General features: G+C 63.1%; 412 protein-coding genes and 6 pseudogenes (1 of these 418 only partly in view). 154 read left to right on the top strand and 264 right to left on the bottom strand.

Going from position 1 to position 461373, the window contains the following annotated elements:
* The 4 genes from cobN to cobJ all read left to right on the top strand — a co-directional run.
* Positions 1-2821, top strand: a 2821-nt coding sequence (gene cobN, locus HB630_RS05850) for a cobaltochelatase subunit CobN (protein ID WP_213770792.1), incomplete at its 5' end; no start/stop codon positions are given.
* Positions 2818-3447 (top strand): precorrin-8X methylmutase, encoded by a 630-nt coding sequence (locus tag HB630_RS05855; protein ID WP_213770793.1) that lies wholly within the window; start codon positions 2818-2820, stop codon positions 3445-3447. The genes cobN and HB630_RS05855, both read left to right, overlap by 4 nt.
* Entirely contained in the window at positions 3444-4175 is a 732-nt protein-coding gene (locus tag HB630_RS05860; protein ID WP_213770794.1) for a precorrin-2 C(20)-methyltransferase, read from the top strand. Before HB630_RS05855 ends, HB630_RS05860 begins: the two co-directional genes overlap by 4 nt.
* Positions 4172-4933 carry a precorrin-3B C(17)-methyltransferase gene (gene cobJ / locus HB630_RS05865; RefSeq protein WP_213770795.1) on the top strand — a complete coding sequence of 254 codons (762 nt, stop codon included), beginning with the start codon at positions 4172-4174 and terminating at the stop codon, positions 4931-4933. Before HB630_RS05860 ends, cobJ begins: the two co-directional genes overlap by 4 nt.
* Here the strand turns inward: cobJ and HB630_RS05870 are convergent.
* Positions 4900-5682: a cobalt-precorrin-6A reductase gene (locus tag HB630_RS05870; protein ID WP_213770796.1), complete on the bottom strand. Its 783-nt coding sequence runs from the start codon at positions 5680-5682 to the stop codon at positions 4900-4902. The genes cobJ and HB630_RS05870 overlap by 34 nt on opposite strands.
* On the opposite strand from HB630_RS05870, the gene cbiE reads away from it, so the two are divergent.
* The 5 genes from cbiE to cobA are packed head-to-tail and all read left to right on the top strand — an operon-like array spanning position 5681 to position 10187.
* Positions 5681-6904: a precorrin-6y C5,15-methyltransferase (decarboxylating) subunit CbiE gene (cbiE, locus tag HB630_RS05875; protein WP_213770797.1), complete on the top strand. Its 1224-nt coding sequence runs from the start codon at positions 5681-5683 to the stop codon at positions 6902-6904. The two genes, HB630_RS05870 and cbiE, sit on opposite strands and share 2 nt — an antisense overlap.
* Positions 6901-7299: a cobalamin biosynthesis protein gene (locus HB630_RS05880; protein ID WP_213770798.1), complete on the top strand. Its 399-nt coding sequence runs from the start codon at positions 6901-6903 to the stop codon at positions 7297-7299. Before cbiE ends, HB630_RS05880 begins: the two co-directional genes overlap by 4 nt.
* The gene (gene cobM / locus HB630_RS05885; RefSeq protein WP_213770800.1) at positions 7296-8075 is read left to right on the top strand and encodes a precorrin-4 C(11)-methyltransferase; all 780 of its coding nucleotides are present in this window, start codon (positions 7296-7298) and stop codon (positions 8073-8075) included. Before HB630_RS05880 ends, cobM begins: the two co-directional genes overlap by 4 nt.
* Positions 8062-9414 (top strand): cobyrinate a,c-diamide synthase, encoded by a 1353-nt coding sequence (locus HB630_RS05890; protein ID WP_213770802.1) that lies wholly within the window; start codon positions 8062-8064, stop codon positions 9412-9414. The genes cobM and HB630_RS05890 overlap by 14 nt, the downstream gene beginning before the upstream one ends.
* Entirely contained in the window at positions 9411-10187 is a 777-nt protein-coding gene (gene cobA / locus HB630_RS05895; RefSeq protein WP_213770804.1) for a uroporphyrinogen-III C-methyltransferase, read from the top strand. Before HB630_RS05890 ends, cobA begins: the two co-directional genes overlap by 4 nt.
* Before the next feature lie 33 nt (positions 10188-10220).
* On the opposite strand, the gene HB630_RS05900 is transcribed toward cobA, so the two are convergent.
* Both HB630_RS05900 and HB630_RS05905 read right to left on the bottom strand, forming a co-directional pair.
* Positions 10221-11291: a HoxN/HupN/NixA family nickel/cobalt transporter gene (locus HB630_RS05900; protein ID WP_213770806.1), complete on the bottom strand. Its 1071-nt coding sequence runs from the start codon at positions 11289-11291 to the stop codon at positions 10221-10223.
* 117 nt (positions 11292-11408) lie between these two features.
* Positions 11409-12374: a LysR family transcriptional regulator gene (locus tag HB630_RS05905; RefSeq protein WP_213770808.1), complete on the bottom strand. Its 966-nt coding sequence runs from the start codon at positions 12372-12374 to the stop codon at positions 11409-11411.
* 114 nt (positions 12375-12488) lie between these two features.
* On the opposite strand from HB630_RS05905, the gene HB630_RS05910 reads away from it, so the two are divergent.
* The 4 genes from HB630_RS05910 to HB630_RS05925 all read left to right on the top strand — a co-directional run bounded on the left by HB630_RS05910 (position 12489) and on the right by HB630_RS05925 (position 17619).
* On the top strand, positions 12489-13361 hold the full coding sequence (locus HB630_RS05910) for a transporter substrate-binding domain-containing protein (RefSeq protein ID WP_213770810.1): 873 nt from the start codon (positions 12489-12491) through the stop codon (positions 13359-13361).
* A gap of 93 nt (positions 13362-13454) precedes the next feature.
* Positions 13455-14726: a M20/M25/M40 family metallo-hydrolase gene (locus HB630_RS05915; protein ID WP_213770812.1), complete on the top strand. Its 1272-nt coding sequence runs from the start codon at positions 13455-13457 to the stop codon at positions 14724-14726.
* A 2-nt stretch (positions 14727-14728) separates the two neighbouring features.
* A complete protein-coding gene (locus tag HB630_RS28610; protein WP_276571589.1) occupies positions 14729-16426 on the top strand; it encodes an amino acid ABC transporter permease/ATP-binding protein in 1698 nt (565 codons plus the stop codon).
* A 62-nt stretch (positions 16427-16488) separates the two neighbouring features.
* Complete coding sequence (locus tag HB630_RS05925; RefSeq protein WP_213770814.1) at positions 16489-17619, top strand: Xaa-Pro peptidase family protein; 1131 nt, start codon at positions 16489-16491, stop codon at positions 17617-17619.
* Positions 17620-17642: 23 nt separating this feature from the next.
* Here HB630_RS05925 and HB630_RS05930 read toward each other — a convergent pair whose 3' ends face one another.
* From HB630_RS05930 to HB630_RS06005, 16 genes are all read right to left on the bottom strand, one after another.
* Positions 17643-18653, bottom strand: a complete 1011-nt coding sequence (locus tag HB630_RS05930; protein WP_213770816.1) for an alpha/beta fold hydrolase — start codon at positions 18651-18653, stop codon at positions 17643-17645.
* Positions 18654-18732: 79 nt separating this feature from the next.
* Positions 18733-20373 carry an ABC transporter ATP-binding protein gene (locus tag HB630_RS05935; protein ID WP_213770817.1) on the bottom strand — a complete coding sequence of 547 codons (1641 nt, stop codon included), beginning with the start codon at positions 20371-20373 and terminating at the stop codon, positions 18733-18735.
* Positions 20370-21197 (bottom strand): ABC transporter permease, encoded by an 828-nt coding sequence (locus HB630_RS05940; RefSeq protein WP_213770819.1) that lies wholly within the window; start codon positions 21195-21197, stop codon positions 20370-20372. The genes HB630_RS05935 and HB630_RS05940 overlap by 4 nt, the downstream gene beginning before the upstream one ends.
* Positions 21198-21199: 2 nt before the next feature.
* A complete protein-coding gene (locus HB630_RS05945) occupies positions 21200-22171 on the bottom strand; it encodes an ABC transporter permease (protein ID WP_213770820.1) in 972 nt (323 codons plus the stop codon).
* Positions 22172-22282: 111 nt separating this feature from the next.
* Entirely contained in the window at positions 22283-23890 is a 1608-nt protein-coding gene (locus HB630_RS05950; protein ID WP_213770822.1) for an ABC transporter substrate-binding protein, read from the bottom strand.
* A gap of 242 nt (positions 23891-24132) precedes the next feature.
* On the bottom strand, positions 24133-24594 hold the full coding sequence (locus HB630_RS05955) for an Lrp/AsnC family transcriptional regulator (protein WP_213770823.1): 462 nt from the start codon (positions 24592-24594) through the stop codon (positions 24133-24135).
* A gap of 298 nt (positions 24595-24892) precedes the next feature.
* Positions 24893-26401, bottom strand: a complete 1509-nt coding sequence (locus tag HB630_RS05960) for a class I adenylate-forming enzyme family protein (protein WP_213770825.1) — start codon at positions 26399-26401, stop codon at positions 24893-24895.
* Between the two features lie 27 nt (positions 26402-26428).
* Complete coding sequence (locus HB630_RS05965; protein ID WP_213770827.1) at positions 26429-27418, bottom strand: dipeptide ABC transporter ATP-binding protein; 990 nt, start codon at positions 27416-27418, stop codon at positions 26429-26431.
* Positions 27396-28424, bottom strand: a complete 1029-nt coding sequence (locus tag HB630_RS05970; RefSeq protein ID WP_213770829.1) for an ABC transporter ATP-binding protein — start codon at positions 28422-28424, stop codon at positions 27396-27398. Before HB630_RS05970 ends, HB630_RS05965 begins: the two co-directional genes overlap by 23 nt.
* A 1-nt stretch (position 28425) precedes the next feature.
* On the bottom strand, positions 28426-29271 hold the full coding sequence (locus HB630_RS05975; protein WP_213770831.1) for an ABC transporter permease: 846 nt from the start codon (positions 29269-29271) through the stop codon (positions 28426-28428).
* A gap of 4 nt (positions 29272-29275) precedes the next feature.
* The gene (locus HB630_RS05980; protein ID WP_213770833.1) at positions 29276-30244 is read right to left on the bottom strand and encodes an ABC transporter permease; all 969 of its coding nucleotides are present in this window, start codon (positions 30242-30244) and stop codon (positions 29276-29278) included.
* A 13-nt stretch (positions 30245-30257) separates the two neighbouring features.
* Complete coding sequence (locus tag HB630_RS05985) at positions 30258-31862, bottom strand: ABC transporter substrate-binding protein (RefSeq protein WP_213770835.1); 1605 nt, start codon at positions 31860-31862, stop codon at positions 30258-30260.
* Between the two features lie 81 nt (positions 31863-31943).
* Complete coding sequence (locus tag HB630_RS05990; protein WP_346656042.1) at positions 31944-32378, bottom strand: PaaI family thioesterase; 435 nt, start codon at positions 32376-32378, stop codon at positions 31944-31946.
* Entirely contained in the window at positions 32375-33388 is a 1014-nt protein-coding gene (locus HB630_RS05995) for a zinc-binding dehydrogenase (RefSeq protein ID WP_213770836.1), read from the bottom strand. Before HB630_RS05995 ends, HB630_RS05990 begins: the two co-directional genes overlap by 4 nt.
* 90 nt (positions 33389-33478) lie before the next feature.
* Positions 33479-34330, bottom strand: coding sequence for a VOC family protein (locus HB630_RS06000; RefSeq protein ID WP_218626038.1), 852 nt, complete (start codon positions 34328-34330; stop codon positions 33479-33481).
* Between the two features lie 87 nt (positions 34331-34417).
* Positions 34418-35137 carry an aspartate/glutamate racemase family protein gene (locus HB630_RS06005; protein WP_213770840.1) on the bottom strand — a complete coding sequence of 240 codons (720 nt, stop codon included), beginning with the start codon at positions 35135-35137 and terminating at the stop codon, positions 34418-34420.
* A 444-nt stretch (positions 35138-35581) separates the two neighbouring features.
* On the opposite strand from HB630_RS06005, the gene HB630_RS06010 reads away from it, so the two are divergent.
* Complete coding sequence (locus HB630_RS06010; RefSeq protein WP_213770841.1) at positions 35582-36595, top strand: 2-oxoglutarate and iron-dependent oxygenase domain-containing protein; 1014 nt, start codon at positions 35582-35584, stop codon at positions 36593-36595.
* Positions 36592-37011, top strand: coding sequence for a VOC family protein (locus tag HB630_RS06015; RefSeq protein WP_213770842.1), 420 nt, complete (start codon positions 36592-36594; stop codon positions 37009-37011). Before HB630_RS06010 ends, HB630_RS06015 begins: the two co-directional genes overlap by 4 nt.
* Positions 37012-37042: 31 nt before the next feature.
* On the opposite strand, the gene HB630_RS06020 is transcribed toward HB630_RS06015, so the two are convergent.
* The 13 genes from HB630_RS06020 to HB630_RS06080 form a co-directional block, all read right to left on the bottom strand.
* Positions 37043-37762 (bottom strand): cysteine hydrolase family protein, encoded by a 720-nt coding sequence (locus HB630_RS06020; RefSeq protein ID WP_213770843.1) that lies wholly within the window; start codon positions 37760-37762, stop codon positions 37043-37045.
* A gap of 86 nt (positions 37763-37848) precedes the next feature.
* Complete coding sequence (locus HB630_RS06025) at positions 37849-38784, bottom strand: ABC transporter permease (RefSeq protein ID WP_213770844.1); 936 nt, start codon at positions 38782-38784, stop codon at positions 37849-37851.
* Positions 38785-38821: 37 nt separating this feature from the next.
* On the bottom strand, positions 38822-39931 hold the full coding sequence (locus HB630_RS06030) for an ABC transporter permease (RefSeq protein WP_213770845.1): 1110 nt from the start codon (positions 39929-39931) through the stop codon (positions 38822-38824).
* The gene (locus HB630_RS06035) at positions 39924-41426 is read right to left on the bottom strand and encodes an ABC transporter ATP-binding protein (RefSeq protein WP_213770846.1); all 1503 of its coding nucleotides are present in this window, start codon (positions 41424-41426) and stop codon (positions 39924-39926) included. Before HB630_RS06035 ends, HB630_RS06030 begins: the two co-directional genes overlap by 8 nt.
* 20 nt (positions 41427-41446) lie before the next feature.
* Entirely contained in the window at positions 41447-42544 is a 1098-nt protein-coding gene (locus HB630_RS06040) for a BMP family ABC transporter substrate-binding protein (protein ID WP_213770847.1), read from the bottom strand.
* Positions 42545-42775: 231 nt separating this feature from the next.
* On the bottom strand, positions 42776-43369 hold the full coding sequence (locus tag HB630_RS06045) for an SRPBCC family protein (protein ID WP_213770849.1): 594 nt from the start codon (positions 43367-43369) through the stop codon (positions 42776-42778).
* A 59-nt stretch (positions 43370-43428) separates the two neighbouring features.
* Positions 43429-45714 carry a xanthine dehydrogenase family protein molybdopterin-binding subunit gene (locus HB630_RS06050; RefSeq protein WP_213770850.1) on the bottom strand — a complete coding sequence of 762 codons (2286 nt, stop codon included), beginning with the start codon at positions 45712-45714 and terminating at the stop codon, positions 43429-43431.
* Positions 45711-46199, bottom strand: coding sequence for a (2Fe-2S)-binding protein (locus HB630_RS06055; RefSeq protein WP_213770851.1), 489 nt, complete (start codon positions 46197-46199; stop codon positions 45711-45713). The genes HB630_RS06050 and HB630_RS06055 overlap by 4 nt, the downstream gene beginning before the upstream one ends.
* On the bottom strand, positions 46192-48507 hold the full coding sequence (locus tag HB630_RS06060; RefSeq protein WP_213770852.1) for a xanthine dehydrogenase family protein molybdopterin-binding subunit: 2316 nt from the start codon (positions 48505-48507) through the stop codon (positions 46192-46194). The genes HB630_RS06055 and HB630_RS06060 overlap by 8 nt, the downstream gene beginning before the upstream one ends.
* Positions 48504-49358 (bottom strand): xanthine dehydrogenase family protein subunit M, encoded by an 855-nt coding sequence (locus HB630_RS06065; RefSeq protein ID WP_213770853.1) that lies wholly within the window; start codon positions 49356-49358, stop codon positions 48504-48506. Before HB630_RS06065 ends, HB630_RS06060 begins: the two co-directional genes overlap by 4 nt.
* A gap of 33 nt (positions 49359-49391) precedes the next feature.
* A complete protein-coding gene (locus HB630_RS06070; protein ID WP_213770854.1) occupies positions 49392-50282 on the bottom strand; it encodes a cyclase family protein in 891 nt (296 codons plus the stop codon).
* 136 nt (positions 50283-50418) lie between these two features.
* Positions 50419-50817 (bottom strand): cupin domain-containing protein, encoded by a 399-nt coding sequence (locus tag HB630_RS06075; protein ID WP_213770855.1) that lies wholly within the window; start codon positions 50815-50817, stop codon positions 50419-50421.
* 3 nt (positions 50818-50820) lie between these two features.
* Positions 50821-51225, bottom strand: coding sequence for a hypothetical protein (locus HB630_RS06080; protein ID WP_213770857.1), 405 nt, complete (start codon positions 51223-51225; stop codon positions 50821-50823).
* A 137-nt stretch (positions 51226-51362) separates the two neighbouring features.
* On the opposite strand from HB630_RS06080, the gene HB630_RS06085 reads away from it, so the two are divergent.
* Positions 51363-51968, top strand: a complete 606-nt coding sequence (locus HB630_RS06085; RefSeq protein ID WP_213770858.1) for a cupin domain-containing protein — start codon at positions 51363-51365, stop codon at positions 51966-51968.
* A 26-nt stretch (positions 51969-51994) separates the two neighbouring features.
* Here the strand turns inward: HB630_RS06085 and HB630_RS06090 are convergent, their stop codons facing one another.
* Positions 51995-52909: a LysR family transcriptional regulator gene (locus HB630_RS06090; RefSeq protein WP_213770860.1), complete on the bottom strand. Its 915-nt coding sequence runs from the start codon at positions 52907-52909 to the stop codon at positions 51995-51997.
* Between the two features lie 188 nt (positions 52910-53097).
* Here HB630_RS06090 and HB630_RS06095 point away from each other — a divergent pair, with 188 nt between their 5' ends.
* The 8 genes from HB630_RS06095 (at position 53098) to HB630_RS06130 (ending at position 63673) form a co-directional block, all read left to right on the top strand.
* Positions 53098-54513, top strand: coding sequence for a UbiD family decarboxylase (locus tag HB630_RS06095; RefSeq protein ID WP_249780705.1), 1416 nt, complete (start codon positions 53098-53100; stop codon positions 54511-54513).
* Between the two features lie 127 nt (positions 54514-54640).
* Positions 54641-55483: an AraC family transcriptional regulator gene (locus HB630_RS06100; protein WP_213770862.1), complete on the top strand. Its 843-nt coding sequence runs from the start codon at positions 54641-54643 to the stop codon at positions 55481-55483.
* 126 nt (positions 55484-55609) lie between these two features.
* The gene (locus HB630_RS06105; protein ID WP_213770864.1) at positions 55610-58600 is read left to right on the top strand and encodes a molybdopterin cofactor-binding domain-containing protein; all 2991 of its coding nucleotides are present in this window, start codon (positions 55610-55612) and stop codon (positions 58598-58600) included.
* Entirely contained in the window at positions 58597-59412 is an 816-nt protein-coding gene (locus HB630_RS06110) for an FAD binding domain-containing protein (RefSeq protein WP_213770865.1), read from the top strand. The genes HB630_RS06105 and HB630_RS06110 overlap by 4 nt, the downstream gene beginning before the upstream one ends.
* Complete coding sequence (locus HB630_RS06115; RefSeq protein ID WP_213770867.1) at positions 59409-59930, top strand: (2Fe-2S)-binding protein; 522 nt, start codon at positions 59409-59411, stop codon at positions 59928-59930. The genes HB630_RS06110 and HB630_RS06115 overlap by 4 nt, the downstream gene beginning before the upstream one ends.
* The gene (locus tag HB630_RS06120; protein WP_213771882.1) at positions 59923-61473 is read left to right on the top strand and encodes an AMP-binding protein; all 1551 of its coding nucleotides are present in this window, start codon (positions 59923-59925) and stop codon (positions 61471-61473) included. The genes HB630_RS06115 and HB630_RS06120 overlap by 8 nt, the downstream gene beginning before the upstream one ends.
* Positions 61474-61501: 28 nt before the next feature.
* On the top strand, positions 61502-62305 hold the full coding sequence (locus tag HB630_RS06125) for an enoyl-CoA hydratase-related protein (RefSeq protein WP_213770869.1): 804 nt from the start codon (positions 61502-61504) through the stop codon (positions 62303-62305).
* 36 nt (positions 62306-62341) lie between these two features.
* Positions 62342-63673, top strand: coding sequence for an MFS transporter (locus tag HB630_RS06130; RefSeq protein ID WP_213770871.1), 1332 nt, complete (start codon positions 62342-62344; stop codon positions 63671-63673).
* A gap of 148 nt (positions 63674-63821) precedes the next feature.
* On the opposite strand, the gene HB630_RS06135 is transcribed toward HB630_RS06130, so the two are convergent.
* The 3 genes from HB630_RS06135 to modD all read right to left on the bottom strand — a co-directional run bounded on the left by HB630_RS06135 (position 63822) and on the right by modD (position 66812).
* Positions 63822-64529 (bottom strand): hypothetical protein, encoded by a 708-nt coding sequence (locus HB630_RS06135; RefSeq protein ID WP_213770872.1) that lies wholly within the window; start codon positions 64527-64529, stop codon positions 63822-63824.
* Between the two features lie 41 nt (positions 64530-64570).
* Positions 64571-65224: a hypothetical protein gene (locus tag HB630_RS06140; RefSeq protein WP_213770873.1), complete on the bottom strand. Its 654-nt coding sequence runs from the start codon at positions 65222-65224 to the stop codon at positions 64571-64573.
* Positions 65225-65945: 721 nt separating this feature from the next.
* Entirely contained in the window at positions 65946-66812 is an 867-nt protein-coding gene (modD, locus tag HB630_RS06145) for a ModD protein (protein WP_213771883.1), read from the bottom strand.
* A 285-nt stretch (positions 66813-67097) separates the two neighbouring features.
* Here modD and modA point away from each other — a divergent pair, with 285 nt between their 5' ends.
* From modA to HB630_RS06175, 6 genes are all read left to right on the top strand, one after another.
* A complete protein-coding gene (gene modA, locus HB630_RS06150) occupies positions 67098-67859 on the top strand; it encodes a molybdate ABC transporter substrate-binding protein (protein WP_213770874.1) in 762 nt (253 codons plus the stop codon).
* A gap of 5 nt (positions 67860-67864) precedes the next feature.
* Entirely contained in the window at positions 67865-68551 is a 687-nt protein-coding gene (gene modB / locus HB630_RS06155) for a molybdate ABC transporter permease subunit (RefSeq protein ID WP_213770875.1), read from the top strand.
* Positions 68548-69666, top strand: coding sequence for a molybdenum ABC transporter ATP-binding protein (gene modC / locus HB630_RS06160; RefSeq protein WP_213770876.1), 1119 nt, complete (start codon positions 68548-68550; stop codon positions 69664-69666). Before modB ends, modC begins: the two co-directional genes overlap by 4 nt.
* Before the next feature lie 92 nt (positions 69667-69758).
* Positions 69759-70337, top strand: a complete 579-nt coding sequence (locus HB630_RS06165) for a DUF2478 domain-containing protein (protein ID WP_213770877.1) — start codon at positions 69759-69761, stop codon at positions 70335-70337.
* Positions 70338-70584: 247 nt separating this feature from the next.
* Positions 70585-71145: a redoxin domain-containing protein gene (locus tag HB630_RS06170; RefSeq protein ID WP_213771884.1), complete on the top strand. Its 561-nt coding sequence runs from the start codon at positions 70585-70587 to the stop codon at positions 71143-71145.
* Between the two features lie 5 nt (positions 71146-71150).
* A complete protein-coding gene (locus HB630_RS06175) occupies positions 71151-71696 on the top strand; it encodes a carboxymuconolactone decarboxylase family protein (protein ID WP_213770879.1) in 546 nt (181 codons plus the stop codon).
* A 92-nt stretch (positions 71697-71788) separates the two neighbouring features.
* Here the strand turns inward: HB630_RS06175 and HB630_RS06180 are convergent, their stop codons facing one another.
* From HB630_RS06180 to nifH, 10 genes are all read right to left on the bottom strand, one after another.
* Complete coding sequence (locus HB630_RS06180; RefSeq protein ID WP_213770881.1) at positions 71789-72085, bottom strand: ferredoxin family protein; 297 nt, start codon at positions 72083-72085, stop codon at positions 71789-71791.
* A 102-nt stretch (positions 72086-72187) separates the two neighbouring features.
* A complete protein-coding gene (locus HB630_RS06185) occupies positions 72188-73495 on the bottom strand; it encodes an FAD-dependent oxidoreductase (RefSeq protein WP_213770883.1) in 1308 nt (435 codons plus the stop codon).
* A gap of 69 nt (positions 73496-73564) precedes the next feature.
* Entirely contained in the window at positions 73565-74668 is a 1104-nt protein-coding gene (locus HB630_RS06190; protein WP_213770885.1) for an electron transfer flavoprotein subunit alpha/FixB family protein, read from the bottom strand.
* Between the two features lie 21 nt (positions 74669-74689).
* Complete coding sequence (locus HB630_RS06195; RefSeq protein ID WP_213770886.1) at positions 74690-75535, bottom strand: electron transfer flavoprotein subunit beta/FixA family protein; 846 nt, start codon at positions 75533-75535, stop codon at positions 74690-74692.
* Positions 75536-75818: 283 nt separating this feature from the next.
* Positions 75819-76169, bottom strand: coding sequence for a nitrogenase stabilizing/protective protein NifW (gene nifW, locus HB630_RS06200; RefSeq protein ID WP_213770887.1), 351 nt, complete (start codon positions 76167-76169; stop codon positions 75819-75821).
* Positions 76166-76984, bottom strand: coding sequence for a serine O-acetyltransferase (gene cysE, locus HB630_RS06205; protein ID WP_213770888.1), 819 nt, complete (start codon positions 76982-76984; stop codon positions 76166-76168). Before cysE ends, nifW begins: the two co-directional genes overlap by 4 nt.
* Positions 76985-76992: 8 nt before the next feature.
* The gene (gene nifV / locus HB630_RS06210; protein WP_213770889.1) at positions 76993-78198 is read right to left on the bottom strand and encodes a homocitrate synthase; all 1206 of its coding nucleotides are present in this window, start codon (positions 78196-78198) and stop codon (positions 76993-76995) included.
* A 192-nt stretch (positions 78199-78390) separates the two neighbouring features.
* Positions 78391-78888 (bottom strand): Fur family transcriptional regulator Irr, encoded by a 498-nt coding sequence (gene irr, locus HB630_RS06215; protein ID WP_213770890.1) that lies wholly within the window; start codon positions 78886-78888, stop codon positions 78391-78393.
* A 24-nt stretch (positions 78889-78912) separates the two neighbouring features.
* The gene (locus tag HB630_RS06220; protein ID WP_213770891.1) at positions 78913-79614 is read right to left on the bottom strand and encodes a nitrogen fixation protein NifQ; all 702 of its coding nucleotides are present in this window, start codon (positions 79612-79614) and stop codon (positions 78913-78915) included.
* Positions 79615-79830: 216 nt separating this feature from the next.
* The gene (nifH, locus tag HB630_RS06225; protein ID WP_213770893.1) at positions 79831-80733 is read right to left on the bottom strand and encodes a nitrogenase iron protein; all 903 of its coding nucleotides are present in this window, start codon (positions 80731-80733) and stop codon (positions 79831-79833) included.
* Between the two features lie 458 nt (positions 80734-81191).
* On the opposite strand from nifH, the gene HB630_RS06230 reads away from it, so the two are divergent.
* Together HB630_RS06230 and HB630_RS06235 are read left to right on the top strand one after the other, a co-directional pair.
* Positions 81192-81626 carry a response regulator gene (locus HB630_RS06230; protein WP_213770895.1) on the top strand — a complete coding sequence of 145 codons (435 nt, stop codon included), beginning with the start codon at positions 81192-81194 and terminating at the stop codon, positions 81624-81626.
* Between the two features lie 11 nt (positions 81627-81637).
* Positions 81638-82078 carry an ArsC/Spx/MgsR family protein gene (locus tag HB630_RS06235; protein ID WP_213770896.1) on the top strand — a complete coding sequence of 147 codons (441 nt, stop codon included), beginning with the start codon at positions 81638-81640 and terminating at the stop codon, positions 82076-82078.
* A 50-nt stretch (positions 82079-82128) separates the two neighbouring features.
* On the opposite strand, the gene HB630_RS06240 is transcribed toward HB630_RS06235, so the two are convergent.
* Genes HB630_RS06240 through HB630_RS06250 form a run of 3 tightly spaced genes read right to left on the bottom strand, consistent with a single transcriptional unit; the run spans position 82129 to position 83115 of the window.
* Positions 82129-82494, bottom strand: coding sequence for a (2Fe-2S) ferredoxin domain-containing protein (locus HB630_RS06240; protein WP_213770898.1), 366 nt, complete (start codon positions 82492-82494; stop codon positions 82129-82131).
* Entirely contained in the window at positions 82491-82826 is a 336-nt protein-coding gene (gene grxD / locus HB630_RS06245) for a Grx4 family monothiol glutaredoxin (RefSeq protein ID WP_213770900.1), read from the bottom strand. The genes HB630_RS06240 and grxD overlap by 4 nt, the downstream gene beginning before the upstream one ends.
* 55 nt (positions 82827-82881) lie before the next feature.
* Complete coding sequence (locus tag HB630_RS06250; RefSeq protein WP_213771885.1) at positions 82882-83115, bottom strand: BolA family transcriptional regulator; 234 nt, start codon at positions 83113-83115, stop codon at positions 82882-82884.
* A 341-nt stretch (positions 83116-83456) separates the two neighbouring features.
* On the opposite strand from HB630_RS06250, the gene HB630_RS06255 reads away from it, so the two are divergent.
* The 6 genes from HB630_RS06255 (at position 83457) to HB630_RS06280 (ending at position 86628) form a co-directional block, all read left to right on the top strand.
* On the top strand, positions 83457-84302 hold the full coding sequence (locus HB630_RS06255; RefSeq protein WP_213770901.1) for a xanthine dehydrogenase: 846 nt from the start codon (positions 83457-83459) through the stop codon (positions 84300-84302).
* Between the two features lie 26 nt (positions 84303-84328).
* On the top strand, positions 84329-84808 hold the full coding sequence (locus HB630_RS06260; RefSeq protein WP_213770902.1) for a hypothetical protein: 480 nt from the start codon (positions 84329-84331) through the stop codon (positions 84806-84808).
* Between the two features lie 11 nt (positions 84809-84819).
* Positions 84820-85263, top strand: a complete 444-nt coding sequence (locus HB630_RS06265; RefSeq protein WP_213770903.1) for a DUF59 domain-containing protein — start codon at positions 84820-84822, stop codon at positions 85261-85263.
* A gap of 70 nt (positions 85264-85333) precedes the next feature.
* Positions 85334-86104 (top strand): dienelactone hydrolase family protein, encoded by a 771-nt coding sequence (locus HB630_RS06270; RefSeq protein WP_213770904.1) that lies wholly within the window; start codon positions 85334-85336, stop codon positions 86102-86104.
* 9 nt (positions 86105-86113) lie between these two features.
* A complete protein-coding gene (locus HB630_RS06275) occupies positions 86114-86359 on the top strand; it encodes a hypothetical protein (protein WP_213770905.1) in 246 nt (81 codons plus the stop codon).
* Positions 86360-86388: 29 nt separating this feature from the next.
* Entirely contained in the window at positions 86389-86628 is a 240-nt protein-coding gene (locus HB630_RS06280; RefSeq protein WP_213770906.1) for a hypothetical protein, read from the top strand.
* A gap of 30 nt (positions 86629-86658) precedes the next feature.
* Here HB630_RS06280 and HB630_RS06285 read toward each other — a convergent pair whose 3' ends face one another.
* The 5 genes from HB630_RS06285 to HB630_RS06305 are packed head-to-tail and all read right to left on the bottom strand — an operon-like array spanning position 86659 to position 88486.
* Positions 86659-87087 carry a group II truncated hemoglobin gene (locus HB630_RS06285; protein ID WP_213770908.1) on the bottom strand — a complete coding sequence of 143 codons (429 nt, stop codon included), beginning with the start codon at positions 87085-87087 and terminating at the stop codon, positions 86659-86661.
* A 46-nt stretch (positions 87088-87133) separates the two neighbouring features.
* The gene (locus HB630_RS06290) at positions 87134-87301 is read right to left on the bottom strand and encodes a hypothetical protein (RefSeq protein ID WP_213770910.1); all 168 of its coding nucleotides are present in this window, start codon (positions 87299-87301) and stop codon (positions 87134-87136) included.
* A gap of 24 nt (positions 87302-87325) precedes the next feature.
* Entirely contained in the window at positions 87326-87634 is a 309-nt protein-coding gene (locus tag HB630_RS06295) for a DUF6156 family protein (RefSeq protein WP_213770911.1), read from the bottom strand.
* A gap of 33 nt (positions 87635-87667) precedes the next feature.
* Positions 87668-88117 carry a Rieske 2Fe-2S domain-containing protein gene (locus HB630_RS06300; RefSeq protein WP_213770912.1) on the bottom strand — a complete coding sequence of 150 codons (450 nt, stop codon included), beginning with the start codon at positions 88115-88117 and terminating at the stop codon, positions 87668-87670.
* Between the two features lie 60 nt (positions 88118-88177).
* Positions 88178-88486 (bottom strand): hypothetical protein, encoded by a 309-nt coding sequence (locus HB630_RS06305; RefSeq protein WP_213770913.1) that lies wholly within the window; start codon positions 88484-88486, stop codon positions 88178-88180.
* Positions 88487-88798: 312 nt separating this feature from the next.
* Here HB630_RS06305 and HB630_RS06310 point away from each other — a divergent pair, with 312 nt between their 5' ends.
* Entirely contained in the window at positions 88799-89083 is a 285-nt protein-coding gene (locus HB630_RS06310) for an aldehyde dehydrogenase (protein WP_213770914.1), read from the top strand.
* Between the two features lie 199 nt (positions 89084-89282).
* On the opposite strand, the gene HB630_RS06315 is transcribed toward HB630_RS06310, so the two are convergent.
* From HB630_RS06315 to HB630_RS06395, 17 genes are all read right to left on the bottom strand, one after another.
* A complete protein-coding gene (locus HB630_RS06315) occupies positions 89283-89507 on the bottom strand; it encodes a hypothetical protein (protein ID WP_213770915.1) in 225 nt (74 codons plus the stop codon).
* Positions 89508-89521: 14 nt separating this feature from the next.
* Entirely contained in the window at positions 89522-89830 is a 309-nt protein-coding gene (locus HB630_RS06320; RefSeq protein ID WP_213770916.1) for a 2Fe-2S iron-sulfur cluster-binding protein, read from the bottom strand.
* Between the two features lie 26 nt (positions 89831-89856).
* Positions 89857-91050, bottom strand: a complete 1194-nt coding sequence (locus tag HB630_RS06325; RefSeq protein WP_346656059.1) for a DegT/DnrJ/EryC1/StrS family aminotransferase — start codon at positions 91048-91050, stop codon at positions 89857-89859.
* Between the two features lie 14 nt (positions 91051-91064).
* A complete protein-coding gene (locus HB630_RS06330) occupies positions 91065-91334 on the bottom strand; it encodes a hypothetical protein (protein WP_213770917.1) in 270 nt (89 codons plus the stop codon).
* 46 nt (positions 91335-91380) lie between these two features.
* Positions 91381-91740, bottom strand: a complete 360-nt coding sequence (locus HB630_RS06335; protein WP_213770919.1) for a hypothetical protein — start codon at positions 91738-91740, stop codon at positions 91381-91383.
* A 15-nt stretch (positions 91741-91755) separates the two neighbouring features.
* Positions 91756-91995: a nitrogen fixation protein NifZ gene (locus tag HB630_RS06340; RefSeq protein WP_213770920.1), complete on the bottom strand. Its 240-nt coding sequence runs from the start codon at positions 91993-91995 to the stop codon at positions 91756-91758.
* The gene (locus HB630_RS06345; RefSeq protein WP_213770921.1) at positions 91992-92312 is read right to left on the bottom strand and encodes a nitrogen fixation protein NifZ; all 321 of its coding nucleotides are present in this window, start codon (positions 92310-92312) and stop codon (positions 91992-91994) included. Before HB630_RS06345 ends, HB630_RS06340 begins: the two co-directional genes overlap by 4 nt.
* Positions 92309-93079 carry a 4Fe4S-binding leucine-rich repeat protein gene (locus tag HB630_RS06350; protein ID WP_213770922.1) on the bottom strand — a complete coding sequence of 257 codons (771 nt, stop codon included), beginning with the start codon at positions 93077-93079 and terminating at the stop codon, positions 92309-92311. Before HB630_RS06350 ends, HB630_RS06345 begins: the two co-directional genes overlap by 4 nt.
* Complete coding sequence (locus HB630_RS06355) at positions 93072-93557, bottom strand: hypothetical protein (RefSeq protein WP_346656043.1); 486 nt, start codon at positions 93555-93557, stop codon at positions 93072-93074. The genes HB630_RS06350 and HB630_RS06355 overlap by 8 nt, the downstream gene beginning before the upstream one ends.
* Positions 93558-93623: 66 nt before the next feature.
* Positions 93624-93950, bottom strand: coding sequence for an iron-sulfur cluster assembly accessory protein (locus tag HB630_RS06360; RefSeq protein WP_213770923.1), 327 nt, complete (start codon positions 93948-93950; stop codon positions 93624-93626).
* 11 nt (positions 93951-93961) lie between these two features.
* Positions 93962-94186 carry a 4Fe-4S binding protein gene (locus HB630_RS06365; protein WP_213770924.1) on the bottom strand — a complete coding sequence of 75 codons (225 nt, stop codon included), beginning with the start codon at positions 94184-94186 and terminating at the stop codon, positions 93962-93964.
* A gap of 38 nt (positions 94187-94224) precedes the next feature.
* A complete protein-coding gene (gene nifB / locus HB630_RS06370) occupies positions 94225-95787 on the bottom strand; it encodes a nitrogenase cofactor biosynthesis protein NifB (RefSeq protein ID WP_213770925.1) in 1563 nt (520 codons plus the stop codon).
* 338 nt (positions 95788-96125) lie between these two features.
* The gene (locus tag HB630_RS06375; protein WP_213770927.1) at positions 96126-96998 is read right to left on the bottom strand and encodes an SIR2 family protein; all 873 of its coding nucleotides are present in this window, start codon (positions 96996-96998) and stop codon (positions 96126-96128) included.
* Complete coding sequence (gene nifT, locus HB630_RS06380; RefSeq protein WP_213770929.1) at positions 96995-97216, bottom strand: putative nitrogen fixation protein NifT; 222 nt, start codon at positions 97214-97216, stop codon at positions 96995-96997. Before nifT ends, HB630_RS06375 begins: the two co-directional genes overlap by 4 nt.
* Positions 97213-98421: a cysteine desulfurase NifS gene (gene nifS / locus HB630_RS06385; protein ID WP_213770931.1), complete on the bottom strand. Its 1209-nt coding sequence runs from the start codon at positions 98419-98421 to the stop codon at positions 97213-97215. The genes nifT and nifS overlap by 4 nt, the downstream gene beginning before the upstream one ends.
* Before the next feature lie 79 nt (positions 98422-98500).
* On the bottom strand, positions 98501-98791 hold the full coding sequence (locus tag HB630_RS06390) for a NifU family protein (RefSeq protein ID WP_213770933.1): 291 nt from the start codon (positions 98789-98791) through the stop codon (positions 98501-98503).
* Between the two features lie 35 nt (positions 98792-98826).
* Positions 98827-99147, bottom strand: coding sequence for an iron-sulfur cluster assembly accessory protein (locus HB630_RS06395; RefSeq protein ID WP_213770935.1), 321 nt, complete (start codon positions 99145-99147; stop codon positions 98827-98829).
* 315 nt (positions 99148-99462) lie between these two features.
* On the opposite strand from HB630_RS06395, the gene HB630_RS06400 reads away from it, so the two are divergent.
* Positions 99463-100077 carry a hypothetical protein gene (locus tag HB630_RS06400; RefSeq protein WP_213770937.1) on the top strand — a complete coding sequence of 205 codons (615 nt, stop codon included), beginning with the start codon at positions 99463-99465 and terminating at the stop codon, positions 100075-100077.
* A gap of 15 nt (positions 100078-100092) precedes the next feature.
* Here HB630_RS06400 and HB630_RS06405 read toward each other — a convergent pair whose 3' ends face one another.
* Positions 100093-100497 carry a Rieske 2Fe-2S domain-containing protein gene (locus tag HB630_RS06405; RefSeq protein WP_213771888.1) on the bottom strand — a complete coding sequence of 135 codons (405 nt, stop codon included), beginning with the start codon at positions 100495-100497 and terminating at the stop codon, positions 100093-100095.
* A gap of 175 nt (positions 100498-100672) precedes the next feature.
* On the opposite strand from HB630_RS06405, the gene HB630_RS06410 reads away from it, so the two are divergent.
* The 4 genes from HB630_RS06410 to HB630_RS06425 all read left to right on the top strand — a co-directional run bounded on the left by HB630_RS06410 (position 100673) and on the right by HB630_RS06425 (position 102687).
* Positions 100673-101128 carry a hypothetical protein gene (locus HB630_RS06410; protein ID WP_213770939.1) on the top strand — a complete coding sequence of 152 codons (456 nt, stop codon included), beginning with the start codon at positions 100673-100675 and terminating at the stop codon, positions 101126-101128.
* Between the two features lie 93 nt (positions 101129-101221).
* Positions 101222-102079: a sulfurtransferase gene (locus tag HB630_RS06415; RefSeq protein WP_213770942.1), complete on the top strand. Its 858-nt coding sequence runs from the start codon at positions 101222-101224 to the stop codon at positions 102077-102079.
* 27 nt (positions 102080-102106) lie between these two features.
* Positions 102107-102370 (top strand): hypothetical protein, encoded by a 264-nt coding sequence (locus HB630_RS06420; RefSeq protein WP_213770944.1) that lies wholly within the window; start codon positions 102107-102109, stop codon positions 102368-102370.
* A 2-nt stretch (positions 102371-102372) separates the two neighbouring features.
* A complete protein-coding gene (locus HB630_RS06425) occupies positions 102373-102687 on the top strand; it encodes a hypothetical protein (protein ID WP_213770945.1) in 315 nt (104 codons plus the stop codon).
* Between the two features lie 94 nt (positions 102688-102781).
* Here HB630_RS06425 and fdxB read toward each other — a convergent pair whose 3' ends face one another.
* From fdxB to nifD, 8 genes are all read right to left on the bottom strand, one after another.
* Positions 102782-103060, bottom strand: a complete 279-nt coding sequence (fdxB, locus tag HB630_RS06430) for a ferredoxin III, nif-specific (protein WP_213771889.1) — start codon at positions 103058-103060, stop codon at positions 102782-102784.
* Positions 103061-103077: 17 nt separating this feature from the next.
* Positions 103078-103278 carry a CCE_0567 family metalloprotein gene (locus HB630_RS06435; RefSeq protein WP_213770947.1) on the bottom strand — a complete coding sequence of 67 codons (201 nt, stop codon included), beginning with the start codon at positions 103276-103278 and terminating at the stop codon, positions 103078-103080.
* A gap of 9 nt (positions 103279-103287) precedes the next feature.
* The gene (locus tag HB630_RS06440; RefSeq protein ID WP_213770949.1) at positions 103288-103758 is read right to left on the bottom strand and encodes a NifX-associated nitrogen fixation protein; all 471 of its coding nucleotides are present in this window, start codon (positions 103756-103758) and stop codon (positions 103288-103290) included.
* A 2-nt stretch (positions 103759-103760) separates the two neighbouring features.
* Positions 103761-104162, bottom strand: a complete 402-nt coding sequence (nifX, locus tag HB630_RS06445; protein ID WP_213770951.1) for a nitrogen fixation protein NifX — start codon at positions 104160-104162, stop codon at positions 103761-103763.
* A 23-nt stretch (positions 104163-104185) separates the two neighbouring features.
* Positions 104186-105574, bottom strand: a complete 1389-nt coding sequence (gene nifN, locus HB630_RS06450) for a nitrogenase iron-molybdenum cofactor biosynthesis protein NifN (RefSeq protein ID WP_213770954.1) — start codon at positions 105572-105574, stop codon at positions 104186-104188.
* Between the two features lie 9 nt (positions 105575-105583).
* Positions 105584-107269, bottom strand: a complete 1686-nt coding sequence (nifE, locus tag HB630_RS06455; protein WP_213770957.1) for a nitrogenase iron-molybdenum cofactor biosynthesis protein NifE — start codon at positions 107267-107269, stop codon at positions 105584-105586.
* 108 nt (positions 107270-107377) lie between these two features.
* A complete protein-coding gene (nifK, locus tag HB630_RS06460) occupies positions 107378-108937 on the bottom strand; it encodes a nitrogenase molybdenum-iron protein subunit beta (RefSeq protein WP_213770960.1) in 1560 nt (519 codons plus the stop codon).
* Between the two features lie 77 nt (positions 108938-109014).
* Positions 109015-110517, bottom strand: coding sequence for a nitrogenase molybdenum-iron protein alpha chain (nifD, locus tag HB630_RS06465; RefSeq protein ID WP_213770963.1), 1503 nt, complete (start codon positions 110515-110517; stop codon positions 109015-109017).
* Between the two features lie 312 nt (positions 110518-110829).
* On the opposite strand from nifD, the gene HB630_RS06470 reads away from it, so the two are divergent.
* Both HB630_RS06470 and HB630_RS06475 read left to right on the top strand, forming a co-directional pair.
* Positions 110830-111273, top strand: coding sequence for a response regulator (locus HB630_RS06470; protein WP_213770966.1), 444 nt, complete (start codon positions 110830-110832; stop codon positions 111271-111273).
* 41 nt (positions 111274-111314) lie between these two features.
* Positions 111315-111818 carry a SufE family protein gene (locus tag HB630_RS06475; RefSeq protein WP_249780706.1) on the top strand — a complete coding sequence of 168 codons (504 nt, stop codon included), beginning with the start codon at positions 111315-111317 and terminating at the stop codon, positions 111816-111818.
* 42 nt (positions 111819-111860) lie between these two features.
* On the opposite strand, the gene HB630_RS06480 is transcribed toward HB630_RS06475, so the two are convergent.
* From HB630_RS06480 to HB630_RS06610, 27 genes are all read right to left on the bottom strand, one after another.
* Positions 111861-112211, bottom strand: coding sequence for a nitrogen fixation protein NifZ (locus HB630_RS06480; protein ID WP_213770968.1), 351 nt, complete (start codon positions 112209-112211; stop codon positions 111861-111863).
* Positions 112208-113449, bottom strand: a complete 1242-nt coding sequence (locus tag HB630_RS06485; RefSeq protein WP_213770970.1) for a cysteine desulfurase — start codon at positions 113447-113449, stop codon at positions 112208-112210. The genes HB630_RS06480 and HB630_RS06485 overlap by 4 nt, the downstream gene beginning before the upstream one ends.
* Positions 113450-113453: 4 nt before the next feature.
* The gene (gene sufD, locus HB630_RS06490; protein ID WP_213771891.1) at positions 113454-114785 is read right to left on the bottom strand and encodes a Fe-S cluster assembly protein SufD; all 1332 of its coding nucleotides are present in this window, start codon (positions 114783-114785) and stop codon (positions 113454-113456) included.
* 5 nt (positions 114786-114790) lie between these two features.
* On the bottom strand, positions 114791-115549 hold the full coding sequence (sufC, locus tag HB630_RS06495; RefSeq protein WP_213770973.1) for a Fe-S cluster assembly ATPase SufC: 759 nt from the start codon (positions 115547-115549) through the stop codon (positions 114791-114793).
* A gap of 37 nt (positions 115550-115586) precedes the next feature.
* Positions 115587-117083: a Fe-S cluster assembly protein SufB gene (gene sufB, locus HB630_RS06500; RefSeq protein WP_213770976.1), complete on the bottom strand. Its 1497-nt coding sequence runs from the start codon at positions 117081-117083 to the stop codon at positions 115587-115589.
* A 4-nt stretch (positions 117084-117087) separates the two neighbouring features.
* Positions 117088-117243: a hypothetical protein gene (locus HB630_RS06505; protein WP_213770979.1), complete on the bottom strand. Its 156-nt coding sequence runs from the start codon at positions 117241-117243 to the stop codon at positions 117088-117090.
* Positions 117244-117254: 11 nt separating this feature from the next.
* The gene (locus tag HB630_RS06510; RefSeq protein ID WP_213770982.1) at positions 117255-117449 is read right to left on the bottom strand and encodes a 4Fe-4S dicluster domain-containing protein; all 195 of its coding nucleotides are present in this window, start codon (positions 117447-117449) and stop codon (positions 117255-117257) included.
* A gap of 157 nt (positions 117450-117606) precedes the next feature.
* Positions 117607-119352: a nif-specific transcriptional activator NifA gene (gene nifA, locus HB630_RS06515; RefSeq protein ID WP_213770985.1), complete on the bottom strand. Its 1746-nt coding sequence runs from the start codon at positions 119350-119352 to the stop codon at positions 117607-117609.
* A gap of 300 nt (positions 119353-119652) precedes the next feature.
* Positions 119653-120411, bottom strand: coding sequence for an SDR family oxidoreductase (locus tag HB630_RS06520; RefSeq protein ID WP_213770988.1), 759 nt, complete (start codon positions 120409-120411; stop codon positions 119653-119655).
* A gap of 439 nt (positions 120412-120850) precedes the next feature.
* Entirely contained in the window at positions 120851-121450 is a 600-nt protein-coding gene (locus tag HB630_RS06525) for a cupin domain-containing protein (RefSeq protein ID WP_249780707.1), read from the bottom strand.
* Positions 121451-121630: 180 nt separating this feature from the next.
* Entirely contained in the window at positions 121631-122563 is a 933-nt protein-coding gene (locus HB630_RS06530) for an urea carboxylase-associated family protein (protein WP_213770991.1), read from the bottom strand.
* On the bottom strand, positions 122560-122727 hold the full coding sequence (locus HB630_RS06535; RefSeq protein ID WP_213770994.1) for a hypothetical protein: 168 nt from the start codon (positions 122725-122727) through the stop codon (positions 122560-122562). Before HB630_RS06535 ends, HB630_RS06530 begins: the two co-directional genes overlap by 4 nt.
* A 90-nt stretch (positions 122728-122817) precedes the next feature.
* The gene (locus HB630_RS06540; protein WP_213770996.1) at positions 122818-123804 is read right to left on the bottom strand and encodes a substrate-binding domain-containing protein; all 987 of its coding nucleotides are present in this window, start codon (positions 123802-123804) and stop codon (positions 122818-122820) included.
* 37 nt (positions 123805-123841) lie between these two features.
* Entirely contained in the window at positions 123842-124852 is a 1011-nt protein-coding gene (locus HB630_RS06545) for an ABC transporter permease (protein WP_213770999.1), read from the bottom strand.
* Positions 124852-126408, bottom strand: coding sequence for a sugar ABC transporter ATP-binding protein (locus HB630_RS06550; protein WP_213771002.1), 1557 nt, complete (start codon positions 126406-126408; stop codon positions 124852-124854). The genes HB630_RS06545 and HB630_RS06550 overlap by 1 nt, the downstream gene beginning before the upstream one ends.
* A gap of 26 nt (positions 126409-126434) precedes the next feature.
* Complete coding sequence (locus tag HB630_RS06555; protein WP_213771004.1) at positions 126435-126881, bottom strand: RidA family protein; 447 nt, start codon at positions 126879-126881, stop codon at positions 126435-126437.
* A gap of 62 nt (positions 126882-126943) precedes the next feature.
* Positions 126944-127426: a RidA family protein gene (locus HB630_RS06560; RefSeq protein ID WP_213771005.1), complete on the bottom strand. Its 483-nt coding sequence runs from the start codon at positions 127424-127426 to the stop codon at positions 126944-126946.
* Between the two features lie 166 nt (positions 127427-127592).
* A complete protein-coding gene (locus HB630_RS06565) occupies positions 127593-128597 on the bottom strand; it encodes an amidohydrolase family protein (RefSeq protein WP_213771007.1) in 1005 nt (334 codons plus the stop codon).
* A 78-nt stretch (positions 128598-128675) separates the two neighbouring features.
* Positions 128676-129380: an ABC transporter ATP-binding protein gene (locus tag HB630_RS06570; RefSeq protein WP_213771009.1), complete on the bottom strand. Its 705-nt coding sequence runs from the start codon at positions 129378-129380 to the stop codon at positions 128676-128678.
* Positions 129373-130128: an ABC transporter ATP-binding protein gene (locus HB630_RS06575; protein WP_213771011.1), complete on the bottom strand. Its 756-nt coding sequence runs from the start codon at positions 130126-130128 to the stop codon at positions 129373-129375. The genes HB630_RS06570 and HB630_RS06575 overlap by 8 nt, the downstream gene beginning before the upstream one ends.
* Positions 130129-130188: 60 nt before the next feature.
* The gene (locus tag HB630_RS06580; RefSeq protein WP_213771013.1) at positions 130189-131439 is read right to left on the bottom strand and encodes an ABC transporter substrate-binding protein; all 1251 of its coding nucleotides are present in this window, start codon (positions 131437-131439) and stop codon (positions 130189-130191) included.
* Positions 131440-131467: 28 nt separating this feature from the next.
* On the bottom strand, positions 131468-132436 hold the full coding sequence (locus HB630_RS06585) for a branched-chain amino acid ABC transporter permease (protein ID WP_213771014.1): 969 nt from the start codon (positions 132434-132436) through the stop codon (positions 131468-131470).
* Positions 132433-133284: a branched-chain amino acid ABC transporter permease gene (locus HB630_RS06590; protein WP_213771017.1), complete on the bottom strand. Its 852-nt coding sequence runs from the start codon at positions 133282-133284 to the stop codon at positions 132433-132435. The genes HB630_RS06585 and HB630_RS06590 overlap by 4 nt, the downstream gene beginning before the upstream one ends.
* A 13-nt stretch (positions 133285-133297) precedes the next feature.
* Positions 133298-134176: a polysaccharide deacetylase family protein gene (locus tag HB630_RS06595; protein ID WP_213771020.1), complete on the bottom strand. Its 879-nt coding sequence runs from the start codon at positions 134174-134176 to the stop codon at positions 133298-133300.
* A gap of 2 nt (positions 134177-134178) precedes the next feature.
* Positions 134179-134880, bottom strand: a complete 702-nt coding sequence (locus tag HB630_RS06600) for a fumarylacetoacetate hydrolase family protein (protein ID WP_346656044.1) — start codon at positions 134878-134880, stop codon at positions 134179-134181.
* A gap of 16 nt (positions 134881-134896) precedes the next feature.
* Positions 134897-135799, bottom strand: coding sequence for a polysaccharide deacetylase family protein (locus HB630_RS06605; protein WP_249780708.1), 903 nt, complete (start codon positions 135797-135799; stop codon positions 134897-134899).
* A 36-nt stretch (positions 135800-135835) separates the two neighbouring features.
* Entirely contained in the window at positions 135836-136486 is a 651-nt protein-coding gene (locus tag HB630_RS06610) for a cysteine hydrolase (RefSeq protein WP_213771022.1), read from the bottom strand.
* A 218-nt stretch (positions 136487-136704) separates the two neighbouring features.
* Here HB630_RS06610 and HB630_RS06615 point away from each other — a divergent pair, with 218 nt between their 5' ends.
* Both HB630_RS06615 and HB630_RS06620 read left to right on the top strand, forming a co-directional pair.
* The gene (locus HB630_RS06615) at positions 136705-136893 is read left to right on the top strand and encodes a hypothetical protein (RefSeq protein WP_213771024.1); all 189 of its coding nucleotides are present in this window, start codon (positions 136705-136707) and stop codon (positions 136891-136893) included.
* A complete protein-coding gene (locus HB630_RS06620) occupies positions 136890-137630 on the top strand; it encodes a GntR family transcriptional regulator (protein WP_213771026.1) in 741 nt (246 codons plus the stop codon). Before HB630_RS06615 ends, HB630_RS06620 begins: the two co-directional genes overlap by 4 nt.
* Before the next feature lie 27 nt (positions 137631-137657).
* Here the strand turns inward: HB630_RS06620 and HB630_RS06625 are convergent, their stop codons facing one another.
* The 8 genes from HB630_RS06625 to HB630_RS06660 form a co-directional block, all read right to left on the bottom strand.
* Entirely contained in the window at positions 137658-139355 is a 1698-nt protein-coding gene (locus tag HB630_RS06625) for an asparaginase domain-containing protein (protein WP_213771028.1), read from the bottom strand.
* An 82-nt stretch (positions 139356-139437) separates the two neighbouring features.
* Positions 139438-140145 (bottom strand): isochorismatase family cysteine hydrolase, encoded by a 708-nt coding sequence (locus HB630_RS06630; RefSeq protein WP_213771030.1) that lies wholly within the window; start codon positions 140143-140145, stop codon positions 139438-139440.
* Between the two features lie 99 nt (positions 140146-140244).
* Positions 140245-140949, bottom strand: coding sequence for an ABC transporter ATP-binding protein (locus HB630_RS06635; protein WP_213771032.1), 705 nt, complete (start codon positions 140947-140949; stop codon positions 140245-140247).
* Positions 140949-141671, bottom strand: coding sequence for an ATP-binding cassette domain-containing protein (locus HB630_RS06640; protein WP_213771034.1), 723 nt, complete (start codon positions 141669-141671; stop codon positions 140949-140951). Before HB630_RS06640 ends, HB630_RS06635 begins: the two co-directional genes overlap by 1 nt.
* Complete coding sequence (locus HB630_RS06645) at positions 141668-142711, bottom strand: branched-chain amino acid ABC transporter permease (RefSeq protein WP_213771036.1); 1044 nt, start codon at positions 142709-142711, stop codon at positions 141668-141670. Before HB630_RS06645 ends, HB630_RS06640 begins: the two co-directional genes overlap by 4 nt.
* Entirely contained in the window at positions 142708-143574 is an 867-nt protein-coding gene (locus tag HB630_RS06650) for a branched-chain amino acid ABC transporter permease (RefSeq protein ID WP_213771037.1), read from the bottom strand. The genes HB630_RS06645 and HB630_RS06650 overlap by 4 nt, the downstream gene beginning before the upstream one ends.
* 208 nt (positions 143575-143782) lie before the next feature.
* Positions 143783-145021 carry an ABC transporter substrate-binding protein gene (locus HB630_RS06655; RefSeq protein WP_213771039.1) on the bottom strand — a complete coding sequence of 413 codons (1239 nt, stop codon included), beginning with the start codon at positions 145019-145021 and terminating at the stop codon, positions 143783-143785.
* 273 nt (positions 145022-145294) lie between these two features.
* Positions 145295-146236: a helix-turn-helix domain-containing protein gene (locus HB630_RS06660; protein ID WP_213771041.1), complete on the bottom strand. Its 942-nt coding sequence runs from the start codon at positions 146234-146236 to the stop codon at positions 145295-145297.
* Positions 146237-146489: 253 nt separating this feature from the next.
* On the opposite strand from HB630_RS06660, the gene HB630_RS06665 reads away from it, so the two are divergent.
* Together HB630_RS06665 and HB630_RS06670 are read left to right on the top strand one after the other, a co-directional pair.
* Entirely contained in the window at positions 146490-148022 is a 1533-nt protein-coding gene (locus tag HB630_RS06665) for an amidase (RefSeq protein ID WP_213771044.1), read from the top strand.
* Between the two features lie 78 nt (positions 148023-148100).
* A complete protein-coding gene (locus HB630_RS06670; protein WP_213771046.1) occupies positions 148101-149045 on the top strand; it encodes an acetamidase/formamidase family protein in 945 nt (314 codons plus the stop codon).
* 24 nt (positions 149046-149069) lie between these two features.
* Here HB630_RS06670 and HB630_RS06675 read toward each other — a convergent pair whose 3' ends face one another.
* The 6 genes from HB630_RS06675 to HB630_RS06700 form a co-directional block, all read right to left on the bottom strand.
* Positions 149070-150419: a globin-coupled sensor protein gene (locus tag HB630_RS06675; protein ID WP_213771048.1), complete on the bottom strand. Its 1350-nt coding sequence runs from the start codon at positions 150417-150419 to the stop codon at positions 149070-149072.
* A 301-nt stretch (positions 150420-150720) separates the two neighbouring features.
* A complete protein-coding gene (locus HB630_RS06680) occupies positions 150721-153075 on the bottom strand; it encodes an EAL domain-containing protein (protein WP_249780709.1) in 2355 nt (784 codons plus the stop codon).
* Between the two features lie 224 nt (positions 153076-153299).
* Positions 153300-154442 (bottom strand): diguanylate cyclase, encoded by a 1143-nt coding sequence (locus HB630_RS06685; protein ID WP_213771050.1) that lies wholly within the window; start codon positions 154440-154442, stop codon positions 153300-153302.
* Positions 154443-154618: 176 nt separating this feature from the next.
* Entirely contained in the window at positions 154619-155644 is a 1026-nt protein-coding gene (locus tag HB630_RS06690; protein WP_213771896.1) for an amidohydrolase family protein, read from the bottom strand.
* Positions 155645-155843: 199 nt separating this feature from the next.
* Positions 155844-156077, bottom strand: a complete 234-nt coding sequence (locus tag HB630_RS06695; RefSeq protein WP_346656060.1) for a hypothetical protein — start codon at positions 156075-156077, stop codon at positions 155844-155846.
* A gap of 129 nt (positions 156078-156206) precedes the next feature.
* Positions 156207-157010 carry an SDR family oxidoreductase gene (locus HB630_RS06700; RefSeq protein ID WP_213771054.1) on the bottom strand — a complete coding sequence of 268 codons (804 nt, stop codon included), beginning with the start codon at positions 157008-157010 and terminating at the stop codon, positions 156207-156209.
* A gap of 123 nt (positions 157011-157133) precedes the next feature.
* Between HB630_RS06700 and HB630_RS06705 the strand changes: the two genes are divergently transcribed.
* The gene (locus HB630_RS06705) at positions 157134-158072 is read left to right on the top strand and encodes a GlxA family transcriptional regulator (protein WP_213771056.1); all 939 of its coding nucleotides are present in this window, start codon (positions 157134-157136) and stop codon (positions 158070-158072) included.
* A gap of 335 nt (positions 158073-158407) precedes the next feature.
* Here the strand turns inward: HB630_RS06705 and HB630_RS06710 are convergent, their stop codons facing one another.
* The 3 genes from HB630_RS06710 to HB630_RS06720 are packed head-to-tail and all read right to left on the bottom strand — an operon-like array spanning position 158408 to position 161326.
* Positions 158408-159457 (bottom strand): hydroxyacid dehydrogenase, encoded by a 1050-nt coding sequence (locus HB630_RS06710; RefSeq protein WP_213771057.1) that lies wholly within the window; start codon positions 159455-159457, stop codon positions 158408-158410.
* A gap of 13 nt (positions 159458-159470) precedes the next feature.
* Entirely contained in the window at positions 159471-160361 is an 891-nt protein-coding gene (locus HB630_RS06715; protein ID WP_213771059.1) for an amidohydrolase family protein, read from the bottom strand.
* Positions 160361-161326: a tripartite tricarboxylate transporter substrate-binding protein gene (locus tag HB630_RS06720; RefSeq protein ID WP_213771061.1), complete on the bottom strand. Its 966-nt coding sequence runs from the start codon at positions 161324-161326 to the stop codon at positions 160361-160363. Before HB630_RS06720 ends, HB630_RS06715 begins: the two co-directional genes overlap by 1 nt.
* Before the next feature lie 221 nt (positions 161327-161547).
* Between HB630_RS06720 and HB630_RS06725 the strand changes: the two genes are divergently transcribed.
* From HB630_RS06725 to HB630_RS06735, 3 genes are all read left to right on the top strand, one after another.
* Complete coding sequence (locus HB630_RS06725; protein WP_213771063.1) at positions 161548-162111, top strand: thiamine pyrophosphate-binding protein; 564 nt, start codon at positions 161548-161550, stop codon at positions 162109-162111.
* An 8-nt stretch (positions 162112-162119) separates the two neighbouring features.
* Entirely contained in the window at positions 162120-162734 is a 615-nt protein-coding gene (locus tag HB630_RS06730; protein WP_213771065.1) for a thiamine pyrophosphate-dependent enzyme, read from the top strand.
* Positions 162735-162823: 89 nt separating this feature from the next.
* Positions 162824-163186: a VanZ family protein gene (locus HB630_RS06735; protein WP_213771066.1), complete on the top strand. Its 363-nt coding sequence runs from the start codon at positions 162824-162826 to the stop codon at positions 163184-163186.
* Positions 163187-164352: 1166 nt separating this feature from the next.
* Here HB630_RS06735 and HB630_RS06740 read toward each other — a convergent pair.
* The gene (locus HB630_RS06740) at positions 164353-166611 is read right to left on the bottom strand and encodes a SulP family inorganic anion transporter (RefSeq protein WP_213771067.1); all 2259 of its coding nucleotides are present in this window, start codon (positions 166609-166611) and stop codon (positions 164353-164355) included.
* Positions 166612-167068: 457 nt separating this feature from the next.
* Positions 167069-169198 carry an acetate--CoA ligase family protein gene (locus HB630_RS06745; RefSeq protein ID WP_213771069.1) on the bottom strand — a complete coding sequence of 710 codons (2130 nt, stop codon included), beginning with the start codon at positions 169196-169198 and terminating at the stop codon, positions 167069-167071.
* Between the two features lie 358 nt (positions 169199-169556).
* Between HB630_RS06745 and HB630_RS06750 the strand changes: the two genes are divergently transcribed.
* The 8 genes from HB630_RS06750 (at position 169557) to HB630_RS06785 (ending at position 178527) form a co-directional block, all read left to right on the top strand.
* Positions 169557-170249, top strand: coding sequence for a GntR family transcriptional regulator (locus HB630_RS06750; RefSeq protein ID WP_213771897.1), 693 nt, complete (start codon positions 169557-169559; stop codon positions 170247-170249).
* 94 nt (positions 170250-170343) lie between these two features.
* Positions 170344-172083, top strand: a complete 1740-nt coding sequence (gene oxc / locus HB630_RS06755; RefSeq protein ID WP_213771071.1) for an oxalyl-CoA decarboxylase — start codon at positions 170344-170346, stop codon at positions 172081-172083.
* A gap of 155 nt (positions 172084-172238) precedes the next feature.
* The gene (gene frc / locus HB630_RS06760) at positions 172239-173516 is read left to right on the top strand and encodes a formyl-CoA transferase (RefSeq protein ID WP_213771073.1); all 1278 of its coding nucleotides are present in this window, start codon (positions 172239-172241) and stop codon (positions 173514-173516) included.
* A 213-nt stretch (positions 173517-173729) separates the two neighbouring features.
* Complete coding sequence (locus HB630_RS06765) at positions 173730-173867, top strand: hypothetical protein (RefSeq protein ID WP_213771075.1); 138 nt, start codon at positions 173730-173732, stop codon at positions 173865-173867.
* A gap of 242 nt (positions 173868-174109) precedes the next feature.
* Positions 174110-175423 carry an oxalate/formate MFS antiporter gene (gene oxlT / locus HB630_RS06770; protein WP_213771078.1) on the top strand — a complete coding sequence of 438 codons (1314 nt, stop codon included), beginning with the start codon at positions 174110-174112 and terminating at the stop codon, positions 175421-175423.
* Positions 175424-175705: 282 nt separating this feature from the next.
* On the top strand, positions 175706-176206 hold the full coding sequence (locus HB630_RS06775) for a CBS domain-containing protein (protein ID WP_213771081.1): 501 nt from the start codon (positions 175706-175708) through the stop codon (positions 176204-176206).
* 133 nt (positions 176207-176339) lie between these two features.
* Entirely contained in the window at positions 176340-177356 is a 1017-nt protein-coding gene (locus HB630_RS06780; protein ID WP_213771084.1) for a 2-dehydropantoate 2-reductase, read from the top strand.
* A 196-nt stretch (positions 177357-177552) separates the two neighbouring features.
* Positions 177553-178527, top strand: coding sequence for a zinc-binding dehydrogenase (locus HB630_RS06785; RefSeq protein ID WP_213771086.1), 975 nt, complete (start codon positions 177553-177555; stop codon positions 178525-178527).
* 239 nt (positions 178528-178766) lie between these two features.
* Here the strand turns inward: HB630_RS06785 and HB630_RS06790 are convergent, their stop codons facing one another.
* From HB630_RS06790 to HB630_RS06805, 4 genes are all read right to left on the bottom strand, one after another.
* Positions 178767-179000 (bottom strand): lipopolysaccharide assembly protein LapA domain-containing protein, encoded by a 234-nt coding sequence (locus HB630_RS06790; protein WP_213771089.1) that lies wholly within the window; start codon positions 178998-179000, stop codon positions 178767-178769.
* A 57-nt stretch (positions 179001-179057) separates the two neighbouring features.
* Positions 179058-179633: an HdeD family acid-resistance protein gene (locus HB630_RS06795; RefSeq protein WP_213771091.1), complete on the bottom strand. Its 576-nt coding sequence runs from the start codon at positions 179631-179633 to the stop codon at positions 179058-179060.
* Positions 179634-179834: 201 nt separating this feature from the next.
* Positions 179835-180212 carry a nuclear transport factor 2 family protein gene (locus HB630_RS06800; protein WP_213771094.1) on the bottom strand — a complete coding sequence of 126 codons (378 nt, stop codon included), beginning with the start codon at positions 180210-180212 and terminating at the stop codon, positions 179835-179837.
* A gap of 173 nt (positions 180213-180385) precedes the next feature.
* Entirely contained in the window at positions 180386-181417 is a 1032-nt protein-coding gene (locus HB630_RS06805; RefSeq protein WP_213771096.1) for an aldo/keto reductase, read from the bottom strand.
* Between the two features lie 111 nt (positions 181418-181528).
* On the opposite strand from HB630_RS06805, the gene HB630_RS06810 reads away from it, so the two are divergent.
* The 3 genes from HB630_RS06810 to HB630_RS06820 all read left to right on the top strand — a co-directional run bounded on the left by HB630_RS06810 (position 181529) and on the right by HB630_RS06820 (position 187290).
* A complete protein-coding gene (locus tag HB630_RS06810) occupies positions 181529-182149 on the top strand; it encodes a helix-turn-helix domain-containing protein (RefSeq protein WP_346656045.1) in 621 nt (206 codons plus the stop codon).
* A 1209-nt stretch (positions 182150-183358) separates the two neighbouring features.
* Positions 183359-184750 (top strand): cation-efflux pump, encoded by a 1392-nt coding sequence (locus HB630_RS06815; protein ID WP_213771100.1) that lies wholly within the window; start codon positions 183359-183361, stop codon positions 184748-184750.
* Between the two features lie 212 nt (positions 184751-184962).
* Entirely contained in the window at positions 184963-187290 is a 2328-nt protein-coding gene (locus HB630_RS06820; protein WP_213771101.1) for a PAS domain-containing sensor histidine kinase, read from the top strand.
* A 27-nt stretch (positions 187291-187317) separates the two neighbouring features.
* Here the strand turns inward: HB630_RS06820 and HB630_RS06825 are convergent, their stop codons facing one another.
* Complete coding sequence (locus HB630_RS06825) at positions 187318-188211, bottom strand: LysR family transcriptional regulator (protein ID WP_213771103.1); 894 nt, start codon at positions 188209-188211, stop codon at positions 187318-187320.
* 221 nt (positions 188212-188432) lie between these two features.
* On the opposite strand from HB630_RS06825, the gene HB630_RS06830 reads away from it, so the two are divergent.
* The 6 genes from HB630_RS06830 to HB630_RS06855 all read left to right on the top strand — a co-directional run bounded on the left by HB630_RS06830 (position 188433) and on the right by HB630_RS06855 (position 197036).
* On the top strand, positions 188433-188909 hold the full coding sequence (locus HB630_RS06830) for a formate dehydrogenase subunit gamma (RefSeq protein WP_213771105.1): 477 nt from the start codon (positions 188433-188435) through the stop codon (positions 188907-188909).
* Positions 188906-190462 carry an NADH-quinone oxidoreductase subunit NuoF gene (locus tag HB630_RS06835; RefSeq protein WP_213771107.1) on the top strand — a complete coding sequence of 519 codons (1557 nt, stop codon included), beginning with the start codon at positions 188906-188908 and terminating at the stop codon, positions 190460-190462. The genes HB630_RS06830 and HB630_RS06835 overlap by 4 nt, the downstream gene beginning before the upstream one ends.
* A gap of 11 nt (positions 190463-190473) precedes the next feature.
* Positions 190474-193353: a formate dehydrogenase subunit alpha gene (fdhF, locus tag HB630_RS06840; protein WP_213771110.1), complete on the top strand. Its 2880-nt coding sequence runs from the start codon at positions 190474-190476 to the stop codon at positions 193351-193353.
* 2 nt (positions 193354-193355) lie between these two features.
* On the top strand, positions 193356-194201 hold the full coding sequence (gene fdhD, locus HB630_RS06845; protein ID WP_213771112.1) for a formate dehydrogenase accessory sulfurtransferase FdhD: 846 nt from the start codon (positions 193356-193358) through the stop codon (positions 194199-194201).
* The gene (locus tag HB630_RS06850; RefSeq protein WP_213771115.1) at positions 194191-194412 is read left to right on the top strand and encodes a formate dehydrogenase subunit delta; all 222 of its coding nucleotides are present in this window, start codon (positions 194191-194193) and stop codon (positions 194410-194412) included. Before fdhD ends, HB630_RS06850 begins: the two co-directional genes overlap by 11 nt.
* Positions 194413-194741: 329 nt before the next feature.
* Positions 194742-197036 (top strand): FdhF/YdeP family oxidoreductase, encoded by a 2295-nt coding sequence (locus HB630_RS06855; protein WP_213771118.1) that lies wholly within the window; start codon positions 194742-194744, stop codon positions 197034-197036.
* 29 nt (positions 197037-197065) lie between these two features.
* On the opposite strand, the gene HB630_RS06860 is transcribed toward HB630_RS06855, so the two are convergent.
* The 11 genes from HB630_RS06860 to HB630_RS06910 all read right to left on the bottom strand — a co-directional run bounded on the left by HB630_RS06860 (position 197066) and on the right by HB630_RS06910 (position 212481).
* A complete protein-coding gene (locus tag HB630_RS06860) occupies positions 197066-200008 on the bottom strand; it encodes a bifunctional [glutamine synthetase] adenylyltransferase/[glutamine synthetase]-adenylyl-L-tyrosine phosphorylase (protein ID WP_213771121.1) in 2943 nt (980 codons plus the stop codon).
* Positions 200005-201474 (bottom strand): ATP-binding protein, encoded by a 1470-nt coding sequence (locus HB630_RS06865; RefSeq protein WP_213771124.1) that lies wholly within the window; start codon positions 201472-201474, stop codon positions 200005-200007. The genes HB630_RS06860 and HB630_RS06865 overlap by 4 nt, the downstream gene beginning before the upstream one ends.
* Entirely contained in the window at positions 201458-202138 is a 681-nt protein-coding gene (locus HB630_RS06870) for a response regulator transcription factor (RefSeq protein WP_213771126.1), read from the bottom strand. The genes HB630_RS06865 and HB630_RS06870 overlap by 17 nt, the downstream gene beginning before the upstream one ends.
* A 284-nt stretch (positions 202139-202422) precedes the next feature.
* Positions 202423-204000 carry a Do family serine endopeptidase gene (locus HB630_RS06875; RefSeq protein WP_213771128.1) on the bottom strand — a complete coding sequence of 526 codons (1578 nt, stop codon included), beginning with the start codon at positions 203998-204000 and terminating at the stop codon, positions 202423-202425.
* Positions 204001-204154: 154 nt separating this feature from the next.
* Positions 204155-204670: a cytochrome c-type biogenesis protein gene (locus HB630_RS06880; protein ID WP_213771130.1), complete on the bottom strand. Its 516-nt coding sequence runs from the start codon at positions 204668-204670 to the stop codon at positions 204155-204157.
* Between the two features lie 4 nt (positions 204671-204674).
* Complete coding sequence (locus tag HB630_RS06885; protein WP_213771132.1) at positions 204675-206657, bottom strand: heme lyase CcmF/NrfE family subunit; 1983 nt, start codon at positions 206655-206657, stop codon at positions 204675-204677.
* The gene (ccmE, locus tag HB630_RS06890; protein ID WP_213771134.1) at positions 206654-207160 is read right to left on the bottom strand and encodes a cytochrome c maturation protein CcmE; all 507 of its coding nucleotides are present in this window, start codon (positions 207158-207160) and stop codon (positions 206654-206656) included. The genes HB630_RS06885 and ccmE overlap by 4 nt, the downstream gene beginning before the upstream one ends.
* Positions 207161-207343: 183 nt before the next feature.
* Entirely contained in the window at positions 207344-208447 is a 1104-nt protein-coding gene (gene ccmI, locus HB630_RS06895; protein WP_213771136.1) for a c-type cytochrome biogenesis protein CcmI, read from the bottom strand.
* 305 nt (positions 208448-208752) lie between these two features.
* Complete coding sequence (locus HB630_RS06900; RefSeq protein ID WP_213771138.1) at positions 208753-210153, bottom strand: hypothetical protein; 1401 nt, start codon at positions 210151-210153, stop codon at positions 208753-208755.
* A gap of 133 nt (positions 210154-210286) precedes the next feature.
* Positions 210287-211663, bottom strand: a complete 1377-nt coding sequence (locus HB630_RS06905) for a sensor histidine kinase (protein ID WP_213771141.1) — start codon at positions 211661-211663, stop codon at positions 210287-210289.
* Positions 211664-211809: 146 nt separating this feature from the next.
* The gene (locus HB630_RS06910) at positions 211810-212481 is read right to left on the bottom strand and encodes a response regulator transcription factor (RefSeq protein ID WP_213771143.1); all 672 of its coding nucleotides are present in this window, start codon (positions 212479-212481) and stop codon (positions 211810-211812) included.
* A gap of 563 nt (positions 212482-213044) precedes the next feature.
* Between HB630_RS06910 and HB630_RS06915 the strand changes: the two genes are divergently transcribed.
* The gene (locus tag HB630_RS06915) at positions 213045-214004 is read left to right on the top strand and encodes a Ku protein (protein WP_213771146.1); all 960 of its coding nucleotides are present in this window, start codon (positions 213045-213047) and stop codon (positions 214002-214004) included.
* Positions 214005-214233: 229 nt separating this feature from the next.
* Here HB630_RS06915 and HB630_RS06920 read toward each other — a convergent pair whose 3' ends face one another.
* The 5 genes from HB630_RS06920 to HB630_RS06940 form a co-directional block, all read right to left on the bottom strand.
* The gene (locus HB630_RS06920) at positions 214234-214599 is read right to left on the bottom strand and encodes a response regulator (protein ID WP_213771149.1); all 366 of its coding nucleotides are present in this window, start codon (positions 214597-214599) and stop codon (positions 214234-214236) included.
* A gap of 24 nt (positions 214600-214623) precedes the next feature.
* On the bottom strand, positions 214624-215589 hold the full coding sequence (locus HB630_RS06925; protein ID WP_213771152.1) for a GGDEF domain-containing protein: 966 nt from the start codon (positions 215587-215589) through the stop codon (positions 214624-214626).
* 423 nt (positions 215590-216012) lie between these two features.
* Positions 216013-216177 (bottom strand): Flp family type IVb pilin, encoded by a 165-nt coding sequence (locus tag HB630_RS06930; protein WP_213771154.1) that lies wholly within the window; start codon positions 216175-216177, stop codon positions 216013-216015.
* 238 nt (positions 216178-216415) lie between these two features.
* On the bottom strand, positions 216416-217996 hold the full coding sequence (locus HB630_RS06935; protein ID WP_213771156.1) for an MDR family MFS transporter: 1581 nt from the start codon (positions 217994-217996) through the stop codon (positions 216416-216418).
* A 161-nt stretch (positions 217997-218157) separates the two neighbouring features.
* Positions 218158-218673, bottom strand: coding sequence for a YcgN family cysteine cluster protein (locus HB630_RS06940; RefSeq protein WP_213771158.1), 516 nt, complete (start codon positions 218671-218673; stop codon positions 218158-218160).
* Between the two features lie 297 nt (positions 218674-218970).
* Here HB630_RS06940 and HB630_RS06945 point away from each other — a divergent pair, with 297 nt between their 5' ends.
* The 3 genes from HB630_RS06945 to HB630_RS06955 are packed head-to-tail and all read left to right on the top strand — an operon-like array spanning position 218971 to position 222441.
* Entirely contained in the window at positions 218971-221274 is a 2304-nt protein-coding gene (locus HB630_RS06945; RefSeq protein ID WP_213771160.1) for a PBP1A family penicillin-binding protein, read from the top strand.
* A 1-nt stretch (position 221275) separates the two neighbouring features.
* Positions 221276-221854 (top strand): DUF1214 domain-containing protein, encoded by a 579-nt coding sequence (locus tag HB630_RS06950; RefSeq protein WP_213771162.1) that lies wholly within the window; start codon positions 221276-221278, stop codon positions 221852-221854.
* Positions 221851-222441 carry a DUF1254 domain-containing protein gene (locus HB630_RS06955; RefSeq protein ID WP_213771164.1) on the top strand — a complete coding sequence of 197 codons (591 nt, stop codon included), beginning with the start codon at positions 221851-221853 and terminating at the stop codon, positions 222439-222441. Before HB630_RS06950 ends, HB630_RS06955 begins: the two co-directional genes overlap by 4 nt.
* 10 nt (positions 222442-222451) lie before the next feature.
* Here the strand turns inward: HB630_RS06955 and HB630_RS06960 are convergent, their stop codons facing one another.
* A complete protein-coding gene (locus tag HB630_RS06960; protein WP_213771166.1) occupies positions 222452-223234 on the bottom strand; it encodes a hypothetical protein in 783 nt (260 codons plus the stop codon).
* Between the two features lie 18 nt (positions 223235-223252).
* Positions 223253-223480: a hypothetical protein gene (locus HB630_RS28310; protein ID WP_249780710.1), complete on the bottom strand. Its 228-nt coding sequence runs from the start codon at positions 223478-223480 to the stop codon at positions 223253-223255.
* A 238-nt stretch (positions 223481-223718) separates the two neighbouring features.
* Here HB630_RS28310 and HB630_RS06965 point away from each other — a divergent pair, with 238 nt between their 5' ends.
* On the top strand, positions 223719-224684 hold the full coding sequence (locus HB630_RS06965) for a DUF2336 domain-containing protein (protein WP_213771168.1): 966 nt from the start codon (positions 223719-223721) through the stop codon (positions 224682-224684).
* 95 nt (positions 224685-224779) lie between these two features.
* On the opposite strand, the gene HB630_RS06970 is transcribed toward HB630_RS06965, so the two are convergent.
* The 3 genes from HB630_RS06970 to HB630_RS06980 all read right to left on the bottom strand — a co-directional run bounded on the left by HB630_RS06970 (position 224780) and on the right by HB630_RS06980 (position 227821).
* Complete coding sequence (locus HB630_RS06970) at positions 224780-225124, bottom strand: DUF1491 family protein (protein ID WP_213771171.1); 345 nt, start codon at positions 225122-225124, stop codon at positions 224780-224782.
* A gap of 122 nt (positions 225125-225246) precedes the next feature.
* Positions 225247-225993, bottom strand: a complete 747-nt coding sequence (locus HB630_RS06975) for a peptidoglycan-binding protein (RefSeq protein ID WP_213771173.1) — start codon at positions 225991-225993, stop codon at positions 225247-225249.
* Positions 225986-227821 carry an ATP-binding protein gene (locus tag HB630_RS06980; protein WP_213771175.1) on the bottom strand — a complete coding sequence of 612 codons (1836 nt, stop codon included), beginning with the start codon at positions 227819-227821 and terminating at the stop codon, positions 225986-225988. The genes HB630_RS06975 and HB630_RS06980 overlap by 8 nt, the downstream gene beginning before the upstream one ends.
* A 431-nt stretch (positions 227822-228252) precedes the next feature.
* Here HB630_RS06980 and HB630_RS06985 point away from each other — a divergent pair, with 431 nt between their 5' ends.
* Positions 228253-228645, top strand: a complete 393-nt coding sequence (locus HB630_RS06985) for a DUF5330 domain-containing protein (protein WP_213771178.1) — start codon at positions 228253-228255, stop codon at positions 228643-228645.
* A gap of 97 nt (positions 228646-228742) precedes the next feature.
* Complete coding sequence (locus HB630_RS06990) at positions 228743-229171, top strand: SufE family protein (RefSeq protein ID WP_213771180.1); 429 nt, start codon at positions 228743-228745, stop codon at positions 229169-229171.
* Positions 229172-229203: 32 nt separating this feature from the next.
* On the opposite strand, the gene HB630_RS06995 is transcribed toward HB630_RS06990, so the two are convergent.
* Complete coding sequence (locus HB630_RS06995) at positions 229204-229617, bottom strand: MucR family transcriptional regulator (RefSeq protein WP_213771182.1); 414 nt, start codon at positions 229615-229617, stop codon at positions 229204-229206.
* 212 nt (positions 229618-229829) lie between these two features.
* Positions 229830-230705, bottom strand: coding sequence for a DUF308 domain-containing protein (locus HB630_RS07000; RefSeq protein WP_213771185.1), 876 nt, complete (start codon positions 230703-230705; stop codon positions 229830-229832).
* A gap of 329 nt (positions 230706-231034) precedes the next feature.
* On the opposite strand from HB630_RS07000, the gene HB630_RS07005 reads away from it, so the two are divergent.
* Positions 231035-232684: a glycosyltransferase family 39 protein gene (locus HB630_RS07005; protein ID WP_213771188.1), complete on the top strand. Its 1650-nt coding sequence runs from the start codon at positions 231035-231037 to the stop codon at positions 232682-232684.
* 138 nt (positions 232685-232822) lie between these two features.
* On the top strand, positions 232823-233602 hold the full coding sequence (locus HB630_RS07010) for a class II aldolase/adducin family protein (RefSeq protein WP_213771191.1): 780 nt from the start codon (positions 232823-232825) through the stop codon (positions 233600-233602).
* 236 nt (positions 233603-233838) lie between these two features.
* Here HB630_RS07010 and HB630_RS07015 read toward each other — a convergent pair whose 3' ends face one another.
* Together HB630_RS07015 and HB630_RS07020 are read right to left on the bottom strand one after the other, a co-directional pair.
* Positions 233839-235245 (bottom strand): M20/M25/M40 family metallo-hydrolase, encoded by a 1407-nt coding sequence (locus HB630_RS07015; RefSeq protein ID WP_213771194.1) that lies wholly within the window; start codon positions 235243-235245, stop codon positions 233839-233841.
* Between the two features lie 177 nt (positions 235246-235422).
* Positions 235423-237039 (bottom strand): helicase HerA-like domain-containing protein, encoded by a 1617-nt coding sequence (locus HB630_RS07020; protein ID WP_213771197.1) that lies wholly within the window; start codon positions 237037-237039, stop codon positions 235423-235425.
* 311 nt (positions 237040-237350) lie between these two features.
* Here HB630_RS07020 and HB630_RS28315 point away from each other — a divergent pair, with 311 nt between their 5' ends.
* The 12 genes from HB630_RS28315 to HB630_RS07080 all read left to right on the top strand — a co-directional run bounded on the left by HB630_RS28315 (position 237351) and on the right by HB630_RS07080 (position 248703).
* Positions 237351-237716, top strand: a complete 366-nt coding sequence (locus HB630_RS28315; protein ID WP_249780711.1) for a DUF2267 domain-containing protein — start codon at positions 237351-237353, stop codon at positions 237714-237716.
* Positions 237717-237738: 22 nt separating this feature from the next.
* On the top strand, positions 237739-238146 hold the full coding sequence (locus tag HB630_RS07030) for a DUF4332 domain-containing protein (protein ID WP_213771203.1): 408 nt from the start codon (positions 237739-237741) through the stop codon (positions 238144-238146).
* A gap of 163 nt (positions 238147-238309) precedes the next feature.
* Positions 238310-239167 carry a dihydropteroate synthase gene (folP, locus tag HB630_RS07035; RefSeq protein ID WP_213771898.1) on the top strand — a complete coding sequence of 286 codons (858 nt, stop codon included), beginning with the start codon at positions 238310-238312 and terminating at the stop codon, positions 239165-239167.
* Positions 239164-239544, top strand: a complete 381-nt coding sequence (gene folB / locus HB630_RS07040) for a dihydroneopterin aldolase (RefSeq protein WP_213771206.1) — start codon at positions 239164-239166, stop codon at positions 239542-239544. Before folP ends, folB begins: the two co-directional genes overlap by 4 nt.
* 2 nt (positions 239545-239546) lie before the next feature.
* Entirely contained in the window at positions 239547-240053 is a 507-nt protein-coding gene (folK, locus tag HB630_RS07045; protein ID WP_213771210.1) for a 2-amino-4-hydroxy-6-hydroxymethyldihydropteridine diphosphokinase, read from the top strand.
* Between the two features lie 110 nt (positions 240054-240163).
* A complete protein-coding gene (locus tag HB630_RS07050) occupies positions 240164-242032 on the top strand; it encodes a methylmalonyl-CoA mutase family protein (protein WP_213771213.1) in 1869 nt (622 codons plus the stop codon).
* A gap of 2 nt (positions 242033-242034) precedes the next feature.
* A complete protein-coding gene (locus HB630_RS07055) occupies positions 242035-242499 on the top strand; it encodes a GFA family protein (RefSeq protein WP_213771215.1) in 465 nt (154 codons plus the stop codon).
* A gap of 41 nt (positions 242500-242540) precedes the next feature.
* Positions 242541-244697, top strand: a complete 2157-nt coding sequence (scpA, locus tag HB630_RS07060) for a methylmalonyl-CoA mutase (RefSeq protein ID WP_213771218.1) — start codon at positions 242541-242543, stop codon at positions 244695-244697.
* A 68-nt stretch (positions 244698-244765) separates the two neighbouring features.
* Positions 244766-245533 (top strand): RsiV family protein, encoded by a 768-nt coding sequence (locus tag HB630_RS07065; protein ID WP_213771899.1) that lies wholly within the window; start codon positions 244766-244768, stop codon positions 245531-245533.
* Entirely contained in the window at positions 245530-246516 is a 987-nt protein-coding gene (gene meaB / locus HB630_RS07070; RefSeq protein WP_213771221.1) for a methylmalonyl Co-A mutase-associated GTPase MeaB, read from the top strand. The genes HB630_RS07065 and meaB overlap by 4 nt, the downstream gene beginning before the upstream one ends.
* Before the next feature lies 1 nt (position 246517).
* Complete coding sequence (locus HB630_RS07075; RefSeq protein WP_213771224.1) at positions 246518-247174, top strand: pyroglutamyl-peptidase I; 657 nt, start codon at positions 246518-246520, stop codon at positions 247172-247174.
* Between the two features lie 155 nt (positions 247175-247329).
* Entirely contained in the window at positions 247330-248703 is a 1374-nt protein-coding gene (locus HB630_RS07080; RefSeq protein WP_213771227.1) for a TIGR03808 family TAT-translocated repetitive protein, read from the top strand.
* A gap of 110 nt (positions 248704-248813) precedes the next feature.
* On the opposite strand, the gene HB630_RS07085 is transcribed toward HB630_RS07080, so the two are convergent.
* From HB630_RS07085 to HB630_RS07095, 3 genes and pseudogenes are all read right to left on the bottom strand, one after another.
* On the bottom strand, positions 248814-249548 hold the full coding sequence (locus tag HB630_RS07085) for a TIGR03809 family protein (protein WP_249780712.1): 735 nt from the start codon (positions 249546-249548) through the stop codon (positions 248814-248816).
* A 241-nt stretch (positions 249549-249789) separates the two neighbouring features.
* The gene (locus HB630_RS07090) at positions 249790-250497 is read right to left on the bottom strand and encodes a hypothetical protein (protein WP_213771229.1); all 708 of its coding nucleotides are present in this window, start codon (positions 250495-250497) and stop codon (positions 249790-249792) included.
* Between the two features lie 63 nt (positions 250498-250560).
* Positions 250561-250677: pseudogene (locus HB630_RS07095) on the bottom strand (RNA polymerase subunit sigma); the annotation flags it as partial.
* 544 nt (positions 250678-251221) lie between these two features.
* On the opposite strand from HB630_RS07095, the gene HB630_RS07100 reads away from it, so the two are divergent.
* Positions 251222-252367: a GGDEF domain-containing protein gene (locus HB630_RS07100; protein ID WP_213771231.1), complete on the top strand. Its 1146-nt coding sequence runs from the start codon at positions 251222-251224 to the stop codon at positions 252365-252367.
* 70 nt (positions 252368-252437) lie between these two features.
* A complete protein-coding gene (locus HB630_RS07105) occupies positions 252438-253547 on the top strand; it encodes a DUF2336 domain-containing protein (RefSeq protein ID WP_213771233.1) in 1110 nt (369 codons plus the stop codon).
* Positions 253548-253560: 13 nt separating this feature from the next.
* On the opposite strand, the gene HB630_RS07110 is transcribed toward HB630_RS07105, so the two are convergent.
* On the bottom strand, positions 253561-254199 hold the full coding sequence (locus HB630_RS07110; RefSeq protein ID WP_213771235.1) for a DUF1109 domain-containing protein: 639 nt from the start codon (positions 254197-254199) through the stop codon (positions 253561-253563).
* 2 nt (positions 254200-254201) lie between these two features.
* Positions 254202-254747, bottom strand: a complete 546-nt coding sequence (locus tag HB630_RS07115) for a sigma-70 family RNA polymerase sigma factor (RefSeq protein ID WP_213771236.1) — start codon at positions 254745-254747, stop codon at positions 254202-254204.
* 356 nt (positions 254748-255103) lie between these two features.
* Here HB630_RS07115 and HB630_RS07120 point away from each other — a divergent pair, with 356 nt between their 5' ends.
* On the top strand, positions 255104-255736 hold the full coding sequence (locus HB630_RS07120; protein ID WP_213771238.1) for a hypothetical protein: 633 nt from the start codon (positions 255104-255106) through the stop codon (positions 255734-255736).
* Positions 255737-255885: 149 nt separating this feature from the next.
* Positions 255886-256665 carry an enoyl-CoA hydratase gene (locus HB630_RS07125; RefSeq protein ID WP_213771240.1) on the top strand — a complete coding sequence of 260 codons (780 nt, stop codon included), beginning with the start codon at positions 255886-255888 and terminating at the stop codon, positions 256663-256665.
* A gap of 17 nt (positions 256666-256682) precedes the next feature.
* Here HB630_RS07125 and HB630_RS07130 read toward each other — a convergent pair whose 3' ends face one another.
* On the bottom strand, positions 256683-258542 hold the full coding sequence (locus tag HB630_RS07130; RefSeq protein ID WP_213771242.1) for an acetyl-CoA hydrolase/transferase C-terminal domain-containing protein: 1860 nt from the start codon (positions 258540-258542) through the stop codon (positions 256683-256685).
* 279 nt (positions 258543-258821) lie between these two features.
* Between HB630_RS07130 and HB630_RS07135 the strand changes: the two genes are divergently transcribed.
* Positions 258822-260231: a TolC family outer membrane protein gene (locus tag HB630_RS07135; protein ID WP_249780713.1), complete on the top strand. Its 1410-nt coding sequence runs from the start codon at positions 258822-258824 to the stop codon at positions 260229-260231.
* Positions 260232-260327: 96 nt separating this feature from the next.
* Here the strand turns inward: HB630_RS07135 and HB630_RS07140 are convergent, their stop codons facing one another.
* From HB630_RS07140 to HB630_RS07160, 5 genes are all read right to left on the bottom strand, one after another.
* Positions 260328-263450, bottom strand: a complete 3123-nt coding sequence (locus HB630_RS07140; protein ID WP_213771246.1) for a CusA/CzcA family heavy metal efflux RND transporter — start codon at positions 263448-263450, stop codon at positions 260328-260330.
* A 65-nt stretch (positions 263451-263515) separates the two neighbouring features.
* On the bottom strand, positions 263516-264760 hold the full coding sequence (locus tag HB630_RS07145; protein WP_213771248.1) for an efflux RND transporter periplasmic adaptor subunit: 1245 nt from the start codon (positions 264758-264760) through the stop codon (positions 263516-263518).
* A gap of 1045 nt (positions 264761-265805) precedes the next feature.
* Positions 265806-269318 (bottom strand): error-prone DNA polymerase, encoded by a 3513-nt coding sequence (locus HB630_RS07150; protein ID WP_249780714.1) that lies wholly within the window; start codon positions 269316-269318, stop codon positions 265806-265808.
* Positions 269315-270760: a DNA polymerase Y family protein gene (locus HB630_RS07155; RefSeq protein ID WP_249780748.1), complete on the bottom strand. Its 1446-nt coding sequence runs from the start codon at positions 270758-270760 to the stop codon at positions 269315-269317. The genes HB630_RS07150 and HB630_RS07155 overlap by 4 nt, the downstream gene beginning before the upstream one ends.
* Positions 270761-270809: 49 nt before the next feature.
* The gene (locus HB630_RS07160) at positions 270810-271619 is read right to left on the bottom strand and encodes a DNA repair protein (protein ID WP_249780715.1); all 810 of its coding nucleotides are present in this window, start codon (positions 271617-271619) and stop codon (positions 270810-270812) included.
* Between the two features lie 227 nt (positions 271620-271846).
* On the opposite strand from HB630_RS07160, the pseudogene HB630_RS28320 reads away from it, so the two are divergent.
* From HB630_RS28320 to HB630_RS07180, 4 genes and pseudogenes are all read left to right on the top strand, one after another.
* A pseudogene (locus tag HB630_RS28320) lies at positions 271847-271979 on the top strand (biotin synthase); the annotation flags it as partial.
* Positions 271980-272349: 370 nt separating this feature from the next.
* Positions 272350-273960 (top strand): ABC transporter substrate-binding protein, encoded by a 1611-nt coding sequence (locus tag HB630_RS07170; protein WP_213771254.1) that lies wholly within the window; start codon positions 272350-272352, stop codon positions 273958-273960.
* A gap of 34 nt (positions 273961-273994) precedes the next feature.
* Positions 273995-275548 carry a GMC family oxidoreductase gene (locus HB630_RS07175; protein WP_213771255.1) on the top strand — a complete coding sequence of 518 codons (1554 nt, stop codon included), beginning with the start codon at positions 273995-273997 and terminating at the stop codon, positions 275546-275548.
* Positions 275549-275711: 163 nt separating this feature from the next.
* Positions 275712-276401: pseudogene (locus HB630_RS07180) on the top strand (UdgX family uracil-DNA binding protein); the annotation flags it as partial.
* 131 nt (positions 276402-276532) lie between these two features.
* Here HB630_RS07180 and HB630_RS07185 read toward each other — a convergent pair.
* A complete protein-coding gene (locus tag HB630_RS07185) occupies positions 276533-277030 on the bottom strand; it encodes a ferritin-like domain-containing protein (RefSeq protein WP_213771257.1) in 498 nt (165 codons plus the stop codon).
* 240 nt (positions 277031-277270) lie between these two features.
* Here HB630_RS07185 and HB630_RS07190 point away from each other — a divergent pair, with 240 nt between their 5' ends.
* Complete coding sequence (locus HB630_RS07190) at positions 277271-278893, top strand: inorganic phosphate transporter (protein WP_213771258.1); 1623 nt, start codon at positions 277271-277273, stop codon at positions 278891-278893.
* 141 nt (positions 278894-279034) lie between these two features.
* Here HB630_RS07190 and HB630_RS07195 read toward each other — a convergent pair whose 3' ends face one another.
* Positions 279035-280207 (bottom strand): M20 aminoacylase family protein, encoded by a 1173-nt coding sequence (locus HB630_RS07195; RefSeq protein ID WP_213771259.1) that lies wholly within the window; start codon positions 280205-280207, stop codon positions 279035-279037.
* 247 nt (positions 280208-280454) lie between these two features.
* Between HB630_RS07195 and HB630_RS07200 the strand changes: the two genes are divergently transcribed.
* From HB630_RS07200 to HB630_RS07235, 8 genes are all read left to right on the top strand, one after another.
* The gene (locus tag HB630_RS07200; RefSeq protein WP_213771261.1) at positions 280455-282074 is read left to right on the top strand and encodes a GMC family oxidoreductase N-terminal domain-containing protein; all 1620 of its coding nucleotides are present in this window, start codon (positions 280455-280457) and stop codon (positions 282072-282074) included.
* 222 nt (positions 282075-282296) lie between these two features.
* Positions 282297-282500 carry a hypothetical protein gene (locus HB630_RS07205; protein WP_213771263.1) on the top strand — a complete coding sequence of 68 codons (204 nt, stop codon included), beginning with the start codon at positions 282297-282299 and terminating at the stop codon, positions 282498-282500.
* A gap of 183 nt (positions 282501-282683) precedes the next feature.
* A complete protein-coding gene (locus tag HB630_RS07210; RefSeq protein ID WP_213771265.1) occupies positions 282684-283319 on the top strand; it encodes a PEPxxWA-CTERM sorting domain-containing protein in 636 nt (211 codons plus the stop codon).
* Between the two features lie 274 nt (positions 283320-283593).
* Positions 283594-284544: a metallophosphoesterase gene (locus tag HB630_RS07215; protein WP_213771267.1), complete on the top strand. Its 951-nt coding sequence runs from the start codon at positions 283594-283596 to the stop codon at positions 284542-284544.
* Positions 284545-284556: 12 nt separating this feature from the next.
* Positions 284557-284886, top strand: a complete 330-nt coding sequence (locus tag HB630_RS07220) for a cupredoxin family copper-binding protein (RefSeq protein WP_213771269.1) — start codon at positions 284557-284559, stop codon at positions 284884-284886.
* 91 nt (positions 284887-284977) lie between these two features.
* Positions 284978-285538: a sigma-70 family RNA polymerase sigma factor gene (locus HB630_RS07225; RefSeq protein WP_213771902.1), complete on the top strand. Its 561-nt coding sequence runs from the start codon at positions 284978-284980 to the stop codon at positions 285536-285538.
* Positions 285535-286299 carry an anti-sigma factor gene (locus HB630_RS07230; RefSeq protein WP_213771271.1) on the top strand — a complete coding sequence of 255 codons (765 nt, stop codon included), beginning with the start codon at positions 285535-285537 and terminating at the stop codon, positions 286297-286299. The genes HB630_RS07225 and HB630_RS07230 overlap by 4 nt, the downstream gene beginning before the upstream one ends.
* A gap of 152 nt (positions 286300-286451) precedes the next feature.
* Complete coding sequence (locus HB630_RS07235; RefSeq protein ID WP_213771273.1) at positions 286452-289412, top strand: autotransporter outer membrane beta-barrel domain-containing protein; 2961 nt, start codon at positions 286452-286454, stop codon at positions 289410-289412.
* 45 nt (positions 289413-289457) lie between these two features.
* Here the strand turns inward: HB630_RS07235 and hpnO are convergent, their stop codons facing one another.
* Positions 289458-290849 (bottom strand): aspartate aminotransferase family protein, encoded by a 1392-nt coding sequence (gene hpnO, locus HB630_RS07240; protein ID WP_213771275.1) that lies wholly within the window; start codon positions 290847-290849, stop codon positions 289458-289460.
* A gap of 100 nt (positions 290850-290949) precedes the next feature.
* Between hpnO and HB630_RS07245 the strand changes: the two genes are divergently transcribed.
* A complete protein-coding gene (locus HB630_RS07245) occupies positions 290950-291579 on the top strand; it encodes a DUF2147 domain-containing protein (protein ID WP_213771277.1) in 630 nt (209 codons plus the stop codon).
* Here HB630_RS07245 and HB630_RS07250 read toward each other — a convergent pair.
* Positions 291547-294135 carry an MMPL family transporter gene (locus HB630_RS07250; protein ID WP_213771279.1) on the bottom strand — a complete coding sequence of 863 codons (2589 nt, stop codon included), beginning with the start codon at positions 294133-294135 and terminating at the stop codon, positions 291547-291549. The two genes, HB630_RS07245 and HB630_RS07250, sit on opposite strands and share 33 nt — an antisense overlap.
* 568 nt (positions 294136-294703) lie before the next feature.
* Here HB630_RS07250 and ispH point away from each other — a divergent pair.
* Both ispH and hpnH read left to right on the top strand, forming a co-directional pair.
* Positions 294704-295651 (top strand): 4-hydroxy-3-methylbut-2-enyl diphosphate reductase, encoded by a 948-nt coding sequence (gene ispH, locus HB630_RS07255; protein WP_213771281.1) that lies wholly within the window; start codon positions 294704-294706, stop codon positions 295649-295651.
* 30 nt (positions 295652-295681) lie between these two features.
* Entirely contained in the window at positions 295682-296842 is a 1161-nt protein-coding gene (hpnH, locus tag HB630_RS07260; RefSeq protein ID WP_213771282.1) for an adenosyl-hopene transferase HpnH, read from the top strand.
* Between the two features lie 147 nt (positions 296843-296989).
* On the opposite strand, the gene HB630_RS07265 is transcribed toward hpnH, so the two are convergent.
* The 6 genes from HB630_RS07265 to HB630_RS07290 form a co-directional block, all read right to left on the bottom strand.
* A complete protein-coding gene (locus HB630_RS07265) occupies positions 296990-297724 on the bottom strand; it encodes a phosphorylase (protein WP_213771284.1) in 735 nt (244 codons plus the stop codon).
* Positions 297721-299685: a squalene--hopene cyclase gene (shc, locus tag HB630_RS07270; RefSeq protein WP_213771903.1), complete on the bottom strand. Its 1965-nt coding sequence runs from the start codon at positions 299683-299685 to the stop codon at positions 297721-297723. The genes HB630_RS07265 and shc overlap by 4 nt, the downstream gene beginning before the upstream one ends.
* 109 nt (positions 299686-299794) lie before the next feature.
* Positions 299795-301048, bottom strand: coding sequence for a hydroxysqualene dehydroxylase HpnE (gene hpnE / locus HB630_RS07275; RefSeq protein ID WP_213771286.1), 1254 nt, complete (start codon positions 301046-301048; stop codon positions 299795-299797).
* Positions 301048-301887 carry a presqualene diphosphate synthase HpnD gene (hpnD, locus tag HB630_RS07280; RefSeq protein ID WP_213771288.1) on the bottom strand — a complete coding sequence of 280 codons (840 nt, stop codon included), beginning with the start codon at positions 301885-301887 and terminating at the stop codon, positions 301048-301050. Before hpnD ends, hpnE begins: the two co-directional genes overlap by 1 nt.
* Entirely contained in the window at positions 301884-302762 is an 879-nt protein-coding gene (gene hpnC / locus HB630_RS07285) for a squalene synthase HpnC (protein ID WP_213771290.1), read from the bottom strand. The genes hpnD and hpnC overlap by 4 nt, the downstream gene beginning before the upstream one ends.
* Positions 302763-302996: 234 nt before the next feature.
* A complete protein-coding gene (locus HB630_RS07290; RefSeq protein WP_213771292.1) occupies positions 302997-303230 on the bottom strand; it encodes a hypothetical protein in 234 nt (77 codons plus the stop codon).
* Between the two features lie 529 nt (positions 303231-303759).
* Between HB630_RS07290 and HB630_RS07295 the strand changes: the two genes are divergently transcribed.
* On the top strand, positions 303760-304263 hold the full coding sequence (locus HB630_RS07295) for a hypothetical protein (RefSeq protein ID WP_213771293.1): 504 nt from the start codon (positions 303760-303762) through the stop codon (positions 304261-304263).
* 70 nt (positions 304264-304333) lie between these two features.
* On the opposite strand, the gene HB630_RS07300 is transcribed toward HB630_RS07295, so the two are convergent.
* From HB630_RS07300 to HB630_RS07315, 4 genes are all read right to left on the bottom strand, one after another.
* Complete coding sequence (locus HB630_RS07300) at positions 304334-306715, bottom strand: MMPL family transporter (protein WP_213771295.1); 2382 nt, start codon at positions 306713-306715, stop codon at positions 304334-304336.
* Between the two features lie 313 nt (positions 306716-307028).
* Positions 307029-307817: an ethanolamine ammonia-lyase subunit EutC gene (gene eutC / locus HB630_RS07305; RefSeq protein ID WP_213771297.1), complete on the bottom strand. Its 789-nt coding sequence runs from the start codon at positions 307815-307817 to the stop codon at positions 307029-307031.
* 14 nt (positions 307818-307831) lie between these two features.
* The gene (locus HB630_RS07310; protein WP_213771299.1) at positions 307832-309418 is read right to left on the bottom strand and encodes a B12-binding domain-containing radical SAM protein; all 1587 of its coding nucleotides are present in this window, start codon (positions 309416-309418) and stop codon (positions 307832-307834) included.
* 136 nt (positions 309419-309554) lie between these two features.
* Entirely contained in the window at positions 309555-310937 is a 1383-nt protein-coding gene (locus tag HB630_RS07315; RefSeq protein ID WP_213771300.1) for an ethanolamine ammonia-lyase subunit EutB, read from the bottom strand.
* 348 nt (positions 310938-311285) lie between these two features.
* Here HB630_RS07315 and HB630_RS07320 point away from each other — a divergent pair, with 348 nt between their 5' ends.
* Positions 311286-313010 carry a HAMP domain-containing methyl-accepting chemotaxis protein gene (locus HB630_RS07320; protein ID WP_213771302.1) on the top strand — a complete coding sequence of 575 codons (1725 nt, stop codon included), beginning with the start codon at positions 311286-311288 and terminating at the stop codon, positions 313008-313010.
* Positions 313011-313025: 15 nt separating this feature from the next.
* On the opposite strand, the gene HB630_RS07325 is transcribed toward HB630_RS07320, so the two are convergent.
* The 10 genes from HB630_RS07325 to HB630_RS07370 form a co-directional block, all read right to left on the bottom strand.
* Positions 313026-313904: a transglutaminase family protein gene (locus HB630_RS07325; RefSeq protein WP_213771304.1), complete on the bottom strand. Its 879-nt coding sequence runs from the start codon at positions 313902-313904 to the stop codon at positions 313026-313028.
* Entirely contained in the window at positions 313901-316411 is a 2511-nt protein-coding gene (locus tag HB630_RS07330) for a circularly permuted type 2 ATP-grasp protein (RefSeq protein WP_213771305.1), read from the bottom strand. Before HB630_RS07330 ends, HB630_RS07325 begins: the two co-directional genes overlap by 4 nt.
* 31 nt (positions 316412-316442) lie before the next feature.
* Positions 316443-319730: a transglutaminase family protein gene (locus HB630_RS07335; protein ID WP_213771307.1), complete on the bottom strand. Its 3288-nt coding sequence runs from the start codon at positions 319728-319730 to the stop codon at positions 316443-316445.
* 244 nt (positions 319731-319974) lie between these two features.
* Positions 319975-321498 carry an altronate dehydratase family protein gene (locus HB630_RS07340; RefSeq protein ID WP_213771309.1) on the bottom strand — a complete coding sequence of 508 codons (1524 nt, stop codon included), beginning with the start codon at positions 321496-321498 and terminating at the stop codon, positions 319975-319977.
* Positions 321499-321593: 95 nt separating this feature from the next.
* Positions 321594-322370: an aldolase/citrate lyase family protein gene (locus HB630_RS07345; RefSeq protein ID WP_213771311.1), complete on the bottom strand. Its 777-nt coding sequence runs from the start codon at positions 322368-322370 to the stop codon at positions 321594-321596.
* Between the two features lie 157 nt (positions 322371-322527).
* Positions 322528-323613 (bottom strand): malate/lactate/ureidoglycolate dehydrogenase, encoded by a 1086-nt coding sequence (locus tag HB630_RS07350; RefSeq protein WP_213771313.1) that lies wholly within the window; start codon positions 323611-323613, stop codon positions 322528-322530.
* A gap of 19 nt (positions 323614-323632) precedes the next feature.
* Positions 323633-324361: an ABC transporter ATP-binding protein gene (locus HB630_RS07355; RefSeq protein WP_213771315.1), complete on the bottom strand. Its 729-nt coding sequence runs from the start codon at positions 324359-324361 to the stop codon at positions 323633-323635.
* Positions 324361-326142, bottom strand: coding sequence for a branched-chain amino acid ABC transporter ATP-binding protein/permease (locus tag HB630_RS07360; protein WP_213771317.1), 1782 nt, complete (start codon positions 326140-326142; stop codon positions 324361-324363). The genes HB630_RS07355 and HB630_RS07360 overlap by 1 nt, the downstream gene beginning before the upstream one ends.
* Positions 326139-327014 (bottom strand): branched-chain amino acid ABC transporter permease, encoded by an 876-nt coding sequence (locus HB630_RS07365; protein WP_213771319.1) that lies wholly within the window; start codon positions 327012-327014, stop codon positions 326139-326141. The genes HB630_RS07360 and HB630_RS07365 overlap by 4 nt, the downstream gene beginning before the upstream one ends.
* A gap of 87 nt (positions 327015-327101) precedes the next feature.
* On the bottom strand, positions 327102-328247 hold the full coding sequence (locus tag HB630_RS07370) for an ABC transporter substrate-binding protein (RefSeq protein ID WP_213771321.1): 1146 nt from the start codon (positions 328245-328247) through the stop codon (positions 327102-327104).
* Between the two features lie 354 nt (positions 328248-328601).
* On the opposite strand from HB630_RS07370, the gene HB630_RS07375 reads away from it, so the two are divergent.
* Positions 328602-330227, top strand: coding sequence for a thiamine pyrophosphate-dependent enzyme (locus HB630_RS07375; RefSeq protein ID WP_213771323.1), 1626 nt, complete (start codon positions 328602-328604; stop codon positions 330225-330227).
* Between the two features lie 76 nt (positions 330228-330303).
* On the opposite strand, the gene alkB is transcribed toward HB630_RS07375, so the two are convergent.
* The 11 genes from alkB to HB630_RS07430 form a co-directional block, all read right to left on the bottom strand.
* Positions 330304-330957 (bottom strand): DNA oxidative demethylase AlkB, encoded by a 654-nt coding sequence (gene alkB / locus HB630_RS07380; protein WP_213771325.1) that lies wholly within the window; start codon positions 330955-330957, stop codon positions 330304-330306.
* A gap of 6 nt (positions 330958-330963) precedes the next feature.
* Positions 330964-331713: a 2OG-Fe(II) oxygenase gene (locus tag HB630_RS07385; RefSeq protein ID WP_213771326.1), complete on the bottom strand. Its 750-nt coding sequence runs from the start codon at positions 331711-331713 to the stop codon at positions 330964-330966.
* A 185-nt stretch (positions 331714-331898) separates the two neighbouring features.
* Positions 331899-332585, bottom strand: coding sequence for a DUF2848 family protein (locus HB630_RS07390; RefSeq protein WP_213771327.1), 687 nt, complete (start codon positions 332583-332585; stop codon positions 331899-331901).
* A complete protein-coding gene (locus HB630_RS07395; protein ID WP_213771328.1) occupies positions 332578-333927 on the bottom strand; it encodes an amidase in 1350 nt (449 codons plus the stop codon). The genes HB630_RS07390 and HB630_RS07395 overlap by 8 nt, the downstream gene beginning before the upstream one ends.
* A gap of 53 nt (positions 333928-333980) precedes the next feature.
* Positions 333981-334301 (bottom strand): hypothetical protein, encoded by a 321-nt coding sequence (locus HB630_RS07400; RefSeq protein WP_213771329.1) that lies wholly within the window; start codon positions 334299-334301, stop codon positions 333981-333983.
* Between the two features lie 3 nt (positions 334302-334304).
* Positions 334305-335645: an acyclic terpene utilization AtuA family protein gene (locus HB630_RS07405; RefSeq protein WP_213771330.1), complete on the bottom strand. Its 1341-nt coding sequence runs from the start codon at positions 335643-335645 to the stop codon at positions 334305-334307.
* A complete protein-coding gene (locus HB630_RS07410; RefSeq protein WP_213771332.1) occupies positions 335645-336364 on the bottom strand; it encodes an ABC transporter ATP-binding protein in 720 nt (239 codons plus the stop codon). Before HB630_RS07410 ends, HB630_RS07405 begins: the two co-directional genes overlap by 1 nt.
* A complete protein-coding gene (locus HB630_RS07415; RefSeq protein ID WP_213771334.1) occupies positions 336354-337085 on the bottom strand; it encodes an ATP-binding cassette domain-containing protein in 732 nt (243 codons plus the stop codon). Before HB630_RS07415 ends, HB630_RS07410 begins: the two co-directional genes overlap by 11 nt.
* Positions 337075-337995, bottom strand: a complete 921-nt coding sequence (locus HB630_RS07420) for a branched-chain amino acid ABC transporter permease (RefSeq protein WP_213771336.1) — start codon at positions 337993-337995, stop codon at positions 337075-337077. The genes HB630_RS07415 and HB630_RS07420 overlap by 11 nt, the downstream gene beginning before the upstream one ends.
* Positions 337988-338914: a branched-chain amino acid ABC transporter permease gene (locus tag HB630_RS07425; RefSeq protein ID WP_213771337.1), complete on the bottom strand. Its 927-nt coding sequence runs from the start codon at positions 338912-338914 to the stop codon at positions 337988-337990. The genes HB630_RS07420 and HB630_RS07425 overlap by 8 nt, the downstream gene beginning before the upstream one ends.
* A gap of 43 nt (positions 338915-338957) precedes the next feature.
* Positions 338958-340211: an amino acid ABC transporter substrate-binding protein gene (locus HB630_RS07430; protein WP_213771339.1), complete on the bottom strand. Its 1254-nt coding sequence runs from the start codon at positions 340209-340211 to the stop codon at positions 338958-338960.
* Between the two features lie 177 nt (positions 340212-340388).
* Between HB630_RS07430 and HB630_RS07435 the strand changes: the two are divergent.
* The 3 genes and pseudogenes from HB630_RS07435 to HB630_RS07445 form a co-directional block, all read left to right on the top strand.
* Positions 340389-340544 (top strand): annotated as a pseudogene (locus tag HB630_RS07435) (DNA-binding protein); the annotation flags it as partial.
* Positions 340545-340743: 199 nt separating this feature from the next.
* A complete protein-coding gene (locus HB630_RS07440) occupies positions 340744-341664 on the top strand; it encodes an SDR family NAD(P)-dependent oxidoreductase (RefSeq protein ID WP_213771341.1) in 921 nt (306 codons plus the stop codon).
* Positions 341665-341803: 139 nt separating this feature from the next.
* A complete protein-coding gene (locus HB630_RS07445) occupies positions 341804-342919 on the top strand; it encodes an SMP-30/gluconolactonase/LRE family protein (protein ID WP_213771342.1) in 1116 nt (371 codons plus the stop codon).
* A 22-nt stretch (positions 342920-342941) separates the two neighbouring features.
* Here the strand turns inward: HB630_RS07445 and ppc are convergent, their stop codons facing one another.
* Entirely contained in the window at positions 342942-345722 is a 2781-nt protein-coding gene (ppc, locus tag HB630_RS07450; RefSeq protein WP_213771904.1) for a phosphoenolpyruvate carboxylase, read from the bottom strand.
* A gap of 343 nt (positions 345723-346065) precedes the next feature.
* Here ppc and HB630_RS07455 point away from each other — a divergent pair, with 343 nt between their 5' ends.
* Together HB630_RS07455 and HB630_RS07460 are read left to right on the top strand one after the other, a co-directional pair.
* Entirely contained in the window at positions 346066-346950 is an 885-nt protein-coding gene (locus HB630_RS07455; RefSeq protein WP_213771344.1) for an SDR family oxidoreductase, read from the top strand.
* A 126-nt stretch (positions 346951-347076) separates the two neighbouring features.
* Positions 347077-347856: an enoyl-CoA hydratase-related protein gene (locus tag HB630_RS07460; protein ID WP_213771345.1), complete on the top strand. Its 780-nt coding sequence runs from the start codon at positions 347077-347079 to the stop codon at positions 347854-347856.
* 169 nt (positions 347857-348025) lie between these two features.
* Here HB630_RS07460 and HB630_RS07465 read toward each other — a convergent pair whose 3' ends face one another.
* Entirely contained in the window at positions 348026-348817 is a 792-nt protein-coding gene (locus tag HB630_RS07465; protein WP_213771347.1) for an enoyl-CoA hydratase/isomerase, read from the bottom strand.
* 150 nt (positions 348818-348967) lie between these two features.
* Between HB630_RS07465 and HB630_RS07470 the strand changes: the two genes are divergently transcribed.
* Together HB630_RS07470 and HB630_RS07475 are read left to right on the top strand one after the other, a co-directional pair.
* Positions 348968-349747 carry an SDR family oxidoreductase gene (locus HB630_RS07470; protein ID WP_213771349.1) on the top strand — a complete coding sequence of 260 codons (780 nt, stop codon included), beginning with the start codon at positions 348968-348970 and terminating at the stop codon, positions 349745-349747.
* Positions 349748-350675: 928 nt separating this feature from the next.
* Positions 350676-351293: a flavin reductase family protein gene (locus tag HB630_RS07475; RefSeq protein WP_213771351.1), complete on the top strand. Its 618-nt coding sequence runs from the start codon at positions 350676-350678 to the stop codon at positions 351291-351293.
* A 123-nt stretch (positions 351294-351416) separates the two neighbouring features.
* On the opposite strand, the pseudogene HB630_RS07480 reads toward HB630_RS07475, so the two are convergent.
* Positions 351417-351629: pseudogene (locus HB630_RS07480) on the bottom strand (cyclohexanone monooxygenase); the annotation flags it as partial.
* Positions 351630-351849: 220 nt separating this feature from the next.
* Between HB630_RS07480 and HB630_RS07485 the strand changes: the two are divergent.
* Positions 351850-353364, top strand: a complete 1515-nt coding sequence (locus tag HB630_RS07485; RefSeq protein WP_213771353.1) for an acetyl-CoA acetyltransferase — start codon at positions 351850-351852, stop codon at positions 353362-353364.
* 249 nt (positions 353365-353613) lie between these two features.
* On the opposite strand, the gene HB630_RS07490 is transcribed toward HB630_RS07485, so the two are convergent.
* The 7 genes from HB630_RS07490 to ltnD form a co-directional block, all read right to left on the bottom strand.
* Positions 353614-354798: an efflux RND transporter periplasmic adaptor subunit gene (locus HB630_RS07490; protein ID WP_213771355.1), complete on the bottom strand. Its 1185-nt coding sequence runs from the start codon at positions 354796-354798 to the stop codon at positions 353614-353616.
* On the bottom strand, positions 354788-357976 hold the full coding sequence (locus HB630_RS07495) for an efflux RND transporter permease subunit (RefSeq protein WP_213771357.1): 3189 nt from the start codon (positions 357974-357976) through the stop codon (positions 354788-354790). The genes HB630_RS07490 and HB630_RS07495 overlap by 11 nt, the downstream gene beginning before the upstream one ends.
* Before the next feature lie 170 nt (positions 357977-358146).
* A complete protein-coding gene (locus tag HB630_RS07500) occupies positions 358147-359832 on the bottom strand; it encodes a methyl-accepting chemotaxis protein (protein ID WP_213771359.1) in 1686 nt (561 codons plus the stop codon).
* A 56-nt stretch (positions 359833-359888) separates the two neighbouring features.
* Complete coding sequence (locus HB630_RS07505) at positions 359889-361580, bottom strand: methyl-accepting chemotaxis protein (RefSeq protein WP_213771362.1); 1692 nt, start codon at positions 361578-361580, stop codon at positions 359889-359891.
* A gap of 186 nt (positions 361581-361766) precedes the next feature.
* Positions 361767-363068, bottom strand: coding sequence for a 3-oxo-tetronate kinase (gene otnK / locus HB630_RS07510; RefSeq protein WP_213771364.1), 1302 nt, complete (start codon positions 363066-363068; stop codon positions 361767-361769).
* Positions 363065-363847 carry a 2-oxo-tetronate isomerase gene (gene otnI, locus HB630_RS07515; protein WP_213771366.1) on the bottom strand — a complete coding sequence of 261 codons (783 nt, stop codon included), beginning with the start codon at positions 363845-363847 and terminating at the stop codon, positions 363065-363067. Before otnI ends, otnK begins: the two co-directional genes overlap by 4 nt.
* A 25-nt stretch (positions 363848-363872) precedes the next feature.
* A complete protein-coding gene (gene ltnD, locus HB630_RS07520; RefSeq protein WP_213771368.1) occupies positions 363873-364790 on the bottom strand; it encodes an L-threonate dehydrogenase in 918 nt (305 codons plus the stop codon).
* 181 nt (positions 364791-364971) lie between these two features.
* Between ltnD and HB630_RS07525 the strand changes: the two genes are divergently transcribed.
* Entirely contained in the window at positions 364972-365631 is a 660-nt protein-coding gene (locus tag HB630_RS07525; protein WP_213771370.1) for an aldolase, read from the top strand.
* 137 nt (positions 365632-365768) lie between these two features.
* On the opposite strand, the gene HB630_RS07530 is transcribed toward HB630_RS07525, so the two are convergent.
* The 6 genes from HB630_RS07530 to HB630_RS07555 all read right to left on the bottom strand — a co-directional run bounded on the left by HB630_RS07530 (position 365769) and on the right by HB630_RS07555 (position 371232).
* Positions 365769-366473, bottom strand: coding sequence for an ABC transporter ATP-binding protein (locus tag HB630_RS07530; protein ID WP_213771372.1), 705 nt, complete (start codon positions 366471-366473; stop codon positions 365769-365771).
* Positions 366457-367188, bottom strand: coding sequence for an ABC transporter ATP-binding protein (locus HB630_RS07535; protein ID WP_213771374.1), 732 nt, complete (start codon positions 367186-367188; stop codon positions 366457-366459). The genes HB630_RS07530 and HB630_RS07535 overlap by 17 nt, the downstream gene beginning before the upstream one ends.
* Entirely contained in the window at positions 367185-368168 is a 984-nt protein-coding gene (locus HB630_RS07540) for a branched-chain amino acid ABC transporter permease (RefSeq protein ID WP_213771376.1), read from the bottom strand. The genes HB630_RS07535 and HB630_RS07540 overlap by 4 nt, the downstream gene beginning before the upstream one ends.
* On the bottom strand, positions 368168-369046 hold the full coding sequence (locus tag HB630_RS07545) for a branched-chain amino acid ABC transporter permease (protein ID WP_213771377.1): 879 nt from the start codon (positions 369044-369046) through the stop codon (positions 368168-368170). Before HB630_RS07545 ends, HB630_RS07540 begins: the two co-directional genes overlap by 1 nt.
* Positions 369047-369071: 25 nt before the next feature.
* Positions 369072-370316 carry an ABC transporter substrate-binding protein gene (locus HB630_RS07550; RefSeq protein ID WP_213771379.1) on the bottom strand — a complete coding sequence of 415 codons (1245 nt, stop codon included), beginning with the start codon at positions 370314-370316 and terminating at the stop codon, positions 369072-369074.
* A gap of 85 nt (positions 370317-370401) precedes the next feature.
* Positions 370402-371232, bottom strand: coding sequence for a putative hydro-lyase (locus HB630_RS07555; RefSeq protein WP_213771381.1), 831 nt, complete (start codon positions 371230-371232; stop codon positions 370402-370404).
* 116 nt (positions 371233-371348) lie between these two features.
* On the opposite strand from HB630_RS07555, the gene HB630_RS07560 reads away from it, so the two are divergent.
* From HB630_RS07560 to HB630_RS07570, 3 genes are read left to right on the top strand one after another with little or no spacing between them, the layout of a single operon-like run.
* Positions 371349-372266 (top strand): LysR family transcriptional regulator, encoded by a 918-nt coding sequence (locus HB630_RS07560; protein ID WP_213771383.1) that lies wholly within the window; start codon positions 371349-371351, stop codon positions 372264-372266.
* A 55-nt stretch (positions 372267-372321) separates the two neighbouring features.
* A complete protein-coding gene (locus HB630_RS07565; protein ID WP_213771385.1) occupies positions 372322-373572 on the top strand; it encodes a Zn-dependent hydrolase in 1251 nt (416 codons plus the stop codon).
* A 43-nt stretch (positions 373573-373615) separates the two neighbouring features.
* Positions 373616-374527, top strand: a complete 912-nt coding sequence (locus HB630_RS07570) for an NAD(P)-dependent oxidoreductase (protein ID WP_213771387.1) — start codon at positions 373616-373618, stop codon at positions 374525-374527.
* A gap of 92 nt (positions 374528-374619) precedes the next feature.
* Here the strand turns inward: HB630_RS07570 and HB630_RS07575 are convergent, their stop codons facing one another.
* Complete coding sequence (locus HB630_RS07575; protein WP_249780717.1) at positions 374620-375339, bottom strand: OmpW family protein; 720 nt, start codon at positions 375337-375339, stop codon at positions 374620-374622.
* 454 nt (positions 375340-375793) lie between these two features.
* The gene (locus HB630_RS07580; RefSeq protein ID WP_213771389.1) at positions 375794-376873 is read right to left on the bottom strand and encodes a tartrate dehydrogenase; all 1080 of its coding nucleotides are present in this window, start codon (positions 376871-376873) and stop codon (positions 375794-375796) included.
* Positions 376874-377067: 194 nt separating this feature from the next.
* On the opposite strand from HB630_RS07580, the gene HB630_RS07585 reads away from it, so the two are divergent.
* From HB630_RS07585 to HB630_RS07600, 4 genes are all read left to right on the top strand, one after another.
* The gene (locus tag HB630_RS07585; RefSeq protein WP_213771391.1) at positions 377068-377844 is read left to right on the top strand and encodes an SDR family oxidoreductase; all 777 of its coding nucleotides are present in this window, start codon (positions 377068-377070) and stop codon (positions 377842-377844) included.
* A 276-nt stretch (positions 377845-378120) separates the two neighbouring features.
* Entirely contained in the window at positions 378121-379548 is a 1428-nt protein-coding gene (locus HB630_RS07590; RefSeq protein ID WP_213771393.1) for an amidase family protein, read from the top strand.
* Positions 379549-379694: 146 nt separating this feature from the next.
* Positions 379695-380360 carry a sulfite oxidase-like oxidoreductase gene (locus HB630_RS07595; protein WP_213771395.1) on the top strand — a complete coding sequence of 222 codons (666 nt, stop codon included), beginning with the start codon at positions 379695-379697 and terminating at the stop codon, positions 380358-380360.
* A 29-nt stretch (positions 380361-380389) separates the two neighbouring features.
* A complete protein-coding gene (locus HB630_RS07600) occupies positions 380390-381613 on the top strand; it encodes an alpha/beta fold hydrolase (RefSeq protein WP_213771397.1) in 1224 nt (407 codons plus the stop codon).
* Between the two features lie 10 nt (positions 381614-381623).
* Here the strand turns inward: HB630_RS07600 and HB630_RS07605 are convergent, their stop codons facing one another.
* Entirely contained in the window at positions 381624-382682 is a 1059-nt protein-coding gene (locus HB630_RS07605) for a YeeE/YedE family protein (RefSeq protein WP_213771399.1), read from the bottom strand.
* Positions 382683-382712: 30 nt separating this feature from the next.
* The gene (locus HB630_RS07610; protein WP_249780718.1) at positions 382713-383738 is read right to left on the bottom strand and encodes a zinc-binding alcohol dehydrogenase family protein; all 1026 of its coding nucleotides are present in this window, start codon (positions 383736-383738) and stop codon (positions 382713-382715) included.
* 174 nt (positions 383739-383912) lie between these two features.
* Here HB630_RS07610 and paaI point away from each other — a divergent pair, with 174 nt between their 5' ends.
* Together paaI and paaK are read left to right on the top strand one after the other, a co-directional pair.
* Positions 383913-384368, top strand: coding sequence for a hydroxyphenylacetyl-CoA thioesterase PaaI (paaI, locus tag HB630_RS07615; RefSeq protein ID WP_213771401.1), 456 nt, complete (start codon positions 383913-383915; stop codon positions 384366-384368).
* Between the two features lie 51 nt (positions 384369-384419).
* The gene (gene paaK, locus HB630_RS07620; protein ID WP_213771403.1) at positions 384420-385751 is read left to right on the top strand and encodes a phenylacetate--CoA ligase PaaK; all 1332 of its coding nucleotides are present in this window, start codon (positions 384420-384422) and stop codon (positions 385749-385751) included.
* 113 nt (positions 385752-385864) lie between these two features.
* On the opposite strand, the gene paaE is transcribed toward paaK, so the two are convergent.
* The 7 genes from paaE to HB630_RS07655 all read right to left on the bottom strand — a co-directional run bounded on the left by paaE (position 385865) and on the right by HB630_RS07655 (position 391224).
* Positions 385865-386947, bottom strand: a complete 1083-nt coding sequence (paaE, locus tag HB630_RS07625) for a 1,2-phenylacetyl-CoA epoxidase subunit PaaE (protein ID WP_213771405.1) — start codon at positions 386945-386947, stop codon at positions 385865-385867.
* A 2-nt stretch (positions 386948-386949) separates the two neighbouring features.
* Complete coding sequence (paaD, locus tag HB630_RS07630) at positions 386950-387453, bottom strand: 1,2-phenylacetyl-CoA epoxidase subunit PaaD (protein WP_213771407.1); 504 nt, start codon at positions 387451-387453, stop codon at positions 386950-386952.
* The gene (paaC, locus tag HB630_RS07635) at positions 387447-388223 is read right to left on the bottom strand and encodes a 1,2-phenylacetyl-CoA epoxidase subunit PaaC (RefSeq protein ID WP_213771409.1); all 777 of its coding nucleotides are present in this window, start codon (positions 388221-388223) and stop codon (positions 387447-387449) included. The genes paaD and paaC overlap by 7 nt, the downstream gene beginning before the upstream one ends.
* Before the next feature lie 111 nt (positions 388224-388334).
* Positions 388335-388622, bottom strand: a complete 288-nt coding sequence (gene paaB / locus HB630_RS07640; RefSeq protein ID WP_213771411.1) for a 1,2-phenylacetyl-CoA epoxidase subunit PaaB — start codon at positions 388620-388622, stop codon at positions 388335-388337.
* 19 nt (positions 388623-388641) lie between these two features.
* The gene (paaA, locus tag HB630_RS07645) at positions 388642-389631 is read right to left on the bottom strand and encodes a 1,2-phenylacetyl-CoA epoxidase subunit PaaA (RefSeq protein WP_213771413.1); all 990 of its coding nucleotides are present in this window, start codon (positions 389629-389631) and stop codon (positions 388642-388644) included.
* A 77-nt stretch (positions 389632-389708) separates the two neighbouring features.
* On the bottom strand, positions 389709-390578 hold the full coding sequence (gene paaX, locus HB630_RS07650) for a phenylacetic acid degradation operon negative regulatory protein PaaX (RefSeq protein ID WP_213771414.1): 870 nt from the start codon (positions 390576-390578) through the stop codon (positions 389709-389711).
* Positions 390579-390753: 175 nt separating this feature from the next.
* The gene (locus HB630_RS07655) at positions 390754-391224 is read right to left on the bottom strand and encodes a phasin (protein WP_213771416.1); all 471 of its coding nucleotides are present in this window, start codon (positions 391222-391224) and stop codon (positions 390754-390756) included.
* A gap of 153 nt (positions 391225-391377) precedes the next feature.
* Between HB630_RS07655 and HB630_RS07660 the strand changes: the two genes are divergently transcribed.
* The gene (locus HB630_RS07660) at positions 391378-392304 is read left to right on the top strand and encodes an alpha/beta hydrolase (RefSeq protein ID WP_346656046.1); all 927 of its coding nucleotides are present in this window, start codon (positions 391378-391380) and stop codon (positions 392302-392304) included.
* A gap of 47 nt (positions 392305-392351) precedes the next feature.
* Here HB630_RS07660 and HB630_RS07665 read toward each other — a convergent pair whose 3' ends face one another.
* A complete protein-coding gene (locus HB630_RS07665; protein ID WP_213771420.1) occupies positions 392352-392597 on the bottom strand; it encodes a DUF6489 family protein in 246 nt (81 codons plus the stop codon).
* A 112-nt stretch (positions 392598-392709) separates the two neighbouring features.
* A complete protein-coding gene (locus tag HB630_RS07670; protein WP_213771421.1) occupies positions 392710-393963 on the bottom strand; it encodes an FAD-dependent oxidoreductase in 1254 nt (417 codons plus the stop codon).
* 251 nt (positions 393964-394214) lie between these two features.
* Between HB630_RS07670 and HB630_RS07675 the strand changes: the two genes are divergently transcribed.
* The 4 genes from HB630_RS07675 to HB630_RS07690 all read left to right on the top strand — a co-directional run bounded on the left by HB630_RS07675 (position 394215) and on the right by HB630_RS07690 (position 399663).
* Positions 394215-396017, top strand: coding sequence for a gamma-glutamyltransferase family protein (locus tag HB630_RS07675; protein WP_213771423.1), 1803 nt, complete (start codon positions 394215-394217; stop codon positions 396015-396017).
* Positions 396018-396203: 186 nt separating this feature from the next.
* Entirely contained in the window at positions 396204-397715 is a 1512-nt protein-coding gene (locus HB630_RS07680; RefSeq protein ID WP_213771425.1) for an ABC transporter substrate-binding protein, read from the top strand.
* Between the two features lie 115 nt (positions 397716-397830).
* The gene (locus tag HB630_RS07685) at positions 397831-398772 is read left to right on the top strand and encodes an ABC transporter permease (RefSeq protein ID WP_213771427.1); all 942 of its coding nucleotides are present in this window, start codon (positions 397831-397833) and stop codon (positions 398770-398772) included.
* A 3-nt stretch (positions 398773-398775) separates the two neighbouring features.
* Complete coding sequence (locus HB630_RS07690; protein WP_213771429.1) at positions 398776-399663, top strand: ABC transporter permease; 888 nt, start codon at positions 398776-398778, stop codon at positions 399661-399663.
* Between the two features lie 72 nt (positions 399664-399735).
* Here the strand turns inward: HB630_RS07690 and HB630_RS07695 are convergent, their stop codons facing one another.
* Positions 399736-400479, bottom strand: a complete 744-nt coding sequence (locus tag HB630_RS07695) for a hypothetical protein (protein ID WP_213771431.1) — start codon at positions 400477-400479, stop codon at positions 399736-399738.
* Positions 400480-400861: 382 nt separating this feature from the next.
* Here HB630_RS07695 and HB630_RS07700 point away from each other — a divergent pair, with 382 nt between their 5' ends.
* Positions 400862-402877, top strand: coding sequence for a hypothetical protein (locus HB630_RS07700; protein WP_213771432.1), 2016 nt, complete (start codon positions 400862-400864; stop codon positions 402875-402877).
* 73 nt (positions 402878-402950) lie between these two features.
* Here HB630_RS07700 and HB630_RS07705 read toward each other — a convergent pair whose 3' ends face one another.
* Both HB630_RS07705 and HB630_RS07710 read right to left on the bottom strand, forming a co-directional pair.
* Positions 402951-403805, bottom strand: coding sequence for a VOC family protein (locus HB630_RS07705; protein WP_213771433.1), 855 nt, complete (start codon positions 403803-403805; stop codon positions 402951-402953).
* Positions 403802-405061: a Glu/Leu/Phe/Val dehydrogenase gene (locus HB630_RS07710; RefSeq protein ID WP_213771434.1), complete on the bottom strand. Its 1260-nt coding sequence runs from the start codon at positions 405059-405061 to the stop codon at positions 403802-403804. The genes HB630_RS07705 and HB630_RS07710 overlap by 4 nt, the downstream gene beginning before the upstream one ends.
* Positions 405062-405272: 211 nt before the next feature.
* Between HB630_RS07710 and HB630_RS07715 the strand changes: the two genes are divergently transcribed.
* Positions 405273-406166, top strand: a complete 894-nt coding sequence (locus HB630_RS07715; RefSeq protein ID WP_213771435.1) for a sugar kinase — start codon at positions 405273-405275, stop codon at positions 406164-406166.
* Positions 406167-406338: 172 nt separating this feature from the next.
* On the top strand, positions 406339-407136 hold the full coding sequence (locus HB630_RS07720) for an enoyl-CoA hydratase-related protein (protein ID WP_213771437.1): 798 nt from the start codon (positions 406339-406341) through the stop codon (positions 407134-407136).
* Between the two features lie 168 nt (positions 407137-407304).
* Here the strand turns inward: HB630_RS07720 and HB630_RS07725 are convergent, their stop codons facing one another.
* Positions 407305-409011 carry an IlvD/Edd family dehydratase gene (locus tag HB630_RS07725; RefSeq protein ID WP_213771439.1) on the bottom strand — a complete coding sequence of 569 codons (1707 nt, stop codon included), beginning with the start codon at positions 409009-409011 and terminating at the stop codon, positions 407305-407307.
* Positions 409012-409361: 350 nt separating this feature from the next.
* On the opposite strand from HB630_RS07725, the gene HB630_RS07730 reads away from it, so the two are divergent.
* Complete coding sequence (locus HB630_RS07730; protein ID WP_213771441.1) at positions 409362-410330, top strand: SMP-30/gluconolactonase/LRE family protein; 969 nt, start codon at positions 409362-409364, stop codon at positions 410328-410330.
* A gap of 225 nt (positions 410331-410555) precedes the next feature.
* On the opposite strand, the gene HB630_RS07735 is transcribed toward HB630_RS07730, so the two are convergent.
* Positions 410556-411986 (bottom strand): aldehyde dehydrogenase family protein, encoded by a 1431-nt coding sequence (locus tag HB630_RS07735; protein WP_213771443.1) that lies wholly within the window; start codon positions 411984-411986, stop codon positions 410556-410558.
* Between the two features lie 237 nt (positions 411987-412223).
* The gene (locus tag HB630_RS07740) at positions 412224-414590 is read right to left on the bottom strand and encodes a transketolase (protein WP_213771445.1); all 2367 of its coding nucleotides are present in this window, start codon (positions 414588-414590) and stop codon (positions 412224-412226) included.
* Between the two features lie 155 nt (positions 414591-414745).
* Between HB630_RS07740 and HB630_RS07745 the strand changes: the two genes are divergently transcribed.
* Positions 414746-415207 carry an Lrp/AsnC family transcriptional regulator gene (locus HB630_RS07745; RefSeq protein ID WP_213771447.1) on the top strand — a complete coding sequence of 154 codons (462 nt, stop codon included), beginning with the start codon at positions 414746-414748 and terminating at the stop codon, positions 415205-415207.
* A 191-nt stretch (positions 415208-415398) separates the two neighbouring features.
* Here HB630_RS07745 and HB630_RS07750 read toward each other — a convergent pair whose 3' ends face one another.
* The 8 genes from HB630_RS07750 to HB630_RS07785 form a co-directional block, all read right to left on the bottom strand.
* Entirely contained in the window at positions 415399-416340 is a 942-nt protein-coding gene (locus HB630_RS07750; protein WP_249780753.1) for a DMT family transporter, read from the bottom strand.
* A 331-nt stretch (positions 416341-416671) separates the two neighbouring features.
* The gene (locus HB630_RS07755) at positions 416672-417511 is read right to left on the bottom strand and encodes an aldo/keto reductase (RefSeq protein WP_213771451.1); all 840 of its coding nucleotides are present in this window, start codon (positions 417509-417511) and stop codon (positions 416672-416674) included.
* Positions 417512-417656: 145 nt separating this feature from the next.
* On the bottom strand, positions 417657-418556 hold the full coding sequence (locus tag HB630_RS07760; RefSeq protein WP_213771907.1) for an SMP-30/gluconolactonase/LRE family protein: 900 nt from the start codon (positions 418554-418556) through the stop codon (positions 417657-417659).
* Between the two features lie 167 nt (positions 418557-418723).
* Entirely contained in the window at positions 418724-421441 is a 2718-nt protein-coding gene (locus HB630_RS07765) for a nitrate reductase (protein ID WP_213771453.1), read from the bottom strand.
* 16 nt (positions 421442-421457) lie between these two features.
* Positions 421458-422675, bottom strand: coding sequence for an FAD-dependent oxidoreductase (locus HB630_RS07770; protein WP_213771454.1), 1218 nt, complete (start codon positions 422673-422675; stop codon positions 421458-421460).
* A gap of 9 nt (positions 422676-422684) precedes the next feature.
* On the bottom strand, positions 422685-423110 hold the full coding sequence (locus tag HB630_RS07775) for a globin family protein (RefSeq protein ID WP_213771456.1): 426 nt from the start codon (positions 423108-423110) through the stop codon (positions 422685-422687).
* Between the two features lie 71 nt (positions 423111-423181).
* The gene (locus tag HB630_RS07780) at positions 423182-424564 is read right to left on the bottom strand and encodes an MFS transporter (protein ID WP_346656047.1); all 1383 of its coding nucleotides are present in this window, start codon (positions 424562-424564) and stop codon (positions 423182-423184) included.
* A gap of 389 nt (positions 424565-424953) precedes the next feature.
* Complete coding sequence (locus tag HB630_RS07785) at positions 424954-425868, bottom strand: intradiol ring-cleavage dioxygenase (protein ID WP_213771460.1); 915 nt, start codon at positions 425866-425868, stop codon at positions 424954-424956.
* Positions 425869-426005: 137 nt separating this feature from the next.
* On the opposite strand from HB630_RS07785, the gene HB630_RS07790 reads away from it, so the two are divergent.
* Entirely contained in the window at positions 426006-427274 is a 1269-nt protein-coding gene (locus tag HB630_RS07790) for a serine hydrolase domain-containing protein (RefSeq protein ID WP_213771462.1), read from the top strand.
* Positions 427275-427286: 12 nt separating this feature from the next.
* On the opposite strand, the gene HB630_RS07795 is transcribed toward HB630_RS07790, so the two are convergent.
* Positions 427287-428021 (bottom strand): cytochrome c biogenesis protein CcdA, encoded by a 735-nt coding sequence (locus HB630_RS07795; RefSeq protein ID WP_213771465.1) that lies wholly within the window; start codon positions 428019-428021, stop codon positions 427287-427289.
* A 374-nt stretch (positions 428022-428395) separates the two neighbouring features.
* Here HB630_RS07795 and HB630_RS07800 point away from each other — a divergent pair, with 374 nt between their 5' ends.
* The gene (locus HB630_RS07800; protein ID WP_213771467.1) at positions 428396-428791 is read left to right on the top strand and encodes a helix-turn-helix transcriptional regulator; all 396 of its coding nucleotides are present in this window, start codon (positions 428396-428398) and stop codon (positions 428789-428791) included.
* A 280-nt stretch (positions 428792-429071) separates the two neighbouring features.
* On the opposite strand, the pseudogene HB630_RS28325 reads toward HB630_RS07800, so the two are convergent.
* From HB630_RS28325 to HB630_RS07810, 3 genes and pseudogenes are all read right to left on the bottom strand, one after another.
* Positions 429072-429227: pseudogene (locus HB630_RS28325) on the bottom strand (isocitrate/isopropylmalate dehydrogenase family protein); the annotation flags it as partial.
* 74 nt (positions 429228-429301) lie between these two features.
* Entirely contained in the window at positions 429302-430369 is a 1068-nt protein-coding gene (locus HB630_RS07805) for an alcohol dehydrogenase (protein WP_213771469.1), read from the bottom strand.
* 96 nt (positions 430370-430465) lie between these two features.
* The gene (locus HB630_RS07810) at positions 430466-431671 is read right to left on the bottom strand and encodes a CoA transferase (RefSeq protein ID WP_213771471.1); all 1206 of its coding nucleotides are present in this window, start codon (positions 431669-431671) and stop codon (positions 430466-430468) included.
* A 169-nt stretch (positions 431672-431840) separates the two neighbouring features.
* Here HB630_RS07810 and glgA point away from each other — a divergent pair, with 169 nt between their 5' ends.
* Positions 431841-433256: a glycogen synthase GlgA gene (gene glgA / locus HB630_RS07815; RefSeq protein WP_213771473.1), complete on the top strand. Its 1416-nt coding sequence runs from the start codon at positions 431841-431843 to the stop codon at positions 433254-433256.
* Between the two features lie 5 nt (positions 433257-433261).
* Here the strand turns inward: glgA and HB630_RS07820 are convergent, their stop codons facing one another.
* The 4 genes from HB630_RS07820 to HB630_RS07835 all read right to left on the bottom strand — a co-directional run bounded on the left by HB630_RS07820 (position 433262) and on the right by HB630_RS07835 (position 439199).
* A complete protein-coding gene (locus HB630_RS07820; RefSeq protein ID WP_346656048.1) occupies positions 433262-434482 on the bottom strand; it encodes an MFS transporter in 1221 nt (406 codons plus the stop codon).
* Between the two features lie 128 nt (positions 434483-434610).
* A complete protein-coding gene (locus HB630_RS07825) occupies positions 434611-435141 on the bottom strand; it encodes a PRC-barrel domain-containing protein (RefSeq protein WP_213771475.1) in 531 nt (176 codons plus the stop codon).
* A gap of 26 nt (positions 435142-435167) precedes the next feature.
* Positions 435168-437369 carry an amylo-alpha-1,6-glucosidase gene (locus HB630_RS07830; RefSeq protein WP_213771477.1) on the bottom strand — a complete coding sequence of 734 codons (2202 nt, stop codon included), beginning with the start codon at positions 437367-437369 and terminating at the stop codon, positions 435168-435170.
* Between the two features lie 66 nt (positions 437370-437435).
* Positions 437436-439199 carry an ABC transporter ATP-binding protein gene (locus HB630_RS07835; protein WP_213771478.1) on the bottom strand — a complete coding sequence of 588 codons (1764 nt, stop codon included), beginning with the start codon at positions 439197-439199 and terminating at the stop codon, positions 437436-437438.
* A 291-nt stretch (positions 439200-439490) separates the two neighbouring features.
* On the opposite strand from HB630_RS07835, the gene HB630_RS07840 reads away from it, so the two are divergent.
* Together HB630_RS07840 and HB630_RS07845 are read left to right on the top strand one after the other, a co-directional pair.
* Positions 439491-440558 carry a glycosyltransferase family 4 protein gene (locus HB630_RS07840; protein WP_213771479.1) on the top strand — a complete coding sequence of 356 codons (1068 nt, stop codon included), beginning with the start codon at positions 439491-439493 and terminating at the stop codon, positions 440556-440558.
* A gap of 1157 nt (positions 440559-441715) precedes the next feature.
* Positions 441716-442639, top strand: coding sequence for a hypothetical protein (locus tag HB630_RS07845; RefSeq protein ID WP_213771480.1), 924 nt, complete (start codon positions 441716-441718; stop codon positions 442637-442639).
* A 41-nt stretch (positions 442640-442680) separates the two neighbouring features.
* On the opposite strand, the gene HB630_RS07850 is transcribed toward HB630_RS07845, so the two are convergent.
* Complete coding sequence (locus HB630_RS07850) at positions 442681-444615, bottom strand: alkyl sulfatase dimerization domain-containing protein (RefSeq protein WP_213771482.1); 1935 nt, start codon at positions 444613-444615, stop codon at positions 442681-442683.
* 271 nt (positions 444616-444886) lie between these two features.
* Between HB630_RS07850 and HB630_RS07855 the strand changes: the two genes are divergently transcribed.
* A complete protein-coding gene (locus HB630_RS07855) occupies positions 444887-446278 on the top strand; it encodes an MFS transporter (RefSeq protein ID WP_213771484.1) in 1392 nt (463 codons plus the stop codon).
* A 234-nt stretch (positions 446279-446512) separates the two neighbouring features.
* Positions 446513-447307, top strand: a complete 795-nt coding sequence (locus HB630_RS07860) for a class II aldolase/adducin family protein (protein WP_213771486.1) — start codon at positions 446513-446515, stop codon at positions 447305-447307.
* A 59-nt stretch (positions 447308-447366) separates the two neighbouring features.
* Here the strand turns inward: HB630_RS07860 and HB630_RS07865 are convergent, their stop codons facing one another.
* The 4 genes from HB630_RS07865 to HB630_RS07880 all read right to left on the bottom strand — a co-directional run bounded on the left by HB630_RS07865 (position 447367) and on the right by HB630_RS07880 (position 451299).
* A complete protein-coding gene (locus HB630_RS07865) occupies positions 447367-447726 on the bottom strand; it encodes a RidA family protein (protein WP_218626062.1) in 360 nt (119 codons plus the stop codon).
* A gap of 287 nt (positions 447727-448013) precedes the next feature.
* Positions 448014-449756 (bottom strand): benzoate-CoA ligase family protein, encoded by a 1743-nt coding sequence (locus HB630_RS07870; RefSeq protein ID WP_213771490.1) that lies wholly within the window; start codon positions 449754-449756, stop codon positions 448014-448016.
* Between the two features lie 228 nt (positions 449757-449984).
* Entirely contained in the window at positions 449985-450800 is an 816-nt protein-coding gene (locus tag HB630_RS07875) for an alpha/beta fold hydrolase (protein WP_213771492.1), read from the bottom strand.
* Between the two features lie 4 nt (positions 450801-450804).
* Complete coding sequence (locus tag HB630_RS07880) at positions 450805-451299, bottom strand: MarR family transcriptional regulator (RefSeq protein ID WP_213771494.1); 495 nt, start codon at positions 451297-451299, stop codon at positions 450805-450807.
* 246 nt (positions 451300-451545) lie between these two features.
* Between HB630_RS07880 and HB630_RS07885 the strand changes: the two genes are divergently transcribed.
* Positions 451546-452721, top strand: a complete 1176-nt coding sequence (locus HB630_RS07885; RefSeq protein WP_213771496.1) for an ABC transporter substrate-binding protein — start codon at positions 451546-451548, stop codon at positions 452719-452721.
* A gap of 91 nt (positions 452722-452812) precedes the next feature.
* Positions 452813-453268 carry a cupin domain-containing protein gene (locus HB630_RS07890; protein WP_213771498.1) on the top strand — a complete coding sequence of 152 codons (456 nt, stop codon included), beginning with the start codon at positions 452813-452815 and terminating at the stop codon, positions 453266-453268.
* A 208-nt stretch (positions 453269-453476) separates the two neighbouring features.
* Here the strand turns inward: HB630_RS07890 and HB630_RS07895 are convergent, their stop codons facing one another.
* The 5 genes from HB630_RS07895 to HB630_RS07915 form a co-directional block, all read right to left on the bottom strand.
* The gene (locus HB630_RS07895; RefSeq protein WP_213771500.1) at positions 453477-454727 is read right to left on the bottom strand and encodes a flavin-dependent oxidoreductase; all 1251 of its coding nucleotides are present in this window, start codon (positions 454725-454727) and stop codon (positions 453477-453479) included.
* A 66-nt stretch (positions 454728-454793) separates the two neighbouring features.
* Positions 454794-457145, bottom strand: a complete 2352-nt coding sequence (locus tag HB630_RS07900) for a bifunctional salicylyl-CoA 5-hydroxylase/oxidoreductase (RefSeq protein ID WP_213771502.1) — start codon at positions 457143-457145, stop codon at positions 454794-454796.
* A 195-nt stretch (positions 457146-457340) separates the two neighbouring features.
* Positions 457341-458177, bottom strand: a complete 837-nt coding sequence (locus tag HB630_RS07905; protein ID WP_213771504.1) for an enoyl-CoA hydratase family protein — start codon at positions 458175-458177, stop codon at positions 457341-457343.
* A gap of 32 nt (positions 458178-458209) precedes the next feature.
* A complete protein-coding gene (locus tag HB630_RS07910; protein WP_213771506.1) occupies positions 458210-458971 on the bottom strand; it encodes an SDR family oxidoreductase in 762 nt (253 codons plus the stop codon).
* 172 nt (positions 458972-459143) lie between these two features.
* Positions 459144-459311, bottom strand: a complete 168-nt coding sequence (locus HB630_RS07915) for a hypothetical protein (RefSeq protein ID WP_213771508.1) — start codon at positions 459309-459311, stop codon at positions 459144-459146.
* 263 nt (positions 459312-459574) lie between these two features.
* Between HB630_RS07915 and HB630_RS07920 the strand changes: the two genes are divergently transcribed.
* A complete protein-coding gene (locus tag HB630_RS07920) occupies positions 459575-460729 on the top strand; it encodes a zinc-binding dehydrogenase (protein WP_213771510.1) in 1155 nt (384 codons plus the stop codon).
* A gap of 24 nt (positions 460730-460753) precedes the next feature.
* On the opposite strand, the gene HB630_RS07925 is transcribed toward HB630_RS07920, so the two are convergent.
* A protein-coding gene (locus tag HB630_RS07925) for an amino acid permease (protein WP_213771512.1) crosses the window boundary here: on the bottom strand, positions 460754-461373 show its 3' portion. It continues 859 nt past the right edge of the window; only the last 620 of its 1479 coding nucleotides appear in the window; its start codon lies beyond the right edge, outside the window; its stop codon occupies positions 460754-460756.

The raw sequence follows: 461373 nt of genomic DNA on the forward strand, positions 1-461373 counted from the left end.
GCCGCGCTATGGCTTTTACCAGCCGGGCATTGGCGTCATCGATCCAGCCGATCTCGACCTCGCACGGGATGGCGTGCCGACCGCGCTGGTGGTGTTCTACCGCGCCATTCTCGCGGCCTCCGACACCGACCCCATCGACCGCCTGATCGGCGAACTGATCAGGCGCGGCATTCGGCCGATCGGGCTGTTTGCGACAAGCCTGAAAGACCCTGAATGCGACGGCTGGCTGCGGCAATCGATCGCCCGGATAGCGCCCGATGTGATCATCAACGCCACGGCCTTTTCGGCGCGCGGCGATGACGGCAAGGGCTCGCCACTGGATGTCGTCGACGCACCGGTGCTGCAAGTGGCGCTGGCGGGCTCAAGCCGCGAGGTGTGGACCGAATCCGACCGCGGGCTGTCGCCGCCCGACCTCGCGATCCATGTCGTGCTGCCGGAACTCGACGGCCGCATCTTCGCCGGTGTCGCCTCGTTCAAGCAGGTCGAAGCCGCCGATCCCGAACTCGGCTATGCGCGCACGGTTCATTCAGGCGATGACGAGCGCATCGTCGCCATCGCCGCACGTGCCCAGGCCTGGATCAGGCTGCGCCGAACGCCCGCCGCCGACAAACGTCTCGCCATCGTGCTGTCGGCCTATCCGGGACGCGATGACCAGATGGCGCATGCCGTCGGCCTCGATGCACCGGAAAGCGCCGTCGAGACGCTGAATGTTCTGCGCGAGCAAGGCTACGCCATCGCCGACGCTCCAGCCGACGGAGCCGCGCTGATCGACCGCCTGAAAACCGGGACGATCCGCTGGCCGGTCGCAAACTACCGCGCCGCCCTCGCCCGCCTCGATCCGGCGCTGGTCGCCGACCTCGAAGCGCAATGGGGTATGCCTGAAAGCGATCCGGCGATTGACAACGGCGACTTCGTCTTCAGAGCGGTGTACTTCGATCACGCGCTAGTCGCGCTGCAACCCGATCGCGGCCAGCGCGCGGACCGCGCCGCCGACTATCACGATCCCCGGCGTTCACCGCGGCACACCTATGTCGCGTTCTATCTCTGGCTTCGTCGCGTCGAACAAAGCGACGCGCTGGTCCATATGGGCGCCCACGGCACGCTGGAATGGCTGCCCGGAAAGTCGGTCGCGTTGTCATCCTCATGCTGGCCCGATGCGCTGATCGGCCCGACGCCGGTGATCTATCCCTTCATCGTCAACAATCCCGGCGAAGCTGCCGTGGCCAAGCGCCGGCTCGGCGCCGTCACCATCGGACACATCACGCCGCCGATCAGCACCGGAAAATTGCCGCCGGGATTGCACGTCATCGAGCGTCTGCTCGACGAATATTCCGTCGCCGAAGGGCTCGATCCGCGGCGGCGCGAGCGGCTGGCGCGCGCGATCATCGATGCGGCCGCCGAATCCGGCCTCGATCGCGATAGCGGCCTCACGGACAGCATGACGCCGCGCGAGGCCGTGGTGCGGCTCGACAGTTTCGTCTGCGACGTCAAGAACACGCTGGTCGCCGACGGGCTCCACGTCCTGGGGCGCGCGCCACCGCATTCCGACCGGGACCAACGCGAGATACCGTACGAGGCCTGTGCGGCCAGCGAACGCGCCGCGATGCTGGCCGCGCTCGACGGCAGGCATGTGGCGCCGGGCCCCGCGGGCTCGCCATGGCGCGGACGGCGCGACGTGCTGCCGACCGGCCGCAATCTGTTCACCGTCGACAGCCGCGCGGTGCCGAGCCGGACGGCGGCCGAACAGGGCAAGCGGCTGGCCGATGCGTTGCTGACCCGTCATCTCCAGGACCACGGCGACTATCCGCACAATGTCATGGTCGATCTCTGGGGTTCGGCGACGATGCGAACCGCGGGCGAGGAATTCGCCATGGCGTTGCAGCTGATGGGCATCACGCCGGTGTGGGATATGACATCCGACCGGGTCACAGGTTTTGATGTGATGCCATTGGCGATGCTCGGACGACCGCGGATCGATGTGACCTTGCGGATTTCAGGCCTGTTCCGGGATGTGTTTTCAACGTTGCCGGCGCTGTTCGAGCAGGCGGCAGCGGCCCTGGCCGCGCGCGACGAGCCCGGTGAGGAAAATCCCTATCGCGCCATATCCGGTCCGCGGGTGTTCGGACCCGCGCCGGGCGATTACGGCGTCGGTGTCGTCGAAGCCGTCACGGAGTTCACGCCTGCCACCGCCAACGACGCCGGTGAAGCCTGGCTCGCCGCCAGCGCGTTTTCTTATGGCGGAGTTCACGACGGCACCGCCGCGCGGGCTGCTTTAGAGCGGCGCACTGCCGCCGCCGACGCATTTGTCCATACCCAGGACCTGCCCGAGACGGATCTCCTGACGGCGCCGGATTTCGCCACCCATGAGGGCGGATTTGCCGCAGCAGTTCGCAAGCTGAGCGGCGCAGCCACGGCGCTTTATCATGCCGACTCCACTACACTTGATGCGCCGCGGATGCGGACGCTTGCGGAAGAGATCGCCCGCGTGGTTCGCGGCCGCGCCGCCAATCCGCGCTGGATCGCCGGCCAGATGCGGCACGGGTTTCGCGGCGCGGCCGAGATCGCCTCGACGCTCGACCAGATGGCGCTGTTCGCGCATCTGGCCGGCGCGGTCGAAAGCCATCATTTCGATCTTTACTACGACGCCACGCTCGGTGATGACGAGGTGCGGCGCTTCATCGAGCAAGCCAACCCCGAGGCCGCCGCGATCATGCGCCAGCGCTTTCAGCAAATGCTCGACGCCGGCTATTGGAAAACCCGGCGCAACAGCGCGATCGACGGGATCGCAAAAGCGCCTGTCGATGCGGAGGCCGCATCATGAGCTATGCCTACGAGACCGACGGCGCCGCGATCTACCGAAGATCGTTCGCGATCATCCGCGCCGAAGCGCGGCTCGACCGTTTCGCCCCGGAAGACGAAAAGGTCGCGGTGCGGATCATCCACGCCAGCGGCATGGTCGATATTGCCGACGATATCGTGTTCACATCCGGCTTCAGCATTGCCGCCACCGCGGCGCTCCGTGGGGGCGCGCCGATTTTTTGCGACGCCCAGATGGTCGCGCATGGCATCACGCGCGCGCGGCTGCCGGCCGACAACGCCGTGATCTGCACCCTGTCCGATCCGCGCGTGCCCTCGCTCGCCGCCGCGCACGGCACCACCCGCAGCGCGGCAGCGATGGAATTATGGCGGGAGCGGCTGGCCGGATCGGTCGTGGTGATCGGCAACGCGCCGACCGCCCTGTTCCGGCTGCTGGAAATCCTGCAGGAGCCCGATGTGATCCCGCCCGCCGCCGTGATCGGCATGCCGGTGGGTTTTGTCGGTGCGGCGGAATCCAAGGAGGCGCTGCTCGCCGCCGCGCGCGTGCCGGGCGTCATCGTGCGCGGAAGGCGCGGCGGCAGTGCGATGGCCGCGGCCGCCCTCAACGCTGTTGCAAGCGAGACCGAATGAGTTCGCCCGCGACCATCTATGGCGTCGGCCTTGGCCCCGGCGATCCGGAATTGATGAGCGTCAAGGCGGCGCGGCTGATCGCCAGCGCCGGCGTGGTCGCGCATTTCCGAAAATCCGGGCGTCCCGGCAATGCCCGCACGGTGGTCGATGGCATGCTGGCGCCCGGCGTCATCGAGGAAGCGCTGGAATATCCCGTCACCACCGAGATCGCGCTGGACGATCCGGCCTATGGCGACGCGCTGCGGCTGTTTTACGACGACTGCGTGCGCCGGCTGCTGCGGCATGTCGCCGACGGCCGCGATGTCGCCGTGCTATGCGAGGGTGATCCGTTCCTCTACGGCTCGTTCATGCATCTGCACAGCCGCATCAGCGGCCGCGCGCCGGTCGTGGTGGTGCCGGGCATTTCCGGCATGTCCGGCTGCTGGACCGCTAGCGGCGTGCCGATCACCTTTGGCGATGATGTCCTGACCGTGATCCCGGCAACGCTCGACGACGCGACGCTGCGGGAAAAGCTGCAATCGATCGACGCGCTGGTGGTGATGAAACTTGGCCGCCATCTGCCGAAGGTGCGGCGCGCGCTGCGGGACGCCGGCCTTGCCGAACGGGCGATCTATGTCGAGCGCGGCACCATGGCCGGCGAAAAGGTGTTACGGCTCGCCGACAAGAGCGACGACGAGGCGCCCTATTTCTCCATGATCCTCGTTCACGGCCGCGGGCGCCGGCCATGACCGGCTGGCTCGCCATCGCCGGCCTCGGGCCCGGCGCCGCGCAACTGGTCACGCCCGAAGTGACCGCGGCGCTGGCCGAAGCCACCGATCTGGTCGGCTATGGACCCTATGTGGCGCGGGTGTCTGAGCGCGCAGGCTTGACGCGCCACGGCTCCGACAACCGGGAGGAGCTTGACCGCGCCGGCCTTGCGCTACGGCTCGCGGCGGAGGGCAAGCGCGTCGTCGTGGTCTCGTCGGGCGACCCCGGCGTGTTCGCGATGGCGGCGGCGGTGTTCGAGGCGGTCGATGCGGGCGAACCATCATGGCGCGATCTCGACATCAGGGTGCTTCCCGGCATCAGCGCGATGTTCGCCGCCGCCGCGCGGGTCGGCGCGCCGCTCGGGCACGATTTCTGCGCCATCAATTTGTCGGACAATCTGAAGCCGTGGGAATTGGTCGAACGCCGGCTGCGGCTGGCGGCGCAGGCCGATTTCGTCATCGCGCTCTATAATCCGCTGTCCTCGGCCCGGCCCTGGCAATTCGGACGAGCGCTCGAATTGCTGCGCGAGGAATTGCCCGGCACGGTTCCTTTGGTGTTCGCGAGCGCCATCAGCAGCACCCGCGAGGCGATCGAAACAGTGGCGCTGCGCGACGCGGTGGCAAGCCGCGCCGACATGCGCACGGTGGTGCTGATCGGCTCATCACGGACGCGCTTGATCATACGCGCGGACGGCAATCCGTTCGTCTATACGCCGCGCTCCGCCGGGGTGTCGCCATGACCGAGCCAGCGCAAAACCTCGGCAACGGTTTCGACTTTTTCCCGCGCCGGAATAAATGGCCGGTGAACCATCACCACCGGCAACGCGAGGTCACGCGCCGCCTCGATCTTGGCCGAGGCGGCGCCGCCCCCGGCGTTCCTGGCCACGACGATTTCAGCGCGGAAATTCGCCAGCATCGCGCGGTCGCCTATCCGGTCGAACGGACCGCGCGCCACGATCACTTCCGCGCCGGGCAGCGGCAGCGGCGCACGCGGCGGATCGACCAGCCGGACCAGATAGGCGTGCTGCGGATACGCCGCGAAAGTCTCGAGATACATCCGGCCGATGCCGAGAAATACCCGGCGCGGCACGGGCCCGAGCGCTCTGGCGGCCGCGGCGAGATCATCGACTTCGATCCAGCGATCGCCGGGCGCGCGTTGCCAGGGCTTGCGTTCGAGCGCCAGCAGCGGCACGCCGACTTTCGTACAGGCAGTCATCGCATGCGCGCTGATCTGCGCCGCGAACGGATGGGTGGCGTCGACCACCCGCGCAATCCGTTCGGCACGAAGATAGTCCGCCAGACCATCGATGCCGCCGAAGCCACCGACACGCCAGGCGATCGGCGGCGGCACGGGGTTCTCGGTGCGGCCGGCATAGGACAAGACCGCCTCGATGCGCGGATCGTTCGCCACCGCTTGCACGAGGCGAGTGGCATCGGCGGTGCCGCCGAGGATCAGAACGCGCAATGGCGTGGCCGGGGAAGATGTCATGACCGCCAGCGATGACATGACCACGCCCTGGCTGTCCATCCTCGGGATCGGCGAAGACGGGCTCGACGGGCTGTCGGCGGCGGCGCGCGATCTGCTCGCGCGCGCCGAATTGGTGGTCGGCGGCAACCGGCATCTGGCGCTCGTCGCTGCGCTCAACAAGCCGACGCTCGAATGGGAGACGCCGTTCGCCGCCTCGATCCCAAGACTTATGGCGCATCGCGGCAAGCGCGTGGTGGCGCTGTGCTCGGGCGATCCGTTCTGGTATGGCGCGGGCTCCGTGATCGCGCAAGCGCTGCCGGTGGCAGAAACCATCGTGATCCCGGCGCCTTCGAGCTTCGCCTGGGCCGCGGCGCGGCTGGGCTGGCGACTGGAGGAGACGATCACGCTGGGCCTGCACGCCCGGCCGATCGAATTGTTGCGCCCGCATTTGCGGACCGGCTCGCGCTTGATCGTGCTGGCGCGCAACGGCCGAGCGCCGGCGCAGATCGCGACCTATCTGAGCGGCGTCGGCTTTGGCGCCTCATATCTTACAGTGCTTGAAGCGCTCGGCGGCCCGCGCGAACGCGTTCGCGGCACGGCCGCAGCAGAGTTCGCGATAGCCGACATCAGATCCCCGGTAGCGGTTGCGATCGAAGCCTCAGCAACCCCGGACGCGGTCGTGATTCCGTGCGTGGCCGGGTTGCCGGACGAACTATTCAAGCATGACGGCCAGCTGACGAAACGCGAGATCCGCGCGATCAGTTTGTCGGCATTGGCGCCGCGCGGCGGCGAGTTGCTGTGGGACGTCGGCGCCGGTTCCGGCGCGATCGGTATCGAATGGCTGCTCGCCCATCCGGCCAACCGCGCCATCGGCATCGAGACGCGCGAGGACCGGCTCGGCACGGCCCGCGCCAATGCGTCGGCGCTCGGTGTTCCGCATTTCGATCTCAGGCTCGGCAGCGCGCCCGAGGCGCTCAAGGCATTGCCGACGCCGGACGCGGTGTTCGTCGGCGGCGGCGCGAGCCGCGATGGCGTGCTCGAAGCGATTTGGCAGGCGTTGCCGCCGGGAGGACGGCTGGTGGTCAATTCCGTGACGCTGGAGACCGAAGCGATATTGATTGCCCGGCACGCGCGCCACGGCGGCGCCTTGCTGCGGTTTGCAGTCGAGCGTGCCGGTCCGATCGGCGGCCTCACGGCCTGGCGGCCCGCGATGGCGGTGGTGCAATGGAGCGTGACCAAATGAGCCGGCTCGTCATCGGCGTCGGTTTTCGCGATCGGGCCAATGCGCAATCGATCAGCGAGGTGCTGGCAAGCGTTGCCTCGCGTTCCGCCATGAGCGGTATGGAGACCGTGCTCGTTGTCCCCGAGGACAAGGCCGCTCATCCCGGCTTGCGCGCAGCCGCACAAGCCATGCAACTGCGGATCGAGACCGTCACGGCCGATGCGATGGACACGGACGACATCCGCATCATCACGCGCTCGCAACAGGTGAAGAAATACCGCGGCGTCGACAGCGTTTGCGAAGCGGCGGCGCTCGCCGCGGCCGGCGCCGGCGCGCGTCTTGTCGTCACCCGTGTCGTATCGCGCGACCGCTTCGCCACTGCGGCGGCCGCCATCACCGAGGATGCCACGCCATGACCGTCCACTTCATCGGCGCCGGCCCGGGCGCACCGGATCTGATCACGGTGCGCGGCCAAAATCTCGTGGCGCGCTGTCCGGTATGTCTGTTCGCGGGATCGCTGGTGCCGCGCGAGATCATCGCGCTCTGCCCGCGCGACGCGCGGATCGTCGACACCGCGCCGCTCGACCTCGACGCCATCACCGCCGAATTCGTCGCGGCCCACAATGCAGGGCTCGACGTGGCCAGGCTGCATTCCGGCGACCTTTCGGTGTGGAGCGCGATGGGCGAGCAGATCCGGCGGCTCGAAAGCCTTGGCATTCCCTATACGGTGACGCCGGGCGTTCCGTCCTTCGCCGCCGCGGCCGCCGTTCTCGGACGCGAATTGACACTGCCCGGGGTGGCGCAGACCGTGGTGCTGACGCGCACGTCGGGCCGCGCCTCGGCGATGCCGCCAAAGGAAAGCCTCGCCGCCTATGCCGCAACCGGCGCGACGCTCGCGATCCATCTCTCGATCCATGTGCTGGACGAGGTCGTGGCGACGCTGCTGCCCCATTACGGGGCCGACGGCGCGGTCGCGGTGGTGGTGCGCGCGAGCTGGCTGGAACAGATCGTCATCCGCGCCACGCTGGCAACGATCGGCGCCAAGGTGCGCGCCGAAAAGATCGAACGCACCGCCCTGATCCTGGTCGGACCGGCGCTTGCCGCGCGCGATTTCGCCGACAGCGCGCTTTACGACGCCAACTACGATCGCCGGTTCCGGCCGTCCGCGGAGGACAGCCGTGGACGCGAATAGGACGCCGGGGCTGATTGTCGCCGCTCCCGCCAGCGGCAGCGGCAAGACAACGTTGACGCTGGGGCTGCTCGCCGCGTTGCGCCGCCGCGGCCGGGCAGTGCAACCCTATAAATGCGGACCGGATTATATCGACCCGGCGTTTCATGCCGTCGCGGCCGGCAGACCCTCGTTCAACCTGGATTCCTGGGCGCAGAGCCGCAACCGGTTCGAGGCGCTGCTGGGGGCTGCCGACGGCGCCGATTTATGCCTCGCCGAAGGCGTCATGGGACTTTTCGACGGCATCGCCGCGCCGGGCGACGGCATCGCCGCGCCGGGCGCATGGGGCAACGGCTCTACCGCCGACATCGCCGCGGCGACCGGATGGCCGGTGGTGCTGGTGCTCGATGTCTCGGGTCAGGCGCAATCCGCCGCCGCGGTCGCGCTCGGTTTCGCGCGCTACCGCGATGGCGTCACCGTCGCCGGCGTGATCCTCAATAAGGTGGCCAGCGAACGCCACGCCATGTTGGTGCGCGACGGATTTGAACAGAGCGGGATGAAAGTGTTCGGGGCGATCGGACGGGACGAGGCGGTCGCGATACCGGAACGCCATCTCGGGCTGGTCCAGGCGCAGGAAGATCCCAACGTGGCGACGCGACTTGCGGTGCTGGCCGATCTCGTCGAACGCAATGTCGACCTCGCGGCAATCGAGGCCGTGGCGCGTCCGGCACATCGCGAGCCGCATACGGTCGCGGCCCCGCTGGCACCGCCCGGACAACGGATCGCACTGGCGCAGGACGCTGCGTTCTCGTTCATCTATCCGCATCTGGTGGCGGGCTGGCGTGCGGCCGGTGCCGAGATCGTCGCGTTCTCTCCCCTCGCCGACGAACCGCCCGATCCATCCTGCGACGTCGCTTGGCTTCCCGGCGGCTATCCGGAACTGCACGCCGGAAAGCTCGCCGCCGCCTCTCGCTTCGCCGACGGCATGCGTGCCTTCGCAAAGACGCGCCCCGTCCACGGCGAGTGCGGCGGCTACATGACACTTGGCGCCGGCCTGATCGACGCCACGGGAACGCGCCACGCGATGCTCGGGCTGCTCGGGCTCGAAACCGATTTCGCGGCGCGGCGTCTGCATCTCGGCTACCGGAGCGCGACGCTGCTGGCACCCATTCCTGGCTACGCAACGGGGCGCGTGCTGCGCGGTCACGAATTCCACTATGCGCGCGTGCTGGCGCAGACCGACGAACCCCTTGCCGAGATTCGCGATGCTTCGGGCGTGCCGGTGGCGGAAACTGGCGGCCGGCGAGGTCGCGTCACCGGAAGCTTTTTCCATTTGATCGATACAGCGGAGACTACGGCATGACGGCGCCTGCCCCCGATGCGACCTCTTCCGGCAGCATCGCGTTGATCGGCGGCGGACCGGGCGACGTCGACCTGCTCACGCTGCGCGCCGTCGAGCGGCTGCGTGCCGCCGATGTCATCCTCTATGACGACCTTGCCGGTGACGGAATTCTGTCGTTCGCGCGTCCCGACGCCGAACTTGTCGCCGTCGGCAAGCGGGCCGGACACCCTTCGCCGAAACAGGAGGAAGTGAGCCGGCTAATGGTCGGCTACGCCAGGCTCGGCAAGCGCGTGGTCCGGGTCAAGTCCGGCGATCCCTCGATCTTCGCCCGCACCGATGAAGAGATCAGCGCGGCACGCGCCGCCGGCGTGCCGATCGAGATTGTGCCCGGTATCACCACCGCGACCGCGGCCGCGGCCTATCTTGGCACCTCGCTCACCAAGCGATTGGTGGCGCGCCGGGTTCAGATGGTCACCGGCCATGACGTCGACGGCCAACTGCCTGCCGACCTCGATATCACGGCGCTTGCCGATCCCGGCGCCACAACCTGCGTGTTCATGGGAAAAGCCACCTTTGCCGAATTGGCCGACAGGCTGATCGCCCACGGCCTGTCCGGCGAGACCCCGACGGTGGTGGTCGAAAGCCTCGGCTCTCCGTCCACCCGGGTCATGGCGGGCACCCTGGCCGAAATCGCAACGCGGCTCGCCGCGGCGAAGCCGGCCGGGCCGTGCCTGATCCTCTACGGCGCCGCGCTCGCCGGCGTGGCCGCGCGTGACGGCGAAGCCATTGCTTGAAATAGCCGAAGGCTTAAGACGGCTGAGCCTGTCTCAGAGACGGTCGAGACTGGGATCGGCGTCGTATCCCTTGAGCCGGTAAATGGCGAATGACAGCGCCCAGCTGGCGATGAAAAGCGCAACGATGCCGTAGCCCAGGGCGCCGAAATTGTCGTTCAGATCCGAAATCGCGTTCCAGAAGGCGCCATGAAGCTGGAACTGATCGCCGATCAGGCCGAGGGTTTCGATGCCGCCGACCACCAGCGCCACCACCACGGAAACCGATGTGATGGTGAGATTGTAGAACAGCTTGCGCATCGGGTTGCGATAGGCCCAGCCATAGGCCCCCAGCATGACGATACCGTCGGTGGTATCGACCAGCGTCATCCCCGCGGCAAACAGGAACGGAAAGATCAGGATCGACCAGCTGGACACGGCGTTCGACGCCTGCGCCGAAAGACCGAACAGGCTGATCTCGCTCGCGGTCTCGAAACCGAGCGCGAACAGCAATCCGATCGGATAGAGGTGCCAGCTGCGCGAGACGAAACGAAACAGCGGCCGGAACAGCCGCGCCAGCCAGCCACGCTGATGGAGCAGCGTTTCGATTTCATCTTCGCTCATCTCGACGCCGCGTTCGGCCGATCGGAAAACGCGATAGAGGCCGAACAACACAACGAGGTTGGCGATGGCGATGACGAACAGGAACAGCGCCGACGCCGAAGTTCCGACGATGCCGCCGATTTCACGGTAGGACGCGAACCGGTCGTCGAGCGCGTGCGCCGTCAGCGCGACGGCAATGGAGGCCAGCACCACGACGGTCGAGTGGCCCAGCGCAAAGAAAAAGCCGACTGCGATCGGCCGCTTCCCCTCCTGCATCAATTTGCGCGTCACATTGTCGATGGCCGCAATGTGATCCGCATCGATGGCGTGACGAAGCCCGAGACTGTATGCGAGCACCGCGGTTCCGATCAGGACCGGCTGATGCGCGAATGCGGCGAATGCCCAGATCCAGCAAGCCAGATTGGCGCCGACCAGGACCGCATACAGTGCGACGACCTGGATTCGAAACGGCACTTTGCCGGAGACAATTTCCGTTGGGGGTGTAGGTATTATCGGCACGGCCATGGTGACTTTACTTCTCGAACTCCGCGTGCGGCTCAGATCGGCGCACGCCAACATCCACAGCCGGTCAATATATAGAAGGATCGGCGCGCTAGCGTGCTTCCTTTTTTCTATCAGACGCTAGGAAACCTCATCGTTCAAGATCGCCCGGACCGGCAGCGCGGGAAAGGGTCCCACGCCGAAGTTCTTGCGCCGTGTCCGGGGTGGACCGAAGAACCAGCTTTCCTCGCGGGCAATCGCCGCGACTTCCGGAAGGATCGAGACGTCGATCGCCGGCAGATAGACGGCCGAATATTCCACCTTCGGAACCTCGGGCTGTTCGACGAATATCTTCAGCTGGCCTGACTCGAGATCGCCGGCGAACAGTTCCGGCGGCAGCAGACTGACCCCCACGCCGCGCCGGACCAGGAGCGCCACCACGCTAAAACTGTTGCAACAATGCATGAGGCCGGGACTCACTTGGGCCTGTTCGAACCAGTTGATGATGGAATGATAGGCATTGGCATCCTGCGGCATGCCGATAATCGGCAGGTCGGCGAGATCGGCCGCTTTCATTTCCCGGTCCTTCGGACACAGCTGCGGATGACCCAGCCACTTCATGGCGCAATCGCCGAGCGACACCCGCACCACCCCTGGCAGCTGAACCGGACCAGGCAACAGGGCGATGTCGATCTGGCGGCGGGCAAGCCTGGTGACCAACCGGTTCGACAGATCGACGTCGATCTCCATCTGTACCTTGGGATAGCGCTCCTCGATCCGGGCGAGAAAATTCTGAAACCAGGTCAGCGCGATGCTTTCGACCACGCCGACGCGGATGGTGCCGACAGCCGATTTGCCGCTGGCGGCAACGCGCATGGTCGCGACTTCCGACAGGATGCGCTCGGCGCTGGCAAGGCAGGTCTGGCCGACCGCCGTGGGCACCACGTTCCGCCCCTGGCGGCGCAAAACCTTGGCGCCGAGCTCGCGCTCGAGCTCCTGAATACGGCGGGTGACGGCCGGCTGGGTAAGATTGAGATGCTGCGCCGCAGCACCGATTCCCCCAAGCCGGACCACCCACAGCAGCGTTTCCAGATGACGGGAATCCATTCCCGTATAATGTATCCGCATGATTTCGATGTCTATAATTCATTTGTAATGCACCCAATCCCGGCGAAATAATCAGAATTGACCGGGTCTATTCCAAAAATGGAAGAGAAATACATGCGCGATATTTATAAGTTTTCCATGCAGGCCGTTGTCTGCCTGTCCTTCCTGGCCGTCAGCGCATTGTGCGGCGCAAAAGCCGAGGACGCGTCCTGCGAACCGGCAAAACTCGCGACCAAATATCCCGGCCTCGCCGGCAAGACGATCAAGATCGGGCAAGACGGCGAGAGCGTGCCGTTCAGCATGCGCGACCCCAAGGACTTTACGAAGCTGGCCGGGCTGGATGCCGATCTTGCGCAAGCGACCTTCGCCTGCATCGGCGTCCCCATACAGTTCACGATCGGGACGTGGTCGGGACTGATTCCGGCGGCGATGTCGGGCCAGATCGATGTGATGTGGGACACCCTGCTCTACACGCCCGAGCGGGCCAAGAAACTGGATTTCGTAGTCTATATGAACGCCGCCACCGGAATGCTCGTCGCCAAGGGCAATCCCAAGAACATCCACGCACTTGGCGATCTGTGCGGCCTGACCGGCACCACGACGCTCGGCACCACGCAGGAGGCCATGTTGCGCGACGCCAGCAGCAAATGCGTCGCCGCCGGCAAGCCTGCGGTCAACATCATCACGTCCACCGACATGCCGAGCGGCTTGCGCCTGGTGCAGAACGCGCGTGCGGATCTGGTGTCGGTCAACAAGTTCGTCGGCGACAACATGGTTGCGGCCAATCCCACCACGGTCGAGAGCGCGTTCGACGTCATCACCGGCGCCAAGATTGCGGTCGGCACCGCAAAGGGCAATCCGGATCTGGTCAAGGCGCTGCGCGACGGGCTCACGGCGATACGCGCCAGCGGCGCCGAAAAGCAAATCTATGAGCGCTACCACGTCGATTACAGCCTCACCGCCGAGCCGGTGATCCTGACCGAATGAGCGCGATGCAGGCGATCGCACCCCACGCAGAATGACCGCGGCCATTGACAATGCAAAGGCGCATTGTCGGCGGCGCGTACCGGAGAGAAAATCATGACCACTGAACCGTCCCACGTGCCGCTGCACGTCGAAGCCGCGCGCGTGCTGGAAATAGAGCAGGCGTTGCTGCGCATCCCCAGTTCCGCCTTCCAGGAGCAGCAGATCGCCGATCATCTGGCCGAGCGGATGAACGACATCGGGCTCGACGTGACCATGATGGAGGTCGTGCATCCCTTCGATCCGGGCATCACCAGCCGCCAGCCGGTGGGCGTTTTGCGCGGCACCGGCGGCGGTCCCAGCCTGATGCTCAACGGGCACATGGATCCGGGCGTTGAAATGCCGGGGTGGTCGGTGGATCCCTATGGCGCCAAATTCGAGGACGGCTGGGTCTGGGGCATGGGCGCCCATGACGACAAGGGCGGCCTCGCCGCCGCCTTTTGCGGCGTCGAAGCCATCATCCGCTCAGGCACACGGCTCAAGGGCGACGTGCTGCTGTGTCCGGTGATCGCGCACAAGCTCGGCGGAGCCGGCACCAGGGCGCTGCTGCGCAGCGGCGTGCGGGCCGACCTGTGCATCAACATGGAGCACTCCAACAACACCATCGCCAATGTCTGCGTCGGCGTCGTGATGGTGCGGATCCGGGTCGAGGCGCCGGAATTGTTCTTCCGCTACAGCGCCGAGGCCAAGGCCGCGTATTGGAATCCGATCGAGCAGCTTTGCGAGGTCGTTCGCCGCATCGGGCCGAGCCTAGATCCGATTCCGCAAGGAAGCTGGATGACCTTCGATGCGCACCCGGAGCTGCCCGGTTTCCCGACCCATACCTTCGATACGTTCCACAAGGAGCATTACTATCAAAAGAACTATACCGGCCTGCACAGCAAGCAGGCCGAGCTGTTGCTGCAGTTCCGCACCGTGCCCGGACAGACCCTTCAAAGCGTGAGCGCGGATGTTCACGCCCTGCTGGAAGGCATCCGGCGCGACCATCCGGCGTTCAACTACAGTTTCGAATTGCCGGCCAAGGGCACCGAAGAAGGATGGTGCCAGGAGCCGATGGCTTGCGCCGCGGATCATGCCCTGGTGACGGCCTTGGCGGCGGGTCAGGAATTGGCATCGGGGGCGCCGGCCGTCGTCGGCGGCTGGGGCCGGCTCGGCAATGTCGGCGACGGCAATATTATCGCTGCGCATGGGATTCCCACGGTGCAGTATGGCCCGGGCGACATTCGCATCTACAAGGAATGGCCCACGGCCGATGAACGTGTGCGGCTCTCCGATCTGGTCACCGCCGCGCAGGCGGTCTCGTATGCAACAACCAGATTGTGCGGCTGACCATGAGCCAGGCAAGGACACCCATCGCAACGGCTGCACGCACGGGCGGATTGCCCGGAAATACGCTATGGGGAGGCGGCATCGCTCTGGTCGTGGTGATCGCTGTTGCCTTCGGCTGGCGATCGAACCTGGTGCCCGAGCCGTTGATGGAAGTCCTTGGCTACGTTTCTTCATCCTTCCTGCTGGATGGTGCCCTGACCGCGGTGGAGATCGCCGCGCTGGCGATGGTCGGCGGCGTCATCCTGGGACTGGGGCTGGCCTTGATGCGCCTCTCCAGACTGCCGCTGCTGCCTGGAACGGCCTGGTTCTACATCTGGTTCATCCGCGGCACGCCCCTGATCCTGCAGCTCGTCTTTCTCTACGACGCGCTGCCGGTCGTCGGGATCAGGCTCGACAGCTTCACGACCGCCGTCGTCGGCTTCATGCTGAACGAGGCCGCGTTCAGCGCGGAGATCATCCGCGGCGGCATCCTTTCCGTGGATCGCAAGCAGAGCCTCGCCGCAGCCTCGTTCGGCATGGGACCTTTCCTGACGCTCCGGCGCATCATTCTGCCGCAGGCGATGCGGGCCATTCTGCCCGGCATGGCCAACCAGACCATCTCGATGATCAAGGGGACATCGATCGCATCGGTGATCTTCGTCAACGAGCTCACCTTCCGTTCCCAACAGATTGTGGGGCAGAATTTCAAATTCTTTACGGTGTTCGCCGCCGCCGGCATCATCTACCTCGTGCTGACGAGCGCCGTCGCGGTGGCGCAATTCTATCTGGAAAAATATTATAGCCTCGAGGCTTCGAAGAAGCTGCGGGCGGGAAGCGCGCCGGCCGGCGGAGCCGCCCCGGCAAGCGCTTCGAGCGCGCCGACAACTTCGCCGAGCGCCTGGATGGACAGTCTCCAGACCGGCCGCAGCGAAGATTCAGCTTCGGACCTGCCCTTCGTGGTCTGCCGCAACCTGCAAAAATCCTATGGCGACAAGGAAATCCTCCGCGGCATCGACCTCTCCGTTCAGCGCGGCGAGGTCGTCGTACTGATGGGCCCGAGCGGCTCGGGCAAAAGCACCCTGCTGCGGCTGGTCAACCATTTGGAGCAACTGGACTGGGGCGAGATCACGGTCGACGGCAAATATGTCGGATATGAAACTCAGATCGGGGGCGGATTGAAGCCTGCCCGGAATGTCGCCAAGGCCCGTGCCGAGGCGCGGATCGGCATGGTGTTCCAGCATTTCAATCTGTTCGATCATCTCACGGCGCTCGAAAACGTCATGGAAGCGCCGATCCACGTGTATGGCGAAACCACCGAGAAGATGCGGGTGCTGGCGATGAATTTGCTGCGCATGGTTGGCCTCGCCAACCATGCCGATCATCTCCCGCACCGTCTGTCGGGCGGCCAGCAGCAGCGCGTGGCGATCGCCCGCGCCCTTGCGATCTCGCCGCGCCTGATGCTGTTCGACGAGCCAACCTCGGCGCTCGATCCCGAATTGGTTGGAGAAGTCCTGGCCGTGATCCGCCGGCTCGCGGAAGCCGGAATGACCATGATCGTGGTGACGCACGAAGTGCGGTTCGCGCGCGAGGTCGCGGATCGCGTGGTCTTCATGGATGACGGCCTCATCGTTGAACAAGGCCCTCCCGAAGAGGTGCTCGACCATCCAAAGCAGGAGCGAACCCAGCGTTTCCTAAGAATGGTCGAACAGCAAGCGAGCTAAATCTCGTATGCGGGCACGGCGGTGAGCGCCACCAGGATTGCGATGGTCGGGAGTTGACGGAGATGAAGGCAACGGTTTCCGACTTTGTGCAGACTGAACGCCTCGCCCGGCAAATGGATCAGCATGGCCTTGATGCCATCGTGGCTCGCGCCGGCATCAACTTCACCTACCTGTCCGGGCTGGTCTATCCGGGCACGCTGGCGCGCCACCTCGATCTCGCGGACTCCCCGAGGGGAGTCTATCTGGTCTGGCCGCGCACCGGCGAACCCCGCATGGTGGTCAACGCGATCGCCGAAGGACTCGCACGGCGGGATTCGTTCATCGAGTATTTCGACGTCTATGAGGGCTATCGTGAGCCGCCGGTCGAGCGGCTTGCCAAGGTCATTGCCGGCATGGGGCTGGCCGAGTCCGAAATCGGCTTCGAGACCAACTTCATCAGCGCCGCCGATTGGGAGATCCTGCGCAGCCGCCTGCCGCGCATGCGGGGCTCAGATTCGACCGATCTGATGGACACGGTGCGCGCGGTGAAGACAGCCACCGAGCTGGACCGTTTGAAGCGGGGCGCCGACCTTCTCGATCAAGCCTATCTCACTCATTTTCCGACCGTCCGGCCCGGCATGCGCGAGCGCGACCTGCATGCCGCGCTGGTCGCACATTGCCTGACCGGCGGCTCGGAATTCACCCACGGCATTCTCAACTCGGAGCGCAACACGATCCCCTATGCCGGCGAAAGCGACTTTCCATTTGCGCAAGGCGATGCGATCCGCACCGATTACGTGGCCTATGTGAAGGGCTATCCCGGTCATCAATCGCGGTGCGCGGTGCTGGGCACGCCGAGCGCGGATCAGAATCGCGAATATGCGGTCATTCGCGACATCTACCGGGCGGCCAATGAACTGCTGACGCCGGGCCGGACCGCCGGCGAAATTTATCAATTCGTGGTGGAACGCTTCGCCGCGGTGGGCATGGCCTACACCTCGATGCTGGCCGGTCACAGCGTCGGCGCCTGGTGGCACCAGCAGGAGCCGGTGATCTCACGCGACAACCCGCGACGCCTGGAGCAAGGGATGGTGATGGCCATGGAGCCCCATGTCAATCATTGGCACATCCAGGACATGTTCGTGATCCGCGCCGACGGACCGGAACTGATTTCGGATCAATTCCCCACCGAGACGATTTTTGCCTGCGGTTGATCGCCTGTCCTGCTCCTGGATCGTCATTCGAGCCAACGCCGAACCGCTTCCTTCAGGAAAGCGGCGTCGGCGGGATTTGCAGCGGGATTGCCGGCGCGGTGGCCCCAAATGCTCGGGATCGGCATCAGCTCGGCATGTGCGAGATGCGCTATTTCCAGCTCGTTGTCGGCGATACGAAAATAGAGATCGGTCTGTCCCGGCATCAGCAGGACGCGGGCCTTGATCGCTTTCAGAGCCCGCACCAGATCGCCGCCGTAAAGCGGATTGGCGCTGATATCGCCGTGGTACCATGTGACGAGCTGGGCATAGCAATTGGCGGCGCGGCGGCGCTCGAAGGATGCTTCCCAGTCATTTCGCAGATAAGTCTGGAGATCCGGCGCGCCCAAGGCCGAAAGATGCAGCTTCTCCCGGTAGAAGTCCTGGCTCAACGCCCAGCCCGCATAGATGTGGCCGACGGCACGGAGTGTCGCGCGCGGCTCCGAGGAAAACCGCCCATTGCCGAGATGCTCGTGCGCCGCCTCGAAGGTGCGCAGCAGCCCTGACAGGAAGACCTTGTTGTGTTCGGCGGTGCGGGCGCTTCCGCACACCACGATGATGCGCTCGACCGCGTCGGGAAACGCCGCGGCCCAGTGATAGGCCTGTTGCGCGCCCATCGAGAACCCATACACCGCATGAAGCCGTTCGATCCCGAACTGCTCGGCCAGCAGGCGGTGCTGCGCCTGGACGCTGTCCCAGGACGTCACCAGCGCCGGATAGTCAGGCGTGTCGGCGGCCCCGGAGGACACGCCGTTGGAGAACAGGTTCGGAATCACGATGAACCAGCGGGTCGGATCGAGAACGCCATCCGGCCGGATCAGCCACTCCATGTCCTCGTGCTTGGCGCCGTAGCTGCACGGATACAGCACGACATTGTCGCGTGCCGGCGTCAGCGTGCCGTAGGTCTTCCATATCAGCCGGGCGTCGCGAATGACCTCGCCTGACTGCACCTGAAGGTCGCCAAGGCGAAACTCGCCGCTGTTTTGGGGCCAATCCATCCACGTGAACCTTTCCTGCCATCCTTTGATCGAAAGCCGGGACGACAACCCCGGACTGCCTTCGGAAATCCCGCGCCGCTCACGATACAGGCTCAGCCGCATGCGACTGCTCCCAATGAGCTCCGGGCACTGCGGCAAACAGCGCACGGGTATAGGGATGCGACGGTGCGGCGTATACGTCAGCCGCCTCCCCCATTTCGACAATTCGGCCCGCGCGCATCACCGCGATACGGTCGCAGACCTGCAAGGCCACGCGCAGATCGTGAGTCACGAACAACATGCTGAGACCAAGCTTGCCCTTGATGTTCGCCAGCAATTGCAGCACCTGCGCCTGCACCGAGACGTCCAGCGCGGAGACCGGCTCGTCCGCCACCAAAATCTCCGGCTCCAGCGCCAACGCCCGCGCGATGCCGATGCGCTGCCGCTGGCCGCCGGAGAATTCGTGCGGGTATCGCTCGGCCGCCGTCTCCTGAAGCCCGACGAGATTCAGCAGTTCGGCCACGCGCGCCCGCGTCGCGGCGCGGCTCATGCCGTGAATCAGCGGCCCTTCGGCGATGATGTCGCCGACGCGCTGTCGCGGATCGAGCGAGGCATAGGGGTCCTGGAACACCATCTGCATCCGCCGCCGGTAGGGCCGCAATTGCCGTCGGCCGAGCCGCGCCAGCGCTTCTCCACCCAGCAGGATCTCGCCGGAATCGACCCGGGCCAGACAGGTCAGGATACGGGCTAAAGTTGACTTGCCGGAGCCGGACTCGCCCACCAGGCCCAGCGTCTCGCCACGCCGCAGCACAAGACTGACATCGTCGAGCGCCACCGTGGCGCTGCCGCCGAAGCCGCGCCGCGGATAGGTCTTGCGCAGGTTGCGCGCTTCCAGAAGCGGCGGCCCCAGATTGCCCGCGCGACGGCGCGGCGCCTGCAACCGCGGCACCGCGGCCAGCAGCAAACGCGTGTAGGGATGGACCGGCGAACGCAGCACATCGTCACGCCGGCCCTCCTCCACCAGCCGACCGCGTTGCAACACCGCGACCCGGTCGGCGATATCCGCCACCACGCCGAAATCATGGGTGATGAACAGCACCGAGGTGCCGCGCTCGCGCTGAAGTTCGCGCAATTGCGCCAGGATCTGCGCCTGGGTGGTGACGTCGAGGGCCGTGGTGGGCTCGTCTGCGATCAGCAATTTCGGCCCCAACGCCAACGCCATGGCAATCACCATACGCTGACGCTGACCGCCGGATAATTGATGCGGATAGGCGCGGTACAGCCGCTCCGGATCTGGCAGATGCACGTCGGCCAGCAATTGCACCACGCGTTCGCGCCGCGCCCGGCGCGACAGATCGGTGTGGAGGCGAAATACTTCATCGACCTGGCGCCCGACCCGATGCAGCGGATTGAGCGCCGTCATCGGCTCCTGGAATATCATCCCGATCTCCGCCCCGCGGATCGCGCGCAACCGCGTCTCGTCCGCCTGGACGAGGTCGGTGGCGCCGAAGCGCAGCGCACCGGCGGCGATACGCACCCGCGGCGGCAGCAACCCCAGCACGGCGCGGGCGACCATCGACTTGCCGGAGCCGGATTCACCGACCAGGCAGGTGATCTCCCCCGGATTCAACTTGAGGTCCAGTTGCTCGACGGCGTGGGGCCGGTCGGCGCCGGGCGGCAAGGCAATGCTCAAGCCCTCGATCGACAGCGCGGGTGGCCCCAAGGCAAAGGCGTCGTTCATCGATCGCGCAGCCTCGGGTTCAACGCCTCGTTCAGACCATCGCCGATCAGATTGATCGCCAGCACCGTCGCCACGATGGCAAGGCCGGGAAAGGTGCAGATCCACCAGGCCGAGCGCAGCACCTCGCGCCCGGCGCTGATCATCAACCCCCAGCTCATCAGATTCGGATCGCCAAGGCCGAGAAAGGACAGGCCGGACTCGAACAGAATGACGTTGGCGACCAAAAGCGAGCCCACGGCGATCAATGGCGAGGCGCAGTTCGGCAGCAAATGACGGAAGACGATGCGTCCGTCGCCGGCGCCGAGGCCAACGCAAGCCAGCACGAATTCGCGCCCGCCCAGCGAAGCGAATTCGCCGCGCGCCAGCCGCGCGATGCCAGGCCAGGACACCAGCGTGATGGCGGCGATCTCGCTGTCGGCCGAGGGCGAGAGGATCGCGACCAAGAGGATCGCCAATATGAAAGACGGAATGGTCTGGAACAATTCGGTGATCCGCATCAGCGCCAGGTCCGGCTTGCCGCGATAGTAACCGGCCACCGCGCCTATCAGCACTCCGAGCACGACGGCGGCGAGCGTCGCCACGACGCCGATCATGAGCGAGGTGCGCGCGCCATAGACGATGCCGGCGGCGACGTCGCGGCCCAGCGTATCGGTGCCGAGCAGGAAGCGGCCGCCGGGCGGCTGCAACGGCGGCCCCGCCAGCGCAAAGGCGCCGGCCGGATACAGGACGGGGGCCGCCGCGGCCATCGTCAGCACCAGCAGCAGCACCACCGCGCCCAGAAGCGCCAGGCGATTGCGGGCAAAGCGGAGCAACGCATCCTGCATGTTCACATATCCATGCGCGGATCGAGCGCGACATAAGCGAGGTCGACCATCAGGTTGATCGCCACCACGACGCAGGCCGAGACCAGGAATATCCCGAGCAGCAGGTTCAAATCCCGCCCCTGCAGCGCGGCGAAGGCCAGCGTTCCGATGCCGGGCCAGCCGAACACCGATTCCACGATCACCGACCCGCCGATCAGGTTACCGGCCTGCACGCCGGCCATCGTCACCACCGGCAGCAAGGCGTTGCGCAGGATGTGGCCGAAGATGATGCCGAGCTCGGTCTGTCCCTTGGCGCGCGCGGTGACGACGTAATCCATGTTCATCTGCTCGATCACGGAAGCGCGCATCACCCGCGTGTAGAGCGCGAGATAGAACAGCGCCAGCGACAGCGCAGGCATGATCAGGTGACGGCCGACATCCAGCGCATAGGCGCGTCCCTCATAGAACGAGCCGATCGTCTCATAGCCGCTGGTGGGCAGCCATCCCAGCCGGATCGACAGCAGCACGATCAGCATCAGGCCAAGCCAGAACGACGGCGTCGCCGATGCGAGCAGCGCCAGTATCGAACTGGCGCCGTCGCGCCAGCTGTTGCGTCCGGTGCCGGCCAGCAGGCCGAGCAGGATGCCGGCGCCGACGGAAATGACGAAGGCGGTTCCCATCAGCAGCAGGGTCGGACCAAGCCGGTCGAGGATCAGGGTGAGCACCGGCTCGTCGTTGCGGAAGGAATAGCCGAGATCGAGCGTGGCGACGTTGACCACGTAGTGCCAGAGCTGCAGCGGCAAGGACTGATCGAGCCCGAATTTGTGGCGCAGCATCGCCATGTATTCCGGCGTGGCGCTGCCGCCCTCGCCCGCCATCACCGAAGCCGGATCGCCCGGCGCGAGATGGATCAGGAAGAAGTTCAGAACGGCGATACTGAACAATACCGGCACCGCCAGCGCCAGCCGTCCGCCGGCATAGATCCAGCGCCGCATCAGATAACCCCGCTAGTGCGTTTTCGAGCGAAGTGGGATTCCGGTTCGCGTGAGGAAAACGCATCAAAACAAAATGTTAGAGCCTGGTTCTGCTTCAATCAGAACCGGGCTCTAGTGCTCGATCCATGCGCGCTCGAACGCCGAATAGGTTCCGAGCGGCCCGGTTGTCGCATCATGGAGCTTTCGGTTGAACACCGTCACGTACTGAACCTCGCTCAACCAGATCACCGGCGAGTCGGTCACCAGGATCTTCTGAATCCGGTGATAGATATCGGCCCGCTTGACAGGATCGACTTCCTGGGCGCCGGCGGCGAACAGATCGTCCACTTCCTTGTTGCTGTAGAATGTGTTGTTGACGAAATCGACGCCCTTGCGGATCTGGCTCGTGACATATTGGCGCTGCACGCCGATCACCGGGTCGGCGAGATTGTTGAAGAACGGCTCGCTCATGTCGTAATCGTAATTGGTATAGACACGGCGCAGCCACGCGCCGGTGTCTTCGCTGCGCAGCGTCAGGTCGATGCCGACCGCCGCGAGAGCCTGCTTCAGATACTCGGCCTGGCGCATCCATTGCTGGCCGAACGAGTTCACCTCAAGCGTGGCCGCGAAACGCATCCCATCGGCCTTGCGCGGCAATCCGGCCTCGTCGAGCAGCTTGTTGGCGATGGCAATGCGATCCGGAACGTCGAAGCGCAGCACCTCGTCGGTGTAGAGGCCCGAAGGCTTGAAGTTGGAGCTGAGCGGCCCGGTCGCGGGCTTGCCGAAGCCGTACTGCACATTATCGATGATGAACTTGCGATCGATCGCATAGGCGATCGCCTGCCGCACCTCGCGCTTGTCGAACGGCGGACGATGCTCGTTCATCTCGATTTCGCTGAGGCCCGACGTCATTTCGTAACCCTTGCTGGTCGTGTCCAGCGCCGGGTTCGCTTGCAGCCGCTTGACGTCGGAATAGTTCACCGAACTGTAGGCGGCATATTGCACCTCGCCGGTTTCCAGCGCCGCCGACCGGGTGGAAGCATCGGGAATGAAGCGGGCGACGATATGATCGAGATAAGGCAGCCCTGCCTGCCAATAGTTCGGGTTGCGATCGAGACGAACATATTGGCCGCGCTCCCAGGCGCCGAACTTGAACGGTCCTGTGCCGATCGGCTTGTTGGCGGTCGGGTTGGCTGCCGGGTCGGTGTTCTCGAACGCCGACTTGGAGACAATGGGCGCGTCGTAACCGGAGAGCGCCATCATCAGATAAGGCGCCGGATGATTGAAATGGAATACCGCGGTCATCGGGTCGGGCGTGTCGATCGCACTGAGATCGCCCAGCACGACCGGCGCGCGCGGATGCACCTTCTTGAGCACTTCCATGAAGCTGTACTGAACGTCGGCGCTGGTGAATTTCGCGCCATTGTGGAACGTCACGCCGTCTCGCAGGTGAAACGTAACGGTCAGGCCGTCAGGCGAGACTTCCCATGAGGTAGCCAACTTCGGCACCGGCTTGAGGTCCCAATCATAGCTCACCAGACCTTCATAGACCTGACAGGCCACCGGACAGACGTTGCCGGCGACCGACATATAAGAGGCAAGTGTCGCCGGCTCGGGCTGGACAATCATCACCATCGTGCCGCCGCGCTGCGGCTCCTGCGCCCGCGCAGCCGTCGCAAGAACGGCCACCGCGGCGGCAGCAAACAGCGCGCGTAGCGGCGCATTGAATCTTCGAAACATTCGATGAAGGCTCCAGATGGTTCGCCGCTGAGCGGCGCGCGGGGAATGCGCTGACGACCCGCTCCCAGCAAGCAAGACATATGCCATTCACGGATTCGTGAGGTTCGCCACGGCCATCGGCGCGCCGCGATGAGATTGCAACCTGAGAGAATTCCGCAATCGACGCGCGCCACACATCTATGTCTCGATAAGAAAGACACTGCACCGGCATGAACAGCGCGCTGCCGGTCGCACCGATCGGCCTATGCGTTCATGAGCGGCAATTCGGTGGTCGACTTGATCTGCTCCATCGTGAACATCGACGATACGTCGTGCAGATCAATCTTGGCGATCAGGCGCTGGTAAAGATCGTCATAGGCGCGGATATCGGACACCACCGCGCGGATCAGATAATCGACGTCGCCGCTAAGGCGATAGAAATCCACCACCTCGGGAAAGCCGACGACGATCTTGCGGAATTTCTGCACCCACTCGGCGTTGTGCTGGTTGGTCTTGACCGCGATGAAGACGCTGACGCCGAGGTTGAGTTTTTCCGCATCCAGCAGCGCGACCCGGCGCTTGATATAGCCCATGCTTTCAAGCTTCTGGATCCGGCGCCAGCAGGGTGTCGAACTCAACCCGACCCGCTCGGCGATTTCCTGCATCGACGCGCTGCTGTCCACCTGCAGGATCGCGAGGATCTTGCGATCGAGTTCGCTGAGCATGTCGGTCTCCAATCCAGGCAGAGTACGGAAATTTATACTATCCGCTACTGAATTTGAGCAATGATATTGCTAGATTTCTTGGTCGGCGAGTATAAATTTTTATCAACGCCTGCGCAAACTTGCAGCAAGAAGGTTACGCCAGCCCGGAAAGGGGCTCACGTGCAATTCCAGGTTTGGTCGGGTTACTGAACGACAGCGGCGATCACCGCCGCGACGCGCGAGTTTTTGCGGGAGAAAGCGGCCTACGGGCGCTGACCGCCGCCGACGCGACCGGGTGCGATCTTGCCCGACAGCGCCGTCACACCGACCAGCCCTGGGCCGCTTCAAGCGAACGCGCTCGCGCGATCAGGGATTTGCGGTCGATCTTGTTGGTGCCGGCCCAGGGCAGTTCGTTGACGAATTCGATTCGGCGCGGATGCTGATAGGCCGGCCCGTTGGCGATGGTGAACTTCCGTATCTCCTCGGCGCTCGGCCTGGCATCGGCGCGTGTAACGATGAAGGCGACCGGGACCTGGCTGCGCTCCTCGTCCGGCAACGGCACTACCGCCGCCTGCTGCACCTGCGGATGACGTTCGAGCAGCTTCTCGACCTCGCCCGGATAGATGTTCTCGCCCGAACAGACGAACATGTCGTCGGCACGGCCGACGAAATAATAGAATCCATTGTCGTCGCGCCGCATCACGTCGCCGCTGTAGTACCAGCCATCGATGATCGCCTTCGCCGTCTGCTCCGGCAAATGATGGTAGTGGTCCATCAGCGACGGGTTACGCATCAGCAGAACGCCCTCGTTCTCGCTGCCATTGACGAGCTTGACGCTGTCGAGCGTGATCGGATAGCCCAATGACAGCGGTGGCGTCGGAATGCCGTTCGGATGCGGTCCGAACACCGCGGGCCCGGCCTCGGTGGTGCCGTAGCCGATCGAGATCGTCACGTTGGGCAGCGCCTGCTTGATCTTGTCCCACAGTCCCATCGTCATCGGCGCCGAACCCAGCATCAGCCGGCGGACCGAGGTGATGTCGTTCCGCGCCAGCAGCTCGGTCTCCTTGACCACCCTCGCCCACATCGTGGGCACGGCTCCGGCCGCGGTCACCTTATATTTCGCGATCGCCTCGATATAGCTGCGAGTCTCGAACGCCGGCAGCAGCACCACCGAGGCGTTGCTGGCAAAGATAGTCTTGAGCGCAAACAGCCCGTTCATGTGGAACAGCGGCTGCGCGATGACATAGCGCTCGGCTTCATTGAGAGCGCCGCCGGTGCGGATCGAAATCGCCCAGAGCTGGCCATAGTGTGACAGTGGCACGCCTTTGGGCCGACCGGTCGAACCGGACGTGTAGAGCATCTGGCCGACCTCGTCGGGACCCGCCGTCACGCTGGTAAAATCGCCGGGCATGATGGTCGCGGCAAACCCGTTCGGGCCGGTGTCGTCGAAGTCGATGACCGGAATAGTGTCGCGCACGATCCCGCGGCTCGCTGCGTCAACAAAGGCCAGCGCAATGGCGGCATCGTCCATCACATAATCGGCGGTCTCGCGTGGCAATTTGATATTGACCGGCACGGCCACGCAGCCGGCCCGCATGATGCCGAAATAAGCGATGGCATATTCGGCCCGGTTTAACGACGCGATCGCGATATGGGTGCCGCGGGCGAAGCCCCGCTCGGACAGATAATTCGCAACGCCATTGGCGAGGCGATCGACCTGCCGATGAGTGTAGATCCTCGGGCCGCCGGGCAAGGCGAGGTCGACGATGGCCTCCTTGTCGAGATCGGCGCTGCGGTCGACTAGATCACCAAGATTGTGCCAGCGCATGGCAAGACTCCTTTTCCCCGAGATTGTTCATCGCGCCACGCTCACGGCCTGCGGCGCCTCGGCGGGCTGTTCGAGCAGGTCGTAGTGACAGGCCACCATGCGGCCGCCGGACACGGCCCGCAGCACCGGCCGCTCCTGGCTGCAGCGCTCACGCGCCATCGGACAGCGGTCGTGGAAGCTGCAACCCGCCGGCGGATTGAGCGGACTTGGCAATTCGCCTTGCAGAATGCTCCTGGTCCGGCTGCGCGCCAGCTTCGGATCAGCGACCGGCGCGGCTGCCAGCAGCGCCTGCGTATAAGGATGCGCCGGCTTCCGCCAGAGATCGGCGCCACCGCCGCTTTCGACGATGCGGCCAAGATACATCACGATCAGCCGGTCGGAGACGTGCTCGATCACCGACAGATCGTGCGAGATGAACAGATATGACACGCCGGTCTGCTGCTGCAAATCCTGCAGCAGGTTGATGACCTGGGCACGGACCGAGACGTCCAGCGCCGACACCGGCTCGTCGCAGATGATGACCTTCGGCCGCAGCGCCAGCGCGCGGGCTATTCCGATCCGCTGGCGCTGGCCGCCGGAGAATTCATGCGGGTAGCGCCGCGCCGCGTCCGCCGGCAACCCGACCTGCCGCATCAGCTCCGTGACCCGATCGCGGATGTCGCGGCGCAGCCATCCGGCGACGCTGAGCGGCTGACCGATGATGGTGCCGATGTCGTGGCGCGGATTGAGCGAGCCGTAAGGGTCCTGAAAGATCATCTGCATGGTCTTGCGCACCGGCCTGAGCTGGGCGCCCTGCAGATCGGTGATATCCTGGCCGTCGAGCATGACGCGGCCGTCGGAGCTCGGCACCAGGCGCATGATCGCCTTGGACAAGGTCGACTTGCCGCAGCCGGATTCGCCGACCAAACCGATGGTCTCGCCGGCCTCGAGTTCGAAGCTGACATCGTCAACCGCGCGCACCGTGCCCTGCGCACTCTGGTATTGCACGCAAAGGCTAAGTACCGACAGCAGCGACATGTCGCGACAACTCCTCTTCGGCGGCGAAACACGCCACGGTCCGGCCCGGCATTAGCGGCATCAAGGCCGGCCGCTCGGCGCGGCAGCGGTCGAAGGCATCGGGGCAGCGGTTCTGGAAGGCGCAGCCGGGCGGCAGTTCGGACAGAGCCGGAACGGCGCCGCTGATCTCGGCCAGCCTGGCACCGTGCCGCCGCATCGCCGAAGGCGTGGCGCCGAGCAGGCCGCGCGTATAGCGATGCAGCGGCCGCTCGAACAACGCCTCGACCGGCGCCTCCTCGACCTTGCGGCCGGCATACATCACCACGACACGGTCGGCGGTCTCGGCGACGACACCGAGATCATGGGTGATGATGATCATTGCCATGCCGGAACTCGCCTGCAATTCCTTCATCAGATCCAGGATCTGCGCCTGGATGGTGACGTCGAGCGCGGTGGTCGGCTCGTCGGCGATCAGCAGTTTCGGCCCGCAAGCGATCGCCATCGCGATCATCACGCGCTGGCTCATGCCGCCGGACATCTGGTGCGGAAAATCCTGCACCCGGCGTTCCGCGTCCGGAATGCGGACCCGCCGCAGCAATTCGACCGCCCGGTTCAACGCCTCCTTGTGCGATACGTCGTTGTGCGACCGCACCGCTTCGATCAGTTGATCGCCGATGGTCACCACCGGATTGAGCGACGTCATCGGATCCTGGAAGATCATCGAGATATCCTTGCCGCGCACACGCTGCATCGCGCGATCGGATAAGGCGGCAAGATCGCGTCCCATGAAACGTACCGCGCCGCCGACGATCCTGGCCGGCGGCCATGGCAACAGGCGCATCACGGCCAGCGCCGTCAGCGACTTGCCGCAGCCGGACTCGCCGACGACCGCCACGGTCTCGCCGGCCGCGACCGTCAGCGACAGGCCATCGACCGCGGGCAGCACGCCGCGCCGGGTGAACAGCGACACCTGCAGCCGGTCGATATCGAGGATCTGGGCGCTATCAAGAACCTTGCTGAGACCCATGTCAGCGATCCCGAAGCTTGGGGTTGAGCGCGTCGTTGAGGCCGTCGCCAACCAAATTGAGCGCCAGCACCGTCAGCATGATCGCCACGCCCGGCACCGCGCAGATGTACCAGGAGGTGCGGATCAGGGTGCGGCCGTCGCCGATCAGGCGCCCCCAGCTCGAGACATTGGGATCGCCAAGGCCGAGAAACGACACCGCCGACTCGAACAGCACGGCGCCGGCGATCACCAGCGACGACAGCACGATCACCGGCGGCAGCGCGTTGGGCAGGATCTCGCCGAACATGATCCGCAGGTTGCCCATGCCCATGGCGCGGCAGGCCTGGACGAATTCGCGATCGCGCAGCGACAGGAATTCCGCGCGTGTCAGCCGCGCGATCGGATTCCAGCTCACGATCCCGACAGCGATCGTCACATATTCGATCTTCTGGCCGAGGATCGAGACGATCGTCAGCACGAAGATCAGGTTCGGGATGGTCTGGAACAGTTCGGTGAAGCGCATCAGCACCTCGTCGACCCATCCGCCGAAATAGGCGGCGGTCGCGCCGACCGTGATGCCGATGATCGTCGCGGTGAGGCTGGCGCAAAGTCCGATCAGCAGCGTGGTGCGCGCGCCGTAGGCGATCATCGCCGCGATATCACGGCCCAGCGAATCCGTGCCCAACGGGTAGCGCGGATTGACGAACGGCCAGATCTCGGGACGGCCGACAATGCGCAGCGGGTTGCGCGGGAACATCCAGGGCGCGGCCACCGCGACACCGATCACCACGACCACCAGCACGAACCCGACCAGTGCCGCGCGATTGCGGGCGAAACGGCGAGCAAAATCGACGGTCAGCGTCAACATGCGCCTATCTCGGCCGAATGCGCGGATCGAGCCGCAGATAGAGCAGGTCCACCGCGGCGTTGGCGACCGCGACCAGCAGCGAGCCGAGCACGAGCACCCCGAGCACCATCGGGAAATTGCGGCTCATGATGCTGTCGAACAGCAGGCTGCCGATGCCAGGCCAGCTGAACACGGCCTCGATCACCACACTGCCGCCGAGGATCGTGCCCAGTTGCAGGCCGAGCAGCGTGATGACCGGAAACAGCGCGTTGCGCATCACATGCGCCAGCGTGACCCGCGTGGACGACAATCCCTTGGCGCGCGCGGTGCGGACGAAATCGAGCCGGAGCACCTCCAGCATCGAGGCCCGCATCACCCGCGCGTAGGTCGCGGCGTAGAACAGGCCGAGCGCGGTGGCTGGCAGCACCAGATGATGCATCACATCCAGCGCATCGGCGAACGCGCCGTTGTCGGTGCCGATCGTGCGCATGCCGCCCACCGGAAACCAGCCGAGTTTGACCGCGAACAGCACGGTCATCATGATTCCGAGCCAGAAACTCGGCGCGGCAAAGAAAAACACCGCGCCGAGCGAGATCAGGTTGTCCCAGATCGAATTGACCCGGATTGACGCCAGCACGCCTGCGGTCACGCCGACCAGAAGCGCAATCGCGGTGGCCGACAGCATCAGGATCAGGGTAGCGGGCAACTGGTCCATGATCACGTCGAGCACCGGAGCGTTCTGCCGGTAGGAAAAACCAAGGTCGAGCCGCATCACCGACCAGATGTATTTCACGAGCTGCACCCAGGTCGGCTGGTCAACCCCGTAGGTATGACGCAGCTGATCGAGCATCGAAGGATCCGTGATCTGCTGTTCGGACGTCATGACGTCGAACAAGCTGCCGGGCGCGAGATGGATCAGGACGAAGTTGAGCACGATCACCGCGAATACCAGCGGGATGATCTGCGCGAGGCGGCGAAGGACGATGCGACGCAAGTCGGCCCTCCGTTCAGCGGTCGAGCCAGAGTTCGGCCCAGCTTTCGCCCATGAAGTCCGCGGTAGTGGAATGGTTGCGGACGTCGGAACGAGCGATCGTCACCGGTTCGAGATCGACCAGCGGCAACAGCGGCGCCTCACTGCTGGCGAGGCGATCGAAATCCCCGGCCAGCGCGATCCGCTTCCGCTCGTCGGTCTCGACCGCCATCCTGGCAACGACCTCGTCGAGTTTCGGGTTCGAATAGCCGGTGGCATTGCGGAACGCGGCGCCCTTGACAATGCCGTCGGTGGTGTAGAATTCCGTCGTGCTGGGGATCAGTTCGACGCTACCGGAATTGTTGGATATCGCGACATCGTAGTCATAGTCGGTGTAGATGCGTTTCAGCGACGTCGCGCGATCGGGCACGACCAGATCGACCGTGATATCGATATCCTCAAACGCCTGCTTGATGTACTGGCCGATCTTCTCGTTCTCCTCGAACCAGCCGGCCGAGACCAGGTTGAGCTTGAAGCGCGAGCCGCCCTTTACCGGATAGCCGGCGGCGTCGAGCAGCTTGGCCGCCTTCTTGGAATCGAACGGGTAATCCTGGACATCCTTGGTGAAGAAGATCGAGTTCGAGGAGTGGATGGCGCCGACCGAAGGTTGAGCACGCCCGAAGAAGATCGTGTCGGCGATGAACTGACGATCGATCGCCTGCATCAGCGCCTGCCGCACCTCCCGTTTGTTGAAGATCTCGCGGCGCTGGTTGAACTCGATGGTGGCGACCCAGGCCGAGTTCGAATAGCCCTTGGTTTCCGCGATGATCTTGCCGCCCTTGGCGAGACGATCGATGTCCGGGATCGGGATCGGGTTGAAGGTGCCGATATCGAGCTGGCCGGCCTCGAAGGCCGCCGAGCGCGACGCCGGGTCGCGCCACCAGCGGATCACGAGACGGTCCAGATAGGGCAGCGACGGATTCCAGTATTTGTCGTTGCGAAGATACTCGACGTGGCTGCCGCGAACCCATTCCTTGACCTTGAACGGACCGGTGCCGACCGGCGTGTTGTTGATCGGGTTGGTGATGATGTTGCTGCCCGCATAGATATGCTTGGGGATGATGAGGCCGGACTTGCCGGCAAGCACCGATTTGAGGAAGAACTCCGGAACGGGCGCCTTGAACTTCAGCACCACCGTCAGCGGATCGGTCGCTTCAGCGCTCTCCAGCGCATCCAGCGATACCCCCGCCGAAATCGGCTTCCAATATTCCATCACATTGAACACGACGTCGTCGGCGGTGAACGGTTTGCCGTCGTGCCAGGTGACGCCGTCGCGCAGCTTGATCGTGTAACTGCGGAAATCAGCCGCAGGCTTGATCTCGAGCGCCAGCACGGGCTCGAACTTGAGATCGACCGTGAACCGGAGCAGCCGCTCGTGGACCTTGGTCGAGGTAAAATACGGGCTCGACCCACCACCGGCCGGAACGAACAGCGATTGCGGCTCCAAGCCGCCCCAGGTCGCGATCAGCGTGCCGCCGCGCTTCGGCGCCTCGACGTCGGCACGGGCAGGATCGATCAAGCGGGTGGCGAGCGCGGCGCCCGCGCTCGTCATCAGAAAATCGCGCCTCGAAAACCTGTTCATCGTTCTTCCTTGTTTCGATTACGTCGAACCAGTTCCTCGCCGTGCGTATTCCGTCCCAGTGTTGTTATTTGAGAGGCGCTGTTATTTTGACTCGAGCGTCGAATAGGTCCCTCTTCCGATCGCCAGCAGCGCGCCTTTCTCGTCGAACACGTCCACGTCGGCGACGCCGACGCTCTTTCCGGCGCGGCGAACCCGCGACACCGCGACCAGCGCGGTATCGACCGCGGGCTTCAGATAGTCGACGCGGAAATTGACCGTCGGCAATCCGCGGCCGACCATCATGCCGACCGCGAAGTCGCCGACGGTATCGATCACCGAAGCGATCACGCCGCCGTGCCACTGTTTCGATCCCGGACGGCGCTCAAACTCCGCGCGCATCGCCGAGCGCATGGTGACTTCCTGCTTGACCGGATCGGCGCTGACCACGGTGAGGCCCAGAAACAGGTTGAACGGCGAGGCATCCAGCATCTTTTGGATTTCGGCGGCCGTCAGCGCCGTAGTCTCGGACTTGCTCACGGCACCACCACGACTTTTCCGAATACGGCGCGATCTTCGATCACCCGCACCGCTTCTTTCGCCTCCTTGAGCGGGTAGGCTTTGTCGATCAGCACCTGGAGTTTGCCGCCCCGCACCAGCTCGAATAATTTCTCGATGTCCTCGCGCTCCCAGCCGTTGGAGCCGAGGACCTGCAATTCGAAGGTCCAGATGAAGCGGATATCCTCGGTGGGTGCGTAGCCGGCGGTGGCACCGCAGGTGAGGAGGCGGCCGCCCAGCTTCAGACAGCGCATTGATTTCACCCAGGTATCGCCGCCGGTGAAGTTGACCACGACGTCGACGCCGCCGCCCTCGACAAATCGCCGCCGATGTGGCTTGCCGTGGCGCTCGAACACCGTCTTCATGAAATCGTTCTGGGTGTAGAGAATGATCTCGTCCGCGCCGAGTTCGGTCAGCCGCCGGCCCTTTTCCTCGCTGCCGGCGCAAGCGATGACATAGGCGCCCGCGAGCTTGGCGAGCTGGACGCAGCAGACGCCGACACCGCCGCTGGCGCCGAGGATCAGCACCTTCTCGCCGGCCTTGATCCGGCCGATGCTGTTCATCATCCGGATCGCGGTGCCGTAGGCGACCGGCAGCGCCGCCGCCTGCTCGAAGCTGACCCCTTCGGGAATCCGCACCAGTTGATGGGCCTTGGCGCGGCAGAATTCGGCGAGGCCGCCATCCTGGGTCTCGCCCATCAGGCCGCCTTCGACGCGGTTGACCGGGTCGATCAGAACGCGATCGCCGATTTTCCAACCGTTGACGCCAGCGCCGATCTCGGCGATCTCGCCGACCACGTCGAGCCCGATAATGACCGGCAGCGGCACCTTGATGCCCGGCATGCCACGACGGGTGAACACGTCGTGATAATTGATCGACGAGGCCTTGACCCGCACGACGACATCGCCCTCGCCCGCCTTCGGCGTCGGATAATCCGCGACATATTCAAGCTTGTCGTTGTCGCCATGTTCCCGAAGAACTACCGCTCGCATCTTTTGTATCACTCCGTTGTTAGGCCACGGCGGGCAAATCAGTCGCCCATCTGCCCACGGCCTGTTGCGTGTTCGTCACGTCGCGCGTCCTCATGCGGTGAACCCAAGCGCGACATTGGCGGCCTGCGCGTGATCGACCACGATCCGGCGCTCAAAAAGCCGGTAAGGAATCTTCGCGGCGTCGAACACCGCGCGCGGCTGGTCCAGCGACGTCACCTTGAATGTCAGCGCGACCATCCGATCCGAACCGTCCGGATCGGCCAGCGCGGCGCCGGCGTAACGCTCGGTGACCGCCTCCGGCTCCAACACGAACACGGTCGCAGCCCCGGCCGCAAACGACACGCCGCCGGCAACGGGCGTCAGCAACGGGGCGCCGAACATCCGCTCATAGAGCGAAGCGGTTCGCGCCGGATCGCGCGAGGCGATGACGAATTCGACGATTTCGGTGACGCCGTTGCGATGCTTTTGCCATTCGGGGCGATACACCAGTTCCGGCGTATCGTGGTGGCAGAAGAACGTCCGGCCGTTCTGCACCTCTTCGCCGCCGACACGGATCACCTTGAAGCGCGCATCCTGCGCGCCGCCCGGCAATTGGACCGGCCGGGCAAAACTCATCGGCTCGAGCACAGCCACGCCGCGCTCCTTCAGCGCCGTGTAAACGAGATCGGCATCGGGCGACTTGAAGACCAGGCCGGTCAGCCCGGCAGGGTGCGCCCACAGATCGGCACGCATGGTTTCGCGCCCGGGCAGGTAGCCCAGCAGTTCGAGATAGTTATCGCGAAAGATCGCGAGATTGTTGCTCGAGCCGAGCGTGTGATGGCCGCGCTCGGTGAGCTGGAAGCCGAGCCGCGTGTATTGCTCGGCAGCCTCATCGAGCTTGCCCATCACATTGACCACAACGTGGTCGAGAACGGGCCTGATGGCATCGACAGGGACAACCATATTACTCACTCTTCTGTCACAAACTGACGCGAGGCTGGCGAATACATAGCAAGATCAATGCCACCACCCCTGGCCGGAACCGCCGCTTCATGCAGCCCTCGGATGCGGCGTCTGCTTCGCCATCGAGAATTCGATTGCCGCATCAACGTGCAGCAACGTCGAGTCAAACACCGGGAGGTCGACATGCTGCGGGCCGACCAGCAGACAGATTTCCGTGCAGCCCAGAATCACGCTGTCGGCGCCGCGCGATTTGCCGCGGGCGATGACGTCGAGATAGAGTTCGCGGGAACGCGCGTTGACGATCCCCTGGCACAATTCGTCGAAGATGATGTCGTGAACGACGGTGCGGTCATCGGCATCGGGAATGACGGGATCCAGCCCGAAATGATCGCGCAGCCGCTGTACGTAGAATTCCTGCTCCATCGTGTAGCGCGTCGCCAGCAACAGCGGCCGCTGGCACCCGTCGGCCTTGATGGCGCTTGCGGTGACGTCGGCGATATGCAGCAGCGGGATCGATACCGCGCGCTGCACCTCCTCGGCCAGCTTGTGCATGGTGTTGGTGCAGATCAGCAGGCAGCCCGCCCCCGCATCTTCCAGCGCGCGGGCGATATCCGCCAGAATATTGCAGGCGTCGTCCCAGCGCCCCTGCTTCTGCAGGCTGACGATCGCGTCGAAATCGACCGACCGCATCAATATCTCGGCGGAATGAAGCCCGCCCAACCGGTCGCGCACCTGCTCGTTAAGCCGGCGGTAATAGACAGCAGTGCTTTCCCAACTCATTCCGCCGATCAAGCCAATCGTCTGCATTTCTCGCTGCTCGCTCTACACGACATCTCTGTCCTGAGCGGGATCGTAGCAGCGCGGTTGCGCAATCCGGTTGCGTAGCTGCGGCACAATAGACGATCTATCCGGGAATAAACTTCATAGTTGGACCGATGTCTGGAATAGGATTTCAAGATCGCGTCGGAATGCGTTCCGTGCGTGCTGTCGAGGCATCACCCGCCATCGTTGGGGCATATGCATCCCCGGACGCAAGCTGCGTCTGCCGACCGCAAGACGATTTGCGGAATCCTCGTGGAGGTGCGTTTGCCGGCTGCCAATAGGGACGAGATTCTATTCGCGCGGCGTTGGTCGGGATCAAAACCGGACCGCCGGCAACCTTAGTTATGGCACGGAACATGCTTGCTGCTAGTTCGTCAAATTGCAGTGCCGCCGTCTTGTGCAAACCGCATTAAACAATGGAAGTAGCCCATGACACTGATGAGCATCCCGATCATCGACCTCTCGCCGTATCGCACCGGCTCCCCCGAAGGCCGGCAGGCTGTGGCCAAGGCGGTGGCGCAAGCCTGCCGGGATATCGGCTTTCTGGTCATTACCGGGCATGGCGTCCCTTCCGCGCTGGTCGATCGGGTCGATGCGAGCGCACGGGCTTTTTTCAACCTGCCGGCTGCGGACAAGATGGCGCTCAAGCGGCCGAAGGATGACCAGGTCCGCGGTTACAGCGCCGTCGGCGACGAAGGCCTGTCCTACAGCCTTGATGAAAAAACGCCCGGCGATCTCAAGGAGTCATTTTCGATCGGCCCCGTCGACGTGCCGGACGATCCATATTTCAATGGGCCGGCCGCCGGACCGCATTTCGCGCCCAATCTATGGGCAGAACAAATCCCGGATTTCAAGAAGTCCTGGACCGAATATTTCGAGGCGATGTCCGATCTCTCGAAGATGCTGATGCGGATCTTCGCGCTCGGCCTTGATTTGCCCGAAACCTATTTTGACAACAAGATCGATAAGCACATCAGCATGTTCCGGGCGCTGAAATACCCCGATCAGCACGAGGCGCCCCTGCCCGGCCAATTGCGCGCCGGCGCCCATTCCGACTATGGCAGCCTGACCGTCGTGCGGACGGAAGACCGCCCCGGCGGCCTCCAAGTCTATAACAAGGCCGGAGAATGGATCGACGTTCCGGCGGTGGGAGGAGGATTCGTCGTCAATATCGGCGACCTCATGATGCAATGGACCAACGACCTGTGGTCCTCGACGCTTCATCGCGTCGCCAATCCGCCGCGGGACAAGGCCAATGACAGCGCGCGGCTTTCGCTGGTGTTCTTTCATCAGCCCAATTACGACGCGATGGTCGAATGCCTCGAGAGCTGTAAAGGGCCCGGTAACCCGGCCAAATATGAGCCGGTGTCGTCCGGCGACCACCTGACCAGCAAATTCGTCAAGCAGACGACCTTCGGCGAAGGCGCCAGGAAAACAGCATGACGAATTCCACGGCTGAATCCCTGGACAAGGCGACGCTATCCTACGTCAATGTCTTTGCGCAGGATATCGTCGCCCTGAGCCAGTTCTATATCGATGTGTTCGGCTTCACGGAGATCGAGAAGATCCGCTCGCCTATTTTCCGGGGGCTGGATACCGGGCGCAGCAGCCTCGGCTTCAATGCGCAGGACGCTTATGGCCTGCTGGAGCTAAGCGCATTCTCCGAGGTGAGCGGAATCAAGTTCTTGCTCAATATCGATGTTACCAGCATGGCCGAGGTCGACCGGCTGACACCGAAGGCGGTCTCGCTGGGCGCGCAATTGGTCAAGCCGCCCTACAAGACCTATTATAACTGGTATCAGGCCGTCCTGCTCGATCCCGAGCAGAACGTATTCCGCATCAACCATATGCTGGAATAAAAGCGCGTCGCCCGTTCCGCATAAAGCGGCCTCAGGCGATTTTCATGCTCTTGCCCGCAGCCGCAACGCCTGATGCTTTGCCGCTGCTCCATTCATCGAGCAGGTCGTTGGAGTTCACCACCAGGCCCAGATGCAACGAGACCATCGCCAGGGCCGCCGCTTCCAGATTGTCGTCGGTGCCGCGCACCAGATCCTGGGCGACGATCACCCGGTAATTGTGATTGTTGGCGTCGAAGGCGGTGTTCAGCACGCAACAATCGGTGAAGCCGCCGTTCAGAACGATGGTCTCCACCCGCATGTTGCGGAGCAGAAAATCCAGATCGGTCGGGTAAAACGCCGACAGCCGCCGTTTGGTCTCGACAATCAGATCCGAGGGCTCGACCCGCGTCACGAACTCGGTCCAGCGCGAACCTTCGATGGCGTGAGCTTCGCTGTTAGGTATCGCCCCGACGTGAAGCGGAAACGTGCGCCGCCAGGCCGCGCTGATGCCGTTGAGATCGTCGACGCCGCTTCGCCGCAGCACCGACCGGACATGGATGATGGGGATGCCGAGCGCCCGAACCTTGTCGTGAAAGGCATCGATCGGAGCGACGACGTCGCGGGCGCGCGGCGCTGGACAGGGACAATCCGGCGATGGATCGAGATGGCCGCGATGCATATCGATCGAGACCACCGCGGTCTTGGCGGGATCGAGGTAATCGTCGAATCCGGTCGTGACGTCGCGCGGCTGGCCGTAAACGTGAATGCGCATGGCGATGGTGACCTCCGACTATCTGACCTGGCAGGTATCTGAACCGAATCTTAGACGAAATGGAGGTCCATGCCGAACTTGTGCGGTCATCGCCGCTCCTCCCGCACATGCGGCTGGCCAAGCGCGCCCGGCTCGCCCTGATAGCCGCGGTTGCGCGCCCCCACCCACATCATCACCGCGATGGTCGCGACATAGGGCGTCATCAGCATCAGGTATTGCGGAACACTGATCCCGGCCGCGGCGATACGCGGAACCACGCCTTCGATACACCCGAACAGCAGCGCTCCGGCCAGCGCCGGCCACGGCGCCCAGCGTGCAAACACCACGAGGGCCACCGCGATCCAGCCGCGCCCTCCCACCATGCCCGTGACCCACAGCTTGACACTCACGACGGAGATATAGCCGCCCGCCAGTCCGACCAGCGACGAACCCGCCACGATCGCGCCGATCCGGTACAACGATACGTTAAGCCCAGCGGCATCAGCGGCCGCGGGGTTCTCGCCCACCGCACGCAGCTTCAGTCCCAGCATCGATCTGCGCAGGAAAAACGATACCGCAAAAAAGATCGGGATGGCGAGGTAGACGACCAGATCCTGATCGAACAGGATACGGCCGATCACGGGAATTTCCGAGAGCGGCCAGATCGCAATCTTCTTGAGGCCGGCAATCGGGTGATTTTGCCAATTCGCCAGCGTACCGATCAAGCCGGTCAGCCCTTGACAAAAGAACACGACCGACAGGCCCGCAATCACCTGATTGACGCGCAGGATCACGACGAGGCCCGCAAACAACAACGACATGAGGCTCGCTGCCAGCATCGCGACCAGAAGCGCGATCAACGGATGGCCGCCCATCGTCAGGCTGGCGCCCAGGCCGGCGACGGCGCCCACGAGCATCAGTCCTTCGGCGGTCAGGTTCAGGACTCCGGAGCGTTCGGAAATAATCAAGCCGAGCGCCGCGAATGCGTAAGGCGCCGCGGTGCCGGGAACGTTCGCCAGCCAGTTGATGAAAAAATCATTCATGCACGTAGCTCGTTTCTCCAACTCTCCACGCGCATGTTCAGCGAGTCCAGCGAATGCGGTGGCGGATCAGGAATTCGGATGACGCGACCGCGATCACGATAATGGCCTCGATGAGCTGCACCATGGTGAAGGGAATCTGGTAAAAAACCTGCAGCGTTTGACCGGTCACGAACAGGACCGCGAGCAGGAATCCCACGATCACCACGATGATCGGATCGTTGCGCGACAGGAACGCGATCAGAACGCCGGAAAACACGTAACCGTCAAAGAACGACTGCGTCAGCCGCCCCTCCTGGCTGGCGACGTTGACGAAACCCGCAAGCCCCGCCGCGACACCCGAGAGCGCGATCACCGCGATACTGATCGTCCGCACGGGAACGCCGACCACCTTTGCCATATTGGGATTGGCGCTGATGAAGCGCATGTAGAAGCCGGCCCGGCTGAGATGGACGCCCCATCCCGCCACCACGGCCGCGGCAAGCGCGACCAGAAGCGCGCTATTGATGCCATATCCGATATCGGACAGCCGCTCGAATGGCTGATATTGGGTCGATTGCGGAAACGCGGTCTTGGAATCCTGCCAGGCGCCGTACAACAGATGCAGCAGAAAATACGAGGCGATATAATTCATCAGCAGCGTCGAGATGATCTCGTTGACGCGAAAGCGCACCTTCATCCAATACGCCAGCATCACCCACAACAGGCCGCCTGCGGATGCGGCAATGCCCATCACGACGAGCCGCGTCGATTCCGGCCCGATGCCATAGATGGACACCGCCGTCGCGCCGATGCCGCCGAACACCATCTGGCCCTCCAAACCGAGATTCCAGAACCCGATGCGGAACGCCAGGCCGGCGCTGAGCCCGACCAGGATCAACGGCGCAGCCCGGACCAGTACCGAGCGCAGACTGTCGGCATTGAAGACACCCGCGAGTTCCCTGACGAGATCAAACGGCGCGATGCCGGCAATGTCGAGGATCACCACCGAAATGAAAAGCCCGATCGCCAGCGAACCTGCGAGAATGCCGGCCTGCTTCCACGGCGAAAGCGCCTGGCGCATATCCAGCGTAAAGCGGCCCACGCCGCGGCGCGGCGGCGGTTTCGGCGACGGCGAATTCTCGCGCATCGTCATCGCGACATCATGCATGGTCCACCATCGCGCGGCCAATCTCCTGACGGTCCGCCGGTCGGTCGAATTCGGCGACGATCCGTCCCCGTGTCATGACGCCGATCCGGTCGGAAAGAGCGAGGATTTCGTCGAGGTCTTCGCTGATCAGCACCACCGCCGCGCCGCGATCACGCGCGGCAAGCAGCCGCTCATGCACGGCGGCACAGGCCCGCACATCGAGCCCGCGGCTCGGACTATGCGCGACGATCACCGTCGGCTGCCGGCTGAATTCGCGGGCGATCACCAGCTTCTGGGCATTGCCTCCCGACAGCAAGGCCGCCTTTTGCCCGACGCCGCGCACACCCTGCACATCGTAGGCCGCGACAGCCTCCAGGGCGTCGCGGCGCATCGCGGTCCGGTCGATCAGCCAGGGCGTCCCGTAACGACCGGACTGGATGGTCGCGACCGTGAAATTATCCGCGATCGACAACGATCCGGCCAACGCGAACGCATAGCGATCGGCGGGGATCGCGGCGAGCCCGGCTTCGCGACGGACGGCCGGAGGCAGCGTTCCGATATCGCCCGGCCCTTCCAGCCAGATTTCTCCGGAGAGCGGCTGGCGCGCGCCGATCAGCGCTTCGGCCAGTTCGGCCTGACCGTTACCACTGACGCCGGCAAGACCGTAAATCTCACCGGCGCGGACGAAGAAGCTGGCGTCGGCCACCATCACCTGGCCATCGCCGCGGGCGCAGTACAAGGCGCCGACATTGAGAAGCGTTGTTCCGCGCGGGCGCTCGGCCCGTGCCGGTAGCGGCGCCGTCTGACCGACGGTCAACTCCGTCAGCTCCGCCGCAGAGGCTACGTGTGGATCCGCAGTCGCGACCGTGCGTCCGCCGCGCATGATGGTGACGGCATCGGCGTGGCGCTTCACCTCGTGAAGCTTGTGGGTGACCAGCACCACGGCGACGCCGCTATCGGCGAGACGGCGAACGATTTGCAGCAACCGCTCCGCCTCGACATCGGTCAACACCGCCGTAGGCTCATCCAGAATAAGAATTCGGGCGCCGCCGATCAGCACCTTGATGATTTCCACCTGCTGCTGCTCGGCGACCGAGAGATCGCCAACCCGCCGTTCGGGATCGATATCGAAGCCGAGCTGATCCGCCTGTTTGCGGACGTTCTGGCGAATGTCCTGAATTCCGGAACGAAAGCTCGGCCGCGGATTCGCCAGCAGGATGTTCTCCGCAACGGTGAATGGCTTCACCAGCTTGAAATGCTGGTGAACCATGCCGATTCCGCGGCCGCGCGCGTCGGCCGGACCGGACAGCGCAACCGTTTCGCCGTTGACCGCGACAGTTCCGGCATCCGGGACGTAAAAGCCTGCCGCGATGTTCATCAGCGACGACTTGCCCGCGCCGTTTTCGCCGAGCAGCGCGTGAACCTCTCCGGGTATCGCCGAGAAGACGGCGCCGTCAAGTGCGACGACGCCGTCAAACGTCTTCCTGATTCCGGTGAGCTCAAGCGCTGAAGTCATCGAGACGTCCGGTATTACCGCTATTTCTGTGCGATCACGCCCGGCACGTACCAATCCATCTTCCATAAACTGCCGTCGTCGATCGGCTTGCCGGCCGCAAGCTGCTCCTTGCCGGTGGTATCGCTCATCGGTCCGGTAAAGATCTGCTTTCCGGCAATGATCGCGGCGCGCTCGGCCATCACCTTGTCGACGACTTCCTTTGGTACCGCCGATCCGCAGCAGGCGATATCGGTGCCACCCTCGCTGATGCCGGGGAATGCGCCATAGGGACTGGGCTGCCAATTGCCCGCCGCAATCTTCTTCAGTTCCGGCGACAGGAACTTGTCCCAGGTCCAAACCGACGAGCACAATGTCGCCTTCGGCGCGAACTCACGCAAATCGCGGTGATGTCCCGTGCCGTAAATGCCGCGCTCCTGCGCAACGATCTGCGGCGTCGGCGTGTCGACATGCTGGCCGATCACGTCGATGCCCTGATCCGCCAGAGCCTCGGCCGCGGCACGCTCCTTCACAGGATCGTTCCAAGCGCCGGTGAAGATCACCGTGACGGTGGCCTTCGGATTCATCTTCTGGGCACCGAGTTCATAGGCATTGATGGTCCAGTTGACCGGACCGATCGGATGCGCGGCAACGAAACCCAGCTTGCCGGATTTGGACATTCCGCCCGCAATCATGCCGCACAGATACTGGCTCTCGTAAGTCCGGCCATAGAACGATTCGAGGTTGGGGCCGTTGGTGGTGCCGGACGCATTGAGAAAGGCAACCGTCGGATACTTCTCGGACAGTTCCTTGAAAGTGTCGGAATATCCGAATGCGGTGCCAATGATGACGTTGTAGCCGCGCTGGATGAACTGCTCCGCGGCGGGTTTGATCTGGCCGGCGACCTCCGGCACTTTCTCCACGAACGGAATCTTCATGCCGACCGCGCTCTCGATCTTCGGGCGCGCCTCGTCAAAGGCCTGGGTCCAGCCGCCATCGTTCTTCTGATCGAAATAGAGAAATGCGATCTTGGGCGCCGCTGGAAGCGTAAAGCCGGCGGCGTAGGCCGCAGCCCCACAAGAGATCGCCGCGCCGGCCGCGGCGAGCATGGTCCAATACTTTCTCTTCAATAGCTGTTGCATGATCTTGATTCCCCTTTGACCCCAGATCTGTGGAGCGACGACATCGTTTCACGAACGAATAGTTTCAAACCGCGCGGAAAATAGCGCGCCCAATATTTACGCAGCGGGAGATACTATAGTGGGCAGAAAACCCCATTGGCGCCGGGCACTTCGCCATCCTAATTTCATCCGCGCCGGGTCTCATGGTCAGGCTCATAGCTAAGAACTCCCACGTTGAACGGTGATTTATTCTCAACCACCGCGACGAAACCGGGATCGGATAAATCCCCTGATGAGCATGGCGACCAAGGCAAAGCCGCCGATCGGCTTGCCGCCGGACATATCCTGAGCGGACGTGTCCGCCGCAACTTCGGCATCGGCGCCTTTCTTCGATGCACGTACCGTGCCGATTGCAGCTTCAGCGTTGCGCACGAAATTAGCGACGAGCGCGTTGGCGACTTCGGAGATGAGACCGGTACGCCCGAATTGCGCGATGGTTCCCGAGAGCTGGATATCGGAATCGACAACGACGCCGGTCAGGTCGCCTTTTGGCAGCAAGAGGCAGTTCATGCTCATCTTGCCGCGACTGGCTCCCTTGCGATCGACGCCCTTGCCTTCGAGCGCCACCGATTTTTTCTCTTCGTCGTAGTGAACCGCCGCCTCGCCGTCGAAACTTGCTTGAAACGGGCCGACCTTCGCCGAAACCTTGCCGAGATGCCGCCCCTCCTCCGTCGCGCCGACATATTCGGCGCCCGGCAAACAGCCCGCGACCTTCGGGACGTCATGAAGGAAACGCCAGACCTCATCGAGTGGATGCGCGATCGTAAATTCCTGATGCAGCTTCATCTCATCCCTGCTTGATCCTGGAGCATGCTTATCCTTCCGTTTTGCAGTCGCTTCAGTCGTCAGGACGATCCGCGCTTTCGATGCAAGATTCGGTGCAAGCGGTCAGGCGTGATCGGAAGACGATCCACGGCACCCGGTTGCTGCAGGGCCGCATCGATCGCCGAGGCAAGCGCCGCGCCCACGCCGGTGATACCTCCCTCTCCCGCCCCTTTGACGCCAAGCGGATTTAACGGGCTCGGCGCGTCTTCGCGCAGCAAAACCTCGACGTCGGGCACTTCGCGGCAGGTCGGCATCAAATAGTCGGCAAGGCTCGTCGCGAGCGGCTGCCCCTGTTCATCGTAGACAAACTCTTCGAGCAGCGCGCCGCCGATCCCCTGCGCGACGCCGCCTGCGATCTGTCCCTGGACCAGCATGGGATTGACGGCCCGTCCGACATCATAGGCCACCAGATATCTTTCGATGCTGATGCCGCAGGTCAGCGGATCGACCTTAACTTGCGCGAAATGAATGCCATAGGGATAGGTCATATGGTCGGCGCGGAACCACCCCTCGCTTTTCAGTCCGTCTGTCTGCTCAAGCTGGCCCGCAATGTCGCCGAGGCGTATCGACGCTCCGCCCTGGCGCACCGTCACCGCGCCATCGACCAGACAAAGCTGGTCGGGCGCGGCCTGAAGCAAATCGGCGGCGACCGCCACGGCGCGGTCGCGCAGCGCCTCGGAAGCGATCTTCACGGCGGAGCCCGCCATCACCGTCACACGCGAGGCGAAGGCGCCGCGGCCGCACTCGATCCGGTCGGTCTGGCCGTGAACGACGGTGATGCGCTCGATCGGGATATCGAGCGTTTCCGAGCAGATCTGCGCCAACACGGTCTCCACACCCTGACCGATGGATGCAACTCCGGTCACGATTTCCACCGCGCCCGATTTGTCGAGACTCATGCGCACGAGGTCATCGGGGCCGAGGCCGCTCTTTTCGACAAAATAAGCTATACCCAGGCCAACCATCTCGCCCCCGGCGCGACGGGCGGCGATTTCTTCGCGCAGGCGATCGTAGTCGAGGTGAACAAGCAGGCGCTCAAGAAGATCGTGGTACTTTCCGGAATCGTAGACAATGTGGGTTCCAAGCGTTTCGACTCCCCGATCGAACGGCATGGCATCTTCCGGGACGAGATTGATGCGGCGAACATCGATCGATGAAAGCTCCAGTTCCGCTGCGATCTTCTCGATCAGGCGCTCGCGGGCAAACGTCGACTCATATCGCCCGGGAGCACGATAGGTGCCCGCCGGAGTCTTGTTGGTGAGACGAATATGGCCTTCGACGGAATAGGCCGGAATCACATAGGGGCCGGGCAACATTCCCGCGGACAAGTCAGTCACCGTGGTGCCGTGCGTGCGCACATAGGCGCCCTGATCGGTGAAAAGCTCTGCTTTGAGGCCGAGAATGAACCCGTGCGGATCGACGGCTGCCAGAAGGTGATAGGCCTGATCGCGCGAATGATTGGCAGCCAGCAGATGTTCCTTGCGATCTTCTATCCATTTGACCGGCCGGCGCAGCCGCAAGGCCGCGGCGCAGACCAGCACGTCTTCCGGATAAAGTTCGCCGCGTATTCCGAAGCCGCCGCCGACATGGCCTTCACTGAGTTGAAGTTTACCGGGATCAAGCCCCAGCATCCGGCTGATGGCGTCACGGTTGTAATGCGGCACCTTGGCCGCGCCATAGATGGTCAGAACGCCACTGTCCGCATCGAGGACACCCAGGGCTCCGCGGGTCTCCAGGGGAACACCGGTATGTCGTCCGATTTTTACTTCCAGTTCGACCACGCGATGGGCCTGACCAAAGGCAGCGTCCATGTCACCATAGGACCGGCGGATGACCGCCGGCTCCGACAACAGCCCGGGATAGCTGTCCGGCATGAACAGCGACGGCTTGGCGGTGGCATCGAGATTGGCCTCGAGCTCCTCGATGTCGCAAAACACGAGGTCGGCGGCATCTTCCGCGACATAGGGGTCGGTGGCGAACACGACGGCAACGGGTTCGCCGACATAGCGCACATAGTCGCGGGCGAGAATCCATTGCCGGTAGGGAACAAGACCCTCCGCGCGCATCTGACGGAAATCGATCGGTGGCAGATCATCGACATCCTGAATGGTCCAGACCGCGACAACTCCATCGAGCCGGGTCGCTTCCGCCGTCTCGATGCCAAGAATCTTCCCGAACGCCACCGGCGAACGCACGACACGCATATAGATCTGATCGGGCCAACGACCGTCCGCGGCAAACGCCCCCGCCCCGAGCAGCAGTGGGCGGTCTTCGAGGCGTTTCAGCGAACGGCCGATATAGTTCATCCGCGTATCCCGGATCGCATTTCCGCGGCAGCCAATCGAACCGCCTTGATGATGTTTTGATAGCCGGTACAGCGGCAGAGATTGGAGGACAGCAACTCCTTGATCTCCCCGTCGGACATATCAGGGGTTTCCTGCAACGCGCCGGCTGCGAGCATCAGAAACCCGGGCGTGCAGAATCCGCATTGCAGACCGTGATTTTCCCAGAATGCCCTCTGCAGGGGATGCAAGGTGTCGCCATTGGCCAGGCCCTCGACGGTGCGGATTTTCCTGCCCTCGGCCTGAACGCCGAACATCAGGCATGAACGAATCGGCTTGTCGTCGACGAGGACGGTGCAGGCGCCGCAGACGCCATGCTCACATCCGATATGCGTGCCGGTCAGGTGACAATCGTCGCGCAACACATCGACCAGCGTGCGGCGCGGCTCGACCGAGACGCTGTGCTCGCAGCCGTTGACGTCGAGGGTGATGCTGACCTTTTCATGCATGGACGGCCGCTCCGGCTTTGCGCAAATGTTCCCGGATACGCTGGGGGGTGGCGGGAATCTCGAAGATCTCGACCCCGAACGGCGACAGCGCATCGACGATGGCATTGACGATCGCGGCGGGTGCGCCGATGGCGCCGCCTTCTCCCACGCCCTTGGCGTGCGTCACGCTCTCGGGAGAAATTGTTTCCAGATGCAGGATCTCGATATCAGGCATTTCGGCCAGCGTCGGCAGCAGATAATCGGCAAAGGATGCCGTCAACAGATTGCCGGTCTCGTCGTAGATCATCTCCTCCAGCAGGGCGTTGGCAATGCCCTGGGCGACGCCGCCGGCGATCTGACCATCGACGATCATCGGATTGATCAGCACGCCCGCGTCTTCCACCACCAGAAATCGCTCGATCCGGACGCCGCCGGTTTCGATGTCGACTTCGACGATGGCAAAATGGCAGGCGTTGGAGAAAGTGCCCGGTGGATCATAAAACGCATTCTCCTGCAGCCCCGCGGACAGGCCGGGAAAACGATGGCTCTGGTGATAGGCGGCGCGGGCCAGCTGGCCGATCTCGATCGCCTTGTTGGTATTCGCAACGCGGGCCCAGCCGTCCTTCAGGCTGACGGCATCCGGGGTCGCCTCCAGCAGCGTTGCCGCGATCACCTTCAGCTTTTCAGCAATTTTTGCCGACGCCAGTTTCGACGCGCCGCCGGCGATCACCATCGACCGGCTGGCGAACGTCCCCCAGCCATAGGGAGTCGTATCCGTGTCGCCGGAAATAACCCGGATTTTTTGCACGTCGATTCCCAATTCGTCCGATACCAGCTGGGCGAGACTGGTCTTCAGACCCTGGCCGTGCGGCGACGATCCGATACGCAGATCGACGTGGCCGGACGGATCCATGATGCAATCGACGATCTCGTAACCCGGCACGATGTCCATGCCGCGCGCCGCATAGGCCGGCGTGCCGTATCCGGTGCGTTCGCTGAACACGGAGATGCCAAGCCCGATATAGCGGCCCTTGGCGCGCAGCTCGGTCTGCCGGACCCTGAAAGCGGGAATGTCGATTTTCTGAACCGCCACTTCCATCGCCTGCTTGTAGGAGCCTTCGTCGTAGACGAGGCCGGTGGGCGAGCGATGCGGAAAGCTGTCGATCAGGTTGCGGCGGCGAATTTCAACCGGGTCCAGCCCCAGCCGTTTCGCCGCGACATCCATCAGGCGTTCCATGGTGAAGGTCAGCATGGGACGCGCGACGCCGCGATACGGCGCCATCATGCAGGTGTTTGTGGTCACGCCCCGGGACCGCGCGGCGTATTCGCTGAAATCATACGGGCCGGGCAATTCGGCAAACGCCATCAGCGGCTCGACGCCGCAGGTGACCGGATAGCAGGAAAATGCCCCGACATTGGAGCGCAGATCGGCGTCCAGGCCGAGCAGCCTGCCCTCTTTCGAGAACGCCCCGCGAATGGTGAAGGCCTGGTCCCGGCTGTGCGCCGAGGCCAGAAAATTCTCCCGGCGGTCCTCGGTCCACGCGACGTTGCGCTTGAGCTTGCGCGCGAGCCAGACCAGCACGACATATTCCGGAAACAGCGACATCTTCTGGCCGAAGCCGCCACCGACATCGGGCGCAATGACCCGCAGATCGGCTTCCGCGATGCCAAGCGTGTCGGCGATCCCGGTCCGCAGCATATGCGGCATCTGGACCGACGCCGTCAGCGTCACCCGCCCGCTGCCGGCGTGATATTCGGCAAAGCCGGCGCGCGCCTCCATCGGAGCCGCCGACTGCCGGTGCGAACGCAGATCGAGCGTGACGATTTCAAAAGCATCCGCGAAGGCCTTGTCGAAACCCGCGGTCTTCATCCGGCCTTCGACCAGGACATTGTTGGGCGCCTCCGGATGAACCGGCTCGGAGCCGGGTTGCAAGGCAAGGTCGACATCGAGTACGGGATCGGTCGCCGCGATGTCGACAAACACCTGCTCGGCGAGGTCTTCGGCGAGCGCCGGATTGGCGGCGACGACGACCGCGACGGGCTGTCCCGTGAAAACCACCCGATCGATCGCCAGCACCGGCTGTCCGATCGGGATGTAATCGGGGCGATGCAGCACCGGCCGGATCGGCTTGAGATCGGCGAGATCGCGTCCCGTGAAGATGGTTATATTCGGCGGGACTTCGATGCCGACAATGGCCCCGCGCGCGACCGGGCTGCGCACAAAGCGAACGGCGGCGGCGTTGCCGACGCGATCGGCGACGTAGCTGCCGCCCCCCTTCAATAGCGTCGGATCCTCGAGCCTCGGCAAAGACCGCCCGATCCAGTTCATGCGGCGGCCTCGGTCAACGCGCGCTTGACGACCGCAGCGATGAGATCCTGGCGATATTCGGACGACGCATGGATGTCCGCGGTCGGCACGATCGCGACGCGGGCCTCTTGGGCGATGGCATCGAAAGTCTGCGACGAGGCCGGCTTGCCAACGAGCGAGCGCTCCAGTTGTCCGAGCCGGATGGCGCGATCCGATACGCCGCCGATACCCAGTCTCGCCTCCTTTACGATACCGGCTTCGATCCGGAGCGCCGCCAGGGCCATTCCCAGCGCAAAATCACCGGCGCGGCGGGAAAACTCATTAAACCCCGTCCGCCAATCGTCCGCCAGCAACGGCAGGCGAATCTCCGTCAGGATTTCATCCGCCGCCAGATCCGTCGTGAACGTTCCCTTGAAGAAGTCGTGGCTCGGGATGATCCGTTCGCCGCGACTGCTTCTGGCGACGATCTCCGCGCCTAGCGTTGTTGCCACCAGACACCATTCCGCAGCCGGATCGGCGTGAGCCAGACTGCCTCCGAAAGTGCCTCGCTGCCGGATCGGAAAATGCGCGATGTGCCGTACCACCTTGGTCAGGAGATGACCCAGCGGACCGGCGACGACAGTTCGATGAAACGTGGCATGGCGCGTCAAGGCACCGATCGAAAGGCTCCTGTCCTTTGCTTGAACGGTGGACAGTTCCTTCAACTCGTTGATGTCGATCAGAGCAGACGGCCGCAGCAGACGGAAATTCATCGCGGGCACAAGGCTCTGGCCCCCGGCCAGAACCTTGCAGTCATCCTGATTTTCAGACAGCAAAGCCAGCGCCTCGGAAACACTGGCTGGCTTGAAATATCTGAACGATACCGGCTTCATGAGTTCCTTGAAGCGTTAAACGAACATGCGGATCTAGCGGCCGTCCGGGCCACCCATGCTTTGTCCCGCGGCAATGCTCCGCGAGCCCAGCACGGCCTTGGCGACGTCCCCGACCGCCTCGACGGATTCGTCCATGCCCTGGAAACAGACGATCCGGCAGGGGCACGCCTCAAGCCCCTCATAGCGCCAGGGAAACGCCCCTATCACCGCACGCTGATTCAACATCTTCTCGATATCTCCACCGACATTCTCGGCGTGGATCAGCCCCTCCTGAAAGGCGTAGGAATGGAAGGGAAACATGTCTTCGGAGATGTGACGGCCCGACTTCTTGTGAACGTAGTTATACTCGCCGAAAAACTCTTCGCAGGTCTTTCCGATACGTGCCTCGAAGCGCTTGGCAAGGTCGGGCCGCATCAGACGAATGGACGTATTCATCGAATGGTCTCCGGACCCGCAGTCGATCCCAAACCACTTGATCTTCTTCTTGAGCATCCATTCGAGCAATTCGATTTTTCCACCCGGATGCATGCAAAAATACCGAACCAGATCCTGTTCAGGCTGGCCTTCCCAATAGCGATGCCACCCGGTGTGAATGATCAGGATGTCGCCGTCGCGAACCTCGACCGGCGCCTGCTCGATCATCTCCGGCGTGATCACGGCCCAGTCATCCATATGTTTGGAGACGTCGACGACAGCGCCCGGCCCGACCAGGAAATCGAGCGGATAGGACGCCATATCGCCCATGCCGTCGGTGCCATGCATCGCGCCATCGATATGGGTTCCGACGTGGAGCGCCGTGTCGATGCGCTGCGCGACGATCATTTTGGTCTGAAGATTCTGCGCGTAGTACATCTTGTTGCCGGCATATCCCACCCAGCCCGGCGTATGCACGTTCATCAAATGAGACAGATCCACGATCTTCATAAACTACCCCTCGTTGACGTTCATGGCCGCTTTGTTTTGGTCATGCATAAAAGGCGCGATCACCCGCCCCTCAGCGGCGAAACCTAAAATGAAAGTCCGTCGAATCCCCGCATCCGCATCTCTGTCCCGGACTCGATCATTTCGGAGCTCCCGCATCCGGAGGAAGCGCCCCAACGGCCTTGAGCAACGGCACGTCAGCCGGGCTCGGCCCCCCAACACTGACCACGGTCACGCCCCGGTCCGCGGCGACCGCATGCTTGACGCCAACCGGCACATGCACGGCGCAACCGGCATGGAACGGCAATTCGATATTGTTGGTGTAGTCGCGGATCGTTCCCTCACCTTCCAGAATGAAGATCGTGTCTTCCGAAATGGTGTGGATATGGGGAACGTTGGCCTCGCCCGGCTCAAGCACGACGTAATTCATGTTGGCTTTCCAGGCGCCGACGCCGGGCCAGACCACGAAGCGCGCATCCTTGGAGATCAGCGGCAACCTCAACGTGGGATGGTCGCGATGAAATATCCGGATCGCCATTTGCTATTTTCCCTCTGAAAAAGCCAAATCGGCGTAAAGGCTCTCGTCAGCAGGACACGGACCGCCAAGAATTTTGATGGCCTGATCGTCGTTCGCCGTGAACTGATAGGCATCCCCGGCATCGACATGCACCATCGCCCCTTCGACCAAGGGGAACACCTCGCTTGATCCTAAATCGGTGATCGAACCGGCACCGCCGATCACGTAGTAGACGGCGTCACTGCCGTGATGGAGGCGGATCGTCCGGGCGCCGCGCTCCAGGGTGATGATCTGAAGGGTGCGGAATTGCGCATCGTTTCCGGGCCACATCACCACCCTGGCGTTGCCAGTGCCGATAATGATGGGTATTTGTGGACAGCCTGTTGCGCTGTCGACAACGCGCGCCGTGTTGGCAAGCCGGGTAGCCATCGCATCGCCCCTTTTATTCATACTCGAATTTTTTTAATTATATCAAAAAATCCGAATGGGCAATAGCGGCCCGGCAGGCTAATAGGTAGCCGAAGCAACTCGACTTTAAGGGTCAAGGAAACAGAAGGACAACTTGGGTGACCGTCGAATTTTCTCCCGATCTGCCAGACGACGTCGCGGAAGCGACGGCCAACACCCTGGTCGCGATCGGGGAACGCATCCGCGAGGTGAGGCAGGCAAGGAACATGACGCTCCAAGTGCTCGCCGAGAGCACCAAATTGAGCGTATCGATGCTCAGCCTTGTCGAACGCGGCAAAGCATCACCGTCCATCGGATCTCTCATCGTGATTGCGGGCGCGTTGGGAATCACCATGTCGGATCTGATTGCGAGCGATCCTGCCTCGGATGAGGACATCGTGGTGCGCGCGTCACAGCATCACGTCGTCGAAACGGCCAGTCACGTTGTCCGCAGATTGATCCGGGAAGACCGCAGCCGCGGCCTTTCCATCGCCATCAATGAATATGAGCCGAATACGGGAAATTCGGATACCGCCGTCTCGCACGCGGGATTTGAATACGGATTCGTTCTTGAAGGCGCGCTTACGGTCGAGGTTGACAAAACATCCCACATTCTCAAGAGCGGCGACCTGATTTCCTATAGCTCGCGCCGACCACACAGGATCTGGAATTATGGACGGCGCAAGGTACGAACCTTGTGGTTCAACCTGGATCGGGAATCCTGAAAAGGTTCAGATTTCAGGGCCGACGGTCAGCGGCCGAGACGGGATGCCGCATCGGCTGATGCCCTGAGCTCTTCCGAAATAATACCCATGACGGCCTGCATCGCCGTTGAGACGACCCGGCGCGGGTTACTGATCCATGCGATCGATCGGGTCAGGGCCGGCCTTAACCGGCGCGCCCTGATCGAGCCCGCTTCCAGCGCTTGGCGAAGCGCTATCCCCGGAAGGACCGTCGCCATCGCCGTGGAAGCAACGACTTCACAGATCGCAGGCAGGCTGTCGATCTCGAGCCGCGGCGAGAGACTGAAGCCGGCGTGAGCCGCTGCGTCGTCGAGGATGCGCCGCAGCCCGTGCCGGCGTGACGGAATGACCAGTTCGGACTTTCGGACCGCCGTCAGCGATGCCAGTCTCGCAACGTCCGGATGCGCGGACGGCGCGTGCGCCATCATCATATCCTCATCCAGGATATGACTCACGATCGGTGCGCCCCCGCGCAGCCTTGCATTGACAATCGCCAGATCGAGCTGCCCCGAGAGCACCCATTCCAGCATGGTCTCGCTATAACCTTCGCATACCGACAATTCGACATCGGGATAGCTTGTCGCGATCCGGAGCGCCGAGACCGGCAACGCGCTCTGCGCGACCGAATTGATCATCCCGATGCTGACGCGCCCTCTGATCTTGCCGTCGAGACGCGCCATTTCCTCGCGTGCCCGATCGACGTCCTTGACGATCGGCGCGACCAGCCGCTCGAATTCCTCGCCCGCGGGCGTCAGCGAAACACCCTGCGGCGTGCGAAAGAACAGCCGCTTGCCGAACGATTTTTCCAGCTTCGCGATCTGCATGCTCAGCGCCGGCTGCACGATATTGAGCCGACGCGCCGCGCGGGTGACGTTCCGCTCCTGGGCGAGGCAGAGGAAATACTGCATCTGCTTCAGGTCCATTGCACTCGTCTTGCGCTGCACAATCATTAGAAATGATAGTATCGATTAGAAGCAATTATTTGGAATGATGGCAAGCACGGCTTAGGCTTTACCCCTGCGCTCACCGCCGCCGGCGGACCGAGCAGGCGCGTCCGGGCCAGACCGAGTCCCGGCCAGGCGATGTCGCTTTCAACGGGAAGAAAACCCACATGAACGGTTCAGCGGCCATGCTTCGCAACGAGAAGCCGGAGCATCCGGACCTTCGCTCGTGGTTGCAGCTTCTCGCGGCGACGGACCGGCTGGTAGTCGCGCGCAAAGGCGTATCGCTGACCGACGAACTCGCTGCGGTGGCAAAAAAACTCGAACGCGAACGCGCCGTTATTTTTCCTTCTCCCGGCGGACATGACATTGCCGTGGTCGCCAATCTGTTCGCCGGCAGAGACTGGGTCGCGGATTCGATCGATGTCCCGGTCGAGGATCTGCTGTCACGCTTTCAGCGGGCGGTGCGGCGTCCCCTTCCCTGGATGGAGGTCAAGGAAGCGCGCGTGCAGGAGGAGGTCCATCGGGATGTCGATCTGCTCAAGCTGCTGCCTATCCCCAAGCACAACGAGCACGACAGCGGCCCCTACATCACGGCGGCCCTGCTGATCGCCCGCAATCCGCAGACCGGCATCCAGAACGTTTCGATCCATCGCTGCCAGATCAGCGGCCCCGACCGGATCGGGGTTCTGCTGCTGCCACGTCACACCCGCCATTATTACGCGATGGCGGAGCGGGCGGGCGCCCCCCTCGAAATCGCGCTGGTCATCGGCGTGCATCCGGCCTGTATTCTGGCGTCCCAGGCGATCGCGGCGCTCGACGAGGACGAGATGCATATCGCCGGCGCGCTGCTCGGCCGGCCGGTCGAGATGGTGAAGTGCCTGACCAACGAGGTCCGCGTTCCCGCGCACGCCGAAATCGTGCTGGAGGGCCGCATCCTCCCGAAGCTGCGCGAGCCCGAAGGTCCGTTCGGCGAGTTTCCGCAATATTACGGCGATCGCGCCGACCGCGAGGTCATCCAGATCGACGCCGTAACCCACCGGCGAAACCCGATCTTCCATACCATCGTGGGCGGCGGCATGGAGCATCTGGTGCTCGGGGAAATCCCGCGCGAGGCGACCCTGCTCGAACATCTGCAGCGCAGCTTCCCGTCGGTTCGCGACGTCAGGCTGATGCGCGGCGGCACCTGCCGTTACCATCTTGCGGTTAAAATCGAAAAGGTCAGCGATGGCGAGCCGAAGAACATCATCATGGGCGCCTTCGCCGGCCATTACGATGTCAAGCAGGTGGTCGTGGTCGATACCGACGTCGACATCGACGATCCCAATGAGATCGAGTGGGCGGTCGCGACCCGGTTCCAGGCCGATCGGGACCTGCTGGTGGTGGCGGGCGCCCAGGGATCGAAGCTCGATCCTTCGTCGGATAAGGGGGTCGGCGCCAAGATGGGGCTGGACGCAACAAAACCGCTGGTCAGGGGTCCGTTGGACTTCAAGCGCATTCACGTGAAGGGCATCGAGACCATCGACCTCGCAAGCATTCTGCAGCAGGATACGGAGGCCGCTTTCGCCCGGATCATTGAGAACTAAATAACCGGGATATATAAGCGGCACAGCGAACAATGCCGGCGCAAAGCCGGAGCAAGAGCCAAGGGAACGGAACCAACGGGATGTCGCAGGGCCTATGGCTGCCCGGCGCCCGGAAGGAGGAGATCAGATGTCAACGGCGTTGCGCATCGCGCATGGAGCGTTCGGACGGGTCGCGCTCCTTGACATGGATTATTCGCTCGTCCGTCACGCCCATCCCCATTGCCACGTGCTGCTCAAGGTCGAGGGCGCGGATACCCAATTCGTCGTCGGTGACGCGACCTGCCCGCTGACGGACGATACGGCTGTTCTGGTGAATGGTTGGCTGCCGCACAGCTACGTTCACGTACCGGAACGGCCCCGAACGGTGATCCTGGCGCTTTATATCGAGCCCGAATGGCTGCAGATCTTCAGGCCCGGATGGGCGGCGAGCGGCGGACCGGGTTTCTTCGGCCAGCCCTCAGGACAGGTCTCACCGCGGATACGCCGGCTGGCGATGGATCTTTCGGCCGACATGATGACCCGGCCGGATTGCAAGAAGGCGCATGAGCAAATGCTCTCGGATCTGATGATCGCGGTGATCGAGCGATTCACGCCGTGGAAAAGTTTCTCGAACTCGATCCGGGATCTCGGCTCAGGCGCCGGTGACTGGCGCATCCGGCGCGCCGTCGCAACGATCCGCAGCGGGACCGTGGACCCCGAGAGCGTCGGCTCATGGGCAAAGGAAGCCGGACTATCGCGGGCACATTTCTTCCGGCTGTTCGAGTCCTCCATCGGCGCACCGCCGAAAGTCTATATGAACGTGCTGCGGATGGAGCGCGCGGTCGATCTGGTGCTGAACCGTCCGCAATCGCTTGGCGACATTAGTTCGGAACTGGGTTTCGCCGAACCGGCCCATTTCACCCGCTTCTTCCGCAACCATGCCGGCGTCAGCCCGAGCGAATTCCGTAACGTTTCCCGCCTCGCGAGTTGAGCCGCTCCGCCGGCGCGAAAATGAGACGCGTTGGTAAGTTCCGAGACTTGCCGGCATGTCGGGCCCATTCCGCCGCTGACATCATTTCCCGCAAGCGCAACAGCGCGACGGGAGAGATGTCACGGGATGAACGTCAACGCCGCAGCCAGTCCGGGAATTGCGGCGCCCTGGGTCGGGCGATCGGTCCCGCGTGTCGAAGATCCGGCACTGCTGACAGGCCGCGGCCGGTTCATCGACGATCTCGGCGTGCGGCCGGGAACGCTGCATGCAGCGATCCTCCGCTCGCCCCACGCCCACGCCAATATCGTTTCGATCGACATCGAAGCCGCAAAGCAGGCGCGTGGCGTCGCCGCCGTCCTGACCGGCAACGACATCAAGGCGCTGACGGCAAGCCTCGTCGTCGGCGTCAAGGCGCCGGTCGAATGCTGGCCGATTGCGGTGGGGCGCGTGCGTTACGTCGGCGAGCCGGTCGCCATCGTTGTCGCCGAAAGCCGATACCTCGCCGAAGATGCGGTCGATCTGATCGACGCCCAATACGACGCGCTCCCTGCGGTCATCGATCCCCTGCGCACGATGGAAGCGGAAGCCCCGCTGCTCCACGAGGGATTTCCCAACAACATCGCCAGCGATCGCCGCTTCAAATATGGCGATCCCGATCGCGTCTTCGCCGAAGCGCCGCACACCATAGCTGTAACGATCCGCTATCCCCGCAACTCCTGCACGCCAATCGAGACCTACGGAATCGTCGCCGAATACGATTCGGGCGAACAGGCGTTCGATGTACTCGCCAATTTCCAGGGGCCGTTCAGCATCCACGCGGTGCTATCGCGCGCGCTGAAAGTCCCCGGCAACCGGCTGCGATTGCGGACGCCGCCGGACTCCGGCGGCAGCTTTGGCGTCAAGCAGGGTGTCTTTCCCTACATCGTCCTGATCGCGGCAGCCGCGCGCGCGACAGGGCGCCCGGTCAAATGGATCGAGGACCGGCTCGAGCATCTGACCGCCTCGGTGTCCGCCACCAATCGCGCCACGACGCTGCGCGCCGCGGTCACCGGCGAAGGCCGCATTCTCGCGCTCGACTGGGACCAGGTCGAGGATTGCGGCGCGCATCTGCGTGCGCCGGAGCCCGCCACGCTGTATCGCATGCATGGAAACCTGACCGGGGCCTACGACATCGGCCACGTTGCCGTGCGCAATCGCGTCGTCGTGACCAACAAGACACCGACCGGGCTCAACCGCGGCTTCGGCGGCCCGCAGGTCTATTTCGCGCTGGAGCGGCTGGTCCAGCGCATTGCCGTCGAGCTCAAGCTCGATCCGCTCGACGTGATCACGCGCAATCTCGTTCCGTCCGGCGCTTTCCCCTACCGCACCGCACCGGGAGCGCTGCTCGATTCAGGCGACTATCAGCAGGCGCTCGCACGCGGCATCCGTGAAGGCGGCCTCGCCGAGCTCAGGAAGCGCCGGGATGAAGCCCGCGCGGAAGGGCGTATCTACGGCATCGGTTTCGCCGCGGTGGTCGAACCGAGCGTCTCCAACATGGGCTACATCACCACCGTCCTCACAGCCGCCGAACGCCGCAAGGCCGGCCCCAAGAATGGCGCGCAGGCGACCGCGACAATTTCGATCGATCCGGTCGGCAGCGTCACCGTCCATGTCGCCTCCGTTCCGCAAGGCCAGGGACATCGCACCGTACTTGCGCAGGTCGTCGCCGACGTACTTGGGCTGACGCCAGCCGATATCAGGGTCAATGCCGAGATCGACACCGCCAAGGACGCCTGGTCGATCGCCTCGGGTAATTATGCCAGCCGCTTCGCACCGGCCGTAGCCGGGACCACCAAGCTTGCCGCCGAGCGGCTCGCCGCCCGTCTTGCCAGGGTTGCCGCTTCAACCCTGAATACCGAAACCGACGACATTGCTTTCGCCGGCGGTTTCGCGCTGTCGAAACGCAACCCGGATAACAGGATCGCGTTTTCGAGGATCGCCGCGCTCAGCCATTGGTCGCCCGGCGCGTTGCCCGACGATGTCGGGCAGACCATTCGCGAGACGGTGTTCTGGACGCCGCCGGAGCTCACGCCACCCGACGATAGCGATCACATCAACTCGTCGCTCTGCTACGGCTTCATCTTTGACTTCTGCGGCGTCGAAATCGACCGGGTAACGCTGCAGACGCGCATCGACCGCTACGTGACCATGCACGATTGCGGCACGATCCTGCATCCGGCGATGGTCGACGGACAGGTTCGCGGCGGTTTCGCGCAGGCGGTCGGCGCCGCGCTTTATGAAGAATATGCCTACGCGCCCGACGGATCGTTCCTGACGGGCACGTTTGCCGACTATCTGCTGCCGACGGTGGCCGAGGTTCCCGAGCCCATCATCCTTCACATGCAGACGCCCTCGCCTTTTACCCCGCTCGGTTCGAAAGGCGTCGGTGAAGGCAATTGCATGTCGACCCCGGTCTGCATCGCGAATGCGGTGGCGGACGCGTTGGGCGTCGAGAATATCGAGTTGCCGCTGCTGCCTGCCCGGCTTGCCGAAACGCTGCGCGGCGCCGAGACGCCCGCGCCCACCGGCACGGCAAAAGCAAAGGACGCCCCCAAAGGCGGCCGCAAGCTGATCGGCGAAGGGACGGCGACGGTCAGGGCGTCGCCTGAACAGATCTGGAAGATGCTGCTTGATCCGATGACTCTTCAAGCGGTCATTCCCGGCTGCCACGACGTGCGCAAGATATCGGAGACGCATTTCCGCGCCGACGTGACCCTTGGCGTCGGGCCCGTCAAAGGCCGTTACCGGGCAACCGTCACCCTGTCCGATCTGGACCAACCGCACGGCGTCACCCTGACCGGTACCGCCGAAGGCGCGCTCGGCTTCGGTTCCGGCAAGGGCCGGATCACGCTTGTGCCCGGAGAAAACGGTGGAACGACGGTCCGCTACGTCTATGAAGCCGAGATCGGCGGCAAGGTCGCGAGCATCGGCGGCCGCCTGCTCGATGGGGCCGCCCGCGTCGTCATCGGGCAGTTCTTCGCGGCGTTGGCGCGGCAAGCCGGCGGCAGCGCTGCGAGCCAAAGTATCGTCGCATCCGCGATGGCCGGCATCCGGCGGCTGTTCGGAGGCCGACGATGAAACCGGCGGCCTTCGACTATGTGCGCGCGGAAAGCATCGACGAAGCGCTGGACGTGATTCGCAACGACGGCGGCGATGCACGGATTATGGCCGGCGGCCAGTCGCTGATGGCCATGCTCAACATGCGCCTCGCCAGGCCGCACGTGCTGATCGACATCATGCGCATCGAAGAACTCCGCGCGATCAGGGTCGACACAAGCAAGGTGACGATTGGCGCCGCCGTGCGCCAGGCCGAACTGCTGGAATGGCCGTCGCTCGAAAACGAGCTGCAACTTATTTCCCTCGCGTTGCCGTGGACCGGCCATGCGCAGACGCGCAGCCGCGGCACGATTTGCGGTTCGATCGCCCACGCTGATCCGAGCGCCGAGATGCCGCTCGCGCTGCTGGCGCTTGGCGGCGATGTCATCCTCCGCAGCGCCCGGAAACGCCGCCGGGTCGCCGCATGCGATTTCTTTCTCGGCATGATGGCGACCGAGCGCAACGACGACGAACTGATCGAAGCGGTCTCGTTTCCGTCGACGCGCGGCCGCCGCTGCGCCTTCCGCGAGGTCGCGCGCCGTCACGGCGATTTCGCGATCGTCGCCTGCGCGGCTGTTGCGACAGGGCGCGGTGTACGGCTGGCGGTCGGCGGCGTCGCCGACACCCCGGTCGCGCGCGAATTTGACGGGCTTGAGGGAAGTGCGCTTACCGACGCGCTCGATGCGTTCGCCTACGAGCTCGATGCCCGCGACGATTTCCACGCGACCGCGCGCTACCGGCGCGATCTGGTGCGCCTGATCGGCCGCGAATTGATCGAGGAGGTAACCCGATGACGCGGATGGCGGCTGGACAACGACATCGCCTGCGCTTCGTCCTCAACGGCGCAGCGGTCGATCGCGAATGCGAGCCGCGGATGCTGCTGACCGACTTCATCCGCCACGAGATCGGCGCGACCGGAACCCATGTCGGATGCGAGCATGGCGTTTGCGGCGCCTGCACGGTTTCGATCGACGGCCGGCCGGCGCGCGCCTGCCTCACGCTCGCGCTGCAGGCGGAAGGCTGCGAGGTCCGGACCGTCGAAAGTCTTGCCGGCGGGCCGGATCGGCTCGGCGTTCTGCAAGCGGCGTTCCGGCGCAACCATGCGCTGCAATGCGGCTTCTGCACGGCCGGCATCCTGATGTCGCTCGATACGCTGCTGGCGCGCCGGCCGGACGCAACCGAAGCCGAAATCCGCGACGTGCTGACCGGACATCTCTGCCGATGCACCGGCTACGCGCCGATCGTAAAGGCCGCGCTGGAAGCCGCGGCCGAGTTGAAGGGAGAAACCAGCCGTGAGCCGGTCGATGCTTGATCTCGGGACCAGTTTCCTTGCGAGCGTGGCGCGCGATCCCGATGCGCTCGCGCTTGTCGATGGCGATGTGCGGCTCAGCTACGCGCAATGGCTGGCCAGGATTTCGTCGCTGGTATCCGCGTTCGACCAGTTGGGACTGAGGCCGGGCGATCATCTGTTGACCGTCCTGCAGAACACCTGGCAGGCGGCGACCGTCCATTGGGCCTGTCAGTTCGCGGGCCTCATCATCACGCCGATCAATTGGCGCGTGAAGGCCGACGAGCTCGATTTCTGCATCGAAAATTCGGAGTGCCGCGCCCTCGTCTACCAGGACATTTCGCAAGATGCCGTCGCTGCATCGACGCGTGCCTCGAACCTGCTGCTGATGTGGGCCGGAACGGCGGCGGACCGAGGCGGAGAATTGTCGCTCGATGCGACATTCTCCGAGCCTGCCGGCGAGATAACCCCGCGCGCGACCGCCGAGGCGTGGTCGATCATGCTCTATACATCGGGGACGACATCGCGGCCCAAAGGCGTACCGCGGCGCCATCGCGCCGAGCGGGCGGCCGGCATCGCCCATGTCGCGCAGAACCTGTACCGGCGCGGTGAACGAACGCTGGGCGTGATGCCGCTCTATCACACCATGGGCGTGCGCTCGCTGATCGCGATGTCGCTGATCGGCGGCACCTTCGTTTGCCTGCCGCGTTTCGACCCGCAGCGGGCGCTCTCCCTGATCGCAGCGGAGCAGATCACCAATTTATACCTGGTACCGACGCTGTACCACGACCTCGCCTACAGCAAGACCTTCGCGCGATCCGACATTTCGAGCGTGCGAAAGCTCGGATTCGCCGGGGCGTCCATGACGGATGGACTGCTCGGGAAGCTCGCGGAATCCTTCAAGCCGGAGCTGTTTGTCAATCACTACGGCAGCTCGGAAATCTACACCTTCACGATCGATCAGAATGCCGTCGCGAAGCCCGGCTCTGCCGGCAAGGCCGGCATCAACCAGCACATCAAGGTGGTCAGGCTCAACGCCACGTCCGTCGCGCAAACCGCGGATATTGGCGAGGAAGGCGAGATCGTGGCGCTGCTCGCCGGCGACGAGTCCTTCGAAGGCTATTGGCGGCGGCCCGATGCCGACGCGAGAGCGCTGCGCGAAGGATGGTATTTTACCGGCGACACCGGCTATGTCGATCCGGATGGCGATCTGTTCGTCACCGGCCGCGTCGACGACATGATCATCACCGGCGGCGAGAATGTTTCCCCCGTCGAGATCGAAAGCTGTCTCTCGCTCCATCCCGCGGTGTTTGAAGTCGCCGTCGTCGGCCTGCCCGACGAACGCTGGGGAAAAATCGTCACCGCCTTCGTCAAGCGTTCCGGGCCGGTCACCGAGCAGGAGCTCGACGCGTTCTGCCGCGAATCCGGCCTTGCCGCCTTCAAGCGCCCGCGACGTTTCGTGTTCGTCGGCGCGATCCCGAAATCGCCGGTCGGAAAGCTGCTGCGGCGGCTGCTGGTCGCCGGCGAATACCAGTCCGAACACATGCCGCCGTCGAACGCGGCCTGATCAACCCTTCACAAGACAGGAAGAAGCCATGACTGCATACGAATTCTCCGACAACCGCCTCTCCAAGCTCGACGGCTTCCAGGTCGAGATCGACGAGGCGCATGAACGCGCCGACATCGTCCTCCATCGCCCGCCCTACAACGTGGTGTCGATGCCGCAGCGCGACCAGTTGCGGCTGGTGTTCGAGGCGCTGGACCAGGACGACCGGGTCCGCGTCATCGTGGTGCGCTCCATCGGCGAGCACTTCTCCAGCGGCGGCAATATCGGCGGCTTCATGGAGGCGACGCCCGAGACCGTGTCCAAGCTCGCCTGGAATATCGCCTCGCCGGCGCGCTGCGCCAAGCCGGTGATCGTCGCCAACCGGGGCTATTGCTTCGGCGTCGGCTTCGAACTGTCGCTCGCCTGCGACTTCCGGATTGCTTCGGAAACCGCGCAATATGCGCTGCCGGAGCAGAAGCTCGGCCAGATTCCCGGATCGGGCGGATCGGCGCGGCTGCAGAAGATGATCGGCATCACGCGGACCAAGGATATCGTGATGCGGTCGAAGCGGATCGCCGCCCGTCAGGCGCTGGAATGGGGCATCGTCACCGAATGCGTGGCCGACAAGGATCTTGAGGCCGCGACCGACAAACTGGTCGATGAACTCAGGACGTTTTCGCCGCTCGCCCAGCGCACCGCCAAGAAGCTGCTCGACGACACCGAGGATTCGACGCTCGCGATCGCCATCGAGCTCGAAGGGCATTGCTACAGCCGGCTGCGTCAGTCCGAAGACTTCAAGGAAGGCGTCGAGGCCTTCAACCAGAAGCGGACGCCGAAATTCATCGGCCGCTGACCCATCGATCAACAAAACAGGGGGAGGAATTTCAAAATGGCCATCACGAACGTACGGGATACGGATATCGCTTTGACCTCGCACAGACGTCAGGCAACCAACGCAATGATCGCGTCGCTGCTCGGCTGGTCGCTCGATCTGTTCGATCTGTTCATTCTGCTCTACGTCGCACCGGTCATCGGTGCGCTGTTCTTCCCGTCCAGCGTACCGACCCTGTCGCTGGCCGCCGTCTACGCCTCCTTCGCCGTGACCTTGCTGTTGCGTCCCGTCGGATCAGCGATCTTCGGGCATTATGCGGACGTGCATGGCCGCAAAGGCGCGATGCTGGTCGCCATCATCGGCGTCGGTGTCAGCACCGCCGCATTCGGCCTGCTGCCGACCATTGCGCAGGTGGGCGTGATCGCGCCGGTGATTTTCCTGGCGCTTCGGCTCGTACAGGGCATCTTTGTCGGCGGGGTGGTTGCATCCACCCACACGATCGGAACGGAATCGGTGCCGGCGAAATGGCGCGGCGCGATGTCGGGGCTGATCGGCGGCGGCGGCGCCGGCATCGGCGCGTTGCTTGCCTCCTTTGTTTTCCTGATCGCATCATCCGCCTTTCCCGGCGACGCCTTCGCGGTCTGGGGCTGGCGGTGCATGTTCTTTTCGGGTCTCCTGACCTCGCTGTTGGGCTGGTTCATTTTCCGTGGACTGGAAGAGTCGCCGTTCTTCCGGGAGCAGCAACGGAAGAAAGCCGCCGCCACGGGCGCAGCGCCCGCCTCGCCGGTGAAGACACTGTTCGGTGGCTCATACCGGAACGTCCTCCTGCTCAACCTCCTGATCACCTTTGGCGGCGGCGCCGGCTATTACCTGACGTCAGGCTATCTGCCGAGCTTCCTCAAGGTCGTAAACGGCCTGCCCAACAACATGTCCTCGATCATCCTGATGTGCGCCAGCGCGTCGGCTTTGGTCTCGGCCGTTCTGATCGGTGCGCTGAGCGATTTCATCGGCCGCAAAAAGGTGTTTCTGCTGGTCGGCGCCTGCACCATCGTGCTGCTGCCGCTTTGCTACCTCTCGCTCGCGAAGGCGACCGACACCGCGACGATCACTTTCTATGCGCTGGCGATCGCCTTCATCGGCAATGCCGGCTATGCGCCGGTCCTGATCTTCCTCAATGAACGGTTTCCGACAGAGCTGCGGGCCACCGGCACCGGATTGTCCTGGAACATCGGATTCGCGCTCGGCGGCATGATGCCGACTTTCGTCTCGCTGGCGAGCGGCGGCGCCGCGCAGATCCCGGCCGCGCTATCGATCTTCGCGGTCTGCATCTTTGCGATCTACACGGTCGGCGCCGTTCTCATCCCGGAAACCAAGGGTAATTTTCGCTAGCCAGCCAATAGGGGTTTCGAGCGAATGAGGCACCGGTTCGCTCGAAACCGCTATAGCTTTCCCAAGTGCAGGAGGCGCGACTGAGACCGATGCAGTGCCCACCGATGGCCGCGATACGGGCCATCGTCTGCCCATTCGCATTGAATGATCACTTGCGGCGGCCATAGCCCGTCAATTCAAGCACGTAGTTTTGGAGAACATGGCCGTTGACGCGCATCACGGTGCTGCGCTTCACCCAATGGTTGATATCTGGGTCAAACCACGTCTGCACCACAGCATCCGTCTTGCGGCTACGGTCATTGGTGTTCTGGGCTGAAAATTTTGTCTCGATCAAGAAGGTATCGAACTGACCGGCTTTGGTCGTGATGCTCTCCTTTCCGGTCACCCGCGACTCGCCAACTCTCTTCCAGACCGCGCCATTTGAATCGATGCGATTGGATTGAATTTTCCAGGTCTTGTTGACTTCGAGAGGCTGCTCGATGCCCGACCCATCGTTCGGCGAGAAACGTTGAGGACCGTTCTTGGTCGCATTCCACGAATTATCGTAAATAATAATTCCGACATTGTCAGATCCAGCGATCTCGATCCTCACTGTGACGTCCTTTGTCGAGACTTCCGTGACGGTCGCGGTTTGCCTTCGTTTGATTTCGCCAGAAATCTCGTCAGTCAAATCATAGCTCCAATGGTCGCCGACCGCGACCTGCCGCATATCCACAACAGGCGTTGGTGGCGCTGGGGCAGTATCGTTGGGCTTGGTAGCGGTTTCCGCCGGCTGAGCTGTTGGCGCCGGGTCTTCTGCAAGAGCTGAACCGGCTGACAAACAGAGAATGGCGATGAAGAAAAGGCGATTAAGCATTGAATATCTCGCTGACGACCGGGGTTTCAATAATGCAGCGGCTATTGCCGGCCGTAATCGACCAGTTCGACGGTCGTGTTGTTTCTGACGTGACCGTCGGACATCAGTTTCTCGGTCCGCTTCACCCAATGATCAACCGACGGCACATACCACGCGGTGATCACGACATCAGCCTTTTTTGTCGGATCGATCGCGCCGCGAATATGCACGGTGGTTTCATATTTTATGGCGCTGAACGTGCCCCCCTGAGTCGTGACTGATTCTTCGCCGATGACTTTCGTCGAGCCGTTCCGCTTCCACATCGCGCGCGCATCTTTGAGATCCGTGGCTTTGAAATCCCACGTCTGTCCCTCTTTCATCGATTCCTTGACGCCGCCACCGTCATTCGGCGCAAATTTCCACAACGGATTGCTCTTCAGATCCCAAAGGTGATCATAAATCAGGTAAATGGAATTGGCCGCTCCGAGAGCATGGCTCTGGATACTGATCTCATCGCCCTTGATATCCGTGACGGTTTGCGTGACATCGCCTTTCAGATCGCCGCTGATATTGTCGCGCAGCTCATAGGTCCAGTGGTCACCGACCGCCGGGGGAAGCATGTTCGTTGCGCTGTCATCCTGGGCTGGCGCGGCGGGGACTGGCGCGGTGGGCTTTGGCTCGGGAGATACGGTCTGCGGAGATGCGGTCTGCGCCATGGCAAGCCCCGACAATGACCCCACGAAAAACACCACCATTCCTGCCCGCGCTAACATTCAATCCCCCCTAAAAGCTATAAAAATGAACCCGGTCAGATATCCCTAGATTGTGTCACATCATTATACAATTCTCTGTGACCGTTATGTTATTTGTGCATGGCATTCGCCTTGAAAACAGGGCGCCGCGAACCGCCGAAGGCAGCAAAGATCAGAAACAATACGATGCACCGGCGGCTGTCACGATCGGTCGGCTGGGCGGTCCGGATCGTGCCGGCTCATGCTCTGCCGACCGCCGGCATGTCCCTGAGACTGTCGGCCAATCGTTGGCGCGCAGCCATCTCCATTTCCGACTGCAAGGCTTCGATATCCTGAAAGACTGGTTGCCAACCACAGGGGCATTGCTGCGCCAAGTGCGAATTCGCGGATTGCCGGTAGATGGCTCCCAACGCCGAAGCCATCATCCGCATGACCGTCATCGGCGGCAGGCCCGACGCGTCAAGCGTCCAGGAGAATGTCATCATAAGACGATGATCGATCTCTGCCCGAACGGATTGATGATCGTTGTGATTAGCCATCTGCCTCTCCCTCGCCGGAAAAAGATCGCATCGCCCTTGAGCGACAACTACGCCTTCGCGGCAAGGTGCTCAACGCGTCCGGGTGCTGCTCAGATTAGAAGCTATCGAAGAGAGAGGCCGTGCTGGCGCGATGAACCATGATCCGTTTATCGTGGATTGATCCGGACCTGAACATCGCAAGGCCGCGCCAGATAGGGTGACGAAGTCACCACGATATCGGCTCCGGCCTGGGCATAAGCGGCGACGTTTCCCGCATGAACGCCGCCGGCCGCGGCCACGATTGGCCGGTTCCACACCGATGCCATCGCCTTCATCCGCGCCACCAGCGCACCGATTTCCGCCGGGACGAATTTCTCCGCCTGGATCACGTCAAATCCCGCCACCGCCGCTTCAACCGCCGACTCGAAACTGGTCACCTCGATCACCAGTCTCTTCTCCGGCGTGGCGCGCCGTAATTGCTCGACATAGGCCGTCAGCGGCATCCCGCCGAGAAATGCACGGTGCTCCGGAAAAACCAGAACCGTCTCCGACAGGCCGAGCCGATGCATGGCCACGCCGCCCGCCTTGACCGCGGCGACAGCAAACCGCTTGGTGCCCGGGATGTTCTTGCGCGTACACGCGATCGCGATGTGAGGTGAAACGGCCCTCGCCGCATCGAGGATCGCGCGGGCCGCCGTCGCGACGCCGGACCAGATCTCGATCAACGTCTGCGCCACTTTCCAGCCGCGCAACAGCGCCGACGCCGGTCCATGCGCCGTCAGGATCGGCGAACCCGGCTCCAGCACGGCGCCGGACGATGCCCGCAGGTCCACCTTGCAGCCGGCGAGTTCGATGATGGCGGCCGCGTCCTCGGCGAGCGCAAGCACCATCCTGTCGCGGGCGGTGAACTGCATCGAGCCGGGCATCGCACCGATGCCGAGCGCTTCGGTCGTCAGATCGCCATAGGGAACGTCGTCGAGCAGAAGCTGCTCCAGTTCGGCGCGCGATGCGACCGTCGGCGCGGGCCTTCCCATGATGACCGGGCCTGACGCAGGCGTCGCCGATGGAATGACCGCGCCTTGCGGCGCAAGCGATTGGAATGTCGCAGACCTGCTCATGCGTTATGTCCGATCAGATACATCCTTGTCGGAATCACGACAAAGATACGCGGCTTTGTCTTGGCCCATAGCGAAAATGCCCTGTTGGCATGACTGGCTAGCAATCCCCGGACCAGCGGGATCGCGGCATGCGGCTTGCTGAGATCACGGTATCCGAGCGGGCACCGACAGACGCCGCCACAGACAACTCAGGAGCGCATGATGAGATTTGCCAAATTGGCTCGGCTGGCCGTCGGTATCGCAGCCTGGGTTCTCACCTCCACCAGCGTGCCCGCGGCGCAGACCAACGTGGCCGTCGCCGCCAATTTCACAGAACCGGCCAAGGAGATCGCCGCCGCGTTCAAGGCGAAGACCGGCCACGAGGTGGTGCTGAGCTTCGGCGCCAGCGGCCAATTCTACAGCCAGATCACGCAAGGCGCACCGTTTCAGGTTCTTCTCTCGGCCGACGATGCCCGTCCCAAGAAACTGATCGATGACGGCTTGGCCGTGCCGGACAGCCGTTTCACCTACGCCATCGGCAAGCTCGTGCTGTGGAGCAAGACGCCCGGCCTCGTGACCGGCGAAGAGACTCTGAAGGCCGCGACATTTGCGAAATTGTCGATCTGCAATCCGGCCGCTGCCCCCTATGGCGCGGCCGCCATGGAGACGATGAAATCGCTCAAGGTTCTTGATACGCTCCAGCCTAAGCTGGTCGAGGGCGCCACGATCACGCAAGCCTATCAGTTCGTCGAAACCGGCAATGCCGAGCTTGGCTTCGTCGCGCTGTCGCAGCTCACCGGGCCGGAGACCGGCTCGCGCTGGCTGGTTCCGCAGGAGCTTTATTCGCCGATCCGCCAGGATGCGGTGCTTTTGAAAACCGGAGTTTCGAACGAGGCCGCGACCGGGTTCATCGCCTTTCTCAGGAGTCCGGAAGCACGCGCCATCATCGAAAAATATGGCTACGTGCTCGACGGGCAAAGCTGAGCCGCATGGGCGGACTGACCGGCGATCTCTGGCAGTCGGTCTGGCTTACCATTGAGCTTGCTTCGATCACGACTGTCATCCTGCTCGCGCTCGGCACGCCGCTCGCATGGTGGCTGGCGCGCTCGAAAGCGTGGTGGACGGAGGCGGTCGCGGCGGTGATCGCGCTGCCGCTGGTGCTGCCGCCGACCGTTCTCGGCTTCTATTTGCTGGTAGCGCTTGGCCCGGATGGTCCGGGCGGAGTGATCGCGGGCGCCTGGGGCGGACGCACGCTCGCCTTCACCTTCGAAGGCCTGGTGTTCGGATCGGTGCTCTATTCGATGCCGTTTGTCGTGCAACCGATCCGCAACGCATTTGCCGCGATCGGCGATCGGCCGATCGAGGTCGCAGCGACCTTGCGCGCATCGCCGCGGCGTGCGTTCTGGACGGTGGCGGTGCCGCTGGCACGGCCGGGCTTTTTGACCGGCGCCGTACTCGGATTCGCCCATACCGTCGGTGAATTCGGCCTGGTGCTGATGATCGGCGGCAATATACCCGGCCGCACCAAGGTGCTGTCGGTGGCGATCTTCGATTACGTCGAGGCGTCGCAATGGCGCGAGGCGAACATCCTCGCATCGGGCATGGTGATCTTTGCCTTTGCCATCATCCTGACGATCACGCTGATCGAGAAACGCGGCGCGCGGACCGGCCGATGAACATCGCAACGCCTGGCCGGATCCAGGCCGCCTTTCGCGGCGAACTCGGCCGCTTCCGGCTCGATGCCCGTTTCGACATTCCCGCGCGGGGCGTCACCGCGATCTTCGGTCCGTCCGGATGCGGCAAGACGACCGTCGCCCGCTGCTTGGCGGGCCTGCAATACCTGCCGGGAAACTTCTGCGCGATCGATGGCGATATCTGGCAGCACGAGACGATGTTCAGGCCGCCGCATCGACGGCCGATCGGCTATGTGTTTCAGGAGGCAAGCCTGTTCGAGCATCTGCCGGTCCGGCGCAATCTGCTTTATGGCGCGCCACGGCGCCGGGGTGCATCCGGTCCTGACGATATCGGGTTTGACGAAGTCGTCGCCCTGCTCGGCCTGGTGAAACTGCTCGGGCGATTTCCGCAGAATCTTTCCGGCGGAGAACGGCAGCGCGTCGCCATCGGCCGCGCCCTGCTGTCCCAACCCAGGCTGCTGCTGATGGACGAACCATTGTCGGCGCTCGATCGCCTGACCAAGGACGAGATCATGCCGTTCCTGGAACGGCTGCACGAGCGGCTTTCGCTCCCCGTCATCTATATCAGCCATGACATGACGGAGATCGAGCGGCTCGCCTCGCATCTCATCCTGATGAATGAAGGCAAGGTCCTGGGCGTGGGGCCGCTCCCTGCCCTCCAGAGCGATCCCGCCCTGCCGCTCGCCCACGCGCGGGATGCCGCCGTCAGCTTCGATGGAACCGTCATGGCCTATGATGGGACATACGGCCTCGTCACGCTCGATATCGGGCATGGACAATTGCTCGTCCCCAGCCCACCTATTGCGGCCGGAAAGCGTCAACGCCTGCGGATCACCGCGAGCGATGTCAGTCTCGCGCGAGCCGCCCCGCAGCACAGTTCGATTCTCAATGTCCTGCCGGCGCGCATCATGTCGCGCTTGTCGGCCGGACCGAGCGAAGTCGTTGCTGTCCTGGCGCTGGGATCCGGCGGCTCTGGCGTCCGCCTGCTGGCGAGAATCACGCTTCGTTCATGGGATATGCTTCAACTCGCCGAAGGGATGGATGTTTTCGCACAAGTCAAAGGCGTTTCGCTGGTTTCAGGACGCTCCGACGGTTAGAGAGTACAGTCCCTGCTCCAAGGCGAGCGGCATGGAAATTGCTCAGTTTGAAGCCGGGCGACTTTGCGGACCCAGCATCGAGGACATCCACGATGACAACTGACTTCGCCGATATCGATCCCAATCATCTCGCGGCGATTCTTTATCAGCCGGCGGACGACGTCGATACGATGCTTGCCGATTTCGCAAACGAATTGCAGCGCGGTGGCATACGCGTCGGCGGCATCGTTCAACGCAATCGCAAGGACGCAACCGGCCAGCAAAACGGCATGGAGGTGATCGACCTGACAAGCGGCCGGAAAATCTCGATCTGCCAGCCGCTCGGCAGCGGATCGATGGCCTGCAAGCTCGACGCAGCCGGTCTCGCCGAGGCGGCGGTCGTGGTTGCCAACGCCATTTCGCAGCAGGTCGAGTTGATGATCATCAACAAATTCTCGAAGCAGGAGGCGAGCGGTCGGGGCCTGCGCAGCGAGTTCGCCGAGACCATCATGGCAGGGATTCCGGTGCTGACCGCCGTTCCCCTGAAATCCCACGATGCATGGCGGGAATTCACCGGCAACCGCGGCACGACGCTGCTATGCGCGCCCTATGCCGTGCATGACTGGTGGCGCAATATTTCGGCGCGGATCGCAGCCAGCAAAAAAATGATGCCGGCCAGACCAGCCGCCTGAGGCTGGGTCGACTTCCCAGCGCAGGCCCTACCTTGAGGTGCGCGGTTATCGTTCTCTTGGGATCACGATGGCCGTGACCGCGACGACCTTGCCCGTAAGAATATTGCAGGCATTGAGCCTTTTCTTACCGCTCGCTGCTCTTCAATGCTTCCATGCGAATTATGCATTGCTCTTGCAACGCTGTCGCCGCGCCGGATTGTCGGATTCCCGACAATGCCGTCTATTGCGTGCGCAAAATCCGAATAGCATATCGCTTGCACCGGCAAATGCCAATCGTTCAACGAGACAGCCTGTCGGGGTCAAGCCTGGCTTTCAGACCCAGGAAGAAACGGGCGAGAGCGCGTTCGAATCGCTGACGGAAGCAAGCTTCCCTGGAAAGTGGAAGGTGATCTTCTTCTATCCGAAGGATTTTACGTTCATATGCCCCACCGAGATCGCGGAATTCGCCCGGCTGTCCTCGGACTTCGCCGACCGCGACGCCGTCGTGCTCGGCAGTTCGACTGACAACGAGTTCTGCAAGCTCGCCTGGCGGCGCGGCCACAAGGACCTGCACCGGCTGCCGATCTGGCAGTTCGCCGACACCAAGGGTTCGCTCGTGGATGGCCTCGGCGTGCGTTCGCCGGACGGCGTCGCCTACCGCTACACCTTCATCGTCGATCCCGACAATGTGATCCAGCACGTCTACGCGACCAACCTTAACGTCGGCCGCAGCCCGAAGGACACCCTGCGCGTGCTGGATGCGCTGCAGACCGACGAACTGTGCGCCTGCAACCGGGAGATCGGCGGCGAAACGCTCAAGGTGGCGTGAGCTTGATGTCGATCGAAGACCTGAAGAACCTCATTCCGGACTTCGCCAAGGACGTCAGGCTCAACCTGACGTCCATGCTGTCCGATGAGGCCCTGGAGCCGCAGACGAAATACGGCCTGTTCCTCGCCTCGGCGATCGCGACACGAAATCCGATCGTGGTGGCTGCGCTGGAGAGCCTGGCCGCCGAACATTTGACGCCGGCGGCCATCGCCGCGGCCAAGGCGGCCGCGTCGGTCATGGCGATGAACAACATCTATTACCGCTTCGCACATCTCGCATCCAACAAGGAATATGCGGGAATGCCGGCGCGGTTGCGGATGAATGTCATCGCTAATCCCGGCATCGCCAAGACCGATTTCGAACTGTGGTCGCTGGCCGTATCCGCCATCAATGGCTGTGGCGCCTGCATCGATGCCCACGAAAAGGTATTGCAAGAGGCAGGCGTGGCCTCCAGCGCGATCCAGACGGCCGTCCGCTTCGCCGCGATCATCCAGTCGGTCGCCATCGCGATCGAGGCGGGAAGCTCCAGTCTGGCAGACGCCGCCGAATAACATTGCGCCCGGCGCCGGGCAACCGTCTGGTCATGACGGCCGGCGCCGGCTGCACATCGGCCTCCTTCGAGCCGGTCCTCACGGGATGACCGTCAGCCGAACTTGAACAGCACCCCATAGCCGCCGCGCGGATAGCTCCACTCGATGTCACCGCCCGGCTCGCCGATGACCCGGCAGGTGCCGCATTCCACGCAGCCATCGACGGTAACCTCGACCTGGCCCGCGTCGTTGAGTTCGTAGCATCGCGCCGGGCAGGCCCTGAGCAAAGTGAGCAGCGCCGGCGACGGCACCGTGTGCGGCCGCACCTTGATGTGGGGGCGCCCGGCATCGACGAGATAGCGGTTGTAAAACAGCTTGTCCTCGACACGTACAGAGAGTTCGGTTGTCATGTTTCGATCTCCATCGTTATAAGGCCGCCAGAATCCCGTCTTGCCGTCCAGGGCATGATCTCCGCGCAAACGCGTTTAGCGTTTGTCGCGAGGGATCATGCTCTAGCGCCAGGCCCGGGCGAAGCGGAAGGCATCGCCGAACAGGCCGGTCCACGATCGCGCGCTCACGAATGAGCGCAGCGTGGTCTTTTCCTTCTCCGCTTTCGGCGTGCCGTCGACGCGCACGAAATTCTGCATCGCCTTGGAGACGAGCTGCGGATAGGTAAGGAAGAAATTCTGCGACTGGATATGCATCAGTTGCGGCATATCCTTGTATTTCTTGAGATCCTTGATGACGAAGGAATCGTCCAGCATCTTCTTGTAGAGCGACAGGTTCTCCTTCGTCATCGGATCCCGGCGCGACTTGACCTGGAAGATCGCTTCGGCGGCGATGCGACCCGAAGTCATCGCGAGGTTCGACCCTTCGCGGTGGATCGCGTTGTTGAGCTGGGCCGCGTCGCCGACCACGACCCAGCCATGGCCGTAAAGCTGCGGAATCGCCTTGTAGCCGCCTTCGGGAATGAGATGCGCGGAATATTCCTTGACCTCGGAGCCCTCGATCAGCGGCGCCACCGACGGATGACGCTTGAACCGCTCGAGCAGACCGTAAGGCGTTTCTCCCGTCTTCTCGAAATCGGACACGAGGCATCCAATGCCGAGCGACACACACTCCTTGTTCGCATAGATAAAGCCCATGCCCGTCATGCCGCGCGAGATGGTGCCGGCGGCCTCGATCACGGTGCCTTCATCGCCCTTGAGGTTGAAGCGCGCCTCGATGGTTTCACGCGGCAGGAAATGCATTTCCTTGACCGCGAGCGCGACATTGTCGGGCCGCGGCCGCGCCCGCAGATCGGCCCGCGTTCCGAGCAACCCGTTGACGCCTTCGGCAAGCACGACCACATCGGCATGCACTTCGCCGTCATGCCGGTCGGTACGCACGCCGATCACCCGGCCGTAGGCGTCCTGCGCCAGCTCGGTCACGGTCGTCTCGCATAGCACCGTCGCACCGGCTTCGCGCACCTTGGACGAGAACCATTTGTCGAATTGAGCGCGGATGATGGTGTAGCGGTTGGGACGCTCCTCGTTGAAATCATCGGATCGATAATGCAACCCGACATGGGAGCGGTCGTCCATCATCCAGAAGCGCTGCTCGACCAGATGACGTTCGAGCGGCGCATCCTCCCGGAAATCCGGGATCAGCTTCTCCAGCATGTCGGCGTAAAGGATCGCACCCTGAACGTTCTTCGATCCGGAATATTCGCCGCGCTCGAGTTGCAGCACCTTGAGGCCACGCTGGGCCAGCGTCAGCGCGGCGGCGTTGCCGGCCATCCCGGCGCCGACGACGATTGCGTCGAATTTTTCTTCGATCATGGCACGCTCCTTTGTTCAGTGGCGCATGTTCTTGACGGCGCACCGGTACCCGCTTCGCCGAAACATGCGCTAACTTGCGATCCGGTCGCGCGAATGCGGCGACAGGCGCGCGCGAAACGCTTCCGTCAGCGCCGGCAGCAATCTGATCGCGTCGGTGACGATGCCGACGTGGGCGAAATCGAAGATCGGCGCATTCTTGTCGGTGTTGATCGCAACGATGAGATCGGCGCCCTCCACCCCGACCCGATGCTGGATCGCGCCCGAGATCCCGGCAGCGATGTAGAGTTTCGGCCGGATGGTCTTGCCGGTCTGCCCGATCTGCCGGTCGGAAGTCACCCAGCCCTTCTGCACCAGCGGCCGCGAACAGCCATATTCGGCGCCGAGCAGCGACGCGAGCTGCCGCACGAGCTGGAAATTCTCCGGCGACCCGAGCCCCAGGCCGCCCGCGACCACGACGTCGGCATAAGCGAGATTCGATTTGGCGGATTCGCGATCCGGCAGGAACGACAGCACCTTGGTGACGATATCGTCTTCGACCAGACCCAACGGATGGACGATGATACGGCCGGGATCGCGCTCGACCCGTTCCGGCATCGACATCACGCGGGGCCGCACCGTCGCCATCTGGGGCCGGTAGTTGAGCGTATAGATCGTACACATCAGCGAACCGCCAAAGGTCGGGCGGGTCGCGGCGAGCGAGCCGTCGCTATCGACGTCCAGCGCCGTACAGTCGGCCGTCAGCCCGGTCAGCAGCGTCGTCGCCACCGAACCCGCGAGGTCGCGGCCGAGCGTGGTGGCGCCAAGCAGCAAAATCTCCGGCTTGTAGGTGTTGACGACGTCGGTCAGGGCCTTGGTGTAGGATTCGTTGCGATAGTCGGTGAGCAGATTGTCGGCAACGACGTAAGCGAGATCGGCGCCGTAGCAGAAGGCTTCGGCAGCAGCCTGCCGCGTTGCCTCGCCCTCGGGCCCGATCACCACGGCGGCGAGATCGACCTTGAGCTTGTCGGCCAACTGCCGCCCGGCGCCCAGCAATTCCCACGATACGGGATGGACCTGACCGCGTTCCTGTTCAATGAACACCCAGACGTGCTTGTAGCCCTTGAAATGTTCCGGCAGCTCCTTCTTGGTCGCCGCACGGCCTGCCGGGGCTGGTGTTTTCGCGGGCTCGCTCATCTCGGCTCCCCTATCAATCCATTAGAATCCGCGTGCCAGCGCCGCGAGCTCTGCCTCGAGCTTGGGCTGCCGCTTGAAAATATCCTCGATCAGCGCCTCCGCGGGCGGCCGGCTGCCGAAGTCGATGAGAACCGCCTTCTCCGCGCGTGGCGACGGCGCGAAGACCTTCTTGACGATGGTCGGCGAACCCCGCAGCCCGCATTTTGCGATGTCTTCGACCCCGGCATCCTGCGCGCTCCATTTGACGATCTCGGCGCGCGCCGCCCGCAGCGCATCGATCATCGCGCCGCGCCGGATCTCGTTGGTCGCCTCCAGCATGGTGATCAGGCAGGGCAGCCTGGTGCGCAGCACCTGCACACCCCCTTCAGAGCGCCGTTCGGCCTCGATGGTGCGCGCGGCAAGATCGAGCGAACCGATCTTGGCGACATAAGTGAGCTGCAACAGGCCGAGCCGCTTGGCGATGCCGGGGCCGACCTGGGCCGTGTCCCCGTCGATCGTCTGCTTGCCCGTGAAAATGATGTCCGGCGCGCCGTAGGTCTCGCCGATCTTGCGGACGGCGGTCGCGAGCGCATAGGTCGTGGCCAGCGTATCCGCGCCGGCGAAGAAGCGATCAGTCAGCAGCACCGCGCGGTCGGCCCCGAAGGTCAGTGCCTTGCGCAGGCTGTCCTCGGCCGACGGCGGCCCCATCGTCAGCACCGTGACCTCGCCGCCGAACTTGTCGCGCAATTCAAGCGCGGCCTCGAGCGCGAACAAATCGTACGGGTTGATGATGGTCGGCACGCCTTGGCGCATGATCGTGTTGGTCACGGGATGAACACGGATCTGCGCCGAATCCGGAACTTGCTTGATGCAGACGACAATATGCATGCGATGGCTCCGAGCCTGCCTGGTGGGCTCAGAAACAGGATAGCAAGTGTCGTACCAGTCGCGGTCCCACCGAAATATCAACGCGAAGACAATGACTTGAGGACAGGAACCGACAATCTGTCATGATTTTCCTGACCCCCGCCAACCGCACATTTGCGACACGTCGCAAATGCGACAGCGCGGTTACGCGGAAGAATAGCAACGGCGTTGCAGGGAGCCCCGCCCCTCGCCGCCCGGATTCGCGCGGCAGCGGCCCGGGATGCGATCGCACGAAGCCGCAGGCTCATTTGAGTGTGGAGAGCGGCACGATGTTGCGCGGCTTGGCTGGCGCCACCGCGTCCTTCAAGACCTTGAACACGCGCTGATCGAGCGGCGACGAGGCGACGAAGTCGGCATAGGCCTGCTCAAGCACCGCTTTGCAGCGTTCAGCCACGACGGCATCGGGCAAGCCAGAGAAATCCTCGCTCACGAGATACTGGCCCATGCGCCGCAGGATATGGAGCCGCACCACATTGACCACGTTCGGGTCATAGTCGACCCCGAGCAAGGTAAAGAAATCCTCGGCCGCGGATGCTCTATGCATCTGATCGAGCACGCCGCCCGGTGTGTTGGCTGATGTCGGAGCGCCGCTCATTGCCGGCTTCCCTCGGATTGCATTGTCGCGACCACGCAGAGCGCGGCCGCATCCCTGTCTTCCCGTCCCGTCCCGCTTCCCTCGCGCAGCCGCTTCTGCATATGGGCCAGCCGCGCTTCGAGAAACTCGATGCGGTCCAGCACCACCGAGATCGCCTCTCCGACCGGATCCGGCATCAGATGATGATCGAGGTCGATCCGGCCGACCACGCGCCGGTGGCCGATTTCCGGCCGGACCACCCTGGCAGGAATGCCGACCACGGTGACTTCAGGCGGCGTGCCGTCGATCACGACGGAATTGGCCCCGACCCGCGTACCGCGCCCGATGGTAATGGGCCCGAGAATTTTTGCGCCGGCGCCGACGACGACGCGGTCTTCCAGCGTGGGGTGGCGCTTGCCCGGTGACCAGGAGGTGCCGCCCAGCGTCACGCCGTGATACAGCGTGACATCATTGCCGACCTCGGCGGTCTCGCCGATAACGACGCCGGCGCCATGATCGATGAAGAACCGGTGCCCGATCCTCGCTGCCGGATGGATATCGACATTGGTCAGGAAGCGGCCAAGCCAGGACAACAGCCGGGCCGCGAACTTCCAGTCCGCTCTCCACAGCCGATGGGCGATGCGATGCCAGATCAGCGCATGTACGCCCGGATAGGTGAGCAGCGTCTCCAGTTCACTGCGGGCGGCGGGGTCGCGCAGACGAACGCAACCGACATCCTCTTTGATCAGCTGCAACAGCGAAGGCAGACGAAGCTCGGCATCCGCCAGGGGATTGCTCGGGGGATCGCTGACGCGCATATCGACGGCGTCGGTCATGGGCGGCCTCATGCACAATTGGGAAGTCTCGAATCGCAAACCTCGCGCCAGATCTGCGTGACGGCTTCATGGCCGACCGGGCCCTTGTTGCGCACCGCATGGTCACGCACGCGCGCGAGAATATTCTGCAGCTGGTCGGAACTCGCCGGCAGCCGCAGATCCGACAACAGCGAAGTAATCGCCGATAGCCCCGAATGTTTGCCGATGACGATACGGTTGGCGCGTCCGAACAGCACCGGATCAAGCGACTGATAGGTGCGATGATCCTTGAGAAGCCCATCGACATGAATGCCGGATTCGTGGGTGAAGACATGCTCGCCCACGATCGCCTTGTTGAGCGGAATGGTACGCGCCGCCGCCGCAGCGACAATGCTGGCGACGTTGCCGAGCTCGGACAATACGATGCCGGTCTCCCGCCCGTATAATTGCCTGAGCGCGACCGCCACCTCTTCCAGAGGCGCGTTACCGGCCCTTTCGCCGAGCCCGATCACCGTAACCGAAGCGTGGGTGGCGCCGGCCTTGATGGCGGCCAGCGTATTCGCCGTGGCAAGCCCGAGATCGTCGTGGCCGTGAAATTCAAGTTCGAGGTCGGTCGTCGCACGCAAGGCAGTCATCAGCGCACGGCTCGAATCCGGATCGAGCACGCTCAACGTGTCGGCCACGCGAAACCGCCGCGCACCGGCAGCCTTCGCGGTGGCGATGATCTCGATCAGGAAATCGACGTCGGCGCGCGATGAATCTTCGCCGCCGACCGCGACGGCCAGGCCCTTGCCGCGTGCATATCCAACGACGCGCTTGACCATCTCGATCGCATTGGATCGCCTGCCGCCAAGCTTGGCCGCGATCTGCACATCGGAAACCGGCACCGATACATTGACCATCGACACGCCCGCCGCGATGGCGGCATCGACGTCCTCTGTCCGCATTCGGCACCAGGCGATCGTCGTCAGCGGCAGCTCCGCCTCGACGATGGCCCGGATCGCGGTGATTTCCTCGCGACCCATCGCCGGCGTTCCCGCCTCCAGTTCCGGAACGCCTGCACGGGCCAGCGCCTGCGCGATCGCAACCTTCTCCGCGGTGGTGAATGCGACACCGGGCGCCTGCTCGCCATCGCGCAGCGTCGTGTCGTTGAGAACGATCGGCGCAAGCTTGGTCGCTCCGATCGCGGGACGATCGAGGGGGAAAGGCTGATCGGATGTCGGCTGCTCGATCATGAAATCCTCACCACGGCGGCGGCTTGACCCGGAGAAGCCTGCAGAACACAAATTCCACGACGCATCTCCAATATCCAAAGAAGAGCAACCTCCGTGCCAGCGTTAAGATGGCCACCTAACCTCATGAAAAATAGTTATTTTTCACGATATTGCCGATTGTCGTAATCGCGACAGCGTCGCAAACGCGACGAACTAGCCCTGTTTCCGGCGCAGATGGACGACGACGTCGACCCCCGCGATCTCATAGCCGGGCAGAGGCTCCGGCAGCATGTCGATCAACACGCCCGGTTCGGGAACGTCGAGCAGCCTGTCTTCATGATCGACAAAGAAATGGTGATGCCCGGTCGGATTGGTGTCGAAATATGATTTCGATCCATCGATCCCGATCTGGCGCAGCAGGCCCGCACCGGTAAACTGGTTCAGCGTGTTGTAGACGGTCGCCAGCGAAAGGTGGATGCCGGCCGCGGTCACTTCGTCATGAAGCATTCCCGCGGTGACGTGACGGCCGCCTCTCGAGAACAGCAGCGAGCCGAGGAGCAGGCGCTGATGCGTCGGCCGCAGGCCGGCCTGGCGGAGCAAATCGAGGCAACCGCGCCAGATGAGATTCTTTTCGTTCGCCTCGAAAACAAGATCGGACGGCAGGTCTGTGTCAGCGCCGGAAAATGGCTCCGGCGACTTTTCAATCGGCATTGTCGTCGTCAGATCCACGATGCGTTACTCCGGTAGGTAGGACAGCGCTACTCCATTCGTGGACAGCGTTGCCAAGGTCACCTCACGACGCCGTTCCGCCATCCGGCTCTCGCCGCTCTCATCGCCGAAACAGACATTGAAATCATTGCAGTTGGTGCAGACCGGCGTACTACACATGACCAAGCCGTCGTCCTCGCAGAGCATGCGATAGAAAAACCGCTTCCACCGCATGTTCCTGGTGTTGCGGACAGCGATCGGGCCGAAGTGGCGCGCCAGCAACCTCGTCAGTTCGGAGCGGTCGCGCAGGCCGAGGTCTTCCCACAGATGGTTCGGCTCCATCGATCGCCGGGCGATCATCGCGGCAAGCCAGCGCCCGGCATTGCCTTCGCTCGATCGGTGCGCCAGCAGGAGATCGCGCACCATCGCAATCTCGTCGTCATCGGCGCCCTCGGCATCCGCATCCTGTGCGGACCAAACGATACCCAGACCGCAAGCCGCCGGAAACCATTGCGCCATCAGACTGGCAAACTCGGCCGCCGCGAGCCCTGCCCGCCCGGCAACGGCATCGTTCTCCATCGCCGCTACCACCAGGATCGAAGCCAGCACATGCCTGTCGAAGCTGAAATCATCCTCAATGTCGGCGTCGGCCGGGTGACAGCCGGTCAGCGTCCGGTAGGCGGCGACACCGACATGCGCGCGAGCGCGCGGCGCGGCCGATGGCTTCAATAGAGGGAGCGCCGATACTGCATCGACTGTCTGCTCTCGTGGTGCCGTTGTGATCACAAGCCGCTCCAAAGCCGGTTGATCTGCCCCAAACGGATGCCGTTGGTCGTGCCGGCCCCTCTTGCGAGGGACCGGGTCTCTGCTATTTGTCTTGATGCGTTTTCTTCACGCGAACCGGAAGCCACTTCGCTCGAAAACGCCAGAGGTCGAACGCGAGCCTCAGGCCGCCGCTATCGCCGCCTCGGCGGCGAGTTCAGCGGCAGTCTTGCCGACGACGGACTCGTCCACAGCCTTCATGATGCCGTGCTCCATCAGCATGTCCTCGAGCTCGTCCATCGTGATCGGGGTCGGGATGATGCCCTTGCCGGCGTTGTTGTGGATCTTGTTCGCCAGGTTGCGGTAGTGACCGGCCTGAACCGAGTCCGGCGCATATTCCAGCACCGTCATGCGGCGCAGCTCGGCGTGCTGCACGATGTTGTCGCGCGGCACGAAATAGATCAGATGCGTACCGAGCTTCTTGGCCATCGCTTCCGCAAGCTCGAGTTCCTTGTCGGTCTGGCGCTCGTTGCAGACCAGCCCGCCAAGCCGCACGCCACCGGAATTGGCGTATTTCAAAATACCCTTGGAGATGTTGTTGGCGGCATACATCGCCATCATCTCGCCGGACATCACGATGTAGATCTCCTGCGCCTTGTTCTCGCGGATCGGCATCGCAAATCCGCCGCACACGACGTCGCCGAGCACGTCGTAGGACACGTAGTCGATGTCCTCATAGGCGCCGTTCTCTTCGAGGAAGTTGATCGAGGTGATGACGCCGCGGCCGGCACAGCCGACGCCCGGCTCCGGACCGCCGGACTCGACGCAACGGATATCCTGATAGCCGACCTTCATGACCTCTTCGATTTCGAGATCCTCGACGCTGCCGGCAGCCGCCGCCAGGCTGAGGATGGTGTCCTGCGCCTTGGCGTGCAGGATCAAACGGGTCGAGTCCGCCTTCGGATCGCAGCCGACGATCAGGATCTTGTGTCCCATCTGCGCGAGCGCTGCGAGGGTGTTTTGCGAGGTCGTCGACTTGCCGATGCCGCCTTTGCCGTAAAATGCGATTTGTCTTAGTGCCGCCATTTCTCTCTCCATGAACCGATTGCCAATGGTCGCGCGTGGGCGCGAGACTGTTTCCGTTACAGAACCGGGCACATGGGTTACGGGAAGGAGCGCATCGCTCGTCAGACGTCTGCGTGCACTCAGCCCTCACTCCTTGTTCCGCTGACCTATTAGCAACCGCCGTGCCACTCCCACTAAGTCAATGATTAGGCTTCAAAAACGCCTGAATCCCACGGAAACGAAGGATGTTTTGAACCTGACAGCTTTGGCCCGGCTGTATGCGGTCTGTTGGAAATCGGACAAGGATTGAAGCGGCTCGCGCACAGGACACCGTCGGCGTCGCCCGTCATTGCTGCATTTTTTGTGTTGGGGCCGCATTCACGCGTTACGGAACGGAAATTGCTAGCAGCCAAAGCCGCGGGCGCAACCCGGAACATGTTCGCAAATCCAACATGTTCGTAAACCTTAAGGAGGCTCACATGCAGATCGGCGTCGAAACATCGAAAGCTGTCGACCAGCGGCGTGTGTTCGTTATCGACGACGACGAGATTACCCGCGCCGCGTTGCAGTTCATGTTGCACGACGAGATCGAAACCCACGAGCTCTCGACTCCCGAAGAGGCCTATGAAAAGGGGACCGACTGGCTCAAGCCCCACGTGGTGCTGCTTGGCGTTTCTTTCCTCAAGCAAAAAGGCCCCGCCTTGATCGGCGATCTCGCCGCAAAATTTCCCGGCGTCCGCATCCTCATTGTCTGCGACAAATCCGATGAAGCGACCGCCGTGGATGGCATGAAGGCCGGCGCGCATGGAGCGCTGGTCAAGCCGTTGACGCTGGAGGCCGTCCGCAAGAAGGTCGATACGATCCTCGGCCGCGGCGGCGCAGCCCCGCTGGTGCAGCTCGGCCTTCTCAGCTAGAGGACGCCGCTATGGCCACGATCCAGTTCTACCAAAAACCGGGCTGCGCGACGAATGCCCGGCAGAAACGGACGCTCGAGGCGGCCGGCCACACCGTCATCGCAAGGAACCTGCTGGCAGAACCATGGACGGCCGAACGCTTGCGCGGATTTTTTGGATCGAGGCCCGTAGCCTCTTGGTTCAATCCCGCCGCGCCCCGCGTCAAATCCGGGGAGATCTTGCCTGAGAAACTTGACGCGGCAGGCGCAATTGCTCTGATGCTCGACGATCCGCTGCTGATCCGGCGGCCGCTTATTGAAACGGATGGTCAAAGATGCGCGGGCTTTGATCGCGAGCCCGTCACATGCTTGCTTGACGGCGCCGTCGACCGGAATATCGAAGCATGCAGCCGGCCAGGCGCGGCCGCGGCCTGTCCGGATCCTTCCCTGCTATCGAAGACCCCGTCTACATAAATCTCGCAGGCCTTTGCAGGAGGAGCCATTTTGCGGGCGGAGCCATTGCCTCAGCGCCGCGTCAGAACCACGGCCAGGCGATCCACAAGTTGATCCCGTTTGAGGTGCTGCTCGACGATTTCATCGATATCTTCCGGCGTGGTCGGCCGATACCAGACACCTTCCGGGTAGACGACCATCAGCGGACCTGCCTTGCAGAAGCTGAGGCAACCCGAGGCGGTGAAGCCTGTTTCGGCCAAACCTTCCGTCTCGATCTTCTTGCCGAGACGATCCCATAGCGGCAGCGCGCCCGCCGCTCCGCAGCTTCCGCGCGGATGGCCCGGCGGCCTTTGCGTCGAGCACGCAAAGACATGGCGCTTATAGACCTGCGGCAGCTCGAAATCGGAATCCTGCGCGATATCAGCCTGATCCGTCATGTCGATACCGTCGCAATTCCCTTATCGCTCAACAGCGCGGCGAGTTCTCCGGCCTGAAACATTTCCCGGACGATATCGGCACCGCCGAGGAATTCTCCCTTGACGTAAAGCTGCGGGATGGTCGGCCAGTTCGAGAACACCTTGATGCCCTCGCGAATTTGCGGGTCCGAGAGCACATCGACGCCCCTGAACGGCACCGCCAGACCGGAGAGAATCTGCACCACGGCCGCCGAAAATCCACATTGCGGCGCGGCCGGCACGCCCTTCATGAATAATACGACGTCGCTGCTTGCAATCACGTCCCTGATGCGATCGGCCGTTGAATTCATCATCTGCTTTCCCTTGACGTTTGGTTGGATTTTACCCACCCGGCACCGGTGAAAACCCTCACTTCGGCACCGCGGTTTCGAGGGCAAGCGCATGAAGGGCTCCGCCCATCTGCCCCTGCAATGCGTCATAGACCATCTTGTGCTGCTGGATCCGGCTCTTGCCCGCAAAGGCCGCCGAGGTGATCCGCGCGCCGTAATGATCGCCGTCTCCGGCGAGATCCACGACGACGACATGCGCATCGGGGAAGGCTCCCTTGAGAAGGCGTTCGATATCCGATCCGGCCATCGCCATCGTGTTCGCTCCTGCTGCAACGAACGCTGTCATGCAAACTCCAAACCAACCCGGTGCCATCCAAAAGGAACAAGCCGACAAGGTCCGTTTGCTGTCGATCGCCGCCCGATCAGGCCTATCGGGCTACACCGGTTGAAACGGAGCCGGCGCTTCATTGTCGGGTTTCCGACATGCCGTACCCCCGCTGTTCCGGACCAGACCAGCTCCGTTATATTTATACCTATATATTGCATCGGCGCCGGACGGAGGTCCGGGATATCGGCTATTTTGCGCGAATATCCTGCGGCCCGGCTCTTGCTTTAGGGTTGCGAGCGTCCGGATTGCAGCGAGAAGTCTCCCATATGCGAATTGCCCCGCCCGATCGATTTGCCGTCATTCTCGGCACCAACGAGATTGCTTCCGCTGTCGCCGTGCTGCTCCGCCGCAACGGCTATGGCGTGGTTCTGTCATACGATCCGTTGCCGCCGGTGATACGGCGAAAAATGGCCTTCCATGACGCACTGTTCGAGGATGCCGTCAGCGTCGCCGGCGTTGTGGCGCAGCGCGCCGATAGCGGCATTGAAATTCGCGCTGGCATCAGCCGCGCCCCCGGCGTCATCGTCACCGAACTCGGACTGCTCGATCTCATCGTGCTTCGGGGCCTCGACATTCTGGTGGATGCCAGGATGCAGAAATATCTCGTCACTCCCGATCTGCGCCGGCTTGCCCAGCTGACGATCGGTCTCGGTCCCGGCTTTTGCGGCGGCGCCAATTGCGATGTCGCCATCGAGACACGGCCGAGCAAAGCCGGACAGATCATCAGGAGCGGGCCGGCCGATCCGCCCGACGGCGTCTCCGAGCGTCTTGGCGATCATTGCGGGGAGCGCTTCGTGCGATCGGAGTTCGCCGGCCGATGGCAGACCGCGATTGAAATCGGATCGCGCGTCTTCAAGGATTTCGTGGTCGGCCATCTCGGAAGTACGCCGGTGCGCGCGCCGTTTGACGGGATATTGAGAGGCGTCGTTCGCGACGGGGCCGAGGTGCCGTCGGGCGTGAAGCTGCTTGAAATCGACTCCCGCGGGCGCAAGGCCAACTGGACCGGCATCGACAACCGTGGCCAGGCTATCGCCAATGCCGTGGGGAAAGCCATCTCGCTTCATGCGGCAAGTTTTCCGGAAAGAACCGGACAGCTCCATCTCGTCAAGTGACATCCGCGACACCCGCCGGGCATCACATGGCCGATCTGTTCAGCGAACCCGAGTTGATCAATTTCGGCGATCTGCCCGAAGAGATCAACGCGTTGCTGCAACAGGGCGTGGCGATTTATCGTCATGACCGGGCAAAGGCGGACCGGCTGTTCCGGCAGGCGCTCGCACAAGCGCCGGCGCAGCTTCCAACCTATTTCTGCCTGTACAAGATTCACACCTATCAAGGTCATCTCGAGGAAGCGCAGATCGCGGCGGAGCGCGGCCTCAAGGAAGCGGCGGCGCAAGCCGGATGGGACGCGGACTGGCGGCAATGGCAGCCGCAGCCCATTATTCCCGATGGGCCCGGCCGCTTCGCGCTCTACACCTTGAAGGCGCTCACCTTCATCCATCTCCGGCAGAACGATCGGCACCAGGCCGATCGAATGCTCGCAGCGTTGCGGCGGCTGGATCCGGCGGGCATCATCGGCTGGCCGGTCGTCGCGGCTCTGGCCGACGGCCTTGGCTGAGAAGCGCTCCGATGGCACCAACCTTGCAGAGCAAGACCTGCAAGGACGAGATCAAAGAACAGGTGCAGGATGGAGACACGACCGTGGTTGACATTCGCAGCATAGATGTCGCCTCACCGACAATTGCCGCTGGCGACGTTACAGCCAACTCAGGCAGCCTGACCGAGCGCATCGTCGCCGCGCTCCGTACGGTGCATGATCCCGAAATACCGGTGAACATCTACGATCTCGGGCTGATCTACCGGATCGAGTTGAGAGATCAGGGCCTGATCGAAATCGACATGACGCTCACCGCGCCCGGCTGTCCGGTTGCCGGCGAAATGCTGAAATGGGTGGAGAATGCGGTCGCCGGCGTCGAGGGCGTCGGCAGCGTCGACGTCAACCTGGTGTTCGATCCGCCCTGGGACAAGTCGCGGATGTCGGAAGACGTCCAGCTGGAACTTGGATTGATATGACTGACGTGCAGCACCGTTCAATTTTCATGACCGCGCGATGATTGGCGCACTATCGGCAAACGAGGATATCATGATCGAGCTGACTGCTGGCGATGGCCACACATTTTCCGCCTATCGCGCCGAGCCGGCCGGCGCACCTAAGGGGGCCGTGGTCATCCTTCAGGATTGCTTCGGAGTCACGCCCGACATCCGTAAGCGCGCCGACGAATTCGCCGCCAAAGGTTATCTCGCGATCGCACCGTCGCTTTTCGATGCCTTGAAAACCGACGTCGCGCTTGGTTACGGCGAAGACGGCCTTGCCGAAGGAGCAGAGCTGATGCAACAGGTCGGCACCGAACGCGCGATCGCCGATATCAAGGAAGCGGTCAATGCCGTCAGGAGCGCCGGCAAGGTGGGAATCGTCGGATATGGCTGGGGCGGATACCTGGCTTACGTGTCGGCCAACAGCATCAGCGGCGTGGCCTGTACCGTCGGCTATTATGGCGGTGGAATCGTCGAGGACTACCGCACCAAGCGCAAGGTCCCTACCCTGCTTCACTTCGGCGAAAACGATCCGCTGATCCCCTTTGAAGAAGTAAGCCAGTTTCGGGCCCACCGGCCGGATGTCAGCGCATTCTCCTATCCGGGCGCGGCGCACGCCTTCAATTGCGACGACCGCGACGGCTATCATGACGAGGCGTCGAAACAAGCGCTCGAACGGACGCTGACGTGGATATCCCAATATGTCGAGGGACAGCCTCCGATCGCCCTCAAGAATGCCGGCGCCTATGCCCAGGCCAAGGTCGATAAGAAGAAGAAAAAGAAAGAGAGCGCCGACGATCTCGGTCCTCCGATGGATTGAGGCGTCCGGATGCCGACGGAAGCGGGATTCTTTGTGGATTGGGACGGCAATGCGCGCTCCACGCTGGAGCCGGGCGGCGGCTATCGCTGCGAAATCGACCTACCGGGCCGCTACGTCGCCGTGACCACCGGGAATGGCACGCTGGTGCATGAAGGCACGTTCTATCGAAACATGGCGGACATCGAGAAGGCAGGCATCAAGGCGCCGCTCGTCCCCGGCTCGCATCCCTGGGGCAAACGCGAAGACGGGTTCTGATTGGCGCAAGGCGGAAAGGAGCTCCCATCATGGTTCCGACAACCATCCTGATCGATGACACCCCGCGATGCGTGGTGCGCCCGACCGACATGAAGGATCTCAACCGCTTCATTCGCAATGGCAAACAATACCTGCTTGCGGAAAAGCCTGACGGCAGGATCGCCCACCGCAGCGCCAACGAGATCGAAGCCGTCAAATGGTATAATGCACTGGCGCTGCATAGGGCGTGGGGCGGCGCCGAAGAAGAATATTTCGGGACGCCGCTCTAAGAGCAAAACGAGAAAGCCTGTCCCGCTTGCTTAAGGCCGGCCGGTGCCGGCATCATGCGGATTGCCAGCCTGGTTGCGCATCCAGTCCGCGAGCTTGGTCAGCGCCGCGTCGAGATCCTGCCGGGCGCGGCTATCTGCAATGGTTTCCTCCATCGCGCCGCGCATACAGAGCAGCCAAGCGTCGCGCTCGGCATTGCCGATCGAAAATCCCATATGCCGTTGCCGCAGCCGCGGATGGCCTTTTTCGGGCGAATAGAGCTTTGGGCCGCCGGTCCATTCGGTAAGATAGCGCTTGAGGACATTCTTGACCGGCCCGAGATCCGGCGCGTGCATCGCTCTCACCGTCGCGACCTCCGGCAGGGTATCCATCCTCCTGTAGAAGGCCTCCACCAGCCGATCGATGACGACAGCGCCGCCGATCCGCTCGAACATCGATATTTCCGCGTCTACCTCTGACATCACTTTCTCCGCAGTCCCCGCGCAGGGCGGCGATGATTGACGAAAACTATTCTTCCATACTCGGCAGCAGGATCACTTCCGCCGGCGCGCCCGCCCCCTGTTCCTCGACGAAATCGAGCCCGGCGACAAGTGACAATCCGCCGCCGTTTTCCATCAGCACAACCGCATCCCTCGGCATCTTCGCGAGCGCTTCAAGCAGTCCGGCGACCGTCATTGGCCTTCCCGTCCAATTATCATATCATCTGCCGGAAATCGGCACCGCCGCATTGTCGAAGATCAATTCGGCTGGCTCCTCGTCCAGCATCACGATCTCGGCGCGCTTCAGGACGCCATTGTCGTGATATTGATACCGGTGCGAGAGTTCCACTTCTCCGTAGACGACTTTGTCGAATCCGCTCAGCGTTCCCGCTCTGTCGAAATAGGCGCGAATGAAGGTATTTCGGTGCGAAAGCCCATCGGCTGGAATCGGATTGACCAGGTTGAACGGCAATTTGACGCCGCTATAGGAGACGAAGAACCGGCATTCCTGATCGATATAATCCGTCATTCGTCGCGCCCCAGTCGCCAGCATCCGCCTTCGTCAATCCGGATGAATCATGATTTCCATGGTGTCGTCGAGCTCATCGAACGGATTTGGCATGTCATCGTCCTCGACCAGCGCGATGCCGCAAACGCAGACGTCACCGTCGACCACGGCGAGCGCAAGCGGCTCCAGACTCTGGTCCTTGCAGGATCCGTCGATGCACAATCCGGTATCGATTTCGAAGATCGAACCATGCCGGCCGCATTTGAGGAATGTCCGGTCCGGCGTGAAGAAGCTTCCTTCTCCGAAATTGAGCCAGATGCCTTCATGCGGGCAGGAATTGACATAGCCAAGATAGTCATTGCCGTGGGTCCGGACGATGACGATCGGAAACGGCTGGCTTTCGCCGGCCTCGTTGATCCGTGACAGGCTGAACGGCTTGGCATCGCCCCGCTCAATGTCGTCGGTGCTGCAAACGGCGAAGACCTCAACTTTTGCTGACGACATCTCTTGCCCCCGATCCGCGAGCTGCATGCTTTTCATGTCTTGCCGTTCCTCGCACATCGTTCAGAGCGCCGAAAGGGTCCGTGCTCCCTTGAGCGCCGGATAATTCTCTCGCAAGATTCTCTCGATCTTGTTGCACAGGCTCTTGTCGCATGCCGCGCCCGGACCGACGAAGTCCGTTCCCTGATCCCAGATCTCGAAAAAACAGTGCAACGCCTCTTCATAGGCGGTGTCCGGCACCGTGCTCAGGTCATTCAGCCTGGCGAGCCCATCAGCCGAGACTTCGAGCCGCCAGCTCCGGTCATCCTCGACAGATGCGAGCAGTGCGCTCACGTCCGCAGCGGTCCAGTCGCTCTTGAGATCGATTGCCATAGCCATCCTTGTCACAAAGACAACATTGCTGTCGGACTCGCTCCATAGGCGAGCCCGCGCATCTTCATTGACCGGATATTTGCATGAAGTGTGCCGCGGATATCGACGAGGCCTGCGGTCCAGCGCGTGTTGCATGAGGAAAGCTGCCAACACCGTATCGCTTGATATAGGGCGCGTTTTCTTCACGCCAACAAGTATCCACCCCGGATCAAGTCCGGGACAGGCTTTGGTTCGAAAACGCTCTGATCTTGCCTAACCTAAGCGCACGATTCTTGCAGAACGACAGCATCGGTGACGAGTGAAGGAAGACCTATGACAGAAATGATCGTCGTGGAAGACCGCAATCAGGACGACATGTCGCGCAAGGCCGGCTGCTATCTCTATACCGACACCAGGCTTTGGCTGGAAAACGATCAGGTACACCGGGGCGACGGACCGGCGGTGGTTTCCCCTGACGGCGTCGAGCGCTGGTATATCAGAGGCAAGGACATAACGCGCGACGTGAACACGTTCTTCTTCCAGAACAAATGGCCGGCGCGGCGTGGCCTGGATACACCGGAGAAAATGTCCCTGTTCCGGATTCAATTTCTCAAATGAGTGCCTTGGCGACTGCGAACTTGGCGACTGCGAAGGAGAAGCACCAGAGCATGATCAGTTCTGATTGAAGCCAAACCGATCATTCTCTGCTTCTGGTTCTGACGCGTTTTCGACACCCGAACCGGTACCCGCTCCGGACCAAGTCCGGAGCAGGCTTTCGCTCGAAACGAGCTCAGCATTCCGATCGCAGACCCATTCCTCAAGCCGCGCTTGGCGTGCTTTCGGCCTTGAGCACATCCACCACCGTCCGCGTCAGCCGGAACACGCCGCGGCCGCCGGCAAGCGTTTGATAGGCGTTGCCGGCCCTGTCGCTCAAATAATTGAACCATTGCTGGGGACTGAGAGCTGTCGGCCGCTCGCTGATTTCCACCACGGTGCCGTTGGGGGCGAAGCGCGCATGGATCAGGACGTTCTCGGTTTCCATGATTGTCTCCAAAACTACAGGCCTGAGCCAAATCCCAGCAATTCGATCTTGATGTTTTCCGTGCCCAGCACCTTGGCCTGGCAGGCCAGCCGCGACTTGGAGCCGACGCCCACGATCGAATCGAGCTTTTCATTTTCCTCGCGGGCCACCTTCGACAGGCCTTTGCGTCCTTCCTGCACGAAGATGTGGCAGCTTCCGCACTTGGCCTGTCCCTCGCATTTGTGGGGAATGGCGATTTCCGCCCCGAGAAGTGCGGCCAGCAGGCTCGTTCCTTCGGCGACCTCGATGGTTTTTCCCGATGGCATGACAGTGAGCAGCGACATTTTCAGTTCCTCTTTCGTTACTGGCTTCAATAGATGGCAGCGCCGGCCCCGACATTGACCGAGGAGTCCTTCATCGTTCCGACGATGAATTCGATCTGATCTTCAGTCAGATGGGCGTGGAAGGGCAGCGCGACCGCACGATCCGCCACCTTTTCCGTGACGAAATAGTCGCCCCGGCGATAGCCGAGCTCGAAATAATGCCGTTGCAGATGCAGCGGATTGCTGTAGGCCGCAGCTTCCACCTGCTCGACCCGCAAATCATCCACGATCGCATCGCGGCCCGAGCGTGTGAAGCGCGTGCCGAGATGAACGACGTAGAGAAACCAATTCACCTCCGTCACGTCGGGCGCGATATAGGGCGGTTTGATCCCCTCGAAAGACTGCATATGCGCGTCGTAAAGATGTTCGGTCAGCCGCCGCCGCTCCAGAATCTCATCGAGCCGATTCAACTGCGCCAGGCCGAGCGCGGCCGCGATATTGCTCATGCCGGCCTGATAGGGCGGCGTCGAGGTGACGACGACGGAGGAGCGTTCCTCCAGACGGTGCGCGCGATGGCGGCGCATCGCCACCGCGACGTCGATATCGTCGGTGACCACCATACCGCCCTCGCCGCAGGTCAATGCGGAAGGCTGCGAGAAATCGAATACCGCGACGTCGCCGAATGTTCCGACCAGCGCGCCCTGGTACCGCGAGCCGATCGCCTCGGTCGAATCCTCGATCAGCAGCAGATTGTGTTTTTTCGTCACCGCACGCAGCTCCGACCATTGCGCGGGGTGGCCGTTATTGTTGCAGGCGACGATGGCGCGCGTATTCACGGTGATGCGGGCTTCCACCTTGTCCGCGACCAGCGTTCCGGACCAGTAATCGATGTCGGAGAATACCGGCCTTGCGCCGGCGACGCTGACGGCATGGGCGGTTTCCCGAAACGAATAGGACGAAACGATAACTTCCTGCCCCGGACCGACCCCGTAGGACCTCAGCGCGATCAGGAGCCCGAGCGTCCCGCTTGGAACCGCAATCGCATATTTGCGGCCGACATAGGCGGCGAAGGCCGCCTCGAAGGCCTCGACCGCAGGCCCCGAGGACAGCCTCGGAGATCGCATGACACCGTCGACCGCCTCGATCTCGGCCAGGGTGATATCCGGATCCGAAAGCGGGATGAAGCTGTCGTCCGCGTCGACAATGACGACGTCATCGGCATCATCACCGACGTTTTTCACCAGAGCGAGATCGGTCACGAGATCACCTTCCTGTCCGCCAGAACGATGCCGCCCGCGCGCGCCGGGTCGGCGGTGATCTGCACACAATGATCGGTGCGGTCCACGAGATGGATTTCAAACCGCTGATAGCTGCGGAACGGCGTTTCCGTCAGGTCGGCGGCGTCGCACTTGGTCCAGGACAGATGCGGGAATCGCTGCCGCAATTGGGCAAGGACGCGCGCATCGGCATCGGAAGCGGAAAGCACCCGATCGATCTCCATCAACTCATCCGCACCCAGCGCCATGTCCGTTAACCGATGTTGTGGGATTGACGATCCCTGTCCGTGCCATTCATTGCCAGAAGCTCCGGTCCGGATCGACGCTCAATCGATCCAGCGCCGCCGGCAACCGCTCATGGGTGCTGTCGAGCTGCCACAAGCCTTTGGCGTGATCTTTTCGGAACAGCTGCCACCTCGCGCCATCGGCGTCATGCAGGAGCAGGGCGATGTCGACAACGCCGCCCTCCGGATCGATGTTTCGCGAACAGCACGGGCTTTCGATCCGATAGCCGCCGATCGTCGTCGCCACGCTGGGCTTGACGTAGCGATATCGTTTGCGGGTCTTCAATGCCCGCCCGATCCGCTTCCGATCGAGTTCGTTCGGGTGCGCGAACGGCCTTGCCGCCGCCTGTTCCAGGGTCGCCGATAGCATCGCCTCTTGCTCCTTCTAAAGAGGACTGATCTCTTCTTCGAGACATCCGACCACGAGCCGTTCGCCGAATTCGACGAGATAGATCGGAAGGTTCGCCTCGGTCTGCGTTCCGACCTGCACGACCTCTCCGGTGTCGCCGACGCCAACCAGCCTGGCGTCGGTCGGCGTATCGGGAAACGATCCGTCATTATAGAGGTCGATCAGGGCCCTCACGCGCTGGCCCCATTGATATTTGGGAATCCGGGGCTCGATCATACCGCCGTTCCTCCCGGCAAAGGCAGTTCCGAGATCTCGTCGCGCGCAACCGCAGGGTCCAGCTCCTTGCGCTTCATTCCGACCCGGTTGCCGCTCTCCATGAATTCGACGCCGTAGATGTAGAATTGCTGCAGGAACGTGCCGATGCTGACGACGTATCCCTCCTCGCCCTTCTTCGCGAGCACCTCGCCGATTTCCTTGCCGGCATAGGTGCCGTCATTGCGGATGGTGCGTTTGGCCTTCACCTTTTCGCCGAAGCTGAAAAACGGCGGCCCGGAAATCTCCACCACTTCGCTGTCGCGAACGATATTGCTCATGCCGGAAATCCCTCCAGCCACTCATGTCTTCCGGTTACCCGCGAGCGGGCCACATTCTGCACGAAGCCGTCGCTATCATCCGCCAGTTCGGCGATATCCCCGACGGCAATCCGGCTCGCCACTTCATAGCGGATGCGCCAGTCCGGATCATAGCGCAGCCGCGAAAGCAGTTCCGGCGGCAAACGCTGCGCAACTTCCAGCCTGACGCCGGCGTCACGATCGTTCGACATGCGGAGCAGCCAGTCGCGGGGGATGCGCTGCGCCACGACGCGGCGAACTTCGGCTTCCACATCCTCGATCATGCGCGCGAGCAGGGCCGGCGCGACACGCCGCGCGATGACCAGCCGCACATAGTAATCCGGATCTTCCATCATCGGCATCAGTTCGGCGTCGTCCAGGATCGCAGCAATGCGGATTCTGACCTCGCGATGGACGTCGGCCCTCAACCGCAGCACGAGCCGCTTCGGCAGCCGCCGCGCCGCGTTCCAGCGCACGGTCTCCTCGGGATCGTCGAGCAGCGGCGGCAGCAGGAACACGCTGGCATGCTTGGCCGCGATGGCACGTACCTCGAAATGCGGATGGACGAGATAGGAATTGGCAAGCTCTGGATTCCAATTGAAGAAACGATCGATACGCCGCGCATAGCGGTCGTGGACGCAGGCGTGCTTCAGCCGGCATCCCCCGGCGCCCGCCTGCACCTGATGGTCGCAGTTGCGGCAGTCGATCTCGTCCCCGAGCCAATCCCGGGCCTCGTCGATGTCATCCATCTTCGTCCCGCCCTACCCGTTCGAGAACCTCGAGCAATACCCGCGCGCCAACCTTGTCGCTCGGATCAAGCTCGAGGAGCTTCGCCACCGCCGCGCCGCCCTCTTCGAGATTGCCGAGCCGCATTTGCAAATAGGCGTAGCCCTTCAAGGTAAAGAGGTAGAAACGCGGCAGTATGTTCTCGTAGTGGCCGAACGCGGCGTCACCCGCCAAGACATCCCGCCATTCCGCCGCGAGCCCGTTTTCGCGCGACGCTTTCTCCAGACACAGTTTTGCGATGGTCAGGGCGTCTGCCAATCGTCCCTTGTAGAAATAGAACCGGTAAAGGCCGATCAACACCGCCGCGTGCCCCGGAGCGAGCGCTTGCGCCTCCCGTAAATGCTGCTCGGCGACGTCGTCCAGATGGTAGGAGAGCCCGGCTTCCCACAAATGGAATTCCGCCTCCGGCGGAAGGCTGCCGCCGAGCAGCGCATTGGCCATGACTGCCGCGTCCATGACGGATTGCGGGTCGCCTCGATCCGCAGTCTCCATCATCGGTGCCTCCATCTATTGAACGGCTGCGACGGCGTGGCTCCTGCAGGAGACCTGCTTCGGATCCTGGAAGACGAGCCCGGTCTGCAATGGCGTGTCGGCGAAATCGATGGTCACTCCATCCAGCAGGATTCGGCTCTCCGCCGGCAAAAACAACCTGACGCCGTTTCGCTCGACGACATCTTCGCCAGACGCGGGCTCGCGGCGAACGCTGATATCCGCCGCCAATCCCGAGCAGCCGCCGGGGCTGACCGCGAGCCGGAATCCGCTGGATGCATCGCCGTCGGCGAGAAGCATCATGCGAATGAATCTGGTCGCCGCCGTTGTGAGGGTAAAATTCATGGGTTGCTCCTTCAGGCCGGAACCTGGTAGCGCGGAAAAGACGTATCGATGACGCAGGTATCGTCGACCGGGCAGACCGCCGCGCATTGCGGGGCGTCGAAATGCCCGAGGCATTCCGTGCATTTTTTCGGATCGATCACGAAGGTTCCGTTTTTCTCCGTGATCGCGACATTGGGGCATTCCGGCTCACATGCCGAACAACTCGTGCATTGTGAGGCTATGATCTTCAGCGCCATCGCTTTCTCCCTGACAGGCTGGTCAAATCTTCAACTGTTCACGCCGCGGTAATCAGGGCGCCCTGCCGGATTTCGGCATCGCCGCGCTCGACATGCTCGATCTCGTCGCTGTTGACCTTATCGAGATAGGATTTGAACCAGGCGATCGCCGACTTTTCGATGAACTCATGGGCGAATTGGTCGATCGGCTCGATTCCGGCCTTGAGCAAGTCCGCCTTGGGGCAGCCCCCGATCTTGGCCACGAACACCGCGTGACAGTCGTTGATGGCGCGAATGATGGTTTCGAGACTGTCTTCCTCGCCGTAGCCGCCCTGGCAGTAGAGATCGACGCGGCGATGGCCGACGAATTTCGCTCCCGCGGTGGAGAGCTCATAGATCTGGAATTCCTTGGCATGGCCGAAATGTTCGTTGATCAGCCCGGAGCCTTTGGTCGCCACCGCGACCAGCAGCTTGATGTCGCTCATTTCGCCGGCAAGCGTCGAAAGCTCCTCCTGCTTCGCCGCGACCTTGGCGACACGCTCCTCCTCGACCTTTGCTTGATAGGCCTTTCTTGTATCGAGGTCGTAATTGACCTCCATCGCCATGATCTTGTCGGTGGTGAACTCCGCGCTGCGATCCTCGCCGAGCAGGCCGACCGCGTCGGCACGGCACTGCCGGCAGTGGCGCATCATGTTCATTTCGCCTTCGCAGGAATCCTGCAACGCCTTCAGTTCCTGCGCCGTCGGGCCGCGCTGTCCGGTCAGGCCGAACACGGTGCCATGTTCGGGAGCGGAAATCAGCGGCATGATGTTGTGCAGGAAGGCGCCGCGCGACTTCACCGCCTTGTTGACCTCGACCAGATGCTTGTCGTTGATGCCGGGGATCATCACCGAATTCACCTTGCAGAGAATGCCGCGCTCGGTGAGCATTTCGAGCCCCAGCAGCTGGCGGTCGGTCAGAAGCTTCGCGCCTTCGACGCCGGTGTAGCGCTTGTGCTTCCAGAACACCCAGGGATAGATCTTCGCGCCGATTTCCGGATCCACCATGTTGATGGTGATGGTGACGTGATCGACGTTGAAGCCGGCGATGGTGTCGACATGATCGGGCAGCGTGAGCCCGTTGGTCGACAGACACAGCTTGATGTCCGGCGCGGTCTTCGCGATCAGTTCGAAGGTCTTGAAGGTCTTTTCCGGATTGGCGAGCGGATCGCCGGGCCCCGCGATTCCGAGCACGGTCATCTGCGGAATGGTGGAGGCGACCGCAAGCACCTTCTTGGAGGCCTGCTCGGGAGTCAGCTTCTCGCTGACCACGCCGGGCCGCGATTCATTGGCGCAATCATATTTGCGATTGCAATAATTGCACTGGATATTGCAAGCCGGCGCCACCGCTACATGCATGCGCGCGTAGTGATGATGCGCTTCCTCGCTGTAGCAGGGATGGTTCTTGACCTTTTCCCAGATCTCGGTCGGCAGATCGCCCTGGCCCGCCGCCGATCCGCAGCTCGCCTTGCCGCTGCCGCCGCTGGTGCCACAGCCCTTGTGCTCTGCGATCGTCTGCATCACCTCTGCAACATTCGCAACGTTTCCGGCCGTGATACCTTCGTGTTGTGCTAACGCTTGCATGTGCGATCCTCGCTGCTGATCAAAATCCGAAAAATTCCGAAAAGAATTAGCGAAGAGACAATTAGCAACTCGCGTGCCACGCCCTGCGAAACCGACAACTTCTTCATGTTTCAATGGGTTAGAGCGAGAGCGCCGGCTGTCGCGTTGCCAACATGCGTCCACCAAGGTTTTTTAAATATGTTAGAAACGTTACAGACTGTGGCGTTTGCCGTCGTGAGACGACGGCGGCCAATCTCGAAGGCGCGAGATCGCGACGCGCACTTCGCGGCGTCGCACCGCGTCAGGACGCGAGCCTTTGCTGCAAATATTTGCCGCGAGTCTTTGCCGAACGAGAAGTCTCAGGCGGTAGCGCCGGTCAGGATTTCCACGGCCCGCGCCAGTGGAATGGCGATCGGCGTCAGCCCCTGATCGACCAGGAATCGAAGCTCGTTCCTGGTCAGCATTTCGGGTTCGACAATCGCGTAATGCGTGGTCGATGACCGCTTCGTGATCTGGCGCGCATAGGTCCGCAACAGCTGGTCGTTGAAGCGACAACCGATAAAAACAAAGCTCCGCTCGGTGCGGCGGTCCTTCACCACTTCCGGAATCGGAGTCTGGATATCGATTTCCGTCAGCACCTCGACATAGTCGGCGTCGGAAATCAGAAAATTCCTGGCGGGTGCGATGCTGCCGTGGGGCTTGTAGAGCAAGGTGCTCCAGCCCGTCGCCGCCGCACGGTCCGTTTCGGCGCCGGCCGCATCGTAAAACCGGTACCAGCGGTCTTCGCCGATACCCGCCCGCGTGATGCCCTGGACTTCGCCCCAGTCGTCGCGCTGATCCAGCGCCGCGCGCATTGCGCCGTCATACCAGCTATCGACAATCATCGGCAGGCGCAGCGAGGCAAGATAGCGGTGCATCGGTGTCGGCTCGACGGGAGACGCAAAGGCCTCCGACATCAAAGCGGTTACCGTGGCGCGGTGCTTCGTGCTCTCGATGTGCTGTGCGGCCGCCCAGGCATTGCCCTTGGCGCGCCGCGGCAAGGCGACCTTGGTGCCGAAGAAGACCGCGAGCGCTTCCGGATTCATCGGGACGGCCGGCTTTGCAAGCTCCGTGAGGCCGGGCCCGAGATAGGGGACGATCGTCCCCGCGCGCAGCCCCGCGGCGACTTCGGTCAGTGACGCCTCGGCATCGGAGCGCTTCCAGAACTCGTCGGGCGGTATGAGGGCGTTCATTGCTCTTCCCCTTCTCCGCGTTTGCGGGCATTGACCGTGATGGGAAGCGAGGTTCCCGCCGCCATTTCCGGCAGATCGAGGACCCAGCCGTTAGCAATGCGGATCCAGCCGCCCCACAGCGATTCATGCTCGAATTCGACGATCGGCTCTTCCAGATCCTTTTTCGGCACGTAAATCGACAGCCCCGTCTCCGGAGAACGGCGAATCATCACTTTCATAGGCTCGGCTCCGTCACTCGGGATTGGTCCGCCGCGATTTGCACATGCGCCTGCCATGCCAGGGACGACGCCCTCAGCCTGGCGATGATCTCCGGCAGCAGGTTCAGCACGCAGACCACGTCGTCGATCGTGTTGTCGCGCGACAGCGAAAACCGGATCGCGCCCCGCAGCAAACTCACCGGCACGTTCATCGCGCGCAGGACATGCGACGGCTCCATCGAGCCGGAGGCGCAGGCCGAGCCGAGCGACGCGGCGATGCCCGCCTTGTTCAGATGATGAATGATGGCTTCGCCCTCAATATAGGCGAAGGCGATATTGGAGGTGTTCGGCAGCCTGCTCTTGACGTCACCCAGCACCGAGCAATGACCGGTCCGCAGGATGCCCTGCTCCAGACGGTCGCGCAGCGCGCCAACATGTGTCAGTTCATCGTTCAGGTGCGTCGATGCCAGTTCGGCGGCTTTTCCCAGGCCGATAATGCCTGGCACATTCTCGGTGCCGCCGCGCCGCCGCCGCTCCTGCGGTCCGCCACGAACGAGCGGACTGAATTTCGTACCCTTGCGTATATACAGCGCCCCGATGCCTTTCGGCGCGTGCAGCTTGTGTCCCGACAGCGACAGCATGTCGATTTCGGTCGCCTTCAGATCGAGCGGGATCTTGCCGACCGCCTGCACCGCATCGGTATGGAACAGCGCGCCGGCCTGATGCGCCATGTCGGCCAGTTGCGCGACCGGAAACAGCGTTCCGGTCTCGTTGTTCGCCCACATCACCGACGCGATCGCGGTGCGCGGACCCAGCGCACGTCGATACGCCTCGATATCAAGGCGGCCGCAGGAATCGACCTCGATCAGATGCGTCGTGATCCCGCGTGACGTCCGCAGATGATCGACCAGCGCGAGGATGGCCGGATGCTCGACGGCCGTCGTGACGATCTCGTCCCGACCCTCCTGCGTATCAAGCGCCGACAGGATGGCCGCGTTGTCGGATTCGGTCCCGCCGGAGGTAAATACGATTTCATGGTCGAAGGCGGCGCCGAGCAGAGCCTGCAGGCCCTTGCGCGCCTGCTTCACCGCGCCCGCCACTTCGCTGCCGAAGGCATGGGCCGACGATGCATTGCCAAATTGCTTCGAGAAATACGGCAGCATCGCTGCGACGACGGCAGGATCGGCACGCGTCGTCGCATTGTTGTCGAGATAGATCGGCCGCACGGATCGCCTCTCTCAATACCAAGCCTGGTTAATGACAAGCCTTGTTCAGTGCCGGGCCTTATTCAATGTCGAGCCTTGTTCAATGCCGAGCCTTGGCTGCTCCGGCGACGGGGATCAAACGCACGAACTCGCCGAGTTTTTCCACCAGACGCGCCTGGATGCCCTCTAGCGTGGCGCTGGACAACTTGCAGAACACACAGGCGCCGGTCAGCTTGACCATGATCTTGTTGCCGTCGATCTCGATGAGCTGACAATCGCCGCCATCCCGCTGCAGATTCGGACGGATATCCTCGATCACCGCCTTGATGATCTCGACGCGGTCGGTGTCCGCGCCCGGCGACGGCTTCAAATGCTCGGGTTCAATCAGCATGGTGTTGATTTCTTTCTTTTGGAGTAAGCGCCGATCTAGCCGAACGATTTTCCGCAGGAGCAGCTGTTGTTAGCGTTCGGGTTATCGAACGTGAAACCGGAGCCTTCGAGCGCGATCACGAAATCGATCGTGGTGCCGGCGAGGTACTGATGGCTCTTGTTGTCGACGAACACGCGCACGCCGTCGCGCTCGATCACGGTGTCGTCGGGATCGACCGCATCCACGAGTCCCAACATATATTTGTAGCCGGCGCAGCCGCCCGCTTCGACCATGATGCGCAGGCCATCGACCGGCCTGTCCGCCGTGGAAATCGCGTTGCGTACCGCGTTCAGCGCGCTATCGGTGAGGTTAATCATTCGCTCGCCCTTCATTGCATGGGACCATTGAGCAATGAATTGGCAAGACTTATGCCACGCTTTAATTCGTTGATAAAATTGCGCTTTCAATCCAGCACCTGTCGCCTTTACGACGCGTGTCGGGTTTCCGACAGGGCGGCTTCCCGCCGCAGGAGCTTCAGTCGGCCCGGCTCGGTTTGATCCGACACGTATTTTCCGATCCGATCGTCACGGCAAGCGTGAGCCGAAAACCGGCAGACAATTTGCATGTCAGGTCGTATCAACGATTCAAACCGGCGCGAGCGCGCCGATCTGTCTGACAGCGGAGAAATTTCCATGACGACGATCGAGTTAAACACGCCGGCGACAATCGAGAAGACTGCCCTCGGCCGGCTCGATCGGGAGGGACGCCTGCTCAACGCCGTGCTCAAGGGACCGACGAAGAAACCGGGCCGGTTCGGATTCCGGGGCGACATCGCGCTCAAGTTCCAGAGCCAGGTCGCCGACGAAAAGCGCCCGCCGGAATTCTCGATCGAGCAGGTTCTGACGATCGCGCAGGAGGGCGACAGCACGATCCCGGCCCTTGTCGGATATTTGCACTCCTTTGCCTATCTGGACGTGGCGTCCGAGGTACTTGACGGCCTTTTGAGCCCAGGCGGAACCTACTTCATGTTCTGCAACAACATCGATCTCCTGACGAAATACTGCGTCACCCTTCGCGGCATCACGTTCTATGTCCTCCCATGCGATGAATCGACCGTCTGGAAGGAAATGCTCGACCTCCTGAGCATCGACAAGAACGACATCAAGAAGCTCGATACGGCGGGCAAGCTGGATTACGTCCTCGACGCCGCCGCGGGCTTCAACGAAAAATACGACGCCATCACCTTCGAGGAGGGCTTGGCGCGGATGGAGCCGGTGAAAAACCGCAACGAAAACCGCCCGGTCTGAGCGGTCCGGTTCAAATCATGCGTCGTCGTCGAGGACCGGCTCGCCGTCCTCGACCAGCGTCACGCCCGTCACGCAGATATCGTCGTCCAGCACAGTCAGCGCCACCGGCGTAAGGCTGCGGCCTTTGCAAGGCCCATCCACGCACAGGCCGGTGCCGAGTTCGAACAGAGCGCCGTGCTTGCCGCACATCAAGCGGGTTCCGTTCGAATCGAGGAACTGGTTGCGCTCCCAATCCAGATTCACCCCGTCATGCGGGCATCTGTTGACATAACCAAAGACCTGCCGGCCCCATCGAAGCACGAAGATCGGCCACGGCCGGGCCGTGCCGTCGTCCGCTACGACGGCCAGTTGAAAGCCCCTCGCCTGCCGGCTTGGAATGTCGTTCATGCTGCAGATCGCATAGGCCACATCGGATTGCATCTTGTCCTCGTTCACGGCGAAATGCCTCTCAACATCGATTACGCGAACCGGACTCTGCAAGATTCGCGCAAGATCCAATCCATCAAGAAAATCGCCGGTTCAACCGCCCCTTCCGGTCAACTGGCACAAAACTTGAAAAATCGATGTGTAACCCCCGTTGCGCGTGGAGATTGGCATGAATGTCACACTGGATTTTGTCGGCTGTTCGCTGGATGAACTGAAAGCATTGCTCGATGGCGGGACGCTGACGATCTATTCGGTCGCTCGCCCTGTGACCGCGGATCAGCCGGTCGAACGCAGCGGAACATTGGCGACCTTCACCTTTGCCTCGCCCGCCTTCGCCGCCGCATCGGATGGTATCGAAAACCCCGTTTTCGTCGCCAATCCCGTTGCGGCCAGCAACGTCGGTACACCCGGCTTCGCTCGCGCCCGCAAGGCGGACGGGACTGTCGTTGCGGATTTCTCCGCGGGTCCCGGCGATCGGGAGATCAAATTCAGCGAGGTTTCATTCTCGCAAGGCGCTCCCGTGAAATTGACGGTGTTCAAGTTCATCACCGAGGGAGGGTGGCCGGAACAGCCCGAATATTACGACACCAGGCCGCGTGCGGGCTATGCGATGCCGACCTCGTAACACCGAATGTATCCGGCGGCGATCGGACTTGCTTCCGCTCCCGCGCCTCTTTGGCGATGTTTGTCGGCTTTCTGACATGGAGATCATTCAGAGATGAGTCATGTAGATCCTGAAGCGCTGGTAAGCACCGGGTGGCTTGCGGAGCATCTCTCCGACCCGGACCTCCGAATTCTCGATTGCACCTGGCATCACGTCTCAACCAACCTCGACGGGCGCACGCAATATCGCGGGCGGCATCTTCCGGGCTCGGTGCATTTTGATATCGATCACATCGCCGATAAATCGACCCCGCTTCCGCACATGCTTCCCAGCCCCGGGGACTTTGCTAAAAAGGTGGGTCTGCTCGGGATTGGCGACGGCGATCGCGTCGTGGTCTATGACCGGCTGTACGGTGGCTCCGCCGCGGCGCGGGTATGGTGGATGTTCCGTGTTTTCGGCCACGACAAAGTTGCGCTGCTCGACGGCGGCCTTGGCAAATGGACCAAGGAGAAGCTCCCGACCGAAATGTCCGCGGTCCGCCCGGAGCCGAAATCGCTATCGGTCACATTCAACGCCGCACTGGTGCGCAGCTTGAGTGAGATGGATGCAAATCTTGCGGCGGCCACCGAGCAGGTCATCGACGCGCGCGGTCCTGGCAAATTCGACGGCAGCCAGCAGGACGTATTCCCGTTCAAAAAACTCGGCCATATCCCGAACGCCACCAACCTTCCGTGGGCGGACCTGATCGATCCGGACACCGGCCTGTTCCTGGCTCCGGACGCGCTCACCGCGCGATTTTCCGCCGCCGGCATCGATCTGTCGCGCCCCATCGTGACGACATGCGCCTCCGGCATCACGTCCTGCATGGTGGCGCTCGCGCTCTATCTGCTCGGACACAAGACCGCCGCCGTCTATGACGGGTCCTGGGCGGAATGGGGACTGGCCGAGCACACGCCGGCGGTCGCCGCATAACGATCCCTTTGACGGAGATCTGCGCCCATGAGCGAACATCAAGCGTCGGCCGGCCTGATTTCGGCAGGCACGGAATATGAGCTCCTCGGCACGGAGGATGGCGCCTCCTTCATCCTGAGATCGAAGAGCGACTGCTCCACCGCGCATTTGCGCGGCGAGGATGCGGCGCGCTTTCGCGCCGATTACGACGCGATCAGGCTGCAATTCCCGGCCTGGAACCCGGACCAGACGCTGGCCCAGCTCTGGGATCAAGGCGGCTATGGCTGGCTCGCCACACAGGAGGCGGATTGAACATGTCGACGCTGGTAAAGAACACGCAGGACGGACGAAAGCTGGAAGTGATCGGGCTCGCAATCTGCCTCGACGGCGAACTCGAGGCGTTCGAGTTGATCGAGGTGAAGATGCATCCCAACCGGCGCGCGATCCTGGCCGCGGCGCCGGAAGCCACGCATATGGCAGGCCGGGTTACGCTGACCCGCGAAGAGGCGGATATCGTGGTTGCCGCCTTCAAGGCGGCGGAGGCCGAAATTCTGGCCAATCCCGTCGCGATCAACGAGCGCTTCCGGATCGCGGCGATGTGGAAAGCCCGCGAACAGGGCATCGAATAGATTCAAGGCAAGGCAGGGACCGGAGGCGGTTCATCATCATGAAGCGCCGGCGGACGGCCGCCGGGCTTCCCGCGTCAGACGACCTCGGCCGGCGTCAGCCGTGGGTCTGGCAATTGGTCGGACAGACCCGGGCGCACGCGCCGCAGCCGATACAGGCCCCGTCGTCATTCATCACCATGATCTTCTTTTCGATCTCGTCGTCCTCGTCATCGTCGAGCGCGACCAGTTCGCCGTCCTCGTTCATGCCCTTCAAAGTCATGACATCGCGGCCACATACCTTGAAACAGCGGCCGCAGCCGATGCATTTCTTCTCGTCGATGGCGAGCAAATAGGCCGGTTGCCAGTCGCGGCCATCACGGGTTGCATTGGTCATGACGATGGAAACCTTCATCAAGCCTGTTCAAGACTCTTCAGCGCAGCGCGCTTCTGCTCCAGTTCCGCAAAGGCGTCATAAGCCTGCTGCGCCACGCTCGGAATCGTCTGCCATTGCAGTGGAAGCTCCTCGGACAGGTCGTGCAGGTTCATCTTCGCCTGCGTCGCCTTCGCGGACAGCTTCTTGATCTCGGCTTTCAGGACTTCCAATTCGCTCATCGGCTCACCTCAATAGTCCGCAACGGCTCTGAATTTCTCGATCATTTCGACGCCGGCCTTGACATATTTGTCGCCCTCATCGCCGAGCTTGCCGAGATTGTCGAATCCGAACCGGTGGACGTCACGCAGCTGCTTGTTGACGACAATGAGCCGGCCACCGATCAGGACCATCCGGCCGAACCCCTCGTGACTCATCTTCAGCATCGGCGAGATCATGACTCCGGTCGCGCGCTCGATCGACAGCGCCACCGCGTTGAAAAACAGCTCCATTCGCCAGATCGTGTCCGGATCGGGATCGCCGATGATCGGCAGCGCGCGGCGGGCTTCCTTGTCGAGGATATAGGGCTCCAGCAGGGTAAGATCGCCCTTGCCCTCCCACGCGCCATGGGTGTCCTGGGCCCGCCATATCTTGATCAGTTCCTTGACGAACGGCATTTCGGCCGCGGGATTGGGTTCGAGCACGGCGGCACTCTCAGTCATGGCTATTCCTCATCCTCGAAATCGAGCGTTCGTTCCTGGTCCTTCAGCATGGCCTTACGGAGCCAGGGCGGCGGCGTGCCTTTCAGCACATCCTCCAGCTTGGCCAGGAGGCCGGTGATCTCCTCGGGCTGGCTGACCTTCATCGGATGAATGTTGTTCGCCACCACCCTCGCCGCGCCGGAGCCGCCGATGGCGGCGACATAGAGAATGGCGCAATCCTTGATCGCCTCGATCTTCGGCGCGAGCTTGTCTTCGTTGCCGTCCTCCTTGAGGTCGCCATCGAACTGGACGGCTTCGAGGAAACGGTGGCCCTGCGGGCCTATTTCATAGATCGCGATGTTCTTCGCCCAGCCGAAATGAGCGTCGACGCGCTTCAGGTCCTGGGTCGCAAATGCGATTTTCATCAGCTCGTCCTTCCGTATTTCCGTCAGTGCAGCGACGCCGCGGCAGCCTCGCTCTGGGCTCCGGCGTCGTCGATCCGCCACGTGTCGGGCGTCGGCTGGTGATTATTCTCAAGGTCGGCGATGGCGAGATTGGCGATGTCGAAGATCAGGTCACGGGTGCCGCGATAGCCGACCGAGAGCTGATGTCCCGCCCCGAGCCGGTCGAACATCGGAAAGCCCGCGCGATAAAATGGAATGTTCATTCGCTCCGCCGCCTGGCGGCCGTGCGAATGGGTGATGAGCAGATCGCAGCCCCGCTCCTTTGCGAGATTTTCGAGATCTTCGAGATCTCCGATCAGGACCTCCTCGGTCTTGATCCGCTCCAGCACGGGCGATTGGGTCGTGGTCACCGCGACCATGACCTTTGCCCCCATCTCATGCAGCGTGCTTGATAGATCGAACAGCAGGTCCGGCTCGGCGCCGATCGCAAGCTTGCGGCCGCCGATATGAAAATGCGCGTCCAGCATGGCGTCGGCCAGTTGACCGCGCTGGCGCCGGTATTTCTCCGGCACCGGCCGGCCACTGATCTCGCTCAGAAACATAATGAATTCGTCATTGGGGATGAGGCCGGACAGGCGCTCGAATACCTTGAAGGGTGTCCCCGTCTTCTTCTCCATCGCCTCCGCCGCGCGCCGCATCTGCGCGCCGATGGCAATGGTCCACGCCGCCTGTCCCATCGCGGCTACCTCGTCGACGCTGATGCCGCCGATCGTGGTCGGCACGAACTCATCGGGGATATGTCCGTCGAGGGATCCGGCGAGATCGGGGAGGAAGGACGGCTCCAAGCCGAAATCCTCCATGATCGTCCTGATCTCGTCGAGGTCGCCCGGGGTGAGGTGGCATCCGGGAAGAACATTGACCCTGGAGGGATCCCGGCGGGCCGCGGTTTTGGGCGTCTCGACCAGCACCTCGACCATGCGCGCGACGGTCTTCTCCCAACCGTCCTGGAATGCATCCTTGAAGTCGGGCGTTGGGACATAGACCAGCGGAAACTCCGCGAGCTGCGGATGCTTCTGCCGGATCGTCTTGATATAGCCCTCGACGTCGTCGCCCTTGGTTTCCGTCACGCCCGTCGAGCAGATGCCGATGATCTCCGGCTTGGTCCGCTTGTGGATGTTGAGAATGGCCTGCTCGACATTCTCATAGCCGCCAAGCACGGTCGCGACTTCGCTCATCGCCGTGGTCTGCAACGGCACCGCTTCCTTGAAATGCCGCACGAACAGGGTCAGCCCGAACGAAGTGCAGCCTTGCGAGCCGTGCAGCAGCGGCATCGATCCCCGCAGTCCCAGGAAAGCGAATGCACCACCGATCGGCTGACTCATTTTCAGCGGATTGACCGCGCACGCCTTTTTTCCAACGGTGACGATCGCCATGGCGCGGCCCTACTCCGCCGCCTGCAGGACAGGAATGGCCGAGGCAACCGTTGCCGGCAGCGCCGCCAGGATATCCTCGATACGCCCGGCGCAAGCGCCGCATCCGCCCGACGCATTGGTATGTTGCTTGACGCCATCCGTCGTCGTCAGCGCATGCGCTGCGATCGCATCCTCGATGGTGCCGAGGTCAACCGTCTTGCAATGGCAGATCTTCTTGGCCCGACGGGCTTGTTCCGCGGCCTGGGGATCAGCGGCGAGTGCCGCGGCTTCGGCGTCCATCTGCGCCATCGCCCTAGCCTGCCAGTTCCTGGCGCTATTTTCCCACGGAGCGGGCTGGCGCAGTTGCTGCCACATCGGATTGTAGAGCGCCTTGTCGATCTCCTGGACCAGCTTCACCATGCCGACATACCCCATATAGGCATGACTGCGTTCCTGGTTGATATCGAGCCACGGCATCCCCGCCTTCAAGGCGACGAATTGCGACTTGCCGCCCGAGAGCATGATGTCGGCCTTGGCATCCTTCATCATTTTGTACATTTCTCGCGGCGTCATATCGTCGATCATGTGGGCATCCTGGCCCATCAGCTCCTTGATCCGCTCCTTGTCCTCCTTGGTCGATTTCTTGACGCTGGTGCCGACCAGTTCGAGACCGGCCTCCTGCAGGGCGGCGACCACCGACCATGACTTGACGCCGCCGGTGATCAGCAGGACCTTCTTGCCCTTGAAACGAGGCTTGTAGGGTTCGATCGCGGCCCACGCCTTGGCCTCTTCCCGTGCGATCACCGCTTCGGTCCGCGCCATCAATTCGTCGGGCGCCCCGCGCTCGATCAGGAGCCGCGCGATTTCCCGCAAGGAATCGCTGGAATCCTCGATGCCGTAGAACGACCCTTCAAAGAATGGAATGCCGTAACGCTCCTCCATCTTGCGGGCGACGTTGATCATGGCCTTGGAGCACACCATCATCGCCGCCTTGGCCCGGTGCGAATAGGCCACTTCTCGATATTTGCCGTCGCCGGAGATGCAGGACAGAATGCGGATGCCGAGTTCATCGAGCAGCGGCTTCACCTGCCACAATTCGCCGGAGAGATTGTATTCCCCGATGATATTGAGGTCGTAAGGCGTGGTGAAATCCGGCTCCTCGGTTCCGATCACGTGTTCGAGCAACGCCTCGCCCGCCAGCTTGTTGCCGAGGTTCTTCGGCCCGACGAAGCCAGGCGAGTTGACGGGAATGACCGGCTTGCCGAATTTCTGGCTGGCCGCCTTGCAGACCGCGTTGATGTCGTCGCCGATCATGGCGGGAACGCAGGTCTGATAGACGAAGACCGCCGGCGGATTGTACTTTTCGATGATTTCCTTGACTGCCTTGTAGAGGCGCTTCTCGCCGCCGAACACCACGTCGGTCTCGTTGATATCGGTGGTGAAGCCGGTGCGCCAGATGTTCGATCCGGAGGAGCGCGCGCCGCGATTGTCCCAGGAATTTCCCTCGCAGGCGATCGGGCCATGGACCAGATGGGCAACATCGGTCAGCGGTTGCAGCGCGATCTTGGCGCCGTCGAAGGCGCAGCCGCCGGCGGCGCCACCGGGCTGAAGCTGCTTGGTGCAGCCTTTCTTCCGCTCGGCTTCCGACTTGTTGGCGTTCTTGCCGCAGCCGGGTTCGTTGAAGACGTCCTGGATTGTGGCCGACAGTGAACTCATTCGTCTCTCCTCACCATGAATCGGCATATGCGGGTAACGAAACTGTCTTCGGCGCCTCCGCCTCGCCGCCGCTTCCGGGATCCCGGAACGGCGGCGAGGTGGAATTCCTCAGCGAATGATGTCGAAGCTGTAGTCCGTCTTCGCCGGAACGTTGGTGTTCTTGTCGATCTCGTCGAAGATCTTGTCGAGGATCCACACCAGCACGTTCATGCCGCCCTGATAGCCCCAGACCGGGTAGCGGTGATGGTGGTGACGGTCGAAGATCGGGAATCCGATGCGGATCAGCGGCGTACCGGTGTCGCGCTCCAGATATTTTCCGTAGGTGTTTCCGATCAGGAAATCGACCGGCTCGGTGAACAGCAGGGAGCGCATGTGCCAGAGATCCTTGCCGGGATAGACATGGCAGTTCTGACCGAACGGCGAGCTGTCGAACAACGCCTGGACCTTTTCCGCCCATTGCTTGGTGCCATTGGTCGCCAGCACGTGCGTCGGCTCGGCGCCGAGTTCGAGCAGGAAGCCTGCGAGCCCCAGACACAGGTCCGGATCGCCGTAGATCGCAAATTTCTTGCCGTGAATATGCGCGCTGGAATCCGCCATGGCGTCGACCAGACGGCCGCGTTCGCGCGACAGTTCCTCCGGGATTTCCTTGCCGGTGATCCGCGACAGCGCCATGATGAATTCGTCGGTCCCGGACACGCCGACCGGATGATTCAACCCCACGACTTCCTGGCCATGCGCGGCAATGAACGGCAGCGTCTTTTCCGTGCAATATTGCTGCATCGAAACCGTCGCCTTGGCGTGGATCGCATTCGCCGCGTCTTCGAGCGTGGTGCCGCCGTCATACATACGGAACTCGCCGTCGGTCGGCGTATCGAACACCTCGCTGTTGTCGGCGAGAATGGTGTGCTCGATTCCCATCAGGTTGAGAATGCGCCGGATTTCGCGGGTATTGCCGACGGTGTAGCCGTCGAAGCCGCCGATGACATTGACCTTATCGTTCGGCTGGCGCTCGAGCTTCGGCGCCGTGCCCGCCTTGCCGTCCCAGAAATGTTCGAGAATGCCCTTCAGCGCATTATCGTATCCGGTGACATGGCTGCCCACGAAGGCAGGCGTATGAGCGAATGGAACATCGAATTCTGCTGGCACCGATCCCTTCTCCTTTGACGTCTTGATAAAGGCGTTAAGGTCATCGCCGATCACCTCCGCCATGCAGGTGGTGGAGACCGCGATCATCTTCGGCTTGTACATGCTGTAGGTATTGGCCAGGCCATCGATCATGTTGTTGAGGCCGCCGAATACCGCGGCATCTTCTGTCATCGACGACGAAACGCAGGAGCTCGGCTCCTTGAAATGCCGCGAAAGATGGCTGCGATAATAGGCCACGCAGCCCTGGGATCCGTGAACGAAGGGCAAGGTCGCTTCGAAGCCCACCGCGGCGAACACTGCGCCAAGCGGCTGACAGGCTTTGGCGGGATTGACCGTCAGCGCCTCGCGCGCGAAATTCTTCTCGCGATATTCGGGGGTCTTGGCCCATTCGCGAATGCGCTCGACCTCGGCCGGGTCGCGGGGATTCTCGAACATCTTCTTCTTGTTCGCCAGCATCTGCTGGTATTCCGGACCGCGGAACAGCTCGAAATGATCGAGCACGTGGTCTGCATTCTGCGTCATCGTTGGCACCTTTCAAATATGTGTATCGGTCCCGGCTCGCCGGCGCTCTCCGATCGGAAAGCGCCGGCGTGCGCCGATTACTCCGCCGCCATCAGCGCCGGCTTCGGCACGGCCTTCCAGGGCGGCAAGGTTTTCTTCCAGATCGGCGAGTTGATCGCCATATCCATGTCGCGCGCAAAGATCGCGAAACCGTCATAGCCGTGATACGGACCGGAATAGTCCCAGGAGTGCATCTGCCGGAACGGCACACCCATCTTCTGGAACACGTATTTCTCCTTGATGCCGGAGCCGACCAGATCCGGCTGAATCTTCTCGACGAATTTCTCGAACTCGTATCCGGTCACGTCGTCATAGATCAGCGTGCCGTCCTTGACGTAATGCTGGGCGGTCCGTTGATAGTCGTCGTTATGGCCAAACTCGTAGCCGGTACCGACCACCTCCATGCCAAGGTCTTCATAGGCGCCGATGACGTGACGCGGCCGAAGTCCGCCGACGAACAGCATCACGGTCTTGCCTTCAAGGCGCGGCCGATATCTTGCGATCACCGCATCCATCAACGGCTGATACTTGGCGATAACGCGCTCGGCGCCTTCCTTGATCTTGTCGTCGAAATAGCTGGCGATCTTGCGCAGCGATTCGGCGATCTTGCTCGGCCCGAAGAAATTGTACTCGCACCACGGAATACCGTACTTCTCTTCCATATGCCGCGAGATGTAGTTCATCGAGCGATAGCAATGCAGCACGTTGAGCTTGGCCTTGGGCGTCGCTTCGAGCTCGGCCAGAGAGCCGTCGCCGGACCATTGCGCGATCACGCGCAGGCCCATTTCCTCGAGCAGGATACGGGACGACCAGGCATCGCCGCCGATATTGTAGTCGCCGATGATGGCCACGTCATAGGGCGTCGGTTCGAACTTGGCCGGCGCGTCCGGTGCGATCTTGTCGAATATCCAATCCCGGATCGCGTCGTTGGCGATATGGTGGCCGAGCGACTGCGAAACGCCGCGGAAACCTTCGCAGCGCACGGGAACGATGGTCTTGCCGTCATATTCCTTGGACTTGGACTTGGAAACCGCCTCGATGTCGTCGCCGATCAGGCCGATCGGGCATTCCGACTGGACCGTGATGCCGTTGTTGAGCGGGAACAGTTCCTGGATTTCGTCCATGATCTTGGCCAGCTTCTTGTCGCCGCCAAAGACGATGTCCTTTTCCTGGAAATCGGACGTGAATTGCATGGTCACGAAAGTATCGATGCCGGTCGTGCCGATATAATAGTTGCGCCGCGCCGCCCAGGAATACTGGCCGCATCCCACCGGACCATGGCTGATATGAATCATGTCCTTGATCGGACCCCACACCACGCCTTTCGACCCGGCATAGGCACAGCCGCGGATCGTCATCACACCGGGGACCGACTTGATGTTCGACTTCACGCCGCAATCCGACTTGCCCGCCTCATGCACATTCAAATGCTTGGCGCGGCGCTTTGCGGTCTTTTCCGGATAGACCGCCAATACTTCCGCGATCAACTCCTTGTTGCGAGCCTTGATTTCGGCAACGCTCTGCGTCTTCGTTAAGCTCATTTGGTTTTCCTCGCTTGATCGATCGCCTTGCGCAGCTAAGGTTTGCAACGACTGTGCCAGCGCCGGACGGCGACGAAAATTTCATTGATTCTAAATACATAAGGGAATCGAACCCCGGCCGGAGCGCTTGTTACAAACCCGACATCGCTGCACGTCACCCGACGTAGGAACCTGCGATGTCTCAAACAAAACAACGCATAGCCGGCAGGCGCGCAAAATCAGCTCTCAGGCGAGCCAAAATGCGCGCGATCGCCGTCATTGCTCGCGGTACGGCGTTTGCTTGGTGGACCTGGTCAGGTCAGCGAGGGCACCATGTACACGCGTTTCGAACCAACCCATTCGACGGACACCAGCCGCATTTACGTGGTCGAGGGCGACGAGGTCGTGCGCTCGGCGCTGCAGTTCATCCTCGATAGCCACGGCGAGACCCGCGGATTCGCCAGCCTCGACCCGGCGTTCGCCGACCCTGCGGACCTGGCGCCGGACATTGTCCTGCTCGGGATCGGCTTGCTGGAGAACGGCGGCGAACGCATCCTGATCGAGATCGCGCGACATTGGCCCGGCACGAAGATCCTGATCGTGGCGAACTCGGTCAACGACCAACTCGCCCGCTCCAGCCTGAAATGGGGAGCTCACGATGTGCTCGGCAGGCCGATCACATTCGACGGCGTCCGCGGCAAGGTCGACGCCCTGCTCGAAGATCACGCGATTTCTCCGACGCTGATCGCGCTCCTGCCCCTGTCGGCGGCGTGGTGAGCGAAGGACATGCCGACACGATCCATGCAAAGGTGACAGCAATGACCGGGACGGTGACAGCCATGGACCGCTCAACCTCAACACCTGTTCCGGCGATCGACGAGATCATCGAGAGCTTCGCGCTGCTGGACGAATGGGACGACCGTTACCACTATGTCATCGAACTCGGCCGCGGCATGAGGCTGCTGTCTGAAGCGGATCGTACCGAGGCGAACAAGGTTCAGGGCTGCGCCAGCCAGGTCTGGCTCGCCACCACGGTCCGGTTCGATAACGGTCATCCCGTTTTAAGCTTTTCCGGCGACAGCGACGCTCACATCGTCCGGGGACTCGTTGCCATCCTGCTCGCGGTCATCTCCGGCAGGCAAGCGAGCGCGATCCTGGAAACCGACCCGATCGCATTGTTCGAACGCCTCGGCCTGCGCGAACATCTGACGCCGCAGCGTTCGAACGGCTTCCGCTCCATGGTCACCCGCATCCACGCCGACGCCCGGCAGGCGCTTGCAGCCATTCCGCTCACGACCGTTCCGCTTACAACCAGCCTCTGACGGTCGAAGGCGACCGGCACGGCCCCGCCCAATCGATATGCCTCAACGGGTGGCTCTGGCCATCTCACGGCCGCGCATGATGACGATGGCCGCGCGCGCGACGAATTCAACCGTGTAATAGATTTCTCCGAGGAAACTCCACCTTTCGCGGATGATGCCGGCATCGCCCCGATAGACTAGCGTCTCGCCGAAATCCTTGCGGGGACAGATCCCGTCATTCTCGATCTGCGTCAGCGCGTACACGGCGTCGCCGGATTTGAATTCGCGCTTGCCGGCCACGCCTCGTCCGCGCCCGATCTGGCGCCGGCGGACGTCATGGACGACGCGGGCGATGGTTGCCGGTCTCGGGGCCGGAGTTGCGGCCGAATCTGGGGCCGGAATTGGGTGGCTCATGCGAAGAACTCCTGTGCCCTGGTGAGGGCGCGAGCCAGGGCGTCGACCTCATCGCGCGTATTGTAAAGAGCGAACGACGCCCGGCAGGTGGCGGTTACGCCGAAACGCTCCAACAGCGGCATCGCGCAATGGGTTCCGGCGCGTACCGCGATGCCGGCGCGATCGATGACGGTCGCGAAATCGTGGGCATGGGCGCTTTTCATTTCGAAGGAGACGATGGCGCCCTTCCCGGCCGCTGTGCCGATAATGCGCAGCGAATTGATCTCGCGGAGCTTCTCCTGGGCATAGGCAAGCAGCGACTCCTCATGCGCCCTGATCCGGCTCCTGCCGATGGAATTGATGTAATCGATCGCGGCGCCAAGCCCGACGGCTTGCACAATTGCCGGCGTTCCGGCCTCGAACCGGTGCGGCGGTACGCCATAGGTAACGCTGTCCCGGCTCACCTCGCGGATCATCTCGCCGCCGCCATTGAACGGCGGCATCGACGCGAGGTGCTCGTGCTTGCCGTAAAGCGCGCCGATGCCGGTCGGTCCGTATAATTTGTGACCGGTGACGACATAGAAATCGCAATCGATGTCGCGAACGTCGACATCAAGATGCACGGAAGCCTGTGCGCCGTCGACAAGCACCGGAATTCCCCTTGCATGCGCGATCCGGACCACTTCCTTGACCGGCACCACGCTCCCGAGCACGTTCGACATCTGCGTAATGGCGACCATCCTGGTACGGTCGGTCAACAGCTTCTCGAATTCATCGATCAGGAAGTTGCCGTCATCGTCGACCGGCGCCCATTTGATGACCGCGCCTTGCCGTTCCCGCAAAAAATGCCAGGGCACGATATTGGCGTGATGCTCCATGATGGAGAGCACGATCTCGTCGCCCGGCCCGATCCGCTCACGCCCGAATGTCTGGGCGACGAGGTTGATCGCCTCGGTCGCCCCGCGCGTGAAGATGATTTCGTCGCTGCGTCCGGCATTCAGGAAGGAGGCAACCTTTTCGCGCGCGCCTTCATAGGCCTCGGTCGCGGCATTGGCGAGATAATGCAGCCCCCGATGCACGTTTGAATATTCGGACGTGTAAGCTTGGGTCAGCCGATCCAGAACCGCTTTCGGCTTCTGAGCCGAGGCGGCGTTGTCGAGATAGACCAGCGGCTTGCCGTGGACCTGCATGGCAAGGATCGGGAAGTCCTCGCGGACGCGGTTGACATCGTAACTACCGTTGCTTACCGCCGGATGCATCGCGCTATCCTCGTTGTCCGAGCCAGCCCAGCGTGGCGTCCATCAAGGCGTCGCGAATGCCTTCATGTCCGATGGTTTCGACCACTTCACCGGCGAAGGCCTGGATCAGCAACGCCTCCGCCTCTTTCTCCGGAATGCCACGGGCCATCAGGTAGAATTTGAGCTGGTCGTCGAGCGTCCCCGTGGTCGCGCCGTGACCGCACTGGACATCGTCGGCAAATATCTCGAGTTCCGGCTTGCCGTCGGCCTCTGCGTTGTCGGACAACAGCAGCACGCGCGTCGTCATCTTTGCGTCGGTCTGCTGCGCCTGCGGCCGGACCGAGATCTTGCCTTGAAACACGGAGCGAGCCTCATCATCGACCACAGCCTTGAAGGTTTCACGGCTCTGGCTGCCGGCGGCGGCGTGATCGACGGCCAGCGTGGTATCGGCGTGTTGGCGACCGGCCAGCAGGCTCAGACCGCGCAGATTCGCCTCGGTCCCTTTCCCCGCGATCAGCACGAATAATTGGTTGCGGACGACCGCGCCACCGGCGGTGAACCCCAGTTCATTGAACTTCGCCCGCGCCCCGATATTGGCGAGCAACGTCGCGACATGGACGGCGGCGCCCCCCTCGCGGGTGATCTTGAAATGATCGACTTCCGCCGCGTCGCCGACCACGAGCTGAAGCACGGTATTGACCTGATAGTCCTGATGATCGGGCCCTTCATGGGTCTCGACGAAGGTCGCGCGGGCGCCTCCGCCGACCACCACCAGCGACCGCGTGACCATGGCCGCCGCCGCGGCGCCGGTATTGACGAAAACCAGGTGGATCGGCCGCTCGATGGTCGCTCCAGGCAAAACCGTGATGACGACGCCGTCGCCGGCCAGCGCGGTATTGAGCGCAAGCGCCGGTTCATCGGCCGGGACCATCGGACCAAGCCCCTGCGAGAGCAGCGGCTCATCCAGCGCCAGCGCCTCGGCCATCGAGCGGATGGTAAGGCCGGTTTCGAGCCCGGCAAGGTCGGACAGATCGGCCGCGAACGCGCCGTTGACGATGACCAGTCGTCTGAATCCGAGCGTAGCGAACAGAGCGCCCGCATCATGCACGCGCGCCTTGGCCTTGATGTCGGGTGGCGCAGCGAGCGGCTTGGCGTCCCGCATCAGCCGCCGCAGATCGGTATATTTCCAGGCCTCAACGCGGGAGTGCGGCAGCCCGGCCAGGGCGAAATGATTGAACGCGGCGGCGCGTACCGCAGCGATATCGGTCCCGCCGGGCAGGCTCTGCCGTGACGTGGCATAGATATCGGCCAGACCGAGTTCGGCAATGGTCCTGGCTGGCCGGATTGCAGCACCCATGACCGTCATGCCGCCTCGCTTTGATATTGCGCATATCCCGTGGATTCAAGTTCAAGCGCCAATTCCTTGCCGCCAGTCCTCACGATACGGCCGGCAGAGAGCACGTGAACGATGTCAGGCACGATGTAATCCAGCAGCCGCTGGTAATGGGTAATCACGATCATGCCGCGTTCCTTCGATCGCAACTGGTTGACGCCATTGGCGACGATCTTCAACGCGTCGATATCGAGCCCGGAATCGGTCTCGTCGAGCACGCACAGCAGCGGCTCCAACAACGCCATTTGCATGGTCTCGTTGCGCTTCTTCTCGCCGCCGGAAAACCCGACATTGAGCGGCCGGCGCAGCATTTCAGCGTCAATGCCAAGATTCTTTGCGGTTTCGCGAACGCGCTTGACCAGGTCAGGGGACGATAATTCCTCCTCGCCGCGCTTGCGGCGCTGCGCGTTGAGCGCGGCGCGCAGAAACGTCATGGTGGCGACACCGGGGATTTCCAGCGGATACTGGAAGGCGAGGAACACACCCTTGGCGGCGCGCTCGTCCGGCGGCATCGCCAGCAAATCCTCGCCCTTGAACAGGACCTCGCCGCCGGTGACTTCATAGCCCGGCTTGCCGGCCAGCACATAAGACAGTGTCGACTTGCCGGCGCCGTTCGGGCCCATGATGGCGTGGACCTCGCCGGCATTCACCGTGAGGTCCAGACCGTCGAGGATCTTCCGGCCGGCGATCTCGGCCTGAAGGTTCCTGATCTCGAGCAGTGCCGTCATCGTGAATGGCCTCCATTGCCTGTTTGAGCCGACAGCATCACCCCACGCTGCCTTCGAGCGAGATCGAGATCAGCTTCTGGGCCTCGACCGCGAATTCCATCGGCAACTGCTGCAGCACGTCCTTGACGAAGCCGTTGACCACCAGGCCGACGGCCTCCTCCTGGGAGAGCCCGCGCTGGATGCAGTAGAACAGCACGTCCTCGGAGATCTTCGACGTCGTCGCCTCGTGCTCGAACAGCGCCGACGAATTCTTGGCCTCGACGTAAGGCACGGTATGCGCGCCGCACTGGTCGCCGATCAGGAGCGAGTCGCAGGCGGTGAAGTTGCGCGCCCCGGTCGCCTTGCGGTGCGCGGTGACCAGGCCCCGATAGGTGTTCTGCGACTTGCCCGCCGCGATGCCCTTGGAGATGATCCGGCTGGTGGTGTTCCTGCCGAGATGGATCATCTTGGTGCCGGAATCGACCTGCTGGTAGCCGTTCGAGATCGCGATCGAGTAGAACTCGCCGCGGGAATTGTCGCCGCGCAGGATGCAGCTCGGGTATTTCCAGGTGATCGCCGATCCGGTCTCGACCTGGGTCCAGGAGATCTTCGAATTGGCGCCGCGGCAATCGCCGCGCTTGGTGACGAAATTATAGATCCCGCCCACCCCTTCGGAGTTGCCCGGATACCAGTTCTGCACTGTCGAATATTTGATCTCGGCATCGTCCAGCGCCACCAGCTCGACCACCGCGGCGTGCAGCTGGTTCTCGTCGCGCTGCGGCGCGGTGCAGCCTTCGAGATAGCTGACATAGGCGCCCTTGTCGGCGATGATCAGGGTGCGCTCGAACTGGCCGGTGTTGCGCTCGTTGATGCGGAAATAGGTCGACAGCTCCATCGGGCAGCGCACGCCCGGCGGCACGTAGACGAACGAGCCGTCGGAAAACACCGCCGAGTTCAAGGTCGCGAAGAAATTGTCCGAGGTCGGCACCACGCTGCCGAGATATTTCTTCACCAGGTCGGGATGCTCGCGGATCGCCTCCGAGATCGGCATGAAGATCACACCGGCCTTCATCAGCTCTTCCTTGAAGGTGGTGGCGACCGAAACCGAATCGAACACCGCATCGACCGCGATCTTGCGCTTGGCCGTATCCGCCTCGCCCGGGCGCGGCTCGACGCCTTCCAGCATCGCCACCTCGCGCAAGGGAATGCCGAGCTTCTCGTAGGTCTTGAGGATCTCCGGATCGATCTCGTCCAGCGATGAAACCTGCTTCTTCGGCTTCGGCGCGGAGTAATAATACAGATCCTGATAATCGATCTTCGGGTATTCGACCCGCGCCCATCCGGGCTCGGTCATGGTCAGCCAGCGCCGATACGCCTCCAGCCGCCATTCCAGCATCCAGGCCGGTTCGCTCTTCTTCGCCGAAATGAAACGCACCGTATCTTCCGACAGACCCTTCGGAGCCTTGTCGGATTCAATCTCGGTGACAAACCCGTATTTGTACTGCTCGACATCGATACTGCGGACCCGATCGACGGTCTCCTGCACGGCTGCCATTTCGTCACTCCGCTCGCGGGTCGATTGGACGCGCCCGGTTCGCCGCACGCGCGATCACCTGGCGCACCCGAAAATCCCTGCCGGCGACCAGCGCCCCCAGCAAGCCATCCAGCCAAGCGAAGAGACGATTTGGTGTTCCATTGTTGCTGCTCTTGGTCACCGGCCGCCTCCTTATGCAGGCACGCAGGTGTTTTCGACCGGACAAACCGCGGCGCATTGCGGCGTGTCGAAATGCCCGACACACTCGGTGCATTTCTTAGGATCGATGATGTACATGTCGCCCTTGAGGCGGATGGCGGCGTTAGGGCACTCGAACTCGCAAGCACCGCATACCGTGCATTGCGAAGCGACGATCTTGTAGGCCATCTGGTGACTCCGAAAGCGCGCGTGAGATGCCGAACGACATCCCTCCTTTCAAGCCGCGTGCCAGAAATCACACCTTTGATTCTTCATGATTATTTATTGAAATTGCGGATGGGCCGCTGTCGCGCCCACGACACTGTCGCAAGTACGACAGTCGCGATCAGAGATGCTTGATCTCGATGCCGTGCTTCTTCAGCGCATAGCCTATCTGGCGCGGCGTCAGACCGAGCATCCGGGCGGCTTTGGCCTGAACCCAGCCTGATTTTTCCATCGCCTCGATGAAGCGCTCACGATCGGGTATCTCGCCGCGGTTTGCGGGCGCCGCACCAGCGCCGGCATACACCGGGGCCGAATCCTCGACAGGCTGATGCGCCGGCGGAGCTGACGCGCCGATGGCGGCCGCGGCCGGCAAAACCGGCAGAGGAATGGCAGGCCGCAAACGCTGCGGTGCGATCTCCGACTGACCTTTCCAGAGCATCGCGGACAGGCATTCGTTACGGCGGCAGGCAAAATCATCCATCACGATCGACGGGCCATGCGCCAACGTCGCTGTCCGCTGAACGCAGTTTTCGAGTTCGCGCACGTTGCCGGGAAAGCCGCACCCCATCAATACTTCCATCGCCCTCGCATCGAATGTCAGAGTCCGATCGTTCTCGCCGTTGAAGCGCCGGAGGAACTCGCCGGCAAGCTGCGGGATATCGCTGCGGCGATCGCGCAGCGGCGGCATCAACATCGGCACGACGCTGATACGATAATAGAGATCGGCGCGAAATTCCTTGCGCGACACCGCTTCTTCCAGATTCCTGTTGGTCGCCGTGACAACGCGCACATCCACCTTGATGGTGTGGTTGCCACCAACCCGCTCGAACTCCTGTTCCTGCAGCACGCGCAGGAGCTTGGCCTGGAAGGCGGGAGATATTTCTCCGATCTCGTCAAGAAACAGCGTACCTTTGTCGGCGAGCTCGAAACGCCCCTTGCGCGCATTGATCGCGCCGGTAAACGCCCCCTTTTCGTGACCGAACAGTTCGGACTCCAGGACCGACTCCGGCAACGCCGCGCAGTTGATCTTGACGAATGGGCCTTTGGCGCGCGGCGACAGCTCATGGATCGCCTTGGCGATCAGCTCCTTGCCGGTGCCGGATTCGCCGCGCAACAAGACGGTGGAATTGGATTTGGCGACGATCGTGATCTTCTCGAGCAAGGATCGAAGCGCGGGGCTGTCGCCGACGATCCCCTTGATGAGAACCTTTTTTCGTTCCCGCGCAGGCTTGAGTTCCGACAATTCCTTCTGCAAACGGTAGCTCTCGGCCATCAAACGGTCGCGGTCGCGCGAGACGACGCGGTGGAGCTGCACCGTCTGGCCGATCAGGTTGGCGATCATCGTCAGGAAGCGAACGTCGGTATCGAGCCGAAATACCGAATGGCCGTCCCAGACGCGATCGATGGTCAAGGTGCCGACGACCTTGGCGCCAATGCGAATGGGGACTCCAATGAACGAGACCCTGACATCGCCATCCGCGCCAAGCGCGGTTGCATCCGTTGTGAACAGCGGATGCGTGGCGACGTCTTCCGCGACCAACGGAACCGCGGTCGCCACGATCTGGCCGATCGCCGTTTCCGGCAGGCGAGCTTTGTAGCGCTCGTCGGTCCCCTCGTTCCAGCCGATGCCAACCGTGATGTCCGGAACGTCGTCGTCCGCCAACAGCGAAATAACGCCGTGTCGCATTTGCAGGAACGACGAAAGTACGTTGAGGACGTTCGACAGCGTCGTCTCAAGCCGGTTGGGCGCGTTGAGAATTTTGGAAATCTCGTAGATTCCCGTCAGCGCGATCTCGCTCAGGGGAATCGGCGGCGGCTTGGGTCGCGTTTCCGAATTCCCGACGACAGCTGCATCAGCATGGGCCATGGCGCTCTCTCCATCGTCCTGGACTTTCCCCGCCGGCTTTTCTGAAGAATTATCGTGATGTTGCACCATGTTCACACAAATGTCGTGCCCAAGTTCACCGCACGGGTGCAGAACTTGAGAGCTGGAATTGCACATTTACCGTCCGCCAAGGGCATAAGGTCCAACCCCGTATTTATTGGCAATCGCACCGACCCGGCGGCCGCCGCAACCGCCGCATTGATCTGGATCAAATCGCCGCGACCAAATCGAAAGCAGCGCGGTATTCTTGGTAACAGCGCCCTTCCGTTTCATCAGGGCTGCCTAAACATGCTGCCCGCCGTTGATCTTGATTTCCTCGCCGGTCACGTAGCTTGCCGAATCCGAGCATAAGAAGAAGATCACCTTGGCGACCTCGTCCGGCGTCCCTACCCGGCGCATCGGGATAACGGGAGCGAGGCGCGCTTCGGTCTCGGGCGACAGGATATCGGTCTTGATCTCGCCCGGCGCGATGGCATTTACGCGGATACCGTAAGGCGCGAAGTCATGCGCCATTTCCCGGGTAAGACAGGCAAGGGCTGCTTTCGACGTCGCATAGGCCGTGCCGGCGAAGGGATGCACGCGCGAACCGACGATCGACGTGACATTGACGACGGTGCCGGCTCCCTCTTTCAACTCGTCGAACAGGCCCCGCGCCAGAAGGATCGGCGCCAGGAAATTGACGTGGAATACATTCATCCACATATCGACCGGCGTCGTCAGCGACGTCAGACGGCCGCCGTCGGGATCCTTCGGCGAAAGCCCGGCATTGTTGATAAGCGCATGGAGCGGCGCACCGGCGAGACGGGCCTTGATCTCGGCAAGCGCCTGCGGCATGGCGCGATGGTCGCCGAGATCGACCTCGATATGATCATTCGCGCCCGCATCCCACGGACAGAGCCCGCCGTCGAAAGGCTGGCGCGAACAGGTGATGATCCGCCAGCCGGCATCCGAAAACAGCTTGACCGTCGCATGGCCGATCCCGCGCGAAGCGCCGGTCAGCACCATGGTCCTTTGCTCGGCGAGAGGCCGGTCAATTTGCATGGACGCGCCTGGAAACGGACAGAGCACAACGCATCCTCCGGCGCTTCATCCAATCCGGATCATCCGGTCGGGTTCAGCATCGAGTGTGTCAACGGTCATGGCGGCGCCGCACGACCCGCGGCGCATCGCCGGAAGTATTCTCCGACACACGATGTTTTGCACGATCCGGGCCAACCCACGAAATGGCGTTTCGGGCCCGAAGTCACCCATTAGCCGAAGCTCGAAACCGTTATTTAGGACGGACAGTTTAGAAGATGTCTATTTTCCGACATTCGTGTCGTGTTCGGTACAGAGCCACCTGACGCCGGGGTTAGAGCAGAATCGGTTCTGATTGAATCAAAGCCGAAGTTCTCAATTCTTGCTTTGACGCGTTTTCTTCACGCGACCCGGTAACCCACCCCGCTATCCAAGTCCGGGGCAGGCTTTCATCCAAAACGCTCTAAAAGCTCGGCGGCGTATTAACCCAAAGGACGCGGGCCGTTTTCTTGCGATTATTGACATAGGTATGCGGCCGCTCGGAGCGGAAATAAAAGCTGTCGCCGGGCCGCAGCTGATATTTTCGGCCGTCGACGGTCAATTCGATTTCCCCGTCCAGGACGTAACCGAACTCCTCGCCCTCATGCTGGATCACGCCGTGGCTGCCGCCGCCCGGCTCGATATCGTTGATATAACCGGAGAGCAGATTGCCGCGCCCGCTCGGGATCAGCGCCTCCAGCGTGGTGCCCTTGCCGCGTCGAACCTGGTCGGTGATCACCGTCGGACGTTCTCCCTGCCGCAGGACGACATCCGATACGTCGCCGTTCTCCTGGAACAGCCCGGATACCGGCATGCCGAGCGCCAATGCGACACGATGCATGGTCTTGATCGAGGGATTGGCGTTGCCGTTTTCAACCCTGGAGAGCAGCGATTCCGAACACTCCGCCAGTTCGGCAAGCTCTTTCAGCGTCAGGCCCCTGAGAAGGCGCGTGTGCTTCATCTTGAGGCCCACGCGAATTTCCGGGGTATCGACGTGGCCCTTTTTCTTAACCGCAGCAACCATTGCCCGTCCCTGGAATCCCCGGTGTTACACCGCCGCACGGTGCGCGGTTCATAGCGACCGCAAGCCTGTTCGCAAATCGCGGCAGAGCCTCGAAACGGCCTATCCGATTCGCATCGAAGATCCGATTTTGCAATGGTTTTCTGCTTTTACCGATTCCGGACCCGGAACATATCTGCCGGATCAGGTCGACGAAGCATGCTTGGGCCCTTGCATGAATTGCCCGATCCACCACGTAAAAAACGCGTAGCGCAGGACTTCCGCATCGGTTTCGCCATACTTTCCCGTGGCCTTGAGCTGGCGAACCCAGCCGAGCTCTTCGGCCGACAAGGTGACCTCAAGCTCTGAAATCACGAGTGGAACGTTGGTGAATTCGGGCCGATAGACCGGATCCCGGTAGAGCTCGCGGTCCGCCTTGATATTCTTGACCTTGAAGTCCGCGGGGCTCCTTTGATTTTTCAACCGTGGAAATTCGGAAACCCGGCTCCAGTCCGCATCCGTGCCTTCAAAGACCGTCAGCTTGAGCGGCTTCAATTCAAAGTCGCTGGTCATCATGACGTCGGCACCGCACACATTGGGAACGGCGAGCACGTCCATGAGCGCCAGCAGTTCGACGTAATCGCCCTGCTTTGCGGTGTTCTTCGCGATGAACGGGCGGCCGCCCGAGTCGACACCGGTATGCATGAAGAAATTGAAGGAGTCGTGGACGTCGTCAGGCGTCAGCCCGAACTCGCGCTGCGCTTCCGCCTGGATGTCGTGGCAGTTCGTATGCACCGGCAGGCCATAATGGTACTCGAACAAAAACGCGCTGCATCGCGGGTAGAGCACGTCGTTGGTCCCAACCGTATCTTCGATGATCGCCATCATCGGCCGCTCGCGTGGCGGTGCCGACCATAGGAAGTCACCCTTGGTGGGGTGCAGCCCGTGCAGATGGCGCGTCCGCCCGGTATGAAAAAACTCCTTGTAGTCGTGCAGATTGAAGCAGTTGAAATCGGCGCATTGGCGTCCGCTGGTCTGCTCGATCCGCAACACCTGACCGCGCCGAAGCTCCAGCGCCTTGCCGGTGCCGGGCTCGATCGTGAGTTCCTGCAAGGTCTTTCGTTGCGGGGATGTCATCGTGCCTTCTCCCTGTCGGTCGGGGGAAGATGGTCGGCGGCGAACGCGCGGAGAGCCCGGAGCACCAGTTCTTCCCGGCCGCCGCTTTCGCCGGCCTTAACGCTGTTGTCGATCAATTCAAGCTGCTGCTGGTTCAAACGCAGCCGGATCCTGGCTTCTGTCATGACGAATTTTCCCGGTAATTCTCTTGGCGAAATCTTGCTGGACACAGCTACTCCTGCGCCACGCCCGGCGCAGGAGTAGCCGGACCGGCGTTACGGGGTCCAGCCTTTCGGCGCCTGCATGCTCGTCTTGTCGATCGAATTCAGGTTGGCCGCGGTCACCGGGATCAACGCCACCTCGTCCTTTTTCTTCTCAAGCGGCCTGCCCTTCACAAGGGCATCCATCATCCGGATGGCCGAGCGGCCGATCGCGACCGGTTGCTGGGCCACCACATAGTCAGCGCAACCGGCCCGCATCATTTCTTCGGCGGCTTCTCCCAGCACGGCGAACAGCACCTTTACCTTGCCGCACTTCTGCGCGCCCTGAGCCGCGCGCGCCGCTCCGACGCCATAGGTGTCGTCGGCGCCATAGATCACATCCACGTTCGGGAAGCGCTGAAGGAAGTCATTGGCAAGCGAGAGCGCAATCGCCGGATCCTGCTCGCTGGTCTGCTCCGCGACGATCTTGAGATTGGTGCCCGCGATATCCTCCTTGAAGCAGCGAAGCCGGTCCGACGCCCAGAACGCGCCGGGAGGCCCCGCCAATACGGCGATCGTGCCGCCGTTCGGCAGCAACGTCTTCGCGCCCTTGGCAAGCTCATGGCCGACATTGCAATGGCTCGACGAAGCCGCCGCATCCGCATCGACATCGCTCGCCACGATCGGGCTGCCGGCGCCGATCACCGGAATCTTCGCGGCCTTGGCCTGCCGCACCACGCCGTTGAACGAAGCGGGATTGGCGGGGTCCATCAGGATCGCGGCGACCTTCTGCACCACCAGGTTGGAGAACTGGCTGACCTGCTTGTCGACATTGGCGTAGCCGCCGGCATCCTCGATCACCACGTCGTAGCCCAGCTTCTTGGCCTCGTCGGAAATGCCGTACAGGACCGGCGTGAACCACGGGCCTTTTATGTTCGGCATGGATACGCCGACCTTCTCGGCGGCCGCACCGGTTGATTGTCCGGCAGACAAAGCCAAGCCGATCGAAGCGATGATGCCGACCCAACCTGCCCTGCCGAACCTGCGATATTGCCTTTGCATTGTCGTTCTCCTGTGATGAGGTACCAAGTAAAGATCGTCAGCTTTTCCGGCCCATGCGCGAGCCGATGAAGACCTGATCGAGCGCCACCGCGAGTATCAGCGCGCCGCCGATGATCATCATTTGCGTGTAGGACGGGACGTTCAGCAGATTCAGACCGTTTGAAAGAATGCTGACGAACAGCACCCCGAATGCGACGCCGACAACGGAGCCGCGGCCGCCGAACAACGAAATTCCTCCGAGCACAACCGCGGCCACCGACTCCAGCGGAAGCGTGGCGCCGAGCGACGGCTGGCCCGACGCCACGCGCGCCGTTAGAATGACCGATCCCACCGCCGCGCATAGTCCGCTGAGAATATAGGCCGCGACCTTGATGCCGCGGACTTCAATCCCCGACAGGCGCGCCGCCTCTTCATTGCCTCCGACAGCGTAGATCCGGCGGCCAAGCCGGCTGTAACCGAGAATGACATATGCAACCAGCAGAACGGCCAGCGCCATGACGACTGGAACCGGAACGCCAAGAATAAGTTCATAGGCCAGATCGGCGAAGGCGCCGGGCACGCCGGTTACCGCCACCCCGCCGCTAAGGCTAAGCGCAAGCCCGGAGACGATCGACATCATCGCCAGCGTGGCGATGAAGGGAAACACCTTGAACCGCGTGATCACGATGCCGTTGACCAGGCCGACCAGCGCGCCGGTCGCAAGCGAAGCCGCCATTCCCGCGGCGATGCCGTGGTCGCGCATCACGATCGCGCCGACGATACTGACCAGGGCCACGATAGACCCCACGGACAGATCGAGGCCCGCGGTGAGGACCGCGAAGGTCTGGCCGAACGAGACCGCCGCGAGCGCTGCCGCCGACACGCCGATATTCCTGAAATTGGGCAGCGAGAGGAACACCTCCGAATTCGCTGAAAACACGATCGTCAGGATGACCACGATGACGGGAAGACCGATCTCGCGGCCATAGCGCTGGAGAAACGCGACCGGCACGAAGCGGCCGCCGCTTTCCGTGGATATTTTGTCGGCGCTTTCCGAAAGGCCCATCATCACGCCGCCCCCGCCATAAGGGATGCCGGCTTGCCCGCCAGATGGGCGGCGAATGCGCCGGCGAGAATACGCTGTTCGTCAAACTCCTCCTGGGACACTTCGTCCAGGATGCGTCCACCCGACATGACATAGATCCGGTGACAGACATTCATCAGTTCAGACAGTTCGGAGGAAACCAGAATGACGGCCGCACCTTCCGAAGCCAGGCGATGAATGAGGCGATACACTTCCGCTTTCGCGCCGACATCGATGCCCCGCGTCGGCTCATCGAAGATGAGGACGTCCGCGCCGGTCAGAACCCATTTTCCGATCACCAGCTTTTGCTGGTTGCCGCCCGAAGCCGTACCGGCAAGCGCGTCGAGCTGCCCCCGGAATTGCAACGGCCCGGCGATATCCTGCGCGTTCCGGCGCACGGCTTTCCAGGAGACGATCCCCGCGGTGCAGGATTTCCCGAGCGAGGCCATCACGACGTTTTCTGCTCCCGACATCGAAAGAACGAGGCCATGGTCCTTCCGGTCCTCGGGCAGATAGGCGATGCCGGATGCGATGGCGTCGCGCGGCCGGCGGATATCGACAGGCTGGCCCTTCTTTCGGATGACGCCAGAGTCCGGCGCGTCGGCGCCGAAAATGGCGCGCATTACTTCGGTCCGGCCAGCGCCGACCAGTCCGGCAAAGCCGACCACCTCGCCGGCCCTGACGTTGAAGCTGATGTCCTCGAACACGCCGCGCCGCGTCAGATTGGATACGCTGAAGGCGACCTCTCCCACCTTCGCGTTGCGCGGCGGAAACAGCTCGGCCAGCGGCCGGCCGACCATCAGACCGATCAATTCGCCGGTCCCGGCAATCGCACCGATATCGAGGGTGGCGATCCGCTCGCCTCCTCTCAGCACGGTGACGCGATTTGCGATCTCCATCACCTCGTCAAGGCGGTGCGAGACATAAAGGATCGACGTTCCCTCGGATCTCAGCCGGACGATGAGCTGGCGAAGGGCGGTCGCCTCTTTTTCCGAAAGCGCCGCAGTCGGCTCGTCCATGACGATGACCGGTGCGCGCAACGCCAACGCACGGGCGATCTCGACCAATTGCTTCTGCGCGGTCGACAGGCTTCCCGCCTGCTGCGAGGGCCGGATATTGAGTCCGGCTCCCAATGTCCGGAGAATTTCGGCAGCCCTGCGCTCCGCCTCACGCCGGGAATAGAAGGCTCCGAACGACGCAGGCTCGTTGCCCAGGAAAATATTTTCCGCCACCGTCAGTTCGGGAACGATCATCAATTCCTGAAAGATCGTGACGATCCCGTGCCTTCGCGCGTCCATCGGTCCGGCAAAGACGACCGGCCTGCCATCGATCGCGATCGACCCGCCGTCCGGCAGCACGTCGCCCGACAGGATTCGAATGAGCGTCGACTTTCCCGCGCCATTTTCACCAACGAGGGCATGAACCTCGCCGCGCCGCAGATCCATCGAAGCGCCGCGCAGCGCGCGAACGCCCGGATAGTCCTTGACGAGATTGTCGAGGACGACCAGCGGACTTGTTTCCCGGCCAGAATCCGGTGTCACCGCCGCTTCTGACCGGAAGGAATTGTTCATGCGGCGCCGGGAGCCGTCACGCCGAACGGGACCGCCGCGATCATGTCGAGCTCGATCCTCGCGCCGGGCGCGCTCAGATTATTGATGCAGACCAGCGTTCCCGCGGGCACCCAGTCGCCGAAATGCTCCACCAGCACTTCGTACATCGCGTCCATCTCGCGCATGTCGGTCAGGTACTTCGTCAGCTTGACGACGTGACGCCAGGTCAATCCCTTGCTGTCGAGGATGATCTTGATATTGGCCAGCGCGCGCCGCGTCTGCTCGCGAATGTCGTCCGGAAGCACATGCTCCTCCGGCACATGCGGATGCTTGTGATAAAGCGGCGACGCCGTGCAGCCGGCCAGGAACAGGAAGCCGGCCGGCGCCTCGACATAAACCGCCGGGGCATACGGCATGTTGTGCGCTTCTTCGGGACGGGGCTGCACTCCCGTGATGATGGTCATTCTTGAGTTCTCCTGTCCGGATGTTGAGGAACTGGCGGACGCGGCTCGGGGAATGACCCCGGTCATCCGCGTCCGTCCTTTGGATTTTTCATCGGGATGTAGGCGACGGCCTCCACTTCGAGCAGCGTCTCGGGCGTCGGCAACAGCTCCGAGACCTGGACCACAGTGCTCGCCGGCGCATCGGCGAAGAAGGACGTCCGGATCCGGTTGTAGACCGGAAAGTCCCGCAGATTCCTGAAATACTGCGTCAGCTTCACCACGTCGTTGAGCGTGCCGCCGGCCGCCTCGACCGTGAGACGAAGACTGTTCAAGATCCACCACGATTGCGCGGCGATCGGGCCTTCCTTCATGTCGGTGGACATCTCGCCGGTCTCGCCGGCAAGCCGCCGCGCGTCCTCGGGCAGATCGGAATATCCCTTGATCACCTTCAAGGTGGTCGGATCGGCGGCAATGATTCCGGAGAAGAACACCGTATCTCCGGCGCGGCGGAACGGAGCATAGCGCGACAGCGGCTTCGCGATATTTCCGGCAGGTGATTGCGTCACGCCGCTACCCCATCAACGAATTGCGCATCCTTCATTGGAGCGTAACGCAATCGTTACAGAGACATGCGTGCCACGCAAGTTACTTTAATATGCACGTATGACGACATTTTAAGCATCAATCTGTCGCTTCATGCATCAGCGCGCGGCCCAGCTCAGGGCCGCCGCCTCATGACGCGTTCGGCGCCGCGATCTTGAACAGCCGGCTCGCATTGCCGAAGGTGATCTTGTCGCGATCGGCATCGGACAGCCCCGCGCTGTTCACGAGGCCGACCGGGTCCTGGTCCCCCATATCGAACGGATAATCGGACCCCATCATCACCCGGTCGGCGCCCACCATCGCCACCAGCGCGTCGACGAGATCGGCGCGAAAAACGCAGGTGTCGAACCACAGCCGCTTCAGGTAGCTCGACGGCGCATCGGCGGTGAGACGCCGCACCTCGGGGCGCACCTTCCAGGCGTGATCCATCCGGCCGGCATAGAACGGATAGAAGCCGCCGCCATGCGCGATCACGATGTCGAGCTCCGGATGGCGGTCGAGCACGCCGCCGAGGATGAAATGCGATATCGCGATGGCTTCCTCGATCGGCTGGCCGAGGCTGTTGACCATGAAAAAATCGCCCAACCGCTGGCCGTGCGAGAAGCCGAGCGGATGCACGAACAGCGGCACGCGCAATTTCGCCAGCCGCGCATAGAGAGGATCGAAGACAGGGTCCGACAATTCGAGAGTCTCGACGCGGGTGTCGATCTGGAATCCGCGCAGGCCGAGCGTCTCGACCGCATGCACGGCTTCCTCGACCGCCCGGCCCGGAAACCGCATCGGCAGCGTGCCCATGCCGGCGAAACGAGCGGGATCCTGCGCAACCAGCGCGGCGACGTCTTCGTTCTGCGCCCGCGACAACGCCACCTGCAACAGCTCGTCCGCCCAGTAATGCTGCTGCGCCGGGGCCGGCGCGATGACGTGAAAATCGACGCCCATCCGCTGCATGACCTCGCGGCGCGCGCCGACATCGAGCATCAGCCTCGGCAGCAATCTGCCTTGCTCGGCGTCGGTGGCCCGGCTCTCCGGAGACATGTCGCGGCGATAGGGGTTGTCCATCGGATCGTAATGGCCGGCGACCAGCGGATCGACGCGCTTGCTGATGGCATGGGTGTGCATATCGATAATGGGCATGTGGCTCACTTTGCTTGGTTCAATTTGGCGACCAGAGGTCCGCGACGGCGATCGGCGGATCTGTGCGCATGACGCTGCTCACTGCACGCCGAGGCGCTGGAACAACAGATCGGGCTGCTGACTCAATTCCCTGGCATCGCCCTGATGCACCACCTGCCCGGTCTCGAGCACATACACCCTGTCGGCCACGGCCAATGCGCTGTAGAGATTCTGTTCGACCAGCAGGATCGACAGCCCTTCCCGCTTCAGATCGACGATGATTTGTTCGAGATGCTGCACCGTCACCGGCGCCAGCCCCTCGGACGGCTCATCCATCAGGATCAATTCCGGATCGATCATCAGCGCGCGGCCGACCGCGAGCATGCCGCGCTCTCCGCCGGACAACTGGCCGCCGCGATGGTGGCGGCGGTCGGCGAGACGCGGGAAAATTCCGAACACGCGATCGACGGTCCAGCCGTCCTTCGCCCGCGCGCTCTTCAGCATGGTGAGATGTTCGGTCACGGTCAGCGACGGGAACAGCCGCCTTCCCTGCGGCACGATGGCGATCCTGCGGCCGGCGATATCGTGCGGGCGCAGGCCGACCAGGCTTTCGCCGCGCCAGAGGATGGTTCCGGAGCGGATCGTCGGCGGCGTCAGCCCCATGATCGAACGGATGAAGGTGGTCTTACCCATGCCGTTGCGGCCGAGCAGCGCGACGATTTCGCCGGCGCCGACATCAAGCGAGACGCCGCGCACCACCACCGCCTCGCCATAGCCGCTGTGGAGATTCCTGACCTCAAGCATGACGCGGCTTCCCAAGATAGACTTCCTGGACCTTTGCGTTGCGGCGGATGGCTTCCGGCGGCTCCTCGACAAGGACGCGCCCCTCGAACATGCAGGTGACGTAGTCGACAAGGCCGAGCGCGAGGTCCATGTCGTGCTCGATCAGCACCACGGTGATGTCGCGGTCGAGCGAGCGGATGATTTCGGCGACCATCGACCGCTCCGCCGGCGACAGGCCGGCAGCCGGCTCGTCGAGCAGCAGCATGGTCGGCCTGGTCACCAGCGCGATCGCGATCTCGAGCTGGCGCTGTTCGCCATAGGACATTTCCTTGACGATGGCGTCGGCACGCCCGCCGATCCGCGCGGCATCCAGCGCCGCGGCGATGCGCGGCGCTTCGGCTTCGTCGGTGTCGGGCTTGCCGAACAGCGAGAATTTGCGCGGCGACAGACCGCGCAGCGCGAGCACCATGTTGTCCCGGACGCTCAGCGTCGGAAACAAATTGGTGATCTGGAAGGTTCGCGAAATGCCGAGTTGCGCGCGGCGATGCGGCGGCAGCCGCGTGATCTCGCGCGCATCGAACAGGATCTTGCCCGAGGTCGGCGGCACGGCACCGGCGATGGCGTTGAACAGCGTGGTCTTGCCGGCGCCGTTGGGGCCGATGATGGCGCGCCGTTGGCCGCGGGGCACGGTCAGGCTGACGCCGTCGACCGCCCGCAAGGCGTCGAAAGCCACCGCCACATCCACCAGCGTCAGGATCGGTTCGGACACGAATATTGCCTATATGAGACGGGACGCGGCCGTGGCGGCCGCATCCCGATGCCGGAGAGTTCAGGCTTTCTTGATGCCCTGGAAGGTCCGCGAATAAGGCGGCTGCTTCAGATAGGTTTCCGGGTCGTATTTCCAGAACTGGGAGACGTTCGGGTAGGTCTGGATCGGCACGTTCCAGAATTTGCCGTCGGCGCGCTTCACCACCTTGCGGATGTAGACGTCATAAATCGGGTTGCCATAGGCATCGAACTTCACGGTCTTGCCGAGCGGCGAGTCAACCAGTTCGGTCGTCAGCACGGAATCGATGAAGGCGTCGCGGTCCTCGACCTTGCCGCCGATCTTCTTCACTGCGGCGTCGATCCACATCATGCCCGAATACATCGAAAAGCCGTACAGCGAGGGAATCTTGCCGTATTTCGCTTCATAATCCTTGACGAATTTCGCCGTCACCGGATTGTCCGAACCTTCGGCGAAATGGGCCGGCGAGATGATGCCTTCGCATTCCTCGCCGAGCGTGCGGATCACCGACTGGTCGGTGCCGTTCATCGCCATCAGAAGCGGCGTCTTCTTCAGACCGAAGCTGGCATATTGCTGGATAAGACGGGTCGAATCCGCACCGGTTTCCATGGCGAAGATCGCATCGACCTTGAGGTCCGCGAGCTGGCCGAGATAAGGGCTGAAGTCCGCGGTGTTGAGCGGATGCCAGAATTGCTGGACAATCTCGCCGCCGCCTTCGGTCAATACCTGGGCAAGACCGCCGCACTGCTCGTGGCCGAAGGTGTAGTCCTGGCTGATGGTGGCGATCCGCTTGTAGCCCTGCTTCAGCGCCCAGTCGCCGAGCGGATGGGTGAATTCGCTGGCGGTGTAGCCAGCGACGCGGATCACGTTCCTGATGCGGGCGCGCTGTGTCAGATCGTCGGCGGCGATGATCGGAATGAAATACGGCGTGCCGGTGCCCTTGACGTAGTTGGCAACCGCGAGCCCGGTATTGGCGAGCAGATCCCCGATCAGCATATGGCAATTGCTCTGCTCGACCAGCCGGCGCGCTTTCTGCAACGCGGTGTCGGGATTCGAGGCGTCGTCCTCGATCACCAGTTCGACCTTGCGGCCGGCGATTTGGCTGTTCACCTGTTCAAGGTAGAATTGCACGCCTTCGACCATTTCCTTGCCGCCCGACGCCACCACGCCGGTGAGCGGCGCCAGCAGACCGATCTTGATCGGAGCGTCCTGCGCATGGGCGCCGCGCCAGGAGCCGGCACCGGTGACGGCCAGCGCCGCCGTGGTGGTTTTCAGGAATTGTCTGCGGTTCATCGCGATATCCTTTCGTGAAAGCATTCGATTAACGCGTTTTGCGCATCAGGATGGCATTCAGCTTGCCGATGATGCCTTCGGGAGCGAAGATCATGATCACAATGAAAGTGACGCCAAGCACCATTTGCCAGCGCTCGGTATAGGTGCTGACGACGTTCTCCAGCGCGATGATCGCGGCCGCGCCGACGAAGGCGCCGAACAGCGTGCCGACGCCGCCGGCAACCATCATCAGGACGCCCTCGACCGACTGCGCCAGCGCCACCGTCGATGGACTGACGAAATTGTTGAACATCGCATACAGCGCGCCGGCGATGCCGGCGAAGAAGCCCGATGCGGTGAAGCCGATGAACAAATGCAGCGGCACATTGTAACCGAGGCTGCGCATCCGGCTTTCGCTGTCGCGGATGCCGCGCAGCGTCAGTCCGAAGGGCGAACGCACGAAGCGCCACACCGCAAAGGTGACGATGGCGGTCCCCGCCAATACCGTCCAATAGAACGAATTGTTGTTCAGTAGCGCCGCTGGCCGGACATCGCCGCGGATGCCGTTCTCGCCGCCGGTGATCTGGGTCCAGCGCAGGCAGATGCCCCAGACGATCATGCCAAGCGCCAAGGTCAGCAGCAGGAAATAGCTGCCGGAGGTGCGCACCGCGAGCAGACCGAAGATCATCGCCACCAAGGTCGCGGCCAGCACGCCGGCGGCAAAGGCCGCCGCCGGCGGCAACCCGGCCTGCGCCGTCGCATAGACGACCACATAGGTGGAGACGCCGAAGATCGCGCCGTGGCCGAGCGAGGTGCGGCCGGCGAACCCGGCGAGGATATCGATCGACATCGCGAGAATGCCGAAGATCAGGACTTCGGTGGCGAGCCCGACCTGATAGCTCGACAGTACCAGCGGCAACGAAGCCGCAGCGGCGACGACAATAATGGCGATCAGCGCCGCGCGACCGGTCATGCCGGCAAAGCTCTTCGACGCTGATGCGGCTGGCGCTGTCATCATGCAGGCCGCCCGAACAGGCCGAGCGGACGAAACGCCAGCAACACGGCCATCGGACCGAAGATGACGAAGTAAGCCAGTTCGGGGAACATCACCTGGCCGATCGTGTTGAGCATGCCGACCAGCAGACTGCCGATGCCGACGCCGACCAGACTGCCGCGTCCGCCGATGATAACGACGGCGAGGCTGAACACCAGGATCTCGGCGTCGGCGGACGGATACAGCGAGAGAAAGGCACCTCCCATCAATCCGCCAAGGCCGGCCAGGGCCGAGCCGAGCAGGAACGTCACCAGGAACACGCGCTGGATATTGACCCCGGAGGCTTCCACCATCTCGGCGTCGTCGACGCCGGCGCGGATCAATGCCCCCAACCGGGTGTGATTGAGCAACAGCCAGAGCACCGCGAACACGACCACGCCGGTGAGCAGCACGAACAGGCGATAGGTCGGATAGAACACGCCGAACACGCGCAAGCCGCCGCGCAGCATCTGCGGGATCGGCACCGTGAAGCTGTCGCCGCCCCAGATCACCAGCGCCAGATCGTCGAGCACGAAGGCAAAGCCGAGCGTCAGCAACACCTGTCGCAGATCGTGGCCGCGGACAAAGCGCAGCAGGCCCTGGTCGAGCACGAAACCGATCGCGGCGATGGCAACCATCGCGCCAAGGCCGCCAAGCGCGAAGCTGCCGGTCCTGGCCGCGACGGTGAAACCGATATAGCCGCCGAACAGATACAGCGCGCCGTGAGCCAGATTGACGATGCGCAACAACCCGAAGATCAACGTAAAGCCGCTCGCCACCACAAACAGAAGCGCGGCAAAGGTCAGTCCGTTGAGGAGTTGAAAGACGCTCATCCCTGATGTGTGCCTACGGCGCTTTGGGCCCCACGGAAAGGTACCAGTCGAGGATCTGCTCTCCGGTCATGAACGCCACGTCCGGCCTCTTCCGGATCGTCTCGAAGATACGGCGGAAATATTTCAGGCGGTGCGGCGCCCCCATGATGTAGGGATGCACAACCAATGCCATGATCCGGGCGGATTCCGCCGCATCCTCGTAAATCTGCTCGAACTGGTCGATGGCGCGGTCATAATATTCCGACGCCTTGTGATGCTGGATCAGCATCATCGCGACGTCGTTGCACTCCTGCGTATAGGGCACGTTGATGATCGGTTTCGTGGCCGTCTTCAGCCAGACCGGCTGGTCGTCCAACACCCAGTCGGCGACATATTCATATCCCTCCTCGATGAGCAGATCCGGCGTCTCCCAGGTCTCGGTCAGGCCGGGGCCGAGCCAGCCGCGCGGCCGCTTGCCGGTCGCGGCGGCGATGACATCCGCGGTCTTGCGAATGTCTTCCCGCTCGTTCTCCACCTTCTGCATGTTGCGCTGGGTAAAGCCGTGGCCCATGAATTCCCAGTTCCGCGCCTTTGCCGCGTCCACGATCGGCGGATAGGCCTCCAGTGCCGAGCCGTTGATGGCGAGCACACCGGGCACCTTGAAATCGTCGAACACCTTGAGCATGCGCCAGAAGCCGACCCGGTTGCCGTATTCGTGCCAGGCCCAGTTCGGGATATCCGGGCTTGGCGAACCGCCGGCCGGCGGCGTCAGCACGGTGCGCGGCATCGTCTGCTTGGCGTCCCACTCCTCGACATTGACAATGACCCAGACCGCCATGCGCGCGCCGTTCGGCAGTTTCAGGGGCGGGCGGGAAGCGATCGGCGAATAGGCGATGCGTTCGGTTGGCAGCATGGTCATGCCTCGGCTTGAACGATGGTGATGGTGAGCGACGGCAGCCCGTCGATGCGGGCGACGATCAGATCGCCCGGCGCGACAGCCCCGACCCCGGCCGGGGTACCGGTATAGATCAGGTCGCCGGCGCCGAGCGTGACCTGCTTCGACAATTGCGCGATCACTTCGGGCACGCTCCAGATCATCTGGCCGATGTCGCCGCGCTGGCGTTCCACGCCATTGACCGACAACGTGATGGTGCTGTCCTTGAAATGCCGCGCATCGCGCGCCGGCGCGATGGTGCCGCACGGCGCCGAGGCATCGAAACTCTTGCCGACTTCCCACGGCAGGCGCATGTCGCGCGCGTCGCGCTGGCGGTCGCGCCGGGTCAGGTCGATGCCGACCGCATAGCCCCAGATGTGATCGCGCGCTTCGTCCACGGCGATGTCGCGCCCGCCGCGGCCGATCGCGATCACCAGTTCGACCTCGAACTGAAAATCGGCCGTGAGCGGCGGATAAGGCACCGGCGTGCCATCGGGGACGACGGCGTCGCGCGGCTTCTGGAAGAAGAAGGGCGGATCGCGTTCGTCGGCTTCCTTCATTTCGCGGATATGATCGACATAGTTGCGGCCGACGCAATAGACGCGGCGGACCGGGAATACACCGCCGCCCGAGACCGGCACTTCGGTCACGGGGACCGCCGGCAGCACGCGCTGAGCCATCACCCTCACGTCCTTGCCCTCACGTCTTCGATCCCGGCTGCGCGGCGGTCTGCCCGTTATACCATTCGAGAATCTGCTCGCCGTTCCAATGCACGACTCCCTCGAACCGGTTGACGTAATCGTAGATCGCCTTGAGATATTTGATCCGGAACGGCTGGCCGCTGATATAGGGATGGATCGCCAGCGACAGTATCTTCGGACGCTCCCTGCTCTCCTCGTACAGCGTATCGAAACTGTCGATGGTGCGCTTGAGCATGTGATCGCTGCCGTGGTGCTGCACCATCATCATCGGGATATCGTTCAATTCCACGGTGTAGGGCAGCGTCACCAGCGGCCCCTTGGCGGTGCGGATCACCGTCGGCTCGTCGTCATAGACCCAGTCGCCGATATATTTGACGCCGGCTTCGGCGAGATATTCCGGCGTATCGAGCGTCTGCGTCAGGCCGGGCCCGAGCCAGCCGACCGGCCGCTTGCCGGTGAATTTTTCGATCACCTGCATCGAACGCGCGATCATCGCCTTCTGATCCGGCTCCTTGTGGATCGGCCCCTGTTCATAGGCGTGGCCCATGAATTCCCAGCCGGCGTCGGCGGCCTGCTGCGCCACGCGCGGATAATCCTCGCAGACCCGAGCGTTGATCGAGAGCGTCGGCGCGATTCCGAGTTTCCTGTACAGATCGAAGAACCGCCATACGCCGACGCGCATGCCGTATTCATGCCAGCTCCAGTTCGGCACATCCGGCAGCAGCGGAATTCCGGTCGGCGCCGGGATCACCTGCCGCGCCATCGGCTTGCCGATGTCCCAGACTTCGAGATTGACGATGGTCCAGATCACGATGCGGGCGCCGCCCGGCAGTTTCAGCGCCGGGCGATCGACGATGGCGGAATAGTCAGCGCGGTCGCGCGGCAGCATGGGGCCGGTCATGGCGGAGTCCTCTGGATCGGCTGGGAAACGAAGCGGTCATGCGGCGTCGGTCCGCCGCGCGGCCAGCCCGTCAAGCGCCATCACCGCGTCGGTATCCATCACGAAGCCGAAGGCCGTCTTGATGCAGAGCAGGCCAGCGGCGTGCAGTTCGGGGCCGTCCATGCTGTCGACGCAGTCCTCGACCACGATCACCGCGTAATCGCGGACATTGGCCGCGGTCGTGGTCGCGAGCACGCATGAATTGGTGTTGACGCCGGTGATCAGCAGCGTGTTGACGCCGTGCGAACGCAGCACGAAATCGAGATCGGTGCCGAGAAAGCAGTCGTAGCGCTTCTTGGTGCTGACGACGAAGTCGCGCGGATCGAGCAGTTGCGGCATCACGGTGCAGCCGGGACCGCCGATGATGTTGTGGCGCATCACGTTCTTGCGGGTGGCCGCCGGATTCTCGGCGCGGGTCCGCCAGAACGGATTGGCGCGGATTTCCTCGGCGTCGCGATAGGCTGTCAATTGGTGGATGACCGGAATATCGACGCTGCGGCACCAGTCGAACAGCCGCTTGTTGGCGGCGATGACGCGGGTTGCGACATCGGGCGCGGTCGGCATGGTGGCCACCGCCATGTCGAGATGGCCGCGATGCAGATCGATCGCCACCACGGCCGCCTTTGGACGATCAATACCGAGATTCATGGCGCGCCTCTTATTCATGCAAGGGAATTAAAGGAGATCTTGAGCAGGGTCCGCCGCTCGACGCCGGAACGCCGGCGAGCCGAACGGCCGGCTCCAAAGTCCGGTGGGTGGTCAGCGGCGATCCATTCGATGGCACGGTCGCTCGCCCCGGCACCGATGCCGCTGGAATTCGCTGCCATGGGACCGCCCGCCACCTTCACCGTCGTTGGAGTGGACCCATGTTTGCCGAACCACCGGGTGAGTCAATAAAAATTACATACACTTCCCCGAATGCATATCATTTCCGCGCCATGATGATCTTTTGTGCAGTAAAAATTATATTGTCTGTTGATGGATTTATGACGCTTCCCATGATGGGATGGCTGAAGCACTTTAAAAAGTGTATTCACTTGTTGGCAGGTACATGACAACCATGACGGAACGGTCGGAGCAAGGCGTTCTGGAATCGGCCGGCGGATCGCGCGCCGGCAACCGCGCGCTATCGGTCACGGACCATATCCGGGAAGCCATTCTGGGCGGCATGGTCGGCGCCGGCGAACGGCTGAACGAAGTCAGGCTGAGCCGGACCTTGGCGGTGTCGCGCACGCCGGTGCGCGCCGCGCTGCAGGCGCTGGCCGGCGAAGGACTATTGGATTACGCGCCTAACCGCGGTTTCAGCGTCCGCGAGTTTCCGCTCGACGCCATCGTCGACGCCTATGACATCCGGGCTTCGCTGGAGGGGCTGGCCGCCCGCTTCGCCGCCGAGCGCGGCCTCAGTCCGGATGAGAAAGCGGTGGTTGAGCGCAGCCTCGCCGACGGCGACAAATTGCTGGAACGCGGCGCCTTCGAAGCCGGCGACCGCACGATCTATCGCGGCATCAATGGTGACTTCCACGACACCCTGCTCGCGGCCGCGCGCAATCGCATGCTCAGCGAAATGATACGGATGTGCCACCATGTGCCGGTGTCATCGAGCCGCAACATCGTCGCCTTCAACCATCGCGACGTCCGCCGCCGCCACGACGATCACCATCGCATCTACGACGCCATCATGGCCCGCGAGCCGTGGCGGGCGGAGATGCTGATGCGCGAGCACGTCTCGGGCGTAAAGGCCTCGCTGGTCAAATCCCTGACCGAAGGTCGCGATCAGGAACCGTTCGAATAGTTGCGGCGGCCTGCGGGATACCGGGCATCAGTGGGTGTCAAAAACCTTCTGATAGGCGGCCACCGCCGTCCGGATGGCGGAAAGCTCGGCTGAAGTCGGCTCGTCGGGATTCCCGGCCGGCGGCAGGCTGCCGAACTTCAACAGGCAGGCCATCAGCAGCAGGCGGGCTTTGGTCGCCGTCAGATTCGAGCCCGCGATGAAATAATCATCGGGATCGGCGAAACCTTCCGGGTTGCCGCGTCCGACGCGCACCACTGGCAGGCCGCAGTGAATCGCCTTGCGCAAGGCCGCCTGCCGGACCGACGACGTCATCTTTCCATAGGGCGTGGTGCCTTCGATGACGAACCCGGCAAGACGGTTCGTCTCGAGCTTTCGCGCCAGCAGCGCGTCCAGGTCGGCGGTGACGGCGGGATCGTCGAAATATTCCTCGGCATAGAAGCCGCCATCCTTGACGATCGCCACCGAGGGAATGGCGCTTTCCAAGAGATCGCCATTGTCCTCGCGGATTTTCATGTCGCTTCGCTTGATCACGCCGCCCGATTTGAAAACCACCGGCACGGACGACGGAATCTTCGAGAGGTTCACGTCCGACAGATAGGTATGTTTCAGCGCCGGGACATAATGCAGCACGGCCGCGCCGTGATAGCCCATGCCGCCAAGAATGCCGCCATGCCCGCCGGTCGCGACATATCCGCCCGGCCGGGCGTCGACTTTCATCACCTCGCGCGCGGCAAAGAAGCGCTGCTCCTGCAGCACGATGACGCCGGCGCGGTTGCGGCCCTGTTCATCCGCCCAGACCCTCGAAGCAATGTATTCGACGGAATCGGTGATGTTCTTGGGGCCGTCATTGCTGAGCTCGCCCTGCGGGCGCTGCGCGGCGTTGCCGCAGATCGGAATGGTGGTGTCGATCAGGAGATTGAACCAGTAGGCCACCTCCTCGATCTGCGGGCTGCCCTGGGTATAGACGGCGCCGTCATATTTGTTGCTGTCGAAGATCCGGCGCGCCGCGTTGGTGAGCCGCGCCAGCGCCGGCCGCGGCGGCGCTTCGCCGAGATGGTAGGGCCGGTAGGCAAAGAAGTCCTTGCTGCGGGTTTCCGGCGGAATGTCGCCCTCGCCGATATCGGTGCGCTGCGATGCCGGCAAGCCCTTGGTGTAACCCGCGGGCGGCAGCACGCGATAAAAGTCGACGTCGGCGAAGGACGAAATCAGATTGGCCACGCCGGCGGAGCCGATACCCAGCCGGTCGATCTCCTCGAAGCTGCGCGATCCGTCGGGATAAAAGGACTGGCGGGCCTGCGAGGCCGGAGCGCCCGGCTCGGTGCATTCGCCGTCCCACGCCCCGCCATCGGACTTCCGGGCCATGTAGGGCAAAGGATAGACGCCGTCCTCGGGCAGGATTTCGATCTCGAACACCGGCTTGTCCTGCGGGCTGGTGCGCTCCTTGTGGAATGCGCCCTTGGCGTCCAGATAGCCGTCAGGCGGGCCATAGAGTTCGGCGGCGTCGGCCTCAAGCGGATGGGCCGAAAAACATTCCACATAGACCGTCGCCGGCGCGGCCAGACGCTGGGCCCGCAGCGCATCGAAACGCAGATCGCTGCCGTCGCCGTTCTTGCGTAACGGCAGACCATATTTTCGGCGCGCCTTGTTCGATGTCACCAGCGGCGGCGAATTCTGGACGGTCGCCGTCGGTCCCGCCAGATGAGCGATCCTGGGTCTGTCTGCCATTTTCTTATTCCTGTTCGCTGCGGGCCTGGAGCTTCGGTTTTGATGGAGTCAAAACCGGAGCTCCAGTTGCGGATCGATCGTTTTACGCGGCCGCCTGCCTCTTGTTGGCGGCAACGGCGAGGAAGCCGACCACTTCGCTGGTGGTCATGACATCGGCAAACAGCGTCACCATGTTGTTGAGCGTGGCGTTGTGCTCGGCATCGGTCAGCGCTGCATTACCGTCGGCGACGAAGATGATCTTGTAGTTCATCTGCATGGCGTCGCGCGCGGTCGATTCACAGCACACATTGGTCGCGGTGCCCGTGATGATCAGGGTGTCGATCCCGCGCGCTTGCAAAATCTCGTGCAGCTTCGACGAACCCGGAACGAACGCGCCGAAGCGGGTCTTGTCGACGATCAGGTCGGTCGGCTGCACGTCGAGTTCGGGCCACAGCTCGAAACCGTGGCAGTCCTTGCTGAAGGTCTCGACCATCGCCTTGCGGCGTTGCGGCGAGGCGAAATCGCTGAACCAGCTCGACCAGTTCACCTGGGTCTCTTCGTCGATCAGGTAGCGGATGAACACATTGATGCCGCCGGCGGCGCGGACCGCCTCGCAGATCTTGTTGACGTTCGGGACGATCTCGCGCGCGACCGGCAGTTCCACCGTCGCGCCCGGCTCCATGAAGCCGTTTTGCAGGTCGACGATGACATGAGCGGTTCGCGACGGATCGATATTGCCGAACATGTGCAGCCCGTCGCGGAAACCCGGAATGCGGGCCAGTATCTCAGGGGACATCTCGATCTTATGCATGGCGACCTCCTGTGTTGTGCGCTCAATGCGCCGCTGGTTATGCCGGCAACGGCCGGCGTCGCAGATTCGGAGCGGGCTTTCGCCACTCCGAATCTCTCCCTACCCGGCGGCGACGTAGCCGCCGAGCTCCTGTGTCTCCCCCAAGGCTTCGGGGGATACCTCTCCCGTGATCGTGCCCTTCTCGATCAGCAGGACCCGGTCGGAAAGACGCCGGATGAAGTCGAGATTCTGCTCGACCACGATGATGGCGAGCCCCTGATGGCGGTGCAGGCCGATCAGGATCTCCAGAATTTCCTCCACGATCGAGGGCTGGATTCCCTCCGTCGGCTCATCCAGCAGCAGCAATTTGGGACGCCCGCACAGGCAGCGCGCCAGCGCGAGAATCTGCTGCTCGCCGCCGGACAGCGCGCCGCCGAGGCGATCGATGATCGAATCCAGACGCGGAAACCGCGCCAGCACGTCCTTGACGGCGGCGTCCTCGGAGTGGATGCCATCCTCGATGAATCCCATCCGCAGGTTCTCGTAGGCGGTCAGGTTCGGAAAGATGGCACGTCCCTGCGGAACATAGCCGAGGCCGGCCCGTGCCCGGCGAAACGACGAGGTGTTGCTGATATCCGTATCCCCGAAACGGATCTTGCCGCTGGTGACCGGGACCTGCCCGATCAGCGTCTTGAGCAGCGTGGTCTTGCCCATGCCGTTGTGCCCGAGCACGCCCACGACCTCGTGTTCGGCCACCGTGAAATCGATCCCGGAAAGCACGGGAATGCGGCCATAACCGGCGTACACGTCCTCGACTTCCAGCATCAGGCCGCCACCTTCTTGCCGAGATAAACGTCCCGAACCGCCTCGCTGCTGAAGACCTCGTCGACATCGCCTTCCATCAGGATCGTGCCCTGGTTGAACACGGTGATGCGCCGGGCGATGGTGCGGATGAACGACATGTCGTGCTCGACCACGATCAGCGGATGCTCGCGGTTGATCTCGCGGATCAGTTCCGCGGTCTGGCCCCGTTCCTCCTCGGTCATTCCGGCCGCGGGCTCGTCCAGCAAAATCAGGTTCGGCTCGCCGCACAGCACCAGCCCCAGTTCGACGCGCTGGCGCTGACCATGCGCCAACTGCCCCGTCAGGCTGTTGGCGACGCGGCCGAGCATCAGCCGCTCGATCTGCGCTTCGACGGCCTGCGTGATCGCCTTGCCTTCCTTGTGGCGCGCCGCGGCGATCCATAGATTGTCGCGCACCGACAAGCCGTTGAAGACGCTCGGCACCTGGGTCTTGATGCCGATGCCCAACCGCGCGATTTCATGCGCCTGCAACGCGGTGATGTCGGTGCCGCGAAACAGCACCGAGCCGCTGGTCGGCTTGATCTGGCCGGTCAGGAGCTTGAAGAACGTGCTCTTGCCGGCGCCGTTGGGACCGATCAGGCAGCGAAGCTCGCCTTCCGCGAGCGCGAAGTCGACGCCGCGGATCGCCTGCACCCCGCCGAAATGCTTGACCAGTCCGCGCGTTTCGATCAGGGGCGGCGTCATGCCTTACTCTCTCCTGCGACATTGCGCGGCGAGGCCGCCGGCCGGCGCAACGACACAAACCATGGCACCAGCCGCTCGGTCACCATCGGCGCTACGCCCTTGGGGACCAGCAGCACGAAGACCAGAAGGATGCCGCCGAGCACGACGTTGGCGTTGACGGTCTGCTGGGTGCCGATCTGGACGGTGAGCCAGGAGATCGCCACCGCCCCGATCACCGGACCGAGCAGCGTCCCTGCCCCGCCGACCATCAGCCAGATGATGATCTGGGCCGACTGCACCACGCTGAACGCGGTCGGGCTGACGAAATTTCCCCAGGCGGTGAACAGGCATCCGGCGAGGCCGGCGATCGCGCCGCCAATGGAAAACGCGATGAGCTTGTGCAGGCGCGAGTCGTAGCCCAGGAATTCGACACGCTGCTCGTTCTCGCGCACGGCGACCAGCACGCGGCCGAAGCGCGTCCTTAGCAAGATATGCAATCCGAAATAGACGATCAGCAGCAACGCCATGCAGAGAACGAACATGCCGGCCGGCTCAAGCGTGTTGTCCGGCTGAAACGGAATATTGAGCGACGGCACGTTCGGCATGCCGTTGAAGCCGCCAAGCAGGGCTTCGCCGATGTGATATTGCGGTCCAGCCGTCGAGTTCACCACGTTGTAGAAGATCAGCGTGACCGTCAGCGTGATGACGCCGACATAGACGTCGCTGATGCGCGCGTAGAACATGAAATAGCCGAGCGCGGCGGCCAGCACAGCGGGCAGCGCGATCGCGATCAGAAACGGCAGCGTGCTGTCGCCCATATTGATGACGCTCACCGCATAACCGTAAGCGCCCAGGCCGAAGAAGACGGAATGGCCGAAGCAGAGAATGCCGCCATAGCCCCAGATGAAAGCCAGGCTGAGCGCCAGGATGGCGTAGATCACGTACAGCGTGACCTGCAACAGGGTGTAAAGGTCGAGCACGAGCGGCAGACCGATCAGCAGCGCTATTCCGGCGATCGCGACCGCGACGAGGGCGGCATTCTCGCGCAGAAACCTCGTCATAGACTGCCCCGGAAATAGCGGCCGGTGATGCCCTGCGGCAGCAGCCGGATCAGGATGATCGCGGCGGCCAGCAGCGCCACTTCGCCATAGACCGGATTGCTGGCGAATGTCGCCAGTTGGTTGATGACGCCGAACAGCGTCGACGCCGAGATGGTTCCGACCAGCGCCGCCGGCCCGCCGCCGATGACGGTGATGAAGGCGCGGCCGATATAGGAGCCGCCGATATTGGGAAATACGCCGGAAACCGGCGCCAGGATGCCGCCCGCCAGGCCCGCCAGCGCCGCGCCGAACGCAAATGTCACGGCGTAGATTCGTGAAGTATCGACCCCGAGCGCCGCGGCCATTTCCGCGTTCTGCATCGTTCCTCTCGCCAGCAGGCCGAGACGGGAGGTCCGCAACACCAGATAGACGCCAGCGATGGTCACGATCGACATCGCGATCACGAACAGGCTGTAACCGCTCGCCTGGTAGGAGCCGATGGTGATGCCGCCGATCGGTGTTGGAACGCCTTCGGTGATATCGCCGAACACCATGGTCAGGATGCCGACGACGAACAGGCTGAGGCCCCAGGTCGCCAGCATGGTTTCGACCATCCGCCCGTAAAGGCGGCGAATGATCACGCGTTCGATGATGGCGCCGATCGCGGCGACCACGACCGGCGGGACAATCAGAATGGCGATCCAGATGTTGACGTGATGATGCACGGCAACCGCGGCGCTGTAGCTGCCCATCACCATGAATTCCCCGTGGGCCAGGTTGATGATCCGCATCATGCCGAACACGATCGCGAGGCCGATGCTGATCAGCGCCAGCGTCGCCACGGCATAGATGAAGTCGATCCCGACAACGACTGCTAGATCCAAGTTGGGCTTTCTCCGCAATGGATAAGGATGCGCCGTATCAGCGGCAAAGCGCGATCAATTTCCTCTCGAGTTTACTTCAACCGGGTTGAAGCAAACTCTGTTGTTACGCTCTGGGCATGATCTTCGCGCAAACGCGTTCCGCGTTTGTCACGAGGGAAAGCCGGTTTCCACTTTGGGCCAACGCGGCCCTCCGGGTCCGGATCATGCTTTAGTTCACCTTGATGATATACTGCTTGGCCTCACGCGGGTTCTTCTTCAGGTCGCACACCGCCGCGGTGTCGGCGGGCTTGCGCTGCGGGAACGTCTCGATCAGAACCGGCTGCTTGTCCTGCATCCTGGCGAGATGAACGTCGAAGGTACAGTGATGGGTCTGGGGGTCGAGCGTCACCGCACCGCTCGGCGCGTCGATGGTGATTCCGCTCTCGAGCGCCTCGATCACCTTCTCGCGATCGATCCCGCCGGCTTTCTTGACTCCGGCGGCCCAAAGCAACATGCCCTGATAGCTCGCCATCGTCAGATCGGAGATCGGCGGATAATCCGCGCCGTATTTGGCGTGAAAGCGCTTGAGAAAGTCCTTGTTGGTCGGGTTGTCGAGCGTTTGTAGATAATTATAGGCCACCACGACGCCGTTGCTTTCTTCCGGCGTCAGCACGAGCTGCTCGTTGGCGCCCGAGAACGTCGTCGACGCGATCGGGATTTTTCCGGACAGACCGGCCGCGTTGAACTGCCGGTAGAACGAGATCGGTCCGCCACCGACCAGGATCGTCATGATCCAGTCAGGCTTGGCCGCCTGGATCTTGGAGATCGTGCTGCCGAAATTGGTCGCATCGAGCGGGAAGAACTCGGTGCCGAGCACCTCGCCGCCGCCGTCCTTGACGTATTTCTTGACCCAGTCCGAGGTGATCTGGCCGTAATTATAGTCCGCCGCCAGCGTGTAGACCTTCTTGCCCCAGGTCTTCAGGCCGTATTCGGCGAGGATCTGGGTATTGTGCGCGGGCGTCAAGCCATCGATGAAGATGTTGCGGTCGCAGACGCCGCCTTCATAGGGCATGTCGTAGAAATACAATGTCTTGTACTTGTCGAGGACGGGCCGGATCACTTCGCGCGAGGCGGAGGTGATTCCGCCATGCACCACCGCGACCTTGTTCTTGAGCGCGGCCTCCTGCGCATATTGCGCATAGAGCTGCATGTTGGTTTGGGTGTCGAAGCTGACGACCTTGACCTCGCGGCCGAGAAGCCCGCCGGCGTCGTTCATTTCGCTGACGGCGAAATTGAGCACGTCATACATCGGCTTGCCCGACGCTTCGAGACCGCCGGAGAGATCGTACATGCTGCCGACGAGGATCGGATCGCCGGCCGCCGCGGCGCGCCGCACCAGCGCGGGCGCAAACACCGTTGCGGCAGCTCCGCTCTTCAACAACGTTCTGCGGCTTATACCCCTGATCATCCTGTTCCCCTTTGTTATCGTCTTCCGATCGCCAGCCGAGCCCCTCCAGAGGCTCGTCTCGCCGCCGCGCCAATCTCGCCCACCGGAACATGATATGTTCCGAATCCCAAGTTTCGACGATAACGCGGTAGCTGGCCCTTACGCTTGTCTCGAACTGCCAAAGTATAGGTTGTGGTTGCCAATCGAACTTCCGCTACCAGCTCCGCTGGCGATATCGACCGCCGATCAACCCGTCAGGAACCGCGCCCGGATTCACGATCGATTGAAGCCGGTTCAGCGGCGCACCAGCGTGTGCGGGGCATGGCCGAATGTCTTCTTGAATACCCGGCTGAAGTGAGAAAGATCGGTGAAGCCGAAACTGAGCGCGGCATCGGTGACGTGCCTGATGCGTCCTTCGGCCAATGCCTTGTAGCTTGCGGAAAGGCGCTGCTGCCAAAGCCAGCGAATGGGCGTGGTGCCTTCGGCGGAAAACAGCCGGTGCAGCGTACGCGGCGCCAGGTTCTGGGCCGCGGCGATGCTTTCGATGGTCATTTCCGCATCGTCCAGATGGGCTATCACATAGCGCTTCACCCGCGCCAGCCGTGCATGGTGCCTGCCCTCGCCCTCCGTATCTTCCGAGAATTCCGCTTCGAGCGTCGTTGCCAGAATGTCGAGCGCGGACGCCCCGACCCGGTTGGCGACATCTTCATCGAGCGAGGTTTCGAACTCGACCAGTTGACGGACGACGGTCGCGGTCAGCGCCCCGAGTTTCGAGGCGGACGCGATGCGGCGCGCGGTAAAGCGCTCCACTTCGGGCAGGCGGGAAACCAGCAGCGGACGCGGGATGGTGACGATGATCTGGCGCGTATCGCCGCCGAACTCCATCGTGAACGGCCGCGCCTGATCGTAAATGACCATGTCGCCGTCCATCAGGCGCGTCGTCCGTCCGTTCTGCGCGAAACCGACATCGCCGCAATAGACCAGAAGCAGCATGAAGTAATCGCGGGGGTCGCCGCGAATTTCGCTGCCGCCACGCAGCACCTCAATCCGGTTTTCGGAAGCAAAGGACGCGAGTTGGCTGACGGTGAGCGCACCGAACGACCGCGCCGAGATATGCCCCCTGAACGGACCCTGCCTGGTCCGCCGATAATCCGTGATCGAATAGTTATGGCATGTGGCGTGATGCCACTGCTCAAAGCACTGGCTGGCCCCGACGATATTCTGGGCACCCAACATCAAAACTCTCCGATCGAGGTCATCGGTCTCGGATATTCCGATATCCAAGCAAGGGACGTGCCATCCGATAATACCGAACTGGCCCTGCGGAGCTTGAAGAGCGTCCTGAAAATTGGCGCTCGGAGACCAGCATCCGGCACGGCCAGCCGAGCGGCACGGATGCCGGCATGTTATCCGCGGTCATGACGACACGATGCGCTTGGCACGATTGAAAGCCCGGCGCACCGGCTTCACCGCGAGATGAGAACGCCCGATGTCCTTTAAAATGCCATCGACCGAACAGGTGCGAGAATTGGGCGACAGCCTGGGGATCGATGTCACCGACAGCTATGCCGGTTTCTTCATCGACTTCATCAAGCCGTTTGCCGACGGTTATCGGCTGATCGCCTCCCTGCCGGACGACGTTCCCGAGATCAAATATCCGCGCGGAGGGTATTATCGGCCGGAGGGCGACGAGAACACGCATGGCGCCTGGATTGCGAAGGCGCATATCAAGGGCGCGAGCAGCGGAAAGCTGGCCGGAAAGAAGGTTGCGGTCAAGGACACCTACTCCCTCGCGGGCGTTCCGCTCACCAACGGCGCCTCCGTGCTGGAAGGCTATGTGCCGGAGTTCGACGCCCCCGTCATCACGCGGCTGCTCGACGCCGGCGCCGAGATCGTCGGCAAATCGGTCTGCGAATATTTTTCCTTCTCGGGCGGCGCCGCCACCAGCACATCCGGTCCGGTGCAAAACCCGCGCGCCTGGGGCCACACCCCCGGCGGATCGTCAACGGGCTCCGGCGCGCTGGTTGCGCTCGGCGAGGTCGACATGGCGACCGGCGGCGACCAGGCCGGTTCGATCCGGATCCCGGCGTCGCTCTCGGGTGTCGTCGGCATCAAGCCGACCTGGGGTCTCGTCCCTTATACCGGCATCATGGGCATGGATCCGACGATCGATCATGCCGGACCGCTTACCGCGACGGTCGCCGACAACGCGCTGTTTCTGGAAGTGATGGCCGGAGAGGATGGCTACGACTCGCGGCAGAAGGGGCTGCAACTCGACACCTACACCAAGGCGATCGGCCAGGGCATCGCCGGCCTGAAGGTCGGCGTGGTGCGGGAGGGATTTGGCCAATACGACTCGCATCCCGACGTCGATGCCGGGGTGCGGGCGGCAGCCAAGACGCTCCAGGAGCTGGGAGCCCAGGTCGATGAAATATCCATTCCCTGGCATTTGATCGGCGTGCCGATCTGGTCGGCGATCGCGCTCGAGGGCACGTTCCACGGCATGATCAAGAGCGCCCTTCCCCGCAACATCGAGGGCGTCTATCCGATCTCGCTCGCGGCCCGGCTCGGCTCGCTTCGCGACCGCGCCAACGAACTGCCCGACACCGTCAAGGTCGGCATGCTGCTCGGTGCCTATACCGACAAATATTATCAGGGATATTACTACTTCAAGGCGCAAAACCTGCGCCGGAAATTGCGGGCGGCCTATGACAAGGCGCTCGGCGCATATGATGTGCTGCTGATGCCGACGACCCGCATGATGGCATCCAGGATTCCGCCGCCCGACGCGCCGGCGGACGTTTTGATGCAGCACAGCTGGGAGCAGATCACCAACACCTGCCCGTTCAACATCACCCACCATCCCGCGCTCTCCATTCCCTGCGGTCTCGGGGAAGGCAGTCGCCCGATCGGCCTGATGCTGGTCGCGAAGCACTGGCAGGAATCGACGCTGTACCGGGCCGCCGATGCTTTCGAGCGCTCCTGCAATTGGCAATCGATGGGATCGAGCGGTAAACATTGACGCCGTGGTGCGGCCGTGCGCGTGCGCGGTCCGGCCGTTTCAACGAAACCCTTTCAACGAACCCTGAGGAGAATCGAGATGGGCAATGATGCGATCAAGATTGCGGCGACACCGCAGAGCGTCAAATGGGGCTTTTTCGATGCCTCCACTCCCTCGATCACCAGCGTTGCCTCCGGCACCGAAGTCATCATCGACACCGTTTCGGGCGACGCGGCGTACCTGCCGAGCGACGACGGCTTTGAAATTCTCCCCGAGCACCGCCCGATCCTGAAAGAGGCCGAACGCGGAGCGGGCCCACATTTCCTGACCGGCCCGATCAATGTCGACGGCGCCGAGCCCGGCGATGTGCTCGCGGTGGACATTCTGGACATCACCCTGCGGCAGAACTGGGGGTTCAATCTGATCATTCCGCTTCAAGGCACCATCCCTGACGATTTTCCCGACTTCATCTTGAAGATCCTGCCGATCGACAAACAGGCCAAGACGGTAACGCTGCCTTGGGGCGGCAAGCTCGCCCTCAGCCCGTTCTTCGGCGTCATGGGCGTCGCGCCGCCGCCGAACTGGGGACGCATCACCTCGGTGATTCCGCGCACGATGGGCGGCAACATGGATAACAAGGAACTGGTCGCGGGGACCACGGTTTACTTTCCGGTCTACAACAAGGGCGCGCAATTCTCGGTCGGCGACGGACACGGCGTGCAGGGCGACGGCGAGGTCTGCATCACGGCCCTCGAAACGGCGCTGACCGGCCATTTCCGACTCTCGGTGCGCAAAGACATGGAGTTGACCGCGCCGCGCGCGGAAACCCCGACGCATTACATCACGATGGGATTCGACGAGGATCTCGACGACGCGGTCAGGCAGGCGCTCCGCGACATGATCCGCTGGATCGGCGAACTGCGCGGCCTGTCGAAGACCGACGCCTATACGCTATGCAGCCTCGCGGCCGATCTCCACGTTACCCAGATGGTCAACATGGCCAAGGGAGCGCACTGCATGCTGCCGAAATCCATTCTGGGCTGATACCGGTGCGCCCCTGGCGCACAATCAGGCGGCCCGAACCGTCCGAAGGAATTTGTCGACCTCGGCGCGCAGCCCTTCGGATTGCTGCGACAGTTCGGACGACGCCGCCAGGACCTGTGCGGCGGCAGATCCGGTTTCACCGGCGGCGCGGGTGACACCGGTAATGTTGGTGGAAACATCGCCGGTTCCCTGAGCGGCCTGGTCGATACTACTCGCGATCTCCCGGGTGGCGGAGTTCTGCTGCTCCATCGCCGATGCGATCGCGGCCGATACTTCGTTCATGGAACCGATCACGCCGGTGATTTCCTTGATGGCGTGGACCGACTCGCTGGTCGACGACTGCATCGCCCCTACCTGGGCGGATATCTCCGCCGTGGCGCGCGCGGTCTGTCCGGCCAGCGACTTCACCTCCTGCGCGACGATGGCAAAGCCGCGGCCGGCGTCACCGGCGCGTGCCGCCTCGATGGTCGCGTTCAGCGCCAGCAGGTTGGTTTGCGACGCGATCTTGGTGATGATGTCGATGATTGCTCCGATCCTGCCCGCGGCCTCCGACAGATTATTGATCTTCGCGGCCGTCTCATCGGCGTTTCGCGCCGCGTTTGCGGCGATGCGGGCGGATTCCTTGATCTGCTGGCTGATCTGCGTGATCGAATTCGTCAACTCCTCGGTCGCGGCAGCCACCGTCTGCACATTCGCGGAAGCCTCTTCCGAGGCGCGCGACACCGAATTCGACTGCTCGGCGGTCTCCTTGGCCGCTGCGCTCATGGTTTTCGCCGATGCCTGAAGCCCGGTTGCCGCCGACGCCACGACATCGACCACGCCGCCGATCGCCCGTTCGAAATTGGAAGCCAGGTCTTCGAGCGTCTGCCGCCGGTCGCGCCGGCCCGCCTCGATATAGACCGAGATTGCAAGGTCCATGTCGAGCATCGACGCCTTGATCACCGCCGTCTGCAAGGCGGCCTTCCTGGCGGCGGCAGTCCGGTCAAATTTCGACGACGGCAAACGCAGCGCGATCGCCTCCATCAAGCCGGCAACCAGCGCACTATATCCGCCGATATACCAGCGCGGCTCGAGACCGAGCGTATTATGAACCTCTCCGATCCGGGTGACCGAACGCTCATAGGCTTCATCGAATTGACCGCTTGCGATCATGGCCCAATGCTTGAGCTGCATCTGCTTCGCGTGCAGCATCACGTCACGGCTCTTGAAGAACGCCGCCGTCTCGGCAAATTTTTCGATGTGATCGTAGAACCGGCCCAGAATCGCCGGCATCTCGGCCAGAATGAATGCGCGACTTCCGGCTAACGCGGCGATGGTGCTGGCGTCGATATTGTTGAATTTCAGGCGCTCTGCGATCGTGCTTTCGTTCGTCATATGCAAATCCTGCCCATCGGACCTAAAATTGAAGGGAAAAGAAAAGCAGACACGAACGCGAGAACATCATGCTCAAAGCTGCCGGGCATCAGCGCCCTTGATCGAACGGCAAGCTCTATTGAAAATTCGCGTATCCTGTATTGACGCAGGTCAATTCCAGCAATGATCCGGTGTCGCCGGCCGATCGCGATTGATCGCAGGAATTGCCGCAAAGATACGCAGAACGCTGCGATTGAATAAACCGGCCGGCATGTGCGCTTGGCCGAAATATCGAGGTCTTTTGCGGTCCAGAAGAACGAAGTCAGCGCTGCCCCATCATGGCCGAAGGACCAACCGCAGCAATATATGAGCTCTCGTCCCTGGCCGCCTTTTCCGCCAATTGACGCTGGATTTCCGCGACGATCGGCGCGTCGCGTTCGCTCGGCGCGGGTCTGCCAAAGAGATAGCCCTGAACCTCGCTGCATCCTTCCTCGGTTACGCGTTCCAGATGCGCCTGGGTTTCAACGCCCTCGGCGACGGTCGTCACGCCGAGCCGCTTGCCGAGATCCGCCACCACCTTGACCACAGCCGCGCAGTCCGGCCGCTTCACGGCGTCCCGGACAAAGGAGCCGTCGATCTTGATCTTGTCGAACGGGAAGGCCCTCAGATGGGCAAGCGACGAGAATCCTGTCCCGAAATCATCGAGCGCGACGCGGACGCCCATATCGCGCGCCTGACGCAAATCGGCGATGCAGTCGAGCACGTCATTCAACAGCGCGCTTTCCGTGACCTCGATCTCCAGCCGCCCCGGCGACAGCCCGCTCTCGACCAGCGCCGTGAGAATGGCCGGAGCCAGCGTTCCCTTGCCGAGTTGCCCCGGCGAAACATTGACCGCGACGCGGGCGCCGTCGGTCCATTCGGCGGCGTCCCGGCAGGCGCGGTTGAGGACGAACAGACCGAGCTTGTCGATCAATCCGCTCCCCTCCGCCACCGGAATGAATTCGCCGGGAGAAATCCAGCCTCGTTGCGGATTGTACCAACGAAGCAGCGCCTCCCGCGCCGTGATGCGGCCGGTCTGGATATCCACGATCGGCTGGTAGAACACGAATAGCCCGTTCTCTTCTTCGAGGGCAACGCGCAACTTTCCTTCCAGCCGCACGCGTTCCTGAATGCGCAGCTCCAGCTCGGGAGAAAACATCCTGGACGTGCCCTTGCCGGCGGCTTTCGCCGCGTAGAGCGCGATGTCGGCGCGCGACAGCAGGATCTCGGCATCGTTGCCATGGAGCGGAGCCACGGCGATACCGATGGAAGCGCCGATCTGGACACGCCTGTCCAATTCCAGATGATAGGGCGCAACGAGGGCGTCAACCAGCCTGCCGGCCAGCGCGGGGGCTGCGTCGGGATCCCCCTCCTCCATCAAAATCCCGAATTCGTCGCCGCCAAGCCGCCCGACCATCAGGGACGGCTGACGGCATTCGTCGCGGAGCCGGTTGGCGACCTGCTTCAGCAAGGCGTCGCCGACAAGATGGCCCATCGAGTCGTTGACGATCTTGAAGCCGTCGAGGTCAATGAACAGAAGGCCAACCCGGCTGCCCGGCTTCGCAAGGCTGAGCTCCAGCTGTTCGCGAAAGGTCGTGCGGTTGGCAAGGCCGGTCAGCGTGTCGTAATGCGCGAGTTCGCGAATGCGATTTTCCGCTTCGACCTGTTGGGTGACGATCGACCAGGTGAGCATCGGCCCGATGTAACTGCCGTCGGTGGCGTTGACCGCGGAAATCTGCAGGTCCAGCATCTCCGGTCCCAGCTTGATGCGGGCGCGATGCGGCAGGTTGCCCGGATTTGACAGCAGCCGGCGCTGATGTTCCGGGTGCCTGTGAAAGATGTCGATGGATGCGCCAAGGAGCTCATCCGCCTTGATCGGCAGCAGGCCTTCGATCCGGCTCAGCGTTTGTTTCGAGGTTTCGTTGACATAGTTGATGTTGAAGGTCGCGGGATCGACCGTCATCACCGCTACCGGCATGTCGTCGATCATCCGCAGCAGCCGGTATTGCTCCTGCTGCTTGCGCTGATTCTCGGCAATCAGCGCCATCGCCTCGGCCTGCGCGACAACCAGCCGATTGAAGTCACGGCTTTGCATCAGGACAACGACCAGCACAGCGGCCATGACAAGGATGAAGTTGACGGCCATCGCAATGAAGGTCGGATTTTCCGTCAAGGCAAAGAAGCCCACGAAGATCGTGGTCACGACAGCCGTAATGATGAGGACGGCCGAACGCAGATGCGTGAGGCAGAAAACGCAGCCGATCACCGAGATCGCGAGGAAGAAGGCCACATAGCTTTGCGCGAAAGCATCGCCGTATGGAAAAAGCGCCAGCGCCCATGCGGGAAAGCCGACGGCAAGAATTCCCGCCATGCGGTTTGTCCGCCTCAGCTCATGGATAGCCGTTTCGGTCGTCAGGACGACGCCTCGCTTCCGCCACCAGACGGTAAGCCGGACCGCGCAAATGATGGTCAGAACAAGCGGGCAATAAACGGTCAACCATAACGGCGCCGCATGGAGATAATCGATCGCCAATACCCAGCTACTGGCGACAAGGATAAAATACATCAAGGGGATCAGGCTGGACAGCGCCGTACATTGTGCTTTGACCAAATCCGGATTGTCTGAGGGCAGCGCCATGACTGCCTTCGTCCTGGTAATTAATGCATCAATAAACATACGACGTCCTGCCAACGCTGCTCGCTCAGACCGCGCCGATCTCCGCGGAACGAAAATTCATAAAGTGCCGGACCTTCGGATTCTGACGTATCCGCGCCTGTCGTTTCAGGCATCTAATAATGTCTCTAAAGATTAAAATTCCAGCTACGCGAGCGGTTTCAGGAGCGTGAACCAGGAAGGGAGCCTCAACCTGCCTGGAGATGGACAGCCGTCTGCTCGTCGGACCATTGCCACCGCCCTCCGCCGGCGCGCTTCGCCGCATAAAGGGCGCGGTCGACATGTTCCAGCAATTGGGACGCCGCATTAGCGGAGGGAGCCATTTCACCCTCGGTCACCAGAATACCGGCGCTCGCGCCGATCCGAACCGACACGTCGGACAACAGGAAAGGTTGTGACAGCGCTTTGACGGCCCGTCTGGTAAGGGCAAGGGCCGCATCTCGCCCAGCCTGCCCAGCGTCCACGGATCTGAGCAACATGAATTCGTCGCCGCCGAAACGCGCCGCCATCCCATCGGCTCCGACACAATCGGTCAGGCGTTCCGCGACCTGACGAAGCAACAGGTCTCCGGCGCGGTGACCGAAGCGATCGTTCACCGGCTTGAAACCATCGAGATCGAGAGCAACGACCGCGATGCTTGCCCTGGCACTTGCAAGGGCCGAAAGAAATGCAGCGCGGTTCGGCAGACCGGTCAGAAAATCGTGGCTCGCCTGACGCGCCAGGGCATGCTTCGCCTCCAGTCTTTCGATAAAGGCGGTGCTCAGATGACGGGAGGCTTCGCGCAGCGTTATCCAGAACAGGAACAGCATGCAGCCGCCGATCCTGTATGGCAGCTCCGGCCGCAGAAGCCCTGCGATCGTTGTCGGAGCAAGCAACAGGGCCGACGCCAGCAACACGATCCACGGACGAACGGCAGCGCGCGAGACCATGCCGACGCAGTAGGACATCGAAAGCCCGAAAGCGAGCCAGGCTCCGGCAGCATCGCCCAGTTGAAGGGCTCGAAACGAAAGCAGACCAAGCGCAATTCCGAACGCCGCCGCCCCCACACCATAGATGCGCTCCCAGCGCACGACGTCTTCGTCGGAGAAATTTGCCGATCGGGACCGGTAAAGATGCAGGCTATAGAGCCTCGCCGTCGATGTTATCAGAATGAAACAGGCGATCACCGAATAGCCGACGTCTCCGCTGATGATGGCCAGCGCCACGGCGCCGCTGACCGAAGTCACCGTTATCGCCATGACCTGCGGAAGCGAGGTGTAAAGCAGCTCGATGAGCTCCCGCCGGATACTCGAACTCGGATGCAAAAATCTGAAAAAAGCCGTCGGTCCCATGCCGGGACAATGGCGTCGAGTTCCTAACAAGTCGTGGCCATGAACGGCCGGTCTGCGCAAGAATGTGATAGGCTTATTTGATAGGATTAAGAGCCCGTCAACGGTCGCCGTCGCGGGAACTTTTCTTACCAGAACCAGTGCGATTTTTCCGGTGCATTGCTGCCGGTGGATGACGGCTATGAAACCGCCATCGGGAGCGACTGGATCCGGGGGTAAACGCGCCGCGCATTGCCGGCAAGGATGGCGCGCTTGTGCTCGGCCGTCAGGATCGTCGAAGCGTCGATGTAGCGGCGCGTATCGTCGTAATTATGCCCGGTCTCGGGATCGACGCCCTTGACGGCGCCCAGCATCTCCGACGCGAACAGGATGTTTTCAGCGGAGATCACGCGCGTCAAAAGATCGATACCCGGCTGATGATAGATGCAGGTATCGAAGAACACGTTGTTCAGAACCAGTTCCGACAGAGGCGGCTTGTTCTGGTCCTGTGCGATGCCGCGATAGCGGCCCCAGTGGTAGGGAATCGCGCCGCCGCCATGCGGGATGATGAAACGCAGCGTCGGAAAATCCTTGAACAGATCCGACATCAGCAATTGCACGAACGCCGTGGTGTCGCCGTTGATGTAGTGGCTGCCCGTGGTGTGAAAGGCGCGGTTCGCCGCCGCACTGACATGGATCATCGCGGGGACGTCGAGTTCGACCATCTTTTCATAGAGCGGGTACCACCAGCGATCGGTCAAGGGCGGCTCGGTCCAGTAACCGCCGCTCGGGTCCGGATTGAGATTGCAGCCGACGAAACCGAGTTCCGTAACGCAGCGGACCAGTTCGCCGATGCAGTTTTCCGGCGCGACGCCCGGCGACTGCGGCAACTGACAGACGCCGATGAAATTGTTCGGATAAAGCTGCGTCAATCGATGGATCAGATCGTTCGACACCCGTGACCAGGCGGCGCTGACCGAGGCGTCACCGATATGATGGCTCATGCCGGACGCGCGCGGCGACAGCAGCGTCGCGGATGTGCCGCGTTCGCGCTGCAGCCGCAGCTGCGCGTTTTCGACCGAGGCCCGGAGTTGATCGTCGCTGATCCGCAGTTCGTCGGTCGAAGGCCGCTGCGAGGGATCGTTGATCGCGGCGATCTGGCGCTTGCGCCAATCGAGCAACGCCTCGGGCTCGGTGGTGTAATGACCGTGGCAGTCGATCACCAGCCCGTCGGCCCTCGCAGCGGCCTTGGCACCAGCGGCCTGCTTCGCGCCGGCCAGCGCTTCGATATTCGCCGGTGTCTCCGACGGCGTCGGGCCGGCGGCCGCGCTCATGCCGGGGAACACCGGGTTGCAGCAACCACATCCGCGAACCGCATCATTTCCGCCCGAAGCAAACACCAATTCTCTCCCGTTCCAGCCGGTTCTAATCGTCGATCTGCACGCCCAGCCGCAGCAGGGCGGCATCGACCCAGGCGCGGTCGTTGTTGCCCTGCTTGATCTCGTCGAGTTGCTTGAGCTCGGCGCGATGCCTGGCTTCCGTCGCCTTGAGGATATCCGCGGTGAAATCGAAGGGGACGCAAACCACGCCATCGCCATCGCCGACGATCAGGTCGCCGGGCGCGATGACCATGCCGTCGATGGCGATCGGTACGTTGATTTCTCAACGAGTTGAACCCGGGATCACGGGACGCCCTGCAGGGATTTCCTCACATCTTTTGACGAATAGGTATCTCCGATCACAGACCCCGTCCAATATTTTCGGCAAAGACCTCGCTTTGAGTATCGGCTAAGCCGCCGGCCGCGCGTAACGCGCCGCGGGCGTGCTGCGGGACAGGTTCGGCATCAGCTTCTGCCTCGCTGCCTCATAGGCCTGCCAGTCGCCGATGTCGGGAAGCGACGGAATGGTGACAAGCTCGCCCTGATCCAGACCCGCGAGCGCGGCGTCGACCATGTCGTCGGCCTTCATCACGATGGCGCTCGGAAGATGGCCCACGGGCACGCCGGCCAGATCCCAGAACTCGGTCGCGGTAGCGCCGGGCAGCACCGCCTGCACACGCAGGTTCTTTTCCGCGAGCTCCTTGTGTAACGATAGGCTGAGCGCCAGCACAAAGGCCTTGGTGCCGCCATACACGCCATTGAGGGTTTCGGGCGCGACGCCGGCGATCGAGGCGATGTTGATGATCGTCCCGCCGCCACGGGCGACCAGGCCGGGCACGGCGGCATAGGTCAGGCGCGTCAGCGAGCCGACATTGAGCGATATCATCTCCTCCATCTTGTCGACGTCGGACGAAAGCAATGGGCCCGCGGTGCCAATGCCGGCGTTGTTGACCAGCAATGTGATGCGGGTATCCGTCCGCAGCACGGTCTCGACACGGCGGAGATCGTCGCTGTTGTTGAGGTCGGCGGCGACGATCTCGACCGCGCGTCCGGTCTCGCTCCCGAGGCGCTTGGCGAGAGTTGAAAGCTTGTCCTGGCTGCGCGCCACCAGAATCAGATCGTAGCCGCGACGGGCCAGCCGGTCCGCGTAAATCGCCCCGATGCCCGACGAGGCGCCAGTAACCAGTGCGATGCCCTTGTTCGCGTCGCTCATGTTCGTTCTCCGTAGGTTGCCCGCACCATCCGTGGCGCGGTGACCCAGTTTCTAGCGTCGCTGGCCAATGTCTCAAATGTCATATATACCACCTTTTATGCCATACCCGTGACGGAGACTGTCATGCACAAAATCGGCTTTGTGGTCTTTCCCAACTTTCAGGTGATGGGTTTTGCGGCGTTGACTGCCTTCGAGGTCGCCAATCTCGTCGTAGGTGAAGATGCCTACGCCATCACGCTGCTGTCGGAGACGGGCGGCATGGTCAGATCCTCCGCCGGATTCAGCGTGGAAACGGAAGCCTTCGGCAAGACGAAATTCGACACCGTGATGATCGGCGCCAGCGCGCAGATCGAGCCGGTGACGCCGGGGCTGATTGATTTCGTCAAGCGCAGCATGAAAACCTCGCGGCGGATGGCGGCGCCCTGCACCGGCGCGTTCGTGCTGGCGGAAGCCGGCCTTCTCGACGGAAGGCGCGCGACGACGCACTGGGCGTTTGCCAGAGACCTGCAATCCCGCTTTCCGGACCTGAAAGTGGAAGAAGACCGGATCTATATTATCGACGGTTCGGTCTGGACCTCCGCCGGCATGACGGCAAGCATCGATCTGGCGCTCGCCATGGTCGAGAAAGACCACGGACAGGAGGTCGCCCGCGCCGTCGCGCGCAAGCTCGTGGTCTATCATCGCAGGGCCGGCGGGCAGTCGCAATTCTCGACGCTGCTGGAACTCGAACCGAAATCCGACCGCATCCAGCGCACGATCGACTACGCCAGCCGGAATCTGCAACGGGAATTGTCGGTGGAGGAATTGGCCGAGGCCGCCGGGCTAAGTCCAAGGCAATTCAGCCGCGCCTTCAAGGAAGAAACCGGGCAGTCGCCGGCCAAGGCGGTGGAGAATCTGCGCGTTGAGGCCGCCCGGCTGCTGACAGAACAAGACCGCCATTCGATGGACGTGATCGCGGACCAGACCGGCTTCGGCGATCGCGAGCGGATGCGCCGCGCCTTCCTCCGAACCCTCGGCCAGCCGCCGCAATCCATTCGTCGCAATTCGAGGTCTGCGGCGTAAGGAGGCAGCGACGCAACGACGGCGCTACGCGCCCACTTCCGGTAGGCTGGCCGCCGCGATCGCGATGATGTGGGCCAGACGGTGCCCGATCCGGGATGGCGCCCTTCGCAATAACGCAGCTACATGTTGCATGTGATATTTTCCCGCCGCGCCGGCCGAAACCATGATTTCCGCGAACAGAAACAAACGGCGCATCGCTGACTTGGCCGTGCGCGCTGGAGATGTCGAGAGCGCCGGGAAAATAGCAACATCACCATCGTCCGCCTTGCGGACGACAGTTGTTTTCTTGCTGTGATGGGACCGGTAACGGAAGAAATATTCTCCCGGAAATTCGGCTATGCCGGCAGGAATCCGAACGCCTGCTCGAAGCGCTTGACGTAGCGCGGCCAGACCTCGGGGTTGATGATGCGCGGCGGGCGTTTGCCGTCGAGCGCATCGAGCACCTGTTCGGCGGCGATCCGGCCCATGTTCTCGCGCGCTTCCCGGGTCACGCCGGCAGTGTGCGGGCTGGCCAGGACATTATCGAACTGCAACAGCGGATGGTCCGGCGGCGGCGGCTCCTTGGCCCAGACATCGAGACCCGCGCCCGCGATCTGCTTGTTGCGCAAGGCGTCGGCGAGCGCGGCCTCATCGTGGATGAAGCCCCTCGCGGTGGTGATGAAATAAGCGTGCTTCTGCATCAGCGCGAATTCGCGCGCACCGATCATGTTGCGGTTGTCCCTGGTCAGCGGACAGGAGATCGACACATAGTCGGAGCGGCGCAGCAGTTCATCCAGCTCGACCTTCTCGCCGCCGCGCGCCGCCATCTCGGTGGTCGAAAGATAAGGATCGTAAGCCAGCACGTTCATCCGGAACAGGCCCTTGCAGAGTTCGGCAATGCGGCGGCCGACATTGCCGAGCCCGATAATGCCGATGGTCTTGCCCTGCGCCTCGGTGCCCATCAGCGCGTTGCGATTGACGTTGGCCTCGCGCCGCAGCGCACGATCGGCCTCGACAATGCGCTTCGACAGCGTGAGCAGCATCCCGAGCGCATGTTCGGCCACCGAATTGGCGTTGCCGCCGGACTGGTTGACGACGACGACGCCCGCTTCCGTGCAGGCCTCGACATCGACGGGATCGAAACCCGCGCCATTGCTGGACACGATCAGGAGGTTCGGCGCGCGCCGCAACAGATCATGGCCGGCATGGAAATGCGGCGCGATCTCGTCGCGCGCGGCGCCGATCTGGTAGACATGCGCCGCCGCCAGGATCGGCGCGGCGGTTTCGTCCGGGCTTTCGTTCTCGAGCCGGTCGAGCCGCACATCGGGCCGCGCCCGCAAGATATCGGCATAGATCTCATGGGCGAGGTATTTGACGTAGAACACGCGCTTGTTGTTGACGGACATTGATCACAGACCTTCAGTTCGGAAATCCGTAGAGATTGGCGGGGTTGGTGACGAGAATGCGGTGCCGGGTCGCCACGTCCGGCGTCCACCATTGAAACAGTTCGAACAGATGCGTCGCGTCCGGCATCTCGCCTTCGACGCGCGGATGCGGCCAGTCGCCGCCCCATACCAGCCGTTCGGGATTGGCGTGGACCAGCGCGTCGTGAAACGGCCGCGCGTCGGGATAGTCGGGCGCGGCACGGCTCAGGCGATGAGCGCCCGACAGTTTCGTCCAGCACCAGCCCTCGCCGATGGCGCGCAACAGGCTCTGGAAGCCCGGCGTCGCGGTGCCGGCGCGCGCATCGGTGCGGCCCATATGGTCGATCACGACCGGCAGGCCGAGCGACTTCAGGGCCGGAATCGTCTCGGGCAGATCCTTGACATCGATCCAGAGCTGAAGGTGCCAGCCGAGCTCGGCCATGACCGGCGCATGTTGTTCGGCGACGCCGAGCGGCACGCCGCCGCGATAATGCAGCTGGCCGTCGCGGAAGAAATGATTGAAGCGCAACGCCCTGACGCCGCAGCGATGCCAGGCGCGGAGCGTGTCCGGCGCGACATCGGCATCGGCCACCGCGACGCCGCGCAGGCGAGACGGCTGGCGTTCGAGCGCGTCCAGCATCGCGGCATTGTCGTGGCCGTGGGCGCTGCCCTGCACCAGCACGCCGCGGTCAAATCCGATCGTATCGAGCATGCCGAGATATTTTTCCAGCGGCGCGTCCGGCGGCGTGTAGCTGCGATCAGCGGCATAGGGAAACCGGTCGGCCGGCCCGAATACATGCGCATGGGTATCGCAGGCGTTCGGCGGCGGCGGCACCCTTGGGCGGCTGACTTCGAGCGGCGGCAGGCAAGCGGGAATGGCTGGCATCATTCGGCCTTTATACCGGCGGCCTTGATGATCGGCCCCCATTTGTCATAGTCGGCGTGGATCCTGGCGTCGAATTGTTCGGGCGTGCTGCCGATCGGGGTCGAGCCGAGCCTGGCCAGCCGCTCCTTCACCGTCTCCGTGTTCAAGGCCGCCACGAAGTCGTGCGAGAGCTTTGCCACGATATCCTTCGGCATGTTGGCAGGTCCCAGCAGGCCCCACCATACCTCGGTGTCATAGCCCGGCACGATCTCGCCGATGCTCGGCACCTCCGGCAACAACGGCGCCCGCGACGCGGTGGTGACGGCAAGCGCGCGCACGCTGCCGGCCTGGAGCTGCCCGACCGATTCCGGCCCATTGTTGAAGGACATCGGAATTTGTCCGGCCAGAAGATCGTTGAGCGCCGGAATCCCGCCCTTGTAGGGAATGGGGCTGATGTCGATCCTGGCGAGGCTTCTGAAGAGTTCGCCGGCGAGATGCGTCGAGGTTCCGTTGCCGGCGTGCCCGAACGACAGCGCGCCCGGCTTCGCCTTTGCTTGCGCGATCACGTCGCCAAGCGTCCTGAACGGAGAGTCGGTCCGCACCAGCAGAATATTGGGCGATGACGCCAGTAGCGAAATCGGCGTGAAGTCCTTGAAGGTGTCGTAAGGCAGCTTCGCGTATAGAAACGGGTTGGTGGGATGTCCGCTGGCGACGACGATCAGCGTGTAACCGTCGGGCGGCGACGCCGCCAACGCCTGCGACGCGATCACGCCGCCCGCCCCCGGCCGGTTTTCGACCACCACCGACTGGCCCCATTGCCGCGAGACGACATCGCCGAGCGTGCGCGCCAGCACGTCCACGCCGCCGCCGGCGGCATAGGGCACGAAAATATGCACCGGCCGGGAGGGAAAGGCAGGCTGTGCCGACGCGCCGCCCGCAGCCAGCACGGCCGCCAACGCGACAAATGTCCGGAACCAATTGGCCACGGCATTTCCCCCAAATTCGCGCTATTTGTTTTATGGCGCGCGATTTCTTGTCGCTCTTATCTCACGTTCGCGTGCCCGGCGCATCGCCCGACGCGCAGATCACGGTAACGGCCGGGACATGTTGACAATCCCGGAGATCGCGTCAAGTTCGCAGCCTCGACAGGGACCGCGAGCGGTCATGTTGCGAACGAAACATCGTCGCGAAGCACAGGGAGAGCGTGATGGCCGCCGCCGAGGCACAAACCATGACCCAGACCTTGCCGGGAAAGCCCGAAACGCCCTGGCATGAGGTGGTGCTGCAAACGCTGAAGCGTAACGACATCCGCCTCGTCCCCTATGTCCCCGACCGGGTGCTGACGGCGCTGATCAAGAGCATCCACGCCGACCCGTTCTTCACGACATTCCCGACCGCGCGCGAAGAGGAAGCGGTCGGCATCGTCGCCGGCGCCTGGATGGGCGGCATGCGCAGCGCGGTGCTGATGCAGACATCCGGCTTCGCCACATTGGCCAATGTAATGGCCTCGCTGGCAGTGCCCTATCAGATTCCACTGATCATGTTCGTGTCCGAGCGCGGCACGCTCGGTGAATTCAATTACGGGCAGTCGCTGGTCTGCCGCACCATGCGGCCGGTGCTCGACTCGCTCGCGATGGAGCATCACACCGTCACCCGGCTCGACGAGTTGGAATTCATCACCGACCGCTCGATCAAGCAGGCCGTCACCACGCAGGCGCCGGTGGCCTTGATCCTGTCGCCGCTCCTGACCGGCGGAAAAGTCGAGAATTGAGCGATCCCATGAACAAGACAGCCAGGGCCCCCGCCCGCAACACCAAGATCATGAACCGGTTCGACCTCACCTCGCGCCTGGTCGCCAGGCTGAAGAACGAGGAAGCCGTGATCGGCGGCATCGGCAACACCAATTTCGATCTGTGGGCCGCGGGCCATCGTCCGCAGAACTTCTACATGCTGGGCAGCATGGGTCTCGCCTTCCCGATTGCGCTCGGCGTCGCGCTGGCGCAGCCGAAGCGCCGCGTTTTCGCGCTCGAAGGCGACGGCTCGCTGTTGATGCAACTGGGATGCCTGTCGACGATTGCAACGCTGGCGCCGCGGAACCTGTGCATGGTGGTGATGGATAACGGCATCTACCAGATCACCGGCGCGCAACCGACGCCGGCCGCGGCGGTCTCGGATATCGTGGCCATCGCCGCCGGATGCGGTCTCGCCAATAGCAGCTGGGCGGCCGATGAGGAGGATTTCGAACGTCTGGTCGACCTCGCTCTGTCGGCGTCGGGGCCGACCTTGATCGGGGTGCGCATCGACGACAAGCCGGGAACCGGAACCACGCGGCGCGATCCGGTGCAGATCAGGGAGCGCTTCATGAACGGCATCGGAGTTCGGCAGCCGCTGTGATCCGCGGCAAAAACGCCGTTAACCACACGGAATCGCAAGTTCCCGTGACAACGATATTCGCACGGTAAGAAGTGTGTTATCCGGACCCGATGACCATCATCCTTCGGATCTTCGCCTGGCTGCTCGCCGCCGCCGTCACCTTCGCCACCCTGGGACCGGCCCGCCTCCGCCCCCACTCCGACCTCGGCCAGAACGGCGAACATGCGTTCGCGTTCATCCTGATCGGCCTGGCGTTCGGTCTCGCCTATACGCAAAGCCGGCTGCGCACCTCGATGATCACCGTGATCCTGATCGGCATTCTCGAACTGCTGCAATTCCTGGCGCCTGGAAGGCACGCAAGGCTCGACGATTTCATCGTCGATGCGCTGACGGCCTGCGTCGGCTTCGCCATTGTCGCCGCACTCGATTGGGCGATGCAGCGGCTACGCGCATTTCGGACCAGCGCCAGCTGATTCCACAAACCGTCATTCCGGGGCGTGCCACGCGCGAGCCCGGAATCCCGCCAGCGATTTCCAACGCATTTTCCAGTTCCGTGGCTTCATCCTTCGAGACGCATCGCTTCGTGACGCTCCTCAGGATCTGACTCAAAAAGCGAGCGATAAAATCGGGCTTTTCAAGGAGGTCGTCATGGCCGGGCTTGTCCCGGCCATGACAAAAAAGCGATTCACGCTCAAGTGGTCAGGAAGAGCCCGCAACCATCGAATGCTTTTTCAGTCAGGCTCTCAGGATGATGTCCCGTTAGACCCTGGTGTTGAGCAGCGCGGCACGATCCGCAACAGCCCGTCGCGAAGCCGCCAGCTTGACGTCGGATATTGATAAATTGGGCTACCCGTGAGTTTTCAACACTTGGAATGTTCGTTGCGACTTTTGCTAATTAGCGCCGGCGGTGCAACCGCAGGCGCTGTGGCGCCGGCGATTTGTTAATGAATATTTCTGAGATCGTTCGTCGCAAAATCGAGAAACGATGTCCTTCAAGTGAAGGCAAGCTCACGCTGCAGCTCGAAGATTTTCAGATGACCATTTGACTGTTTTAAGATCAACTTTCGTTGAAGTGTGAAGTCGCTAACACCCGCGTCGGGCGAAGTCTGCGATGGTTCGTGTGACTCTATTCACACGGCGGAATTTGACTCATGAGGCACGTTTCGAATCTTGCGCTGGGAGCCGCTTACCCTCGGTCCGAGTCTCGCATTGGTCACAGGACAAAGCGAACGAGTGTTTTGGCTTCGCTTGTCGCGGCGCTGCATCACTCACGACGCCTTCAGGCGCAGCGCACCCTTGGACAATACCGGCATCTCGTCGCTTCACCCAAGGGCGGCGCGCGGCTCGAACCCGAGCACCGGAGGCGATGAAGATGTCGGTAAATGAGAGGCGTGTACGGCCGAGATATTCTTTGCAAATACCAGAACTGAATGAAATGACGTTAATAACTACCATCGCTCTCCTGTTTTTGCTTCTTCACATCCTTGCTGGCACTCTCTTGCAGAGTGCCCCAGCGAGCGAGATCGTTACACCGCAAGAAGAGGCACGGCTGTCGTTATACGACTAATGACTATCTCAAATCGCTTCTTTTGGATGCGGTCCGCAGAGGAGGAACATGATTAGCATCGAGTCCTCTCTGTTACGTGCTGAGGGCGGCGATCGCATGATTTGCGAATTCCACGCGGTCGGCAAGAACACGGAGGATAAAATCGTCGAATGAGGCCGCCAAGTCGGGACGTTCAAGCCTCATGCGTTCGAAATTCACCCGCGTAAGAGTAAATAGCGTGGCCGGCCCGTCGGATGAGACCGTTGCCACGCGAACGGAGCGACGAAAAAAGCCCATCTCGCCAACGACCTTGTAAGTCGTGATCCGGCGCACCCGCAAACTGCTCCCGTCGGCCTTCGTGATATCGATGGCGAGATTTCCGGCGGCCACGAGATCGATCGTATTCGCGGGTTCGCCCTGGCGGTACAGCACTTGTGATCCGTCAACGGCCTTGCGATCGAAATAGGTCAGGATTTGAGCAACATCAGCTGTGTTCCCCAGTTCGCGCTGCAGCCAGGGCGCGAACCCGGCGTCGCCAGCATTGAGATCGAGGCTGGCCCTGGCAAGCATCTCGTCCTCGCACCAAGCCAGGCTGTATGGCAGATCGGCGAAGACTTGATGCTTGCTTTTCGCACCGATCAATCCGCCTCCTTCCAATACAGCGTGGTTCGCCGCCGAAAGCGCACAATAGATGATCGTGACACCTTGCTGGTTGCAGAAATTTCGCAATTTGGTGAAACTTACTACGGCGGAAGCATCGGCGCCTGATACGGTTCCGAAGTCGAGCACGACGTATTTGACGCAGCCCTGACCCAGCTCTTGAATATCGCCGCGGATCCGCTCGAACACACTTTCCGACGATCCGAAAAAAATGTAGCCCGACAGCCAGTATAGCTGGATCGCGGCGCCTTTGTCCCGCAGGTAGTCTGCGGCAATGGCCGATCGTTCGACGTAACTGGTGAAGTCCGCGCGCGTGACATGCCGGCGAACGACGCCGCGTCGCGCATAGCTGATGGCGAATAGCACGCAGGCGCAAATCAGACCGACCACGATGCCGACCAGGAAACCATATTGGATGCAGACGATCATCATCGCGGTGACGAGCCCGAGGTCGAACCAGGCGCGCTGGGAAAAAGGCCGCCACAAGGCGTCAAGAATGAACGTATAGCCGAGATAGAAGACGAGTCCGGCGATGATCGGAATCGGGATCAAGCCAGGAAGATCGAAATTGGAAATGGCGACAGCTCCGAGCGCCAGCGCACAAAAAACGCCGCTCATGCGGGTCGCGCCGCCCGCATGTTCCAGCAAGCGGCTTGTTCCGACCTGCAAACCGCTGGCGATGCCGCCGAAGGGCGCGGCTATCAGGCTGGCTAGTCCGTGCGCACGAAATTCGCAATCGAGGTCTCCCGACGCCTGGCGTCCAACCTCGATGCTGGAGACCTTCGTCACCATCGAAATCAGCGCCACGATCGTCACGGCGAGCAGTTGCGGAAGGAGCGCGGCGGTCATCGACCACGTCATTTGCGATCCGCGGGCGGTATCGAAGGGCGACCACCGGCTCAACGTACCCAGGGAAGGAAGATAGAAACCGTGTACGGTGTCGGAAAGTCCAAAACCCCTCAGCGCAAGCGCCCCGATCACCCACATGGCAACCAGGGAAACCGGCATCGCGAACGCCCACTTGACCCACTGGCGAACGCCCAGCAACACCGCCACGACGGCGGCGGCCGCGGCGAGCCTCGTGCCCTGGAGCAGGGTCCATGTCGCTGTTATTCCGGTCAACGACAAGGCGCGGCCGCTCGTCATGCGAACACCACCGGCAATGAGAAACCAGCCAGTCGCCGCCATGAAGCCGCCGACGACGAAATAAGGAACGAACCTGAAATAGGCGCCCCACTTCGCCTTGCCCAGACCGTACAACAAGGCCCCCGACAGAACCGTAGCCGCAGTAAAGAGGAGCATGACGGTCTGAACAGCCGAATGGGGCGTCCCCCCGGCGGCAAGGACATCAGCGCCGGCGGACGCGCTGAGAAGCACAAGCACCGCCCCGGTCGGTGAATCGATGCCGCTTGCCAGGGGCGGCAGGGACGTTGCGGCGGCAATCCAGGCGCCTCCGATGCAGCTTCCGATCAACATCGCCCAGATCACGATCGGGATTCCGGAGCTAAGCTCCCCCGGAAACATCAAAGCGCCAAACGAAACGATATTGCCGATCAGAACGACAGCCGCCACCAAGCCGGCAATCAAATCCTTGATCCCATCGCGCCCGGCCTTCGCGAGCTGCGCTGCGGTCAGCGAACCGGATAACATCCGTGGCGCGCGCGCGTTGTCGCGCATGCCCGGGGCGTCCATTCCTTGATCCAAGATTTCTCCCCCCTAATTTGTAAACTGCCCCGGGCAGGCGGCCGCCGCCTATATTTTAGCGAACTGACACACTGCTGCAATTGGTCGGCCCCGTTATCGGTTTATTCTAGAAGCGTATGATGGCTCCACTAAAGCGGTGATCTCCGGATAAACTTTCGCGGCTCGCCGACTTTAGAAGAAAACATGGCGATCCGACGTTACGATTTGGCAACATAATATTTTGAGTTGTGAACGGGTGCGGATGCCTCGATTCATCGGCAAGGGTTGACCGCTAGCGGTCCATCGCGTCATTCGTTACGCCGCAAAATTTGGCCGCTGTCGGGGCTTAGCGGACATTGAGCCAGCCGCACCAACCGAGGCTCGATGATGAATACGCGCCCTAATAAATAAAAATGCCGCCCGAACCGTCGGGCGGCATTCATATGGAGTGCGTCGCGTGTGCGGCTTACAGCAGGCCCGCGCCGCGCGCCCATTTGTATTTGGCGCCCAGCACCTCGACCGGCAATTCGGTCGAATAGGCGTAGGCCGGGATGCCGTTCTGGTAGAGATATTCGGCAGCCTCCTCGACCTCGATATCGCCGGCCAGCGAGGCCACGATCGGCTTCACGAAGCCCTTGGCCTCCATCTCCTTCTTCACCTCGACCATGTTGCGGGCGAACACCATCGGCGGCGTGACGATGGTGTGCCAGTAGCCGAGGATCAGGGCGTGGATACGCTCGTCCGAGAGGCCGAGCTTGACGGTGTTGACATAGGTGATCGGCGGCTCGCCGCCGGTGATGTCGACCGGGTTGCCGGCGGCGCCGAACGGCGGGATGAACTTGCGGAATGCCGCGTCGAGATCCGGCGGCATCGCCATCAGCGACAGGCCGTTGTCGACCACCGCATCCGACAACAGCACGCCGGATCCGCCGGCGCCGGTGATGATCAGGATGTTCTCGCCCTTCGGCGTCGGCAGCACCGGCACGCCGCGCGCGAATTCGAGCAATTGCCTTAAGGACCGGGCGCGGATCACGCCGGACTGCTTGAGCACGTCCTCGTAGATCTTGTCGTTGCCGGCAAGCGCGCCGGTGTGCGATGACGCCGCCTTGGCACCGGCCGAGGTGCGGCCGGCCTTGAGCACGATCACCGGCTTCTTCTTGGAGACCCGCTTGGCGGCTTCCGCGAAAGCCCTGCCGTCCTTCAGATCCTCGCAGTGCTGCGCGATCAGGTTGGTGTTCGGGTCCTGCTCGAAGAACGCCAGCAGATCGTCCTCGTCGATATCGGACTTGTTGCCGAGGCCGACAATCGCGGAAACGCCCATCTTGGCCGAGCGCGAGAAGCCGATGATCGCCATGCCGATGCCGCCCGACTGCGACGACAAAGCCGCATGGCCCTTGACGTCATAGGCGGTGCAGAACGTGGCGCAGAGATTGGCGGGCGTATAATAGAAGCCATAGATATTCGGCCCCATCAGGCGGACGTTGTATTTCTGGCCGATCTCGACGATTTCGGCCTGCAACTCAGGCGCGCCCGCTTCGGCGAAGCCCGACGGAATCAGCACGGCGCCGGGAATTTTCTTCTCGCCGCATTCGATCAGCGCGCCCGCGACGAATTTTGCCGGGATCGCGAACACCGCGGTGTCGATCACGCCGGGCACGTCCTTGACGCTTTTGTAGGCCTTGTAGCCCAGGATCTCGGCGGCCTTGGGATGGATCGGATAGATCTCGCCCTTGTAGCCGCCGTTGATCAGATTCTTCATCACCGAATTGCCGATCTTGCCGTCTTCGGCAGAGGCGCCGATCACGGCCACCGCTTGCGGCCGCATGATGCGGTTCATCGCGGTGACGATTTCCTCGTTCGAGCGCGGCGCCGGACGCGGCTTGTAGTCGAAATCGACGACGATGCGCACATCGGCGGCGATCGCGTCATGCTTGGTGGCGAATACCGGATTGAGATCCATCTCGATGATTTCAGGAAAATCGGTAATCAGTTTGGAGACGTCGACGATGATATCGGCGATCGCCTCATGGTTGACCCGATCGCTGCCGCGCACGCCCTTGAGCATTTCGTGGGCCTGGATGCCGTCCAGCATCGACAGCGCATCTTCCCTGGTCGCCGGCGCGAGCCGGAACGTGATGTCCTTCAGCACCTCGACCAGCACGCCGCCGAGGCCGAAGGCCACCAGCTTGCCGAACGATCCGTCGGTGACGGCGCCGACGATGACTTCCTGGCCGCCGAGCAGCATCTGCTGGATCTGGACGCCTTCGATCCTGGCGTCGGCCTTGTATTTCCTGGCGTTGGCCAGAATGATCTCGTAATTCTTTTCGGCATCGGTGGCGGTCTTGACGCCCACCACCACGCCGCCCGCTTCGGTCTTGTGCAGGATGTCCGGCGAGACGATCTTCATGACCACGGGGAAACCCATGTCCGCCGAAATCCTGGCGGCCTCAGTCGCCGATTTCGCCACGGCTTCCTTCGGCACCGGAATGCCGTAGGCATCGCACACCAGTTTGCCTTCCGGCGCCGTCAGACTCGTGCGTTTATCCGCCTTAACCTGATCAAGTATCCTGCGGACCGCATCTTTAGAACTCGACATGGTTTCCTCCTTGACGTCGATTGCTTGCTTGACGTCGATTGCTTGATTCCTGCCGGCGCCTGTGCGCGCCGGTGTGAATGTAGCGCCCCGCTCAACTCGCTTGCGGTGATCGCAAACGGGCCATCCGCGCCAGCGCCCATCCTTATTTGCGGTGAATTCGCTTCGTATGGCATATGGTATGCCAGAAACGGGGATGGGCTGGCAAGCCACCCCCAACGAAGTGCTGAAAACAATGTCGTCTTGACTTTCTGGCATCTGGTATGCCAAAAATCTTCGAACCAATAGTCTGATACAAGATGTCTCCTGACAGGAGACTCAAACCGTGCCCGAGCTGAAACAGATCAAGGCGGCGCCCACCATGGCCGAGGCAGAGATTGCAATTGTCCGGATCGCGCCGGAGACCAGCTTCAAGAACAAGGCCTATGAGGCGCTGAAAGAAGCCATCCTCAAGATGGATATCTATGCGACGCCCGAACCGGTGATGCTCGACGAACGCGCTCTGTCGGAGCGCCTCGGCGTCAGCCGGACCCCTATCCGCGAGGCGATCGCGATGCTGGAGCAGGATGGCTTCGTCAAAACCGTGCCGCGCCGCGGCATCATCGTGGTCCGCCGCACCAAGAGCGAGATCGTCGACATGATCCGGGCCTGGGCGGCGCTGGAAAGCATGGCCGCGCGCCTGATCACGACGATCGCGCGCAAGAAGGACATTTCGGCGCTGCGCGACTTCTTCAAGGATTTCGGCCCGGACCGCCTGCCGCAGGATCACGTCGACGAATATTCAAAGGCCAATATCGCCTTCCACCAGGCCCTGATCTCGCTCAGCGAGTCGCCGGTGCTGGTCGACATGACCAACGACATCCTGCTGCATGTGCGCGGCTACCGGCAGTTGACCATCGGCCGCACCGACCGCACGGCGGTATCGCTGCCCGAACATATGGCCATGATCGACGCCCTCGAAGCGCGCGACACCGAGCTTGCGGAGAAGCGCGCGCGCGATCACACGCTCGGTCTCGCCGCCTATGTGGAAGCCCACGGCCAGGATCTTTTTTAACCGGACCCAGCCTCTTTAACCGAATACAGCCTCGACGCCGGACCACGAAGACTTCTTCGCCATCCGGATCAAGAAACGACAGGGAGACAGCGGAATGTCCGCAACACTACAGAGCATCGAACCAAAGACAGCCGACGCGGAACAGGCACTGACTGACGGCTTTCATCTCGTCATCGATGCGCTCAAGCTCAACGACGTCAAGACCATCTATGGCGTGCCCGGCATTCCGATCACCGATTTCGGCCGTATGGCGCAGGCCGCGGGCATTCGCGTCATCTCGTTCCGCCACGAGCAGAACGCCGGCAATGCCGCGGCGATCGCCGGTTTCCTGACCAGGAAGCCCGGCATCTGCCTGACGGTCTCGGCGCCCGGCTTCCTCAACGGCCTCACCGCGCTCGCCAACGCCACCACCAATTGCTTCCCGATGATCCTGATCTCGGGCTCGTCCGAGCGCGAAATCGTCGACCTGCAACAGGGCGACTACGAGGAGATGGACCAGCTCGCGATCGCGAAACCGCTCTGCAAGGCGGCGTTCCGCGTGCTGCACGCTGCCGATATCGGCATCGGCCTCGCCCGCGCCATCCGCGCCGCGGTGTCGGGACGTCCGGGCGGCGTCTATCTCGACCTGCCCGCCAAGCTGTTCGGACAGGTGATGAACGCCGAGGCCGGCGCCAAATCGCTGGTCAAGGTGATCGACGCCGCGCCCGCGCAGATCCCCGCCCCTGCCGCGGTCAAGCGCGCGCTCGACGTTCTCAAGAGCGCGAAACGCCCCCTCATCATCCTCGGCAAGGGCGCGGCCTATGCGCAGGCCGATGACGATATCCGCGCCTTCGTCGAGAAGAGCGGCGTTCCGTTCCTGCCCATGAGCATGGCCAAGGGCCTGTTGCCCGATCTGCATCCGCAATGCGCGGGCGCGGCGCGCTCGACCGTGCTGAAGGAAGCCGACGTGGTGATGCTGATCGGTGCCCGCCTCAACTGGCTGTTGTCGCACGGCAAGGGCAAGACTTGGGGTGATGCTCCGAAGAAGTTCATCCAGATCGACATCGAGCCGAAGGAAATGGATTCCAACGTCGAGATCGTCGCGCCCGTGGTCGGCGATATCGGCTCCTGTGTCGCGGCGCTGCTGTCAGCCATGGGCGGCAACTGGCCAGCCGCGCCGGCCGACTGGATGAAGACGGTCAGCACGAAGCGGGACGAAAACATCGCCAAGATGGCGCCGCGGCTGATGAACAACAAGTCGCCGATGGACTATCACGGCGCGCTCGGCGCGCTCCGGACCATCATCAAGGAGCGGCCGGACGCCATCCTGGTCAACGAAGGCGCCAACACGCTCGATCTCGCGCGCGGCGTCATCGACATGTACCAGCCGCGCAAGCGGCTCGATGTCGGCACCTGGGGCGTGATGGGCATCGGCATGGGCTTTGCCATCGCGGCGGCGATCGAAACCGGCAAGCCGGTGCTCGCGGTCGAGGGTGACAGCGCCTTCGGCTTCTCCGGCATGGAGGTCGAGACCATCTGCCGCTACGATCTGCCGGTCTGCGTCGTGATCTTCAACAACAACGGCATCTATCGCGGCACCGACGTCAATCCCTCCGGGAGTTCGGATGTCGCGACCACGGTGTTCGTCAAGGATTCCCGCTACGACAAGATGATGGAGGCCTTCGGGGGCGTCGGCGTCAACGCCACGACGCCGGACGAATTGAAGCGCGCCGTCAACGAGGCGATGGATTCCGGCAAGCCGACCTTGATCAACGCGGTGATCGATCCCGCCGCCGGCTCCGAAAGCGGCCGCATCGGCAATCTCAATCCGCAAAGCGTTTTGAAAAAGAAGTGAACAGGCAACCAACAGCGTCATTCCCCGCGCAAGCGGGGAATCCAGTCGCCACCGACTTGCCACGGGACCAAGGCTGTGCCCGGCTGAATCGATGGCGATGGCTGGATGCACGCATTCGCGGGCATGACGACAGCAGTTTTTAAAGGAGAGGACAGATGACAAAGGCGCTGAAGGGCGTTCGCATTCTCGATTTCACCCACGTCCAGTCGGGACCGACCTGCACGCAATTGCTGGCGTGGTTCGGCGCCGACGTGATCAAGGTCGAGCGCCCCGGCGTCGGCGACATCACGCGCGGCCAGTTGCAGGACGTGCCGAATGCCGACAGCCTGTATTTCACCATGCTCAACCACAATAAACGCTCGATCACGCTCGACACCAAGAACCCCAAGGGCAAGGAAGTCCTCACCGAACTGATCAAGCAATGCGACGTGCTGGTGGAGAATTTCGGCCCCGGCGTGCTCGACCGCATGGGTTTCCCGTGGGAGAAGATCCACAGCATCAACCCGAAGATGATCGTGGCCTCGATCAAGGGTTTCGGCCCCGGCCCCTACGAGGACTGCAAGGTCTATGAGAATGTCGCGCAATGCACCGGCGGCGCCGCCTCGACCACCGGTTTCCGCGACGGACTTCCGCTCGTCACCGGCGCGCAGATCGGCGACAGCGGTACCGGCCTGCATCTGGCGCTCGGCATCGTCACCGCGCTTTACCAGCGCACCATGACCGGCCAGGGCCAAAAAGTGACCGCGGCGATGCAGGACGGCGTGCTCAACCTGTCACGCGTCAAGCTGCGCGACCAGCAGCGCCTCGTACACGGCCCGCTCAAGGAATACAGCCAGTTCGGCGAAGGCATTCCGTTCGGCGACGCAGTGCCGCGCGCCGGCAACGATTCCGGCGGCGGCCAGCCCGGCCGCATCCTGAAGTGCAAGGGCTGGGAGACCGATCCCAACGCCTACATCTATTTCATCACCCAGGCGCCGGTCTGGGAAAAGATCTGCGACGTCATCGGCGAGCCCGGCTGGAAGACCCATCCCGACTACGCCAAGCCGCCGGCCCGGCTGTCGCGCCTCAACGAGATCTTCGCGCGGATCGAATTGTGGACCATGACCAAGACCAAGTTCGAGGCGATGGACATCCTCAACAAGCAGGACATTCCGTGCGGCCCGATCCTGTCAATGAAGGAACTGGCGGAAGACCAGTCGCTGCGCGCCACCGGCACCGTGGTCGAGGTCGATCATCCCACCCGCGGCAAGTATCTGTCGGTCGGCAACCCCATCAAGCTGTCGGACAGCCCGACCGAAGTGAAGCGCTCGCCGCTGCTCGGCGAACATACCGATGAAATCCTGCGCCAGGTGCTCGGCTTCAGCGATCATCAGGTCGCCGAGATCCACGATTCCGGCGCGCTCGATCCGCCGCGCAAGCAGGCGGCGGAATAGACCGCTTCATTTCCCGGAGGATTTTCAAAGGCCGCCGGTTTCCGGCGGCCTTTGCATGGGGTGCATCTGGTTTTCGGATCGGGTCATTTTGCTGCATCGCAAAGAAATAAATGCTGCTATGCAGAAAAATAGGTTGCGTCTGGCATCTGGTATACATAGTTTATGCCCCGAACGCAGCGAGCGACTGCCCGTCCGACATCAAAGGGGACAAACATGTCCAAAACCGCCTCCGTTGGCCTTGCTCCCGCAACCACCCTGTTCGGCCGCCTGCTGGCCTCGATCGATCGGGTGTTGATGATCAACGCCGAGATCGCCGCCCGCAACGGCGACGTGCCGTATTTCGGCCTCTGATTGGAGGTCCGGACGGGGCGCTTTGCCAGCCCGCCGATCGCACTGCGAAATAATCCTCCCGACTGACAGCCCCGGTTTTCCGGGGCTTTTTTTATGGCAGGAAGCTCGGTCGGCCCGCGGCTCGCCTGCTTTGGAATGCGACATAGTGGGCAGAAGAAGGGGCTTGCACCCTGGCATATCGCATACCAATATGCCGCACCGGTAACGCTCGCATCAAACAGAAGCGTACCTCGGGAGGAATCATGACCGCCACCGCACAGCCTGCTGTCCCCTCGACATCCGAAAGCCCCTACTTCCGCTGGTTGCAACTCGCGATGGGCATCGTCTGCATGGCGATGATCGCAAATCTGCAATATGGCTGGACGCTGTTCGTCGATCCGATCGACGCCAAGTACCATTGGGGTCGCGCCGCGATCCAGCTCGCCTTCACGCTGTTCGTGGTGACGGAGACCTGGCTGGTCCCGGTCGAAGCCTGGTTCGTCGACAAATACGGCCCGCGGACCGTCATCATGTTCGGCGGGGTGATGATCGCCCTCGCCTGGGTGCTGAACTCTTACGCCAACTCGCTGGTGCTGCTTTATATCGCCGCGATCCTCGGCGGCATCGGCGCCGGCTCGGTCTACGGCACCTGCGTCGGCAACGCGCTGAAATGGTTTCCCGATCGCCGCGGCCTCGCCGCCGGGGCGACCGCCGCCGGCTTCGGCGCGGGCGCCGCGATCACCGTGGTGCCGATCGCCAACATGATCGCCGCACACGGCTATCAGCAGGCGTTTTTCCTGTTCGGAATCGGACAGGGCGTGATTGTCTTCATCCTCGCCTTTTTCCTGCGCAAGCCGTCGCGGACGATGCCGCCGAAACGCAAGCAGCTCCATTTGCCGCAAACCAGGATCGACTTCACCCCGCCGCAGGTGCTGCGCAGCCCGATATTCTGGGTGATGTATCTGGTGTTCGTGATGGTCGCCGCCGGCGGCCTGATGGCGGCGGCGCAGATCGCGCCGATCGCGCACGACTTCAAGATCGCCGACGAACCCGTTGGGCTGCTGGGCTTCCAGATGGCGGCGCTGACATTTGCGATCTCGCTCGACCGCATCTTCGACGGTTTCGGCCGCCCATTCTTCGGATGGGTGTCCGACACGATCGGCCGCGAGCACACCATGTTCATCGCGTTCGGCACGGCGGCGCTGATGCTGCTGACGCTGTCGGTCTACGGTCACATCCCGGTGGTGTTCGTGCTGGCGACCGCGGTGTATTTCGGCGTGTTTGGCGAGATCTACAGCCTGTTCCCGGCGACATCAGGCGATACATTCGGCGTCAAGTTCGCCACCACCAATAACGGCATGCTGTACACCGCAAAAGGCACCGCCTCGCTGCTGGTGCCGCTCGCGAGCATCATCGCCAGCAATTTCGGCTGGCAGGCGGTGTTCGTCGTGGCCGTCGCGCTCAACGCCACCGCGGCGCTGATGGCGCTGTTGGTGATCAAGCCGATGCGCCGCGCCTTCATCCTCGGCGCCGAAGCGCCGGCGGAAGCACATGCGCGGGATGTCAGACCGGCCTGATCACCGCATCATGTAACGAAAGAGGCGCATCGCGGTGCGCCTCTTTTTTTTTGCTCGTCCGAATTGGAATACAAAATACCAAAATCCATTTTTGCCCTATTCAACAGCCAGCAAACATCGAGACCGGCGCAGCCGCAGCACCAAAACGTCAATGGTACTGTCGCTTTATTCCGAAATGGTGGCTCCCGATTTCCACATAACCTGATTGACAATTGGAATAATGTATACCACAAATATCGATATCAAGAAGACAGTCTGTGGCTGGACCTGAAGGAGGTTGCGATGCAAGTCGGAGACATCCTGCGCAACAAGACCGCCCGCGTCGCGACGGTTCGAATGAACGAGACCGTCGCCATCGCCGCCCAGCTGATGCGCGCCAGCGACATCAGCGCGCTGGTGGTCAAGGATGTGGTGCGGACCGAGGGTAACACCGCCGCCGGCATGTTCACCGAGCGCGACGTGGTGCGCGCCATCGCCGTACACGGCGCGGCCGGCGCCAACCTCAAGGTCTCGCAACTGATCTCGGTGCAGCAACTGGTCTCCTGCAGTTCGAACGACACGCTCGAACATGCTCGCCATCTCATGAACAGGAACCAGATCCGTCATCTGCCGGTGATCGACAATTACAGCCTGGTCGGCGTCATCAGCATCAGCGATCTCGCGACCGCCTTCGACGAGGCCAGGACGGAAGCGTTGGAGCATGATCCGGAAAAATGGGCGCCGGTCTTTCCGAAAAGATCGTGCTCAAACGATAAGATACAGCGCGATGGCGATTTAGCCTGAAGTTATCGCGCTCGGCCGTTCCGGCCTGAAAATCCATTTCCGCCGTCGCGTATCTCCCTGCCTTGAGAAATCACGCAAAGGCAGGCCAGCAGGGTCTTGCCTGAAAATCTCAGCCATTTCGTTGGGGTATGCCATGAAGGTCTGCATCTACGGCGCCGGTGCGATCGGCGGCTATCTCGGGGTCGAGCTGGCGCGGACGCAGGCCGATGTCAGCATGGTCGCGCGCGGCGCGCATCTGGCGGCGATGCGCGAAAACGGGCTCAGGCTTTTGATCGGCGGCGAAGAGCATGTGGTGCGGCCGCGCTGCACCGACAATCCGGCCGAACTCGGTCTGCAGGATTTCGTCATCATCTGCCTGAAGGCCCATTCGATCACCGGCGTACTGGCCCAGATGCAGCCCCTGCTCGGCCCCCGCACCCGCATCGTCACCGCGGTCAATGGCATCCCCTATTGGTATTTCCACAAGCATGGCGGCCGCTACGAAGGCACGATGCTGGAGAGCATCGACCCCGGCGGACGGCAGTGGCGGGAACTCGGCCCGGAGCGCGCCATCGGCTGCATCGTCTATCCCGCGACCGAGATCGAGGCGCCCGGCGTGATCCGCCATGTCCATGGCGATCGCTTCCCGCTGGGCGAGCCCTCCGGCGAGATCACCGCGGACGTCGAGCAGCTTGCAAAACTGTTCGCCGCGGCCGGCATGCAGGCGCCGGTACTGGACCGCATCCGCGACGAAATCTGGCTCAAGCTGTGGGGCAATGTCTGCCTCAACCCGATCAGCGCACTGACCTGCGCCACGCTCGACGTGATCTGCTCGGACCCGGCGACGCGCGCGCTGTCGAAAGCGATCATGCTGGAGACGCAGACGATCGCCGAAACGTTTGGGGTCAAATTCCGCGTCGATGTCGAACGGCGGATCGAAGGCGCGCGCAAGGTCGGCGCCCACAAGACCTCGATGCTGCAGGATCTCGAGCGCGGACGGCCGATGGAGATCGACCCGCTGGTGTCGGTGGTCCAGGAAATGGGCCGCCTGACCGGCATTCCGACGCCGGCGCTCGATGCGGTGCTGGCGCTGGTGGCCCAACGCGCGAAACTCGCCGGTCTCTACGAAACCGCCCCCCTCGCCGCAGCAAAAGCTCAGGCTTTCGCATGAGGGCGGCGGCAGGGCCGTCCCTCCCCTCGGTAGACTTTTCCCGGCCCTGGCGTCATCCTCCGCCCCGAATGAGCGGACGAGGATCGAAGCACGGTTCACCGGACTGAGTTGGAGTCGGTTACCCGCTTGCGCTTGTCTTCCGCATGAAGCTTAAAGCTGCAAAACAAGCCCTTACCGAGCCAGCGGGAATGAACCGATGAAAGCCTATGTCTACGGCGCCAACGGCGCCGAAATCACCGACATCGCCAAGCCGTCGCCGAAGGGCGCGCAGGTGCTGGTTCGCGTGCGCGGCTGCGGCCTCAACCGCGCCGACCTCGGCATGACCAAGGGCCATGTCCACGGCAGCGCCGGCGGGGTCGGCGCCGTGCTCGGAATGGAATGGGCGGGCGAAGTCGCCGAACTCGGCCCCGACGCCAAGGGCGTCAAGCCCGGCGACCGGGTAATGGGCTCGGGCGGCGCGGCCTTCGCCGAATATACGCTGGCCGATCACGGCCGGCTGTTCCGCATCCCGCCCGACGCCAACATGAATTTCGAGGAAGCGGCCACCCTCCCGATCGCGCTCACCACCATGCACAACGCGGTGGTCACTATTGGCGGCTTGCAGCCCGGCCAATCCGTGCTGATCCAGGGCGCCAGTTCCGGCGTCGGCCTGATGGCGATGCAGATCGCAAAGCTCAAGGGCGCCAAGCTCGTAATCGGCTCCTCGACCAATGCTGTCAGGCGCGAGCGGCTGAAGGAATTCGGCGCCGATCTGGCCATCGATTCCAGCGATCCCGGCTGGGTCAAGCAGGTGCTCGACGCGACCTCCGGCGAAGGCGTCGACCTCATCGTCGACCAGGTCTCAGGCCCGGTCGCGAACCAGAATCTCGCCGCCACCAAAATCAAGGGCCGCATCGTCAATGTCGGCCGCCTCGGCGGCACCCATGCCGATTTCAACTTCGACCTGCATGCCGCGCGCCGGATCAGCTATATCGGCGTCACCTTCCGCACCCGCTCGATCGAAGAGATCCGCGAGATCTTCAGCAACGTGCGCAACGACATCTGGCCGGCGGTGGAAAGCCGCCAGTTGAAACTGCCGATCGACAAGGTGTTTGCCTTCGACGATATCGGCAAGGCTTTCGAGCGGATGGAAGCCAACCAGCATCTCGGCAAGATTGTGGTGAGGTTTTAGCGGCGCGCCTGCCGCGCTTCGCGGATCGCTCACCGTCAGAATTACAGCGATCGTGAATCGCAGTAACCATCAAGTACCGTCGTCATTCCGGGGCGATGCGCAGCATCGAACCCGGAATCTCGAGATTCCCCGATGCACAATTCCGCATCTGAGGTCTGGTCCTACGGACCATCCCCGAATGACGAACGATGTCGGGACGTAGAACGGGCTAGCGAAGCCGGACCCAAACGACGTCTGATTCAGGTCGCGCCCATCACGCTTCGTCTCGACCGCGCGTATGACCGGCGCAGCAGCGCAAACAGGCTGCCGCCCGTTGCCGCCCCGAGCAGATAGGCGACGGCGACCAGCAGCGCCAGCGGGACGCGGGCATTGGAGCCGAGGAAGGAAATCGTGACGATCTCGAAGTTCTGCAGCACGAAGATGATGGTCGCGGCCGCGACCACAATGATGACGGCGAGATACACCCAGCGCATCGGCGCCTCCTTATCGTCGGTCAAGCCGGCGCGTGGCGTGGCTTCGCCGGCGATGCCTCAGGCAACGCGGCGCAGGCCCAGGCCGAGTCCGATCCAGCCCGCGCCGGCCACGACGAGATCGATGCCGAGGAACAGGCCGAGGACATAGAGACTCGACACCGGCCAGTGCGCCAAAATCAGGAGGCCGAGCAGCAGCGTGATCACGGCCGACAGCAGCACCAAGACCCAGGGCGTTTCCCGCTTCATGCTGAAGGCCAGCACAATCCGAAGCACGCCCGAGGCCACCAGCGACGCACCGAGAACGAGAGTGAGCACCGCGGCGGCGAGCAGCGGATTCTCGAATGTGACGAAGCCGGCGATGATGTAGAGCACGCCGAGCAGCGCCCAGAGCAGGAACCTGCCCCAGCTCTTGATCTGGAAGGCGCTGAATACTTCGGCGACCCCGGCGATGATCATCATCACGCCGACAACGAAGACACTGGCAACGGTAGCCATCGCAACGCTGCCGAGCGCGATCAACCCGACGATCAGATAGACGACGCCGAGCGCGACGATCCAGCCCCACTTGGCGCGCAGCGGCGCTGTATCGGAACCGGATTGAAGATGATTCAGGGCATCTGAAGCGTGTGTCATGACGGTCCTCCACCACGAAAACCTATCCGACGTGCATCTGCGAGACAGCAGATGAGCAAGGCCAGACTATCGGAGAAGGTGTCCCGCCGACAATCGCTATTTCCGCGATTTCGGCTTTCGGTTGTTGAATTAGGTCGGCAGTGCTGACGATTCTAATCAAATGGGCTCGCTCGCGCGGGGGCGGAGTGCAAGCAGTAGTCTTCACGCCGACAGCGATTGGGTCAGCAGCGGATTCCAGTAATCCCGGATGTTTTTGATCTTCCCGCCCTCCAGCGTGATAATTTCGACGTAGCTCTGGTTGTAGGGCTGCCCATTGCTGCGGCTGTGTCCGGTGATGCTGAATTCCAGGATGACAATTTTGGGATTCAGCGTCCAATGCACCACCGGATCTGTGAAGGATTCGATGACGAGAATATCCGCGAGCGGCTCAAGATAAGCCGTCAGGTCCGCATGCCCGCTCACCTTCTTCGGTCGGCCGGGCCGCGCGAATGGAAACTCCATCACAGCGTCTTCCGCCATCAGATCCAAAAAATCCTTCGCATTCTGATCGACGTGTTCGCCGAGCACGCGTTTGAGCATGTCGAAGAGTTCCGGAAATATGGGCTTGGAACGAGTCATGGTTGCAGCTCCGACTGATTGCCCCGGTGACCGGGGCGATGGGTTTGTCCTGCATCGTCATCTGCTTCGAACAGCTACTGTTCCGCCCGGCAATCCCAGGAATTGCGTGGCTTCAGGGCAGTGCTGTTTTGGATCTACGCGGCGGCGCGCTCAGTGGTGGGCCGGCGGCGCAGATCGGCCTTCAGGATCGCCGGCGGCTTGTAGGCGGCCTCATTCAATCCAACATCGGTTCCGGGCCGGACGATCTGATCGATCCGGTCCAGCACGTCGTCACTGAGACGAGCCTCGGCGCCAGCGAGCAGATCGTCGAGATGCTGCATCGTGCGCGGCCCAAGAATGGCCGAGGTCACGCCCGGGTGAGCCATCACGAAGGCCATCGCCATGTGGGTGAGAGAGAGCCCCGCCTGTTCCGCCAACGGAATGAGCTGCTCGATCGCCTCCAGACTGCGCTCGTCCGACATCTGCCTGGGGAAGTATTTCACCCGCAGGCTGTCGGGCAGCGGTCGCCCCTTGCGGTAGCGGCCCGTGAGCATCCCCTTCGACAGCGGACTCCAGACCAGGACGCCCATGCCGTAGCGCTCGCAGGTGGGCAGCATGTCGAATTCGATACCGCGATCGAGGATCGAGTACGGCGGTTGCTCGGTCCGGAAACGCGCCAGCCCGCGCCGCTCGGCAACCCATTGCGCTTCGACGATCTCCGACACCGGAAAGGTCGAGGAGCCGATCGCGCGAACCTTGCCTGCGCGCATCAGATCGGTGAGCGCCGACAAGGTCTCTTCGATGTCGGTGTCCGGCGCTGGCCGATGGATCTGGTAAAGGTCGATGTAGTCGGTCTGCAGGCGGCGCAGCGAATTGTCCACCTCCTGCATGATCCAGCGCCGCGACGTGCCCTGCTGGTTGGGATCCTCGCCCATCGGCCCGTACACTTTGGTTGCGAGCACGATTCTGTCGCGCCGCCCCTTGAGGGCCTTGCCGACGATCTCTTCGGACTCGCCGGCACTGTAGCGGTCGGCGGTGTCGATGAAGTTGATGCCGGAGTCCAACGCCTTATGGATGATGCGGATGCAATCGTCGTGATCGGGATTGCCGATCCCGCCGAACATCATCGCGCCCAGGCAATAGGGGCTGACCTTGATGCCGGTTCGTCCCAACGCGCGATACTGCATTGTCGTCTCCTCTGAGCATCGATGTGGCCGACACCGCTTCGTTGCGTTATAGAGTATAAACGGAACGTCCCTCCGCTTATACGGAACGACGTTCCGTTTATCAAGAGGAATGTGGTGCGCGGCAAAGCGGACGAACACGGTGATGGCCTGGAGCCTCGAGGGAGCGCCGATCGGCGCGTCCGCGCCGACGCCCGGCGCAACATCGACACGTTGCTGCAGACGGCCCTGGCGGTGTTCGCAACCTCCGGCGTGGACGCGCCGATGCGGGAGATCGCCGAGAAGGCCGGCGTCGGCATCGGGACGATTTACCGTCACTTTCCGCAACGCGCCGACCTGATCGCCGCCGTTCTCCGTCGGGAAATCGATGCCTGCGCGGACGCCGCTCCGGTTTTGGCTGCCGAACACAAGCCAGGCGAGGCGCTGGCGCGATGGATGCAGCGCTATGCGGCCTTCATTGCAGCCAAACGTGGGCTCGCCAAGGCGCTGCACTCGGGAGATTCGGCATACGATACCTTACCGGGTTATTTCGACCAGCGACTCCGGCCCGCCCTTCGCACACTTCTCGAAGCCGCGGCCACCGCCGGCGAGATCCGCGCCGATGTCGATGCCGACGACCTTCTGGGCGCGGTGACGAGCCTGTGCATGTCAGCCCACAATGCTGGCCCCGGCCGGGCGGAGCGCATGATCGCCCTCCTCGTCGACGGGCTCCGCTATGGCGCGAACCGTCGGTGAATACGCCTGCCTAACAGGAGTCCGTTGGCTCGCGGACCGCGCCGGGCGATACCGCCGGATGCGCACGCAGCCCGTGGGGCGGATTGAGCCGAAGGCATAATCCGCCATTGCTGCCATTCGACAACTTACTTCACACGCAACACCATAGAAGCATTGTCTGGGTGCATAACGTAACACGCCACCGCGATAGATGGCGGATTACGCTTCGCTAATCCGCCCTACGCGCTGGTCAGCGAGCTGAACCCATAAGCGCGAACCACCTGCTTTGTTGAAGCGATTCAATCTGATTTGCCCTGTCCAGTCCCTCTTGCAAAAACATTCCCCTTCCCTGCCGCCCCAAATCAAATCTACCTCCCCCGCCGTCCCGCCCCGTGAGAGGGGCGTTGGCCATCGTCACGAACGTTGGGGCGGGATGCGGTGGACGCGGCAGCGTCGGGCGCGTGATGGGATCGCAGGGCGGGTCTTTGACCTGTGAGCGGTCGCAAGCGCGCGGACGAACGGCGCATGTTGCGGACGGCAAAGCCGTGTGGTCCTGGCACCCGTTGCTGGTGTCAAGCCGGCGGAGGCGTTGCGAGCCCGACCGGGATTCGACGCGCCCTATTCGCCGGCGACGGTGACAAGACGAATTCGTCGCCGGGGAGAGCGCGGGATAAGCCGTTAAAACCATTGCGCAGGGAATGCCGGGTGTTCCGGTACACCTGTGGTGACGAACTCGTGTGCTTTCTACATTTTGCACGCGAGGCTGCGGGTGCGGCGGGCACCCGGCATTCCCGGCGCCCTCCCTTGAGGGTCGCGCCGCGCCCTCTGCTCTCAGGGCGAAGATTTATCGACAGCTCGGGCGTATCGCGCCGCGAGATCGCGAATCTGTGCCGCAACGTCATTGCAAGGAACACTTGCGACGAAGCAATCCAGCCTATGTCAATTCCGGGATGGTTCGAAAGCCAGACCTCAGATGCGCAACTGCGCATCGGGGAATCTCGCGCCACAATCTCGGGATTCCGGATCGCCGCTTCGCGCCGTCCGGAATGACGAACCGGTGATGGATTGCTTCGCGAAAGCCTGTCATCGGGCCCATCCGCGCGACCCGATGGCGCTCGCAATGACGGTGGAATCGGAATAATTCGCAATAATCCGTCCCTGCAAATGAACGGCGACGGCGGATGTGATCATCACTTTCAGCCTACACAATGGACTGCTAAACCGTCGCCCATGAGTCACGCCCACAGCCATCCCGATCACAGCGTAAAATCCCGCGTCGCGGCGATTTCGATTTTCGCCAGCGCCGGGATGGCCGCGGCCAAGCTGATCGTCGGCATCCTGATCGGCAGCCTCGCGCTGATCTCCGAGGCGCTGCACTCTTCCGTCGACCTGGTCGCGACCATCATCACCTGGATGGTGGTGAAGGTTTCCGATCTTCCCGCCGACGAGGAGCATCATTACGGCCACGGCAAGCTCGAAAGCCTGTCGGCGCTGGGCGTGACCGCGATGCTCTATGTGCTGGCGGGCGGCATCCTGGTCGAGGCCTATAGCCGGTTGCGCGAAGGCACGCCGCCGCCGGTATTGTCGGCGATCCCCTTCATCGTCCTGCTCGCCGACATCGCGGTGAATCTCTGGCGGGCGCGCGCGCTGCATCGCGCCGCACGCAATACCAAAAGCCAGGCTCTCGCCGCCGACGCGCTGCATTTTGCCTCCGACGTGCTCGGTTCGGTCGCGGTCATCATCGGGCTGGCGCTGTCCGGGCTCGGTTACGCCTGGGGCGACGCCGCCGCTGCCATCGGCGTCGCCGTGGTGATCGCGGCGCTGGGGCTGCGGCTGGCGCGCTCCACCGTGGAGACCCTGCTGGACCGCGCGCCGGAAGGCGTCTCCGAGAAGGCCGCCGCCGCGATCAGGACCGTGCCCGGCGTGGTCGATATCGAGCGGCTGCGCGTCCGCATGGTGGGCCCGACCCACTTCATCGAGGCGATCGTCGAGGTGCCGCGCACCTATCCGATCGACCGCGTCGAAGGGATCAAGCGCCGGGCGGAAGACGCCGTCGCCAGGGCGCTCGGCGACACCGACCTGACCTTCACCTCCGTTCCGGTCGCGCGCGACAACGAAAGCGTGCGCGAACGCATCATGGTGATCGCGCGCAACTCGGGCCTCGCCATTCACCACGTCACCGTACACGACCTCGGCGGCAAGCTGACCGTCAGCATCGACCTCGAAGTCGACGGCGGGATGACGCTGACGGCCGCACACGACATCGCCCACGGATTGGAACGCAGCATCCGCGAGGAATTCGGCGAGGATGTCGAGGTCGATACCCATATCGAACCGCTGGAGCCGGAATTGCCGCACGGCTCCGACGCCGCTCCCGGCCGCGTCGAGATCATCAAGGTGGCGTTGACGCGCTTTGCCGCCGACGGCGCGATCCATGACATCCATAATGTGCGGGTGCGCGACACCGATGCCGGCGAGATCGTGAACTTCCATTGCCGCGCCGCGCCGTCGATGAGCGTGATCGAGGTCCACGACCATGTCGACGAGATCGAGCGCGCGCTGCGCCGCGCGTTTCCGACCGTGAAGCGCGTCATCAGCCACGCCGAGCCGCCGAACGCCTGAGCAAAATCCAGCACGAGCGACGCGTTCCTGTTTCGGACTCGCGGTGTGAGCGTTTCGACACACCCATTCTCCGTTGGACAAGAATTATTCCGCATTAACGAATCGTTGACTCTCGACAGGCCCGAAAAACTGGATTCAAATCGCTTTGATTCGGAAGCGAGTGGGGCTTCTTCCGAACGGGGTGTTTCAGAGGATTTATGGGGGTCTATTGCATGGCGGTGCGCGCACACGCCGCGAACGCGTGCGTCCAATCCGATTCGATCAAGGGATTGGCGCAGTCGATCGCGAAACCGGCCTATCACCGGCTCCTGGTTGCGGAGCCCGCGCTTCGCCGCGCCGTGCCCACCCTGATCATCGCCTTCCTGATCACCATCTGCCTGGGCGCCTTCGTGCAGGTGGTCGACCAGAACCGGGAAAAGCGCGCGTCGATGGCGCGCGACCTCGCCGCCCTCGCCGACTACCTCGCCGAGCGCATCGACCACATGGCATCGGCCCGGGAAGACCGCGCGGCCTCGTTCGAACGCTTGCAGCTTTTGCTGCCCGGCCTCATCCCCTCATGGGGCACTGCCTCCGGCCGGCACATCATCATCACCGGCGCGGACCAGCGCGTGCTGGCACGCGTGCCGGTCGACGGCACGATCGGTAACGCCGCCAGCCCGCTCGACCTCATCAGCGCGGCGGTGCCCTTGACCACTCCGGGCCGGCCGTCCGCGGTGACCGACGTCACGCTGCCCAGCGGCAACAACGCGATGGCGGTCCAGCGCGTCATCAAATCGCTGCCCGGCCAGGTGACGGTCATCCAGGAGCGGATCAATCCGGTGTGGGGATCGGATGCGGCGCTGTCGGTGACGCTCTCCGCCACCACCGGCTTCGTGGTGCTGATCCTCGGCTTCGCGTTCCACTGGCAATCGACCCGCGCCCGCGAGGGCGACCTCATCAACGATGCCGTCCGCGGCCGCATCGATACCGCGCTCAACCGCGGCCGCTGCGGCCTGTGGGATTGGGACCTGTCGCGCGGCCGCATCTTCTGGTCGCAATCGATGTTCACCCTGCTCGGCCTCGACGGCCGCAACGATCTCCTGACCTTCGGCGAGGTCAACGCGCTGGTGAAATCCGACGATATCGACCTGTTCGAGATCGCCGACCAGCTGATCGCCGGCAAGATCGACCACATCGATCAGATCTTCCGCATGCAGCACAAGGACGGCCACTGGATCTGGCTGCGGGTCCGATGCGAGATGAGCCAGGCGGCATCCGCCGGCGGCACCCATCTGATCGGCATCGCCGTCGATATCACCGAACAGAAGAGCCTGGCCGAAAAGACCATCGAAGCCGACCTGCGGCTGCGCGATGCGATCGAGACCATCCCGGAAGCCTTCGTGCTGTGGGACGCCGAGGATCGGCTGGTGCTCTGCAATTCGCACTTCCAGCGTCTGCACAAGCTGCCGGAATCCGCGGTGACGCCCGGCACCTCGTATGAAACCGTGATCGAGGTCGGCAGCATGCCGGAGGTCCGCACCCGCCTGCAGGAAACCTCCGCCCAGGCGCCGGGCGCGCGCACCTTCGAGGCCCAGATCGAGGACGGCAGCTGGCTGCATATCAGCGAGCGGCGCACCAAGGACGGCGGCTACGTCTCGGTCGGCACCGACATCACCCGCATCAAGGAGCACGAGCAGAAGCTGATCGACAACGATCTTCGCCTGCGCGCCACGGTCGTCGATCTGAAGCGGTCGCAGACCGCGCTCGAACGGCAGGCGCTCGAACTCGCCGACCTCGCCGAGAAATATTCCGAGGAAAAAAATCGCGCCGAGGAAGCCAACCAGAGCAAATCCAAATTCCTCGCCAATATGAGCCACGAGCTGCGCACGCCGCTCAACGCCATCATCGGGTTTTCCGAGATCATGGGCAGCGGCCTGTTCGGCGAACTCGGCTCGGAAAAATATCAGGAATACTGCCACGATATCCTGACCAGCGGCCGCTATCTGCTCGAAGTCATCAACGACATCCTCGACATGTCGAAAATCGAAGCCGGCCGGATGCAGCTCGATCTGGAATCGGTCGATCTGGCGAAGGCGCTGGCAGAGTCGATGCGCGTCGTATCCGGACGCGCCGAAGACAAGAGTCTCAGGCTCGAAGCCGACATCGAAGGCTCCATTCCGGTGGTGGGAGATCGCCGCGCCATCAAGCAGATCATCGTCAATCTGCTGTCCAACGCCGTCAAATTCACGCCGGAGGGCGGCCGGGTGATCGTCCGCAGCCGGACCCGCGGGAACCGCGTTCACCTGATGATTGCCGATACCGGCATCGGCATCGCGCCGCAATCGATGCGCCGTCTGGGCCGGCCATTCGAGCAGGTCGAGAGCCAGCTGACCAAGACCTATCACGGCTCGGGACTCGGGCTCGCGATCGCCAAATCGCTTACCAATCTGCACGGCGGATCGATGCGGCTGCGCTCGCGGCTCGGCACCGGCACGCTGGTCTGCGTGTCGTTGCCGCGCGACGCACGAACGGCGGATGCGGAAATCCCGGCCGCGGCTTAGATGTGACGGGTTAGTTGAATCGCTTTCTCAAGACTCCAGCGTCGGCGCGACCTCGCGCGCGGTCTGCGCCAGCGCCGCGATCAGCGGCGTCAGCGGCTCGCGCTGCGGCACCACCAGCCCGACGCGATAGGTCACCGTGGGATCGACGATGGGGATGCTGCGCACGGCGTCCGACAGGCCCAGCGTCTCCGCCAGCTTCGCCGGCATCACGCTGGCCCAGCGCCCGGTCCTGACATGGGTATAGAGCACGATGATCGAATTCGAGGTCAGCGTCGGCTTCACCTCGACCCCGGCGGATTTGAGCGCGCGATCGATGATGCGGCGGTTCTGCATATCGGGCGTCAACAGGCACAACGGCATCTGTCCGACTTCCTTCCAGGTGACCTGTTCGCGATCGCCGAACATGCCGTCCGGCGCGGTCAGCAGCCGATAGTGCTCGTTGTACAGCGGGATCGAGCGGACCTTGCCGAGCGGCTCGTTCTCGAGATAGGTCAACCCGGCGTCGACCTCCAGATTTTCCAGCAGCCCGAGCACCTCGATCGAGGTGCAGGACACGATGCGGAAACGCACATCCGGGTGACGGGCGCGGAACGGCGTGGTCAGCGAAGCGACCATGCCGAGCGCGGTCGGAATCGCCGCAATCGCGATCTCGCCGGAAAGACCTTGCTTGAGCGCATTGATCTCCTGCCGCATCGCGCGGGCGTCGCCGACAATGCGCCGCGCCCAGTCCAGCGCCCGTTCCCCTTCGGGCGTAAAGCCCTGGAACCGCGAGCCGCGCTGCACCAGCATGACGCCGAGGATATCCTCGAGCTGCTTGAGGCTGGTCGACATCGTCGGCTGGGTGACGCCGCAGGCTTCGGCGGCGCGGCCGAAATGCCGTTCCTTGGCCAGTGCCAGCAGAAGTTCAAGTTTCTCGATCAAACACGGCCCTCATCACGGTATTCCGGTTACGGATAACATGCCCGCCATCAGACCCATACGCCAAAAGCCCGGCCCGACGCCGTGCATTTCCTTTTACTATCATTCGATTTGATACCGCTATCAATCAGGTTTCCGTATCGCAGCATGGGACAGCTTTATTGATATTTGGAGCCATTCCAATTTCTATAGGAGGCTTGATAACCCCTTGATCGAGAACGCGGATGACATCGGCTTACGAACCCTGGGATGCGGCACGCGGCGCGGAAATCATCGCCGGCCATGCCGGCCTTGAAGGCGCGACGCTGGTGATCCTGCACGCCTTGCAGCAAGCGTTCGGCTACGTGCCCGACCCCGCCATTCCCATGATCGCGCAGGCGCTCAACCTGTCGCGCGCCGAGGTCCACGGCGTCTTCACTTTCTATCATGATTTCCGGCACGAGCCCGCGGGCCGGCATGTCTTGAAACTGTGCCGCGCCGAAGCCTGCCAGGCCGCCGGCGGCGATGCGCTCGCCGCGCGCGCGGAAGCCAAGCTCGGCATCACCATCGGCCATACCACGGCCGACGACCGGGTGACGCTGGAGCCGATCTATTGTCTTGGCCTGTGCGCGACCGCGCCATCCGCGATGCTGGACGGCCGCGTCGTCGGACGGCTCGATGACGCCCGCCTCGATGCGTTGGTAGCGGAGGCGCAGCGATGAAAATGCGGATTTTCGTCCCACGCGATGCCGCCGCTATCGCCGTCGGCGCCGACGATGTGGTCACCGCACTCGAACAGGCTGCCGAAAAGCGCGGCCTGCCGATTGATATCGTCCGAAACGGATCGCGCGGGCTTTGTTGGCTGGAACCGATGGTCGAGGTAGCGACCTTGAAAGGCCGCGTGGCCTATGGCCCGGTGAGCGTAGCGGATGTCCCTTCCCTGTTCGATGCGATGGCCTCGAATGGCCTGCATCCCCTGCGGCTCGGCCTTACCGACGAGATTCCCTGGCTGAAGCGGCAGACCCGCCTCACCTTCGCGCGCTGCGGCGTGGTCGATCCGCGTTCGGTCGGCGACTATCGTGCGCATGACGGTTATAAGGGCCTCGAACGGGCGCTAACGCTCGGCACCGACGGCATCCTCGCCGATGTCACGGCGTCGGGATTGCGCGGCCGCGGCGGCGCCGGCTTCCCGACCGGCATCAAGTGGAAGACCGTGGCGCAGGCCGGCGCCGATCGCAAATACATCGTCTGCAACGCAGACGAAGGCGACAGCGGCACCTTCGCCGATCGCATGATCATGGAAGGCGATCCCTTCGTCGTGATCGAGGGCATGACCATTGCAGGCGTCGCGGTCGGCGCGACCAAGGGCTACATCTATATCCGCTCGGAATATCCCCACGCTGTCGAGGCGATGAATGCGGCGATCGGGGCCGCCAAGCGCGCAGGCACTCTCGGCGAGCGCGTCTGCGGCTCCGCACATTCCTTCGATCTCGAAGTGCGTGTCGGCGCCGGCGCCTATGTCTGCGGCGAGGAAACCTCGCTGCTGGAAAGCCTCGAAGGCCGCCGCGGCATCGTCCGCGCCAAGCCGCCGCTGCCCGCGCATAAGGGCCTGTTCGGCAGGCCCACCGTGATCAACAACGTGCTGTCGTTCGCGGCAATCCCCTTCATCCTCGCCGGCGGCGCCAAGGCTTATGCGGAATTCGGCATGGGCCGCTCGCGCGGCACGATGCCGATCCAGCTCGCCGGCAATATCCGCTATGGCGGCCTGTTCGAGACCGCCTTCGGCGTCACGCTCGGCGAGCTGGTCGAGGACATCGGCGGCGGCACCTTCACCGGACGCCCGGTGCGCGCGGTGCAGGTCGGCGGCCCGCTCGGCGCTTATTTTCCGCGCGAACTGTTCGACACGCCGTTCGACTATGAAGCCTTTGCCGCGCGCGACGGCCTGATCGGGCACGGCGGCATCGTAGTGTTCGACGACAGCGTCGACATGTCGAAACAGGCGCGTTTTGCGATGGAATTCTGTGCCGTCGAATCCTGCGGCAAATGCACGCCGTGCCGGATCGGCTCGACCCGCGGGGTCGAGAGCATCGACAGGATCCGCCGCGGCGAGCGGGTTGCGGAAAATATCGCCGTGGTCGAAGACCTCTGCAACACCATGAAATTCGGCTCGCTCTGCGCGCTGGGCGGCTTCACCCCCTACCCGGTCATGAGCGCGCTGAAACATTTCCGGGAAGATTTCGGCCCGGCGCCGACGCGCCTGCAGGCCGCGGAATAAAGGAAAACGCCATGTCGCTGATCCAAGAAATAGATTTCGGCACGCCGCGCTCCAAATCCGAGAACTTCGTCACGCTGACCATCGACGGCCAGAGCGTCACGGTGCCCGAAGGCACCTCGATCATGCGCGCGGCGATGGAAGCCGGCACGCAGATCCCGAAACTCTGCGCCACCGACATGGTGGACGCCTACGGCTCCTGCCGCCTGTGCCTGGTCGAGATCGAAGGCCGCGCCGGCACGCCGGCCTCCTGCACCACGCCCGTAATGTCAGGTCTGGTCGTGCATACCCAGAGCGACCGGCTGAAGAGACTGCGCAAGGGCGTGATGGAGCTCTACATCTCCGATCACCCGCTGGACTGCCTGACCTGCGCCGCGAACGGCGATTGCGAATTGCAGGACATGGCGGGCGCCGTGGGCCTGCGCGACGTTCGCTACGGCTATGCGGGCGAAAACCATGTCTTCGCCAAGTCCAACGGCGCGGCTAATGCGGCCTGGATGCCGAAGGATGAATCCAATCCCTACTTCACTTATGACCCGTCGAAATGCATCGTCTGTTCGCGCTGCGTGCGCGCCTGCGAGGAAGTGCAAGGCACCTTTGCGCTGACGATTTCGGGGCGCGGCTTCGACAGTCGCGTCTCGCCCGGCATGAGCGAGAGTTTCTTAGGTTCGGAATGCGTGTCCTGCGGCGCCTGCGTGCAGGCCTGCCCGACCGCGACGCTGACCGAGAAATCCGTGATCGAAATCGGCCAGCCGGAACATTCGGTGGTCACGACCTGCGCCTATTGCGGCGTCGGCTGCACCTTCAAGGCGGAAATGCGTGGCGAGGAAGTCGTGCGCATGGTGCCGTACAAGGACGGCAAGGCCAATCGCGGCCATTCCTGCGTCAAGGGCCGCTTCGCCTGGGGCTATACCACCCACAAGGAGCGCATCCTCAACCCCATGATCCGCGAGCGGATTGCCGACCCCTGGCGCGAAGTATCCTGGGACGAAGCCTTTGCCTTCGCGGCCGCCAAATTCAAGGCCATTCAGGCCAAATATGGCCGCGATGCCGTCGGCGGCATCACCTCCTCGCGCTGCACCAATGAGGAAACCTATCTGGTGCAGAAGCTGATCCGCGCCGGCTTCGGCAACAACAACGTCGATACCTGCGCCCGCGTCTGTCATTCGCCGACCGGCTACGGACTATCGACGGCCTTCGGCACCTCGGCCGGCACGCAGGATTTCGACTCGGTCGAACAATCCGACGTAATCATGATCATCGGCGCCAATCCGACCGATGCCCATCCGGTGTTCGGGTCACGGATGAAAAAGCGCCTGCGCGCCGGCGCCAGGCTAATCGTGATCGATCCGCGCCGCACCGACATCGTGCGCTCCGCCCATGTCGAGGCGCAGCATCATCTGCCGCTGTTGCCCGGCACCAACGTCGCCGTGCTCACCGCGCTGGCCCATGTCATCGTCACCGAGGGCCTCGTCAATGAAGCCTTCGTGCGCGAGCGCTGCGATTGGAGCGAGTTCGAGGATTGGGCGGCGTTCGTCGCGCTGCCGAAGAACAGCCCGGAAGCGACCGCGATCGCGACCGGCGTCGACCCCCGGGAATTGCGTGAAGCGGCCCGGCTGTTCGCGACCGGCGGCAACGGCGCGATCTATTACGGCCTCGGCGTCACCGAACACAGCCAGGGCTCGACCACCGTGATGGCGATCGCCAACCTGGCGATGGCGACCGGCAATATCGGCCGCCCCGGCGTCGGGGTAAATCCGCTGCGCGGCCAGAACAACGTCCAGGGCTCCTGCGACATGGGTTCGTTCCCGCATGAATTGCCGGGCTACCGGCACATCTCGGGCGATGCGGTGCGCGAGCAGTTCGAATCCATGTGGAACGTCAAGCTCAACAAGGAGCCGGGCCTGCGCATCCCCAATATGTTCGATGCCGCCATCGAGGGCACCTTCATGGGCCTCTATGTGCAGGGCGAGGATATCCTGCAATCCGATCCCAACACCAAACACGTGGTCGCGGCGTTGTCGGCAATGGAATGCGTCATCGTCCACGATCTCTTCCTGAACGAGACCGCGAACTACGCCCATGTGTTCCTGCCGGGATCGAGCTTCCTGGAGAAGGACGGCACCTTCACCAACGCCGAGCGCCGCATCCAGCGCGTGCGCAAGGTCATGAGCCCGCGCAACGGCCTCGCCGATTGGGAGGTGACGATCCGGCTCGCCAAGGCGATGGGCTTCGAGATGCATTACGACCACCCGTCGCAAATCATGGATGAGATCGCGGCGCTGACGCCGACCTTCACCGGCGTCTCCTACGCCAGGCTCGACGAGCTCGGCTCGGTACAATGGCCGTGCAACGAGAAGGCGCCCGAGGGCACGCCGGTGATGCATATCGGCGGTTTCGTCCGCGGCAAGGGCAAGTTCGTCATCACCGAATATATTCCGACCGATGAGCGCACCGGTCCCCGCTACCCGCTGCTGCTGACCACCGGGCGTATCCTCAGCCAGTACAATGTCGGCGCACAGACCCGCCGCACCGACAATGTCGTCTGGCACGAGGAAGACCGGCTGGAGATTCATCCGCATGACGCCGAGCAGCGCGGCGTACGCGACGGCGACTGGGTGAGGCTCGCAAGCCGCGCCGGAGAAACCACGCTGCGCGCCCTGATCAGCGAACGCGTCGCGCCGGGTGTCGTTTATACGACGTTCCATCATCCGGACACGCAGGCCAACGTCATCACCACGGATTTTTCCGACTGGGCCACCAACTGCCCCGAATACAAGGTCACGGCGGTACAGATATCGCCATCGAACGGCCCGTCCGAGTGGCAAAAGGCCTATGAGGAGCAAGCCCGCCTTTCGCGCCGCATCGCGCCCGTCGTCGAAGCCGCGGAATAGCCATGCCAGATCCGGTCCGTACGGTTGATCGCCTGGTGTGGCGCGAGGGCAGCGCCGGCAACGGAAGCTTTGGCGAAGGCCTGCGCTCCGTTCCTGAGGAAACCGCGGTTGCCCTGACCTATAATGGCGGCACATACGCCGTGATGATGTGTACGCCGCAGGATCTTGAGGATTTCGCCATCGGCTTCAGCCTCAACGAGGGAATCATCCAGTCTCCCGACGAGATCGAGTCGCTGGATATTGTCGACCTCGACGACGGCATCGAGTTGCGAACGTGGCTGGCGCAGCCCAAGGCCGATCGGCTGAATGAGCGGCGCCGGCAAATCGCCGGCCCGACGGGGTGCGGCATATGCGGCATCGATTCGATCGCGGAAGCCGTTCGTCCGGCCGCCACCGTCGCGCAAGGGCGATGCTTTTCGCCACGAGAGATCACCGCCGCGATGCAGAGCATCCCGCCGCTGCAGCCGATCAATGTTGAAACCCGCGCGGTGCATGCCGCCGCGTTCTGGACGCCGACCAGCGGCATTGTCGCCTTGCGCGAGGATGTCGGGCGTCACAACGCGCTCGACAAATTGGCCGGCGCGCTGGCGCAGGACACGCCCCCTGTGAGCGATGGTATGGTGCTGTTGACCAGCCGGGTCTCGGTCGAGATGGTGCAGAAGGCGGCGGCGATGGGCGCCCCGCTGATGGTTGCGGTATCGGCGCCGACCGCGCTTGCGATTCGCATGGCGGATGCGGCGGGTATCACGCTCGCCGCGATCGCGCGCGCCGACGGATTCGAGGTGTTCACGCATGCAGAACGAATTACGCCAGGACACCGCGGCCGGGAGATCGTCGATGTCGCCTGACCGGCTGATCTATATGGCCAACCAGATTGGCAAATTCTTTCAGAGCCAGGGCCACGACAAGGCCGTGCCGGGCATCGCCGAACATATTCATAAATTCTGGGACCCGCGCATGCGCTCGGCGATCTTCGCGCATCTCGACGCCGGAGGCGCGGGTCTGGAGCCCGATGTCCGCGACGCCATCGCGTCGTTGAAAAAAGCCGCCAACGCGTAGCGCAGGTCCACCCGCATCCGTTTATCCGGATTCCGCAAGGCAAAGCACAGCTTTAAATTTAAGATATAAAGATAATCCATGAGGGCGGGAGTTTGGCGCTCCGATCCTTGGCTTGAGCGGTATCGCGGATTCTTGATCAATCCGGCCGGGCATCCATTCGCCATTTATGATCGGGCTGGCTAACATTCACCGGAACAGAGCCTTGTCGGTTCTATTTGAATCAGAACTTGGCTCTCATTTTTTGTTTAACGCGTTTTCCTCACGCGAACCGGCATCCGCTTCGCTCGAAAACGTTATAATTCAGGTGTTTCAGCAGATCGGATGACGTGATGACCACCAAAAAGCAAATCGCCGGCATCGAGGACTACAAGGGTGCAGCCGCGGGCTGGGGGGCGCTGAAGGCCGTCGCGGACGCGCTTCGCGGGCAAATGGCTGTCGCCAACGAAACCCACGGCCTTCTGACCATGAATCAGCCTCATGGCTTCGATTGCCCGGGTTGCGCATGGCCGGATCCGAAGCACACTTCATCGTTTGAATTTTGCGAAAACGGCGCCAAGGCGGTGTCGTGGGAAGCGACGGCCAAACGAACGACGCCTGAATTCTTTGCCGCGCACACCGTCAGCGAGCTCTGGAACTGGCGGGACTTCGACCTGGAAAACGAGGGCCGCCTCACCCATCCCATGGTCTACGACCGCGCCACCGACCGCTATCTGCCGATTTCGTGGCAGGAGGCGATGGCCCAGATCGGCGCCGCGTTACGCGCCCTGCCCGATCCCGACATGGCGGAATTCTACACCTCGGGCCGGGCCTCCAACGAGGCCGCCTTCCTGTATCAGCTGTTCGTGCGGGAATACGGCACCAACAATTTTCCCGATTGCTCGAACATGTGCCACGAGGCCACCAGCGTCGGCCTCCCGGAATCGATCGGGGTCGGCAAGGGAACCGTCACGCTGGAGGATTTCGATCACAGCGATTGTATTTTCTGCATCGGCCACAATCCCGGAACCAACCATCCCCGCATGCTGACGACGCTGCGCGAAGCGTCCAAGCGCGGGGTGCCGATCATCGCGATCAACCCGCTGCGCGAGCGCGGGCTGGAGCGCTTTACGGCGCCGCAGAACCCTGTCGAGATGTTGACACTCGGCTCAACGCCGATCGCGTCTTCCTATTATCTCGTCAAAGTCGGCGGCGACATCGCCGTGCTGAAGGGGATGATGAAGACCCTGATCGCGCTCGACGCCGAGGACCTTGCGCGAGGCGGCCCCGGTGTTCTCGACCGCGAATTCATCGCGGCCCACACCACAGGCATCGAGGCGCTGCTTTCGGATATCGAGGCAACTTCCTGGGACGCGATCGAAACGGCATCGGGCCTCTCTCGGTCCGATATCGAAAACATCGGAAACATCTACGCCAAGGCCAAGCGCGTCATCATCAACTATGGCATGGGGATCACCCAGCACCGGCATGGCACCGGAAACGTGCAGCAAATCGCCAATCTCCTGATGCTGCGCGGCAATGTCGGGCGCCAGGGCGCAGGCATTTCGCCGCTACGCGGCCATTCCAACGTGCAGGGCGATCGAACCGTCGGCATCACCGAAATCCCGAATGATGCCTTGCTGGACGGCATCGTCCGCACGTTCGGCTTCGAGCCGCCGCGCCGGAAGGGCCACAACGCGGTGGAGGCCATCGAGGCCATCAGGGATCGGCGCTCGAAGGCGTTGGTCTGTCTCGGCGGCAATCTCGCGGTCGCCATGTCCGACCCGGAGGCCACCTTCGAGGCGATGCGCGGCCTCGACCTTGCGGTCCACATCGCCACCAAGCTGAACCGGTCGCATCTGCTGACCGCCAGGCAATCGTTTATATTGCCGTGCCTCGGGCGCACCGAAATCGACATGCAGGCTTCGGGCCCGCAATCGGTCACCGTCGAAGACTCCATGTCGATGGTGCATGCGTCGCGTGGAGGCCTGAAGCCTGCGTCGGAACACCTTAAATCCGAGCCGGTGATCATCGCCGAAATGGCGATGGCGACGCTGCCGCACACCAAGGTGCGCTGGGCGGAGATGATCGCGGACTACAACAAGATCCGCGACGGCATCGAATCCGTATTTCCGGCGTTTGCCGATTTCAACAACCGGATCAAGCATCCCGGCGGCTTCCGCCTGTATGTTGCCGCGTCGGAACGCGAATGGCTGACGCCGAACAAGAAAGCCAATTTCCTCCTCTATCCCGGCCTCGAGGAAGATCCGCCGAGCGAGGGTGCGTTGACCCTCACCACGATCCGCAGTCACGACCAATACAACACCACGATGTACGGACTGAACGATCGCTACCGCGGCATCACGGGGCGCCGCGACGTGATCTTTGTCAATGAACGCGACCTTTCAAAGCGCGGGCTGAGCCACGGCGATCTGGTGGACGTCGCGGTCGCCGGCCCGGCCGATTCAGGCCTGAGCGGGCGCATCATGCGCGGGCTGACGGCCGTCGCCTACAAGATCGCGGAAGGTTCGATCGCGGCCTATTACCCGGAAGCCAACGTGCTGGTGGCTCTCGATCATTATGACGTAAAATCCGGCACGCCGTCCTACAAATCGATCCCGGTACGGATCAGGGCTTCTGTCGCCTGAATCCCATGACCGTTTCGCTCGAAAACGCGCTAACCGGGACTTCCGACCACCATCTGAAAAATCCGGCGCACCTCCGCTTGTGTTTCCTTGACCCGCGCCTCCAGCGACGAAAAATCCGGCGCATCGCCGGCACGCGACATCACGCGCAGGAGGTCGTCGCCGGCCGTTTCCGGATTGAATCTGCCGGTGACGCAGAGCCGCAGGATCTGCGTCAGGTCGTGATAGAGGCGTGCCGCAGCGCGCAGGATTTCGGCTGACGATAGCGGCAACACGCCGAGCCGCGCCGCATGGTCAAGCACCTGCAGCGTGCTGACGTCGAGAATGTCCGGCTGACTGGCGGCGTAAACGAGCTGCAGATATTGCGCGATGAAATCGATATCCACCATGCCGCCGGCAGCGTATTTCAGGTCCCAGACCTCATCCTCGCCCTTCTCCAGCGCCACGGCGCGCCGCATGTCCGCCACGTCGGTTGCAACCGCCGCGGCGTCCCGCGGCCGGGTCAGCACCTCGCGGATGATCCTTTCGATCCTGGCGCGGAAATCCGGCGGCGTCGAAATGACGCGCGCCCGGGTCAGCGCCATATGCTCCCAGGTCCAGGCCTCCCGCTCCTGGTAGTGGGCGAAGGAATCGAACCGCGAGGCCAGCGGCCCGGCCCGGCCCGAGGGACGCAGCCGCATGTCCACCTCATAGAGCACGCCGTAATTGGTGCGGGTCGTGAAGGCGCTGATCAAGCGCTGGGTGAAACGGGCGAAATAATGCGCGCCGTGCAGCGGCCGCGTGCCGTCAGAATCCGGCTGCTCGTGATCGAAATCATAGAGCAGAATCAGGTCGAGATCGGACGAGGCCGTCATCTCCCGGCCGCCGAGCTTGCCCATCGCAACAATTGCGGTCTGCTGTCCGCTGATGCGGCCGTGCTGCGCCGCGAATCTTTCCGTCGCGAGGCGATGCACGGTATCGACAATGCCTTCGGCGACATCGGCGAAGGCAACGCCCGCCTGCGAGGCCGACACCGTGCCGGACAGGATCCGCGTGCCGATCAGGAACAGGCTTTCCTGGCCGAACAGCCGCAACCGGTCGAGAAATTCCTCGTAGGAATCCGCATCCCCCAGCGTGGCCGCGAGCCGCTGCGACAATTCACCCTGATCCGGCATCGCGCCGAAGAAGCGCGGATCGATCAATCCATCCATGATCCGCGGCTGCCGCGCCAGCATATCGCCAAGCCGCGGCGCGGCACCGAGGACAAGCGCCACCAGCGCGACCAGATCGCGATTCTGGCCCAGCAGCGAAATCAGCCTTCCGCCGCGCTGCAGCGTCTGCAGGAAACGGTCGAAGGCGGCGACCGCGTCGTCGGGCTCCTCGGCGTCCGCGAGGCCAGCGATCAGCGCCGGAACGAATTCGACGAAGGCGCTGCGCGTCGATTCCGTCCGGAACACGCGATAATCGCCGGTCATCCATTGCTTCACGGTCGCCGCCACCGCAATCGGCTTCTTGAAGCCAAGCGCGGCAAGGTGCTCGAGCAACCGCGGATCTTCGGGACCGGCTCCATAATCCGTTGCCGGCAATTTCACGGTGCCGGTCGGATCGCCTTCGAACAGTTTGCTGTAATGCCCCTGCACGATATCGAGATGGCCGAGCAGGTCCGCTGCGAACGCTTCGCGGCCGTCATAACCAAGGAAGCGGGCAAAGCGCCCAACCGCTTCCGCCGTGCCGGGCAAGGAATGGGTCTGCTCGTCGGCGACCATTTGCAGCCGGTGTTCGACCCGGCGCAGGAACCTGTAGGCCTCCGATAGTTCGTCCCGCGCCGCAAACGTGATCCAGTTGCTCGACGCCAGCACGTCAAGCGCTTCCAGCGTCGGCCTTACCCGCAATTCGGGATGCCGGCCGCCGGCGATCAATTGCTGGGTCTGTGCGAAGAACTCGATCTCGCGGATGCCGCCGCGGCCGATCTTGACGTTATGGCCCTCGACGGAGACGCCATTTTGACCGCGATAGGTCTGCATCTGCCGTTTCATGTCATGGACCTCGGCAAGGGCCGCGAAATCCAGATGCTTGCGCCAGACGAAGGGCCCGAGTTCCGCAAGCAGCGCCCTGCCCGCATGGGCATCCCCCGCGCAAGGGTAGGCCTTGATCATGGCGGCACGCTCCCAGGTCCGCCCTTCCCGCTCGTAATAATGCAGCGCCGAAGCGGTTGAGATCGCAACCTGCGTCGAGGCAGGGTCCGGCCGCAGCCGCAGATCGACGCGAAACACGTAGCCTTCACCGGTACGCTGCTGCAACATCCGCGACAGCGCCTGAGTGACGCGCACGAAAAACGGCTGCGGTTCGATGTCGGGCGCAAGCGTCGGCGCCGCGGCGTCGAAAAACACGATCAGGTCGATGTCGCTGGAATAGTTCAGTTCGCCCGCGCCCATCTTGCCCATCGCGAGCACGATCAGGCCGCTATTGTCTTCCGGTCGATCGGGATCGGGCGGCGATAATCTGCCCCGCGCGGCTTCCTGCCTCAACAGATAGCGCAGCGCCGATTGCACCGAGCGCACCGCAAGCTCGGTCAGCGCCGCCGTCACCCGCATCACCGGCCAGACCCCGCCGATGTCGCACAGCGCGATCAGCAGGGCGGCTTCCGTCTTCATTTGGCGAAGCGATCGCATCGCGTCGGCTTCGCTGGGCGCCATCGTCACATCGTCGCAGCTATCTTCGATCAGCCGCGCCAGATGCGGCTCAGGATCGCAGTCGAGCAGCCGGATCAGGCGCGACCCGTCGGCGCGCATCAGGTCGAACAAATAGGGCGACGCCTCGGCGATGCCGAGAAGGATGGGGTCGATGCGCGGAAAATGCCCGGCGAGTTTGCGAATCGCAGCCGCCTGCCCCGGCTCGAGATCGGCGAGCCAGTCGGCGAGACGTTGTTCGGCTTCGAGCGGAGCGGACACGCGCGGTCCGTCCACGAACCGCGCGGCGAGTGCGGAGGAATTCATGCCACTTTCTGTGGCACATCCTGCGTTTGAGCCGCAACCACCCTGTCGCTGACGCCAGACCGCGCCGGGATCGCCAGCGTCGCGCACAGTCCCGGATGGGCATCGCCGAGCCTGAGATCCCCGCCATGCAGCGTCGCCACCGCCGACGCCAGACTGAGCCCTAAACCGGAACCCGGCAGCGTGCGGCTGGCCTCCAGACGCACGAACCGCCCGACCGCGTGGCCGCGATCGGCTTCCGGAATACCCGGCCCGTGATCGGTGACGCTGAGCAGCACCTGATCCCCCACGCGGCGGGCCTCGATCAGGATTTCCCGGGAGGGCGCGGTCGCATCCGCGCCCAAGGGCTGCGCGGCGGGAACCGGCTTACCGTATTTGATCGCATTCTCGACCAGATTGGCCAGCGCCTGGCTGATCAATTCGCGGTTGCCATGCAGCGGCGCAAACGACGTCTTGACGCGCAATGTCATGTCGTCGTCTTCGGCAAGCGGCTCATAGAGTTCGTGAATGCCGTTGGCCACCTCGGCGGCGTCGAAATTATCCATATTGTCACGCGCCTGGCCGGACTCCGCCCGCGCGATCATCAGCAGCGCGTTGAAGGTCCGGATCAAGCCGTCGGACTCCTCGATGGTTCGCTCCAGTGCCGTCCGGTATTCCTGCTCGCTGCCCGACCGCGCCAGCGCCTCTTCGGCGCGGTTGCGCAGCCGGGTCAACGGCGTCTTCAGATCGTGGGCGATGTTGTCGGAAACTTCCTTCAGCCCGACCATCAGGGCCTCGATCCGTTCCAGCATGGCGTTGAGGTTTTCCGCCAGGCGATCGAGCTCATCGCCGCTGCGCCCGACCGGCAGCCGTCCGCTCAGATCGCCGGCCATGATGCGCTGGGTGGTACCGGTCATGGCGTCGATACGACGCAGCACGCGCCGCGCCACGAAGATGCCGCCGCCGAGGCCGAGCACGACGACGATCAGCAGCGACCACTGCGCCGCCTGCGCGACGATGCCGAACAGCCGCCTGCGCTCTTCGAGATCGCGGCCGATCAGCAGCCGAAAGCCGCTGGGCAATTCGGTGACGCGCACCAGCGCGCGGTGAGTCACGGTGTCCTGATCGTCGAGCCGGCGATAGAAGGTCTCCGACCAGCCGGACGATCCCATCACGCCCGCGGCGAGCGAGCCGACATTGCCGGCGATCGCCTGCCCTGTCGGCGTGGTCACGAGATAGAGGTTGGCGCCGGGCCGCAACGCGCGGTTCTCGATGGTAAAAACCAGGCCGCGCAATCCGCGGCGCGCATAGATGTCGCTGATCTCGCCGGTTTCCGCATTCACGGTGCTGGTGATCTGCTCGGTGATGAGCCTGCGGGTATTCCAGGCGAAATAGCCCAGCAGCGAGGCGGCAAACAATGCAAACAAGAACAGATAGACCAGCGTCAACCGGAACGCCGTGGTGCGTATGAGCTTACCGAATGCCGTCACGGATCATGTATCCGGCGCCCCGGATCGTATGCAGCAAGGGCCGTTCAAAGCCCTTGTCGATCTTGGAGCGCAGCCGCGAAATATGCACATCGATGACGTTGGTCTGCGGATCGAAATGATAGTCCCAGACATTTTCCAGCAGCATGGTGCGCGTCACCACCTGGCCCGCATGCTTCATCAGATATTCCAGCAACCGGAACTCGCGCGGCTGCAGCGTCAATTCGTCCTTGCCGCGCGCGACGCGGTGCGAAAGCCGGTCGAGTTCGAGGTCGCCGACGCGGTAGGTGGTTTCCTCGGCCGGACCGCCATGACGCCGCGACAACACCTCGACTCGCGCCAGCAATTCAGCGAATGAATAAGGCTTCGGGAGATAATCGTCGCCGCCGGCCCGCAACCCCTTGATGCGGTCGTCCACCTGTCCGAGCGCGGAGAGGATCAGGACCGGTGTGCGATCTCCCTTCTCGCGCAGGGCGCCGATCAGCGACAGGCCATCGCGTTTCGGCAGCATCCGGTCGACCACGAGAACGTCGTAATCGCCGCTCTCGGCGAGCGCCAATCCTTCCTCACCATCGCTGGCGAGATCGGCGACGTAACCGACCTCGCGGAACGCCTTCACCAGGTAATCGGCGGACTCGCGGTCGTCTTCTATGATCAAGAGGCGCATTTGGGGATCGGTTGCAATCAAGTGGGCCAGCCTTCTGTCACCTTGGCGCGGGCGGTATTATCATGCAAGGCGACCCGACACCTCTCGATTAAGGAAAAGGGTGGGCGGTGAAGCTGGGGGAACCTCACCGCCCTTGGCCTTCCGACGGAGGGGGGCGATATTCCACCGGAAGGTAGCTAGAGGGAGCGAGCTTTTGGCTCGCTCCCCGGAAAGAGCCGTCGGCGGGGGCGACAATGCCGGCGACACCCTCCATCTCGTGAAACGTCCGGGCCGATCTCCCTCGATCAACCCTTGGCCAGCGGCAGCGCGACGAAGCGCGACACGCCGCCGGTCTTGACCCGCATCAGAACGCTGTTCTTGTTGTCGGAGTGCGCCGCATTGATCGCTTCGCGCACGTCGCCGGCATTGGCGACGGTCTTGCCCGCGACTTCGAGAATTACGTCGCCTTCCTTGAAGCCGCGCTCGGCCGCGGCGCTCTTCGGATCGACCTCGGTGACGACGACGCCATCCTTGCCGGCGCCGGCGACGCTGTTGGCGGGTGCAACCGTCAGGCCGAGCCTCGGCACATCGGTGCCGTGCGGCGTATTTCCATTATCGTCATTGTCGTTATCGGCCTTCGCCTCGATCGAATTCGGCAATTGGCCGAGCGTGAGATTGACGACTTTGTTCTGCCCTTTGTGCAGCACATCGAGCTTGACGGCCGCGCCCGGAGCAAGACCGCCGATGGTGCGGGCGAGTTCGCGGGCATCCTTGACCGTTTCGCCGTTGACGGAGGTGATCACGTCGCCGGACTCGATGCCGGCCTTGGCGGCCGGGCCGTTGGCCTGGGGTTCCGCGACCAGCGCGCCTTCGGCCTTCTTCAGGCCCAGGCTGTCGGCGATGTCGGCCGTGACCGGCTGGATTTGCACGCCGATCCAGCCGCGGCTGACCGAGCCCTTGTCCTTGAGCTGCGCGATCACGTTCTTGACGGTCGGCGCCGGGATCGAGAACGCGATGCCGACGCTGCCGCCGGACGGCGAATAGATCGCGGTGTTGACGCCGATCACCTCGCCATTGGTATTGAACGCCGGACCACCGGAATTGCCCTTGTTCACGGGCGCGTCGATCTGGATGAAATCATCATACGGGCCATTGCCGATGTCGCGGCCGCTGGCCGAGACGATGCCGGCCGTCACCGTGCCACCGAGGCCGAACGGATTGCCGACCGCGAGCACCCAATCGCCGATCCGCGGCTTGCCGTCGGAGAGCTTGGCGAACGGGAAATCGGAGCCGCCTTCGACCTTGATCAGCGCCAGATCGGTGCGCGCGTCGGTGCCGATCACCTTGGCCTTGAAGGTCTTGCCGTCATCGGTCGTGACCTCGACCTTGTCGGCGCCATCGACCACGTGATTATTGGTGACGGCATAACCGTCGGCGGAAATGAAGAAGCCCGAGCCCTGGCCGGTGATGGCGCCGCGTCCGCGCGGCGCACCGCGCAGTCCGGGCGGCAAATCAGGACCGCCGAAACGGCGGAAGAAGCGCTCCATCGGCGAGCCCGGCGGGAACGGCGAGTCGTCGCTGTTGTCGTCTTTGGCAACCTTCTCGTTGATGTTGACCTTGACCGAGATCACCGAAGGCTTCACGTGCTCGACGATATCGGCAAACCCAACCGGCTGCGCTGCCTTGCTGATCTCGTTATTGACCTGCGCATGCGCGGCGCTGCTGAAAATATCGGAGCCGTTCGGCGCGCCAATACCGTAGGCCGCGACACCGAGGCCGGCCACTACCGAGGCCATCAGCGCGAGCTTGCGTACCGCCAACAGCGAGCGCCGCGGCGGCTGATAGGACGGAAGCGACGAAAGATCGGTAGGACGGTCGGTCATTTGAAAAGGTCTCCAGAGCCTGAACGACAATGCGGGGCCAGCATCATGTGGCACTGAAGATGGGGATGCCCGCCTTACAACGCTCTGGCGGGGGAATTAAACTTTTGTAATGGAGGGCCAACCAGATGCGGCAGTTTATCGCAGGGCGAAATGCCTATCGCGGACCCTGGACCGGCTGATCGGATACCGGTTCCGCCGACATCAATTGTCGCAGCCGCGCCTCCTCCTCCGCCGTCAGTTTGGCGGACGACGGATTTTCCACGGCCGCCGATTTGCCGCGACGGCGGCCATACATCCACAACGCGAAACCGCCTCCCAGCAGGACGAGCGGCGTCAACAGCCAAAGCAGCAGCGTATGCCGTTCCAGTCTCGGCTTGAGCAGGACAAACTCGCCATAGCGGGCCACCAGAAAATCGAGCACCTGCGCATCGCTGTCGCCGGCCGCAATCCGCTCGCGCACCAATAGCCGCAGGTCGCGTGCCAGCGGCGCCTCGGAATCGTCGATCGACTGGTTCTGGCAAACCATGCAGCGCAGTTCGCGCGACAAATCCCGCGCCCTCGTCTCCTTGACCGGATCCGACATGACCTCGTCCGGCAGCACCGCATAGGCGGCCGACGAACCGACCATCACGCACGCCGCCAACACGCAGGCAAGGATGATCCGCTTCAACGGGTTACTCCGCAGGCTGCAACGCGCGCGGCGCGCGGGCAGGCTTCGGCGCCCCCACGCGCAGCCGCCGGTCCGACAGCGACATCATGCCGCCGAACGCCATCAGCACCGGGCCGAACCAGATCAGCAGCACCATTGGCTTATGGTATATCCGTACCGTGATCGCGCCGTCGGCCGTGGTCTCGCCCAGCGAGATGTACAGCTGGCTCACGCCACGCGTGAGCAAGGCGGATTCGGTGGTGGTTGTTTCGCGCGTGGTGAAACTGCGCTTCGATGGCGTCATCGTGCTCAGTTGACGGCCATCCCGGCTGACGTCGAACGGCACCACCATCTCGCGGAAGTTCGGCCCTTGCCGCTGCATGATGCGGTCGAGCTTCAGTTCGTAGCCCGCGACATGGGTGACGTCGCCGGGCTTCATCGTTCCGATATATTCGCTGTTCCAAGTCGTCTCGCAGACGATCCCGATCAAAGCGACGCCGATGCCGGCATGGGCGAACACCGTGCCCCAGGCGGAGCGCGGCAATCCCCGCGCACGGCGCGCCACGACCGCGACAGGCACGCGGAACAGGCCGATGCGCTCGGTGAGATCGACCAGCGCGCCCGCGATCACGAAGACGGCAAGTCCGATGGCGAGCGGCGCGAGCGCGCTTCCGCCCCGCGTCCACGCCCAGATCACCGCGACCGTGACCAGCGCCACGATGCCGGCGGCAAAAAGCCGCTGCGCGGCCCCGAGCAGGTCGCCGCGCTTCCACGCCAGCAACGGTCCGAACGGCATGGCGATCAGCAACGGAACGAACAACGGCGCGAAGGTGAGATTGAAAAACGGCGCTCCGACCGAGATCTTGTCGCCGGTCAGGACTTCCAGCGCCAGCGGATACAGCGTTCCGACGAACACGGTGGCGCAGGCGGTGGTGAGGAACAGGTTGTTGAGCACCAGCGCACCCTCGCGCGAAATCGGCGCGAACAACCCGCCCTGCTTCAGCGCCGAAGCCCGCCAGGCGTAAAGCGACAGGCTGCCGCCGATGAACACGCAAAGAATGAGCAGGATGAATACGCCGCGCTCGGGATCGGTCGCGAACGCATGCACCGAGGTCAGGACGCCCGAGCGCACCAGGAAGGTGCCGAGCAGCGACAGCGAGAAGGTCAGGATCGACAGCAGGATGGTCCAGACCTTGAGCGCGTTGCGCTTTTCCATCACGACGGCGGAGTGCAACAGCGCGGTGCCGGCGAGCCACGGCATCAGCGAGGCGTTCTCGACCGGGTCCCAGAACCACCAGCCGCCCCAGCCGAGCTCGTAATAGGCCCAGTACGAGCCCATCGCGATGCCGAGCGTCAGGAATATCCAGGCCAGCAGCGTCCACGGCCGCACCCAGCGCGCCCAGGCGGCATCGATCCGGCCTTCGATCAGCGCCGCGACCGCAAACGAAAACGAGATCGAGAAACCGACATAGCCCAGATAGAGCATCGGCGGGTGTACGGCGAGGCCGATATCCTGCAATACCGGATTGAGATCGCGGCCCTCGATCGGCGGATTGGCGATGCGCAGGAACGGATTCGATGTGATCAGGATGAACAGGTAGAACGCGCTGGCGATCCAGGCCTGCACCGCCAGCACATGGGCGCGCAGCGACAGTGGCAGATTGTTGCCGAAAGCGGCGACGAGGCCGCCGAACAGGGCCAGGATCGACACCCACAACAGCATCGAGCCTTCATGATTACCCCAGACGCCGGTGATCTTGTAGATCATCGGTTTCAGCGAATGTGAATTCTCGAACACGTTGACGACCGAAAAATCCGACGTGACGTGCAGCGTGACCAGCGCGGCAAACGACCCCAGGGCAAACACCATCTGCGCCAGCGCCGTCGAGCGCGCGACATTCATCAGCGCCGGATCGTGCCAGCGCGCGCCGAAAATCGGCACCGTCGACTGGATCAGCGCCAGTCCCAGCGCCAGCACCAGGGCGTAATGTCCGGCTTCCGCGATCACTCCCGCACTCCCTGCGATGCGCCTTGCGCGGTTTGCGAAGCTCCCGGCTCGGTCTCTGCCTTGGCGCCGTAATCGTCTTTCCAGTGTCCCTGCTTCTTCAACGCGTCCGCGACGTCCTTGGGCATGTAGGTCTCGTCATGCTTGGCGAGCACCGTGTCGGCCCTGAACACGCCGGATGTATCGAGCGCGCCTTCGGCGACCACGCCCTGCCCTTCGCGAAACAGGTCGGGAAGAATGCCCTTGTAGGAAACCGGCAAGGTGACGCTGCCGTCGCCGACCTTGAAGCTCACGGCAAGATCGGCGCCGCGCACCAGCGAGCCCTTTTCCACCAGCCCGCCGAGCCGAAAGCGCCTGCCCGGCGGAATATGTTTCTCCGCCACCATGACCGGAGTCGAGAAAAACACGATCGAATCCTGCAGCGCGTTCAGCACCAGCGCCGCCGCGATGCCGAGCACCGCGAGCGAACCGCCAATCATCGTCAGCCGCCGTTGTTTGCGCGTCATGCGTGTTCCCTAGAGCATGATCGGTTCTGATGGAATCAGAACCGAAGCGCCAGATTGCTGTTTCGACGCGTTTTCCTCACGCGCACCGGTATCCACTTCGCGTAAAAACGCTCTCATCCTTCGCATGGCGCCGTCCGAACGACACTTCACAGTCTTGTGCATCAGGCCCGTCCATCGAGAAGCCTATCCATCGAGACCCAGATTTTTGAGGCCCTCGTTCAACTGCCGCAACCGCTCGGCATCGTTGGCGACGGCCTGACGGGCGTCCGTCAGCGCGCTCTTGGCCTTGTCGCGGTCGCCCATCACCATATAGGCCCGCACCAGCCGCAGCCATCCCTCGACATCGCCACCGTTCTGCTTCAACCGGGTGGCGAGACGGTCGACCATGCCGTGGATCATCGCATTGCGATCGGCTTCGCCCATATCCTTTGCCGCTTCCATCGCGCCATCAGGCAGCGCCGGCGCGGAGGATCCGCCGACGCGGACCAATGCCGCCTGAACCAGGGGGCGCCACGGCGCGTCCGACGCCGCGCTCGCCAGCATCTCGTTCCAGATCGCGGCGGCTTCGGCCTTGCGCCCGTCCTGCTCGGCGGCAACGCCAAGGAAATAACGCGCCTTCACGTCGGCGGCATCGAGCGCCACCGCGCGCTGGAATTCGGCCTTGGACTCGGCGGTGACGACACCGCCGGCAACCCCGGCGATCGCTTCGCCCAAATCGGCCCGGCGGTCGGCGCTATCCCCATTATAGGTAATTGAATTGCGATAGGCGCGCACCGCCTCGTCATAGCGGCCAAGGCGCATCAGCACCGGCGCCAGCACGTTCCAGCCGCGGCCGTCGGTCGGATTTTTCTCCAAATGTTCTTCGACCTGCGCAACCAGATTGTCGAGCGATTGGTTGGCGCCCGGACTGCGCATCCGCTCCGCCAGCGGAAAATCGCCAAGCTGCGGCGAGCCCAGCGGCAGGTAAAACGCCGCCGACAAGATCGGCAAGCCAATCAAAGCCATCAACGCCGCCACACGCCGCAGCTTGAGGCTGGCCGCAGCCGGCGGCGCGCGCTGATCGTCGGCGGCGGCCAGCAGGCGGCGGCCGATTTCGACATGCGCGGCCTCGGCTTCAGGCCGGCCGATCAACCCCGCCGCGAGGTCGCGGTCGATCTCCGCCAGTTGATCCTTGTAAACGGTAGCTTCGCTGGCGTCGTTTTGCGGCCGGCCGCGGCGACCCAACGGCCAGAGCACGGCAAAAATCGCCGCAGCCGTCATCAGCGCGAACACAAACCACAGCGTCATCAAGCGGGTTCCGGTGGAGCGGCGCCACGGCGCCGATGCGCCGCTTTACACCACGGGCCACAAGCCGGGCAATTGACAATTATCAGCGCAAATTGGCCGTTCAGTCCGTCACAAAACCGGCAAGGAGGCGCGCTATCAAACGCCGCTGAAATCCGACGCCAATTGACATCAAATTCCGTGCTCTGCGCGGTAGGCTTGCCGTGCCCATTCAGGGCCAGCAAACAATAAACACCCGCTTGATTGAATCCGCCAACCGGCCATATTCAACTATAAATAGTGCTTTAGATTTACACCACCTTTTACTTTTATCCGGCGCGCGAGGATTTGCGCTCGCCGGGGACCACCGCGTTCTCGGCCGCACGGCTCATCAGCGACGCATAGTCGTGGCCGAACAGCACTTCGCAGAAGCGGATCGCGGCCTCGACCTGCATCTGCCGGTAGGCGCGCGTCTTGATGTCGCCGTTGCGCAGCGATTGCACCAGCGCCTCCGTGGCCTGTTCGACATATTGCTGGAGGTCGGAATAGGTCCGCAGCGTGACCTCGTTGATCGCAAGCTCGCTGGCATAGGTGCGGCAGACCGCAACGAAATCGATCGATGCAGCGGCTTCGTCGACCTCGGTGGAATCGACCCTGGCGCCGATGGTGATATCCTTGTCGGGACGCTGACGCAGAATGCGGCGGACGCGGCCGGGCACGCTCTCGATTTCCGATTGCAGCGCGTTGGAAATCTCCGCCCGGATCGACGTCAACTGCCTGCCCCAGTTGGATTCGTTGCGCAGGTCGAGTTCGGTCCGCAGGCCGCGCACGCCGTCATGGAGCGTCTTCAGATTCTCGGCGACGTTGTCGAAATGGCCGCGCCTGATATCGGTTCGCAGGACCGCGGTCAGGAATGACAAATCGTGCAGCGCGATGGTGACGGCCACCCCATAGGGCGTCGCCGCAACGCGGATTTCATCATCGGATGCCGCCATCTTGATGGCGAGACGAATGATCTGCCACGGCGCGGTCAGCCGCTGCATCACCATCGACAAGGCGAACGGCAGCAGTTGCGGCGTTTGCAGCGTGGGCACGTTGAGCGCGGCGATGACGGCGGCAATCTGCGTTTCGGCGAAAAACCTGTAACGGGTCGGCAACCGGCCGTTGAGGGTTTCGATCGCATCACGGGCCTGCAACAACAGGCCGATCGGCAGCAGATCCTCGAGCACCTCGGGCCCGCCGACCCGGGCCAGCGCACGCCGGTCGCCGCCGGTGCCTGGCGTTGCGATCGCCACGATCGCCGCCGCCGCGGCCTGCTCGAACGTGCGGACGGCCGCTTCGACCGCGGACGGCGTTCCGGTGCTCGGCAGATTGGCCAGCGCCGCTTCGAATTCGTGCGCCTGCTGGGCCGCGCCTTCCCGGGTCAGCCATTGCCAGATCGGCGGCAGCGAAGCCCGGCGGATCTGGCCCGGCCGTCTCGGAAAATTGCCGTCGACAAGGAACCGCTCCAGCGGGCGAAACACCAGCCGGGCCGGATCATCGGTCCGCGGCCGCGCGCCCTCGTCCGGACCGCGCACAACCTTGCGCAGCTCTTCCAGCACATAAGTGGCGACGGCGGTGTCCTCGCCGCGTTCGATGGCGCGCTCGAACTCCCGCATCAGCAGCGCCTGCGACTGCGGCGGAAGCTGCGTGAGATAGTCCCTCAGCCGCTCGTTCGGTGTCTGGCTCATACGTCCGGATGATCGTCAAAAATCGTGCGGGCGCCGCAAACGCGCCCACCGGTCACCATAAGAGCGGCCGCGTTAAGAAGTCGTTTAGGAACAGCGGCGGGAGACGCCTTTCCGGAAACCGCGAGCGGCATTGTCACACGCCCGGCAGCGCCAGTTCAGCGCGCAATCCGCCGATCGGCGCGTTGCCGAGCGAAAAGCTGCCGCCGTAGAGGGACGCGAGTTCGACGACGATCGACAGCCCCAGCCCCGAACCCGGCTTGGACTCGTCCAGCCGCTGGCCGCGCCGGGAAGCCTGCGCGCGTTCGGCGGCCGAAAGCCCGCGCCCATCATCGTCAACCGTCACCCGCAATATCGGCGGGGCGCCCGGCCCGGCCGGACGCTCCATCCGCGCCTCGATATACACCCGCGAGGCCGCCCATTTGCAGGCGTTGTCGACAAGATTGCCAACCATCTCCTCGAAGTCCTGCCGCTCGCCGCGAAACTTCGCCTGCGGATCGGCCTCGACCTCGATCGCGACGCCGCGGCCGCGGTGGATCTTCTCCATGGTCCGGCGCAGCGCCTCGATCGTGGGCGCGACCTCGGTAACCGTGCCGACGATGGTGAGGCGCGCTGCGATCCGCGCGCGCTCCAGATGGTGCGCCACCTGATCGCGCATCACATCGGCCTGTTCCAGGATCTTGGTGGCGAACGGATCTGCGCCATGCGCCGTGGCTTCGTTGACGATCACCGACAGCGGCGTCTTGATGGCATGGGCGAGATTGCCGACATGGGTGCGCGCGCGCTCGACGATTTCCCGGTTGGCATCGATCAGGGCGTTGGTTTCGCGCGCCAGCGGCGCGATTTCGACAGGAAATTCGCCCTCGAGCCGTTCGGCGCGGCCGGACCGGATATCGGCGATCGAATCCGAAATGCGTTTCAGCGGCGCCAGGCCGAAACGGACCTGGAAAATCGTGGTCAGCAGCAGCACGATCGATAGCGCGACAAAGGTGCCGCCGAGATAATAGTCGAACGTACGTGTCTCATCGAAGATCTCGGTGGCGTCACCGGCCACGCTGACGAGATATTTGCCGTCGGCGCCGAGATCGACGGGCCGCTCCACCATGCGCAGGTCCTGCCCCTCGGGGCCATCGACATAACCGAGACGGACGCCGGCGGCGGTCAGGTCGGTGCTGCGTTCGTCGAGCTTCGGCAATTTCTTGTCCCACAGCGAACGCGACGCGCGGGTATCCGCTTTTTCGGTGTCGGTGCGGGTGATCTGCCAGTACCAGCCGGACAGCGGCAGTTCGAACAAGGGTTCGCCGAGCGACTGGAACTGGCGGTCGGGCGGCTCGTCCGGCGTTGCGACTTCCGCAACCAGGTTACGGAGGTAAAGGTTGAGGCGGCGGTCGAAGGCGCGCTCGGTGGCGTCGCGATAGACCGACGAGAGGATGAACCCCGTGATCGCCAGGATCACCACCACCCATGCGGTCGCGGACAGGAACAGCCGGGTGGCGAGCGAACTGGCGCGCATCAGGGCATCATCCCGAAAGGCGTCTCCGCGGGCGGACGCCCGACGGCCAAGTGCCGGTTTCCAGACAAAATCATGCCCGAACAAGAGGACAAGCCCGGCGCCCGATCAATAGGCTTTATCAAGCGTCAGCCGGTCAAGCCACAGCATCAAGCGCTTGGCGACGGCGGCGTCAGCAGATAGCCCAGCCCGCGCACGGTCTGGATGATGTCGACGTCGAGTTTCTTGCGGATGCGGCCGACGAAAACCTCGATCGTGTTGGAGTCCCGATCGAAGTCCTGGTCGTAGAGGTGCTCGACCAGTTCGGTGCGCGACACCACGCGCCCGGTATGGTGCATGAGATAGGCCAGCAACCGGTATTCGTGCGAGGTCATCTTGACCGGATTGCCGGACACGCTGACGCGTCCGGTGCGGGTATCGAGCGAAACCGGGCCGCAGATCAATTCGCTCTGGGCATGGCCGGTGGAGCGGCGCAGCAGCGCGCGAATCCGGGCCAGAACTTCCTCGAGATGAAAGGGTTTTGCGACATAGTCGTCGGCGCCGGCGTCAAAACCCTGCACCTTGTCGCTCCAGCGGTCGCGCGCGGTGAGGATGAGAACCGGCATCACGCGGCCGTTGCGGCGCCAGGCCTCCAGCACCGAGAGGCCGTCCATCTTCGGCAGGCCGATATCGAGCACGACGGCGTCGTAAGGCTCGCTGTCGCCGAGAAAATGGCCCTCCTCGCCGTCGAAGGCGCGGTCGACCACGTAACCGGCGTCGGTCAGGGCCGTGGTGAGCTGACGATTAAGATCGGGATCATCTTCAACGACGAGCAGGCGCAAGCTGGTCTCCGAATGTAGGCTGCACGATATCCGCCATCCAGAAGAGGCCGACGGGCGTGAACGGGCAATGAACGGGGTACATATCGCAATGTTACTTTTTCTTCATGACCGCAAGTTCTTCAGACCAAACAAGTTGGAGGCACATTACGGCCGGTAGGTAGTCGCACGGACCTCTTCACAAGTTCAGCCTTCATTAGGCTCGCTACATATGCGCCGGAACGGCGAATCGAAACCATGCTTCGCGCGGTCGCGCGCAAGCTTGGCGACAATCATGTTGGCAAGGGTCTTTTGGCGGAGTCTTTGGCGGCGGGAATCCTGGCGCGAACTAGGCGGGCTCGATTGCGCGGTGCAGACTCACGCGGTTGATAGGAGTGATGCAACGCATGGTCCCGGACTATGTTCCGCGGCCTGCGGCTGCGCGATTTGGGGAACGCTGCTCCTTGCAACCAACCGGGCGCGTAGCGGTTGACCCCCGTCAGGCGATTACCCCGCCCTGGCCTGTTCAAGATCGGGCTCTCAGGTGGTATGGTCCGCCGTCGTTTGTCGCGTTTCGGAGTAGTCTCATGGCCCCCCGCGCCAACTGGAAAGGCTTCCTGCGCCTTTCGCTCGTGACCTGCCCGGTCGCCCTTTATCCGGCGACATCGGACACCGAAAAAGTCAGCTTCAACCAGATCAACCGCAAGACCGGGCACCGCATCAAATATGCCAAGGTCGACGCCGAAACCGGCGAGGAAGTCGCCGCCGACGACATCGTGAGAGGCTACAAGATCGACACCGATACTTACATCGAGGTCTCGAAGGACGAACTTGACGACATCGCGCTGGAATCGACCCACACGATCGAGATCGACGAGTTCGTCCCAAAGTCCGACATCGACAACCGGTACCTGATCCGCCCCTATTACCTCGTGCCCGACGGCAAGGTCGGCCATGATGCCTTCGCCGTGATCCGCGAAACCATCCGCGGCATGAACAAGATTGCGATCGGCCGCGTGGTGCTGACCAACCGCGAACACATCATCGCGCTGGAGCCGCTCGACAAGGGCCTGATGGGCACGCTGCTGCGCTATCCCTATGAGGTGCGCAGCGAAAAGGAATATTTCGACGGCATCCAGGATGTCAAAGTCACCAAGGATATGCTGGATCTCGCCAAGCACATCGTCGAGAAGAAATCCGGATCGTTCGAGCCCGACAGATTCGAGGATCGCTACGAATCCGCGCTGGTCGAGTTGATCAATCAAAAGCGCAACGGCCTGCAGAGGACGCCGAAGGCCGCACCCAAATCAGGCGGCAACGTCATCAATCTGATGGACGCGCTCAAGCGCAGCCTGGCCGGGGAAAAGCAATCCGCGGCTGCCGCAGCGACAGCCAAAGGCAGGAAGCCGCGCAAGCGCGTCGAAGGCCAGCGTGAAATGCTGCTGCCAATCTCGGGCAAGCGCGCGGTCAAGGAAGAAAAGTCGCAAGCGCCGCGGAAGGCCGAGAAGCCGGCACGCGCGCCCGTCCGATCAAAAAAGGCGGGCTAGATTCCCGTGTCGACGCGCTTCCTTCACGCGAACCGGAATCCACTTCGCTTGAAAACGCTATAGATCATGATCGCAGATGCCGCGCCCAGATCGGCGGCAAGGCGGAGACCGGATCGAGACGGGAGAACCCCGATGGTGAGAGCAGACGCAGATCCGGCAGCGTCCGCGCGCAGGCTTTCAGAGCAGGATTGCAGAGCAAGGCTGCAGAGCAAAGACTGAAAGCCCGAATCTATCCAAGCCCGACCTTGCCGAACTTGGCCGTCAACGTATCCTGATCGAAAGGCTTGACGAGATACTCGTTGGCGCCCGCCGTGATCGCCTCCTGGATATGATTGACGTCCTTCTCGGTCGTACACATGATCACGATCGGCTTGTCGCCATCGTCCCGGGCCCGCAGATGACGCAGGAATTCGATTCCGGTCATGACCGGCATATTCCAGTCCAGCAGAACCACGTCCGGCATTTGCTGCTCACAGGCAGCGACGGCCATTTGACCATCGCCGACCTCGTCGACGGCAAAGCCCAGGGGTTCGATGAAGCGTCGCGCGACCGAACGCACGACGCGCGAGTCATCAACAATCAGACATCTTCTCATTTCCAGCTCCTGGCACCAAGGGACTCAAGCAGAGACGACGCGATCTCTTCCCGTTTTCTTTGCCCGATAAAGAGCTGCGTCAGCGCGTTGCACCCACTGCGCCAGCGGTTCACCGGGTTCGTAGCAGGCAACGCCGATTGACACGGTCACCGTGCAGACGGCCTCCTCGGCTTCGCGCGGCACAAACAGCCTCCGTCCAAGCGCCGTCCTGATATTCTCGCCCACATGCAGGGCAGCATCGATCGGCGTGCCGGGCAAAATCACGGCGAACTCCTCGCCGCCATAGCGCGCCGGGCAATCCTGCCCCCTTACGGTCTGCGTGAGTGTGGCCGCAACGAGTTGAAGAACCTCGTCGCCGGTCGCGTGGCCCCAAGTATCGTTGACCTTTTTGAAGTGATCTATATCGACCAGCAACAGCGACAGATCATCGCCACTATTCATGGCGTCGCCGCTCATCGTTTGCAGCGACATATCGAAATATCTGCGGTTCGCGATACCTGTCAGGCCATCCGTCGTGGCCTCGCGCCGGGCGTCTTGCAGGGTCCGTTCCAGCGCATCGATCTTGTCGGCCGACTGCTTGAGATCGAGGCCAAGCCGTTCGCTGCGCCCCACGATCCTGCTGGTCTCCTCGACCAGGGATTCGATGAGGTCTGCCAAAGACTTCACGTTGGCCAGAAACTGCGTCGAGATATCCTCGATGGCGGTGCCGATGCCGTTCGCATCGTTTTTGGTCTTCTCGACGAAATCCAGGACCGCCTTTAACGTCTCCCTGGCCCGTATCGATGTATCCCACAGCGCCATATCCGCGTTGGGCGACCTGAAGAACTTGCCATGCAACTCATCGAGCGTTTGATCGTCGATCGGACAATTATTGGAAACGAGCACGTCGATCGTCTGGGTGAGATCGGCATTCTGGCCCGAATGATAGGCGTACCAGACCGAAAAATTCGAGGGAGTCGGCAGCACGCCATGCGCTTGCATGGATACCATCGCCGCTTCGGCTTGATTGCCGACCTGCCCAGCACCACTCAAATACATCTTCCGTCCTGCCCAAACAGAAATGTGATGGCCGTTTTATAGCCTTCAGCGAATATCTAGCGGATTAAGAAAATGTGGACCGCCACGCATCATCTCGAATGCTTATTGTGACGCTTAGCCATTTGTTAAGCGATAAACTCAACTTCTCTTGGTGTCCGATTCACGACGTCTATTCTTGGATCCAATTTGCGCGCCCGTCATGCGGCAACGCAGCCGAGATCGGCGGCAGCTGGCCGATATTCGCGCGGATCATCACGCCGCGGGGGTTGAACGGCTGCGGGAAACGAACGTGACGGCCGAAATGGACTATGATGTAAAAAATATGGGAGTCCGGTTTTCCTGTCATCCCGCTGTAGGTAAACAGCCGGCCTCCACTCAGTTCAGAGAGCCGGTGATTGCCGCAAACGTGGCGGCGAGTTGGGGACCGATCCCCTGAACGACGACAATGATCATGAGGGCGATGCTGCCCGCGATCAGACAATATTCGATGGCCGTGGCGCCGGATTGATCGCCCAGGAATCGTGAAACCAACTGGCGCATCCGAAACTCCTGCTGACGGTCGCCGGGGTTCTCTCGATCCCCCCACTGCTTTGCGGCGGAACCTAGATCGGATTGGTTGTCAGCCGGTTGACGAACACATTGAACGTGCGGTTAAGGCCATGGTCGATTTTTACGGCAAGAGGCTCCGGCCGCGCCGCCCGGTCCAGCCAGCCGGGATGCAAAACGAGATAGCTGAGCCTCACCGATTCAACCGGAACCGAAAAAGCTCCGGGCCACCCTACTCCATCGCCACGGAGGGCGGCTTGGCCGGGCCGGCCAGCGGCTTCTCTTCCATCACGATCATGCATAGCGCCGAGCAGGCGAGCAGCACCGCGGCGGCGCCGAACACGTAACGGAACGCCGCGGCCATATCGGCGGAGGATATGGAACCCACCGGCCCCTGGCTCTCGCCGCTCAGCGAAATATCCCCGCCCAGCGCCATCAGCAGGATCGCGCTGAACGCCGCCACCATGAACGAGGCCATCAGCGCCCGGAAGAAATTCATCGCACCGGTCACGGTGCCGACCTGCGAACGCGCCACCGAATTCTGCAACGCAACCACGCTGACCGGAAACACCGTCCCCAGTCCAAGCGCAAATACCGACAGCAGCATCAGCATCGCCCACAACGGCAGCGTCGTCAGCGCCATCGCAGTTCCGAGCAACGCCGAGCACAACGTCCCGATGATGGCCACGAGCTTGTAGTGCTTGGCCCGCGCCATGGTCCGACCGGCGATCGCGGCCCCCCCGGTCTGCACGGCAGCCAGCGGAATCAGCGCCAGACCGGCGCCGCTGGCGCTGAGATGGTAGACCGCCTCGTAATATAGCGGCAGATGCACGGTCAGCCCCAGCATCGCGCCATAGGCGCAGCCGCCGGCGGCCATCGCGTAAGGTGCGACCGTTCCGCCCATCAATGACAGCGGCAGGAACGGCTCTTCCGTGGTGCCGGCATGCCAGACGAACGCGAGCGTCAGGGCAACGGAGGCACCGACCATCGCCAGAATGGTCGGTGACAGCCAGAGATAGCGGTTACCGCCCCAGGTCAGCACCAGCATGATCACGACCGCGGACGCCATCAGCAGCAGGCCGCCGGCCCAGTCGACCTTGCGCCTGCGGTGAAAGACCGGGATCTTGCCCATCTTCGGCAACAGCATCGCCAGCGACGCCAGCCCCAGTGGCACGTTGATCCAGAAGATCATCGACCAGTGCAGATGTTCGGCGAAGAAGCCGCCGAGTACCGGGCCGCCGATGCCCGCGGTCATCCACACCCCGCTGAAATAAGCTTGGTATTGGCCACGCTCGCGCGGCGTCACGACATCGGAAATCACGGTCTGCACGATCGGCATGATGCCGCCGCCGCCAAGACCCTGTAGCCCGCGCGCCAGGATCAATACCGTCAAGTTCGGCGCCAGCGCGCACAGGATCGAACCCGAGATGAACAGGCTGAGCGACAGAATAATCATGGCGCGGCGGCCATAGATATCGCTGAGCGTCCCGAACACCGGCGCTACCGCGGTCGAGGCCAGCAAATAGGCCGTAATCACCCAGGACAGGCTGGAGACATCGCGGAACTGGCGGCCGATGGTCGGCAATGCGGTCGCGACGATGGTCTGGTCCAGGGCGGCCAGGAACATCGTCAGCAGCAGACTCATCAGGATGGTGCGGACCTCGCGCTGGGTCAGCGCCGCGCGGGGGGCGAGCGGCGGCGCGTCGCTGAGATCGAGCACCTCCGCCGGAATTTGTGACAGATCGCGGGCGACGGCTTCAGGCAATGTCTGGGGGCTGGCCGATCCAGCGGCCTGCCTTTCGAACTTGTTCATGTCGATTTGAATTTATCTGATGCGCAACGGCGGCCGGTCGGTCGGAATCATCTGTGGTTGCAACTTTAGTCGACAAACCAACGCGGCGGCAGCGGGTTACGCGCATGGGTGCGTCCCGCGAAGCGGTATTCGCAATCGCGTGATCGAATATGGCCGTCCATTCAGGATCGGGGCCGCTTTTTGAGCTGTGCCCGCTTCGGCAGCAGCGCCGGCCATTGCACGATATGATCTTCGAGGTCGGCATCCGCAATCTCGTCTTCCGTGCCCTGGACCCGCCCGCGCACGGAGACGCCGGCCTCATGCACGGTGTCGGGATCGCCCGAAACCAGCGGATGCCACCAATAGAGATCGCGGCCCTCCGCCACCAGCTTGTAGGCGCAGCTTGGCGGCAGCCAGTTCAGGGTACGGACATTGTCCGGCGTGAGCCGCACGCAATCCGGAACCTGTTCCGACCGGTTTGCATAGTCCTTGCAACCACATAGCCCGGAATCCAGCAGCCGGCAGGAAACGTGGGTGAAATAGATCTTCCCGGTGTCCTCGTCCTCGAGCTTCTCGAGACAACAGCGCGCGCAGCCGTCGCACAGGCTTTCCCATTCAGCGTTGGACATTTCTTCCAACGTCTTGGTTTTCCAGAAAAATCCCTCCTGCTCGGAGGGCGGCTTGGGAGCTGCTGTCATGCGTCGCAACGATTCCGGCTGTCGGGGGGTTGGCAGCCCTTCTAGGGGCTGTCGCCATGCGCAGGCAAGTGGAGCGATCTGGCGCCAACAGGAGATCAAGAGATAGGGCGGAACGTTAGCCCTTCCAAATCAATGTCCTTGCAGCGCCATTGGTTTATGGTCTTTGCTCGGCTACAAAATCAGCGAATCGCCCAACGGCGGAAAAGCGCCTTGGGTTCGCCGCAACCTTCACGCAAGACGTCTCGACGGTGCCCCGGCAGGGTGCCCAGGCGTTGCGAATTGACCTAAGGGCTCCGGGTGCGCAGGATCATTCCAGACGGCTGGAAAAGGCGGATCAACAACCTCCGTCTGGATCTGGACGCACGTTTCGATTCCACCCTGTTCTCGACCTATGTCGGCGCTCGCGAACTCTATGAGCGGTTCTCGACCTTCATGGACCGCTTCTATGTCGGCCGCTGGAAACGGTGGGTGTTCATCGAGCCGTTGTCCGAAGCGGCCACGATCGGGCTCGCCGGGCTGATCCTGTTGCTGGCGCTGGCGGTGCCGGCCTTTCGGGAGACGGCCGACGAGGACTGGCTGAAGAAATCCGACCTCGCGGTGACATTTCTCGACCGCTACGGCAATCCGATCGGCAGCCGCGGCATCAAGCACAACGACTCGATTCCGCTGGAGGATTTTCCGGACAGCCTGATCAAGGCGACGCTAGCGACCGAGGACCGCCGCTTCTACGATCATTTCGGCATCGACATCTCCGGAACGCTCCGCGCGCTGGTGACCAACGCGCAGGCGGGCGGCGTCCGGCAGGGCGGTTCGTCGATCACCCAGCAGCTTGCCAAGAACCTGTTCCTCAGCAACGAGCGTACCATCGAGCGCAAGATCAACGAGGCCTTCCTCGCGGTCTGGCTGGAGACACGCCTTACCAAGAACGAGATCCTGAAGCTCTATCTCGACCGCGCCTATATGGGCGGCGGCACCTTCGGCGTCGACGGCGCGGCGCATTTCTATTTCAACAAATCGGTGCGCGACGTCACTCTCGCGGAAGCGGCCATGCTCGCCGGGCTGTTCAAGGCGCCCACCAAATACGCCCCGCACATCAACCTGCCCGCCGCGCGCGCCCGCGCCAACCAGGTCCTGGACAATCTGGTCGACGCCGGCTTCATGACCGAAGGCCAGGTGTTCGGCGCGCGGCGCAATCCGGCCACCGCGGTCGACCGCCGCGAGGAAAATTCGCCGAACTATTATCTCGATTATGCGTTCGACGAGATGCGCAAGCTGGTCGACACGTTCCCGAAATCCTACAATGAGCGGGTCTTCGTGGTCCGCACCGCGATCGACATGAATGTGCAGCATGCCGCAGAAGACACGATCGAAAACGAGCTGCGCCAGTTCGGCCGCGACTATCATGCGACGCAGGCCGCGACCGTCGTCTCCGATCTCGACGGCGGCATACGCGCGATGGTCGGCGGCCGCGACTATGGCGCGAGCCAGTTCAACCGCGCCACCGACGCCTACCGCCAGCCCGGTTCGTCGTTCAAGCCCTATGTCTACACCACCGCGCTCCTGAACGGCTTCAAGCCGAGTTCGATCGTGGTCGACGGCCCGGTCTGCCTCGGCAATTGGTGCCCGCAGAACTACGGCCACTCCTATTCCGGCGCGGTGACGCTGACGCAGGCGATCACCCACTCGATCAATGTGGTGCCGGTAAAGCTGTCGATCGCGATCGGCAATAATCCGAAAAACCAGTGGGACTCCGCCAAGAAAGGCCGCGCCAAGATCGTCGAAGTCGCGCGCCGCTTCGGCATCAAGGCGCCGCTGCCCGACACGCCGTCGCTGCCGATCGGCGCCGACGCCGTCACGGTGATCGAGCACGCCGTCGCCTATGCGACCTTTCCCAACAGGGGCAAAGCGGTCACGCCTCATGCGGTGCTTGAAGTCCGCACCGGCTCCGGCGATCTGGTCTGGCGTTATGACCGCGACGGCCCGAAGCCGACGCAAGCCATTCCGGCCTCGGTCGCCGCCGACATGGCCGGCATGATGAGCCATGTCGTCAGCGAAGGCACCGCCCGGCGCGCGGCGCTGGACGGCATTCCGACTGCCGGCAAGACCGGCACCACCAACAATTACCGCGACGCGTGGTTCGTCGGATATACTGGCAATTTCACCTGCGCGGTCTGGTACGGCAATGACGATTATTCGCCGACCAACCGCATGACCGGCGGCGCGCTGCCGGCCCAGACCTGGCACGACATCATGGTCGCCGCGCATGAGGGCGTCGAGATCAAGGAATTGTCGGGCGTCGGAATGGGAACCAAGCTGCCAACGCCGCCTGCTTCCGAAGCCGCCGTCGCCGCGAACGGCGCGCCCAAGGTTCTGGAGGTGAAACCCGGACCGCCGCCGGTGCTGACCAAGCGCGGCGCCGATATCCTGGTGCAGATAGAAAAGATGCTCGACGATGCCGGCAGGACCGTCGGCAAGACGTCGTCCAGCGATCCGCCGCAACCCGCCAGGCCGGTATCGTCCAGCTCGCTGGCATTTCCGGAAAACTTCGTGGCGGCGGCGGTGCCGGACGGCGGCCCGGCGCCCTTCCCGCGTAAGAACTGACGTGCGGCTGCTATTCATCACCTTGCTGACGTTGATCATCGCCACGGCCATCGGGCTCGGTGCGACGTGGATGACGGCGACCCGCGGCACCGATTTTGGCGCGCTCACGATCGGTGCCTGGACCGCCCGGCCCAAGACCGGTACGCCCGACGTCGATCCCTATTCGCGCGCCGCCATTGCGCGCAGCGGTGAATTGCCGATCGGCGCCGGCGACGGCGTGGCATTCCTGGCCAGGGCCGACAACCGCAAACACCCGCTCGACGGCCGCTGCGACGTGGTCGTCAGCGGCGTGACACCCCCGGCCCGGTTCTGGACGCTGACCCTCTACGACCAGAAGGGACATCTGGTTGCGAATTCGCTGCAGCGCTACGGCTTCACCAGCGAGGAGATCGTGCGCGGCGCCGACGGCGCCTTCGAGATCCGGGTGGCGTCGCGATCCCGTGCGGGAAATTGGCTGCCGACCGGAGGGATCGAGCGCTACACGCTGGTGCTGCGGCTTTACGACACGCCCGTCGGCGTCGCGACGCGCACGCCGCGCGACGCGCCGCTGCCCCAGATTTCGACCGTGGGGTGCCCGTGATCCGGCTCCTGTTCACGATTGTCGCCGGCATGCTGCTTGGCGGCGTCGTCCATCTCGTCAGTGTTCTGGCGTTGCCGCAGATCGCAGACAACGATGCATATTCGCGTCTCGCGCAAATGACGAAGCTCAACGCCGTGACCCCGCTTCCGCTTGCCGATCCCGGCAACGTGCTCATGCCGTATCTGGATCCGGCCTTCGCGACCGCGGTTTGCCGTTACGACCTGTCGGGCGGACCGCTCAAGCTCACCGTTCCGGTCAGCCAGGCCTATACGTCGGTGTCGTTCTACACCCGCAGCGATGTCGCCTATTACGCGATCAACGACCGGTCCGCAGGGCGCAAGGTGATCGAGCTCGACCTGATGACCGAAGCGCAGCATGCCGATCTGCCGGAAGAGGAAGATGTAACTTCGGCCGACCGGCTGATCATCGATTCGCCCACCGCCACCGGTCTGATCCTGCTGAAGGCGCTGGCGCCCGAGCCGGGCCTGATGGCGCAGGCGCAGGCCGCGCTCGCCGCCTCGAGCTGCAAGGTGCAGACCGAGCCTCAGGCGGCGAAGCAAGCCGATCCGCCGCGGACCAGGCGCTGATCCGGATTTACTAGCCCCGCGCGCGCACGGTATGTCCGATCACGGGCTGCACGGCGACCGGCGGATTTGCCGCAAGGGCGGCAAGCTGGCCGATCAACCGGTCTGCGTCGGCCGCTATGTTGTCCGGCCCCTGGATGACCAGCCGCTCCAGCGCCCAATGATAGGACGAAATCCTCTGCTCCAGGCATTGCTGCACCCATTGCACGATCAGGGTGTTCTCTTCCATGCGGGCGACGGCGTCGGCGCGTTCGCGCGGTGACAGTTCCGAAACATGCGCCAGGCTGGCGCTACGCTTCCTGTCGAGATCGAGCACGCGGGCGGCGGCTGTGAAGAACGGATCGAAGCGCGTGATGTCGTCACGGACGTCATCGATCAGTTGCGCATAGCGCGAAGCATCGGAGCGGTGCGGCTCGTCGATCAGCGCGCGTCCGTAGGCGGTGCGATCGAACAGCGGCGCGCCCTGCCGCCACGGCGAGGCAAACGGCTTGTAATCGCCGAACACGCTCTTCCAGGCAGGCCGCGACAGCGGCGGCTCGACAAATTGATAGGCGAGATCGCGAAGCTGCCGTTCGGAATCGGTGAGCTGGAATTGCGACGGTCGCACGCCAATGCTTCCCGTCACCTCGCCGCCCATCCAGCGGTGCATGTCGTCGTTGCGAAAATCCTCTCGGGTGCGGCCGAAATCACCGCCGCTGCAACCGCCAAGCGTCAGGCTCAGCAACGCCAGTACCAGCACAGACGATGCGGTCTGAACTTGCCGTCCAGTCCGGATCGGAAAGCGCGTCTCCGGCATATCGAGGTTTCCGATGTGTCAGCGCCGGCGACGGCGGCGGCGAGGAGCTGTTCCCTGTTCCGGTCCGTGGCCGCCGCTGGTTGCTTCAGGCGCGCGTTCGATACGGATGACCGGGAGGATCAGGACAGTGCCTGTGGTGCCGCCCGGAGCGCCATCCCTGGCCGAGACCTGTCCGGCTGAGCCTTGTTTAGCCGAGCCTTGGCGCCGCACAGCTGCGTCTGCCGGAAATTCGATGATGGTCCCCATTGCAAATTCTCTCTGGACGCCGCGCTGACGTGGTTTAGCCGGCGGCTGGCCGTCATTAAGAACAGGACGTGGTTAACGGCTTCTTAATTTGCTGTGGCAGGCCGGCACCAGATCCGGCCGGCCAGAGGTGACAAGCCATGAAGGCCGCCGCAACCTTTCACGCGGCGTTTTCCTTAACGAGCTGTAAACGTAACCGGCTTAATTTGAGGCGAATCCCATTTAGTTGCGTACGTCGAACATGACCGTATCTCCATTGTTTCCGGGCTTCGACGGCCTGATGACGCTTTCCCGGCGGGAGGGCGTCGATATCCGTCCGACCCTGCTCAGGGTGCTGACCGATCTCTACGTTCAGGCCCCCTCGCACAGCGAAGAAGAGGCACGACAATTCATCGAACTGACCTCACGCCTGATCGACCAGGTCGATGATGCGACGCGCGCGGCCGTGCGCGCCCGACTTGCGATCTATCCGGGCACGCCGCCCCAGATCATGAACAAGCTCGGATTGACACCGGCCGGTCACGATCCGCGCGCGCCGGCCGCCTTCGGGAGTCCGGCACAGCCACAGGCCGAGCCGCCGGGCGAAGCACCGTTGCGGATCATGTCGCATCTGTCGATGCAGCCGCAGGACGCCGCCGAGATCAGCGAGATGTTTTTCGGCACCGGCCCCGGCGAGCGCGCGTTGATCCTGCACGATCTTCCGCAGACGCCGCTCAAGGCGTCAGCGCGGATCCCCGCCCATCGCGCGGCGCAGGCGGTCGAAACGCTGGAGATGGCGGCGTTCGCCGCCGATATCGAGAACTTCACGCTGGAGCTCCGCGAAGCCCTGATCCTGCCGGCGCAGATGGCCGAGCAGGTGGTCAACGATCCCGGCGGCGAACCGCTGGCCTGCGCGTGCAAGGCGCTGGATATGCCAAGCGTGGTCTTTCAGCGCGTGCTGCTGTTCCTCAAGCCCGAAGTCGGCTGTTCGGTAAACACCGTCTACCGGCTGTCGCGCCTGTACGACCGGTTGAGCGAACGGTCCGCGCTGATCATGCTGGCGGCGTGGCGCGGCTCAGCGATGGTGGCAACCCGCGCCAAATACCAGCCCGCGCTCTACGACGACGAACGCCATCGCGTTCGCACCGCGCCGGGCCAGGCGCGCCCGTCGCAACAACCCGGTGCCGGGGTCGTTGTGCTCAACGGCTGGAAAAACCCCGGACGTTAGAGCCTTATCGGTTCCGATTGAATCGGAACCGGGCTTACCTCTTTTGTCACGCGAACCGAAATCTACTTCGCTCGAAAACGCTATGGAATATCTCGCTAAGCCTTTGCGAGATCGAGAAAATGCCGCCCTGCGCGATCCTCGGTCTCAACGATCCAGACATCCGGGTCGAACCGGATTTCCTTGGCGAGACGTTCCTCGACGGAAGCTTCCGGGACCGGCTGCGGTGATGTCGGTGTGAAGATCCGTTCCGACGGGCGGCTTTCGTCGTAGGCGGTTTGCGGTGCCGGCGCGTACAGCATCGCATTGCCGTCGAGCAGCGCGACCTTGACGAACACCGCACCCGCCTCTTCCGCACCGCGCTTGCGCACCGCGCCGAAGATTCCCTCGGTCTGGCAGCGGCGCAGATAGGCCGCGACCCATATGGCGGATTTCAATCTCATGAAAACGACGATAGGCCAGCGCCGGAATCGAGGCTACAGCGTTTTCGAGCGAAAACTTGTCCCGGACTCGGGTCGCGGTGTGGATTCCGGTTCGCGTGAAGAAAACGCGCCAAGGCAAAGGGCTAGTGCCCCTCCTCGATCGGCCGGCCGGTCATCGCAGAAAGCTCGCGCACCAGTCGCTCGGAAACCTGCCCGTTCGCAGGAATCCGGCGCTCGCGCTCGAATTTCACGATCGCTGCCTGGGTGTCCGAACCGATCAGCCCGGTCGGCTTCAACTGGCCGTAGCCGAACTCGGTGAGCATGCGCTGCACCGCCGCCACCCGGCGCGAACCGCCCGGACTGAGGCTATCGCCATGGGAGACCGGAATCAGCGCCGGCGGCCGCGGGACGGCCGGAGCCGTGGCCGACGTTGACCCCGTCGTCACCTTGACCAGATTGGCCAGCGGATCCGGTGCTTTCGGATCCGGCGCCTTCACCTCCGGAACCTTCACGTCCGGAGCCTTCAAATCCAGCGCTTTCACTTCTGCCTTCATGTCCGAGGATTTGAGCTCGGCAGGTCTTGGTTCCGGCAGGGCGGCTTCCGCCGGACGCGGACGCGGCAACGGGCTGACCGACGACAGAGACGCCGGCGGCATCACCACGACCGAGCCGAACATCGGCGACGGATGAGGCCCGGCCTGAAGGAACAACGCATTGGTGACAATGGCCGTGACCGCGGTAAAGGCGAGCGCCCCCGCGACCATGTCTTTCGGGCTGTGGAGCAGGATACGCATCGCAAGGCCGCGCTCGGCTTCCGCAGCAACCGCAACCGCCTTGGCGCTACGGCGACGGCGACGCGGTTTCTCGTCATCAACAATGCGTCTAGGCACTTTTCTTCACCTGAAAAGGTTGATCGGGCTGCACCGGCCGCAACGCCGGCGTCAGCGTCGCGATATTGCTCGACGGCAGCGGTTCCGGCCCCGTAAACACCAGCGGCAACGCAACGGTAACGGTCGTGCCTTCGTCGATCTTGCTCTGCACGGTTATCTCGCCGGCATGCAACCCGACAAGGCTCTTGACGATCGAAAGTCCGAGACCGGTGCCCTCGTGGCGTCGCTGATAGGTCTTGCCCGCCTGGAAGAACGGACTGCCGATCCGCTTGAGGTCGTCGTCGGCGATGCCGACGCCGGTGTCGCTGACGCGAAGCACCAGCCGCGCTCCCTCCACGGCGGCCGAAACGGTCACCTTGCCGCCGCGCTCGGTGAATTTGATGGCGTTGGAAACGAGGTTCAAGACGATCTGCTTGAACGCACGCGGATCGCCGGTCATGTCGGGCAAGTCCTCGGGCGCCCGGGTCGCGAGATCGATGCCGTTTTCGCGCGCCTTGAGCGCCAGCAAGTTGCAACAATTCAACAGCGCAGGGCGCGGAGCGAACGGTTCCGGCGAGATATCGAAACTCCCGGATTGCATCTTGGACATGTCGAGAATGCCATTGACCACCGACAGCAGATGCTGGCCGGAATCATTGATCAGTCGCGCATATTCCTTGCGGCGCGCCGCATCCAGCATCAGCGCGTCTTCCTGAACGATCATTTCGGAGAAGCCGATGATGGCATTGAGCGGCGTGCGCAACTCATGGCTCATGGTGGCGAGGAAACGGCTCTTCGACGCGTCCGCCTGCTCGGCAGCGGAACGCGCCTGATCGAGCGCCTGTTCCTGGACCTTGCGATCGGTGACATCGCGCATCACGGCGACCACTTCGGCCTCGGGCAAAGCCATTGCGCCAGCCGCCGGCTCAAGCGGCCGGCAGCGCATTTCCACCCAGATGAAATCAGCCGAATGGTTTGAATCCCGCTCGCCGCGTGCCGCATCCCGCCTGAGACGAAACTCGACGCTGCGCCCCTCGCCGCCACGCGCGGCATCCGAAAGCGCGGTGAGATAGGCCGGCCGGTCAGCGACATGGACGCGATCGAACAGCCCGTGCCCCAGCAGACCCGGCGCCGGTGTTCCCAACATCGCCTCCGCCGCTGGCGAAATGAATTCAACCGCGCCGTTGCGGCGATGGCGTGAAATCACGTCGCTCATGTTCCGCGCCAGCAGCCGGTATCGATCCTCCTCGACAGAGAGTAGCGAGACGCTGGTGCGCGCCAGCGACTCCGCGCCGAACGCGAGACCCGTGGCATAAAGCGTCGCCGATGCGACGCCGAACGCCATGCAGATTCCGCGCAAATCCGGGCTCAAATCTGGCGGCAACATCGCGAGATGTCCAACAACGATCAACACGCCCGCGCAGGCGAGCGCCAGCCCGGACGCGAACGCGACCACGCGGCGCGATGCCGACAGCGCGGCTTCCAGGGGAACCACGACAAGCCAGATCGCGGCAAACGACTCGATGCCGCCGGTGCTTACCGCGATGGTCATGATGAGGCCCGCCAGCGCCAGCGAGGACAGCACATACGCGCCTTCATAGCGGCCGGTGCGCGACAGGAACCACGACAGCAGGATCGGCGCGATCAGCCAGGCGAATGCCGCGACCTCGAGCGCGCTGGGCGCGCCACGCATCGCGAGAAAGACCGGGAACGCGGCAAAAGCGGCGAGGCTTCCGAGCAGACGCGGCGCGATGAACGCACGGTGGCGCGCGCGCGTCAGGACATCATAGCGCGCCGAGGGGTGCAGCAGCGCATCGAGACAGTCGCGGATGATATTCAAAACAATCACGGTTCTTGCGCTTCGGCTTGCTCATCAAAAAGACGCGCCGGAACGCCCCCTTTGTATCGTTGCGCCACCGTGTCAGAGCGACATTAAGCGAAAGCTAAGGTGGAGCGGGACACAGCCGATGCCGATGTCTTCGCGGCGTTTTCGCACACCCTTCGGCGCTTCATTCGATCCGGATGGTGAACGCCCGGTTTCCGGGACGGCCGGGTTTATGGTTTCGAAATGGTGGATATGCCGGGCATCGTCCTTATTACCGCGAAGGCCGGCATCAATCGAAAATTTACACCGAATCAAATCAGCCGGGTTTTTCGCGGATTTCCGGCCAATCTAAGTTCAATGCAAACATTTGCGATTTATCGACGGCTGTCAGTTGAAAGACCGGTCGCGGGAAATCGACCGCAACAGGATCAAAAAGAAACGGCTAGGGTCGCGAGATGTTTTTTCTGCTCCGCATGGCGTTCTGGCTCGGGCTGGTGCTCGTACTGCTGCCAAGAGAGAAAACACCTGAATCGGAAAAGCTGCCGCAGATCGGCACGTCGGAAGCCGTGCATGCTGCGACCGCAGCGGTGTCGGATATGAGTCAATTCTGCAAGCGGCAGCCGGCGGCCTGCGAAGTCGGCGGACAGGCCGCGACCGTGATCGGACAACGCGCCGAGGATGGCGCACGCAAGCTGTACCGGATCATCGCCGACAAGCGTGCGTCCGATCGCACCGATTCGATTGGCGGCCTCGACAGTAACAATCCCACGCTCGCCAACACCACGTCGCGCGACACCTTGACGACCGACGATCTGGCTGCGGAATGGAAATTGCCAACGGTCCCGTGACCTGGAAGCGGTTCCGCCAGCGTTTTTCATCCGGCGATATCGCTTTCGACCGGCCGCGATCCTATGTAAGGATGTACAGGATTGGGCACGGAACACGATGACGATCGACGAAATCAGGGACAATTTCGCACTGCTCGACGATTGGGACGACCGCTACCGGTATGTCATCGAACTCGGCCGCATGCTCGATCCGATGCCTGAGGCTGAGCATTCCACCGCCAACAAGGTCCAGGGATGCGCCAGCCAGGTCTGGCTCTCCAGGCAGGTCGACCGCGGCGACGCCGGCAAAACCAGGCTGAAATATCTCGGCGACAGCGACGCCCATATCGTGCGCGGGCTGATCGCGATCCTGCTGTCGCTCTATTCCGGCCGCACACCGGAACAGATTCTTGCCACCGACGCGATTTCCGTGTTCGACGAATTCGGGTTTCGCGATCACCTGACGCCGCAGCGCTCGAACGGCCTGCGCGCCATGGTCGAACGCATCCGCTCCGACGCGCGCGAGGCGCTTGCCGGCGCCGCCTGAACGCCGCTCCCAACCGCTCTAGAAAATACCGGCTATTTGCGCCGCGGCCGTTGCTGGCCCAGGCCCATTTTCTTGGCGAGCTGCGACCGCGCCACGGCATAATTCGGCGCGACCATCGGATAGTCGGCCGGAAGGCCCCATTTGTCGCGGTATTGCTCCGGCGTCATATTGTACTGCGTGCGCAAATGGCGCTTCAGCGATTTGAAGCGCTTACCATCCTCCAGGCACACCAGATAGTCGGGAGCGATCGACTTCTTGACGGATATCGCGGGCTTGGCCGGTTCCTGCGGCGCTTCGATCCGGCCCGTCGAGACCCGCTGCAGCGCGGCGTGGATCTGGCTGATGAGGGCTGGAATTTCGGAAGCCGGCGTCGGGTTATTGCTCAAATAGGCCGAGACGATATTCGCGGTCAGGTCGATGAAACTTTTGCCAGCGGCGTCGGTCATGGCATGAACCTTTCGACGATCTTATGCACAAGGCGGAATCCGCGATCGAGCAGTATTCCGCAGCGCCGGCTCGCCTGTGGAATCGTCGATTACTTGTCGAATATGAGCGAATTGCTGTTCGACTTACAAGAACAACAATGTTTTATTTTTGAGGCAATCTCGGCAGAAGTAGACTTTCTCGACAGAAGTAGACTTGGGCCCCAACCCGGGCCTCAAGAGCGCTGGTCGAGATGTGCGCGCAGTTCGTCGATCGAGGCGAACCGCATCATGCCCTCGGGCATCTGCGCCTCGATCGAGCCATCGGAATATAGCGAGTAGGCCATTCCCTCGACCACACCCGATTTGAGAACCGTCACCGCCGGCTGATCCTCGTCATGCGCAGCGGGCGGCTCGTGATCCGATCCGGCCGAACCGGGATCCGGCTCAGCAAAGGTCGACGGCGTGCGGCCGCTGCGCCGCTGCGTTGGCAGGTCAGGGCCCCGCGCACGTTCCGGTTGCGGCCAGGCGTCTTCGAACGTCGCGGGTGGCGCCTCGCCCGATTTGCCGGACGGCGGCGCAGGATGCGGATCAAGCGGAGAGAGATCGGTCACCCGTGTCTCGGCATGACCGCCTTTTTTCCGCGACGTCGACGAAAACATCAGATCGCGCCGCTGCCTGGCGGCAGAAGCGGTCTCGGCGGCCGCAGGCGGCGCCTCGTTACGGGTCCGCTCGCGCGCCGTGGTTTCCTGATGCCAGGGCGGCGGAAACGGCGTGCCCGGGTCCGTCATGCTCGGATTGACCGCGCCCGGTTGATCGCGGCCGCCCGGAAAGCTGGTGTTTTCGGCGAATTGATCGCGTGGCGTGGCGCTCGCGGCCGAAGACATCTGCGCTGCGGCAACCGCATCGGAGCCGAGCCGCCGCGCGATCCCCTGCAATTCCCGAACGACCGCCGAGAGACCGAGCGTGACCATGCCCGTGCAAGCCGAAACCACACCGGCGAGAATCAGGGTATTGCCGAAACTGAACTCCTTGACCGGAATTCCGAGGACGATCCCCAGCGCGCCAGCCAATAAGAAGGCAATCCCGGCGATCAACAGCACAATTATCATCAAAATTTCCCGCCGCGCCGAAGCGCGCGCTACCACTGCCACGATACCGTCATATTGTGAGCCCCACCAATCGGCAATTGCAGCCGAAGTTCCTTCCGCAGGACCGTCTACACAAATTCAGGGGTGGCTAAGTTACAGTCTAACCGATAATTTTTCGTCTGCACGGCTTCGAAACGAAAATTTAACCTACCCATTGCTGCGATGCAACATAGGCAATTACGCCACAATTCTCAATTATCGGGAAACCGAACTGCGCTATATGGACGCCGGGGAATGAGGCCCAAAAGCGCCACCGCTTGGGTCTCGGGGACACTGGATCGCCAATAGCCATGTCATCCATCACGACGTCGGTCATCGATACGCCCTCACGGCGCTCGGTCGAGAGAACTTGCGACGATCTTTCGATCGTTGTTCTGGCCGCGGTCAGCCTGATCGCGAGCCTGACTTTCCGTGACTATGGGCTGGGCTGGGACGATTACACCCACGCCGAATATGCCGATCTGCTGCTGCGCATGTATGGCTCCGGTTTCAAGGACACCGGCGCGCTGTCGTTTGCCAATCTTTATATGTATGGCGGCGGCTTCGACATGGCGGCCGCGTTGCTGCACAAGGTTATCCCGCTCGAACTGTTCGAGACGCGCCGCCTGGTCGGCGCCGTTGTCGGCCTGATCGGATTGACGGTGACCTGGCGGCTGGGCCGGCGCGTCGGCGGGCCGCTCGCCGGGCTTGCCGCCTTGCTACTGCTGGCCCTGTGCCCAACGTTCTACGGCCACATGTTCATGAACCCGAAGGACGCGCCATTCGCGGTCGCGATGGTGATCCTGATGCTGGGCCTCGTCCGCCTGGCCGAGGAATATCCCGCGCCCTCGCCGCGCACCGTCCTGCTCGTCGGCCTCGGCGCCGGCCTGTCGCTCGGCTCGCGGGTCCTCGGCGGGCTGGCGCTGCTATATGCGGTGATCGGCCTTATCCCGCTATTTGCGGCGGAAATTCGCGGCCATGGCGCGCGTGACGCCGGAAGGCGGGTCGCTCACGTCGCCTACATGCTGCTGCCCGGCCTGGTCTTCGGCTATCTCGTGATGGGGCTGATCTGGCCGTGGTCCGTGATCGAACCGGCCAATCCCTTCCGGGCGCTGACTTACTTCTCCACCTTCTTCGAGAAGCCGTGGAAGGAGATGTTCGACGGCGCGCTGGTGTCGGTGCCGGACATGCCCTGGTCGTATCTGCCGACCCTGTTCGCACTACAGATGCCCGAAGTGCTGCTCTCCCTTTCGATCGCCGGCGTTGTCGGCACGTTCGTCTCGCTGACGCGCGGCGATGTGACAGCCCGCCGCAAGAGCATCCTCCTGATGCTGGCGCTGGCCGCGATCCTGCCGATCGCAATCGCCATCGTGAAGCGCCCCGCGCTTTACAACGGCATTCGCCATTTCATCTTCGTCATTCCGCCGATGGCGGTGCTCGGCGGCGTCGCGTTCGCCTGGGGAATGAACTGGCTGAAGGAAAATCGCCCCAATTGGCAACCTGCCGCGGTGGCGATCTTCGCGTTCGGCCTGATGCTGCCGCTTGCCGAAATGATCCGGCTGCACCCCTACCAATACACCCACTTCAACTATATCGCCGGAACTGTTCGCCGCGCCGACGATTTGTTCATGCTGGACTACTGGGGCCTTGCGTTCAAGCAGGCCTCTGACGGCCTGCGCGAACAGCTCGCGGAAAAACAGGAAGTCCCGCCCCACGGGCGCAAATGGAAGGTCGCGGTATGCGGCCCGCAACGGCCGGCGCAGGTCGCGCTTGGTCCCGACTTCACGATCGGCTGGAACAGCCACGGCGCCGACTTCGCCATGACGCTCGGCGAATTCTACTGCAGGGGCCTAGCCGCGCCTGTCATACTGGAGATCAAGCGCGACGACGTGGTGTTCGCGCGCGTCTATGACATCCGCGGACAAAGCATCTCCAGCCTGCTGGCGATTCCGGCACCGTAGACCGATCGAGCCGCCGCGAGCCCCCTCGCGGGCGACTTGGGGGCATGTCGGTCCGCCGACCGGAAGGCTTGCTGCGGGCCGGACACGGGACTACGCTTGGAGTGACCGATCAACAACGCCATAGGGGAGAATTCAGCCATGTCGCCAGCGGAAGCGCGCCTGAAGGAAGTGCCGTCGGAAATGACGGAGGGTGAATGGAACCAGCGGGTCAACCTCGCCGCCTGCTATCGCCTGATCGCCCATTATGGCTGGGACGATCTGGTCGATACTCACATCTCCGCGCGCGTGCCGGGACCGGAGCATCACTTCCTGATCAACCCTTATGGCCTGATGTTCGATGAAATCACCGCCTCAAGCCTGGTGAAGGTTGATCTCGACGGCAATCTGCTCACCAAGAGCCAGTACAGCATCAACCCGGCCGGATTCACCATCCATTCGGCGATCCACGAAGTGCGCGAGGACGCCGGCTGCGTGCTCCATCTTCATACGCCGGATGGCACCGCGGTTTCGAGCTGCATGGAAGGCCTGCTGCCGCTGAACCAGACCGCACAGCTCGTCACCTGGGATCTTGCCTATCACGACTATGAAGGCATCGCGCTCGATCACGACGAACGCCCGCGCCTGCAAAAGGATCTCGGCACCAAGAACCACATGCTGTTACGCAACCATGGCACGCTGACGGTTGGCCGCTCCGTCGCCTCCGCCTTCGAGCGCATGTTCCATCTGGAACGGGCCTGCACCATGCAGGTTCGCACCCGGATGCTGGGACCGACCGCCTATCCCGTCGATCCGGCCGTCGTGGACAAGAACACGTCGCGGCTCTCGAACCCCGACCGGCAGGAATTGCGCTCGACCACGCTGGTCTGGCCGCCGCTGCTGCGCAAGCTCGATCGGCTCGATCCCAGCTACAAGAATTGAAATTCCTAGATTCCGGATGTAATGTCGTCGTCAACGACCTCTGCACTTCGAATCCAAACGCCGCCCAATTCCGGGCGGCGTTTTTATTTTGGAGAGCGGATTCTAACTCTTATTGTCATTGCCGGGCTTGACCCGGCAATCCATCATCTTTGAACAGACTCTTTTCCGATGGATATGCAGGTCAAGCCCGAGCATGACGAATTAGGAACAACGCCAGCGATTATCATCCCAAGACCTCAGCGCGGCATTTCCGCGAGTGCGGCGAGAATGCGCGCCCAGGAGCGAATGCCCTTGTGGAAGCTCTTGAGATCGTACTTCTCGTTCGGCGAGTGGATATTGTCGTCATCGAGGCCGAAGCCGACCAGCACCGTATCGAGACCGAGGGTGCGCTTGAAATCCGCCACGATCGGGATCGACGCGCCTGATCCGACCAAGAGCGCTTCCTTGCCCCATTCCTCGGTCAGCGCGCGTTTTGCCGCGGCCAGCGGCTTCATGTTCCAGTCCAGCGCAATCGCCGGCGCGCTGGAATGGTCGCCGAATTCGGCCCGGCAATCTCCGGGCAGCCGCGCGGTCACATAATCGCGAAACGCCTTGCGGATTTTGGCCGGATCCTGCCCTTCCACCAGCCGGAACGAGACCTTCGCGGAAGCTTCCGCCGGAATCACGGTCTTTGAGCCCTCGCCGATATAGCCGCCGACGATACCATTGATGTCGCAGGTCGGGCGCGATGAAATTTGCTCGATCAGCAGGCGCCCCTTTTCGCCGGCAGGGATCGAAAGGCCGATCGGCTTCAGGAATGTGTCGGCCGTCAGGTTGAGCTTCGACCACTGTTCCAGAACATCGGGAGGCAGATCCTTCACCCCATCGTAAAAGCCGGGGATCGTGATCCGGCCGTCGTCGTCGAACAGGCCGCCGAGAATCCGGGTCAGCACCCGAATCGGATTTTGCGCGCCGCCGCCGAAGACGCCGGAATGCAAGTCGCGGTTGGCCGCCTTGATCCGCACTTCCTCATAAACCAGGCCGCGCAGCGCAATGGTGATCGCCGGCGTGTTCGGATCCCACATGCCGGTGTCGCACACCATCGCGAAGTCCGCCTTGAGTTCGTTCTTGTTATTCTCGAGGAACGGCACGAAATTCTTTGATCCGACTTCTTCTTCTCCCTCGATCACGATGGTGATGTCGACCGGCAGCGAACCCGTGACCTGTTTCCAGGCCCGGCACGCCTCGACGAAGGTCATCAACTGTCCCTTGTCGTCCTCCGCCCCGCGCGCAACGATGATCTTCCGCCCGTCGGCATGATCGGTGACGACGGGCTCGAACGGCGGACGATGCCAGAGATTGAGCGGATCGACCGGCTGCACATCGTAATGGCCGTAAAACAGCACATGCGGCCGCCCGTCCTTGCTGCCATTGGCTTTGGCGACGATGGCGGGATGACCGGCCGTCGGCCTCACCTCGGTCGCAAAACCCAGCGACGCGATGTCCTTGGCGAGATGATCGGCGGCCGCCTTGCAATCGCCGGCAAAGGCCGGATCGGCCGAGATCGACTTGATCCGCAATAGCGTGAAAAGCCGCTCCAGGCTGTTGTCAAAATCGGCATCGATGCGGTCGAGGACCGGCTGCAATTGCGTGGCGCTGGACATTCCGGTCTTCCCCTCGTGATTGGAACTACACATCTATATATATGTTTGTAGCGCGCCTGGTCCCGGAGACAAAGACCCGGAGACGGCATCCTGCCGCCGTCGCACGAAACGCGGCCCCGATCCTCCGCCAAGGCACTTTCCCGAAAACAGGAAACCGCCTTTGCTCCACAGTGGCTTCTATCGCCGCAGCAGGCCGCCGAGCGCGCCGCGCACCAGCGCACGTCCGACGGAGCCGCCAATCGAACCGCCGACCGATTTGCCGAGATTGGCGACGACCCCGCCAACCACCTGGTTGGTGACCGAGCGCGTGACGTTGCGGGTGATCAACTGGCCGGTCGACAATCTGCCGCGCCTGACATTGGTGCCGAAAATCGTGCTGACGATCGCGCCGAGATGCCCGAGCACCCCACCCCCGCCGGCCGATCCATCAGCCGTGGCGGCGGTTCCGGCCACGCGCTTTTGCAGGATCTCGTAAGCCGACTCGGAATCGATCGCGGTATCGTATTTGCCCTTCACCGGGCTGTTGTCGATGATCGCCTTGCGCTCTTCCGGCGTGATCGCCCCGATCCGCGCCGAGGGTGGCCGGATCATGACCCGCTCGACCATCGCGGGCGTGCCGTTGCCTTCCAGGAACGACACCAGCGCTTCGCCCTTGCCCAATTCCATGATCACCTGGGCGGTGTTCAGCTTGGGATTGGGCCGGAACGTCTGGGCGGCGGCGGCGACCGCCTTCTGGTCGCGCGGCGTAAAGGCCCTCAGCGCATGCTGCACGCGGTTGCCCAACTGACCGAGTATCTTGTCCGGCACGTCGATCGGGTTCTGCGTCACGAAGTAAACGCCGACGCCTTTTGAACGGATCAGCCGGACCACCTGTTCGATCTTGTCCATCAGCGCCTTGGGCGCATCGTTGAACAGAAGGTGGGCCTCGTCGAAGAAGAACACGAGCTTGGGCTTCGGTGGATCACCGATCTCGGGCAATTCCTCGAACAATTCCGACAGCATCCATAGCAGGAACGTCGCATAGAGCCGCGGGTTCTGCATCAGCTTGTCGGCCACGAGAATATTGACCATGCCCCGGCCGTCGCGGTCGGTGCGCATGAAATCCTGCAACGACAGAGCCGGCTCGCCGAAAAACTTAGTACCGCCCTGGTTCTCCAGCACCAGAAGCTGGCGCTGAATGGTTCCGACCGTCGCCCTGGTGACATTGCCGAAACCCTGCGCCGCCTTGCGGATCGGAGCCAGCGGATCGTCGCCGCTGTCGTCGGCTTTCTTGCCGCCGTCGGGAACGATCGCGTCCAGCAGCGCCCGAAGATCCTTCATATCGATCAGCGCAAGACCATTATCGTCGGCCACGCGGAACGCGACGTTCAAGACGCCCTCCTGGACATCGTTCAGGTCGAGCATCCGCGACAACAGCAGCGGCCCCATCTCCGTCACCGTCGCCCGCACCGGATGGCCCTGCTCGCCAAAGACATCCCAAAACACGGTCGAAAACTGGTCGGGCTGGAAGGTGAGCCCCATGTCGCTGGCGCGCTTGACCAGAAAATCCTTGGCCTCCCCTGCTTCGGCAATGCCGGAAAGGTCACCCTTGATGTCCGCGGCAAAAACCGGAACTCCGGCACGGGCAAACCCTTCGGCCATGACCTGTAACGATACAGTCTTGCCGGTTCCGGTCGCGCCGGTGACAAGACCATGCCTGTTTCCAAGCGCAAGCGTCAGCCAGGCTGGCTGCTCGCCCTTGCCAATGAAAATCCTGTCGCCGGTATCGGCCATCTTGCTATCGGACGTCACCATTGCATCGCCTCTTCGCGCACATCGAGAATTTCGACGCCACCGACATAACTATACTGCATCTTGGAAATGGATTGAAACTCTCAGCGATAAGTTCGGCGGATACAGATGTAACCGTTCACCTCAAAACAAGATGTAGTCTGCGACAACGTAGCGCGAACATCGTTCCACTCTTGCATTGCTGCAACACTCGCCATGCGATCGAAGCTGAATGACGCTCGGCAGCAACGTGATCGCTTGTAATTCGGATCGCAGCAGACCAAGATAAAAATACAATCAACGATCCGGCAAGCAACCGGTTGAGGCGGGGCCATATGAACGAATTGATAGGGCAACTGGCTGCGAAAGCCGGCATTGATCATGCCATCGCTGAAAAAACCATCGGCATCATCCTCGGTTTCCTTCGCAGCGAAGGGCCTTCCGACACAGTTCAGGCCTTGATCGATAACATTCCCGGCGCGGAGGCCGCGATCGCGGCTTCGAATAATCTTGGCGTCCTTGGCAGATTGATGGGCGGCGGCCTGACGGCGGTCGGCACCAGGCTGATGGGACTTGGCCTCGGCATCGGCGAAATTCAGAACATCGCCCGTGAACTTTTCAGCTTCGGCCGCGACAAAATTGGAGCCGATGAGATGGGCAAGATCATCGCGGGCACACCTGGACTCAGCCAGTTTGCTTGAAGCACCTTTTTCATCGAAGACCATGACATACCCACTCTCCGAGATCGAGGGCCTGACGCCCTTCACCGCTTCGAAGCTGAAAGCACTTGGCATCCGCACCACCGACGCGCTGCTCGAGGCCGCGCGCACCGTCAAGGGACGCAAGGTACTCGCCGGCAAGACCGGCATCAGCGAACAGCAATTGCTCGAATGGGCCAATTTTTCCGACTACATGCGGATTCCCGGCATGGGCAAGGCGAAGGTCGGACTGGTGCGCGCAGCCGGCGTCACTACGGTTCGCGAACTGGCGCTGCGCAATCCAGCCAGGCTGGCACAGAACATAAAAGAAGTGAACACGAAGCGTAAACTTGTGCGGGTCTTGCCTTCGGAGAAATCGGTCCAGCAACTGATCGCGCAGGCCCGCAAGCTCCAGCCGAAGATCTCCTACTAGCCAACACCTTTATCTGCTATCTGCGGGCCAGACCTCTCGCCGATCAAGGCTTGACGTGATCAAGGCTTGGCACGGATCAGAACCTGGCATAGATCATGGCGGCACGGTTACCGCCGTGCAGCCGCGTCTTGACTCCCATGCGCGGACCGCGCAAAGCGACCCCATGATCGCGACCAAGTCCAGACCCGCGCCAACGGCCAGCCCGGCGGATCGTCCGGTGCTTCGGACCCTGCTGTCGCGGCCTTATCCGGCCGTGATGGGCATATTGAACGTGACGCCGGACTCCTTTTCCGATGGCGGACGGTTCATCGCGCCGGAGCGCGCGCTGGCGCAGGCGCAGCGAATGATCGCCGAGGGGGCCGATATCATCGATATCGGCGCGGAATCCACCCGGCCCTATGGTTCACAGCCGGTTTCGGCGGAAGAAGAACGACAACGCCTGCAACCGGTATTGGCCGAAATCGTCGCGCTCGGGGTTCCCGTCTCCATCGACAGCATGAAATCCGCGGTGGTCGCCTGGGCGCTCGACATGGGCGCCGCGATCGCCAACGACGTCTGGGGCCTGCAACGCGACCGCGACATGGCGGGACTGCTGGCGCAGCGCAATTCGCCCGTCATCATCATGCATAATCGCGACAGCGCCGACGCCGGTCTCGATATCATGAAGGACATTGCCAGGTTCTTTGAGCGCTCGCTCGACATCGCCGCAAAGGCCGGCATTTCGAGCGACAACATCGTGCTCGATCCCGGTATCGGCTTCGGCAAGACCCATGAACAGAGCATGATCGCGCTGGCGCGGCTCGGCGAGCTTGCGACATTCAACCTGCCGCTTCTGGTCGGCGCGTCGCGCAAGCGCTTCATCGATTCCGTTACGCCGTCGGAGCCGCAACAGCGTCTGGGCGGCTCGATCGCGGCGCATCTGATCGCGGCCAAGGGCGGCGCGCGGATCATCCGGACCCATGACGTGGCCGAAACCGTGCAGGCGCTGCGCGTGACAGCGGCGATCGAGGACAGGCGATGACCGATACGATCTTCATCAAGGGAGTTGTCATCCATGCCCGCCACGGCGTGATGGAACACGAGACCGAAGTGGGCCAGCGCTTCGTGATCGATCTCGAACTCTCGGTCGATCTGTCGGAATCCTCGAGTACCGACCGCCTTGCCGACACCGTGTCCTATTCCAACGTGGTCGCAACCGCGACCGCGGCCTTCAAGGACGACAATTACAAGTTGCTGGAACGCGCAGCGGGCGCGGTCGCCGATGCGATCCTCACCACGTTTCCCCGTATCGGCGCGGTCAAAGTCACCGTTCACAAGCCGCACGCTCCGATCGCGGCGATTTTCGACGATGTCGGCGTGATCCTGATGCGGACGCGGCAACCGTCCGTCCATGGTTGACGATGGCTGACGTCCTGATCGCGCTGGGCGGCAATGTCGGCGACGTTCGCGCGACCTTCAGGAATGCAATCGCCAATATCTGCGGCATGGCGCAGGCCGCGCTGCTGGCGCGGTCGTCGGACTATGCGACGCCGCCATGGGGCGAGCAAAACCAGGCCCGCTTCATCAACGCCTGCATCGAGATCGAAACCGGCCTCGATCCCCATGCGCTGCTGTTCACGCTGCACAAGATCGAGAAGAAATTCGGCCGCGACCGCGCCAAAGAACAGTGCTGGGGTCCGCGCCCCCTCGATCTCGACCTGATCGCCTATGACGACGTGGCCCTGGACACGCCGGAACTGACGCTGCCCCATCCCCGGCTGTTCGAACGCGCTTTCGTGCTGGCGCCGCTTGCGGAAATCGTCCCCGACCGTCTGATCGCCGGCCGCAGCGTCAAGGCGGCATTGGCGCAGCTATCTGCCGAAGGGATCGAGCGATTGCCGGACCTTGCAGCCCGGGATTTGGATTAATCGGATTTGGATTAACCAAAGCCGTCCAAAACAACTGTTTGGCTTGGCCGCTCCGGCGTGGCAATTTCCCTCCAAATGAGAACAACGGCCGGAAGGGAGCCCCTTGCCGAATGACATCCGTGACTGACGACCTGCGGCTGGCGGCGGATTTCGCACCCGCGAGCTATGACGACTGGCGCAAGCTGGTCGACGGCGTGCTGAAGGGCGCGCCATTCGAGAAGCTGGTCGGCAAAACCTCTGACGGGCTGCGGATCGAGCCGATCTACCGGCGCCGCCCCGACGCCGCGCCGATCGCTGGCCGCCCCGCCGCCGCGCCGTGGCAAATCGTGCAGCGGATCGATCATCCCGATACAGCCCAGGCCAATGCGCAGGCGCTGCAGGATCTGGAAAACGGCGCCACCGGACTTGAATTCGAATTCGCCGGGGGAACAGGCGCGCGAGGCTTTGGCATTGCCGATGCCAGCCCGGAAACGCTGGCACGGGTCTTTGACGGCATCCTTCTCGACGCCGGAATCATGATCGCGTTCAACCCGGTGCCCGGAGATCAGAACGCCGGCGAGAACTTCGCCGGCCTCGTCAAGACGGGCGGCTTCGATCCGGCGAAGGTCAATGTCCACTTCAATTACCAGCCGCTGAGCAGCATAGCGACGCGCGGCGCAGCGGCGATCTCGTGGCCCGAGATGGCGGGAGCATTCGCCGGCACGATCGGCGGGCTGATGAAGCGCGGCTTCAAGGGCCCGTTCGCGCTCGCGGACGGCCGTCCGGTTCATGATTCCGGCGGTTCGGAAGCCCAGGAACTGGCCTTTGCCCTTGCGACCGCACTCGCCTATCTGCGCGCGCTGGAAGCCGGCAGCATCGAACTCGACACGGCCCGCTCTGCCCTGTCGTTCCGGCTCAGCGCCGACGCCGACCAATTTCTCACTTTGGCGAAATTCCGCAGCGTACGGCTGTTATGGGCACGCATCGAACAGGCTTGTGGCCTCGCGCCAAAGCCGATCTTCGTCAACGCCGAGACTGCGTGGCGCATGCTGACCCAGCGCGACCCCTACGTGAACATGCTGCGCGCGACGATGGCGACTTTCTCTGCGGGCCTCGGCGGTGCCAACGCCATCACGGTGTTGCCGCACACGCTGGCGCTCGGCCTGCCCGACCCGTTCGCCCGGCGCGTGGCACGTAATACGCAATTAGTGTTGCTGGAAGAATCCAATCTCGCCAAGGTCTCCGACCCGGCCGCGGGCTCCGGCGGCATCGAAGCCCTGACGCAGCAACTCTGCGAGGCAGCATGGTCGCTGTTCCAGGAGATCGAACAGGCCGGCGGCGTGTTCGCAAGCCTTGAACAAGGCCTGATCCAGCGCAAGGTCGCCGCGACACGGGCAGCGCGGACGGCCGATATCGCCAGGCGCAAGACGGTGCTGATCGGCGCCAGCGAATTTCCGAATTTGCATGAGAGCGACGTTGCGGTGCTGGCCGCGCGGCCGCTTGCTCCCGCATCTCTCGGCGGGGCCAACATTACTTTCGAGGCGCTGGAGCCGATGCGGCTTGCCGATCCGTTCGAAGCTCTACGCGACAAGTCGGACGACAGGCTGAAACGCACCGGCATACGGCCGAAGGTTTTCCTCGCCAATCTCGGCACAGCCGCCGACTTCACGGCGCGGGCGACCTTCGCCAAGAGTTTCTTCGAGGCCGGCGGCATCGAGGCGGTGGACAGCGAGGGATTTTCCGATCCGGCTGCGCTCGCCACTGCCTTCAAATCGTCCGGTGCGGCGCTGGTATGCCTGTGTTCCTCCGACAAGGTCTATGCCGAGAAGGCCGCTGACGCCACAAAGGCCCTGCAAGCGGCCGGCGCAAAACATATCTATCTGGCGGGCCGGCCCGGCGAACAGGAAGCCGCATGGCGCGGCGCCAGAATTGGCGATTTCATTTTCGCCGGCGTTGATGCGCCGGCGACGCTTCAGGAAGCCTATCGGCGCATGGAGTGAACATGACGGCGGCGACCAGACCCGTGCTGACCGGCGGCTGCCAATGCGGCGCCATTCGTTTCGCGCTGTCCGCGCCACCCATGAAGGTCAGCATCTGCCACTGCCGGATGTGCCAGAAAGCGTCCGGCGCGCCGTTCGCCTCTTTCGCCGAGATCGAAACCGCCGATTTCGGCTGGACCCGCGGCACGCCGTCGTCATTCCGCTCGTCGTCGCTCGCCGAGCGCGATTTCTGTACCGCCTGCGGCACGCCCTTGAGCTTCCGGCGGATCGATGGCTCGAAGATCGAGATCATGACCGGGACCTTCGACCGTCCCGACCGGCTGGTGCCGACCCGGCAATACGGCACCGAAGCCCGGCTTGGCTGGGTCGTGGCGATCGCCAATTTGCCGAGCCAGACCACGTTGCAGAATTACGGGCCGGAGAAACTTGACGGCATCGTCAGCCACCAGCATCCGGACCATGATTGAGGTAACGACCGGCAAGCTTTGCCTGTGATATGATGGACACCATGAGCCGAATACCGAACTTCGCGAATGTCCCGTTTGAAAAGTCAGCTGGCCCTGCGATCATCGGCAGCGCCGAACCGTGGCTCACGCCCGAAGGCATTCCGGTAAAGCCCGGCTATAGCGAAGCCGATCTCGAAGGCATCGATTTCCTTGAGACCTGGCCCGGTATCGCGCCCTACTTACGCGGTCCCTACCCCACGATGTATGTCAACCAGCCCTGGACCATCAGGCAATATGCCGGCTTCTCCACGGCGGAAGATTCCAACGCCTTCTACCGCCGCAATCTTGCGGCCGGACAGAAGGGCTTGTCGGTGGCGTTCGACCTGGCGACCCACCGCGGCTACGATTCCGATCATCCCCGCGTCACCGGCGATGTCGGCATGGCCGGCGTCGCGATCGATTCCATCTACGACATGCGCACGCTGTTCTCGGGTATTCCGCTCGACCAGATGAGCGTGTCGATGACCATGAACGGCGCGGTGCTGCCGATCCTGGCGCTGTTCGTTGCCGCGGCCGGGGAACAGGGCGTGCCGCCGGAGAAGCTTTCAGGAACGATCCAGAACGACATCCTGAAAGAGTTCATGGTGCGCAACACCTATATCTATCCGCCGGCGCCCTCGATGCGGATCATCTCCGACATCTTCGCCTACACCTCGCAAAAGATGCCGAAATACAACTCGATCTCGATTTCCGGCTATCACATGCAGGAGGCCGGCGCGACGCAGGATCTCGAACTCGCCTATACGCTGGCTGACGGCGTCGAATATCTGCGCGCCGGGCTCGCCGCCGGTCTCGATGTCGACCGCTTTGCGCCGCGGCTGTCGTTCTTCTGGGCGATCGGCATGAACTTCTTCATGGAAGTCGCCAAGATGCGCGCCGCGCGGCTGTTGTGGGCCAAGCTGCTGAAGCCGTTCAACCCGAAGGACCCGCGCTCGCTGTCGCTGCGCACGCACTGCCAGACCTCGGGCTGGTCGCTGACCGCGCAGGACGTCTACAACAATGTCATGCGCACCACCATCGAGGCGATGGCGGCAACGCAAGGCCATACCCAGTCACTGCACACCAACGCACTCGACGAAGCCTTGGCGTTGCCGACCGATTTCTCGGCCCGCATCGCCCGCAACACGCAATTGTTCCTGCAACAGGAAAGCGGCACTACCCGCATCATCGATCCCTGGGGTGGCTCCTATTATGTCGAGCGCCTCACCCGCGATCTCGCCGCCAAGGCCTGGGGCCATATCCAGGAGGTCGAAGAGCTCGGCGGCATGGCGAAAGCGATCGAGGCCGGCGTGCCAAAGCTGCGGATCGAGGAAGCTTCCGCCAAGACACAGGCCCGGATCGACGCTGGCCGGCAGGCGGTGATCGGCGTCAACAAATACAAGCCGGTCGACGAACCGCCGCTCGACGTGCTCAAGGTCGAAAACTCCATTGTGCGCCGGCTGCAGATCGACAAGCTGGCGCGGCTGAAAAAGGAGCGCAACCAGAAGGACGTCGATACGGCGCTGGCGGCGCTCACCCGGTCGGCCTCCGAAGGCAACGGCAACCTGCTGGCGCTGGCGATCGACGCCGCGCGCGCGAAAGCGACCGTCGGCGAAATCTCCGACGCGATGGAGAAGGTGTTCGGGCGGCACCGCGCCGAAATCAAATCCATCACCGGCGTCTACAAGCGGGAGGCGTCCACCATGTCCAACCGGGTTGAGAAAGTGCAGGCGCTGATCGATGCGTTCGAGGAAGCCGAGGGCCGCAGGCCACGCATCCTCGTCGCCAAGATCGGCCAGGACGGCCATGACCGCGGCCAGAAAGTGATCGCCTCCGCCTTCGCCGATATCGGGTTCGACGTCGACATCGGGCCGCTGTTTGCGACCGCCGATGAGGCGGCGCGGCAGGCGGTCGAAAACGACGTGCATATTCTCGGCGTATCCTCGCTCGCGGCGGCGCATCTGACCGCGGTGCCGGAACTGAAGGCCGCGCTGAAGAAATACGGCCGCGAAGACATCATGATCATCGTCGGCGGCGTGGTGCCGCCGCAGGATTACGACGAACTCTACAAGGCCGGCGCCGAGGCGATCTTCCCGCCCGGCACCGTCATCGCCGATGCCGCCGAGGAACTGATCCACAAGCTGAATGCGCGGCTGGGCCACAGCGAGGCGGCGGAGTAGCCGTATCCGCTGCTCTTTATCTTAAAGGATTTCCCGTGCGCTGCGCTGTATCCATGTTCGCTCGCAAGATGTTCCTCGTTGGCGCGCTCGCGTGCCTGGCACTACCGACCGTTGCCCTTGCCGCCGATCCCAAGCCCGACGCCGTCATCAAGAACAAGAGTATCGAGGCCACCGTCTTGCTCGACGACAAGATCAAGGCGGACGCGGCGCTGGCCGCGAATTGCCTCGCCGAGGGCAGGAAGTGGATGGCCAAGAACGCCGCGGAAGCCGCGGCCTCGCGCAAGGAGGATCCGCAATTCTTCCGGAACGGCGGCTGGACTTTTGAGCGCAAATACAGCATCCGCTCGGTGGTCGACAATCGTTATGTGAGCGTCGTGCGGTCGGACTACATGGACACCCACGGCGCCCACCCCAACAGCGATGTCGATACCGTCCTGTGGGACAAGGCCGAGAAGAAGCGCATCAGCATCCGGCCGTTCTTCACCGAGACCGCCGACAATGGCCCGACCATGAAGGCGATGCTCAAGGCCGTGATCGCCTCGCTGGATATCGAAAAGAAGAAGCGCGGCACCACCGAGACCGCAACGGCCGAGTGGTACAAGGACCTCGAACCCAGACTGCTCAAGATCGGCGCGGTGACGCTCACGCCCTCGACCGAGGAAGGCAAAAGCTCGGGCCTGACATTTCATTATCCGCCCTACGCGGTCGGCCCCTATGTCGAAGGCCAATATGTCGCATTCGTGCCGTGGCAAGCGATCAAGCCATATCTCGCCCCGGAGGGCCTGAAGATTTTCGGCGGCGAGCGGTCGGCGGGCGACGACGACGGTCAACGATGACCGGCGCGGCCAGGCTCGATATCGACATATTGACCAGCGAACTCCGCAGCGGCGGCCGCGCCGCATTGGCACGCGCGATCACGCTGGTGGAAAGCAGGCGGGCGGATCATCAGACGGTCGCGCGCGACCTCGTGCAGGCATTACTGCCCGAGACCGGCAAGGCGATCCGAGTCGGCATCACCGGCTCACCCGGCGTCGGCAAATCCACCACCATCGATGCGCTCGGAATGTTTCTGATCGAGCGCGGCCACAAGGTCGCGGTGCTCGCGGTGGATCCCTCCTCCGCCCGTACCGGCGGCTCGATCCTCGGCGACAAGACGCGGATGGCGCGGCTGTCGGCTTCCGACAACGCCTATATCCGCCCTTCGCCCTCATCCGGCACGCTCGGCGGTGTCGCGGCGAAAACCCGCGAGGCCATGCTGCTGTGCGAGGCCGCCGGTTTCGACGTGGTGCTGGTCGAGACGGTGGGCATCGGGCAATCCGAGACCGCCGTCAGCGACATGACGGATTTTTTCCTGGCGCTGATGCTGCCCGGCGCCGGTGACGAGTTGCAGGGCATCAAGAAGGGCCTGGTCGAACTCGCCGACATGATCGCGATCAACAAGGCCGATGGCGACAACGTTAAGCGCGCTAACGCTGCCGCGGGCGAATATCGCAGCGCGCTGCATATCCTGAGCGCCCGTTCGGAACACTGGCATCCGCCCGTCGTGACCTATTCGGCGCTGACCGGCGCGGGCATCGCCGAACTCTGGCAGAAGATCCTCGATCACCGCACCGCGATGAACGCCTCGGGCGAGTTCGCCGCGCGGCGGCGGCAACAGCAGGTGAAATGGATGTGGTCGATGCTGGAGCAGCGGATGATGACGCGGCTGCGTTCCGACCCGGCGATCCGCGCCAAGGTGAAGAAGACTGAAGCCGAGGTCGCCGACGGCCGCATCACACCGGCGCTGGCGGCCGATCAGATCGCGGAGATGCTTCGTTGACATGAACGACAGGCTTCGCATCCTCGTCACCGGCTTTGAGCCGTTTCCCGGCGTGCCGTTCAATCCGACGCAGCCTTTGGTGGCGCGGCTGACACATCTGCGCCGTCCCGCCCTGGCCAGCGTCGAACTGACAGGCCACATCTTTCCCGTGACCTATGAAGCCGTCGACCGGCAATTGCCCGAATTGATCGAGAAACACCGCCCGCAGGCGCTCCTGATGTTCGGCCTTGCCTCGCGCACGCCATATGTGCGGATCGAGACCCGCGCGCGCAACGCGATCACCACGCTGTGGCCCGATGCCGGTCACACGCGGGTGCGCAAGGGATCGATCGCCGACGGCGCCGACGCCATGATGTTCGGCCCGCATACCGGGAAACTGCTGCGCGCGGCTCTCTCGGCTGGTATCGACGCGAGAAGTTCGCGCGATGCCGGCAGCTATCTCTGCAATTATCTGAGCTGGCGCGCGATCGAGGCCGTGCGCGCCGGCCACGGCCCTCGCCTCGCCGCCTTCATCCATGTGCCGCCGCTTGAGCGCGACAGCATTTCGCGACCGAAAGACGCGGCCGGAATCACGCTGGAGCAACTGGTCGATGCCGGTGAAGCGATACTGATGGAAATGGTGAAGCTGACGCGAGCGGCGATTCGGGAGATCGTGTGATCTCTCTCCTCTTTCGCTTGCCTGGACAGGTAAAAATTTAACCCTACCCCGAACAATCGCTTTTCCTGCTATCGCCTTTACGGTGCCAAGCCGCATTTCTGCGTTACTCCGATGCTGCGGATATGCATCCCGCGCCTCCGTTGGAAAACGCAATCATGGATTTCAATCGCCGCCATCTCATCGGGGTTTCTGTAACAGGCGTGGCCGGTGCGCTCGCGGTGGCGCCGGATGCCGCGCGCGCGGCGCCGCTGACATCCGCGCTCGGGCGCGACGCCGCGCAATATGGCGTCCGGCCCGGCAGCCCCGACGACCAGACCCGGGTCTTGCAGCACGCCATCGATGAATCCACGCGCGCGCAGGCGCCGCTGGCACTGCCGCCGGGCGTCTATCGCACCGGCCTGCTTCATTTGCACAGCGGCACGCAGCTTGTCGGCGTGCGCGGCGCGACAAAACTCGTCTTCAACGGTGGCGGCGCGTCGATGCTGCTCAGCGAAGGCGAAAACAATATCGGGTTGGCCAATATCGCCCTCGATGGCGGCGGCCTTCCGCTGCCGGCCCGGCGCGGCCTCGTCCATTGCCTCGGCGGCCGCGACATCCGCATCACCGATTGCGAGATCATGGGCAGCGGCGGCGCCGGCATCTGGTTCGAACAGGTTTCCGGCGATGTCAGCGGCAACATCATCACCAGCACGGCCTCCACCGCCGTCGTCTCATTCGACGCGCAGGGCCTGATCGTTTCGCGCAACACCATCACCGGCACCAACGACAACGGCATCGAAATCCTGCGCACCGCCATCGGCCACGATGGCACGCTGGTGGCCGACAACCGCATCGAGGACATCAAGGCTGGCCCCGGCGGGTCCGGACAATATGGCAACGCCATCAACGCCTTTCGCGCCGGCAACGTCATCGTGCGGGGAAACCGCATCCGCAATTGCGACTATTCCGCCGTGCGCGGCAACTCGGCCTCCAATATCCAGATCACCGGCAACAGCGTCAGCGACGTACGCGAGGTCGCGCTGTATTCCGAGTTTTCGTTCGAGGGCGCCGTGATCGCCAACAATACCGTGGACGGCGCGGCGATCGGTGTCTCCGTCTGCAATTTCAACGAAGGCGGACGGCTTGCGGTTGTCCAGGGCAACATCATCCGCAACCTCCTGCCGAAGCGGCCGGCCGGCACCGCGCCGGATGACGACGCCGGCGCAGGCATCTATGTCGAGGCCGACAGTTCGGTCACCGGCAATGTGATCGAAAACGCGCCGTCGTTCGGGATCGTCGCCGGATGGGGCGAATATCTGCGCGACGTCGTCATATCCGGCAATGTGATCCGCAAGGCCTTTGTCGGCATCGGCGTGTCAGTGACGTCGGGCGCGGGAACGGCGCTGGTGAATACCAATATGATTTCGGAAGCCCCGCGCGGCGCAATAGTCGGGCTTGACCATTGGCGTCCGGTCACTCCCGATCTCACCAGCGATGGAGCGCCGCGCTTTGCGCAGGTCGTGATCGGAACCAATGCAGTACGGGGATAGCCCGGCCTGGAGCTTCAATTCTGAGGAAGCAGAACCGAAGCTCCATCTTCCTTGTTTTGACGCGTTTTCTTCACACGAACCGGAATCCACTTCGCTCGAAAACGCTATAGCTACAACGCGTTACGCAGCAACGGATAGCGGTTGTGGACTCCCAAGGCATTGATCGCAAGCTTCAGTGAATTGTTCTGTAAACCGTCCTGGACCGGCTCCGCGACCGGTAGCAAATCCGGTTCGAGGGCCGGAGCATCGATCGACAGCGTAGGAGGTGCTTCGTGCGATGAAACACCAATGGCCTGCGAAACGGCGGCGAGAGCCGACTGCGATATCTCGGACGAAACCGGCGCGGGCCGCGGCGAAGGCTCGCGAACGCGGCGGATTAATCCATCGCCGCGCGGCAGCGGCGTTACCTTGGTGCGCCCAAGCCAGGAGACGTCTATTTCGAGATTTTCACGGGAAGCCTCGCACCTCAACAGATCGCGCCAAGTTTCGACCGCAGCCTTGGCTTCCTGAATATTTTCAAGAAACGCACGTTCGCTGTGATAGCGGCGCCAGCGGCCCGTTTCAAACAATTCGGTGAGGTATTCCAGCCGCCGCTCGGCCAGATTGCACCAGCGCGTAATGATGTCGCGGCCACGCGCCACGTCGAGTCGATGTGTCATGAGCCAGCCCGCTAAGGAGAGAACGGACGCAGACGCAACCGAATCAACTTCAACGTGACAGCTATATTCTGTGGAAAACTCTCGCGTTGTCCAGTGAGAGACGGCGCGCCAGGCCGGATATCGACAAAAAATCAGGGGAGAATCGGGATTTCGTCCCTGTTTTCCGTCAAGCAGCAGCGCTGGCATGGCCGGCCTGCATTGGTCTCCGCAAAAAATAAAGATTCGATCTCAAGATGACCTAAAAATGAAAGACCCGTCCGGGGGGACGACCGGACGGGTCAAGCTATATGGGCGCTGGGGGTGGATGGGCGCTCGCGCCGGATACAGCCTATGGGGAGGCATTACCGCCCCCACCTTGTTTGGTCGCGGAGGCGGCGCGACACGTTCAAAGGGAACGGCGTTTTTTTAACTTCCAGGACGGATATTTTTAGAGTCCGCTTTGCGGCACTACAGCTGCGAGATTGACGATCTTCTCGCCTTGCAGCCTGCCTATCAGCGCGGCGAATTCCTGCCTCGACATGGACCGCTTGCCGAATTGCAGCCGGAACAGGCCGCCCGAAGCATCGATGATCGACGCGTGGTAGCTGCCGAGCAGCGTCGTGACATCGGCGACCCGCGCATCCGGCGCGAACCGCACCAGCACGCGCGGCGGGGTCTCCACTCCTGCCGATCGGGCCACAGATTCTTTCTCGCCGCGCGACGCCATCTGGAACGGGACCGGCTGCTGGTCCCTCACCAGCATCGCACCGATCACACCGGCTTGCAGCAACAGCACCGGGGCGCCGAGACATCCGAACCAGGCCAGTACACGCGGTGAGAACCGCGCGAAAAATCCGGCGATCCTCGCGGAAAGGGCGAGCGACACCGGCGGATCGCGCGCCGGCTCGCTATCGATCGCCGCGAATAATTGCCACATGACACGCGCGGATGGGGCGCCGAGGCTTTCGTTGAGACCGATGATCTCGGCATATTCTTGCTGAACTGCGGCATATTGTTTGACGAGTTCGGGATCGCGGGCGAGCGCGTGTTCCACGCGCCTGGCGTCGCGCGCGTTCAAAGCGCCGGCCGCATGCCACGGCAGCAACATCTCCACTTCACTGGGCCTCTGCTCCAGTATTTTTTTCACTGCCATCATGGCCCGCCTCGCTCGATGCCGGCTGCCTTGGGCAGTTCCCCTGACAGCTCCCTTGGCACTTACCTTGGGCAGTTCGGCCAATTTCTTGCGCGCGTAAAACAGACACGTCTTCACGATGTTTTCCGGAATGCCGACAATTTCAGCCAGCTCCTCCGCCGATTTCCCGCGGCAATAGACAAGTCCGCAACTTGCCTATCCCCGCGCGAGCCGACGGCACCCGCAGGGCGATCCTATCGCCCCGAGCGATCCGAGCATCCGAAGGAAGCCGGCTGTCTCGCGCTCATGACCATCTCTCTCGGGGTTGGTCGGAGCGAGTTGCCGGGTGGTTCGATGAAAAGAAAAAGATTTTTCAGATTATCGCAACAATGCGATTTCTTCCGTGAGGCGCCGAACAGAAGGCTATAAATGAGCGGCGGCCGAACTCTCGCGTGCTGACCTTGGTTAAGAAACCGATATCATAATACAGCAACATATTAGTGATTTCGACAATATGAGGCGGCCGAACTTACCAAAACGGCCCCGTAACACAGCCTTGTAACACAGCCCTGGCGCAATGACGGCTGGCCGGCGCCGTTACATTTCGACCCCGGGCGAAACCGGCCCTGATCCTGCAAATTCCCATGACGAAACAACGCAATGGCAAAAGAAATTCGGTTCCGAAAGATACCAAACCTAAAGGCTTTTCTCCGTAAGGTTCCCCGGATGTATTCCAGCACGGCGGGACATGATCAGCGCGGCATCACTACGAAATTTAGGCTTCGGCAGCATCATCGTGCCTGCCGGCGGCTTGCCGCTGGACCTGTTGAAGCGCCGCGTGACCTATCGCCGGCATACATTCGCGGTGCAGGTCTTGAGCTATGCACTCGGGGCGGCCGCCTTGCTGGCCTATGTGCATGCCGGAACGATTGCGACGACGATACCGTCGGCGTTCTTTCTTTGCGGCGTCGTCCTGATCGGCATCTTCGCCGTCCTGTCTGAAACCCACTTCAACGATCGCTTCGAAGATCACTATCTCGCTGTTTTCCAGGTTGGCGGTCACACCGCAATACAGCTCGGTTTTCTGCTGGCAGCCCCCCAGATCGGCTACGCCTTTCTCAACGTCCTGTTTCTGATTTTCGGCGTCGCATCGCTGCGGATGACGCCGCGTCAGGCCACGACCGCGTGGACACTGACGACATTGAGCGTGGCCGCAATTTTTCTATGTCTTCGGACTCCGATCGGAATGCCGGCCAACACGACGCCTGAGCGTCTTGCGGCTGCGCTGTGCTTCGTTCTCACGATCGGACAATGCGTATTTGTCGGACTTTACGGCGACTCGCTGCGCAAGAAACTCTACAACCGCGGTCTCAAGCTGAAGAAAGCCTACAGCCGGATCGAGGAACTGGCCGAGCTCGACGAACTGACGGGTTCGTACAACCGCCGCTGCATCATGCGAATGCTGGACGAAGAGATCGCCCGCGCCCATCGCTTCAAGACCCCCTGCTCGATCGCGTTGATCGATCTCGACTGGTTCAAGCGCATCAATGACGCCTACGGCCATCCCACCGGCGACGAAGTGCTGCGGACATTCGCCATCACCACATTCGCCAACATCCGCAACATCGACAGGTTCGGCCGCTACGGCGGCGAAGAATTCCTGCTGGTGCTTCCAGAAACGTCCACCGACAGCGCCAAGCACCATCTCGAACGGTTGCGCCAGATCATCGCCGATCTCGACTGGAGCGCATTCTCGCCCGGCATGCAGGTGACGATTTCCGCAGGCGTCACAACACTCCAACCGGACGAGACGCCGGATATATTTCTCGCTCGCGCCGACCGCGCGCTTTATTCAGCCAAGGCACGGGGACGCAACCGCATCGCCAGCGTTTGATTCAATCATTTCCATTCCGGGGACGAAGAAACGTGGCCCGGCCTGAATGAAGGCTCCAGGATAGAGTTTCATGAAACTGAAAACCGCCTCCAATCCCGAAAACCTGCTTGACGAGCTGCAGACCACGCTCGAGCACGGGACCGTCGCACGCCGGGTCGAAACCCTGCGCCGGGTGACCGACCTTTTCATCAACGGCGCCGTCGACTATTCCGACAAACAGATCGGACTGTTCGACGACGTCTTCGAATGCCTGATCCTTCACATCGAGACCTCGGCCAAGGCGCTGCTTGCCAACCGCCTCGCCCCAATCGACACGGCGCCGCCGCAGACCATGCGCGCGCTGGCGTTCGACGATGTCATCGAGGTCGCAGCGCCCGTGCTGTCGCAATCGGAACGGCTGGACGACGATACGCTGATCGAAACCGCACGCACCAAAAGCCAGGCGCATCTGATGGCGATCTCGATGCGAAGGGTGCTGAGCCAGGCTGTAACCGACGTACTGGTGCTGCACGGCGACAATGAGGTGCTCCAGAGCACCGTGAACAATCCGGGCGCGGAATTCTCCAAGCGCAGCTTTACCCGGCTGGTCAATCGCGCCGAGGGCGACGACGACCTTGCGACCTGCGTCGCTCTGCGTCCAAACCTTCCGAGACATCTTTATCTGAAGCTGCTCGCGAAGGCGTCGGACACGGTTCGGATGCGGCTCGAGGCCGCCAACCCGCGTCAGGCGCGCAACGTGTCGGGCGCCGTGCGGGAAGTAACGCGACGTGCGCGCTCGGCGCGATCGGCCGTCAGCCAGGAAACCGCCATCGCGCATGCGCTCGTCAAGTCCCTGCACGAGGAGGGCCGGCTCGATGAACATCAGGTCGAGGCCTTCGCCGAGGCCGGAAAATTCGACGAGGCCAACGCCGCCATCGCGGCACTTGCCAACGTCCCCGTGTCGATCGCGGAAAACATGATGGTGGAAACCCGCGCCGAGGGCGTGATGATCCTGGCAAAGGTCTCGGCAATGTCCTGGGCGACCGTCAAGGCGATCATCAACATGCGCGACGATCTGTCGGGCATGGAGCCGACCGACCTCGAAGCCTGCAAAGCGACCTACACACGGCTACGACAATCGACGGCGCAGCAGGTGCTGCGTTTCCATCGCATGCAGCAAACGGCGCCGCCGGCGGCATAGAAGCCAAAGGATACTAAAAACGCAGTACGCGCGATCCCGCCAGCGCGCCGACCGCGGCGACCGCGGCGGTGGCGATGCTGTACCAGGTCGCGACGAACAGCGGCGAGTCATCGGCACAATGCGACGCGTAGAGCGTCGCCGCCAATCCCGCCGACAACATCCCGGCGATCGCACCCGCAACCGCCGGCCGTGTCGGCGCACCGCGACGCAGGCCGATCAGCGCTCCAGCCAGCAACGGCAGCGACATCAGCGGTATGGCGCTCATGCAGACCCGCGAATTATAGCCGACCAACCGTGTCATCATCGGCAACCGCTGTGGCAGCATCATCTCGCTTCCGATTCCCGCTGCAAGGATCCCGGCCGGAATCAACAACAGCCACGCCCACCCACGCAATGAGGCTTCCGGCCGCGACAGATGCAGGCTGACTGTTATCGCCGAGATCGCCAACGCCAGCGTCACCACGAACTTCAGATCGAAGAACGGATTATGCATCGCGGTCATGATATCCGGCCGCACGCCGAGTATCAGGAAGAAGATCGCGATCGATACCGGCGCCGCCGTCAGCAGCATCAGTGCCAGCATGACCCCGACCGGCCGCGCGCGTTGCCCGTTATCGGCGGCGAGGGTTCGAATGAGCTGATCGGTATCCATGGCTATTGTTCCCGCAGTTTGGCGGTAAGGTTCGACAGCGCGCGATGCAGCGCCACGCGGACCGCCCCCTCGCTCATCGCGAATTTCGCCGCGGTGTCCTTGATCGACGCGCTATCCACCGCGATCGACTGCAACACCTCGCGCTGCCGTACCGGCAGGGATTGAAGCTGGGCTGTGACCTCGTTGGCCGGAACGGTCTCGGCCGCAGGCTCGCCCGGAAGCGTCTCGGCGAAATCGTCGATGTTGACGAACACCCGGCGGCCGCGCCGGCGCAGCGCATCGATCAGCTTATTGCGTGCGATCGCAAACAACCACGGTGCGAACGGCGCGCGGACGTCCCAAGTATGCCGCTTCAGATGCACCGCCAGCAAAATGTCCTGCACGATATCCTCGGATTGATCGACCGGTTGCCCGGCCCGCGCCAGACCGCGGCGCGCCGCGGCCCTCAACACCGGCGTCACGGCCTTGAGCAGACGATGATACGCAGCATTGTCGCCTGAAATGGCCAACTGCATCAGGCCAGTCCATTCGTCTTCACGTTCGCGCACGTACGCTCCCACACCGCAATTCGAATGATCTTTCAATTTGTTACGTTCGCAAAACACCACTCACGAAGTCGTGATGTCCGTCTTGACGCCCGCCAAGGCCGTCTGCTTCGGGCGGAGAGTCGCGGCCGCAGGCAGCCCCATGTTGAAGGCTCATAACACCGATCGGTTCGGCTGACACCCGAAGCTCCTGTACCGGGAGATGCGCGAACGGACCATCCAAAAAACTGGCCGGGCGGAGTCCCTCCCTGCCGCGTTTTTGCCCGGACTCGCCCGAAGATTCCCTTTTTCCGCCCCGCTGCCGACATGCCGCAGGGTCTCTTTTTACCCCCAGGGGCTGGCACATGGGGAGATACCACATGACCATCAAAGCCAGCGGGCACTCGGCATTGATACTCGCAGCGGGGTTCTGGATCTGCGCTGCGGGGTCATCGCAAGCCGCAAGCGACGACAGCACCGCAACACCTGTCGCCAGGCACAGCTCGCACCACTGGAAGAAGTCCGCGCACCACCAATCCAGCAAAGCGACGGCGAAATCCTCCGACAGCAACAAAACAGCCGATGTGGCGGACAGCACCGGCGACAATTCGCGGCCGCCCCGATCCGCTCAAATGCCGCCATCCGTCGCCAACGCCAACGCGCAACTGGCGGCCGATATCCCGGCTAGCAACGACGCCAAGCTCATGGCGGAACGCGCCAACAACATCGTGCAGGCCGCGCCGGACAAGGCTGCCGACGCGCAGCCGGCCACAGATGCCCCGGTTGTCGCCGCCGATCAGCTTAACGACGTCGATCGCGCCCTGCACGAGGCCGCCGCGCAGCCGGTGGCGTCAACCTCGGCCGATGCGCAGGCTGCCATGGCGAATGCCCCGGTCGTAGCCGCCAGCGGCGGCGGTTCCTCCTGGGATCAGGCCTCGCTGATCGGGAAGATCTTTATCGGCGTCGGCGCGTTGCTGACCATGGCTTCCGCCGCACGCATGTTCATGACCTAACTGCCCGACATTATCCCCGGACGCGCGCCCCGTGGCGCGCTCCTCCGGGTAGCGATCAACTCAAATCCCCCACTTGATGCGTATCCCGCCAGCGGGCACATTGCCCCGTGACGTCCGATTGCTTTTGACGTCAGGCTGCGGGGTGAATCATGAGCACGTTTGAACACATCATCGTCGAAAGCAAGGATGCGGTCGGCATCATCAGGCTCAACCGTCCGAAAATACTCAATGCGCTGTCTTTCGGCGTGTTCCGGGAAATCGCCGCCGCGATCGACGATCTCGAGGCCGACGACAAGATCGGCTGTATCGTGCTGACCGGCAGCGAAAAGGCCTTCGCCGCGGGCGCCGACATCAAGGAAATGCAGCCGAAGACCTTCATCGACATGTTCTCCAGCGATTTCGTCGCGATCGGCGGCGATCGCGTCGCGAAATGCCGGAAACCGACGATCGCCGCGGTCAGCGGCTACGCGCTGGGCGGCGGCTGCGAACTGGCGATGATGTGCGACATCATCATCGCCGCCGACACCGCGAAATTCGGCCAGCCCGAGATCACGCTCGGCACCATTCCGGGCATCGGCGGAACGCAGCGGCTGACGCGGGCGATCGGCAAATCCAAGGCGATGGACCTGTGCCTGACCGGACGGATGATGGACGCCGCCGAAGCCGAACGATCGGGCCTGGTCAGCCGCGTCGTGCCCGCCGACAAACTGATGGACGAGGCGCTGGCCGCGGCGGAAAAGATCGCCGCGATGTCGCATCCCGCCGCCGCCATGGCCAAGCAAGCCGTCAACCGTGCCTATGAGACGACGCTGTCGGAAGGGCTGAATGTCGAGCGCAACCTGTTCCACTCCACCTTTGCGCTCGAGGATCGCGCCGAAGGCATGGCGGCGTTCATCGAGAAGCGCAAGCCGGTGAACAAGAACAGGTAACGCCGTAACGATAGCGATTATCCTATGCGAATCCTGGCCAGCGCGGTACTGACCAGCGCGCGGTAGACGCGTTCGGACCACGTCGCAGGCCGGTCGAGCCCAAGTCTCGTCAAACATTCCAGATCGGACCCATCCGGCGTATGCGTCAGGCCCTGCCATAATAATCCCGCCAAGCGCCGCGGCGTGCGTTGCGCCTCCTGAAGAAGCTGCAAGGCTGGAAGCAGGCGCTGTTCAACGTCGGTAAAATCGCTGCCGAACGGAAACCACGGCAGCAAGCCCGCCTCGCGCGCCGGCTTGAGCGCCGTCACGATCCTTTCGGGATGATTGTCACGGTAGGCGTGGGGAATTTCGAAGCTCTTTGGCAGCTTGCCGGCTTCCTTGGCCTGCCGCATCAGGTCGTCCTGAAACCGGGAGTCCGCAACCTGCAGCATCGCCGCGATCACCTCGGCGTCGGATTTTCCCCTGAGATCGGCGACGCCATATTCGGTGACGACGATATCGCGCAGATGCCGCGGGATGGTCTCATGGCCGTAACGCCAGCGGATATTCGATTGGGCTTTGGCGCCGGCCAGCCGGCTCGCCTCCACCGCGAGGATCGAGCGCGCATCCGCCAGCGCGAAGGCCTGCGCCACGAAATTATACTGGCCGCCGACACCGCTGACGACCTGCCCGTCCTCCAGCCCGTCGGAGACCGCAGCTCCCATCAAGGTTGCCATCATCGCATTGTTGACGAAACGGGCGTCGACGCGGGCGCGCCGCTTGGCGTCCTCGTCGCCATAGAGTTCGTTGGTAAAGGACACCGGCATCATCTGGATTCGCGCCAGCTGTTCGGGCGGCATCTCCCGCAAGGCGCGATAGAACGATTTCGGTCCGAGAAAGAACGCTCCATGCAGCACGACGCCATCGACCTCGCGCTTGAGGATGCCGGCATCGACCAGCGCGAGGAAGGCCTCGAACAGCATTTCGCTGACGCCATAAAGCCCCTTCTCGAAGGGCCCGGTTTCCAGCTCCGGCGGATATGTTGACGGCGCGAGCCGCTTCATGATCGCGTGAAATTGAGCGTTGTCGCGGTGGCGGACGATCAGGCCTTGCGCCAGCGCATCGCCGACCTGGCCGATGCCGATCTGAAGCGTTCCGCCGTCGCGCACGAGGCCCGCCGTGTGCAAACCGATCGCGTATTTGCTGTCGGTAACCGGCTCGGAAGGCGGCGCAAACAGCGGAAACTCGGTCGCGGGAGCGTCGAGCACCGCGCTGAATTCGTCCCCCGGCAGGTCGCCCAAGCCCGGCATGAACGGCAGTTCGGAATTGACCTGTCCGATCAGCTTGAACGAAGCGCGGCCCTCGGCGCGGGCGCGCAGGATATCCAGCGTCGTATCGGTATTGCAGCTCAGGCTATAGCGGGCGACGCCATCGACCACGCGTTTTGCGACCAGTTGGGTGACGACATTCAATCCGCGCGCCAGCAGATATGAGGACGCGTGGGTATAGTTTGCCGAAATGTAATGTTGCTGCGCGGACGGCACGTGCAGCCATTTTCCGGCCAGGAAGAAAAATTCGATCACCGCTATATTGGGCGGCAGTTCGCCCGCGCGCAGCGCGTCGGCATAGGCAAGATCGGGATAACCGCCGAACAGGCGGTCGATCACGGGCGTGATGAAGCGCCGCTCCAGCAGATTCGCCGGTTTCGGCTTTTCCAGCGTCAACGCGGACAGGAAAGTAAGGGTGATGCCGCGGTCGGCCGCGGCCCGCGCGTAGAGCGCATTCACAATATGGTTAGCTTTGCCGAGCCCGAGCGGCAGTCCGACCACCAGATTGGTCCCGACATCGCGGATAATCTCCTCCGCGATCGCGTCGGGGTCGGAGAATATTTTCGGCATTCAATGCAAGCCCGGCGCAAGAGAGACAGGCCACGCCCGGAATCGGGCGCCAACCGCTGGGTTCCTATAGTCTATCTGCACCCGATATTCGTCTGTGACGAACCGGCAACAGCGCTGCACTGAATTCACAGGGTTTATGGGCCCGATGGTTTGCCTGTGGCGGTCGCGCCCTCTAAACAGGTACATCAGTTGGTGGCAGTCGGCGGGGGCGGACGGCCGGGTTGGTAACGGAATCAGATGGTTGGGCGTGCCGCTAGAGTTGGCCACGTGGAAAGGCGCATGCCCCGGTCGGGCATTTGCCTTGGCGCCGCAACATGGCTCGTAACCTGCCTCGGCCTTGTGACCTGGGTCAGCTTGCCCGCCACGGCGCGGGCCGAAAGCCTCGCCGAGGCTTTGGTCAAAGCCTATCAGAACAATCCACAGCTCAACGCCGAACGGGCCCGGCAACGCGCCACCGACGAGAACGTGCCGCAGGCAACGGCGGGCTACCGGCCCCAGATCATCGCCAGCCTGAGCGCCGGACTTCAGGCGGTGCGCGACCTGCTCCCCGGCAACACCATCCAATCCGCGACCCTGAAGCCGTGGATCATCGGGGTAACGGTGACGCAGACGCTGTTCAACGGCTACAAGACCGCGAACAGCGTTCGCGTGGCCGAATTGCAGGTGCAATCCGGCCGCGAAGCGTTGCGCAATGTCGGCCAGGGCGTGCTGCTCGACGCCGTCACCGCCTATACCAACGTGCTGGCCAACCAATCGCTGGCCGAAGCGCAGCGCTCCAACGTCGCCTTCCTGCGCGAGACGCTCGAAATCACCCAGCGGCGCCTCAAGGCCGGTGATGTCACGCCGACCGATACCTCGCAGGCGGAGGCCCGCCTGAGCCGCGGCCTTTCCGATCTCAATGCCGCCGAGGTCAATCTCGCCGTCAGTCAGGCCACCTACGCCCAGGTCATCGGCAATGCCCCTTCCCAATTGAAACCCGCCGACACCGTGGACCGCTATCTGCCGCACAGCCGCGACGAGGCCACCACCCTCGCCCTCAAGGAAAATCCCGCCGTCACCGCCGCCGGCTTCGACGTCGACGTCGCCTCGACCAGCATCCGCGTCGCCGAAAGCAGCCTGATGCCCACCGTCACCTTGCAAGGCAATGTCAGCCACAGCAGCGACTCGGACCCGAGCTTGAGCACCTTCAGGACCGACCAGGCCTCGGTAGTCGGCTCGGTCAATGCGCCGATCTACGATGGCGGCACCGGCGCGTCGCAGACCCGGCAGGCCAAGGAAGTGGCCACGCAAAGCCGGCTCGTGCTCGATCAGGTTCGCGACCAGGCGCGCACCGCCGCGCTCGGCGCCTGGGTCACAAATGAAGGCGCCAAGATCGCGGTGACGGCGTCCGAATCCGAAGTGCAGGCCGCCACCGTCGCGCTGCAGGGCGTGCAGAAGGAAGCGTCCGGCGGCCAGCGCACCACGGTCGATGTGCTGAATTCGCAGGCCGACCTGATTTCGGCGAGAGCGCGGCTGATCGGCGCCCTGCGCGATCGCGTGATCGCCTCCTATACGCTGCTCAGCGCCATCGGCCGGCTTGACGTCAAGACCCTGGGGCTGAACACGCCGGACTACCTGCCCGAAACGCATTACCATCAGGTGCGCGACGCCTGGGAAGGGCTGCGCACGCGCACGCCGTCCGGGCAGTAAAAACAAACCCTACCTTTTTTGATTTTTCCCCTGCCCCGGCCCATCGGCCGCTGAGTCGGCGCGGCTGTAAAGACCTCCGGGAAGGTCTTGCCGCCGCTATCGGGCGCGGCGCGAGAAGAACGAGATCAGGACCGGCAGCGTCACCAGGATGACGATCGGCGCCAGCATCATGCCGGTCACCACCACGACTGCCAGCGGCTTTTGCACCTGCGATCCGATGCCGGCCGACAGCGCCGCCGGCAACAGCCCAACGCCGGCGACCGCGCAGGTCATCAGCACCGGACGGAGTTGTGACTCGCCGGTGCGGACCACGGCGCTAAGGCGGTCGAGGCCGTCATCGATCAGCTGATTGTATTGCGACAGGATGATGATGCCGTCCATCACCGAAATGCCGAACAGCGCGATGAAGCCGATCGCCGCCGAAACGCTGAACGGAATCCCTGTGATCAACAGCCCGAGCACGCCGCCGAAGATCGCCATCGGGATCACGCTCATGGCGAGCAGCGTGTCGGCCATCGAGCCGAAATTGAACCAGAGCAGGACCGCGATCAGCGCCAGGCTGATCGGCACCACGATCGACAGCCGCCGGATGGCGTCCTGAAGGTTGCCGAATTCGCCGACCCATTCCAGCCGCGATCCCGCCGGCAGCTTGACCTGCTCCTCGACCTTTTGCTGCGCCTCCTGGATCGCGCTGCCGAGATCGCGCCCGCGCACCGAGAACTTGATCGGCAGATAGCGCTCCTGCTGCTCGCGATAGATATAGGCCGCGCCCGACACCAGCTTGATCGAGGCGACCTCGCTCAGCGGCACCTGCGTGATCGTTCCGTTCGGACCGGGCGCGCCGATACGCAAATTCTGGATCGCCTCGGCGCTCTTGCGATATTCGGGCGCGAGCCGGACGACGATCGGAAAATGCCGGTCGCTGCCGGGCTCATAGAGGTCGCCGGCGCTGTCGCCGCCGATCGCCACCTTGATGGTGGAATTGATGTCGCCGGGGGCAAGCCCGTAGCGGGCGGCCTTGGCGCGGTCGATGTCAATCTGGATCGTCGGCTGGCCGAGCGAGGTGAACACCGCGAGATCCGTGATGCCCTGCACCGTGGCAAGAACGTCCTTGATCTTGTCGGCGGTGTCGGTCAGCGTCTGCAGGTCGTTGCCATAGAGCTTGATCGAGTTCTCGCCCTTCACGCCCGACACGGCTTCCGACACGTTGTCCTGAAGATATTGCGAGAAGTTGAACTCGACGCCGGGAAACTGGTCCTGCAGCTTCGCCAGCATCTGCTGGGTCAATACGTCCTTGTCATGCGTACCCGGCCATTCGCTGGCCGGCTTCAGCGGCGCGAAGAATTCCGCGTTGAAGAAACCGGCGGCGTCGGTGCCGTCGTCGGGGCGGCCGTGTTGCGACACCACGGATTCGACTTCGGGGAAGCCGCGGATCAGCTTGCGCATATCGTTGACATAGGTGTTGCCGGCTTCCAGCGAGATCGTCGGCGGCAGCGTGGCGCGAATCCAGAGATTGCCTTCCTCGAGCTTGGGCAGGAATTCCAGCCCCAGCAGCCGGCCGAAGATGACGGTCATGACCACGAGCCCGATCGCCCCGGCCATGACGAGCTTGCGGTTGTTGACCGCCCAGTTCAGCATCGGCACGTAGATCCGATGCAGGATCGCCATGATCCAGGTCTCGGTTTCCTGCACATGCGCCGGCAGGATGATCGCACTCAGGGCCGGCGTGATCGTAAATGTCGCCAGCAGGCCGCCCGCGAGCGCATAGGCATAGGTCCGCGCCATCGGGCCGAAAATATTGCCTTCGACGCCGCTCAGCGTGAACAGCGGCAGGAACGCCGCGATGATGATGGCCGCGGCGAAGAAGATCGACCGCGACACGTCGGCGGCGGCGGAGAGGATGGCATGGCTCTTCATGCCCATCGTGGTTTCGGTCGAGATATGGCTTTGCTCGGCTGCCGAAAGCGCCGTGGTCTGGGTCAGCCGGCGGAAGATCGCTTCCACCATGATCACGGTGGCGTCCACGATCAGGCCGAAATCGATGGCGCCGACCGATAGCAGATTGGCGGATTCGCCGCGCAGCACCAGGATGATGACGGCGAAGAACAGCGCGAACGGAATGGTGGCACCGACGATCAGCGCACTCCTGAGATCGCCGAGGAAGATCCACTGCAACAGCACGATCAGGAGAATGCCGACCACCATGTTGTGCAGCACGGTCGCGGTCGTGATGTCGATCAGGTCCTTGCGGTCGTAGATGCGTTCGATTTTGACGCCCGGCGGCAGGATGCTGGAATTGTTGATCGACGCGACCACGTCCTCGACACGGCGGATCGTCGGCGAGCTTTGCTCGCCGCGCCGCATCAGCACGATGCCTTCGACGATGTCGTCGTCATTGTCGAGGCCGGCGATGCCGAGCCGCGGCCGCTCGCCGACGGTCACGGTCGCGACATCCTTGACCAGAACGGGATTGCCTCCGTTCTGCGCGACCATGGTGTTGGCAAGGTCGTCGATCGAACGGATCAGGCCGACACCGCGCACGACGGCGGATTGCGTGCCGATGTTGACGGTATTGCCGCCGACATTGATGTTGGCGTTGCCGACGGCTTGCAGCACTTGCGGCAGCGTCAGGCCGTTGGCGACCAGTTTGTTGAAATCGACCTGGATTTCGTAGGTCTTGGTCTTGCCGCCCCAGCCGGTCACGTCGATGACGCCGGGCACCGAACGAAAGCGGCGCTCCAGCACCCAATCCTGCAACGTCTTCAGGTCGAGAACGCTGTAATTCGGCGGGCCCTTGAGCCGGTAACGATAGATTTCACCGATGGCGCTGAGCGGCGAGATCTGGGGCTGCACGTTGCCGGGCAGCGGCGCCAGTTGCGACAGCCGGTTCAAAACCTGCTGCAACGCCTCGTCATAGGTGTAGTCGAAGGAAAACTGCAGTTTGACGTCCGACAGGCCGTACAGCGAAATGGTGCGGATCGTTTGCAGGTTCTTGATGCCGGAGACCTGGGTCTCGAGCGGGATGGTGATGTAGCGTTCGATCTCTTCGGCCGACAATCCCGGACTCTGCGTCACGACGTCGACCATCGGCGGCGTCGGATCGGGATAGGCCTCGATGTTGAGTTGCTTGAACGCGATCAGGCCGCCGACCATCACGACGACCAGCAGGCCCACCATCAGATAGCGGCGGTTGACGGCAATGGCGACGAGACGATCCATTCAGATCGGGACTTTCACTGCGCTGTGATGAGGACTGGCGTCCCGAATACGAGGCGGATCATGCGCTAGGTGCCCGATGCCGCGCGGTCGATGAACAGGCTGCCCTTTGTAACGATCTGCTCGCCGGGTTTCAAATTACCTTCGACCTCGACGAGATCGCCATTGGTCAGGCCGGTCTTGATCCGGCGAAGTTCGATCGACTTGTCGTCATGCGCGACCCATACCCGGACCTGATCGCCTTCGTAGATCAGCGCCTGCTTCGGCACGCCGACCGCGGAATGATCGCCGCCCGAATAGATCGTGACGTTGGCAAACATTTCCGGCTTCAGAAGATTGTCCTTGTTGTCAACGGTAGCGCGAACAAACAGCCTTCTTGTGTTCGGGTCGATCGCGGCGGCGACATAATCGACATGCGCCGTAAACGGATGGGCCGGCAACGCCAATACGCTGAAGGAGAGATCCTGCCCGACCGAGACGATCGATGCGTCGGTTTCGCGGACAAAGGCGATCAGCCAGACCGTGGAAAGATCGCCGATCACATAGACCGGATCGCTGGCGCCGGCGCTGATATATTGTCCGGGTCCGATCTTCCGCTGCACCACCGTGCCGGCGATCGGCGAGAACACCGTGGTGTTCGGATCGATGCTGCCCTTTTCCTGAAAGCTCGAAATCGCCTCGTCGCTGAAACCGAGGATCTTCAATTTGTTGCGCGCGGCCTCGAGCGCCGTTTGCCCCGAGCGCATGTCGTTCTGGGCCTGGATCAGGGTCGCCTGCGACTGCTGGTAATCCTTCAGCGGGACGGCCTTGCCCTCGAACAGATCCTTGGCCCGCGTGTCCTGCAATTGCGCCAGGTCGAGCGCCGATTTCGCCTTGTTCAGACCGGTCATGGCGGTGATGAAATCGTTCTGCGCCTGCACCGTGTCGGCGGCCTCGATCACGAACAGAGGCTGGCCCTGCTTGACCTGATCGCCCGGCTTGACCAGAAGCCTGATGACCCGGCCGGTATAGGGCGAAAACACCGGCGTCGAGCGATCCTCGTCGACGGCGATCTTGCCTTCGGTGGCGTGCTCGGCCCGGAACACGCGCTCGGTCACCGGCGCGATGGTCAGGCTGGCCCATTCGGCCGGGGTCGGCGTGTAGCGCGATTCCCGGCGGGATTGGCTCGACAGGTCCGAATTCCGCTCCGGAGCGGCCCCGCCGAGGTGCAGAAATCCATAAAGGGCGATCCCGACGACCACCAGCAAGGCTGCGCCAACGGCCATTTGCTTCCGGTTAAGAGGCTGTAATTGCTTGGTAAATTCTGGCGGCATCGGATCCGGTCACAGCAGCGATGATTCTGGCGTTGGCGGCCTCATCGGAACGCTAATAGTGCCCATTTGATGTTTCAGACAAACTAAAAACGCCAACGGCCTTGGCGTTTTGCGTTAAAATTTCGAAAGCTAAGGCCGGTCATCAGGGCCGGTCATGACGGGCGCACCGGCCATTGCGGAGAATGACTGCCTGGCGGCATCGCGGGGCGGGCCCGGAAGGCGGGCGTTTTCGACAATACCGCCGCGTGCGCGACCGGCGCCTGATGACAAGCTTCGCGACGCAATCCATGTCGCCGCACAAAGGAAGAATGGATTGCTTTGTCGCGTTCGCGCCGCGGAATGACATACACGGCTTCTCGTTCTCGCGACATGATACGTCCGAGTGATTTAAAAAATCATCGCCCGAAAACAGAGGGCGCAGCGCAACCCTCAAATGAGGGCGCGGGGAAGGCCGGGTGCCCGTTGCACCCGCAGCCTCGCGTGCAAAATAGATAAGCACACGAGTTCGTCACCACAGGTACACCGGGACAACCCGGCCTTCCCTGCGCAATGGTTTTAACGGCTTACTCCGTGCTCTCCCCGGTGACCGGGCTTTATTGTCACCGTCATGAGTGCAATGCGAAGCATTGTCGCCAACTTGACGCCAGCGTCGGGGCGTCAGGACCACACGGCTTCGCCGTCCGCGTTCACCGGCGTTCGTCTCTCGCCGCTGCCGCGTCCACCGCTTCCCGCGCCCAACGTCCGTGACGATCGCGATACGCCCCTCTTGCGGGTGCGGGATGGCGAGGGACATAGAGCTGTTTCTACCGAACGGGGAAGTGAAAAATTTCGCGAGACGCGGCTGGACAGCCGACTCACCCGACGGGCGATCCGGAATGGCGGTCGCGCTTAATGGCTAACCAGTGCCGTTACATCACCGAGCGTCATCATCCGCGACAGCGGATGATCCAGTATTGCAGTGCCGTCCGTGATGGAATCGTGAAGCCACGGCGTACTGGATAGCCGCCTTGCGGTATGATGACGGGTTATGTGGCAGGCGCGTCCTTCAATGGAAATCCCGCGAGCGCGGCAGGATGCGCACGTTGCGCGGATGGCGGATTTTTGGCGCGGGATGATCGCGGCGGTCGTCATTAGGCGGCTCGGCCGGCGCCGCGCCATCGAGCAATGTTTGCCGCCGGTCAGGCGCGTCATTGGCGAGACCGATCAGGTCGTGCGAGCGGTCGAACATACGCTGGGCGACCAGATGCGTCACTTTCTCCGGACTGCTCTGGATGATGCCTTCTATCAGGATCAGCCGTGAACCCATCACCTCTTTCCGGAATTGCTCCATCACCTTCGGCCACACCACGATATTGGCAATGCCGGTTTCATCCTCCAGCGTCATGAAGACGACGCCATTGGAACTGCCCGGACGCTGCCGCACCAGCACCACGCCGGCGCAGTACACGTGTTTTTTATCGTTGGCATGGCGAACCTCCGCGCAGGGGATGACGCGCTCGCGCGAGAACATCGGCCGCAGGAACTGCATCGGGTGGCCCTTCAGCGACAGGCGGATGGTCTGGTAATCGGCGACCACCTGTTCCGGCAATGGCATCAGCGGCAGCGGCTTTGCGTTTTCGTCGGGCTGCTCGCGCGCGGCAGCACTTTCGAACAGCGGCAGCGCCACATCATCCGGCAGACGCCGCACCGTCCACAACGCCGCGCGGCGATCGAGCCCGAGAGAGCGGAACGCATCGGCATCCGCCAGCAAAATCAGCGCGCGCTTGGGCAGGCCGGTGTCTCGGGCGAAATCCTCCAGCGAGGTGAAGCGACGGCGGTTGCGCGCGGCGATAATGCGCCCGGCCCAGTCGTCTGCTTTCTCATCGCCATTACGGGGCGTCATAACATCGTCATTCCGGGGCGATGCGACAGCATCGAACCCGGAATCTCGCGATACAACCTCGAGCTTCCGGGTCTGGTCCTTTGGACCATCCCGGAATGACGGTGTGGAGGCATCATCCCGGAATGACGCCTGAATTTGTTTCAACCGCTCATCATCCGGATCGGCCCATTTGAAGCCGTCGATCTGGCGGAAGCCGAGGCGGACGGCGCAATATTTTCCGCCGCTCTCCTCCAGCGTGTTCTGCGCGAAACTGCAGGACACATCGATCTCGCGCACTTCGACGCCGTTGGTGCGGGCATCGCCGACGATCTGCGCCGGTGCGTAAAAGCCCATCGGCTGTGAATTGAGCAGCCCGCAGCAGAAGGCATCGGGGTGATGATGCTTGAGCCATGAGGAAACATAAACGAGCTGCGCGAAGCTCGCGGCATGGCTTTCCGGGAAACCATAGCTGCCGAACCCCTTGATCTGCTCGAAACAGTTTTTGGCGAATACCGGATCGTAGCCGCGCCGGATCATGTTGCCGACCATCTTGTCACCGAATTTGCCGATGGTGCCGAGATTGCGGAAGGTCGCCATCGAGCGGCGCAGCCCGTTGGCTTCCTCGGCGGTAAATTCCGCGGCCTCGATCGCGATCCGCATCGCCTGTTCCTGAAACAGCGGCACGCCGAGCGTCTTGTGCAGAACGTTGCGCAGCTCATTCTTGTTGCCGCCCTTGGGATACGGATATTCGATATCCTCCGGCCGCATTTTGCGCCGCTTCAGATAGGGATGCACCATGTCGCCCTGGATCGGACCGGGCCGCACGATCGCGACCTCGATGACAAGATCGTAGAAGGTCCGCGGTTGCAGGCGCGGCAGCATGTTCATCTGGGCGCGGCTCTCGACCTGGAACACGCCGAGCGATTCACCCCGGCACAGCATGTCGTAGACCGGCTCCTCATCCTGCGGGATGGTCGCCAGTTCCCAGCGCTGGCCCTTGTGAACCTCGATCAGATCGAAACATTTGCGGATGCAGGTCAGCATGCCCAGCGCCAGCACATCGACCTTCATCATCTTCAGCGCGTCGACATCGTCCTTGTCCCATTCGATGAAGGTGCGATCGTCCATCGCGGCATTGCCGATCGGCACATAGGTGTCGAGCCGGTCCTGGGTCAGCACATAGCCGCCGACATGCTGCGACAGATGCCGGGGAAATTCGATCAGTTCGGTGGCGAGTTCGACCGCGAGCTCGATCATCGAATTGCGGGGATCGAGCCCGGCCTGCCTGACCTGCATTTCGCTGAGACCGGTGCCCCAGCTTCCCCACACGGTATCGGCCAGCGCCGCGGTGACGTCTTCGGTCAGGCCCAGCGCCTTGCCGACATCGCGGATCGCGCTGCGCGGACGATAATGGATCACGGTCGCGATGATGGCGGCGCGGTGGCGGCCATAGCGGCGATAGACATATTGCATCACCTCCTCGCGCCGCGAATGCTCGAAATCGACGTCGATGTCGGGCGGCTCCAGCCGTTCCTTGGAAATGAAGCGCTCGAACAGCAGATCGACCTTGGTCGGATCGACCGAGGTGATGCCGAGCACGTAGCAGACGGCGGAGTTCGCCGCCGATCCCCTGCCCTGGCAGAGAATGTCCTTACTGCGCGCGTAATGAACGATGTCGTGTACGGTGAGGAAATAATGCGCGTATTTCAGTTTCCGGATCAGGCGCAGTTCCTTGCGCAGGACTTTTCTTGTTTTCGGCGCGATCCGGACCGGAAATCTTTTGTGCGCGCCCGCCCAGGTCAAATCTTCCAGATGACGCTGCGCGGTCTTGCCCGGCGGCACTGGCTCGTCCGGATATTGGTATTTGAGCTGATCCATCGAGAACGCGATGCGGTCGGCAAAGCGCATGGTTTCCGCGATCGCCTCTGGGAAATCGCGAAACAGCCGCGCCATCTCCTCCGCCGGCTTGAGATGGCGCTCCGCATTGGACTCCAAGCGCCTGCCGATCGCGTCGATCGTCGTCTTCTCGCGGATGCAGGTGAGGACATCCTGCAGCGGCCGCCGCGCGGGATGATGGTACAGCACCTCGTTGGTGGCGAGCAGCGGCACGCCCGATGAGACGGAGAGGCAATGCAGCCGCGCCAGACGGCGCTTGTCGTCGCCGCGATAAAGCAGGCTTGCCGCGAGCCACACGCCATCGGCGCGGCTGGCTTTCAACCGGTCCAGAATTGTCTGGGCGCCCGCCGCCTCGAAACGATGCGGCAGCATCACGACCAGAAGCTGCCCTTCGGAAAATTCCAGGAGATCGTCGAATTTGAGATGGCATTCGCCCTTCTCGATCCGCTCGATATCGTCGCCGCGCTTGCCGCGGGTCAAAAGCTGGCAGAGCCGGCCGTAAGCGGCACGGTCGCGCGGATAGACCAGGATATCCGGCGTGCCGTCGATGAAGACGAGGCGCGAACCGATCAGCAGTTTCGACTTGTGTTTGACTTCAGGGTTTTCGAGTTCCTTGTAGGCCCGCACCACGCCGGCCAGGGTGTTGTGGTCGGCGATGCCGATGGCGGGAAGTCCGAGTTCGCTCGCCTGCTGCACATAGGCGCGCGGATCCGAACCGCCGCGCAGGAACGAGAAATTGGTGGTGACGCCGATCTCGGCATAGGCCGGCATTGGCCAATTGGTTCGGGCATGGGCGGTCATGCGAACAATCCATGCACGAACCAGTTGGCGGGCATGGGCTTGCCCTGCCCGTCAACGAGTTCGCTGCCATACAGGCCGTCGCGAAAAATCCAGAAGCGCAAGCCCTGCTCGTCCTCGATGCGGAAATAATCGCGCGTCAGCGCCGCGCCGTCCTGCTTCCACCATTCCATCGCGATGCGTTCGGGGCCTTCCACCCGCATCACCGTATGGGTGACGCGCCGCCAGGTGAAATGATGCGGCGGCCCGTCCGGCACGGTTGCGAACGGCACCTTGATCGGCTCGGGCCTGTCGAACAGCCGCAACGGCCGCAATGGCGGCTCGCCCTCCACCCGAACCGGCCACGCCGCCTGCATCGCCTGCGTCAGATGGTGCTGCGCCGGCGCGGCGATCTCCGCGCGCTCCGGAATATGGGTGTCCTGCGGCAGGGACACGACCACGCGCTGGCCGCCGATGCGCGCGGCGATCCGGTCGATCAGATCGGCCAGTTCGTCATTATCATGGACATGGGCGTCGAGATCGCGCTGCTGCTGCACGACGATTTCGGTGCGGCTGGCGGACAAACGAATGAGATCGAAACCGAAGCCGGGATCGAGCGGATCGCTCACAGCATCGAGCCGCTCGCGAAACAGCCGGTCGATGATCCCGGCCCGCGTCACCGGCCGCCCGGTATCGACCACGATCGCGCGCACCGCGCCGTCGGTACGGAAGAAGCTCGCTTCGAGCCGCCTTGCGCCCTTGCCCTGCTTGTCCATGGCGACGATCAGCGTCCCGGCCAGCCGCGACAGGGTCATCGCGATCACCGCATCGGTCGCCACCGGCTCGGCAAAGCGCTTCTCCACGATGTAATCCGGCAGCGGCTTCCGGGGACTGATCGGCGCATCGCCCTGCCCCAGCGCATGCTCCAGCAGGGTCGTGAAGCGGGCGCCGAATCGTGCGGTGATTTCATGCCGCCCGCGCGCGGCGACATCGCCGATGGTCTTGAGTCCGGCACGGCGCAGGCCGCGGGTGATGGCCTCGCCGGCGCCGAGCGCGAACACCGGCAGCGGCCCGACCGCCGCGGCTTCCTCGCCCTCCCGGACGATGCGGCCATGGGCATGGCTGCGCAGGGTTCGCGCGCAGACCGAGGTGCCGGCGATCGCGGCGCTGACGGCAAAGCCCTGCGCGGTCAGCAGGCTGCAGACCCGATTCATCAGCGCCGCCTCGCCGCCGAACAGATGGGCGCAGCCGGTGATGTCGAGCAACAGGCCGTGCGGAGGATCGAGCGCCACCAGGGGCGTGAAGCGGTCGCACCAGTCGGCGATGTCGTTCAGCGTTTTGGCGTCGGCCGCTTCATCGGCGTCGAACACCTGCAAATGCGGGCAGATCGCGCGGGCATTGGCGAGCGGCAGACCGATCTCCAGGCCGAGACGGGCGGCGGCATCGTCCAGCGCATAAATCTGCAAAGCATTGTCCTGCTTGGCGACGACGATGCTGGGTGCATCAGATGGATGTTCAGCCGGCGCGGCGCTCGCGTGGCCCGAAAGCGCGTGAGCCGCGCGCCGCTGAATCCGGTCGGTGGGCAGGCGCGGCAGCCACAGGCTGAGGATACGCCGTCGGTTCGCTGAAAAGGCACTCATCACATTTCCAGTCCATGATCCATCGCCCGACAAGGCCGTGACGGTTGCGAACGAGTTCAACGTCGAACACCGGCGCGCCCCACACGCTCCAGGGAGCAGCGGGCGGCGAATGCGCCGCGCGCACGATCCATCTGGTTTCCGCGGTCGAAGGCTGTGGCGTTGCCGCCGCGCGCAGGACGAGACAGGTGACGCCGGAGGCTTGCGCGGCCAGCGTCAGCTTGCGGGAAGCAACGAGATCGAACTGTTTCGCCTCGCCCCAGACATCCAGCACCACGGCGCCGACGGCATCGCAGGCCAGCGCGTCGGCGGTGGTTCGCAATGCCGTATCGACATCCGCCGCGTACACACCGACCAGCCGTCGCGGATCGAGACCGAGTTCGGCCAGCCCGTTCATCGACAGCGCCCCCGATTCCAGTTCGGAGAAATCATGCCGCACCCACACCAAGGGCCGGCGCGACGACACCCGTCCCGCCAGCCCCGCGATGAAGCCGGTAGCCGCCGCGCTCTGATGTCCCGCGGCGAACACCTCATGCACGGCGCCTTTGGCGAGGCCGCCCTGCAGCATCGCATCCGCGCCCGCATGACCGAGTGCGATCCTGTCGAGACCGTGCGCGTCGCCATGCGTCTCGAGGCGATCGATCCGGCCGCGCAAACTCGCAAGCGTGCTCATGCGTACGCTCATCATGCGCCGCTTCCTTTGGAGGTCGTGGGCCGCTTCGGTTCGGGAAGAGAACCAGAAACGACCCATATGTTCATGATATGTTCTAATATAAAGCTAACAGGCCCGGCGCTGTCAATCGAATTGGAAGAACGAGAGATTCTGTTGTGAAATCAATTGGATTCAGGAATGGATGTGCAAGGCGATCTGGCAATCCCGGCGGATGCCCCCCATGCGACGCTTCCCGCGGCCTCGCGTCGGACGGGCGCGGCATCTCGCTGTTGAAAAGTGCTGCTGACCAACGCCTGCCACGACGATTGTCTTGAGTGCATCGATCGCGGGTCCGGCAACGTGTCGCGGGCGCGCTTCATCATCAATGAGGTGGTAGCGTGGCGCGGAAACAGCGCCCGAATGAGAACAGCATGCGGCGCCGGCTTGATTGTGATCTGGGCAGGGCTTGGTTGAAATTTGACCTTGTTCGCCGTGTGGACGCCCCATATCGTCCGATGGTCCAATACGACATGCCCAGCCAAACCATGCCCATCATCGCCATTGCCGGCGCTGGACTTATCGTCCACCACCGATAATTCGAGCCCTGCCAATTCGTGTCTTGCAAATCCATACCCTGCAAAAAATGACGTCCGGCAACAGGTGATCGCCGGATCTCGACGCAGGGCGATGGAGAAGGCATCTCTGACGAAAATCATCAACACCGATCGAGCCCGTTGCCGGCTCGACGTCAATTTGGGATAACGTGATGCCGTTGACTTCGCGAGACCAGAGTTCACCGATCTCCGCCAGACGCGCGCTGCGCGGACTGCTGGTGGCGGCGGTGCTTGCATGGCCGACATGGTCACACGCCAAGACCATCCGGGCGGTGATGCACGCCGACCTGCGGGCGCTCGATCCGATCGTCTCGTCCGCCTATATCACCCGTGACCACGGCTATATGATCTACGACACGCTGGTGGCGATGGACGCCAACTTCAAGATTCAGCCGCAGATGGCGGACTGGAAAGTTTCGGACGACAAGCTGACCTACACCTTCACCTTGCGCGACGGCCTGAAATGGCATGATGGCACGCCGGTCACCGCGGAGGATTGTGTCGCATCGTTGAAGCGTTGGGGCGCCGTCGACGGCATGGGCCAGAAGCTAATGGACTTCACGGCGGACCTCACGGCCGCCGACGCCAGGACGATCGTGCTGAAGCTGAAGGAGCCCTACGGGCTGGTGCTGGAATCGCTCGGCAAGCCTTCCTCGCTGGTGCCGTTCATGATGCCGAAACGCCTCGCCGATACGCCGCCGGAGAAACCCATCGCGGAGCAGATCGGCTCGGGCCCGTTCAAATTCGTTCAAGCCGAATTCCAGCCGGGCGTCAGGGCCGTCTACGAGAAGAACAAGGACTACGTGCCGCGCTCCGAGCCCCCGAGCTGGACCTCGGGCGGCAAGGTGGTGAAGGTGGATCGCGTCGAATGGATCACGATGCCCGACGCGCAGACCGCGGCCAACGCGCTCCAGTCCGGAGATATCGATCTGCTGGAACGGCCGTCATTCGATCTGGTGCCGGTATTGCAGGCCGACAAGGACCTGACATCGGGTGTCCTGAACGGCCTCGGTTTCCAGACCATGGGGCGGATGAACTTCCTCTATCCGCCCTTCGATAACGTCAAGATTCGCCACGCCGCGTTGATCGCCATGAACCAGAAGGACGTGCTCGACGCGCTGGTTGGAAATCCGCAGTTCTACAAGATATGCGGGGCCTTCTTCGGCTGCAGCACGCCGCTGGCGACCGACATCGGGGCGGACACCCTGCTCAAGGGCGGCGACCTCGCGGAGGCCAAGAAATTGCTGGCCGAAGCCGGCTATGACGGCACGCCTGTCGTGATCCTGGCGCCGACCGATGTGGTCTCGCTGAAGCCGCAACCGATCGTCGCGGCGCAACTGCTGCGCCAGGCTGGATTCCAGGTCACCGTGCAATCCATGGACTGGCAGACCGAGAATGCCGTGTTCGCAAGCCAGAAGCCGCCAAAGGACGGCGGCTGGAATCTATTCTTCACCAATTGGGGCATCGCCGACATCATGAATCCGATCGCGAGCGTTCCCCTGAACGGCAAGGGCCGCAAGGGCGGCTGGGCCGGCTGGCCGGAGGATGCGCAGATGGAAACGTTGCGCGATGCCTTCGCACGGGCCGGCTCATCCGACGAGCAGAAGAAAATTGCGGCCCAGATTCAGCTGCGCGCCTTCGATCAGACGACCTATATTCCGCTCGGCCAGTTTTTCGCGACCAGCGTCTGGCGCAAGGAACTGACCGGCATCCTCGACGGTCCGGCAACGCCGGTGTTCTGGAATATGGACAAGGCCGAGTGATGCCGAAATCGAACCGATGCCCGGAAGCGATGCCATGTATGATGTAATCGTCGTGGGCGGCGGCTCGGCCGGCGCCGCCGTCGCCGCGCGGCTGTCCGAACAGCGCGACAGGCGCGTCTTGCTGCTGGAAGCGGGAAGCGACTGGCGCGCCGACGAAGCGCCCTGGGAAATCACCACCCCCAATCCGATCCCGATCATTCACCGCCGTGAGTTTCAGGAGAAATGGCAGTGGCCTCATCTGCTGACCCGGCGAGTCGCCGGGCAGCAGCCGCGGTTCTACTGGCGCGGCAAGGGGCTGGGCGGCAGTTCGATGATGAATGGCCAGATCGCCATTCGCGGCGTCGCGGACGCCTTCGATGAATGGGCCGCGCTGGGCTGCGCCGGCTGGTCCGCGCGCGACATCATGCCCCTGTTCTCGGTGATCGAGGATGACCTGGAATTGGGCGACAGCCACGGGCATGGACGCGGCGGCCCGCTGCCGGTCTATCGCGCGCCCCTCGACAAATGGGGCCCGATCGATCGCGGTTTGCGCGACGCGGCGCTGGCGAGCGGCTATCCGTGGTGCGCGGACGTCAACGGACCGGATGGCGAAGGCGTCGCCTGCTACCCGATCAACAGCCGCAACAGTCGTCGCATTTCGACCAATGAGGGCTATCTCGAGCCGGCGCGCGGCCGCGCCAACCTGGAGATTCGCGGCCACGCGCTGGTCGAGCGGGTCGTGATCAAGGACGGCAAGGCCACCGGCGTTCAGGTTCGCATCGAAGGCCAGGGCACGCACGAGATCGCCGCACGCGAGATCGTGCTATGCGCCGGCGCCATTCACAGCCCGGCGATCCTGCTGCGATCGGGCGTCGGCCCCGCGCATGAGTTGCAATCCATGGGCATCGCGGTCGCGCGCGACCTGCCGGTCGGCAGGAATTTCTTCGACCACCCGCTGTTCCGCGCCACCATCGAACTGCACGAGGAGCTCAGGCCAACTGATCCGGACACCCGCCATACCAATTGCTGCGTGACCTATTCCTCCGGTCTCGCCGATGGCGGCAAGCGCGACATGATCCTGATCGCCTTCAACCATCGCGGCATCGGAATCCCCGGTGCGATCGGCGCCGGACTGTTCAATGCCTATTCGCGCGGCGTGCTGAAACTGGCTTCGCCCGATCCGCAGATCGATCCCGTCGTCGAGGAAAACATGCTCGCCGATCCCAAGGACATGCTGCGCATGGTGGATGCCGTGCGGCGGCTCGCGATCCTCACCGGACAGCCGGCACTGGCCGGAATAGCGGACTGGATTCGCCTCGGGGATACCGAACTGACGCTGCCGGCCGCCGCGGCGTTGCCGGACGCCGAACTCGAAGCCGTACTGCGCCGTGAAACCGGCGACATCCAGCATGCCGCCGGCACCTGTCGCATGACCGGCGTCAACGATTCCGAGGGCGTCGTCAATCCCGACGGCATGGTCAAGGGGATCGGCGGCTTGCGGGTTGCCGACGCCTCGATCATGCCGTCCGATTGCCGGGCCAACACGCACTTCACGACGGTGGTGATCGGCGAGGCGATCGCCCGCGCAATGCTGCGACAGTCATCCTGACAGGTCAGGAACCGATCGGAAGCCTCGACGATTAAATCCTTAATCGCCGCGGCCGAAGGTTGCGGACCGGGGCCATGATCGTCAATGCCGCGACCGTGCCGCATTTAGAGCCTTATCGGTTCTGACTGAATCAGAACCGGATTTTGTTCAGACGCGTTTTTTTTCACGCGAACCGGAATCCATCTCGCTTGAAAACGCTATAGTCGCAGAAACGGCCGGAGCGATCATGAAACGCCCAGATGCGACAGCCGAGACGATTGCAACGCTACGCGAGGAAGCGGCCGCCTGCCGCGCCTGCCCGCTGTGGGAGAATGCGACCCAAACCGTGTTCGGCGAAGGTCCGCAACGCGCCCGGATCATGCTGGTCGGCGAGCAGCCCGGCGACAAGGAAGATCTCGCCGGCAAGCCGTTCGTGGGCCCCGCCGGACAGATGCTCGATCGCGCGCTCAAGGAAGCAAGCATCGATCGGACAAAGGCTTACGTCACCAATGCGGTAAAGCACTTCAAGTTCGTCCCGCGCGGCAAGATCCGCCTGCACCAGAAACCGGGCACGCCGGAGATCAGGGCCTGCCGACCGTGGTACGAACGCGAACTGGCCTCGATCAAACCCGCGCTGGTGGTGGCGATGGGCGCCACCGCGGCGCAGAGCGTGCTCGGCAAGATCACGCCGATCAACAGGAACCGGGGACACCTGATCGAGCTTGCGGACGGGATCAAGGCGCTGGTGACGGTACACCCGTCCTATCTGCTGCGACTGCCGGATGAAGCCGCCAAGGCAAGGGAATATGAGCGTTTCGTCGACGATCTGAAGATCGCCGCACAGGCGCTGAAGCAAACCGCGCACGCGGCCTGAATTTCCTTCGACGCGACCGGCAACGCCCGGGTCCCGCATCCAGGCTTCGACCGGCACAAGACAAAACCGTTATGAAGGCAAAACCATCATGGCCGGGACAAATCCCGGCCATGATGACTTCAGCGCCTATCTCAGGCCGCTGCGGCCAGATTGACCGCATCTTTCGCCAGCACCGTCAGGCTCTCGTCGGTCTTCTTCTCTTCCTGCAACGTCTCATCCAGAAGGCGAACCGCATCCTTCATGCCGAGTTGCTGCGCCCAATGTTTCAGGGTGCCGTAGCGCGAGATTTCGTAATGCTCGACAGCCTGGGCTGCAGCCAGCATGCCGGCATCGAGCGCCTCACAGCCCTTGTAGTCGTCCATGACCTCCTTGCCCTCGTCGAGGATGCCCTGGATCGCATCGCAGGTCTTGCCGCGCGCCGGCTTGTCCATCATCTCGAAGATCTGTTCCAGGCGTTCCACCTGACCCTCGGTCTCGTCATGATGTTTCTCGAAGGCGGCGCGGAGTTTGTCGGAACCGGCCGCCTTGGCCATCTTCGGCAGCGCCTTCAAAATCTGTTTTTCAGCGAAATAGATGTCCTTGAGGGTATCGAGAAACAGGTCGTTGAGATCCTTGTCCTTGGCGGTCATGGCGCGTTCCCTTGTGAGACGTAATGAAATGAGAAGGTTGGGGTCTTCCCCGGCGGCTCAACGTCACCTCAAGAGGAATGTTCCTATTATTTCAAAAGGAAGCTGCCGGCACGGCGTGCAGCCGCCAGACCGAGGCCGGTCGATCCCGGCGCAGTTCAACACAGGACTTTCGTGGCCATTTCACGTGCCTGTCATATGCATCGCGCAAAGTCCGGCCACTGGATTTTGGAGAAATTTACCATGAGCGATGTCGCATTACCTGGTTCGATCGAGCCTGCCGCCAAAAGGGGCCCTAACCTCGATAGCGGCGTCCATCCATTGCAGTTCGTCATCTACATGGGCGTGGTCGCCGCCGCGCTCCTGTTCGTCGCCTACAGCATCTATTCCGACATCGACGCGACCGGCACCCGGGTTACGTCCTACGCTCCCTACCTTCTGCTGTTCGTCGCGCTGCTGATCGCGCTGGGCTTCGAATTCGTCAACGGCTTTCATGACACCGCCAACGCCGTCGCCACGGTGATCTATACCCGCTCCATGCCGGCCAATGTCGCCGTGGTCTGGTCGGGCATGTTCAACCTGTTCGGCGTGCTGCTCTCCACCGGCGCGGTCGCTTTCGGCATCGTGTCGCTGCTCCCGGTCGAACTGATCCTGCAGGTCGGCTCCAGCGCCGGTTTCGCCATGGTGTTCGCGCTGCTGATCGCGGCGATCATCTGGAACGTCGGCACCTGGTATTTCGGCCTGCCGGCCTCGAGCTCGCACACCCTGATCGGATCGATCATGGGCGTCGGCATCGCCAACGCCCTGCTGCGCGGCCGCGACGGCACCTCCGGCGTGGACTGGTCGCAGGCCATCGGCATCGGCAAGGCGCTGCTGCTGTCGCCGTTGTTCGGCTTCGTGCTCGCGGCGGTGCTGCTCGTGATCATCAAGACATTGTTGCTGCGCGTCACGCCGACATTGTTCGGCGAGCCGAAGGGCGATCAGGCGCCGCCATGGTGGATCCGCGGCATCCTGATCCTCACCTGCACGCTGGTGAGCTTCTTCCACGGCTCGAACGACGGCCAGAAGGGCATGGGCCTGATCATGCTGATCCTGATCGGAACGGTGCCGACCGCCTATGCGCTCAACCGCGCCCTGCCCGACAGCCAGATCACGCAGTTCACGACGAATTCCGAGGCTGCCAGCAAGGTGGTCGAAGGCAAGGCCGCCGGTTTCAGCGTCATTGGCGATCCGCGGCCGGCCGTGACCAACTATGTCGCGGAACATCAGATCAACGAAGGCACTTTTCCGTCGCTGGCCGTGCTGGTCCGTGACATCAGCAACCAGGTCCATCAATACGGATCGCTGGCCAAGGTCCCCTCCGAGCTGGTCGGCAACACCCGTAACGACATGTACCTGGTTTCGGAAGCCATCCGCTTCCTGATGAAGGACAAGGAAAGCGAGCTCAGCGTTGCCGACGTCGCGACCCTCAACAGCTACAAGGGCTCGCTCGACGGCGCCACCAAGTTCATTCCGAGCTGGGTGAAGATCGCCGTCGCCATCGCGCTCGGCCTCGGCACCATGATCGGCTGGAAGCGCATCGTCGTCACCGTCGGTGAGAAGATCGGCAAGACCCACCTCACCTACGCGCAAGGCGCCTGCGCCGAAATCACCGCGGCGGCCACGATCGCAGCCGCGGACGGCTACGGCCTGCCGGTTTCCACCACCCACGTGCTGTCGTCCGGCATCGCCGGCACGATGGCGGCGAACGGGTCGGGCCTGCAATGGTCGACGATCCGCAACATCGCGCTGGCCTGGGTGCTAACGCTGCCGGCCGCGATGATCCTCTCCGGCTGCCTGTACTTCATCTTCTCGCGGCTGTTCTGAGAACGGCGCAGATTGCGAAAATCGAAGGGCCCGCGCATATCGCGCGGGCCTTTTTCTTTCGACACGATTATGAATGATACGCTCTGCGTCATTCCGGAATGCGCCGATCGGCGCGCAGGCCCGGAGTGACGAATGAAAAGTTCACGCCGCCAGCGTGTTCTCGACCAGCTTGATCCAGTACGAGGTGCCGTAGACGATCGCCTCGTCGTTGAAATTATAGGCCGGATGATGCAGTCCGGCGCTGTCGCCATTGCCGCAGAAGATAAACGCCCCCGGCCTCGCCTCCAGCATATAGGCGAAATCCTCCGCGCCCATCATCGGCGGCATCTCGTGAACATTGGCATCGCCGGCGACATCCCTGGCCACCTGCGTCGCGGCCGCCGTCTGCGGAGCATGGTTGACCACGACCGGATAGCCACGTTCGTACACCAGATCGATCTTCGCGCCCGTCATCTGCGCCACGCCGGCGACAACCTCGCGCACCCGCTTCTCGACCAGTTCCCGCACCTCCGGCGTCAGCGTGCGGACGGTGCCTTTCAGTTCCGCAACTTGCGGAATGACATTGCGCGCGTTGCCGGCGTGGAATTCGCAGATCGAGATCACGGCTGATTCCAGCGGATCGACCGTGCGCGAGACGATGGATTGCAGCGCCGTCACCAATTGCGCGCCGGCCAGAACGGAATCGATGCATTTGTGCGGGCGCGCCGCGTGGCCGCCCACCCCTTCGATCCTGATATCGATGGCATCCATCGCGGCCATGACCGGACCGGTGCGGATCGCGAACGAACCGACCGGAAGGCCCGGACCGTTGTGCATGCCATAGACCTGCTCGATGCCGAAACGGTCCATCAGCCCGTCTCTGAGCATCGCGGCGGCGCCGGCCCCGCCCTCTTCCGCCGGCTGAAAGATCACGACCGCGTCGCCGGCGAAATTGCGGGTCTCGGCCAGATAGCGCGCGGCGCCAAGCAGCATCGCGGTGTGGCCGTCATGGCCGCAGGCGTGCATCTTGCCCGGCGTCTTCGAAGCATAAGGCAGGCTGGTCTCTTCCTCGATCGGAAGCGCGTCCATGTCGGCGCGAAGCCCGATCACCTTGACGTCGCCCGTGCCGGCGGGCTTGCGGCCCTTGATGACGCCGACCACGCCGGTACGGCCGAGGCCGGTGGCGACTTCGTCGCAGCCAAACTCCCGCAAGCGATCCGCCACGAATGCTGCGGTGCGATGGACATCGTACATCAGCTCGGGATGTTGATGGAGATCCCGGCGCCAGGCCTGAATATCCGGTTGCAGATCGGCGACGCGGTTGATGACAGGCATGGGAATTCCCGGCTTCCAAGTTGAGGTTTCAACTGGTCTAGCATGCAAGTGACGGTCCACCCAACCGCCGCTGGGCCGCCTCTCACCTCAGCCGTCACGGCCGGGCTTGTCCCGGTCCCCCGTGTCTGACTAATAACAGCCCAAGAGAGACGTAGAAGAAAGACGTGCAAGAAAGACTTGCAAAAAAGACTTGGATGCCCGGGACAAGCCCGGCCATGACGGTCGCGAACAGGTGGGAAGCTGGGAAATGCCGCGAAGGCTTGAAGGTGATTTCGACTATATCGTCGTCGGCGCGGGCACCGCCGGCTGCATCGTCGCCAACCGGCTGTCGGCCAATTCAGCCAACCGCGTCCTGATCCTGGAGGCCGGCGGCGACGACAACTGGATCTGGTTCCACATTCCCGTCGGCTATCTGTTCGCGATCGGCAATCCCCGCTCCGACTGGATGTTCAAAACCGAGCCGGAAGCCGGCCTCAACGGCCGTTCGCTGGCCTATCCGCGCGGCAAGGTGATCGGCGGCTCGTCCGCGATCAACGCCATGATCTCGATGCGCGGGCAAGCCGCCGATTACGACCATTGGCGTCAGCTCGGCCTGAGCGGCTGGGGCTATGACGACGTGCTGCCGGTATTCAGGCGGCTGGAGGATCATTTCCTCGGCGAAAGCGAGCATCACGGCAGCGGCGGCGGCTGGCGGATCGAGGCGCCGCGGCTGTCCTGGGATATCCTGGATGCGGTCGGCGCCGCCGCCGAAGAAATGGGGATCAGGAAAATCCCGGACTTCAACACCGGCGACAATGAGGGCGTCGGCTATTTCCACGTCAACCAGAAACGCGGACGCCGCTGGTCGTCGGCGCGGGGCTTCCTGAAGCCGGTGCTGAACCGGCCCAATCTGCGGCTGGAAAAGAACGTGCTGGCCGACCGCCTGATCGTCGAGAACGGCCGCGCCGTCGGCGTGCGCTTCCTGCAAGGCGGCGAGCTGGTCGAGGCCCGCACCACAGGCGAAGTGATCCTGACCGCGGGCTCGATCGGATCGATCCAGGTGCTGCACCGCTCCGGCATCGGGCCTGCGGACTGGCTCAAGCCATTGGGGATCGATGTGGTGCTCGACCGCCAGGGTGTCGGGCATAACCTGCAGGATCATTTGCAGCAGCGCGCGATCTACAAGGTCGAGGGCATCCGTACTCTGAACGAGAGCTATTATTCGCTGCTGCGACGCGGGCTGATGGGCCTCGATTATGCCTTCCGCCGCCGCGGCCCGCTGACGATGGCGCCGTCGCAGCTCGGCATTTTCACCCGCTCGGATCCGCATCGCGAACGCGCCAACATCCAGTTCCACGTGCAGCCCTTGTCGCTCGACAAGTTCGGCGATCCCCTGCACCGCTTTCCCGCCGTCACGGTCAGCGCCTGCAACCTGCAACCGACCTCGCGCGGCACGGTGCGCATCCGCTCCGCACAACCCGACCAGGCGCCCGCGATCGCGCCGAATTATCTCACGACCGATGCAGACCGCGAGGTCGCGGCAGACGCGATCCGCACCACCCGGCGGCTGATGCGGCAGAAGGCGCTGGCGCCCTATCACCCCAGCGAATTCCTGCCGGGCCCCTCGGTCGGCGACGACGACGCCTCGCTGGCGAAAGCCGCCGGCGACATCGGCACCACGATCTTTCACCCCGTCGGCACCGCGAAGATGGGCCAGGCCAGCGATCCCATGGCGGTCGTCGACGAACGCCTGCGGTTTTTCGGGATCGATGGATTGCGCGTCATCGACGCCTCGGTGATGCCGACGATCACCTCGGGCAACACCAACACCCCGACCGCGATGATCGCCGACAAGGGCGCCGCGATGATCCTGGAGGACCGGCGTTAAAACGCATGCCGTCCCTCTTTCGGGTCCAACCCGCGGCAAACGAACCAGCAGAGGGGATCGGGGAAAGCGGAAATTGAAGCGCGATGAATGAAAGCATTTAATCGCCACAGGACGGTATTTAAGCAATTCACCCGATGGTTCCTGTCCGATTGAATAATTCCGCGCTGGCGCCGGGTATCGGCGGAGTTAAACTCCCGGGCATTACCGATCAGGTGTTGCGCAATGCCCGACCGTCGTCGTCGTTTCGTCCAGACCGTTCCCCTTGAAGAACATCTCGCGCAGGAGGCCAAGCGCCTGCGACAGGAAGCCGAGCAAACTCGGCCCGGTCCCGAGCGCGATCGGCTGATTCGTCAGGCCCGGCAAAAAGAAACGGCCAGCCATTTAAGCAACTGGATCAGGTCGCCGGGCCTGCGGTCTCCGACCTGAGTTATCAGGCGGGTTCAGAGTTGCCGATCAGCCTTGTCCCGGATTGCTGCCCTTACTGTGCGGCTCCGTTCGAAATCGCCAGGATCAAGTGTGGTTTCGTGCCGACGCAGCCAGAATAGTATTGCAATCAACGATTAACTTCATTTATCGGGATATGTTTTTCGGGGATTTCAGGGGAATGAAATGAATATCAAGTCCATTATTGTCTCGTCCATTATGACACTGGCCGCGTTTTCCGCGCTTTCAGATGCGAGGGCGGCGGCCGTTATCACGATCGATCAAGTGGGAAGCGATGTAATTGCGACAGGCAGTGGCACCATCAATCTTACCGATCTCCCGATTATCGGGGAAGACAGCGAGTCGGCCAACGTGTCCAAAGAAGGAGGCGCATCAACTATTTTGGCGCTCGGGGGCATGGGCAGTACTAAGGGCTCACTAACCAGTCTGGTCGCCGGGCCGTCCAGTTTCGGTAATCCGTCCGGCCTTTATTTCGCAAGTTCTGCGTCTGGCGATCACTTTGGGATACTTGAGGGTCGCCCCGGGGCTCAGCTCATCCTGCCTTCAAATTACGTCTCGGGTACCGCTCTATCCGATACGACAATCTGGGATAATATGACATTGGCAGGTCTGGGCTTCACTGATGGAGCCTATGTTTGGACCTGGGGCACGGGTGTCAATGCTGACAGCCTCACCCTGGAGATCGGAGCCGTCCCAGAGCCGTCGACATGGGCGATGATGATCCTCGGCTTCTGCGGTCTTGGCTTCATGGCCTATCGGCACCGACATGCCGATAGCTTGTCGGCATTCGCCACCGCCTGATCCTCGGCCGTCTCGTCAATCAGTAGAAAGACCGCCTTCAGGAAGCTGTTTGCTGATCACACGGAAAAAGGCCACGGCCTGACCAAGCTGTGGCCTTTTTCTTTGGTCTCGCCGGTTACATCCGCCGACCGGATCGACGGCCAATCTGACCGGATACCTGCCGTCACCCGCGCAGCGCCTTGTTTTTCCCTCGCGTCCAAAATTCGCGGGAATAAACTTTCGCCCCGCCCGATCATGTCGCCGTAGCCCAATCAGGGGCGCACGGAGAGTGGCGATGAGCGGGTTCAATCACAGCGATGATGATAACAGCCAGGGCATCAATCGGCGCCAGGTACTGGAATGCATGACCTGGGCCGGCACCGGCGTATTGTGGACGGTTTCAGGCGGGGTGCCGCGCGCGCTCGGACTGGTCGGCTCGGCGCTGGCCGAAGAGGCCGCCGGCATGACCTTCCTGCAGATCAGCGACAGCCATGTCGGCTTCGACAAGCCGGCCAATCCGAACGCGCTCGGCACGCTTGAAGAGGGCATCGCCAAAATCAAGACCATGCCGGTCAGGCCTGCGTTCATGATCCACACCGGCGACATCAGCCATCTGTCGAAGGCATCCGAATTCGACGACGCCGAGCGCATCATCTCGCAAACCAGGCTCGACGTGCATTATGTGCCGGGCGAGCACGACTTCCTCGACGAGGACGTCAAACTCTATCGCGACCGCTATGGCCGTGGCACCAAAGGCGCAGGCTATTACGCATTCGACGCCGGCGGCATTCACTTCATCGGCCTCGTCAACGTCGTCGATCTGAAAGCCGGCGGTCTCGGCAATCTCGGCGCCGAACAGCTCGAATGGCTGGAGCAGGATCTGAAAGGGCGTTCGAAATCGACGCCGATCGTCGTGTTCGCACATATCCCCTTGTGGACGGTGTATCCCGAATGGGGCTGGGGCACCGAGGACGGCGCGCGCGCGCTGGATTACCTCAAGGGCTTCGGCTCGGTGACCGTACTCAACGGCCATATCCACCAGGTGATGCAGAAGGTCGAAGGCAATGTCACCTTCCACACCGCGCGCTCGACCGCGTTCCCGCAGCCGGCGCCGGGCACCGCGCCCTCACCCGGCCCGATGAAAGTCGCCGACGACAGGCTGCGCTCCATGCTCGGCGTCGCCAGCGTCAACTTCAAGCGCGGCGATCAGCGTCTCGCCATCATCGACACGCCGCTGCAGGGCTGAAGGAAAGCCGCCATGATACCGACCATTTTTCGCCGCCTCGGCGTTCGCCTCGCCACAGCCGCGTTGCTGTCCTGGCATCCCGGAAGCGCGCGCGCCGAGGAGACCAGGATCGCGATCGACAACTTCACCTTTGCGCCCGCCGCGCTCACGGTGAAGGTCGGCGATACCGTGACCTGGAGCAACCACGACGACATTCCCCACACCGTGGTCTCCGCAGGCAAGTTCAGATCGAAGACGCTGGATACCGACGACAGCTTCTCTTTTACCTTCACCGCGGCCGGCGATTACAGCTATTTCTGCTCGCTGCACCCGCACATGACCGGGACGATCAAGGTTGAATAGCGGCCGAAACCAAGGCATCACACTCATGCCCGGCCGTGGTATCGAAACCGGCCGGGCCCATGCATTTTCAGCCAAAGCCGAGCGACAGGCGATGCCGGTCAATGCTTCGAACGACGATGCCGGGAAGGCGCGGCGGTTTCGCGACGCCGCGCTGCCCTATCTCGATGACGTCTATGCGCTGGCGCGCCATCTGCTGCGCGACGCCAATGACGCCGAGGACGCGGTGCAGGAATGCTATCTGCGCGCGTTGAAGCATTTCGACAGCTATCGCGGGCCGGCGATGAAGCCCTGGCTGTTCGCGATCCTGCGCAATGTCTGCCGCGCCGAATACGCACGGCGCGCCAGTTCGCCGGCCGGCGCGATCGACGACCTGCCCGACGGCGCGGAACAGACGCCGCTGTGGCGCGAGGCCGACGAAACGCCGGAGGACCAGATGCTGCGCCGCCGCGACGCCTCGACGATCCAGGAGCTGGTGAGCACGCTCGCCGAACCGTTCCGCGAGACGCTGGTGCTGCGCGAACTGCACAACCTTTCCTATCGCGAGATCGCCGACATCGTCGCAGTGCCGGTCGGCACCGTGATGTCGCGTCTCGCGCGCGCCCGCGCCATGCTGCGGACGGCCTGGATGGCGGAACAGGAGCGACCGAAATGACGTGCGAAGAAGCGGAGATCCTCCTTCATGCGCTGATCGACGGCGAGCTCGACGCCGGCCACGCGCGCGAGGTCGAGGCCCATATCGCCGGCTGCCCGCGCTGCGCCGCGCAGCTGGCCGCCTATCGGGAGATGAGCAAGGCCCTCGCTGACGCCGATCTGCATTACACCGCCCCGCTCGCGCTGCGCCGGCGCATCGAGGCGTCGCTGCCGCAAGCCAAGCCCGCGCCGAGCCGGCGTTCGGTGCTGAGGGGCTTTGCGATGGGATCGGCGGTGTCGGCGATCGCGGCCACCGGAATTGTCGCTCTCGTGCTTCGCCACGATGACGAACAGCGCCTCCTGTCGGAGATGGTGTCGGCGCATCTGCGTTCGCTGCAAGCCGGTCATCTCACCGACGTGATTTCCACCGACCAGCACACGGTCAAACCCTGGTTCAACGGCCGGCTCGACGTCTCGCCGCCGGTGCTCGACCTCACCGCGCAGGGCTTTATGCTGATCGGCGGCCGGCTCGATTACGTCGACGCCCGAGCGATCGGCGCCGTGGTCTATCGCCGCCGCCAGCACATCATCAACCTGTTCGTCTCCCAGACCGCCGATACCGAGCGCCGCGCGGCCAGAATGGAAACCATGCAGGGATTCAACGTAAGGCGCTGGCGCGAGCAAGGCATGAACTTCTGGGCGGTCAGCGACATCGCGCCCGACGAGCTGGCCGAATTCGGCGAGAAATTCGAGACCGCGCTGCGGGCCAGCGCAGCCGGCTGAATCCCCACGCAATGGCCGTATCTGTCTCGGAAAAGGAACCCTGCTGTTCCATGTGGGGAACCCAGCATGGTTAATTGATTGTTAACCATGAAAATTACACCCTGTAGGTGCGATGGGGGCGCAATGCACTGATTCTCTTCGGGGAGATTCGTGTGAGCGATCGCAATATTCGGTTTTCGATTCTTTTGCTCGTCGCGGCCGGCTGGATCCTCCTGCATCCTTCCGGCGCGCTTGCGGCTTGCTCGCTGGCAGGCAACACCTACACCTGCACGGATACAACGACTTCCTCGACCGCAATTGGCGTCGGCGGCGGCAGATCCGACAACGGCAAAACACTTAATGTCGATCCCGGCGCGACGATTTCGACCACCAACTTCAGCGCGATCAGCCTTGGCAACAACAACACGATCAATGTCGGGGCGAATGCGCAGGTTACCACGACATCAAGTGGAGACACTATCGCGGGTGGCGGCTTCGGCACCGGCCCTAACACCATCGAAGCCGGCGCGAACAGCCAGATCAATATCGGCTCGGGCGCAACCGTCTCCGCGACCGGCGGCAACCCGAATGCCGAAGCCATCAACGTTCATGGCTTCGGCAACACCATCATCAACAACGGAACGATATTCACCAACAACAGCTCGGCGATCTTCCTGCAAAACGACTCATCCATTGGCGGAAGCAACATCAACGTTCCAGGCCGCGGCACTTTCAGCAATGTAATCGAGAATTTCGGCACCATCATCGCGGCAGCAGGGCCGAACTCGGCACGGATCCAACAGGCCATCGGTGTAACACCGGGCACGAACAACAACGTCTATTTCCTCAACGAACAAAATGCTGTGGTCGACGGTAACCTCAGCCTGGCCGGCGGCAACGACACGGTGGAGCTGCTTCCAGGTTCATCGGTGACCGGCAATCTCGACGGCGGCGGCGGTACCAACACGTTGATTCTGAATGCGTCGACAAGCAATCCCGATGGCGAAATCGACGGCCAGGTGAATAATTTCGAGATCATCAACAAGGTCGGGAACGGCGCATGGCTGATCACCGGCGACATCATCAATACGGGCGGCGCGGTAGCTGTCGACGTCCAAGACGGCCGGCTCATTCTGACCAGCAACAACCAAAGCTTCAACGGCACCATGACAGTCGACCCGGCCGGCACGTTGCAGCTCGGCAATGGCGGAACGTCGGGCAACCTCAACAGCAATATCCTCGACAACGGTACTGTCGCTTTTGATCGTTCGGACGCCATCACGTTCAGCAACGTCATCAGCGGCAGCGGCAGCGTCGAACAGAACGGCACCGGCACGACCACGTTGACGGCCGTCAATACCTATTCAGGCGGCACCTTCGTCAACACCGGCACGCTGGTGGTCGGCGATGCAGATCACACCAGCGCCGCGCTGGCCGGCGGCGGTCCCGTTGCCGTCGCCACCGGGGCCACGCTCACCGGCTACGGAAGCATCACCGGGAACGTCACCAACAACGGCACCATGGGCGTCGCCAACGCGCTGCCCGCCTTCAACAGCGGCCCGAGCGGCGACTTCACCATCAATGGCAATCTAACCAACAACGGCATGATCCATATCGGCGGCGGCGGCAATGCGCCCGTCAACCAGCTCGTCGTCAACGGCAATTACGTCGGCAATAACGGCACGATCTATCTCAACACCTTTCTCGGCAGCGACAACTCGCCTTCCGACAAGCTCGTGATCAGTGGCGGAACGGCATCCGGCACCACCTTGCTGCATATCACCAATGTAGGCGGCACCGGCGCGGCAACGTCATCGAACGGCATTCTCGTGGTCTCGACAATCAATGGCGCCACGACCGCGCCGAATGCGTTCGCTCTGGAAGGTGAGGTGCGCGGCGGCGCCTTCGACTACGCGCTGCAACAAGGCGGAAACGGGCTCACGCGCGCTTTTTTGCAGGACTGGTTTCTGCGCAACGAATTTATTGTGCCGGGATCACCTGGACCTCCAGCGCCTCCGGGGCCGGATTTTCCGGTCGATCCGCCTTCCGCCGTGTTGCCGCCTGGAGACTATCCGATCATTGGTCCTGAACTCGCGACCTACGGCGTGGTTCAGCCGATGGCGCGGCAATTGGGAACCTCGGTTCTGGGCACGCTGCATGAGCGCAGGGGCGACACCTTGCTGGATACGCCTTGCGCGGCAGACAGCAACGATCCGCAACCCCGCAACCATTCCGAGACATCGCATTCCGGCTGCACCGGCAACGGCTGGGGATCTTCGCCGACATGGGGGCGCGTGCTGGGCCAACAGATCGACAATCACTATCACGCATTTGCTGATCCGCGCGCCTCCGGCCAGATCCTGGGCTTCCAGTCCGGCATCGACCTGTGGAGGGGCTCTCTCCTGCCCGGACACCAGGATGTCGCCGGAATTTATTTCAGCTACGCCAATGCCGACGCCGATGTCTCCGGCCTCGTCGCCGACGTCACCCGTCTCACTTACGTCCTGGAGCACACCGGCCATCTCAACCTCGACGCCTGGTCGGGCGGCGCCTACTGGACTCACTACGGTCCGGGCGGCTGGTATTTCGATGCGGTGACACAGTTCACCCGTTACGATTCCACCGCCAGCACGCAATTCGCCAACCTCGACACGATGGGCAACGGCTTCATCGGTTCGCTGGAGACCGGCTATCCCATCGCGTTGCCGATGCTCGGTCCCGGCTTCGTGCTTGAACCGCAAGCGCAGATTCTCTGGCAGCGTGTGCAGTTCAACGACGGCAATGACGGCCTCGGCGACGTGGCGCTGGGCACCACGGATGGCGCGACAAGCCGTCTCGGACTCCGCGGGCGATGGACCTTCACGACCGATCAGGGCCAGCAATGGCAACCCTATGTGCGCGTGAACTACTGGCAGGATTGGGGCGCGCGGGAAACGACGGTCTATTCAGGTGTCGACACGGTGCCCCTGCTCGAACAGGCCAGCCGCGTGCAGGTCGGTGGCGGCGTGACCGCCAGGATCAACGCCGGTCTCACTCTTTATGCCAATGCCGATTATCAATTCGAGGTCGGTCAATCCGACGGCACAAGGCGCAACGGTGTCGATGCGACCGCCGGCGTGTCCTTCAAGTGGTGAGAAACGATCCGCTTGGCGAAACGGACACCGACGTGAGCTGCGCGCTCACGCCGATTTGCGCACGGCGTTGTCGACCAGCGTCTTGCCCAGCGACCAGATCGCGCCCGGAACCTTGTGACTGGATGCGATGACGGTATCGAACGCCGTCTCGATCCACTTGCAATCCTCCTCGGTGATGTTCAGCGACGGCAACAGCTTGATGGTGTGGCTGCCATGCCCCGAAACCTGGGTCAGGATCTTGTGATCCTTGAACAAGGGCACCGTGATGAGCTGGCAGAACAGGCCCTTGCTGGCGCTCTCCAGGACGTTCCACGATGCTTTCAGCCGCAGCGATTTCGGCGGACCGAATTCGACGCCGATCATCAGCCCCTTGCCGCGAACTTCCTTCAGCAGTTCATAGCCGGGAATCAGGCGCATCAAGGCCAGCTTCAGCTCCGCGCCGCGCTTGGCGGCGGCCTCGACCAGTTTTTCGGACTCGATCACCTCGAGCGTGGCGATGCCGGCCGCCATCGCCATGTCGTTTTTCGCAAATGTCGATCCATGCACGACGGCACGGTCCATCCGGTTGAAGATCTTGTCGAAGATGTGCTTGCGGGTCAGCAGCGCGCCGACCGGCACGTGACCGCCGGACAAGGCCTTGGAGAGCAGCACGATGTCGGGCTCGACATTCCAGTGCTCGACCGCAAGGAATCGCCCGGTGCGGCCCATGCCGGTCTGGATCTCGTCGGCGACGAACAAGGTGCCGTATTTGCGGCAGAGCGCCGCCGCACCCGGCAAGAACTCGTCCGAGGGAATGTTGACGCCCTTGCCCTGGATCGGCTCGACGATGAAGGCTGCGATCTGGCGCGACGACAGCGCCCGCTCCAGCGCGTCGAGATCGTTAAAAGGGACCGACGTACACCCCGGCAACAGCGGCTCGAATCCGCCACGGAAATTGGCGTCGTCGGTGAGCGACAGCGCACCGTAGGTCAGCCCGTGATAGGAGTGGGCGCAGTGAACGATGCCCGGCCGGCCGGTGGCGCCGCGGGCGAATTTGATCGCCGCTTCGACACATTCCGCCCCGGAATTCGCGAAAAACACCTTGTCCAGATATGGGACATGCTTGAGCAGGCGTTCCGCCAGCACGCCCGCCAGCGTCGAAACGTCGAGCTGCACCAGATTCGGCAGATCGCTGTCGAGCACGCTTTTCAGCGCGGTGCGCAGCGCCGGGTGATTGCGGCCGATCGCAAAAACGCCAAAACCGCTCAGCAGGTCGAGATAGCGGCTACCGTCGCGATCATAAAGGTACTGGCCTTGTCCCTTCTGAAACCCGACGTCATAACCGATCGTCTTCAGAACCCGAACGAGTTGCTCGTTCAGGTGTTGCGTATGCATGGAACTCCGCTGCGACTGGCGGTCCACAAACATCTCGGAAACGTCTAGATTTGAATATAGCATCGGTTACATACGTCGGTTGAAGGCCATTTCGTCAACTGAAAACACGCAATGCGGCGTTTTGGCCTCGACTGGACCATCCCCTGAGCACAGGTTTTAGCGAATGTTGCACTGCCCGCGAAACATCGTCCGTACAGTAACATACTCTGGAATATTTTTGGCAACAGGCATTGCATCGGCTTTGGCCGCAGATCCGACCGGCGACTGGAGAGTGGCGGACGGCGTCGCCAACATCCGGGTGGCGGAATGCAATGGCAGCATGTGGGGGGTGGTTGCGTGGGAGAAAACGCCGGGCGGCCATGACAAAAACAACCCCGACGCCTCGAAGCAGAGCCGGCCAACGCTGGGAATGCCGATCCTGCTCAACATGAAGAAAAAGCCCGGCGCCGACGAGTGGGAAGGCCAAGTCTACAACGCCAAGGACGGACAGACCTATAGTTCCACCATCAAGCCGGCCAGCCCCGACCAGCTTGAAATTCAGGGCTGCGTGCTGGGCTTCCTGTGCGGCGGCGAGACATGGACCCGCGTCGCCGGTCCGATTCCGAGCAGCCCGGCCAACAGCATGGCCAAGGGAACGACCAAGGGTTCGCCAAAGGCCGCGGCGGCGGCCCCGCCGAAGACCACCGGAGCCGCAAACCCGGCTGCGGATCAGAAAACAGCGACCGCGGCACGCCCGAACGATCCGGTAGGCGATATCTGCCTAATCCCCGACATCGCGCGGTTTGCCCATTAGCGCCGGCTGAAACAGCAAGACCGCGGCGAGCGTCGTAACCAGCGACAGCGCCAGCAGCTTGCCCATGCTTGCGGTGCCCGGATGGCTCGACAGCCAAAGGCTGCCGAACGCCGTGGCCGTGGTCAGCGCGCTAAAAAAGATCGCGCGTGTCAGGCTCGATTGCAGCAGATTCGTTCTACCCGCGCGCCAAGCCGTCACATAATAGATCTTGAAGGCGACGCCGACACCGAGCAGCAGCGGCAGCGCAACGATATTGGCGAAGTTGAGCGGTAATCCGATCAACACGCAGATTTCCAGCGTCACCGCCCCCGCCACCAACAGCGGAACAAGCGTCAGCAGCACGTCGGTGATTCGCCGCAGCGCCAGCCAGAGCAGAAGGCTGATCACGATCAGCGCGCATAAACCGGCGTCAATGAATGCCCGCACGATGGTTTCGCCGGATTTGAGGATCGACACCGGTCCGCCGATCGCGGTCGGCTCGGCATCCAGAACGGCGCTGGCAAATTTGCGCAGCGTATCGTTGTCGTTGGGATCGCCGCGCGGCAGCGCCTCGACGCGCTGCAAGCCGTCCTTGGTTTTCCAGGTCCGGACCAGGTCGGGCGGCAGCGTCTTCAGGCTGACGGGCTGCGCCTGCAACGAGTTCTTGAGCTGCTCCAACTCGATTTTCAGCGGCACGACGAAGATGGCCTGGACCTTGTCCCGCATCGCCTGGTCAGATTCGGCGAGCTTCCCCAGCGCATCGGCCAGCCGCCGTGACGCCACGGCGCCCGGCCCCTGGCCGTCGCCGGCGGTTTTCCGCAAGCTCTCGGCCGATTCCTTCAAGGAATCGATATTCTCCTGGTCCGACGGCGGAGCATCGATCGAGTCCGGGTTGAGCGCCGGATTGAGGATCCTGGCGCCCTCGGCGATCAATTTCAGCTTTGCCGGCTGATCCTCGGGCACGAAACTCTCCAGCGACATGACGCTGAGCACTTCCGGCACCTTTTCCAGCCGGGCCTGAATTTTTCGGGCATCTTCATCCGAATTCGTCAGCACGTTGATCGCATTCGCGCCGGTATTGGGGTCTTTCCTCAAATCGAGATAGGTCGCGATCGATTCAACCTTGGGGCTGCGCAAATTGATCGGATTGAAGTCGAAGCGCAGGAAATAAAGCAGCGGCAGGCCCGCCACCGCGACCAGAAGGGTGCCGACGATGATGATCACGCGATGCTTTTCGAGGAAATGGTCGAGCGGCGCCAGGAACGCATAGCCGACCGGCTCTTTTTCCCCCGGAGGATTGAGCAGGCACAACAAGGCCGGCAGCACCGTGATGCTGGTGACGAACGCAACGAACATGCCCACGCCGGCGATCTCGCCGAGTTCGGAGACGCCTTCGTAGTCGGTCGGCAGAAACGACAGGAATCCGGCTGCCGTGGCCATCGCGGCCAGCGAAAGCGGGATCGCGACATATCCGGCCGCCTTGGCCAGCGCGGCGCGCAGATCGTCGTCCTTGAAGCGCTCCGAGCGGTAGCGGACGCTGAACTGAATGCCGAAATCCACGCCCAGCCCGACGAACAGAACGGCGAACGCGACCGAAAGCAGGTTGAGCGATCCCACCATCATCAGCCCGAGCGCGGTGGTGATCGAAAGGCCGATGAACAGATTCACGAACACGGCGAAGATGATCTTCGGCGAACGCAGCGCCATCCAGAGAATGAACAGCACCACGATCACGGTGCCGATCCCGTTGACGACCGCGCCGTCCTGGACGGTCGCGAATTCCTCGTCGGACATCGGGACCGGTCCGGTCAGCCTGACCCGCGCGCCATACTGGCCGGCAAGATCGAGATCCTTGGCGGCCTGCCGGATCGCATCGGAGGCATCCTTGCCGGGCTCGAGCGCGTTGAAGTCGAGGATCGGCTTGAACTCGATGAAGGACCGGCGGTCGGAGTCGGTCAAAGGCTTGTCGGCGATGAGTTCGCGCCACGAGAACGTCGCGGTGCCGGTTTTCAGCGCATCCTCCACCGTCTTCGCGACCTCGTTGAACGGCCGCGCGGTGCTGTCCAGCTTGATCTGCCCGCGCTTGACGCCGGTAAGCCCGGTCTCCAGCGCGCCGGTCAGGCCCCGGATCGAGGGGTCTCCGGCCATGATCTCGATCAGTGGCGCGGCGGACGAAAACTGGCCGGTCAGTTCGCGGACTTCGGCCTCGGGCAGGAACAACAGCCCGTTCTTTTCAAAGAATTCGCCTGAACCGAGCGCCTGCATCGACGAAAAATGCTTGCTGTCGCCGGCCAGCTTCTGCTCGAGCGCGACACTGGCCGCGCCTGCAAATTCCGGCGTCGGCGCGTCGACAACGGCGAGAATCGTGCTGTCACGGTCGAAGGCGTGGTCGAATTGATTATCGCGCTGGCGCCAGTCCAGCTTCGAGGAGATCAGCGTATTGATGTCGGTATTGATCGAGAAATTTTGGGCCGTGTAAAAACCCGCGGCGACCGCAAGGATCAGCGCGACGAGAACAGCGACAGTGGCAAACCGCGTGCATGCTTCAACAACCCTTACAACAATACTTGTCAGCACATCTCTTCTTTCTAATTTCAGGGGGGTCTAATTCAGGGTTTGCCTCAAATGCCCGCTGTCCAGAGCCTTTTCGGCTCCGATCAAATCAGAACCGCGGCTCACCTCTTTATGTTTTGACGCGTTATTCTGCACGCGAACCGGAAGCCACCCCGCTATCCAAGTCCGGGGCTGGCTTTCGCCCGAAAACGCTGTAGCGGAGTTCCTCCGGCCGATCTAACGTTGTTTTGGGTGTTTTTGCCGCGGGCGCGCGAATGGTTAGCGTAGGATTCGCCTTAATCTTGCCCGGCGCGGGTATAATTCCGATCGTCTCATAGTAAAGTGACGAACAAGTGAGGGTAACGCGGGTTCCCGTCACGATTTCTCCATACTATGCTACCTATTTCCATCAACCAAGCTGGTCCTTTTTTGCGATCCGGCTTTCCTAAATGATCGTTTTTTGACACAAACCGCTGCGCTTCCATGCGCTTAGAACCGGAATGGATGCAAATTATGGCGCGGACATTGCAACGATCCAGGCGGCGCGGAGATACGACAATGAGGCTGGTGCAACTTGCGTAACGGGCATCCGATGGAAGTGTATCTGGCGCAGCCCCGCGGATTTTGTGCGGGCGTCGTGCGCGCGATCGAGATCGTCGAGCGCGCGCTCGAGAAGTATGGGCCGCCCGTCTATGTGCGCCATGAGATCGTGCATAACAAATACGTGGTCGAAAGCCTGAAAAACAAAGGCGCCATCTTCGTCGAGGATTTGTCGGAAGTGCCGCCCCGCGCGGTCACCGTCTTCAGCGCCCACGGCGTGGCCCGGAGCGTGGAGGAGGAAGCCTCCGCGCGCGGCCTGCCGGTGCTCAACGCGACCTGCCCGCTGGTCACCAAGGTCCACAACCAGGGCAAGCGCTATATGTCGAAAGGCCGGGCTCTGGTCCTGATCGGGCATGCCGGCCATCCCGAGGTCGAGGGAACCATGGGTCAGGTTCCCGGCCCCGTGCTGCTGGTCCAGAACGTCGACGACGTCGCGGCGTTGACCCTGCCGGCGGATACGCCGGTGGCCTACATCACCCAGACCACGCTCAGCGTGGACGACACCAAGGACATCATTGTTGCGCTCCAGCAACGGTTTACAGATATTCAAGGCCCGGACATCCGGGATATCTGCTATGCGACACAGAACCGACAATCTGCGGTAAGAGATCTTAGCAAGCTGGTGGATGTCATTCTGGTGGTGGGCGCCGCCAATAGTTCCAATTCGAACAGGCTCCGCGAAATCGGCACCGAGGCCGGCGTCGCGAGTTATCTGATCGCGGACGGAAGCGAGCTGAACCCGGAATGGCTGAAGGATGCGAAGGCCGTCGGTATTACCGCAGGTGCCTCGGCGCCGGAAGTTTTAGTCGACGATGTAATCGAGGCGTTGCGGCGGATCGGACCGGTCAAGGTATCCGTACTTCCCGGCCGGGAAGAAAACATCGAGTTCAGGCTTCCGGCTGAGTTGACGTCAGGCGAGTCAGCTCTCCAACAAATCTAGCAAGAATCAAATCCAGAAAGAAAACCCGTAATGGCAATACCGTTCTTCAAGGAAATGCGTATCGGCGGCTATCTGCTCAAGCAGAAGATGCTGGGCCGGAAACGCTATCCGCTGGTGCTGATGCTCGAGCCGCTGTTTCGCTGCAACCTTGCCTGCGTCGGCTGCGGCAAGATCGACTATCCCGACGCGATCCTCAATCGCCGCATGACGGCGCAGGAATGCTGGGACGCCGCCGACGAATGCGGCGCGCCGATGGTGGCGATCCCCGGCGGCGAACCGCTGATCCACAAGGAAATCGGCGAGATCGTGCGCGGCCTGGTGGCGCGCAAGAAATTCGTGTCGCTATGCACCAATGCGCTGCTGCTGGAAAAGAAGCTCGATCTGTTCGAGCCCTCGCCCTATCTGTTCTTCTCGGTGCATCTCGATGGCCTGAAGGATCATCACGACAAGGCGGTGTCGCAGAAGGGCGTGTTCGATCGCGCCGTCTCCGCGATCAAGGCCGCCAAGGCCCGCGGCTTCACCGTCAATGTCAACGCCACGATCTTCGACGGACATCCGGCGGAAGAAATCGCCAAGTTCCTCGATCTCACCACCGAACTCGGGGTCGGCGTTTCGATGTCGCCGGGCTACGCCTATGAGCGCGCGCCCGACCAGGAGCACTTCCTCAACCGGACCAAGACCAAGAAGCTGTTCCGCGACGTGTTTGCGCTGGGCAAGGGCAAGAAGTGGAATTTCATGCATTCCGGCCTGTTCCTGGACTTCCTCGCCGGCAACCAGAACTATGAATGCACCCCCTGGGGCATGCCGGCGCGCAATATCTTCGGCTGGCAGAAGCCCTGCTATCTGCTCGGCGAAGGCTATGCCAAGACCTTCAAGGAATTGATGGAAACCACGGACTGGGAGACCTACGGCACCGGCAAGTACGAAAAATGCGCCGACTGCATGGCGCATTGCGGCTATGAGCCGACCGCGGCCAGCGCGGCCTTCGCCAATCCGCTGAAGGCGATGTGGGTGGCGCTGCGTGGCGTCAGGACTTCGGGCCCGATGGCGCCCGAGATCGATCTCTCAAAGCAGCGTCCGGCGCAGTATATTTTCTCGGAAGAGGTTCAGAAGCGGCTCTCGGATATCCGCCGCGACGAGGCTCTCGCTGCCCAGCAGAAGGCGCAGCAAAAGGCTTCAACTGCCGCCTGAGCCCTATCGTTTAAGCGATTGGCTCGTTTAAGCGATTGGCGCTCAAGGGTTTGAGCCCAAGACGAAGACAGACAAAAGCGGCGCGAAATGATTTCGCGCCGCTTTTGTCTGTCGTCATTTCGAAATGGAAATAGAACCTCGACCTTGTCAGAGATCCGCCGCGACGAGGCCCTCGCTGCCCAGCAGAAGGCTGCGACAGCCGCGCAGGCTGCGCAGCGCCCGATTGAAATCGATTCCGGTCGAGACCAGCGAGCGCAGCGCCAGCGGGTTGCGCGCCACGCCGCGCAGCACCAGGCGCAGATCGATATCGCCGTTCGGCTTGATCGCGTTCCTCGCCAGCGCCGGCAGAGCGCGGTTGGCGGGGTCGCTGATGACGCGCAGGGCCGCGAATGGCAGGCCTGCCTCGGTGGCGTAGGCCGCGGCGATATGGCTTTCCATATCGACGGCCGCAGCGCCCGTTTCCGACCACAGCGCGGCCTTCTTGGAGATGCCGGCGACAACCTGCTCGACCCCGGCCAGCCCCCCCCGGACGACGCGCCGGCGGCCCAACGTCGCATTGGCGATCAACTCATTGTTCAGCGCTGAACCCGCCAGCCAGCGCGTGTCGCCGGCCATGACTTCGGTCGCCACCACGATATCGCCGGATTTAAGCGTAGGATCGAGGCCGCCGGCGACGCCAAAGCTGATGACGCCCCGAAAGGTGGATGAATCGAGCGTCGCAAGCAGCGACCGCAATTGACCGGGATCGCTACTGCTGCAGATGACGATCATGCCCGGGCCGGCCGCGATGCGCGCTTCCTGCACCAGACCTGTCACGATCAATACGGGCCGCGGGTCAATGGCCTGACCCGTGCTGACTTCGCCCCCGGTCCCCAAAATCACATCCCGACCCCTACCACCCTGCTATTCGTGCTGTTCAGGTTTCGATACCGCGCCAGCGCCCAAAGCGGGAAAAACTTCGCATATCCATGATAACGCAAATAAAATACCCGCGGGAAGCCTGTAGCGGTGTATCGCTGCTCGTCCCACAGTCCTTTTTCCGTCTGTGTGCCTTTTAGGTACTCCACCCCACGCCGGACGGCCGGGTTCTCAACCTCGCCGGCTGCCATCAGGGCAAGCAAAGCCCATGCCGTTTGCGAGGCCGTGGTGGGCGCCCCCTCAAATCCCTTGTAGTCGAGCCGGTAGCTGACCGCGTCCTCGCCCCAGCCGCCATCCGGATTCTGGATCGATAGCAGCCAATCGACAGCCTTGCGGATCATCGGGTCCTGGTGGTCGACGCCGGCTGCGTTGAGCGCGCACAGCACCGACCAGGTTCCATAGATGTAATTGAGCCCCCAGCGGCCGTACCACGATCCCTCCGCGAGCTGGGTCTGGCGCAAATAGTCGATGGCCGCGGCAACCGACTTGCTGGTCCGCGCGGTCTCGCCGAGCTGCGCCAGCATCGAAAGGCAGCGGGCGGTCACATCCTCGGTCGGCGGGTCGAGCAGCGCGCCATGGTCCGAGAACGGGATATTGTTGAGGTAATATTCGAGATTGTCGACGTCGAAGGCTCCCCAGCCGCCATTGCGGCTCTGCATGCCCTCGATCCATTCGCGGCCGCGGGCGATCGCGGCATCGTAATTGCCGCTGCCCGATTGGCGTCCGGCGCGGTCCATCGCCATCACCACGACGGCGGTGTCGTCGAGATCGGGATAATAAGCGTTGTTGTACTGGAACGCCCAGCCGCCGGGACGCGTGTTCGGGCTTTTGACGGCCCAGTCGCCCTTGACGTCCAGCACCTGCTTCGGCAGCAGCCAGTCGAGGCCCTGCTCGGCCCGCGACACCGCCTGGTCGCTGCCGGCCTCAAGCAGCGCGTGGCAGGTCAACGCGGTATCCCAGATCGGCGACACGCAGGGCTGGCAATAGGCCTCGTGCTCGCCGATCACCAGCAGCCTGTCGAGCCCGCGCCGCGTGACCGCGCGCGACGGGTAGTCCGCCGGCTTGCCGAGCGCGTCATACATCATCACCGCATTGGCCATCGGCGGGAAGATCGCGCCGAGGCCGTCCTCGCCGTTCAGGCGCTCCTCGATAAAGCCGACGGCGCTGTCGATCGCGCGCTGGCGCAGCTTCTTCGGAATGAACGGCTCGACCACCCGCAACACGGCATCGATCCCGCGAAACAGCAGAAACCAGGCCCAGCTCTGGTGCGGCGCCTTCGCCGTCATGCCGATGGTTTTCGGGTCCTGCAGAAACAACTCGTCGATGCCGACGCCCTTGGGATTCTTCGCGCGCGGCTTCAAGGCGGCCAGCACCAATAACGGCACCATCGTGGTCCGCGCCCAGTACGAGATCTTGTTGATGTGAAACGGCGACCACATCGGCAGCAACATGATCTCGACCGGCAAAACCGGCACACTTCGCCAGGTCGTCACGCCGAACATTGCCAGCATGAAGCGCGTGAACACGTTGCTGTTGATCGCGCCGCCGCGCGAATGGATCGCCTCGCGGGCGCGCACCATGTGCGGCGCGTCGACGGAATCGCCGATCATCTTGAGCGCGAAATACGCCTTCACGCTGGCGCTCATGTCGAAGGCGCCCTCGTGAACCAGCGGCCAGCCGCCATGCGCGCCCTGGATCCGTCGCAGGTAATTGGCGATCTTGTGTTCCAGTTCGGCGTCGACCGGCTCGGCCAGATAATGGCGGAGCAGCACATATTCCGCCGGGATGGTGCAATCGGCTTCCAGCTCGAACACCCAGTGCCCGTCGGGCTGGCGATAGTCGAGCAGCGCATGCGTCGCCGATGCGATGCTCGCTTCCAGGGCCGCGTCGGTCGCGGCCCCCATCGTGCTATTGCCGGAATGCATCTCGCTCGACATCTCCATTACGTCCTAACCCGGTTTCATCAGAATCCGCTTGATCTCCCGATCAGCCTCGCCGCCAATCAGCCTCGATGCCAATCAGTCTTGACATTAATCAGCCTTGCCGCATGGCAAGGACAAGGTCGGCGGCGCGGTCGCCCGACCGCACCGATCCTTCAATGGTGGCCGGCAACCCGGTAGCAGTCCAGTCGCCGGCGAGAAACAGGTTTTTCCACTGGGTGACCGGCCCTGGGCGCAGTGCGTTCTGCTCCGGCGTGGCCTCGAATGTCGCGCGGCGCTCGCGGACGATCTGCCAGGGCGGCAGTTCCCCTCCGACGCCGGCGGCCTTGCAGATATCGCTCCAGATCGCCTGCGCGAGTTCCTCGCGCGGCATATCGACCAGCCGGTCGCCATTGCTGATGGTGACCGAGAGCCGCTGCGGAAACGCGAACAGCCACTCGACCAGTCCGCCGACGACGCCCACGATCGGCGGCGCATCTTTCGGCGGGTCGAAGCGGAAATGCGCGTTCACGATGGCGCGGAATTTCGACGGCGTTTTCAGGCCCGGCAACAGCGATGCCGCCGCGCGCGGCGGAACAGCCATCACGACCGCGTCATCGGGCCCCAGCGCAATGGCATCGGCGCCGAATTTCAATTCACTGATGCGGCCATCCGACATGCCGAACGCACGCAGTTCCTGCGAGAAGCGGATGCTGGCGCCGCCCTCCTGCAACAATTTGACCGCCGGTTCGATCAGGACCGCGCTCAGGCCCTCGCGCGCGATCAGCGGCCGACAGGCCTGTCCGCCCGCCAGCAGCGTTTCCCGCACCACCGCGCCCGCAAGCCCGGCCGAGCCTTCGGGCGGATCGACATTGAGCGCCGCCAGCAGCAGCGGCTGCACCAGCCGCTGGTAGAGCACGCCGTTGCACGGGATGGTGTTGCCGACCAGCCTGTCGGTCCCGGCCCAGATCAGCGGCATCAAGGCGAGATAGTCGCGCAGACCGGTATCGGGAACGCGGCGCGCCGCGTCGAACACCCAGAGCGGCAGCCGGCTGTCTCCAAGGTCGAGTTTCCAGCGCCGGCCCGTGGTCAGATCGACAAAGGGAAATTGCGCACGCGCTGGTCCCACCAGACCTGCCTCGGTGCCGATCGACCTGGCATAGGCGCGCGCATGGCGATTGCCGGAAAGCAGCAGGTGATTGCCGTTATCGATGGTCAGGCCGGTCGCGGCGTCGAAATACGACCGGCACCGGCCACCCGCCTGCTGGGTGGCCTCGTGGACATGCACCTTGTAATTCGCCTGCGCCAGCCGAACGGCGGCCGACAGGCCCGAAATTCCAGCGCCGATGATATGGACGGTCTTTTGCATCAGATGAAAGCGTACCGAAAGACGATCGCCAGCTTGGCGAGCTTGTTGAGACGCACCGCCGGCCGCGGCAGCGCGAAGCCTCTCGCGACCAGCCGTTCGAGTATCGCTCGATAATATTTCGACATGATGCGCGGCGCTCGCACCACCCGCCGCGGATTCCGGCTCATGATTTCGTCGGCCTTTTCAAAATGACCGCGCGCACGCTCGACCAGCGACGCGCAGACCTTCGGCAGCGCCCGATCGGCCGCGACCTTGAGCGGGTCATCGCCGGTGATGCCGACATGCAGCAGGGTCTCGCGCGGCAGATAGAGGCGGCCGATGGCCGCGTCCTCATCGATATCGCGCAGGATGTTGGTCAATTGCAGTGCGCGACCGAGGTGATGCGCCAGCAGGATACCGTCATTTTCCGCAAGGCCGAACACCCGCACCGACAGCCGCCCGACCGCGCTCGCCACGCGGTCGCAATAGAGATCGAGCGTAGCGAGGTCGGGCGCCCGGATATCCTGCGGGATATCCATCTCCATGCCGTCGATGATGGCCAGAAAATCCTCGCGCTTCAGGTCGAAGCGGCGGACCGAGGCGACGTAATCCCACAACCGCGCCGGAGGGCGGCCCTGATACAGCGCATCGATATCGTCACGCCATTGCTGGATCGCGGCCAGCCGTTCCGGCCGCGGCCCCTCGGAATCGGCGATATCGTCGACCTGCCGGCAGAAGCTGTAGATCTGGAACATCGCCTCGCGCTGTTCGCGCGGCAGAATCCGCATCGCCGCATAGAACGAGCTGCCGGACGCGGTTGTCCCGTAATTCGCGTTGGCCGCCGCCGCCTCAAGCGTCATGCGCCGGCCGCGGGATTGGACACGGGCCGGCGTCCGACCGCGCGCCGCGCCATTTCGCCGGCCATGCCGCCGGCGCTGTAGGCCAGCAGTTCGAGCGGTCCCAGATGCACACGCTGGCTCAAGGGGTCGCGCAGCTTCAGAAGCCGGACGATCCTGTCGGCAAAACTCTGGATCACCGAAATCTCGAGCCCGAGCCGGAAATCCCTCACTTCGGCGCTCAGCGATTTGCTTTCGTCGAGCAGCGTCCCGGTCCGCACCGCGAGCGAATGCAGACATTGCAACAACGGCGCCGGCGCCCGCTCTTTTCCAAGATCCTCGACGTAAGCCCCGGCGGCGGCGAGCGCGTCCAGGGGAAGATAGACGCGGTTGAGATCCTTGTAGTCCTTGGCGCAGTCCTGGAGATGGTTGTTGATCTGCAAGCCGGCGCACAGCGCGTCGGAAGCCGCCCAGGTCGAAGTGCTTTCGCCGTGAACGTCGAGCATGAAACGCCCGACCGGCATCGCCGAATAGCGGCAATAATGAATCACTTCGTCCCAGTTCTCGTAGCGCAGCTTGGTCACGTCCATCCGGAACGCGGTCAGCACGTCGAGCGCATGGCGCGGCGGCATCGCGCGTTCCGCCAGCGCGCGGCGGAGGTTGACGGCTTCGGGCTGGCTGTCGCCCTGCCCGAGCAATTCGGCCTCGAGCAGATCGAGATAAGCGAGCTTGTCGCGCTCTCCCAGCGTCGCATGGTCGGCGATATCGTCGGCGGTCCTGACGAAATTGTAGAAGGCCAGGATCAGCGCCCGGTGACGCCGATGAATGATCCACGACGCGACGGGAAAATTCTCGTCGCGGTGAGTCTTGCCGGATCGCAATTCGCTCGCGGTGGTCATCGGGAACTAACTACATTCATCGGGTGGATTCGGGCGCAGCGGCAGTCCCGCGCATGCCAATGGACCGCAGGCCCCATATAGGGGAATACGCCGCCAAAACCAATGCCGTCTGCGATGGCCCACAGGGTTGAGCCCGAGACCTGGGCCTGTGACTTGAACCTGTGACTCGAGCCGTGTCCGAATGGCGCCGGTCCAAGAGCTCGCAGCTGCGAATGACGCGCCGCGAATGCAGCCCTATTGCCCGTGGCTCTTCAGCACCTGATCACACGCCTTGGATATCTTCGGCCGGTTCTCCTTGAGGCACGCCAGAATGACGAAATCCCCCTGATCCATCAGTTTGCGGCAGAAGCGCTCGACATCGCGCGTGCAGGCTTCCTGCTCCTGCGGGGTACCGCTGCGCTGCTGAGCCATCGCACCGGTCGAAACGGATACCGACAGCAGGGTGAGCGCGAGAAAAAACTTATGCATTTTGTTCCTTTATTATTGTAAGCGCGGAGCATCCCCATCCCCGATAGCACGGGGCCGAGCGGGAAAGCTCACTTGGATTGAACGCCACGACCGCAGCGGCGAGTGAACCAAAGGCGCTGGTAAATGCGGCCAAATTTGCGGCGGCAGCGCATCGAATACCGGGCCTTGCCAGCGAACTCAATCGGGATCGCAATTAATTGATATCAAAGGACTATTTTATCCCCTATCTTTTCCCCCGACCGCCAGCCGGTCGCATGGTCCCGACAGACGGCTCTGCCTCATTGTCCAAATTCCGCGAATATCTGAAATTTTTTTGACGCCGACGGACAAAAAAGGTCCTTCGCCGGCGTCCGGTTTGTGTATCTTGCGGCGCCGATGCGGCGCCGATGCGGCGACCGATGGCAGCAATTACGTGGCAGCAAGTACATGGCGATCGCCGGTTGAACCTAACGCAGAACGTCAACACTAAACTTCCGACGCGGCGAGACTTTTCTTGCCCGCGTTCGCCGATTGAACAGGAAAAATCGATATGAGACGGTTTGCTTCCAGCCTGTTTGGACAGACGATCAAGGCTGCAACTCTCGGCGCCGCGCTGATGTTGTCGATGCCGGCAAGCGAGGCGCAGTCGCCCGCTCCCTTTGCCGGTTTTGACGGCGCATGGTCGGGCACCGGCACGGTTGCGCTTTCGGACGGAACCACCGAGCGCATCCGCTGCAAGGCCGATTACAAGGTTAATGGCGGCGGACTAAGCCTCAAGCAAAGCCTGCGCTGCGCCAGCGACAGTTACAAGTTCGATCTGAGCAGCGACGTCACCAGCCAGGGCGGGCGTATTTCCGGTAACTGGGCCGAGGCAAGCCGGAATGTGTTCGGCAATCTGCAGGGCACGGCCGGCGGCGGCCAGATCGAGGTATTTGTCGAGGCCAATGGCTTCGCGGCCAACCTGACTTTGCGGACCACCGGCAACCGGCAGACCGTGCAGATCAGTTCCAAGGGCGAGATTCGCGGCGTGAACATCACGATGGTGAAGAGCTAGTCCGAACAGCTGGTCCAAAAGCGTTTTCGAGCGAGCCGCTACCCACTTCGCTCGAAAACGCGACGGCTTCTCACTCCGCCGCCTTGGCCTGCCCCGCGGTGCCGCCGCGGAGCCGATGCGACAGGTTGATCAGGAACATCGAGGTCGGGCGCAGGATAAAGAGGTCCGCGACCAGGGCCGCAACCATCGCGAACGCGCTGAGCCAGCCGAACAGGCGCAGCGACGGCAGATCGGAAAACACCGTCACCACCAGGCCGCAGGCCAGCACGACCGTGGTCAGGATCAACGCCGGACCGACCAGCACGGTTGCTCGTTCGACCGCCTTCTCCGGACTGACGCCCGGCGTGGTCTCGAGCCGCAGCCGGTTCAGGAAATGTATCGTCGCGCTCAATCCCAGCCCGAACGACACGGTCAGCGCGACGACACTGGCGAATTGCAGCCCCTCGCCGAGCAGCCACAGCATCGTGCCCGACAAAACGACCGGGAAAATACCGGGCAGGATGCAGGAGAACATCACCACCACGGAGCGGAACGCCAGCCCGATGAAGATCGCGACCAGCGCGAATTCGATGGTCAGGCCGCGGTTGAGCTTCTCGATCATGTTGGCGCTGTTGCGCGCGGCGATCGCCGAAAGACCAGTGACGGCGATCTCATAGCCCGGATGTTTCTGGCGGACCACATTCAGCGTGGTATCGAGCTTGTCGACCACGGGCAGGATCTGGCTCGAATCGAGATCCGGCACCCTGCCCGACACCACCACGGCGTCCTGGTCGGCCGAGATGAAGCGCCGGACCAGATGCTCCGGAATCAGATTGACGTATTCCTTCAGCGTCGCGACGTCGCCGCTGCCGGCCTTCTGGGCCAACCAGCGCCGCAGCGTCTCCAGCGACCAGACATTGCCGACCCCCGCCTGGGTTTCGACGGTGGCGTGAACATCCGCAATCGTCTGCAACGTCTCCGGCGAATAGAGCGATTCACCCTTGGGGAATTCGATGAGAACGTCGATCGGGTTGGCGCCGGTCAGCTTGGCGTCAAGACGCCCGCTCGCCGCGACCGCCTGCTGCTTGTCCGGCACCTGATCGGCGAGCCGGTAGCGCGGTTGCAGATTGCCATAGATCCCGGCCAGACCGCCGACGACGATCAGGGCGATCAGGCTGAACAGGCCGGGGCGGCCGACCATGCGCACCGCGATCCAGTAGCAGAAATTGCGCAGCGTCTGAACGCCGAGGTCCGCGCTGCGGAACTTGACAGCGAAAACATTCTCGTTGCGCACCAGCAGCACGCCGAACACCGGCACCAGCGACAGCACCGCGATCAGCGCGATGATGGTGGCCGCCAGTCCCGCCTCGCCGAATTTGCGGATCAGATCGGAATCGGAAAATTGCAGGGCGATAAACGAGATCCCGGCGGTGGCGTGGGTGAGCACGCAGGCCGGACCGACCACCAGCACGGCGTTCTTGAACGCGGTGAATTTATCCTGGCCCGCGATCAGGCGGTCGCGCGCCGCAAAAGTCAGCTGCATCGAGTCCGAAAAGCTGATCACCATGATGAGCGGCGTCATCACGTTCAGGAACATATTGAGGTTGAAATTGGCCCATCCGAGGGCGCCGAGCGCGAGCAGGATCGCGATCATCGGCGGGAAAGCCGCGATGATCATGAACGATATCTTGCGGAAGAAGATGATCGCAATGATGCATCCGGCCAGGATGCCGAGGATGTTATAGGTCAGACCGTCGCGCTCGACCGCGTTGCGGATTTCGAGCTGCATGACCGGCACGCCGGACAATTCGGCCTTGAGGCCGGAGCCCGCGAGGTCTTCCGCCATCAATTGCCTGATATCGCCGACCGTCTTGCCGAGCTTGTTGCTCGCGACCACGTCGGGCTCGAGCGACAACACCACCAGCGCCAGCGTGCCGTCTTCGGACAACAGCTTGCCGCGGATGATCTCGTTGCTTTTGACGGTCTCGATGAACTTGTCGTAGTCGGCGCCCTGCGGCAGTTCGTTGGGGAACAGCGCGGCGGGCAGCTTGCCCGGCGCCGGCGCCTGCCGGGACGAGAACAGCGAGATCAGGCCGCGGGTGCCGTCGACCAGTTGCAGATCGGTGACGAGATCGCGCAGCTTTTCGAGATTGCCGCGCTCCAGCAGCGTCTTGCCTTCGACCACGACCAGGACGTCGAACTCGGTCGCCGGGAAGCGCTTGGTCTCGGCTTCATATTGCTGGTAGTCCTTGGAATTGGAACGGAACAGCTGGCTCAGCGAATCGTCGATCTTGATGCGCTGGATGCCGAAGATCGCGCCGACGATCAGGGCGGCGAGGATGAGGCAGGACAGGATCGGGGCCCGGACGGCGATGAGGCCGATCCGCTCCAGCCCGAACGCGATGCTGGGCCCGCTCGGCGGCTGTTCGGCCTTCTGGACATGGACTTCACTGTCACTGTTCTTGTCGAGCATGCCTTGTCCAATTCTCACATCAGCTCAATTTGTATAGCGCGGGTTCCGGGGCGCGAATGCGGCCTCAAAGCGGCCGTGTCCGATCGAGCGGGGAAGACGTTCTTCGAACCGTCATTCCGCTCTATTTTACTATCCGGGCACGATCTCTTCGGAAAACCGGTTTCCACTTTGCGCTACCGCGGCCCTGTCCGAACCACGCCCTAGCCTTTGAAAACACGCGGAAAATTTGCTGGGCACGTGTAGCAGGTCTGCCCGGCCGGTCGCAAGCGCAGCCCTCAGCACAAATTCGCTACCAAGGCGGGCGGCATGGACTTCAAATTCCGGCTTTGTCGTGTCCAGCCGCAGCGATTCGCGGCGGCTCTGCACCGCCGCTTTGGTCCTTCAGCGCCACGCCGGTGATCTGCCGGGCAAGGCCCTCGCGGACAAGCCACGCGATCTTCGAGGCGGCCTCGTCATAGCCAAGCCCGGCGCGGTGAATGTTGGAGACACAATTACGATCGGCATCGGTGAGACCGGCTTTCGGCCCGAACGTCAGATACGCGCCGAGACTGTCGGGCGTGGAAAGGCCCGGCCGTTCGCCGATCAACATCACCACCATGCGCGCGCCGAGAATTGCGCCGATCTCGTCGCCCAGGGCGACCCGCGCGCCGGAGGCCACGACGGCGCAGCCGATGGCGACGCCATCGGCTGCAAGCCGCGGCGGCAGGCGGCGCAGCAGCTCGATGACATGGGCGTGGACGGCCGAGGGCGACAGGCCGTCGCCGACGACCACGACCAGTTCGCATGGCCGGTGGCCTGCCTTCGCCAGAAGCTGTTGCGACGCCTGATCGAGTATCCGTCCCAGATCGGGACGCCGGAGGTAATCCCTGCGGCTGCCGGCGCGACTGCCGACCTCGAACGTCTCAAGACCGAGGCTGCTCAAGCGCTCGACCAAGCTGGACACGTCGAAAGCGGCATGAACGGCGTCACGGGCCCGCGCATGGTCCAGGGTAAATTCCAGCAACGCGCCGGTCGGCAGGCTTGCACCGGAGCGTCCAAGTCCGACGCGCGCCGGGGTGAGATGGCGCAGATCACGCAGCGGTCGTTCGGGCGGACCAGACATCGTCGCTATCTTCACTATTCCGCCGGAACGGAAGCCTGCTGCAATTTGAGCGAATAGTAGGAAGCGTTAGTGTGCCCAACTGAGGCATCGCGCGCAAACATGATCAGATGGTGGGCGACCATCATCGAGCTGATCAGATATTCGATCTCGCCGCGGACAAGGCGCCTCAGCGCGAATTTCCAGAATTCGGGCCTGTAATCGCCGAGGATGCCGACCTTCCAGAAGATGTTGCGCAGCATGGTCAGCCCGAGCCTGATGTTTTTCCAGGACATCCGCGCCCGCGATGGCGGCGGCTGGACCCGATGCGGATAGGTGTTTTGGATCTGGTATTCGAAGCGATCCAGCAATTTGCCGGGCTGGTAGGCGCTGCCCATGCAGGCCCGCCAGGTGGTGACGACATCCTCATAGGGCAGGCGGAAATCGACGTTGGAATCGCGGCTCTCGTCCTCGATCAGCCGGTTCTCCCGCTTCAGCCGATCCCATAGCGGCGTCTTCGGCAGCGCCTGCAAGAGATTGATGGTCAGCAGCGGGATCTGCGACTCCTCGATGAATTCGAGCAGATGCTGTCCGGTCTCGGGCTTGTCGGTATCGAGGCCGAGAATGATGCCGGACACCACCTCCATGCCGAAATCGTTGAGCGTGTGGATCGCCTCCATGATCGGCACCGTCATGTTCTGATCCTTGTGCATCGCCTTCAGCGCCACCGGATCCGGCGTCTCGATGCCGCAGAAAACGGTCGAGAAAAACGCCTCGCGCATGCCGGCGAGGATTTCGGGACGCTTGGCGATGTTCAGCGTGGCCTCGCAGGAGAAGCGCAGGACGTAGCCGGTCTTCTTCTGCCATTCGACCAGATGCGGCAGCAGATCGAGCGCGGCCTTGCGGTTGCCGATGAAATTGTCGTCGACGAAATAGACCGAGCCGTTGACGCCGCATTCGAGCAGCCTGTCGAGTTCGGCGGTGATCTGCTGCGGCGTCTTCAGCCGCGGATTGCGGCCATACAGTCCGGGTATGTCGCAGAATTCGCACTGATAGGGGCAGCCGCTCGAATACTGGATGCTGCCGAGGAAATAGCGCCTGATCTCGGCGAGTTCATAGGCCGGAATCGGGAAGTCGGTCATCGGCAGGCGATCGAGGGTCTTCAACAGGACCTGCTGCGCAGGACGCGACGGGTCGCGCGCCAGCCGCGCGACCAGCTCGTTGGTGGCGTCACCGAGCTCGCCGACATGGAGATAGTCGAACGAGGGATAGTAATCCGGACAGGCGCTGACCGAAGGGCCGCCGATCGCAACCGCCAGATCGAAGGCGTGCGCGCGGCGGCAGATGTCGTTCATCTGGTGACGCTGGATATGCATGCCGCTGACCAGCACGGCTTCCGCCCATTCGAAATCTTCCGCGGTGGCGCTGCGGATATTTTCGTCGATGAAGCGGACCGGCCAATGCGCCGGCAGATAGGCCGCGATCAACAGCAATCCCTGCGGCGGCATGAAGGCCTGGACGCCGTCGGTCAGCGGATAGGCATATTCGAAGGTACCGAAAGAGGATGTGTAGCGCGGGAAGATGCACAGGATGCGGCGCGCGTTCTCTATGCCTTCAATTCGCATCAAGCTTCCTCTGCAACCACTTGCAACAGTTCAGCTTTATCTATCCCCAAGGCTGGGGGAGAAATTCCTCAACATTGTGGCAGCCTATCAACCGATAACGCAGCGAATGGTTGCCATGCGGCGGGCTTGCGCCACGTCAGGCCAGAAGGCGCGAAGCAAAGTCGGGCAGCAGATTGCCGTTGCCGGCGAGGCGACCGCCCGCATCGGCAAGACCGGTGCGAAACAGCCAATCGTCGAATTCGGGAGCCCGCTTCAGGCCGAAGAGATCGCGGACATAGAGCGCATCGTGAAACGAGGTGGACTGATAGTTCAGCATGACGTCGTCGGCGCCGGGCACGCCCATGATGAAGTTCACGCCGGCGGCGGCCAGCAGCGTCAACAGATTATCCATGTCGTCCTGATCAGCTTCGGCGTGATTGGTGTAACAAATGTCAACGCCGAGCGGCAGTCCGAGCAATTTTCCGCAAAAATGATCCTCCAGCCCGGCACGAATGATCTCCTTGCCGTCGTAGAGATATTCCGGGCCGATGAAGCCGACCACGCTATTGACCAGCAGCGGATCGAAGGCGCGGGCGACGCCATAGGCGCGCGCCTCCAGGGTCTGCTGATCGACGCCGTGATGGGCGTTGGCCGACAGAGCCGAGCCCTGCCCGGTCTCGAAATACATGACGTTGGTGCCGGCGGTCCCGCGCCGCAGCGACAACCCCGCTTGATGCGCCTGTTTCAACAGCGCCAGATCGACGCCGAAGCTGCGGTTGGCTGCCTCCGTTCCCGCGATCGACTGGAACACCAGATCGACCGGCAGGCCCTGCCCGATCAGTTGAAGCGTCGTCGTGACATGGGTGAGGACGCAGCCCTGGGTCGGAATCTGCAGCCGCGCAATGACCTCGTCGAGCAGCCGCAGCAACCCGCCGATCACAGCCGGATCGTCGCTGGCGGGGTTAATGCCAATGCAGGCGTCGCCCGATCCCAGCAAAAGACCGTCCAGAATCGAGGCAATGATGCCTTTGGCGTCGTCGAACGGATGGTTCGGCTGCAGCCGCACGCTCATCCGGCCGCGCAGGCCGATGGTGTTGCGAAAGCGCGTCGTCACCTCGCATTTCTTCGCCGCCAGAATGAGATCCTGGTTGCGCATCAGCTTGGAGGCCGCCGCGGCCATTTCCGGCGTCACCCCGCGCGACACCTGCCGGAGCGTCTCGGCGGTGGCGGCGTCGGACAATAGCCAGTCGCGGAACGCGCCCACCGTCAGCGCGGAAATCGCTTCAAAAGCCGATCGGTCGTGGGTGTCGACGATCAGGCGGGTGACTTCATCGTCTTCATAGGCGATGACGGTTTCATCCAGGAATCGTTTCAAGGGAACGTCGGCGAGCGCGATGCGCGCCGCGATCATCTGTTGGGCGCTGTCGGCGGCGATCCCCGCCAGCCGGTCGCCGGAACGCGGCGGCGTGGCCTTGGCCAGAAGATCGCGCAAATCATCGAACACATAGCTGGTGGCATCGATGACGTGGCGATAGACCATGACGGCTCCGAAGCCATCCCGGGATCAATACGGGATGGCTATCGCGGACAGTACACCGCGTTCGGACGAAATAGGCATCGCAAAAATCCGCCAGATCCTGCTGCGCTCGGGATATTTTGCCGGCGCGTGGCGGCCGGCAAATCCCCCGGCGGCGCCCAAAGAGACGCCAAAATTCATATAAGCCATTGATATCAAAATATAATCTACTTCTCATATATGTTTCACAAATTAACAATTTATCCATGAAAATTTTGCATCATTTTTAAACGGCCAAGCTCACGGCCTCCGTGGAGAGATCGTGATGCCCCCGACAACAAACCGGCCTCGCCTTTTTCCGTCGGAGTCCCGATGTCCCGGCTCTCGCTTGCGGCCAAGCTGTATTCGGTCTTCATCGTGTTCGCGGTTCTGACCGCGGCGATCACCGCGTTGTCGGATTACAATTCGCGCCGCAACGCGGAGCTGACGCAAGCGGTCGAGACCGCCAGCCGGGCCGCGCTCAATGTCCAGCATGTCAACGCACTGGTCTATGCGGTGGTGATGGAATCCCGCGGCGTCTACATGTCGACGGATATCGCCAGCGCCAGGAAGTTCGGCGACGGCCTTCTCAAGTTCAATGACCAGATTCTGGACGTAGTCAAAAACTGGGAATCGCTGGTCCAGGCCGATGATGCCGAGCAGTTCGCCACCTTCAGGAAACGCATCGAGCAGTTCGTCGCGTTCCGCAAGGAACTGGTGCGCCGCGGCGTCGAGATCGGTCCCGCCGCAGGCCGCGAATGGGGCGACAACGACGCCAATCGCGACGTGCGGTCGGCCCTCAACAAGGACCTGGAGGCGCTTTCCAAGGTCTATGCCGAACGCGGCAAGCGGCTGGCGCAGCAGACCGACGTCAACCATGAACTGGCTCTGCTGCTGACCGGCCTCGGCGGCCTGGCACTGGCGGTGGTCATTGTCGGCGTCCTGATCATCTCGCGCTCGGTGGCGCGGCCGCTTTCGGTCATCACCGCCACCATCAAGCAGGTCGCCGACGGCGCCGACCATGTCGAAATTCCCCATACCGGCCGGGCGGACGAAATCGGAGACCTGGCGCGCGCCATCCAGATCTTCCAGCAGTCGATGGACCGCAACCGCAGCCTCAATTCACAGGTGCTCGCGGATTCCAAAGCGCGCGAGCAACGGGCCCGGCACGTCGAGGCATCGGTGGAGAGTTTTCGCGCGGCGATGGCCGGCGTGATGCGCGCGGTGACCGACAGCGCCTCGACCATGCGCGAGACGGCGCAGTTCATCGCCAAGGTGGCATCGGAGGCCAGCGGACAGGCGGTGATGGCCGCGGGCGCCACCGAACAGGCCTCGCAAAGCGTCAACGCGGTGGCCGGCGCCGCCGAAGAATTGTCGGCCTCCGTCGAGGAGATCAGCCGGCAGATCCATCAGTCGGCGACCGTGGTCGGGCAGACCGGCCAGCGGACCGACAAGTCGATTGCCGAAATCGAGAGCCTCGCGGCTGCGACCCAGCGCATCGACGGCGTGCTCAACCTGATCCAGACCATCGCCGAGCAGACCAATCTGCTGGCGCTGAACGCGACGATCGAGGCCGCCCGCGCCGGCGAAGCCGGCCGCAGCTTCGCCGTGGTGGCGCACGAGGTCAAGACACTGGCGGAGCAAACCGCCAAGGCGACCGTCGAAATCGGCCAGAATGTCAGCATGATCCAGACCTCGACGCGCAGCGCCGTGGATGCCGTGCGCGAGATCGGCGGCGCGGTCCGCGACATCAACGAGGTCACGTCGAGCATTGCCGGCGCCATCGGGGAGCAGGACGCCGCGACCCGCGAAATCTCCCGGAATGCGCAGATGGCCGCCCAGGGCAACGAGACGCTGGTCGCCAATATCGGCTCGCTCGGCGAGGCCATCGGCGAAACCACCAAGGCCGCAAGCTCGGTGCTGTCGGCCTCGGGCGATCTGATGTCGACGGCGGAAACCCTGTCGCGAGAGGTCGAGACCTTCTTCCGCAATCTTCGCGCCGACCCGCATGCGCAGGAGGGCGATCGCGCCTTGCGGCCTGGCGCCGCGGCCGCCTGAAATCCGCGCCGGCGCTTACTCGACCAGCACCACGTCCACCGCGACGTTGAGCTTCTGCTTGCGCGAGCCGACGATGATGCCGTCGACCGGCGAGACATCGGAGAAGTCCCGTCCGATCGCCAAGATGATGTGATCGTTCTCGACCAGAAGATCGTTGGTCGGATCGAACCCGATCCAGCCGATCCCCGGGCCGCACCACAGCGAGACCCAGGCATGGGTCGCGTCGGCACCTTGCAGGCGCGGCCTGCCCGGCGGCGGCACGGTGCGCAGATAGCCGCTGACATAGGCCGCCGGCAGCCCGAGGCCGCGCAGCCCCGCGATCATCACATGGGCAAAATCCTGACAAACGCCGTGACGCTTCTCGAATACTTCCGCAAGCGGCGTCGAGATCACGGTGGCCTTTGGATCATATCTGAAATCACTGCGGATCCGGCGCATCAGGTCGGCGGCCCCCGCCAGGATTCCGGCTCCCGGTTGAAAGCTTGCCGACGCATAGGCGGTGACCGGCGGCTGGATCGGCACCAGCGGGCTGGCAAAGATGTAACCGACCGGAGAGGACGGGCCGAGGCTGGTGGCCGCAAGCGCGACGTCGCGAACGCTTTCCCAAGGCGAGCTCGACGCGGTGCGATCGGGCACGCGGCGCGAGACCGACACCCGCGACCGGGAATCGATGCGAAGGCTGCGATGGGCGGTCTCGATCAGGATGCTCTCGGTCAGCGTCCCGAAAAAATCCCGCCGCGTGGTGCGCTCGGCCGGCCGCGGCCTGATCTCGACGCTGTGGGAGACCAGTTCTTGCCCGTCGCCGTTTCTCGGCTCCAGCCGCAACGAGCATCGGGCCACGCTGACCGGGTTTTCGTAACTATAGCTGGTGACGTGACGGATATCGTAGATCACGCGAGGCCCGTCAGCTTCTCCGGCCGGCTCGCATTGGGCCCGTGCGGAAAATAATGCGCGCCGATGGCGTCGGCCAGATTGAGCAGGTCCTGCTCCAGCGCGAACAACGTCTTGACCTCGAGCTGGGCCGCCTCCGCCGTCGTCAGCATCGCCTGCGCGGCCACCGCCAGCCGCTGCGGCCGTTCGATCAATCCATGCTCTTTCAAGGCCGGAAGATTGGCGATGTGGTCGTTCAGTACCGAGACCTGAAAGGCGACCGAGCGCGGATTATAGGGATCCAGCACCACGAGGTCGCGCACCGGCGCCAATAGCGGCTGGACCAGATAGCGCGACCGATAGGTGATCTGGCAATCCACCAGCGTCAGCAGGATATCGAGATCCTCATCATTGGCGTCGTCATAGGCGAACTGGCGGCCGAAACGCGCGGTGTTGATGGCGCGTTCGGCGCGGCGCCCCATGTCGAGGAAGCGCCAGCCGGCGGCGCGGTTCATGTTTTCCTGCGCCAGCCCGGCGAAGCTCGCCAGTTCCTGCAGTGTCAGTTCGGCCGCGCTGACGACGCCGTCGTCATCCTCGACTTCGATGGCAAGGCGTTCGGTCATTTCGGTGATGACCTGCCAGGCGTCCGGCGACAGCCGTTCGCGCAGCGATATCGCGGTCCGCTGCGCCGCGCGCAGCAGCGACAGCGCCGAACCGAACTTGTCCGGGCTTTGCAGCGCCTCGGTTGCGATCTTTGCCGGGTTCGGCCGCGCCGTCTGCAAGGCCGCCCCCCACGCCACCAGCATGCGCTGGATCCGCTCTGCCGCATGCTGTGCGGTCGGCGACCCCTTGCCGGGATCGCGCATCGGCGTCACCAGCGCGCGCACCAGCCGCAACGTCGCCTCGGCGCGTTCGAGGTAGCGGCCGAGCCAGAACAGATTGTCGGCGGCGCGGCTTGGCAGCACGCCGGCGATCCGCCTGATCCGCACCGTATCGACCGCCGGCAACAGCGTCGCGGCCGGCACCTCCTTGTCCGAGACCACCCAGACATCGGCCGAGCGTACGCCATCGCCCATCGACACGGCGCGGGCGTCGGTCCGTTCGGCGATCCGGCAAAAGCCGCCGGGCATGATGGTCCAGCCATCCTGCGTCGCGGCGGCGAAAACCCGCAACACGAACGGACGCGGCGTGAGCCGGCCATTCTCCCATACCGGCGTCGTCGACAGCCGGACCAGTTCCTGGCCGACATAGTCGATGCCGCGCTCGTTGATCACGGCCTTGAGCCGCTCGCGGTCGCCCGGCGACAATTCGCCGCCGAGCACCGGCCCGTGTCCGGGAAAGCCGGGGATGCCCTGGCCATAGGCGCCCTCGATCGCGATTTCGTCGAGCCGCGACAGCACTTCCTCGCGCGCGCTTTGCTGGCCGCACCACCAGGTCGCGATGTGCGGCATCTTCAAATCTTCGCCCAGCAACCGCCGGCTCAGGCTCGGCAGGAAGCCGAGCAGCGCCCGCGCCTCCAGCACGCCCGAACCCGGCATGTTGGCGACCACCACGCCGTTCCTGCGCAGCACGTCGATCAGGCCGGGCACGCCAAGCTGCGACGAGGCGTCCAGTTCCAGCGGGTCGAGCGAATTGGAATCCACCCGCCGCAGCAACACGTCGAGCCGCTTCAGGCCGGCGACGGTGCGGATGTAGATGCGATCACCGCTGACGGCGAGATCGTCGCCCTCCACCAAAAGAAAGCCGAGATAGCGCGCCAGCGTCGCGTGTTCGAAATAGGTTTCGCTGAAACTGCCCGGCGTCAAAAGGCCGATCTGCGGCTCGTCGCGGTCGGCGCTGGCGCGCAAATTATCGCGGAAGGCCTCGAAGAACGGCGCCACCCGCTCGACATTCATCGATTTGTACAGGCTGGAAAAGGCCCGCGACAGCACCAGGCGATTTTCCAGCGCGTAGCCTGTGCCCGAAGGCGCCTGCGTGCGGTCGCCGAGCACCCACCAGCGCCCGTCGGGTCCACGGCCGACATCGGCGGCATAGAGATGCAGATAGCGCCCGCCGGGCGGCTTCACCCCGCTGAGAGGCCGCAGATATTCGGCGCTGCCGGCGATGGCGGCGGCCGGTATCGCTCCCTCCGCGACCAGACGGCCTTCGCCGTAGAGATCGCGCAGCACCATTTCGAGCAATTGCGCGCGCTGCGCGATGCCGGCGGCCAATTGCTGCCAATCGGCCTCGTCGATGATCAGCGGCAGGTGGCTCAGCGGCCAGATCCGGTCGGCACTGTCGCCGGGCGTGCGATAGGTCACGCCGGCCTCGCGCAGATGACGGTCGGCGGAGGCGAAGCGCCGTTCGATGTCAGCGGGATTCAGCGCCGCAAAGGCGTCGAAGAACCGGGTCCAGACCGCGCGCGGCGCCCCGTCCTCGGCAATATATTCGTCCGGAGTTCCGGGCAGGCGAACGTAATCGCGCATCCACTGCGCCATCCGGCGCTGGCCTGGACGCGCTTTGTTCTCCTGACTGCCGGCCTGTCCAGCCATTCCCGACTCTCTCCTGCCCGCGCCGCATTTTTCAATGCAGCAGCGGCGTCCTCAAGTCGAGGGTCAACGGAAACTCCAATGTGCGTTCTTCGCTTGGCGGATCGACCTTGCCGGGGGTATGGCCGTGATCCTGGAACCGGGCGAGCCGCCGGGCCTCGGCCTCATAGGAATTGACCGGCTTGGTCTCGTAATTGCGGCCGCCGGGATGGGCCACATGATAGACGCAGCCGCCCAGCGAGCGGCCGTTCCAGGTATCAATTAAATCAAATGTCAGCGGCGCATGCACCGGAATGGTCGGATGCAGTCCCGAGGCGGGCTGCCAGGCTTTGAAACGGACCCCGGCGACCGCCTCACCGGAACGGCCGGTTTCCGTCATCGGCATCCGCCGGCCGTTGCAGGTGACGACGTGACGGTCCTCGACAAAGCCCTCGGCCTTGACCTGCAACCGCTCCACCGAGGAATCGACATAGCGCACGGTGCCACCAGCCGACCCCTCCTCGCCCAGCACATGCCAGGGCTCCAGCGCCTGACGCAGTTCCAGCGAAACGCCACCGTGATGCACCTGGCCGAACGCGGGAAAACGAAATTCGAGCTGCGCCCTGTACCAATCGGCCGAGAAATCATAGCCGGACTGCCTGAGCTCGGAGAGCACGCCCAGAAAATCCTCCCAGAGGAAATGCGGCAGCATGAAACGGTCGTGCAGCGTGGTGCCCCAGCGCACGAATTGGCCCTGTTGCGGCTCGCGCCAGAGCTTTGCGATCAGCGCCCGGATCAGGAGTTGCTGCGCCAGACTCATGCGCGGGTCGGGCGGCATCTCCAGCGCGCGGAATTCGACCAGTCCCAACCGTCCGGTCGGGCTGTCCGGCGAATAGAGCTTGTCGATGCAGATCTCGGCGCGGTGGGTGTTGCCGGTGATATCGACCAGGATATGCCGGAACAGCCGGTCGACCAGCCATAGCGGCGCCGCGACGCCCTCCGGCGGCACATGGGCCAGCGCGATTTCCAGTTCATAGAGGCTGTCGTGCCGGGCCTCGTCGATGCGCGGCGCCTGGCTGGTCGGGCCGATGAACATGCCGGAAAACAGATAGGACAGCGACGGATGACGCTGCCAGTACAGCACCAGGCTCTTCAACAAATCGGGACGGCGCAGGAACGGCGAATCCGCCGGCGTGCTGCCGCCGACCACGACGTGATTGCCGCCGCCGGTGCCGGTATGGCGGCCGTCGATCAGGAAGCGGTTGGCGCCGAGCCGAACCTTCGCCGCATCTTCATACAGGCCGAAGGTGATATCGACGGCTTCGCGCCAGCTATTGGCGGGCTGGATGTTCACTTCGATCACGCCGGGATCCGGCGTCACCTTGATGACGTCGATGCGGGGATCATATGGCGGCGTGTAGCCTTCGACATGAACCTGCATCTGCATTTCTTCAGCGGTCGCTTCAACCGCCGTAACCAACTCCAGGTAATCCTCCAACTTTTCCACCGGCGGCATGAAGGCGCAGAGCACCCCGTCGCGGATCTCGATCGACATCGCGGTGCGCACGCCGCCGGACCGCGGCTGCTGCTCCTGCACGATCTGCTGCGGCGCGCCGGCTGGCTGGACCGACTGGTCATAGACCGGCAGCGCCTCGCGCGGCTCCATCGGATCCTGCTCGACGATATAGGGATAGTCGTCCGCCGGGATATGCGGCAACGAGGAGATCGGCAGCCGCAGCCCGAGCGGCGAGTCGCCCGGCGTCAGAAACAGATTACCGCGCCTGAGCTTCCAGCGTTCGCTGCGCCAGCGCGAGGAAGACTGGCCGGCGTCGGCGTTCCAGCGCTGGATCGGCAGCACAAACCCCTTCGGCGTATCGAGGCCCTGATCGAATACCCGCGCCATCCGTGCGCGTTCCTCCGGATCGGCCAGTTTCGAATCGCTGGGGTCGACATTCGGCGGCAGGCCGGCTTCCTTTTGCAGCCAGTGGCTGGGATCCTCGAACGCCGGCAGCACGAATTCGGCATCGACGCCGAGCTTTTGCGCGGTGGATTCAGCGAACCGCCCGGCATCGTCGATGCTGGCCTTGCGCGGGTTCTCGATCCTGGCGATCAGGTCGGCGTTCTTCCAGATCGGAACGCCGTCCTTGCGCCAATAGAGTCCGAACGCCCAGCGCGGCAGGCTCTCGCCCGGATACCATTTGCCCTGGCCGTAATGCAGCAGCCCGCCCGGCGCGAAGCGGGCGCGCAGGCGCCGGATCAGATCGTCGGCAAGGCCGCGCTTGGCCGGGCCGACCGCCGCGACATTCCACTCCGGCGATTCCATGTCGTCGATGGAAACGAAGGTCGGCTCGCCGCCCATCGTCAACCGCACGTCATGCGCCTTCAGATCGGCATCGACCTGCTCGCCCAGCTGGTCGAGCCGCGCCCAGGCCTCATCGGAGAATGGCCGGGTGATCCTCGGGGCTTCGCGAATGCGCTTCACGCTCATGTCGAAGTTGAACTCGACATTGGCGAAGCCGGCGCGGCCCGAGATCGGCGCCGCCGAGCGGTAGTGCGGCGTGGCCGCCAGCGGAATATGCCCCTCGCCGGTCAGCATGCCCGAGGTGACGTCGAACCCGATCCATCCCGCTCCGGGAAGATAGACTTCGGCCCAGGCGTGCAGATCGGTGAAATCGTTCTCGACCTCGCGCGGACCCTCGACCGGATCGATGTCGGGACGCAACTGAATGAGATAACCGGAGACGAAACGGGCGGCCAAACCCAGATGCCGCAGGAGCTGGATCAACAGCCAGGCGGAGTCGCGGCACGACCCCGAATTCGACGCCAGCGTCTGTTCCGGCGTCTGAACCCCCGGCTCCATACGAATGATATAGCGAATCTTTTTCTGCAGCTGACTGTTCAGATCGACCAGGAAGTCGACCGTGCTTTCCGCCGTGCGCGGAATGCCGGCGAGATAGGCCGCGAACAGCGGTCCTTCTTCGGCGGTCGTCAGATAAGGCGCGAGCTCGGCCTTGAGATCGTCGGAATATTGAAACGGAAAAGCGGTGGCCTCGGGCTCGACGAAGAAGTCGAACGGATTGACCACGGTCATCTGTGCCGTGAAATCGACCTCGATCTTCAATTCGCTGGCTTTTTCGGGGAAGACGAAGCGGGCAAGCCAGTTGCCCTGCGGGTCCTGCTGCCAATTGACGAAATGGTTGGCCGGCGTGACCTTGAGCGAATAGCTCTGGATCGGGGTGCGGGTATGCGGCGCCGGCCGCAGCCGCACGGTTTGCGGGCCGAGTTCGATCGGACGATCATATTTGTAATGCGTGACGTGATTGAGCGCGACAAAGATCGACACGGACGGACCAACTCCAGCAGCTTTTTTAAGCAGAACACTGGTTGGGAGGTCGATCAAGCATTAACAACGGGCATGGGATGCCTATGCGGGGAGCGATCGGGAGGCGTTTCCCATCCGCCTTCGTCATGGCCGGGCTCGGCCCGGCCATCCACGTCCTATTTTCGCGTCATGTGGGGAAAGCAAAAAAGACGTGGATGCCCGGCGCAAGGCCGGGCATGACGGAAAGTAACCCGCTCCACGGAACCTACATCGTCGCGCCCAGCACCCAGGGTGCGAATTCGGCGCCGCCGAAATCGAAACTCTCGCTCTTGGTCGGCTGGCCCGAGGCCGTCTTGAGCATGAGATCGAAGATGCGCTGGCCGCATTGCTGCACGGTTTCCTCGCCGTCGAGGATGGTGCCGCAATTGACGTCCATGTCGTCTTCCATCCGCCGGTACATCGCGGTGTTGGTCGCCAGCTTGATCGACGGCGCGGGTTTGCAGCCGAACACGCTGCCGCGCCCGGTGGTGAAGCAGACCAGATTGGCGCCGCCAGCCACCTGCCCGGTCGCGGCGACCGGGTCGTAACCGGGCGTGTCCATGAACACAAACCCCTTCTTGGTGACGGGTTCGGCGTAATGCAGGACATCGACCAGATTGGTGCTGCCGGCTTTCGCCATCGCACCGAGCGATTTTTCCAGGATGGTGGTGAGGCCGCCCGCCTTGTTGCCGGGGCTCGGATTGGCGTTCATCTCGGCGCCTTCGCGCTCGGTATATTCCTCCCACCAGCGCATCAGTCCGACCAGCTTTTCGCCGACTTCGCGGCTGACCGCGCGGCGGGTCAACAAATGTTCGGCGCCATAGGTTTCCGGGGTCTCGGACAGGATCACGGTGCCGCCATGCCGCACCAGCAGATCGCTCGCCGCGCCCAGCGCCGGGTTGGCGGAGACGCCGGAATAGCCGTCGGAGCCGCCGCATTGCAGCGCCACGGTCAATTCGCTGGCCGGCACCGGCTCGCGTTTTACTTGATTGGCATCGGCTAACGCCTCGCGAACAAAGGCAACTCCAGCCTCGACGGTCTTGCGGGTGCCACCGACTTCCTGGATGTCCATCGCGCGCAGCCGGCCGGCGAGTTTCTGTTCCTGCATCAGCCCGCCGATCTGGTTAACCTCGCAGCCCAGCCCCAGCACGATCACCGCGGAGAAATTCACGTGCCGCGCATAGCCGCCGAGGGTGCGGCGCAGCAGCGCCAGCGGCTCGTCCTGGGTCATGCCACAGCCGGTCTTGTGGGTCAGCGCAACCACGCCGTCGACATTCGGAAAGTCGGCCAATGGATCATCGCCGGCGAACGGATTCCTCTTGAAGACATCGGCGACCATGCCGGCAACATGGGCGCTGCAATTCACCGAAGTAAGAATGCCGATATAGTTGCGGGTCGCGACCCGGCCGTCGGGACGGCGGATGCCGTCGAAGGTCGCCGGCAGATCGAAATTCGGCGTCGGCGTGACGTCGACGCCGAAGGCGTAGTCCTTGGCGAAATCGCCCATGCCGCAGTTCTGGGTATGAACGTGCTGGCCCGGCAAGATCGGCACGGTGGCGAAGCCGATGATCTGGCCGTAACGGCGGACCGGCTCGCCCATCGCGATCGGCTTGATCGCCACCTTGTGCCCGGCCGGTATGCGCTCGACCGTGGTGACGCCGTCGGCCACCGCCATGCCGGGCGGCAGGCTCGACCGCGCGATCAGCACGCCATCATCGGGATGCAGACGAATGACGGGTGCCGGGGTCATGGGATGCCTCCTGTGAGATTAGCGAATGGTGAGTAACGAATGGCGAATAGAATTAGCTCTACTCGCTACTCCCCATTCGCTATTCGCTTTTTCAGTTACGCCTTGCCGCCGGAATCCTTGCGGGTCTGATTCACCTGCATCTTGGCGTAGGTCATCATCAACCCGCTTTCGTTCGACAGCGTCACCAGCTTGAAGCCCATGTTGATGGCGCGCACCGCGCCGTCGGCGCCGCTGCAATGAATGCCGGGATAGAGGCCGCGCTTGCCGCACTCCTTCACGATCTTCTCATAGATCTTGAGGATTTCCGGCTCGTCACGGTCGAGCTTCGGCACCAGCCCGTAGGAGAAACCGAGATCCGACGGGCCGATATAGACGCCGTTGATGCCCTCGACATCGAGGATGGATTCCATGTTCTCGACCGCCGTCCTGGTCTCCATCATCGGCAGCAGCACGATCTCATCGTTCGCCGTCTGCTGATAGGTACCGGCCGAGCCGTACATGCCGGAGCGGATCGGGCCGTTGGAGCGGGTGCCGCGCGGCGGATATTTGGCATAGGAAACCAGGTTTTCCGCTTCTTGCCTGGTGTTGACCATCGGGCAGATCACGCCATAGGCACCGCCATCCAGCACCTTGCCGATAATGCCGGGCTCATTCCAGGGCACGCGGACCATCGGCGTCACCGGGTGGCCGTTCATCGCCTGAAAGCACTGCACCATCGACTGGTAATCCTGCACACCATGCTGGATATCCACGGTGACGCTGTCGAAGCCGCATTGCGCGATCACTTCCGCGGAAAACCCCGAGGGGATCGCGAGCCAGGCATTGACCACGGCCTTGCCGGACGCCCAGATTTCCTTGACCTTGTTTGCCACTCTTCTGTTCCTTCCCTTTTTCTCAAAACTCCCCGTCATTGCGGGGAGCGTAATGACGAAGCAATCCAGTCTTTTCGCAGCTCTGGATTGCCTTGCGGAGCTTGTCATCGGGCGCGCATTGGCGCGACCCGTTGGCTCGCAATTGACGGCAAAAAACTTAAGCCGTCGCCCGCTGGATGGAGACCTCGCTGACGCCGACCTCGCGGGCGGTGTGTACTATCGCCGCCCAGGTGTCGTCGGGCAAGGGCACGCCGTTTTGGGTGCGATCCGCCCGCATTTTCGCTTCCGGCTCGCCCGGAATCAGCACGGCATCGACGCCGGCGACCGGCTTGGTATCCTTGAAGTAGTTCACATAGCGGGTGATCTCGCCGTCGAAGAAATTGGCCGGATCGACCAGTTTGGGATCGACATAGAAGGCGAACATGCCGTTGGCGAAACGCCGGTTCGGCCCGGTCGCGCCGGTGCCGGTCAGCGCGCCGCCAAGCAATTCGCAGATCATCGCCAGCCCCGAACCCTTGTGCTCGCCGAACGCCCGGATCGCCCCCTTGCCCTGGCTGTGGTCGCGCGGCCCTTCGGCGCTGTACGGCCCGTACAGCACCGCCGGGTCTTCGCTCAAGGTGCCATCGAAATCGATCAAGGCGCCCTTCGGCAGTTTCTTGCCGCCGCGGCTGGCGACCAGCACCTTGCCCTCGGCGACGATCGAGGTCGCGAAATCGAGCACGATCGGCCGCTGCCCCTGGCGCGGAATGCCGACACAATAGGGCGCGGTGGACAACCGCCGCTCGACACCGCCATACGGCGCGACCAACACCGAGCCCGCCGCGTTGACGAAATGCACCGAGACCAGGCCTTCGGCCGCCGCCATCTCGGCCCAGTCGCCGACCCGGCCGATATGGCCGGCGTTGCGCAGGGCTACCGCGGCCAACCCTGCCTTCTTGCATTTCTCGATGCCGATCCTGACCGCCTGCGGCGCCACCGTCTGTCCGTAACCGAACTTGCCGTCGACCACTGCCAGCGACGGCGTGTCCACCACGATCTCGGCGCTCTGGTTCGGGACCACGGAGCCCATCTTCTTCCAGCGGATATAGACCGGTACCCGGATCACGCCGTGGCTGTCATGGCCGGTCAGGTTCGCGGTCGTAAGATAGGTCGCGATCCTTTTCGCTTCTTCCGGAGAAGATTCCGCATGGGCGAAAACGTCGGCGACAAAATCGATGAGGTTCGGAAGCTGGATAGTGACCATGGATGGATAGCTCTTTGTTTCAGGCACTGATTTTGGCGTGACCGCCGAGATAGGCGGCGGCGATGGCTTCGTTGCCCCACAATTCGTCGGGCTTGCCGCCGAGCACGATGCGCCCGGTTTCCAGGACGTAGCCGTAGTCGGCGACGGAAAGTCCCATGCGCGCATTTTGCTCGACAAGCAAGACCGTGGTGGTGCGCCGGATCTCCGCGATGATCTTGAACAGCGCCTGCACGATCACCGGCGCGAGGCCGAGCGACGGCTCGTCCAGCAGCAACAAGCGCGGCTTCGCCATCAGCCCGCGCGCCACCGCGACCATCTGCAACTGCCCGCCCGACAGCGTCCAGCCGAGCGCGCCGGAGAATTTTCGGATGTCCGGAAACAGGTCGAACATCGCGTCCGCCTCGCGCGACAATTCCGACGGCGCCGCGCGCCGGTTGGAGCCGCCGAGCATGATGTTTTCCTTCACCGTCAGGCCGGGGAAAATCCGCCGCCCTTCGGGCACGTGCGAAATGCCGAGCCGGACGATGGTCTCCGGCCCCAATCCCGCGATCGGCTTGCCGTCGAATAGGATCTCGCCCGAGGCCGGCTTGGTCAGGCCCGAGATCGCGCGCAGCGTGGTCGATTTGCCGGCGCCGTTGGCGCCGAGCAGCGTCACCACCTGCCCCGGATCGACGGTCAGCGAAACCCCGCGCAGCGCTTCGATTTCGCCGTAGCGGACCACCAGGTCGCGGATGTCGAGCAGCGCCATTATTCGGTCCCGAGATAGGCGGAGACGACATCGGGATGGCGCAGCACCGCCATCGACTCGCCGTCCGCGATGCGGCGTCCGAAGTTGAGCACGGTGATATGCTGGGCCGCCTCGCTGACCAGCGTCATGTCGTGATCGATGATCAGGATGGTCAAGCCCTGGGCCGCGATGCGCTTGAGCAGTTCGTGCAGTTCCAGCTTCTCGGTCGAGTTCAACCCGGCCGCGGGCTCGTCGAGCAGCAGCAGGGTCGGATTGGCGGCGAGCGCGCGCGCGATCTCGATCAGCCGCTGATGGCCGTAGGAGAAGCTCGAGATCAGTTCATTGGCGCGGCTGCCGAGCCCGACGAAATTCAGGGCTTCCAGCGCGCGTTCGGTCAGCGCGGCAGAACCGCCCTCGCCGATCATGGTGTTGCCCGGCCGCTCGGCGCCGATCTCGACATTTTCCAGCGCCGTCATCGAGCGGAACAGGCGGATGTTCTGGAACGTCCGCCCCAGTCCCGCCGCGGTGCGCTGATGCGGCGGCATGTTGGTGATGTCGGTGCCATCGAGCAGGATCTTGCCGGATGTCGCCCGGTAGAGGCCGGAGAGCACATTCAGCGTCGTGGTCTTGCCGGAACCGTTCGGCCCGATCAGCGCGTGGACGCCGCCGCGCTTGACCTGGATATCGACGCCGTCAACCGCCTTGAGGCCGCCGAAATATTTCGACAGTCCTTTGACGTCGAGCACGATATCGCCACCGACCGTCGCCGGCATCAATTTCAGCGCTGCGGAAGGCGCCGGTGCCTTGGCCTTGGCGCACCAGCGTGCGAACGCCGCATTGACAAAGCCCCAGATGCCGTCCGGCATGAAGCGGATGATAAGGATGACGAACAAGCCGTAGATCGCGAGATAAAGCCCGGGAACGCTTTTCAGGAAGCGCAGCCATTCCGGGATCAGGATCAGAAGGCCGGTGCCGATCGCCGAGCCGATCGGCGACGCCACGCCGCCGAGCAGGGACATCGTCAGGAAGACGATGGAATCCGCAAACGCGAATTGGTCCGGGCTGACATAGGCGAAGCCGCCGGCGAACAGCCCGCCCGCGAGGCCGCCCAGCGCCGCGCACAGCGCAAACGCATAGACCTTGGTGCGCAGGACATCGATGCCGTTGACGCCGGCGGCCAGTTCGTTGTCACGCACCGCTCGCATGGCGCGGCCGAGCCTTGTGTCCGGCAGATGCCAGACCAGATAGCCGACAATCGCCAGCATGGCGACGCAGAACGCCAGATAACCTTGAGAGGTCTGGAACAAGGCGGGACGGCCGATATTCGAGACACCGTCCGGCCCGTGCGTCAGCGCGATGTCGTTGATCATCACCAGCGTGACGATCTGCTGGAACGAGATCGTCACCATCGCGAGGTAATGCCCGCCAAGCCGGAGCGTCGACATGCCGAGAAACGCGCCGGCGGCCAGCGCGATCACGCATCCCGCGACCAGGCACAGCCAGTAGTTTAGATGCAGATCGGTGGTGCCGATGCCGACGGCATAGGCGCCGAACCCGAAGAACGCGGCCTGTGCGAGGTTGATCTGGCCGCACAGGCCGAGCACCACCGAGAGGCCGAACACCGCGATCGAAAACGTCGTCGCCTGCATCAGGATGTTGAGCACATAGCCGTCGAACTGCATGCCGGCGGCCAGCGCCACGAGAACAGCGGCGCAAATGAAATATGGCAGGTGGCGCAGCAACAGCGGCTTCGCTCGCCCGGCCGAGACCGTGATCGGCATGTTGTCGCTGGGCGCGCTCATGCTTTCTCCGCCACGCGTTCGCCGAAGATACCCTGCGGCCGGAAGACCAGGAACAGGATCAGCACCAGAAACGCAAAGCCGTCCTTGTACGGCACGGAGATATAAGCGGCACCGAAGGTCTCGATCACGCCGAGCGCGAGGCCGCCGATGATCGCGCCGGTGACATCGCCGAAGCCGCCGATGATGGTCGCGGCAAACGCCTTCAGCGCGATCGTCGAACCCATCTGGATCGAGACGAACAGAACCGGTGCGACGAGAATCCCGGCCAAGCCGCCCAGCACTGCCGAGTAGATGAAGGTGAGCATGATCATGGTGGAGACGGAAATGCCGAGCAGCGAGGCCATCTCCTTGTCCTGCGAGGTGGCCTGCAATTTCTTGCCGAGCATCGTGTGTTCGAAGAACCAGTAATTGAAGATCACCAGCGCGATCGTCACCGCGATGATCAGCAGATATTGGCTGTCGAGATAGACCGGCCCGAGCTGGATGCCCGGCGTGTCGAACCAGCCCTGCAGCACCTGCGGTTGCGGGCCGTAAATCGCGAGCACGGAATTGGCCATCAAGATCGAGGCGCCGATGGTCGCGATGATGACCGGCAGGAAACTGCGATGACGCAGCGGGTAATAGACCCCGAGATTGAAGATCACGCCGAGCAGCGCCATGCCGGCGAGCGACAGCAGGAAAGACAGCCAGTACGGCCAGCCGAGATCGACCGAGAACACCACCATCAGATAGGCCGCGACCATCGAGAATTCGCCTTGCGCGAAGTTGACGACATTGGTGGCGCGGAAGATCAGCACGAAACCGAGCGCCACCAGCGCGTAGACCGCGCCGATGCCGATGCCCGTGAACAGGAGCTGCAGTACAAGATCCATGACAAGCGTTCGCCAAAGAGGAACTTATTCGATCCGCCGCAAACCTTTCGGCCTCCCCGATTCGATCCGGGGAGGCCGAAAGCACGCTCAATCGGTGAATTCGATATGCTTATCGAAGACGATGCTGCCCTTCTCGTTCTTCACGACGTTGTAGCCGTGCAGCCCGTCGCCGTTCTGGTCGAAATTATATTCGCCCTCGGCGCCCGGGAATTTCTTGATCGCCAGGATCGCTTCGCGGATCTTGCCCGGTTCGGTCGAACCCGCCTTGTTGATGCCCTGCGCCAGCACATTGATGGCATCATAGGTCCAGGAACTCTGGCCGTCCGCGACCACCTTGTACGCATCGTGATAGGCATTGGCGAACGCCTTCGAGGCCTCGGTGGAATCTTCCGCGTAATCGGCCACGCCATAGGTGTTGTACAGCGCGGGGCCTGCGAGTTTCAGCGCGGTGACATCGGTGATCGAGGGCGAACCGACCCAGGGAATGTTGACGCCGAGCTGGCGCAATTGCCGGGCGAAGATGCCGAGATCGTTCTCGAAGGTGAAATAGGAGCCGAGGACGTCGGCACCCGACTGCTTGATCGCGAGCACGACCGGCGTGAAGTCCTGGCTCTGGTTGGCATAGCCCTGGTCGAGGACCGGCGCGACCCCGAGCTTGGTCAGCGCTTCCGTCAGCGCCTTGCCGCCCGCGGTGCCGAAGGCGTCGGTCGAATGCAGCACGGCCCATTTCTTCTTGCCGAGCGTGCTGGCGCCATATTCGGCGATGACACGGCCGGAATAGCTGTCGTTCGGACGGCAGCGGAACAGCCATTGATTGCCCATATGGGTCAGGTTCGGATCGGTGCCGCCGATCATCACGGGCTTGCCGAGCTTTAGCACGTCCGGCGCAATCGCGTGGACCTGCGTGGAACGGATCGAGCCGATGAACCCGACGATATCGGGCTGCGCGGCGAGTTTGGAGAAGGCCAGCACGATGCCGGGATTGGTGGTCTGGTCGTCTTCGACGATCAACTCCGCCTGCTTGCCGAGAATGCCGCCGGCCTTGTTGACGGTATCGAGCGCGAGCTTCGCACCCTTGATGGCGTAGCCGCCGGATTCCGCAGCCGGGCCCGTCACCGGCGCGCACATGCCGATCTTGACGGTGGCGCCCTGCGCCCGGGCACGCGTGATGATGTGGGGTGCGACAATACCGGCAGCCATACCAGCAGCGAAGTCGCGTCTCGTAAGCTTCATCTCATCCTCCCTGAAGCCGGACTTGTTTGCCGGCCTTCTTATGTTGGCAGTCCGCGACGGACGCGGAACCGATTGCTACTTACGGTTTCTTTTGCCCCGAGTAAATTGGTATCGTGGCAACTTCGACTATCGGCGTAAAACCTTCCGACAGAGACGATTAACGCCGGCCGGCCGCGCCTATTCCACGCGATCTATTCCGTCCCGTTCGGGGACGTTATTGCCGAAATACTGGGCAGAGAATAAAACACCGCGTGTATTGCCCTCACTTGTTCTTCATTTCGGCGCTTTTCCGATTCCCGCCTTCGGTCAAAAAACACCCCGCTGCAGATCCCGCGAACAATTGGACAAGCGCCTATGAGTTCCACTTCCGGCGGCGAAGCCATCGTCAACGGCCTGATCGCGCACGGCGTCGATACCATGTTCGGCCTGCCCGGCGCGCAGATCTACGGGCTGTTCGATGCGTTCCAGCAGGCGCAGCTCAAGGTCATCGGCGCACGCCATGAGCAGGCCTGTGGCTACATGGCTTTCGGCTACGCGCGATCGAGCGGCCGGCCCGGCGTGTTCAGCGTGGTGCCCGGTCCCGGCGTGCTCAACGCCGGCGCGGCCTTGCTGACCGCCCTTGGCTCGAACGAACCGGTGCTGTGCCTGACCGGGCAGGTGCCGACCGATTTCATCGGCAAGGGCCGCGGCCATCTGCATGAAATGCCCGACCAGCTTGCGACGCTGCGCACCTTCGTCAAATGGGCCGACAGAATCGAATATCCCGATGCCGCGCCCGCCATGGTTTCGCGCGCGTTCCAGGAAATGCTGTCGGGACGCCGCGGCCCGGTGGCGCTGGAAATGCCGTGGGACGTGTTCACGCAGCGCGCCGAAGTCGGCCCCGCAAAACCGTTCGAGCTTTTTCCGGCGCCGCGGCCCGATCCCGATCGCATCAAGGCCGCCGCCACGCTGATCGTGGCCAGCAAGACGCCGATGATCTTCGTCGGCAGCGGCGCCATTGCCGCCCGCGACGAGATCCTGGAACTGGCCGAACTGATCGATGCGCCGGTGGTGGCATTCCGCAGCGGACGCGGCATCGTCTCCAACGCCCATGAACTTGGGCTGACGATGGCGGCGGCCTACCGGCTCTGGCCGCATACCGATCTGATGATCGGCATCGGCACGCGGATGGAATTGCCGGCCACGTTCCGCTGGCCGTTCCGGCCCGACGGCTTGAAATCGGTTCGCATCGATATCGACCCGTCGGAAATGCGCCGGTTGACGGTGGACGTCCCGGTGGTCGCCGATGCGCAGGCCGGCACGCGCGAACTGCTCGCCGCGGTCAGAAAGCAGGGCTACACCAAAACCAGCGGCCGGCGCGCGGCGATCCGCGAGGCGACGGCCGCAGCGCTCTCGGAGATTCAAAGCATTCAGCCGCAGATAGCGTATCTGAACATCCTGCGCGAGGTGCTGCCCGCGAACGCGATCGTGACCGATGAAATGTCACAGGTCGGCTTCACCTCCTGGTACGGCTTCCCGGTCTACGAGCCGCGCAGCTTCATCACCTCGGGTTATCAGGGTACACTCGGCTCGGGCTTCCCCACCGCGCTCGGCGCCAAGGTCGCGCATCCGGACCGGCCCGTGGTCGCGATCACCGGCGATGGCGGCTTCATGTTCGGCGTGCAGGAACTGGCGACCGCGGTGCAGTTCAACATCGGCGTGGTGACGCTGGTCTTCAACAACAACGCCTATGGCAATGTGCGGCGCGACCAGATCGAACGCTTCGACGGCCGCGTGGTGGCTTCCGACCTCGTCAATCCGGATTTCGTCAGGCTCGCGGAATCCTTCGGCGTGAAAGCCTGGCGCGTCACCTCGCCGGACCATTTCCGATCCTCTCTGGAAAAGGCGCTGGCGCATGGCGGGCCGGCCCTGATCGCCATCGAGGTGCCGGCGGATTCGGAAGCGAGCCCGTGGAAATTCATTCATCCGGCGAAGCCATAAGATCAACCGCCGTCATTCCGGGTTCGATGCTGCGCATCGCTTCGGAATGACGGCGGAAATTTCGCGCGGCTTGTGCTCAGCGCGCCTTGCGAAACGTCAGATTGATGCGTTGCCGGCCCATCACCGCATGTTCGCCGTCGGCGAGCGGCGCGACGCCGTGAAAGAAAAGCCGCGACGGCCCGCCCCACACCACGATATCGCCATGCTCCAGCCGATGGCGACTTGGCTTGTCGGTGCGCTTCAATCCGCCGAACAGGAAGATCGCGGGCAGGCCCAGCGACACCGAGACGATCGGCGCGCCGAAATCGTGCTCATCCTTGTCCTGGTGCAGGGACATCCGCGCGCCCGGCTGGTAGCGGTTGATCAGGCAGGCATCCGGCAAGAAGGCGTCGAAGCCCGCTTCCATCGCGGCGCGGCCGGCCAACGCGCGAAACGATTCCGGCATCGGCGGCCAGGGCTTTCCGGATTGCGGGTCGATGCCATCATAGCGATAGCCGCTGCGATCGGTGACCCAGCCGGCGCCGCCGCAATTGGTCATCGCCACCGACATTGGATGGCCGCCCGGCGTCGACATATGGCGAAACGGCGCCTGCTCCACGATCGCGTGCAACGCCGCGATCAGATCGCTTTCCACCGGCCCGGCAAATCCGCGCAGCAGGACGGCGCCCGCCGCGATTTGCTCGCGCGAAAACCGCTGATCCGGAAGACTGTCGAATAAATCCGCGCTCAAACCAGCTCACTTCGCATCGTGGAAGATCACGCCGAGGGTGTGGCGATGGCCGGAGCGGATCCGGCTGACGCCGTGGCGCAGGTTAACGCGATAGAACCCGCGTGTCCCCTGCACCGGCCGGTGATGCACGGCAAAGACGACCGCGTCGCCTTGCGCGAGCGTCACCACTTCGGGCCGCGACTGCATCCGCGGCCGCTGCTCGGTCAGCACGAATTCGCCGCCGGTGAAATCGCGGCCCGGCTCCGAAAGCAGGATCGCGACCTGCAACGGAAACACGTGCTCGCCATAAAGGTCCTGATGCAGGCAATTATAGTCGCCGGCGCCATATTGCAGCAGCAGCGGCGTCGGCCTGACCTGGCCGGCATCGTGGCAGCGTTTCAGGAAGGCCTCGTGAAGCTCGGGATAGCGGGTCTCGATCCCCATCGTCTCGTTCCAGCCATTGGCGACGCTGACGAGTGGCGCATACAGCGCCGGCCGCAATTCGGCGATCAAATCGGGAAGCGGATAGGAAAAATATTTATACTCGCCGCGGCCGAAACCGTGGCGGCCCATCACGACGCGGCTGCGGAAATGCGTGTCATCCGGATAAAACGCGGCCAGCGCATGGCATTCATCCGGCGACAGCAGATGCTTCAGGACAGCGCAGCCCTGCGCGTCGAGATCGTGGCTTGCCTGCCGCCAGTCGATCGCACCGACGCGCGCGGCGATGTCAGAGGAGACCGGTGAACGGAGATTCTTTGTTGCAAGGGCTTTCATGGTGATCAGCTTGACAAAGCAGAGCGCATTTCACCACCCGATTTCCGCCCCCTCCATTCTGGTCGTCCTCGCGAAAGCGAGAACCCATAACCACCGGCCTTTATCGTCGCGCTCGGTGGTGGCACCACCGTGTTCAAACTGATTCATCGGTGGTTATGGGTCCCGGCGTTCGCCGGGACGACAAACTAACCCCGCACCGGCAGCGTGATCACGTCATAGGCGTGGCGGATGCTGCGCTTCAGCACGGGATCCTCGAACTCGTATTCAAAACGGCTGGCGGGGCGGATGCCGCCCTTGGCCGCGAAAGTACCGCCGAACATGGCGCAGCCGTCGGGCAGATTTTTGCCGCCAAAGCCCTTCTCGATCAATTCCTTCACCGGCAGCATCGCGTCGAGCGTGCCCTCCTGGTACAGCACGCGCTCGCCATCGATCCAGGCGAACGAGCGCAGGATCAGCCGGTCCCAATGGCCGATGACGTCTTCCAGTTCCCACAATTCGGACGCGATCGGCTTGTCGCACATCTGCTTGGAGACGGTGACGCTGTAGGTTTCGACCTTGCGGTCGGTGTGATCGGAGCCGAGACCGACGAAGACGCGGCCCTGCCATCCGATCAGCACGAACTCCACCTCGCCGCTCGAGTCCTCGCCGCTGACCTCGATGCTGTCGGCGGTGGTCAGGCGGCGCGCCGCGACCCGGTAATAGATCGGCGTCGTGGCCGGCCGCGCAACGCCGATGGCCTCGAGTTCGGCGATGTGCTTGTCGCGCGCCACCGGATCCCGCCCGGTCCAGCCGGCGACCACGGCCTGATCGATCGGCAGCGTCAGCGGGGTCGGCGCGCCCTGATCGTCGATGGTGAAGGTGAGATCAAACACGGATGACAGCCTCCATTCCGGCCGCGAGTTCAAGGATGCGGCTGTCCGCTCCACCTGCCGCCGCCAGCATCAACCCGACCGGCACTTCACCCTCGCGATGGGCGGGGAGCGATATCGCGCAGCCGTCGATCATGTTGATGAGCGTGCAATTGCGCAGCGCGCGCAAATTCGCCGCGGCGAAGGCATTGTCGTCGGCGAGATCGGCGATCCGCGGCGGGGTGTTGGCGGTGGTCGGCAGCACCAGCGCGTCATAGGGCGCGATGCGCTTTTCCGCGCGCGCGATCAGCGACCGCCGGGCGTTGAGCATATCGATATATTCGGCGGCGGTGATGGCCTCGCCGCGCGCGACACGCACCGACACCCGGGGATCGTAATCGTCGCCCTTGCTGGCGAGCAGATAGCGATGCCAGGCGTAGCTCTCCGCGGCGGTCAAGCCGCCTTTGGCGCTGATGATTCCAACATCGAGGAATTCCGGCACCTCGACCCGCTCGATCAGCGCGCCCTGGCGCGACAGCGCCGCCAGCGCGCGGTCGAAGGTTTTCGCCACCGCATCGTCGAGATCGTCGAGCGCCAGAGTCGTCGGCACCGCCAGCCGCATGCCCTTGACCGGGCGCAGCTGCAAGGGCGTGATCGGCTGATCGGCCAGCACCGCGTCGAGCACCGCGCAGCACGAGGCGGTACGCGCCAGCGGGCCGAAACTGTCGAGCGAAAACGACAGCGGCACGCCGCCGTCGAGCGGGACACGGCGCTGCGTCGGCTTGAAGCCGACAATGCCGTTGAAGGCCGCTGGAATCCGGCAGGAGCCGCCGGTATCGGTGCCAAGCGCGCCATAGGCCATGCCGTCCGCGATGGAGACCGCCGCGCCCGATGACGATCCGCCGGGAACATGGCCGACGCTGCGCTGCCATACGCCCTTCGGGGTGCCGTAATGCGGATTGATGCCGATGCCGGAATAGGCGAACTCGGTCATGTTGGTGCGGCCGATCACGACGAAGCCAGCCCGGCGCAACCGCGCCACCACGGTCGCATCGGCTTCGGCCGGGGCCGAATCCTCCAGCGCCCGCGAGCCGGCGCGGGTCACCTGCCCCTTGATGTCGAACAGATCCTTGATCGAGACCGGAATGCCGGCAAACCGCGACGGCGCGGCGTTCGCCTTGCGCAGGTGATCCATCGCGTCGGCCGCCTCAAGGGCGGCTTCCTTGTCGACATGGATAAAGGCGCGCTGGCCCTCGCCTGCCGGGTCAGCGATCCTGGCGATGCATTGCTCGACCAGTTTGCGGGCGCTGGTGCGTCCGCTTTCAAGATCGTCGGCCAAAGTGGCAAGGGTTGTCGTGTTGGGCATGGCTACTGGTCTCGTCGCTTGCAGGAACCGTCGCTCGGTTCCGGTCGGAAGCGTTACTTTTCGCCCGAAGCGGGCTCAATGTCGAGATCGAGCAGCGCGGAGCTCAGCGATTTGCCATGAGCGTCGAGCGCCAGTGATCGCGTCACCCCGCCGCCAAGCGCACGATCCATAACGAAATTTAATGCAGCGATGGTCGGAACCTCATAACGGATCACCTCGCCTTCGACCACCCCGGCGAAATGGGCTTTTACCCGTTCGGAAGTGACCTGCGCCAGCAGCAGCGGATAGTCCTTCTTGTCATAGGCAATGACCGAGATGTTGGAGATGTTGCCCTTGTCGCCGGTGCGGGAATGGGCAATCTCGCGCAGCTTCATGGCTCAGGCTCCCACGAAGCGCACTTGCGGCATGGCACGCTCGCGCGGTAGCAGGACCGAGGCCACCGCGACCACGTCGCGCGCCGATTTGAACGCGCCGCCGCCGCCGGCCGGGCCGTTGGTATAGAGCGTTTCGACCTCATTGCCGATCCGCACCGCCTCGCGCAGATTTTCGGTGCGGCCCGCGACGCGAATACGCACCTCATAGGGTTCGTTGGCGCGCGCGGAAATTTCCGGCCCGTGCAGCGAGTCGAGGCCGATCAGGTCGAAGCGCAATTCGCTGGCCGCAACGCCCGTGAGCTTGAGCCGTTCCCTGACAATCTCCAGCGCCAGTTTGCCCCGCGCCAGCGCGCCGGGCCCGGCGTAGGACATCTGCCCCTCGCCGATAAAACTGTCGAGATAGCCGACCGAGACTTTCAGCGTGCCGGTGCGCTCGCTGCCGCGCCCGCCGCTGACGCGCACGCGATCCGGCGCGATCTCCTCGACCCTTACCTGCGAGAAATCGGCGACCACGTCCGGCTGAATATAGCGTTTGGGATCGTGTACCTCGTAGAGCAATTGCTCCTTGCAGGTCCGCGCCGTCACCGCGCCGCCGGAGCCCGCGACCTTGGTAATCACGAGCGCGCCGTCTTCGCCGACCTCGCCGATCGGAAAGCCGAGCCGGGCCAGCCCCTCGACATCCTTGTAGGGGGGATCGGCGAAATAGCCGCCGGTGATCTGCCCCGCGCATTCCAGCAAATGGCCGGCGACAGTGCCCTGCCCCAGCAGATTCCAGTCGTCCATCGCCCAGCCGAAGGCATGGATCATCGGCGCCAGGAACAACGCCGGATCCGAGGCGCGCCCGGTGATGACGACATCGGCGCCACCGCTCAGCGCCTGCGCCATCGGCTCGGCGCCGAGATAGGCGTTGGCCGACAACAACCGGTTGCCAAGCTGCTTGATGGTGCCGTCGAATTCCATGATCGGAAGATCGCCTTGCTTGCAGGCATCGAGCACATCGTCGCCGACCACGGCGGCAATCTTCAGCGCCGGAAGCCCGAGCGATCTGGCGATCTCGGCGGTCTTGCGCGCGGCGGCTTCGGGATTGGCCGCGCCCATATTGGTGACGATCTTGATGCCCCTGGCGGCGCAGGCCGGCAGCACCGCACGCATCCGCTCCTCGAGCAGCGGATCGTAGCCGCTGTCGGGATTTTTCATCCGCGCCTGCTGCGCCAGCGCCACGGTGCGCTCGCCGAGGCATTCGAACACCAGATATTGGATGTCGCCCTTTTCGGCGAGTTCGAGCGCGGGCTCGATGCGATCGCCCGAGTAACCCGCGCCGGACCCGATCCTGATCGTGCGCATCACTTCAGCCCGAAATAAGCCCGCCGCAGCGCCTCGTTGTCGGTCATTTCCGCGACCGTGCCGGAAAAGCCGATGCGGCCGCCTTCCAGCACGAACACCCGTGTCGCCACTTCCAGGAAGCCGATATTCTGCTCCGCGATCAAAAGCGCAAGGCCGCGACCGCGCAAATCCGCCAGGATCCGGAGCACTTCCTTGACAAACAGCGGCGACAGGCCGGCCGACGGTTCGTCCATGACGAGGAGTTTCGGCTCCGCTGCGAGCGCTTTCGCGATGCCGAGCATCTTGCGCTGGCCGCCCGAAAGGCTCGATGCCGGATTGCGGCGCTTGTCGCGCAGCACCGGAAAGAGGCCGTACAGTTCCTCGACGCGCGCGCCGGGATCGGCATGGCCCAGCGCCTGCGCGCCGACGCGGATGTTTTCCTCGATCGACAGATCTGGGAATACCGCGAGCTCCGACATATAGGTCATGCCGAGCCGCATCCGGTCGCTGGAACGCATCCGCGTGATGTCGGTGCCGGCAAGGCTGATGCTGCCGCGCCGCGCCTCGATCAACCCGACCAGCGATTTGAGAAAGGTGGTCTTGCCGGCGCCGTTGGCGCCGAGCAGCAGCACGGTCTCGCCGGCGCGGACGTCGAGATCGACGCCCCACAACACCTGCATCGTGCCGTAACCGGCATCGACGCCGGTGGCCTTCATCAATGGCGCGGCTTCAGGCGGCATGTTCGCCTCCGAGGAACACTTCGATGACTTGCGGCACCTGGACCGCGACCGCGAGCTTGCCCTCGAAAATCTCCTTGCCGGCGTTCATGACGATGACGCGGTCGGTGATGTGCTCGATGAAACCCATGAGATGCTCGACCACGATGATCGCGATCCCGGTCTGGGCCAACGCCTTGATGCGTTCGGCGATCCAGTCGAGCTCGGTCGGATTGAGCCCGGCGGCGAGTTCGTCGAGCAGCAGCAGCCGCGGGCGGGTGGCGAGGGCGCGGACCAGATCGAGGATCTTTTGCTGCACGTTGTTGAGATCGGCCGCCGGCCGGTCGGCGACTTCGGCTAGCCGGTATTCGTCGAGCAGCGCCTCTGTCGTCGGTGGCGTCACCGCGGCTCGGCCATAGGCCAGCGCAACCTCGATGTTCTGGCGCACCGTCAGCGACATGAACGGCTTCGGCACCTGGAACGTGCGGTTGACGCCGCGATGAACCAGCTTGTGCGAGGCCATGCCGCCGATCGACACGCCATCCATCACGATCTCACCGCCATCAGGGGCATAGAGACCCGAGATCACGTTGATCGCGGTGGTCTTGCCGGAGCCGTTGGGTCCGACCAGCCCGAGGATTTCGCCTGATACGACATGGAAGCTCAGGCCGTCGAGCGCGTAAAAGCCGCCGAAGCGTTTGACGACCTTGGAAACATTGAGAATGGGCTTGCTGTCAGGGGACATGCCACCCCCTGCGGGTCGCGAGCGAAACCAGCCCTGCGGGCAGGAACAGCACCAGTCCCATGATCAGAAGTCCGTAGATCAACTGGAAATATTGCGGCGCGGTGAAGCCGATCAGATTGTAGATGCCATAGAGCATGATGACGCCGATGATCGGCCCGGTGATGGTGGCAACCCCACCGAACAGCGCGAACACGATCGCGAAGATGCTGAAATCGCCGCTGAAGACGTTATCGGGATAGAACACCGAGACGTACCAAGCATAGACGCCGCCGGCGAGCCCGGCGACCAGCGCCGAGGCGAGCCACGCGATCACGCGCATCCTCACCACATCGACACCGGCCATCGAGGCGCTGACCGAATCTTCCCGCACCGCCTGCAGCGCGAGGCCAAAACGGGAATTCTTCAGGAACACCACGAAAACAAGCGTCAGCGCCATCACGACGACCGCCGCCGCATAGGCCATGTTCGGATCGAAGGTGCCGGAGAGCGCGACCCCGTAGGGCCCGCGGGTGACGCTTTCCAACGCGGGATTGGCCACGAAGTGCAGCACCGCCAGCGATGCGGCCAGATTGGCGATCGCGAAATAGGCGCCGGACAGCCGCAGCAGCGGTGTCAGCAGCAGCCCCAACGCGACGCCGACAAGGCCCGCGACGATCACGGCAAGCACCGCGGGCGTCTGGTACTGCATGACCATGATCGCGAAACCGTAGGCGCCGGCGCCGAAGAAGCCGACATAGCCGAACGGCAGATAGCCGGTAAAACCGTAAATGATGTTCACGCCCTGGGCGAGGATCAGGAAGATCACGAAATTGAACAGCAACAGATGGTTTTGATACACGCCCGGCAGCACCGCGAAGATGACGACCAGCGGCACGACCATGAACAAGAGATGCTTGAGGGAGCTAGGCAACGCGCACCCGCCTTCCAAGCAGGCCGCTCGGACGCAACAGCAGAATGAAGATCAGGAGCACATAGGGCAAAAGGTCGGCCCATGAACTGAGATAGGTCTGTACCATCATATAGCAGACACCATAAACCACGCCGCCGAGCGCGGTACCGAGTGGATTGCCGAGCGACCCCAGCACGACGATGGCGAACGACGTGACGGTCGCGTCCGCGCCGAACGCCGGCGTCACCGATCCGAACATGAAGGGCGCGAACACGCCGGCAACCGCGGCGAGGCCGAGGCCGATGCCGAAGGCCGCGGCGGAGATGCGATCGACGTCGATGCCGGTAGCCAGCGCCTCGTCCCGCCGTGACATCACCGCGCGGGTCAGCGTGCCCATCCGCGTGCGATACAGATAGACGTAAACGAGAGCGATCGCGAGCAGGCTGGTGCCGGCCGCGATCACCCACGGCGCCGGAAATCCCTGGCCGAAGATATGCACCGGACCGGCCGGCCCCGGCTTGCCGCCGAACAGCTTGACCTTGATGGTCGAGAACACCGTGCCGAGCAGCCGGCTTTGAATCGAGCGCTCGCTGGTGCCGGAGAAAATCGTGGTAATGGCCTCGATCACCTGCGACAGGCCGAAGAACAGGATGATCGAGAGCATTTCCGGATTCACCGAGCCTTGCAGCCGCGGCACCAGGACCCAATAGAGCAACACGCCGACCAGCAAGAACACCACGAAGGCCAGCGGCACCGCGAACAGCGGATCGATGCCGGCCAGCGTCACGATCCCGAACGCCACGAACGCGCCGAGCATCAGGAAATCGCCATGCGCAAGATTGACGATGCGCATGACGCCGAACACGAGGTTGAGACCGATTCCGACCAGGCTGAAATACAGCCCGAACAGGACACCGGCAACGAGCGCATAGATCAGCATCGGCGCCTCGCTCCCGGCGTCCGGCCTTCAATCTGCAATCGGGTCATGGACGCGGATAAACCGGCTTTCCGGTCGCTGTTTCGTGCGGATAGATCGAGACGAACTTGACGTGGTCCGAGTCGTGCTCGTTCAGTTCGAGTTGGCCGAGCGGCGTCAATTCGCCGATCTGGCCGCCGGTCTCGTCGAGCGCGTAAGTTCCGTCGAGCGTCTTCAACTCTCCCGACAGGCTGAAATTGGCACGGCGCAGTTCGAGCTGATCGAGGCTGGTCGCAACCGCCAGCGTCTTCTCGACGATGAGCCCGGTGGTGTAACCGGCGACCGCATTGAAGCCGAACTCGACCTTGCCGTCGGGATAGGCCTTGTTCCAGGCGGCGCGATATTCCTTCATGTTCATGCCGAAATTAACGGGATATTCGGCTTCGGATGGCGGCACATAGGTGAAGACGTGCTCCAGGCCCTTGGCGCCGACGTTCTTTTCCAGCAGTTCGGTCTCGAGGCCGGCATAGATGCAGAACAGCATGTTGAACTTGGTCCCGACATCCTGGACGTTGCGCAGGAAGGCGATGTCGTTCGGCGCATAGCCGAAATGGATCACCGCGTCAGGCTCGGTGTTCGCGATATTGTTGATGATGACCGTGTAGTTGGTGGTCTCGGTCGGAACGCCCTGGTCGTAGACGATTTCAATCGGTGCTCCGGAATCCTTGATGAACTGGCGGAATGCGTTGGCCTGGGTGCCGGTGAATTCGTTGGTCGAGTACAACAGCGCGATTTTCTTGATCCCGAGGGCAGGACCGTCATGGATGAGGAAGTCCGCGACCGGCTTGGGCCACACCGTCGAGGCCGGGTCGGCCATCAGCGCGATGTAGGGATTATCCTTGGCGAAGAAGCTGGCGCCGGTGCCAGTCTGGTCGAACAGGAACATCTTGCGGTCGCGCGCGATCGTCACCGCCGGAGCCGTCAGCACCGAGCCCGAATCCGCAACCAGCAGATCGACCTTATCCTGCGTGACAAGCTGGTTATACAGCGTCGCTGCGGTCGCCGTGTTGCTCTGATCGTCATAGGATACAAGCTTGAGGGGAATTTTCTTGTCGAACGCCTTTACATAGACGCCGCCTTCGGCATTCTTCTGGTCGGCCCAGAGCTTGAGCCCGTTATAGACCGGCATCGAAATCGAGGCGTAGCGCCCCGAGGATGCGTAAAGCGTGCCGACCTTGATTTCCGCCGGCGCATCGGCAGCCATCGCCTGGGTAGCGATCGCCAGACCTGCTGCCAGAATTGCGCCCGTCACCTTCAACATTAAAGTCCTCCCGTTTTTCAATTCGGGCGGACCATAGCCCGGCCGGTTGCACCGATACAAGCACCCCGGACTAATCCATTGTGCGTGTGCCGGAATATGGCCATGCGACAGGCGCGCAGGACCGTTGACGGCCAGCGGTCCAATGTCGCATCAAAATACAAGCCAGCCGCCCCAAAAATGAGCCGGCTCCAGGGAGAGATCAACCAATGGCCGAAGCGGCGCGCCCGACCAAAACCGACGCTGGAGACCCGACATTTCCGGGATGGCACGCAGGCAGGCGAATTGCGCCTGCTGCGCTGCGATGCCGGCGCTTCTGTCAACTTCCCGCCGCGCGGCATGTTAACGGCATCAGGCGCAATCATCTTTACGAACGAGAATTAGGAAACGACCGGTTCGGGCGCAGCACACGATCCGTCATTGCCGGGCTTGACCCGGCAATCCACCTTCTTCTGAAGGATGGATGCGCGGGTCGAGCCCGCGCATGACGATCTGATTTCGCTTGAGCCGCGGCAAAACAGGACAGAGAGGCATCATGACCGGCACCAAATCACTCCAGGATAAAGTCATCATCGTCACCGGCGCGGGGCGCGGCATCGGCAGCGAGATCGCGCTGCTCTGTGCGGCCGAAGGCGCCAAGGTCGTGGTCAACGATCCCGGCGTCGCCGCTGACGGCTCGGGAACGAGCGCGGCACCGGCCGAGGAAGTGGTCGAGGAAATCAAGAAGCGCGGCGGCACGGCGGTGGCGAATTTCGAGACCGTCGCCGAAGCGATCCCGGCCAGCCGGATCGTCAAGGCGGCGACCGATCATTTCGGCAGGCTCGACGGCGTCGTCAACAACGCCGGCATCCTGCGCGACATGATCTTCCACCGCATGAGCGTCGAAGCCTTCGAATCCGTCATCAAGGTTCATTTGATGGGGTCGTTCTACGTCTCGCATGCCGCGGCACGGCTGTTCCGCGAGCAGGAAAGCGGCTCGTTCGTTCATTTCACCTCGACCTCGGGTCTGGTCGGCAATTTCGGCCAGGCCAATTACGCCGCAGCCAAACTCGGCATCGTGGGCCTGTCGAAATCGATCGCGCTCGACATGAACCGTTTCAATGTGCGTTCGAACTGCATCTCGCCGTTCGCCTGGAGCCGGATGATCGGAACGATTCCGACCGAGACCGAGGCCGAGAAAGCACGCGTCGCCAAACTCCAGCAAATGGGGCCGGAAAAGATCGCCCCGGTCGCGGCCTACCTGCTCAGCGAGGCGTCCAAGGAAGTCACCGGCCAGATTTTTGCGGTGCGCATGAACGAGATTTTCCTGATGAGCCAGTCGCGTCCGCTGCGCTCGGTGCATCGCGGCGAAGGCTGGACCCCGCAGACCATCGCCGAGCACGCGATGCCGGCGCTGAAGCCATCGTTCTACAAGCTCGACCGCTCGGCGGATATCTTCAGCTGGGATGCGATCTGAGGAGATCTCCCATTTCTCGAAGCGCCCCTCACGAAACGCAAGGGACGGCTCACGAAACCATCTCCGGTTTTTCCCCAAAGATTTGCCGGATTGCGCAGCTACGATTGCCCCCAACAAAAACCGCGGGAGGCCATCAATCATGTCAAACCAGCCGACCTTTCCCGACAAACATGACGAAGACGGATTGGACAATCTCGATCGCCGCGTCTTGCTCAAGGGCGCGGCGGCCCTTGTGACAACCACCGCGATGAGTTCGCAAGCCATGGCACGCGATTACAGCCCCGGCGCCGCGCCGCAGCGCTATCCCGATCCCGACATTGTCGTCATCAACGACAAGCGCTTCAAGGCCAAGGTCGGAAACACCTCGATCAAGCGGCTCTATACCGGCTGCCTGTGGGCGGAAGGGCCGGCCTGGAACGCGCAAGGCCAATATCTGATATGGAGCGATATTCCGGCCAACCGCCAGCTCCGTTACCTTGACGATGACGGTCACATCTCGGAGCAATTTCGCAAGCCGTCCAACGAAGCCAACGGCAACACCTTCGATTTCGAGGGGCGGCAGATCACTTGCGAGCGCACCCGGGTCGTGCGTTTCGAGCATGATGGCTCGTCCACCGTGCTGGCCGAGCAGGCAGGCGGCAAGCCGCTCAACAGCCCGAACGATGTCGTGGTGCATCCCAACGACAAATCGATCTGGTTCACCGATCCCGGCTACGGCGCGATCGTCCTTTACGAGGGGCAAAGGACCAATAACGGCTCGCTGCAGCCCTATCAGAAGGAAGCGGTCTACCGCGTCGACGCGCTGACCGGCCAGGTCACCAAGGTTGCCGACGAGCCGTTCAAACCGAACGGCATCGCCTTCAGCCATGACTACAAGAAGGTCTATGTCTGCGACAGCGGCAGCACGCATTACCCGAACGCCAAGAACATCGTGTGGCAATACGATCTCGATGGCGACAAGCTTTCCAATCCGCGCACGCTGCTCGACATGGCGCTGGACGGCAAATCCGGATTTCCGGACGGCATGCGGGTCGACACCGAGGGCAATATCTGGGTCGGCGCGGGCTGGGTCGGCGACGGTTATGACGGCGTCCAGGTGTTCGCGCCGGACGGCGAACGCATCGGCCAGATCCGGCTGCCCGAGGCCTGCGCCAATCTCTGCTTCGGCGGCCGCAAGCGCAACCGCCTGTTCATGACGGCGAGCCAGTCGCTCTACGCGGTTTATGTCGAGACCCAGGGCGCGCATAATTGCTGAGGTCGCGCCAGCAACGCCACACCTAACCGCTATTCCTCAACCCCGCCGAAATGCCGTTGATGGTGAGCTGGATGCCGCGCAGGATCTGCTCGTCCGGATTCTGTGCGCGATGCTCTTTCAGCAACTCGACCTGCACATGGTTCAGCGGATCGAGATAGGGAAAGCGGTTGCGGATCGAACGTTCCAGCAGCGGATTGCCTTGCAGCAACCGGTCCTGTCCCATGATGTCGAGCAGCGCCTCGATCGAGCTGTGCCATTCGCGGCGGATGCGCCCGAAGATGTTTTCGCGCAGGCTCTCGTCCGGCACCAGTTCGGCGTAACGCGACGCGATCGCGATCGAGCTTTTCGCCAGCACCATGTCCATGTTCGACAGCAGCATGCGGAAGAACGGCCAGTCGCGATAGATCTCCTTCAGGAACGGCATGCCCTGGTCCGGATGCTGCGCGATCCAGGCCTCGACCGCGCTGCCGAAACCGTACCAGCCCGGCAGCATCAGGCGGCACTGCGCCCAGCTGAAGACCCAGGGGATGGCGCGAAGATCCTCGATCGCGCGGGTTTTCTTACGCGACGCCGGCCGGCTGCCGATGTTCAGCGTTGCGATCTCGGTGATGACCGTGGAGGCCCAGAAATAATCCGCGAAGCCCTCGGTCTCATAGACCAGCCCGCGATAGGCCTTGAAGGCGAGCGCGGACAATTCCTCCATCGCCTCCAGATATTCGCGGCGCGGCGCGCTCTGCTTCGGCTGCAACAGGCTCGCTTCCAGCGTTGCCGCGGCGAGGATTTCCAGATTGTTGCGGCCGACCTCGGCGTTGGAATATTTGCTGGAAATGATTTCGCCCTGCTCGGTGATCCGGATCTGGCCGTTCACCGCCCCGCCCGGCTGCGCGATGATCGCATCATAGCTCGGTCCGCCGCCGCGGCCGACCGAACCGCCGCGGCCGTGGAACAGCCGCAGGCGTACGCCGTGGCGCTCGAACACGCCGACCAGCCCGATCTCGGCCTTGTAGAGTTCCCAGCCCGAGGTGACGAAGCCGCCATCCTTGTTGCTGTCGGAATAGCCGAGCATCACTTCCTGCACCGCGCCGCGACTGTCCACCAGCTTGCGGTAATCGTGCAGCGCCAGCATCCGGTCCATGATGCCGCTGGAAGCCTGCAAATCCTCGATGGTCTCGAACAACGGCACGATGTTGATGGCGCTGCGGCCGGAAGGATCGACCAGCCCGGCCTCCTTCAACAGCAACGCGACTTCGAGCATGTCCGACATCCCCTGACACATCGAGATGATGCATTGGGAAATGACGTCGGCGCCGAATTTGGCGTGCGCCTCGACGGCGGCGTGGAACACCGCGAGTTCGCCCAGCGTCTCTTCGCTGTACTTCACGAATGACGAGGTCAGCGGCCGCGCATTGCGCAATTCGTTCGACAGCAGCGCGATCCGCGCGTCCTCGCTCAGGGCCAGATACGACATACCCGGCGTCGCGGCATCGATCAGTTCCGCGACCGTGCGTTCATGCACCGCGGAATTCTGCCGCATGTCGAGTCGGGCCAGATGGAAGCCGAAGCAATCCACCGCCCGGCGCAGCAGCCGCAAGCGCCCGCGGGCGATGACGCGGGAATTGTTCGCGACCAGCGAGCGGTCGAGCACGTCGAGATCGGCCTTGAACTCCTGCACGCTCGCATAGGGCGCGGCCTCGCCCACCGGCTTGCGCGTGATCTCCACATCGAGCTTCGCGGCGGTCGCGGTGAGACGCGCATAGATCCCAGAGACCGCCAGCCGGTACGGCTCGCCCTTCCGATGCGGCGAAGTGTCGGGCGAGCGCTGAGCCAGCGCACGCAGCTCCTCGGAAATATCGGCCAGATGCGCCGCCAGCGACAATTCGGAGCCGAGCACATGCAGCTCTTCAAGGTAATAATTGAGCACGCGGCTCGATTGCAGGCGCAGCGTGCCGCGCATGATGTCGGCGGTGACGAAGGCATTGCCGTCGCGGTCGCCCCCGATCCAGCTTCCCATCTTGAGGAAAGAGGCGAGTTCGCCCGGATCTGGATCATCGTCTTCCCTGTCCAGCCGATCCTCCAGCGCGCAATGCAGCCGCGGCACCTCATGCAGGAAGCTATAGTCATAGAAGGAAAGGCCGTTGGCGACCTCGTCGAGCACCGTGAGCTTGGTACGGCGCAGGAGATTGGTCTGCCACAACGTCTCCACCTCGCGGCGCAACTGCTCCTCGCCGGCCTCGATCTCTTCCGCCGTCAACTGGACCCGCTCGCGGCGATCCAGCAGCGCCGCGACTTCCATCTCGCGGTCGATGGTGCTCTTGCGCCGCACTTCGGTCGGATGCGCGGTCAGAACCGGGCTGACCAGAGCGCCCTTGAAGAAACTACGCAGATCGGCGGCGCTGAAACCCGCCGCCCGCGCATGCGCCAGGGTATCGGCAAATATTCCCGAAGGCCGAGCGCGCATCCGGCGGATGTTGTTCTGGTCTTCGGCGATGTTGGCGAGATGCGAAAAATAGCTGAAGGCGCGGACGATCCGCACGGTCTCGCTGATCGACATGCTGTCGAGAATGGTTTCGAGCTCGCGCCGCGCCAGGCGGTCCTCGTCGCGGTGGAACCGGATCGAGGTCTGCCGGATGCGCTCGACCAGGTCGAACACATCGGCGCCCTCCTGGTCGCGCACGGTGTCGCCGAGGATGCGCCCCAACAGCCGGATGTCGTTCCTGAGCCGCGCATCTTCTTCGAGCGCCGAGACGTCCTCGACACGATGGGATCCGGCGTCGGCGTCAGAAGGCATGATCTGGGGAGACATGATCTGGGTGGACATGGCTGACGGCTCCAGAAACTGCCCGGCGGTCCCAGTCTGCAATTTTTTCGATGCGGCGCAAGATCAAGATAGAGGCGGCGATCCGCGTTTCTTTCGTCATTGCCGGATCTGTTCCGGCCATCCACGTCCTGGCTTGCGGCACCATTCCATCAAAGACACGGATCACCGGGAGACGTCGGCGATCCTGTCCGAGATTGTTACAGACCCGTTCTTCGATAAGCCTCTTCCTCCTATTCTTATCCTTATGCTTCTTTATGTCGCTTTACAGAACGGCGCTGGCCGGATTTAGTCAAACGACCAATTAATGTGCAATCCTTGGGTGGAAACGATGTTCAGGGATCAGCTTCTCGCCGGCCGGCGCATTCTCGTGACCGGAGGCGGCACCGGCCTTGGCAAATCCATGGCCGCGCGCTTTCTCCAGCTTGGCGCCGAAGTCCACATCTGCGGCCGCCGCAAAAGCGTCTGCGACGAGACCGCGACCGAGCTGATGGATCTCTATGGCGGCCGGGTAACGAGCCACGGCGTCGATATCCGCGATGCGGCGGCCGTCGACGGGATGATCGAGACGATTTTCACGCAAGGCCCCCTCACCGATCTCATCAACAACGCCGCGGGCAATTTCATCTCGCGCACCGAGGAGCTGAGCCCGCGCGGTTTCGACGCGGTCGCCAACATCGTGATGCACGGCACGTTCTATGTGACGCAGGCGGTGGGCCGGCGCTGGATCGCGGCGAAGCAGGGCGGCAACGTGGTGTCGATCACCGTGACCTGGGTGCGCAACGGCTCGCCCTATGTGGTGCCGTCGGCGATGAGCAAATCCGCCGTCCACGCCATGACGATGTCGCTGGCAGCCGAATGGGGAAAATACGGCATCCGCCTGAATAGTATTGCGCCCGGCGAAATTCCGACCGAGGGCATGAGCAAGCGCATCAAGCCCGGCGATGAGGCCGGCGCGCGCACCAGGGCGATGAACCCGATGGGCCGCGTCGGCACCATGGAGGAATTGCAGAACCTCGCGGTGTTCCTGATCTCCGGCGGCTGCGACTGGATCAACGGCGAGACCATCGCGATGGACGGCGCGCAGGCGCTGGCGACCGGCGGCAATTTCTATCAGCTGCGCGACTGGTCCGATGCCGACTGGGCGCAGGCGCGCGAACAGATCAAGGCGCAGAACGAAAAGGATCGCGCGGCGCGATCGGCCCCTTCGAAATAATCGCGCCGGCGCGCGGGCCATATGCGCTGAACGCAGGCCGTTGCGAGAGGCGCCGGTTTGCGCATCGAGCTGTCCTGCGCTATCGGAACGGCAATTCCCCATAACCAAGAAACGACGGGAGCCAATATGGACCTGAAATTCTCCAAGGTGACGCGCAAGGGCCCGGTCACGATCGTGACGCTGTCGCGCCCTGAAGTTTACAACGCGCTGCATATCGATGCGCATTTCGAGCTCAACAAGGTGTTCGACGATTTCGCCGCCGATCCCGAGCAGTGGGTCGCGATCGTCACCGGCGCCGGCGACAAGGCGTTCTGCGCCGGCAACGATCTGAAATGGCAAGCGGCCGGCGGCAAGCGCGGCTGGGATACGGGCGGATTCGCCGGACTGACCTCCCGGTTCGATTGCGACAAGCCGATCATCGCCGCCGTCAACGGCGTCGCGATGGGCGGCGGCTTCGAGGTCGCGCTGGCCTGCGACCTCATCATCGCCGCCGAAAACGCTATCTTCGCGCTGCCCGAGCCGCATGTCGGCCTCGCGGCGCTGGCCGGCGGCCTGCACCGGCTGCCGCGGCAGATCGGACTCAAGCGCGCGATGGGCATGATCCTGACCGCGCGCCACGTCTCGGCCCGCGAAGGCCACGAGCTCGGTTTCGTCAACGAGGTGGTGCCGCCGGGCGAAGCGCTCGCCGCCGCCAAACGCTGGGCTGCGACCATCTGCAACAACAGCCCGATGTCGATCCGCGCTTCCAAGCAGGCCATTCAAAAGGGGCTCGCGGTTTCGCTGGAGCAGGCCATCACCGAGCAGCGCGATTATCCGGCGGTGAAGGCGATGGCGGCCTCGCAGGATTACATCGAGGGGCCGAAGGCGTTTTCGGAGAAGCGGGCGCCGAAATGGCTGGGGAAGTGACGCTCCGTCGCCATGAGATATGAGCGAGATAACCAACCACCGTCATTCCGGAGCGCAACGAAGTCGCGAGCCGGAATCCATAACCACGATCGGGAGTATGGATTCCGGGCCTGCGCCTGACGGCGCATCCCGGAATGACGGGAAATTGAAACGCCGCAAAGCGCTCCCCTCATTTGCCGTTGAATTTCGCCGGGCGCTTTTCCAGGAATGCGCCGACGCCCTCCTTGAAATCTTCGGTCGCGCCGGCCTGGCGCTGTGACTCGAATTCGAGATTGAGCTGGTCCTCGAACGAATTTTCCGCGCTGTCCCAATAGAGCTTGCGGATCAGCGACAGCGCTACCGTCGGGCCGTTGGCGAGTTCATGCGCCAGCTTCATGGCCTCGTCCATCAGCACGGCGTCGTCGTAAACCCGGTTGACCAGCCCCCATTCCAGCGCCTTCTCCGCCGGCAGCCGCTCGCCCATCAGCGACAATTCGATCGCACGCGCCTTGCCGATCAGCCGCGGCAAGAGCCAGGTCGAGCCGCAGTCCGGCACCAGGCCGATGCGGCGGAACGCTTGCAGGAAATAAGACGAGCGCGCGCACAGGATCATATCGCCCATCAAGGCGAAGCTCATCCCGGCGCCGGCCGCGGGCCCGTTGACCGCGGTGACGATCGGGCAATGCAAATTGCGCAGCCGCCGCAGGAACGGATGGAACGCGGTTTCCAGCGCCGCACCGGCATTGCTGCGGCCCGGCTTCTGGTTGTTGCGGCCCTGCAAATTGGCGCCGGTGCAGAAGGCGCGCCCGGCTCCGGTCAGGACTAGGCAGCGCACTTCCGCGCGGCGGTCGGCGACCTCGTCGAGCGCCTCGGCCAGGCTGCCGAGCATCTCGATCGAGACCGCGTTCATGACCTCGGGATGGTCGAGTTTGAGGATGGCGACGGGGCCGTCGAATTCCAGCGTGACGTGCTTGAACTGCATGGTTTCCTCGCAAATGTTGGTCCGCCTGGTCGTTGCCGCGGCGGATTGGATTTCGGTCCATATTTGATTTTTGCCGGCTTCTTGTCCATGCTTGAGGGCAAATATCTGATACGCGTCATACCAAAGGGAAACGCCGGAAAGGAAATCTCCATGAGCATCTTCGATCTTACCGGCCGCGTGGCCATCGTCACCGGCGGCAATGGCGGCATCGGCCTTGGCATCGCGCAGGCGCTGTGCGCCGCCGGCTGCAACGTCTCGATCTGGGGCCGCAACGCCGAAAAGAACAACGGCGCCGCCGCGACGCTGGCCGCCGGATCCGGCAAGGCCGATACGCAGATCTGCGACGTCACCGATTCCGCTTCGGTCGCAGATGCGATGAAGGCGACGCTCGACCGGTTCGGCCGCGTCGACGGCTGCTTCGCCAATGCCGGCATCGGCGGCGGCGGACGGCGCGCCTTCATCGACCGCACCGAAGAGGAATGGCGAACGATGTTCGCCACCAATCTCGACGGCGTGTTCCATGTGTTTCAGGCCGCCGCCCGCCACATGACAGAGCGCGCCGAAGCGGGCGACCGGTTCGGCCGGCTGGTCGCCACCTCGAGCCTGGCGTCGCTGTTCGGCACCGCGCGCAACGAGCACTACGCCGGCACCAAGGCCGCGCTCAACGCGCTGTGCCGCGCGCTCGCGGTCGAACTGGCGCGCTACGGCGTCACCGCCAATGCGATCCTGCCCGGCTGGATCAAGAGCGAGATGACCGCGGGGCTGATGGCCAACGACAAGTTCGTCGCCAACGTGATACCGCGCATTCCGGTGCGCCGGTTCGGCGAGCCCTCTGATTTCGGAGGCATCGCGGTCTATCTGATGAGCCAGGCGTCGTCCTACCATACGGCCGATTGCCTCGTGATCGACGGCGGCTATACGGCGTTTTGAGGATGAGACTGTCATATCCCGCGCATGCGGGATATCCAGTACGCTGCGGCCTTTCGGATCAATCACTGACGCCTCGGATTCTGGATCGCCCGCCTTCGTGGGCGGTGACGACTGGATATGACTCCGACTTCGCGCCGGATGACACACTCTCGTCCTCATCCTGAGGAGCGGCCGGCAGGCCGCGTCTCGAAGGATGGGCCACGACAAGATTGGTGACGCACGTCCGCCTTCCCGCGGCGCGGATAGCGCCCGAGTGCTGCACAACCGCCGCCCATAAAACAGAGGGCGCAGCGCGCCCCTCAAGAGAGGGCGCAGGAAACGCCGGGTGCCCGCCGCACCCGCAGCCTCGCGTGCAAAGGTAAAAAGCACACGAGTTCGTCACCACAGGTGTACCGGAACGCCCGGCGTTTCCTGCGCAATGGTTTTAACGGCTTATTCCGCGCTCTCCCCGGCGACGAATTCGTCTTGTCACCGTCATCGGCGGATTGAAGGTTTTGTCAGTTCGGTCGAACCGACATCGCCTCCGCCAATTTGACACCAGCAACGGGTGCCAGGACCACACGGCTTCACCGTCCGCAACAGCGCCGTTCGTCCGCGCGGCGTCATCGCTCACGAGCCGTGAAGCCCGCCCTGCGATTCCATTCGCGCGCCCGGCGCTGCCGCGTCCACCGCTTCCCGCGCCCAACGTCCGTGACGATCGCGATACGCCCCTCTTGTGGGTGCGGGATGGCGCGGCAGATGCAGATGATTTGGGTCGGATGAAAACCGAAATATTTTTAAGAACGGGGCTGGACAGGCGACTCAGCGAGTAGCCCTTACGAGACCGTAAGACAGGCTGGCCAAAAGGCGTAACCCGCCTGTTATTGTCGTAAAAGGCGGATTACGCTTCGCTGATCCGCCCCACAGTTCATCGCCAGGAAATCACATCATGGAATACGCCCCTTCCGATCTCGCCCCCCGCGAACGTTACAAGGTGCTGGCCAGCTTCGTGCTGCCGCGGCCGATCGCGTGGGTGACGACAGTCGGCCCCACCGGTGTCGTCAACGCCGCGCCGTTCAGCTTCTTCAACGTGCTGTGCGAGGATCCGCCGCTGTGCATCTTCGCCGCCAACCATCGGCCCGACGGCCGCATCAAGGACACGGTGGTCAACATCCAGCGCACAGGCGAGTTCGTGGTCCACATGACCGATGAGCCGCTGGCGCTTGCGATGCACGAAACTAGCGGCGATTTTCCGCCCGAGATTGGCGAGCCCGGCTATCTCGGCCTCAAGCTCGCGCCCTCCTCCAAGATCGCGGCGCCGCGGCTGGCCGATGCGCCGTGGGCGATGGAATGCAAGACCTGGAAGACGATCGACGTCAACAGCGACCGGCTGCTGATCATCGGCGAAGGCGTCAATTTCTACATCCGCGACGATCTGTGGGACACCGCCACCATGCGCGTGAACATGGAGAAGTATCACCCGATCGGCCGCATGTTCGCCGACCGTTACTGCCGCACCGACGACCGGATCGTGTTTCCGCCGGCGGAAGGAGTGACCGCGAAATAGGTTGCACTCCATCATTCCGGGGCGATGCAAAGCATCGAACTACGATGTGCAATTGCACATCGTAGAATCTCGAGATTCCGGGCCGCGCTTCGCGCGCCCCGGAATGACGGCGGGTAGGAAGCATTACGATGACGCCGCCACTTTTTGCGGCTGCTCCGCGCGTGTCAGTGCAAAGCCCTCATAGCCCCTGGCCGCGACGTCGTCGCAGATCCGGCGATAGGCGCCGACGCCGCCGATGTAAGGCATGAAGATGCGCGGCTTGCCGGGGATGTTGGCGCCCATGTAGCAGGAATTGGCCTGCGGATAGAGCGTGGTGGCCGCGACCTCGTTGACATGCGGAAACGGATGGCAAGCCGGACATCTGATCTCGCTCCCTTGAAGATTCTTTGTTTGTTGCGGTCGGCATTCTCGGCGCGACGCGAAAGCGCGAGAGACAAAACGCCCCTTTTTGCGCGCGCAAATTCTGCGGCGCGGAACGCTGCTTCCTCATGGCGAGGAGGCGCACTTGCGCCGTCGCAACGGATGAGGTTCAAGTTTTGCAAAGGGAGCAACAACAATGGCGAACCAGGCAGCATCGGAAGACCGCATCCCCGTCATCGTCGGCACCGGCGAAATCGTCGATCGCCCGAAGGAAATCACGGAAGGTCTCGAACCCCTCGCCTTGCTGGAGCAAGCGTTGAAGCGCGCCGAACAGGACAGCGGCGCGAAACTGCTGGGCGAGATCGGTTCGCTCGACATCGTCAATTTCCTGAGCTGGCGCTATCACGACCCCGCAAGGCAGCTTTCCGACCGCCTCGGCATCCGGCCGAAGCACGCCTATTACGGCCCGGTCGGCGGCGAGAGCCCGATCCGCTATCTGCACGAGGCCGCGCAGCGCATCGCGCGCGGCGAATGCAGCGTCGCGGCGGTCTGCGGCGCCGAGGCGCAATCGACGGCGACCAAGGCCGAGCGCGCCGGCGTGACCCTGCCGTGGACGCCGTTCGCGAAAGAGGCCGAGGAGCCGAAGCGCGGCGCCGCGTTCCAGAAGCCGACGGCGGTGAAGCTCGGCGTCTACATGCCGGTGACGGTCTATCCGTTCTACGAAGCCGCGTCGGCGGCGCATTGGGGCCAGACACCGCGCGAGGCGATGGCGGAATCCGGCCGCTTGTGGTCGGCCTATTCGGCGGTCGCCGCGCAGAATCCGAATGCGTGGCTGAAGCGCGAGTTCACATCGGAGGAGATCACGACGCCGACGCCGGACAACCGGCTGATCGCCTGGCCCTACACCAAGCTGATGGTGGCCAATCCCAGCGTCAACATGGGCGGCGCGCTGCTGATGACGTCGCTGGCGAAGGCGCGCGCGGCCGGCATTGCCGAAGATCGCCTCATCCATGTCCAGGGCGGCGCGTCGGCGGAAGAGCCGCGCGATTATCTGCTCCGCGACCGGTTCTTCGAAAGCCACGCCCAGAACGCCGTGCTCAAGGCGGCGATGGATCTCGCCGGCGGCAGCGGCAAGGCGTTCGATGCGATCGAACTCTACAACTGCTTTCCCTGCGTGCCGAAAATGGCACGGCGGACGCTCGGGCTCGGTCCCGACGTGCAGCCGACGGTGAACGGCGGCCTGACGTTTTTCGGCGCGCCGCTCAACACCTACATGACCCATGCCGCCTGCGCGATGGTGCGCAAGTTGCGCGGCGGCGCCAGGCTCGGCCTGCTCTATGGCCAGGGCGGTTTCGTCACCAAGCAGCATGCGCTGGTGCTGTCGCGTCAGGCGCCGGAGCGTGCGCTGGCGCAGCACAGCAGCGTCCAGGCCGAGGCCGACCGCCATTACGGCGCGGTGCCGGAATTCGTGACCGAAGCCAGCGGCAACGGCTCGGTCGAGAGTTTTACGGTGATCTATGGCCGCGGCGGCGAGATCAGCCACGGCGTCGTGATGCTGCGAACCTCGGACCACGCGCGGGCGCTGGCGCGCGTTCCCGCAACCGATCAGAACACGCTGGCGCATCTTCTGGATATGGAGCGCACGCCGGTCGGATCAACGGGCGCGATCGTCACCGCCGACGACGGCGTGCTGGAATGGCGGGTGAATTAGCTCTACGCTGCAGGAAGGAAGCGGCTGCAGGGTGCGGCCAAGCTGTTGCATCGCGCGATGCGCACCTAACAACAACCATTGTAGGGTGAGCAAAGCGAAGCGTGCCCACCACTCAAGAACCGATCTCATGATAGACGGTGGGCACGGCGCGAAGGGCGCTTTTGCCCACCCTACGCTTCTGTTTCTCTTACCTCACACCGCTCGTGAGCGAGAGGTGAAGGAAGCGCACGCCCCTACCCCTTCAGGCCCTTACTTTTCGGAAACCTTCTCGGGCTTGCCCTTGGCGCCGCCACCGACGACGTGGACCGGATCGCCATCGGCGATACCGTCCGGCGGCGCGACGATGACGCGATCGTCCGTGGAAAGGCCGGATGCCAGTTCGATATCGCGGCCGAGATCGCGTGCGATGGTCACGGTCTTGAACAGCACCTTGTCGTCCGATCCGACGGTCGCGACCCGCAGGCCGTTCTGGTCGAAGATTAGCGCGCTTGCCGGAATGTGCAGCGGGATCGCGTCGCCGGCCAGGCTCAGCCGCACATTGGCGTAACCACCGGGCATCAGTTCGCCGGCGGAATTGTCCAGCCCGAGCTGCATGCGCGTGGTGCCCGAGCCGACATCGACGGATTGCGAGGAGGCTTCGACCGTCGCGGCGAAGGTCCGGTTCGGATATTCCGGCATGGTGATGACGGCCTTGGCCCCGATCCTGATCGCCGGCACATAGCTCTGGGGAACGTTGACATAGACGCGCAGCTTCTTGATGTCGGAAATCACGAACATCGCAGGCCCGGTGGTGCCGCCGGCGCTGATCAGGGCGCCGACATCGGTGTTGCGCGAGGTCACCACGCCATCGAAGGGGACGGTGATCTTCTTGTAACCCGCCAGGGCCTCAAGCCGCTCCACATTGGCCTGGCTGGAATTGACGGCAGCCCGCTTGTTGGAGAGGTCGGCGGTACGCTCGTCGATTTCCTGCATCGACACGAAGTTCGACGGGATCAGCGTCTTGCGGCGCTCCAGCGTGACTTCGGACAGTTTCGCGCTGGCCTGCTGGCTGACGAGATCGGCGCGCGCCTGCAGCAATTGCTGGTCCAGATCCGGCGCCTCGATTTCGGCGATCACCTGCCCGGCCTTGACCTTGGCTCCGATATCGGCGCTCCAGCTCTTCAGGTAGCCGCTGACGCGGGCGAAGATCGGCGCGCGGTAATAGGCCTCCAGCCGGCCCGGCAGATCGAGCGTGGCTCTGAGCACTTTGGCATCGGGCAGTATCACCGCCACCGAGGGAATAGCCTGGTTGTCGGTCCATTCGCGCAGCTTGGCGTCCGAGTCCTCGCGGGCCCGAATTCCGGTCACCACGACCGTGACCGCAATCGCGGCTGCCACCAGCCCGAAAATGCCCAGTTTCCGACGGGAAACCGGTGAGCGTTGTTCAGTGGGCATGCGACTTCTCCGGTGCGGCGGCGGCCGCTTTGGCGTCTTGCATTTTATGTACCATACTAAAGACGACAGGAACAAACATCAGCGTGGCAATGGTGGCGAAGATCAACCCGCCGATCACCGCGCGCCCGAGCGGCGCATTCTGTTCGCCGCCCTCGCCGAGGCCCAGTGCCATCGGCGTCATGCCGATGATCATGGCGAGCGCAGTCATCAGCACCGGACGGAAACGCACGAATCCGGCCTCGATCGCCGCGGCGACGGGATCGCCGAGTTCTTCATAGCGCTCGCGGGCGAAACTGATCACCAGCACGCTGTTGGCGGTGGCGACGCCCATGCACATGATCGCGCCGGTGAGCGCCGGGACCGACAGCGTGGTCTGGGTCGAGAACAGCATCCAGACAATGCCGGCGAGCGCGGCCGGCAGCGCGGTGATGATCACGAACGGGTCGGACCACGACTGAAAATTAACCACGATCAGGAAGTAGATCAGGACCACCGCGGCCAACAATCCGAACAGCAGTCCGGAAAAGGCGCTGTTCATGGTCTGCACCTGACCGAGCAGCACCACCGAACCGCCCTTCGGCACGTCCTTGGCGGTATCGGCGATCACGGTGCGGATATCCGCGGACACCGCGCCGAGATCGCGCCCCTGCGGGGTCGCATAGATCTGCACCATCGGCTGGATATCGTATTGCGAGACCACCGCGCTCGACGTCGTTCGCGTGATGTTGGCGATGCCGCCGAGGATGGGGGCATCGGTGCCGCCAGCGGTAATCGGCAAGGTCTCGAGCGCGCCCAGCGAATCGATCTGGTATTGCGGCGTCTGCATCACGATCGAATAGGACACGCCGTTGTCCGGGTTGAGGTAGTAGGTCGGCGAGATCTGTCCGCTGCCGGCGAGATTGACCACCAGGCTGTTGGTGACATCGCGCTCGGTCAGGCCGACATATTGCGCGCGGGTCCTGTCGACATCGATATTGAAGGTCGGATTGCTGGCCGATTGCTGGATTCGCGCGTCGGCGATGCCCGGTATCCTGCGAACCCGGCTGAGCAATTTGTTGGCGTAGGCGAAACTCGCGTTGGCGTCGTTGCCGCGGACCTGAAGATCGATCGGCGCCGGCGCGCCGAAATTGAGAATCTGGCTGACGATATCGGCTGGCAGGAACGCGAACGTCATGCCCGGAAATTCCTGCGGCAACTGATCGCGCAGGGCCTGAACATAGCCGGCGGTCGGCCGGTGGCCTTCTTTCAGCTTGATCTGGATGTCGCCGTCCTGCTCACCGATCACGCCGGTATTGTTATAGGTCATGTTGATGCCGCTGATCGGCATGCCGATATTGTCGGCCAGCGTTTCGATCTCTGCCGGCGGGATGATCTTGCGGATCGCCTTTTGAACGTCGGCGAACTGGTTGGCGGTTTCCTCGACGCGCGTGCCGATCTGGGAACGCACATGCATCAGGATCGAGCCCGCATCGACGGACGGAAAGAAGTTGCGGCCGAGGAACGGCACCAGCAGGAACGAAATGCCGACAAAGCCGAGAAACCCGGCGACAAACAGCGGCCGCCGCTGCATCGTCAATGACAGCAGATCGCGATAACCGCCGCGCACGCGCTCGAACCGCGCCTCGAAAGCGCGCTGAAACCGGACCAGCGGATTGCGCGACCGCGGCAGCGGCGCGTGACCTTCGCCGACATGGGTATGCGGTTGCAGCAGATATTTCGCCATCGTCGGCACCAGCGTGCGCGACAGGATGAACGACCAGATCATCGCGAACATCACGGCTTCGGCCATCGGCACGAACAGGAAGCGCGCGACGCCCTGCAGGAAGAACATCGGCACGAACACGATGCAGATGCAGAGCAGCGACACGAAGGCCGGCGTCACGATCTGGTTGGCGCCGTCCATGATCGACTGCTCGACCGGCTTGCCCTGCTCGAGGTGGTAATTGATGTTTTCGATCGTCACCGTGGCGTCGTCGACGAGAATGCCGACCGCGAGCGCGAGCCCGCCCAGCGTCATGATGTTGAGGGTTTCGCCGATCATCGACAGCATAATGATCGCCCCCAGCACCGCGAGCGGGATCGAGGTGGCGATGATGACGGTCGAGCGCCAGCTGCCGAGAAACAGCAGGATCATGACGCTGGTCAACAGCGCCGCGATGATGCCCTCATAGGCGACGCCGGTGATGGCGCCGCGCACGAATACCGACTGGTCGCCGATGAAGCCGATCTTGAGTGCGTCGGGCAGGGAATCCTTGACCTCGACGACCTTGCGCTTGATGCCGGCGATGATATCCAGCGTCGAGATCGAGCCGGCCTTCAGCACCATCATCAGAACCGAGCGGTTGCCGTCGACGTGAACGATATTGGTCTGTGGCGGATTGCCGTCGCGCACGGTTGCGACGTCGTGGATGTAGACCATCGCGCCGTTGACGGTCTTGATCGGGAGGTTGCCGAGGTCTTCGATCTTGAGCGGCGAGTTGTTGAGCAGGATGTTGTATTCAAATCCGCCGATTTTCTGCGTGCCGACCGGCGTGATCAAATTCTGCGCGGCAAGGGTGTTGGAGACATCCTGCCCGGACAGTCCAAGCGACTGCAGTGCCCTCGAGTTGAGGTCGATCTGCACCTGGCGCTGCTTGCCGCCGAACGGATAGGGGATCGCGGCGCCCGGCACGGTCACCAGCGGCGTGCGCAACTGGTTGATGCCGATATCGGCGAGGTTCTGCTCGGTCAGGCCCTCGCCCGACAGCGCGACCTGGATGATCGGAACCGTGGACGCGCTGTAGTTGAGGATCAGCGGCGGCGTCGCGCCCGCCGGCATCTGCTTGAGCAGCGTCTGCGAGATCGCGGTGACCTGGGCGTTGGCGGTCCGGATATCGACGTTCGGCTGGAAGAAGATCTTGATGATGCCGAAGCCATTGTAAGAATTGGCCACGATATGCTCGATATCGTTGACCGTGGTGGTCAATGAGCGCTCGAACGGCGTGGTGATGCGTCCCGACATCTGGTCCGGCGGCAAGCCGGTATACTGCCAGACCACGCCGATCACGGGGATGCGAATGTCCGGGAAGATGTCGGTCGGCGTGCGCAGCGCCGCCAACGGTCCGATGATCAGGAGAAGCAGAGCGAGCACGACGAAAGTATAGGGCCGGCTTAGCGCGATACGGACCAGTGCGATCATAAGTCAGTTATTCCCCAGGCCCGCAAATTGGCGTTCCGATGGCCAATTGGTTCGGGCTGATTTAGCCGAACCTGAGCCAAAAAGCCAACGCACGCAGGGCATAACCACCCTTCACTTCCGCGGCACCGCCCGTCGGCGGATACCGCGAAAAGAGCCGTAGAACAGCTTTCTCAGGCCGCCCGGACCGAGGTAAGGAACTTGCTGACCTCGGTCTTGAGGCGGCAGCTGTCGCTGGACAGCGATTGAGCCGCCGACAGGACCTGCGAGGAGGCCGATCCGGTCTCGCTGGCGCCCCGTTGCACGTCGGTGATGTTGGACGACACCTGCTGCGTGCCCTGCGCCGCCTGTTGCACGTTGCGCGAGATTTCCTGCGTCGCCGCGCCCTGCTCTTCCACCGCCGCGGCGATGGTCGCCGATATTTCCGACAGCCGCTCGATAGCGCCGCTGATCTCCTTGATCGCGCCGACGGATTCCTGGGTCACCTCCTGGATGCCGGTGATCTGCTGGCCGATCTCGCCGGTGGCCTTCGCGGTCTGCTCGGCCAGGGCTTTCACTTCGGATGCCACGACCGCGAAGCCGCGACCGGCCTCGCCGGCACGCGCCGCCTCGATGGTCGCGTTCAGCGCCAGCAGGTTGGTCTGCCCCGCGATGGTGTTGATCAGTTCGACCACGTCGCCGATCCGCGCCGCCGCTTTCGACAATTCGCTGACCCGGTCGTTGGTCTTGCGGGCCTGGTCGACCGCAGCGCCGGCCATCCGCGCCGATTCCTGCACCTGGCGGCTGATCTCGTTGACGGAGGACGACAGTTCCTCGGTGGCCGCAGCCACCGACTGCACCTTGGCGGAAGCATCTTCCGAGGCGGTAGCGACCGTGACGGTGAGTTCCTGCGCGCGCTCGGCGGTCGTGGAGAGCGAATTGGCGGACGCTTCGAGTTCGGCCGAGGCCGACGACACGGTATCGACGATCTCGCCGACCGCGCCTTCAAAACTGTCGGCAAGCCTGGCCATCTCGGTCTTGCGCTGAATGGCGGCGCGCTGTTCCACCGCCTTCACCTCCGCGTGGCTGAAGCGCACGATGGTTTGCACCGTTTGCACGTTGCGTAACGCTTCGCCGATTTCGTCGTCGCGTTCGACGCGAACGCGGCTGTCGAGCTTGCCTTGCACGATGTTCATCAAAGTGTCGTTCAGATGCCGCATCGGGCCGCCGACGGCATTCATGATGTGCAGACCCAGCAGCCCGCAAAACGCAATGCCGAGCAGCGCCACGACCGTTACGATCATGCCGGAAGAGGCAAATGCCGAGGCCAGCGCGACCGCCATCATGAACGCCGCCTGGACTGCGACCAGCGTGACCAGCCGCGCCCTGATCGTACCGGTAAACAGCGCAAAACGATCCCGCATCGAACGGCGGCGGATGATGCCGGCCTCGACCTTGTATTCCGACGGCCTTTTTTCGCGCAGCGCCGCATAAAACCGCTCGGCTTCGGTGCGCTGGTCGGCCGGCAGCCGGGTCCGGATCGAGGTGTAGCCGGTGACCTTGCCGTTTTCCCGGATCGGCGACGCGGTCGCCAGCACCCAGTAGAAACCACCGTTCTTGCGGCGGTTCTTCACGGCCCCGAGCCAGGGCTTGCCGGCTTTCAGCGTCTCCCAGAGATTTGCGAAAGCTTCCGGGGGCATGTCCGGATGTCGAATGATGTTGTGCGGCTGGCCAATCAGCTCCGCTTCGGAAAAGCCTGAGGCCGCGACGAAATCGTCGTTGCAATAGGTCAGCTTTCCCTTGGTGTCGGTCCGCGAAACGATGAGCGTTTCGTCGGTGAGCGAGTATTCGACGTCGGTAATCGGGAGATTCTTGCGCATTGCCCGGCTTTAAGAGTTTGAGTTCACATTCATTACAATGATTGCCGTTCAGCGTGTTACGCGGCGCGGACCGAGGTGAGGAATTTGCTGACCTCGGTCTTGAGGCGGCTGCTGTCGCGCGAGAGCATCTGCGCCGCCGACAGAACCTGCGAGGAGGCCGATCCGGTCTCGCTGGCGCCCCGTTGCACGTCGGTGATGTTGGACGATACCTGCTGCGTGCCCTGCGCCGCCTGTTGCACGTTGCGCGAGATTTCCTGGGTCGCCGCGCCCTGCTCTTCCACCGCCGCGGCGATCGTCGAAGATATTTCCGACAGCCGCTCGATGGTGCCGCTGATCTCCTTGATCGCGCCGACCGACTCATGAGTCGCGGCCTGGATGCCGGTGATCTGCTGGCCGATCTCGCCGGTGGCCTTCGCGGTCTGCTCAGCCAGGGCTTTCACCTCGGATGCCACGACCGCGAAGCCGCGACCGGCCTCGCCGGCGCGCGCCGCCTCGATGGTCGCGTTCAGCGCCAGCAGGTTGGTCTGCCCCGCGATGGTGTTGATCAGTTCGACCACGTCGCCGATCCGCGCCGCCGCCTTCGACAATTCGCCGACCCGGTCGTTGGTCTTGCGGGCCTGATCGACCGCAGCGCCGGCCATCCTCGCCGATTCCTGCACCTGCCGGCTGATCTCGTTGACGGAGGACGACAGTTCCTCGGTGGCCGAGGCCACCGACTGCACATTGGCGGTCGCCTCTTCCGAGGCGGCCGAGACCGCGGTGGCCAGCTGCTGCGAGCGTTCCGCGGTGGACGACAAGGTACCCGCCGAGGACTCCAGCTGGGATGAGGCCGAGGAAACGGTGTTGACGATCTCGCCGATCATCGATTCGAACTCGCGGGTGATATTGTCGACCCGGTGGCCACGCTCGATCTTCGCTTCGGCGTCACGCGCAGCCGCTTCATCGGCGGCCTTCTTGGCGATCAACGCTTCCTTGAAGACTTGCAAGGCGTCCGCCATCGAACCGATCTCGGTCTTCTCGCCCTGATGCGGCACCTCCGCGGTCAGATCTCCGGCGCCCAGCGCCTGCATCGGCGTCACGATCGAGGCAATGCCGGTCGAGACGTCGCGGACCAGGTAGATGCCGACGCCGGTTCCGGCGACGACCGCGATACCGAGGATGATCGCGAGCATCAGGAAAGCAAAAGCATAGGTGTCGGCCGCATCACCGGCCACCTTGTCGGCGCCCGAATTATTGAGGTCGATATCCTTGGTCAGGATTTCGTCCGCCTCCAGCGCGATCTTGTTCACCGTTTTCGTATTCAGGTCATGGGCTTCGTGGGGAAACTGACCGGCCTCCTTGCGGGAAAGCGCCATGACTTCCTCGGCGCCTTTCTTGTATTTGTCCCAGCTTTGCGTCCATTGATTATAGAGGGCACGCTCCTCCGGAGCCGAAATCAACGACTCGTAGGTCTGGCGGATCTTGTTGTTGCGATCGACAACCCCGGCCAGCGTCTTTTCCTCCGCCAGCTTTTCCTCCAACGTCTCGGCCAGCAGGTGTTCGCGCACCACGTTGCGGTAGGTGATGACGCCGGCACGCAGATCGCCCAGCACACGAACGCTTGGCAGCCAACTGGTCGTGATATCAACGGTATTGGCGTTGATCGCCCGCATATCCCGGACCGCAAGCAGGCCCATACCGGCCATCGCGAGGAGCAGGAAGGCGACGACGGCCGTGATCTTGGCGCGAATCGAGTACTTAGCGAACATGATTTGCAATCTTCCGGGTGAGCACGTGTTGGCGTTTCTGGCTGAGCTTACGAATCGGCGGGACAGGATCCCCCGGCGGCATTAAACCTGCCGGTTCCTGCATTTACGTTAACCTCGCACCCGTGAGATTACGGAAAGGCCGAAGGCTCGGACCATTCGCCGGCAGAGGCGCACGGCCAGTGCGGTTCAGTGCATCAGCTTGAGGGCGTCGGAGAAGAATTCCGGACCGCCGAAATTGCCCGACTTCAGCGCCAGCAGCATTTCGCCGGCGTCGGCCCCGACGGCGCGCAACACCGGCACGCCGGCCGCGATTTCCGCACCGACCAGAAAAGCCGGAATTTTCAGACGATCCACCACCGCGCCGGACGTTTCACCGCCGGCGACCACCAGCCGCCGCACGCCTGCCTGAACCAGCCCTTCGGCGATATCCGCCATCGCCTGCTCGATCGCATGTCCGGCTGCATTGCGGCCATGCCGAGACTGCAGAGCGGCAACTTCCTCCGGCGCCGAACTGCTGGCGATCAGAACCGGCCCCTGCTTGAGCCGTTCCGCGGCCCAGGCCAGCGCGTGACGGGATTCGTCCTTGCCCGAAATGATCTGCTCGGGATCGAGATGAAGCACCGGCATGGTCTTTTCGGCGTTGGCGATCTGCCGCAACGTTGCCTGCGAGCAGCTTCCGGCAAGGCACGCCGCGGGCCCGCCGACCGGCGCGTCCGCAACCGCCTCCGGCACGTTCGATTGCGCCCGCCGCGCCGACGCCAGCGCGTGGGCAAGGCCAAGTCCGATGCCGGACGCCCCGACCGAAAGCCGGTGGTCCCGCGCTACCGCGCCGATGGTTTCCAGATCGGAATCGAACACGGCATCGATGATCGCCGCGCCAACACCCTGACGCGCGAGATCGGCAAGCCGCGCCCGGACGGCATCCGGCCCGCGCGCCACCGCCGCGAGATCGACAAGGCCGATCCTGGTCCCACTCTGGCGCGCCAATACCCGCACCAGGTTGGAATCGTGCATCGGATTGAGCGGATGGTCCTTGAGCGGACTTTCGTTCAGAGGCACCGGGCCCACGAACAGATTGCCCTGATAGACGGTGCGGCCGGTTTCGGGAAAAGCCGGCGTCACCAGCACGATGGCCTCGCCGCAATCGTCGCGCAGCGCATCCATGACCGGACCGATATTGCCGGCGTCGGTGGAATCGAAGGTCGAGCAGATCTTGAACAGAATGTGACAAGCCCCTCGCCCGCGTAGCCATTTTTCCGAGGCGCGCGAGCGCTCGACCGCGAGGCGGGCTTCGATCGAGCGGCTCTTCAGCGAAACCACCACCGCGTCGACTTGCGGCAGCGCCAGATCGTCCGGGGGCACACCGATGGTCTGGACCGTGCGCAGTCCGGCCCGGGTCAAGGTGTTGGCGAGGTCGGAAGCGCCGGTGTAATCGTCGGCGATGCAGCCCAGCGATAATTGAGAGGACAATTTCGCGGCCGCCGTCACGGTTTCGCTCCGGCATAGGGTCTGAACCAGCCGAGACCGTCCGATGTCCTGCCGCGCGGATTATATTCGCAGCCGACAAAGCCGCTGTAGCCAAGCCGGTCGAGTTCATCGAACAGGAACGGATAGTTCAGTTCCTCCCCATCCGGCTCGTTGCGCGAGGGAATGCTGGCGATCTGGACGTGGCCAATGATCGGCATCATCTCGCGCAGCCGCATCGTCACGTCGCCGTGGATGATCTGGCAGTGATAGATGTCGAATTGCAGTTTCAGGTTCGGGATCTTCAACTCGGCGATCAGATCGCGCGCAAAGCCGAAATCGTTGAGAAAATACCCCGGCACGTTGCGCGGGTTGATCGGCTCGAGCACCACGTCGATGCCATGGGGGCCGAAGAACTCGGCGGCCCACGCTACCGATTTGTAGAACGCCTCTACCGCCGTCCGGTCGTTGCGGCTGGCGATCCCCGCCATCAGATGCAGCCGCTTGACGCCGGTTGCCTTGGCATAAGGCAACGCCGTGTACAGGCTTTGCTGCAAATCGCCGAAACGGTCCGGCCGCGCCGCAAAGCCCTTTTCGCCGGCCGCCCAATTGCCCGGCGGCAGGTTGAACAGCGCTTGCGTCAGGCCGTTGCGATGGAGCCGTTCGCCGACCTGCTCGGCCGGGTGCTCATACGGAAACAGGAATTCGACGGCGGTGAAGCCCGCTTGCGCCGCCGCCTCGAAGCGGTCGAGGAACGGCACTTCGGTGAACATCATGGAGAGATTGGCGGCGAAACGGGGCATTCGACGGTCCTCTTCTATGTCGGTTTTATTTTTGTTCGCCCGGCAATTTCGTACCGGTAACCTGCGCATACATCCGCGCCACCGAGGCATCGTCGTCGCAGCCCATGCCGGAGGCCGCCGTCATCAGGAACATCTGCAACGCCGCGGCGGCGACCGGCACCGGAAATTTCGCCGATCGCGCCATGTCCTGGATAATGCCGAGGTCTTTCACGAAAATCTCGACCGCGCTGCGCGGCGCGTAATCGCCGTCCAGCACATGCGGCATGCGGTTCTCGAACATCCAGGAATTGCCGGCCGACGCCGTGATCACCTCATAGACCTTCCGAATGTCGAGCCCCTGCCTGGCGGCAAAGGTGATCGCCTCGGAAGCGGCGGCGATATGCACGCCGGCGAGCAACTGGTTGATCATCTTGAAGGCGGCGCCCTGGCCGGCCGCATCGCCGAGTTCATAGAGTTTTGCCGCCATCGCATCGAGCGCGGGCCGCGCTTTGGCAAAAGCCGTGGCGCTGCCGGACGCCAGAATGGTGAGTTCGCCCTGCGCCGCACGCTGCGCCCCGCCGCTAATCGGCGCATCGAGATAATGCCGGCCGGTCGCTTCCAGTTGCTTCGCCAATCGGCGCGCGACATCGGGGTCCATGGTCGCCGATGAGACGAACACCGCGTCCCTTGCCAGCGTTTCGGCGACACCGTCCACACCGAATAGGATGGTTTCGGTCTGCGCCGCGTTGACGACCACGCTGACGACGATATCGGCCTGTTTGGCGGCTGCCGCGGGCGTCCTGCCGCCGTTTCCGCCATCGGCGACAAAGCGCGCCACGGCTTCCGCCGAGACGTCGCAGCCGGTGACATCGAACCCCGCGCGCCTGAGCGAGGTCGCCATGCCAAAGCCCATCGAGCCCAGCCCGATGACGGCAACACGTGGTCTGGATGCGGATTCAGGCATGGGCGGTCCCTCGGCGTTTCTCATCGCCGCGCTTTGGGGCGCGGCTTTGCCTCCTGCCTATCACGGCTTGGCCGCGCTGCCAAAGCGTGAGACAACACGGAAAATGGGAAACGCCAACCTACGGTCCAAGCCTACAGTCAAAGGCTGCTGCGACAAGGCTATTGCGACAGGGGCCACTGCGATGAGCGACGCCAAGATCCGTGAGGAAATCTGCCGGCTCGGCCGCTCGCTGTTCGAGCGCGGGCTGACACCGGGCTCGTCGGGCAATATCAGCGTCAAACTCGATGACGGCGGTTATATGGTGACGCCGACCAACGCCTCGCTTGGCTTCCTCGATCCGGCGCGGCTGTCGCGGCTCGGTGCCGACGGGCGGCTGATCTCGGGCGATGCGCCGACCAAGGAAGTGCCGCTGCACAGCGCGCTATACCAGACCCGCGGCGACGCGCGCGCGGTGGTGCATCTGCATTCGACCCATTCGATGGCGCTGTCGATGCTGCCGGAGATCGATCCCCGCGCCGCGCTGCCGCCGCTGACACCTTATTATCTGATGCGCTGCGGCCAGACCGCGCTGGTCCCGTATCATCGTCCCGGCGATCCCGCCGTCGCCGACGCGATCAAGGGGCTGGCCGGAAAATATACCTCCGTGCTGCTCGCCAATCACGGTCCGGTGGTTTCAGGCGATACGCTGGAGGCGGCGGTGTTTGCGATCGAGGAGTTGGAAGAAACCGCAAAGCTCTATCTGCTGCTGCGGGGATTGAACCCGCGTTATCTCACGCCGGCACAGGTCGCGGATTTGTCCAAGACGTTCGGGCTGGCGCTGCCGGAACATGGGCACGATTAGTCTCTCCTCGTCATTGCGAGCGAACGGGTCGTGCGAACGCGCACCCGATGACAAGCTCCGCGAAGCAATCCACAACACAGCGAAGCAAGAATGGATTGATTCGGAGCTTGCGCTCCTCGCAGTGACGGCGACGGAAGTCAAAGTCCCAGATACGCCTTGCGCACGTCGGGATTGCTCTTGATGTCGGCCGCGGCGCCCTGCATCAGCACGCGGCCGGTCTGCAGGATATAGGCACGGTCGGCGATGTCGAGGCACTCCGCCATCCGCTGCTCGACGATCAGCACGGTCATGCCGGCGTCGCGAATGCGTTGCACCGCCGCAAAGATCTCGTCGACCAGTTTCGGCATGATGCCCTGCGACGGCTCGTCCAGCATCAGAAGCCGCGGCCGCGTCATCAGCGCACGCCCGATCGCCAGCATCTGCTGCTCGCCGCCAGAGAGCGTTTCGGCGCGCTGCTCCAGCCGCTCGGAAAGCCGCGGAAACAGCTTGAATACCAGATCGAGCGGTGCGTCGCGATCGGCCTGGCTGCGATACATGTAGCTGCCGAGGCGCAGATTGTCGCGCACCGACAGCCGCGGGAATAACCTTCGATTTTCCGGCACATAGGCGATGCCGCGCGCGGTGATCACATGCTGCGGCAGGCCGTTGATGGCGGCGCCGTCGAAGGTGACGCTGCCCGAGCGCGGCCGTTCGGCGCCGGCGATGGATTTCAACAGCGTCGACTTGCCCGCGCCGTTGGCGCCGGCGACGCAGACGATCTCACCCTTCTCGACCTCGATCGAGACCGCCGAGATCGCGACCAGCCCCTGATAGGCGGTGGTGACTTCACGCACCGACAGCATGGCGATCCCCGAGATAGGCGGTGATGACTTTCGGATCGCGGACGACGTCGGCCGGCTTGCCCTCGGTCAGCACCTTGCCGAGATCGAGCACGATGGCGCGATCGACCAGCGGCATCACGATCTCCATGACATGCTCGACCATCAGCACGGTGATTCCGGTATCGCGAACCCGGCGCACCAGGTCGACGCCGGTCTGTGCTTCGGTCGGCGTCAGGCCGGTGAGTACCTCGTCGAGCAGCAGCAGTTTCGGTTCGGTCGCGAGCGCGCGGGCGACTTCCAGCCGGCGCTTCTCCGACGGCACCAGGTCGCTGGCGAGCACATTGGCGCGGGCGGCAAGGCCCGCGAATTCCAGCACCTCATGGGCCTTGCGGCGCGCCTCGCGCATCACGGTGGTACGGATCAGGGCGCCGACGATGACGTTGTCGATCACCGTCATGGTCTCGAAGCTTTTCACGACCTGGAAGGTGCGCCCGATGCCGCGCTGGCAGCGCACCGCCGCCGGCATTTTGGTCACATCCTCGCCGTCGAACCAGATCGAGCCTTGGGTCGGCGGCAGCACGCCGGCGATCAGGTTGAACAGCGTCGACTTGCCGGCGCCGTTCGGGCCGATCAGCCCGACGATCTCGCCGCGTCCGACCGAAATCGAGACGTCGCTGTTGGCGATCAGGCCGCCGAAGCGTTGCCAGACGCCGCGGGTCTCCAGCAGGGCCGTCATCGCGCCGGCTCCTTGGGATGGCCGCGCGAGAACAATCCGATCAACCCTTCCGGCCGCGCCAGCGAGATCGCAACGATCAGCGCGCCATAGACGATCAGGTCGACGCCGCGGCCGGAGCCGCCGATATAGGAGCGGGTCAGTTCGGTGAGCGGGATCAGGACGACGGCGCCGAGCACCGGGCCCCATAGGGTGCCGATGCCGCCGAGCACGGCCGGCAGCGCCATCAGCAGCGAGAATTGGAAACCCATCACGCTTTCCGGATCGATATAGGACACGAATTGCGCATAGAAGCTGCCGCCGACCGCGGTGAGGAAGGCGGAGACCGCGGCCGCCCCCATCTTGGAATCGAACACCACCACGCCGAGGCTTTCGGCCGCGTCCGGATTGTCCTTTACCGCGCGCCACCAGAATCCCCATTTGGAATCCTCCAGCCACCAGGTCACCAGCCAGGCGACGCAGGCGAGCGCCAGCGCGAAATAGAAATAGGGCAGCTTGCTGCGGGTGAACTGAAAGTAAAGCCAGCTGTCGCGGCGCACCGGAATGTCGATGCCGAGCGCGGCGCCCGCCCAGTCCCAATTCTGGAACAATAACAGCGCGGTCTCGGCGATGACGATGGTGGCGATGACGAAGTAATGCCCGCGCAGGCGGAAACAGGGATAACCCAGCGCCATCGCGATCAGCGCCGAGATCACCCCGCCGGCGAACATGCCGAACCACGGCAGCACGCCGAATTTGGTGAAAAGAAGCGCGGTGGTGTAGGCGCCGAGCCCGAAATACAGCGCATGTCCAAGCGATATCTGCCCGCAATAGCCGGACAGGATGTTCCAGCTCTGCGACAGCGCTGCATACATCAAGGTCAGCACCATGATGTTCTGGATGTAGACGTCCTTGACGAACAAGGGCACCAGCGCGGCCGCGACAGCGCAGCAGGCCGCGATGATCAGGTCGCGGCGGCGGCGCTGGGCGAAGCTCGTATCCATCACAGCGATCCGAACAGGCCGCGCGGCCGGATGAAGACCACCAGCAAATAGACCGCGTAGATGCCGACCGACTTCAGCGACGGCGGCAGGATCAGCGCGGTGGAGGCTTCGACCAGGCCGACGATGATGCCGCCGGCAAAGGCGCCGAACACGCTGCCGAAGCCGCCGAGCGCCACCGTGACATAGGCGATCAGCGCGAACGAAGCGCCGACATCGGGATAGACATAGAAGAAGATCGCCATGATCGCGCCGGCCAGCCCGACCAGCGCCGCGCCGAGTCCCCAGCCCAGCGCGAACACCCGGTTCTTGTCGATGCCGACCAGCGCCACCGCACCGGCATCCTCACGCGTCGCCTCAAGCGCGCGGCCGAAATCGGTGCTGTGGATGAAGAAATACAGCGCCGCGAACGCCGCGATCGAGACCACCGCGCCGGCCAGTTGCGGCACCGGCAGGAAGATGCCGGATATCGAGATGGTTTTGCCACCGAGCCAGGAATGCGTGATGCTGCGATAATCCGGCGTGAAAAAATACTGCGCCAGCCCGCGCATCACGATGGCGAGACCGAAGGTGGAAAAGATCTGCACCATGCCGGCATTGGCCTTGGCGCGGACGGCAAAGCGCACGACCAGGAGATAGACCAGCGCCCCGAACACGAACAGCGCCGCCGCGACCAGCGGCGCCGCCAGCAGCGGATCGAGGGCGAAAAACGCGAACAGGAAGAACGTCGCGTACATCGCGATCATGAGAAATTCGCCATGAGCGAAGTTCACGACGTCCATCAGGCCGAAGATCAGCGCGAGCCCGGCGGCGATCAGGCCGTAGAGCAGCCCCATCAGGAGGCCGCTCGCCAGGCTCTGGATAATGGTCTCAGCCGTCACGGCCCCGTCCCCCCGCGCCGATCGCTTATTTCATCGGCCACATCGGCTGGGCGACGGCGGCTTGCTGCGGATAGATCGTGACGAACTTGCCGCCGATATATTGCAGCAAGACCGGGTCGGCATCGTTGTTCTGGCCCATCTCGTCGAACTTGACGCGCTTCCACGGCATGATCGTCACCTCGCCCGGCATGTCGGTCGCGACCAGCGCTTCGCGAATCTTGTCGCCGTCGGTGGACTTGGCGCGGTTGATCGCATCCGCCATCACGATCAGGCCCATGAACTGCCGCGACGAGTAGTCGTTGAAGTCCTTGCCCGACTTTTCCTTGAACATGGCGTTGATCTTGCCGACCATCGGCCGCTTCTGGGCGAGGTCGAGCGAGAAGCTGCCGCGCGAGATCACGCCTTCGAGCTTGTCGCCGACCGCGTCATACAGCGCCTGCTCGGAGAAGCCGGCATCCTGGGCGACGATCGCCGGCGGCTTGTAGCCGAGTTCGCCCATGGTCTTGACCAGCAGGATGCCGTCGGTGGTGTAGCTCGACGGCATCAGCACGTCGGCATTGGCGGCCTTGATCTGCTGCACTTCGGCCGACAGCGACGGCGAATTGGCGCGGTACTTGATGTCGGCCACGACCTTGTAGCCGCGCTCGCCCGCGAGCTTGAGCTGGGCGTTGCCGGAATCGGTGCCGAAGATGGTGTCCTCGTGGAACAGCGACAGCGTATCGATCTTGGTGCCCTTCTTCTTCATGTCGTCGAAGAAGTCGAACATCGCTTTCGAGAACATCTCGTCGTGGGGGGCGGCGCGGAAATAGAATTTGAGGCCGCGGCGATGCAGGCTCGGCGAGGAATTGTCGGCCGAAATGAACGGGATCTGGTAGCGCTCGCAGGTCTGGCTCACCGTGACCGCGACCGCGCTCTGATAGGTGCCGATGATGGCGCAGACCTTTTCCTGGGTGATGAGGCGTTCGGCCTCGGCGCGGCCTTTCTGCGGGTCGGCCTGGTGGTCGGCGAACACCAGACGTACCTTGGCGCCGCCAAGTCCGGACAAGCCTTCACCGCGGGCCAGCGGCAGGTCGAAATCATAGTTCTTGTTGATGATGTCGGCCGCGGTCTCAAAGGCCTTCTGGGCGTCGACGCCGATCTGCGCGCTGGAGCCGGAGAACGGATAGATGATGCCGATGGCCACGTCCGGCGTGTCGGCGCGGGCTGCGATCGGCAGCAGCGCGGCGGTCGCGGTGGCTCCGAGCAAAACGTCTCGACGGCTGATGGTCATGCAATATCCCCTTATGTTATCTGCCGCTATCGATGAAGCGGCTGAACTTGATGGTAAAGCCTCAAAGAGCGGCACAAGCTGCCCATTAAAGCACAGCCAATTGCTTGTTTTTAAGGTCCGTCACCAGCATTAGTCCGGGCGCATGCGTGATGGCAAATGACAGTTTTGCCGCCGCGATGACGGCTTGCGGCGTCACACCGCAGGCCCAGAACACCGGGATTTCGTCGTCCGCCACCGGCACCGCGTCACCATAATCGGGTTTTGCGATATCGGCGATCCCGATCGAATGCGGGTGGCCGAGATGAACCGGCGCGCCATGTACGGCGGGAAAGCGCGAGGTCACCTGCACCGCGCGGATCGCATCCGCCGGCTTGAACGGGCGCATCGAGACCACCATCGGGCCGGCAAACGGCCCTGACGGGTTGCAGGCGATGTTGGTGCGGTACATCGGCACCCGCACATCGCGCTCGATGTGGCGGATCGGCAGGTCTTCCGCCAGCAGTGCTTCTTCAAACGAGAACGAGCAGCCGAGCACGAACGCCACCAGATCGTCTCGCCAATGCGCCATGATATCGGTCGGCTCTTCCACCACCTCGCCGTCGCGCCAGACGCAGTAGCGCGGCACGTCGGTGCGGATGTCGAGGTCGATCCCGAGCGCGGGAATGCGGGGGTCGCCGACATCGGAGATGCCGATGATGGGGCACGGCTTCGGGTTGAGCTGGCAAAACCGGTGAAAGGACGCCGCAAGCTTCTCGGGCAGGATCGCGAGATTGCCCTGCACGAAACCCTTGGCGACGCCGGCGGTGCTCCAGGCCATCCCGGTGCGGCAGGCATGACGGGCGGCGACGCTCGGCAGCAGATCCGCGTCGGGCGATAAATCGGCGGAAGACCGTTCAACTCTCGCCGGATTGGTCATGATATCGGCTCCATTTAGCTCGACAGGCAATGACGCATACGACTACTATAATGTCTAATCGTTGTTTTTAATCAAGATCGATAAGCAAGATTTATCAATCTGCGGGCGCAGCAAGCATGGCGGATTTCAAGGCAATCGAGACTTTCATGTGGGTGGTGACGCTCGGCAGCTTTCGCGGCGCAGCCCAGAAGCTCAACACCACCCAGCCCGCGATCTCGCAGCGGATCGCGCAGCTCGAGCGCGAGGTGGGGGTCAGGCTTTTGCAGCGCGACCGCCGCATGGTGCTGCCGACGCCGAGCGGGCGGCAGATGATGGTCTATGCGGAGAAGCTGATCGGCCTGCGCTCTGAAATGCTGGAGGCGGTCGGCGACCGTTCGGCGATGCGCGGCGTGTTGCGGCTCGGCGTCGCCGAAACTATCGTCCACACTTGGCTGTCGCAACTGATCAAGCGCGTCAATCACGCCTATCCGAACCTGTCGCTGGAAATCGAGGTCGACATCACCTCGAACCTGCAAACCCGCCTGCTGGCACAGGAGATCGAGCTCGCCTTCCTGCTCGGACCGCTGACGGCGCCGAGCATCAGCAACCGGGTGCTGTGCGACTATCCCGTGGACTTCCTCGCCAGCCCTTCCCTGGGCCTGAGCCAGCGCAGGCTGACCGTGCATGATCTGGCGAAATTTCCCATCATCACCTTTTCGCGCAAGACCGCGCCTTATGAAATCGTCAGTTCGCTGTTCAACCGCCCGGACCTGCCGCCGATGCGGCTGCACGCCAGCGCTTCGCTCGCGACCGTCATTCACATGGCGATCGAAGGCCTCGGCATCGCCGTGATCCCGACCGCGATCGTCGAAAACGAACTGGCCGACCAGCGCCTGCAATTGCTGTCGACCAACCTGCAGATACCGCCGCTGACGTTTTCGGCGAGCTGGCTTACCTCCCCTGACACGGTCGCCATCGAACGCGTGGCCGAACTGGCCGCCAAGCTCGCGCAAGACGCCGTCATTGTTGACGCGCCGCAACAGGCGCGTCATTGAAATAAAGCCGTAAAATGAAACTGCGCGCGCCTCGCCGATTTATGGAAATGACTCCATGACAAAAACCGCCTCCAACCTTCAGATCGATTCCGCCCGGCTCTGGGGCACGATTCATGAAACCGCGAAATTCGGTGCGACGCCCAAAGGCGGCGTGCGGCGGCTGACGCTCGGGCCAGAGGACAAGCAGGTCCGCGACTGGTTCCGCAAGGCCTGCGAGGCGGCCGGGCTCGAGGTGCATGTCGACGGGCTCGGCTCGATGTTCGGCCTGCGCAAGGGCCGCGACATGTCGAAGCCGCCGGTCGGCCTCGGCTCGCATCTCGATACCCAGCCGACCGGCGGCAAGTTCGACGGTGTGCTCGGCACGCTGGCGGCGCTGGAAGTGGTCCGCACGCTCAACGATGCCGGAATCGAGACCGAAACCCCGATCTGCATCGTCAACTGGACCAACGAGGAAGGCTCGCGCTTCGCGCCGGCGATGATGGCCTCTGCGGCCTATGTCGGCGATTTCACCACCGACGACATTCTCTCGCGCAAGGACGCCGAGGGGATCACGGTCGCCGAAGCGCTCGACGGCATCGGCTATCGCGGCGATAGTCCGGTGGGGAAGCAGAAATTTTCCAGCTTCGTCGAATTGCATATCGAGCAAGGGCCGATCCTCGAAGCCGAGAGCAAGACCATCGGCGTGGTCGATTCCGGCCAGGGCGTGCTGTGGTACGACGGCAAGATCACCGGCTTCGAAAGCCATGCCGGCTCGACGCCGATGCCGCTGCGCCGCGACGCGCTGGCGACCTTGTCGGAGATCGTGCTGGCGGTGGAACGCATCGCCAGGAAACACGGCCCGAACGCGGTCGGCACCGTCGGCGAGGCCGTGATCGCAAATCCCTCCCGCAACGTCATTCCCGGCGAGATCGCGTTCACGATCGATTGCCGCAGCGCCGATGCCGCGATCATGGATGCGCTCGACAAGGATCTGCGCGCCGCGATTTCCGAGATCGCAGCCCGGCGCAAGGTCGAGGTCGCGCTCGATCTGGTCTGGCGCAAGCCGCCGACCCATTTCGATCCCAAGCTGGTCGATGCGGTGGAGAATGCTGCCAAGACGCTCGGCTATTCGAACCGGCGCATCACCTCCGGCGCCGGCCACGATGCCTGCAACCTCAACACGGTGATTCCGGCGGCGATGGTGTTCGTGCCCTGCAAGGACGGCATCAGCCATAATGAGCTCGAGGACGCCACACAGGCCGATTGCACCGCGGGCGCCAATGTCCTGATGCATACCGTGCTGGCGCTCGCCGGCGTTGCTTCCTAGCCTGGGTTTGGCCGCTTCCTTCAAACAGCAAACGGAGATGCAGTTGCGCGGAGTATTCGTCGATGCCAACGGATCGCTGGCGGATATTTTCGAGCGGCAAAAGGTGGCCGGCGATCCGCAGGTCACGATCAACCGCAACGCCGACATCACCTCCGATCAGATGCCGGCGCTGCTCGACGGCGCCGAGATCGTCATCATCGATCACACGCCGTTGCCGACCGAGGTCGCGCGGCGCTGCAGCGGCCTGAAACATGTGGTGTTTCTCGGCACCGGCGCGCGCAGCTACATGAATCCGGAAGAGCTCGCCGGGCTTGGCGTCAGCGTTCACCTGATCAAGGGTTATGGCGACACGGCGGTGGCCGAATGCGCCGTTGCACTGATGTGGGAGGCCTCGCGCGGCATCGCCAAGATGGACCGCGAGATGCGCGCGGGCCGCTGGCTGCGCGAGGACGGCATGCAGCTCACCGGCAAGACGCTCGGCCTGATCGGCTTCGGCGGCATCGCGGCCGAGGTCGCGCGCATCGCCGGCGGCAGCGGTATGCGCGTGATCGCCTGGAACCGGACGCCCAAGAACTTTCCCGGCGTCGAGTTCACCGGCATCGATGCGCTGCTGGCGCAAAGCCACGTGATCTCGCTGCATCTGCTGTTGAACGACGACACCCGCGGCTTCCTGACCCGCGAACGGATCGCGGCGATGCGGCCGGGCGTGCTCTTCGTCAACACCGCGCGCGCGGCGCTGGTCGACGAAGCCGCCATGATCGAGGCGCTGAAGTCCGGCCACATCCGCCACGCCGGGCTCGACGTCTTCAACGTCGAACCGCTGCCGGCGGATCACCCGCTGACGAAGCTGCCGAACGTGACGCTGTCGGCGCATTCCGCCTTCCGCACGCCGGAAGCGAATGAGAATCTGATCAGCGCGGCCTGGGCGCATTGCCGAAGGATCGCGAAAGATTGAAGTGTCCCGCCGTTGGCTCGCAATGACGGGAGAAGCGGGGCCAATTTTCATCGGCCCCCGCTCGAACGCCTTGAATATCAGAATTTGGAATATCAGAACTTGTAGGTGATACCGGTTCCGATCAGCCACGGGTCGAGATTGACCTTGCCGGTGACCGGCACAACTCCGGCGATCGTGCCGCTCCAGTCCGGACGCAGCCAGATCTTTTTGACGTCGACGTTCACGCCGATATGCTGGTCGATCATGTAGTCGAAACCGATCTGCGCGACCGGAGCTGCGGTATTGTGCAGGTCGCTGGAGGTGATGATCGTGCCCGCATTGTTGAAAGCGTTGCCGGCCGACTGGCTGAAGAAGACCGTATAATTCACGCCCCCGCCGATATAGGGCTTGAACGCGCCGAGCTCGGTAAAGTGATATTGCAGCGTCAGCGTCGGCGGAAGCAGCCAGGCTTTGCCGACATCGAGGCCGGCCGTTGCCGGAACGCCGGTGCCTGTCACGTCGTGACGGGTGGCACCGAGAATAAGTTCAGCGGCGATGTTGCGCGTGAAAAAGTAGGAGATATCCAACTCCGGAACGACCGCATCCGATACCTTCACGCCCGATCCCGGTACCTGGTCGACCGAGCCCGAATTTCGCGTCAAGACGCCGAGCGCACGCAAGCGAATCATCCAGGGATTCCAGGCTTCGACCGCCGGTGCCTTGGTGTAGGGCGCCGCAGCGGGCAGGTCGGCCGCGGAGCCGGCTGCCGCAAATCCAGAAAGGCCCGCAGCCAAAACAAGCGATGAAACCGCAATTCTTGTTTTTATCTTCATGAAAATCCCCATTAACGGCCGATACGAACGATTTCGCACTGGCTGATTTTCACAAAGGGCTGGCTGTCGATCGGAAAAATTGACCTCGATCAAATCATCCTTTTTTTCGTCCAAATCCCCGCGACTGTTGCCCCGCTGACACGTCATAGGTTACGGGAATTACGGATTTGGGATTGGTTCAACGCCACGTCGGGCATACCAGACGCATGCGTCAATGCGCACGCGAAGCGATTGCAGCTAGCCGCCGCACCACCGGCTACACATCGAAGCCGGCGTGCAGTTGCTCCTCGGGCTCGCAGCGATCGCCCAGGCCGCTTCACATTCCGGCCTCATCCTGAGGAGCGGCCATCGGCCGCGTCTCGAAGGATGATTGCGCGGCCTCACGGTTCTCCAGTCGATGCGAAGCATCGTCCTGAGACGGCGCCTTACGCGCCTCCTCACCACGAGGGTTTTCTTACTCCACCATCTCGGCGACCGCCTTGCCGCAGGCGGTGGTGTCGGCATTGCCGCCGAGGTCGCGGGTGCGCAGCGTGCGTTCGCCGAGCGTGCGCTCGATCGCGCCGACGATGGCGGCAGCCGCCTGCTTCTCGCCGAGATGCTCCAGCATCATCGCGCCGGACCAGATCATGCCGATCGGATTGGCGATGCCCTGCCCCGCGATATCAGGCGCCGAGCCATGCACCGGCTCGAACACCGACGGGAAATTTCCTTCCGGATTGATATTGCCCGACGGCGCGATGCCGATGGTGCCGGTGCAGGCCGGACCAAGATCGGACAGGATGTCGCCGAACAAATTGGAGCCGACCACGACGTCGAACCAGTCCGGGTGCAGCACGAAATTCGCCGTGAGAATATCGATGTGAAACTTGTCCCACTTTACGGCCGGATATTTCTTTGCCATCGCCTCCACGCGCTCGTCCCAATACGGCATGGTGATGGAGATGCCGTTGGATTTGGTCGCCGAGGTCAGGTGCTTCTTCGGCCGCGACTGCGCCAGATCGAACGCGAATTTCAGAATACGGTCGACGCCGATCCGCGTCATCACGGTCTGCTGGGTGACGAATTCGCGCTCGGTGTCCGGAAACATCCGGCCGCCGACCGAGGAATATTCGCCTTCGGTGTTCTCGCGCACCACCCAGAAATCGATATCGCCGGGCTTGCGGCCTGCGAGCGGCGACGGCACCCCCGGCATCAGCCGCACCGGGCGAAGATTGACGTATTGATCGAATTCTCGCCGGAACTTGATCAGCGATCCCCACAACGAAACGTGATCGGGGATTTTAGCCGGCCAGCCGACCGCACCGAAATAGATCGCATCGTGCTTGCCGATCTGTTCTTTCCAGTCGTCCGGCATCATCTGGCCGTGCTTGTCGTAATAATCCCAGGACGCGAAATCGAAATGGTCGAAATGCACGGCGACGCCGTGCTTTTTGGCCGCCGCTTCCAATACCCGCAACCCCTCCGGGGCGACTTCCTTGCCGATGCCGTCGCCGGGGATGACCGCGATCCGGTATTGCTTTTTTGCACTGCTCATCGAGATCTCCCTTCGCTGTTGCCACGCCGGCAACGCCGCTTATTTGGCCGGGACTGCAATGGACCAAACCCGGCCGGGGTGCAACACTGCATTGCGATGTTGACCGCTCCGGCGGCCTGCTCCTAACTATCCAAACCCCCTCGCTATTCCCCGATATCTCGAACCCGGCGTCTCCAACAAAAAAGAGCAATCCCATGGATCTCCATTTGCGTGGCAAGCGTGTCCTGATCACCGGCGCATCGAAAGGCATCGGCGCCGCAGCGGCCGAGGCGTTCGCCGAAGAAGGCTGCCATCTCCTGCTAGCCGCCCGCAGCGGCGATCAGCTCAAGGCGCTCGCGGAACGGCTACGCGCCTCGCATCAAATCGACGCGACCGCGCTTGTCGTCGACCTGCGCAAACCCGAGGACATCGCCCGGCTGGTCAAAGAGGCTGCCGAAATCGACATCCTCGTCAACAATGCCGGCGACATCCCCGGCGGGCCGCTCGACAAGATCGACGAAGCGACCTGGCGTCACGCCTGGGACCTGAAGGTGTTCGGCTATATCAATCTCACCCGCGCCATCTATGCGCAGATGAAGGCGCAGGGCCACGGCGTCATCGTCAACGATATCGGCGCCGCCGGTGAGAGGTTCGACGCCAATTATATCTGCGGCAGCGCCGGCAATGCCGCACTGATGGCGTTCACCCGCGCGCTCGGCGGCAAGAGCCTCGCCGATAATATCCGCGTGGTCGGCATCAATCCCGGCCCGGTCGGCACCGACCGCCATATCACCTTGCAGAAGACGCGCGCCAGGAACCAGTTCGGCGATGAAAACCGCTACACCGAATTCCAGAAAAGCCTGCCGCTCGGCCGTCCCGCGCATGCGCGCGAGATCGGCGACCTGATGGCATTCCTGGCCTCGGACCGCTCCGGCTATACCTCGGGCGTGATCTTTACCGTCGACGGCGGTATCGCCGCAGGCTGGGGCTAGGCAAAACATTCAAATGCCGTCATTCCGGGGCGATGCAAAGCATCGAACTACGATGTGCAATGGCACATCGGAGAATCTCGAGATTCCCCGATGCGCCATTGCGCATCTGAGGTCTGGTGCTGACGCACCATCCCGGAATGACGGCGTACCTAATTAAGCCGTCCGCTCGAACAGATGCCGGATCAGCCGATCGCCGCCGGGCTTTGGCGCGTTCCACTTTGCCGGAAAATGTTCTACAGCACCATGCGGTGCCTACGAAGCGGAATGAACGGAGAAATGCGAGTGGCTGATCAGGGATTGGTTCGGGAAACGGCGTGTACCATCGTCGATAAATTGAATTCCGGCGAGGTCACACCGCTCGACCTGCTCGACGTGCTGGAAAAGCGGATCGCGGAGGTCGACGGCAAGGTCAACGCGTTGCCGACACTCTGCTTCGACCGCGCCCGAACCCACGCCAAGGCGCTGATGAAAAAGCCCGCCGCCGAGCGCGGACTGCTCGCCGGCTTGCCGATACCGATCAAGGACCTGACCAATGTCGCGGGCGTGCGGACCACCCAGGGTTCGCCGATCTACACCAACAACATCCCCGCGCGCTCCGATATCCTGGTCGAGCGGCTCGAAACCAACGGCGGGGTGATCTACGCCAAATCGAACACGCCGGAATTCGGTGCCGGCGCCAATACCTTCAACGAAGTGTTCGGCGCAACGCGCAACCCCTGGGACATTTCACGATCCGCCGCCGGCTCCTCGGGCGGCGCGGCGGTGGCGCTCGCCACCGGCACGGCCTGGCTCGCCCAGGGCTCCGACATGGGCGGCTCCCTGCGCAATCCCGCGAGCTTCTGCGGCGTCGTCGGCCTGCGCCCGAGCATCGGCCGGGTCGCGCGCAGCCCCGCCTTCAAGATCGACCGCAATCTGACGGTGCAGGGACCGATGGCCCGCAATGTCGAGGATCTCGCACTGTTGCTCGATGCGATGAGCGGCGAGCATCCGGCCGATCCGCTGTCCCTGCCCCTGCTGCCGACTTCGTTCCTGTCGTCCGCCCGATCCGGCAACAAGCCCAAGCGCATCGCCTATTCGCCCGATCTCGGCATCACCCCGGTCGATCCCGAGGTCGTGGCCATCACCCGCAAGGCGGCGCAACGTTTCGCCGAGGCCGGCGCGATCGTCGAGGAGGCGCATCCGGATTTGCGCGAGGCGCATGAATGTTTCCACGTGCTGCGCGCGTTCGATTTCGCGATCAGCAAGGCGGCGCTACTGCGCGACAAGCGCGACCAGCTCAAGCCGGAGGTGATCTGGAATATCGAGGAGGGCCTCAAGCTCACCGTCGAGCAGCTGGAACGCGCCGAAGCGCAACGGGTCGCGATGACCGCGCGCACGCTCGAATTCTTCAACAGCTACGATTTGTTGCTGGCGCCGGCCACGATCGTGCCGCCCTTTCCGGTCGAGAACCGCTACGTCGCCGAATGCGCCGGCAAGAAATTCGACAATTATGTCGAATGGCTCGGCATCGTCTACGCGATCACGCTGGTCTGTTGCCCGGCTTTGTCGTTGCCGTGCGGCTTCACCGCCTCCGGCCTGCCGGTCGGGCTTCAGATCGTGGCGCCGCCGCGCGGCGAGGCCCAGCTTCTCGCAGGCGGCAAGTTGCTGGAGGATATTCTGGGCGTGCGCGGCACGGTCCCGATCGACCCGCGCCCGGCCAAATAGCACCGATACGGGACACATCGCCGGAAGGAACCGTGCGCGGTCCGCGGCGATTGCCGTTATGGTCCGGAAGCACGGCCTAAAGGGCCGATACCCTGGCACGGCCACAGCATCGTGAATAACTAGATCCCGACATCGCCGGGGAAGACATGACCGAGGAAAACGACCCGCCTCCGATCAGCAAGCTGACGCGCAGCAAGCAACGCTGGGCGCAGCAGGGACGCTTTCTCACCGGCAAGACGGCGCGGCCGCAGGAGCAACGCCTGCCGCCCGGACAGCATCTGACCCGGGACTGGCCGGTGCTCGACCTCGGGCTGACGCCGAACATTTCACGCGAGCGCTGGCGGCTCGACGTGTACGGCGCGGTCGAAAATCCGATTTTCTGGAATTGGGCCGCATTCACCGCGCAGCCGCAGACACAGTTCCGGTCCGACATCCACTGCGTCACCACCTGGTCGCGTTACGACAACCAGTGGGAAGGGCTAGCGACCCGCGACCTGCTGGCGGCCTGCCGGCCGCGCGACGAAGCCCGCTTTGTCGTGCTGCATTCCCATGACGGCTACACCACGAATCTCGCGCTGGAGGATTTCGCCGCCGAGGACGCCCTGCTCGCGCATCGCTGGTCGGAGGCGCCGCTGGAACAGGAGCATGGCGGCCCGGTGCGGCTGGTGGTGCCGCATCTCTATTTCTGGAAAAGCGCCAAATGGCTGCAACGCATCGAATTCCGCAGTGACGATGCGCCGGGCTATTGGGAAGTCCGCGGCTATCACAATCGCGGCGATCCCTGGCAAGAACAACGCTATTCCAACGACTGACGTAGCCGCCCTAACGATGGAGAACGCCGGTGCCTTATGAACGCTTCCAATTCACGGGCGCGGACGGCCATCAATTGGCCGCGGCGCTGGATACGCCGGACGGCGCGGTTCGTGGCTATGCGCTGTTCGCCCACTGCTTCACCTGCGGCAAGGATGCGCTCGCGGCCAAACGCATCGCCGTGGCGCTGGCGGCAAAAGGCATCGCGGTGCTGCGGTTCGATTTCACCGGCCTCGGCTCCAGCGAAGGCGATTTCGCCAATTCGACCTTTACGTCGAATGTCGCCGATCTCGTCCGCGCCGCCGATCATCTGCGCGAGACCCGCCAGGCGCCGGCGATCCTGATCGGCCACAGCCTGGGCGGCGCCGCGATCCTCGCCGCCGCCGGACAAATTCCGGAGGCGAAGGCGGTCGTCACCATCGCCGCGCCCTCCGATCCCGCGCATATCACCAACCTGTTCAAGGATCGCGTCGAGGATATCCGCAGGCTCGGAACGGCGGAAGTCTCGCTCGCCGGCAGGCCGTTCCGCATCACGCGCGAATTCCTCGACGATGTCGCCGAGCACGAGCTGATGGCGCATGTCGCCGGGCTGCACAAGGCGCTGTTGATCATGCACGCGCCGTCCGACGACACCGTCGGCATCGACAACGCGACCCGAATCTTCGTCGCCGCCAGGCATCCCAAGAGTTTCGTGTCGCTGGCGGACGCCGACCATCTGCTGACCGGCAAGGGCGACGCCCTCTATGTCGCCGATGTCATCGCCGCCTGGGCCGAACGCTACATCGATCCCGCCGCGATCGAACCGGCGGCCGATCCCAGCGCAGCGCCGCGCAACGTCGTGGTGCGCGAGACCCGCACCGGCAAGTTTCAGCAGACGATCACCGTCGGACCGCATCAGATGATAGCCGATGAGCCGGTCGCGGCCGGCGGCGCGGATAGCGGTCCCGGCCCCTATGACTTCGTGCTGGCCGGACTCGGCGCCTGCACGTCGATGACCATGCGCCTCTATGCCGACCGCAAGTCGCTGCCGCTGGAGCGAACGACGGTGACGCTGACGCACAGCAAGATCCATGCGGAAGACTGCGCCGAGTGCGAAACCAAGGCCGGCATGCTCGACCGGATCGACCGGGTCATCGCGATGGAAGGCCCGCTCGACGCCGAACAGCGCCAGAAGCTGCTGGAGATCGCTGACAAATGCCCGGTGCATCGCACGCTGACGTCGGAGATCCACATCGTGACCAAGGCCGCGGGTTAAGGCAGCAGCTCTACGCCGAGGCCAGCGGCCGGACCCGCAGCGCGCCGCGCAGGCCGATGGCGGTGCCGAGAAAGATTCCGGCCACCGCCACAAAGGACGCCAGCGCCAGCGTCGACAGGCCGGTCAGGCCCTGCCCGACCGAACAGCCTAGGGCCATCGCGCCGCCGGCCCCCATCAGCACCGCGCCGCCGACCGAGCGCAGCATGTGTTGCGGCGAGGTATAGCCTTCCCAGTGGAAACGTTGCGTCGCCAGCGCCGTCATCAGGCTGCCGGTGAAAACGCCGATCACCGTCACGATGCCGAAGTTCAATGTCAGTCCCGTCGACAGCATCGCGTATTGCAGCGTATCGGCGATCGGCGCGACGAAAGTGAGCGAGGTCACCGGCGTCGGGTTGAAGTCGTCGGCGCCGAGGCAACCGGTGGCGAACCATCCCGCGGCGATCAACAGGCCGACGATGGCTCCCGCCGCGATCTGGCCCCAGGCGCGCTGGAACGGGACGTGGGCAAAAGCGAAAATGATCAGGGCCGCGCTGATGACCGGCGCCGCGAGCGTTCGCGCAAAAGTCTCGCTGACGCCGAATTTGGCAATCAGCGCCGGCAGCGAGGTCGCACTTGCCGTCATCTGCGTCCATTGCAACAGCGCGATACGCCCCGGCGCGATCAGCCCCTTCAGCGTCATCTCCGCGGCGACACCGAGCACGATCACCACGACCAGCGAGCGCAGATTGCCGCGCCCCAGCAGCACCAGCGCGCGCGAACCGCAGCCGTTCGACAGCACCATGCCATAGCCGAACAGCACGCCGCCGACAAACATCAGCGGCGCCGAAAAGGTCGGCTGCAGGTAGATCGACTTGCCGAGATCGACCACCTGCCGCACGGCGAGAAGCTGCGTCGCCGCGATCGCCACGCCCATCGCCAGCGCGTAGCTGCGCACCAACCGGCTGTCACCCTGCGCCCACCAGCCGCGCAGACTGCTCATCAGGCAAAACCCGCTGAGCAGGCCGACCGAGCCATAGATCAGGCCGATCACCAGGCCGGACAGGATGACGATATTGGCAGCGGATGGCATGTCCCGGTCCCGAATGTTCTGGCGGTTCTATCAGGCCGGCCGCAGGACGACGCGATCCCGCGCCGATCCCGAGACCGCGAGAAACGCGGCTTTCGCGTCTTGCAGCGGATAGATCGCGCTTGCCTTGATCGGAAACGGCTTGAGATGGCCGGAGGCGAAGCCGGGACCGAGTTCCCGGAGCACCGCACCGGTCGCGACCGATGACAGCGCCAGCGTGTCGATGCCGACATAGGTGTGCTGGCCGCGATAGAATTCGAAGATGTTGAACGACACGATTTTCTCGATCGCCGCGATCAGGATCTGGCGGCCGCGCACCGCCAGCGATTTATGCGCCGCCTGAAAATAAGGATCGCCGACGGTGTTGAAGACGATGTCGGCGCCCTTGCCATCGGTCAATTCGCGAACGCGCGCCGCGACATCGGTTGCGGACGCGTCGATGATGTCGACCTTTGAATTGGCGTGGCCTTCGTAAGCCTCGCTCTTGCGCACCACGCCGATCGCACGCGCGCCATGCCAGGTCGCGATCTGGGTCGCGGCCTGACCGACCTTGCCGTTGACGCCCATCACCAGCACGGTCTCGCCGGGCTTGGGAATGCCGGCGCGGCGAAAACCTTCCATCGCGGTGACAAAGGGCACGCCGATCCCGGCGGCCTCCTCCCACGAGATATTGTCCGGCTTCTCGACCGGGGCATCGGCCTCGACCACGAGATGCGTGGCATGGGTGCCGTCGCGCCGGATTCCAAGATCACCGGACGAACCGAACACCTCGCGGCCAATCCACTGTTTCGGACCATCGATCACGCGGCCTGCGTAGTCGCGGCCGGAGGTGCGCGGGAACACTGCATAGGGCATCAGGCCGGTGGCGGCCTTGACGTCGGACGGGTTCACCGCCGCCGCCTTGATTTCGATCAGCACGTCCTTCGCGGCACGCGACAACGGGCGGCGTTCGATCACCGGCGCCAGCGCATCCGGCGTGTCTGCCTTCGCCAGCAGACGCACGCAACGCGCCTCGACGGTCATCGGCGAACCATCTGATACTTTCGGGGAAGACGCCATCGACGTTCCAGGGTTTCGGATGCGCTTTTGAGGCCACGGGATTCGTTGACACCATGGCCGCTTCGCATCATGACTAGCTATCTCATCGCTTAGTTCAAGAGGCTTGTTCCAACAAGCCCGGCGGCAGCCCAGGGAGGACGTTTTGGATCGATCTCACAGCGCGGAGAGACCAAAGTGGAGGTGAAAGCGACGCTGTCGCCCGACGATCTCGCCCGCGCCTGCGCCGACGCGATGTGGCAGCAGGACGACGCCAGCAAGGGCCTCGGCATGGAAATCCTCGAGGTCAAGCCGGGCCAGGCCACGCTGGCGATGACGGTCCAGCCGCACATGGTCAACGGCCAGCGGATCGCCCACGGCGGCTTCATCTTCACGCTGGCGGATTCGGCTTTCGCCTTCGCCTGCAACACCCATAATGAACGCGTCGTCGCCGCCCACGGCAATATCAGTTTCATCCGGCCGGGCCAGCTCGGCGACCGGCTGATCGCGACCGCCACGGAAATCTCGCGCAGCGGCCGCTCCGGCATCTATGATGTGCGCGTCACAGCGGGTGACGTCGTGATCGCGCAATTCCGCGGCCATTCCCGCAGCATCGGCGGGGCATGGTTGCCGCCAGATGACGGTACTAAATAAAAAACGTCAGATGACAAACTAAATAAAAATCATCATTCGGGGAAACGCACGATGGCTTCGATCAGCCTTCAATCCAGGGGAAGCGGCACCGGCGCCGGAATGGATGAGACCGAGCGCGCCTCGCGCGACGAGATCATGGCGCTGCAAACCAGGCGCCTCGCCTGGTCGCTGGTACACGCCTACGACAACGTCGCGCATTACAAAAAGGCCTTCGACAGGGCCGGCGTGCATCCCTCCGATTTCAAGCGGCTCGAAGACCTTTCGAAATTTCCGTTCACGGTGAAGACCGATTTGCGCGACAATTATCCGTTCGGCATGTTCGCGGTGCCGCGGGAAAGACTGGTCCGCGTCCACGCCTCTTCCGGCACCACCGGCAAGCCGATCGTGGTCGGCTATACCAGGGCCGACATCGACATGTGGTCGGAGGTGATGGCGCGCTCGATCCGCGCCGCCGGCGGCCGCAGCGGCATGATCATGCACAACGCCTATGGCTACGGCCTGTTCACCGGCGGCCTCGGCGCGCATTACGGCGCCGAACGACTGGGGTGTACGGTGGTGCCGGTTTCCGGCGGCATGACCGAGCGGCAGGTGCAGCTCATCAACGACTTCAGGCCCGACATCATCACGGTGACGCCGAGCTACATGCTGGCGATCCTCGACGAGTTTAAAAAACAGGGGCTCGACCCGCGCCAATCGTCGCTCAAATTCGGCATCTTCGGCGCCGAACCGTGGACCAACGCGATGCGCGCCGAGATCGAAGCGGCCTTCGACATGGATGCGACCGATATCTACGGCCTGTCGGAAGTGATCGGCCCCGGTGTCGCGCAGGAATGCGTGGAGACCAAGGACGGCCTGCACATCTGGGAAGACCATTTCTATCCCGAGGTGATCGATCCCGACACCGGCGAGGTGCAGCCCGAGGGCGAGAAAGGCGAACTGGTGTTCACCTCGCTGACCAAGGAAGCGTTTCCGATCATCCGCTACCGCAGCCGCGACCTGACCCGGCTGTTGCCGGGCACCGCGCGGCCGGGCATGCGGCGGATGGAAAAGGTCACCGGCCGCTCCGACGACATGATCATCCTGCGTGGCGTCAACGTGTTCCCGACCCAGATCGAGGAAGTGCTGCTCGCCACCGACTGGTGCGGCGGCCATTTCATCATCGAACTGACGCGCGAAGGCCGGATGGACGAGATGACGGTGCTGGCGGAAGCCCGCCCCGAAAGCTGGGACGGCAGCGGGTTGACCACCCATGCCGAGAAGGTTTCGACCTTCATCAAGAACACCATCGGCATCACCACGCAGATCCGGGTGGTGGCGCCGGAGACGCTGGAACGCTCGCTCGGCAAAGCCAAGCGGGTGTTAGACAAGCGGCCGAAGGCTTAGTTGCTCACCTCGTCATTCCGGGGTGTCGCGCAGCGACGAACCCGGAATCTCGCGCCATAACCTCTGGATTCCGGGTCTGCGCCTTGCGGCGCATCCCGGAATGACGAAAGGGCTCACACATGGTCGTAATCGACCACGACCTTGTCTGACACCGGCCGCGCCTGGCAGGTGAGGATGAATCCCGCCTCGAGCTCCCACGGCTCCAGCGAATAGTTCACTTCCATTTCGGCCTTGCCTTCGACCAGCTTGGCGCGGCAGGTCGAGCACATGCCGCCCTTGCACGCGAACGGCAGATCCAGGCCGGCGCGCAAGGCAGCGTCGAGAATCGCCTCACCTTCGGCGACCGGCACGTCGCGCCGCTTGCCATCGACGATCAGCGAGGCGATCGCCTTGGGCGGCGCACCGGCCGGCACCACCGTCTTCGGCCGGGGCCTGCCGCCAAGCCCCGAGACGAAACGCTCGACATGGATGCGGTCATCGGCGATGCCGATGTCGCGGCAGCTCGCCTCGATATCCTCGCTCATGCCGGTGGGGCCGCAGATGAAGACATGATCGACGCTCGCGGCCGGAATCAGCGAGCGCAGCAGCACCCTCACTTTCTCGCCGTCGAGCCGTCCGTGCAGGATCGGGATATCCTGCTCCTCGCCGGAGATGACGTGAAACACCGAAAGCCGCTGCATGAAACGATCCTTCAGCTCTTCCAGCGCTTCGCGGAACAGCATGCCGCCGGTGGTGCGGTTGCCATAGAACAGGAAGAACCGACTGTTCGGCTCGCGCGCCAGCACGCCTTTCACGATCGACAGGATCGGCGTGATGCCGGAGCCGGCGGCAAAGCCGACATGGACCCGCGCCTGCTCGGGCGCGGGTGCGACGCCGAAACGGCCGGTCGGCGTCATCACGTCGAGTTCATCGCCGCGCTTCAATTCTTCGGCCGCCCAGCTCGAGAACGCGCCGCCATCGACCTTCTTCACCGCGATCCGCAATTCGCCGTCGTCGGGTCCGGAGCAGATCGAATAGGAACGGCGGATTTCCTCGCCGTCCATCATGGTGCGCAGCGTCAGATATTGGCCGGGCGTAAAACTGTAATCATCCGCGAGATCCTTCGGAATCGCGAAGGTCAGCGATACCGCATCCGGCGTCTCGCGACGCAGATCGTTGACGGCGAGACGGTGAAAGCGTGGGGTTGGCGACGACATGGTCAGTGACACTTGAAATAATCGAACGGTTCGCGGCAGCTTTTGCAGCGCCACAACGCCTTGCAGGAAGTCGAGCCGAATTCGGACAGCACCTCAGTATCCGTGGAGCCGCATTGCGGACACGTTACCCGTTGCTCGCCGAACAACGCGCGGCGACCGCCTCCGGCTTGCGGCGGCGCGATGCCGTAATCGCGGAGCTTGCGGCGGCCGTCGTCGCTCATCCAGTCGGTGGTCCAGGCCGGCGACAGCACGGTGCGGATTTTCGGATCCGCGATGCCCTCGCGCTCCAGCGCCAGCTCAATCTCCAGCGCGATCATGTTCATCGCGGGGCAGCCGGAATAGGTCGGCGTGATCGAAACCTCGACATGGCCGTCGCTCACCGTAACGTCACGGAGCACGCCGAGATCGGCGATGGTCAGCACCGGTATTTCGGGATCGACGACATCAGCCGCGGCCTTCCAGGCGCGCTGCCGCAATTCGCCATCGCTGAGCGCCACGGTCACCATGTCGTCCCCGGAAAGGTCCGCGGCATCGATTGCAGCTCGCTGAGCAGATGGCCGAGATGTTCGCTGTGCCGGCCACTGCGGCCGCCCTGCTGCATCCAGTCACTCTCGGGGAGAACCAATGTCGCTTCGCGCGCGACCTCGGAAACCGTCTTGAGCCATTGCGGACGCAGCGCCGCCGGGTCGACCGCGATGCCGGCGTCGATCAACCCGCGCTCGCTGCCGTCGGCCTGAAACATCTCGCCGGTAAAAGCCCAGAGCTGGTCGATCGCGGCTTGCGCGCGGACATGGCTTTCCGCGGTGCCGTCGCCGAGCCGGACGATCCATTCCGATGAATGCCGCACATGATAGGCGCTCTCCTTTTCGGACTTGGCCGCGATCGCGGCGAGCGTGGGGTCGGCCGATTTCATCATCGCGCGCCAATAAAGATCGGCGAACGCCGCATAGAAGAACTGCCGCACCATGGTCTGCGCGAAATCGCCGTTCGGCTGTTCGACCAGCAAGAGGTTGCGGTACTGCCTGGCGTCGCGGAGATAGGCGAACTTGTCTTCGTCGTTGTCCCTGTCCTCGGCCTTCGCGGCATAGCTATAAAGCTCACGGGCCTGGCCCAGCAGATCGAGGCCCATATTGGCGAGCGCCATGTCCTCTTCCAGCATCGGCGCGTGGCCGCACCATTCCGACAGCCGATGTCCGAGGATCAGCGCATCGTCGGCGCGGCGCAGCGTGTACAGCACCAGCGGCGTTTCGGAGACCTGGATATTGGCGACGGCCATTTTCAATCACCTGTTTGCGCGGCCGTCACTGCGAGCGAAGCAAAGCGATCCATGGCTGATGGAAAACTGGATTGCTTCGTCACTTCGTTCCTCGCAATGACGAAAACGAAATCACATATGCCCGACCTCTTCCGGCACCTCATAGAACGTCGGGTGACGGTAGATCTTGGATTCCGCCGGCTCGAACATCATGCCTTTTTCGGACGGATCGGAAGCCGTGATCGCGTGCGACGGCACCACCCAGATCGACAGGCCCTCGCCGCGGCGGGTGTAGATGTCGCGCGCGGCCTGCAGCGCCATTGTCGGATCGCTCGCATGCAGCGAACCGACATGCCTGTGCGCCAGGCCATTGCGGCTGCGGATAAAGACTTCCCAGAGCGGAATGTTCGGCGTCGCCATCGCGGCCTCCCTGAATTGATTACGCGGCCTGCGCCGCGGATCTTTGCCTGCGCTTCTCGGCATAAGCGGCAGCAGCCTCGCGCACCCAGGCGCCTTCGTCGTGCGCCTTGCGCCGCGCCGCGATGCGATCGCGGTTGCAGGGGCCGTTGCCGGCGAGCACCTGGTTGAATTCGGTCCAGTCGATCTCGCTATAGACCCAATGGCCGGCTTCATCCTGCTTCATGCCGGGGTCGGGAATAATGAGGCCGAGATAGTGCGCCTGCGGCACCGTGGCATCGACGAATTTCTGGCGCAGTTCGTCGTTGGAAAAGCGCTTGATCTTCCACCGGGTCGAGGCGTCGCTGTGCTGGCTTATCGTGTCAGGCGGGCCGAACATCATCAGCGCCGGCCACCACCAGCGGTTCAGCGCGTCCTGCGCCATCGCCTTCTGCTCTTCGGTGCCGCGCGCGAGCGTCAGCATGATTTCGAAACCCTGGCGCTGGTGGAAGGATTCCTCCTTGCAGACGCGGATCATCGCGCGCGCATAGGGGCCATAGGAGCAGCGGCATAGCGGAATCTGGTTCATGATCGCCGCACCATCGACCAGCCAGCCGATCGTGCCGATGTCGGCCCAGGTCAGTGTCGGATAGTTGAAGATCGAGGAATATTTGGCCTTGCCGGCCAGCATCATGTCGACCAGTTCCTCGCGCGAGGCGCCGAGCGTCTCGGCCGCGGCGTAAAGATAGAGCCCGTGGCCGCATTCGTCCTGCACCTTCGCCAGTAGCGCCGCCTTACGCCGCAGCGTCGGCGCCCGCGTGATCCAGTTGCCCTCGGGCAGCATGCCGACGATTTCGGAATGGGCGTGCTGGGAAATCTGCCGCGTCAGCGTCTTGCGATAAGCCGCCGGCATCCAGTCGTTAGGCTCGATGCGCTCGTCGGCATCGATGCGCGCCTGAAACTGCGCCGCCCGGCCAGCGTCCTCGATATTGCGGTCTTCGGCGTCCGACGTATTGAGCGCTTGCGTATACATGGCCGGCCTCCCCCGGAATTTCTTGGGGGTTAACGTATAACACAAATTTCAAAATACAAGTTATTTTTGTAACATATTCACGCCTCGCCGAACCGCCGCGCCAGTTCGTCGCCCGCCTTGGGCAGCGCCCCGCGCTGGTTGCTGGCGTTGCGGTCGAGCCATTGTTCCGACAGCGGAAGCAAGCCGCGATAAATCTCGCCGCAGAGCTGGCGCGCGGCCCTGCCCGGCCAGTCCTTCGGGAGCAAGGCCGGCGGCAATAGCGGGTCGCGCAGCACCACGCGGCGATAATGGTGGATCAGCAGGATACGGGCGGTGAAGGCGGCGGCGTCGGAAAGGGTCTCGCGGCGGGCGATCCAGCCACGCAATGGCTCGAAGGTCTTGATGAATTTCAGATAGGCGCCGGCGGTGCGATCGAGCGGCCAGCTCTCGCTGAGCAGCCGCCGGCCGCTATCGTCTTCGGCGGACAGTTCCAGACGGATCGCGCGGCCGGCCTCGTCCGGTATCGGAACGCCCGACGGCGCGACCCAGACACCCGGCATCGGGCTGCCGAAGCCCGCATTCTTCAGCGCCTCGCGCGCGGCGTCGCGATCTTCCCCGTTTCCGATCAGCAGCAGTTCAAAGCGGCCGGTCCAATCGGATGGCGGCGGATCGTAGATATGCCGGGTCGCTGCATCGAAGGTCTGCCGCCCCTTCCTGGCCAGCCGGTAAAAACTGTTACGGCCGACCTTGTCGCGCTCGAGCCAGCCATCGGCCGCGAGCCGCGACATCGCCGTGCGCACCACGCCGGCGTCGATGTCGAGCATCTCAAAGAACGCAAGCAGCGTCCCGAGCCAGACCGAGCCGCCGCGCGGCACGATGGCGTCGCCGAACACGGTGATGGCGATGGAGCCGGTGCGCGAGGGTTCGCGCTTGAGCTGTGCGACTATTCGAGCAAGCGGCTGCGGCATCCACCACGCATAGCGCGTTTTGCCAATTTACGACAATGCGGGGCTCATCGTCCTCATCCTTCGAGACGGCGCAAGACGCCTCCTCGCCATGAGGATTACGGTCACTTACGGCCCGCAATAAAAAGAAGGCCCGCCAGAGCGGGCCTCAAAGGACAGATAGTCAAGACGAGCCCGGTCAGGCGGTCTTGTTGTAGACCTTGGACAGATTGTCCTGCGCGGTCTTGGCGCCGTCGGTGACGAGCTTGCCGAGATATTCGCTCGCCGCCTTCGCCCGTGATGCGAAGGTCTCGCCGCCCGCGCGAACCAGATCGGACTGGATCTGAACCGCCTCGCTGAGCGAGGTCGCGGAAGCAAGCTTGTCGATGCCGGCAAAGAACGTTTCAGCATCCTGATAGACGGCCTGCTGAATGTTGCGGCTGATCTTGGCCGCTTCGCCGACCGAACCGGTGGCAGCATTTTCGATCACGGAAGTCACCCGCTCCGAACCGGCATGGAAGTCGGCGGCGCGTTCTCTGGCCGTATTGGCCGTCTTCTTGACGAATTCCCTGGCAGATTCGGGAACCGTGAGATTCTTGAACGCATCCGTGACAGGCGCGAAGGCGTCCTTGAAGCTCTCCAAAAGCGAATTTGGGGTCTCAGTGGTCATAGGTGTCTCCATCCTTAATATCTAAGCTATGGGTTCCGCCCCGTCCGACTCTGGCCCGGAGCGTAATTTTTATGCCATGATTAATGATGCAATGCAACATAAATGTTGCATTGCAATATCACCGCCCCCGGATCTTTTGACGGAACGACCGCAGTGACCGCACCCGCTTATCAGCCGCCGCAGATCGCCCACGCCAACGGCATCGACATCTGCTACGAGATTTTCGGCAATGCCGACGCGGCGCCCCTGCTGCTGATCATGGGGCTGGGCGCCCAGATGATCCACTGGGAGGACGAATTCTGCCGGCAACTGGCCGCCCGCGGATTTCGCGTCATCCGCTTCGACAACCGCGACGTCGGCCATTCCAGCAAGCTCTCCGGCGGCCGGCGCCTGACGGCGTTCGAACTGTTCAGGCTGCGTTTCCTGCATATTCCGGTCGCGGCGCCCTACAAACTATCCGACATGGCCAGGGACACGATCGGGCTGATGGACGCGCTCGGCCTCGCGTCGGCGCATGTGGTGGGCGCGTCGATGGGCGGCATGATCGCCCAGGAAATCGCGATTTCGTTTCCAGAGCGCCTGCGCTCGCTCACCTCGATCATGTCGACGACGGGAGATCCAAGGCTGCCGCCGCCGACCCGCGAGGCCGCCGCCGTACTGATGGCGCCGCCGCCGGCCACCAAGGCGGAATTCCTGGCCCGCTTTGCCCGGACCTGGAAGGTTCTGCGCGCCGGCAGTTTTCCGGAAGACGAGGCGCTCGACCGCGAACGGGCGGAACGCGTCTATGAACGCGGCCTCAGTCCGGCCGGCGCGGCGCGCCAGCTCCGCGCGATCCTGGCCTCAGGCAGCCGCAAGACCCGACTGCGATCGGTCAAGGCGCCGGCTCTCGTGATTCACGGCACCGCCGATCCGCTGGTGCATCCCGCGGCCGGCAAGGACACTGCGGCATCGATTCCCGGCGCCAAACTCCTGATGATCGAAGGCATGGGCCATGCGTTGCCGATCCCGATGTGGCCGCAGATCATCAATGCGATCGCCGAACATGCGCGCACGGCAGCAAAGCAGGTGATCGAATCATAACCGTGGGCCTCGTGATTCTCCAGACGATGCGAGAATCCGCCAAACCGTCACTTCTTCTTTGCGCCGCCGAGGCCGGCCATGGTCACGAACATGTCCTGGAACCGTTCGGCGATCTTCGGATCGAAGGTGAACCAGCTCTGCATCAACGCTTCCGGCGAAACCTTTTCGATGTTGCTCATCAGCTGCTGCTGCAGCTTGTCCATGACGGCTGTCTGCATCGGAACCACGTCCGGCAACCCAAAGAACTGCCGGGCTTCAAGCGGCGTGCAATCTATTTCGATGTTGACCTTCATGTCCGATTCCGATCGCGATGTAAGGAGATCCGAGTATCGCCGCGACCGGCGGGGTCACGCAAGCGACCTCTCCGATTCAGGCGACGGCCGGAGCCGCATTCGCCGGTTATGGTCAACCGAAGCGTTCAGCGGCGTAGGGCTTCGGATCGGTAAACGGCGTTTCTCCCGTCATCATTTCCGCCAGCAGGCGGCCGGTAACGGGGCCCAGCGTCAGGCCATGATGCTGATGCCCGAAATCGAACCAGAGGCCGGGATGCCGGGGCGCCTTGCCGATCACCGGAATCATGTCGGGCAAGCAGGGCCGCGCGCCCTTCCAGGGCTCGGCATCGATCGCTTCACCCAACGGAAACATCGCGCGCGCGCGCGGCAAGGTCTGTTCGACCTGCACCGGCGTCGGCGGCGCATCGCGGCGGGCAAACTCGACGCCGGTGGTGAGGCGAATGCCGCGATTCATCGGCGCCAGCAGATAGCCATTATCCGAATCGAGCACGGGATGATGGAGCACCGCGTTGCCTTTGGGCGCCAGATGCAAATGATAGCCGCGCTTGACGCCAAGCGGAATGGAATAGCCGAGCGGACGAAACACCAGATCGGACCACGGCCCCAGCGCCACCACGACTTCGCGCGCGACCATCGCGCCCGCGGCTCCGCTCACGCGCCATCCGGCCGAGGTCTGTTCGAGGGTTCGCGCGTCCCCGACCACGAAGCGGCCGCCCTTGCGTTCGAACAACGCCGCATAGGCCTTGGCCAGTCCGCCGGGGTCGGGGATGAATCCAGGCTGGGGAAAATAGACCGCGCCGGCGAACTTGCCGCGCAGATCAGGCTCCTTCAGCGCAATCGCCCCGGCGTCGAGAATGTCGCCCTCGACGCCATACTGCTTCGCCCGCCTCAGTTCATCGGCCGCGGCTTTGAGCGTCGCATTGGTGCGAAACAGCTTGATCCAGCCGGTCCGCCGCAGCAACTCCGGCACTCCGGCTTCCGCGATCAGCGCCTCATGCTCGACCAGGCTGCGCTGGATCAAGGGCAGTTCAGCCATGGCGCTGTGCAGCGCCCGCTGCGGCGACGAGGCGAAAAAGTAGCGCACCAGCCAGGGCAGAAAGGCCGGCAGACCGGACAAATGATAATGCGCCTGCGGGGTGCGGTTCAGCGCATATTGCAGGATTTGCCTGAAGTCGCGGGGAAACATCAGGGGGAAGACCGAGGCGGATTCGATCAGCCCGGCATTGCCGAAACTGGTCCCCTCGCCGGCGCGATCGCTCCGGTCGATCAGGATCACGTCCCTTCCCCGCTTCTGCAAATGCAAGGCGGCGCCGACGCCCACCATACCCGCACCCAACACAAGAACGTCGGCCTTCAGTTCCGCCATACGGCACTCCAGGAGTTGAACGCAACGCGCTCAGTATCGTTGCTGATGATGAAACTAGTTATTACGACATGACCACGCAAACCGCTTTCCCGCCGGGAATCGCGCTTGTGCGGACGCCAATGGCCCGGCTTCCGCGGCGGCGCCCGCATGGTCACGGCAATGCGAGGCCCGGTCCCGGACCGGTTGGCAGCCAGCCTGGGCTGTGGTCAAGTGCGCCCGGCCCGATGGCCTCAACGCAATGACGGATTCCGATGAGCAATATCAACCCCGATCCCTTCACCACCCGGCCGGAGATCGAAGGCACGTTCGGGGTCGTCACCTCGACCCATTGGATCGCGACCGCCGTCGGGATGAGCATCCTGGAGAAAGGCGGTAACGCCTTCGACGCCGGCGTCGCCGCGGCCTTCACGTTGCAGGTGGTCGAGCCGCATTTGAACGGTCCAGGCGGCGACGTGCCGATCATCGTACACGACGTCAAGCGCGGCCGCACCGAGGTGATTTGCGGCCAGGGTCCCGCGCCGGCGGCCGCGACCATTGCGCATTACCGCAGCGAGGGCCTCGAGATGGTGCCGGGCACGGGATTGCTCGCCGCCTGCGTTCCCGGCACCTTCGAATCCTGGATGCTGCTGTTGCGCGACTATGGCACGCTGAAATTGCGCGATGTGCTGGAGCCTGCGATCGCCTATGCCCGCGACGGCTATCCGCTGGTCGAGCGCGCTTCCGCGACGATCAAGACTGTCGAGCAATTGTTCCGCAAGCACTGGACCACGTCGGCCGAGATTTATTTGCCGAACAATGAAGTGCCGAAACCCGGCACGCTCTTCACCAACAGGAAACTTTCCGAGACCTATGCCCGCATCCTGAAAGAAGCCGAGAGCGCAGGCTCCGATCGCGTCGCGCAGATCGAGCGGGCGCGACAAGCGTGGTCGCACGGCTTCGTGGCGGAGGCGATCGACAGGTTCTGCCGGACGCAAGAAATAATGGATGTCAGCGGCTCGCCGCATCGCGGCGTGCTGACCGCCGACGACATGGCGCGCTGGCAACCGACCATCGAAGCGCCGCTGACCTACGACTATGGCCGCTATACCGTCTGCAAGGCCGGCGTCTGGAGCCAGGGTCCGGTGATGTTGCAGCAACTCGCGCTGCTCAAAGGATTCGAACTCGACGGACTCGATCCTACGGGGCCGGAATTCATCCATCTCCAGATCGAATGCGCCAAGCTCGCTTATGCCGACCGCGAGAAGTTCTACGGCGACCCGAAATTCACGGAAATCCCGATCGCGACGCTGTTGTCGGACGCCTATAATGACGAGCGCCGCAAGCTGATCTCCGACCGGGCCTCGCTCGACTTCACCCCCGGCTCCGTCGAAGGTTTTGGCTCGCTGGTCAAACTGCGCCATGCCGAAGGCCATCGCGAAGCGGTCGGCGCGATGGGCGCGGGCGAGCCCACCGTCGGCCGCTTCGGCGAGGTGCGCGGCGACACCGTGCATTTCGACATCATCGATCAGGCCGGCAACATGATCTCGGCCACGCCGTCCGGCGGCTGGCTGCAATCCTCGCCGGTCATCCCCGAACTCGGCTTCTGCCTCGGCAGCCGCGCGCAGATGTTCTGGCTGCAGGAGAACCACCCGGCCGCGCTGGCGCCGGGCAAGCGTCCGCGCACCACGCTCTCGCCCACCATGGCGCTGCGCGACGGCGAGCCGTATCTCGCCTGGGGCTCGCCGGGCGGCGACCAGCAGGATCAATGGATCACGCAATTCTTCCTGCGGCATGTTCATGCCAGGATGAACCTTCAGGAAGCGATCGACGCGCCGGCCTGGCATTCCGAGCATTTCCCGATCTCGTTCTGGCCGCGCACCTCGCGGCCCGGCGTGCTCGTGGTCGAAGACCGCGTGCCGGAGGCGACGATCGATACGCTGAAGGCGCGCGGCCATATCGTCGAAACCGGCCCGAGCTGGTCGGAAGGCCGCCTCACCGCGGCCTCGAAGATCGGTCGACGCCGCCGCGCCGCGGCTAATCCGCGCGGTATGCAAGGTTACGCCGCCGGACGATGATAACGAGGTGAATCCGGCATACCGATGTCTGGCATACCGCCTGCTGGCATACCGATTGCAATGCAATTCATGCCGGGATCAAAGCCGTGCCAGCCCGCCGCAATGGAACGGAAGCCGCAGGCTTTTTCGGGGTTGTTGTAATCGGATAGCGCCCGCCAGGGCGTGAGGTGGATGAGGACCAGGACAATGAAGTCTTTGCGTTTGGCGATAATGGCGGCGGCGATATTGCTGTCGTGCGGGGCGGGGGTTCAGGCGCAGACGACATTGCGCATCGGGATCGCCGAAGACCCTGATATTCTCGATCCGTCGATCGCCCGCACCTATGTCGGCCGCATCGTGTTCTCCGCCTTCTGCGACAAGCTGTTCGACATCGACGAACATCTCAACATCGTTCCGCAGCTCGCACTGTCTTATGAAAATTCCGCCGACGGCAAGGCGATGACCATCAAGCTGCGGCCGGGCGTCAAGTTTCATGACGGCGAGCCGCTGGACGCGGAAGCCGCAAAATTCTCGATCGAGCGTCACATGACGCTGCCAACCTCGTTCCGCAAATCGGAACTATCGAGCGTCGACCACGTCGAAATCATCGATCCCCTCACCATCAAGCTCGTTCTCAATAAACCCTACGCGCCGCTGATCGCCCAACTCACCGATCGCGCCGGCATGATGGTGTCGCCCAAGGCGGCCAGGGAGGAAGGCGACAAGTTCGGGCTGCATCCGGTTTGCGCCGGCCCCTATAAATTCGTCGAGCGCGTGCCGCAGGATCGCATGGTGTTCGAGAAGTTCGCCGATTACTGGAACAAGGACAATGTCTTCATCGACCGCGTGGTGTTTTACCCGATCGTCGATGCGACGGTGCGGCTCGCCAACCTGAAATCCGGCGGGCTCGACCTGATCGAACGCGTGCTGGCGACCGACATCAAGGACGTCCGCTCCGATCCAAACCTCGTGCTCTCGACGGCGCCCGAACTCGGCTATCTCGGGCTTACGGTCAACATCGCCAACGACAAGAACAAGGGCGCGCTCAGCCAGTCGGAGAAGGTGCGGCAGGCGCTCGATCTATCGATCGACCGCGAGGCGCTCAACCAGGTTGTCTTCAACGGCGAGTTCACGCCGGGCAACCAGTGGGTCAGTCCGCAGCATCCCTATTACCAGAAGACGTTTCCGATCCGGCCGCGGGACGTGGCAAAGGCCAAGGCCTTGCTGAAAGAGGTTGGGGTCGCGCTGCCTGTCACCGTCGACTACATGGTCACCAAGGGGGCCGAGAACGAAGCCGTCGCCGAGGTGGTGCAATCGATGGCCGCCGAAGCGGGATTCGATCTGAAAATTCGCGTCGTCGAATTTGCGACCGCCTTCCAGCAGGCGCAGGCCGGCCAATTCCAGATCTTCCAGATCGCCTGGAGCGGCCGGATCGATCCTGACGCCAATATCTATGTGTTCATGCACAGCAAGGCGCCACAGAACGACGGCGGCTATTCGAGCCCCGAAGCCGACAAGCTGATGGAAGACGCCCGTCTTGTCGTCGACCCGGCCGAGCGCAAGGCGATCTATGAAAAGCTCACCAACATCCTGCTCACCGATCTGCCTATCGTCTACCTCTATCACCGCACGATCCTGATCGCCCACACCAACAAGCTCGAAGGCTACAAGCAGATGCCGGATGGCTTGGTGCGCGTGGTCGGGCTGAAACTGAAATGAGCCCGATCGGCCTGAGCACCTTCTCCACTCCCTCTCCCCTTGCGGGGGAGGGAACGACACGGCGGCCGCCATCGGCCGGACTGAATCTCCCCGTGCGTCAAACTGGGCAAAGACGATGCTGAATTTCCTCGCCAAGCGCATCGTGCAGTTGATCCCGACACTGTTCTTCGTGTCGATCCTGATCTTCTCGTTGCAGCAATTGCTGCCGGGCGATCCTGCCCTGGTGATGGCCGGCGAGGAACGCGATCCCGCGATCATCGCCCAGATCCGCCAGAAATACCGGTTCGATCGGCCGATCCCGGTGCAATATTTCTACTGGGTGAAAGGCGTGCTGTCGGGCGATTTCGGCCAGTCGCTCCGCAACAACGAGCCGGTGCTCAAGCTGATCGAGGAGAAGCTTCCCGTCACGCTGCAACTGGCGTCGATGGCGATCGTGATCGCCTTCCTGATCGGCATTCCCGCCGGCATCGTCTCGGCGGTGAAAAAAGATACGGCGTGGGACTACGGCGCCAACCTGTTCGCGCTGTGGGGCATTTCGACCCCCAATTTCTGGCTCGGGATCATGCTGATCTTCCTGTTCTCGATCAAGCTGGGTTGGCTGCCGGCCTCTGGCTATGTGCCGCTGTCCGAAAACTGGCGCGCCAGCCTGGCGTCAACCATCATGCCGGCCTTCGTGCTCGGCAACGCCATCGCCGCGATTCTGATGCGGCACACCCGCGGCGCCATGTTGCAGGTGCTCGATAGCGATTACATCCGCACCGCGCGCGCCAAGGGCATTTCCGAGACCAACGTGATCCTGAAACACGCCCTGCGCAACGCGCTGACGCCAGTGATCACGCTCGGCGCGCTTGAACTGGGAACGTTGTTGTCCGGCGCGGTGCTGACCGAACAGATCTTCTCCATTCCCGGTTTCGGCAAATTGATCGTCGATGCGGTGTTCAACCGCGACTACGCCGTCGTCCAGGGCGTGGTGCTGGTGACGGCGACGGTCTACATCACGCTGAACCTGTTCGCCGATCTCGCTTATATGCTGGTCAATCCGCGGCTGAGGGCATAGCGCATGGCCGATGCTGCGCTTGGCGATCTGTCCGTGATCCCGACGGATGAATTGGAAAGCCCGGCCCGGCGCGCGCTGCGCCGGCTGCTCCACCGCAAGGGTGCGGTGATCGGGCTCGCCGTGATCGCGACATTCGCCGCGCTCGCGGTATTCGCGCCGCTGATTGCGCCCTACGATCCGATCGCGACAAGCTGGTCGCTGGTCCGCAAGCCACCGTCACCAGCGCATTGGTTCGGCACCGACGATCTCGGCCGCGATGTCCTGAGCCGCATGATCTATGGCGCGCGCGCCTCGCTGATGGCGGGCGTGATCTCGGTCGGGATCGCGCTCGGCATCGGCGTTCCCTTCGGATTGCTGTCCGGCTATCGCGGCGGCTTCATCGATGCGCTGATCAGCCGCATCACCGACGCCATGCTCGCCTGCCCGTTCCTGATCCTCGCCATCGCACTCGCCGCCTTTCTCGGCCCAAGCCTCAGCAACGCCATGATCGCCATCGGCATCTCCGCAACGCCGATCTTCATACGGCTGACCCGCGGCCAGGTGATGAACGTGAAAGTCGAGGATTATGTCGAAGCTGCGCGCGCCGTCGGCAATCCGCCGTGGCGGATCGTCGTGGTTCACATCCTGCCCAACATCATGCCGGCCTTGCTGGTGCAGGCCACGCTTTCGGTCGCGGCCGCGATCATCGCCGAAGCCGCGCTGTCGTTTCTAGGGCTTGGCCAACAGCCGCCCTCCCCGTCCTGGGGCAGCATGCTGAATTCCGCGCAACGCTTCCTGACCAGCGCGCCGTGGATGGCGCTGTGGCCGGGGCTCGGGATTTTCCTCGTGGTGCTGTCGTTCAACCTGGTCGGCGACGGCCTGCGCGACGCGCTCGATCCGCGCGAACGGTAATGGTGCCCTCATGGTGAGGAGGCGCTTCTTCCGCGCCTCCTCACCATGAGAAAAACTTTCTGATAAGATCCTCTAAATCAGCAATTCGCGCGTGACACGGCGGCAGTCCATCTCGAACTCCAGATCGAGCACCGGCGGACGGGCAAAATGCCAGGTCAGGCCCGACCGCAGAGCGCCGTGGCGAACCAATTCGTCGACCATGACCGGATGGAAGTCACGCACCGAATAGGCCTGCGCCGCCGTGGTATCCTTCCAGCCAAATCCAAAGGTTCGAAGCCGCTCTTCCATTTGCCCGACCGTACACTGGACCTTCTCTTTCAGCGCTTCCAGGCTGGTGTCACGATAGCGGACGATCCGCTCGGGGTAGCTTCCGGTGCCGCGCGTTTCGGCACCGCCCGCGATCACGAACGATGACGCCGCGCTGCTGCTCGGCCGGGTAAAGGAAAACGCGTAAAATGACGGCTCGGCCGGCGGATCGATCTCGAGACAGACATTGCTGCGCGCCACCGGATTGGTGGTGCCGTCGAAAATGCCCCACTCCGCCAGCGTCTTGACGTAGTGCTCGTTGAAGGTTCGAAACCCGTCCTCGGTGACAACCGCAGGCGAACGCAACTCGCAGGCACAGAACGACGTCAGCGGCCGTCCGGCGGCTTGAATATACTTGGCGATCTGCGCAAACCCCTCCGCCAGCGGCACCAGCCGATCGAAGCGCACCCGCTCGATCTCGAAGCCGGCATGGGCCGCGGCGCCGCTCGAATACTGAAACACGGCCGGGATGAAACGATAATTGCCGGCCGAAAAATCCTGCGTGGTCATGTCTGGGGTTCCTTGATTGACCCCTCATCATCGCATGGTGACGTTCCGGATGCCATCGGATGCAATGCAGGGGGTGCCTGCCGGGACGGCATGCCGCGACAACCTTCCGAAAGCAAAACGGCGGCCGAAGCCGACGTTGCGCCTCTCACGGCGATGCACGAACAGCCAAGGCGGCTGGAAGCTTTCCGGAAACCTGACGGGTTCAATCTAAGCCGAGCATGGCCGGTTGCCCGTGGAACTCTGCCGCCATCGAGAACGACCACCGGGCCGCAAAATCGCCTTCAAATTCGCTGACTCATGACCGCGAATTCGGTATCGTATGTTTTGGTTCTGCAGAGCCGAATCCACATTCGGGGCGCTTTCTACGAAGGTTATCATTCAAATGCTGCTCCCACGCCGGTTTGCCGCCGCGACGGCCTTGTTGCTGATCGCAGGTGGATGTTCCTTTCTGCTGTTATCAACGGCGGGATCACCGGCCGAAGCGGCATCCGCCGCCTGTGCAGACGCACCCGAACTGACGTTTTTGCCCTCGCCGCTCGCTCCCTGGAAGGGCGCGCCGTTGCGCGTCATGGTCGTTACCGAAAACCCGGTCGAGGGCGTCCTTTCGCTGACCGCGCCCGACGGAGGCGTGGCGGCCAAATCGTCCGACCGCCACGGCGGCGCGCCTTATTCCTGGTTCGCCGAGGTCGCCGCGCCGGCCGCGGGCACATGGCACGCGACGCTGGCGCTCGACCACGCAGCGGCGGGTTGCAGCACGATCACACGCGAGATCGCCGTGAGCGCAAGCAAGCCGGAGCCCCTGCACGCGCCGTCGGGAAGCTTTTGGCAGGTGCGCAACAACTGGAACAGCACGACGGAAGCGTTGTTTTCGGCATGGATCGAGAAACTGTTCGACGCGCCGCCCGACCAGGACCTGTCCTGGAAAGTGTGGCATGAAGTGCTGCGCGACCGGTCGCGCAATTTCCTGTTCAACCATCTGGGTCTCAACGAGGACAATACCCAGACCGGCCTGCGCCCGGACTGCGCCGACTTCGTCTATTTCCTGCGCGCCTATTTCGCCTACAAGATGGGGCTGCCGTTCGGCTATTCGAACTGCTCGCGCGGCATGGCCGGCAAGCCGCCCAAATGTTACCAGTGGTTCGACATCGAGCATCCGGAGGTCACGCGTCCGCCGCCGCCGGTCGAACAGGACATCGCAGCGGCCACTCCGGCCGCCGCCACGCCTCCCGCGCCAAGGCCGACCGTCCTCGGTTTGTTTGGCCGGTCACAACCAGCCGAGCCGCCGGCGGCTACTCCGCCACCCGCCGCTCCGACACCGCCGAAGCCGAAGCGGCCGGCGACATTCGCCGAATATTTGCGGAATGTCGGCGATGTCGTCCATACCGGCGCCGTGCGCGTGGCGGCGAACGACGACAACAGCGATTTCTACACCGTTCCGCTGACACAGCAGGCACTGCGCCCGGGAACGGTATACGCCGACCCCTACGGCCACGTGCTGATGCTGGTGCATCGCGTGCCGGAGTTGAACGGCACGCCGGGCGTCTTCCTCGCCGTCGATGCCGAGCCGGACGGATCGATCACCCGCAAGCGGTTCTGGCGCGGCAATTTCCTGTTCGTACACGAGCCTTCGCTGGGCAGTCCCGGCTTCAAGCATTTCCGGCCGATTGTGCGCGACAAAAACGGCCCGTTGCGGCGGCTGAGCAACGCCGAAATCGGCAAGAATCCGCAATATGATGATTTTTCGCTTGAGCAATCACAGCTGAGCGCCGAGGACTTTTACGACCGCATGGATGACGTGATGTCGCCGGAGCCGCTCGATCCCGTGAAGGCGATGACGGACGCCATCACCAGCCTCAACGAGCAGGTGAAGACGCGCGTCACATCGGTCGAGAACGGACGAAAATACCAGGACAAGCAGGCCGGCGACACCGCGATGCCGAACGGCCCTTCGATCTTCGAGACCACCGGCGCCTGGGAGGATTACTCGACGCCGGCGCGCGACTTCCGGCTGCTGATCGCGATCGATGTGGTGCGCGGATTTCCCGATCACTTCGCGCGACGACGGGACCGGTACGCGATACCGGCCGGCAAGAGCATCGGGACCGTGAAAACCGAATTGCAGGGCGTGCTCGAATCCGAGCTTGCCTCGCGCAAATTTTCCTATACGCGCAGCGATGGCTCGCAATGGACGCTGTCGCTCAAGGACGTGATCGATCGGGCGGCGGATTTCGAGATGGCCTATAATCCGAACGACTGCGCCGAACTGCGCTGGGGTGCGCCTGACAGCAGCGAGGAAGCCTCGACCTGCAAGCGGCACGCGCCGGCGGCGCAGCGCGCGAAGATGTCGTCGGACTACCGCATCTGGTTCCGCGAACGGCACTGGCCGACCCACGCATAGAGCACGATTCCGCGTGCAAGCACGCGCGGCCGGGTTTAAACATGAATCGCGTCCGGTGCGTCCGCGTCGAAGCTTAGCGATCTTCATCGGGCTTCGGCGAACGCTGCACCAGTAGCGTCGCCACGCCGCAGGTGCCGCTGCGCACCGTCATCACCCGCGTCCCCGGCTTGCGGCCGGCGCGCGCTTCCGAAACATCGACGCCGGCTGAGACAAGCCGCGCCCGGGTCGCGTCGATGTCGGCGACCCGCCAGCAAAGGCCGCGGAGCCTGTCCGGCGCGTCAGCAGCCTCCCTGCCCGGCCGGTGGGCCACCTCGACGACGAGATCGCCGCAGCGGAAAAACATCAACCGGCCCCATTCCGGATGCGAGCGGTCCAGCGCCATGTCGAGCCCAAGGCGCGCGCCGTAGAGCGCGGCGGCCCGTTCGGGATCGGCGGTGCCGATCACCACATGATCCATTGCGGCGATCGAGGCGGGAGCGGTCGGCGCCGAAAGCGGACGCTGGCTTGCCAATTCCAGGAAGAACAGCCGCACACCGCGCGTCCTATCGGTCGCCGCGCGGGTTCGTTTCCACGACATCGCCGTGCCGGTCGCCGCATCCCGGCTCTCGGCTTCCACAACCGATTCCGGCTTCAGCGTCAGACGGTCCAGCCTGCGGTGCATCTTCGCGATATCATCGGTGCGGAAGCAGAGGCTCGCCAGCCCCTCGCCCTGCTCGGCCAGAACCGCGCGAATGCGATCGGCGGCCGCGCCATCGCCACCGGGCGCCATCAATTCCAGCGTCATATTGTCGAGCGTGAACAGCACGCGCTCGGCGCCATCGCTCGCGCTTCTCCACGATGGCGCACGCGCGAACAACGTCTGGTAGGCGGCCGCTCCGGCTTCGATGTCGCTGACGAGAACGACGACGTGATCTAATCCTGTAATCACGGGAAAAGCCCCCGCGTGTTCTTGGCGGCGCGGACTTTCTCCACGCCGATCGCCATCGCAGCGGTCCGATGGGAAACCTTGTCGGCCCGCACGCGCGCCAGCATCTGTTCGAAGGCGCGGTCGAGGATGTGGTACTCGCGCCGCATCACTTCCTCTTCCTCCCAGAACAATTGCTGCAAATCCTGCACCCATTCGAAATAGCTGACCACCACGCCGCCGGAGTTGCAAAGAATGTCGGGGATCAGGAAGATTTCATTCTGACGCTTGTCCAGCACCAAATCGGCGTCCGGCGTGGTCGGGCCGTTGGCGCCTTCCGCCAGGACGCGGCATTTCAGGTTTTCCGCGACGCGCGCATCGATCACGCGCTCCATCGCCGCCGGCACCAGAACGTCGCAGGCCAGCGTCAGGATTTGCTTCGGGTCGAACTGCAACTCGGTGGAGAAGCCGGCGATGCTGCCATGCGTGGCCGCGTGCCGCATCAGTGCGGGAATGTCGAGGCCCCTGGCGTCGTGAAGCGCGCCGGTGTGGTCGCTGACCGCGATCACCTTGAGGCCGGCTTGATGCAAGCCCAGCGCGGCGTAGGAGCCGACATTGCCAAAACCCTGAATGACGGCGGTGGCATGGTTCGAGTCGATCGAAAGCTCCCGCATCACCCGCTGCGCCAGATAGGCAACGCCGCGCCCGGTCGCCTCGCGCCTTCCCAAGGTGCCGCCGGAGGCGACCGGCTTGCCGGTGACGATCTCGGTCACGGTCCGGCCCTGATACATCGAATAGGTGTCCATGAACCACGCCATCACCTGCTCGTTGGTACCCATGTCGGGCGCCATCACGTCGGTATGCGGCCCGACGAACGGAATCATCTCCTGCATGTAGCGCCGCGACAACGCTTCCAGCTCGCGCCTGGATATCCGGGAAAGGTCGACATTGACGCCGCCCTTGGCGCCGCCATAGGGCAGACCGACCAGCGCGCATTTCCAGCTCATCCAGATCGCGAGCGCGGCGACCTCGCCGATATCGACGCTGGGCGCAAAGCGCGTGCCGCCCTTGGTGGGGCCGAGCGTGAGATGATGCTGCACGCGGTAGCCCTCGAACACCGCGACCGTGCCGTCGTCGCGGTGGATCGGGCAGGACACGGTGATCGCTCGCTTCGGCAACAGCAGGCGGTCGCGCTCGTCGATCGGGATTTCAAGATAGTTGGCGATCACGCCGAACTGCTTCACCGCCATATCGAACACCGGGCCGGAATAGACAGTCATCGTTTTCCTCGTCGATCTCTCGCTGCCAGGAACTCGGAGCGGATGCGGACCGCCCGGTCGCCGGCCCAGTGCCGGAGGACGGTTGTAGCACGGCTGCAAAGTTATCTCGCCAGCGGTCCAGTTGCGAATAATTTTAGCGAATGATCCGCCATAACCGGTGCTAATGTATGCAGGCCGGCCGGGACCACCCATCAGCCACGACGGAAAACGAATGCAGGCTCTTTTCATCGGACAAACTTATATCGATGTCACCTTCATCACCGATCACATGCCGACCGGCGACGAAAAGCATGTCGCATCCGCCTACGCGGTCTCGTTCGGCGGCAACGCGGTCACGGCGGCGTTTTGCTGCGCCAAACTCGGAATCGTACCGGACTTGATCGCCACCGTCGCCAATGACTGGCTCGGCCGGATGTTTCAGGACATGGCCGCGAAGTACGGGATTTCGATCCATCCGCGCAAGGTCAACTCGTCGTCGCTGTCCTTCATCATGCCGAAGGACGGCAAGCGGGCGATCGTGCGCTGCCGCGACGACGAGCATATCCATCCCTTCCCGCTTTTGAATCTCGGCAATTGCCGCGCCTTGCATATCGACGGTCACCAGCCGGATGCCGCGATCCATTATGCGAAACTGTGCCGCAAGGCGGGCATCCTGACATCGCTCGACGGCGGCGGCCTGCGGACCAACACGCACGAACTGCTCGAATTCATCGATGTCGCCATCGTCGCCGAACGGCTGTGCGAGCAGATGGACCTGACGCCGGAAAAGATGCTGGACTATCTCAAGAGCCGCGGCTGCCGCGTCGGCGGCGTCACGATGGGGGAACGCGGCCTTGTCTGGTACGACGAAGCGGGCGCGGTTCGCACGCTTCCGGCGCTGCCGATTCCGCGCGATCGCGTGCTCGACACCAACGGTGCCGGCGACGTGTTCCACGGCGCCTATGTCTATTCCTATCTCGCCAATCCCGGCAAAAGCTGGCACGACCATTTCGAGTTTGCGCGCGCCGCATCGACCTACAAGATCCAGCGCCTCGGCAACGAGGCCGGATTGCCGACGCTTGCCGACATCGAGACCGTCAAGCAGGAGTTTCAGGTAGGCGCCTAGCAAGCTGGTGTCCGGTAAGACCCTCACTCTATCGGCTGTTGCAGTGCGATGATCCGCTGCACCGCCTGTCGATCTGTGTTCAGGCTGGATTGCGCGGATACGGCCGGGGATTGTCACCTCTCCTCTTCTGCTATCTAAATGCGCTTCGACCTTACCGATCAGGGCTATCGCCATGCCGACATCCGCCACTTCGCTGCCCGACGATCCCGCATTGCTCCGGATCGAAGGCCCGATCGCGACCATCACGCTCAACCGTCCGGCCGCGTTCAACTCGATCGACCTGTCGATCGCCAAAAAGCTTGAACAGCTCGGCGCGCAAATCGAGGCGTCGAACGATATCCGGGTATTGGTGATCGAGGGCGAAGGCCGCGCCTTCTGCGCCGGCGGCGACCTGCAAACCATCGGCGCCGCCGCGGCTTCCGACACCATCGCGCCCGTGGTCGGCGAGTTGTTGCAACATTACCATGCCTTCATCGCGACGCTGCGGCGGATGCCGAAGATCGTGCTGGCCAGCGTACATGGCTCGGCCGCAGGCGCCGGCATGTCGCTCGCTTTCGCCGCCGATCTCTGCATCGCGGCGGAAGATGCGCGCTTCACGCCGGCCTATGCCAAGCTTGGGGTCTCGCCAGACGGCGGCGGCACCGTCGGCCTTGCGGCCAGCGTCGGTTCGCGGCGCGCGCTGCAAATCTTTCTCGCCGAAGACAGTTTTTCGGCGGCGCAGGCCTATCAATGGGGCCTGCTCGCCAAAATGGTTCCGGCCGTCGAGCTGAAGGCCGCGACCCGCGAGCTGGCGCAGCGCCTGGCGCAAACCGCGCCGGCCGGGATCGCCGCAACCAAGGCGCTGGTCTACAGCGCGCCGAACACCCCGGTCGAAGCCCAGCTCGATGCCGAACGCGACGGCATCATCGGCTGCATGCAGACCGACGAATTCCGCGTTGCCGTGAAGAAGTTTACGAGCAAGGGGAAGTAAAGGTCAAAAACGTTAGCCGCCAAGTAAGCCATCATCATCCGCGAAAGCGGATGATCCATTATTCCGCAGCACCTCGGATTAACTCATCGACTCGGATTACTGGATGCCCCGCCTTCGCGGGGCATGACGGTCGGGTTGATGTCCGAGCCGTTAGATCACCCCTCGCCGCTATCCTTTGCCCTCGCCGCGCATGAAGTCGAAATCGCAGCCCTCGTCGGCCTGCAGGATGGTTTCGTTGAACAGATGCGCGTAGCCGCGCTTGGCCCAGTCCGGCGTCGTCGCAGGCTTCAGCGCCGCGCGGCGCTTGTCGAGCTCGGCGGCGTCGACCAGCAGATCGATGCTGCGCTTGGCAACATCGAGCCGGATCATGTCGCCGTTCTTCACCAGCGCCAGCGGGCCGCCGACGGCTGATTCCGGCGTGATGTGCAGCACGATGGTGCCGAACGCGGTGCCGCTCATCCGCGCGTCCGAGATCCGCACCATGTCCTTGACCCCGCTGCGCCCGAGCTTTTTCGGAATCGGCAGATAGCCGGCCTCGGGCATGCCCGGCGCGCCCTTCGGCCCGGCGTTGCGCAGCACCAGCACGTCGTCGGCGTTGACGTCGAGATCTGGATCGTCGACCCGCAGCGTCATGTCCTCCACGGACTCGAACACCACGGCGCGGCCGGTGTGCTGCAACAGCTTAGGATTCGCCGCGGAATGCTTGATCACCGCGCCGCGCGGCGCGAGGTTGCCATGCAGCACCGCCATCGCACCTTCCGGCTTGATCGGGTTGCTGCGTGGCCGGATCGCGTCCTGCCCCGGAACATCCTCTGCGCCGGCGACGACATCGCGCAGCGTCTGGCCGCTGACAGTCTTGGCATCGAGATCGATCAGATCGCCGAGCTGCGCCATCAGCTTCGGCACGCCGCCGGCATGATGGAAATGCTCCATGTAATGCTCGCCCGAGGGCTTCAGGTCGATCAGCACCGGCACCTCGCGGCCAAGCTTGTCGAAGGCATCGAGATCGATGCGATGCTTGGTGCGGTTGGCGATCGCCGTCAGATGAATGAGGCCGTTGGTCGAGCCGCCGATCGCCTGCAACACCACCTGGGCGTTCCTGAACGAGGCCGGCGTCAGCAATTCGCTCGGACGCGGTCCCTTCGTAACCGCCATCGCGGCGGCGACCCGGCCGCTGGCTTCGGCGCTACGAAAACGCTCCGCGTGCGGCGCGGGAATGGTCGCGCTCATCGGCAGCGACAGGCCGAGCGCCTCGGTGACGCAGGCCATCGTGCTGGCCGTACCCATCACCATGCAGGTCCCGACCGAAGGCGCCAGCCGTCCATTGACCGCCTCGATCTCCACATCGTCGATTTCGCCGGCGCGGTATTTCGCCCACAGCCGCCGGCAATCGGTGCAGGCCCCGAGCACCTCGCCCTTGTGATGGCCGACCACCATCGGCCCGACCGGGATCACCACCGTCGGCAGATCGGCGCTGACCGCGGCCATGATCTGGGCCGGCAGCGTCTTGTCGCAGCCGCCGATCACCACCACCGCATCCATCGGCTGGGCGCGGATCATCTCCTCGGTGTCCATCGCCATCAGGTTGCGCAGGTACATCGAGGTCGGATAGGCGAAGCTTTCGGCGATCGAGATGGTCGGGAACACCATCGGCATCGCCCCCGACAGCATCACCCCGCGCTTCACCGCCTCGATGATCTGCGGCACATTGCCGTGGCAGGGATTGTAATCGCTAAAAGTGTTGGTGATGCCGACGATCGGGCGGTTCAGCGCATCGTCGGAATAGCCCATCGCCTTGATGAAGGCCTTGCGCAGGAACAGCGAAAACCCGGCGTCGCCGTAACTCGTCAAACCCTTGCGCAGTCCGTCAGCCATCTTTGGCTCCCTTCATTCAAACATCGTTCCGGCCAATCCGTAAGGTAAGGTCGGAAATCCATATCCGGGGACCGTGAGTATGGGTTCCGGGCTGCGGCCGCAAGTGGCGATTATAGCGTTTTTGAGCCAAGCCTGCCCGGGCTTGATGATCGCCCGGTCCTCAAGATACGCGGCATTTCATGGTTTAAAAGAACACGGCGTCGCGAACAATGCGGCAAGCCGCACCTCACCGCCACTGGCGAGCCGTCGGCTCCTCGCAACGACGGGTGAAATGCCTGTTACTTGCTGCCGAACGACACGGATGCTAGCAACAGTTCCCGTCAAGAAAAATGTAACAACGAGAAAAGCAAATGTCCGAGGCAACGTCCCGTTCCGCCGGCTGGAGTCCGGCGAGCTATTATCCCGATCCCGCGATCCACGCGCTCGATCCGCGTTTCGAGAAATACTGTCTGAAACTGTCGGCGGTCGAGCGGCTGGCCACCGGCTTGCGCTGGGCGGAGGGCCCGGTGTGGTTCGGCGACGGGCGTTATTTGCTCTGCAGCGATATTCCGAACCAGCGCATCCTCAAATGGGAGGAAGAAACCGGCGCGGTCAGCATCTTCCGAAAACCTTCGAATTTCGCCAACGGCAACACCCGCGACCGCCAGGGCCGGCTGGTCACCTGCGAGCATGGCGGACGCCGCGTGACGCGGACCGAATATGACGGCTCGATCACGGTGCTGATCGACTCCTTCGACGGCAAGCGACTGAACTCGCCGAATGACGTTGTGGTGAAATCCGACGGCTCGATCTGGTTCACCGATCCGGTGTTCGGCCTGCTCGGCAATTATGAAGGCTACAAGGCCGAGCCCGAGCTCGACATGAATGTCTACCGGCTCGATGGCCAGACCGGAAAAGCCTCCATCGTCGCCGAAGGCGTACTTGGCCCGAACGGGCTGTGCTTTTCGCCCGATGAGAAGATTCTCTACGTCATCGAGTCGCGCGGCGTGCCGACCCGCAAGATCCTCGCCTACGATGTCGCGGCCAGCGGCGACAGGGTTTCCAACAAGCGCGTGTTCGTCGATGCCGGCCCCGGCACGCCGGACGGGATGCGCGCCGACATCGACGGCAATCTGTGGTGCGGCTGGGGCATGGGCGATCCCGAGCTCGACGGCGTCGTGGTGTTCGCGCCCGACGGCGTCATGATCGGCCGCATCGCGCTGCCCGAACGCTGCGCCAATTTGTGCTTCGGCGGGCTCAAGCGCAACCGGCTGTTCATGGCCGCAAGCCAGTCGATCTACGCGCTGTATGTGAACACCCAGGGCGCGCTGGGGGGATAGGCGCGAGGCCCATCCGCAAATCGTTCCCGCGCACGCGGGGACCCATAACCACAATCCTATGTTTTTTAAGCCGGGGCCGCGGCCTCGTGCAAAACAATGGCCCGTGGTTATGGGTCTCGGCTCGCGCTTCGCTTGGCCGGGACGACGATGGATTTATGCTTCCCAAAATGCAAAACGCCGGAGCGGATATCCGCTCCGGCGTTTTAATGGATCGCAAAGATCGGCTTACGCGGCGTTGAAGCCGGCGATGGCCTTGACCTCGAGATATTCTTCCAGGCCGTAGCGGCCCCATTCGCGGCCGTTGCCGGACTGCTTGTAGCCGCCGAACGGCGCGGTACGGTCATTCGGCACGCCCTGCAAATTGACATTGCCGGCGCGGATCCGGCGTCCGACCTTGCGGGCGGTCTCGACGGTGTCGGCGGAGACATAACCCGCCAGACCATAGGGCGTGTCGTTGGCGATCCTCACCGCGTCTTCCTCATCCTTGGCCCCCATGACCACCAGCACCGGCCCGAAGATTTCCTCACGCGCGATGGTCATGTTCTCGGTGACATCAGCGAAGATGGTCGGGCGCACATAGAAACCCTTGTTGACGCCTTCCGGCAGGCCAGGCCCGCCCGCGACCAGGGTCGCGCCTTCCTCGATACCCTTGTGGATCAGCGACTGGATCTTGTCCCACTGGGTGCGGTTGACGACCGGACCGATCGTGGTGCCTTCCGCGCGCGGATCGCCGGCCTTGGTCCTGTCGGCGACGCCCTTGGCGATCGCAGCCACTTCCTTCATCTTCGACAGCGGCACGATCATCCGCGACGGTGCGTTGCAGGACTGACCGGAATTGTTGAACATGTGCATCACGCCGCCGGTGACCGCCTTGGTGAGGTCGGCACCTTCGAGGATGACGTTCGGCGACTTGCCGCCCAATTCCTGGCTGACGCGCTTGACCGTCGGCGCGGCGCGCTTGGCGACGTCGATGCCGGCGCGAGTCGAGCCGGTGAACGAGATCATGTCGATATCCGGATGCTCGCTCATGGCGGCGCCGACCTCCGGGCCAAGCCCGTTGATCAGGTTGAACACGCCCTTCGGCACGCCCGCTTCATCGAGGATTTCGGCAAAGATCAGGGCCGAGGTCGGGGTGAATTCCGACGGCTTCAGGATCATGGTGCAGCCGGCGGCAAGCGCGGGCGCGACCTTGCAGGCGATCTGGTTCAGCGGCCAGTTCCACGGCGTGATCATGCCGACGACGCCGACCGGCTCCCGCACCACCACGGCGCTGCCCATCGGTTCCTCGAAATGATAATTCTTGAGAACCTCGAGCGTGTTCATGAGATGGCCAAGGCCGGCGCCGGCCTGCAGCTTCTCCGCCATCGGCAGCGGCGCGCCCATCTCGTCGGAGACGGCGGCGCCGATATCCTTGATGCGGGTCTTGTAGACGTCGACGATCTTCGACAACAGCGCGACGCGTTCCTCGCGGCTGGTCTGCGAATAGGTCTCGAACGCGCGCTTGGCGGCGGCGGCGGCCTTGTCGACGTCGGCCTTGGAGCCGAGCGCAACCTCATACATCGCTTCTTCGGTCGCCGGGTTGACGACGGGCGTGGACTTCTTGACGACCGGATCGACCCAGGCGCCATCGATGTAAAACTGCATGCGATTGACCATCGTGAACCTCTTGATTTCCGAGCGGATGGAAAAGGGAACGGAAGCGTTCGGCAGGCATCCTTGCACGAAAGCCCGGCAAATTGAACCCGCCATATGCGGGGTGCCGTGTTGCGGCAGACGCTTGATATAAGATCGGCGGCATCAGGCTGGCAAGGCTCCCTCCACCGTCATTCCGGGGCGCGTCGAAGATGCGCGCCGATCGCCGCTACGCGTCGTCCGGAATGACGGTTTTAAATCCTATACCGCCATTTTGCGGTGCAGCACCGGCGCGCCGACGGTGACGCTTTCCGCCGCGTCGATGATGGCGTTGGCGTCCATACCATAATGCCGGTAGAGGTCACCGATGGTGCCGGTCTGGCCGAAATGCTCGACACCGAGCGCTTCGACGCGATGGCCGCGCACGCTGCCGAGCCAGCCCAGCGCCGCGGGATGGCCGTCGATCACGGTCACGAAACCGCAATCGCGGGGCAGCGGCGCCAGCAGCCTTTCGATCGGGCTGAGATGCGCCACGCCGCGCCGGTCGCGGCGCAGCTTGCGCGCCGCCGTCCACGCCGCATGCAGCCGGTCGGCCGAGGTGATCGCGAGCAGGCCGACATCCCGGTGGCTCTCGCCGATCAACCCCACGGCTTCGATGGCTTCAGGGGCGACCGCCCCAGTATAGGCGATCACCAGATCGCAATTCGGTCCCGGCGGGCGCAGCCAATAGGCGCCTTCGGTGATGCCCCGCTGCAGGTCCGGCGTCATGATCCGCTGCGGCTGCTCGATGCTGCGCGTCGACAGCCGCAGATAAACCGATCCGCCATCGCCGGCTTCGCGCTGCATTTGCTCAAAGCCCCAGCCCATGACGACTGCGAGTTCGTCGACGAAGGCCGGCTCGAACGAGGCCAGGCCATCCTGCGCCATGCCGATCAGCGGCGTCGCGATCGACTGATGCGCGCCGCCCTCCGGCGCCAGCGTGATGCCGGACGGGGTCGCCGCCACCATGAAGCGCGCATCCTGATAGCAGGCATAGTTGAGCGCATCGAGGCCGCGCTCGATGAAGGGATCGTACAAGGTGCCGACCGGCAACAGCCGCGTTCCGTTGATCGCGTGCGACAATCCCAGCGCCGACATCAGGATGAACAGATTCATCTCGGCGATGCCGAGTTCGATGTGCTGGCCTCTCGGCGAGGCATCCCAATTGAAGGTCGAAGGTATCTTCTCGCTCCGGAACAGGTCGGCGTTTTCGGCCTTGGCAAACAATCCGCGCCGGTTCACCCAGGCGCCGAGATTGGTCGACACCGTGACGTCGGGCGACGCGGTGACGATGCGGGATGCCAGTTTGCTGTCGCCACGCGCCAGTTCGTTCAGCACCAGCCCAAAACCCTGCTGGGTCGACATCTGCGGCGACGGCTGGAACGAAAGCTGTCGCGGCACCTCGATCACGTCGTCGGTCAGGCGGCGACGGCCCTCTCGGTTGAACGGCGCCGCCGCGAGAAACGCCTCCAGTTCTGCCGGATCCCGCGACAGCCCTTCGAACTTCTCCCATTCATGGCCCGGACGGATGCCCTGCTCCGCGCGCCATTTCTCCATCTGGGCGACCGTCATCAAGCCGGCATGGTTGTCCTTGTGGCCCTGGAACGGCAGGCCGACGCCCTTGATGGTATAGGCGATGAAACAGACCGGCCGGTCATGATCGATGGCCTCGAAGGCTTCGATCATGCTCGCCATGTCGTGGCCGCCGAGATTGGACATCAGCGCCAGCAATTCGTCGTCGCTGCGCCGGTCGATCAGTTGCGTGACCGGCCCCTGGTCGCCGATCTCGTCGTACAGGCGCTTGCGAAACGCGGCACCGCCCTGAAAGCACAGCGCCGCGTAGCGCTGGTTCGGGCAGGCATCGATCCAGCGCCGCAGCGCCTCGCCGCCGGGCTCGGCGAACGCGGCCCGCATCAGGCTGCCATATTTCACGATCACCACGTCCCAGCCGAAATTGCGGAACATGGATTCGAATTTCGCCCACAGCCCCTCGCGCACCACGGCGTCGAGGCTCTGGCGGTTGTAATCGACCACCCACCAAGTGTTGCGCAGCCCGTGTTTCCAGCCTTCGAGCAGCGCCTCGAAGATGTTGCCTTCGTCCATCTCGGCATCGCCGACCAGCGCGATCATCCGCCCCTCGGACCGGTCCTTCATCCAGCCATGCGCCGAGACGTAATCCTGCACCAGCGAGGCAAACAGCGTCTGCGCCACGCCGAGACCCACGGAGCCCGTGGAGAAATCGACGTCGTCGGTGTCCTTGGTGCGCGACGGATAGGATTGCGCGCCCCTGAAGCCGCGAAAATTCTCCAGCTTCTCGCGGGTCTGATGCCCGAACAGATATTGGATGGCATGAAACACCGGGCTCGCATGCGGCTTCACCGCGACGCGATCCTCCGGCCGCAGCACCGAGAAATACAAGGCCGACATGATGTTGACGAGCGAGGCTGACGAGGCCTGATGGCCACCGACCTTCAACCCATCGCTATTGGGCCGGATATGATTGGCGTGATGGATGGTCCATGACGACAGCCACAGGACTTTGCGCGCCAGTGCTGACAGCCGCTCAAGGCGTGCGGGTTCGACGGGCATCATGGTTCCTCCCAGAACGCGGTCATCTCCGCGGTTATCTTGAAGCGCCGATGTTACCGGGCCGGCTCCCGCTAAAAATCTCAAATTGTCGCGACATACCCCGATAAATTGGGATAAATTCCCACAACGAAGCCCATTAATCGGATTTTTTACCAATGCACACGCTCGACGCCATCGACCGCAAAATTCTCGGCCTGCTGCAAGCCGACAGCCGGATGACCATGCAGGAATTGGCCGATAAAGTCGGCCTGTCGGTCTCGCCGTGTCATCGCCGCGTCAAGCTATTGGAGCAGCGCGGCGTGATCACGCGCTATATCGCGACCGTCGACCAAAAATCGCTCGGCCTGCATGTCAGCGTCTTCATCTCGATCAAGCTGGCGCGGCAGAAACAGGAAGACCTCAACCGTTTCGCACGGTCGATCTCGAAATGGGACGAGGTGCTGGAATGCTATCTGATGACCGGCAATCGCGATTACCTGCTGCGCGTCGTCGCCGCCGATCTTTCTTCCTATGAAGCGTTTTTGAAGAACAAGCTGACGCGGCTCGACGGCATCGCCTCGATCGAGTCGAGCTTTGCGCTGAGCCAGGTGAAATATTCGATCGCGCTGCCGGTGTGAGCTATGGCTTTTGTTTGTTGTCATCCCTGCGGAAGCAGGAACCCATAACCACAGGCCTTCATGGTTTAAGTAAGAAGGCCGCCAACCATCTCGCCAAACAACTTCCGCCGCGGCGTATGAGTGCCGGATCGCGCTCGCTGCACTCGCTTGTCCGGGACGACGAAAAGCCTCGTGACCGCAGGCCGCTGCAATCACGGATTCGACGACGGCTCGGCCTGCACCAGAAGCCCGGCCGACCGCCGCAGCCGTTCCCGGTGCGCGGTATAGATACCGCTGGCCACGATGATGGCGGCGCCGGTCACGGTCCAGACATCGGGCACTTCGCCGAAAACGACGATGCCGAGGAAGCTGACCCATATCAACTGCGTGTACGAAAACGGCGCCAGCACCGAGGCATTGGCGTAGCGGAAGGCCAGCACCACGATCCACTGCCCCGCGGTCGATGAGACGCCCACGACAATGGCGAAGAAAATGTCGCGCCAGCTCGGCCACACCCAGACGAACGGGACCAGCACCGACATGATGGCGAATCCGACGATCGCGGCATAGGTCATCGTGGTGACCGCACGCTCGCTGCTCATCATGCGGGTCATGATCAACGTCGCGGCCCAGGTAACCGCGGTCGCGAGCGAAAACAAGGCTGCGGGATCGAAAGCGCTGGAACCCGGCCGCAAAACGATCAGCACGCCGATCAATCCGGCCGCGGTCGCGAGCCAGCGGTACAGGCCGACACTCTCTTTGAGAAAAAAGACCGATAGCGCGGTGACGAACAACGGGGACACGAAGCTGATGGCGGATGCCTCCGCAATGGGGAGAAACCGCAAGCCGGAGATGAAGAACAAGGCCGAACCGAGCAGCGCGACACTGCGCATCACCTGCAAACCGGGACGGCTGGTCCGCAAGGCGTGAAGCGGCGAACCCGGCCGCATCGCGGGAATCATGATCAGCACGAACACGAGAAACCGGATCCAGGCAATCTCGATCGACGGCAACGTCGCCGACAAATATTTCGAGGTAGCGTCCGAGGTGCCGAGGCATATCGTGGCAGCCAGAAGCAGCGCGATGCCGCGGAACGGCCGGTCGGCGCGAGCAGACACGGCCGATTCCGCCGGTTTGTTCTCGGGCAACGGCAACGGAGAAATGTCCAGCCTGGCGGATACGGCGGGCGGAGGGCTCAACAGCTAAACTCGAATATGGAAATCGGGTCATCGAAGCAGGCAGGCATTAAGGAACGCTAAAAGCATCCGATCGGCAACGACCGAAAACAGGGAGCCGATATGCACGATTGTTCCGGGCCGCCGCTACAACCGTTGCAGCCGCGCGCAAAAGGCACCTGCCAGAGCGGGATGACTTTTCTTCGAATCGTCATCCAGCTCTAACTTTCTGTTTGAGCATGATCTCCGCGCAAACGCGTTCCGCGTTTGTCGCGAGGGAAAACCGGTTTCCACTTTTCCGGATCACGTTCTAAAGCATCGGCAAACCGCGCGGCTTCGGGCCGCGCGGAAAGGCCTTGTCCAGCAGCGCCAGTTCACTTTCGCTCAGCGTCAACCGGCCAGCCGCGGCGTTGTCGGCGGCGTGTTCGGCTGTAGCGGCCTTTGGGATAGCAAACACGTCAGGATCGCGCGTGAGGAAGCCGAGCGCGACCTGGCGCGGGGTTGCGCCATGCGCGTCGGCGATCGTTTGCAGCGCCTGCCCCGCCTTGCTGCGCGGCGACGGGAAATCATTGTGACCGAACGGCGAATAGGCGACCACCGCGACGCCATGGGTTTTGCACCAGGGAATCACCGCGTGCTCGATCGCGCGTTCCTGCACATGATAGAGCACCTGATTGCACGCGATCCTGCCTTCGCTGGCCACCGCCTTCAACTCGTCGAGATCGTCGGTATCGAAATTGCTGACGCCCCAACTTCGGATCTTGCCGGCGTCGGCCAATTCCTCGAACGCGGCAACCGTATCCGCCAGCGGATAGGAACCGCGCCAATGCAGGAGATAGCAGTCGAGCCGGTCGGTTTTCAGCCGCTTGAGCGAACGCTCGCACGCCGCGATGGTGCCGCGGCGCGACGCGTTGCTCGGCAGCACCTTCGAGACCAGGAAAACCTCATCGCGCCGGCCGGCGATGGCGTCGGCGATCACGAACTCCGCATCGCCATACATCTCGGCGGTGTCGAGATGAGTCATCCCGAGATCGAGGCCGCGGCGCAACGCGGCGACCGCGCTGTTGCGGTCACCGCGATCGATGTACCAGGTGCCCTGCCCGATCACGGACACCTCGACGTTGGTGTTACCGAATTTCCGCTGCCTCATGATTGCCTCGCGATATCTCTTGCCGTCATTGCGAACCGGCGGGTCACGAACACACGCCGATGATAGGCTCGGCCGTCATTCCGGGATAGCGCGAAGCACCAGACCCGGAATGACAGTCATTTTGTCGCGTTCGCTTGCGCAACACCTAACCGAGAACACCGATATCGGCGACCATTACGGTGCCGGTGACCGACTCCGTGATGTAGAGACGGTCGTTATTCTTGCCGCCGATCGCGATATTGGTACAGGCTGGCCCGGCGCAGGACTTGATCCGCGCGATCAGCTCGCCGCTCGGTGCGAACACGAAGACATGGCCGAGCGAGACATGCGCCACGAACAAGCGCCCGGCCCGGTCCATCGTCATCCCATCGGGACCGCCGGAACCGAACATCGAGCAGAAACGGCCGACCTTGGAGACGCTGCCGTCTTTCATGAACGGCAGCCGCCACACCGCGTTGTCGCGTGTCATCGCCACGAACAGCACGGTTTCCGCGGGATCCAGCACCAGACCGTTCGGGCTGATGCCATTATCGATCAGGCAGTCGAGCCGCCCGCCCGCCGTCAGCCGATAGACGCGCCCGGTCGGATCGTGCAGACCGGTCTGGCCCTGATCGGTGAAATAGATGTCGCCGTTGGAGGCTAGATGCAGATCATTGCAGCCCTTGAAAGATTCCGAATTGCGCGAGGCCAGCACCGGCAGCATGCGGCCGGCTTTCACGTCGAGCTCCAGGATGCCGCGCCGGTAGTCGGCGACGAAAATGCGCCCGTCGCGGCTGATCTTCAGCCCGTTGGGCCAGCCCTCATATTCTGCCACCAGCGACCATTGTCCGTCGGGCGCAATCCTGAAGATGCGCCCGAACGGGATATCGACGATGTAGAGGTTGCCAGCAGCGTCGAACGACGGCCCTTCGATGAAGCAATCCGTCGGCTGGCCCGGCCGGTTGGCGTCGGCCCACTCCGTGCTGACGCCCTCGCGGCGGAATTGGTCGGGCATTGCCGAGAAAACCTCGGCCGCAATCAGCCGTGGCGGGGTGTCGAGATACATCATCGCGGTGTTTCACCTGCATTTCAAAACAAGGCCACCATAAATGACATCGTCCACGCCGTCGATTGCCTCATCCTGAAGGGCGCGTTCCCACGCGTCCCGAAGGATGGCCTGCATGGTTCGCGACGGCGCAAAAGCGCCTCCTCACCATGAGGGTTGAAAAGGTGCTAGTTGGAGACCGCGGTTAGTTGCCGTCGGCCGAGATCGGCGTCCGCGGCACCTGTCTGCGCAATCAGGCGCTTCAGTTCTGGAATGCACGAGCCGCAATTGGTTCCGGCCTTCAGCCGCGCGCCGATCTCCGCCGCCGTACCGGCGCCGGCCGCAATCGCCTCGCAGATCGTGGCGCGGCCAACACCAAAACAGGCGCAGACCACCGGACCCGCGCTCGCGACCCGGTCCATCGATTTTCCCGACAGCAAGGTCCGGCGCTGGTCGCTGCTCAGCGCATCCACAGCAAACAGGCTCTTGACCACGTTCCAGTCGCCCGCATCGCGCGCGGGCCCCATGAACAGGCAGGTCTCGATACGGTCTTGCGCAAACGACGCCGCGCGATAGACGCCGCCGCCGAAATCCCTGTATTCGGCGAGGTCGTCGCCGGTCACCGCATGCAGCCAGGATTGCCAGCCTGAGAGATCGGCGTTGTCGGCCAGCAGATAGCCGCAGCCGCCGCTGACCGAGACGCGCGCCCACCAGATCTGCGGCCGCAATTGCAGCGGTTTGCGCGACAGCGCGAAGCCGCGAAAGACATATTCATAGGGCGCGATCGACGCCGGCGTCGCCTTGTTCTCGGGCTGGCCGGAATAGGGATCGGTGAACGGCGCCACCAGCGCTCCGACCCGCGCGCCGGACGACGTTTCCTCGCTCCAGTGGATCGGCGCGAACAGCATCCCGCGCTGCTGCCTTCCGCTGACGACGACCTTGAGAATACATTGACCGTAATCGGTGGTGATACGCGCGAAGCCGCCATCGGCGACACCGAACCTGATGGCGTCGTCGGGATGAATCTCGACGAACGGCTCCGGCAGATGCTGGCCCAGCCGCGGGCTGGCGCCGGTGCGGGTCATGGTGTGCCATTGATCCCTGATCCGGCCGGTGTTGAGCCGCAGCGGCCGCGACGCGCTCGTCTCGGAGCGCAGCGCCGGCACTTCGGGGGCAATGAAACGCGCCTTGCGGTCGTTGGAGAAGAATCCGCCTTCGGCGAAAAAACGGCGCTGCGGCTCCGCCTCGCCGAAACGCATCGGCCATTGCAAAGGCCCCATCGCATCGAACGCCCGGTCCGACATCGAACTCAACGCGCCGATATCGAAATCGCGGCTGCTGTCGTTCTCGAACGCCGATAGCGCGGCATGTTCGCGGAATATGTCGGCGGCCGAATTGAAATCGAACGCCGCGCCGAAACCGAGCCGCTTGGCGACTTCGCCGACAATCCACCAATCGGGCCTGGTTTCTTCGGGCGGCGCCAGAAACGCGCGCTGCCGCGAGATGCGCCGCTCCGAATTGGTCACGGTGCCGGATTTCTCGCCCCAGGCCTGCGCCGGCAGCAGCACATGCACCCCGGAATTGACGGTGTCGTTGGAGCGGACATTCTCCGAGACCACGAACAGTTCGAGTTTTGCCAGCGCGGCACGCACCGCATCGGCATCCGGCAACGATACCGCCGGATTGGTGCCCATCACCCACAGCGCCTTGATCTCGCCGCGCCCGATCGCCTCGAACATCTGCACCGCTTTCAGGCCCTCATGGGTCGCGATGCGCGGCGCCTTCCAGAACCGGCGCACCCGGTCGATGTCCGGCGGCGTGAAGTTCATATGCGCGGCGAGCTGATTGGCGAGCCCGCCGACCTCGCGCCCGCCCATCGCATTGGGCTGGCCGGTCAGCGAGAATGGCGATGCGCCGGGCTTGCCGATCCGCCCGGTGGCGAGATGGCAGTTGAGGATGGCGTTGACCTTGTCGGTGCCCTGCGCCGACTGGTTGACGCCTTGCGAATACAGCGTGACCACGGCCGGCGTGGCCGCAAACATCCGGAAGAACTCGGCGACGTCGCGCTCGGCAAGGCCGGTCGCCAGCGCGGTGGTGGCAACACTGCCGGCGATGCTGCGCGCGCGCGAGACCGCTTCATCGAGGCCCGAGGTATAACGTTCGATATAATCACGATCGAATGCGCCGGCGTCGGCAAGATACACCAACAGGCCGCTGAACAGCGCGGTGTCGGTGCCGGGCTTCAAGCCCAGAAACAGATCGGCATCGCCAGCGGTATCGGTGCGGCGCGGATCGATCACGACCATGCGCGCGCCGCGCTTCTGCTTGTTGGCCAGCATGCGCTGGAACAGCACCGGATGGCACCACGCCGCGTTGGAGCCGGTCAGCACCAGCAGGTCGGCCTCGTCGAGATCTTCATAGCAGCCCGGCACGGTATCGGCGCCGAACGCGCGCCGGTGCCCGGCGACCGACGACGACATGCACAACCGCGAATTGGTGTCGACATTGGCGCTGCCGATGAATCCCTTCATCAGCTTGTTGGCGACGTAATAATCCTCGGTCAGCAATTGGCCCGAGAGATAAAACGCCACCGCGCCAGGGCCATCACGCCTGATGATGTGGTGCAGGCGGTGCGCGACGTGGTCGAGCGCGTCGCTCCAGGCAATCCGCTCCATCGCGCCCTTGTCGCAGCGGATCATCGGATGAAGCAGCCGGCCCTCGAGGCCAAGCGTCTCGCCGAGCGCCGAACCCTTGGAGCAGAGCCGCCCGAAATTGGCGGGATGCTCGGGATCGCCCGATATCGCCGCGCCGCCGACGCCATCAGGCGTCGCCAGCACACCGCAGCCGACGCCGCAATAAGGACAGGTGGTGCGTGTCGCCCGCAAGGTCGGATCGATGGCGGTCATGTCAGCGATCGCCTCATCACGCCGCCTCTTTCCGGATCGAGAAGGAGCGGCCGAACATCATGTCGCTGCGAATGCCCGCGACCGATTCATGGCTGCGGATCAATTCGAGATACCAAAGTGCGTCGCCGACATCGCCGACCAGAACGGCTCCGGTGAGGCGACCGTCCGCGATCACGAGCTTCCGGTAGGTCCCGCGCCTGATGTCCTTCAGCACGATGGCTTCACTGCCGTCGGCGCCGATGAAATCGCCGGCGGAAAACACGCTGACGCCGGAAACCTTGAGATTGGTCGCGACCACGCTGCCTTCGTAGCGGGCCGGGGCGCCCGCGAGATGCCGCGCCAACACGCGCGCCTGCTCATAGGCCGGCTCGACCAGCCCATAACAGACGCCGCGGTGCTCGGCGCATTCGCCGAGCGCGAAAATGTCCGGCAAATCGGTCTGCAGATGATCGTCGACGACGACACCGCGGTTGACGGCGATGCCGGCGTCCTTCGCCAGCGCGACATTGGGACGGATACCAGCCGCGAAAATCACCGCATCCGCATCGAGCTGCCGCCCGTCCGTCAGTTCGACGCCCTCGACGGAGGTTGCCCCATGAATGCGCGCGGTGTTGGCGTCCAACAGCACCTTGATGCCCTTGGGCTCGACCAGCGATTTCAGCAGTTCGGCGGCCGGCGCATCGAGCTGTCGCTCCATCAGCCGGTCCATCAGGTGGATCAGCGTCACCGCTGCGCCTGCCTGGGCAAGACCATAGGCCGCCTCCAGTCCCAGCAATCCGCCGCCGACCACGACGACGCGCTTCTTCTGCGCCGCCAGCGCCAGCAGCAGATCGACATCCCGCGTATCGCGAAAGGTATGCACGCCCGCGAGTTCCGCGCCGGGCAGGTTCAGCCGCAGCGCGGTCGAACCGGTGGCGAGAACCAGTTTCGAAAACGCGATGCTTTCCTCGTTTCCGATCTTCAGTTCGCGGCGGCCGACATCGATCTCGGTGGCCCGGCAGCCATATTTCAGGGTAACGCCGCGGTCGCGCCACCACGCCGTGGGCTTGAGCTCGATGTCATGGGATTGCATCTCGCCGGCAAGCACCGACGACAGCAGCACGCGGTTATAGGCCAGCCGCGGCTCGTCGCCGATCACCGCGATGGCGTAACGGCCGAGCGCGACCTGCGCCAGTTCATCGACCAGGCGCGCGGCCGCCATTCCGTTGCCGACGACAACCAGCGGTTCGCTCACGGCCTGTCCTTATTCTGCGGCCTCTGGCCGGCCATAGGCTTCGGAGATCATAAAGCCGGACAGCGTGCCGTAAGCCGCGGTCCAGGCTTCGGCGACGTCGGGCGTCCAGCTATCGCCGAGTCCCTTTTCCAGCGTCCACAACAACGCGGAGCCGACCACCGGATAGTGCTCCGGCTTGGCGCCGTAACCGACATGGCGCTTGGCCAGAGCGCTCGCGGCCGGCAGCACGGCTTCGAGCTTGGCGAGCCCGTTCACCACCACGGCCAGCATCGCCATCAGCTTCTTGCGCTGCTCCGTCATGTCGGACGGAAACATCGCCCTCACGGAGGGCGCGGTTTCGAACAGGCGGTCGTAGAAGATCACCGCAGCCTGATCCGAAATCGGCGCGACCTTGGCAAAACTTTGCTGCACGAGTTGCACTTGATCGGGTGTCATCTTTCGCTCCCTGTTGCGGTGGCGATGCGCGGGGCTCTCCCGCGCATCGATCTCAAAGATCCTTCACCTGCTCACACCCGCGCTCCGGCAAGGCCCGACGCGCCCGACGTCTCGGTGCTCCGGCGCATATAGAACCACCAGGTGAGAGCGAGGCAGATCGCGTAGAACGCCAGATAGATTTCCAGCGCCAGCTGCGGACCACCGGTGAGCGCGATCGACTGGCCGAAACCGCTCGGGATCAGGTAGCCGCCGCAGGCGCCGATCGCGCCGATGAATCCGAGCGCAGCGCCGCTCTCGATGCTCGCGGTCTTCAAGGCCAGCGCCCGCCCGGCCTCGCCCGCGCCCTGCGCCTTGCGAAGATTTTCCTCGCGGAAGATCGAAGGGATCATCCGGTAGGTCGATCCGTTGCCGACGCCGGTCGTGACGAACAGGATGAGGAACATCACGAGGAAACCCGTGAAATCCTTGATGCCCACGAAATACAGGACGCCGATCGTCGCCGCGGCCATGGCGATGAAATTCCAGAACGTCACGATCGCGCCGCCGACCTTATCGGCCAGCAGGCCGCCCAGCGGGCGCGACAGCGAGCCCACCAGCGGTCCGAGGAAGGCGATGGCGATCGTCACCGCCGGAAACTGCGTCTTGATCAACAGCGGGAATGCCGCCGAATAGCCGATGAAGGAGCCGAACGTCCCGACATAGATCAAGGACATGATCCAGGTGTGCTTGCGGCCGACAATGGCAAGCTGGTCCTTGAACGACGACTTGGCGGAAGTCAGATTGTTCATGAAGAAGACTGCGCCGAACACCGCCACCACCAGCGGCAGCACCCACATCAGCCCGGCATTTTGCAGGTAGACGCCCGCGACCGGACTGGCCTGGTAGAGATTGATGAGGCCGACGCTCATCAGAATGGGCGTCAGCAATTGGACGCTGCTGACGCCGATATTGCCGCCGGCCGCGTTCAGGCCGAGCGCCCAGCCCTTCATCCGGTCGGGATAGAAAAACGAGATGTTGGCCATGCTGGAAGCGAAATTGCCGCCGCCGAGACCCGCCGTGGAGGCGACCAGCAGCATCAGCCAGAACGGCGTCTCCGGGTGGCTCACGAAATAGGCCAGCCCGAGCGTCGGAATGAACAGCACCGTGGCGCTGAAGATGGTCCAATTGCGGCCGCCGAACGTCGTGACCGCAAAGGTATAGGGAAATCGCATCAGCGAGCCGATCAATCCGGGGATCGCCACCAACTGAAACAACTGATCGGTCGTATAGTGAAAGCCCGCCTGCGGCAGCTTGGTTGCGACGATGCTCCAGATCAGCCAGACCGAAAATCCGACATGCTCCGCAACGATCGACCAGATGAGATTGCGCCGGGCGACAAATTTGCCGGTCGCGTTCCAGAACGTCTCATCCTCGGGTTTCCATTCCGAGATCCAGGTCGAGGTCTGATTGCTCACTGAAAATTCCTTTCTGCTGCGCGGCTGAATATCCGTTCGTCCGGTGTCATGGCGCTCGCGTTCCAGAACATCGCGCTCCAAAACAGGCGGCAAGGCATGGAGGCGCATGCTGAGGAAAGCCCCAGCCTGGCGGCGTCACAATTCGGATGATGGGTTTCGAGGGACGGCGTCGATGGCGTCGGTACTTAGCTATTCAAGCTTCGTGCCAAGCCGCCGGAGCGCAAAAAATATATAAATTACAGTATTTTGCGGATCATGCCAGACGGCACTCGGAGCCCGGGCGCCGCATTCAAAATTTGCGATTCGCTCATTTGTTGTGCGCTACACAACAAATGAGCAGGTCCTCAAGGGAGCCGATTTTTCCCGACAGATCCTGCCGGATCGACCGGTCAGGCGTCCTCGGTTTCCTTGAAGCCGAGCGGCAGCGGCGCTGTGCCCTGGCCGGGCTTCATGTGAAACTCATAGGTCATCAGATGCCACGGCCCGGCCGCCGGCTTGCCGTCCGGCATCACCGGATCGCTGCGCTTTTCGATTTTGGCAATCAAGTCATCCTTCACGCCGAACACCACATCGGAATCGAGATATTTGTCGCCGTCGATAAAGACATGGGTGATCAGCGGCTCGTAACCCGGTGCATCGACAAGGAAATGCACATGCGCCGGCCGCATCGGGTGCCGTCTCGTTTGCAGGATCATCTCGCCGACCGGACCGTCGGTCGGGATTGGATAGCTGCATGGCAGAATGGTGCGGAAGAAAAACCGGCCGTCGGCATCGGTGACGAAGCGCGCCCGCGATGACGGGCCTTCCGCCGCATAAGACGGCTTTTGCGAGTCATAGAAGCCGTCATCATCGGCATGCCAGACATCGACCGGCACCCCCGCCAGCGGCTTGCCCTTGAGGTCGGTGACGCGGCTTTGCACGAACATCCGCTCGCCGGTCAGGTTGGCGGAGATATCGGTGCCGTGCGGCATCTGTTTGTGCTTGCCGACATAGAACGGGCCGAGCACGGTGGTCTCGGTCGCGCCCTCGCGTTCGCGATGGTTCACGGCATCGACCAGCATCGAAACCCCCAGCACATCCGACAACAGGATGAACTCCTGCCGGATCAAGGTGCATTTCTGGCCGGTGCGGGTCAGAAAATCGATCGCATATTCCCACTCTTCGAAGGTGAGATCGGTCTTGCGGACATAGTCATGCAGCGACTTCACCAGTTCCTGGAGCAGGAACTTGACCCGCGGATTCGGGGTGTCCTCGAAACTGTCGACCACGGCGGCGGTAAGCTGGGTGTCGTTGAACTGGGTCATTGGACCATCCTGCAAGGTGCGCGTTTCCCGACAACAAGCCTACACCAGCGACCCCGCCGGGGTAAGCAGGAGCGATTGGAACGAGGCGGTCTTTTCAGCTATCAAGACCGCCTTAACCGCTCCGGAGACATCGCCCGATGCTAGCCCCCGCCCCGCCCGAATCCGCCGGCATGTCCAAGGCCGCCTTCGACCGCATCGAGGACCATCTCAAGCAGCGCTATGTCGAGGCCGGCCGCTTTCCGGGAACGCAGCTCGTGGTCTATCGCCGCGGCAAGGTGGTCCATAGCGCGGTGCAGGGCTTCGCCGATATCGAACGGAAAGTGCCGGTCAAGGACGATACGATTTTTCGCATCTATTCGATGACCAAGCCTCTCACCAGCGTCGCCTTCATGATGCTGTTCGAGGAAGGCCGCGTCGCGCTGGACGAGCCGGTCCATAAATACATTCCCGAATGGAAGGACCTCGGCGTTTTCGCCGCCGGCACCGGGCCCGCCTTCCTGACCAGGCCGCCGTCGCGGCCGATGCTGATCGTGGACCTGTTGCGGCACACTTCCGGCCTGACCTACGGCTTCCAGCAGCGATCCAACGTCGACGCCGCCTACCGCGCCAAGGACATCGGCGGGGTGGAGAAGGCCGGGACGCTGTCCTCGATGATCGAGGACCTCGCCAGGATCCCGCTTGAATTCTCGCCCGGAGAGGCCTGGAATTATTCGGTTTCGACCGACGTGATCGGCTATCTGATCGGCAAGATCTCGGGCCAGCCGTTCGAGCAGTTTCTGAAGGAGCGCATCCTGGATCCGCTCGGCATGAGCGATACCGACTTTTATGTGCCGGCCGGCAAGGCCCATCGTCTGGCGGCCTGCTACTCGGCCGATCCGCAGGGCGGCATGAATTTTCACGGCGCCGGCCGCAAGAGCAGCCTGACCTTGCAGGACGATCCGGCCACGAGTTCGTTCCTGGCGCCGCCCTCGCTGATTTCCGGCGGCGGCGGGCTGGTTTCGACCGCGGACGACTATCTCACCTTCTGCCGCGCGCTGCTCAATGGCGGCGAGCTTGGCGGCGTCAGGCTGCTTGGCCCGAAAACGCTGGCGCTGATGACGACCAATCATCTTCCGGGCGGACGCGACCTGCCGGAAATGTCGCGGTCGCTGTTCAGCGAGGCGGCCTATAACGGCATCGGCTTCGGCCTGGGCTTCTCGGTGACGATGGATCCCGCCAAGACCTTGGTCCCCGGCAGCGCCGGCGAATATGCCTGGGGCGGCGCCGCGACCACCTCGTTCTGGATCGATCCGGCGGAAGAACTGATCGCGATCTTCATGACCCAGGTGCTGCCGTCGAGCGCCTATCCGATCCGGCGCGAGCTGCGGACCATGATCTACGCCGGGATCACCGACAGCAATTTGTAGGCGCGCTAATCCCTAGCCAAAATTCTGCAGCGCCGGAAACGTCTCCAACAGCCAGATGCTGACATTGGAGATCGCGCCGGTGAGAAAGGCTATGCCGGTGAGAACCATCAGCACGCCCATCGCCCGCTCGACATTGGCGAGGTGCCGTTTCATCCGCGCAAACAGCGACGAGAACTGCTCGAGCATGAACGCCGCGAGCAGGAACGGAATGCCGAGGCCGGCGGAATAGACCGCAAGCAGGCCCGCCCCCTTCGCCACCGTGGCCTCGGCGGCCGCGACCGACAGGATGGCCGCGAGGATCGGCCCGATGCAGGGGGTCCAACCGAACGCAAAGGCCAGACCCATTATATAGGCCCCCCACAGACCGACCGGCTTCGGAATCGTCAGGCGCCCTTCCCGCATCAGGAATCCGATCCGCGTCAGCCCCAGGAAATGCAGGCCCATAACGATGATGACGATGCCGGCAAGGATCGACAATTCCGCCGACCAGGCCCGTATCAAGGCGCCGACCAGGGACGCGCTGGCGCCGAGCGCCACAAACACGGTCGAAAACCCGAGCACGAACACCAGAGCGGAAATCATCACGGCGCGCCTGGAGACGGACTCCGGCTCGTCATTGGCGACGTGCTCGATGGTCGCGCCAGTCAGGTAGACCAGATAAGGCGGCACCAGAGGGAGCACGCAAGGTGACAGAAAGCTGACCAAACCCGCAATCAGCGCCGCCGGGATCGAAACATCGTGAATCATGAAGTCAGTATCATTTCCTGATTGCGAGGCGCATCCCGCGTAGCGACCACGCCGACACAATATCTACGAGATTGATCCGGCCCGACGTAACGGAGGCGCAAGATTATTTCGATCAACTATACGGCACCGGAACGATTCGGGCGTTCCCGGTCCTAAAAATACGCCTGCTCGCGAAACGGAGGACGATAGTACCTCTGAACCTAGAATTGCATCTGGTATTCGATCCATCCTATCATCCGGCCGACAGCCAAATAGTGGAACAAAATTCACGTGATTTGTGGATGAATTCCTCCATCCCGGCAATTCAAAGCGGTTATAAGATGAATCCCAGACCTAGCAATTTGGGATACCCGATCGAAGGACGATGAAGCAGAATGAACAAATCAGCGGCAAAGAAAATGAAGCAGCGCAGCGCCGGCAAGCCCGACATTGAACTGGGCAAGAGGATTCGCTTGCGTCGTGTCGAGCAGCGAATCTCGCAGGCGGAGCTCGGCGAGCAGCTCGGCGTCAGTTTTCAGCAGGTCCAGAAATATGAAAAGGGCGTCAACCGAGTCGGCGCCGCCCGGCTTCAGCAGATCGCCACCGCGCTCGACGTGCCCGTTACCTTCTTCTACGACGGCGACGGCAAAGCGCGGGAAGTCGAAAGCCTGCTTTTTCTCGATAGCTCGTTCAGCCTGAGATTGCTTCGCGCCTACAGCAAGATCAAGGATCAGACCGTGCAGCGTCAGCTGGTGTCGCTGATGGAATCGATCGCCGCCAACGAAGGCTAGGTCTCCGATGCCGGTGAACATGGATCGGTGAGTATACCGATTGCAACACTCACCCGTGCGATAAACTTCTTGCTGGAGGCTACGGCGCTGATCCCTCGGGACGTTGCCCTCAGCGTATTCGTGATGTCCCTCGCCGATATGCCGCGCGCTCCGTAGATGGACATGAGCTCGGATTTCTCGATCGCCCGGCAAATTTCCTGTTCGAGCTGCTCTCTCCGATCTTGAATGATTGCCCCGCCGATTTGAAGACTTGCCTGGAGCAGGTCCGAGTTTGCGCCCGGTCTGTATAAAGCCGCTCGGTCTTCACTTCAGGATGACGTTGAGCGGCCTCATCGAACATCTCGCGAAAGAACGCGAACGCCTTGAACACATTGGCTTTGTCGACGCAGATTAAACCGCCATCGACGCGCCCACAGGCCTTGGGGCGCTCTGCCAGCCAATCGCCGCGCAAAGGAAGAATGGATTGCTTCGCTCGCGATGACGGGGAGGCTGTTTGGGGCGTCAGCGCACTTACGGCGTCAGCACAGCACGGCCGACCAGCCTGCCCTTTTGCAGATCGACCAGGGCTTCATTGGCTTTGGCCAGCGGCATCGGCGTCACCGGGATCGGCGCGATCTTTTTGGCGCGCACCAGGTCGAGCAATTCCTGCGTTTCCCGCAAATTGCCGACATAGCTGCCCTGAATCGTGATGGCCTTGATCGGGATCAGCGGCAGCGCCCAGGGCGCGCCGCCGCCGAACAGGCCGACGATCACGAGCTTACCGCCTTTGGTCAGGCAGTCGAACCCGAGCTGGGTGCTGGCCTCGTTGCCGACGAGGTCGATCACGGCGCGGATCGGCCCGCCGGCTTTTGCGGCGAGCTGTTCCAGCGCATCGGGGGCCTTGCCGTCGACGGTCGCCAGCGCGCCGGCTTTTTCCGCGGCTTCCCGCTTGCGTGCGTCGATATCGACCACGATCGCGCCTTTACCGCCCAAGGCTTTCAACAGCGACAGCGCCATCAGGCCGAGGCCGCCGGCGCCGAAAATGACGATCGGCGTGTGGAAACAGTTTTCGACCTTCTTCAGCGCGCTGTAGGTGGTGACACCGGAGCAGGCATAAGGCGCGGCGGTGACGGGATCGAGCCCCTTCAGGTTCAGGAGATAACGGGGATGCGGCACCGTCATGTGGTCGGCATAGCCGCCGTCGCAATAGACGCCGAGCGAAGCCGGTTTCAGGCACATATTCTCATTGCCGGCGAGGCAGGTTTCGCATTTGCCGCAACCAAGCCAGGGATAGGCCAGCGCGACGTCACCGATCTTGAGACCGCCTTTGTCGGCGTCCTTCACATCGGGCCCGAACGCCACGATCTCGCCGACGGTCTCGTGCCCCATCGTCCGCGGCAGCGAGACGCCGCGATCTTTCAGCGAAAGCCGCTTCCGTCCATGTCCGAGATCGTAGCCGCCTTCCCAGATATGCAGATCGCTGTGGCAGACGCCGGCCGCCTTGACCTTGATCAGGACCTGCGTTCCCGACGGCTGCGGCGTCGGCGCATCGACCTCCGCCAGCGGCGCATTGAACTCGATGACCTTAAAACTCTTCATCGCTTCTCTCCCGATGTTTTTGATCGCTTTGGCGATTTTCTTAAAGTCGACACTGCCACGTCTCGGTGACAGAGACAAACGAGGCCGGCTCCCGCTTCAGCGCTGCAACGCCATCACGGGCTTACCGATGAAGGCGGCGATTTCGTCGTCGGACAGGCCGGCCTCCTTCATATAAGTCACGCTATGCTCGCCCAGCGTCGCCGCCCGCCGCCCGGCCGAGATTTGGGCCCCGGACATGCGGAACGGCAAATTCATGACCTTGAAAGTGCCGCCGCCGTCCTCCACTTCGGCCAGCGCGCCGCGATGGGCGATCTGCGGATCGGCCAAGGCTTCGGCGACCGTGCGGTAGGGCGAACTGGGGACCCCGCTCCGGTTGAGCGCCGCAAGGCATTGTTCGGTCGAAAGCGTGCGTGACCAGGCTTCGACACCATCCATCAAGGCGTCCCAATTGGTGCGGCGGTCGTTGTATTTCGCAAAGCGCGGATCGTCGATCCATTCGGGATGACCGGCCGCCGCTGCCAGATTCTGGAATGTCTTCTCGCTCGCGGTGGCGATCATGACATATCCATCGGCGGTCTCGACCGGCCCGAACAGCGGACGGCCCGGCGGCGACACCTCGAATTGCGACCATTGCACTTCATTGAGGGTCAGGCTGAGCATCGATTCCAGCATCGAGACGTCGATATGCTGGCCGCTTCGGCTGCCCTGACGCTGGTAGAGCGCGGCTGCGATCGCCCCGAAGGCATAAACGCCGGTCAGGACGTCGGCATGATAGACGCCGCAATAATCCGGCCGGCTGCGCCCGGGCTGATAGGCCAGATGCGCCATGTCGTAGCCGGCAGCGGCATGGATCACCGGCGCATAGGCCGGCAGTTCGGCCGACGGGCCGGTCTGGCCGTAGCCGGAGATCGAACAATAGATCAGCCCCGGATTAAGCTGGCGCAACGTGTCGTAATCGAGCTTCAACCGCCGCATCACGCCGGGGCGAAAATTCTCGACCAGAATATCCGTGCTCGCCACCAGCTTGCGGACGATTTCGATCGCCTTCGGCGATTTCAGATCGAGCACCAGGCTTTTTTTGCCGGCGTTGAGCTGGCCGAAGACCGAACTGAAATGATGCCGGACCGGCGGGCGCGATCGCATCGTCTCGCCTTCCACCGATTCAATCTTGATGACCTCCGCCCCCATGTCGGCGAGCATCCGCGTGCAGTGCGGACCGGCGATCGTGGTCGAAAAATCAAGCACGCGAAGGCCTGTGAAGCTCTGTGTCAAATTACCCTCATCGTTTCCTGCTACGGTCATTCCCGAGATTCCTCAGGACGCACTCTCTGGCGCGGCGTGACCCTAAATTGCACCGACAGCGCAGGGAAGCTCTTTACTTTGCGACTCGCACATCCCATTTCCATACTGAGCAAAGCAGACTGGACCTTTTCTTGCATGACGCGGACCTGAGCTGGTCCGGGGGCACTTCTTGAAAGTACTTTTCGTCACCACAGAGATGGACGACTTCGTCCGCGTTGGCGGTCTTGCCGCCGTTTCCGCCGCCCTTCCCCGAGCGCTCCGCCTGCAGAACGACGTCAGGATTTTTCTTCCGGGTTATCGGAAGGTCGTCGAGCAACTCACCCATATTGAAGTTGTCGGCCATTGCCCGCCTTTGGCGGAGATGCCGGCCTGCAGCATCGGCTTGGCGTCGGCCAGGGACGGACTTCCGGTCTATGTGCTGCTGTGTCCACAACTCTATGATCGGCCCGGCAATCCCTATGGCGATCCGTCGGGCCAGGACTGGCCCGATAACGATCTGCGCTTCGGGCGGCTGGCTTCCGCCGCTGCCCGGTTGGCAGCCGGCATGGTGGACAGAAACTGGGCAGCGGACCTGGTTCATGCCAATGACTGGCAGGCTGCGCTTGTCCCCGCCTATCTTGCCTGGAGCGGAGTCCGGATCCCGAGCATCCTGACCATCCACAATCTCGCCTATCAGGGACTCTTCCCGAAGGAGTCGCTGCGGCGGATCGGCGCGCCCGAGAGCTCCTTCCATATCGAAGGACTGGAATTCTACGGCAAACTGTCCTTTCTCAAGGGCGGCATCGTCTACGCTTCGCACCTGACCACCGTCAGCGAAACCTATGCCAGGGAAATCACTACGCCGGAGTTCGGCTGCGGACTCGAAGGGCTGCTCCGGATTCGCTCCAACGCCGCGCGATTGACAGGTATCCTGAACGGCATCGACGAGAGCTGGGACCCGCGCTGCTGTTCGCAGCTCGCCCACCCGTTCGGGGCCGGAGACTGGGAAGGCAAGCGCGCCAACGCCGATTACGTCCGCCAGCAATTCGGCCTTGCGGTCTCCCGCGGTCCGATTTTCGGTCTCGTCGCCCGTCTCGTGCATCAGAAAGGCGTCGATCTCGTGCTGTCCGCCGCCGACGAGATCATCGAGGCCGGTGGACAGATCATCGTCACCGGCAGCGGCGAACCCGGAATCGAACAGGCGTTGGTCGAGGCGCACCGCCGCCGGCCCCACGCCATCGGGGTCGCGATCGGATTCAACGACGGCCAGGCCCGGCGGATTTTTGCCGGCAGCGATTTCACCCTGATGCCGTCGCGGTTCGAGCCGTGCGGATTGAGCCAGATGTACGCCCAGAAATTCGGATCGCTGCCGATCGGCCATCAAACCGGCGGGCTCGCCGAAACCATCCTGGACGGCGAAACCGGATTTCTGTTCACGCAGCCTTCCACGGAATCGTTTCTCGGCGGCGTCCGCCGGGCATTCACGACCTTCGCGGCCAAGGACCGCCTCAACTCGATGCGCCGCAACGCGATGGCGCGGTCGTTCAGCTGGGATATTTCCGCCGCCTGCTATGGCGCGCTCTATCGGAAATCGTTGTCGGCCTGAAGCGCTCACGGCGGCGCGTTCCGCCGCGTCTCCGGCATCACCAGCCAGATCAGAACGAGACCCAGCGCCGCGACGCCGGCCAGCCCGGTGAAAGCGACGCCGCTGCCGAATTTATCGCTGGCATAGCCGGCCAGCACAGTGCTCAACGACGCGCCGATGCCGGTTGCCGTGCCGACAATACCCTGCGCCAGATTGAAATGACCGCTGCCGCAGGCGACATCGGCGACGATCAACGGCACCATGACGGCGAAGACCGCGGCCGTGATGCCGTCGAAGATCTGCACGGCCACCAGAAGGTAGGGATCCGAGACGATCGCAAACAACAGGCCGCGGATCGCCAATGCCGCGAACCCCAGCAGCAGCAGCGGACGGCGGCCCCATTGCTGCGCCTTGCGCCCGACCGTGGGCGAGGTCCACGCCACGATGGCCTGCGGCACGACGATGCAGGCCGCGATCAGGACCGGCGCCCACCGGCTCGACCGGGTCGTGACGACGCCGGCCATCAAGGGCAGCATCGCCGCGTTGGCGAGTTGCAGCAACAGGATGGCAGCGGCGAAGATCAGCAGTGTCCGCTGACGCAAAAGGCCGAGGACACCGGTGGCCTTGACGTCATCGGCCTCGGGCCTGACGGCGCCATGCGCATGCGCAGGGTCGACTTCACGCTCGCGGATGCGGCCGAGCGAAAGCAAGGCCGGAATGGCCAGGATGAAGGTGACGATAAATACCGAGCGGCTGGACAACAGATAACCGCAGGTGCCCATGACGGCCGCCGCCATGCCGTTGCCGAGCGAGGCGAAGCGGGCATTGCGCCCGAACCGCTCGCCGATCGCACGCGGCCCGACCAGACCGAGGCTGATCGCGGCGATGGCTGGGCCAAGCACGCAGCTGGCGGCGGCGTGAAATGTCGCCGCCATCACGACGACGGGAAAAATCGGCCATACCGCATATCCGAGCGCGCTGGTGCCGATGGTCGCGACCGCCAGCGCCGCCACCAGCCGTTCGGAGCGCACGGCATCGACGATCGCCCCGCCCGGCATCTGCCCGATCAGGCCGATGATGCCGCCGATCGACAGCACAAGTCCGATCTGCCCCTGCGTCCATTTTTCCGTGGTCAGATACACCGCGACAAACGGACCGAACCCGGTCTGCACATCAGCCAGAAAGAAGATGAACCAATCGAGCCCGCGCAGGCTCTGGCGGGACGGCGAAGGTTGCGGCGGCCGCACGCCCGGCGCCGGCCGCAACGGCGCGTTGCGATCACCGCCGCCAATCGGCCGCCTGCGATCGCCGCTATCGGTGCGGTCGATCGGGTCTATGGATGAGCGAGCGAACAGGATGTATCTCTCCGCTTTCTCTATTGGTCATCGAATTCCAGCGGTTCCAGCCGGCCCGAGGCGCCGAGCACGACGATCGGCTGGTCTTCCTTGTATTCGGGCGCGGCCTTGACCTGATCCTTGGTCAATTCGAGCGTGACGGCGTCGCTCTTGTCGGAGACGCGGCCGAAACGCACCGCATTCCATTCGACGACGATCTTGCGGCTGCCAACGCCGAGGAATCCGCCGAAATCGATCACCGCGGCCCGCACCGTACCGGAGCGGTCGACGATCACGTCGACGATATGCCCCATGTCCTCGTTAGCCGCGCTGCGAACATCGCGGCCGAGCACACCATGCGCCTCCTTGGCGCCGAGAATGGTGACCGATGGCGGCGGCGCGGGCGGAGGCTCTTTCGGCGGCTCCGGCGGAGTCGCATTCTGAGGCGGCGGCGCTGCGGGCGAGCTGCTGCCGGCCGGCGGAGGCGTCGTGTCGTCGGCGGTCCAGGCCGGGACGGCCGTGAGCGATGACAAGATGATAACGAGCGCCGCGATCTGGCGTTTTACGTGCATAGAGTCTCCTTCAATCGCATGCGGCTCTAATGGGCCAGCACGATCGACACCTGAATCTGGCCGCGGGTGCGCAACACCTCCATCGACACATCATCGCCATGACGGCGAATGCGGAGATCGACGCTTGAATGACCGAGTTGTAGATCGCGCAGCACCACTTCATCGAGGAAAGCCGGCAACCGCGGATTGCGCAGACGGATTTCGCCGCGCTGCACGTCGAATTCGAGGCCAAGCGCCGCTTCCAGCAGTGTGAACGGCGTCGCGCTTGCCCAGGCCTGCGGCGCGCAGGCGACAGGATAAAGCGTCGGGCCGCGCTGCTTCTCACGCCTGAAGCCGCAGAACAGTTCGGGAAGCCGCCGCAAATCCATGTAGGTCGCGGCATCGAACAGGCCCTTGAACACCTGCCCGACCGAATGCTTCAGCCCGTAGCGCGCAAGCCCGAGCGCGATCAGCGCATTGTCGTGCGGCCAGATCGATCCATCGTGATAGGACATCGGATTATAGCGCGCTTCGCCGCGCGCCACGGTGCGGATGCCCCAGCCGGTGAAGAAATGCGCCTGCATCAGATCGGCGGCGACCCTGCGGGCGCGGTCTTCGCGCACAATGCCGGTAAACAACAACTGCCCGGCGTTCGAGGTGCGAACCTTGCAAGGCTGTTTGGCACCGTCGAGCGCAAGCGCGTAGGTGCCGAGTTCCTCGCACCAGAACGCATCCTCGAAGCGCCGCGCCAACTGCTCCGCCTCGGTTTCGAGCTTTCGTGCCATTGCGGTCTTGCCCAGATGCAGGGCGCAACGCGCCGCCAACTGCTTGGCGGCGAAGACATACCCCTGCACTTCCGCGAGCGCGATATAGCCTTCCGCGAGCCGGCCATCGGCATGGAAGATCGCATCGTAGGAATCTTTCCAGCCCTGATTGGCGAGCCCTTTTTCGGAGGCGCGCTGATATTCGACGAACCCGTCGCGATCGGGATCGCCGGCGCCGTCGATCCAGTGCAAGCCTGCCTCGATCGCCGGCCACAATTCAGCCAGCGTCGCTTCATCGCCGCTGCGCTCGATATAAAGGCCGGCCAGCAGCACGAACAGCGGCGTTGAATCCACGCTGCCGTAATATTGCGCAAACGGTACCTCGCGCAGCGAAGCCATTTCGCCGCCGCGCATTTCGTGCAGGATCTTGCCGGGCTCGGCGTCCGCCAGCGGATCAGCGACTTTCGCCTGGTAGAACGCCAGCCGTCTCAACACCCCGCGCGCGACCCGTGGGTCGATCCATAACATCTGCAGCGCGGTGATGATGCCGTCGCGGCCGAACGTGGTCGAATACCAGGGGATGCCCGCATAGGGATATCGCCCCTGCGGCGTGTCCGTCATCAGCATGTTGAGGTCGGCCATCGACTGGCACACCACCTCGTTGAAGATGTCGTTCGACGTTTCGATGCTGGCGGCGCCCGCCGACGACTGCCGCATCTCGCGGCGGTGCGCCAGCAGCCCGCGGAAGAACGGCACGGGCTTGAACGGCACGGGTTTGTTGCAGGATGCGGCGACGAACAGCGAGCTTGCCTGCTGCGGCGCCAGCTCGACATGATAGACTGCGGCATTCGCCGCAAGGCGCGTCGGCCGCGGATCGAAATGCAACGCCGTGATGCGCGTCTCGTCGTCCAGACCTTTGTATTCGAGCGTGACGTTGGCCGGGCCGAGCGGCTTGCTGGAGCCGATGCCACGCCGCGGGCGCCGTTCGCCCCGCACTTCGAACAGGTCGGCGAAGTCGTTGTCGAACAGCAGCGTGACGTCGAAACTCGCTGGGCTTTCGCCGTGATTCTGGATGCCGATGCGCTGATACGCCGTTCCGCGCCACAGGAAGATCGTGCGTACGATGTGCAGCATGTCCTTTTGCAATACGAGATGGCCGTCACGGTACACATCGGGGTTGGTGAGATCGACGGTCAGCGCGGAATTGTCGTCGCGCAGGTTGGAGCCAAGCAGCAGCGGCTGAACATCATTGAGCACGAGTTCCAGCCGCGCCAGATAGCGGGTATCGGCGTTGAACAGACCGTCCGGACCGCCGGCCGAGGCGCCGATATCGCCATGACTGTCCAGCACGATGAAGGTGTCGTCATGCTTGAGCGAGCGCCGCGGCCGCGCCGCAGGCCCGGTCATCGGAATGTAGAACGGCGATTCCGCGACCGCTTCGGCGGATCTGGCCGCCATGATTTGCGTTACGACTTCGGCTGGCATCTGACCTCGTGCGGTTTTTCCCCGACCTGCGATGAACGCACCAGGCCTTAAACGCTACCGCGGCACTCAGGCCGCATGGGTCGCAAGGCGGCTCATCTCCCGGGTTACCAACTCGCGATACGGGCCCTGTCCCTGCATCAGACGATCCGGCGGACCGTCCTCGATGATCTTGCCGGCTTTCAACACCACCACCCGGTCGAAATTGCGCAGCGTCGCCAGCCGGTGGGCGATCGCGACCACGGTGCGGCCGCGCATCAGGCGGCCGAGCGCTTCGCGGATCGCCTCCTCCGACTCGCTGTCGAGCGCGGCGGTGGCTTCGTCGAGCAGCAGGATCGGCGCATCCTTCAGAAAGGCGCGCGCAATCGCGATGCGCTGCCGCTGTCCGCCCGAGAGCTTGAGGCCGCGGTCGCCGACCATGGTCGCAAGCCCGTCCGGCAAGGTCTCGACGAAATCGCACCGGGCCGCAATCGCCGCACGCAGCACTTCATCGTCCGTCGCTGTCGGCCGTCCATAGCGGATGTTTTCCATGATCGAGCGCTGGAACAGCGAGATGTCCTGCGGCACCACCGAGATCGCCTCGCGCAGGCTTTGCTGCGTGACGCGCGAAATGTCCTGGCCGTCGATCGTGATGCTGCCCTGCTGCACGTCGTAGAACCGCTGCAACAGCACGAACAGCGTCGACTTGCCGCCGCCGGATTGTCCGACCAGCCCGACCCTTTGGCCGGCTTGCAGGCGAAGGCTGAAGCGGTCGAACACCTTGACCCCACCGGGATAACGGAACGACATATTGTTGAAGGCGATCGACGCGCCCGCTTTGACCAGGGTCTCGGCTTCCGGGTGATCCTTCAGTTCATGCGGAAGCAGCAGGGTCGCGATCGCTTCCGTCAGCCGCGCGACGTGCTGGGTGACGTCGACCAGCGCCACCGCGAGGTCCCGCGTGGCGCTGAGAATGGAAATTCCCAGCGTGCAGACCAGCACGACGTCGCCTGTCGTCGCCGCGCCGCGCTGCCAGAGCGTGATCGCCCAGGCCAGCAGGCCGATGATCAGCACGACCGTAATGAAGGCATGGGCCAGGCGAAGTTTTTCGAGGTACCGGAGACTGCGGCCGCGCGCGATCAACTCCCGGCCCACCGTGGCGTCGAACCGGTCGTGCTCGAAATTGAGGCCGCAGAACGCGCGCACCAGCGACATGTTGTTGATGACATCGACCATCTCACCGTCGACGGCGGCGGCCTTGTTGGCGAAATCGTCATGCAGCGGCTTGCCCGCGGCCGCCAGCTTGAACAGCGCGACCACCATGATCCCGGCGATAACGATCAGCCCGCCGGCCATCGCCGGGCTGACGCTGCCGATCAATGCGATCGCCGCAATGGTGGCGAAGCATGGCGGCAGCACATTCCAGACGAACATGTTTTCGACGGTGAACACCGCATTGGAGGTGGCCGTGATGCGGCTGGTGAGCATGCCCGGCAGCCGGTCGGAGAAGTAGCTCGGCGCGTGCCCGGTCAGATGACGAAACATGTCGCGGCGGAGATCTCCGGTGACGCCGACAAAGGTGAAGCTCGCGATCCAGCTCGCGATCCGCCACAGGAAATTATCGGACGCGATCAACGTCATGAGTAAAATGAATGCCAGCCATACGTCGCCCGAATGAGAGGGCCCGCCGGACAACGCGTCGACCAGGCTCTTGATGCCGTATTGCGTGCCGACCGAACAGGCAACCGCGGCAAGAACGGCCGTCAGGATGGCCGCGTGCGCGGCCGGCCTCATGCGCAGGTAGCGCAGCACAAACGGAAAAGGACGATGTGCGTATCCTGAAAGACTGTCCATGTGCCTGCAAACCCGTTGGAAAGAAAGGGAAATTCTGTTTCGTTGCGTTTGTTCGACCGCCCGGCGGAGGCTTCCTTGAATTTCCCACCATACCGCCATCACCGCGCGCCAATCTTGCAGCAGTAACAGCGGCGAAAATCGGATCGGTGTGATGGCATCAGCGTGACTTTGCTGAAGGAAGTGCCCGCCTTATGGGAACTTCGCAGGTGCGGAAACGTTCCCTGTCCGGTGTACCAGCACCAACCGCAACGACGGGCTTTTCGTTCACGATCGTGACAGGAGATTAGATAGATGCGTATCGCGCAGGTTGCTCCCCTGACGGAGGCCGTCCCGCCCAAGCTCTATGGCGGAACCGAGCGGGTGGTCCATTGGCTGACCGAGGAGCTGGTCGCACTGGGAAACGACGTGACGCTGTTCGCCAGCGGCGACTCCCAGACCTCCGCGAAACTGGACGCGATATGGCCAAGGGCGCTGCGCCTCGATGGCTCGGTCCGCGACCCCAATGCGTTGCATATGGTGCTGTTGGAGCATGTCCGGCGGAAATGCGACGACGAGGAATTCGACTTCCTGCACTTCCATCTCGACTATTATCCGTTCTCGCTGTTCTCCCGGCAGCCGACGCCATACGTGACCACCTTGCATGGCCGGCTGGATCTGCCCGAACACCAGCCGGTGTTCACGACCTTCGCCACCGTGCCGGTGATTTCGATCTCGAACGCCCAGCGCCGCCCGGTGCCACAGGCCAACTGGGTCCGCACCATCCATCATGGCTTGCCGGAAAATCTGCTGACGCCGCGGCCGGTGACTCCCGGCTATCTGGCGGTGCTCGGCCGCATCGCGCCGGAGAAAGGCGTGGACCGCGCCATCAAGATCGCGATCCGCTGCGGCATTCCGCTGAAGATCGCCGCCAAGGTCGACCGCGCCGATCAGGAATATTACGACGAGATCATCCGTCCGCTGATGGATCATCCGCTGGTCGAATATATCGGCGAGATCGGCGATCACGAGAAATCCGACTTCCTGAGCGGCGCGCTCGCGCTGCTGCTGCCGCTCGACTGGCCTGAACCGTTCGGCCTCGTCATGATCGAGGCGATGGCCTGCGGCACGCCCGTCATCGCCTATAATCGCGGCTCGGTCCCCGAGATCATCGACGACGGCCTGACCGGCTTTATCGTCGAGGACGAGATCAGCGCCGTCGGCGTCGTGAAGCGGCTTTCCGAACTCGACCGCGGCGCGATCCGCAAGCAGTTCGAAAAGCGTTTCACCGCGCGCCGCATGGCGCTCGACTATCTCGCCGCCTATCGCGGCCTGACGGAAATCGCCGAACCGCGCATCAAGCTGGTGAGCAGCGCCGAGTAATACGCCGTGGCGCAAGCGGCATCCAGACTACGAAGCAAAAATTAAAACGTCGGTGTTTCGGCAACGGCAGTGAACTCCCTCTCCCACCCAACTCGGGTTTACCCGAGTTGGGCATTTCATATTGTCGAAGTCGGATATATCCAACTTCGAGGGAAGAGGGTCGGGAGTTCAGGTCTCGATGGATCGCAACCCCTCACCCGGACCGCATCTGCCGATGCGATCCGACCTCTCCCAAGGGAGAGGTGAAAACGGGTCGGGTCTCCGGCAATTCCGCCATTGGCGATTCAGTTTTCAGACAGCTAGAAAGCATACGAAGACGCAATCCCGCGACGCAACGCGCCCGAGTTGTGCAAGAACCATCGGCCCAAAGGCGTGGCGCGCCTCAAGAAAGGGCGCGAGCGACCCTTAAAAAGGGCGCGGGGAATGCCGGGTGCCCGTTGCACCCGCAGCCTCGTGCGCAAAGGTAGAAAGCACACGAGTTAGTCACCACGAGTCCACCGGGGTCACCCGGCATTCCCGCACGCGATGGTTTTAACGGCTTATTTCGTACTCTCCCCGGTGATCGGGCTTTCTTGTCACCGTCATCCAGTGGATTAATGGCTAATCGAACCCGGTCGGGCCGACCTCACCTCCGCTGAACTTGACGCCGGCGTCGAGGCGTCAGGACCACACGACTTCACCGTCCGCAATAGCAGCGTTCGTCTGCGCGCCGTCGACCGCTCACGGGAACCCGCCCTGCGATCGCGTCACGCGCCCAATGCTGCCGCGTCCACCGCATCCCGTCCCGCATCCGTGACGATCGCGATACGCCCCTTTGTTGGGACAGGATGGAGTCGACCTACTGCTGTTTCTACCAGGCGGCAAAGCGGGAAATTTTTCGACGCAGGACTGGACAGCGGAATCACCGGGGCGAGACGGCGAAAAACCGATGCTTTGATCAGACGGGCGTTACCGCACAAATCCAATAATGGCCGACGGAACCGAAGATCGCCGTCGCAGGCAATAGACCAGCCGTAAAATCTCCGGCGGACGAAGATCATATTGCGGTGCCCACGGCGGGCATCATTTCTCAAACTGTTCTGTTTTGAACAGGTCCGTTCGTTCGCACGATCCTACGATTGCGAATACGAATCATATTTCGCAATCGTGGAGCGCATATGAACAAATTGACATTCGTCGTGATTGTCGCGGGATTGGCCGCGGCCGGTGGCGTCCCAGACGCAAATGCCCAGTCGGCGAATCCGCTTGCACGAGCCGCGCAGATCGCTCCGCCTGGATCGGATGTGCCGCGATCCGCCTTCTTCATCGGCCTGGGCGGAAGTTACAATCAATCCGACTTCGGCACCCAGGACGTCTATGCCGTCGGAACGTCGAATGTCTTTCAAAATGGATTGTTGACCTCGAGCGGATCGGCGGCGGGTCCCGCCAGCATCCACATAGATTCAGAGTCCGGTTTTGCGTTTTCGATGCAAGGCGGTTATTTCCAAAATTTTTCCGGCAGTGACTGGTTATGGGGGGCCAAGTTTACCTACCGCGATCTGACAGCAACCTACGCTGTGCGGAATGTTCTCCTGCCCCAAACGGGATCATTTACACCTACAGGCAGCGCCACTCCGGTCCCGTTCACGGGAAATGCGCTGGTCGGATCTTACCAAACCAACATTACACATGAGATTGCTTTCATTCCTTTCATTGGCCGGTCGTTCGAGAAGAGCATTCTCTACATCGGCGTTGGTCCGACGCTATCTCGTATGCGAACCAACCTGAACGGTTTGATCGGCTTTGCAGATATCAACGGCGCACGCACCGACGTCTCCGGCAATCCGATTAGTCTCTCCAGTGCCAGTTGGGTGTATGGGGGCGCCGCGACAATTGGCGCAACTTACTTCCTCGACTCCTCCTGGTTCCTGGATTTCAGTTACACTTTCGCCATGACGGGCGATCAGGCCCTCGGCTATTCAAGCCCGTTTTCCAATCCCAACGGCACAAACGGTTCGACGGTTACCGGGACGCTGGTTGGCACCTCTTCCGGGAGAGTGATTACCCAAGGAGTTACCGCCACGATCAACAAGGCATTTTGATTTCGAGCCGCTTCGTCGCGACAAGATGCGCCGAGTCCAACCTAGGCGACCACTGCCTGCTTCGGCTCGACGATCTCGAACATGCGCGGGAATTCGTCCATCAGCGCCATCAGTTCGGCGAGCCGCATCGGATTGCCGCTGAACTTGATCCTGCCGCTTGTGACCGCTTCCGGGAAGGTCGTCTGTTTCGCGATCACCTCGTCGAACGTGCCGCGCGCCAGGGTGAAGCCTGCATCCGCATCAGCCGATTGCGCACCGGCCACATAGGTCAGCGCGCAATTCTCCAGATTGAGGATGAAGGTCTCGCCGGTGTCGGTGAAACTCCAGTTCAGCACGATGCGCTTGCCTTCGGCCTTGGGGCCGTTGAGCCTGATCCCCAGCACGTCCCATAGCTGTTCGGTGCGCAGGGCGGCCAGCGTTTCACGCGGCATCGGCGGACGCGGCGGCACCGTCGGCATGCCGTGCCGCAATTCCTGGGCGCCGAACAGATAGGCGTTGCGCCAGGTCGCGCTCTCGGCGGCGTAACCGAGCTGCTCGAGCGTGTCGGCGAGCAGCGCGCGGGCGCGCTCGTTGCCGGGCTCGGCGAACACCAGATGACTCACGGCCTGCGCGACAAAGCGGAATTCGCCCCGCTCAAAATCCTTCGCGGCGCGACCGAGGATCGCCTCCGCGCCGCCCATATATTCGACATATTTCCTGCCGGACTCGACCGGCGGCAGCGGGTCGAGATTGACCGGGTTGGCGTCGTACCAGCCGAGATATTTCTGGTAGATCGCTTTCACATTGTGGCGGATATGGCCGTAATAACCGCGCGCGTGCCAGGCGCCGTCGAGGCTGGCCGGCAGCTTGATGGTCTCGGCGATCTCGCTTGCGGTCAATCCGTGATTCATCAGGCGGATGGTCTGGTCATGCGCGAACTTGTAAAGATCGCGCTGCTCGCGGATCATGGTATCGATGCGCTCGCGGCCCCAGACCGGCCAGTGATGCTGGCCGCACATGGCGTCAGCCTTGCCACCCCATATCTGCAACGCCTCGCCTAGATATTTCGACCAGGCCAGCGCGTCGCGCACATCGGCGCCGCGGAACGGCAGCAGGTTGTGGAAATTATGCGTGCAGTTCTCCGCCAGATTCAGCAGCCTGTAACGGCCTACGTAGAAATGCATCTCGGCCGGCGCCTCGCTGTTCGGCGCCATCTGGAATTCGAATTCGAGTCCGTCGATGACCCGCGTGTCGCCCGTCGCCATGATGAGATCGGTCGGGCGCAACAGCGCGACCGAGCCCGCCGCCATCGATTTGCCCAGCCCGCAATCGACCTGGCCGCGCGGCCCTTTCGCCAGGAACGGCCCGAACTGGTATTGCGCGCGGCGCAGCATCGCGGGACCGGCGATGATGTTTTCCGAAACCGCATTCTCCATGAACAGATTGGGCGCGATGATCGGAATGCTTTCGCTCGCCAGCGTCTCGTCGTCGAGCACGCCGCGCGCACCGCCCCAATGATCGGTATGGGTGTGGGTGAAGATGACGGCGGTCACGGGCCGCTTGCCGCGATGCCTAAAATAGAGATCGATCGCGGCGCGCGCGCCTTCGATCGAGGTCAGCGTGTCCACCACGATCACGCCGCGATCGCCCTCGATCAGCGTCATGTTGGCGATGTCGAAGCCGCGAACCTGGTAGACGCCGGGCAGCACCTCGAACAACCCGTGATGCATGTTGAGGCGCGACTGCCGCCACAGGCTCGGGTCGACCGTGGCCGGCGCGTCCGCATCGGCGAGGAAGCCATAGGGCTCGAGGCTCCAGACCACCCTGCCCGCGGCCGATGTGATCGTCGCGTGATCGATCGTGCCGAGAAAGCCGCGCGAGGCTTCCTCGAAATCGCGCGTGTCCGAAAACGGCAGCGCTTGCAGCGTCGCCGCGTGGCGGGCGGCAACCGATGCCGATGCTTCGTTGGATATTTCGCTGATGCCTGCTTCGGTCATTGCCGGGCCCTCCCTGAACAGGCATGGCGCGGATGGCGTTGGTTTGCAACCGGACGGGAAAGGCAGCCTTGATCGAGCCGGCCTCGGCCCCCTTGCGTAACGGCTCTGCGGCATGACGGCCGGACGCGGGGCCCAAATCCCTCCCCGATTTCTCCTATGACTTTGGTCGCATACGCATTATGCAACCGCGTGCCTGTGGGGCGGACCTCGACCGTAGTACATGCCGCGGGGACGCCATCGCAGCGCCACCGGTCTGGAGAGTTCCAAGCGTATGTCAACGGATACAATTGCGGTGAAGGAACCCGCCGCCGCGCCGGTCATGGATGGTTTGCCGGCGGAACGCAGGCGATGGGCCGTCCTGGCGATCTTTACCGCGCTGTCGATGGCTTCGCTGGATACCGCGATCGCCAACATTGCGCTGCCTGCCATCGCCACCGACTTGCATGTCAGCCCGGCGGACGTGGTCTGGGTGGTCAATGTCTACCAGATCGCGCTGGTCGCCACACTGTTGCCGCTCGGCGCGCTCGGCGAAATCGTCGGTCATCAGCGCATCTATCTCGGCGGGCTCGTCCTATTCACCCTGGCGTCGGTCGGCTGCGCGCTGGCATGGTCGCTGCCCAGCCTGCTGATCGCCCGGGTGCTGCAAGGATTGGGCGCCAGCGGCGTCATGAGCGTGAACACGGCGCTGGTCCGTTTCGTCTATCCGAGCCGCATGCTTGGCCGCGGCTTCGGCCATAACGCGCTGGTCGTCGCCACCGCCTTCACCCTGGGCCCCACCATCGCCTCCGGCATATTGGCGGTCGGACACTGGCCCTGGCTGTTCGCGATCAACCTTCCCTTCGGCGTGATCGCGCTGCTGATCGGCCTGAAGACGTTGCCGTCGACGCCGCGGGCCGTGCATGCCTTCGATTTTCCCGGCGCCGCCCTGGCAGCCGCCTGTCTCGGCCTTTTCATTACCGGGATCGGCAGCGCGGCCCACAAGGCGTCGCCGCTGCTGGTGATCGCCGAACTGGTCGCCGCGCTGTTGCTGGGCTGGCTTCTGACTCGCCGGCATGCGGGTCATCCGGCGCCGATGCTGCCGATCGACCTGTTCCGGCGGCCGGTATTCGCGCTGTCCGCCGCCACCGCCGTGTGTTCGTTCTCCGTCCAGGGGCTGGCGTTCGTGTCGCTGCCTTTCTACTTCGAGGACATCTTGCTGCGCTCGCAGGTGGAGACCGGCTTTTTCATGACGCCGTGGCCTCTGGTGGTTGCGATCATGGCCCCGATCGGAGGCCGCCTGTCCGACCGCTACCCCGCCGGTATTCTCGGCGGCCTCGGCCTGGCGCTGCTCGTGATCGGAATGACGCTGCTGGCGATGCTTCCCGCCTCCCCCGGCATCGCCAATATCGTCTGGCGCATGGTGATTTGCGGGATCGGCTTCGGCCTGTTTCAGACCCCCAACATGAAAGCCCTGATGTCCAGCGCGCCGCCGCACCGCAGCGGAAGCGCCAGCGGCATCGTGGCCACCGCCCGTCTGACCGGGCAGACCACCGGCGCCGCACTGGCGGCGCTGTGCTTCAGCCTCGCCGGTCGCGAGGGAGCAACGCTGGCGCTGGCGCTCGGCACCGGATTCGCCGCGCTCGGAAGCGTGATGAGCTTCCTGCGCCTGGCCGTAGCGCGATAACGCCGGCGCAAGCCACCCGAAAACACAGCCTCGCGGCGATACCGGAAAAGCCATTGTCGGGCGCGCATTCACGCGACCCGTTGGCATCTCCAGCATCTTCGCAGCGCCTCGATGATGGCTGCCTTGCAAGGATCGCGGCCCGGCCCGCCTTGCGGTGTAACGGGAGTTGCCGGTATTCTGACGGCAGTCGACCGGGTCTTCAAAATCACAAAACGAACCCAAGGAAATGCCGCCATGACCCCTCCCGTCAGCTCTCCCGCCATCAAGGTCGCCAAATCGGTCCGCGAGCAGGTGAGCCCCGAGGAATGGGAGGCCCGCGTCAATCTCGCCGCCTGCTATCGCCTCACCGCGATGTATGGCTGGACCGAGATGGTCGCCAACCACATCTCATGCCGCGTGCCCGGCTCGCACGACCAGTTCCTGATCAATCCCTACGGGATGCTCTATGAGGAAATCGATGCATCGAACCTGATCAAGGTCGATCTCGACGGCAACACCCTCTTCAACGCCTCGGATTACGACGTGAACGTGGCCGGCTTCGTGATCCACAGCGCCATTCACATGGGCCGGCCCGATGTCGACTGCGTGGCGCACACGCATACGCCGGCAGGCATGGCGGTCTCGGCGATGGAATGCGGACTGCTTCCGCTGGCGCAGACATCGATGCGCTTCCTCCACATCGCCTACCACGACTTTGAAGGCATCGCCGACGACGTCGGCGAGCGCGAGCGGCTGGTCAGGGATCTCGGCAATCACGAAGCGATGATCCTGCGCAACCACGGCCTGCTGGTGGCCGGACGATCGGTGCCTGCGACCTTCAACCTGCTGTTTCGCATGGAGCGCGCCTGCGAGGTCCAGGTGATGGCGCTATCCTGCAACACCAAGCTGATTTATCCGCCCGCCAAAGTGCTGGAAGACACGTTTGAACGGATGCAGCCGCGCGCCGACCGGCCGCATCTGAACGGCGAACTGGCGTGGCCGGCGCTGCTGCGCAAGCTCGACCGGGTCGACAGCTCGTACCGGAATTAACAACGCGGAAGCAAAACGAACCCGGCTGCCGAGCCGCCGGGCTCAAAAAAGTGATGCCGTCAGCGCGGCACGACCGCCGTGGCTTCGATCTCGACCCGCGCCGCCTTTTCAACGAGACGCACGACCTGGACCAGCGCCATCGCGGGATAATGCGCGCCGAAAACCTCGCGATAGACCTGCCCGAGCGTTTTCAGGTTCGCCAGATATTCCTCGATGTCGACGACATACCAGGTGAGGCGCACGAGATGCTGGGGCCGCGCGCCGCCTTCGGACAGGATCGCCAAGATATTGCTCAGGGTCTGCCGCACCTGGCCGACAAAGTCCTGGGCCAGACGGCCCTCGCTGTCCCAGCCGATAATGCCGCCGGTCACTACGAGGCGGCCGTCGGCCGCCATGCCGTTGGCATAACCTCTCGGCATCGGCCAGCCGCTCGGTTGCAGGATCCGCGGACTGTCCTCCGCGGCCTTGCTCTTCGCAACCGGCAGCACGGCGAGCGCGGGCGGCCCCTTTGGCGTGCTCACTGCTCAGTTTCCTCCATCCTGTCTTGATGCGCTTTCTTCACGCGACCCAATATCCACTTCGCCCGAAAACGCCAGAGCATGATTCAACTGAGTTGAATCATGCTCGCCGCCCATGTTCTTGTTTGAGCATAATCTTTTCGGAAAACCGGTGCCCATTTTTCCTGATCATGCTCCATAGACTACATCTATTCCGCAGCGATGCCGGCCGACGCCGAGGCGGCGCTGGCCTGGGCGATCTGCCGCAGCGCAAACCGCTTCAGTTTTCCGGTTTCCGTCTTCGGCAGTTGCGCGACGAATTCGATCGCGCGCGGATATTTGTAAGGCGCGATCTCGCGCTTGACATGGTCTTGCAGCTCCGTCGCCAACATGGCGTCGCCGATCGCCCCCGGCGCCAGAACCACGTAAGCCTTGACGACCATGCCGCGCGCCTCGTCGGGCGCGCCGACCACGCCGCATTCGGCCACCGCCGGATGGGTCAGCAACGCGGCCTCGACATCGGGACCGGCGATGTTGTAGCCGGCCGAAACAATCATGTCGTCGGACCGCGACTGGTACCAGAAGTAGCCATCCTCATCCATGACATAGGTGTCGCCGGTGATGTTCCAGCCGTTCTGCACATATTTGCGCTGACGCTCGTCGGCGAGATAGCGGCACCCGGTCGGGCCGCGCACCGCAAGCCGGCCCATCGATCCCGCAGGCAGATCCTTGCCCTCGTCGTCGACGATTTTGGCCTCATAGCCGGGCACCGGCTTTCCGGTGGCGCCCGGACGGATCTGGTCCTCGGTCGCGCTGACGAAGATGTGCAGCATCTCGGTCGAGCCGATGCCGTCCATCAGCTTGATGCCGGTCGCCTTCAGCCAGGCGTCGAAGGTTGCCTTCGGCAGGGTCTCGCCGGCGGAAACACATTTGCGCAGCGACGAAAGATCGTGGTCTGCGATCTTGCCGAGCATGGCGCGATAGGATGTCGGCGCGGTAAAGCACACTGTCGCCTTGTAGCGCTCGATGGCGACGGGCAGATCGTCCGGCCCGGCTTTTTCCAGCACCACGAACGACGCACCGATATGCATCGGGAACAGCACGCCGCCGAAGCCGAAGGTGAAGGCCAGCGGCGCCGAGCCGATGAAGCGATCGGTCCGGTTTGCGCGGAGCACGTTGCGCGCGTAGCCGTCGCACACCGCGAGCATGTCGCGGTGGAAATGCATGGTGCCCTTGGGTTCGCCCGTGGTTCCCGACGTGAACGCGATCAGGCAGATATCGTCGGACGCGGTATCGACCGCGGCGAATTCAGGACTCGCCTCCGATACAAGCTGCTCCAGCGAGCCGGGATCGCCAGTGCCCCAATAGACGATGCGTTGGAGTTTCGGTGCGATGGCTTTCGCTTTTTCCATTTCGTCGGCGAGCTTGCCATCGCATAGTGCCAGCGCGATCTCGGCCTTCTGGATCGGATAGGCGAGCTCCTTGGCGCGCAACAGCGGCATGGTCGCAACCACGATGCCGCCTGCTTTCAACACCGCAAGATAGGTCGCGACCATCATCGGGTTGTTGGCCGAACGCAACAGCACGCGGCCGCCGGTGACGAGGCCGAACGTGCCGACCAGCACATTGGCGATGCGGTTCACCAAGTACTGAAATTGGCGATAGGTGAAACTGATCTCCGCGCCGAACAGGCAGGGATCCTCGCCGTGTCCCTCCTCAACCCAGCGGTCGAGAAAATGCGATACGCAGTTCAATCTTTCCGGATACTGCAGCTCCGGCCGTGCGAACACGAATTCCGGCTGCAATTCAGGCGGCGGCAGGCGATCCCGCGCGAACGTATCGACATGGGAAGTATGGGTATGGGCTGTGTAGGTATGGACGGCGGGGGTGCTGGCGCTACCGGTCCCGGTCGCGCGGGATTCGTCAGCCTGGATTTTAGCGGCGTTGGCCATCGCGCGCTCCTCTTCGCCTGGGTCAGGGACGCCCGGCAGCGCTATCTGGCAAACATTTTAGGCTTAAAACAATTTCAGGCAATAAACTATTTTGTGCGGCCGCTGCCGCCGGATTGGGCACGATAGAGCTTCGTTCCGATTGAATCGGAACCGGAGCTCCGTCTTTTGCTTTGACGCATTTTCTTTACGCGAACCGGAAACCACTTCGCTCGAAAACGCCATAGCCGGTCAGCGTCCGGCCATTTCCTTCAGGCGCGTCACCATCGCAGAAGCGGGATCGGCCAGCGGCGCGATCGCGGTGAAATGGTTGGCGCCTTCCACCGTGCCGAACCGGGTAGCGACGCCGGCCTTGCCCCAGGCCTCGACAATGGTGCGGCTTTGCCGGAAATACTCGGCGCTTTCGTTGCCGCCGACGACCGCGTCCAGATCGCCTTGCGCGAGCGGGTTCCAGAACAACGGGCTCGCGGCCCGCGCGGCCGCCGGATCAAGATGCAGCGCCGTGTTGATCGAGGTACCGACCAGCGGCACAAGATCGAACAGGCCCGAAATGGCGTAGGCCGCCGTCACGGGATTCCGGGGCAACGACGGATCGACCGCCGCCCAATCGGTCGCGAGCATGCAGGCCGCAAGATGGCCGCCCGCGGAATGGCCGCTCATCACCAGCGGCTGTCCGAGACGCGCCAGCTCGCGCGATGCCGCCCGCATCTGCGCGATGATGTCGTCGATCGTCACATTGGGACAAAGATCGTAGCTCGGAACCGCGACGCTGACGCCATGCGCGTTCAGCCCTCGCGCGCAATGGCTGAAAAAAGATTTATCCAGCGCCTGCCAGTAACCGCCGTGAATGAAAACCACGATCGGGCCGCCTCCATCGGTCGCAAACAAATCGATCGTATGGCGGGCTCCGGTACCATAGACGATGGCGCGCGGCGTATGCTGCTCGCGATAGGCCGCCGAATCTTTCGCCCATCCGGCGATCAGCGAAGGGTTTTCAGGAACCCGTGCGCGATTATTATATTCGACCTCGTAGTCGATCTCGGCCACAGCGTTACGCCTCCCGGCGACTTGCGGATTTCTGCGCCGACCCCTTGGTCTTGGCCAAGAGCCGCATCAACTCGCGGACGTCCCTCGGCGTAAGCTCTGCAAAGATATCGGCGATCCAGGTCTCGTGCTCCGCCGCCATCCGTCGGAACTCGGCGCGGCCGGCCTTGGTCAGCCGGATCACCTGCACCCTGCGGTCGGACTCCGACGTGCGCCGGTCGAGATGGCCGGATTCGACCAGGCGCTCGACTAATCCGGTGACATTGCCGTTCGAGACCATCATCCGTTTCGAGACGTCCGACAGCGTCATGCCTTCCGGCGCCTTGTCGAGCTGGGCCATCAGGTCGAAGCGCGGCAGCGTGACATCGAACCGCTCGCGCAACCGGCCGCGCACCTCACCCTCGATCAAGGTCGTGCATGTCAGCAGGCGAAGCCACAATCGAAGCTCGTCGCCATGCTCATTCGGCAGTTCAACGGCCTTGGTCTCGGAGTCGAGGATCATGGTGCGATCATATGTCAAATGCCCCACCGGTGCTGTAAGTCAAAACGCCGGTGGCCGCAACCGGCACCGTTTTCCGTATTTCTTTAAGCTTCAAATAATTGGCGCGCCGTTTGCATGTTGGTTCCGGTCTTTTGCCGTTGCCGCGCCTTGACACGCGGCAAGAGCTTTCCTCGGAGGTGGCGGCTGATCCCGGAGGTTTCAAGGAGCCGGATCAGACCGCCCAAGCCGACAATGAACGGAGCGATCATGAAACAGCTATTCAGGTTGGCGGGGCTGGCGGTTTTGCTGGGCGCCGCGTCCGGGCATGCTTTTGCACAAGAAAAGGTCAAAATCGGCGTCATCGTGACGTTGTCGGGACCGGCGGCGGTGCTGGGACAGCAGGCGCGCGACGGCCTCATGCTCGCGGTCAAGGATCTCGGCGGCAAGATGGCGGGCCGCGATGTCGAGGTCATCGCGGTCGACGACGAACTCAAGCCGGACGCCGCGGTGACCAAGGTCAAGGGCCTGCTCGAACGGGACAAGGTCGATTTCGTGGTCGGACCGATCTTCTCCAATATCCTGCAGGCGATTCACAAGCCGGTGCTGGATTCCGGAACGTTCCTGATCAGCCCGAACGCCGGACCGTCGAGCTATGCCGGCGCGAATTGCAGCCCGTTTTTCTTCGTGACCTCCTACCAGAACGATCAGGTTCACGAGGTCCTCGGCAAGGTCGCGCAGGATCGCGGCTACAAGCGCGTCTACGTGCTGGTCCCGAACTATCAGGCCGGCAAGGATTCGGTTGCCGGATTCAAGCTCGATTACAAAGGCGAAATTGTCGAGGAAAGCTACATCCCGCTGGGGACGCTGGACTTCCAGGTCGAACTCTCCAAGATCGCCTCGCTCAATCCTGACGCCGTGTTCACCTTCATGCCGGGCGGCATGGGCGTCAGCCTGGTGAAGCAGTACAGGCAGGCCGGACTCGCCGACCGCATCCCGTTCCTCTCGGCGTTTACGGTTGATGAATCGACCCTGCCCGCGCAACAGGATGCGGCGATCGGCATGTTCGGCGGCGCGAATTGGGCGCCCGATCTCGACAATCCACAAAACAAGAAATTCGTCGCGGCCTATGAGGCCGCCTATAGCAGCGTGCCTGCCACCTACGCCTTCCAGGCCTACGACGCGGCGATGCTGATCGACAGCGCCGTCCGGGCGGTGAAAGGCGACCTCTCCAATAAAGACGCGGTGGCTGCGGCCCTGAAGAAAGCCGACTTCACTTCGCTGCGCGGCGGCTTCAAATTCAACACCAACGGCTATCCGATTCAGGATTTCTATCTGACCAAGGTTGCAAAACGCCCGGATGGAAAATTCCAGACCGAGATCGTCCAGAAGGTGTTCGAGAATGACGGCGACCGCTATGCCAAGGATTGCGTGCCGGGCAATTGAAACAAGACTCGATTGAAACAAAGCCGCGATTGAAACGAGTCCCACGGCGTTCGATACCGACGCGGACAACGACGGAGGAAGGAACAAGGCGATGAAAAGCGAGATCACCGGCATCATACGCGCCAACGAGGGCATGCAGGGCATTTCCTGGAACATCCTCGGCCAGACCTATGTGCCGAAAACCTGCACCGAGCACTCCTTCTCCTGGCACGCGACGCTGCCGCCCGGCACTTTCGTGCCGCCGCACATCCATCCCGACCAGGACGAATATCTCTACATGCTGGAAGGAAAGCTCGATTTCATGTTCGCCGGCTCGGAAGCCCAGGCGACGCCCGGCGATCTGATCCGGCTCGCGATGGGCGTGCCTCACGGCATCTTCAACAAATCCGACCAGACCGCAAAGGTGCTGTTCTGGGTGTCTCCGACCCAAAAGCTGTACGATCTGTTCTGGGGCCTGCATAACATGAAGGAGCAGAAGCCCGAGGACGTCGTGGCGATGGCCGCGGAATACAATATCCACTTCCTGCCGCCGCCTCCGGGGGCGTGAGGAGGGTTCATCCCAACTCTGTCATTCCGGGGCGCATCGAAGATGCGAACTACGATGTGCAATTGCACATCGGAGAATCTCGAGATTCCGGGTCTGGTGCTTACGCACCATCCCGGAATGACGAAAGTATGAATTGATTCGTCGTGGAGTTTGTCCTGGGGCTCGAAGGTAGGATCCGCGGGCTCCACGCAACGACGAGAACAGGTGCTTACGCCCGCACCGCCGCGAGCCCCGGCACCGCCGCAAAACCCGCCTTGCTGGCATAGCCGCGCACGATCGCCTCGCGCTGGGGATAGCTCAGGACATGCTCGACATTGTCGAAACCGTCGGGAGCGAGTTGCTCGACGGCGTCGATCACGCCTTCCGGGCCGCCGCGCCGGTTCGAGCGCACGATCTCCGCCGTCATCGGCAATCGCTTCTGCTCATATGCCACCAAGGCCTGACGCGGGTGCTCGGAACGCGCCAGCGCATCCGCCAGACAGCGCGCGTCAAGGATGGCCTGCGACGCGCCATTCGAGCCCACCGGATACATCGGATGGGCGGCGTCGCCGAGCAGCGTCACGCGGCCGCATGACCAATAAGGCAGCGGGTCGCGGTCACAGGTCGGGTATTCGTAGAACTCAGACGTTGCCGAAATCAGGCCGGGCACGTCGACATGCGGCACCGAGAAGCGGGCGACATGCGGCATCAGTTCTTCGCGCTTGCCGGGTCGGGACCAGTCCTCGCGGCGGGGCGGCGGTGCATTGCCGTCGCCGACCTTCACCAGCACCGCCCAATTGGTGAGGCGGTTCGCCGGGCTTGATCCTTCCGCGATCGGATAGACCACGACCTTGGCATGCAGGCCGCCGGCGACGATCATCGACCGGCCGGTCAGGAAGGCCGGCCAATCGCGCGCGCCGCGCCACAGCATCAATCCGTTCCAGCATGGCGGCCCCTCGTCCGGAAACAGGGTTTCGCGCACGCGTGAATGAATGCCGTCGGCGCCGATCAGGATATCGCCGCGCACGGTCTTGATATGCGCGCCGGTGCGATCGAAGAAATACGCCGTGACGCCGCCTTCGTCCTGGGTGAAGGCGCCGAGCCGGCAACCGGTGTGAAGCGCTTCCCGCCCCAACCGCTCCTCGACGGCCCGGTGGATCACGCTTTGCAGCCGGCCGCGATGGATGGAGAACTGCGGAACGTCATGGCCGGCATCGATGCCGCGCGATTCCTTCCAGACTTCCTGGCCATGACGGTTGAGATAATACAGCACGTCGGTACGGATCGCGACGTCGTCGAGCTTCTGTAGCAGCCCAAGGCCGGCCAGTTCGCGGATCGCATGCGGCAGCGTATTGATGCCGACGCCCAGCTCGCGGATCGTATCGGCCTGCTCGAACAGCTCGCAGCCGATGCCGCGGGCCCGCAGCATCAATGCCGTGGTGAGACCGCCGATCCCCCCTCCGACGATAATCGCCTTCATCGCCCGTCTCCACGCAAAGCTTTACGCAACCAACACCAAATCATGATCCGATTGGACCACAGCCGGTCACTCCGCCGCAAGCGGCTTTGTCACTTCCAACGACAGCTCCGCCCGAGTCTTCGGCTTGGCCTTGATTTTCAACTCGTCGTAATCCTGCCGGTCGCGCACGCTGTTGCGGAAAATCTGTTCCTTGCCCGGCAGATATTGCGGTGGGCAGGCAATATCCGAGGCGCCATACCAAGCCGCCGCCTTCAGCGTGAACGACGGGTCCACCAGATGCGGACGGCCGAGCGCCACCAGATCGGCCCGGCCGGCGGCCAGGATGGTGTTGATCTGGTCCGCTGTCGTGATGTTGCCGACGCACATCGTCGCCACCCGCGCTTCGTTGCGGACCTGATCGGAGAACGGCGTCTGGAACATGCGTCCATAGACCGGCCGGGCCTCACGCACCGTCTGTCCGGTCGAGACATCGACGAGATCGACGCCGGCCGCGGCGAAGGCGCCCGCGATCAGCACGGCGTCATCGCCGGTAATACCGCCCTCGGCCCAGTCGGTCGCGGAAATACGCACCGACATCGGCTTGTGTACCGGCCATGCCGCCCGCATCGCCTCGAACACTTCGAGCGGAAAGCGCAGGCGGTTTTCGAGCGGCCCGCCATAGGCATCCGTGCGCTTGTTGGTCAGCGGCGAGATGAAGCTCGCGAGCAGATAGCCGTGGGCGCAATGCAGTTCCAGCATATCGAACCCGCAGCGCTCGCCGCGCTCGGCGGCCGCAACGAACGCCGCCTTGACCGTCTCCATCGCGGCGCGGTCCATCTCGCGCGGCACCTGGCTATCGGGGAAATAGGGAATTGGCGACGCCGACACCACATCCCAGCCGCCCTGCTCGAGCGGACGGTCCATGCCGTCCCACATCAGCCGGGTCGCTCCCTTGCGCCCGGCGTGGCCGAGTTGCAGGCCAATTTTTGCGGCCGAATTGGCATGCACGAAATCGACGATGCGGCGCCACGCGGATTCCTGCTCGTCGTTCCACAGCCCGGTGCAACCGGGCGTGATGCGCGCATCGCGGGACACGCAGGTCATTTCGGTAAAGATCAGGCCGGCGCCGCCGATCGCGCGCGATCCGTAATGCACCAGATGAAAATCGGTCGGAACGCCTTCCCTGGCCGAGTACATGCACATCGGCGACACCACCGCGCGATTCTTCAAGGTCATCTCGCGCAGCCGCAGCGGCTGGAACATCGGCGCCAGCGGCTTCTCGACATCGACGTCGAAACCACCGTCGCGAACCTGCCGCGCAAAAGCCTTGTCGACCTCGGCCACGAAGTCAGGCGCCCGCAGCATCAGATTGTCGTAGGTGATGGCCTTGGAGCGCGTCATCACGCCGAAGGCGAACTGCACTGGATCAAAATCCCAGAAGCGGTCGACGTGCTCGAACCAGACCAGCGACACATCGGCGGCGTGCTGGGTCTTCTCCACCTCCTCGCGGCGGCCCGTCTCATAGTCCTGCAATGCGGCTTCGATCGTCGGCGCACGATGCATGGCGTCCGCAAGCGCGATCGCATCCTCCATCGCGAGCTTGGTGCCGGAGCCGATCGAGAAATGCGCGGTCGCCTTGGCGTCGCCGAGCAGCACCATGTTGTCCTTGACCCAGCGCTTGCTGCGGATCATCGGGAAATTGCGCCACATCGAGCGATTGGTCAGAAGCTTGTGCCCTTCGAGGAACCAGCCGAAAATCTCCGCCATCCGATCGGCGGACTGCTTCTCGCTCAAGTCTTTGAGGCCGGCGCGCGCGAAGGTCTCAGGATCGGTCTCGAAGATCCAGGTCGAGTGTCCCACCTCATACTGATAGGCATGGGCAATGAACCGGCCCCACTCGGTCTCCTGAAAGATGAAGGTGAAGGCGTCGAGCGGCCGGGTCGAACCCATCCAGGCAAAGACGTTGGAGCGGACATCGACCTCGGGTTGGAAGTGATCGAGATATTTGTCGCGAAAACGGCTGTTGATGCCGTCGGCCAGCACCGCGAGATCGGCGTCGTCAAAGCGCGCCTCGTCATCGATGTCGGCCTGGAACAGCAGGTTGACGCCAAGCTCGCGCGCCCGCTCCTGCAGGATCAGAAGCAGCTTGCGGCGGGAGCAGCCGCAAAAGCCATTACCGCCGACGCGGTGCATGGTGCCGCGGAAATGCACCGCGATATCGTCCCAATAGGCGAATTCCCGGGTGATGCGGCGATAGCTTGGGGAATCGTATTTCTCGAAATTGTCCAGCGTCGCATCCGAGAACACCACGCCGAACCCAAAGGTGTCATCGGCGCGGTTGCGCTCATAGACCGTGATGTCCGCGTCCGGCCGCTGCTTCTTGAGCAGGATCGCAGAATAGAGGCCGGCCGGGCCGCCGCCGATGATCGCGATCTTCATGAAAGCCTCCGGAAGCTGCTATCGGCCCTTCTCAATTATTTTAAACATAAAGCATTTTTCCGGCAAGCCCTCTCGCGGACCGGCCTTATCCTGAGGGGCCGCGCTTCTGCGCGGCGTCTCGAAGGATGGAGCACACATCTCATCATGGTTCGAGACGCGCGCCAAGAGGCGCGCTCCTCACCATGAGGACGGCCCTTAATTACCCTGAAATGCCGGTTTCACCTTGTTCGAAAACGCCTCGAATGCGCGGGTGAAATCCGCCGTCGTCATGCACAACGCCTGCGCGACGGCTTCCGCCTCGATCGCCTCTTCGACCGACATCGCCCATTCCATCGCCAGCATCCGCTTGGTCATGGTGTTGGCGAAGGTCGGCCCCTCCGCGATCTGTACGGCGAGAAGCTGGGCCTGCGACAGCACATGGTCCGGCGCCACGATGCGGCTGAAGAAGCCCCAGCGTTCGCCCTCCTCCGCCGTCATGAAGCGGCCGGTATAGAGCAGTTCCGACGCGCGCGACTGTCCGATGATACGGGGCAGGATCGCGCAGGCTCCCATGTCGCAGCCGGCGAGCCCGACCTTGTTGAACAGGAACGCGACCTTAGCCCCGGTGGCGGCCAGCCGCATGTCGGAGGCCATCGCGATAATCGCACCGGCGCCGGCGCAGATGCCCTCGACCGCCGCGACGATCGGCTGCGGACAGCTTCGCATCGCCTTGACGAGATCGCCGGTCATGCGGGTAAAGGCGGTAAGGCCTTTGGTGTCCATCTGCACCAGCGGGCCGATGATCTCGAACACATCGCCGCCGGAAGAAAAATTGCCGCCGGCGCCGGTGACGACGATCGCCTTGACGTCGTCGTCGAACGCGCAGGCGCGAAAGAAATCCGTCAGCTCACGGTAGCTTTCGAAGGTCAGCGGATTTTTTCGCTCGGGCCGATTGAGCGTCACCGTCGCCACGTCTTCCGTCACCGCCAGCTGAAAATGGCTCGGCGAATAATTCGCCAAGGGCAACGTGACGGGATTGGCTGGTCTGTTCATGGGATTTCCCTCGCCTGTTGTCCGCGCGCGGCTCAGATTTCTCCGCCGGCGACCGCGATGGCCTGTCCGGTGATCGCGCCGGCGCCTTCGCCGCACAACCACAGCACGGTGTCGGCGACCTCCGACGGTGTCACAAGGCGGCCCTGCGGATTGTGTTTTGCCAGTTCGGCCACCGCCTGCGCGCGGCTGCGGCCGGTTTTCTTCATGATGGCGTCGACGCTGCCGGCCAGCAGATCGGTATCCGTGAAGCCGGGGCACACGGCGTTCACCGTCACGCCGGTATTGGCCAGTTCCAGCGCCAGCGAACGCACCAGGCCAATTACCGCATGTTTCGCGGCGCTGTAGGCGCTGACATAGGCATAGCCCTTGAGACCGGCGGTGGAAGCGATGGCGACAACGCGGCCACAGGGCCGGTCCTTCATCGCCGGCAACGCCGCCTGCACCGTATGGACCACGCCCATGAAATTGACATCCATCATGCGAAGAAACAACGCCGCGTCGGACCGTGCGAACGGCGCCGATTCCGCAGTTCCCGCGTTGGCGATCAGGATATCGATCGGTTGCCGCACCGCGGCCGCCGTGATCGCGGCACCGACCGAGGCATAGTCGGTGACATCGGCGACATCAGCGAAACGCGCGGCGCCGGCCGCGACAGCGTCATCCAGCGCGGCGCGATCGCGGCCGAGCACCGTAACTGTCGCGCCCGCCTGCGTCAGCGTGGCTGCGATCGCACGGCCGATGCCCCGTCCGCCCCCGGTGACGATCGCATGCGCGGAACGCGGCAATCCGGACATGCGCCGTCTCCCTGATAAGGATCTATCGAAGCCTATCCGCCATATATTTTAAACTTAAAGCTTTTGCAAGAAATCGCGTCTGGTACGCGCAAACCCGCCTCATCAATTCCACGACCGTATTGGCTCCCGAGAGGTACGGCCGAAGCATCAAATCATCCGACGAACCGCAACTCTACCGGTTGACCGACGAAAATTCCGTGCTGCAATTCCTTCCGCATTCCGGCGCCGGTGTCTCGAGAAACCAGACCAGCACGAATGTGCAAAACGCCAGCATCGCGACAAAGCCCGACACGATCATCGTGAGATCATCACTGTCCGCATGTTTGAGCCATTTGCGCATCTCAGCCCTCCGGAGGGAATTCGCCGACGATATGCCCCAACCGCCGCCTGTTACGTCAAAACTCGTTCATGATCAACCGGCCAGAGCTGGATGACTTTTCTTCGAATCGTCATCCAGCTCTAACTTTTTGTTTGAGCATGATCTTTTCGGAAAACCGGCTTCCCCTTTTCCGGATCATGCTCTGGCAAATCACCGGCCCCACGAATTGGCCGATGGCCAATGCCGGGATTTCGGCTAAGCTCAAGAAAAAAGGGAGCGCGCCCATGTACCATCCAGCCGGTGTCAAAACCTCACCTAATTTTCCCGTGCCCGAGCAGATGAAGGCCTGGGTGCTGGGAAACCCGGACGAGATTTTCCTGCGTGACAAGCCGACGCCGGTGCCGAAGCGCGCCGAAGTTCTGGTCCGCATCGACGCGGTGGCGATCTGCGCGACCGACCTCGAGATCATCCATCGCGGCCCGCCGGCGAGCATCGGGGGCGGCCTGCCCTTCAACAAGAACTTCACGCCCGGCCACGAATATATGGGCACGGTCGCCGCACTCGGACCCGACGTCGACGAATTCGAGATCGGCCAGCGCGTCAGCGTGGAAATCCATGCCGGTTGCGGCCAGTGCAAGCGCTGCCGGCAGGGCATGTACACCTCATGCCTCAACTATGGACGGCCCGAGAAGGGCCATCGCGCCAACGGCTTTACGACGGACGGCGGCTTCGCCGAATACGCGGTCAATCATATCAACACGGTGGAGCATGTGCCGGACACCATGAGCGATCCGGAAGCGACGTTGGTCGTCACCGCCGGCACGTCGATGTACGGGCTGACCGAACTGGGTGGGCTGGTCGCCGGCGAAAGCGTGGTCGTGATCGGTCCCGGCCCGATCGGCCTGCTTGCCGTGGCCGTGGCAAAGGCGCTTGGCGCAAGCCCGGTCATCCTGACCGGCACGCGCGACAAGCGGCTGGCGATCGGCAAGGAATTGGGCGCCGACCGCGTCATCAATATTTCGAACGAGAATCCGGTCGACGTGGTCAAGCAGCTCACCGGCGGGATCGGCGCGGACTACGTGGTCGAGTGCGCCGGCAGCGAAGCCACCATCGATCAGGCCATCCACATGACCAATCGCGGCGGCAAGATTTGTCTCGCGGCCTTCCCGCATATGCCGATCACGACCGACATCGCCCATCTCGTCAGGAACAATATCTACGTGTACGGCATCCGCGGCGAAGGCAAGAGCGCGACCCGGCGGGCGATGGCGCTGATGGCCGAGAAGAAATTCGACGCCACCAGGATTCATACCCATACATTCGCGCTCGACGACCTGCCGACGGCGTTGCGCTATGCCCGCGAGCGTATCGAAGACGCAATCAAGGTGGTGGTCACGACCCGGCCGACCGAAATGCTGAGCAACGCCGCGGCGCGTTAAGGCGGCCTCCGCCCAACATGCGGCTTAACGATTGGCGATCCGGCTGTGTCTGGCGCCGTAGCAGAAATAGATCGCCAGGCCGATCGCGAGCCATATGCCTAACCTGATCCAGGTGTCCGCCGGCAGGCCGAACATCAGGAACACGGATACGATCGCACCGCCAGGCGCGACGATCCAGATCGCGGGCGCCCTGAAGGGACGAACCATTTCCGGCTCGGTGATCCGCAACGCCAGCGTCCCGATCGAGACGACGGTGAACGCGAACAGCGTTCCGATGCTGACGAGTTCTCCGACCAAACCGATCGGCAACAATCCGGCAAGGACCGCCGCGACGATTCCCGTCGCGATCGTGGCCACATAGGGCGTGCGGAAGCGCGGATGAATCCTTGCGGCCGCGGGCGGCAGCAATCCGTCATGCGCCATGGCGCGAAGGATCCGCGGCTGCGCAAGCAGCATCACCAGAATGACCGAGGTCAGCCCGAACACGATGCCGAGCTTGATGAGCGGAGAAAGCCAGCCGACGCCCGCGGCGTCGATCCCGACCGCGATCGGATCCGGAACGTTGAGCCGGTCGAACGGCACGATGCCTGTCAGGATCAGTCCGACCGCGATATAGAGCACCGTGCAGATGGCCAGCGAGCCCA

It is taken from the genome of Bradyrhizobium sp. dw_78 (assembly GCF_018449525.1).
In the GTDB taxonomy this organism is placed as follows: Bacteria; Pseudomonadota; Alphaproteobacteria; order Rhizobiales; family Xanthobacteraceae; genus Bradyrhizobium.

Excerpts from the sequence above, each read along its gene's own strand:
- HB630_RS05855 (WP_213770793.1), top strand. The coding sequence starts at position 2,818 with ATGAGCTATGCCTACGAGACCGACGGCGCCGCGATCTACCGAAGATCG.
- HB630_RS05860 (WP_213770794.1), top strand. The coding sequence starts at position 3,444 with ATGAGTTCGCCCGCGACCATCTATGGCGTCGGCCTTGGCCCCGGCGAT.
- cobJ (WP_213770795.1), top strand. The coding sequence starts at position 4,172 with ATGACCGGCTGGCTCGCCATCGCCGGCCTCGGGCCCGGCGCCGCGCAA.
- cbiE (WP_213770797.1), top strand. The coding sequence starts at position 5,681 with ATGACCGCCAGCGATGACATGACCACGCCCTGGCTGTCCATCCTCGGG.
- HB630_RS05870 (WP_213770796.1), bottom strand. The coding sequence starts at position 5,682 with ATGACATCTTCCCCGGCCACGCCATTGCGCGTTCTGATCCTCGGCGGC.
- HB630_RS05880 (WP_213770798.1), top strand. The coding sequence starts at position 6,901 with ATGAGCCGGCTCGTCATCGGCGTCGGTTTTCGCGATCGGGCCAATGCG.
- cobM (WP_213770800.1), top strand. The coding sequence starts at position 7,296 with ATGACCGTCCACTTCATCGGCGCCGGCCCGGGCGCACCGGATCTGATC.
- cobA (WP_213770804.1), top strand. The coding sequence starts at position 9,411 with ATGACGGCGCCTGCCCCCGATGCGACCTCTTCCGGCAGCATCGCGTTG.
- HB630_RS05900 (WP_213770806.1), bottom strand. The coding sequence starts at position 11,291 with ATGGCCGTGCCGATAATACCTACACCCCCAACGGAAATTGTCTCCGGC.
- HB630_RS05905 (WP_213770808.1), bottom strand. The coding sequence starts at position 12,374 with ATGGATTCCCGTCATCTGGAAACGCTGCTGTGGGTGGTCCGGCTTGGG.
- HB630_RS05910 (WP_213770810.1), top strand. The coding sequence starts at position 12,489 with ATGCGCGATATTTATAAGTTTTCCATGCAGGCCGTTGTCTGCCTGTCC.
- HB630_RS05915 (WP_213770812.1), top strand. The coding sequence starts at position 13,455 with ATGACCACTGAACCGTCCCACGTGCCGCTGCACGTCGAAGCCGCGCGC.
- HB630_RS28610 (WP_276571589.1), top strand. The coding sequence starts at position 14,729 with ATGAGCCAGGCAAGGACACCCATCGCAACGGCTGCACGCACGGGCGGA.
- HB630_RS05925 (WP_213770814.1), top strand. The coding sequence starts at position 16,489 with ATGAAGGCAACGGTTTCCGACTTTGTGCAGACTGAACGCCTCGCCCGG.
- HB630_RS05930 (WP_213770816.1), bottom strand. The coding sequence starts at position 18,653 with ATGGATTGGCCCCAAAACAGCGGCGAGTTTCGCCTTGGCGACCTTCAG.
- HB630_RS05935 (WP_213770817.1), bottom strand. The coding sequence starts at position 20,373 with ATGAACGACGCCTTTGCCTTGGGGCCACCCGCGCTGTCGATCGAGGGC.
- HB630_RS05940 (WP_213770819.1), bottom strand. The coding sequence starts at position 21,197 with ATGCAGGATGCGTTGCTCCGCTTTGCCCGCAATCGCCTGGCGCTTCTG.
- HB630_RS05945 (WP_213770820.1), bottom strand. The coding sequence starts at position 22,171 with ATGCGGCGCTGGATCTATGCCGGCGGACGGCTGGCGCTGGCGGTGCCG.
- HB630_RS05950 (WP_213770822.1), bottom strand. The coding sequence starts at position 23,890 with ATGTTTCGAAGATTCAATGCGCCGCTACGCGCGCTGTTTGCTGCCGCC.
- HB630_RS05955 (WP_213770823.1), bottom strand. The coding sequence starts at position 24,594 with ATGCTCAGCGAACTCGATCGCAAGATCCTCGCGATCCTGCAGGTGGAC.
- HB630_RS05960 (WP_213770825.1), bottom strand. The coding sequence starts at position 26,401 with ATGCGCTGGCACAATCTTGGTGATCTAGTCGACCGCAGCGCCGATCTC.
- HB630_RS05965 (WP_213770827.1), bottom strand. The coding sequence starts at position 27,418 with ATGTCGCTGCTGTCGGTACTTAGCCTTTGCGTGCAATACCAGAGTGCG.
- HB630_RS05970 (WP_213770829.1), bottom strand. The coding sequence starts at position 28,424 with ATGGGTCTCAGCAAGGTTCTTGATAGCGCCCAGATCCTCGATATCGAC.
- HB630_RS05975 (WP_213770831.1), bottom strand. The coding sequence starts at position 29,271 with ATGTTGACGCTGACCGTCGATTTTGCTCGCCGTTTCGCCCGCAATCGC.
- HB630_RS05985 (WP_213770835.1), bottom strand. The coding sequence starts at position 31,862 with ATGAACAGGTTTTCGAGGCGCGATTTTCTGATGACGAGCGCGGGCGCC.
- HB630_RS05995 (WP_213770836.1), bottom strand. The coding sequence starts at position 33,388 with ATGCGAGCGGTAGTTCTTCGGGAACATGGCGACAACGACAAGCTTGAA.
- HB630_RS06000 (WP_218626038.1), bottom strand. The coding sequence starts at position 34,330 with ATGGTTGTCCCTGTCGATGCCATCAGGCCCGTTCTCGACCACGTTGTG.
- HB630_RS06005 (WP_213770840.1), bottom strand. The coding sequence starts at position 35,137 with ATGCAGACGATTGGCTTGATCGGCGGAATGAGTTGGGAAAGCACTGCT.
- HB630_RS06010 (WP_213770841.1), top strand. The coding sequence starts at position 35,582 with ATGACACTGATGAGCATCCCGATCATCGACCTCTCGCCGTATCGCACC.
- HB630_RS06015 (WP_213770842.1), top strand. The coding sequence starts at position 36,592 with ATGACGAATTCCACGGCTGAATCCCTGGACAAGGCGACGCTATCCTAC.
- HB630_RS06020 (WP_213770843.1), bottom strand. The coding sequence starts at position 37,762 with ATGCGCATTCACGTTTACGGCCAGCCGCGCGACGTCACGACCGGATTC.
- HB630_RS06025 (WP_213770844.1), bottom strand. The coding sequence starts at position 38,784 with ATGAATGATTTTTTCATCAACTGGCTGGCGAACGTTCCCGGCACCGCG.
- HB630_RS06030 (WP_213770845.1), bottom strand. The coding sequence starts at position 39,931 with ATGCATGATGTCGCGATGACGATGCGCGAGAATTCGCCGTCGCCGAAA.
- HB630_RS06035 (WP_213770846.1), bottom strand. The coding sequence starts at position 41,426 with ATGACTTCAGCGCTTGAGCTCACCGGAATCAGGAAGACGTTTGACGGC.
- HB630_RS06040 (WP_213770847.1), bottom strand. The coding sequence starts at position 42,544 with ATGCAACAGCTATTGAAGAGAAAGTATTGGACCATGCTCGCCGCGGCC.
- HB630_RS06045 (WP_213770849.1), bottom strand. The coding sequence starts at position 43,369 with ATGAAGCTGCATCAGGAATTTACGATCGCGCATCCACTCGATGAGGTC.
- HB630_RS06050 (WP_213770850.1), bottom strand. The coding sequence starts at position 45,714 with ATGAACTATATCGGCCGTTCGCTGAAACGCCTCGAAGACCGCCCACTG.
- HB630_RS06055 (WP_213770851.1), bottom strand. The coding sequence starts at position 46,199 with ATGCATGAAAAGGTCAGCATCACCCTCGACGTCAACGGCTGCGAGCAC.
- HB630_RS06060 (WP_213770852.1), bottom strand. The coding sequence starts at position 48,507 with ATGAACTGGATCGGGCGGTCTTTGCCGAGGCTCGAGGATCCGACGCTA.
- HB630_RS06065 (WP_213770853.1), bottom strand. The coding sequence starts at position 49,358 with ATGAAGCCGGTATCGTTCAGATATTTCAAGCCAGCCAGTGTTTCCGAG.
- HB630_RS06070 (WP_213770854.1), bottom strand. The coding sequence starts at position 50,282 with ATGAAGATCGTGGATCTGTCTCATTTGATGAACGTGCATACGCCGGGC.
- HB630_RS06075 (WP_213770855.1), bottom strand. The coding sequence starts at position 50,817 with ATGGCGATCCGGATATTTCATCGCGACCATCCCACGTTGAGGTTGCCG.
- HB630_RS06080 (WP_213770857.1), bottom strand. The coding sequence starts at position 51,225 with ATGGCTACCCGGCTTGCCAACACGGCGCGCGTTGTCGACAGCGCAACA.
- HB630_RS06090 (WP_213770860.1), bottom strand. The coding sequence starts at position 52,909 with ATGGACCTGAAGCAGATGCAGTATTTCCTCTGCCTCGCCCAGGAGCGG.
- HB630_RS06095 (WP_249780705.1), top strand. The coding sequence starts at position 53,098 with ATGAACGGTTCAGCGGCCATGCTTCGCAACGAGAAGCCGGAGCATCCG.
- HB630_RS06100 (WP_213770862.1), top strand. The coding sequence starts at position 54,641 with ATGTCAACGGCGTTGCGCATCGCGCATGGAGCGTTCGGACGGGTCGCG.
- HB630_RS06105 (WP_213770864.1), top strand. The coding sequence starts at position 55,610 with ATGAACGTCAACGCCGCAGCCAGTCCGGGAATTGCGGCGCCCTGGGTC.
- HB630_RS06110 (WP_213770865.1), top strand. The coding sequence starts at position 58,597 with ATGAAACCGGCGGCCTTCGACTATGTGCGCGCGGAAAGCATCGACGAA.
- HB630_RS06115 (WP_213770867.1), top strand. The coding sequence starts at position 59,409 with ATGACGCGGATGGCGGCTGGACAACGACATCGCCTGCGCTTCGTCCTC.
- HB630_RS06120 (WP_213771882.1), top strand. The coding sequence starts at position 59,923 with ATGCTTGATCTCGGGACCAGTTTCCTTGCGAGCGTGGCGCGCGATCCC.
- HB630_RS06125 (WP_213770869.1), top strand. The coding sequence starts at position 61,502 with ATGACTGCATACGAATTCTCCGACAACCGCCTCTCCAAGCTCGACGGC.
- HB630_RS06130 (WP_213770871.1), top strand. The coding sequence starts at position 62,342 with ATGGCCATCACGAACGTACGGGATACGGATATCGCTTTGACCTCGCAC.
- HB630_RS06135 (WP_213770872.1), bottom strand. The coding sequence starts at position 64,529 with ATGCTTAATCGCCTTTTCTTCATCGCCATTCTCTGTTTGTCAGCCGGT.
- HB630_RS06140 (WP_213770873.1), bottom strand. The coding sequence starts at position 65,224 with ATGGCGCAGACCGCATCTCCGCAGACCGTATCTCCCGAGCCAAAGCCC.
- modD (WP_213771883.1), bottom strand. The coding sequence starts at position 66,812 with ATGGGAAGGCCCGCGCCGACGGTCGCATCGCGCGCCGAACTGGAGCAG.
- modA (WP_213770874.1), top strand. The coding sequence starts at position 67,098 with ATGAGATTTGCCAAATTGGCTCGGCTGGCCGTCGGTATCGCAGCCTGG.
- modB (WP_213770875.1), top strand. The coding sequence starts at position 67,865 with ATGGGCGGACTGACCGGCGATCTCTGGCAGTCGGTCTGGCTTACCATT.
- modC (WP_213770876.1), top strand. The coding sequence starts at position 68,548 with ATGAACATCGCAACGCCTGGCCGGATCCAGGCCGCCTTTCGCGGCGAA.
- HB630_RS06165 (WP_213770877.1), top strand. The coding sequence starts at position 69,759 with ATGACAACTGACTTCGCCGATATCGATCCCAATCATCTCGCGGCGATT.
- HB630_RS06175 (WP_213770879.1), top strand. The coding sequence starts at position 71,151 with ATGTCGATCGAAGACCTGAAGAACCTCATTCCGGACTTCGCCAAGGAC.
- HB630_RS06180 (WP_213770881.1), bottom strand. The coding sequence starts at position 72,085 with ATGACAACCGAACTCTCTGTACGTGTCGAGGACAAGCTGTTTTACAAC.
- HB630_RS06185 (WP_213770883.1), bottom strand. The coding sequence starts at position 73,495 with ATGATCGAAGAAAAATTCGACGCAATCGTCGTCGGCGCCGGGATGGCC.
- HB630_RS06190 (WP_213770885.1), bottom strand. The coding sequence starts at position 74,668 with ATGAGCGAGCCCGCGAAAACACCAGCCCCGGCAGGCCGTGCGGCGACC.
- HB630_RS06195 (WP_213770886.1), bottom strand. The coding sequence starts at position 75,535 with ATGCATATTGTCGTCTGCATCAAGCAAGTTCCGGATTCGGCGCAGATC.
- nifW (WP_213770887.1), bottom strand. The coding sequence starts at position 76,169 with ATGAGCGGCGCTCCGACATCAGCCAACACACCGGGCGGCGTGCTCGAT.
- cysE (WP_213770888.1), bottom strand. The coding sequence starts at position 76,984 with ATGACCGACGCCGTCGATATGCGCGTCAGCGATCCCCCGAGCAATCCC.
- nifV (WP_213770889.1), bottom strand. The coding sequence starts at position 78,198 with ATGATCGAGCAGCCGACATCCGATCAGCCTTTCCCCCTCGATCGTCCC.
- irr (WP_213770890.1), bottom strand. The coding sequence starts at position 78,888 with ATGCCGATTGAAAAGTCGCCGGAGCCATTTTCCGGCGCTGACACAGAC.
- nifH (WP_213770893.1), bottom strand. The coding sequence starts at position 80,733 with ATGGCGGCACTAAGACAAATCGCATTTTACGGCAAAGGCGGCATCGGC.
- HB630_RS06230 (WP_213770895.1), top strand. The coding sequence starts at position 81,192 with ATGCAGATCGGCGTCGAAACATCGAAAGCTGTCGACCAGCGGCGTGTG.
- HB630_RS06235 (WP_213770896.1), top strand. The coding sequence starts at position 81,638 with ATGGCCACGATCCAGTTCTACCAAAAACCGGGCTGCGCGACGAATGCC.
- HB630_RS06240 (WP_213770898.1), bottom strand. The coding sequence starts at position 82,494 with ATGACGGATCAGGCTGATATCGCGCAGGATTCCGATTTCGAGCTGCCG.
- grxD (WP_213770900.1), bottom strand. The coding sequence starts at position 82,826 with ATGATGAATTCAACGGCCGATCGCATCAGGGACGTGATTGCAAGCAGC.
- HB630_RS06250 (WP_213771885.1), bottom strand. The coding sequence starts at position 83,115 with ATGGCGATGGCCGGATCGGATATCGAACGCCTTCTCAAGGGAGCCTTC.
- HB630_RS06255 (WP_213770901.1), top strand. The coding sequence starts at position 83,457 with ATGCGAATTGCCCCGCCCGATCGATTTGCCGTCATTCTCGGCACCAAC.
- HB630_RS06260 (WP_213770902.1), top strand. The coding sequence starts at position 84,329 with ATGGCCGATCTGTTCAGCGAACCCGAGTTGATCAATTTCGGCGATCTG.
- HB630_RS06265 (WP_213770903.1), top strand. The coding sequence starts at position 84,820 with ATGGCACCAACCTTGCAGAGCAAGACCTGCAAGGACGAGATCAAAGAA.
- HB630_RS06270 (WP_213770904.1), top strand. The coding sequence starts at position 85,334 with ATGATCGAGCTGACTGCTGGCGATGGCCACACATTTTCCGCCTATCGC.
- HB630_RS06275 (WP_213770905.1), top strand. The coding sequence starts at position 86,114 with ATGCCGACGGAAGCGGGATTCTTTGTGGATTGGGACGGCAATGCGCGC.
- HB630_RS06280 (WP_213770906.1), top strand. The coding sequence starts at position 86,389 with ATGGTTCCGACAACCATCCTGATCGATGACACCCCGCGATGCGTGGTG.
- HB630_RS06285 (WP_213770908.1), bottom strand. The coding sequence starts at position 87,087 with ATGTCAGAGGTAGACGCGGAAATATCGATGTTCGAGCGGATCGGCGGC.
- HB630_RS06290 (WP_213770910.1), bottom strand. The coding sequence starts at position 87,301 with ATGACGGTCGCCGGACTGCTTGAAGCGCTCGCGAAGATGCCGAGGGAT.
- HB630_RS06295 (WP_213770911.1), bottom strand. The coding sequence starts at position 87,634 with ATGACGGATTATATCGATCAGGAATGCCGGTTCTTCGTCTCCTATAGC.
- HB630_RS06300 (WP_213770912.1), bottom strand. The coding sequence starts at position 88,117 with ATGTCGTCAGCAAAAGTTGAGGTCTTCGCCGTTTGCAGCACCGACGAC.
- HB630_RS06305 (WP_213770913.1), bottom strand. The coding sequence starts at position 88,486 with ATGGCAATCGATCTCAAGAGCGACTGGACCGCTGCGGACGTGAGCGCA.
- HB630_RS06310 (WP_213770914.1), top strand. The coding sequence starts at position 88,799 with ATGACAGAAATGATCGTCGTGGAAGACCGCAATCAGGACGACATGTCG.
- HB630_RS06315 (WP_213770915.1), bottom strand. The coding sequence starts at position 89,507 with ATGGAAACCGAGAACGTCCTGATCCATGCGCGCTTCGCCCCCAACGGC.
- HB630_RS06320 (WP_213770916.1), bottom strand. The coding sequence starts at position 89,830 with ATGTCGCTGCTCACTGTCATGCCATCGGGAAAAACCATCGAGGTCGCC.
- HB630_RS06330 (WP_213770917.1), bottom strand. The coding sequence starts at position 91,334 with ATGGCGCTGGGTGCGGATGAGTTGATGGAGATCGATCGGGTGCTTTCC.
- HB630_RS06335 (WP_213770919.1), bottom strand. The coding sequence starts at position 91,740 with ATGCTATCGGCGACCCTGGAACAGGCGGCGGCAAGGCCGTTCGCGCAC.
- HB630_RS06340 (WP_213770920.1), bottom strand. The coding sequence starts at position 91,995 with ATGATCGAGCCCCGGATTCCCAAATATCAATGGGGCCAGCGCGTGAGG.
- HB630_RS06345 (WP_213770921.1), bottom strand. The coding sequence starts at position 92,312 with ATGAGCAATATCGTTCGCGACAGCGAAGTGGTGGAGATTTCCGGGCCG.
- HB630_RS06350 (WP_213770922.1), bottom strand. The coding sequence starts at position 93,079 with ATGGATGACATCGACGAGGCCCGGGATTGGCTCGGGGACGAGATCGAC.
- HB630_RS06355 (WP_346656043.1), bottom strand. The coding sequence starts at position 93,557 with ATGGCCAATGCGCTGCTCGGCGGCAGCCTTCCGCCGGAGGCGGAATTC.
- HB630_RS06360 (WP_213770923.1), bottom strand. The coding sequence starts at position 93,950 with ATGAATTTTACCCTCACAACGGCGGCGACCAGATTCATTCGCATGATG.
- HB630_RS06365 (WP_213770924.1), bottom strand. The coding sequence starts at position 94,186 with ATGGCGCTGAAGATCATAGCCTCACAATGCACGAGTTGTTCGGCATGT.
- nifB (WP_213770925.1), bottom strand. The coding sequence starts at position 95,787 with ATGCAAGCGTTAGCACAACACGAAGGTATCACGGCCGGAAACGTTGCG.
- HB630_RS06375 (WP_213770927.1), bottom strand. The coding sequence starts at position 96,998 with ATGAACGCCCTCATACCGCCCGACGAGTTCTGGAAGCGCTCCGATGCC.
- nifT (WP_213770929.1), bottom strand. The coding sequence starts at position 97,216 with ATGAAAGTGATGATTCGCCGTTCTCCGGAGACGGGGCTGTCGATTTAC.
- HB630_RS06390 (WP_213770933.1), bottom strand. The coding sequence starts at position 98,791 with ATGCTGATTGAACCCGAGCATTTGAAGCCGTCGCCGGGCGCGGACACC.
- HB630_RS06395 (WP_213770935.1), bottom strand. The coding sequence starts at position 99,147 with ATGATTAACCTCACCGATAGCGCGCTGAACGCGGTACGCAACGCGATT.
- HB630_RS06400 (WP_213770937.1), top strand. The coding sequence starts at position 99,463 with ATGACGACGATCGAGTTAAACACGCCGGCGACAATCGAGAAGACTGCC.
- HB630_RS06405 (WP_213771888.1), bottom strand. The coding sequence starts at position 100,497 with ATGCAATCCGATGTGGCCTATGCGATCTGCAGCATGAACGACATTCCA.
- HB630_RS06410 (WP_213770939.1), top strand. The coding sequence starts at position 100,673 with ATGAATGTCACACTGGATTTTGTCGGCTGTTCGCTGGATGAACTGAAA.
- HB630_RS06415 (WP_213770942.1), top strand. The coding sequence starts at position 101,222 with ATGAGTCATGTAGATCCTGAAGCGCTGGTAAGCACCGGGTGGCTTGCG.
- HB630_RS06420 (WP_213770944.1), top strand. The coding sequence starts at position 102,107 with ATGAGCGAACATCAAGCGTCGGCCGGCCTGATTTCGGCAGGCACGGAA.
- HB630_RS06425 (WP_213770945.1), top strand. The coding sequence starts at position 102,373 with ATGTCGACGCTGGTAAAGAACACGCAGGACGGACGAAAGCTGGAAGTG.
- fdxB (WP_213771889.1), bottom strand. The coding sequence starts at position 103,060 with ATGACCAATGCAACCCGTGATGGCCGCGACTGGCAACCGGCCTATTTG.
- HB630_RS06435 (WP_213770947.1), bottom strand. The coding sequence starts at position 103,278 with ATGAGCGAATTGGAAGTCCTGAAAGCCGAGATCAAGAAGCTGTCCGCG.
- HB630_RS06440 (WP_213770949.1), bottom strand. The coding sequence starts at position 103,758 with ATGACTGAGAGTGCCGCCGTGCTCGAACCCAATCCCGCGGCCGAAATG.
- nifX (WP_213770951.1), bottom strand. The coding sequence starts at position 104,162 with ATGAAAATCGCATTTGCGACCCAGGACCTGAAGCGCGTCGACGCTCAT.
- nifN (WP_213770954.1), bottom strand. The coding sequence starts at position 105,574 with ATGGCGATCGTCACCGTTGGAAAAAAGGCGTGCGCGGTCAATCCGCTG.
- nifE (WP_213770957.1), bottom strand. The coding sequence starts at position 107,269 with ATGAGTTCACTGTCGGCCACAATCCAGGACGTCTTCAACGAACCCGGC.
- nifK (WP_213770960.1), bottom strand. The coding sequence starts at position 108,937 with ATGACGCAGAATGCAGACCACGTGCTCGATCATTTCGAGCTGTTCCGC.
- nifD (WP_213770963.1), bottom strand. The coding sequence starts at position 110,517 with ATGAGCTTAACGAAGACGCAGAGCGTTGCCGAAATCAAGGCTCGCAAC.
- HB630_RS06470 (WP_213770966.1), top strand. The coding sequence starts at position 110,830 with ATGTACACGCGTTTCGAACCAACCCATTCGACGGACACCAGCCGCATT.
- HB630_RS06475 (WP_249780706.1), top strand. The coding sequence starts at position 111,315 with ATGACCGGGACGGTGACAGCCATGGACCGCTCAACCTCAACACCTGTT.
- HB630_RS06480 (WP_213770968.1), bottom strand. The coding sequence starts at position 112,211 with ATGAGCCACCCAATTCCGGCCCCAGATTCGGCCGCAACTCCGGCCCCG.
- HB630_RS06485 (WP_213770970.1), bottom strand. The coding sequence starts at position 113,449 with ATGCATCCGGCGGTAAGCAACGGTAGTTACGATGTCAACCGCGTCCGC.
- sufD (WP_213771891.1), bottom strand. The coding sequence starts at position 114,785 with ATGGGTGCTGCAATCCGGCCAGCCAGGACCATTGCCGAACTCGGTCTG.
- sufC (WP_213770973.1), bottom strand. The coding sequence starts at position 115,549 with ATGACGGCACTGCTCGAGATCAGGAACCTTCAGGCCGAGATCGCCGGC.
- sufB (WP_213770976.1), bottom strand. The coding sequence starts at position 117,083 with ATGGCAGCCGTGCAGGAGACCGTCGATCGGGTCCGCAGTATCGATGTC.
- HB630_RS06510 (WP_213770982.1), bottom strand. The coding sequence starts at position 117,449 with ATGGCCTACAAGATCGTCGCTTCGCAATGCACGGTATGCGGTGCTTGC.
- nifA (WP_213770985.1), bottom strand. The coding sequence starts at position 119,352 with ATGGCCCATGCTGATGCAGCTGTCGTCGGGAATTCGGAAACGCGACCC.
- HB630_RS06520 (WP_213770988.1), bottom strand. The coding sequence starts at position 120,411 with ATGCAAATTGACCGGCCTCTCGCCGAGCAAAGGACCATGGTGCTGACC.
- HB630_RS06525 (WP_249780707.1), bottom strand. The coding sequence starts at position 121,450 with ATGGTTGCTGCGGTTAAGAAAAAGGGCCACGTCGATACCCCGGAAATT.
- HB630_RS06530 (WP_213770991.1), bottom strand. The coding sequence starts at position 122,563 with ATGACATCCCCGCAACGAAAGACCTTGCAGGAACTCACGATCGAGCCC.
- HB630_RS06535 (WP_213770994.1), bottom strand. The coding sequence starts at position 122,727 with ATGACAGAAGCCAGGATCCGGCTGCGTTTGAACCAGCAGCAGCTTGAA.
- HB630_RS06540 (WP_213770996.1), bottom strand. The coding sequence starts at position 123,804 with ATGCAAAGGCAATATCGCAGGTTCGGCAGGGCAGGTTGGGTCGGCATC.
- HB630_RS06545 (WP_213770999.1), bottom strand. The coding sequence starts at position 124,852 with ATGATGGGCCTTTCGGAAAGCGCCGACAAAATATCCACGGAAAGCGGC.
- HB630_RS06555 (WP_213771004.1), bottom strand. The coding sequence starts at position 126,881 with ATGACCATCATCACGGGAGTGCAGCCCCGTCCCGAAGAAGCGCACAAC.
- HB630_RS06565 (WP_213771007.1), bottom strand. The coding sequence starts at position 128,597 with ATGCCCATTATCGATATGCACACCCATGCCATCAGCAAGCGCGTCGAT.
- HB630_RS06570 (WP_213771009.1), bottom strand. The coding sequence starts at position 129,380 with ATGCTTGAGGTCAGGAATCTCCACAGCGGCTATGGCGAGGCGGTGGTG.
- HB630_RS06580 (WP_213771013.1), bottom strand. The coding sequence starts at position 131,439 with ATGAACCGCAGACAATTCCTGAAAACCACCACGGCGGCGCTGGCCGTC.
- HB630_RS06585 (WP_213771014.1), bottom strand. The coding sequence starts at position 132,436 with ATGATGACAGCGCCAGCCGCATCAGCGTCGAAGAGCTTTGCCGGCATG.
- HB630_RS06590 (WP_213771017.1), bottom strand. The coding sequence starts at position 133,284 with ATGAGCGTCTTTCAACTCCTCAACGGACTGACCTTTGCCGCGCTTCTG.
- HB630_RS06595 (WP_213771020.1), bottom strand. The coding sequence starts at position 134,176 with ATGCTGCCAACCGAACGCATCGCCTATTCGCCGATCGCTTCCCGCCCG.
- HB630_RS06605 (WP_249780708.1), bottom strand. The coding sequence starts at position 135,799 with ATGACCGGCCCCATGCTGCCGCGCGACCGCGCTGACTATTCCGCCATC.
- HB630_RS06610 (WP_213771022.1), bottom strand. The coding sequence starts at position 136,486 with ATGAATCTCGGTATTGATCGTCCAAAGGCGGCCGTGGTGGCGATCGAT.
- HB630_RS06615 (WP_213771024.1), top strand. The coding sequence starts at position 136,705 with ATGTTTGCCGAACCACCGGGTGAGTCAATAAAAATTACATACACTTCC.
- HB630_RS06620 (WP_213771026.1), top strand. The coding sequence starts at position 136,890 with ATGACAACCATGACGGAACGGTCGGAGCAAGGCGTTCTGGAATCGGCC.
- HB630_RS06625 (WP_213771028.1), bottom strand. The coding sequence starts at position 139,355 with ATGGCAGACAGACCCAGGATCGCTCATCTGGCGGGACCGACGGCGACC.
- HB630_RS06630 (WP_213771030.1), bottom strand. The coding sequence starts at position 140,145 with ATGCATAAGATCGAGATGTCCCCTGAGATACTGGCCCGCATTCCGGGT.
- HB630_RS06635 (WP_213771032.1), bottom strand. The coding sequence starts at position 140,949 with ATGCTGGAAGTCGAGGACGTGTACGCCGGTTATGGCCGCATTCCCGTG.
- HB630_RS06640 (WP_213771034.1), bottom strand. The coding sequence starts at position 141,671 with ATGACGCCGCCCCTGATCGAAACGCGCGGACTGGTCAAGCATTTCGGC.
- HB630_RS06645 (WP_213771036.1), bottom strand. The coding sequence starts at position 142,711 with ATGACGAGGTTTCTGCGCGAGAATGCCGCCCTCGTCGCGGTCGCGATC.
- HB630_RS06655 (WP_213771039.1), bottom strand. The coding sequence starts at position 145,021 with ATGATCAGGGGTATAAGCCGCAGAACGTTGTTGAAGAGCGGAGCTGCC.
- HB630_RS06660 (WP_213771041.1), bottom strand. The coding sequence starts at position 146,236 with ATGTTGGGTGCCCAGAATATCGTCGGGGCCAGCCAGTGCTTTGAGCAG.
- HB630_RS06665 (WP_213771044.1), top strand. The coding sequence starts at position 146,490 with ATGTCCTTTAAAATGCCATCGACCGAACAGGTGCGAGAATTGGGCGAC.
- HB630_RS06670 (WP_213771046.1), top strand. The coding sequence starts at position 148,101 with ATGGGCAATGATGCGATCAAGATTGCGGCGACACCGCAGAGCGTCAAA.
- HB630_RS06675 (WP_213771048.1), bottom strand. The coding sequence starts at position 150,419 with ATGACGAACGAAAGCACGATCGCAGAGCGCCTGAAATTCAACAATATC.
- HB630_RS06680 (WP_249780709.1), bottom strand. The coding sequence starts at position 153,075 with ATGGCGCTGCCCTCAGACAATCCGGATTTGGTCAAAGCACAATGTACG.
- HB630_RS06685 (WP_213771050.1), bottom strand. The coding sequence starts at position 154,442 with ATGGGACCGACGGCTTTTTTCAGATTTTTGCATCCGAGTTCGAGTATC.
- HB630_RS06700 (WP_213771054.1), bottom strand. The coding sequence starts at position 157,010 with ATGAGCGACGCGAACAAGGGCATCGCACTGGTTACTGGCGCCTCGTCG.
- HB630_RS06705 (WP_213771056.1), top strand. The coding sequence starts at position 157,134 with ATGCACAAAATCGGCTTTGTGGTCTTTCCCAACTTTCAGGTGATGGGT.
- HB630_RS06710 (WP_213771057.1), bottom strand. The coding sequence starts at position 159,457 with ATGTCCGTCAACAACAAGCGCGTGTTCTACGTCAAATACCTCGCCCAT.
- HB630_RS06715 (WP_213771059.1), bottom strand. The coding sequence starts at position 160,361 with ATGCCAGCCATTCCCGCTTGCCTGCCGCCGCTCGAAGTCAGCCGCCCA.
- HB630_RS06725 (WP_213771063.1), top strand. The coding sequence starts at position 161,548 with ATGGCCGCCGCCGAGGCACAAACCATGACCCAGACCTTGCCGGGAAAG.
- HB630_RS06730 (WP_213771065.1), top strand. The coding sequence starts at position 162,120 with ATGAACAAGACAGCCAGGGCCCCCGCCCGCAACACCAAGATCATGAAC.
- HB630_RS06735 (WP_213771066.1), top strand. The coding sequence starts at position 162,824 with ATGACCATCATCCTTCGGATCTTCGCCTGGCTGCTCGCCGCCGCCGTC.
- HB630_RS06740 (WP_213771067.1), bottom strand. The coding sequence starts at position 166,611 with ATGGACGCCCCGGGCATGCGCGACAACGCGCGCGCGCCACGGATGTTA.
- HB630_RS06745 (WP_213771069.1), bottom strand. The coding sequence starts at position 169,198 with ATGTCGAGTTCTAAAGATGCGGTCCGCAGGATACTTGATCAGGTTAAG.
- HB630_RS06750 (WP_213771897.1), top strand. The coding sequence starts at position 169,557 with ATGGCCGAGGCAGAGATTGCAATTGTCCGGATCGCGCCGGAGACCAGC.
- oxc (WP_213771071.1), top strand. The coding sequence starts at position 170,344 with ATGTCCGCAACACTACAGAGCATCGAACCAAAGACAGCCGACGCGGAA.
- frc (WP_213771073.1), top strand. The coding sequence starts at position 172,239 with ATGACAAAGGCGCTGAAGGGCGTTCGCATTCTCGATTTCACCCACGTC.
- HB630_RS06765 (WP_213771075.1), top strand. The coding sequence starts at position 173,730 with ATGTCCAAAACCGCCTCCGTTGGCCTTGCTCCCGCAACCACCCTGTTC.
- oxlT (WP_213771078.1), top strand. The coding sequence starts at position 174,110 with ATGACCGCCACCGCACAGCCTGCTGTCCCCTCGACATCCGAAAGCCCC.
- HB630_RS06775 (WP_213771081.1), top strand. The coding sequence starts at position 175,706 with ATGCAAGTCGGAGACATCCTGCGCAACAAGACCGCCCGCGTCGCGACG.
- HB630_RS06780 (WP_213771084.1), top strand. The coding sequence starts at position 176,340 with ATGAAGGTCTGCATCTACGGCGCCGGTGCGATCGGCGGCTATCTCGGG.
- HB630_RS06785 (WP_213771086.1), top strand. The coding sequence starts at position 177,553 with ATGAAAGCCTATGTCTACGGCGCCAACGGCGCCGAAATCACCGACATC.
- HB630_RS06790 (WP_213771089.1), bottom strand. The coding sequence starts at position 179,000 with ATGCGCTGGGTGTATCTCGCCGTCATCATTGTGGTCGCGGCCGCGACC.
- HB630_RS06795 (WP_213771091.1), bottom strand. The coding sequence starts at position 179,633 with ATGACACACGCTTCAGATGCCCTGAATCATCTTCAATCCGGTTCCGAT.
- HB630_RS06800 (WP_213771094.1), bottom strand. The coding sequence starts at position 180,212 with ATGCTCAAACGCGTGCTCGGCGAACACGTCGATCAGAATGCGAAGGAT.
- HB630_RS06805 (WP_213771096.1), bottom strand. The coding sequence starts at position 181,417 with ATGCAGTATCGCGCGTTGGGACGAACCGGCATCAAGGTCAGCCCCTAT.
- HB630_RS06815 (WP_213771100.1), top strand. The coding sequence starts at position 183,359 with ATGAGTCACGCCCACAGCCATCCCGATCACAGCGTAAAATCCCGCGTC.
- HB630_RS06820 (WP_213771101.1), top strand. The coding sequence starts at position 184,963 with ATGGCGGTGCGCGCACACGCCGCGAACGCGTGCGTCCAATCCGATTCG.
- HB630_RS06830 (WP_213771105.1), top strand. The coding sequence starts at position 188,433 with ATGACATCGGCTTACGAACCCTGGGATGCGGCACGCGGCGCGGAAATC.
- HB630_RS06835 (WP_213771107.1), top strand. The coding sequence starts at position 188,906 with ATGAAAATGCGGATTTTCGTCCCACGCGATGCCGCCGCTATCGCCGTC.
- fdhF (WP_213771110.1), top strand. The coding sequence starts at position 190,474 with ATGTCGCTGATCCAAGAAATAGATTTCGGCACGCCGCGCTCCAAATCC.
- fdhD (WP_213771112.1), top strand. The coding sequence starts at position 193,356 with ATGCCAGATCCGGTCCGTACGGTTGATCGCCTGGTGTGGCGCGAGGGC.
- HB630_RS06850 (WP_213771115.1), top strand. The coding sequence starts at position 194,191 with ATGTCGCCTGACCGGCTGATCTATATGGCCAACCAGATTGGCAAATTC.
- HB630_RS06855 (WP_213771118.1), top strand. The coding sequence starts at position 194,742 with ATGACCACCAAAAAGCAAATCGCCGGCATCGAGGACTACAAGGGTGCA.
- HB630_RS06860 (WP_213771121.1), bottom strand. The coding sequence starts at position 200,008 with ATGAATTCCTCCGCACTCGCCGCGCGGTTCGTGGACGGACCGCGCGTG.
- HB630_RS06870 (WP_213771126.1), bottom strand. The coding sequence starts at position 202,138 with ATGCGCCTCTTGATCATAGAAGACGACCGCGAGTCCGCCGATTACCTG.
- HB630_RS06875 (WP_213771128.1), bottom strand. The coding sequence starts at position 204,000 with ATGACCGACCGTCCTACCGATCTTTCGTCGCTTCCGTCCTATCAGCCG.
- ccmE (WP_213771134.1), bottom strand. The coding sequence starts at position 207,160 with ATGACGCGCAAACAACGGCGGCTGACGATGATTGGCGGTTCGCTCGCG.
- ccmI (WP_213771136.1), bottom strand. The coding sequence starts at position 208,447 with ATGACGCTGTGGTTTGTGTTCGCGCTGATGACGGCTGCGGCGATTTTT.
- HB630_RS06900 (WP_213771138.1), bottom strand. The coding sequence starts at position 210,153 with ATGAGCCAGACACCGAACGAGCGGCTGAGGGACTATCTCACGCAGCTT.
- HB630_RS06905 (WP_213771141.1), bottom strand. The coding sequence starts at position 211,663 with ATGCGCGCCAGTTCGCTCGCCACCCGGCTGTTCCTGTCCGCGACCGCA.
- HB630_RS06915 (WP_213771146.1), top strand. The coding sequence starts at position 213,045 with ATGGCCCCCCGCGCCAACTGGAAAGGCTTCCTGCGCCTTTCGCTCGTG.
- HB630_RS06920 (WP_213771149.1), bottom strand. The coding sequence starts at position 214,599 with ATGAGAAGATGTCTGATTGTTGATGACTCGCGCGTCGTGCGTTCGGTC.
- HB630_RS06925 (WP_213771152.1), bottom strand. The coding sequence starts at position 215,589 with ATGGTATCCATGCAAGCGCATGGCGTGCTGCCGACTCCCTCGAATTTT.
- HB630_RS06930 (WP_213771154.1), bottom strand. The coding sequence starts at position 216,177 with ATGCGCCAGTTGGTTTCACGATTCCTGGGCGATCAATCCGGCGCCACG.
- HB630_RS06935 (WP_213771156.1), bottom strand. The coding sequence starts at position 217,996 with ATGAACAAGTTCGAAAGGCAGGCCGCTGGATCGGCCAGCCCCCAGACA.
- HB630_RS06940 (WP_213771158.1), bottom strand. The coding sequence starts at position 218,673 with ATGACAGCAGCTCCCAAGCCGCCCTCCGAGCAGGAGGGATTTTTCTGG.
- HB630_RS06960 (WP_213771166.1), bottom strand. The coding sequence starts at position 223,234 with ATGCCGGAGACGCGCTTTCCGATCCGGACTGGACGGCAAGTTCAGACC.
- HB630_RS28310 (WP_249780710.1), bottom strand. The coding sequence starts at position 223,480 with ATGGGGACCATCATCGAATTTCCGGCAGACGCAGCTGTGCGGCGCCAA.
- HB630_RS06965 (WP_213771168.1), top strand. The coding sequence starts at position 223,719 with ATGACCGTATCTCCATTGTTTCCGGGCTTCGACGGCCTGATGACGCTT.
- HB630_RS06970 (WP_213771171.1), bottom strand. The coding sequence starts at position 225,124 with ATGAGATTGAAATCCGCCATATGGGTCGCGGCCTATCTGCGCCGCTGC.
- HB630_RS06985 (WP_213771178.1), top strand. The coding sequence starts at position 228,253 with ATGTTTTTTCTGCTCCGCATGGCGTTCTGGCTCGGGCTGGTGCTCGTA.
- HB630_RS06990 (WP_213771180.1), top strand. The coding sequence starts at position 228,743 with ATGACGATCGACGAAATCAGGGACAATTTCGCACTGCTCGACGATTGG.
- HB630_RS06995 (WP_213771182.1), bottom strand. The coding sequence starts at position 229,617 with ATGACCGACGCCGCTGGCAAAAGTTTCATCGACCTGACCGCGAATATC.
- HB630_RS07000 (WP_213771185.1), bottom strand. The coding sequence starts at position 230,705 with ATGATAATTGTGCTGTTGATCGCCGGGATTGCCTTCTTATTGGCTGGC.
- HB630_RS07005 (WP_213771188.1), top strand. The coding sequence starts at position 231,035 with ATGTCATCCATCACGACGTCGGTCATCGATACGCCCTCACGGCGCTCG.
- HB630_RS07010 (WP_213771191.1), top strand. The coding sequence starts at position 232,823 with ATGTCGCCAGCGGAAGCGCGCCTGAAGGAAGTGCCGTCGGAAATGACG.
- HB630_RS07015 (WP_213771194.1), bottom strand. The coding sequence starts at position 235,245 with ATGTCCAGCGCCACGCAATTGCAGCCGGTCCTCGACCGCATCGATGCC.
- HB630_RS07020 (WP_213771197.1), bottom strand. The coding sequence starts at position 237,039 with ATGGTGACGTCCGATAGCAAGATGGCCGATACCGGCGACAGGATTTTC.
- HB630_RS28315 (WP_249780711.1), top strand. The coding sequence starts at position 237,351 with ATGAACGAATTGATAGGGCAACTGGCTGCGAAAGCCGGCATTGATCAT.
- HB630_RS07030 (WP_213771203.1), top strand. The coding sequence starts at position 237,739 with ATGACATACCCACTCTCCGAGATCGAGGGCCTGACGCCCTTCACCGCT.
- folP (WP_213771898.1), top strand. The coding sequence starts at position 238,310 with ATGATCGCGACCAAGTCCAGACCCGCGCCAACGGCCAGCCCGGCGGAT.
- folB (WP_213771206.1), top strand. The coding sequence starts at position 239,164 with ATGACCGATACGATCTTCATCAAGGGAGTTGTCATCCATGCCCGCCAC.
- folK (WP_213771210.1), top strand. The coding sequence starts at position 239,547 with ATGGCTGACGTCCTGATCGCGCTGGGCGGCAATGTCGGCGACGTTCGC.
- HB630_RS07050 (WP_213771213.1), top strand. The coding sequence starts at position 240,164 with ATGACATCCGTGACTGACGACCTGCGGCTGGCGGCGGATTTCGCACCC.
- HB630_RS07055 (WP_213771215.1), top strand. The coding sequence starts at position 242,035 with ATGACGGCGGCGACCAGACCCGTGCTGACCGGCGGCTGCCAATGCGGC.
- scpA (WP_213771218.1), top strand. The coding sequence starts at position 242,541 with ATGAGCCGAATACCGAACTTCGCGAATGTCCCGTTTGAAAAGTCAGCT.
- HB630_RS07065 (WP_213771899.1), top strand. The coding sequence starts at position 244,766 with ATGTTCCTCGTTGGCGCGCTCGCGTGCCTGGCACTACCGACCGTTGCC.
- meaB (WP_213771221.1), top strand. The coding sequence starts at position 245,530 with ATGACCGGCGCGGCCAGGCTCGATATCGACATATTGACCAGCGAACTC.
- HB630_RS07075 (WP_213771224.1), top strand. The coding sequence starts at position 246,518 with ATGAACGACAGGCTTCGCATCCTCGTCACCGGCTTTGAGCCGTTTCCC.
- HB630_RS07080 (WP_213771227.1), top strand. The coding sequence starts at position 247,330 with ATGGATTTCAATCGCCGCCATCTCATCGGGGTTTCTGTAACAGGCGTG.
- HB630_RS07085 (WP_249780712.1), bottom strand. The coding sequence starts at position 249,548 with ATGCCAGCGCTGCTGCTTGACGGAAAACAGGGACGAAATCCCGATTCT.
- HB630_RS07090 (WP_213771229.1), bottom strand. The coding sequence starts at position 250,497 with ATGATGGCAGTGAAAAAAATACTGGAGCAGAGGCCCAGTGAAGTGGAG.
- HB630_RS07100 (WP_213771231.1), top strand. The coding sequence starts at position 251,222 with ATGATCAGCGCGGCATCACTACGAAATTTAGGCTTCGGCAGCATCATC.
- HB630_RS07105 (WP_213771233.1), top strand. The coding sequence starts at position 252,438 with ATGAAACTGAAAACCGCCTCCAATCCCGAAAACCTGCTTGACGAGCTG.
- HB630_RS07110 (WP_213771235.1), bottom strand. The coding sequence starts at position 254,199 with ATGGATACCGATCAGCTCATTCGAACCCTCGCCGCCGATAACGGGCAA.
- HB630_RS07120 (WP_213771238.1), top strand. The coding sequence starts at position 255,104 with ATGACCATCAAAGCCAGCGGGCACTCGGCATTGATACTCGCAGCGGGG.
- HB630_RS07125 (WP_213771240.1), top strand. The coding sequence starts at position 255,886 with ATGAGCACGTTTGAACACATCATCGTCGAAAGCAAGGATGCGGTCGGC.
- HB630_RS07130 (WP_213771242.1), bottom strand. The coding sequence starts at position 258,542 with ATGCCGAAAATATTCTCCGACCCCGACGCGATCGCGGAGGAGATTATC.
- HB630_RS07135 (WP_249780713.1), top strand. The coding sequence starts at position 258,822 with ATGCCCCGGTCGGGCATTTGCCTTGGCGCCGCAACATGGCTCGTAACC.
- HB630_RS07140 (WP_213771246.1), bottom strand. The coding sequence starts at position 263,450 with ATGGATCGTCTCGTCGCCATTGCCGTCAACCGCCGCTATCTGATGGTG.
- HB630_RS07145 (WP_213771248.1), bottom strand. The coding sequence starts at position 264,760 with ATGCCGCCAGAATTTACCAAGCAATTACAGCCTCTTAACCGGAAGCAA.
- HB630_RS07150 (WP_249780714.1), bottom strand. The coding sequence starts at position 269,318 with ATGACCGCCCATGCCCGAACCAATTGGCCAATGCCGGCCTATGCCGAG.
- HB630_RS07160 (WP_249780715.1), bottom strand. The coding sequence starts at position 271,619 with ATGATGAGCGTACGCATGAGCACGCTTGCGAGTTTGCGCGGCCGGATC.
- HB630_RS07170 (WP_213771254.1), top strand. The coding sequence starts at position 272,350 with ATGCCGTTGACTTCGCGAGACCAGAGTTCACCGATCTCCGCCAGACGC.
- HB630_RS07175 (WP_213771255.1), top strand. The coding sequence starts at position 273,995 with ATGTATGATGTAATCGTCGTGGGCGGCGGCTCGGCCGGCGCCGCCGTC.
- HB630_RS07185 (WP_213771257.1), bottom strand. The coding sequence starts at position 277,030 with ATGACCGCCAAGGACAAGGATCTCAACGACCTGTTTCTCGATACCCTC.
- HB630_RS07190 (WP_213771258.1), top strand. The coding sequence starts at position 277,271 with ATGAGCGATGTCGCATTACCTGGTTCGATCGAGCCTGCCGCCAAAAGG.
- HB630_RS07195 (WP_213771259.1), bottom strand. The coding sequence starts at position 280,207 with ATGCCTGTCATCAACCGCGTCGCCGATCTGCAACCGGATATTCAGGCC.
- HB630_RS07200 (WP_213771261.1), top strand. The coding sequence starts at position 280,455 with ATGCCGCGAAGGCTTGAAGGTGATTTCGACTATATCGTCGTCGGCGCG.
- HB630_RS07205 (WP_213771263.1), top strand. The coding sequence starts at position 282,297 with ATGCCCGACCGTCGTCGTCGTTTCGTCCAGACCGTTCCCCTTGAAGAA.
- HB630_RS07210 (WP_213771265.1), top strand. The coding sequence starts at position 282,684 with ATGAATATCAAGTCCATTATTGTCTCGTCCATTATGACACTGGCCGCG.
- HB630_RS07215 (WP_213771267.1), top strand. The coding sequence starts at position 283,594 with ATGAGCGGGTTCAATCACAGCGATGATGATAACAGCCAGGGCATCAAT.
- HB630_RS07220 (WP_213771269.1), top strand. The coding sequence starts at position 284,557 with ATGATACCGACCATTTTTCGCCGCCTCGGCGTTCGCCTCGCCACAGCC.
- HB630_RS07225 (WP_213771902.1), top strand. The coding sequence starts at position 284,978 with ATGCCGGTCAATGCTTCGAACGACGATGCCGGGAAGGCGCGGCGGTTT.
- HB630_RS07230 (WP_213771271.1), top strand. The coding sequence starts at position 285,535 with ATGACGTGCGAAGAAGCGGAGATCCTCCTTCATGCGCTGATCGACGGC.
- hpnO (WP_213771275.1), bottom strand. The coding sequence starts at position 290,849 with ATGCTATATTCAAATCTAGACGTTTCCGAGATGTTTGTGGACCGCCAG.
- HB630_RS07245 (WP_213771277.1), top strand. The coding sequence starts at position 290,950 with ATGTTGCACTGCCCGCGAAACATCGTCCGTACAGTAACATACTCTGGA.
- ispH (WP_213771281.1), top strand. The coding sequence starts at position 294,704 with ATGGAAGTGTATCTGGCGCAGCCCCGCGGATTTTGTGCGGGCGTCGTG.
- hpnH (WP_213771282.1), top strand. The coding sequence starts at position 295,682 with ATGGCAATACCGTTCTTCAAGGAAATGCGTATCGGCGGCTATCTGCTC.
- shc (WP_213771903.1), bottom strand. The coding sequence starts at position 299,685 with ATGCATTCCGGCAATAGCACGATGGGGGCCGCGACCGACGCGGCCCTG.
- hpnE (WP_213771286.1), bottom strand. The coding sequence starts at position 301,048 with ATGCAAAAGACCGTCCATATCATCGGCGCTGGAATTTCGGGCCTGTCG.
- hpnD (WP_213771288.1), bottom strand. The coding sequence starts at position 301,887 with ATGACGCTTGAGGCGGCGGCGGCCAACGCGAATTACGGGACAACCGCG.
- hpnC (WP_213771290.1), bottom strand. The coding sequence starts at position 302,762 with ATGACCACCGCGAGCGAATTGCGATCCGGCAAGACTCACCGCGACGAG.
- HB630_RS07290 (WP_213771292.1), bottom strand. The coding sequence starts at position 303,230 with ATGCATAAGTTTTTTCTCGCGCTCACCCTGCTGTCGGTATCCGTTTCG.
- HB630_RS07295 (WP_213771293.1), top strand. The coding sequence starts at position 303,760 with ATGAGACGGTTTGCTTCCAGCCTGTTTGGACAGACGATCAAGGCTGCA.
- HB630_RS07300 (WP_213771295.1), bottom strand. The coding sequence starts at position 306,715 with ATGCTCGACAAGAACAGTGACAGTGAAGTCCATGTCCAGAAGGCCGAA.
- eutC (WP_213771297.1), bottom strand. The coding sequence starts at position 307,817 with ATGTCTGGTCCGCCCGAACGACCGCTGCGTGATCTGCGCCATCTCACC.
- HB630_RS07310 (WP_213771299.1), bottom strand. The coding sequence starts at position 309,418 with ATGCGAATTGAAGGCATAGAGAACGCGCGCCGCATCCTGTGCATCTTC.
- HB630_RS07315 (WP_213771300.1), bottom strand. The coding sequence starts at position 310,937 with ATGGTCTATCGCCACGTCATCGATGCCACCAGCTATGTGTTCGATGAT.
- HB630_RS07320 (WP_213771302.1), top strand. The coding sequence starts at position 311,286 with ATGTCCCGGCTCTCGCTTGCGGCCAAGCTGTATTCGGTCTTCATCGTG.
- HB630_RS07330 (WP_213771305.1), bottom strand. The coding sequence starts at position 316,411 with ATGGCTGGACAGGCCGGCAGTCAGGAGAACAAAGCGCGTCCAGGCCAG.
- HB630_RS07340 (WP_213771309.1), bottom strand. The coding sequence starts at position 321,498 with ATGACCCCGGCACCCGTCATTCGTCTGCATCCCGATGATGGCGTGCTG.
- HB630_RS07350 (WP_213771313.1), bottom strand. The coding sequence starts at position 323,613 with ATGGTCACTATCCAGCTTCCGAACCTCATCGATTTTGTCGCCGACGTT.
- HB630_RS07355 (WP_213771315.1), bottom strand. The coding sequence starts at position 324,361 with ATGGCGCTGCTCGACATCCGCGACCTGGTGGTCCGCTACGGCGAAATC.
- HB630_RS07360 (WP_213771317.1), bottom strand. The coding sequence starts at position 326,142 with ATGAGCGCGCCCAGCGACAACATGCCGATCACGGTCTCGGCCGGGCGA.
- HB630_RS07365 (WP_213771319.1), bottom strand. The coding sequence starts at position 327,014 with ATGGATCTTGTACTGCAGCTCCTGTTCACGGGCATCGGCATCGGCGCG.
- HB630_RS07370 (WP_213771321.1), bottom strand. The coding sequence starts at position 328,247 with ATGAAGCTTACGAGACGCGACTTCGCTGCTGGTATGGCTGCCGGTATT.
- HB630_RS07375 (WP_213771323.1), top strand. The coding sequence starts at position 328,602 with ATGAGTTCCACTTCCGGCGGCGAAGCCATCGTCAACGGCCTGATCGCG.
- HB630_RS07385 (WP_213771326.1), bottom strand. The coding sequence starts at position 331,713 with ATGAAAGCCCTTGCAACAAAGAATCTCCGTTCACCGGTCTCCTCTGAC.
- HB630_RS07395 (WP_213771328.1), bottom strand. The coding sequence starts at position 333,927 with ATGCCCAACACGACAACCCTTGCCACTTTGGCCGACGATCTTGAAAGC.
- HB630_RS07400 (WP_213771329.1), bottom strand. The coding sequence starts at position 334,301 with ATGAAGCTGCGCGAGATTGCCCATTCCCGCACCGGCGACAAGGGCAAC.
- HB630_RS07405 (WP_213771330.1), bottom strand. The coding sequence starts at position 335,645 with ATGCGCACGATCAGGATCGGGTCCGGCGCGGGTTACTCGGGCGATCGC.
- HB630_RS07410 (WP_213771332.1), bottom strand. The coding sequence starts at position 336,364 with ATGCCGCCTGAAGCCGCGCCATTGATGAAGGCCACCGGCGTCGATGCC.
- HB630_RS07415 (WP_213771334.1), bottom strand. The coding sequence starts at position 337,085 with ATGTCCCCTGACAGCAAGCCCATTCTCAATGTTTCCAAGGTCGTCAAA.
- HB630_RS07425 (WP_213771337.1), bottom strand. The coding sequence starts at position 338,914 with ATGCTGATCTATGCGCTCGTTGCCGGTGTCCTGTTCGGGCTGTATTTC.
- HB630_RS07430 (WP_213771339.1), bottom strand. The coding sequence starts at position 340,211 with ATGTTGAAGGTGACGGGCGCAATTCTGGCAGCAGGTCTGGCGATCGCT.
- HB630_RS07440 (WP_213771341.1), top strand. The coding sequence starts at position 340,744 with ATGACCGGCACCAAATCACTCCAGGATAAAGTCATCATCGTCACCGGC.
- HB630_RS07445 (WP_213771342.1), top strand. The coding sequence starts at position 341,804 with ATGTCAAACCAGCCGACCTTTCCCGACAAACATGACGAAGACGGATTG.
- ppc (WP_213771904.1), bottom strand. The coding sequence starts at position 345,722 with ATGTCTCCCCAGATCATGCCTTCTGACGCCGACGCCGGATCCCATCGT.
- HB630_RS07455 (WP_213771344.1), top strand. The coding sequence starts at position 346,066 with ATGTTCAGGGATCAGCTTCTCGCCGGCCGGCGCATTCTCGTGACCGGA.
- HB630_RS07460 (WP_213771345.1), top strand. The coding sequence starts at position 347,077 with ATGGACCTGAAATTCTCCAAGGTGACGCGCAAGGGCCCGGTCACGATC.
- HB630_RS07465 (WP_213771347.1), bottom strand. The coding sequence starts at position 348,817 with ATGCAGTTCAAGCACGTCACGCTGGAATTCGACGGCCCCGTCGCCATC.
- HB630_RS07470 (WP_213771349.1), top strand. The coding sequence starts at position 348,968 with ATGAGCATCTTCGATCTTACCGGCCGCGTGGCCATCGTCACCGGCGGC.
- HB630_RS07475 (WP_213771351.1), top strand. The coding sequence starts at position 350,676 with ATGGAATACGCCCCTTCCGATCTCGCCCCCCGCGAACGTTACAAGGTG.
- HB630_RS07485 (WP_213771353.1), top strand. The coding sequence starts at position 351,850 with ATGGCGAACCAGGCAGCATCGGAAGACCGCATCCCCGTCATCGTCGGC.
- HB630_RS07490 (WP_213771355.1), bottom strand. The coding sequence starts at position 354,798 with ATGCCCACTGAACAACGCTCACCGGTTTCCCGTCGGAAACTGGGCATT.
- HB630_RS07495 (WP_213771357.1), bottom strand. The coding sequence starts at position 357,976 with ATGATCGCACTGGTCCGTATCGCGCTAAGCCGGCCCTATACTTTCGTC.
- HB630_RS07500 (WP_213771359.1), bottom strand. The coding sequence starts at position 359,832 with ATGCGCAAGAATCTCCCGATTACCGACGTCGAATACTCGCTCACCGAC.
- HB630_RS07505 (WP_213771362.1), bottom strand. The coding sequence starts at position 361,580 with ATGTTCGCTAAGTACTCGATTCGCGCCAAGATCACGGCCGTCGTCGCC.
- otnI (WP_213771366.1), bottom strand. The coding sequence starts at position 363,847 with ATGCCCCGTTTCGCCGCCAATCTCTCCATGATGTTCACCGAAGTGCCG.
- ltnD (WP_213771368.1), bottom strand. The coding sequence starts at position 364,790 with ATGCCTGAATCCGCATCCAGACCACGTGTTGCCGTCATCGGGCTGGGC.
- HB630_RS07525 (WP_213771370.1), top strand. The coding sequence starts at position 364,972 with ATGAGCGACGCCAAGATCCGTGAGGAAATCTGCCGGCTCGGCCGCTCG.
- HB630_RS07530 (WP_213771372.1), bottom strand. The coding sequence starts at position 366,473 with ATGCTGTCGGTGCGTGAAGTCACCACCGCCTATCAGGGGCTGGTCGCG.
- HB630_RS07535 (WP_213771374.1), bottom strand. The coding sequence starts at position 367,188 with ATGACGGCCCTGCTGGAGACCCGCGGCGTCTGGCAACGCTTCGGCGGC.
- HB630_RS07540 (WP_213771376.1), bottom strand. The coding sequence starts at position 368,168 with ATGGATACGAGCTTCGCCCAGCGCCGCCGCCGCGACCTGATCATCGCG.
- HB630_RS07550 (WP_213771379.1), bottom strand. The coding sequence starts at position 370,316 with ATGACCATCAGCCGTCGAGACGTTTTGCTCGGAGCCACCGCGACCGCC.
- HB630_RS07555 (WP_213771381.1), bottom strand. The coding sequence starts at position 371,232 with ATGACCAATCCGGCGAGAGTTGAACGGTCTTCCGCCGATTTATCGCCC.
- HB630_RS07560 (WP_213771383.1), top strand. The coding sequence starts at position 371,349 with ATGGCGGATTTCAAGGCAATCGAGACTTTCATGTGGGTGGTGACGCTC.
- HB630_RS07565 (WP_213771385.1), top strand. The coding sequence starts at position 372,322 with ATGACAAAAACCGCCTCCAACCTTCAGATCGATTCCGCCCGGCTCTGG.
- HB630_RS07575 (WP_249780717.1), bottom strand. The coding sequence starts at position 375,339 with ATGAAGATAAAAACAAGAATTGCGGTTTCATCGCTTGTTTTGGCTGCG.
- HB630_RS07580 (WP_213771389.1), bottom strand. The coding sequence starts at position 376,873 with ATGAGCAGTGCAAAAAAGCAATACCGGATCGCGGTCATCCCCGGCGAC.
- HB630_RS07585 (WP_213771391.1), top strand. The coding sequence starts at position 377,068 with ATGGATCTCCATTTGCGTGGCAAGCGTGTCCTGATCACCGGCGCATCG.
- HB630_RS07590 (WP_213771393.1), top strand. The coding sequence starts at position 378,121 with ATGCGAGTGGCTGATCAGGGATTGGTTCGGGAAACGGCGTGTACCATC.
- HB630_RS07595 (WP_213771395.1), top strand. The coding sequence starts at position 379,695 with ATGACCGAGGAAAACGACCCGCCTCCGATCAGCAAGCTGACGCGCAGC.
- HB630_RS07605 (WP_213771399.1), bottom strand. The coding sequence starts at position 382,682 with ATGCCATCCGCTGCCAATATCGTCATCCTGTCCGGCCTGGTGATCGGC.
- HB630_RS07610 (WP_249780718.1), bottom strand. The coding sequence starts at position 383,738 with ATGGCGTCTTCCCCGAAAGTATCAGATGGTTCGCCGATGACCGTCGAG.
- paaK (WP_213771403.1), top strand. The coding sequence starts at position 384,420 with ATGGCTTCGATCAGCCTTCAATCCAGGGGAAGCGGCACCGGCGCCGGA.
- paaE (WP_213771405.1), bottom strand. The coding sequence starts at position 386,947 with ATGTCGTCGCCAACCCCACGCTTTCACCGTCTCGCCGTCAACGATCTG.
- paaD (WP_213771407.1), bottom strand. The coding sequence starts at position 387,453 with ATGGTGACCGTGGCGCTCAGCGATGGCGAATTGCGGCAGCGCGCCTGG.
- paaC (WP_213771409.1), bottom strand. The coding sequence starts at position 388,223 with ATGGCCGTCGCCAATATCCAGGTCTCCGAAACGCCGCTGGTGCTGTAC.
- paaB (WP_213771411.1), bottom strand. The coding sequence starts at position 388,622 with ATGGCGACGCCGAACATTCCGCTCTGGGAAGTCTTTATCCGCAGCCGC.
- paaA (WP_213771413.1), bottom strand. The coding sequence starts at position 389,631 with ATGTATACGCAAGCGCTCAATACGTCGGACGCCGAAGACCGCAATATC.
- paaX (WP_213771414.1), bottom strand. The coding sequence starts at position 390,578 with ATGCCGCAGCCGCTTGCTCGAATAGTCGCACAGCTCAAGCGCGAACCC.
- HB630_RS07655 (WP_213771416.1), bottom strand. The coding sequence starts at position 391,224 with ATGACCACTGAGACCCCAAATTCGCTTTTGGAGAGCTTCAAGGACGCC.
- HB630_RS07665 (WP_213771420.1), bottom strand. The coding sequence starts at position 392,597 with ATGAAGGTCAACATCGAAATAGATTGCACGCCGCTTGAAGCCCGGCAG.
- HB630_RS07670 (WP_213771421.1), bottom strand. The coding sequence starts at position 393,963 with ATGGCGGAACTGAAGGCCGACGTTCTTGTGTTGGGTGCGGGTATGGTG.
- HB630_RS07675 (WP_213771423.1), top strand. The coding sequence starts at position 394,215 with ATGAGCAATATCAACCCCGATCCCTTCACCACCCGGCCGGAGATCGAA.
- HB630_RS07680 (WP_213771425.1), top strand. The coding sequence starts at position 396,204 with ATGAAGTCTTTGCGTTTGGCGATAATGGCGGCGGCGATATTGCTGTCG.
- HB630_RS07685 (WP_213771427.1), top strand. The coding sequence starts at position 397,831 with ATGCTGAATTTCCTCGCCAAGCGCATCGTGCAGTTGATCCCGACACTG.
- HB630_RS07690 (WP_213771429.1), top strand. The coding sequence starts at position 398,776 with ATGGCCGATGCTGCGCTTGGCGATCTGTCCGTGATCCCGACGGATGAA.
- HB630_RS07695 (WP_213771431.1), bottom strand. The coding sequence starts at position 400,479 with ATGACCACGCAGGATTTTTCGGCCGGCAATTATCGTTTCATCCCGGCC.
- HB630_RS07700 (WP_213771432.1), top strand. The coding sequence starts at position 400,862 with ATGCTGCTCCCACGCCGGTTTGCCGCCGCGACGGCCTTGTTGCTGATC.
- HB630_RS07710 (WP_213771434.1), bottom strand. The coding sequence starts at position 405,061 with ATGACTGTCTATTCCGGCCCGGTGTTCGATATGGCGGTGAAGCAGTTC.
- HB630_RS07715 (WP_213771435.1), top strand. The coding sequence starts at position 405,273 with ATGCAGGCTCTTTTCATCGGACAAACTTATATCGATGTCACCTTCATC.
- HB630_RS07720 (WP_213771437.1), top strand. The coding sequence starts at position 406,339 with ATGCCGACATCCGCCACTTCGCTGCCCGACGATCCCGCATTGCTCCGG.
- HB630_RS07725 (WP_213771439.1), bottom strand. The coding sequence starts at position 409,011 with ATGGCTGACGGACTGCGCAAGGGTTTGACGAGTTACGGCGACGCCGGG.
- HB630_RS07730 (WP_213771441.1), top strand. The coding sequence starts at position 409,362 with ATGTCCGAGGCAACGTCCCGTTCCGCCGGCTGGAGTCCGGCGAGCTAT.
- HB630_RS07735 (WP_213771443.1), bottom strand. The coding sequence starts at position 411,986 with ATGGTCAATCGCATGCAGTTTTACATCGATGGCGCCTGGGTCGATCCG.
- HB630_RS07740 (WP_213771445.1), bottom strand. The coding sequence starts at position 414,590 with ATGCCCGTCGAACCCGCACGCCTTGAGCGGCTGTCAGCACTGGCGCGC.
- HB630_RS07745 (WP_213771447.1), top strand. The coding sequence starts at position 414,746 with ATGCACACGCTCGACGCCATCGACCGCAAAATTCTCGGCCTGCTGCAA.
- HB630_RS07755 (WP_213771451.1), bottom strand. The coding sequence starts at position 417,511 with ATGAGGCAGCGGAAATTCGGTAACACCAACGTCGAGGTGTCCGTGATC.
- HB630_RS07760 (WP_213771907.1), bottom strand. The coding sequence starts at position 418,556 with ATGTATCTCGACACCCCGCCACGGCTGATTGCGGCCGAGGTTTTCTCG.
- HB630_RS07765 (WP_213771453.1), bottom strand. The coding sequence starts at position 421,441 with ATGACCGCCATCGATCCGACCTTGCGGGCGACACGCACCACCTGTCCT.
- HB630_RS07775 (WP_213771456.1), bottom strand. The coding sequence starts at position 423,110 with ATGACACCCGATCAAGTGCAACTCGTGCAGCAAAGTTTTGCCAAGGTC.
- HB630_RS07785 (WP_213771460.1), bottom strand. The coding sequence starts at position 425,868 with ATGACCCAGTTCAACGACACCCAGCTTACCGCCGCCGTGGTCGACAGT.
- HB630_RS07790 (WP_213771462.1), top strand. The coding sequence starts at position 426,006 with ATGCTAGCCCCCGCCCCGCCCGAATCCGCCGGCATGTCCAAGGCCGCC.
- HB630_RS07795 (WP_213771465.1), bottom strand. The coding sequence starts at position 428,021 with ATGATTCACGATGTTTCGATCCCGGCGGCGCTGATTGCGGGTTTGGTC.
- HB630_RS07800 (WP_213771467.1), top strand. The coding sequence starts at position 428,396 with ATGAACAAATCAGCGGCAAAGAAAATGAAGCAGCGCAGCGCCGGCAAG.
- HB630_RS07805 (WP_213771469.1), bottom strand. The coding sequence starts at position 430,369 with ATGAAGAGTTTTAAGGTCATCGAGTTCAATGCGCCGCTGGCGGAGGTC.
- HB630_RS07810 (WP_213771471.1), bottom strand. The coding sequence starts at position 431,671 with ATGACCGTAGCAGGAAACGATGAGGGTAATTTGACACAGAGCTTCACA.
- HB630_RS07825 (WP_213771475.1), bottom strand. The coding sequence starts at position 435,141 with ATGCACGTAAAACGCCAGATCGCGGCGCTCGTTATCATCTTGTCATCG.
- HB630_RS07830 (WP_213771477.1), bottom strand. The coding sequence starts at position 437,369 with ATGCCAGCCGAAGTCGTAACGCAAATCATGGCGGCCAGATCCGCCGAA.
- HB630_RS07835 (WP_213771478.1), bottom strand. The coding sequence starts at position 439,199 with ATGGACAGTCTTTCAGGATACGCACATCGTCCTTTTCCGTTTGTGCTG.
- HB630_RS07840 (WP_213771479.1), top strand. The coding sequence starts at position 439,491 with ATGCGTATCGCGCAGGTTGCTCCCCTGACGGAGGCCGTCCCGCCCAAG.
- HB630_RS07845 (WP_213771480.1), top strand. The coding sequence starts at position 441,716 with ATGAACAAATTGACATTCGTCGTGATTGTCGCGGGATTGGCCGCGGCC.
- HB630_RS07850 (WP_213771482.1), bottom strand. The coding sequence starts at position 444,615 with ATGACCGAAGCAGGCATCAGCGAAATATCCAACGAAGCATCGGCATCG.
- HB630_RS07855 (WP_213771484.1), top strand. The coding sequence starts at position 444,887 with ATGTCAACGGATACAATTGCGGTGAAGGAACCCGCCGCCGCGCCGGTC.
- HB630_RS07860 (WP_213771486.1), top strand. The coding sequence starts at position 446,513 with ATGACCCCTCCCGTCAGCTCTCCCGCCATCAAGGTCGCCAAATCGGTC.
- HB630_RS07865 (WP_218626062.1), bottom strand. The coding sequence starts at position 447,726 with ATGCCGAGAGGTTATGCCAACGGCATGGCGGCCGACGGCCGCCTCGTA.
- HB630_RS07870 (WP_213771490.1), bottom strand. The coding sequence starts at position 449,756 with ATGGCCAACGCCGCTAAAATCCAGGCTGACGAATCCCGCGCGACCGGG.
- HB630_RS07880 (WP_213771494.1), bottom strand. The coding sequence starts at position 451,299 with ATGATCCTCGACTCCGAGACCAAGGCCGTTGAACTGCCGAATGAGCAT.
- HB630_RS07885 (WP_213771496.1), top strand. The coding sequence starts at position 451,546 with ATGAAACAGCTATTCAGGTTGGCGGGGCTGGCGGTTTTGCTGGGCGCC.
- HB630_RS07890 (WP_213771498.1), top strand. The coding sequence starts at position 452,813 with ATGAAAAGCGAGATCACCGGCATCATACGCGCCAACGAGGGCATGCAG.
- HB630_RS07895 (WP_213771500.1), bottom strand. The coding sequence starts at position 454,727 with ATGAAGGCGATTATCGTCGGAGGGGGGATCGGCGGTCTCACCACGGCA.
- HB630_RS07900 (WP_213771502.1), bottom strand. The coding sequence starts at position 457,145 with ATGAAGATCGCGATCATCGGCGGCGGCCCGGCCGGCCTCTATTCTGCG.
- HB630_RS07905 (WP_213771504.1), bottom strand. The coding sequence starts at position 458,177 with ATGAACAGACCAGCCAATCCCGTCACGTTGCCCTTGGCGAATTATTCG.
- HB630_RS07910 (WP_213771506.1), bottom strand. The coding sequence starts at position 458,971 with ATGTCCGGATTGCCGCGTTCCGCGCATGCGATCGTCACCGGGGGCGGA.
- HB630_RS07915 (WP_213771508.1), bottom strand. The coding sequence starts at position 459,311 with ATGCGCAAATGGCTCAAACATGCGGACAGTGATGATCTCACGATGATC.
- HB630_RS07920 (WP_213771510.1), top strand. The coding sequence starts at position 459,575 with ATGTACCATCCAGCCGGTGTCAAAACCTCACCTAATTTTCCCGTGCCC.